We start from the raw sequence: 450,620 nt of genomic DNA, 5'->3' as shown, positions 1-450,620 counted from the left end.
CGCGTATGCCGGCCGCCTCGACGAAGCCGCGACCGACGCCCTGACCGAACTGGTCGCGAACATCGCCGCAGCGAACAGGAGGAGCGCATGAAGACCGCAACGGAGGTCTGGGGCCTGTGGGACTGCGAGGAGCTCCTCAGCGTCCACCTCACCCGCGACGACGCCCTCGACGCCAGGGACGAGCACCTCGAACGCTGCCGCTGCTTCGCCGACGACCAGGACGCCATCAGCATCGCCGTCCAGCTTCGCGTCATCCGGCTCTCGGCAGATCCGATGCCTGTGGAGAACCCGGACCAGGGCACCGGAGCGGACCACCATGAGCAGACGACGATCGGCCCGAAAAGAGCGCAGCCGAGACACCAGCGGAGAGGAGGGCGACATGCCGACCGATGACAACCCCGACAGCTCTGCCGAGCCTCGGACGACACAGCCCCTCTTCGTCGTTCCGCAGCCCGACGGCACCAGCGTCACCCTCGACTTCACCACACCCGGCCCGTTCGGCGACTTCGCGTTCACCACCCGCATCCCCGAACCCGGCGGCACCGTACGCGAACGCGTCTACGGCGCCTACCACACCGAGGAGGCGGCGATCTTCGTCGAGATCCTCCAGCACTGGTCCCGCGTGGGCGAACCAGACGACATCCTCGCCGGCCTCGAGCGAGCCGACGCCGTCCTCCGCTTCCTCGCCGACGACCTCGCACCGACCACCCGGTCCGAGAACGACTTCTGCGGCCTCCTGCGCCGCGGCGTCGAATCACTAGCAGCCATGAACTTCCTGCCGGCCGACCACGAGCACAGCGACGAGCGAGGAGACAGCATCGTCCTCTCGCCGCGCCGGACCGATCTGGTGTGGAAAAGTCAGCGTGACCCTGGCACCGCGTTCAGCGTTCCGCCCAGCCATCTCTGGGTCTTCGTGACTGGGATGATGTGGCGCACCTACGACCACGCCGGACTCCCGCTCTCGCGGCTCAACACCACCGCCTACGAGACCGCCATCGCCACCTTCCGCCGCGTGATCCACCGTAGAAGTGAGGCGCAGCTCGAGGCATCGGCGACAGCTGCCTGTGAGAGCCCGGACGAGGACGTCATGGCGACTCCCGAGCTGGTCGCGGAGCTGTGCGACCTCCTCGGCGCCAGGCTGGTCGCATATCTGAGCTCCGCGCCAGACACGCAAACCGTGCGCGCTTGGGCCGACCCGACCGACCCCCGCTCGCCGCTGGAGGACGTCCTCGACCGGCTGCGCCTTGCCCATCAGGCGGCGTCACTGCTCGGCCAGAAGGACTCCGCCACCGTCATCCAGGCATGGTTCCAAGGCCGCAACCCGTACCTCGACGACGCCGCGCCAGCGCGCTTGCTTCGCGAGAGCGGCACGACCATCGCCAGCACGAGTGTGCTCGCGGCCGCTCGCGCGTTCGCCGCGTGCCCCGAGAGCACACGGCCGGACGAGGAGCGACGTGGCTGACAAGCTAGGCGAGCCGTTTCCCTGACCGCCAGCGTTGACGGCGGCGGCACCGGCCGGTGGCAGATCATCATCGAGACTGGCAGCACATACGTCGTCGACCTCGCCGAGAGCGTCATCACTCGCGTACCCGAGCTATGCGCTCTGGCCACGCTCGCCCCCGATCGGCGGGTGGCCTTGTGAGCTCGTGTTCCGGCCGAACTGTCGGACCCACCGGCTAACTTCGGCAAGCGCCGCCCGCCGCACAGCAGCAGGTCAGCCGCAGATCATCCATGGCACCAGACCAGTCACCTAGCTAGGAGCACACCCATGGCAGACAAGAAGACCCTTTTCGTTGCGTTCGCGATCGAGGATCAGCGGCAGCGGGACCTTCTCAAGGGACAGACCCTCCACCCGCGCGCTCCGTACGAGTTCATCGACATGTCGGTGAAGGAGCCCTACGACAAGGAGTGGAAGGATCGCGTCCGCACGCGGATCAAGCGCTCTCACGGCGTGATCGTGCTGGTCAGCAAGAACTCGTTGACCTCCAGCGGACAGAAGTGGGAGATCCAGTGCGCCAAGGAGGAGAAGAAGCCGATCCGAGGAATCTGGGCCTACTCCAACGACCGGACCGCGATCGCTGGCGTCACGACCGTGACCTGGACCGACGCCAACATCGCCGGCTTCATCGACTCCCTCTGACACGCTCTAGCCTGGAACTCCGGTGACCACCATGCGTAAGGCCCTCATCGTCGGGATTGACCACTACGAGCACATCCACGGACTCAACGGCTGCGTCAACGATGCCTTCTCGGTCAAGACGGCGCTCGAGCGTCACTCCGACGGCACCTTGAACTTCACGACACCGAACCTCATGGTGGCGACCGGCCCGGGTAAGACGATCTCCAAGAAGGACCTCAAGGACGCTGTTCGGGAGGTGTTCGCAGACGATGCTGAGATTGCGCTGTTCTACTTCTCCGGTCACGGCCACATCGAGGACACCGGCGGCTTCCTTTGCACCAGCGACTCCGAGGACGGTGATGATGGGCTCTCCCTCAATGAGGTGATGACCATGGCCAACAACTCACCTGCGCGGAACAAGATCATCATCCTCGACAGCTGCCACAGCGGGGCCGCCGGCAACAACGCCATCGCTCAAAACCTGGCCGAGATCTCCGACGGGCTGACGATTCTGACTGCATCAACGGCCAACCAGTACGCCATGGAGAGCAATGGCAGCGGCGTCTTCACCGGGCTCTTCGTCGACGCGCTCAACGGGGCGGCGGCCAACCTGGTCGGAGACATCACGCCCGGAAGCGTCTATGCCCACATCGATCAGTCCCTCGGCCCTTGGGCACAACGCCCGGTATTCAAGACCAACGTCAAGACGTTCGTCTCCCTGCGGCGAGCAGAACCCCCGATTGCCCTTGCTGACCTGCAGGCCCTGACGACCCACTTCCCTACGTCGGACTACGAGTTCGCCCTTGACCCGTCCTACGAGCCCGAGCGATCTGCTGAGCAGCTCGCCGATCCCGCCATGCCGGATCCCGACCCTGTCCGAACCGCGGTCTTCCGCACTCTCCAGAACTACGTGAGGGTCAACCTCGTACGACCCGTCGACGCACCTCACATGTGGCACGCAGCGATGGAGAGCAAGTCCTGTGAGCTCACCGTCCTGGGCCAGCACTACTGGAACCTCGTCGCTGGCGACCTGATCTGATGTGACCATGGAGGAGACCAACGAACCGGTACAGCGGCTACGAGATCCCGAACTCCTCGAGAAGCTCGCGGCGGCCGAGCACGAGCGGTGGGCCCACTGGCAGCGCTACCTGCACCAGCAGTGCACTCCAGGCCCCGATGGCTCGCTGACCATCCCCGCCGATCTGGTCCGCCAATGGACCGTACAGATCGACACCCCCTACGCCGACCTCACTCAGGCGGAGAAGGACAGCGACCGCGATCAGGTCGAGCGATACCTACCCCTCATCGAACAAGCACTCACCAACAAACTGCAGTAGGCCGGTCAATCACGACTGGTGCCGGCGTCGAGGGGTGCTCGGCGCCTGCCCCCGTGTCCAGACTTTGACGGATCGGCCCGCTTTTCGTTGTCTGGTCAAAGTTACACGCATGTAGTTCGTCGAACATCGCTGCAAATCGACACCTTTTGTCGAGATGCAGCGAACTTTGACAAGTCGCTGTCAATGTCAAGATCTACCTAAGGGGTAGACATTGGGGTTCGTCCGAGCGGCACGCTTGTCACCTGTGGCGCCACGTCACAGAAGCGAGCCCTCCCAGAAGGGATCCCGTTAGCGTTCGTCTTGTGCTCATACGCGAGAAGACGGTGGAGGACACGTCGTCCTGCCTCGAGTTGTTGATGCAGGTCCATGAGCTCGACGGCTACCCGCCATACCTCCCAAAGAACGTCCCTAGGTTCATCACGCCGGACTACGAGGTCGCGGCATGGGTAGCGGGGCGTGACGGCCGCATCATTGGCCACGTCGCGAGTCGAGGTCGGCGACATCACCCGGTTCCCCAACCGCGACCACTTCGCGTCCTGGAACGGCACTGCACCGATCGACGCCTCGTCCGGTGACAACGTGCGGCACCGGCTGTCACGAGCCGGGAACCGGCAGATCAACCGGACCTTGCACATCATGGCCACCGTCCAGCTGCGAAACGACACCGAAGGCCGTCGCTACTACGACCGTCGCAGAGCCGACGGGAAGACCTCGATGGAAGCCATGCGCGCACTCAAACGACGACTGTCGAACATCGTCTACCGCGCCATGCTCGACGACGCGATCAGAGCAGAGGCGACGGGCCCGGGAGGGCAACGAGGTAGCGACTCTGACTCCAGCGCGACCGGCTCACAACCCCAACACCGGCTCTTCGGACAAGCCACTCCGGGGCCCGTCAACACCCAGCCTAGAACCCCCCTGCCAGCCGTGTCTTGACACAGAGGGGAGCCAGATGTGCGCGCGCTGCCGCGCACGCTAGGCGGCAGATCCGGACGTCCGACGGCGGCGACCTGCCGACTACGCAGCGACTTATGATCCTGTTCGCAACGACCCGGACAAGGCGTCGTCGACGATGAGCGCCGAGGGCGCGAGTTTCGTTGCCCCGTCCTCGATGTCCCAGAGGGCATTTTGCAGCAGTCGAGCTGAGGTCCAGGTGCGCGCACGGAAACGGTCGAGGTCCAAGGCCTCGGCCAGGAGGTTGAACCGGCGCCGCACGAGCGAGACCGGATCTTGGCTCGACGGCAGCGTCTCCAAGCCGTCATCCAGTACGGGCCACAGGTCGAAAGCCGGGTCGCCGACGAGCGGAACCGGGTCGATGCCGAGCCACGGCTCGCGGTCGGCCGCGAGAACGTTGTCGTAGTGGAGGTCCCAGTGGAGCAGGCAACGCCCGGAGTCGGGCGCAATCTCGGCGAGGGTCGCTGCCCACCGCCGCATGCGCATCCGCTCCTCCTCGCGCTCGAGCTTGGACTCGGCTTCGGGTGCGGCAATCACCATGTCGGCTGCGACGTCGCGCAGCTCAGGGAGCCCGGGCGGCGGCAGAGCCAAGTGAAGTCGGCGAAGCAGGCCCGCCACGATGGTCGCGGCGTCGTCGTCGTTGGTCAGCGACTTCAAGGTGCGGGTCGGGTCGAGGCGTTCGAGCAGCATCGCGCCAGATGATTCGTCGTGGTCAGCGAGGCGGACCATGCCGTCACCGTTCCAGCTGCGCAGGCCGAGGACTGCGACCGAGGTTTCGTCGGAAGGTGCTTGCAGGCGTAGAACCGCTGGTGATCCCTGTTGGTCCCGAACGGGCAGTACGACCGCCGCCATGCCTGTGCGCGCTTCCCCCTCTGCCTGGAGGCCCCACTTCGCGAGAAGCGTGCCGATGAGGCCAGGAAGTCTCTCAATCCACGAGTCGTCAGCGTGGGACCGGGCTTCGAGGAGAGAGGTAGGCAGCGGCAAGTCCTTGATGCTCCACGGTTCCACAAGTCCGAGTATGGGTCATCTGCCGAGGAAGGAAGCTTCATGGTTCTGGCTGTCGGGTGCCCCTCGGGCAGGAGCTGAATTGACGCAACCTTCTGACCTTCCGGATCTCGGCATGTCAGTGAGCTCGCTGCCCAGATTGAACGCCCGGGGTGGGGGTGTCAGATGGTCTGTGTAAGCGGTCGGTCCTGAAGGAGGACCAAGATGACCGCTGTGACCACTGAGAACGATGAGGCTGACGTGACGACGACAGGCACCGGTGAGCGGCCGAGCCGTGCTGCTGCTCGTCGCGTCGCGCGGGCTGAGATGCCGGGCTACAAGGCCGCTGCTGAGCTGGCCGAGTCCGGTGCCTTGGACGGGCTGTTCGCCCAGATCGACGCCGGCGAGATCGACCTGACCGGCGACGGCGGGTTCATCCCCGCGCTGATCAAGCACGCCCTCGAACGCGGCCTGGGGGCTGAGCTCACCGAGCACCTGGGGTACGAGAAGGGCGCCCCGAACGCGGCGGCGTTCGCGAACTCCCGCAACGGCACCACCCCGAAGACGGTCGCGACCCAGGTCGGGGACGTGAACCTCGCGGTGCCGCGGGACCGGGCCGGGACGTTCACCCCGCGGCTGGTCCCGAAGGGGCAGCGGCGACTCGGCGGGCTGGACGAGATGATCGTCAGCCTCTATGCCGGCGGGATGACGGTGCGCGACATCGAGCACCACCTCGCGACCACGCTGGGCACCGAGCTGTCTCACGAGACGATCAGCAACATCACCGACGAGGTCCTCGAGGCGGTCGCGGAGTGGCAGGCCCGCCCGCTCGAAGCGCTCTACCCGGTGATCTACCTCGACGCGATCGTGGTCAAGGTCCGCGACGGCGCGCATGTGATCAACAAGGCCGCCCACATCGCTGTGGGCGTCGACATCGACGGCATCAAGCACGTGCTGGGTATCTGGGTGCAGACCCACGAAGGCGCGAAGTTCTGGGCCGGGGTCTGCGCCGACCTGGCCAACCGCGGCATCCGCGACGTGCTCATCGTGTGCTGCGACGGCCTCACCGGGCTGCCCGAGGCAATCGAGGCGACCTGGCCGAACGCGACGGTCCAGACGTGCGTGGTGCACCTGATCCGCGCTGCCATGCGGTTCGTGGGCTACGGCGACCGCAAGGCCGTCGCCGCGGCGTTGAAGCCGGTCTACACCGCGGCGAACGCTGAGGCCGCCCGCCGCGAGCTGGACGCGTTCGCCGACTCCAACTGGGGCAAGAAGTACCCCCATGCCGTGGCGACCTGGGAGGTGGCCTGGGAGCGGTTCACGCCGTTCCTGGCGTTCCCGCCCCAACTACGCCGCGTCATCTACACCACCAACTCCATCGAGTCGCTGAACTACCAGCTGCGGAAGGTCACCAAAAACCGCGGACACTTCCCCAACGACGACGCCGTGGTGAAACTGCTGTGGCTGGCCATCTGCAACATCGAGGACAAACGCGCCCGCGACCGGGAACGGGATCGGGGCAAGAAGGGCAGCGAGCGCAAGGCCCAGGGACGCCTCGTCGAGGGCCAGGTCGTCACGAACTGGAAGCAAGCCCTGGCCCAGCTCGCGATCGCCTACCCCGACCGCATCAACCCCCACCTGTAGAACCCACCCGAGAAAGTAAAGAGATCGACTGCCTTACACAGAATTCTGGCTCTTCTGACTGATCCGTGGGTCATCGGCCGGGCAGCAGCGGTCGGTGTCCGCCTAGGTTGAGCATCGCGAGGCCGATGAGGGCGTCGGGTGAGCGGAATCCGAAGGCCACCCTGGTGATGAGCCGGATCTTGGTGTTGACCGATTCGATGAGGCCGTTGGATAGGCCGTGGTCGATGGCGGCGAGGATCTCGGCGCGGTGCTTGGTGATGCGCTGCTGGAGCTTGACGAACGATGCGATCCGGCAGCGCCGTGCCCACGCGACCCATCGGTCCAGCGCCTCGGCGGCCTCGTCTGCTGGGAGCTTGAAGACGGTACGCAGGCCTTCTTTGAGCAGATAGGCGCGGTAGAGCCGAGGATCAGTCTTGGCGATCCACGCAAGCTTCGTCTGCTGCTTGTCGGTGAGGTTCTCGGGGTTCTTCCACAGTGCGTAGCGGGCGTGCTTGAGAGCGCGAGCGTGTCCGGTTGCGACCGTAACCGCCCGGCCGTTCTGCCAACCGGCGGGGCGGGTGTGGCCCGCGCGTCTGGCCTGGTTCCAGGCGTCTCGTCGCACGGCGTCGAGGGCATCGGTGGCCCAGCCGACGACGTGGAAGGGGTCGGCGCACCGGACCGCGGCTGGGCAGCGTCGCCGCACAACGTCCGCGATCCAGTCCGCGCCGTCGGCTGTGACATGGGTGATCTGGGCGCACCTGCCTTCGCCGGAGGCTTCCAGTGCGTCGAAGAACTCCTCGAGGGTGGCGCGGTCGCGTCCGGCCTTGGCCCACACCAGCCGGCCGGTGTCGTGGTCGACCACGACGGTCAGGTACTTGTGGTTGCGTTTGTAGGAGATCTCATCGATGCCGATGCGGCGCAGTCCGGCGAAGGCGTCGATCCCTTCGGCGGTGTCGGCCCAGACCCGGGCGATGATCGATCCCACGGTCCGCCACGCGATCCGCATCAACTGGGTGATCGCGGACTTCGAGCACTGGGTGGCCAGCCAGGCGACCTGCTGGTCAAAGCTGAACGTGTGACCGGCCGCGTGACGCGCCCAGGGCACATGCCGCACCGTCGGCCCGTGGACCGGGCAGTTGACCCTTGGCGCGTCGGCCTCGAGGAAGACCTCGACTGTTCCGAGATCCAGGCTTCGCCACCGTCGGCGTCCTTCTCCGTGGTCGTACCAGGCGGCTCTGGTGCCGCATCGTCCGCAGCGGCCCCGAGCAGCTCGCCGTGGTCGCACGTGCGCGATCACGATGTCCTCGACCTCGCTGAACTCGATTGCCTCGATGACGGTGTTCTCGACGCCCAAGAGGGCGCGCCATAGGCTGGCGTTTCGCACGCCGTTCTCCGTTCCGTGGTTCCTGACTCTCGACAAGCCAGAAACCTAGAGCGGGAACGGCGTGCGGCCATTCAGACGCGATCAACCACCCACGGAAGCATCAGATGAGCCAGAATTCTTGACACGCTCCCCGGGGTAGCTCTGCCCGAATGAACTGTCATGCCGATTAGCGGTCAGTCGACGATGTTGTCGACGTTGACGTAGTAGACGCGGGTCAGGTCATGAGCCATCTCTTCGTCCGAGGAGTAGTACCGAGCGTCAGTCAGCAGACCTGCGGCCTCGTCAACGCTCACGTAGCGCGGCTCTGGGTCATCCCAGTGACCGGTCAGGATCCTCACTTTGTCTTCTGTTGCGAGTTCCAGGAGCAGCGCAGCGAGCGTTTCGACTCCGTCCCGTCCACGCGGAAGGAGGCCCGCCGCCTCGCAGTCGCTCGCGACCTCCCATAGGGGAATGTGATCCTCCAGGCCGAGGTCCAGGACCGCTTGGCGAAGTGCGTCGCTCACGTCCCGACCTTGGCACATTCAAGCCCGCTTCTGCCGCCTAGCGTGCGCGGACGGGTGAGTGATGTTGCGGAGCTGGCCGGATGGTGGCGCATTCGAGTCATGGACACCTACGAAGCCACGACTCTGCCCATCGCGCCTGACGACACCCTCTTACGACTCGCCACAGCCGCCCACCTCGCTCGCTACAAAGGCCGTTCTCGCGAGCACGTCCTCTCCGACCTGCGCGCCTACTTCGGCTGGTGCAAGGAGCGCGGACAACAACCACTCGGCATGACGCGAGCCCAGGTCGAGCTGTACGTGCGCTGGATGCAAGAGGTGCAGCACTACGCGCCCTCAACGGTCTCGCGACGACTCTCAGTCCTCGTCGTCTTCTACCGAACCTGCGTCATCGACGGCATCCTCCAGCACTCACCAGCCGACTATGTCCGCCGCCCGCCCGTTCCTGCAGAGTCACCGACCTTGGGACTCGGACACCTCCAGTTCGAAGCGATGCTCACCCGCGCACGCGACTCCGACAACCCCAACGACTTCGCACTCGTCGCCATGCTCGGCCTCCTCGGTCTGCGAATCTTCGAAGCCTGCGGCGCCAACGTCGAGAACCTCGCCGAGAGTCACGGACACCGAGTCCTGCGAGTCCACGGCAAAGGCGACAAGGTCGCCCTCACACCGCTACCCCCAGCCGTGGGCCGAGCCATCGACCGAGCGATCGACAACCGAGAGACCGGACCCATCCTGCTCAGCCGCGCCGGAACACGGATGGATCGTCACGCTGCCACCCGACGTCTACGACGCCTCGCAGAACAAGCCGGCGTACAGCTCCCACGCATGCACCCACACATGCTGCGCCACACCTACGTCACCACCATGCTCGACGCCGGCGTACCGCTACGCGACGCCCAGATCGCAGCTCGCCACGCAGACCCCCGTACGACCATGCGCTACGACAGAGCCCGCAAGAACCTCGACCGCCACCCCAACTACATCCTGGCCGCCTTCATGGCCTCCGGCACATAACCGCTGCGCGGCAGATGTGCGCGCGCTGATTGATGTTCAGGGCGCTGCGAGGGTCAAGTCGACGGCTTTCAACCTGCCCATACCGTCGGCTGCGAGCACCAGGGCGAAGTCAGTGGCACACGTGCGCCGTTCCTGAGTTGGTCGGAGGATGACGAGTCGTCCGGCGGGCAGTGGGCCTGTTCTGTTCGGTGCGCAGGTCACGCTCCCGAAGGTGCTCGTGACGACGATGGGCGTCTTGTTGACAAGGGCCTCGGCCATGGGCGCGAGAAGGTTGACTGGGCAATCGGAGGCGCCGTAGAAGTCCCAGTCAGCCGGACATACCTCCCAGATATTGCGGTTAGGCAGCGTCGCAGCGATGTCGTCGACGACGACCGCGGCTTGTCCGCCGAGGGACATGGTGACGGAGTTGGCGTAGGGAAAGTCGTCGGCCTGCTCAACTGCGTAGTCGACAAACTGCCTGACCAAACGTTCAAGGTCCCGGGCCACCGGCTCCCCGTCGTCAGTCAACAGCACTCGGCCCGAGGCGATCGGCTCAGAAGGCTCCGAGGACGCAGATGTGGTCGATGTCGTCCGATTGCTTGTGGAGGGTCCCGCCAACGGCTGCGAACCCGTGTCCACCTCGGTGCAAGCAACAGTCGATGAGGTCAAGAGAAATAACGCGACGCCAGCCAAGAGGCGCGAACCGAGAGTCGTCATGCCGCTGAGACGCACAGTCACAGAGGAAAGTTGTCGAAGCCCCGGCCTATTTTGCAAGGACTAGTTGCGACGGCAGAAGCAGGGCACAGGCCATCCGCCATCGAACCGAGCGGGGGTCGCGGCGGAAGAAGTTGCGGGGTGGACCGCGCCCGCTTCACGAAGTAGTACGTCGCAGCCAGCATCAGCGCGACGAGCAGCACGACAAAGACAGCGCCCATGACTGCGGCGACTCCGGCCATCCAACTCGGCGGACTGTTCAACTCTTCGTTTGCCATGAACATCGTTGGACCTCCCGAGGTGAGGGCGCTCGCTGCGCCCGTGGGCAGAAGCATCACACGAGCGGGGGCGGGGCGGGCGGGGCAGACAGTGCTAAGTCGGGCCGCGTGCAGCATCCGCTTATCGGCGCGAGCATGAGCCTCGACCCTGTGTACGGGCTAGATTGCTGGTCTCGGACCTGTGGCACGCCCACCGCGCCACAAACGGCCACCAGACGTTGTAGGGGGCAGGCTTCCCGGCGGCCACGGTGTTCGTGTCAATCTGGCAGTACGAACGCTGTGTCTGAACGGCCCCACCGCCCGCCACAGCGAAGCCCCGTGACGACGTGTAGGCCAGGCCGCTACCCCGCCGAAGAGAAGCCGTGAATGGGCCAGGCGCCATCTCGCCACGGCCTACTCACCTCGTGCGATGAGCGGCGCCGCCAGGCGCGCCGACTCCGCGTCCACGACACTTTCGACCCGCAGAACTTCCTCTGCGCGGACGTCGACAGCGAAGCCCTGATCGAACAGTTGCCTGATCGCGCCAGTCGGGAACTGCGCAGCCCCCAAGAGGGCCACGGGTGACCCGATCACTGTCAGTTCGTACGGCGACGTCAGTGAACGGGAGTCGATAAGCAAGCCCGTGTCGCTTGCTTCCACGAACGAGTTGCCGACTACTCGGACTCCGTTGAGATCCATCGCCTCCGCTCCGGCCACGCGCAGTTCGTTCAGCAAACTGAGCAGGAGGTCTCGTCCAACGGAGCCACTCGGCACAGCACCGATGGTGACGCGCACACCGGGTCCTTGGACTGGAACTTCACCAGCAAGAACGGCTAGCGAGTCGGCCTGCTGATGTTCTTGTCGCCGCAACTCGTTCAACGCTTGGGCTTGTGCCGCCGCGGATCGCGCGCGTGCCTCCAAACGATCAACCTCAATGCGAGCGCGTTGCGCCGCGGACCCGTACCCGTCATACAGCCGAGTGAGGTCCTCGACTGTCGCGTTAGATAATGGGTCCTCTTCGTGGCTAAGCACCTGCGTGGTAGCCGCGAAGCCGGTTGCAGCCAAGAAGACCGAGAGAATGATCTGTGTTCGATAACGGCGCTCGACACTGCTGTTCGAACGTCGCCCCAACCAGAGTCCCGAGACCACGCTCCCAGATTACGGCCTCGCAGTTGAGCGTGCCCGGCGACTCGTCGCGCACATCGAGCGGCCCAAGAGCCAGGGCTGCGTAGCACGCTAGACGGCAGCGGATGCGTCGATCAAGAACCCTGGATGATGCTCCTGGGCCTTAACCGATCCGTCTAGGCAGAAGAGGGGGCGCCGACTCTCGCTCAAGGCGCTGCAAGTTCCTCGGGAGAGATCAGTCTCAAGGCCGAAGTCGACCGGACTGACGCCTCCGACCCCACTAGACGAGTTGAAGGACCCTGAGGTCAAACGGTCACGACCTACCCGTGAGAGTTGGGCGCACCAGAAAGGTCCGTCTGAGGCATCCGCTCATCGGCATTACAGGCTCTTCGTACTTCAGGTGGGGATGAGGGTGTCGAGTCCTCCGCCGATGAGCAGCATGCGTAGCCGGTAGTTGTCGTAGTTGCGGAAGCCGCGGGCGACGCGGCGGTGGAGTTCGATGAGTCCGTTGATGGCTTCGGTGCCGCCGTTGTTGGAGCGGTCGGTGTCGAAGTAGGCCAAGAAGGCCTGGGACCACCGCTTCAGGGTGCGGCCGAGTCGGGCGATCTCGGGGACGGGGCAGGTCGGGAACGAGGTCAGGATCTTCTCGGCGATCTTGCGGCCGGCGGCGGGGTCGTGGTGGCGGTAGGCGGCTCGGAGCTGCTGGGCGCACGACCAGGCGATCCAGACCTGCAGGTGTTCCTCGGGTCGCGCGGCGATGGCCTTCTCCAGTCGGGTCCACTGCTTGTCGGTGAGCTTCTCAGCCCCTGCCCGTAGCAGCTTCTGGATGCCGTAGAGCGGGTCGCTCTTGCGGCCGCGGTGACCGGTGGTCTCTTGCTGGACTCGGCGTCGGCACTCATCGACCGCAGCAGTGCCGAGCTTGACGACGTGGAAGGCATCGAGGACCGCGACGGCGTCCTCGAGCTGGTCGGCGATCGCGGTCTTGTAGCCGTGGAAGGGGTCCAGGGCGGCGACCTTGATGCCACCTCGGAACTCCTCGCCGCGGGCGGTGAGCCAGTCGGCGTAGGCCTTGCCGGACCGGCCCGGGACGAGGTCGAGGAGCCGGGCGCGGACGCGTCCGTGCTGGTCACGGGTCAGGTCGACCATCCCGGTCAGCTCCTTGGGTCCGCGGCCGCCCTGGTCGTCGGGCTTGGTGGAGACGTGGTGCCAGATGTGCTCATCGACTCCAAGGGAGGTGACGTCGGTGAAGCGGTCCTCGTCGGCGGCCATCGCTTCCAGCAGCGGCTGGAGCGAGCGCCACACCGTGCGCCACGTCGTGCCGAGCTGACGGGCCAGCCCAGCGATCGAGGCGTGCTCGCCGCGCAGTTGGCCGATGGCCCACCAGCACGCACGCACGGTGAGCAGCGCCCTGGGTCCGGCCAGGTCGGGATGCTGCTCGGTGAACGACTTCGTCGAGCACTTCTCCTCGCCGCATCGCCAGGTCCGCTTGCGCCAGATCAGCGTGACCGGGCGCCCGAAGCAGGGCACGTCGACCAGCCGGACCTCGCGGCGGCCGTGGCTGTGGGCGATCACTCCGCACGCGCGGCAGCCGGTCTGCTGGGCGGGTGTCTCGACAACGACGCGGACAGTGCCGGCGTCTTGGCTGACGGCGATGACGTGGAACCCCTCGAGGCCGACCAACAGGTCGCAGCGATCGCAGTAGCAGGGGCGTTCAGGGCGTGGGCGTGCACGCTCGCACGCCGTATGCTCGAGCATCGTCGAGGCCTTCCGGTTGGTTGCTTGGTCGCACCAAACTTTGGAAGGCCTCGACCCCGTTCCGGGTCAGGCGCTCAGGTCGTGTCGCTCACCTACCCCCACCGCAGGTATGAAGAGCCGGATAGGGCTCTGTTGCAAAAATCGTGAAGCTTGAGCATGCTTGGCGGAGATTGGACGGACGGAACGATGACGGATTTCAAGTGGCGCCATTTCCAGGGTGATGTGATCCTGTGGGCGGTGCGCTGGTATTGTCGCTATCCGATCAGCTATCGCGACCTTGAGGAAATGCTGGCGGAACGCGGCATTTCGGTCGACCATACGACGATCTATCGCTGGGTCCAGTGCTACGCCCCGGAGATGGAGAAGCGGCTGCGCTGGTTCTGGCGGCGTGGCTTTGATCCGAGCTGGCGCCTGGATGAAACCTACGTCAAGGTGCGGGGCAAGTGGACCTACCTGTACCGGGCAGTCGACAAGCGGGGCGACACGATCGATTTCTACCTGTCGCCGACCCGCAGCGCCAAGGCAGCGAAGCGGTTCCTGGGCAAGGCCCTGCGAGGCCTGAAGCACTGGGAAAAGCCTGCCACGCTCAATACCGACAAAGCGCCGAGCTATGGTGCAGCGATCACCGAATTGAAGCGCGAAGGAAAGCTGGACCGGGAGACGGCCCACCGGCAGGTGAAGTATCTCAATAACGTGATCGAGGCCGATCACGGAAAGCTCAAGATACTGATCAAGCCGGTGCGCGGTTTCAAATCGATCCCCACGGCCTATGCCACGATCAAGGGATTCGAAGTCATGCGAGCCCTGCGCAAAGGACAGGCTCGCCCCTGGTGCCTGCAGCCCGGCATCAGGGGCGAGGTGCGCCTTGTGGAGAGAGCTTTTGGCATTGGGCCCTCGGCGCTGACGGAGGCCATGGGCATGCTCAACCACCATTTCGCAGCAGCCGCCTGATCGGCGCAGAGCGACAGCCTACCTCTGACTGCCGCCAATCTTTGCAACAGAGCCCACTAAGGTGCCAGCGCTGCGCGACTGGCGAATCTAAGTGGAGCACCACTAGGGAGCGTAGCGTAAATGGCCGTTCGCCTGGGCCCGCCGAGTCAGCTCGGTGAAACTTCCACGTGGAAGTCGCCAATGTGCCACGGCGTCATTGCTGCCTTTTTGCTCGCCCGATCCCCATCGTGGAAGTCGCTGCGGAGGCCGACGCCATGGTGACGGTGTTCGGCATTCTGAATCTCACCGAGGACTCCTTCTTCGATGAGAGCCGGCGGCTAGACCCCGCCGGCGCTGTCACCGCGGCGATCGAAATGCTGCGAGTCGGATCAGACGTCGTGGATGTCGGACCGGCCGCCAGCCATCCGGACGCGAGGCCTGTATCGCCGGCCGATGAGATCAGACGTATTGCGCCGCTCTTAGACGCCCTGTCCGATCAGATGCACCGTGTTTCAATCGACAGCTTCCGACCGGAAACCCAGCGCTATGCGCTCAAGCGCGGCGTGGGCTACCTGAACGATATCCAAGGATTTCCTGACCCTGCGCTCTATCCCGATATTGCTGAGGCGGACTGCAGGCTGGTGGTTATGCACTCAGCGCAGCGGGATGGCATCGCCACCCGCACCGGTCACCTTCGACCCGAAGACGCGCTCGACGAGATTGTGCGGTTCTTCGAGGCGCGGGTTTCCGCCTTGCGACGGAGCGGGGTCGCTGCCGACCGGCTCATCCTCGATCCGGGGATGGGATTTTTCTTGAGCCCCGCACCGGAAACATCGCTGCACGTGCTGTCGAACCTTCAAAAGCTGAAGTCGGCGTTGGGGCTTCCGCTATTGGTCTCGGTGTCGCGGAAATCCTTCTTGGGCGCCACCGTTGGCCTTCCTGTAAAGGATCTGGGTCCAGCGAGCCTTGCGGCGGAACTTCACGCGATCGGCAATGGCGCTGACTACGTCCGCACCCACGCGCCTGGAGATCTGCGAAGCGCAATCACCTTCTCGGAAACCCTCGCGAAATTTCGCAGTCGCGACGCCAGAGACCGAGGGTTAGATCATGCCTAGCATTCACCTTCCGGCCGCCCGCTAGCGGACCTGGTCAGGTTCCGCGAAGGTGGGCGCAGACATGCTGGGCTCGTCAGGATCAAACTGCACTATGAGGCGGCGGTTCATACCGCGCCAGGGGAGCGAATGGACAGCGAGGAGCCTCCGAACGTTCGGGTCGCCTGCTCGGGTGATATCGACGAGGTTGTGCGGCTGATGCACGACGCTGCGGCGTGGATGTCCGCCAAGGGAACGCCCGCCTGGGACGTCGCGCGGATCGACCGGACATTCGCGGAGACCTTCGTCCTGAGATCCGAGCTCCTAGTCGCGAGTTGCAGCGACGGCATCGTCGGCTGTTGCACCTTGTCGGCCGAGGATCCCGAGTTTTGGCCCGACGCCCTCAAGGGGGAGGCCGCATATCTGCACAAGCTCGCGGTGCGACGGACACATGCGGGCCGGGGTGTCAGCTCCGCGCTGATCGAGGCTTGCCGCCATGCCGCGCGAACGCAGGGGTGCGCCAAGCTGCGGCTCGACTGCCACCCGAACCTGCGTGGCCTATACGAGCGGCTCGGATTCACCCACGTCGACACTTTCAATCCCGGCTGGGATCCAACCTTCATCGCAGAACGCCTAGAACTCGAAATCTAACGTCCGTTCGGGCATCGAGGTCCATGTCGGGGTGGGACGGGCCCGTGGCTTCAAGATCACTTGCAGTCCGACCGCGATGTCTTGGTTGCGCGAGAGGTTGTCGATATCCTCCACTTCCATCATCAACCCTGGATAATGCCGCCGCCGTCATCGCCGCCGACGCCCGTGCCGGGCTTTTCGGGCCTGTCAGGCTTGCTCGGCCTTCGGCCTGCCTGGGCGAGATCTCCGGCGGACGGATTAACGGCGGAGCTTCGCCGCCTTTCGTGCGTGTGAAGGCCGAAGATAGTTCTCTCAAAAACATCCGTTTATGAGAGATGCAAAAGACAGCAGTCTGCTGAAGATCTAAGATCTCTCAAAACTGTCCCTCGCTTCCCGTCTCTCACCGATCTATGTTTCTAAGTGTTTTGAGAGGGGAACGGCATGTTGGTGGGGTACGCCAGGGTCTCGACACGTGATCAGACCCACGCGCTGCAACTCGATGCGCTGAGCAAGGCAGGATGTGAGCGGGCTCTGTTGCAAAAATCGTGAAGCTTGAGCATGCTTGGCGGAGATTGGACGGACGGAACGATGACGGATTTCAAGTGGCGCCATTTCCAGGGTGATGTGATCCTGTGGGCGGTGCGCTGGTATTGTCGCTATCCGATCAGCTATCGCGACCTTGAGGAAATGCTGGCGGAACGCGGCATTTCGGTCGACCATACGACGATCTATCGCTGGGTCCAGTGCTACGCCCCGGAGATGGAGAAGCGGCTGCGCTGGTTCTGGCGGCGTGGCTTTGATCCGAGCTGGCGCCTGGATGAAACCTACGTCAAGGTGCGGGGCAAGTGGACCTACCTGTACCGGGCAGTCGACAAGCGGGGCGACACGATCGATTTCTACCTGTCGCCGACCCGCAGCGCCAAGGCAGCGAAGCGGTTCCTGGGCAAGGCCCTGCGAGGCCTGAAGCACTGGGAAAAGCCTGCCACGCTCAATACCGACAAAGCGCCGAGCTATGGTGCAGCGATCACCGAATTGAAGCGCGAAGGAAAGCTGGACCGGGAGACGGCCCACCGGCAGGTGAAGTATCTCAATAACGTGATCGAGGCCGATCACGGAAAGCTCAAGATACTGATCAAGCCGGTGCGCGGTTTCAAATCGATCCCCACGGCCTATGCCACGATCAAGGGATTCGAAGTCATGCGAGCCCTGCGCAAAGGACAGGCTCGCCCCTGGTGCCTGCAGCCCGGCATCAGGGGCGAGGTGCGCCTTGTGGAGAGAGCTTTTGGCATTGGGCCCTCGGCGCTGACGGAGGCCATGGGCATGCTCAACCACCATTTCGCAGCAGCCGCCTGATCGGCGCAGAGCGACAGCCTACCTCTGACTGCCGCCAATCTTTGCAACAGAGCCCCGGATAGACCTGACTGAGGCGAGTGACCCTAAGTGCGGCCTCGGTCCGCTGTCTCATCTCATCTGTTTCCGGACGACGCAAGTCGTTGCTCCCTGTCGAGATGCAGCGAACATCGACAACTCGCTGTCAAGGTCACGATCTACTGGCCAGTGGAGATTCGGTGGCGCCGGCCGAGGGTGAGCGCCGAGGATCACCGATCGCGCAGGACTTCGTGGATCGTCACGCTCCACACGCTCCACCCCTCGACAGATGAGCGCGTGCCTCACGTGCCGTCGCGGATCAGGGCGGCCAGGCCGTCCAGCGTGCGGGCAAGCCCGAACCGCCAGGCCCGGTCGGCGTTCCACGCGCTGCCTTGCGCCTCGCCGGCAGCCGCACCGATGCGCACGGCGCGCGGGTAGGCGCCGGGGTCGAGGACGCGGGCCAGAATGGGCTGGTTGGTGGCCCACCACTCCGCATCGCTCATCGCCGTGTCGGTGGTGACCACCATGGCCGAGCCGATCTCAGCGCACCGAACCCTGCCCGCCTCACCGCAGGCGATCTTCGACGTCCTTGCCGACCCCGACGGCCACGTCGCCATCGACTCCAGCGGCATGCTGCAAGGAGCGTCCGGCGCCCCCGTAGCACGAGTGGGTGACGCGTTCGTCGTCCACATGGACCGCGAGGCCCTCGGCGACGTGCCGCTGGGCACCTACGACGTCCGCGTGGTCATCACCCGCATCCGGTCGCCCGAGCACATCGAGTGGACGATCGAGGGAACCGTCAAACCCCCGATCGGGCATGTGTACGGCTACGAGCTGGCTCCCCATCCCGACGGCACCACCGTCACCTCCTACTGCGACTGGTCCGGCGCGGCCGAGGAGTGGAAGCCCATCTTCCCGGTGATCGACGAGAAGGCGCTGCGAGCATCCTTGGGACTCCTCGAGCGGGCCGTCCGGCGTGGCTACCCCACGCCGGCGGCCCGCTCTCTCCGCGCCAACAGCGACGGCCGCGGGGACCAGGAGTAGGGGACTCGAGCCCGCGCGCCGGCTTCGCCCATCACGTCGATGAGCTCCAGATCAGACGTCCCGGTGTCCGCGATCCGTTCCCGCCGTACCTTGACGAGCGACCGCCGGGCGGCCGACTTCGTCAACGTGGCCCGCGGGAGGTTCGTCAATCTTCGCTGCATCTCGACAACTGTCGAGATGCAGCCAATCTTGAGCAAACGAGAGGTCGCTCAAGATCTACTGGCCCGGTCGACTTATCGGAGCGAGCCGTCACGACGAGGGAAGGGGATGCCGTCCTCATGAGCCTGCTGATGTTCCTCCATCAGGACGATGGCGCGGTGATCCTGACGGACACGCTCGCCACCGACACCTTGGGGAAGCCGCTCGACTTCGTCGACAAGTGCGTCGCCGTGCCGTCGATGAACCTCGCCATTGCGACGACCGGCTACCAGCAACTGATGCTCCGCTGGGTGGAACGGCTGCGCGAGAACGTCCGCGCACGCGACACCTCCATGCTCGATTTGCACACCCCCGGCTCGCTCAGAGAGATCTGGGCTGACATCCAGCGCGAGCATGGACCCCTGGAGGAGTCGGCGACGATCGACCACTTCGGCTTCGACGAGCACACCGGCCGGTGTCGTCGCTTCGCGTACCGCTCGGCCAACGACTTCGAGTCTGAGGAAGGCGAGGCGCCCGCGTTCGGGGTCAAGCCGGATCCGCTCGGCGATACCCAGCCGGACGAGCTCTCCGATGCAGGGCTGATCGACTTCGCGAAGCGGATCCGCGTTGAGCAGGATGAGCGGACGGCTGACCGCATCTACATCGGGGGCGACCTGGTGTTGACCGAGGTACGGAAGAACGCCGTCTCCTCGCAGCGCATCTATCGCTGGGAAGACCAGCACGACCAGTGGCAGGCGATCTGCGACGCACCACCGCTGGGCGCGGTCGCTCGGCTGCCGTGATGCGATCGCTACTGCCGCGCGTTGCCGAGCGCTGACGGATACGCGCTCAGGAGCCAGCGAAGGCGGGCGACCTGCGCGTCGATCTCTCGGGTCCGACGGTAGGTCAGGTCGTTGGCGGCGCCTTCGCGTTCGAGTCCCTTGATCATCATTCGCAGGCGATCGGCGGCGTAGCGCGTCCTCTTGCGACAGTTCGGGCTGCAGAAAGTCTGCGGGCGGCCGGCTTGGTTCGACCACTCCACGCGGTTGTTGCAGTCGGGGTTGTCGCAGGCGCGGGATACGCCCTCGTCTGGCGCGTGCACATTTTCTGTCCGAGTCATCGCCCCGCCGCCTCCTTCGTGGCCTTGTCGCGCGGCCCTCCGTGCCAGCGTGGCGACGGTCAAGCCGTAGTGTCTGTCGTCCTTTATTGTGCATATCTGGTGCACATTTGAAAGCGTTCTCTTACGCGTGACTTTGAACTGCGCATACCGTCGGTCATGACGGACCTTAAGAGCCCGTCATCTAGGTTGGCGCCGAACGAGTTGGATGTCGTCGGAATTGTGCACGAACGCCTTGCCGAGGTCGAAGGGTCGGCTCTACCCTCGACGGAAGTTGGTCAGGAGGCACGCGCCGACCTCGAACGAGTCGAGGCGCCCCCGTTGCACCGGGGACGCCTCTTGGTCGACACCCGATGGACGCTAGAAAGCGAGGGGACGACCCGTGCCCAAGTCCAGGGGCGAAGCCTGTCCAGAGCAGGCTCCAGAACCGGCCAGCGTCGCGTGGAGCTTCCGCCTCAACGGGCGTCGTACCGACTGGGACTGGAGCTCCGGGCCGCCGGACTTCAAAGATCTCGAGCCGTACCGACGACCCGCCTCAGGTGCGGCGTCGAGGCACAGCCCCGTCCGCGCCTTCAGCTACACCGTTGGTGGCTACATCGAATTGGAGTCGGGATTGGAACACGACCTGCTCCGAGTGTTGGATCGCGATCCTTCGGTGACGTGGCTCGTCCCGCAGCCAATGAGACTCAGCTGGAGCGATGCGGGACGGCGCAAGCCGTGTCGGCACACGCCCGATCTCCTGTCGATCGACGTCGACGGCGGCGTCACCATGTGGGACGTCAAGAACCCCGAGGCCGCCTCCTCTTCCAGCTTCACCGATGTCCGGGATGTCACCCAGTTCGCCTGCCGAATCCATGGCTGGAGTTATGAGGTGTTCACCGGCCTCGAGTCGACTCATCGTCACAATCTGCAGTGGCTCCACGCCTACCGACGACGCCCGTCGTGGACCCCTGAGTACGAGGACGACGTCCTGTCCGCCTGCACGGGTGGGCTTCCCCTGGGCGAGCTGGTCACCAGCCAGCCTGCCAGTGAGCGCCTCGCTGTCGTGTGGCATCTGATGTGGACAGGGCAGCTGGTCGTCGACATCAACCAGAACCTCACCCCCACGACGGAGGTCAGAGCGTGACTGCCGCCAACGTGCCGCTCGAAGCCGGTGCAAGGCTCCTTGGCGAGGACGGCTACCTGCTCGTGGCTGAGATCGGACGCCACTCCGTCACGGTCGAGTCCAGTACCGGGGATCGGCGAGACGTGCCATACGGGGAGATCAACGGCGTTCGAATCACGAATGGGCAGGCTCCAGCCACCACGACCGCGCTCGAACCATGGTGGTCCGGTCTGTCGGAGCAGATCCGACGCGACGCACTCGACAAGCTCGAGGTCGTCCATGAAGTCCTCACCGGATACCGATGGGGTCACCCGCGCCTTGCGCAACCTGGAGAACCGTTCCTGCCGGTGAGCGATCCCGGCCTAAGCGAGACCCAGCGCTGTCGGGCCATGGCGCGCCAGCTCTCCTATGAACAGCGGGCCGATCGACAGATCCTGAGGCGCATTCAGGACGGCGAGCTCCGGTCGGCGACCGTCAGTGAGAACACAGTCCAGAAGTGGATCCGCGATTGGCGGGACGATGGGCTCCGCGGCCTGGTCGACAAACGCTCGACCAAAGGGAGGCAAGGTTTCGAAGCGCTCGACGAGCGACTCCGTCGGATCGCGGATGACGTGTTCGCTCGGTTCAACGGCGACGACTCCAAGGTCAACATCAAGACGGTCGAGGCCGAGATCCGGCTCCAGATGAAAAGCGAGGGCCTGAAGGACGTCCGACTGCCGCAGCGCCTGTTCCAGGAGTACCTGTCGGCACGCCACCAGGCCCTCGGGCGTACGACGCGAGCCCACCGTTCTCGCTATCTGCGCCATGCGGCGTCGTCCCACACGAGCTTCCCTGCGATGCACCCGGCCCACCTTGCGCTCGACGCCACCCGCGCTGACGTACTCGTGTGGGACGAGGTCCACGAGTGTCCCCGCAGCGTCGAGGTACTGACGGTCATCAGTGTCGCGACGCGCGTGGTCGTCGCGCTCCGAGTCACGCCCCGATCCGGCAACGCGGTCGAGGCCGGGCTGGTGCTGTACGACGCCATGCGACCGATGTCGATGCTGGTTGACGGAACCAAGGTCGACGATTGGCGATGGTGTCCAGTTCGTCAGGCAGGATTCGCTGATACCGAAGTCGGCAGCGATCTGCTTGAGGTGGACGCCCGGCTCACGATTTCTGGCAACCCGAACGACGTCCTCGCGGAACTCCTTGGGATACGGCTTCGGCACGGTGCACATCCTTCCAGCGGCACCTCTCGGCACCACAGATCAGATGTCACCTACTCGTGCAGCAGCCCCTGGTTTGCGGGGCAGCAGTCCCGAATCAGTCACAACCATCTGACACTTCGAACAACGCCCGGGGGCGCCAGGAACGAAGGGCTGCTCCCAGTATTTGAACCAGCTCGTTGATATCTGCCCACAGGCCGTGAGGAGCGTCCCCATCTCCTTCGCGTGTACAAGCTGACTCGGTGATGCCGGCTTGTCGGGGGGCGTTACGTACTCGAACTGAGTCGTCAGAAACCACCGGATGGGCCTCGTCATATCGGACGACTTGCCACGCGGGAGCAGTAGTGAGCCATCGCAATCCACCGGACGTGCTCGGTCTCGTCGGGAGAATGAGCGAACTCGCATACTCCAAAGAGCGACCGCCCTGCCGGAGGACACGAAGATGCCTCACAGCTGTCAACGACGGTCGAAAACTGACCCCTTTCCGACGGTTGAAAATTGACCCCCTCAGTTTCTAGTTCTCTTCGTTGACGGCCGCGGGGACGCGGCCGAGCTCTCGGTTCTTCAGCCGGTAGGAGTCGCCCTTCAAGGCGATGACCTCGGCGTGGTGGACGAGCCGGTCGATCATCGCGGCGGCGACGGTGTCGTCGCCGAAGACCTCGCCCCAGCGGGCGAAGTTCTTGTTGGACGTGACGATGAGGCTGGCGCGTTCGTAGCGCGATGAGACGAGCTGGAAGAACAGGTTGGCGGCCTCGGGTTCGAACGGGATGTAGCCGACCTCGTCGATGACCAGCACCGGGTAGCGGACCAGCCGGCGGAGCTCGTCTTGCAGCCGGCCCGCGTGGTGGGCTTCGGCGAGCCGATCGACCCACTGGCTGGCGGTGGCGAACTGGACGCGGTGCCCTGCCTGGCAGGCCCGGATCGCCAGCCCGGTGGCCAAGTGGGTCTTCCCGGTGCCGGGCGGGCCGAGGAGCACGACGTTCTCCTTGCCAGCAACGAAGTCCAAGGTGCCCAGGTGCGCGATCGTCTCCCGCTTCAGGCCACGGGCGTGGTCGTAGTCGAAGTCTTCCAGACTCTTGCGGGCCGGGAACCGGGCTGCGCGGATCCGTCCCTCCCCACCATGGGACTCCCGCGCTGACACCTCGCGTTGCAGGCACGCGGCCAGGAACTCCTCATGGGTCCAGGACTCCTCGCGCGCCCGCTCGGCCAGCCGGGCGACCGATTCGCGCAGCGTGGGTGCCTTCAACGCCCGCGTCAGGAACTCCAGCTCGCTCGTGACATCGCGGCCGGTCCTCGGTGCCGACTTCGTCCGGGTGGCCATTACGACACCTCCTCGTCGACCAGCTCATCGACGAGGCCGAGTGCTAGGTCGTAGCACCCGAGTGAGCGGATCTCGACCTCCTCGCCGGTCGCAGCGTCGGCGACTGGCCGCAGGAGGTCGGCTCGGCCGTGGCGCAGGTGTTTGGCGGCGACGGTGTGCTCGAACTCGGTGATGGTCTGGTGCCGTGCCCACACCCGGGCGTGGTCGGCCACGACCGCGCCCTCGCAGGTCACCCACACCCGGTCCAGGTCGGCGTGGACCTCGATCCGGCGCCCGACCACGGCGGGGTGGACGGAGTAGTCGTTCGAGTCGACGCGGACGTAGTGGTCACGCGGAAGCCGCAGCGTCTTGCGCCAGCCGACCTCGGGCGGGACCGGTGGCAGGGGCAACATCGCGGCCCGGTCGGCTTCGACCCGGTCACCGGGCGTGCAGCCCAGGACCCGCATCCGACGGGCGTTGGCCTTGGCGAAGAACCCGGCCAGCTGGACGTTGAAGTCCGCTGGCGACGCGAAACGCCGTCCGGGCAGGAAGGACCTCTCGAGGTAGTCATGCAGCCGCTCGAGCATCCCCTTGGCTTCAGGGTCGGCGGGCTTGCAGATGTACACACTCGCCCCCAGGACACCGCGGAAACCCTGGCAGTGACCGGTCAGCTCGGGTCGTCGTGCGCGCCACCGGCCGACGGCTCCTTCGCCGTCCCACACCAGCGTCTTCGGGACACCCTGCAGCTGGGTCGACAGCAGGTGCCACCAGCCCGCGTACAGATCCTCGGCTTCGCGCGAGGGGATCAAGATGCCACCGGACCAGCGCGAGTAACCGGTCACGCACGTCATCACCGGCAGCCGCTTCGCGGTCCGGGTCTGCCCGTAGCCGACCGGGAGCTCGATGTCGGGAAACCAGAAGTCGAACTGCGCCAGCTCACCGGCCTCATAGGTGGTCCGCGACGCAGGATCGGGCGGCAGATAGGCCGGACGCAGCTCGGCCACCCGCTGCTTGAACACCGTCATCCCACGGTCCCAGCCGACCCGCTCCGCGATCACCGTGGCCGGCATCGTCGGCACCGCCTGAAGCTGCTCACGGATCCGCGGCTCGAACACATCGACCGCGGACCCCACTGGCTTCCGCACGTACCTCGGTGGCCCGTCAACCGCCAGCGCCGCACGGACCGTGTTGCGCGAGACGCCCAACGTCCTGGCGATCATCTTGATCGGCAACCCCTCGGCCCGGTGCAACCTGCGGATCTCTGCCCAGTCCTCCACTGACAACACTCCCGTCCTCCTGCCTCACCGCTGGTGAGGTCAGGGTCTCGGAGGGGGGTCAGTTTTCGACCGGCGATAGGGGGTCAGTTTTCAGGCGTCGCCGACAACAGCCTGCCACTTGCAACCTCATGCGATCCACCTGACTGATGCGCGTCGTCGAAGTGCGCTATCTCGGCACATCAACCGTAACTCCCGCACAGCGACGTGAGCGACGTCCAAAAGGGAACGGAGCGACATGTGACCTCACCTATTTCCGGTACTCAAGATCCATCTGGGCACGGCCGACGCCTGAGAGAGTCGCAAATCCCTTGCCGGCCGGGCCGCCAACAACGAAGTCCTGGTGGTGGGACGATTCCATTGGTACTTCACAACCCAGGTCGTTGACCGTGACGAGGGCTGTGCGCCCTCGAAGCCGCTCCGAGGCTGACCTCGGGAGGGATTTGGCACCGTCAGTCCGGAGCGCTGTAGAGCGGCAAAGGTTCGACTGGTCACCTCGGTAGGCGGACCCGCACCAAAGACTTCGGTGAGAAGGCCACTGCGAGAGTAGTTCAAGAGCAATGGCTCGGTCTCCTCCGCGTAGACGTCAAGACGGCGACGGATCACTCTCTCGTTGTCGTCCGTGCGTCCCTCGGTGGCACCCCGCCGCAGCAGCCTCTCGACGATTTCGTCACCATCAACGATCAACAAGATGACCGCGTCCAGAGCAATTCCTCTTGCGGTCATCAGAACGTCGAGTTCCTCAACCTGTGCCAATGTGCGCGGATAGCCATCGAGTAGGAATCCGCCGCGAGCGTCACCCTCGTCAAGCCGATCTCGAACCATCGCGTTGGTGACGGAGTCAGGGACGTACTCGCCGAGGCTCATGAAACGCTCCGCCTCGATGCCGAGGGGTGTCTGCTTCGCCACATGGGCTCGGAAGAGATCCCCGGTGGAAATGGCGGGGATTCCCAGTTCGGCGGCGATGACCCTCGCCTGCGTCCCCTTGCCCGCTCCTGGGGGGCCCATCAAGATCAATCTCATTGCGGCGGGCTGCTCCTTCTTGGTCCGGCCAGAGTTCATCCGTCGTCCTTGGGACTGCCGGACGTGAGCTTGTCGGTGATCAGCGTCATGACAGTGGAGTCGGCGAGCGTGGTCACGTCGCCGACCTCACGGTGCTCGGCGACGTCCTTGAGCAGGCGGCGCATGATCTTGCCCGAGCGGGTCTTCGGCAGCTCGGGCACGACCATGATCTGGCGCGGCTTCGCGATCGCGCCGATCTCCTTGGCGACGTGCTTGCGCAGCTCCTCGACGATGTCCGCCCCCCCGTCGCCGGCCGTGTCGCGCAGGATCACGAAGGCGGCCACGGCCTGGCCAGTCATGTCGTCGGCTGCCCCGACCACGGCCGCCTCGGCGACCTTGGGGTGCGAGACCAGCGCCGACTCGATCTCGGTCGTGGAGAGCCGGTGGCCCGACACGTTCATGACGTCGTCGACGCGGCCCAGCAGCCAGATGTCGCCGTCGTCGTCGAGCTTGGCGCCGTCGCCGGCGAAGTAGAGGCCCTCCCAGCGCGACCAGTAGGTGTCCTTGAACCGCTGGTCGTCGCCCCACAGAGTGCGCAGCATCGCCGGCCAGGGCTCGCGGATCACGAGGTAGCCGCCGTTGCCGTTGCCGACCGACTGGGCCTCGTCGTTGACCACGTCGATCGAGATGCCGGGCAGCGCCTTCATCGCCGAGCCGGGCTTGCCGGCGGTCACGCCGGGCAGCGGGCTGATCATCATCTGGCCGGTCTCGGTCTGCCACCAGGTGTCGACGATCGGCGCCTGAACGGCACCGATGTGCTTGCGGTACCAGATGTAGGCCTCGGGGTTGATCGACTCACCCACCGAGCCGAGCAGGCGGATCGAGGACAGGTCGTGCTCGGCGGGGATGTCGTCGCCCCACTTCATGAACGTCCGGATCGCGGTCGGCGCGGTGTAGAAGATCGTGACGCCGTACTTCGCGATGATCTCCCACCAGCGGCCCTTGTGCGGGGCGTCGGGGGTGCCTTCGTACATCACCTGCGTCGCGCCGTTGGCGAGCGGGCCGTAGACCATGTAGCTGTGCCCGGTCACCCAGCCGACGTCGGCGGTGCACCAGTAGACGTCGTCGTCCTTGAGGTCGAAGACCGCCCAGTGTGTGTAGGACGTGCCGGTGAGGTAGCCGCCGGTCGTGTGCAGGATGCCCTTCGGTGTGCCGGTGGTGCCGGAGGTGTACATGACGTAGAGCGGGTGCTCGGAGTCGTGCATCTCCGCGTCGTGCTCGGGCGAGGCGGCGTCGACGACGTCGTGCCACCAGACGTCGCGCGAGTCGTCCCACTCGACGTCTTGGCCGGTGCGGCGTACGACGACGACGTGCTCGACGAGGCTCTCCCCGCCCTTGGCGGCGACCTTGGCCACGGCCTCGTCGACCGCGGGCTTCAGGGCACTGGGCGCACCGCGGCGGTAGCCACCGTCGGCGGTGAGGATCACCTTCGCCCCGCAGTCGGTGACGCGCGAGGCGAGGGCGTCGGCGGAGAAGCCGCCGAAGACCACGGTGTGCGGGGCGCCGAGGCGCGCACACGCCAGCATCGCGACGACGACCTCGGGGATCATCGGCATGTAGATCGCGACCCGGTCGCCCTTCTGCACGCCGAGGTCGGTCAGCGCGTTGGCCGCGCGCGAGACCTGGTCGAGGAGATCGGCGTAGGTGATGTCGCGGGTGTCGTCCTCGGGCTCGCCGACCCAGTGGATCGCGACCTTGTCGCCGTTGCCGGCATCGACGTGCCGGTCGACGCAGTTGACGGCGGCGTTGATGGTGCCGCCGACGAACCACTTCGCGAACGGCGGGTTGGACCAGTCGAGGACATGGTCCCAGCGCTGGCCCCAGTCGAGGCGCTCGGCGGCCTCGGCCCAGAACGCCTCACGGTCGGAATCGGCGCGGGCGTAGGCCTCCTCCTTGACGTTGGCGTTGGCTGCGAGGTCGGCGGGCGGCTCGAAGCGACGCTCCTCACGGGACGGATTCGACAGAAGTCTTGAACGAGTTGGGTCGGGCTTCCCTGGGCAATTCATATCGTCTCCTTATCGGGTAGTTGAAAGTGGAGTGCAAGTTCAGCGCTAGTCGGGCCGCGTTGACGCCCGCCGGCAAGCAGCCGTGTCTTGAGTGGCGAAATTGCCTCTCTACTAGGTGCATCACCGCGCTCCCGCCATGACGATCGCGGGGTTGTCGTCCAACTTGCTGGCAGCAGCGCGTGCCGGCGTGGCCTACATGTCAGCCGTTGACCGTGGCGGACTCCTCGTCCGTAAATAGACGTGATCGGATCAGGAACCGCACGCCCTCGGGTGCCTCGAGGGAGAAGCCGGCGCCGCGGCCCTTGACGACATCGATGGTGAGGTGGGTGTGCTGCCAGTACTCGAACTGGGTCTTCGACATCCAGACGGGCACGTCGCGGTCGAGCCCGACAGCAAGTTCGCCGAGCAGGATGTCGGAGTCGCCGGTGCGGAACTCGCCGTCGGGGTAGCACATCGGCGACGACCCGTCGCAGCAGCCGCCGGACTGGTGGAACATCACCGGGCCGTGCGCCTCGGTGAGGCGGCGGATCATCTCCGCCGCCTCACCTGTCACCGCTACTCGTTCGAGCATTTAGAAGAAGCCCAGCTTGTCGGGGCTGTAGGAGACCAGGAGGTTCTTGGTCTGCTGGTAGTGATCGAGCATCATCTTGTGGTTCTCGCGGCCGATGCCGGACTGCTTGTAGCCGCCGAACGCCGCGTGCGCGGGGTAGGCGTGGTAGCAGTTGGTCCAGACCCGGCCGGCCTGGATCGCCTTGCCGGCGCGGAAGGCACGGGAGCCGTCGCGGGTCCACAGACCGGCACCGAGGCCGAACATTGTGTCGTTGGCGATCTTGAGGGCGTCGGCCTCGTCGTCGAAGCTGGTGAGCGAGACGACCGGACCGAAGATCTCCTCCTGGAAGATCCGCATCGAGTTGTCGCCCTCGAAGACGGTGGGCTGCACGTAGTAGCCCTCGGCGAGGTCGCCCTCGAGGACGTTGCGCTCACCACCGGTGAGCACCTTGGCGCCCTCCTGCTTGCCGATGTCGAGGTAGGACAGGATCTTCTCGAGCTGGTCGTTGGAGGCCTGCGCGCCCATCATCGTGGTGACGTCGAGCGGGTTGCCCTGGGTGATGGCCTCGACCCGGGCGATCGCGTCGGGCACGAAGTCGGAGTACATCGACCGCTGAACGAGCGCGCGCGACGGACACGTGCAGACCTCGCCCTGGTTGAGCGCGAACATCGTGAAGCCCTCGAGCGCCTTGTCGTAGAAGGCGTCCTTCTCGGCCGCGACGTCGTCGAAGAAGATGTTCGGGCTCTTGCCGCCGAGCTCGAGCGTGACCGGGATGATGTTCTCCGAGGCGTACTGCATGATCAGCCGCCCGGTCGTGGTCTCGCCGGTGAACGCGATCTTGCGGATGCGACTGCTGCTCGCCAGCGGCTTGCCGGCCTCGACACCGAAGCCGTTGACGACATTGAGCACGCCAGCCGGCAGCAGGTCGCCGATCAGCTCCATCAGCTTGAGGATCGACCACGGCGTCTGCTCAGCCGGCTTGAGCACGACCGCGTTGCCGGCCGCGAGGGCGGGCGCGAGCTTCCAGACCGCCATCAGGATCGGGAAGTTCCACGGAATGATCTGGCCGACGACGCCCAGAGGCTCGTGGAAGTGATAGGCGATCGTGTTCTCGTCGATCTCGGAGATGCCGCCCTCCTGGGCGCGCAGGGCGCCGGCGAAGTAGCGGAAGTGGTCGATGGCCAGCGGCATGTCCGCGTTGATGGTCTCGCGCACCGCCTTGCCGTTGTCCCACGTCTCGATGACGGCGAGGGACTCGAGGTTCGCCTCCATCCGGTCGGCGATCTTGAGCAGGACGTTGGAACGCTCGGTGGTCGATGAACGTCCCCAGCCGTCGGCGGCGTTCCAGGCAGCGTCGATGGCGGCCTCGATGTCCTCGGCGGTCCCGCGCGCCACCTCGGTGAAGGGCTTGCCGTTGACCGGGGAGATGTTCTCGAAGTAGCCGCCCTTGATCGGGTCGACCCACTCGCCGCCGATGTAGTGGCCGTAGCGGCTCTTGACCTCGATGTCCGAACCGTCGGTTCCGGGCTGGGCGTAGACAGTCATGTGATGCTCCAAAGAGTGAGGGAGTGTGTGACGACCGTCACGCTAGGAGCGGGCACGTTGCATGAACGTTGCGAACCCCCGGGCCGGCCCTCAGGCCAGGTCGCGGTCGAGGCGCGCGAGCTGCCCGTCGACCAGCGAACGCATCGGCGACACCGCGCCGAGGGCATCGCGCTGCGCCACCCACATGTCGTAGTCGTCCGCGCCCCACCGAGAGCGCGTCCACGTCGACATCAGGTCGGGTTCCTTGCTCGCCAGCACCGTGGCACGCAGCGAGTGGTGCAGCTGGTCGCGAAGCCGGACCACGCCGGGCGCGGTCGACCGGGGAAGGATCGGGCCGCGATAGTCGCGCAGCGCTCGGCGTACGTCGCCCGCCGCCAGCTGCGCCTCGAGCGCCAGCCAGTCGCCGGCGACCCGGGCCCCGAGACGGTAGGGGCGGGAGGCGAGGAGGTCGTCGCCGAGGAGGTTGCGCAACCGGTTGAGCTCGGCGCGCAGGGTGGAGGACGCGCCGTCGTCCTCGTAGACCAGGACCGCGAGCTCGTCGCCGGAGAGCCCGTGCGGGGCCGAGGCGAGGAGGAGCAGGATCTCGCTATGGCGCGGGGAGAGCCGCAGCGAGTGGCGCGCGTCGATCGTGAGCAGCGCCTCGTGGCGTCCGAGCAGCTCGACCACGACCTGCGGACCGGCCTTGGACTCGACCGGCTGCGCGGCGCGCGTGAGCAGTTCACGCGCGAGCTCGGCCTCGGCCATCCGGGCCGCCGCCCGCACCATCGCCATCGTCTGCGGCACCGCGATGTCGTCGTTGCCGGTGATGTCGAGGACCCCGAGCAGGGTGCTGGACGTCGGATCGTGGATCGGCGATGCCGCACAGCTCCACTGCTGGACCGAGTGCCGGAAGTGCTCCGACCGCCGCACCTGGACAGGCTGGCCGAGGCGCAGGGCGAGACCCGGAGCGTTGGTGCCGGCCAGGCGCTCGTCCCAGTTCGAGCCCTCGACGAAGCCGATCTTCTCGGCCTGCCGCAGCGTCGACGGAGAGCCGCACACCCACAGGAGCTGGCCGGCCGCGTCGCTGACCGCCATGACCGCACCGCAGTCCCGCGCGGCCTGGCCGAGCACGTCGTCGAGCAGCGGGAAGACCTGGGCGAGCGGATGAGCCGCCCGGTGGTCACGCAGGTCGGACTCGGCCAGCGTGATCGGCGCCTCGACGCTCTCCACGTCCACGCCCGCCGCCGCCGACAGGTGCCAGGAATCTGCCACCTCTGCGCGCATGCCGTCGCGACCCATGGGTTCATTATTCACGCTCACCCCTCCGGAGCCCGCCCGGTTCCCCACCATCGCGCGCCGGAGGTTCGACGAGGTTGCACCGTGATTCATCGGCGACGAGAGAGGCGTACGTCGGGGCGCAACGCGTCGAAGGAACGCGCCCGGGCGGCGCCGAGCCAGACGCCGCTCCCGTAGGCCAGGTCGTCGAGCCGTCGCGCCAGCACGTAGCGGACGGGATCCAGGTCGGCCCCGACCCGTCGCCGGTCGACCAGTCCGTCGACCACCGCGGCCACGGCCAGTGCGCGCCGGGCGCGGCGTGACTGGGTGGCGGCCAGGGCCGCGAGCGGCCAGTAGTGGCGGGTCAACGCGGCGCCCGTCTGCCACAGCACGGTGACGCTGCCCTCCAGCGTCAGGATCGCCGCCGCGCGAACGGGACGCTCACTGCGGCCCAGCTGACGGGAGGTGCCGGCCGTCGCGACGGCAGCCGAGGCTAGCGCGACCGGGACGGACCAGCGGCGCTGGGCGAGGAGGGCGGCCGCGAACACGGCCGACCAGGGCGAGATGACGAGGGGCGCGACCGCCGAGCCGTGGCGCTGCGCCAGCGGTGCCGCCGACGTGCCGTAGAAGGCCTTGCGTCCGAGCCACTCCCCCAGCCGGGCGCGGTGCCGATGGCGGACGGTGGCCGCCGGCTCGTAGCGCACACCCGCGCCTGCGGCGAGCAGCCGCCAGACCAGGTCGACGTCCTCACCGCAGCGCAGCGCCTCGTCGAAGGGGCCGGACCCGAGCCGGGCGAGTACGGCGACGCGCGCGATCAGGCAGGCGCTCGGGAGGTAGGCAACGACGCCCTGCTGACGCACCGCTGCCGGCTCGGGGCCGAGGTCGAGGGAGGACCGCGCCTGTTCGTAGCGCTCCACCCAGCTGTCACCGGGGCGACGCTCGGGACCCAGCACCCGCGGCGCGACCATCGCCAGCGCTGGGTCGTCGAGATGCCGACGCAGCGTCGCCAGCCAGCCGGGGTCGGGGACGATGTCGGAGTCGCAGAAGGCGACGAAGGGCGTGGTCACGTGTCGCAGGCCGGAGTTGCGGGCGGCCGCCGGGCCGCGATTGACGTCGTGGACGACCAGCAAGGCGCCGTACGCACGAGCGACACGGGCGACGAGATCGGGATCGCGCGATCCGTCGTCGACCACCACGACCGGCACCGATGAGGGCAGCGCCTCGAGCAACGAGGTCAGGTCCGGCGCCCGGTCGCGCACCGGCACCACGACGGTCACGTCGAGGACGTCGCTGTCGGGCCCGGCCGGGTCCGGCCACCACGGCTCCGCGAAACCCCTGTCGAGGAGCGACCTGGCCAGCGTGGCGGCGTCGCTGGTGTGCGCACGCAGGACCGGGCCGCCGTCGAGCAGCTCGGCGGCGACGTCGCTGAGATAGAGCACCGAGCCGCGGCTGCCGCCCACCAGTGACCGGCCACCGTCACAGACCTTGGTCCGGGACGACAGACGGACCCCGAAGCCGTCCGGCAGGGTCACGATCTGACGCTGCTGCGCTCGGGACGCCGGAGTCGGCCGTCGTTGCCGACGTCCAGAACGGTCAGCTCACGATGCAGCCGGTTCACCAGCACGTCGAAGAGTCGCCGGCCCTCGTCCGGGGAGCTGCCGGTCGGGTCACCGAGGACGCCGTTGGGCGACACGGTGCGGACGCCGACGCTGCGCAGCCGCGGCATCAACTGGTCGATGGGCTCGGTGGCCCCGGCCTCGGCGAGGTCCATGCGCACGGTCCACGGCGCCAGGTTGCGCAGCATTGAGGTCTCCGTGCGGCCGGCGTGCGCGTCGCCGCCCAGCACCCCGAACCCTGTCCAGGCGGCGGGGCGGCCCTCGTCGCGCAGGGTGGTCACGGCGCTCACCACCGTGGGCACATTGCCGCCGTGACCGTTGACGAACACCAACCCCTTGGCCCACCGGCAGGCCGATCGGCCGAGCTCGACCAGCAGCAGATGGAGCGCCTCGTGGCCGATCGAGATGGTCCCCGGGAAGTCCTCGTGCTCGCCGCTGGCGCCATACGCAAGAGCGGGCGCCACCAGCACGCGCACACCAGCAGCATCCAGTCGTACGGCGACCTCCCGGGTCGCTGCACACGCCAGCATCGAGTCCGTCGCCAGCGGGAGGTGCGGGCCGTGCTGCTCGAGCGATCCGATGGGTACGAGCACCAGGGGCGGGTCGCCCTCGATCGTTGGCCAGCGCGCCCCGCCGAGGCCGAGGCGTCGACTGGGCTCGCCGGCCGAGCTCGCACCCATCTCAGACCATCCCTGCGACCGGACTCTCGTCGCACGCGCTCGTCGGTCGCGTCCGGGTCGCCCCGAGCGTGAGTCCGACGGGTGCGTTGCGCACCGTGCCTGTGTGGGAGTGGTCCTGACTGGAGCCCGGGAGCGCGCCGCGGTCCAGGCTCGCCAACGCCTCCTCGGCGTTGCCCTTGACGCACTCCGGGTCCGGACCGTCCAACGGCAGCCCGGTGAAGAACTTGGCCGCCATGCAGCCACCGCGGCAGTTGTCGTAGGCCGAGCACTTCGCGCAGGCACCGCCGGTCTGCGGGCTGCGCAGCTCCTCGAACAACGGCGCGTGCTTCCAGACGTGGTCGAAGCCGAGGCCACGGATGTTGCCGGCCTTGAACCTGTCGTGGATCGCGAACGGGCACGCATAGACGTCCCCGACCGGGTCCACCAGGCAGACCACGCGGCCGGCGCCACACAGGTTGAGGCCGGGCAACGGATCGCCGTACGCCGCAAGGTGGAAGAACGAGTCACCGGTGAGCACCTTCTCGCCGTTGGCGACGAGCCAGTCGTAGAGCTGGCGCTGCTGGTGCGGCAGCGGGTGCAGCTCGTCCCACACGTCGGCACCGCGACCCGACGGTCGCAGCCGCGTCAGCCGCAGTTGGGCGCCGAAGCTGTCCGCGATCGCCTTGAACTCGTCGAGCTGGTCGATGTTGTGACGCGTGCACACCACCGAGATCTTGAAGTCCTGCATGCCGGCTGCCTGGAGATTGGCGAGCGCCTTCATGGCGGCGTCGTAGGTGCCCTGGCCGCGGACCGCGTCATTGACCTCGGCGGTCGCGCCGTCGAGCGAGATCTGTACGTCGATGTAGTCCGTGGCCGCGAGCTTCTCGGCCCGCTCCTTGGTGATCCGGAAGCCGTTGGTCGAGAATTTCACCCCGACGTGGTGCTCGACCGCGTAGTCGAGGAGCTCCCAGAAGTCGGGACGCACCGTGGGCTCTCCGCCGCCGATGTTGACGTAGAAGATCTGCATCCGCTCGAACTCGCGGATGAGGGCCTTGGCCTCCTCCGTGTCCAGCTCGTCGGGGTCGCGGCGACCCGAGGACGACAGGCAGTGCAGGCACGCAAGGTTGCAGGCGTAGGTGAGCTCCCAGGTGAGGCAGATCGGGGCGTCGAGGCCGAGCTCGAACTGGTCGATGAGGCGACCGACGGCGGGCGGCGGGGTCTCGGTCAATGTCGCGGTCATGGTGCGCTCCTGATCAGTACGCCGTTGGCGGCGAGCCCGTCGAGGGCCTTGAGGTAGCCGGCGCGCTCCCCCTCGCCCACTCCCGCAGACTCCAGCGCGTGACCGACGTCTGTCGTCCCGTCGAGGCGGCGGACGACGTCGAGCAGGCGCAGGGTCTTGAGGAAGCTGAGGCGTCGGGTCGAGAAGTCGTAGACCAACGCCCCGAAGGGCTCCGGTCGCAACTCCACCGACGGACTCAGCTGCCAGGCTTCGCCGTCGATCATCAGTAGACGCCGCACATGCCGTCGATGGAGACCTCCTCGACCAGCTCGTCCTCGGCGAGGGCGGCGGTCTTGGTCTCGGGAGTGGGGTCCTGGTTCGGGTCGGTCATGGCGATACCTCCGGGTCGAGATGGCTGGTGGGTCGCTTTCCACGCTAGGAAGCACGCCGTGGCGGCGCACCCCTCACTCAGCGGGCCGGACCTGCCCTGATGGTCAGGTCGACTCCTGACCCACCGACCCGTATGCGGATCCTCGTCTGGCCGCGGCCCCGTGGCGGACCTAGCGTCCGGAGCAGTCAGATATCCGTCTCCAGGAGGTCATCCGTGCAGGTCGACGAACTGCTCAAACCGTTCCCCATCAAGGAGTTCCACCCGTTCCCTCGGGCCCTGATGGGACCCGGCGCGCACGAGATGATCGGGCCGGAGGCACTCAAGCTCGGCTTCCGCAAGACGCTCGTCATGACGTCGGGCCTGCGCGGCACCGACATCGTGCACAAGATCGTGGAGTCGATGAAGTACCACGGCCTGGAGGTCGTGGTCTACGACAAGGTCGAGTCCAACCCGAAAGACTACAACGTCATGGACTCCGTGGCGATGTATCAGGAGAACGAGTGCGACTCGTTCGTCTCCATCGGCGGCGGCTCCTCGCACGATGCCTGCAAGGGCGCTCGTGTCTCGGTGGCCCATGACGGTCGCAACGTCAACGAGTTCGAGGGCTTCAACATGTCCGAGAACCCGAAGAACCCGCCGCACATCGCGGTCTCCACCACGGCCGGCACCGGCTCGGAGACCTCGTGGGCCTACGTCATCACCGACACCACGACCGACCCGGACAACCCGCACAAGTACGTCGCCTTCGACGACGCGTCAGTCACCTCCCTGGCGATCGACGACCCGGTGCTCTACTTCGACTGCCCGGTCGACTACACCGCCCAGTGCGGCTTCGACGTGCTCGCGCACGCCAGCGAGCCGTACGTCTCCCGCATCAACTTCCAGCCGTCGCTCGGCAACGCACTGCACGCCATCAAACTGACGTCGGAGCACCTCCGGGCAGCGGTGTGGAACGGCCAGGACCTCGCCGGACGCGAGGGCATGATGTACGCGCAGTACATCGCCGCCCAGGCGTTCAACTCCGGTGGTCTCGGCATCATCCACTCGACGTCGCACGCGATCAGCGCGTTCTACGACACGCACCACGGCCTGAACAACGCCATCGCGCTGCCGCGTGTGTGGGCGTTCAACATGTCGGCGGCGTACGGCCGCTTCGCCGACATCGCCGAGGCGATGGGCGTCGACACCCGCGGCATGACCAAGCCGCAGGCAGCCGATGCGGCGCTCGCCGCCTCGATCCGGCTGCTGCGCGACGTGGGCATCCCGGAGAAGTTCACCGACATCACCGCCGACAGCTACTCGAAGAACCGGCTGGGCCAGGGCCCGACGAAGTTCTACGAGAACGCCAAGGTGATCACCGGTGACAAGGAGGACGTGGACCGCATCACCAACCACGTCCTCGGCGACGCCTGCACCCCGGGCAACGCCAAGGAGTGCACCTTCGAGACGGTTCGCCCCGTCATCGAGCACTGCATGAACGGTGACCTGGACGACCTCCTTTCCTGAGGCCGGGTTCGCCCCTGTACGCCGGACCGGGCAGCGATCGCCGTGCTGCCCGGTCCGGACCCCATCCCCACCACGTTCGAGGGAGCGCCAAGTGAACACGGATCCGCGCAATGCTGCCGGCGAAGGCGAGTTCGACGACGTCGCCCATGCCCTCGAGCGCTTCCGCGAAGCCGGCTACCTCGCCGACGACCGTCTCGCCACGACGGTGTTCCTCCAGACCCGCCTGGGCAAGCCGGTCCTCCTCGAGGGCCCGGCCGGCGTGGGCAAGACCCAGTTCGCGACCAGCCTCGCCGCCGTCACCGGCCGGCGGCTGATCCGGCTGCAGTGCTACGAGGGCCAGGACGAGACCAAGGCCCTCTACGAGTGGGACTACGGCAAGCAGATGCTCTACACCCAGATCCTGCGCGAGAAGATCGGCCAGGTCGTCGAGGACGCCGCCGACCTCAACGAGGCGGTCGAGCGGATCGCCAAGCAGGACAGCGTCTTCTTCTCGGAGCGCTTCCTCGCTCCCCGACCGTTGCTGGAAGCGATCGACTCCGACGAACCCGTCGTGCTGCTGATCGACGAGGTCGACCGCGCCGACGAGGCCCTCGAGGCCGTGCTGCTCGAACTGTTGTCGGAGTTCCAGATCTCTATCCCCGAGGTCGGCACGGTGAAGGCCGAGCAACTGCCGTACGTCGTGCTCACCTCCAACAACACCCGCGACCTGTCCGCCGCACTCAAGCGCCGCTGCCTCCACCTCTTCCTCGACTACCCCGAGGCGCAGCGCGAGCTGGAGATCATCAACTCCAAGGACACCGGGCTCAGTGAGGCGCTGGCCGTCCGCCTCATCGAGATCGTCCGAGGTCTGCGCGCGCTCGAGCTCCGCAAGGCACCGAGCATCTCCGAGACCATCGACTGGGCCCGCACGCTGGCCGTGCTCGGGGTCAGCGAGCTGAGTGCCGACGTGCTGTCACAGACCCTCAACGTGGTGGTGAAGTACGAACGTGACCTGAAGAAGGCGCTGGCCGCGATCCCCACCTTGGTCGACCCGAATGCGAAGGTGCCGTCCAAGAACGACCACGGACACGGACACGACCACGGACACGGACACGGCCACGGACACGGACACGGCGCGGACGGCGACCACAGTCACGACGACGGTGACGCCGAGGTGGACGGCAAGGAGGTCCGCGCCGCCAAGGACAGGCCCGGACGCCACGGTGACAACTACGGCGGTCCCGGGAAGTCCGACGAGGCACCCGCGGTCAAGACGGTCACGGCCAGCCAGGGCGAGCGCTCGTTCGCTGCGCGCTCTGCCCGCAAGCGTCCGGTCTGATCCGATGGAGGGGGCAGTCCATCGCTTCATCAGGTTCCTCCGCCTCAACGGGGTGCGGGTGAGCACGGCGGAGGCGATCGACGCGATGCACGCCGTCGCTCAGGCCGGCGTGCTCGGTGAGCGCGAGGTGCTTCGATCGGCGCTCATGGTCAGTCTGATCAAGGACCGTCGCGACCTGGACACCTTCGATCGCGTCTTCGACCTGTTCTTCGGGCTGCGAGCGGTCTTCGAGGACGAGGTCGGCCACGGCCACAGCCACGACGACCTGACCGATGACGGCGAGCTCGAGCAGTTCACGCTCTCCGACGAGCCCGGCGACATCCCCGAGGACGGTCACTCGCACGGCAAGCCGGACGACATCAAGGAGTTCTTCAAGCCGGAGGACATGGCGCAGCAGTACAACCTCCACCAGGAGGCGAACAAGATCGACATCGCTGCCCTAACCGACGAGATCGTGCTCTCCAACGACACCGAGGGCAGTGCCGGCGAGGCCGCGCGCGTGCAGATCTCCACGCACCGGATGCACAACCCGGGCTCCCCCGGCGACCTCATCCGCAGCCCTGGCATGGAGCTCGACGTCGAGCTCACCGTGGCCCAGGAGATGGCACTGCTCAGCTGGCTCGAGGACGCCCTGCCCGATGTCGACGAGGATCGCGGTGCGACGCTCGAAGCCCTGCGCGCGGCACTCGCACCCTTCCTCGCCGGGTTGCCCGAGCGCTTGAAGCAGCACCTCGAGAAGCTGATGGCGGTCGAGCACGAGATCGAGAAGCGCGAGATCCGGGCAGCCCAGACCGAGCGGATCCACGAGCACGAGCGGGCCGAGCTGGAAGAGGCCCTGCGCCGCTTGCTGAGGTCGCTGCGTGGCGCGCCGCGTCCGCGTCGCAAGGCCGCCGCGCGTGGCGTCGTCGACGGCGCCCGCACCATGCGCGCCAACATGAAGTACGACGGCGTCCCGTTCCGACCGGTCACCGTCAGCAAGGTCGAGGACCGGCCCAAGCTGCTGGTGCTCTGCGACGTCTCGCTCTCGGTGCGCTCGGCGGCGCGCTTCACCCTGCAGCTCGTGCACAGCCTGCAGTCGCTGGCCTCGTCGGTGCGCACCTTCGCGTTCGTCAAGGACCTCGTGGAGATCACCGACCTGTTCGCCGAGCACCACCCCGAGGAGGCGCTCTCGCTCGTGATGTCCGGACTGCCGGCCGGTGGTGTGCTCGACGTCGATGCCGACTCCGACTACGGATCCGCGTTCGAGGACTTCCTGGAGCAGTTCGGCTCCGCCGTCACCCGCCGTACGACCGTGATCGTCCTCGGCGACGGCCGGGGCAACGGCAACGACCCGCGACTGTCGGTCTTCGAGGAGATCACGCGGCGGGCCCGCGAGACCGTCTGGCTCACCCCGGAACCGCGCTATTCGTGGGGACTGGGTCGCTGCGATCTCCCCGCCTATGCGGAGTACTGCAGCCGCGTCCAGGTGGTGCGCAACCTGACCGGTCTCGACCGGGTCACCATGTCGATGTCCGAGGTCGGCTGATGACCGAGGCCGCGACCTCGGCCCCCATCGACCCGCTCCAGGCCTGCCTCGACGGGGCCTATGTCGACGAGGTCGTGGAGGTGCGTGCGCAGGGTCCGGTGCCGCCACGACGCGCGCTGCACACGATCCGCACCGAGCACTTCGACGTGCACAACGACCGAGACCTGCTCCACGTCGGCCACCGGGTGCCGCCCGAGCTGGTCGACGACGACCTCGCCGGGCTGCTCGCCGATGAGCTCTTCGGTCCGGGCTGGCTGCGTGGGCCCGAGGTCTTCGAGCGGATCTTCACCGGCATCGTGCGCACGTCGCGGTCCGGGGCACTGGACAGCTGGGAGCTCTTCTACCGCAACTCGATGGCGCGCATCGAGCAGCGCATCGACGACCACACCGGGGTGGCGCAGGGCTCAGATCGGCACGGCACCATCGCCAACTACGCACCCGTCTACGCCCGGGCGGAGCAGCTGCTCGCTCCCGGCAGCGTGCTCGAGCTGGGCTGCTGCTTCGGCTTTCTCTCGCTCCGCATCGCGGCCAGCGGTCGGCGCACGACAGCCAGCGACCTCTCCCCCGGCACCAGCCGGCTGCTCGCCGGGGTGGCGCCGCGCCTCGGCATCTCCTTGACCACGGTCGCGGCCGATGCCGGGCACTTCCCCGGTCCTGACGCGAGTGCCGACACGGTGCTGGCCATCCACCTCCTCGAGCACCTCGACGCCGGGCACGGCGACCGAGTGGTCGCCGAGGCGGTGCGCCTGGCGGCGCGGCGGGTCGTCATCGCCGTACCCCTCGAGGACGAGGCGGACGAGACGTGGGGCCACGTCCGCACGATCAGCCTCGACGACCTGACAGCGTGGGGCCGCGCGACCGGGCTACCGTTCGAGGTGAACGAGCATCACGGCGGCTGGCTGGTGATCGACAAGCGTTAGATCAGGCCGAGCTTGGTCGCTTCGTAGACGGCCTCGGCGCGCCGGGAGACGCCCAGCTTGCGCAGGATGTTGCCGACGTGGAACTTCGCGGTCGTCTCGGAGATGTACAGCTTGACGCCGATGTCGCGGTTGGAGAGCCCGCGCGCCAGCAGCCGCAGCACCTCGCGCTCGCGGGCGGTGAGCTGCTGGGACTCCTCGGGGTCCGGGGTGTTGAGCCCGCGCACCATCGCGGCCGCCGACCGCGCGTCGAAGGCACTCTCACCACGGCTGATGTCGCGGATCGCCCGGACCAGCCCGGAGGTGTCGACGTCCTTGAGGACGTAGCCGCGCGCGCCAGCGCGGATGGCCTTGAGCACCAGCTGCTCGTCGAGGAAGGTGGTCAGCACCAGCACCCCGATGTCGGGGTGGCGGCTCGTGAGCTCGGCGCACAGCTCGAGCCCCTCGGTGTCGGACGCGGTCGACAACTTGAGGTCGAGCAGCACGATGTGCGGCGCGGAGCGGCCGATCACGGTGAGCGCCTCGTCGGGGGTGGATGCCTCGGCGACCACGATCAGGTCGCGCTCCCGCTCGAGGATCGAGCGCAGGCCCTGGCGAACGATGGCGTGGTCGTCGACGAGCATGATCCGCACCGTTTCCACGTCATGGCCGTGCTGGGGTGGTGTCAGCGTCGTCACGAGCTGTCCTTTGTTCGGTGGGCCTTCAGTGCGGCGGGTTGCCGCTTCCCGGTCGCGACCAGCTGGTCGATGATGCCCGGCCGGTCGGGCGGTGTGAGCGGGAGCGGGATGCGCATCTCGACGCGGACTCCGCCGATGCGAGCACGACGGAAGGCGACGCTGCCGCCCAGCTCGACCAGCCGGCTCTCGATGTTGGCGAGGCCGCGGTGCGACCCGTCGCCGGAGCGACCGCGCTCCAGGCGCAGCAGCCGGCTCAGCTCCTTGGGGTCGCCCTGCCCGTCGTCCGCGACCGACACCAGCACCTGGTCTGGCCGGTAGCGCAGCCGCACCACGGCCCGCTCCGCCTTCGCGTGTACGGCGACGTTGAACATCGCCTCGCCGACAGCCCTGGCCACCTCGTGCCCGGCCTCGGCCGGCAGCAGCACGGCCTCGCCCTCGACCCGGACCTGGACCACGAGCTGGGGCCGGTGGTGGGCGGCCACCTCGCGCAGCAGCTCGGGCAGCTCGACCACGGTGTCGCTCGGGGTGCGGTGCAGGGCATAGATCGCACGCCGCAGCTGGTCGACCGCCTGCTGGGAGAGTTCCTTGGCCGTCCCGAGTCGATGGGAGATGCCGGCCCCGGGTTCACCCAGGGACTCCGCCTCGCCGCGCGCCACTTCGACGGCCATACCGGCCGAGAGGACGTACTGCGCCACGGAGTCGTGCAGCTCACGAGCGATCCGGTGCCGCTCCGTGTCGATGAGCTCGCGCTGGTGCGCCAGCACCAGTCGGTCCTCAGCGAGCCGGAGCTCGGAGGTACGCACCTCGAGGTCGCGCTCGTGTGCGCGAGCCTCGTCGTGCAGGAGCTGCGCTCGACGGTGCAGGGCCATGCTGGCCTGGTACTGCTCCGAGGTGTGCAGCGAGACCGCCGCCTGGTTGGCGAGGATGCGAAGCACCGACAGGTCGCCGGGTTCGGGGTCGACGGCCAGCTGGTGGAGGCCCACGAGACAGCCGATCGGCCGACCCTCGAGCGTCATCGGCACGCGCACCCATCGGCCGTCGTCGTTGCTGCGCACCGCGTGCCCGGCCCGGATGGCACCCAGCTCACGCTGCACCATCGGCGGCAGGCCGGAGTCGTCGGCGGTCGGCTGCCCGTGGGGACCGTCGGCCGGACCCAGGACCAGGAACCGGGGCCGGGCGCCCCTGAGGTGCCCGTCGGACAGCGCCAACAGGGTCCACTCGGCCTGCAGGTGCTCGGCTGCCGCCCGCACCACTTCCTCGAGCAGCCCGCGAGGCCCCTCGTGGGTGCGCACCAGCGCCCGCGAGATCGAGTCCATCGCGCGTACGGCGCGCTGCATCCGCTCGTCGGAGTTGACGTAGGCGCGGTAGTAGGAGCCCTTGCCGGACCTGACCCCCGTGAGGGTGGCCAGGTCCGGTGGAGGCTGCTGTGGCCGCGTCGTCACGATGCGCCCCTCATCACAGGGCGTCCCTGAACAGCTGCTGGATCTCGGCCTCGGACGCCGTGCGCGGGTTGGTGGTCAGGCACGCGTCGTCGAGCGTGGTGTGCGCCATCGTGTCGATGTCGGTGTCGGACACCCCGAGCTCGCGCAGCCCGCGCGGAACGCCCACGTCGTCGGCGAGCCGCCGGACGTGCTGGGCGAGGAGCTCGGCGGCCTCCTCGCCGGGCATGCCGTCGGCGGCGATGCCGGCCGACCGGGCCAGGTCGACGAAGCGGTCAGGACTGGCACGGGCGTTGTAGCGGATCACGTGGGGCAGCAGGACACCGTTGACCACGCCGTGCGGCGCGTCCAGCAGCCCGCCGACCTGGTGGCTCATGGCGTGCGTGGCGCCGAGGATCGCATTGGTGAAGGCGAGGCCCGCTTGCAGGCTGGCCTGCGCCATCTTCGCCCGCGCCGTCATCTCGGCCGGCTCGGTGATCGTCGTGCGCAGGTTGCGGCAGACGAGGCCCACCGCGTTCAGCGCATGGGTGTCGGCGAGCGGGTTGTGCGCCAGCGACACGAAAGCCTCGATGCCGTGGGTGAGTGCATCGAGGCCCGTGGCGGCGTTGAGGTCCTCGGGCATGGTCGTGAGCAACCGCGGGTCCGTGATCGACACATCGGGTACCAGGGCTCGGCCCATGATGGTCAGCTTCACGTGCCTGTCGGTGTCGGTGACGATGCAGAACTGCGACACGTCGGCGCCAGTGCCGGAGGTCGTGGGGATCATCAGCAGCGGCGGGATGGGTCGCGTCACCTGGTCGACGCCGGCGTAGTCGCGGATGTCGCCGCCGTTGCCGGAGAGGATCGCGACGCCCTTGGCCGCATCGATGACCGAGCCGCCGCCGAGGGCGATGATGACGTCGCACTCGCTTTCGGCATACAACTCGTAGGCCCGGCGCACCTCGTGGTCCTTGGGGTTGGGCGTGACGTCGGTCCACAGCACCGGCGTGAGCCCCTCGGCCTTGAGCAGGGTGAGCAGCGTCGCCAGCCAGCCCGCCTCCACGATGCCGGGGTCCGTGACCAGGAACGGTCGACGTGCCCCCAGCCGGATGGCCGCGAACCCTGCCTCACCCAGTGAGTCGGCACCGAACACCACCTCCGGCGCGTGGAACTTCGCCAGGGCTGGAGGGGCCGGGGGGCGCGAAGGGGTCAGGGCAGACACCACAGGACCTCCTCACCCGGTTCGTTTCCACGGTAGCCCAGGGAAGCGAGCCGGGAACCCACTGGTGGGACGCCCTCACCCTAGGTGCCGGCCGGGCGACTTCCGCCCGTCACTGTGCGGGGGCCGCCCTGCCCGATCGGACAGGTACAACCAGATGCAAGCTCAGCCTCCCAGGTCGATGACCGAGCCGTTGAGCAGTCCGCCCGCCACGGAGCAGCAGTGCACGATCGTCGCGGCCACCTCCGCCGGCTCGTGCAGGCGTCGGGTGAGCTGGTCGCCGGCCAGGTCGGCCGGGTCCTCGAGCCCGTAGAGCCGGGCCGTCGCGTCGAGCATCGCGGTGCGAGTGGCTCCGGGTGAGACGGTCACCGCCGTGACGCCGGTCCCGACCAGGTCTGCCGCCAGGCCGCGCACCAGTCCGATCACTGCGTGCTTGGTCGCGGTGTAGCCGGCCAGGTGGAACAGCCCCCGGCTGCCCGCGGCGGAGGCGATCGCGACGAACCGGCAGCTCGCCGGGTCCGGGCCGGCCAGCATGTGGGGTACGGCGACGACGGCGGTGTTCCACACGCCGACCAGGTCGACCGCCCAGAGCGACTCGAGCTCGGCGGCCGTCGTCTCCCACGCGGGCCGACCGCCGGCCATCACGGCGGCGCTGGCCACGGCCACGTCCAGCCTTCCCCAGCGCTCCAGTGCGAGGTCGGCCGCCGCACCGAGTCCGTCGGGGTCCCGGACGTCGGCGACGTGCGTGATGATCGCGTCGCCGTACGACCCGAGCAGGTCGAGGTCGTCGCGCGTCGCCAACGGGTAGTCGACACCGGGCAATCCATGGTCCTCGCCGAGGCACGCATCGACCGCGACCACGCGGCAGCCGTCGTCGACGAGGGCGCGGACCGTGGCCGCGCCGATCCCCCGAGCAGCACCGGTGACGAGGGCGACGCGGGTCACGACCGCGGGACGCCCAAGGTGCGGGTGAAGCCGTCGGGGACGATCACGTCGTCGGGCGTGAGGTCGTGGATGGAGGAGTGGCCGAGCCCCAGCAGCGTGGAGTCGATGCCACCGCGCAGGATGTCGAGGACGTTCTCGACGCCCGGCTGGCCGCCGGCGGCGAGCCCCCAGAGGTAGGCGCGGCCGATCATCACGGCCTTGGCACCGAGGGCGACCGCCTTCACGACGTCGCTGCCCCGCCTGATCCCGGAGTCGAGCAGCACGTCGAGGTCGTCACCGACGGCGGCCGCGATCGACGGGAGCACCCGGATCGGGGCCGGGGTGCCGTCCAGGTTGTTGCCGCCGTGGTTGGAGACGGAGATGGCGGTGACCCCCGCGTCGCGGGCGCGAAGCGCGTCGTCGACGCGGCAGATCCCCTTGAGCATAAACGGCCCACCCCACTCCTCACGCAGCCAGGCCACGTCCTCCCAGGACGGCGGCGGGGTGGTCATCCATTCGCCGTACGCCCCGAAGAACGTCGGCGCCTCGCCACCGGGCTCGGCCAGGTTGGGCGCGCTCAGGTCGGGCAGGGCACCGGAGCGCAGGAAGTCGGCGAGCCACCGCGGGCGGCGCAGCACCTCGGGCGCGAACTTCGCCATCGCCTTGAGGTCGAGCTTCTCCGGGATCTGCGGGCTGCCCCAGTCGCGGCCGTGCGAGAAGGACCAGTCCAGCGTGGCGATCAGCCCGACCGCTCCCGCGTCGCGGGCCCGATTCATCCGACGGACCATCGCGTCGCGGTCGCCCATCCAATAGGTCTGGAAGAACGTCTGCGAGTTCGCCGCGATCACCTCGGTGAGCGGCTTGCTGGCGAATGAGCTCAGGCCCATCGCCGTACCCCGCGCCGCAGAGGCGCGCGCCACGGCAACCTCACCGTCGGGGTGCACGGCCTGCACCCCTGTCGGCGAGATGATCACCGGCATCGAGATGTCCTGGCCCATCACCCGGGTGGCGAGGTCACGCTTGGCCGAGAGTCCGGCCATGTGCGGCGCCAGGCCCAGCTCGCCGAACGCCCGCGTGTTGTCGTCGTAGGAGATTCCCCGCTCCGACCCGGCGAGCAGGGCGGAGTAGACCGACGACGGCAGCCTCTTCTTCGCCCGTCGTTGCGCCTCGTTCACTGTCTCGAACCACTGACCCATCGGATCCTCCTCGTGTCGTCGGTTCGACGCTAGGCGGCGTACACGGTGCTGATAACTGCCCGTCCGGAGGGGACGTGACCACCACACCGGCAGGCCGTTACAGCCCCGGACGCACGCGAGATCACACCGCGTGCGGACACCCAACTGCCATTCGTTGCCGTTAGGCGTGGCCACAAGGAGACCCATTGGCCTGCCGGGCGCCGCACACAACGACATCGAAGAGGTCGAGCGGCTCGCCCGGGTCAAGCTCAGTTGCGGCATCGAATTCGCCAACCCGCGATGAACGACAGGGGCTGCTGCACGATCAGGTGACAGGTTGGGTCACGCAGCCTGAGTGGCTGACGCGGTCATGATGGTCTCGAACTCGATGGGGGTCAATCGGCCGAGGGCGGCCTGTCGACGGCGGCGGTGGTAGGTCCTCTCGATCCAGGTCACGACCTCAATCCGGAGCTCCTCGCGAGTGGCCCAGGAGCGACGGTCGAGGACATTCCTCTGGAGCAAGCTGAAGAAGCTCTCCATGGCGGCGTTGTCGCCCGCGGCACCGACGCGACCCATCGATCCGACCATGCCGTGACGGTTGAGCGCGTGGACGAATTTGCGGCTGCGGAACTGACCAGGTTCAACCAGTCGATGCAACACCGGCTTGTTGGAGCAACAGTAGATGCTCGTTGAACGCCTCGGCGGGTGTCTTCCATCCGAGGGTCTTGCGGGGCCGGGTATTCAGGGCGTGAGCGACGGCTTCGATCTCCTCGGCCGACCAGCACGACAGGTCGGTGCCTTTGGGGAAATACTGGCGGAGCAGGCCGTTGGTGTTCTCGTTCGTCCCGCGCTGCCAAGGCGATTGCGGGTCAGCGAAGAACACCGGGATCCCAGTCTCGATACTGAACTTGGCGTGCGCGGACATCTCCTTGCCGCGGTCCCAGGTCAGCGACCTCGCCAGTTCGGTCGGCAGTGTCGACATAGTGCTCGCCAGCGCGTCCTTCATCGTGAGCGCGCCGTAGCCGGCCAATGCGGGGCCGTTCCTCGGCGTCTCCTTATGCCTGTAGCCCTCCTCACGCGGAAGGTGGACCAGCATCGTGAACTTGGTCGTGCGGTCGACGACGGTGCCGATCGCCGAGCGTTCCAGCCCGATCAGCAGGTCGCCTTCCCAGTGGCCGGGAACGGCACGGTCCTCGGCTTCAGCGGGGCGTTCGCTGATCAGCGTCTCGGGCGTGACGTGTGCCCAGGTCTTGCGCCGTGATCGCTCCCGCGGCGCCCGCAACGCGCGGCCAGTGCGCAGGCACCAGACCAGCTCGCGCTTCAACGCGCCGCGGCCCTCGATGTAGAGCGACTGGTAGATCGCCTCGTGGCTGATGCGCATGGATTCATCATCGGGGAAGTCGACCCTGAGCCGGTTACTGATCTGTTCCGGGCTCCACGCCGACGACCACCCGCGATGCTTGCGGTGGGGCTTGTTGATGCCGGTGAACCGTGGTGGCTCCGGACCGCGGACGACCTTGCCGTCCGGCGTCTTGATCTGTCCCGACAGCCGCTCGTGAACATAGGCATGCAGGCGAGGGTTGGCGACGAGTTTTGCGGGCTTGGGGCGCTTGGCCGCCATGTCGGCCTTCCACTGCGCGACCGACGCCCGATAGCCGGTACTTCCCGCGCGGGTGGCGGCGTTGCGGCGTAGCTCGCGTGACACCGTTGCGGGGTCGCGGCCGATGGCTCGGGCGATCTCGCGCACGCCCTTGTTCTGGGCCTTGAGCAGCGCGATCTCCTCACGCTCAGCGAACGACAGGTACCGGCCTGTGGCCTTGAACGTCAGATCGAACGGCGCCATGCCGCCAGCGTGGCGGAACCACCGCTGACCGACCGCTTGCGCCACGCCGACCGTCGCGGCGGCCTCGATGGGCAGAAAGCCATTGGCGATCTCGGCCCAGAACGCGGCCTCGACATGACGCTGGAACTTCGGGTGCCCCGGCGACCGAAGCTTCGGCCGGATCGCTCGATCTGCTGCTTGCTGACGACGTACCACTCAACACCTCCATGACGGGGTGTTGCGACGACCGATTGATTCCGCCCTGGGATCCTCTGTCGGTGTGAACTATGCAGCTGGCCACGTCACCACGTCGGGCCACCGCGTTGTTGAGTGCAGCGACGGCCAGCCGGGACTTCATCCTCGAGTCGATCGAGTAGCCCACGATCCGGTTGGAGTAGACGTCCTTGATCGCGCAGACGTAGAGCTTGCCCTCACCGGTCCAGTGCTCGGTGATGTCGCTGAGCCACAGCTGGTTCGGAACGTCAGCGGCGAAGACATGGCGGATCACGCCGTGCCTGTCGGTCACGGCACACAGGTCGTCGTGGACGGGAGGGCCGGGCTTGTTGGCCTTGCCGCGCTTGGGCTTGCCGAACGCCGACCACCAGCCCTGCTGTGAGCAGATTCGCCACGCGGTCCGCTCGGCCATTGGTTCGCCCGCTTCACGGGCCTCGTCGACGAGGAATCGGTAGCCGAACTCCGGGTCGTCGCGGTGGGCGTCGAACAGAGCATTGGCGCGGTATGCCTGCTCGAGCTCGGCATCAGTGACCGGGGCAGCCAGCCAGCGGTAGTAGGGCTGGCGAGCGATCTTGAGCACCCGGCACGTCACCGTGACGGGGATCCCGTCGCCGGCCAGCTCGCGGACGAGCGGGTACATCATTTTCCCGGCAGGTTGGCCTGCGACAGATAGGCAGCCGCCCGGCGCAGGACCTCGTTCTCCTGCTCCAGGAGCCGGATCCGCTTCTTCAACTCGCGGTTCTCGGCGTTCTCAGCCGATGTCGTCCCCGGCTTGATGCCGTCCTCGACGTCGGCGGTCTTCATCCAGTTCGTCAGGCAGGATTCGCTGATACCGAAGTCGGCAGCGATCTGCTTGAGGTGGACGCCCGGCTCACGATTTCTGGCAACCCGAACGACGTCCTCGCGGAACTCCTTGGGATACGGCTTCGGCACGGTGCACATCCTTCCAGCGGCACCTCTCGGCACCACAGATCAGATGTCACCTACTCGTGCAGCAGCCCCCCTCGCCGTCATCGACTTTCGAGACCTGCGTCTGAACGCTGACGCTCCTACGTCAGGGTTCGTGACCGGGCCCTGAACTGCCTTCTACTGCCGCGTTGCGACGAGGTCACATTGGGGCGCGGGGGGACAGGCCACGCACGCTCAGCTCAGACGAAGAAGCCCCGCCGCGGTTGGTCGAAACCCGCAAGCATCGCGGTAGAACGCCTCCAGATGCGACTCGTAGTCCACATGCAGCCACTCGCAGCCGGCCGATCGGGCTCGCCGCACCGCCGCTGCGACGACGGCTCGCCCCAAACCCTGTCGCTGGTGGGATGGATGCACGACCGTGTCGAGGAGGAAACCATGTACGCCGCCGTCCCAAACGACGTGGACGAACGCCACTAGCTCGTCACCGGCAAATGCGCCGGCCCACGTGAGGCTGTGGTGGCGAAGCCGCTTTCCCCACGGGGCGACGGTGAATGTCGTTGAACCGAACGCGAGAGCATGGAGCCGCGAGAGAGCAACATCGTCGGGCTCGAAGTCTGACCGGACCCGGGGAGCCTCGCCCATGACATGGAACGTACTCACATGTCGCGATCCGCGCACCTTGACGAGCGCTTTCGCCAGGACGGGTTTCGTCAAAGTATCCAGCGTGGAGCTCGTCGATCCTCGCTGCATCTCGACAACACGTCCCGTCCCAGCGTCGGTCCCGCTGGCGGGCCGCTGGGGAACGAGGTGCAGGCCGATCGGGGAGATCTGCCTGCATCTGGTTCCCCAAACGTCGTCGAGCTGTCGAATCAGTCCTCGTTGCTGGGGGGAGGCACGGGGATGCCGCGCTCGACCAGCAGCTCCTCGCAGCGCTCGAGGGCCGCAGCGGGTAGACCCGTTGCGTGATGAGTTCGCCGGCCACTCACCGTCACACAGGTGACAGGACACCGAGACGGACGAGAGGTTGGACGATGACGATCGACATGCGCATCGAGGAGGACGGCGTGAGCAGCCTGGCGGAGATGGACGAGGCGGCGTTCGCCGAGCTGGCTGAGCGCCACCGGCGAGAGCTGCACGTCCACTGCTACCGGATGCTCGGGTCGTTCCAGGACGCCGAGGACGCGGTGCAGGAGACGTTCCTCAAGGCTTGGCGCGCCCGGGCGACGTACGAGGGGCGAGCGACGGTCCGGGCCTGGCTCTACCGCATCGCGACCAACACCTCCCTCGACCTGCTCGCCCGGCGTCGGCCGGAGGCGGCGACCGGGGGCGAGGTGCGGTGGCTGCAGCCCTACCCCGACAGCCTCCTCGACGAGCTCCCCGCCGACGTCGCCGACGAGCCGGAGAGCCGGGCGCTCGCGCGGGAGACGATCGAGCTGGCGTACGTCGTCGCGGTGCAGCACCTCGCCCCGCGACCGCGCGCCGCGCTGATCCTGCGCGACGTGATGGGCTGGCCGGCCAAGGACGTCGCCGACCTGCTCGGCGACTCGGTCAACTCGGTCAACAGCGCGCTGCAGCGGGCCCGGGCCGGGATGCGCGAGCACCTGCCCGGAGAGAGGCAGGAGTGGACCGGTGACGAGGGCGACAGCGAGAACCGCGAGCTCGTACGCCGCTTCACCGACGCGAGCGTGGCCGCCGACATCGACACGATCGCTGCGATGATGCGCGACGACGTCCGCTACTCGATGCCGCCGTGGGAGGGCCTCGTCGTCGGTCGCGACGCGGTCGTCGCGGACTGGACGGCCAACGGCTACCCCGAGATGACCGGCCTGCGCAGTGTCCCCACGGCGGTCAACCGCCAGCCCGCGATCGCCTACTACTTGTGGAACGACGAGGCGGGTGCCCACCTCCCGCTCACGATCGACGTGCTCCGCGTCTCCGGCGACCAGGTCAGCGAGGTCACCATCTTCGACGCCGAGCGGTTCGGCTCGCTGGGCCTGCCCGAGCGGCTCCCCGCCGACGGCGGCGACCGGTGAGCGGGACTCGGGGGATCGCCGCGGTCGGGCTGGGTGCGGCGGTCGCGGCCGCTGCCCTGAACGCCGTGGTCGCCACCCTCGCCCGGGCCGCCGGGGTCGACCTCGAGGTCACCGACGGGGAGGTGATCCCGGTGTCGGGCATCGCCTTCGTCACGGTCGTCCTCAGCGTCGTCGGGCTGCTCATCGCGGCGGCCCTCGCGCGGTGGAGCAGCCGCCCGGTCCACTGGTGGTGGCGCACGACCGTGGCGCTGACCGCGGTGTCGCTGGTGCCGCCGTTCCTGGCCGCCTCCGACGCCGCCACGGCGGTGACCCTCGTCGTGCTGCACCTGCTCGCCGCGGCGGTGGTGGTCCCGACCGTCGCCCGGACCCTCCGCGCCCCGGCCTGAGCAGCGACAGCGGTCCCCGCGGGGCGCACGCACCGACCCTTGGGGGTGAGCCGACCACCCTCCCCGGATGCCTAGGGTCGGACCGACCATGCGCAGCGACGACCCGAGTGACGACCCGCGGATCCTCACGCTGACCTACACGAGCTCGGTCACCGACCTGATGTCGGTCATCGAGCTCGTCGAGCTGATCGAGCAGATCCGCCCCAAGAACGAGCGCCTCGGCGTCACCGGCCTCCTGCTCTACAGCGGTGGCAACGTCATCCAGACGCTCGAGGGGACGTCGTCGGCCGTCTACGAGGTGTTCGACGCGATCCGCGTCGACGACCGCCACGGCGCCGTACGCATCGTCGACCGTCGCTACGTGGGTGGCAGGTCGTTCGGTTCCTGGTCGATGGGCTTCCGCAACGTCTCGCAGCGTGAGGTCGTCGAGCTGCAGGACTTCAACGAGTTCGCACGGCAGTCGGTGGGCCACGACCTCGTCGACCACGCCGCCTCGGCCTTCGAGCTCCTCGAGAGCTTCCGGGTCAACACCGCCTGAGGGTGGGCGGGATCACGCGCGCCCGATGAGGTCGCACCGCGCAGTCCCGCCTAGGCTGGCCGGCGAAAGGGAGTAGTCCCCAACAGGCGTGTCGACACACTGACCTCTCCGGTCCGGCGCGCAGGGCCACCTCACGGTGGCGGACGAGACTTTCGACCAGATTCACACGACCCCACCCGGACGTGCCTGGTCGAAGGCGCGTCCCGGCTCCCGGGGTCACCTCCGGCCGGGCCGGAGAGGAGCTCCCATGGACGCGCTGCTCATCAGCACCGCCGTCATCTTCGTCGCCGAGCTCGGCGACAAGTCGCAGCTCATGGCGATGACGTTCGCCACGCGCTACCGCGCCCGCGACGTCATCATCGGCATCACGGTCGCCACGGCCATCGTGCACCTCGCCTCCGTCGGCATCGGCGCCGCGATCGGCGAGGCCTTCGGCGACTACCAGCCATCGATCAACATCGCCGCCGGGCTCGCGTTCCTGTTCTTCGCGGCCTGGACGCTGCGCGGCGACGAGCTCACCGACGACGAGGCCGACAAGGCCCGCACCAGCCAGGGCGCGGCCGTCCTCGCCGTCGGCATCGCCTTCTTCCTCGCCGAGCTCGGCGACAAGACCATGCTCGCCACCATCACCCTCGCCACCCACGAGGGCTGGTTCGGCACCTGGATCGGGTCGACCGTCGGGATGGTGGCCGCCGACGCGCTCGCCATCGCTGCCGGTGCCCTCCTCGGCCGCAACCTGCCGGAGAAGGCGATCAGGATCGGCGCCACGGCGGCGTTCGTCATGTTCGGCCTGCTGCTGGTGGTCCAGGGCGTCCGGGGCCTCTGAGGCGTCCCACCCTCAGGTGGGGGCGGGCTTCGGACCCGGTCGTAGGGTCGAGGACATGCAGACGCGCACTCTCGGCAACCAGCAGGTCGGCGCCATCGGGCTCGGCCTGATGACCTTCGACCAGACCGGCACCCAGCCCCGCCAGCAGCTCCTCGACACCGTCTCCGCCGCCCTCGACGCGGGCGTCACGCTCCTCGACACCGCCGACGCCTACGGCCCCGGCGACGAGAAGGGCGCCGGTGCGCAGGGCGAGAACGAGCGGCTGATCGCCTCGATCCTCGACGAGCTCGGTGTCCGCGACCGGGTCCTGCTGGCCACCAAGGGCGGCCACGTCCGCACCGAGGGCGGCGGCTGGGACACCGACAGCTCCGCCGCCCACCTCCGCGAGGCCGTCGACGCGAGCCTGCAGCGCCTGGGCGTGGAGCAGATCGCGCTCTGGCAGCACCACCGCCCGGACCCGAAGGTCCCCTACGACGAGGTGATCGGCAGCCTCAAGGAGATTGCCGACAGCGGCAAGGTCGCCCGCGTCGGGCTCTCCAACGCCGACCCCCAGCAGATCCGCGACGCCCACGCCGTCCTCGGTGACGCGCTGGTCAGCGTGCAGAACCAGTTCAGCCCGAAGTTCCGGTCGAGCAGGCCCGAGATCGACGTCTGCGAGGAGCTCGGCCTGGCCTTCCTGCCGTGGAGCCCGCTCGGCGGCCTGTCCGACGCCAAGGAGCTCGCCGACAAGCACCCCGCCTTCGCCGAGATCGCGCAGGAGCGCGGGGTGAGCGCCCAGCAGGTCGCCCTGGCGTGGGAGCTCGCCCAGTCGCCGGTCGTGATCCCGATCCCGGGCGCCAAGCGGCCCTCGTCGATCACCGACTCGGCCGCCGCGGCGGACATCGAGCTCACCGCCGACGAGATCTCGCGCCTCGACGCGAGCTGACCCCGGAGGACGCCATGGCCCGCCCCGCCCTCACCCGCGCGGTCGACACGGTCCTCGACCGCTCGGTCGTCCTCGGCTACACGACGGTCGGCCTGGCGGTGCGGCGGGCGCTGCCCGGCTGGCCCGCCGACCCGCTGCCGCGGTCGCTCGAGGGCCGGCACGTGCTGGTCACCGGCGCGAGCTCCGGCCTCGGGGCCGCGACCGTCGACGGGCTGGCCGGCCTCGGCGCGGTGGTGCACATGCTGGTGCGCGACGAGGCCAAGGGGGCCGGGGTCGCCGACCGGATCCGGGCCGCGCACCCCGGCGTCGAGCTGCAGTTGTGGCGGTGCGACGTCGCCGACCTCGACGACGTACGACGCTTCGCGACCGGCTTCGCCGCCGAGGTGCCGGACCTCCACGCGGTGGTGCACAACGCGGGCGTGATGCCACCCGAGCGCACCGAGTCGCCCCAGGGCCTCGAGCTCAGCATGGCGGTCCACCTCGTCGGGCCCGTGGTGATGACCGAGGCGCTGCGCGGACCGCTCGCGGCCGGCGCCACCGGTGGGCGGGTCGTGCTGGTCAGCAGCGGCGGGATGTACGGCCAGCCGCTGCGGGCCGATGACCCCGGCTACGCCACCGGCGACTACTCACCGACGACGTCGTACGCCCGGTCCAAGCGCTGGCAGGTCGAGATGGCGCCGCTGCTCGCCGACCGCTGGTCCGCCGACCGGATCACCGTCGCGACGATGCACCCGGGCTGGGCCGACACCCCCGGCGTACGCGAGTCGCTGCCGACGTTCCGCCGGATCACCCGCCCGGTGCTGCGTGACGACGCGCAGGGCGCCGACACCAGCGTCTGGCTCACGGCCGTCGAGCCCGCCCCGCCGACCGGTCGCTTCTGGCACGACCGGGTCGAGCGTCCCACCAACCTCCTGCCGACGACCCGGGCCAGCGACGCAGACCGGGCTCGCGCCTGGGCGTGGCTGCAGGACGCGGCCGGGCTGGACGGACCCGCGGCCACCTAGGGTGTCGCGGGTGCTGAGCCTGCAGATCGACGACGCCCGCCTGACCGACCTCGAGCCCTGGCACGCCGAGCAGCTGGCCGGGCTGTTCCGCGCGCACGGCGACGACTTCTATGACTGGCTGCCGTGGGAGGGCTTCGAGGACGTCGACGGGGCCCGCGGCTTCATCGAGTCCTTCGCCAAGGCGCGCGGCGAGGGCACCCGCCGGCTCTACGGCATCTGGGTCGAAGGGGAGCTCGTCGGCGGCACGCTCTTCCCGAGCATCAACGCCCGCTCCCGGACCGCGGAGGCGGGTGTCTTCCTCGCCGCGTCCGCCCGTGGCCGCGGGATCGTCACCCGCGCCGTCGCCGCCATGCTCGACTGGGCGTTCGTCGAGCGCGGCCTGCACCGCGTCGAGTGGCGCTGCGCGCCGGGCAACCACGCCAGCCGCCGCGTCGCCGAGCGCCTCGGCTTCACCCACGAGGGCACCCTGCGCGAGGTGTTCCCCGTGCGTGAGGAGCGCCAGGACCTGGAGGTCTGGGCGCTCCTCGCGCGCGAGTGGTCCGGCCTGCCGCCCCGCGTCGGGTAGTCCAGTGGGTTGTGGCTGCTGGCGGGGGTAGTCCAGTGGGTTCTGGTCGTTGCCGGGCCCTTGAGTTCAAGGGGCTAACGCAACACCTCTCATGAGGAGGTTGTGATGGCTTACTTGATGGCGGCACGTCGAGGGTTGTGGGAGTGCATCGCGGCGGGCTGCTCGGTGGAGGAGGCTGCCTCGCGTGTCGGTGTGCCGGTCACGACGGCACGGCGGTGGTTTCGTGAGGCTGGCGGTGTGAAGCAGTTACCCAGCCGCAGGGCGGCCACGTACCGACGCTTGTCGATGCTCGAGCGTGAGTGGATCCATGCCGCGATGGAGCGTGAGGAGTCGATCCGCGAGATCGCGCGAGCCTTGAGCAGGTCGCCCTCGACGATCAGCCGCGAGATCGCGAGGAACCTGTGCAACCAGAACTACGGCCGCCCGGCCCGCGATGGCAGACGACGCTCCATGCCGTGGAACTACTCCCCGCACCTGGCACAGGTCGGTGCGGAGCGTCGGGCTCGCGGCAAGGGCCGCCCGGCGAAGCTGACGCTCAACGAGCGACTGCGTCGGGAGGTGCAGTCCAGACTGGCCCGCAAGCACAGTCCGGAGCAGATCGCCCGGCGGCTGCGTAAGAAGTTCCCCGACCAGCCGGAGATGTGGGTGTCACACGAGACGATCTACCAGTCGATCTACGTCCAGGGCCGCGGCGCTCTCAAGCGTGAGTTGGCGGTGTGTCTACGCACCGGGCGCGCCATCCGCAGACCCCGCCGCAGTGGCGAGGCACGCCGCGGCCGGATCAAGGACATGGTCAACATCAGCGAGCGTCCCGCCGAGGTCGAGGACCGGGCCGTGCCCGGACACTGGGAGGGCGACCTGATCACCGGCAAGGAGAACAAGTCCGCGATCGGCACCCTGGTCGAGCGGACCACGGGCTTCGTGATGCTGTTGCACCTGCCCGAACGCCACGGTGCAATCGAGGTCCAAGAAGCGATGATCCAGACCCTCGCCCAGCTCCCCGATCGGCTGCGGGGCAGCGTCACCTGGGACCAGGGCATCGAGATGGCCAACCACGCCCAGATCACCTTGGCCACCGACGTGAAGATCTACTTCTGCGACCCCGCTTCACCTTGGCAGCGCGGCCTGAACGAGAACACCAACGGGCTCCTGCGCCAGTACTTCCCCAAGGGCACCGATCTGTCCGGATACCACCCCGACTACTTGGCCTACGTCGCGAACGAGCTCAACGACCGACCACGCAAACGTCTGGACTGGGACACCCCCACCGAAGCCCTCACCGCCCTACTGTCGAAACCAACAGATCCAGACGGTGTTGCGCTAGCAGGTTGATTTCGCCGCCGGTTTCCCAGCCACTTTCCACGGGACTACCCACCGGCGGCCGAGGGGCAGCCACTTCCCACTGGACTACCCCGCCCGGCCGCACCGCGTCAGACCTTGGTCTCCGGCCGCGACCGCGGGCGATCGTCGCGGATCGGTCCGGGGGTGCTGCCGTTGACGCGGGCGACCTCGCCGGCGACCTCGGCAGCGAGCAGCCGGCGTTCGGCGCGCTCCATCAGCCAGTTCTCGTGGAGGAGGGCCTTGCCGGTCGCCACCATCATCCCGATCATCACGAGGCTGAACGGGAGCGCCAGCAGGATCGCCATGGTCTGGAGGGCGCTGAGCCCGTCGCCCCCGGTCACCGCGCCGGCGATCAGGAGGGTCGCGGCGACCACTCCTTCCATGACCGCCCAGAAGATGCGGCTCCACACCGGCGGCTCGGGGTCGCCGCCGCTGGCCAGCATGTCGACCACGAACGACCCGGAGTCCGAGCTGGTCACGAAGAACACGATGACCAGGATCATCGCCACGACGCTCAGCAGGCCGGAGGCCGGCAGGCCCCCGAGGAACTGGAAGAGCGCTGCGTCGGTGGACACCGCGCCGTCCTCGCCGATCAGGCCACCCTCGCCGAACATCTCGCGGTAGATGGCGGACCCGCCCAGCACCGAGAACCACAGGAAGGTGACGAGGGTGGGCACCAGCAGCACGCCGGTGACGAACTCACGCACGGTGCGGCCGCGGGAGATGCGGGCGATGAACACGCCGACGAACGGCGCCCAGCTCATCCACCAGCCCCAGTAGAAGGTGGTCCAGCCGGACAGCCAGCTGCGTCCCTCCTCGCCCTGGAAGCTCATCGTGCGGAAGGAGAGCTCGAAGAAGTTGCGGAGGTAGGAGCCGATCTGCTGGACGAAGTCGCCCAGGATGAAGACGGTCGGGCCGAGGATGGCCACGACGACCAGCAGCGCGGCCGCCATGCCCATGTTGATGTTGGACAGCCACTTGATGCCCTTGTCGACGCCGGTGGCGACGGAGACGATCGCGATGGCGCTGATGCCGACGATGAGCAGCACCTTGAGGGTGGTCGAGGACTCGTCGACCACGCCGAGGTAGGCGAGGCCCGCGCCGACCTGGCTGACGCCGAAGCCGAGCGAGGTCGCGACGCCGAAGAGCGTGCCGACGATGGCGATCACGTCGATGACGTCACCGAGGGTGCCCTTGACCCGGTCGCCGAAGATCGGCTCGAGCGCCCAGCGGATCGACACCGGGCGGCCCTTGCGGTGCACGGCGTAGGCGATCGAGAGACCCACGACGACGTAGATGCCCCAGGCGTGCAGACCCCAGTGCAGGAAGGTGCTGTCCATCGCGGCGCGGGCGGCCGCGGCCTCGCCGTCGGCCGTGCCGGGCGGAGGGGACGCGAAGTGGTTGAGCGGCTCGGCGACGCCCCAGAAGACCAGGCCGATGCCCATGCCGGCCGCGAAGAGCATCGCGAACCAGGACTTGAGGCCGAACTCGGGCTCCTCGTCGTCCTTGCCCAGCACCACCCGGCCCAGGGGTGAGTAGGCCACCCACAGGGAGAAGGCGATGAACGCGCTGACCAGGAGGACGTAGAACCACCCGAGGTCGCCGATGACCGTGTCGTTGAGCGTGGTGAGGGTGTCGCCGAGGCGCTCGGGGAGGGCCACGGCGAGCACGACGAACACCGAGATGATGGCAGCGGCAGGCCAGAACACCCGGGGCGCGGTGATGGCGGAGTCGGGTCGGAGGCCTGCCTGCACGGGCACCTCGGCCTCGCGCGGTGTCGCCGGTGGACTGTCTGGGGAGCTGGACACGTGTCTTCCTCACTGGTGGATCGGTCGGTCTGGGTCCGAGAGCCCGGTGACCATTCCACAGATCAACGTCCTGAAACCCGGGTGACGTCCCTCCCCGGGGAAGTGGTCAAAACTGTCACAAAGAAACTTGACTGGTTCAAGAAAGGGGGGCAGGGTGGGCGGAGATGGACGACAGCGAGTTCGAGCACCTGCTTCGCGGGGCTGACCTGAGGGTCACCCGTCCGCGTCTCGCCGTGCTCCGCGCCGTGCGCCGTCAGCCGCACGCCGACACCGGCAGCGTCCTCGCCGCGGTGCGCACCGAGGAGCCGACCGTCTCCCACCAGGCGGTGTACGACGTCCTCGGCGCGCTCACCGACTCGGGGCTGGTCCGCCGGATCCAGCCCGCCGGCTCCGTGGCCCGCTACGAGCTGCGCGTCGGCGACAACCACCACCACGTGGTCTGCCGCTCGTGCGGCGTCGTCGCCGACGTCGACTGCGCGGTCGGCGTACGTCCTTGTCTCGACGCCTCCGACACCCACGGCTTCGTCATCGACGAGGCCGAGGTCACCTACTGGGGCCTGTGCCCCGCCTGCACCGTTCCCGCCCCACCGACGAAAGGTTCGCCATGACCGACAGCCAGGACACCACCCCCGAGAGCCCCCAGGGGGTCGACCGGAAGGCCGAGGCCGGCTGCCCGGTCATGCACGACTCCGCGACCGCGCAGGGCAGCGAGAGCGAGAACCCGGTCATCGACTCGCCGGACCCGAAGGGTCACCGCCCGCGCACCAACCAGGACTGGTGGCCCAACCAGCTCGACCTGTCGGTGCTCCACGCCCACTCGCCGAAGGGCAACCCGCTGGGTGCCGACTTCAGCTATCGCGACGAGTTCGCCAAGCTCGACGTCGAGGCGCTCAAGTCCGACATCGCCCAGACCCTGCGCACCTCGCAGGACTGGTGGCCCGCCGACTTCGGCCACTACGGCGGCCTGATGATCCGGATGAGCTGGCACTCGGCCGGCACCTACCGCGTGCACGACGGCCGCGGTGGCGCGGGCGACGGCGGCCAGCGCTTCGCCCCCCTCAACTCCTGGCCCGACAACGCCAACCTGGACAAGGCGCGCCGCCTGCTGTGGCCGGTGAAGCAAAAGTACGGCCAGAAGATCTCGTGGGCCGACCTGCTGGTGCTCGCGGGCAACGTGGCCCTCGAGGACATGGGCTTCGAGACCTTCGGCTTCGCCTTCGGTCGTGAGGACGTGTGGGAGCCCGAGGAGATCTTCTGGGGTCCCGAGGACACCTGGCTCGGCGACGAGCGCTACTCCGGCGAGCGCGAGCTCGGCGACGGCCTCGGCGCCGTCCAGATGGGCCTGATCTACGTCAACCCCGAGGGCCCCAACGGCAACCCGGACCCGGTCGCCTCGGCCCGCGACATCCGCGAGACCTTCGCCCGGATGGCGATGAACGACGAGGAGACCGTCGCCCTCATCGCCGGCGGCCACACCTTCGGCAAGACCCACGGCAACGGCGACGCCGACCTCATCGGCCCCGAGCCCGAGGGCGCGCCGCTGGAGAACCAGGGCCTCGGCTGGATCAGCTCGTACGGCTCGGGCAAGGCCGGTGACACGATCACCTCCGGCCTCGAGGTGACCTGGACCGACAAGCCGACGCAGTGGAGCAACCGCTACTTCGAGATCCTGTTCGGCTACGAGTGGGAGCTCACCGAGAGCCCGGCCGGCGCCAAGCAGTGGGTCGCCAAGACCGACGACGCGATCATCCCCGACGCGCACGACCCGTCGAAGAAGCACCGCCCGACGATGCTGACGTCCGACCTCGCGCTGCGCGAGGACCCGGCGTACGAGAAGATCTCGCGTCGCTTCCTGGAGAACCCGGACGAGTTCGCGAAGGCGTTCGCCAAGGCCTGGTACAAGCTGCTGCACCGTGACATGGGCCCGGTCGGCCCGCACCTGCTCGGTCCCTGGGTCCCCGAGGCCCAGCTCTGGCAGGACCCGGTCCCGCCCGTCGAGGGCGAGCTGATCGGCGACGCCGACGTCGCGTCCCTCAAGGGCAAGCTGCTCGACTCCGGCCTGTCGGTGTCGCAGCTGGTCGGGCTCGCGTGGGCCTCCGCCGCGACCTACCGCCACACCGACCGCCGCGGCGGCGCCAACGGCGCACGCATCCGCCTCGAGCCGCAGCGCAGCTGGGCGGCCCACGCCGACCTTGACCTCGACACGTCCCTCGCGGCGATCGAGCGCGTGCAGCAGGAGTTCAACGCAGCCGGCGGTGCGCAGGTCTCGCTGGCCGACCTCATCGTCCTCGGTGGCGCCGCGGCGATCGAGAAGGCGGCCGAGGACGCCGGTCACGACGTGACGGTTCCCTTCACCCCGGGTCGTACGGACGCCTCGCAGGAGGAGACCGACGTCGACTCCTTCCGCTGGCTCGAGCCCCGCGCCGACGGCTTCCGCAACTGGCTGCGCCAGGGCGAGAAGCTGCAGCCCGAGAAGCTGCTCGTCGAGAAGGCCTACATGCTCGGCCTCTCGGCACCGCAGATGACGGTCCTGCTCGGCGGTCTCCGCGCCCTCGGCGCCAACGCCGGCGGCACCGCCCACGGCGTGCTCACCGACCGGCCCGGCGCGCTGACCAACGACTTCTTCGCCAACCTGCTGTCCCCGGGCACGCAGTGGAAGGCGTCGCAGTCCGACGAGGGCGCCTACGAGATCCGCGACCTCGCCTCGGGTGACGTGAGGTGGACGGCCACCGCGGTCGACCTCGTGCTGGGCTCCAACTCCCAGCTGCGGGCGCTCGCCGAGGTCTACGCCAGCGAGGACGCGGGCGACAAGTTCGTCAGCGACTTCGTCGCCGCGTGGGCCCAGGTCATGGACAACGACCGTTTCGACCTGCGCTGACCCCTGCTCGACCAGCGGCCCGGACTCCCTCGCGGGGTCCGGGCCGCTGCGCGTGTCAGCCCGGGTCCGGGACCGCCGCCTCGTCGCCGACCCGGATCGTGCCCGACGACAGCAGCCGGAAGACGGTCCCGCCGCGGGGTGAGCGGAGTGCCTGCATCGCACCGTCGCCGAGCCAGTCGTCGAGGAGCCGGCACGGGGCGGCGATGCGCACCACCTCGAGCTCGACGCCGGCGATGCTGATCCGCTCGCCCGGTCGCGTCGGGATCGGCCCGTGGTCCAAGGTGATGTTGCGCCGGGTGAGCCCGGGGTCGACGGGGCGGCCGAGCACCTCGGCCGCGGCCTCCAGGTCGTCGAGCGCCTGCACGGTCACGTGCCGGTGCCGGGCGCCGTGGTAGCGATCACCCACCAGGCCGACGCCCGCCTCGGCCTCCACCGACCCGACCCGCCTGGTCGGGATCTTCCGACCGGGGGCGACGTGGATGGCGTGCACGCGAGAGCTCACGGGTGCGACCGTACGTCGCCTCCGCAATGCGGGTCGCGCCCGTCCGGCTCCAGCGGCATGATCGTCGGATGGCCGACCTGAGCGATCCGAAGGACGCACTCCTGCACTACCTCCAGCGCACGCGCGAGGCGCTGCTGTGGAAGCTCGACGGGCTCGGCGAGCGCGACCTGCGGCTGCCGCGCACCCCGACTGGCACCAACCTGCTGGGCATCGTCCGGCACGTCGCCAACGTCGAGATCGGCTACTTCGGGCCGACGTTCGGGCGCGAGTGGCCCGACCCCGACCACCCGCTCGTGGTGTCCGACCAGGACTACGACGCCGACCCCCAGGCGGACTGGTGGGTGCCGGCCTCCGTGTCGGCGGAGCACGTCGCCGACTTCTACCGATCCGTGTGGACGTTCAGCGACGTGACCGTCGCCGGCCTCCCGTTCGACGCCTCAGGCGCCGTCGCCTGGTGGCCGCCGAAGAGGCGGGAGGTGACCCTGCACCGGATCCTCGTGCACGTCCTGGCCGACACCACCCGCCATGCCGGCCACGCCGACGTCCTGCGCGAGGGCATCGACGGCGCCGCCGGGCTCCGGTCGGAGGTCACCAACCTGCCCGACGTCGACTGGCCGGCGTACGTCACCCGGCTGACGCGCGTCGCCGAGGAGTTCCCGGCCTGACGCCAGGACTGCCACGGAACTGTCACACCTCTGTCGTTGAGGTCGACCGGGGCCGCTGGTTGCATCCTGGGGATGAACCCGGATGCGACGGTCCTGGCCACGCAGTGGGAGTGGATCTCCACTGTCGAGAGTGCGATCAACTCGGCCTTCGACCCGATCGCCGAGGCGGTGGCCTCGGTGATCTTCTACGCGCCGACGATCGCGGGGGTCACCTTCCCCCTGATCGTGCTGTGGCTCGTGGTGGCCGCGATCGTCTTCACGATCTACTTCAGGGGTATCCAGTTCACGTCCTGGCGCACCAGCCTCGACCTGGTGCGCGGGAAGTTCTCGCGGGCGAGCGACCCCGGCGAGGTGACCCACTTCCAGGCGCTGTCCTCGGCGGTGTCGGGCACGGTCGGGCTGGGCAACATCGCCGGTGTCGGCGCGGCGGTCACGATCGGTGGTCCGGGCGCGACGTTCTGGATGATCATCGCCGGCCTCTTCGGCATGTGCACGAAGTTCGTCGAGTGCACGCTCGGCGTGAAGTACCGCGAGGTGCACGAGGACGGCACCGTCACCGGGGGCCCGTTCCGCTACCTCCCGATCGCGTTCGAGCGGTTCGGCAGCGGCGCCTCCCGCACCCTCACCGTCATCTTCGCCGTCGCGCTGTTCCTCTTCGGAGCCGTCGGCGGCAACATGTTCCAGGCCAACCAGACCTTCGCGCAGGCGCAGGAGGTCACCGGCGGTGAGGACGGCTTCCTCGGCTCCTCGGGTTCCGCGCTGATCTTCGGCCTCGTGCTGGCGTTCCTCGTCGGCGCCGTGATCATCGGCGGCATCACCTCCATCGCCCAGGTGACCTCCCGACTCGTCCCCGCGATGGCGCTGCTCTACCTCGGCACCTGCCTGCTCGTCATCCTCGGCAACCTCGTCAACGTCCCCGCCGCCATCGCCGAGATCATCTCCGGCGCCTTCAACCCCGAGGGCGTCGCCGGCGGCGCCATCGGCGTCCTCATCATCGGCTTCCAGCGGGCAGCCTTCTCCAACGAGGCCGGGGTCGGCTCCGCACCCATCGCCCACTCGGCGGTGAAGACCAAGCACCCGGTCAGCGAGGGCTTCGTGGCGATGCTCGAGCCGTTCATCGACACCGTCGTCATCTGCACCATGACCGCCCTGACGATCGTCATCGCCGACTCGGCCTACTACGACGAGCAGCGCGAGGTCGTCGCCGGCGGCGGTCCCACGCCGGATGGCGTCGTGGTCACCTCACGCGCCTTCGAGACCTTCCTGCCGCAGTTCCCGGTGATCCTGGCCATCGCGGTGGCGCTCTTCGCGTTCTCCACCCTGATCACCTGGTCCTACTACACGATGAAGGCCTGGACCGAGCTCTTCGGACGGTCCCGGCGCAGCGAGGCGATCTTCAAGGTCGTCTTCTGCACCTTCACCGTCATCGGCAGCGTCATCACCTTCACCTCGGTCATCACCTTCGCCGACTCGATGCTCTTCGTCTGCGCGATCGTCAACCTGCTGGGCTGCTACCTGCTCCTGCCCAAGGTGCGCGAGGAGCTGCGGTCCTTCCGGGAGGGTCGTCGTACGGGCGAGATCACGGAGGTCCCGGTCGAGGAGCGCGCCACGACCTGAGGGGCGGCCCGTCCTCGCCCACGCCCAGGGGCGCGGACAGCTGGGCGTACGTCGTGACGGCGAGGGCGGTGACGAGGGCGATGCCGGCCAGGACGACCCCGGCGTCGAGGAAGCCCGACCAGCCCCCGCCGGGGCGTACGCCGACCGCGAGGAGGCCGGCGGCGGCGAGCACGACGCCGGTGGTCGCGAAGATGCGGTGCGGGCGGCTGGGATCGACGCCCGTCATGCCGCCTCGCAGCACGCTCCACACGACCAGGACCGCGGTGCCCCACGCCAGGCACACGAGCACGGCGCCCACGATGTCCGCGGGCCGGTGCCAGCTGGCGACGAGCATCGCGGTGGCCGTGACGGTGATCGCGGCCGAGCCCACGAGGGACACCGTGGTGCGCGCCTGACCCGGTACGACGAGCAGGGCCGCGAGCACCAGCGACACGACCACCGTCGCGTGGCCGCTCGGGTAGCTCGCGACGGTGAGGTTGCCGAAGTCGGGCCGCTCGGACCAGGCCTTCAGCGCCTGGGTGGTCAGGTTGGCGCCGACGACGAGCGTGGCCGCCGCTGCGGCAGCGGCATAGCGCCGGCGCAGCAGGGCCGTGGCCATCAGCAGGACGACGGCGAGCGCGACGGAGCCCAGCGAGACGTTGCCGAGCACGGCGACCAGCTGGCGGGTGGCGGCCCGGTCCCCGACGACGGCGTCCATGCCCACCTGGTCGAGGGCCTGGCCCAGACGGGTCTGCTGGCTGCGGTCGCCCAGCCACAGCAGGGCCACCCAGCTCAGCAGGCAGACGCCGAGACAGGCCGCGGTGCTGCGCCAGCGTTGCCACTGCTCCTGGGCGGGGCGCACCACCGCGGCGATGCGCTCCGTCGTCATGCCGTCATCGTGGCACGCCGACGAAGGGGCCTCAGGCGGGCATCCGGGCGTCGAGGAAGCGGACCGTGCGGTCCATCGCGGCGATGAACGCCGGGCCGAACGCGTGCCCGTCGTCGTACCACTCCAGGGTGGCGTCGACCCCGGCCTGCGTCATCGCGCGCTGGGTGGCACGCGCCCACGGGGGCGGGCAGGTGTCGTCGAAGCGGCCGTGCACCATCAGCACCGGCTCGGTGATCTCGCCGAAGAGCGGCCGGGGCGAGACGCCGCGCCAGAACTCCGGGTCGTCGGCCGGCAGCCCGTGCCGTCCGCGGAACTCGGCCTCCAGCTCGGCCAGTGGGGCGTCCGGGCGCTGGAACTGGGCGAAGTTCTCCGCCTCCAGGCTGGAGACCGAGGCCCACCCGACGCCGGCGGCGAAGAGACCGGGCTCGGCGGCGAGCGCCTTCATCATCACGCCGCCGCCCATCGACCGCCCGAAGAGCGCGATGCGTTCGGGGTCGACCCGTACGTCGCGCGAGTCCCGCAGGGCGTGGAGCGCGGCGATCGTGTCGGCTGCGTAGCCGAGCCGGACGGCCTGCTCGATGCGCGGGTCGTCGGTCGACTCGGCGTGGTTGCGGTAGTCGACGTGCAGCGCGACGTAGCCGCGCTGGGCCAGGAAGCCGCGCTCGCGCGTCATGCCCTGGCCGCGGACGTAGTAGGCCGGGTCGATGTAGCCGTGCGCCAGCACCACCGCCGGCCATCCCTGACCACTCCGGGGCCCGCGCCCGGTCGGCACGTTGAGCACGCCGCTGATCCGCAGCGGCTCGGTGCCGCGCCCCATGGTGGTCGAGGCGAAGGTGACGTCGTACGACGTGTAGGCGGACGTGCGCTCGCGCACCGCGCCCAGCCGCAGGCCGCCGCCGGTCAGGTCGGCCTGCGCCAGGGCGGCCATCGACACCGGGTGCGCCGGCTCGGGCTCCGCGGTCTGCTGCTCCGTGGGCTCCTCGGTCGGCTCGTCCGGCTCGGCCGTGGCGGTGCTGGTCGGGCTGCTCGGGCTGCTCGGGTCTGCTGATGAGCCGGGCAGGTCGGCCTCACCCGCGTCGCTCGAGCAGCCAGCGAGCAGCACGAGGACCGCGGCGACGGTCGCGACCGGACCGGCGGGTCGGGGCCGGAGGGCGGTCATGCGCTCCAGTGTGCGTCACCGGTCCCAGCGGCTCCGGTCACATCCGCGGCCGCTGGTGCGTCGACTGGTCGAGACGACCTGCACGCGGAAGGGTGGGACCCATGGACCGGACCGAGGCCTTCGAGGCCGAACGTCCCCGGCTGCTCGGCATCGCGACGCGCGTGCTGGGAGACCATGCCGAGGCGGAGGACGTGGCGCAGCAGGCGTGGCTGCGGCTCGACCGGGCCGTCACCCGCGACGGCACCGAGATCGACAACCTGGCGGCCTGGCTGACCACCGTCACCACGCGCCTCTGCCTCGACCGGCTCCGTTCCCGGACGCCCGTCCCGGTCGAGGACCCGCACCTCGAGGACGCCGCCCTCGACCCGTCGTCCGAGCCGGTGGCCGACCCCGCGGACGACGTCGCGCTGGCCGACACGGTCGGCATCGCGCTGCAGGCGGTCATCGACCGGCTGTCACCGCGTGAGCGCGTCGCCTTCGTGCTGCACGACAGCTTCGGCTTCGACTTCGCCACCATCGGCGCGGTCCTCGACACCTCACCCGTCGCGGCTCGCAAGCTCGCCTCGCGTGCCCGGGCCAAGGTCGCCCAGCCGGCGCCCGAGGACGCGCTGGCCGACTGGGAGGTCGTCGACGCCTTCATGGCCGCGGCCCGGGGCGGCGACCTCGAACGGCTCCTGCAGCTGCTCGCACCCGACGCGGTCGTCGGTGCCGACGAGGCTGCGGTGCTCGCCGGGACCCCCGCCTCCATCGAGGGGCGCGACGAGGTCGCGGCGTTCTTCAACGGCAGTGCGCAGGCGGCGATGGCCGTCTTCGTGGGCGACCGTCCGGCGTCGGCCTGGTTCCACCGGGGCGCGGCCGCCGTCGTCTTCGACTTCGAGGTCGTCGACGGGCGGGTCCGGGCGATCACCTTCCGCGCCGAGCCGTCCGTGCTGGCCAGGGTCGTCCGCCGCGACGGGCCCTCGGTCCGGTGACGCGTCGTGCGGTCACACCCGCGCGACGGCGTACGTCAGTGAAGTGAAGCCACACCAGGAGGAGAGACCGACATGAAGACCATGACCTGCCGCCAGCTCGGCGGCCCCTGCGACGTCGCCCACCGCGGCGAGACCCATGACGACGTGATCAACGCGCAGGACCAGCATCTCAAGCAGGCCGAGAAGGAGGGCGACGCCGCCCACCAGCCCGCGCGCGACGAGATGAAGGCCCGCTGGCGGCACCCGAAGAAGTCGCTCGGGTGGTACCGCGACATGAAGGCCGCCTTCGCCGCCCTTCCCGAGGGCTGAGGCAGGAGAGAAGGCGCGCGGTCAGCGGGAGCGGCGGTCGGACAGGACCCACGCGGCGCCGGACGCAGCCGCGGTCACGCCGAGGACGGACGGCCAGGTGCCGACCTTCTTCGCCAGCGGGTGGGACACGCCCATCGCGGTCCAGTAGGCCGCCGTGAGGCCGGCGACCAGCGGCGCCCCGCCGACGGCGTACCACTGCCGCGCCGCGACGAGGTTCGCGCCGAGCATCGCGGCCCCGCCGAGGGGACGGACGCCGGTCCGCTGGGCGAGGGCGAACCCGCCGACGAGGCCGCCGGCGAGCAGGGGGGCGGTGGGGACGCGGGAGAGGTCGGGCACGCGACGAGCCTAGCGAGGGGTCGTACGACGACCGTCCGACCGCAGGGCGCAGGTCTGGGACAGCCCCATCGCCCAGCACCCCGGGCACCCGCGCAGCAGCACCACGGCCGGCACGGCGAGGAGGAGCGCGAGCGGCCCCCACCAGGCCACCAGGACGAAGGCGGCCACCAGCAACGGCAGGCCGACCGCCCCGCGGACGAGGTGCTCGGGGACGCTGCGGCTGGCGAACAGGAGGTCGAGGTCACGCACGGGGGTGTTCGGCGCCGGGTGCCCGGTCGGATGGCCCGCACGCTCAGCCGCGTTCCGGCACCTGTTCGTCCGGAACCCGGCCTAGCGTGACGCCATGAGCACTGACGAGACGTCCGGCCCTTGGGTCCCGCCGCCGTGGGAGCCCCCGATCGACGGCACCGAGGCCGAGCACCTGACCGGGGCGCTGGGCCGCATGCGCGCCACGCTGCGGTGGAAGGCCGACGGCCTCGACGAGGCGGGCCTGCGCCACCGGCTCCCGTCGTCGGCGCTCTCGCTGGGTGGGCTGCTCCTCCACCTCGCGATGGCGGAGGACTACTACCTGACGACGAAGCTGCGCGGCGAGGAGCTCGTCGAGCCGTGGCGCTCGCTCGGCCACGACGGCACCGACGAGTGGGAGTTCACCACCGAGCAGCTCGGCGCCGCCGAGACGTACGCCGTCTTCGACGAGGCGATCGTGCGCAACACCGCCAGGATCGAGGTGGCCCTGGCCGAGGGCGGCCTCGACCTCCTCGCCCACGTCGACGACGGCAACGGCAACCACCCGCGCCTGCGCCGCCTGCTGGTCGACCTGCTCGAGGAGTACAGCCGGCACACCGGCCACGCCGACCTGCTCCGCGAGGCCGTCGACGGCCGGGTGGGCGAGGACCCGCCGGAGGACTGGCGACCGGCCTGGCTCTGACGGGTCGGGCCGGACCAGGGGGCTACTCGCTGGGCTCCGGGGTGTCGACGTTGATGTCGGAGCAGTCGACCTTCGGGTTGAGGCCGGTGTAGTTGAGCGGCCCGGCGACGATGTTGAGCGCGATGTCACCGGCCTCGGAGCAGTTGGACGGGGTGTCCTCGAAGTAGCCGCGCTGGAACGCGGCGAACGCGCCGATGGCGAGCCAGATGACGAGCAGGATGCCGATCAGTCGTCCCATGGGACCTCCCTCGATCTCACGGCCGGGTGGCCGGGTCGAGGCGAGTCTGCGCCGCCGGCCGACGGAGTGCCACCCTCCCAGGGGTAGGCGGGCCTAGGGTGCGCGCATGACGTTCTTCACGGTGGGCTTCTCGCTGCTGGCTGCGCTCCTCCACGTCTACATCTGGGTGCTCGAGTCGTTCCGCTGGACCCACCCGGCCACGCGTCGGACCTTCGGCACGTCGGAGTCCGAGGCCGAGATCACCCGACCGATGGCCTACAACCAGGGCTTCTACAACCTCTTCCTGGCGATCATCACTCTCGTCGGCCTGGCGCTGCTGAAGACGGAGCACTGGGTCGGTTCGGCTCTCGCGCTGGCGGGCACCGGTTCGATGCTCGCCGCGGCGGTCGTGCTCGTCACCCACGACCGGAGGATGCTGCGTCCGGCGCTCATCCAGGGCACCCTGCCGGCCCTCGCCGTGCTCTTCCTGCTGCTCGAGCTGTAGGGGACCGCCCGCCTACTGGCCGAGCCAGGTGTGCACCGAGGACACCACCGACGCGCCCTCGCCCGTCGCCGAGGCGACCCGCTTCATCGACCCGGCGCGGATGTCGCCGCCGGCGAAGATCCCCGGCACCGTCGTGGCCAGGTCCTCCGGCGGCACGCCGTCGACCCAGCGTTCGGTCGGGACGTCACGCCCGGTGAGGACGAACCCGCGCTCGTCGCGCAGCACCGCGTCGGGCAGCCAGCCGCACTCGGGAGCGGCGCCCAGGAGCAGGAACAGCCCGCGCGCCTCGACGCGCTCGCGCGCGCCGGTGTCGACGTCCTCCATGTCGAGCCAGCCGAGCTGCCCGACGTCGTCCGGGCCGCCGTCGACCACGCGGGTGCAGGGCCGCACGGTGATGCGGGGGTTCCACTCGATCTCGTCGATGAGGTACGACGACATGGTGGCGGTGAGGTCGGGCCGGCGCACCACGACGGTGACCGAGGAGGCGAAGCGGGCGGCGTGGATCGCGGCCTGGCCGGCGGAGTTGCCGCCCCCGACCACCACGACGTGGTCGCCGGCGAGCTCACGTGCGGCCGCCATCGCGGCGCCGTAGTAGACCCCGCGCCCGACCAGCTCCTCGAGCGACTCCACCCCGAGCCGGCGGTAGTCGACGCCGGTGGAGACGAGCACCGACCGCGCGTGGACGTCGCCGCCGTCGGTGTGCACGACGTGGTGGTCGCCGTGCTCGCACTGCGAGATGCCGGTGGCCGGCCAGCCGGTGAAGAAGCGGGTGCCGAAGCGCAGCGCCTGTCCGCGGGCGCGCTGGGCCAGCCGCATGCCGGAGATGCCGCGCGGGAAGCCGAGGTAGTTGCGGATCATCGAGCTGGTGCCGGCCTGCCCGCCGATCGCCTCGGCCTCGAGGCAGACGGTGGTCAGCCCCTCGCTCGAGGCGTACACGCTGGCCGCGAGACCGGCCGGCCCCGCGCCGACCACGACGAGGTCGACCACCTCGTCGAGGTCGATGTCGTCGGGGCGGCCGTAGAGCTGGTTGGCCAGCGAACGTACGTCGGGGCAGTGGCCGCACCAGCCGGCCAGCGAGGACACGACCGGCCAGCGGCCCTCGTCCTCCGGGCAGCTCGCCATCACCTCGCGCCCGACCTCGCTGTCGGGGTGGTGCACGCCGGCGGGCATGCCCACCCGGGCGAGGTAGTCGAGCAGGTCGCGGGCGAGCGCGTCCTTCTCGGGCGTGATGATGCGGACGTTCTCGACCACCGGCGCTGCGACCGTGGCGTTCCACTCGTTGAGCAGCTCGCCGACGGCCAGGTGGAACTCCTCGTCGCGCGGTCCCTGCGGCATCAGCAGCAGCGCGTCGACCTTGCCGGCGGCGACCGCGTGGCGGAAGGTCTGGTTGTCCTCGCGGAAGCGGCTGACGTGGGTGACGATCAGCCGGCGGGCGGTCGGCACGGCCTGCCGGGTGCCGTTGATCAGCTGGTAGAGCTTCTCCTGGTCGTGGTCGCTGTCGACGACGAAGAGCGCCACCGGGTGCCCGGTCGTGAGCAGCTCCTTGGCGCAGGCCTTGGCGGTGGCCTCGTCGGTGGCCATGCGGACGTCGTACTCGCGCTCGTAGCGGGCGAACGCCTCGCCCAGCTCGGCCGCGTGGTGGGTGGAGGCGATGACGATCGCAGGCGCTCCCATTCCTCCAGCGTAGTGGCCGATATCTGAGGACGCCGCGGTCGGAAATGGGCCCGTCCGACGTCCACGCCGTCCTCAGATATCGGGGTCAGCCGGTGAGGTTGTGCACGTAGCACCAGCGCCACGACTCGTCCGGCTCGGCGGACTCGACGACGGGGTGCAGGCTGTCGTGGAAGTGGGCGGTCGCGTGCCGGCCCACGGAGGAGTCGCAGCACGCGACGTTGCCGCAGGTGAGGCACTGGCGCAGCGAGACCCAGCGGGTGCCGTCGGCCAGGCACCTGGCGCAGGCGGGATGAGGAGGTGTGTCCACGGCGGGGTGGGTGTCGAGGTCGTCGCAGGTGCGTCCGCCGGCGAAGGCCAGGGTCCCGGTGCGTACGCCGGCGCGCGCCGCCGAGCCGGCGTCGAGCATCGACTCCTCGATGTCGAGCATGCCGAGGACCTGGCTCACCACCTCCGACGGCACGTGGCCCCGGCTGCGCACCTTGAGCACCTTGTCGCGCTCCGCGTCGATCATCTCGCCGCGGATCCGCGCGTAGAGCTCCGACGGTGTCTCGGCGTCGGCCGCGGTGGCGAGCTGCTCCCAGGCGGCGAACGTGCGCTGGTCGACGCGGGCCCGCACCTGGTCGACCACCCCGTGGTGGTCGTCGTACTCCAGCTCCTCGAGCCGGGCGAAGCCGGCGTCCGCCGCCTGCTGGAGCAGCCCGGCGCGGGCGAGGGCGTCCTCGGCGGGGTCGGGGGAGGGTACGCCGAGGAGGCGGGTCATCAGCGGCAGCGTGAGCCCCTGCACGAGCAGCGTGCCCGCCACCACGGTGAAGGCGACGAGCAGCAGCACCTCGCGGTGCGGCGCGTCCTCGGGGATGACGAACGCTGCGGCGAGGGTGACCACGCCGCGCATGCCGGCCCAGCCGATGAGGAAGCTCCACGACGCCGGGATCGGGTCGCGCCGGCGCAGGAAGCCGGTGGCCTGCATGTAGACCAGGCGGACCACGACGACCGTCACCAGGGTCGCGAGGCAGACCAGGACGATGCGGCTGGTGGGGAGGGTGGAGGCCTGGACGTCCTCGAGGATCCAGTCGAGCTGGAGGCCGATGAGGAGGAAGACGGTGTTCTCCAGCACGAAGGCGACCGTGCGCCAGGTGATCCGCTCGGTGATGCGCGACTGCGCGGTCTGGATGATCGGCGCCTTGTGGCCGAGCAGGAGGCCGGCCACGACGACCGAGATGACGCCGGAGGCGTGGATCTCCTCCGCCGCCACGAACGCCGCGAACGGCGTGAGGAACGAGATCGCGGTGTCCATCAGCGGGTCGGTGACGTGCTTGCGCAGCCGGGCGACGAGGAGGAAGAAGAGGACGCCGATCGCCACGCCACCACCGGCGGCGAGGACGAAGTCGCCGCCCACGGCGGCCAGGGTGACGCCACCCGAGAGCGCGGCGATCGCCGTACGGAGGGTGACGAGGGCGGTGGCGTCGTTGAGCAGCGACTCGCCCTCGAGGATCGTCACCACCCGCCTCGGCAGCCCGATGCGCCGGGCCACCGCGGTGGCCGCGACGGCGTCCGGCGGTGCGACGACCGCCCCGATCGCGATCGCCGCCGCCCACCCCAGGCTCGGCACGAGCCAGTGGGCGACGACGGCCACCGCCAGGGCCGTGACGACGACGAGCAGCACCGAGAGCCGGAGGATGGCGCCCCGGTTGGCGTTGAAGTCGACCAGCGAGGTCTGGATCGCCGCCGCGTAGAGCAGCGGTGGCAGCAGCCCCAGCAGGACGACCTCGGACTCGAGGTGGATCGTCGGCACCCCCGGGACGTACGCCGCTGCGGCGCCGACGACGACCAGCAGGAGCGGCGCCGGGACGTGCAGGCGTTCGCTGACGGCGGTGGCGGCCAGGACGACGGCTGCCATCGAGACGAGCAGCAGGGCGAGTTCCACCGGGTGAGTCTCCCACCGCCAGCGGTTGTCCTAGCGCACGACGTCGTAACGCTGGAGCGTGATGCCGTTGCTGTACGCCGCGTGCTCGACGAGCCGGAGCCCGGTCTTGTCGCCCTCGGCGAAGAGGCGCTTGCCGCTGCCGAGGAGGACCGGGAAGACCAGCAGGTGGTAGCGGTCGACGAGCCCGGCGCGGGCGAGGCCCTGGGCGAGGCGGGCGCTGCCGTGGACGTGGATCTCCCCGCCGTCGGTCTCCTTCAGTGCTGCGACGTCGTCGAGGGACCGCAGCACCTCGACGGTGCCCTCGCCCCAGGGTGCGGTGTCGCCGGCCAGGGTCGTCGAGACGACGTACTTGGGCATCGCGTTGTAGGTCGCGAACTCCTCCATCGACGGCCAGACCGGGGCGAACTCGTCGTAGGACTGGCGGCCGAGCAGCAGCGCGGTGGCGTCGGCCATCTCGCGGCCCTTGATGTCGTAGGCCTCCTCGACGAAGTCGACGTCGCGGAACGTCCAGCCGGCGTGGGGGTGGTCGCCGCCGCCGGGGGAGTCGACGATGCCGTCGGCGGTGATGAACTCGGTGACGACGAGGGGTCGCATCTCTGGTCTCTCTTCCGTGTGGGGGCGGCTCGTCAGGCGGCGAGCAGGTCGTCGATCTGGTTGATGGCCAGGCTGGAGCCCTCGACGACGCCCATGTCGAGCACCTTCTGCAGGTCCTCGGCACTGGCGTAGGTGCCCACGAAGGTGGCGCGGGTGCCTGCGGTGGTCCGCTCAAAGCGGTAGGTGTTGGCGGACTCGGGCATGTCGGTGTTGGGGGCGAAGGTGTCGTCGAGGGCGAAGCCGTCCTTGAAGTCGAAGCGGCTCGGCTCGTGGACCTCAGTGACCTCCCAGTAGGCGTAGTACTTCTCGCCCTCGGGGCTGGTCATGTAGTAGGTCATCCGTCCGCCGGGGACGAGGGCGTGGTCGACGAAGGTGGCGGGGTAGCCGGGAGGTCCCCACACCCGCTCGAGCTGGCGCGGGTCGGCGTACACCTCCCACACGCGCTCGACGGGTGCGGCGAAGTCGGCGGTGATGGTCAGGGTGAGGGCGTGGAGGTCGTGCTGAACGTCGGTGACAGGCATGGGTTCGGTCCGTTCTGTGCGTGGGTCAGGGGCGGTCGTGCCGGGTCGGGTGCTGGTCCTGCTGCTGGCGGGTCTGCTCGGCGAAGAGCTCGTCCATCCGGGAGATGCGGCCGCGCCAGAGGGCCTCGAGGTCGGTGAGCATCGCGCCCACCGACCGCACGGCCTCGACGTCGCCGCTCGCCAGGGCCTCGCGACCCTGACGACGCTTGGTCAGCAGGCCCGCGCGCTCGAGCACGGCGACGTGCTTCTGGACGGCGGCGAAGCTCATGTCATAGCTGCGCGCCAGGGCCGACACGGAGTGCTCGCCGGCCAGCACGCGCCGCAGGATGTCGCGCCGCGTGCGGTCGGAGAGTGCGTGGAACCAGGCGTCCGCCCGGTCCTCGTCGTCGGTCATGCGACCAACGTACAACTAAATGGTTGTACGTTGTCAATGGTTCCACCCTCGTGGGTGGGCGCCGGGTCGGAAAAGGCAGGAATGGACGTAAGTCGGAGTACCGTCGGTTTCTGGTGCGCCGTCGCGCGCCTGATTCGAGAGAAGTGGGGCACGCCCGGTGCACAGGCTCGTGGAAGGACTCCGTCTCGGGGACCGCTACGTCCTGCAGGAGCGCATCGCCTCCGGCGGCATGGCGGACGTGTGGCGCGGCCTGGACGACGTGCTCAAGCGCGACGTCGCGGTCAAGGTCATGCGCGCCGACCCCGACAACGAGGAGATCTTCGCCGAGCGCTTCCGCGACGAGGCCCTCCACTCGGCGAGCCTCCTGCACCCCAACATCACGACCGTCTTCGACTACGGCGAGGACGACCACCGCACCTACCTCGTGATGGAGCTCGTCCAGGGCCTGCCCCTGTCGGCGATCATCCGCGAGCAGGGCGCGATGCAGGCCGAGGCCGTGCGGTCCATCCTCGGCCAGGCCGCGCTCGCCCTCGGCACCGCCCACGACGCCGGTGTCGTCCACCGCGACGTCAAGCCGGCCAACATCCTGCTGCGCGAGGACGGGCTGGTGAAGCTCACCGACTTCGGCATCGCCCGCGCCATGGACGCGATCGGCCACACCCGCGTCGGCGAGATGCTCGGCACGCCCAACTACATCAGCCCCGAGCAGGCGATCGGTCAGCAGGCCACCGGCGCCAGTGACCTCTATGCCCTCGGCGTGGTCGCCCACGAGATGCTCACCGGCAAGCGCCCGTTCGACCGCGGCACCCCGATCGCGACCGCGTTGTGCCACGTCAACGAGCCGCCCCCGCCGCTCGGCGAGGACGTCCCCGAGGACCTGCGCGACGTGGTGGCCTCGCTGCTCCAGAAGGACCCCGTGGACCGGCCCGACAACGCGCTGGCCGTCGCCGTGTCGCTGGGCGTGGCCCCGGCCGAGCTCGCCGACGTCGAGGTGGACCTCGGCTCCGGCGTGTCGGGCGGGTACGTCGTCCTGCCGGTCACGCCGCTGACGCCGTCCACGCCGCTCGAGGCGGTCTCGGTCACCGACGAGCCGGTCGACCAGCCCGCCGACCTGCCCGCCGACGCGGCCGACAAGCCGGCCGACAGGCCCGTCGACCGTGCACCCGCCGACCTGCCGACGATGGCGGCCGGCCCCGAAGAGCTCCTGGACTGAGGTCCCCGGGCGCGGCCCCTGCCCGTGTCAGCGCTTCGTCGCCTCGTCGATCAGGGCGGCCAGCGCCGCCGGCTGGGTGAACATCGGCCAGTGCCCGGAGTCGATGTCGACGAGCTCCAGCGCCGTGGCGTCGGACAGCTCGGGCACGTCGCCGGTGTCGATCCATTCCTGGGCCTGGGCGGGGCTGAACTCCGCGCACACCAGCGTCAACGGCACCCCGTGGCGGCGCTCGTCGGTCCAGCGGACCGTCCCCTTCGTGACGCCCACCGGCACCGGGTGTGCGGCCGCCGCCACCGTGGCCTTGAGCTCGGGCGACATGTCGTCGGAGTCCGGTCCGGCGAAGGGCTCCCAGCCGGGGAACGGCACCGCGTCGCCGTCGGTGTCGAAGAAGTCGGCGTAGGCGTTGCCGTCGGTCGTCGGGAAGCCGGCGATGAGGACCACGCCGCTCACGGCGTCGGGGCGCCGGTCGGCCGCCACCCACGCCAGCGTGCACGCGGCGGAGTGCCCGACCACGAGCGGCGACCCCTCGGCCGCGTCGACCGCGGCGAGGACCGCGCCAGCCTGGTCGTCGTACGACGCCGAGGTGGCGCCGTCACCCTGCCCGGGCAGCGTCACCGGGATGCCGCGGTGGCCGAGCCGCTCCAGCTCGGGCAGCACGTCGTCCCAGGCCGAGCCGTCGAGCCAGAGTCCGGCGATGAGCACGATGTCCATGAATCTCTCCTTGTTCGGTGTCGTCGACCCTCGCTGCTCACGCTAGGGACCATTCCGGACGCTCCACGACCGGAACCGGTGGCAGGATCCAGACATGAGCGAGATCAGCCCGACCGCGCGGGCGCTGCGGGCGCTGGACCTCCTGCAGGCCCGGCCGGGGGTCACCGCCGCCGAGCTGGCCGAGCGGCTCGGGGTCACCGAGCGCGCGGCCCGCCGCTACGTCGCGATCCTGCGCGAGGCCGACATCCCGGTCGAGTCCACGCGCGGCCCCTACGGCGGATACACCCTCGGGCGCGGGCTGCGGCTGCCGCCACTGGTGTTCTCCGCGACGGAGGCGCTCGGGCTGGTGATGGCCGCCCTCGACTCCCACCACGCGGTCGCCGACCCCGACGACCCGGTGGGCTCCGCACTCGGCAAGATCCTCCGGGTGCTGCCGACCAACGTCGCGCGGCAGGCGGCCGCGGTGCGCGAGACCGCGCGTACGGTCCCGCAGCGCTCGTCGGTGCGACCCGACCCGGAGGTCGCGAGCGGGCTCGTCGCGGCGGTGGCGGCCCAGCAGCAGGTGCGCATCGACTACCGCACCGCGGCCGGCAACGCCCGCACCTTCGAGGTCGACCCGTGGTCGGTGGTGGTGCGCTACGGCCGGTGGTACCTCCTCTGCCACTCCCACCACGCCGACGCCCTGCGGACCTTCCGGATCGACCGGATCGCCGGCGTCGAGCGGCTCGAGGGCACCTTCGACGTCCCCGCCGACCTCGATCCCGCCGCCGAGCTCGAGGCCAACCTCGGCAAGGGCTGGGAGCACGAGACCCACGTCGTCTTCGACGTCCCGGTCGGCGAGCTGCGGCCGTGGATCCGTCCCACGCTCGGTGACCTGCGCGAGCTCCCCGACGGCCGGTGCGAGCTGGTGGGCAGCACCAGCAACCCCGAGGCGTACGCCGGTGAGTGGCTCGCGAACGTCCCGTTCCCGTTCACGGTGGTGGGCGGCCCCGAGCTCCGCGCCGCGGTCCGGGTGGTGGCCGAGCGGCTGGCGGCGTCCGTCGAGTGAGTCGAGTGCGCGGCCCGCGGCGACTGCTACCGCGGGCGCACTCGACCTGCTCAGCGGCTGACCGCGACCTCCGTGCCGAGGGTCCAGCCGTCGGAGATCGGCAGGTAGTCGCCGCTCCAGAACTTGCCCGGGTCGTACCAGGTCGCGCGGCGGTCGTCGCGCAGGATGCCCATCTCGATGTAGCAGGTGGCCACGATCTCGGCGCAGAACGCCGCCTCGGGGGTGGCGCGCTGCCCGCGCTTGCGACGCGGGACGTACGCGTCGCGGCCGCGCAGCCAGCGCGCGCCGAGCCGGGTCAGGCTGGGGAAGGAGACGCCGTCGAGCCGCGCGATCGCGCGCAGCATGCCGTCCTCCTCGTCGCGGCCGATCTCGGGCTGGAGCTGCCGGACCCAAGCGTCCTGGTCGTACTCGGTCTGCCAGCGACCCACGGCGTCGCGCAGGTCGTGCAGCTGGACGCCGCGGTGGTGGGCCCCCGTCCACACGTCGAGCTGCTTCCTGCCGAGCTCGGCGTGGAAGATCAGCGGCGGCAGGTCGTCGACGACGACCGCCATCCCGACGTGGTTGACCGGCGAGTTGGTGACCGCGCGGATGGCCCGGTCCGGCGCCCGGCGCCCGCGGAACAGCCAGATGTCGCCGCTCCGGGTGAGGTCCACCGCCTGGTCGAGGGTCAGGGTCATGCGCGCAGTCTGCACCAGCGCGCACGCCCCGACGACTAGGCTCCCGCCATGCGCGCATGGAAGCTCCTCGGCCTGGCCGGCATCGTCGCCGGGGTCGCCACCGGTGCCGCCGTCGCCCGTGACGAGCGCGTACGCCGCCACTACGAGCCGTCCGAGGTCCGCGACCGGCTCCACGCCCGCCACGACGAGGCCGTCGCCCGCGAGGCCGCCGACGCCACCCGGGCTCCCCAGGACTCCTGACGCCGAACCGCGGACGGGCGCGCGGGTTCACGCCGCGGCCCGCACCCGCCGGCGTACTCCTGAGGCGACTTGTGGGGGAAGTCCGACACATGGAGGGGGTTGTACGCCCCACAAAGTGGCGGACTCCCCGCATGAGCGGGGACTCTGCGAGAGGCAGGCGGTGCGGCCCCCGGCGGGCGGCAGGAGGGCGTACGACGATCAGGCGCCGAGGGCGAGCCGGAGGGCGATCGCCAGCATCACCAGGCCGACGAGCACGTCGAGCACCTGCCACGCGCGGGGGCTGGCCAGGCGCGGGGCGGCCAGCCGGGCGCCGTACCCGAGACCGGCGAACCACCCGATGCTCGCCACGCACGCGCCGAGCGCGAACCACCAGCGACCCGGGGTGCCGTGGGTGCCGGCGATCGACCCGAGCAGGAGGACGGTGTCGAGGTAGACGTGCGGGTTGAGCCAGGTCAGCGCGACCGCCCGCGCGACCACGCCGCGGCGCGCCTCGACGACTCCGTCCCCCGCGTCGAGCGCCTGCGGCCGACGGGCCCGCAGCAGCGACAGGACGCCGTACACCGTCAGGAACGCGACGCCGAGCCACCGCACCACCTCGACCGCCCACGGGGCGCGGTCGACGAGGACGCCGATGCCGGCGACCCCCGCGAGGATGAGCACGACGTCGGACAGCGCGCAGATCGCGACCACCAGGCCGACGTGGCTGCGGCGCAGGCCCTGCCGGAGCACGAACGCGTTCTGGGCGCCGATCGCCACGATCAGGGACAGCCCGGTCAGCAGCCCCGCGACGACGTCTCCCACGCGGGACAACCTAGGGCCACTGGTCCAGACCCCTGCCGGACCCTGACAGATGTCAGGGTCGGTTGCGGGTGTTATCCCATGGCCGTCCGTCGGAGGCCCCTGCCAGACTCCTACCCATGACTGAGCAGCCCACGGGAGGGGCGCCGCAGAGCGTCGCGGCAAGCGCACATGACCTGGTGAAGATCTACGGCTCGGAGGAGGCCCAGGTCCGGGCCCTCGACGGGGTGACCGTGGACCTGATGAAGGGGGAGCTCACCGCCATCATGGGGCCCTCGGGGTCCGGCAAGTCCACGCTGATGCACTGCCTGGCGGCGCTGGACACGCCCACGTCCGGGGAGGCCGTCGTGGACGGCACCTCGCTGGGCAAGCTCAAGGACAAGGCGCTGACCAACCTGCGCCGCGACCGGATCGGCTTCGTCTTCCAGGCGTTCAACCTGGTGCCGACCCTGACGGCGAAGGAGAACATCCTGCTGCCGCTCGACCTGGCCGGGAAGAAGGCCGACCAGGGCTGGTTCGACCAGGTCGTCGACGCCGTCGGCCTGCGCCCCCGGCTGAGCCACCGCCCCAGCGAGATGTCGGGCGGCCAGCAGCAGCGCGTGGCCTGCGCCCGCGCGCTGGTGAGCCGGCCCTCGATCGTCTTCGCCGACGAGCCCACGGGCAACCTCGACTCCACCAGCTCGGCCGAGGTGCTCGGCTTCCTGCGCCGCAGCGTCGACGAGTTCGGCCAGACGGTCGTCATGGTCACGCACGACCCCGTCGCGGCGTCGTACAGCGACCGGGTCCTCTTCCTCGCCGACGGCAAGGTCGTCGACGAGCTGCGCGACCCCGACCGCGACGCGATCCTCGAGCGGATGGGCGCCCTGTCCGACGCCGCCCGCGCGCCCCGCTCCGACGAGAAGGCGGGCTGAGCGGTGTTCCGACTCACCTGGCGCAACCTGGTGGCCCGCAAGGTCCGCCTGGTCATGAGCACGCTGGCGATCGTGCTGGGCATCGGCTTCCTCGCCGGTGTCCTCACCTTCAGCCACGGGCTCGGCTCGACCTTCGACAACATCATCGAGGGCTCCACCTCCGACGCGATCGTCCGCACCGAGGGCGAGGTGTCGTTCCAGGCCTCGGGGGCCGGTACGACCAAGCTCGTCGAGCCGCAGGTCGTCGACCGGCTGGCCGACCTGCCCGAGGTCGCCGCGGCCGACGGGTCCGTCGACGGGGTCGGCGCCTACCTCCTCGGCGAGGACGGCAAGCTCGTCGGCGGCACCGGCGCCCCCACGCTGGTCTTCAACTACTACGACAGCGTCAACGTCGCCGGCGACCCGATCCTGATCCTCGAGTCGGGCGAGTGGCCCGACCAGCCCGGCCAGATCAACCTCGACGCCTCGTCCGCCGAGCGCGGCGGCTACGAGCTCGGCGACGACGTGACGCTGCTGATGCCGACCGGAGAGCTGCGTACGTCGTTCGAGCTCGTCGGCACCTCCAACTTCAACGGTGGCGGCACCGCCGGTGCCACGCTGGCGCTGCTCGAGACGAGCCAGGCGCAGGAGGTCTTCCTCGACGGCGAGGACGCCTTCACCACCGTGAGCCTCACGGCCGCCGAGGGGGTCAGCCAGACCGAGCTCGCCGACGCCGCCAAGACGGTGCTCCCCGACGGCTTCACCGCCGTCACCGGGCAGGAGGTGATCGACGAGTCGGACGAGCAGATCGGGCAGTTCCTCGACGTCATCGGCTACTTCCTGATCGCCTTCGCGGTGATCGCGATCGTGGTCGGCGCCTTCATCATCTTCAACACCTTCTCCATCCTCGTCTCGCAGCGCGTCCGCGAGTCGGCGCTGCTCCGGGCCCTCGGCGCGAGCCGCCGCCAGGTGACGCGGTCGGTGCTGATCGAGGCGTTCCTCATGGCACTGCTCGGCTCGACGCTCGGCCTCCTGCTCGGGCTCGGCCTCGCGCGCGGGCTGGCCGCGGTGTTCCGCTCGCAGGGCCTCGACATCGCCGGCGAGGTGCTGGTGCTGACCCCGATGACGGTCATCGCCGCCTACGTCGTCGGCATCAGCGTGACGATGGTCGCCGCCTTCGTGCCGGCGCGGCGCGCGGCGAAGGTGCCGCCGGTCGCCGCCCTGCGTGACGACCTGACGGTGCAGGAGAAGGCGCTCGGCCGCCGCCGGATCGTCCTCGGCACCCTCGCCCTGCTCGTCGGCGCTGCCCTGATGGCCGCCGGCCTGGTCGGCGCGCCCGGGGCCGACGCGGCGTGGATCGGTGCGGGCTCGGTGATCTGGGTGATCACCGTCGCCGTCATGGCGCCGGTGCTCGGCCGTCCGGTGCTGATCGCCTGCCGGGCGGTCTTCGGCAAGCTCTTCGGCACCGCCGGCAAGCTCGCCGGGGAGAACGCGCTGCGCAACCCGCGGCGTACGGGCGCCACCGCCTCGGCCCTGATGATCGGCCTGGCCGTGGTGTCGGCGGTCGGCGTGCTGGCCTCCTCGCTCAGCGCGACCAACGACGAGCTCGTCGACCAGGAGTTCCGCAGCGACTTCCTCGTCCAGTCCCCGAGCTTCCAGGGCTTTCCGACCGAGGTCGGCGACCAGATGGAGGACGTCGACGGGGTCGGCACGATCTCGCGGATGCAGGGCTCGGTGGCGCTCGTCGAGCAGGACCAGTCCTTCGTCGCGGGGATCGACGAGTCGTTCGGGGAGATCTACGAGCTCGACATGGTGCGCGGCACCCAGGAGATGAACGGCGACCAGACGATCCTCAGCCGTTCCACCGCCGGCGAGCTCGACGCCGACGTCGGCACCACCCTGCCGGTGGCGTTCCCGGGCGGAGAGAGCGTGGACCTCGAGGTGGTCGGTGTCTTCGAGGACACCCCGATCCTCCAGGGCGTGACCCTGCCGATCAGCGTGCTCGAGGACGCCGGCCTCCGGCGCAACGACAGCATGCTCAGCATCAACGTCGCCGAGGGCGCCGACGTCGAGGAGGTGCACGACGCGCTCGACGCGGTCGTCGAGGACCTGCCGATCGTGACGGTGCAGGACAAGGAGGGCTTCGCCGACCTGATCAAGCAGCAGGTCAACCAGCTGCTGTTCATGATCTACGGCCTGCTCGCCCTGGCGGTGATCATCGCGGTCATCGGCATCGTCAACACCCTCGGCCTCAGCGTCATCGAGCGCACCCGCGAGGTGGGGCTGCTCCGGGCGGTCGGCCTGTCGCGGCGGCGCCTGCGGCGGATGATCACCCTGGAGTCGATCGCCATCGCGGTGCTCGGCGCGGTCCTCGGCCTGGCGGTCGGGCTGCTCATCGGGGTGGCGCTGCGCCAGTCGCTGTCGGAGGACCTCACCGTGCTGTCCCTGCCCCTCGGCTCGCTCGTGGTGTTCCTGGTGATCGCCGTCGTGTTCGGTGTCCTCGCCGCGATCGTCCCGGCGATCCGCGCGTCGCGGATGAAGGTGCTCGACGCCATCGCGACGGAGTAGCCACCAGGCGTGATCCGGCTCACGCCACCGGGCCCCGGGTGCCGACGAACCCGGGGCCCGGTGGCACCGTGACCCGGTGAGCGATCTCCACCAGAGCACGCCCGAAACCCGCCGGGACAGCAGGTCCGACAGCCGCTTCTTCGGCCAGCCCGGCGTGCTGGCCAACCTGTTCGGCGTCGAGCTGTGGGAGCGGTTCAGCTTCTACGGCATGCAGGGCATCCTGCTGATCTACCTGTACTACTCGGCTGCCGACGGCGGCCTCGGCATCGACGAGGGCGTCGCCACGGGCATCGTCGGCGCCTACGGCGGTGCGGTCTACCTCTCGACGATCCTGGGCGCCTGGCTCGCCGACCGGTTGATCGGCCCCGAGCGGACGCTGTTCTACTCCGCGGTCTGCGTGATGGCCGGTCACGTCGCCCTCGCCCTGGTGCCCGGGCTCGGCGGCGTGGGAATCGGGCTGGTGCTGATCGCCCTCGGCTCCGGCGGCGTGAAGGCCAACGCCACCTCCCTGGTCGGCTCGCTCTACGACGAGCACGACACCCGCCGGGACGCGGGCTTCTCGCTCTTCTACATGGGCATCAACATCGGTGCCCTCCTCGGCCCGCTGCTGACCGGCCTGCTGCAGAAGGAGGCCGGCTTCCACTGGGGCTTCGGCGCCGCGGCGGTCGGCATGGCGCTCGGCCTGGTGCAGTACGCCCTCTCCCGCAAGAACCTGCCGGAGGAGACGCACCACGTCGCCAACCCGCTGCCGGTGGACAAGCGCGTGGCGTACGTCCTGTTGGGCCTCGCCGCGCTGTTCCTGGTCGGCGTGCTCGCCTGGGTGGGGGTGATCACCCTCGATCGGCTGGCCAACATCGTCATCGGCATCAGCCTGCTTGCCGCGATCGGCTACTTCGCGCTGATCCTCTCCGACAAGGACGTGCAGGGCGCCGAGCGCAGCCGCATCTTCGCCTTCATGCCGCTGTTCGTCTGCAACGTGGTGTTCTGGTCGCTCTACCAGCAGCAGTTCACCGTCGTCACCCTTTACGCCGACAAGCGGCTCGACCGCGACCTGTTCGGCTGGGAGATGCCGGTGTCGTGGGTCAACAGCATCAACCCCGTCTTCATCATCGTGCTGGCCGGTGTCTTCGCCGCCGTGTGGACCAAGCTCGGTGACCGCCAGCCGGCGACCCCGTTGAAGTTCGGCGCGGGCACGGCCCTGATGGGCGTGGCGTTCTTCTGCTTCCTGCCGATGCCGAGCGGTGAGAACAGCGCGCCGCTGCTCGGACTGGTCGGCATCCTCCTGGTCTTCACCCTGGTCGAGCTGCTCATCTCGCCGGTGGGCCTGAGCGCCACGACCAAGCTGGCCCCGAAGAAGTACACGACACAGATGGTCGCGCTCTACTTCCTCTCCATCGCCCTCGGCACGGCGCTCGCGGGCACGCTCGCCGGCTACTACGACGAGGCCGCGGAGACGCCGTTCTTCCTCTGGGTCGGTCTTGCCTCGGTCGTCACCGGTGTCGTGGTGATGCTCGCGTCGAAGCCGATCCACAAGCTCATGGCGGGCGTCGACTGAGCGCTGGCATGCTGCTCGGGTGATCGAGGCGCTCGGATGGGGAGCCCTGGCCGCCAGCTCGCTGGTGGTCGGCGCCGTCCTCGCGCTCGTACGCACGTGGTCACCGCTCGTCGTCGGGCTGGTGCTGGGCTTCGGTGCCGGCGCCCTGATCGCCAGCGTCTCGTTCGAGCTGGCCGAGGAGGGCCTGCGGATCGGCAGCGGGTACGCCGTCGCCGGCGGCCTGGCGCTCGGAGGGCTGACGTACTTCACCGCCGACCGGCTGGTCGAGTGGTGGGGCGGGCGCTCGGGCGGCTCGTCGGCCGGCGCTCCGCTGGCGGTGGGGGCGTTCCTCGACGGCATCCCGGAGCAGGCGGTGCTGGGCATCGGGATCGCGTCGGGTGGGAGCGTGAGCGCCGCGCTGGTGGTAGCGATCTTCGCCTCCAACCTGCCCGAGGCGATCGGCTCGGCCGCCGACATGCGGTCGGCCGGTCGCTCGCGACGCTCGGTGCTCGGCCTGTGGTCGGTGGTCGCGGCGTGCTGCGCTCTGGCGACGGTCGCCGGCACGGCCGTCGCCGACGCGGTGTCCAGCGACGCGCAGGCGTTCGTCGACGGCTTCGCCGCCGGGGCGCTGCTCACGATGTTGATCGACTCGATGGTGCCCGAGGCCAAGGACAAGGCGAGGGACTGGGCGGGCCTGGCCACCGTCGCCGGCTTCGCGCTCGCCGCGGGCCTGTCGCTGCTGACCTGAGGTCCGCCCGCCGACAGTGGAGCCAGCGGCCGGACCTAGCGGCCGCGCGCTCCACTGTCCGGCTCAATAACCGCCGTCGGGCGGGACCATCTCGCCGCGCACCCCGAGCAGCCGGACCGGGCGGTCGTCGCCGAGGGCGAGGTAGAGCTCGAAGGCGGTCTGCGCGATCACGTCGACGTCGTACGTCGCCTCGGCGAGCTTGCGGACCTTCGTGAAGGTGAAGAACGGCGCGAACCGGATCTTGAGGTGCACCCGCTGCACCGCCCGCGCCTCCTTGCGTACGTCGTCGACGACCCGCGCGGCGAGCTCGCGCAGCGCGGCGCGTACGTCGTCGGGCGTGGTGAGGTCGGCCTGGTAGGTCGTCTCGCGGCCGTGGGCACGCGCCACCCACGGGGTGTCGTCGGGGCGGGAGCGGCCACCGCCGCGACCGAGACGCCCGAGGTGGGGACCGTTGGTCGGTCCGAACGCGGCGACGAGCGCCTCCTCCTCGGCGCCGGCGAGGTCGGCGACGGTGCGGATGCCGATCGCCTCCAGACGTGCGCCGATCTTCGTCCCGACGCCCCACAGCGCCGTCGTCGGACGGTGGCCCATGACCTCCATCCAGTTGTCCCGCGTCAGCTCGAAGACGCCCTGGGGCTTGCCGAAGTCGGTGGCGATCTTGGCCCGGACCAGCGTGTCGCCGATGCCGACCGAGCAGTGCAGCGCGGTCGCCTCGAGCACCGCCGCCTGCACCTGCCGGGCGGCGGCGACCGGGTCGTCGGTCTCGACGCCGACGAACGCCTCGTCCCAGCCCAGCACCTCGACCACGGCGCCCGGCGTCGCCCGCAGCGTCTCCATCACCCGCGCCGACGCCTCCTCGTAGACCGGGAAGTCGACCGGCAGGAACACCGCGTCCGGGGAGCGCCGCTTGGCGAGCTTCAGCGCCAGCCCGCTGCGTACGCCGTGCGCGCGGGCCTCGTAGGACGCCGTCGACACCACCGCCCGCTCGGTCGGGTCGCCCCGGCCGCCCACCACGACCGGCAGCCCGACCAGCTCAGGCCGGCGCAGCAGCTCGACCGCGACCAGGAACTGGTCCATGTCGACGTGGAGCACCCAGTGCTGCGGCATCCGCCCATTCTGGCCCGGGGTTCCGACAGCCGACGGCCTTGCGCGGGCGAGATCGCGCGGAAGACCCTGACAACTTCAGCGATCCCCGGCCAGCCGGCGGTTCCTGAACATGCTGCCCCGGGCACGGCCTGACAACTTCGGGAATCCCCGGCCAGCAGGCTGTTCCGGGCCGGGGGTGTGGCGGCGGAGCGGCGATCTGCCGCCACCCCTGGGGAGGATCGCGCGGGTACGCCGTCGGCGTACGGTCGCAACCATGACGAGCGACAACCCCACCGGGCCCGACCCCTACGCCGAGCACCCGGAGGAGTCCGCGTTCCCCGGCGCGGGGGAGCGGGTCAGCGACGCCGACCGGCAGCGGGCGCTCGACGCCGAGCCCGCGGGCAACGCCTCCGTCGGCGACACGGTCGACACCGACCAGCTCGACTCGAGCGCCCACGAGGAGGGCGCCGGTTCGGAGGAGGTCGCCGAGCAGGTCGACGACGGCCAGCTGGCGGACTGACGCTAGAGCGCCTCGGCCAGCCCCTCAAGCAGCCGGTCCACGTCGGAGTCGTCGTTGTAGGCGGCCAGCCCGATCCGGAGCCCTGAGTCCACCGAGAGGCCGAGGGCGCGGAAGGTCTCGTGGGCGTAGAACGTGCCGGCCGGCACGAGCACGTCACGTTTGGCGAGGTGCTCGAACACGTCGAGCGGCGAGCGGTCACGCAGCGTCAGGAAGAGCGTCGAGGTCCGGTCCGCGGCGCGTGAGTGCAGGGTGAGGGCGTCGCCGATGGACGCGAGCCCCGCCTCGATCCGCTCCCGCAGCCGCAGCTCGTGGGCGGCGATCGAGGAAGCGGCCGACACCAGCCGAGACCGCCGGGTGTCGCCCGACCCGAGCGAGGCGATCAGGTCGACGGCCGCGGTGACGCCGGCGAGCAGCTCGTACGGCAGCGTGCCGAGCTCGAAGCGCTCGGGCACCACGTCGGTCGACGGCAGCAGCTTGTCCGGGCGCAGGGTCTCGAGCAGCGCGGGGTCCGCGACCAGCGAGCCGCAGTGCGGCCCGAAGAACTTGTAGGCCGAGCACACCAGGAAGTCCGCGCCCATCGCGGTGATGTCGGGCGCCGCGTGCGCGGTGTGGTGCACCGCGTCGACGTGGACGAGCGCGCCGACCTCGTGCGCCCGCGCCGCGACGGTGACGACCGGGGGCCGGGTACCGAGCAGGTTCGAGGCAGCCGTCAGCGCCACCAGGCGTGTCCGCGAGGTGATCTCGTCGAGCGAGGAGAGGTCGAGCTCGCCGGTCGCCGGATCGAGGCGCAGCCACCGCACCGTCACGCCGGCCCGCTCGGCGGCCTGGATCCACGGCCGCACGTTGGAGTCGTGGTCGAGCTCGCAGAGGACGATCTCGTCGCCGGGCGACCACGTGCGCGCCAGCGTGCGGGAGACGTCGTACGTCAACGCGGTGGCGCTGCGGCCGTGGACCACCCCGCCGGGGTCGCCGCCGACCAGGTCCGCGACGGCGGAACGGAAGCCGGCGACCGCGTCGTTGGCGTTGCGCTGGCTGACCAGTGCCGAGCCGCGCTGCGACAGCGGACCGGTGAGGGTGCGTGCGATCGCGTCACCGACCACCTGTGGCGTCTGGGTGCCGCCGGGGTTGTCGAAGTGGGCGATCCCGGAGGCGAGCGAGGGGAAGCCGGCGCGGAAGGCCGCCACATCAAAGGCATGAGCGTCGAACGACATGCCTCGCACGCTAGACGGTATGAGTGACCCGTTCGCGGTGAAGGGGTTGCGGGCCGGGGCCTCACTCACAAATGGTCGTGGGTTACCGAGTAGGGCTGGCCTGCTCGGCCTATCCAACAGTTGTGGGAGGCCCCGGTGTTCTACGAGCGTTGGGCTCGACGTGCACGCACGATCTGTCGCGGCAGCGGCGATCGATGGCGTCACGGGCGAGCTGGTCCAGACGAAGCTGACCCCGTCGTATGAGCACGTCCGGTCGTGGATCGAAGGCCTGCCGGGTCCGGTCGCGGTGACCTATGAGGCCGGGCCGACCGGGTTCGGGCTGCATCGTCACCTGGCTGCTGCGGGGGTCCGGTGTGTGGTCGCGGCACCGTCGAAGTTGCAGAAGCCCTTCGGGGGATCGGGTGAAGACCGACGCCAAGGACGCGGTTCACCTGGCCCGGCTGCTGCGACTCGACGAGGTCACCGCGGTCGCGATCCCTTCAGCGGACCAGGAGGCCGCCCGTGACCTGGTCCGCGCGCGGGAGGACTGCCGAGGCGATCTGATGCGGGCTCGGCACCGGTTGTCGAAGCTGCTGCTGCGCCACGGGATCGTCTACTACGACGGTGACGCGTGGACCGGGAAGCACGATGCGTGGCTGCGCCACGAGGCGCTGCCGCAGCTGAGCGGTCGGCCGACCCGGTTGGCGTTCGACTCCGACTACGACACGGTGCTGGTCACCAAAGCGCGTCGCGACCGGCTCGATGACGCGATCGGTGAGATGGCCGCCAGCTCCGAGTTCACGCCACTGGTGCGGCGGCTGGGGTGCCTGCGCGGGGTGAGCACCCTGACCGGGTTCGCCCTGGCGGTCGAGATCGGCGACTGGCACCGGTTCACCGGCAACACCATCGGCTCCTTCGTGGGCCTGGTGCCCAGCGAGCACTCCTCCGGCACCTCGCGGGTGCAGGGGTCGATCACCAAGACCGGCAACACCCATGTGCGGCGGCTCCTGGTCGAGGCCGCGTGGCACCACCGCTCCCGTTACCGGGTCGGGAAGACCATGCGCGATCGGTGGGACCTGGCCCCTGCCGCCGCGCGGGCCCGTGGTGACGAGGGCAACCGCCGACTGCACCAGCGGTGGGTGAGGTTCATCGAGCGCAGCAAGAAGCCCACCATCGCCAACGTCGCGATCGCCCGTGAGCTGGCCGGCTGGTGCTGGTCCCTGGCAGTTCTCGAGGAGTAGCCGACCACGATCTGCTCCGTCGTCCACCGGGCTGGTGGCAGCGCGTGGAGCGACCCGCGAAACAACTATGAGCAACGGACATCTCGTCCGTGACGCTCGCTGCTAGACACGCGGTCCCGCTCCTGCCGAAAGCACCGTCCTGCGGTACCCAACCCGCGCATATCAGTCTGACCGCGCGTCGCCAACGACACGCTCGCCAGCACCCACGACGACGAAGCACGAGGCGCCCGCCCCGAACACCGGGACGGGCGCCTCACCCTGCCTCTTGACAGGAGGTCACTCCATATCAGTTGGCGATGTGCACGACCGCGTCACCGGAGTTCACGAGGGGCGCCTCGGTGCGCCCGATCACGATGCCGTCGCGGTTGGAGTAGACCGCGCGGAGGGTCTTGCCGAAGGAGTCGAAGAGGGTGCCGAGGCGTTCGCCGTCGCTGACCTTCTGCCCGAGGTGCGCGTCCAGGTGCAGGATGCCGGTGCGGCGGGCGCGCACCCAGCCGCTCGAGCGGCATTCCAGGCTCGGCTCGACGGGCGGCTCGACGATCGCCTCGGTCATGCCGAGCGCGGCCAGCACGCGGCGTACGCCGATCACGCCGGCCTCGACGGCGTAGTCGTCGAAGCGGAGGTTCTCGCCGGCCTCGTAGAGCAGCACCTTGGCCCCGTGCTCGCCGGCGGCGTGGCGCAGCGAGCCGTCGCGGATGCGGGCGTGCAGCATCACCGGCGCGCCGAACGCGGCGGCCAGCTCGGCCGTACGCGGGTCGTCGAGGTCGGCGCGCACCTGCGGGAGGTTGCTGCGACGGTCGGACCCGGTGTGCAGGTCGATGCCGACCTCGCAGCCGGCCACGATCTCGCGCATGAAGAGGTGGGCGATGCGGCCGGCGAGCGAGCCGCGCGCAGAGCCTGGGAACGACCGGTTGAGGTCGCGGCGGTCGGGCAGGTAGCGGTCGCCGGTCATGAAGCCGAGCACGTTGACGATCGGCACTGCGACGAGCGTGCCGCGGAACGTCTTGGGGTCGAGGCCGGCCATCACCTGGCGGACCACCTCGACGCCGGCCACCTCGTCGCCGTGGATCGCGGCGTCGATCCAGACGCGCGGGCCGTCCTCGCGGCCGTGGACCACCCGCACGGGCAGCGTGACGTCGGCGCCGGTGACGAGCCGGGTGATCGGCAGCTCGAGCGCGCGCACCGTCCCGGCGCGGATCCGCACGCCGCCGATGGCGAAGGACTCGCGCGCCACTAGGCAGCTCTCCGGTCGGCAGCGATCACGACGTCAGGGTAGTGCGCGCACAGGCCCGTCCCGACCACCTCCCGGGGGGAACGGAGGGGCCGGGGCGGGCGGATCGCGGGGTCAGCTGTTCTGCGTCGCCGAGTCCGTGGCGGACCCCGAGTCGTCGGAGTCCAGGTCGCTGTCGGGTACGCCGTCGCCGTCGAAGTCGGGCGACTGGCCGGTCGTGCCGCCCGGGGCCTGGCCCAGGTCGCCGGGCGGGGCGCCCATGTCACCGGAGCCGCCCGGACCGCCGGGACCACCGGGGTAGCCGCGCTGACCCCAGTCGTCGGTCGTCTGCGTGGTCGTCGTGTCCGCCGCGCCGTCGTCGCCGACGGCGTACCCGGCCCCGAACCCGACGCCGCCGATCGCGAGTCCGGCCGCGACGGCGCCCGCGGCCACGGCCTTCCGGCCGGAGGGGAGGCGGTCGCGCCAGGTGCGGCGGGCGGGGGCGGGGGGCGGTGCGGGCGCGTCGCCGGCGGGAGGCGGGGTGGGGAGGGAGTGCTCGGTCATGTCGGTTCCTTCGTGGGGAGCAGGAGGTGGGAGTGGTGCGGTCGGGGGGTGTCAGCCCATCGGGCCGCCGTGGCCGCCGGCGGGCGCTTCGCCGGCGGCCACGGACGTGGAGGTGCCGTCGACGGTGACGGTGTAGGTCGCGCCCTGCTCGACGTCGGCGGACGAGAAGACGACGGAGGCGGCGTCCTTCGCGAGGGTGTACGTCGCCACCTCGGCGCCGTCGGCGTCGCTGATCACGACCTCCGCACCGGACGCGGCCGTCGTGCCGAGCGCGGTGGCGATCCAGCCCTGGGCCGAGTCGGTGGACGGGGCGACCATCATTCCGGCGCTGCCGGTGGCCAGCAGCGTGCCGCCGCTGATGTCGAACGTGCCGTTGACGTCGAGGGCGCCGTTGCCGTCCGTGGTCGGGCCGTGGACGGCGATGTCGCCGCCGGTGATGACGGCGTCACCGTTGGAGTCGAGGCCGTCACCGCTGGCCCACACCTCGAGGGTGCCGCCGTTGACGACGAGGTGGACCGAGTCGTCGGCCGCCACCGCGCCGCCGGGCTGCCCGTCGGTGGCCGTGCTGTCGTCGGACGACGCGGCGTTGACCCCGTCGTCGGCCGAGTGCAGCTCGAGGTCGCCGCCGTCGATCACGATGAGCGAACCCTCGAGCGCCTCGGTGGACCCGGCGACGTCGACGGTGCCGCCGCTGACGAGCACCTGCACGCCCTTGATGCCGTCGTCCTGCGAGGTGACGGTGAGCTTGCCGCCCTCGATCAGCACGAAGCCGGCGCCGGCGTCCTCGGTGTTGACGGACTTGAACGCGTCGCCGACGGCGTCGACGGTGACCGTCCCGTCGGAGAGGACGAGGTAGTCCTTGCCGAGGATGCCGTCGTCGACGGACGTCACGTCGATCGTGCCGCCGGTGATGACCAGGCCGTCCTTGCCGACGATGCCGTTGTTGCTGTTGCCGGTCACCGTCAGCGACCCGGTGCCGCCGATGGTCAGGTCGGCCGTGGAGTAGAGCGTGCCGGTCGGCGCGTCCTCCGACGTGTCGGCGTACGTCGCAGCGTCGGCGAGCGCGTTGCTGCTGCCGTCGGCGAGCACGACGACGACCGACTCCGCGTCCACGACGTCGATCGCCGCGGTCGTCTCGGAGGTGATCGTCGCGTCGTCAAGGACGAGGCGTACGACGCCGTCACCGGGGCTGTCGACGACGACCTGGCCGGTGAGGTCGCCGGAGAGGACGTACGTCCCGGCAGCGGAGATGGTGACCGTGCCGTCCGCGACCGTGACCGCATCGTCGTCGGACTCGGCACCCGAGCCGGACAGCGTGATCGTGGTGGCGTCGGCCTCGTCGTACGCGGTGTCACCGGTCTCCACCTCGACGTCGTCGTCGAGCACGTCCTCCACGCTGGTGTCCGCGGTGACGGTGGCGGCGGAGCTCGTCGTGGTGCTCGGCGAGGTGGAGGCGGTGCCGTCGGTGCCGGCCACGGACGCGCCGCACCCCGCGAGGAGGACGGCGGCCAGGGTCCCGGCCACGGCCTGGCGGAGGGGGAGGAGTCGCATGGAGTGCGGCCTTTCGTGGAGGTCGGATGCCCCGATGGTGTGCGCCGCACCTGTCCGCGCCGTGGGCTGACCTTGTGCGTCCCCTGTGAGCCGCAACGTCGGTCGAGGAAGGCGCCCTGGCGCCTGTCACGAGACCCGGTCACCCCACGGAGCAACTTCTCGGGGTGTGCCTGCGTCTACCGTCTGACCGCCCCGACCGAAGGAACCGCATGCGCCCCCTCCTGCCCGCCGGACTCGCCACCGGAGTCCTTGCCGCCACGCTGCTCACCGCGCCGACCGCGCAGGCAGCCGGTGAGACCTGCCACGGGCAGCCGGCGACGATCGTCGGCTCCTACCTGCAGCGAGACCTGGTCGGAACCCCCGGAGCAGACGTGGTGGTGACCAACGGCGCCACCCAGATCGACACCCGCGGCGGCGACGACCTGGTGTGCGTGACCGAGTCCGCGGGTCGCTTCCCAGAGCTCGACCTCGTGACCGGTGCAGGTGACGACGTGGTGGACGCCTCGGCCTCGCGAGGACCGATGGCGGCCACGCTCGGCGCGGGCAGCGACACCTACACCGGCTCCGCCCGGGGCGGTGACTGGGTCGTCGCGGGCGACGCAGGAGTCGACACGGAGCCGGACACGATCCGCACGGGCGCCGGCGAGCTCGTCGACTCCGTCGTGTCCGGATCCCCGGGGGTGCCCAACGGCGACGTGGTCGTGGTCGAGGCGGGTGGCACCGTCTACTGGTCCGGTCCGATGACCGAGGGTGCCCGCCTCGACGCGACCGCGGCGCCCGGCAGCACGCTGGTCCCCGACCTGGGCACGGGGCACGCGGTGGTCGACGCCACCGCCGGCACGCTGACGACGGACGGCTTCGTCACGCTGCGGTGGACGGGCTTCGACAACTTCAGCTTCGCCGGCACCGAGGCGCCGCGCGCGTTCCGGTTCGACGGCAGCGACCGCGCCGAGTCGATCTACACGTCCTTCTCGGATCCCGGTCGGCAGCGCTTCTTCCTCGGCGGTGGCGACGACACCCTGCTCTCCCCGGACGGTGCGGGCGGGTCGAAGAGCTGGTACGTCGGCGGGGACGGCAACGACCACGTCGACCTGTGGGCCGGCCCTCGGCTCTCCCTCGACATGGCCTCCGGGAAGATGCGGATGCGGCAGGGCGGGAAGACCGTGAAGGGCCGGTTCGTCGAGTTCGAGACGTCCCGCCTGGGCGCGAAGAAGCTGCAGCTGCGTGGCACGAAGAAGGCCGACGAGATCCGTTTCTACGCCTGCCAGGCGACCGTGCGGGGCCGCGCCGGCAAGGACGACATCGCCTCGGCGCGTACCGGTGAGGACGGCTACCTGCTCGACTGCGACTCCCGGAAGTCGCAGATCAAGGTCTACGGCGACGGCGGCCGGGACACCATCCGCGGCAGCCGTGGCAGGGACCTGCTGGTCGGCGGCCCGGGCCGCGACACGATCAACGGCAACGCCAACCGCGACCGGTGCAGCGGTGAGAAGCTGAAGAGCTGCGAGATCAAGCTCCGCTGAGCAGGGGCCCCGGCGCCGCACGTGCGGCGGGTCTGGCCCCTGGATCACCGTTTCGAGGGCCACGACCGCCGCACGTGCGCACAGATGTCCGCAATGTCGCCCTCGATCCGCGCCGCCGAGGGCAACTCCTCGGACACGTGTGGATGCGCGGGCTACTTGCCCCAGTTCTTCCGCCGGACGGCCCGCCGCGGTCGCCCGCCGGCGTACGACACCGAGGAGTCGACGAGGAACCCGCGCTCGAGCGCCTCGCGGCCGATGAGCATCCGGAAGCCCATCTCGTCGCGGTTGCTCAGCGTCATCACCGTCGTGATGGTGCGACCGGCGAGTGTCACGTCGAGCGCGACGGCGTACCTCTTCTCGACCTGGCCGTTGCTCGAGCGCACCTCGCGCATGTCGAGCACCGGCAGGCTGAGCTCGACGTGGTCCTCGTCGGAGCGTTGCCACGGGTGGATCGAGAAGCGCACCCACTCCTGGCCGTCCTGCTGGTGGGCCTCGAGGTCGAAGGCGTGGATCGAGGACGACTTCGCGCCGGTGTCGATCTTGGCCTTCACCCACGCCACGTCGGCCTGCGGCAGCGCCACCCACTCGCGCCAGCCGACGACGACCTTGGCGTCGTCGACCTCGCCCGGGCCGGGCGACAGGGGGGCGGAGTCCACCGGGCCATCTTGGCAGGTGGGGCCTCTGGGGCAGGTGGTTGGATGACTGACCATGAAGCTCGCCATCCTGTCCCGGGCCCCGCGGTCCTACAGCACGCAGCGGCTCCGCACCGCCGCCGTGGACCGCGGTCACGACGTCAAGGTGCTCAACACGCTGCGCTTCGGCATCGACCTCTCGGGAGAGGAACCCGACCTGCTGTTCCGCGGCAAGCAGCTGTCGTCGTACGACGCCGTGCTGCCGCGCATCGGCAACTCGATCACCTACTTCGGCACCGCCGTCGTGCGGCAGTTCGAGCAGATGGACGTCTACACGCCCAACACGAGCTATGGCATCGCCAACAGCCGCGACAAGCTGCGCGCGACGCAGATCCTGTCGCGCCACAAGATCCCGATGCCGGCCACGACGTTCGTGCGCGACCGCGCCGACGTGATCCCGGCGATCGAGCGGGTCGGCGGCGCGCCGGTCGTGATCAAGCTGCTCGAGGGCACCCAGGGCATCGGCGTCATCCTCGCTCCGACCATCAAGGTCGCCGAGGCCATCATCGAGACGCTGCAGAGCACCCGGCAGAACGTGCTGATCCAGAGCTTCGTCAAGGAGAGCAAGGGCCGCGACATCCGGGCCCTCGTCGTCGGCGACCGCGTGGTCGCGGCGATGCGGCGCGTCGCGCAGGGCGACGAGTTCCGGTCCAACGTGCACCGCGGCGGCAGCGTCGAGCCGGTCGAGCTCGACGAGGAGTTCGAGCGCGTGGCCGTGCGGTCCGCGCAGATCATGGGCCTGCGCGTCGCCGGCGTCGACATGCTCGAGGGCCGCAAGGGCCCGCAGGTGATGGAGGTGAACTCCTCACCCGGCCTCGAGGGCATCGAGACCGCGACCAAGCTCGACGTGGCCGGCGCGATCGTCGACTACATGGCCAACCAGGTCGCCTTCCCCGACATCGACGTACGCCAGCGGCTGACTGTCTCGACCGGCTACGGCGTCGCCGAGATCGTCGTCCACGCCGGCTCCGACATGGTCGGCAAGAAGCTCGGCGACTCCGGCCTCGACGACCGCGACATCACGGTCCTCACCCTCCACCGCGGACCCCACGTCATCCCCAACCCGCGCAACAAGACCGTGCTCGAGGGCGAGGACCGCCTCCTCTGCTTCGGCAAGCTCGAGGAGATGCGCTCGATGATCCCTGACCGCAAGCAGAAGCGGGTCCGGCGGTTGATGAAGAAGCACCTGCCGCCGGAGAGCAACTGACCCAAACGTTGCGTCCAGCAGGTTCCGCTGTGATCTGCGCGCGCTGCTGCAATGCACCCAGAATGACCCTCGATGGGTGAGCTGCAGGCTGATGCACTGATTGTGCCGGGCCATCTGAGTGGCGACAGTTGCGTCTGGCTGATGCCGGAGCCTTTGAGCGAGGGCCCTTTCCCGGGGACTCCAACTGAAGTTACGCTCCCCCCGCGCGCACCGTACCGAGCTGTCGCGGCAAGCGACCCGTCGAAAGAAGGTAAGCATTGGACTACAACTCGGTCCTTGCCGATGCATTGTCGCGCGTTCGAGCGAACCAGTCCCCCGCGCTGATTGTCCCCGAGATTCCGTTTCGAAGCAAACCAACGAGTGACGTTCAGATCAGACGATTTCCAGTTGAGATCTGCGAATTCACGTGGCTCAAGGAACTGTCCCTGCCGGGTCAGGCAATTGACGAGTTGCCTCCGGAGATCGGACAACTCAAGAATCTCGATGCCCTGTATCTTCAGGGCAACAGGATCGAGCGTCTACCGGACTCATTCAGTGACCTAACCGGCCTGCGCTTCGCCAACCTGACATCGAATCAACTTCGGAGCCTGCCCGACGGTCTGGGCGCCCTCTCAAACCTCAACACACTTGCTGTCGCGGGAAATAGGATAACGAGCCTTCCGCCAGATATAGACGAACGCGTCTTCAGATGCCTCTCTGGACTCGATAAGAACCCCCTCGAGGACTCTCTTCGTCCTATCCTCGAAAGCGGCTCGGGCGCGGTGGTCGCCTACTTGCGGAGCCTTTCTGCAGGAACTGCTCAGTATGAGGCAAAGTTGGTGATCGTCGGTGAGGGCGATGTCGGCAAGTCGTCTCTCTTGGGCGCTCTGCAGGGGGTTCCCTTCGTTGAGAATCGACCAACAACGCATGGCATCGAGATCCAGGCTCTTCGGCTGCAACATCCAGCGGTCGAAGACAGAGTGATTACACTCAACTGCTGGGATTTTGGCGGGCAGGAAGTGTATCGCATCTCCCATCAATTCTTCTTTAGCAAACGATCTCTTTACGTGGTCGTGTGGAACACTCGTCAGGGCCATGAGGCGAATGGGGTAGAGGGTTGGCTGACGCGTCTGCGACTCCGGATCGGGGATGACGCACGGATCTTGGTGGTCGCCACCCACGCCGATCTGCGGCGAGCAGAAATCGACTTTCCGTCACTGCAGCGCTCTTTCGGCGACGTGCTCGTCGGTCACATGGAGGTCGATAGTCGAAGCGGACGCGGGTTGGCGGAACTGAAGGTCTGTTTGGCCGAGGAGGCGGCGCAGCTTCCGCAGATGGGCTCCTTGCTCTCTACGCACTGGATTAACGTCCGTGAACATCTCTCACGTCTTGAAGAGTCCTTCATTTCCTACGAGCGATATGAAGAGATCTGCGCGGACAACGACTTGGATGGCGCGGAAGCGTCTGCACTTTCGGCGTTGCTGCATGACCTGGGCGCGATCATTCACTACGCAGAGGACGACGGACTCCGTGACTTCGTCGTCCTGCAGCCTGAGTGGCTTACGAAAGCGATCGGGTTCGTGTTGGAAGATGAGCAGACGCGCGAGAATGGTGGGGTACTCGAGCACCGCTGGCTCGCTGAGATTTGGGGGTCTCGGAATGATCTGAACTATCCCAAAGTGCTGTATCCATACTTCCTCCGGCTGATGGAAAAATTCGATGTCTCCTATCGCCTTATCGATGAGGAGTCGAGTCTCGTCGCCCAGTTGGTGCCACATGAGAGACCAGCCCTCTCTGCGGTTACTGGGAGCACTACTTCCGCAACCGGGGCCCCCCTGCGCCAGCTAGCGCTGCAGTGCAAGATGGATGAGGAAGCGCCCGGACTTGTATCGTGGCTGACCGTGCGAAACCATCGGTTTTCGATCGGTCGACATTGGCGTCGAGGTGTGGAACTTGAGTACCGACAGTACGAGTCGCGCGCCATACTGGAGCTTTCTGATTCGCGCACACTCAAACTTACTGTGACTGCGCCCTCTCCTGATTTCTTCTTCGCAATTCTGCGCGATGGCATCGAAGACCTGCTGCGAAGGAGATGGCCGGGTCTTGAGTTCGACTTCTTCATTCCTTGTTCATCAACCAAGGATTGTGCGGGCTTCTTTGCACTTCAGCTTGTCCAGAGGTACCGCGAGAAGGGTCGAACGTCGATTGACTGTCCAGAGTGTCTTGAGTCTCAAGACGTGGGTCAGTTGCTGACCGCATTCAGTCCAGCTCGCGAGGACGAACTAGTTCTGCTCCAGGCGATACGTGCTGGCCAAGAGAACATGAGGGATCAACTCTCACAGATTGAGTCTTATGCGGCGCGGGCGGCCAATCAGACTCGGGCACTGCTCCGGGCGGCATCCGTCGAGGTAACCGACTGTCCGCGGCTCTTCACTGTGGAGTATGCGGACGGCCGGCTTGGTTGGGCGAAGAAGAGCATTGCGCTGCACCTGTGGTGTGAGGCGACGGGAGAGGAGCACTCGCTCGCGACGGGTCCGTACCGGATTGACGACTGGCAGGAATGGGTGCGGAAGGCCGCTCGGTATACTGTGCTAGTCGGTCGAGTTCTATCGCTGTTTGTGCCCGTTGCTACGACGGGCATTGCCGACCTCGTATCAAGCGAGGACGCTGAGTTGATAAATCGCCACCTGGATCTTGCCAAGGACATCGGTGGCGGCACTTCAGAACTGGCCAAACTAGTTGCGGGTGACGATCCGAGAGTCGATCAAGGACTGCAGCTCGCTGATGCAGTCGCCCTCCGCGGCTTCCGAGAGTTGCTGTTCTCGGTAGATCCGCAGCGACAGTTCGGCGGGCTCCGCCGTGTAACTACGCCCGACGGTCACTTGCTTTGGCTGTGTAGCGAGCACGCGTGGACCTATGACCCTGGGTTGCCGTCCGTTTGAGTCGACATCAGGGGCGGTTCTCTTGACGAGACCGAACAGGCTGGTCGACGGGTACAGTCTCTTAGGAGATCGCCGTGGTTCGCTGGGATCGCATGCAGGCTGGGTACCTTGATTCGGAGCCTCCATTCGCGAGCCCTGCCGCCGACACCTGCGTGCTGTCGCCGCTTGGGCCCCGACGCTTTCACGCCGTCAACGGGCGCTGCGGTTTCCACGCCGAGAGTTGGCTCGAGTTGTAGGCCGAACTACGTCGGACCGCAACGGGCTCAGGTCTACCGATCGCACCGCCATCCCGCACTGCGGGCCTTTCAAGACTGATCGCGACACTATGAATCGAGGGGCGGATCGACCACCAGGGCCGATCCGATCGAGCCGCGGGCTTGAGCCGTACGGGCCTCAGTTCCAGCCTTCACGATGGTGCCATCGTGCGTGTCGATGAGGATGTAGCTGATCGCGGACTCTGCCAGGCTCGAGACCTTGTCCTTGAACCACAAGGCACGATCACTCGTGGTCTGCTGTACCTGCCCACCTTCGGACTTCACCAGCAGTGCGTGGGTGAAGCCACGAGGATCCGCCGCCGGGCTTGCGTGGAGTTGCTCGTACAACGAGGCAGCGGCGACGAGGGATCGCTTTGCGCCTGCCGGTACGGAGCGGAGGCTGGCGCTCAACGTGTCGATCGCGGAGATCGCGGCGTCGATGATGGTGGCCCTCGTCGCAACGTTCTGCGCCAGCAGATCAGCTTTCCCAGCCGCCACCTTGAGGGCACTGAGCTCGGCAAGTAGCTCCTCGGTCTGTTGCTCGCGAGGGAGCTTGTCGTACTTCTCCTGCTTCAACCCCAGGGCTGTCTTCTGGTCCAGTGCAGCCTTGTCGGCGGCCGTCTTCGCGATCCCGATCTCGGCCTTGCGGTCGGCGAGCTGAAGCCGCTTCGCCGCCAAGTCTGAGATCCAGGCGAACGCCTGCCCGTCGGGAGACACTCGGAAGTCGTCGTGGACGAACTTCGGCCCTGGGGCATCTTTCGCGAGCTTCATCGCGCTGCCGACGACAGCCGCCGCGGCCGCGAGGTCGTTCTTCTCGGTCGGGACGACGGACATGCTCCGGTGGGCGCTCAGCAGCGAGAGAACGCCGGGGATCGCGCTGGCAACGGCTGCGCCCGCCGCGGCCGCCGCGCTCGCGACCTCCAGGTGTGCGGATTCGTCTGGCGCATCTACGGCTCCGAGGGCCAGCACGCTTCCTGCGTGGTGAAGAGTCGCATCGACTGCAGACTTCAGTTCACGGTAGGTCGCACTGTGGGTCGCGAGGTCCGGATCGCTGGTGACAAGGACGCAGGCGTCCGGTGGCAGTGGCGTGAGGTTCTTGGCCACCGCGGCTGCGGCCGAGTGCATGGCGGTGTACGCAAGGATCGTGGCGACGAGCACCTTGTCGTCGGGCGTCTTCAGCTCACCCCGATCAACCGACGAGAGATCTGGGATCAAGCCTTTCCACTGCGCCTGCCGGGCCTCGGCTGCGCTCGTCGCGATCTCGGCTTCCTTGGCAGACGCTTCAGCCGCCGCCTTGCGTGCAAGTGCCTCCTGCTCCTCCACCTTCGCTGTGTCCAGGCGGAGTTGCAGAGCCTCGTCGAGCACGTGCTCTGGTTGGTTCGATGACATCAGTCCCATCCCCCGTAGCCGTGAGAGCGAATGCCGGTAGTTTTCGACGGGGCCAATGCGCGGAAACGAAATGCAATGAAAAATCACCGCAAATCGGGTAAAGCCTTGAGGTCGCCGCCGCTGGGTCCACGCCTCCCGGGTAGGGCGGGACTGCAGCCCCGCTCCCCTTGTCGCCTGCGGGGCGGGATCGGCCGGTGTCAGCGGACGTCGGCGTACCAGGTGTCCTGGATGCTCTGGCGCATGAGGGCCCGCTGCATGGCCTGGATGGCGATGCCGCCGAGGGCGAGCACCAGGAAGAGCAGGGACCAGCCGAAGCTGTCCGAGACGCGGTCGACGAAGTCGCCCCTGCTGAAGTCGGCGGAGTTCAGTGAGCCCACCAGCAGCATCAGGCCGCCCGTCACGCCGACAGCGCCGGCGATGGAACCGATGATGACCAGCACCATCATCGGCACGTTCGTGAAGACCGCCAGCAGGCCGAGGACGAGGCCGACGGCCGTGCCCATCAGGACGGCCACCCAGTTCCAGGAGATCCCGAGGGCGACGATCAGGCCCGAGCCGATCGCGAAGCCGGCCGCGCCCATCGCAAGGACGACGGCGACGTAGTAGTAGAGGTAGGCCAGGATCGCGAAGACCAGTGCGAGCACGAGGCCGAGCACCCAGCCGAGCACGGTGCCGAGGAAGCGCTCGTCGGCGAAGCTGGCCACGAGGCCGGCGCCGGCGGCGAAGCCGGCGAAGAAGCCCCAGATGGGGATCATGAGTCGCAGCACGGCCTGGCCGGCGACGAGCATGGCGCCCCCGGCGAGGATCGCGAGGACGCCCAGGATGATGTCCGCCATTCCCGCAATGTAGGGCTCGGGGAGCGTGCCAGCAATGGATGGCTAGAGCAGTCTGTCCCGGGGGTCGCCGGATGCCACGTTCGCGCGCGACACTGGGGAGATCGCGGTCCGGGGACGGAGGGTCGATGGCATCGAGCTCGCCAGCATCAGACGAAGCTCTCCTCGAGGAGCTCCGGCGACACCGCGCGGAGCTGCGCGAGTCGATGAGCGCTCTGGAGGGTGCGCTGGCCGCGCCGGCCGTCAGCGACCTGGAACGTTGGGTCCAACGTGTCCACGTCGCCGCGGTGGAGCTCGCCGGCGACTTCCGTGAGCACGTGGACATCACCGAGGCTCCCGACGGTCTCCATCGCGAAGTCCTCGAGGCCTCACCACGGTTGTCCGGAGCGGTCGCCACCCTCACCAGCGAGCACGCGCTGATCCGAGGTCAGGTCGACAGCCTCCTGTCCCGCGTCACGCTCTCGGGCGGCTTCGGCGACGTCGACCGGGTCCGCGACCTGGGTACGGCGCTGCTGGGCAGGCTCGTCCGGCACCGCCAGCGAGGGTCCGACCTCGTCTTCGAGGCGTACGAGTTCGACATCGGCGGCGAGACCTGACCGGGCCCGTCATCGGGTGTCGGCGAGATCCGCGAGCCAGGACCGGATGACCGACTCGAGTCGGTCATCGGCCGGCGGCCACTCGCTGAACACCTGGCGCCCCAGGTTGCCGATCGTCGTGGCTGGCACCTGCTCCCACGCTCCTGCCCTCAGCATCGGCTGGTTCTGGTGGAGGAACTGCGGGTGCGGGTCGGTCGCCACCTCCCACGTCGCGTCCGGGGCGGCGCTCGTGACGATGTCGATCACGTAGGAGATCAGGCCGTCGAGGAGCCGGAGGGAACCCTCGTCCAGTCGCTCGTGCTCCCCGAGCCCCAGCCTCGACCAGGACGGCTGCTGTCCGGACGGCCCGAGCCGGAGCCGCTCCTTCATCCAGACCCACAACGGTCCGAGGCTCTCGACCGATCGGTCCAGCTCCACAGCATCGCCCACGGCGAGCTCGAGATGCCGCAAGGCGGCGGGCCGCTCCTCGAGGAACTCCTCGAGGGCGGCGGCCGCCTGCTGCTCGGTCAGGTGTGCGTACGGGGTCATGGGAGGCGAACAACGTACGAGATCCCGTTCTCGTCGAGGTCCGGAATCACAGGGTCGGCACCCATCGGCCCTGAGTCCATCACCGAAGCCGGCGCCAGGTGGCTCGCCCGCACTGCCCTAACGTGGCGGCATGAAGGCTTTGGTCCTGGAAAACATCCACCCGACGGCCGTGGACGTCCTGCGGTCCCGTGGCTACGAGGTCGAGCTGCGCTCGGGCGCGCTGCGTGAGGACGAGCTGCTCGCGTCGCTCGACGGCGTACAGCTGCTGGGGATCCGGTCCAACACGACGGTGACCGAGCGGGTCCTGGACGCGGCTCCCGACCTGGAGGCGATCGGCTGCTTCTGCATCGGCACCAACCAGGTCGACCTCGGCGCGGCTGCGGAGCGGGGCATCGGTGTGTTCAACGCGCCGTACTCCAACACCCGGAGCGTGGTCGAGCTGGTGATCGGCGAGATCATCGCGCTGGCCCGGCGGCTGCCGGAGAAGACCCAGCGGATGCACGACGGCGTGTGGGACAAGTCGGCGCGGGGCAGCCACGAGGTGCGCGGCCGGACGATCGGGATCGTGGGCTACGGCAACATCGGCACCCAGCTGTCCAACGTCGCCGAGGCGCTCGGGATGCGGGTGGTCTTCTACGACAAGGCGGACCGTCCGGCCCACGGCAACGCGCGCCGGATGGCGTCGCTCGCCGAGCTGCTCGAGACCGCCGACGTGGTCAGCCTCCACGTCGACGGCCGGCCCGGCAATGCGGGCCTCTTCGGACCGGAGGAGTTCGCCGCGATGAAGCCGCGAGCCCTCTTCATCAACGCCTCGCGCGGCATGGTGGTCGACTACGACTCGCTGCGCAGCCACGTCCTGTCCGGGCACATCGCGGGCGCGGCGGTCGACGTCTTCCCCGTCGAGCCGAAGGCCCAGGGTGACGAGTTCGTGTCCGTGCTGCGTGGCCTCGACAACGTCATCCTGACGCCCCACGTCGGCGGCTCGACCCAGGAGGCGCAGGAGGAGATCGGGCGGTTCGTGGCGGAGAAGCTCGCCGGGTTCGCCCAGCAGGGGAGCACCGCGCTGTCGGTCAACCTCCCGCAGGTCCTCACGCCCGCGCTGACCGGTGAGCACCGGCTGGGCCTCCTCCACCACAACGTCCCCGGCGTGCTCGCCCGGCTCAACGCCGTCTTCGCCGAGGCCGGTGACAACGTGATCGGTCAGCACCTGGCGACCAGGGACCACCTCGGGTACGTCGTCACGGATGCGTCGGAGCCCCTCTCCGCCGAGACCATCGAGGAGCTGCGGCGCTCCGAGCACTGCGTGTGGGTGCGCACCTGGTGATGCCCGGCTGCACCGTCATCGCTCGCCGTTCCTGACCGCACCTCTCGGGTCACGACTCCAGGAGGACGAGGCTGATCGCGGCTGCGGCGAAGACCGAGGTCGTCACGATGACCAGCCACTCGATCCCCTCCAGCCACGTTCCGCGCAACGGCTCGACCAGCGGCTGCACCGCCATGATCGCGAGGCCGGCGCACACGAGGGTGATGGCGGCGAGGACGACGACGAACGTCCCCGCTCCTGTCTCGTCTGCGGCCAGCGACACGAGGGCGAGGAGCTCCGCGACGACCACGAAGCAGACCGCGACGATCGCCGCGCCGACGCCCCACGCCGGCATGCGGCGTTGCTCTCCTCCCGAGCGCCGGGACTCGGGACCGAAGCCGGAGGTCGCGAGGGCAGCAGCGACGACGAGGGTCGGGATCACGACCACGGCCGCCTGGTAGAACCGGATGTCGATCACGGCTGCTCCTGGGACGAGGGCTTCCACCCATGATGGCAGGCCCCGGGTCGGCGACGACTTCGTCGAGTGACCGTCCACGCCGGAGGACCAACGGCCCTAGGGGCCCGGCTCGCGCGGGTGCTAGACCCGGAGGTGGGGAGCGAGGAGGGCCGCCATGACATCCGCTCGTACGTCCCGTCGGGGCAGGGCGACGCTGCCGCCGCGCTGGTTCGTCGTCGCGTTCTGGCACGCCCACCGCGCGCTCGTACGCACCACCCGGGGCCGGGTCGGGCTGTGGCGCCCGAAGCCGAACGGCTGGGGAGCACTCTGGCTCACCACCACGGGCAGACGCTCCGGCCAACCGCGGCAGGTCCTGGTCGGCTACCTCGAGGACGGCGACAACCTCGTCACGATGGCGATGAACGGCTGGGGCCCGCCCGAGCCCGCCTGGTGGCTCAACCTGCAGGCCCGTCCCGACGCCACCGTCCAGACCAGGGACGGCACCCGAGCCGTGCGTGCCCGCCCAGCGCACGGACCCGAGCGCGAACGGCTGTGGGCGCGCTGGTCGGAGATCGACAAGGACCTCGACGCGTACGCCGCCCGCCGTCCGACCGAGACCGCGGTGGTCGTGCTCGAGCCCCGGGATCCGGTGATCCCGGCCGCTTGACCTCCTCAGAGTGGTAGGAACGCCTGGTGGCGGCGGATCGGTACGACGAGCTCATGGCACGGCATGCCGCTCTGACGCGCGAGATCCAGGAGCGAATGCGACGGCACCACGAGGAGATGCTGCCGCTCCTCAGCAGCGCCTCCCAAGGGTTCGGGACCCACACCGACGGCATCCGACTGGCAGGGGACGGCTCGCTGGACGCGACCCTGGAGCTCCACGACGTCCACGGCCGTACCTCGACCGTGGTGCTGCGGGCGGACCCCCTGGGCGAGGTCGCGGAGCACGGAGCCGGAGCGAGGGCCGAGAACAAGGTGAGCCGTGAGCCGGGGACTCGCGACGAGACCACTGAGCGGCTCGGCATCATCACGGCGCTGGCGAACGAGCACCTGCCGGTCGCCGCCGCGCAGGACTTCCTCGCACTGGTGCGGCCGGCGCTCCGCCTCGAGCACGCGGGCGACGGGGACCCGGTGGTCGCCCAGCTCGGCGGCCTGCCGAGCCTGCCGATCAACTCATGGCCGGTGTGGGACGGTCACGGCCCGCTGAGTCACGTCCTCACCTTCGAGTGCGAGCCCGTCACGACGATGCTGCCGGAGCTCGGTCTCCCCACCACCGGCCGCCTCGCGTTCTTCTACTTCGACGGCGCCTTCGACGACTTCGCCAGTCCGGTCGGCACCTGGGACCCGACGACGCGCCCCGGGTTCCGGGTGATGCACGTCCACCCCGAACGAGCTGCAGCGCACGACCGCATGCATCTGGCAACGCCGGCCCCGCCCGGCCTCACGCCCTTCCCCGCTGTCGCGATGACAACGGTAAGGACCATGTCCTGGCCGGGGAGCGAGTCGCCGGCCGCCGAGTCGATCTGGGCCAAGGCCGGGCTCGTGGGGCCCCGGCCAGGCGTTGCTGCCCCGTCCGTGGTGGCGCTCTACGACGCTCTCCACGAGCTTCCCCACGGTGGCTATGACACCCACCAGATCGGGGGGCACGCCTGCCCGCAGCAGAATGCGGTGGAGATGGAGGTCGAGCAGCTGCGCCGCGGACTCACCGGTGAGCCCTTCGAGTGGAGCGACCCTGCTGTGCAGGCCGTGGCCAGCGGCTGGCAGCTCGTGGTGCAGGTGGCCTCCGACGACGCCGCCGACATGATGTGGGGCGACGTCGGCCAGCTCTACTTCCTTGCCCGCAGCCCGGGTGAGCCGGAGGACGCACTGCTCACCATGCAGTGCGGATAGGCGGCACCGGGAGTCGCTGGGTCAGGCCTTGCAGGGCGCCGCTGCACGCCGCAGGGGGTGCCCGGCTGAGGGGTGACGTTGTCCTCTGGAGGAGGCGCGCGGGCGCAGGCACCCTGCTCGTGTGAGCCCCCGGCACCCTCTCCCCGCGCCAGGCATCGAGCGGGCCAGCACCGCGGACCGTGCCTTCCTCGCCATGGAGGGCGGCGGCCGCGCCGAGCAGATCGGGGTGGCGCTGGTGCTCGAGCCGGGCCCGGACGGCCCGGACGTCGCGTCGCTGACCCGCCTGGTCGGGGAGCGGCTGACGGCGGTCCCGCGGCTGCGGCAGCGCCTGGTGCCCCACGCCCTGGGGCTGCGGCGGACCGATCTGGGTCGACGACGCGCACTTCGACGTACGCCGACACGTGCGCCACGTGGCGTGCCCGCCGGCGGGGGACGAGCAGGCCTTCCTCGACACCGTCGTGTCCGTGGTCGCCGAGCCCGTGCCGGCGCAGGCGCCGCTGTGGTCGGCCGCAGTCGTCACGGGCCGCGCGGACGGTGCGACGAGTCTGGTCGTGGTGCTCCACCACGTCCTCGCCGACGGGGTCGGGGGCCTGGCCGTGCTCGCCGCCCTCGTCGATCCCGGCGCGCCCGCTCCAGCGCAGCCGTTCCCGCGCGAGCGCCCGACGGCCCGCGAGCCTCGCCCTCGACGCCTGGCGCACGCACGTGCGGTCGCTGGGCCGCGGGCGGTGGTGGCTGCGGCAGGTACGCCGTTCCTTCGCCGCCGCCGGCGGTCTCGCACCGCCGCGCGCGGCGGCGCCGTGCTCGCTGCTGCAGCCGACCGGCGCCCGGCGCGCGATCGGGGTGGTGGCCGTCGACGGCCGAGCCCTGCGGGACGCCGCCCACCGCTTCGGCGCCACCGGCAACGACGCCGTGCTGGCCGCCGTCGCCGGTGCCCTGCAGCGTGTGCTGCGGGGGCGGGGCGAGGCCGTCGACGCGGTGGTGATCGCGGTCCCGGTCTCCGGGCGCCGCAGCGACGACGACAGCTCCCTCGGCAACATGGTCAGCCCGATGCTCGTCACCGTCCCGACCACCGGCGACGCCAGCAGCCGCCTGCTCGCCGTCGCCGGCCAGGTGCGGCGGCACCGCTCCGACGCGAGCGGACCGCCCCCGATCGCCCTGCTCGGTGGGCTGTTCCGGCCGCTGGCCGCCCTGGGTGGCTTCCGCTGGTACATGCGACACCAGCAGCGGCTGCACACCCTGGTCAGCCACGTGCGCGGCCCCGAGGAGTCCGTCCACGTCGCCGGACGCCGGGTGCGGGCCGCCGTCCCGGTCGCCCTGTCGGAGAGCGGCAACATCACGGCGTACTTCGAGGTGCTCTCCTACGCCGGCACGGTCACCGTCACCGCCATCGTCGACCCCGACCACGTGCCCGACCTCGACGAGCTCCTGGCCGGGCTGCGCGACGAGCTGGACGTGCTCGTCGCCCTCGAGCCGTAGCGGCTCCTACACTCGACCGATGGCGGATCTCGACGCGGTCGAAGCCCGGATCTGGGCGCTCCTCGAGCCCTACCGGGACGAGCTCGAGGACGCGACCATCTATGGCATGCCGTCGCTGCGGTGGCCCGGCTCCGGCGCCCACGACTACTTCGCGGCCGTCAAGCGCAGCGCCCAGAAGGTGTCGCTCTACGCGATCGCCGTGGACACGTGGCCGGAGGCGCTCGAGGGCTCCTCCGAGGCGTTCACGAAGCGCCGGACCGGCAAGGCGACCTTCTCGTTCCCGTCCCTGGACGACGACCTCGCCGTCGAGCTCGAGTCGTTCCTGCGGCGGCTCTACCAGCCCTACCGCGAGCACCACGCGGGTCGCTCGACCACCTAGGACCCGGCAGGTCAGTCCCGCGCCCGCGTGTGCCAGAGCCAGGCGATGCCGACGAACGGCAGCACGAGCGGCAGCCAGCCGTACCCCGCGCCGTAGTCGGACCAGACGGTCGCGTCAGGGAAGAGGTCCGGGTCGAGGACCGTCAGGGTGCCGACGGTGAGCACGCCGACGAGCTCGAAGCCGACCGCCGCCCACGCCAGCCGGCGGGGGTTCGGCCCGACCTCCGCGAGGCCGAGGGTCGCGGCGACGTACACGAGCGCGGCGACGGCAGACAGGACGTACGCCAGCGGTGCCTCGCCGGCCTTGGTGGCCAGCTGCACGAGGGAGCGCGCGGTCGCGGCGAGCGCGAAGACGCCGTACACCGCGACGAGGGCGCGGCCGAGGTCCGAGGAGGTGGAGGTGGCGGCGCGGGTCACGACTGCCACACCTGGAGGGCGCGTACGACGACGAAGGCCTGCGTCAGCCCCGCGACCATCAGCACGGCCGTGGCGCCGCGGCTGCGCTCGGCCAGCGACCAGACGAAGCCGAGCGGCAGCAGCACGAGTCCGGCGGCCAGGTAGCCGAACAGCGTGATCGCCGACGGGCCGGAGAGGTCGGCGTCGCCGACCTGCACCGCCGCGATCACGAGCAGCACCAGCGTCGCGGCCTCGATGACCGCGGCGAAGCCGAGCAGTCCCCAGTCCGGCGTGCGGTCGAGCACGACGTAGACCAGCACCACCACTGCGAAGAGCAGCGAGGCGACGAGCAGCGCGAGGGGCAGGGGTCCGTCCACGAGGGTCGATTGTCGCAGGGCCGTCCTCACAGATCCGCCACAGGATCGCGGCAGCCGGCGGACAGGTGGGCCGGACAACCTCGGGGCACCGACCCGCCCACGAAGGAACCCGATGAACCCCACCTACCTGCTCGCCGCCGTCGACCTCGTCGCCGTGCTGGTCCTCGCCCTGGCCGTCTACTACCCGCGCCACCGCCGCGCCGACCTCGTCACCGCCTTCGTCGCGGTCAACGTCGGCGTGCTCGCCGTGACCATCGTGCTGGCGAGCAGCGCCGCGACGGTCGGGCTCGGCCTCGGGCTCTTCGGCGTCCTGTCGATCATCCGGCTCCGCTCCGACGAGCTCGGCCAGCACGAGATCGCCTACTACTTCGCGGCCCTCGCGATCGGCCTGCTCGGCGGCCTCGGCACCGGTGACGTGGGCCTCTCCATCGCGCTGATGGTCGGCCTCGTCGTCGTGCTCGCCCTCGCCGACAGCCGCCTGCTGCACGCCACCGGCCTGCGCCAGGTCGTCGTGCTCGACCGGGCCGTCACCGACGAGCGCGAGCTGGTGACCCGCCTCGAGCTGCTCCTCGACGCCAGGGTCACCCGGGTCACGCCGGTCCGCGTCGACCTGGTCAACGACACCACCACGGTCGAGGTCCACTACGCCGCCGCGCCGCGCCCCGCCATGCCGCGCGCCGAGCGCCACGACGTACCGGCCGTCACCCGATGAAGGCCTTGGACCACCTCCCCGCGGTCACGCTCGCCGAGCTCAACGACCGAGCGGAGCTGCTGACCAGGACCGACCGGAAGTACGTGATCGCCGCCGACGACCTCGACGCCGTCGTCACAGGCGTCCCGGGGCTGCGGGTGCTCGAGATCGACGGGCGGCGCAGCTCGCGCTACGAGTCGACCTACCTCGACACCGTCGGGCTCGACAGCTGGAGCGCCGCCGCCCACCCCCGGCGCCGCCGCTGGAAGGTCCGCACCCGGGTGTACGCCGACACCGGCGAGCGCTGGCTCGAGGTCAAGACGCGCGGCCTGCGGGGCACCACCGTCAAGGAGCGGCTGCCCCACGACGCGCACGACGTGTCCGGACCCGCGGCCGCCTGGGTGCGTGACCGGCTCGGCGCCGCGCACGTCCACGACGTCGACACCGCCGGCCTCGTCGCGACGCTGCACACCAGCTACCGGCGTACGACGCTGCTCCTCCCCGGTGACGCCGGCCGGGCCACCGTCGACCGCGACCTGCGCTGGGTCTCCGGCCACGGGACCGCCGAGGTCGGCGACGTGCTGGTCGTCGAGACCAAGTCGGGCACCCCCGGCCCCGGCCCGCTCGACCGCCGCCTGTGGGAGCTCGGCCACCGGCCCGTCCGGATCTCCAAGTACGGCACCGGGCTGGCGCTGCTGACCCCCGACCTCGCGCGCAACCGCTGGCACCGGGTCACCTCGCGCCACCTCGCCGACCACCTCACCCTCCGCGAAGGAGCCCTCGCATGAGCCACCGGCGTGACGACCTGCCCTGGCTGGTCCGGCTCGACAAGTTGATTGACGGCAGTTCAATCTCGGGATGGAGCGAGTTCATCGTCCGCTCCGACAGCTCGGAGACCGCGCTCAAGGAGGCCGTCGCGCTCGAGCTGCTCGCGGAGGCCGAAGGGATCAGACGACGGGCAGCTCCTTGATCGCGTGGTCGGCGATCTTCTTCATCATGAAGCCGTCGATCCCGCCGCCGACGAACCCGCCGGCGAACGGGACGCCGCGGCCGAGGCCGGCGAGCGTCTTCTCGCTGACCCCGCGCATGAGCCGGAAGCCGACGGCCTTGTTGATCATCATCAGCGCCGCGGGCGGCAGGCCACCGAGGGCGAACGACGTCGCCCGGCTGCCGGCGGTCGACATGCCGGCCCGCTTGAGCACCTCGTCGGAGTCCGCGCCGACGAGCGTCAGCAGGATCGCGCTGCGCACGCGCGGGCTGTCGATGTCGTGGCCGCGCAGCACCGCGATCGCGCCGACCATCCGCACCGCCTGGAGGTAGAACTCCGCGACGTTGACCGGCAGCGCGACCGGCATCGTGACGAAGCCGCCGATGCCGGTGATGAAGCCGCCGGCCGCGCCGCCGATCGTGCTGCGCCGGGCCAGCGCGGCGATCGCCTTGTCGCGGTCGCCACCGGCCTTGCGCAGCGCCTCGTCGGCGACCTCGCGGACCGGGTCGAGCGGGCCGCGGCCGTCGAGGCCGACGTCGAGGAGCATGGTGACCAGCCGGTCGATGGTCCCGGGGTCGTGCCGCGGGTCGTCGGCGGCCTCGAGCGCGGCGGCCTCGAGCGCCGACGACGTCGTACGTGCCTCGGCGCGGCCGGGGATGCGGAGGTCCTTGAGTCCCATGCGGCAAACACTACGAACACAACGGTCAGACGGGCGCCACACCATCCTGGCGTCGGGGACCGGGCGGTGGGTGACGCACGTTCTGGGGCCTCAGAAGTTGCGCTGCTCACCGCTCCTGGGGACGGCCGGCGTACGGCGGTGGGTGAGGCAGGTTCCGCAGCCGGAAAACCTGCGCCACTCACCGCTCATGCCCGTGGAGCGGTGGTGGAGCGACATTCCTGGCCGCTCGAGTGTGGGTGGGCCACCGCCCGCGGGCGTGTCGGCGTACGACGCGCGGGTGGCGGTGGTGGACCCACGTTCTGCGCCACGCGAGTGTGGGTGGACCACCGCCCCGGCGGCGGCAGCCCGGGGAGGGCCGCAGTCAGGAGATGGACGAGCGGAAGCTGCGCAGCCGGAGCGAGTTGGTGACCACGAAGACGCTGGAGAACGCCATCGCGGCGCCGGCGAGCATGGGGTTGAGGAGGCCGGCGGCGGCGAGGGGGAGGGCGGCGACGTTGTAGGCGAACGCCCAGAACAGGTTGCCCTTGATCGTGCCGAGGGTGCGGCGCGAGAGCCGGATCGCGTCGACGGCGACGAGCAGGTCGCCGCGTACGAGGGTCAGGTCGCCGGCCTCGATCGCCACGTCGGTGCCGGTGCCCATCGAGAGTCCGAGGTCGGCCTGGGCGAGGGCTGCCGCGTCGTTGACGCCGTCGCCCACCATCGCCACGACCTTGCCGGCGGCCTGGAGCCGTTGCACCTCGGCCACCTTGTCGGCAGGGAGTACGTCGGCCACGACCGTCTCGATGCCGACCTGGGCCGCGACGTGGCGGGCCGCGGCCTCGTTGTCGCCGGTGAGCAGGACCGGGGTGAGGCCGAGGTCGCGCAGCGCGGCGACCGCCTGGGCGGAGGTGGGCTTCACCGTGTCGCCAACGACGATGACGCCGCGCGCCCGGCCGTCCCAGCCGACGGCGACAGCGGTGCGGCCCTCGCCCTGCGCCCGCTCGACGGCGGCGACGAGCGACGGCGGCAGGTGCTGCGCCCAGTCGGCGAGCAGGCTGGGCCGGCCGACCACGACCGCGTGGCCCTCGACGACGCCCTGCACCCCCAGCCCCTCGCGGCTGGTGAACTCCTCGACGGCGGGCAGCGGAGCCTCGACGGCGGCGATCGCCCGGCCGATCGGGTGCTCGGAGGCCGACTCGAGGGCGGCGGCGAGGCGTCGTACGTCGTCGACGGACTCGCCCTCGGCGGCCACCACCTCGTGGACGGTCATCTCGCCGGTGGTCACGGTGCCGGTCTTGTCGAGCACGATCGTGTCCACGCGCCGGGTCGACTCGAGGACCTCGGGGCCCTTGATCAGGATGCCGAGCTGGGCGCCGCGGCCGGTGCCGACCATCAGGGCGGTCGGCGTGGCCAGGCCGAGGGCGCACGGGCAGGCGATGATCAGCACCGCGACGGCGGCGGTGAAGGCGGCCGTGGCGCCCGCGCCGGCGCCGAGCCAGAAGCCCAGCGTCGCGACGGACAAGCCGATGACGATCGGCACGAAGACCCCGGAGACGCGGTCGGCGAGGCGTTGCACCTCGGCCTTGCCGTTCTGCGCGTCCTCGACCAGTCGAGCCATCTGGGCGAGCTGGGTGTCGGCGCCGACGCGGGTGGCGCGTACGACGAGCCGCCCGCCGGCGTTGACGGTGGCGCCGACGACCGCGTCGCCCGGGCCGACCTCCACCGGCACCGACTCGCCGGTCAGCATCGACGCGTCGACCGCGCTCGTCCCGGTCACCACGGTCCCGTCGGTCGCGACCTTCTCGCCGGGGCGTACGACGAACTCGTCCCCCACGGCCAGCTGGTCGACGGGGATCCGGACCTCGCTGCGCCCACCAGAAGCGTCGTCACGGAGCACGCCCACGTCGCGGGCGCCGAGCTCGAGGAGCGCCCGGAGCGCTGCGCCCGCGCGCCGCTTGGAGCGGTGCTCGAGCCAACGCCCGGCGAGCAGGAACGTCGTCACGCCCGCGGCGGCCTCGAGGTAGATGTTGGCCGCGCCGTCGGTCCGGTCGATCGAGATCCGGAACGGGTGGGTCATCCCGGGCTCGCCGGCGGTGCCGAGGAAGAGCGCCCACAGCGACCAGCCGAATGCCGCGAGCACGCCGACCGACACGAGGGTGTCCATGGTCGTCGCGCCGTGGCGCAGGTTGGTCCACGCCGCCCGGTGGAAGGGCAGGGCGCCCCACACGACCACGGGGGCGGCCAGCGCGAGCGAGGCCCACTGCCAGTAGGTGAACTGCCAGGCCGGGACCATCGCCATCGCGATGACCGGCACGGAGAGGACGGCGCTGATCACCAGTCGTTGCAGCAGCGGGTCGCGCTCGACGGGCTCGCCCGCGGCGTCGTCGTCGGCGGGCGGTGTCGGCAGCGCGGCGGCGTAGCCCGCGGCCTCGACCGTGCGCAGCAGGTCGTCGGTCGAGACCGTGCCGGGGTAGGAGACCTTCGCCTTCTCGGTGGCGTAGTTGACCGTCGCGGTGACGCCGTCGAGCTTGTTGAGCTTGCGCTCGATGCGGTTGGCGCACGAGGCGCAGGTCATGCCGGTGATGGCGAGCTCGACGTCGCTCGTCGGCTCGTGGAGGGACTGGACCTCAGTGGCCATGGTCGTCCTCCTCTCCCTGGTCGGTGTCGTGGTCGGTGTCGCCGCCGCCGGACGGCGCCCCGTCGGACTCGACGGTGAACGCAGCCGTGTGGACGGCGCCGCGGTGCTGGAAGTCCAGGAAGAGGCGGTACGTCGCCGGCTCGGGGAAGGCGGTCGCGAAGTCGATGCCCGGGCCGGCCGGGCCCTCCTCCGGGTGGACGTGGAGGTAGCCCAGGTCGCCCGCGCGCAGGGCGACGAGGTGGCCGTAGGCGCCGAGGTAGGGCTCGAGGTCGGTGACCGGCTCGCCGTCGAGCTCGACGCGCGTGGTGAGCACGGTCGAGGCGCCCGGAGCCGTGTCACCCGCCAGGGTCACCGTGTAGGTGCCGGCGGAGGTCTCGACCCGCGCGGTGCGGTCGTCGGACGGGAGCGCTGCGGGAGTGAAGTCGCCCGCCACGGACACGTCGTCGGCCAGCGTGATGCCGTCCCAGCCCTCGGGGGTGAAGTCCGCGATGACGCGCCACACGCCCGGGGTCAGGCGTACGTCGACCGACCAGGTGCCGGTGCGCCGGTCGAGCCGCGGGTGCACGTGCTGGAAGCCGGTCAGGTCGCGGCGTACGACGATGAGGTGGAGGTCCTTCTCGTGCTCGCGCGTGTAGTCGAGCAGGGGGCGTCCGCTGGACGTGAGGACCTGGAAGTCGAGCCGCGTACGGCCGGCGGCCGGCGTGCGGTCCGCGAGCGCCAGCGTGAAGCCGTCGGCACGCGCGGTCAGCCCGGTCGCCTCGGCGACGGCCGAGCCGTGGGCGTCGGACCCGTCGGCCGAAGTGGAGTCCTCCCCGCCGTGGGCTGCTGCGTCGTCGTGGGCGGCGACGGGCTCGGTGTCGACCGGTCCGACGAGCCGGCCCCCGCCCCACGCCAACGCGAAGGCGGTGGCGAGGGCGGCGACGAACGCGACGACGCGCAGCGGCGTACTCATGGCGGGGTTCCTTCGGGCTGGACTTCGGACAACTCGACTCGGTGACCTGTCGGCTCGCTGACGCTCGCTGACGAGGTCACCGCTCTCAGGTCACGCCATCGCGTAGCCGGCCTCCTCGACGGCGGCGCGCACGGCCGACTCGTCGAGCGGGGTGGCGCTGGTGACGGTGACGGCTCCGGTCTCGACGACGACGTCGACGCCTTCGACGCCCGCGATCTCGGAGATCTCCTCGGTGACCGACGCGGCGCAGTGGCCGCAGGTCATCCCGGTGACGGTGTAGGTGGTGGTCTCGCTCATGTGGGCTCCTCCTAGGACTTCACGAGCCGGGCGATCGCCTCGGACGCTTCCTTGAGCTTCAGCTCCTGCTCCTCGCCGCCCTTGCGGGCGGCGTCGACGAGGCAGTGGGCCATGTGGTCGTCGAGCAGCGAGAGGGCGAGTGCCTGCAGCGCCTTGGTGGCCGCGGACACCTGGGTGAGGACGTCGATGCAGTACTTCTCCTCCTCGACCATCCGCTGGATGCCGCGGACCTGCCCCTCGATCCGGCGCAGGCGCTTGAGGTGGGCCTGGACCGCGGCGTCGTTGCCCTCGAGGTGACCGTGCTGCTCGCTCATGACATGGGACCATACCCCTAGGGGGTATCAAGATCAAGGCGAGGCCCACCCGTGGGGGTGAAAAGGGTGGTGTGGGCACCCTCGATGCGAATGGACGGCACCGGCCGGGGTTACTGTCCCCGATGACGGTCGGGGGGTCGTCGAGGGGTGGACACGCTCGTCCACCGCTCCCGGACGACCCCTGAGGACGACCCATGGACATCCGTGTCGCGCTGCTCGGCGGCGACGAGCTCGTGAGGCGAGGCCTCGACAGCATGCTCAAGACCCTCGGCGGCTTCGAGCTCGGGACGATCAAGGATCGCTCCCGCCTGCCCATCGACATCGCGCTGGTCGAGACCTTCGGCACCGCGCGCACCGACACCACCCTGCAGCGCGCGGTGGGCGACCCCTACATCCGCCGGGTCGCGGTCTACACCTGGAACCACCAGCCGGGCCTCGCCCACGAGCCCCTGGGCGACGGGGTCACCGGCTACCTCGCCAAGAGCCTCAACGCCCAGCAGCTCGGTCGCGCCCTGCGCTCCATCCACCTCGGCGAGACCGTCGTCGCGCCGCTGCTGCCGGTGCTCCCGACCAAGGACCTGCGCTCCTCGACCCAGGTGGACTTCCTGACCGCCCGCGAGCGGGAGACCCTGGCCCACATCGCGACCGGCAAGAGCAACGACGACATCGCGCGCCAGATGCAGATCTCGCTCAACTCGGTGAAGTCCTACATCCGCAGCGCCTACCGCAAGACCGGCGTGCAGAGCCGCAGCCAGGCGGTCCTCTGGGCCGTCTCGCACGGCCTCGCCGCGGAGGCCCTCGAGCGCGTCTGACGCCGCGTGCCCGCTAGCCCGCGCTCGCGGGTGCCGCGGGCGGGACGGCGGGACGTACGCCAGCGGGGCGCGCCCACTGCCCCCGGCTGATCAGCACCTCGCGCAGCACGTCGGGCCGGTCGGTGATGATCCCGTCGACGCCCATGTCGAGCAGCGCGCGCATCGTGGCGGGGTCGTCGACGGTCCACACGACGACGCGGATCCCCAGCTCGTGGGCGCGCCGGATGACCCGCTCGGAGTGCACGGGCAGGCGACCGAGCCGGATCGGCACGTGCGCGAACCCGCCGCGCGCGACGACGTCGCCCCGCATGCCGGGAGGGCGTACGCCGCCGCGCGAGCACGCGATGAGCGTGGTCAGCGAACGCCAGCCGAGCGCCGTCGACACCCCCGGCGCCTCGGCGCGCATCCGGTCCAACCAGCGCGACCACGCCCCCGCCACCAGGACCCGCTCCGACCAGCCGGGGTGGGCCCGCAGCAGCCGCGCCATCGCACCGATCGCGGCCTCGTCCTTGAGGTCGATCGCGAACTTCGCGTCGGGGAACGACGCCATCGCCTCGACCAGCGTCGGCACCTGGTCGGTGCCCCCGACGCGCAGCCGGCGCAGGTCCGCGAGGTCGAGGTCGGCGACCCGGCCGGGATGGCCGGTGACGCGGCGCAGCGTCGGGTCGTGGAAGCACACGACGTGCCCGTCGCGGGTGGTGCGGACGTCGGTCTCGAGGTGGGTGAGGCCCAGGGAGGTGGCGCGCCCGAAGGCCGCGAGGGTGTTCTCGGGCGCCAGTGCCATGCCGCCGCGGTGCGCGATGGCCAGGGGTCCGGGGTGGTCGCCGTAGCTGCTCACGCGACCAGCATGTGACCGTCCGGGCGCCCCTGTCGCGCCGGACGGGGGCGTCCGGGCGAGTGTTCACCGAGGCTTCGTGCGCGCGCCCGGAGGAGGTCGTACGACGTCCCCCGGGCGCAGGCGCCGGCAACCCGGCCGCCGCAGTCAGCTGCGGTAGCCGCCGAGGAGCTCGGCGAGCCGCAGGTGCGGCTGGGCCTCGTCCTTGCGCCCCTTGCGCTGCAGGGCGCGGCCGAGCAGCAGGTGGGCGTAGGGCTCGTTGGGGTCGTGCTCGAGCAGCTCGGTCGCGACCCGGATCGTGCCCTCGAGCTGGGCCGAGTGGAAGAGCGAGCGGGCCAGGAGCAGCCGTACGTCGGTCAGCTCGTGGCCGACGTCGCCCGGGTCGTCGAGCAGGTCGGTGAGCATGACCGCCGCCTCGCGGTAGGAGCGCATCTCGAACAGCGCCTGGGCGCGGAGCCAGCGGTCGTGGGTGCTGTCCTGCAGCAGGCCCGCGTGTCCGCGCAGCAGGTCCTCGAAGGGGGTGAAGTCGGTCATCGTCGCTCCTCTCGCAGAGCTGTTCCTCCGGGTGTCCGGTGGACAGGTCGCCGGAGGGGTTGGTCCGAGCGTGCGCCCGGATGGTGGTCCAACGCGGCAGGTGCCCCGGCGATTCCACGCCCGGTCGCACGGAATACTCGGGGAGGAACGCCGGTTGGAGATGGTACAAACTTCAACCACCGTGGTTGACCAATCGCAGGAGGACCTCATGCAGTTCGGCATCTTCAGCGTCGGTGACGTCACGACGGACCCGACCACCGGACGCGCCCCGTCCGAGGCCGAGCGCATCTCGGCGATGACGCAGTACGCCCTCAAGGCCGAGGAGGTCGGCCTCGACGTGTTCGCCACCGGCGAGCACCACAACCCGCCCTTCGTCGTGTCGTCCCCGACGACCCACCTCGGCTTCATCGCCGCGCAGACCGAGAAGCTGCTGCTGTCGACGAGCACCACGCTGATCACCACCAACGACCCGGTGAAGATCGCCGAGGACTACGCCTTCCTGCAGCACCTCTCCGGTGGCCGCGTCGACCTGATGATGGGCCGCGGCAACACCGGGCCGGTCTACCCGTGGTTCGGCAAGGACATCCGCGACGGCATCAAGCTCGCGGTCGAGAACTACCACCTGCTGCGCAAGCTCTGGCGCGAGCCGGTCGTCAACTGGCAGGGCCAGTTCCGCACCCCGCTGCAGGGCTACACCTCGACGCCCGCGCCGCTCGACGGCACGCCGCCGTTCGTCTGGCACGGCTCGATCCGCAGCACCGAGATCGCCGAGCAGGCGGCGTACTACGGTGACGGCTTCTTCCACAACCACATCTTCTGGAACAAGGAGCACACCGAGCAGATGGTGCAGCTCTACCGCCGCCGCTTCGAGCACTACGGCCACGGCGCCGCCGACCAGGCCTACGTCGGTCTCGGCGGCCAGGCCTTCATGGCCTCGACGGAGGCGGAGGCCAAGCGCGTCTTCCGGCCCTACTTCGACAACGCCCCGGTCTACGGGCACGGCCCGTCGCTGGAGGACTTCTCCGAGATGACGCCGCTGACCGTCGGCACGCCCGAGCAGGTCATCGAGCGCACCCTCGGCTTCGCCGACTACGTCGGTGACTACCAGCGCCAGCTGTTCCTCATGGACCACGCCGGCCTGCCGACGTCGCTGGCGCTCGAGCAGATCGAGATGCTCGGCACCGAGGTCGTGCCCGTCCTGCGCACGGAGTTCGAGCGCCGTCGCCCCGCCCACGTGCCCAGCGACCCGCCCACCCACGCCTCCCTCGTGGCGGCCGGTCCCGACGCCCCGCACCACCTCGTCGAGCCCGCCCGGGCGCGGGTCGAGGAGCTCCAGGCCCAGCAGGCCCAGCAGGCAGAGAAGGCCGCGCAGGTGACTGCATGAGTCGTCGTATCGTCGTGGTGACGGCGGGACTGACCGTCCCGTCGTCCACCCGGCTGCTGGCCGACCAGCTCGCCGAGGCGACCACCGCCCAGGTCACCGCCCGCGGCGAGGCCGTGGACCTCGAGTTCATCGAGCTGCGCGAGGCCGCCGGCGAGCTGGCCACCTTCATGGTCACCGGCGGCATCCCGACTCCGCGGCTGACCGAGCTGCGCGAGCAGGTCGCCGCGGCCGACGGGCTGATCGTGGTGACGCCGGTCTTCAACGGCAGCTACAGCGGGCTGTTCAAGATGTTCTTCGACGCCCTCGACAAGGACGCCCTGGCCGGTACGCCGGTGCTGATCGCCGCGGCCGCCGGCAGCGCCCGGCACTCGCTGGTGCTCGACCACGCGATGCGGCCGATGTTCGCCTACCTCCGCGCGGTCGTCGTACCCACGGGCATCTTCGCCGCGACCGAGGACTTCGGCAGCCACGGGCTCTCGGACCGGATCACCCGGGCCGCGGCCGAGCTGGCGGCGCTGGTGCTGAGCCAGGGCGGCTACGGCGTCGGCGGGTTCAGCCCCGACCTGGCCGCGCGCCCGCGGCGTACGTCCGGCACGCAGGTCGAGGCCGACGTGACGCCCTTCGGCGACCTGCTCCGCGGGCACAGCGGAACCGACTAGGGCCGACTGGGGGGACCACCCGTCCGGGCGCGGACGGAGGTCGGGGGTCCCACGGGGTGAGCCGATCGGCGGCGCGTCGCGCCTAGCGTCGAGGGGATCGCAACGACCCTCGGAAGGACAGGCCATGGCGCGCAGGACGACCAGCTCGAAGGACACCACCGGCGAGGGCGGCGAGCTCCACCAGGCGCCGGCCAAGGGCCAGGTGATGACCACCGCCCAGGGCGTGCCCATGAGCGACGACCAAAACTCGCTGCGAGCCGGTGAGCGGGGCCCGACCCTGCTCGAGGACTTCGCGATGCGGGAGAAGATCTTCCACTTCGACCACGAGCGGATCCCCGAGCGCGTCGTGCACGCGCGGGGCTACGGCGCCCACGGCTACCTCGAGTGCGTCGACCCGGTCACCGACCTCACCCGGGCGGCGCCGTTCGCGCGCAAGGGCAAGCGCACCGAGGCCTTCGTCCGCTTCTCGACCGTCGCCGGCAACCTGGGGTCCTTCGACCTCGCGCGCGACGTGCGCGGCTTCGCGGTGAAGCTCTACACCGAGGAGGGCAACTGGGACCTCGTTGGCAACAACATCCCGGTCTTCTTCATCCAGGACGCGATGAAGTTCCCCGACCTCGTCCACGCGGTCAAGGAGGAGCAGGACCGCGGCTGGCCGCAGGCGCAGAGCGCGCACGACACCTTCTGGGACTTCATCTCCCTGATGCCCGAGTCGACCCACATGACCCTGTGGCAGATGTCGGACCGGGCGATCCCGCGGTCCTTCCGCTTCATGGAGGGCTTCGGCGTCCACACCTTCCGCTTCGTCAACGCCGACGGCGAGTCGACCTTCGTGAAGTTCCACTGGAAGCCGCGCCAGGGCATGCAGTCGGTCGTGTGGAACGAGGCGGTCAAGATCAACGGCGCCGACCCCGACTTCCACCGCCGCGACCTCTACGCCGCCATCGAGGCCGGCGACTTCCCGCAGTGGGACCTCGGCGTGCAGGTCTTCGACGAGGCGTTCGCCGAGGAGTTCGAGTTCGACGTCCTCGACGCGACCAAGCTCATCCCCGAGGAGCAGGTGCCGGTGCGCGTGATCGCGCGCCTCACCCTCGACCGGGTCGTGAGCAACGTCTTCGCCGAGACCGAGCAGGTCGCCTTCTGCACGCAGAACGTCGTGCCCGGCATCGACTTCAGCGACGACCCGCTGCTGCAGGGGCGCAACTTCTCCTACCTCGACACCCAGCTCAAGCGGCTCGGCAGCACCAACTTCACCCAGATCCCGGTCAACGCGCCGCGCTGCCCGGTCGCGCACTTCCAGCGCGACGGCCACATGCAGATGTCGCGGCAGGAGGGTCGGGCCAACTACGAGCCCAACTCGCTCGGCGGCACCGACCGCGGGCCGCGCGCCGACGTCGACCACGGCTACACGAGCGTGCCGCGCGAGGTGGGCGGTGAGGTGCGCCGGGTCCGCTCGGAGACCTTCGCCGACCACTACAGCCAGGCGCGCCAGTTCTGGATCAGCCAGACCGACGTCGAGCAGCAGCACATCGTCGCGGCGTACGGCTTCGAGCTCGGCAAGTGCGAGGAGCCGGCCATCCGCAGCCGGATGCTCGGCAACCTCCGCAACGTCCACGAGGACCTCGCGCAGGGGGTCGCCGACGAGCTCGGCATGCCGCTGCCCGAGGCCAGCGAGGCGGCGCTGCCCACGCGCACCGACCTGCCGACGTCCGACGCGCTCAGCATCCTGCGCAACGGACCGGACTCCTTCGCCGGGCGCAAGCTCGGCGTGCTGGTGACCGCCGGGTCCGACGGCGCGCTGGTCAAGGCGATCGAGGACGCCTTCACCGGGGCCGGCGCCCTCGTGGAGTACGTCGCCCCTGCCGCCGGGCCGATCAAGCTCAAGGGCGGGCGCAAGCTGGTCCCCGACCACGCGGTCGTGGGTGCCCCATCGGTGCTCTTCGACGCGGTGGCCGTCGTGCCGTCCGCGGACGGTGCGGAGGACCTCGCGGCGCGCAAGACGGCCCGCGACTTCGTCGACGACGCGTTCGCCCACCAGAAGTTCATCGGCTGGTCCGCCGACGCCCAGGCGCTGCTCGACGCGGCCGGGGTGACCCCGGACGACGGGTGCCCCGAGCACACGGCGGCGTCGGTGGCCGGCTTCCTCGAGCAGTGCGCGGCGCTGCGCCACTGGGAGCGGCCGGTGCAGGACTGACGGACGCGGCCGGCGTACCAACCACCAACCCCTTGGGAGGAACCATGAGTGACACCGTGTGGAGCTACCGCGACACCACGTGGAGCCAGGACAAGGATCTCGTCGGCTACGACGTCGAGGCGACCGACGGGTCCATCGGCAAGATCGACGAGGCCAGCACCGAGGCCACCGGCCAGTGGCTCGTCGTCGACACCGGCTTCTGGATCTTCGGCAAGAAGCGTCTCATCCCGGCCGGTGCCGTCAGCGGCGTCGACCACGACGGGAAGACCGTGATCGTCAACCTGAGCAAGGACGAGATCAAGTCCGCGCCCGACTACGACAAGGACGACTGGGGCGACGACTCCCGCAGCCGTCACACGGACTACTACACGCCGTACTCCAGCCACTGACGCTGAACCCCGCGCTGACGCCCCGGACGACACGCTCGTCCGGGGCGTCGTGCGTCCCGCCCCGTCCCCGGGGCCTTTCCCGTGCTGCGCCGCGTCACTAGGTTGGGGACCACGTGGATGCCCGCCGGGAGGAGACCAGCGATGCCCGTCATGCTCAACCCCTACCTCAACTTCGCCGACGGCCAGGCCCGCGAGGCGCTGCAGTTCTACGCCTCGGTGCTCGGGGGCGAGCCGACCTTCATGACCTTCGGCGACATGGGCACCGAGGGACCCCTCGCCGAGCAGGTGATGCACGGCCAGCTGGAGACGCCCGACGGGCTGGTCCTGATGGGCGCCGACGCGCCGCCCGAGCTCGTCCAGGTCACCTACGGCGACAACGTCTCGGTCAGCATCGCCGGCGACGACGCCGAGAAGATGCGGCGCTGGTTCGACGCCCTCAGCGAGGACGCCCAGGCCGTCACGACGCCGCTCGACCGGCAGCCGTGGGGCGACGTCTTCGGGTCCTTCAAGGACCGCTACGGCATCAGCTGGCTGGTCAACATCGCCGGCGACGCCGCGTCCTGACGCGTGACCGACCTCGTCCCGTGGCGGGCCGACCCCTCACCCGTCCGCGTGCACGCCGGCACGGTGCGTGCCGACCGGCTCCGGGTCCGGGCCGACTACCCGGTCACGGGCGTCGCGCTCGTCCTGCTGGTCCTGCAGGCGGTCTTCCTCCTCCCGGTCTTCTGGCAGCTCGACGTGACGGCGCTCGCCGTGCCGGTGCTGCTCGCGGTCGACGCCCTCGGCTTCGCCGGGCTCTGGGTGCTCCGGGAACGAGCCCGCCGGGACGTCGGCCGGCTCGAGGCGTCGTACGGCTCCGGGGATCGTGACGGAGCCACCCGCGACCCCTCCCTCACGGGCCTGCTCGCCGTCTCCCGCGAACGGCACGAGGCGATCCGCGAGGAGTGGACCCGCGCCGTGACCGACCCGCTCGCCCCGCTCACCTCGGCCGGCTCCACCGACGTCTCCGACCCGGACACCGCAGCCTTCCTCGAGGCGTACGCCGCCCTGGAGGACTTCCTCGCCGCGCACCCCGCCGGCCTGCCACCTTCGCTGGTCGCGGTCTACGGCCAGGACGTCCGTGACTGCCGCCGGCTCTGGGATGCGGCTCGGGCGACGGCCTGAACCGCTGCCGCCCTGCCGCACGTGCAGCGGGTTGTGGGTCGGGTGCTCAGGCCTCCCAGGCCGGACCCTGGCCACCGCAGCGCTCGAGGAGCCGGCGCCCGACGTGGCCGGCGTTGGCGAGGCGTACGTCCTCGGGGACCGGCGGAAGGTTCTCCTCCCAGTCGAGCAGGCAGGAGCCGCGCAGCTGTCCCATGCGGGCCGGCCGGCCGAAGAAGAACGGGTGGGCGTGGGCTCCGCCGTCGCCGTAGCGCCCGATGTGGCAGCGACCGACGCTCGGCAGCTCCTCGACCGCGGCCGTGACCCGCACCATCAGCACGCCCATCTCGGCAGCCATGTCGTCCGGCAGGTCGGCGATGTCGAAGTGCTCGACCGGCCGCAGGATCAGCGAGACCGGCAGCTTCATGTCGAGCGCGACGAGCAGCCAGCGCTCGTTGCGCCACGCGACCCGGGCAGCGCGCTCGGGCGGCATCGGCTCCTGGCAGAAGCAGTCGGCGGGGTCCTCGCCCTCCCGGGGCGGCTCGGCGTCCTGAAGGGGCTCCAGCGGCTTGATCCGCAGACCGTCGAGCTCGAACGGGAAGATGTCCCACCCGGGCATCTCCTCGATCGCCACCGGCAACCGGCCCTCGGCGTCGGTCGCCGCGGCGACGCGGGCGTGGAACTCTTCGGCGGTCTCCAGGCTCATGACCCCGAGTCAATCAGGCCGGCGCCGCAGTCGCGCGGGCCGGCGGGGGCACCGGGCGGGCCTCACCAGGGGGAGGGCTGGTAGTCCTTCACGAAGCAGCCGAAGAGGTCGGTGCCGGCCTCGCCGAGCACGATCGGGTCGTAGACGCGGGCAGCTCCGTCGACGAGGTCGAGCGGGGCGTGCCAGCCCTCGGCCGCGATCCGGAGCTTCTCGTGGTGGGGGCGCTCGTCGGTGATCCAGCCGGTGTCGACGGCGGTCATCAGGATGCTGTCGGTCTCGAACATCTCACCCGACGACGTACGCGTCATCATGTTGAGCGCCGCCTTGGCCATGTTGGTGTGCGGGTGGCCGGGACCCTTGTAGCGCCGCGAGAACTGGCCCTCCATCGCCGACACGTTGACGACGTACGCCCGCCCCGAGGTCGCGGCCGACGCGGCGGCCGCGAGGGCCGGGCGCAGCCGCGAGACCAGCAGGAACGGCGCGATCGAGTTGCACAGCTGCACCTCGAGCAGCTCCAGCGGGTCGACCTCGCCGACGGTCTGGGTCCACGAGTTGGTCAGCTGGACGTCGGGCAGCAGGCCGCCGGCGTCGACGGCGGTGCCGGCGAGGTGCGCGTCGAGCGAGGCGTGCCCGGCCTTGAGGGCGAGCGCGGTCAGCGTCGCCGCGTTGTGCACCGCCGCCGCGTGCTCGGTCGACTCCCCCTCGTGGTGGGCGACGGGCGTCGGGGCCAGGGCGCCGGCGATGGCGGCCGGGTGGGCCTCGGAGACGTGGTCGAAGGTCACCAGCTCCGGCACCGAGTCGGTCGGGAGGGGCAACGACTCGGCCTCGACGAGCGGGGCGTAGGCGCCCGGCGTGCGGCGTACGGTCTGGCACGCGTTGTTGATGAGGATGTCGAGCGGGCCCGCGGCCGCGACGTCGTCGGCGAGCGAGATCACCTGCGTGGGGTCGCGCAGGTCGATGCCGACGACCTTGAGCCGGTGGATCCACTTGTCGCTGTCGGGCAGCGCGCTGAAGCGACGCACCGCGTCCTTGGGGAAGCGGGTCGTGATCGTGGTGTGGGCGCCGTCGCGGAGCAGGCGCAGCGCGATGTACATCCCGATCTTCGCGCGCCCACCGGTGAGCAGCGCGCGCTTGCCCGTGAGGTCGGTGCGCTGGTCGCGCTTGGCGTGGCTCATCGCCGCGCAGGAGGGGCAGAGCCAGTGGTAGAACGCGTCGACGAGGGTGAAGTCCTGCTTGCAGATGTAGCACCCGCGCGCCGTCATCAGCTCGCCGGCGAACGCACCCGTCGCCGTGGAGACCAGCGGGATGCCGGCGGTCTCGTCGTCGATGCGCATCGGCGAGCCGGTCGCGGTCCGCTCGATGATCTCGCGGTCGTGCGCCAGCTCGGCGGCGCGCTTGGCGAGCTTGCGCTCGGCCTTGATCGACTTGTACATGTGCGACGCGGCCCGCTTGACCGTCACGTGGTCGGGGTGGTCCCCGGGCAGGTGGTGGAGCGAGGCGAGCACCCGGAGCGTCGTCGCGAGGTCGTCGGGGTCGATGCCCTCGGGCGTCGGCTGGTGCTGCTGGTCCACCGGAGGAGGGTACGGCGACCGACGCGGGTCGGTGGAAACGCGGACGGGCCGGTGCCCGGCTCAGGCCTCGCGGGCCGGGGAGCCGTTGATGCGCACCCGGTCGGCGCGCATGCCGTGCTCGACGCCCCACAGCACGGCCCGCGAGCGCGAGTCGACGTCGATCTTGCGGTAGGCCGAGCGGATGTAGGACTTGATCGAGTTGAGCGACAGCAGCGTGCGCTCGGCGATCTCCTGGTTGCTCAGGCCCATCGTGATCAGCGAAAGCACCTCGGCCTCGCGCGCGGTGAGGCCCTCCTCGCGGCCGGGCCAGTCGCCGCCGACGAGCGGCGAGCGGCCTCGCGAGGGCGAGACGACGAGCTGCCCCGACGAGATCGCCGTGACGGCGTCCACGAGGCGGGCGGCCGGGAGGCTCTTGGACAGGTAGCCGCGGACGCCCTGGCTGAGCGTGTCGCGGGTCAGCCACGGCTGGAAGTTCCACGTGTAGACCGCGACGGAGCGCACCTGCGGGCTCTCGACGAGGTGGCGTACGGCGGGACCGTTGCCCTGACCCATCCCGAAGGTGTCGTAGAGGGCGACGTCGACCGGCTGGGCGACGGGCTTGCCCGCCACCAGCTCGACCACCTCGACGCGGTGGCCGTAGCTGCGCATCATCGCGTCGAGGCCGCGGACGACGACCTCGTCGTCGTTGACCAGCGCGACTCGAATGACCATGGGGTCAAGGTACTGCTGTTTGCGCCTCGTGGACCCGTCGTTCCACCGACTTGAGAGGATCCTGATGTCTCGCCGGCGGCGAGCCCACCCCTGCGGCGGGTGCGTCCGGAGGCCGGCCCTCGGCCCGGGTCAGGGGCAGCAGGGGTCGAAGCGGAAGCCGACGCCCCGGATGGTGCGGATCCACTGGTTGCTCCCGGCCGCGCTGCGGAGCTTGCGGCGCAGGTTGGCCAGGTGGACGTCGACGACGTGGGTGCTGTCGGGGACGAAGTCGCTCGCCCACACCGCGCGCATCAGCTCCTCGCGGGGCACCACGACGCCGGGGTGGCCGACGAGGTGGGCGAGCAGGTCGAACTCGGTGCGGGTGAGGTCGACCTCGCGCCCCGACACCAGCACCTCGCGCGAACCGCGGTTGAGGGTCAGGTCGCTGCAGCCGTCCATGCTCGTCGGGTCGGCGTCGGGCACCGGGTCCGCCACGGGCGGGGCTGCCGTCACGGCTGTGGCGGGGCCGGGCTCGCTGCTGCGCGGACGCCGGAAGAGCGCGGCCACCCGGGCCTGCAGCTCGCGCATCGAGAACGGCTTGACCAGGTAGTCGTCGGCGCCGACCTCGAGCCCGATGAGGCGGTCCACCTCGGCGGTGCGGCCGCTGACGACGATGACGTAGCAGTCGCTCACGGTGCGGATCTGCCGGCAGACCTCCACCCCGTCGATGTCGGGCAGGGTGAGGTCGAGCGTGACCAGGTCGGGACGCGCCTCACCGATGACGGTCAGCGCCTCCCCGCCCGTACGCGCGACGGTGACGTCGAAGCCGGCCTGGTCGAGCAGCTGGGAGATGGCGTCGCCGACATCGTGGTCGTCCTCGACGACCACGGCTGTCCGTGCGTTCATCATCCGTCAGCTCCCCAGTGGTTGACCGTTCACCTACCCTGCCGCACGCAGGTTCAAACAGTGCGGGCACGGTCGCGCTCCCCACCTGCAGCCGATCGTAGGCGGCGGCAGGTGGGAAGCGTGGTCGAACGGGGTGCAGCACCCCCCTACGAGGGGGTCACGCGTCCCGCTGGAGCCGCGTCAGAAGTCCAGGCCCCGGGCCCAGTCCTCCGAGTCGATCCGGGCGACGAGGTAGGGACCCCCGCCGGCGCGACGGTCCTGCTGGTCCTCGCCCTCACGGTCCATCCGGTAGCCGATGCCGCGGATCGTGTGGATCCAGGTGGCGTCGGAGTGACGGCGCAGCTTGCCGCGCAGGTTGGCCACGTGCACGTCCACGAGGTGGTGGTCGTGGGTGAGCGCGCTGCTCCAGATCGCGAGCACCATCTCCTCACGGGTGCACACCCGCGAGAGGTGCGTCGCGAGGTACTCCAGGACGTCGTACTCGATGCGGGTCAGGTCCACGATCGTGCCGTCGACCTGCACCTCGCGGCGGGCGGAGTTGATGACCAGCCCCGCTCCCGCGGAGATCGTGGTCGGGTCGTCCACCGGCCGGGACGGGCTCGGGACCTGCGGCCCGCGGCCGTTGACCGGCTCCTCGACCGCCGTCGCCGTGCGCGGCCGGCGGAACAGCGCCGCCACGCGTGCGCGCAGCTCGCGTGGCGAGAACGGCTTGAGGACGAAGTCGTCCGCCCCGACCTCGAGGCCGATGAGCTTGTCGACCTCGTCGGACCGCGCCGACACGATGACGATGTAGCAGTCGCTGGTCTCGCGGATGCGCCGGCACACCTCGATGCCGTCCATGTGCGGCAGCGTCAGGTCGAGCGTGACCAGGTCGGGCGGGTCGGCTGCTGCGGCGCTCACCGCCTGGCGTCCGTCCGGCGCCGAGGTGACGCGGAAACCCGCCCCCTCGAGGGTCTCCACCAACGCCGACGAGATGTCCGGATCGTCCTCGACGACCAATGCATGTAGCTCTTGCACGTCAAACCCCCACAATTTGCGAAAGGCAAGGGCCCCACGCCCTCGCCGAGACACCGCCCGAACGGTGTCGCTCGATGTTAATCCCATCAACGGCACAGAACTAGGACAGGTCTGAGGGACGAACAGCCTGTCTAGACCGGGCTGATCTGACGGAATCCGAGGCGGGACGACACGCCGAGATGCGGTTTCCTCGACTCAGCCGAGGTCCATCGCGCGGTTGACCCAGACATGGTCGACGACCATCCCGACACGCTCGTACATCGGCAGCGCTCCCGTGCGCGAGTCGGTGCTGAGCTCGGAGGTGCGCGTGCCGTGCTCGCGGCCCCGGGCGAAGGAGTCGACGAGCAGCGCCTGGGCGATACCGCGGTTGCGCTGGTCGCGCCGGACGGCGAGCCGGTCGACGTACGCCGTCGCGCCGTCGTCGGAGACCAGGACCAGCGAGACGCCGACCACGGCCCCCTCGGGGTCGAGGGCCACGCGCAGGTTCCACGGCTCGAAGCCGGGCCGGCCGGAGGTCGCGGCGGCGAAGTCCTCGAACGGCTCCCGCTCGCGCACCGACCACTCCAGGAAGGCGTCCTCGAGGACGTCGTGGGCGGCCGGCAGCTCGTCCGGCTCGGCGGTGCGTACGACGTAGCCCTCCGGCAGCGCGCGCTCGGGGATGGTCGCGCCCTCGGGCAGCTTGAGCACCCAGCTCGTCCACCGCACGCGGAAGCCGAGCTGCTCGAGCAGCCGGTCGCCCGGCGAGCCCTGCGGCACGGGCATCCCGACGACGGGGGAGCCCAGGCTGCGGCCGAGGTCGACGAGCCAGTGGGCCAGCCAGGTGCCGATGCCGCGACCGCGGTGGGAGGGCAGCACGGAGGTGTCGGCGCGGTCGACGCCCATCAGCTCGGCGTACGCGACGAGGGTGTCGCCGTCGAGGACGCCGACCGAGCGGGCGGCCAGGTCGTGGCTGGGCTTGGCCCAGTCGCTGACGATGTCGGCCTCCTCGATGGCGACCTGCCCGATGTCCTCGAGCTCCTGCGCCGCCATCAGCACGAAGACGGCGTGGGCGTCGGACTTCTGCAACGGCCGCGTGGTGAGTCCCTCGGGCAGATCCGGCATCGCATCTCGCATGGGGGGAGTGTGCTTGCTCACGTGGGGGGTTGTCGCGCGGGTATCCGGGCTCGGGGAATGTCGCGTTCCCGCCTGAGGCCCTACCGTTGGAGGGTGAGTGATGAGCAGCCCGACGCACCCCAGCAGACCTTCTCCGACCTCGGCCTCGCGCCGGAGGTCCTCAAGGCGTTGTCGGACGTCGGCTACGAGACTCCCTCGCAGATCCAGGCCCTGACCATCCCGCCGCTCCTCGAGGGGCGCCACGTCGTCGGCCTCGCCCAGACCGGCACCGGCAAGACGGCCGCCTTCGCGCTGCCGATCCTGTCGCAGCTCGACTTCTCGCAGAAGACGCCGCAGGCCCTCGTCCTGGCCCCGACCCGTGAGCTCGCGCTGCAGGTGTCTGAAGCCTTCGAGAAGTACGCCGCCCACATGAAGGGCGTGCGCGTGCTGCCCATCTACGGCGGCCAGGGCTACGGCGTGCAGCTCTCCGCGCTGCGTCGCGGCGTGCACGTCGTCGTCGGCACGCCCGGCCGCATCATGGACCACCTCGAGAAGGGCACGCTCGACCTGAGCGAGCTGCGCTTCCTCGTCCTCGACGAGGCCGACGAGATGCTCAAGATGGGCTTTGCCGAGGACGTCGAGACGATCCTCGCCGACACGCCGGACGACAAGCACGTGGCTCTCTTCTCCGCGACGATGCCGGCGCAGATCCGCCGGATCTCGAAGAAGTACCTCGCGGACCCGGTCGAGATCACCGTCAAGAACAAGACGACCACGTCTTCCACGATCACCCAGCGCTACCTGATCGTGTCCTACCCGCAGAAGGTCGACGCGCTCACGCGCATCCTCGAGGTCGAGAACTTCGAGGGGATGATCGTCTTCGTCCGCACCAAGAACGAGACCGAGACGCTCGCCGAGAAGCTGCGGGCCCGCGGCTACTCCGCGATGGCGATCAACGGCGACGTCGCCCAGGTGCAGCGCGAGCGCACGGTCAACCAGCTCAAGGCCGGCAAGCTCGACATCCTCGTCGCCACCGACGTCGCGGCCCGCGGCCTCGACGTCGAGCGGATCAGCCACGTCGTCAACTACGACATCCCCACCGACACCGAGTCCTACGTCCACCGCATCGGCCGTACGGGTCGCGCGGGCCGCAGCGGCGACTCGATCGCCTTCGTCACGCCGCGCGAGCGCCACCTGCTCCGCGCGATCGAGAAGGCCACCCGCCAGCCGCTGACCCAGATGCAGCTGCCGACCGTCGACGACGTCAACGCCACCCGCCTGACCCGCTTCGACGACCAGATCACCCAGGCGCTCACCCAGCCCGAGCGCATCGACTTCTTCCGCGACGTCGTGTCCCACTACGTCAGCGAGCACGACGTGTCCGAGGTCGACGTGGCCGCTGCCCTCGCCGCGGTGATGCACGGCGAGCAGCCGCTTCTGCTCGACCCCGAGCCCGAGCCGCGCTCGCGCTCCTTCGAGGAGCGCTCGAGCCACGGCGGCAAGGCCGACCGGGCACCGCGCGAGTCGCGCAGCGGCGCGCCGATGGCGGCGTACCGCATCGAGGTCGGCAAGCGGCACAAGGTCGAGCCGCGCCAGATCGTCGGCGCCCTGGCCAACGAGGGCGGGCTGTCGCGCGGCGACTTCGGCTACATCTCGATCAAGCCGGACTTCTCCGTCGTCGAGCTCCCCGCCGAGCTGCCCCCCGGCACGCTCGACCGGCTGTCCGGCACCCGGATCTCCGGCAAGCTCATCGAGATCAAGCCCGACAAGGGCCCCTTCCGCGGCCGTCCCGGCGGCGGGCACGGCGGCCAGGGTGGGCGCAAGGGCAGCGGTTACCAGGGCAAGAACCCCCGCTGACCGGGCGGTTCCTGCCCGTTCCCAAGACGTGACAACGCCCCCTCCCTCGTACGAGGAAGGGGGCGCTGGCGCGTAAAACAGGCAGGAAGTGCCCGGTGGGCGTCCGTGACGGGCACGAAGTGCCCGGTGGATCAGGCGTTGCGGATCGCCGAGACGTCGAACTCGAGCTTGATCTTCTCGGAGACGAGGACGCCGCCGGTCTCGAGGGCGGCGTTCCAGGTGAGGCCCCAGTCCTTGCGGTTGATGGTGGTCTCGCCCTCGAAGCCGACGCGGAGGTTGCCGAAGGGGTCGCGGGCCGAGCCGGTCTGCTCGAACTCGATCGTGACGGGCTTGGTCACGTCCTTGATCGTCAGGTCGCCGGTGACGGCCCAGTCGGAGCCGTCGCGCTTCACGTCGGTGGAGGTGAAGGTCATCGTGGGGTAGGTCTCGACGTCGAAGAAGTCGCCGGACTTGAGGTGGCCGTCGCGGTCGGCGCTGCCGGTGTCGACCGACGCGACCTGGATGGTGAGGTCGACCTTGGACGCCGAGGGGTTCGCCTCGTCGATGCGGGCGGTGCCCTCGAAGGCGCCGAACTGGCCGCGGACCTTGGTGACCATGGCGTGGCGGGCCACGAAGCCGAGGCGGCTGTGGCTGGTGTCGATGGTGTAGTCGCCAGTGATGTCGTCGATGGCGGTGGTGGGGGCGTCGAAACCGGTGGTCATGGGATCTCCTAGGTGCTGGTGGGCTTTGGTAGAACTTTCAATCACCATAACGGACGCATGGCCGACTTCATTCCCCGTCGGCGCGTCGAGCCCCGAAATGCCGACGAGCCACGCCCCGGTGGGGCGTGGCTCGTGCTGGTGACCTGGGTCAGGCGGCTCGGGTGACGACCGTGGTGGCGGTCGTCCAGCGCGCCTCCATGCGGGTGCGACCCGACGCATCCGTGACGGCGACCCAGGTGCACACCGGCGCGCCGGTCATCGACTGCTTGCTCATGTGACACCTCCTGTTCACCTCGTGTTCACCTAGGCTAGCACGTCCCCACCTGCGCACCACCTTTTCGCTGAGAAGGCGCGCGTTTCCCCCACCGGGAGGGCGCCAAGGCGCCCGGAGTGCCGCCTGACGCCCCACTTGGGACGCGTGGGACGCGCCTGACCGAGCCAGACAGACTCGGGAATGGCGATCCTTGCCCGATTTCGGGCAGGAAGTTGCCGTTCGGCCGGTCGACCATCCATCATCCTGGGGTGCCGGACCCCGCTCTCGTCGCCCACGTCGTCGCCACCACGTCGTTGACGCCGGGCGAGGCCGCCCGGGTGGTCGAGGACGTGATCGCCTTCCACGCCCAGCCGGTGGAGGACTACGTCCGGGCCCGCCACGCGAGCCTCAAGACGTACGGCGCCAAGAACCCCGAGATCTTCGCGCGCATCGCCGAGGAGCTCGCCCAGCGTGTCGTGGCCGCCCCGGAGCTCTCCGAGCGCCAGCTGCGACGCATCGTCTACGGATAGATCTACGGACAGGAAACGACCAACATGTGTGGAATCGTCGGCTACATCGGCCGTCAGGAGGCGGCCCCGGTCGTCCTCGAGGGGCTGACCCGGCTCGAGCACCGCGGCTACGACTCCGCGGGCGTCGCCGTCCTCGGCAACCGCGGCATCCGGGTGGCCAAGCAGGCCGGTCGGGTGCGTGACCTCGGCGGCGCGCTGCCCAAGCGATTCGCCGGCGCCACGGGCATCGGCCACACCCGCTGGGCCACCCACGGGCCGGCCACCGACGCCAACGCGCACCCCCACACCGACGAGGCGGGCCGGGTCGCGGTCGTCCACAACGGGATCATCGACAACTCCGCCGCGCTGCGTGCCGAGCTGACCGACGCCGGCATCGAGCTGGCCAGCGACACCGACACCGAGGTGCTCGCCCACCTCGTCGCCCGCAGCGACGCCGACACGCTCGAGGGCAAGGTCCGCGACGCCCTCGGCGCGGTGGTCGGGACCTACGGGCTCGCCGTGCTCCACGCCGACTTCCCCGACCGCATCGTCGCCGCCCGCAACGGCAGCCCGCTGCTGGTGGGCGTCGGCGACAAGGAGATGTACGTCGCCTCCGACCTCGCCGCGATCGTGCGGCACACCACGACCGTGGCGGTCCTCGACGACGGCGAGCTGGCCACCGTGACCGCAGCCGGCTTCAGCACGATGCGCCACCGCGACCTCGTCGCGACCGGCAAGACCGCCGCGCAGCTCGACGTCGACGCGGCGTCGTACGAGGCGGGCGAGCACGAGTCGTTCATGCGCAAGGAGATCCTCGAGCAGCCCGCGACCGCCCAGGCCGTGCTGCGCGGCCGGCTCGACGAGCGCTTCGGCACCGCCCACCTCGGCGGTCTCGACATGGACGCCCGCGAGCTGCGGGCCGTGCGCCGCGTGAAGATCCTCGGCTGCGGTTCCGCCTACTACGTCGGCCAGATGGGGGCCGCGCTGATCGAGGAGCTGGCCCGCATCCCGGCCGACGCCGAGGCGGCGAGTGAGTTCCGCTACCGCGACCCGGTCATCGAGCCCGACACCCTCTACGTCGCCGTCAGCCAGTCCGGCGAGACCATCGACACCCTGCTGGCCGTGCAGGAGGTACGCCGCAAGGGCGGGCGCTGCGTCGGCCTGGTCAACGTCGTCGGGTCGGCGATCGCCCGCGAGTGCGACGGCGGGATCTACCTGCACGCCGGACCGGAGGTCGCCGTCGCCAGCACCAAGGCGCTCACCAACATGTTCCTCGCCTTCGCCCTGCTCGCGCTGCAGCTGGGCCGGGTGCGCGACCTGTCCATCGCCGACGGCAAGCGCCTGGTCGCCGGGCTGGAGAAGCTGCCCGGGCAGATCGAGGAGGTCCTCGCCGGCGAGCCCGACCTGGTCGAGGTGGCCAAGGGCCTCGCGGAGGCGCGCAGCCTCTTCTTCATCGGCCGGGTGCGCGGCTTCCCGGTGGCCCGTGAGGGCGCGCAGAAGTTCAAGGAGATCAGCTACCGCCACGCCGAGGCCTACCAGACCTCCGAGCTCAAGCACGGCCCGCTGGCGCTCATCGACCCCGAGGTGCCGACCGTCGCGATCGTGCCCCACGACGAGCTGGCCGAGCGCAACGTCGGCGCGCTCCACGAGATCGAGGCGCGCAAGGGGCCGCTCGTGGTCATCACCCACGAGGACGTCGACCTCGGGGAGGTCAGCGCCCGCCGGATCGTCGTACCCCGCAACGAGCCCGAGCTCGACCCGATCCTGCTCAACGTCCCGCTCCAGCTGCTGGCCTACCACGCGGCCCAGCACCTCGGTCACGACATCGACAAGCCGCGCAACCTGGCCAAGTCGGTCACCGTCGAGTGAGCCGGAAACCCGCTACCCAGGCCTGAAATGGACTGGGCGCCCCTTGCCGCATGGGGTCGGCAAGGGGCGCGCCGTGGAGAACCTTCCCACCCGCTCCACGACTTGTCCGTGGATCGATGGAAGTGCCGACGGATTTTGCTGTCGGCTGCGTCACGTGCCCTGATGAGCCTTCTCCAGGTGCTGCCCGGACGCCGGCCCAGGGTGGGTCGGGTGGTTCAGGGTGAGGTGAGGGTGAGGTCGAGGCTGCCGACTGCGCCGGGAGGAACGGCGAGGAGCGCCCAGGGCTGGGACGGGCCGGTCCAGTACGACGCCGGCACGACCCGGCTGAGGGTGGAGGGGGTCATCGTGACGCCGCTGGCGTCACAGGCCTTGTCCCACCCGCAGTCGTAGGCCCACGGGAGGTGTGGCACCGCGGTCATCTCCCACGACCCCAGCGTCGGCGTGGCGCCGGTGACCGCGAGGTTCGGGCGGGTCGGGAGCGCGCGACCGCTGCTGTCGTAGGTCGGAGTCCACTGGTAGCGGCCGATCACCCACTGTCCCGGTGAGGTAGCGGTGTAGGTCACGGGAGCTCCGTCGAGGGTCAGGTCGGGGGCCACCACGGCAGCCCGGATGCGGAGCGTCACCGGCTGCTCGGTCTCGGGATGGTCGGCGGAGACGGTCATCGTGTAGCGGCCGGTGCTCGGCAGCACCCAGGCGCCGCGCATCGTGCACCCCGAGTTGACGTTCATGGAGTTGCAGCCGGCGACCACGGCGTCGAGCAGCTCCTTGCCGTCCGGCTTCACGATGCGCACCTGTCGACTGGTGTCGTTCGCGAGGTTGCCTGCTGCGTCGAGGAGCTCGGCGTAGATCCACTGCCCGGCGTTGCCGTCGAACGCGACCTCGTGGGTCGTGCTGCCGGTGCCCGCCCTCGGCATGGCGATGGCGGCGCCGTCGACCTGGGCGGCGTGCTCAATGGCGAGGGTGGTGTCGACCCAGCCACCGGGCGGCAGCACGACCCAGTGGCGTCCGACCGCTCGCAGCTCGACACCGGCGGTGGTGACCGTCGAGGTACGGCGTTCGGGCCCGACCAGCGTGGCGGCCGCACCGGGCGTGACCCCGACGCGCTGACGGGGCGCGACCCGTACGGGCACGAGGTGGGTGACGCTCTTGCGAGAGCCGATGGTGCTGCGCACCCCGGGAACCGCCGCGTCGTGCTTGACGACGCGGCGGACCTGGAGCCGGACCCTGGCCTTCTCCTGGTTGCGGCACGGCTTGTTGATCGCGGCGTACGTCCCGGTGCGGGGCAGGCGCCAGTAGCCCTGGGTCCACGGCTTCACGACCTTGCCGCGGCTGCGCAGGACGCGGCCGCCGCACTGCTCGGTGGCGTCGACGCGGGCGAGGTTGACCAGTTGGCCCTTGCGGCCGGTGAAGGTCAGCCGCACCTTGCGCGTGGTCGTGGCGCGCACGGGCTTGTGGCCCAGCTTCACCTCCCGCGTCTTGGTGGTGGCGGCCGCGCGCTGGTCCGTAGCGGGCGCGGCCTGCGCGGTGACCGCCTGGGCAGGCAGGAGCAGGGCGAGCGCAACCGCGCAGCCCCCGAGACGACGAAGCAGGGGATCCCCCATCACTGCTGCTCGGCCGACCTGGTGACGCTCAGGTCGAGACTGCCGGTGGCGCCCGGAGGAACGGCGAGGATCGCGACGGACGCGTTCGCAAAGGCGTCCCACGGTGCCGGCGACGTGAGCGTCGTCGGGCTCATCGTGAAGGCGTTGGGCGGCTCGTGGATGCCGAAGCACCTGACCATGTCGACCGAGGGGTTGCACGGGCCGTAGCCGCTCACGGTCCTGGCCCGCCAGTCGCCGAGCGGGCCGGTGGCGTTGCTCAGGGTGACGGTGGCACCCGAGCCGCCCGATTCCTGGCGCGGCAGCTCGGGGAGCTCGCCGACGACCCACTGGCCGGGCGTGGGCACGGTGTAGGTCACCGCGGGGCCGTCGACGGTGGCGGGCAGGGCTCGCGCGGCGCTGCGAACTCGGACCGACACGTCGGTGGTGTCACCCGGGGTGATCGGCAGCGAGACGACGTAGCTGCCGGCGGCTGGGAGCTGGGTCACCAGGCAGCTGCCCGGAGATCCGGGGCATTCGACCGGCACGGCGGGGAGGAAGTACTCGGCGGGCCCGGACTGCCCGGCCGGCGCGACGTTGTACAGGCGGTGCTGATAGGCGGGCTGGCCGGTCGTCGCCGAGGTGATCTCCGCGTAGACCCACTGACCTGCAGTGCCGGTGAAGGACAGGCGCGCGTAGCGACCGGCGGGGACCACCGTCGCCGGGCCGTCGACGCCAACGGTGCGCACGGTCGTCGCGGCGAGCGACACCCGGGTCCCTGGCTCCACCTCGACGAAGTAGCGACCGCTGCGACTGGCCGCGTCGACCCCGGAGGCACCGGAGGCGTCCGGCACGGCGAACCCGGGCTCGCCGGGCGCCACGTCGCGCGTGGTCGACCGGTCGGGGCGGATGAGGGCCAGCCGGCCGCCACCGCCGAGCGAGACGCGCTCGTCGACACCGACGCGGAACGGCACCAGGTGGGTCACCCGCGTGCTGCGGCCCACGGCGACAGAGGCGCCGTCGAGCAGGCGGTCCTCGCGAACCACCTTGCGGACCTGGAGGCGGATCTTGGTCTTGTCCTGGTTGCGGCAGGGCTTGTTGATTGCGGTGTACGCGCCGGTGCGGGGCAGGCGCCAGTAGCCCTGCGCCCACGGCTTCACGACCTTCCCGCCGCGGCGCAGGACGCGGCCGCCGCACTGCTCGGTGGCGTCGACGCGGGCGAGGTTGAGCAGCTGGCCCTTGCGGCCCTTGAAGGTCAGCCGCACCTTGTGCGCGGTCGTGGCGCGCACAGGCTTGTGGCCCAGCTTCACCTGCCGCGTCTTGGTGGTGGCGGCCGCGCGCTGGTCCGCAGCGGGCGCGGCCTGCGCGGTGACCGCCTGGGCAGGCAGGAGCAGGGCGAGCGCAACCGCGCAGCCCCCGAGACGACGAAGCATGGGATCCCCCGATCAGGTCGGCGCACCGTTGCGCACGACAGGGAGACGCTACCCCTGCGCGGATGGTTGCGACGCGACCGCCAGCGCCCGCCGGGCCAGGGGTTCGGCAGCCGCACGGTCCTCGGCGATCAGCCCCACCCGCGTACGCCGGTCCAGCAGGTCGCCGACGTCGTGCGCGCCCTCGTGGGTGACGGCGAAGACCAGCTCGGCCAGCGTCACCAGGACGTCCTCGGACACCGGGGCGAGCAGCTCGTCGTCGCCCAGCCCCGTGGCCTCGCGGGCGGTGGCGAGCACGAGGTCGGCGTCGGTGCCGAAGCGTCGTACGAGCCGGGCGGGCGCGGTCGAGCGACGCAGCTCGTCCGGGGGTGCCGCGCCGAGCAGGGGGAGGGACGCGGTGCGGCAGGGGCCGGCGTGGGGGAGCCTGCCTGCCAGCGTGTCGAGGGTGTCCTGCGCCATCCGGCGGTAGGTGGTGAGCTTGCCGCCCACGACCGTCGTGACGCCCGTGGCCGAGGTGAGGATGGCGTGCCGGCGCGACAGGTCGGAGGTCGCGTCGGCGCCCGCGACCTCGAGCAGCGGCCGCAGGCCGGCGAAGGCGCCGACGACGTCAGCCCGCGTCGGCGGGGCGGTGAACGCGGAGGCCACCACGCCGAGCAGGAAGTCGATCTCGCCGTCGCTCGGCTGCGGCACGTCGGGCACGGGTCCGCTGACCGGCTCGTCGGTGAGGCCGACGTAGATCGTGCCGTCTGGCTGGGGCAGGACCATCGCGAAGCGCGCGCTCGTGCCGGGGATCGGCACCATCACCGCGACCCGGGTGTGCGGCAGCGCCGACCCGCGCAGGACGAGGTGGGTGCCGCGGCTCGGCCGCAGTCGCACCTGCGCGTCGAGGTCGCCGGCCCAGACGCCGGTCGCGTTGACGACCGCTCGCGCGCGGACGTCGTACGACGCCCCGGTGAGCTCGTCGCGCACCGTGACGGCGGTGCCGGTCGCGGCGGTCACGCGGGCCCGCGTGCGCACGTGGGCGCCGTACGACGCCGCGGTGCGCGCCACCGTGACGACGAGACGGGCGTCGTCCTCGAGCTGCCCGTCCCAGGCGAGCAGCCCGCCCCGGAGCGTGTCGGCGCGCAGCGCGGGCGCGAGGCCGAGCGCCTCGGTGGCGTTGAGCCGGCGGGGGCGGGGGAGCGTCCGCGTGGTGGTGTGCGCGCTGCGGCGGAGGACGTCGCCGGCCTGCAGCCCGCCCCAGGTGAAGGCGGTCCGGCTGCGGGGCATCGCGTCGTTGAGCGGGGTCAGCATGGGCAGGGGGTGGACGAGGTGCGGGGCCGTGGTGCCCATCAGGATGCCGCGCTCGACGGCGCTCTCGTGGGCGATGGCGAGCTGGCCCTGGGCGAGGTAGCGCAGGCCGCCGTGGACGAGCTTGGACGACCAGCGCGACGTGCCGAAGGCCAGGTCGCGGGCGTCGACGGCAAGCACCGTCAGGCCGCGGGTGGCGGCGTCGAGGGCGACCCCCGCGCCGGTGATGCCGAGGCCGACGACCACCACGTCGACCTCGGCGGGGACGCCCGCCAGGCCGGGGGTGATCCGGCGCTCCATCAGGGCTCCAGCGTCCGGGTGATCAGGCGGGCGTACTCCGCGTCGAGGTCGGCCAGCTCGACGTGCGCGTCGGTCATCGTGAGCGCCGAGAAGACGAAGCCGTGCCCGGCCAGCGTCAGCGACCGGGCGATGAGGACCGGGTCGCCGGGACGGATCGCGCCGGCGGCCTGGCCGGACTCGATCTCGGCGGCGAGGATCTCGACCAGCGCCTCCTGTGAACGGCCGCGGCGGTGGAGCAGGTAGGGCAGCATCAGGTCGGGGTCGAGCTCGACGATCCGGACGAAGAGCTCGTTGTCGCGCAGCGCCCGGACCGTCGACAGCGCGGCGGCGGCGATGCCGTCGGGGGTCGTCGTGTCGGCTGCGGCGACGCGGGTCGCGGCGGCGATGCCGACCCACTCGCGGGTCATCAGGTCGCCGAGCAGCGACCCCATGTCGGGCCACGCGCGGTAGATCGTCATCCGGGAGACGCCGGTCCGCTTCGCGACCTCGGTGAGCGTCGTACGCCGCCAGCCGACGTCGAGGATGCAGTCGCGGGCGGCGTCGAGGTAGCCGTCGAGTCGCGGGTCCCCGGCCGACCGGCCCTTCTGCTGCTGGGTGTGACGAAGTGACGACATCTGTCACACTGTAACGCATGCCTCCAGAGCCGACCGTCGAGATGCACCCGCAGCGCTGGGGCGACCCCGCGGCCGCCACCGTCCTGCCCGACTCCGCGCTCGGGCTCGTCGAGCTGGCCTTCGGGCTGCAGGACCGTCCGCCGGTCGAGGGCGCGACGCCGCCGGCATGTGCCCTGGACGACGCGCTTCTCGACGGCCTCCGGGCGGTCGTCGGCGCCGAGCACGTGCTCACCGACGACGCCACGCGGACCCTGCGCACGAGGGGCAAGTCCACCCCCGACCTGCTGCGCGCCCGCGCCGGCGACCTCGACGACGCACCCGACGCCGTCGTCCGGCCCGACGGGCACGGCGAGGTGGAGGCCGTCCTGGCCTGGGCGGTCGAGAACCGGGTGGCGGTCGTGCCGTTCGGCGGTGGCACCTGCGTGACCGGCGGGCTGGCCGCGCGCCGCGAGGGCTTCGTCGGCGTGGTCAGCCTCGACCTGGTGCGGATGAAGCGGCTGCTCGCCGTCGACGAGGTGTCGATGACCGCGACCCTCGAGCCGGGCCTGCGCGGCCCCGAGGCCGAGGCGCTGCTCGCCGAGCACGGCCTGACACTGGGGCACTACCCGCAGTCCTTCCGGCATGCCTCGATCGGCGGCTTCGCGGCCACCCGCTCGAGCGGGCAGTCGAGTGCGGGCTACGGCCGGTTCGACGCGATGGTCGTCGGTCTCACCGCGGCGACGCCGACCGGGTCACTGACCCTCGGGTCGTCGCCGGCCAACGCCGCCGGGCCCGACCTGCGTCAGCTGCTGCTGGGCTCGGAGGGCGCCTTCGGCGTCATCACCTCCGTCACGCTGCGCGTGCGACGCGCGCCCGCCGTGACGTCGTACGAGGGCTGGCGGTGGCCGTCATTCGACGCCGGCTCCGACGCGATGCGCACCCTCGCCCAGGCCGGGCTGCTGCCGACCGTGCTGCGGCTCTCGGACGAGTCCGAGACGGCGATCAACCTCGCCGACCCCTCCTCCATCGGCGGCGCCGAGGACCCCGGCTGCCTGATGGTCACCGGCTACGAGGGCACCGAGTCCTTCGTCGAGGCGCGCCGAGCGGCCGTCGCCGCGGTCCTCGCCGACCTCGGCGGCACCCCGCTCGGCACCGAGCCGGGGGAGAAGTGGGCGCACGGTCGCTTCGACGGGCCCTACCTCCGCGACGCGCTCCTCGACCACGGCGTGCTCGTCGAGACCCTCGAGACCGCGACCTTCTGGTCGAACCGCGAGCGGTTGCACGCCGACGTACGCGCTGCGCTCACCGCCGCACTCGGCGACGGGTCGCTGGTGCTGTGCCACGTATCGCACGTCTACGAGACCGGGTGCTCGCTCTACTTCACCGTCGCCGCCCGGGAGGCCGAGGACCCCCTCGCCCAGTGGCAGGCAGCGAAGGCTGCAGCCAGCGACGCCATCCTCGCCGCGGGCGCCACGATCACCCACCACCACGCCATCGGCACCGACCACAAGCCGTGGTTCGCCCAGGAGATCGGTGACGTCGGCGTGCGGGTGCTGCGCGCCGTCAAGGCCGAGCTCGACCCGGTGGGGGTCCTCAACCCGGGGGTCCTCATCCCCTGACCCGACTCGTCGGCTCCGCCATCGGGGTATCTAGGGACGATCCGGTAGGCCTGCGGGCCGATCGACCTACCGGTTCGTCCCTAGATACCGGGGCTGGGCGGGGGCGGGGCGGTCAGGCGGTCGCGATGGCCCTACCGATATCTGAGGACGTGGTGGTCGTCAGAGCTGGCGTTCACCGACCACGGTGTCCTCAGATATCGACGCAGGCGACGCGGACCGGGTCTGAAACGTTACATGCGCGAAATGAGGCCCGCCCTCGACGGACATGCGCGGCTCATAGGAATGCAGGGCGTTCACCCACCCTCGTTCGAAAGGCCCTCGATCCTCCATGCCCTCTGTCACCCCCGGGCGCCGCGCCGCCCGTCTGGTCGCCCTGCCGGCGGCCGCGTCGGTCGCCGTCGGCGCCCTCGCCGTCACACCCGCCACCCAGGCGCTGACCAGCGTCGCCACCGACAACGGCGCGACGATCAACATCAACGACGCCCGTCGGCCCGGCCTCGACACCGGCTCGATCCGCAACGTCAGCGGGTCCCGGCTGGAGGGCTTCGGCAACCTCTTCGTCCACGTCGACGCACCCGCCGGCGCGGAGCCGCGGATGAACGACCAGATGATGCGCGGTTTCGGGCTGACAGCGGTCAGCCCCGGCTCGTACGCCTCGACGAAGTCCGTCCGCCTCGGCGACGTGCTCATGACGCGCAAGGTCCAGGTGGCCAGCGCGAGCAGCACCACGAGCTTCTTCGACACCTTCACCAACGCCTCGACCGAGCCGGTGACCCTCGAGGTGTCCTTCGGCGGTTCGCTGGGTTCCGGCCTGACGGCGACGACGAGTCCCAACAAGGCCACGATCAGCGCCTCGGGAAGCGGCGACGCGGCCGTCGACCCGGCCGACACGTGGATCGCCGCGACCACCCCGGGCAACACCCGCCCGACCGGCGTCGTCGTCGGCACCGGGGTCGACTCGCTGGGCGACCAGCAGTCCAACCCGTTCGAGACCGCCTACGTGCCGACCGGCAGCCGCGCGAACGACCTGGGCTTCATCCGCACCCTCACCGTCGAGCCCGGCGCCACCGAGTCGCTGCTGCAGCACGTCGTCGTGGGAGCCCTCGGCGACACCTCCCAGATCGTGACGGACACCCAGGCGCTGGCGACGACGCCCGATCTCTCGGCGCTCACGATCGACGAGATCTGCACCCTGCAGAACGTCGACCTCTCGTCGTACGCCGCTGCCTGCACCGGCGCCGAGCCGCTGAAGCTGCCGGCCGCCGACGCCGAGGTCGAGCACACCACCGACGTCGCCTACGACGTCACGGGCAAGACCATCGCCGAGCTCCAGGCGGACATGGTCGCGGGCAAGGTCACCTCGATGCAGGTCACCAAGGCCTACCTGGACCGGATCGAGGCCTACGACGACGGTGCCCTCGGCTTCCACTCGTTCATCACCGTCGCGAAGGACGCCGTCGCCCAGGCGATGGCCGCCGACGAGGCCCGCAGGGCGGGTCGCACCGGAGACCTGCTGGGCATCCCGATCGCGCTCAAGGACATCTACGACACCCGGGACATGCCCACCTCCGGCGGCACGCTCGCACTGAAGGACTGGGAGCCGAAGAAGGACGCCTGGCAGGTCGCCAAGCTCCGCGAGGCCGGCGCGGTCATCATCGGCAAGACCGTGCTCTCGGAGTTCGCCAACTCCGGCTCCTTCAGCGAGAGCGGCTTCAAGCAGGTCTGGAACGCGCTCTACCCGTCCAAGACGTCGTTCGGCTCCAGCGGCGGCTCGGCCACCGCGGTCGCCGCGGACCTCGCGGCCGCGGCGATGGGCACGCAGACCGGCGTCTCGCTCTACGCCCCGTCGACCGGCGCCAGCCTGACGACCTTCCGCGGCACCGACGGCCTTGCCAGCACCAACGGCGTCATGCCGCTGACCTGGGCGACGGACTACGCCGGCCCGATGGCCAAGTCGGTCACCGACGTCGCGTCACTTCTGGACGCCACGTCGAGCCGCACGACCGGCAACAACCCCGACGACCTGCTCACCAGCCGCGTCGACAACAGCCTGCGCCCGGCGGAGTGGAAGTCGTCGCTCAAGGCCGACGCCCTCGAGGGCAGGGTCATCGGCTACGTGCCGACCGCCTTCGCCTCCAACGCGATCGTCGACGACAGCGCTGGTGCGGTCGCGCTGGCCGACGCCCGGGCAGCCATCGAGGCGGCGGGCGGCACGCTCGTCGCCCTGCCCGCGGGGGCCGCGATCGCGCCCACCAACCCGCCTGCCGCGAGCTTCCCGACCTCGGGCAGCGCCGGCTCGGAGGGCTGGGAGCGCTACATCGCGGAGGAGCGCCCGGCGACCTTCCCGATGACCGCCGAGCAGCTGCTGGAGAACCCCGCCAACCTGCCCTACAACGTCTCCGGCAACTACAACTACAACCCGATGGACGACGCGAGCGTCGCCAACCTGCTGGCCCGTCGGGACGCCTACAAGGTCAACGCCGCGTCCTGGATGGACACCGCGTTCGGTCCGTCGGTCGACGCGGTGATCTACCCCGGCTTCCTCACCAGCATCGGCAACAACGACGCGGCCTCGGCGATCATGAGCTCCGATCGCGCCTCGGGCGTCATCACCCAGGGCCCCGGCCTGCCGACAGCCATCCTGCCGATCGGTTCCAACGACGAGGGCCAGTCCAACAACGTGCAGATCGTCGGCCGGGCCTGGGACGACGCCGCGGTGCTGGGCTACGCCTTCGCCGTCGAGCAGCAGGCCAGGGCCGCTGTGCAGACCGAGTTCGCCCCCGCCCTGGCCTGGAGCGGGCCTGCCGCGTCGACGACCTCGGTGAGCCTCGGCGCCACCGCGACGACGTACGGCACCCCGACCACCGCGACCGTGACCGTCGCGGCGGACGCCGCGGTCGCCGGCACCGTCTCGGTGGAGGTCGCAGGGGCGAGCGTCTCCGGGGCTCTCGCGGGTGGCGTCGCCACCCTCACTCTCCCGGCCACCACGCCCGTCGGCACCCACCTGGTGACGGCGACCTACGGCGGCTCCCCGACGGTCGCCGCGAGCGTCGCCACCGCGACGGTCAAGGTGACGCGGGCCGCGCCGAGCGTCACCGCCAGGCTCGTCAAGGCGAAGGTCAAGGAGGGCGTTAAGGCCAGGGTCCGGGTCGCGATCGGCTCCACCGCCACCTCGACGGTCCTGGTGTACGACGGCCGCAAGGTGATCCGCACCCGCTCGGTGACCGGGAGGAAGACGCTCACGCTGCCGAAGCTCAAGGTCGGCAAGCACCGCATCCGGGTCCACGTTGTCGCGACTGAGGAGTACGCCGCAGCCAGCAGCCGGACCCTGAAGTTGAAAGTCGTCAGGAAGAAGGGCAAGAAGAAGCGGTAGCTCGCACAGCCGCTGGTTGAGCAGGGCGCCCGGAGCCCTGCTCAACCAGCGGTCAGGCGAAGGACCAGACGAGGAGCTCGGTCTGCTCGCTGGCGCGGACCGTGCGCCCCGGCTCGTCGGTGAGGCGCACGGCGTCGCCCGCGCGCAGGTCGAGCCCGTCGAGCGAGACGCCCCCGGTGGCCGCGAAGACGTGCTGGCGCGGGTCGTCGGGGAGCGTCACCGACTCACCGGGGGACAGCCGCGCGAGCAGCAGCCGAGCGCCGGTCGTCCCGATCGGCAGTCCGTCGCCGCCCGCCACCTCCACCAGTCCGGACGACGACGGCGGCGCCTCGCCCAGGGCGTACGACGGCACGGCCCCCGGCGCGGACGGGGTGAGCCAGGCCTGGACGAACCCGCAGCGCCCCGACTGCGCGTCGGCGACCTCGCTGTGGCGGACGCCGGTGCCGGCGGACAGGACCTGGGCGCGGCCGGCCTCCACGACGTGACGGCCGCCGGCGACGTCGGTGTGCACGAGCGCCCCCTCGAGGACCCAGGTGACGATCTCGAGCTCGGTGTGCGGGTGCTCGGGGTAGCCGGCGACGTCCGCGGCGGACGGATCGAGGCGGTCGTCGTTGTGGCAGACGAGCGGTCCGAAGCCCAGGTTCGCGGGGTCGTAGTGGGGCCCGAACGAGAAGGAGTGCCTGGTCAAGCGCCCCTTGACAGTGTCCGACGACCTGTCTGAACCGGCGTACAGGGCCATGCTCATGCCGATATCTTCGCGGATGTGCCACCCCCGCATGCAGACCCCCCGCAGGACTTCCCCCTGCTCCCTCCCGGCTTCCGCTTCGGCACCAGCACGGCGAGCTACCAGATCGAGGGTGCGGTCGCCGAGGACGGCCGAGGCCCGAGCATCTGGGACACCTTCACCGCGGAGCCGGGACGCGTCGCCGACGGCAGCAGCGGCGCGGTCGCGTGCGACCACTACCACCGCGTCGACGAGGACGTCGCGCTGATGAAGGAGCTCGGCACGGGCGGCTACCGCTTCTCGATCGCCTGGCCCCGGATCCAGCCGACGGGCCGCGGCCCGGCCAACGAGAAGGGTCTGGCGTTCTACGACCGGCTCATCGACACGCTGCTCGCCAACGGCCAGGAGCCGATGGTCACGCTCTACCACTGGGACCTCCCGCAGGCGCTCGAGGACGACGGCGGCTGGCTCAACCGCGACACCGTGGAGCGCTTCGCGGAGTACGCCGCCATCGTCGGCGAGCGGTTCGCCGACCGCGTGGCGCACTGGATCCCGGTCAACGAGCCCAACGTCGCCTCGATCCTGGGCTACGGCCTCGGCACCCACGCCCCCGGCAAGGCGATGCTGTTCGACTGCCTCCCGGCCGCCCACCACCTGCTCCTCGCCCATGGCCGCGCCGCCATCGAGCTGCGCCAGGCCGGGGCGACGTCGATCGGGTGCGCCAACAACCACGCCCCGATCTGGCCCGCCAGCGACGACGACGCCGACGTCGGGATGAGCAAGATCTTCGACGCCCTCTGGAACGGCACGTTCCTCGAGCCGATGCTCCTCGGGCGCTACCCCGTCGACCTGATGCCGCTCTTCGAGGGCGTGATGGCCGACGGCGACCTGGCCACGATCCGGCAGCCGCTCGACTTCTACGGCGTCAACTACTACAACCCGTTGAAGGTCGCGGCCGCCGACGAGGACTCCGAGATCCCCTTCGACCTGCGCGAGGTCGTCGGCTACCCGACCACCGACTTCGGCTGGCCGATCGTCCCCGACGCGCTGCGCGAGTGGCTGGTCATGTTCCGCGCCCGCTTCCGCGCCGCCCTGCCGCCGATCGTGATCACCGAGTCCGGCTGCAGCTACAACGTCGGCCCCGACGCGGACGGCGTCGTCGACGACCAGGCGCGCATCGACTACCTCCGCGCCCACGTCAACGCCGTCTCCGAGGCCATCCAGCGCGGCGTCGACGTCCGCGGCTACTACTGCTGGTCGCTCATGGACAACTTCGAGTGGGCCGAGGGCTACACCCAGCGCTTCGGCCTGGTGCACGTCGACTACGAGACGCAGCAGCGGACTCCCAAGAAGTCGTTCCACTGGTACGCCGACCTGATCAGGGCCCAGCCCCAGCACCTCTGAGGCAGATGTCTGAGGACGCCACGCACGTGGTGGAGGGCCCGACCCGTCCACGACGTCCTCAGATATCGGGTGGTTGACTTCCGCCATGGCCGACGAGCGTCCCGTCCCCGACCGCCCCGTGCCCGACCGTCCGGGGGCGCCCGGCGCGGAGGGCGGCTTCTCCGGGGGCCGGTCGAGCAACCACGGGATGACGTGGATCGCGCTGGTCCTGCTGCTGGTGATGCTCGTCGTGGTCGGGTGGCGGCTCTTCGACTTCTGGGACAGCCGGCAGCCGCCGTCGGGCGTCGAGACGCAGCAGGCGACGGTGGTCGGGTTCGAGGAGCTCGGCCCGAGCCGGGCCGGCCAGCAAGCGACGGAGTACTCCTCGGTCGTCTTCGAGCTGCCCGACGGCGAGCAGGCCTCCGCCCTCTACGAGCTGCGCCCCCTCGGCGACGTCGAGAAGGGCGACGAGATCACCGTCTACGAGCAGGGCGGCGAGTGGCGTACGACGGTCGAGCGGGCGTGGGGATCGACGCTCGCGTGGGCGGTCGGCTTCGTCGTGCTGCTCGCGATGGTCGTCGGCTGGTTCCGGGTCAGGTCGCGGGCGAAGAAGGCCGGATCGCCCGTCTGATCGCGCGTTCCGGGGTTTGACGGCGACCTCGTCGGGTAGGACTGGGGTCGACCACGACCGTCTCGACGAGATCGACGAAGGACCTGCCCCGTGAGCTTCCAGGTGGACCCCGACGCACTGACCGCGTCGTCGCGCCTCGCATCCCAGCAGCGTGACCACATCGGCGCGATCGACGACTACATCGGCGCCTCCTGCAGCAACTTCGGCGCGTTCTCCGGAGTGCTCAACCTCTTCCAGGGCAGCTACGAGTCGGCCGTCGCCACGGCCCACGACGGGCTGCGCGACTCCCGCGCCGTCGCCGACAAGGTGCGCGACGCCTTCATCGACTCGCGCGACGACTACCTCGACACCGACGAGGCGACGTACGACCGCTTCCGCGCGCTCGCCCCCGACCCGGCCGGCTTCCCGCCCTACGCGCCGGCCGGCAGCGGCAACGACACCCCGGGCGGGCCGCTGTCCAACGCCCCGCAGGACGGCAGCAGGATCCCCGACCTCGAGGACAAGCACCCCGGCATCTCCGACGGCGCCTCCGCGGTGGGCGACAAGGTCAGGCCCGGCAACGACGTCGACAAGCCGCCGCCGTGGATGGACCCGCAGAAGGCCGCCTCCGACGCGGTCACCGACGCCTTCGAGCGCCGAACGGACGAGTACCAGTACTACCGCTCGCTGGGCTACTCCGACGAGGAGGCGCTGCAGTTCGCCAAGACCGACGGCATCGACGGGCACGCCGACACGATCAACCACGACCGGATCAACCGCACCGCGGAGGACGCCTACAACAACGAGTACGACCGCGCGATCGCTGACGGCGCCAGCCCCGAGGACGCCCGCGAGCGCGCCAACGACGCCTACGCCGACTCGCGCTCGCGCGACTCCGCCGACCACGACCGGCGCCGCGACATCGGCAGCACGGCCAGCACCTACAACGACCTCTACAACGAGGGCAAGGAGACGGTCGAGCAGGTCAACGACCTGGTCGACAGCGTCACCGAGATCGGCGACAACGCCGAGGACCTCGACAGCTACGACGACTACCAGTCCCAGGACGAGGACGAGACCGCACAGGAGTGGGCCGGACGATGACCACCATCACCGAGCACGTCAACCCGCTGTCGGCGGTGGCCGGCGGCACCCCGCCGGGCACCCAGGGCCAGTACATCGAGGACAAGAAGGGCGAGTGCGGCCTGATCATCCCGGCCATCGACGGCATCGTCGACAAGATCACCGGCTGGAGCCTGCTCGAGGCGCTCTTCAAGCCGGTGGCCGGTGACTTCAACGCCGTGTCGTCCATGCAGCTCGCGTGGGGCAACGTCGGCAACGCCTGCGCCGGGGTCGGCCAGAACTACACCTCGCTGGGCCAGCAGCTCCCCTCCGTGTGGACCGGACCGGCCGGCAGCACCGCGGCGTCGCGGATGGCCGACATCGGTGAGATGCACGCCGACCAGCAGGAGGCCTCGGGCTACATCGCCGAGCAGCTCGGCCACGTCATCGAGGTCGGCAAGGCCACCCTCGACGTGCTGGTCATCGCCATCGACTTCATCGACGGCGTCATCCAGGAGCTGATCATCTCGGGTCTCGCGGGCCCGATCGGCTGGCTCAAGGCGGGCGTCTCCGCACCCGGCAAGGCCCGCCGCATCGTGGAGCTGATCCACGACGGCCTGCGGGCGATCGAGAAGCTCACCGAGGCGGCGCAGGCACTGCTCAAGGTCCTGCGCTACGTCAACGCCGGCCTCGGCGGCGCCAACGCCGTGCTGACCTCGATCAGCACCGCCCAGCACTCCTCGGCCGGCAACCGCACCGACGACTCCGCCCAGCAAGGATTCTGATGGCCCTCTCCGACGACCCCGGCCTGCAGGCCGCCCTCCAGGACTCGCGCCGCCAGGCCAACGAGGCCTCAGCGTCGCTGCGTCGCCTGGCCGCCCACCTCAGCGCCGAGCGCGACAAGTTCCGCGCCGAGTCGGCCCGCCGCATTGCCGACCTCCAGGCGCAGGCCCGCCGCGGCGAGCTCGGCCCCGACCAGGAGCGCCTCCAGCGCCGCGTCGACGCCGGGGAGACGTCGTGGCGCGACATCGCGTCCGGCGCGGACGACGACCCGACGGCGGAGGCCGCCCGCGCCCACCTCGGCTCGAGCCTGTCCGCCCTGCGCGAGGAGCTCGAGCAGGACGAGGCCTTCCTGGAGGCCGACGCCGCCGCGCGGGCCCAGCAGGAGCGGGCGACCCCCGAGCACTGAGCGGTGCCCGGCGCCCCCGATAGGCTCCGATCATGACCGAGCCCACCAGTCGCCGCGTCGTGTTCGTCGTCGGCTCGGGCCGCAGCGGCACGAGCACGATGGCCGGCACCCTGCGCACGCTCGGCCTGCACGTGCCCCAGCCCGAGGTGGTCGCCGACGCCACCAACCCCAAGGGGTTCGGCGAGCCGCGCTGGGTCGTCGACCTGCACACCGAGCTCCTCGCCCGGAGCAACGTCCAGGTCTCCGACGCCCGGCCCCGCGCGTGGCTCGACACCGGCACCACCAGCGGTGACCACGCCACCCGCGAGCGCGTCACCGCGTGGCTGGAGGGACAGTTCGACCTCGGCGACGAGCTGGTCGTCAAGGACCCCCGCGCGGCCTGGTTCCTCGGCCTGTGGCGGGCCGCGGCCGACCGCTGCGGCGCCACGTCGTCGTACGTCACCATGCTGCGCCCGGTCACCGAGGTGGTCGGCTCCAAGCAGGCCTACTACGGCAAGGTCGGCGCGGGCTCCGACCAGGGCGCGATCACCCGCACCGCCGCGTGGGTCAACATGATGCTCCACACCGAGCGCGCCACCCGCGGCCAGCAGCGCGCCTTCGTCCACTACGGCGACCTGCTCGACGACTGGACGCAGCCGGTCTTCGCCCTCGGCGAGGCCTTCGACCTGGCCGGTGTGAAGACCGCGATGGCCGTCGACATCGCCGAGGTGCACCGCTTCATCGACCCCTCGCTGCGCCGCGTCACGGCGACCTGGGACGACATCGGCGTGCCCGACCGGCTCCGCGAGCTCGCCGACGAGACGTGGCAGGCGCTCGATTCGATCGCCGCCGACGACTCCGCGAAGAACCAGGAGTGGTGCGACCAGCTGCGCACCGGCTACGCCGAGCAGTACGCCGAGGCGGAGGCGTTCGCCCACTCGACGGTCGTGGCCCAGCGGCGCGCCGCCGCCGCGGAGGCCCGGCGCGAGGCCGGACAGGCCGCCCGCAGCGGCGCCGACCGGGTGCCGCACGCAGTCCGCGCGATGGTGCCGCCCGCGGCCCGGCAGAAGCTGCGCCGGGTGATCGGCCGGGAGCGGCCCGCCTGATGCCCGACATCGCCTCCCTCGAGGGGGACCCGGCGTACGACGTCACGTGGCCCTGGACGTCCGGCGAGCCGCTGGTCCCCGGGCTGACGTGCGTCTTCCGGGTCCGCAACGAGGCGCGCAACCTGCCGTGGGTGCTGCCGCCGGTCTTCTCGGCGGTCGACCACGTGCTGGTCGTCGACAACGGCTCCGACGACGGCACCGCCGACGTCGCGCGCGCCGTCGCCGAGCAGTGCGGGGCCACCGACCGCCTCACCGTCCTGGACTACCCCCACCAGGTGGCGCGCGCCGGTGGCGAGCACCTCGCCACGCCGGCCACGAGCGTCCACTCGCTCACCCACTTCTACAACTGGTGCTTCTCCCACGTCCGCACGACCTACTCGATGAAGTGGGACGGCGACATGGTGCTCACGCCCGAGGGCGCCGGGATCCTGCGCGACCTGGCATGGCAGCTCCAGCCCACCCGCGCGATCGTCGCGATGCCGCGCCACCCGCTGACCGTGGTCGACGAGTCCACCGGCTGGCTCGACCTGTCGCTGCGCTTCCTGGAGCCGTGGGTCTACCCGATGGGCCCGGACACGACCTTCGTGAAGGCCTTCGACTGGGAGCTGCGCGAGCAGCCGCCCGGCATCGAGCGGATCGTGCTCCAGCAGGGGCTGGTCGTCGAGGTGAAGTGGCTCGACGCCGACGAGTACGCCCACTGGCGCCGCGACGGCGTCGACTTCACCAACACCCGGCTCTACCGCAAGCTGCGGGAGTTCGAGGTCGACGAGGCGATCCGCAACGGTGACCCCGAGGCACTCGGCGGGCTCGTGAAGGTGACCGCGCCGGCCGGCGTCCACATCATCGACCACGTCAGCCGCGACTGGCTCTGGCGCCAGCCCCGACCGCTCGTGCAGCACTCGCTGCCCGCCGCCCTGAGGCACCGAGGGCCGAAGGAGCACGTGTGACCGTGACCCACCCTCTCCACGACCTCCGCCTGCCCGGACCCACGCTGGTGCTGGTCGACGACTCCGACAGCCTCGCCCTCGACGCGCTGCACGGCATCGAGGACCTGCCCGGCCTCGAGCCGACCGTCGTCCCGCTGTCCACGCTCGACGGGCCGCGCAAGGGCTGGGGCTCGGTGCTCGTCGTGGCGGCCGACCGCGCGCGGCTGCGACGGATGGCCAGCGCCGTACCCCTCCTCGGGCAGTGCAAGGCCGTCGCCTGCTGGCTCACCGACTCGCCCGTGCCGTGGGTGCTCGTGCCGCGCCCGGAGTGGCCGCGGCTGGTGCACCTCGCCGCCCGCGAGGCCGGTGACCGCGGCGTCCTGACGGTCGCCCGCTTCGCCTCCGGCGCCCGCGCCCAGGCTCGTGGTGATGGAGATGGCCCGCCAGGCCGCCGGCCCCGGTGACACCACCCACGGCGGCCTCGTCGTGGCGTACGCCGGTCGCCCCGCCGCGCCGGGTCTCGACGCCCGGTCGGTGCTGCTGCGCGACGTCGCGGACGCCGGCGACGCCGAGCGCGACGTGCCGCCCGACGTGGTGGTCGCCCGCCGCGGAGCCACCTCGCAGCAGAGCGTCGCCGAGCACCACGTCATCGACCGCGCCCCGACCGTCGTCACCGACCCGGGTCCCGAGCCGGTCGACGAGCGGGTCTTCAACCCGATCGGCTTCCGCAAGGACTGGGACCACCCCGTCGTCGACCTCGCCCGGCTCGTCGACCGTGCCGGTCCGGGCCCGGTCACCGAGGGCGTCGTCGCCGCCGCGCGCGCCTTCCAGGGCGTGCGCCTCCCCGCCGACACCCCCACCGCCGACGTGCTGGCGCTGGCGATCTCCGGCGTGCCGGTCGTCACCGAGGGCGTGCTCGACGTGGCGCCGCCGCTCGCGGCCGCCCTCGACGCCGAGGTGGACCTCGACGACCCGCTCCGGCGCGAGGAGCACAGCCTGGCCGTGCGCCGCGCGGCCTTCGACCACCACTCGACCCTGGCGTGGAGGTCGGCGCTGGCCTCGCGCGCCGGTGTGCGCCACGTCGGGCTGCCGGCGGTCAGCGCGCTGCTGTCGACCAAGCGGCCCGAGATGCTCGACTTCGCCCTGCGGCAGGTCGCCCGGCAGCGGGGCGCGGAGGTCGAGCTGGTGCTCGCCGCGCACGGCTTCGAGCCCGACCGCGACGCCGTACGCCGGGCCCTCGGCGACCGGCCGCACCAGGTCCTGACCTTCGACGGGTCGGCCTTCTTCGGCGACGTCCTCACCGCCGCGGCGCGGGCCGCGTCGAGCGAGGTGCTGCTCAAGGTCGACGACGACGACTGGTACGCCCCCGACGCCGTCCACGACCTGCTGATGGCCCGCCGCTTTTCCGGCGCCGACGTGGTCGGGATGCCCTCGGAGTTCGTCTACCTGCACGCCAACGCGGACCGCGAGGCCCTCACCGTGCGGCGCCGCCACCCCTCGGAGCTCTTCGCCCGCTTCGTCGCCGGCGGCACCCTGCTGCTCGACCGCGGCACGCTGCACGCGCTCGGCGACTTCCGCCGGGTCCGCAGGTACGTCGACGCGCAGCTGCTCTCGGGCGTCGAGGCGGCGGGCGGCCGGATCTACCGCACCCACGGCCTCGGCTACGTCCTGCGCCGCACCGGCGCGGGACACACGTGGCAGCGCGACGACGAGGAGTTCCGCCGACCTGACATCGTTGCCTCGGAGTGGCCGGGCTTCCAGCCCAGCCTGGCGTTGGAGGTCGACCCGCTCGACCGGACTGGCCCGGACTCGACAGGGGGGAGCTAGGACATGGCGCGGCAGCCGGTGGTGCGGCACAACGACTGGGGGTCGCTGACCCCTGCGACGCTCGGCGACTGGGAGCCGACGCTGTCGGTCACCGTCGTCGTCCCGACGTTCAACTACCAGCACACGCTGCCCTATGTCCTCGCCGGGCTCGCCGCGCAGTCCTACCCCTCGCACCTGCTCGAAGTGCTCGTCGTCGACGACCAGAGCTCGCCGCCGCAGGAGCTGCCGGAGGTCCGCCCCGACCACACCCGGCTGATCCGGGTCGAGGAGGGCTGGGGCCGCGCCAACGCCTGCCACCTCGGCGCGCTCGCGGCCGACGGCGACGTCCTGCACTGGTACGACGCCGACATGCTGGCCTACCGCGAGGAGGTCGAGGCGCACGCCCGGTGGCACCACCTCGTCGACTACGCCGTCCCGGGCGGCGCCAAGCTCTTCGTCGACCCGACCACCCTGCTCGAGGTCGACCCGGCCGTCGTGCGCGACCGGGTGGCGGCCGGCGAGGCGGGCGACCTCTTCCCCGGCCAGGAGCACGAGCCGCACCAGTGGGTCGAGGACTACTGGGCCAAGACCGACGACCTCCGCACAGCCGGCCCGCGCGCCCAGCGCTACCACATCGGGATGACCGGCTCGGTGACGAAGGCGCTCTACCTCGACTCCGACGGCTTCGACCGCACCCTGCGCCTCGGGGAGGACATGCACCTCGGGCACTCGCTCGCCCAGGCCGGCGGCGTCTTCGTCGTCGACCGCGAGGCCCGCAGCTGGCACCTCGGGCGCTCGCAGGTGCTGCGCCGGGCCGAGCAGGTCAACCGGTTCAACGACCCCTACCTCGCCGACCTCGTGCCGACGATGCGCCCCAAGCGCAACCGCCGCGGCCGCACCTACCAGGTGCCCTACCTCGAGGTCGTCCTCCAGGCCGGGCCCGCCGACGAGACCATCCACGTCGTCGACTCGCTGCTCGACGGCGACGTGCCCGATCTCCGGGTCACCGTCGTCGGGCCGTGGGGATCCGTCCACGACGACCGCGTGCAGCCCGTCGAGGACCCGGTGCTGGAGACCCGCCTGGTGCACCGTTCGTTCGTCCACGAGCCGCGGGTGCGCCTCGTCGAGGAGGCGCCGAACGGCTCCGAGGCCGAGTTCGTGCTGACGCTGCCCGACGTGTCGCTCGCGCCGCTCCCGGCCGCGCTGGCTGCCCTCCTCGACGACCTCGAGCGCACCCACCACGGCGCCCGCGTGCTGTCGTACGACTCGGGCGCGGCCGCGCGGCTCGAACGGACGTCGGCGCTGGCCCGCGTCGGTCGCCTCGCCGCTCCCGGCGACGACCCGGAGGCGCTGCTCGAGGAGTCGTTCGGCGTGAAGACCTACCCCGCGACGTCGGTCGGCTGGGTGCCGGTCGCCGAGCGCGTCGTCGAGCGGTTCGTGCTCGGCGCCCGCCCGCCGATGGACCCCGACAAGTCCGAGCGTCGGCTGCGCAAGGCGCTCGCCCACGGGGCGGGTTCGCGCGAGCCCGCCGACGACCCGACGGCTCCCGTCAACGGGGACGGCGACCACCGGCGCGGGCTCTTCGGCCGCCGCCGCTGACGCCGACCGGGCGCTTCCTGCCGTTTGGCGGCACTGACCGGGCGCTTCCTGCCGTTTGGAGGCGCTGACCGGGTGCTTCCTGCCGCTTGGAAGGGGGGAGGTCGGTCAGTCGGCGCCGAAGAGGTCGCGCGTGTAGACCTTGTCCTGCACGTCGGCGAGCTCCTCGACCATCCGGTTGGCGACGATGACGTCGGCGCGCTCCTTGAAGGAGGCGAGGTCATCGGTGACCTCGGAGCCGAACCACTCCTCGACGTCGAGCTCGGGCTCGTAGACGACGACCTCGACGCCCTTGCCCTTGAGCCGCTTCATGATCCCCTGCACCGACGACTCGCGGAAGTTGTCGGAGCCTGCCTTCATGATCAGCCGGTGGATGCCCACGACCTGCGGCGCACGGTCGAGGATGTCGAAGGCGATGAAGTCCTTGCGGGTGGTGTTGGCCTCGACGATGGCGGAGATCAGCGTCTGCGGGACGTCGGAGTAGTTGGCCAGCAGCTGCTTGGTGTCCTTCGGCAGGCAGTAGCCGCCGTAGCCGAACGACGGGTTGTTGTAGTGCGTCCCGATGCGCGGGTCGAGGCCGACGCCGTCGATGATCTGCCGGCTGTCGAGGCCGCGGGACAGTGCGAAGGAGTCGAGCTCGTTGAAGTAGGCCACCCGCATCGCGAGGTAGGTGTTGGCGAAGAGCTTGATGGCCTCGGCCTCGGTGGGCTCGGTGAAGAGCACGGGCACGTCGTCGGCCTCGGCGCCCTTGACCAGCAGCTCGGCGAAGGCGCGGGCCCGCTCGGAGTCCTCGCCGACGACGATCCGCGCCGGGTACAGGTTGTCGTGCAGCGCCCGCCCCTCGCGCAGGAACTCGGGGGAGAAGATGACGCCCTCGATGCCCAGGCGCGCGCGGACGTCCTCGATGTAGCCCACCGGCACGGTGGACTTCACGACCATGGTCGCGCGGGGCTCGATGCGGTGGACGTCGCGCATGACGCCCTCGATCGAGCTGGTGTCGAAGTAGTTGGTGACGGGGTCGTAGTTGGTCGGCGTCGCGATGATGACGAAGTCGGCGCCGGTGTGCGCCTCCTCGGCGTCGGTCGTGAAGGTGACGTCGAGCTCCTCCTCGGCCAGGAAACGGGAGATGTCGTCGTCGTGGATCGGGCTCTCGCCGCGGCGCAGGGTGTCGATGCGCGGGGCGTCGAGGTCGAGGCCGACGACGGTGTTGTGCCGGGCCAGCAGCACGGCCATGGACAGGCCGACGTAGCCGAGGCCGGCGACGGAGATCTTCGTGGTCACGCGGTCAGTGTGCCGTACGTCCTGCCGGCAGGACCGCGAACCACGGCTCCGACCACCCCGAGATTCGGAGGGCGCCACGCTCGAAGGCGTCCCGCGTGATCGTCGCCGGTCGGCCCGTCGCCGGGTCGTACGCCGTCAGCCCGTCGTCGCCGCCGATGACCGGGCCGACGACCAGCACGACGTGGCGCGGCAGCGACCGGTTGCCGACGTAGAGCGGCACGGCGTGCCCGAGCGAGACGGCGTGCACCACGTCGTCGTACGCCTCCTCGCGGCGTCGCGGCGAGACCGACCGGACGCGGTGGCGGGTGCCCGGTGGGGACGTCCCGCCGGTGACGCTCAGCTCGTGCGCCAGGGCCCACGGAGCGGTGCCGAGGGCGCGCGGCCATGCGACCTGCAGCGCCCCGGAGGCGCAGTACCAGCGGTTGGTGCGCACGTGCGTGGCGAGGACCTCGTCGGCGAAGCGGCGGTCTCGCGGACGGGGGTCGCGTGGGCGCCCGGTGACCTCACCGGTCCCGAGCCACTGGGCGTAGTCGTCGTCGCCCAGCATCCGCGCGACGACGAGGCAGGCCGATCCGCAGGTGGTCCGATCGGGTTGTACGAGGCCGGCGCGCACCCCACGGAACGCGCCGGCCTGCGCACCGCGCAGCGGGTCGGGTGACAGCGGTTCCCGACCCGGCGCCGGCCGACCGGCGAGCGCGTCGCGCAGCCGGTCGACCAGGTGCTCGAGCAGGCGCATGGTCCATGTCTACCGCGCGGCCTGCCCGACGTGAGGGTCAGCCGCGGTCGGCCGGGGAGGGGGACGGACGGCGGAGAGAGGGGAGGCGCATCGGTCTGGGACCCTTCGTCGGCGTGCCCGCCCGGATGGCGGCTCCCCAGTGGTTCGGAGTGACCCGGGTCACGGATGGGTGGGGATCGCCTTGCCGCTTCTGGGTACGGTCCAGGCATGGGTATGGCAAAGAAGATGGCGGCCTTCGGCATCGCCAAGAAGGTCTACGACGAGGCGCGCAAGCCCCACAACCAGGCCAAGATCAAGCAGGCCGTGCAGAAGATGCAGGAGCGCCGCGGCGCCAAGCGCTACTGAGCGGTCCGGGTCGGGGTGCCACGCACCCCGACCGCCCAGGCGTACGCCGCCAGGGCGAGCAGCACGGGCCACAGCGCGGCCCGCTCGAGCGCACCCGCCGCACGGCCCTCGGCGGAGAGCACGAATCCCACCGCCGCCGCGGCGGTGAGGACGCCGGTGGCGAGCAGCGCTTTCGCCAGCCGCGGCCGGGTCCTCCGGACGCGGTGGCCGAGGAGCAGCAGCGCCAGCGGCTGGGCGACGAACAGCGGAGTCGCGGCGAGCGCGTGCAGCGTGGCGTCCTGGTCGAGCGGCGCGAGCCCCGTGGCGTACGAGCTGAGCCCCGAGACCACGAGCAGGCCGGTCGCCCACGGTCCGAGCGGCCTCGCCAGCAGCAGCGCCCCGCCGGCGAGCGCGACGCCGTAGACCATGAACGCGCCGTTCATCACCTCGTGGCGCGGTGAGCAGTACGCCGCCGTGCACCCGACCTCGCCGAGCCTGCTCACCGAGTCGGCGAGGAAGCTGTAGCCGCCGGTCGTCGCGGCGGCCGTGACCACCTCGGCGGCGACGTAGGTCGGGCGGAGCAGGAGGACGAGGGCGCCGAGCCGGACGGCACGGGTCGGGGTGTCGGGCACCCGGCCAACGTAGCCACGCCCCGGGAGACACTGAGCGCATGGACCTCGACCGTTTCGTCGCCGCGCAGGACGACCACGCCACCTACGACCGGGCGCTGTCGGAGCTGAGGGCCGGCCGGAAGACGAGCCACTGGATGTGGTTCGTGTTCCCGCAGGTGGCCGGCCTGGGCCAGAGCCCGACCGCGAAGCACTACGAGCTCGCCGGCCTCGAGGAGGCCCGGGCATACGTCGACCACGAGGTGCTCGGCCCGCGCCTGCTCGCGTGCTGCCGCGCCCTGCTCGAGCTGGACGACGGCTCGACCGCCGAGCGGGTGCTCGGGTCGGTCGACGCGATGAAGCTCCGCTCGTCGATGACGCTCTTCGCGCGCGCCGACCCCCACCAGCGGGTCTTCCCCGACGTCCTGGACCGCTTCTTCGACGGAGGGCCCGACGAGCGGACGATCGCCCTGCTCGGCTGAGGCCGCGCCCGTCCGTGTCGGTCCTGCGCCCCACCACTTCGGGTGGGGAGTCGTTGCGACGTCCGCCGGGCCGGCGTAGGACTTGCAGATGACCACCACACCAGTCGAGCCCGAGTCCGACCCCGACGTCGTCCCGTCCGGTGACCCCGGTGTCGCCCCGATCGACCCCGGCGAGGTACCTGACTCGCCGATCCCCGAGACCCAGCCCGCCGGCGAGAAGTAGCGCTGGCCGCCGATCTGCCTATGCTCGCGCCATGACGATCCAGCAGCCCACCGAGCTCACGCACGCCGCGATGCTGGGCCTCGGTGTCCATCGGCCCGAGCGGCTCGTGACCAACGACGAGATCTGCGAGGTGCTGGACTCCTCCGACGAGTGGATCCAGACCCGGTCGGGCATCCGCACGCGCCGCTTCGCGGGTGAGGACGAGACGCTCATCGGGATGTCGGTCTCGGCGGCCGAGAAGGCACTCGCGGCCGCGGGCGTCGGCCCCGAGCAGGTCGGCTGCGTCATCGTCGCGACCTCGACCCACCCCGAGCACACGCCCGCGTCGGCGCCGCAGGTCGCGACCGCGCTCGGGATCACCGCGGCCGCGTTCGACATCTCCGCTGGATGCGCAGGCTTCTGCCACGCCCTCAACCTGGCCGCGTCGATGGTGCGATCCGGCGCCGAGAGCCACGTGCTCGTGATCGGGGTCGAGCAGCTGAGCCGCTTCATGGACCCGACCGACCGGGGCACGGCGTTCATCTTCGCCGACGGCGCCGGCGCGGTCGTGGTGGGTCCGTCCGAGGTCCCCGGCATCGGTCCGACCGCGTGGGGCTCCGACGGCTCGCAGTCCCACGTCATCACGCAGACGCCGAGCTGCCTCGGCGGGCACTCCGAGGTCGACCACCCGGTGGTCCAGATGGAAGGCACGGCCGTCTTCCGCTGGGCGCCGTTCGCGATGGCGAAGGTGGCCCACGAGGCGCTCGACCTGGCCGGCGTCTCCGTCGACGAGCTCGACGCCTTCATCCCGCACCAGGCCAACCTGCGGATCACCCAGACCCTGGCCAAGAACATCCAGATCCCCGACTCCGTCGCCATCGCCACCGACGTCATCGACTCGGGCAACACCTCGGCCGCGTCCGTGCCGCTCGCGATGGAGGCGATGCTGCGCAAGGAGGAGGCGGAGGCCGGCCAGACCGCACTGCTCATCGCGTTCGGGGCCGGGCTGTCCTACGCCGGCCAGGTCGTCACCCTCCCGCCGCTGGGCTAGTCGCCGATGGACGGCGCGTGCGAGGTGGAGCTCCGCAGCGGCGACGTGGTCCGGGTCCGGCCGATCCACGACAGCGACGCCTTCGAGCTGCAGCGCGCGTTCGCGCTGATGAGCGAGCAGTCGCAGTACCGGCGGTTCCTGACGGGCACCCCACGGCTGACCGACAGCCAGGCGGCCTACTTCACCGCCGTCGACCACGTGGGCCACGAGGCGTACGTCGCCCACTCCCCGGACGACGAGACCTACATCATCGGCGTCGCACGCTTCATCCGCTACGCCTCCGCTCCCGACGACGCCGAGCTGGCGATCACGGTCGCGGACACGTGGCACGGCCGCGGGCTCGCCACCGCCCTGCTGCGCGTGCTCACCGCGCGGGCGGTCGAGGTGGGGGTGAAGCGGTTCCGGGCCGAGATGATGGCGGACAACGAGCCCATCCTGCGCCTCCTGCGCCGCGCCGGGATGACCGACGAGACCGTGCGCGGCGAGGTGGCGAGCGGCTCGATCGAGCTCGCTCCGCCCGGCTGAGTCAGGAGCGCGCCAGTCGGTCGGCCACGATGCGCCACACGTCGGGGTCGAACCCCATCCCGAGGTGCGTCGACGCCACCTCGACGTGCTCCGCCTGCGGCGTGGAGCGGTCGATGCACGCCTGCCACGAGACGACGCCGTCGCGCCGGGAGAACAGGACCGTGAGCGGCACGCGGATCGGCGAGGCGGCGTCCAGTCGGCGGGCGACGCGGTCGGCGTCGGCGTCCCCACCCGCGCTGGAGGCGCGGGCCACGCTGGTGTGGCGGGCACCGCCGGCCACGGGCGTGCCGTAGGTGATGACGCGACGTACGACGTCGGGGTGCCGTCGGGCGACCTCGCGGGCGATCACGCCGCCGAGGCTCCAGCCCACCAGCGAGGCGGGCCGGCCCGCCTCGTCGACCAGGTCGCGGACCCGCTCCGACAGCCGCTCGACGTCGCGGCGCGGGTCGCCGGTGTTGGTGCCGAAGCCCCAGCCGCGGGCGTCGTACCCGAGTCGGGAGAGGTAGGCGCGCAGCGGCGCACCGGTCAGCTCGGGCGCCTTCCACCCGGGGATGTCGACCACGAGGTGGCCGTCGCCGCGGGGAGCCCCGGCCAGCCGCGGGACGGCGCCGACCAGGCGGGCCGCGTCGAGGCCGGCCCCGAGCTCGCCGAGCATCGTCCGACCCGTCGGCGGACCGGCAGGACGGTCGAGGTCGTGCGGGTCGTCGTGGGGCCGGGCCCGGGTGCGGACGCCCGCGGTGGACAGGAGCTGCTGGCCGCGCAGCGGGAGACGTGGCATGCCGCGAGCGTACGTCGACGGCCCTGCTGGACGGCCCTGCTGGAGAGCTCTGCTCGCGGACTCGGGTCCAAGGTCCCGGCCACCTGCGGACCTTGTCCCGCTCACCGCGTCCCTCACCTCCGACGAGGGTGGAGCCATGACCCTCCCGGAAGCCGTGCTCGTGCCTGCCCTGCCCACCCACGAGCGTTGGTTCGTCGAGTCCCAGCAGGCCGGGGACTGGTCGTTCTTCTTCTCGCCGCTGCCGCTCGTGCTGACCGCTGCCGTCGTCGTCGTGGCCGTGGCGTGGCGTGCGATCGCCCTCCGGGTCGACCGCCCCGAGCTGCCGGTGCTCCGTCCGCTGGGCCGGCTGGTGCCGTGGGTGCCGCGCCTGCTCGGGATCCACCTCGGCGTCGCGCTGCTCGCGCTGGCCGCGACGGGTGCCTTCATCACGCCGTCCAACGACCACCTCTCCGGCCCGGGCGGCAACGCACTGCTGCTCGTCGAGGCTGCGCTCGGCATCTGGCTGGTCACCGGCTGGCAGCTGCGCACGGCCGCCGCGCTGGTCCTCGGCCTCGCCCCGGCGCTCGCCCTGGTGGCCGGCTTCACGGCGCTCGGCGAGTGCGCCAACCTCGCGGCTGTCGCGGCCTTCCTGGTCGTCGTACCGCCCGGTCCTGACGCCCACGGCGCTGCCCACCCGTCGCGCGCGCAGCTGCGCTGGGCGCTGCTGTGGCTGCGCCTCGGCGTCGGCGCCGCACTGATCGTGCTCGCCTTCTCCGAGAAGCTCACCAACCCGGCGATGGCCGTCGACACCCTCGAGCGCTACCCGGCGCTCGACGTCTTCGCGCTCGTCGGCGTCCACGTCTCGCCGGAGACCTTCGTCGCGATCGCCGGAGCCACGGAGCTGCTGTTCGGGCTGCTCGTCATCTCGGGCGCCTTCCCGCAGGTGGCCGTGCTCGTCGCGATGGTGCCCTTCAACGCGACGCTTCTCCTCTTCGGCCAGACCGAGATGGTCGGCCACCTGCCGGTGTACGGCGTCTTCCTCGCGCTGCTCGTCTACGGCTCGTCGGAGGAGACCTTCCGCGCGGTGCGCTGGCTGCCGCGGCGGTCGGCGCGGCAGGTGGCCGTGCCGGCGGCCGTGGCCTGAGCCCGCTGGTCACGCTCAGGCGAGGGCACGCACGTCCCCGCTGAGGTGCTCGTGCGCGACCGAGCGACCCGCGGCGGCGAGGAGGAGCCACCGGACCTCCCCCTCGACCCGGCGACCGGAGCCCCACTCCCACGCCACGTCGGTGGCGACCAGGTGGAAGCCGCGGAGCCGGGGCCCGAGCGGGAAGCGTCGCGACCACCAGATCGTCCGCTCCAGCGCCGCGACGGCCGCGTCCTGCGGCACCGGGTGGTCGAGGCCGAGTGGGACGCAGATGTCCTGGGTGTGGACCAGGAGGTCGAGCAAGGGCTCGAGGTCGGAGACGCCCGGGACCTTGCGCCGCGAGCCGACGAACCCACGCAGCGTGGCCACGACCTGCTCGTGCGTCAGCGGGCTGTCGATCGCGGTGTCGCGGATCGTCGCGTGGTAGCGCAGGCCCGACCGGAGCGCCGGTCCGAGCACGTCGCGGACGCGCGCCTGGGCGAAGCAGAGGTGCGCCGCCACGTCGCGCACGGTCCAGGCCTCGCACAGCGAGGGCACCCGCCACGCGTCGTCCGGCAGCGTTTCGAGGAGGTCGGCCAGCGCGGCCCGTTCGGTGTCGACGTGGCGCCAGATCGTGTCGGTGTCCATGACGCGCCTCCCACAATTGGTCAGACTGTCTGACTAATATGCACCTGTGGCCACGCACACGTCAACGCCCTCTCCAGACCCCAACGTGGGAGTGCTGATGTACGTCGCCTCCCGGTCGCTGGAGGCGCGGGCGTACGACGCCGCTGTCGCCGCCGGCGCCGACGACCTGACGCCGACGCAGGCGCGGCTGATGGCGCAGATCGATCCCGACGGGACCCGGGTGGTCACGCTCGCCGCCCGGGCGCGCACGACCAAGCAGTCCGCCACGTCCCTCGTCGACCAGCTCGAACGTGCCGGCTACGTCGAGCGCGTCCCCGATCCCGCCGACGGCCGCGCCAAGCTCGTCCGCCTCACCGACCGCGCCCGCACCGTCGGCGCCGAGGCGAACGCCGAGGTCGCCCGGGCGCTCGGGGAGTGGGAGGAGCACGTCGGCACCGCACGGATGAGGGAGCTCGAGGAGACGATGCGGATGCTGCGGGGGATCACCGACCCCTGGGCGTGAGCGGCGGCCAGCCGCGCCGGACGTGCGCGACACTGGGAGACATGGACCAGGACGACAGCGTGGAGGCCGAGGGGTCCGGCGACGGGCCGCCGCAGGACCACAAGAACCACCCGGGCATCGTGCACTCGGCGACGGACCGGTTCTTGAGCAGCACACGGATGCTGGTGGAGCAGATCGCCAAGGTGGGAGGGGCGGGTGCGCAGGCGGTCGTCCCCGGGTCGGTCCTCTCGACGGCCGACCACATGCTCACGTCCATGCGGGAGGTCGTCGAGTCGGCCCCGCAGGTCGGAGCCGAGCTCGAGATCGTCATGAGGGAGATCCGCGCCAAGCGGTTGACCATCCAGGCCATCGAGGCCGAGCTGTCCGTCCTGGACGACCAGCTCGAGGTCCTCGAGCGTTCGCTGGCGCCGCTCCAGGCCTGGAGCAACCAATGGAGCAAGCTGCAGCACACGCTGCTCCACTCCCTCGACCCGCCGTCGGAGGAGCAGGACTGACTCGACCCTGGGGCTCCGGCCGCCGTTCACGGGTGGTCCAGCTGGATGCGGTCTCGAGCCCCGCGGCTAGTCGCTGCCTCCGTCGGCCGCTTGCTCAGCGAACTCGCTGATCCGCGCCGCCACCTCCGAGTCGAGCCCCGCGCGGAGAGCGTCGAGGTCGTCGACCAAGAACGACTGAGCGCCACACCAGTCGGACTTCACGACGACACCGTCGATGCACCAGTGCGCGTTGGTGCGGTGTCCGGCCAGGACGAGCTGGATGCGCTCGGCGTCCACGCTGGAGCCGTCCAGCAGCTGCGTGGCCTCGATCCCGATCCTGTGCAGCTCCGCCGCCTGTGGGTCCTGGTCGGGCTCGCTCTCGTCGAACTGCAGGTAGGACACGGCGTCCGCATCGTCGCGAAGCATCTGCCTCAGGACCAGGTGCTCGCCATAGGCGCCGATCGTGTCGGTGAGCGACGGCGCCGGCGCGCCGTCCACGTGGACCGTGCCGTCGGCATCTCGTGTGCCGTAGTGCTGGCTCTCCGAGCTGGGCGAGGCGTACGCGAACCGTCGCCACCGTCGAGCGTCACCGTCGTGATCGACGACGTGGTCCACGAGGTAGAGGGGACCGTCCTCGCCCATCTTGAACACTGTGCGCGTCCGCAGGCTCCGCGGCTCGAGGTGGCGAAGGATGGCGCCGCATCGTCCGACATCTCCGTCGACGAAGGCGTGGTACTCGGTCTTCAGGGGGTCTCCTCGAAGGTGCCGACAGGCGAGGGATCGATCTACCACTGGACTGTTCCACAGGACCGGTCAGCGACCCGCCCTCAGTGTCGGTGCCCTCTGGAAGAGTGCGTGCATGACAGCGATCGCGCACTTCGACGACCACGACGTGGTGGCGTTCGCGCGGTGGCTGGAGGCCGACCTCGCGTCACTGTCCGAGCGGCCGCTGTGGTCGATGTCGACCCAGGACACGGAGGCGGCGCTGCTGTCGCTGACCCGGGTCCGGGGCCAGCTCGACGCGCTGCTGATGCGCGTCCTGCGGCAGGCGGAGGCGGTGGGTGCCGGGATGGGCACCGGGGCGACGTCGACGACCAACTGGTGGTCGCACGCGACCCGAACCACCCGTGCCGAGGCGCACCGGACGGCGCGGCTGGCGAAGGCACTGGAGGACCACGACGAGGTCGCCCACGGGCTGGCGACCGGCGACCTGCGCAGCGACCAGGCCCGCGTGATCGTCGACGCGGTGGACGACCTGCCCGACGCGGTGGAGGAGTGGGTGCCGGCCGCTGCGACCCGGTTCCTGCTCGACAAGGCGGCCGAGCACGACGCGAAGGACCTCCGCACGCTGGGGCGCCGGGTGCTCGAGGCGGTCGACCCCGCGGCCGCTGACGCGGAGGAGGCGCGCCGCCTCGAGGGCGAGGAGGCCGACGCCGTGGCTGCAGCCTCGTTCACCATGGTCGACGACGGGCACGGCACGTGCCACGGTCGCTTCACCATTCCGTCGCGCTACGGCGCGATGCTCATGAAGGACCTGAAGGCCCGCGTCGCACGCGAGTGCAGGAAGGGCGCGACCGGAGCTGTGACGGACGAGGAGCGGCCCGCGCCGCTGAGCCGGCACCGGGTGGGCCGGGCGTTCATGGACTACATCGAGACCCGATCGTCGGCGCCGGCGCCCAAGGCCGGCGGCGTGGCCGCAACGGTGGTCGTGACCATGGACCTCGAGACCCTGCTCGGCGGTATCAAGGCGGCCTCGCTCGACACCGGCGGACGCATCAGCGCCGGCGAGGCGCGACGGATCGCCTGCCGCGCGGGCATCATCCCCGTGGTGCTCGGCGGACCGAGCGTGCCGCTTGACGTGGGCCGCAAGCGGCGCTTCCACACCGAGGCCCAACGGATCGCGATGGGGGTCCGCGACGGCGGGTGCACCGCCGCCGGCTGCGACGCCCCACCTGCGATGACCGAGGCCCACCACGACGAGGTGTCCTGGGGTGAGGGCGGCGGGACGAGCGTCGAGAAGGGTCGGTTGCTCTGCCCGCCCCACCACCGACGCATCCACGACCCGACGTTCCAGCACTCCCTCGACAAGCACGGCAAGGTCCGCTTCACCAGGCGGACGTGAGGAGCACCTTGCCTGCAGCGGGAGAGTGGAGCCATGACCGAGCAGCAGCCCTACGAGGTCGTGCGCGAGCACCCCGGCTTCGAGCTGCGCCGCTACCCCGAGCACGTCGTCGCCGAGACGCGGGTGACTGCGACGTTCGAGGGTGCCGGGAACACCTCCTTCCGACGGCTCGTGGGCTACATCGGCGGGCGCAACACCCAGTCCCGCAAGGTCGCGATGACCGCGCCGGTCGTCCAGGAGGCTGAGGGCGAAACGGCCGGCCGCTTCGTGGTCGGCTTCGTCATGCCCGCCGACTTCGACCTCGCCGGCGCTCCCGACCCGACGGACCCCGACGTCCGCCTGCGGGCGGTCCCGGCACACACGGCCGCTGCGCTGAGGTTCTCCGGGCGCTGGACGCGTGACCGGTACGACGAGCACGCCCGCCGCCTCCTCGTCGCCCTCGACACGGCCGGCCTCGAGGTCGTCGGACGGCCGCGGTTCGCGCGCTTCGACCCGCCGTGGACGCCGTGGTTCCTGCGGCGCAACGAGGTCGTCGTACCGGTGGCGGATCCACATGATTGACGTCAGCTCAATGCGCGTGCGCGTCCGACGTGCCGCGGGCTAGCCTCGAGGCCTCGCCCCACCCCTGGGGCGACCGGGCTCCGCAGGCTCGACCTGCGCGGCGACCGGGATCCGTGAACAGTGGTCCGACCACATCGGCAGGGGTTGCCCGGCGGCCGGGTCTCCGACCCGGCCCGTCGGTGCCGGCCGCGCGCGGACGAACCCGGGTGCGCGCGGGCAACCCCGCGCGCAGCCCTCAGCCGCGCAGCCGCACGGACAGGCAGGTGACGCAGCCCTCGAGCTTCTCGTACTCCGTGACGTCGACCGTAACCACCCGCAGCCCGCGGTCCTCGTAGAGCGCCCGGGTGCGGGGTGCGGCCGCGGACATCAGCACGGTCCGCTTGTCGAGCAGCACGACGTGCGAGCCGGGCTCCTCGGGGACCGCGAGGAACGAGTCCCACGTGGACGGGTCGTCGACGACCTCCTCCCACCCGACGACGGTGCCGTCGGGGAGTGCGGTGACCGCGGACTTGAGGTGCAGCGCCCTCGTCAGCGGTACGGCGACCACGCGAGCGCCGAGCGGGCCGAGGTGCTCGGCGAGCTGGTCGATGCCGGCCTGGTTGGTGCGTCCGCCCAGCCCGACCCACACCGTGCCGTCGTGCTTGAGCACGTCGCCGCCGTCGAGGGTGCCGGGCGACTCGATGTGGGCGATCCGGTAGCCCAGGTCGCGCAGCGCCTGCTCCGTGCCGGCGACCTCGGCCTTGCGCTCGTCGGCTCCGGGGCGCGTGATGACCGCCAGGTCGTCGTACACCACCACGGTGTCCTCGACGAACACCGAGTCCGGGCAGTCGGGGGCCGCCGGGACCTCGATCGTCTCCCAGCCCTCGGCCTGCAGCGCGGCGACGTAGGCCTCCCACTGGCGCTGCGCGAGGTCGAGGTCGACCGGGACGCGGTCGATGTGGGTCAGCAGGCCTTCGGCGAGGCGGGGGCTGGGGCGGCGGACGAGGGCGCGACGGTTCACCCGTCGATCTTCGCAGTGCCTGGCCGTGGCCGGGCAGCAGGCCGTGTCGGGGGGCTGCAGCCCGTGTCGGTCCGCCTTGACATCCGATCCCTCCCATCGAAGGGTGACCCCCGACCCCGTGTCTCGAGGACGAGGAGAGATCGTCATGCCCAGGACCAGCGAGAAGGAACGATCTCCGGGACTGTCGGGGGTGATGCGGCCGATCAACTCGGTCGTCGAGCGCTTCATCCCCAGTGCTCTGGTCTTCGCCATCGTGCTCACCTTCGTCGTGGCGATCCTCGCGCTGCTGCTCACCGACGCCGGCCCGGCCGACGTCGTACGCGGCTGGGGTGACGGCCTGTCGGGGCTGCTGGCGTTCATGACCCAGATGGCGCTGATCCTGCTGCTGGGCCACACCCTGGCCAACACCGGCCCGGTACGTCGGCTCCTCGCCACCCTGGGTGGCCTGCCGAGGACGGCCCTGCAGGGCTACCTGTTCGTCTTCGGGGTCGCCGCAGTTGCCTCCCTCATCACCTGGGGCCTCGGCCTCGTCGTCGGAGTGCTGCTGGCCGTCGAGGTCGCCAGACAGGGGCGGGAGAAGGGCCTGGCCCTGCACTTCCCGCTGCTGGTGGCGGCGGGCTACTCCGGCTACGTGATCTGGCACATGGGCTACTCCGGCTCCGGCACCCTGACGGCGGCGACCGAGGGCTCGTTCATCGCCGAGCAGCTCGGGGAGACGATCCCGATCAGCGAGACCACCTTCGCCTGGTGGAACCTGCTCGCGATCGTCGTCACGATCGCCGCAGTGGGCATCGGCATCGCCCTCGTCGCGCCTCGCGCCGGCGACGACGTCGTGGAGATGAAGGCCGACGCCCGCTTCGACGACGAGATCGTGATCGACGACGAGGTCGTCACGCCGGCCGACCGCGTCGACGCGAGCCGCGTCCTCACGCTGATGGTGGGCCTTGCCCTCGTCGCGTACCTCGTCATCCACTACGCGGACGGCGGCACCGCGACCCTGGACATCGTCAACTGGACCTTCCTCGCGCTGATCTTCCTGCTCGTGCGCAGCCCGCTCGAGCTGATCGCGCTCGTCAAGAACGCCGCGTCCAACGTGGGCGAGATCCTGCTGCAGTTCCCCCTCTACGCCGGGATCATGGGGATCATGGCCACCTCGGGGCTGATCACCGTCTTCTCCGACTTCATCGTCGACACGGCCGGGCCGTCGACCTTCGGACTGCTGGCCTTCCTCTCGGCGGGGGTGGTGAACTTCTTCGTGCCCTCGGGCGGCGGGCAGTTCGCCGTGCAGGGACCGGTGATGCTCGACGCCGGGGCCCGCCTGGGTGTCGACCCGTCCGTGACGATCATGGCGATCGCCTACGGCGACCAGTGGACCAACATGATCCAGCCCTTCTGGGCCCTTCCGGTGCTGGCCATCTCTGGCCTCAAGCTCCGCGACATCCTCGGCTACACCCTGGTCACGATGATCGCCTCCGGCCTGGTCTTCGCGGGGACGATGCTCCTCGTCGGGGCGGGGTAGCCGGGCCGGGGCGGGGACCGTCGACCCCGGCCCCGTGGTCGCGGATCGTCCCGGCGATCTCCGGGCTCACCCAGTCCTCGTGCCTTCCCCGGCGTCGTACTCTTGAAGCACCCCCTTGGTTGGACGTGCGATGTGGTGGCTTGCCTGGCTGATTGCCGCAGTGCTCCTCGGCGTGGCGGAGTTCCTCACGCTGACGCTGGCGTTCGGCCTCCTTGCGGCTGCGTCTCTCGCAGCGGCCGTCGCTGCGGGCGTCGGCGCGTCCGTACCGGTGCAGCTGCTGGTCTTCGCGGTGACCGGCGGCATCGGGCTGATCGCCGTACGGCCCATCGCGAAGCGGCACCTCGCGCTGCCGCCCGTCTCGCGCGAGGGCACCGACGCGCTCGTGGGTCGGTCCGCCGTGGTGACGAGCGAGGTCAGCGCTGCCGGCGGCGTGGTGCACCTCTCCGGTGAGGACTGGTCGGCGCGGCCCTACGTCGAGGGGCTGGTGATCCCGGCCGGGGTGCAGGTCGACGTGTTCGAGATCGCGGGTGCGACCGCGCTGGTGCACCCCCGTGACGCCCTGCTCGAGCCCCTACCCAGAGAGACGTGAGTGCGATGGAACTGTTGTGGGTGCCCCTGGTCGTGCTGGCCGCCCTGGTCGCCTTCGTGGTGGCCTCGTCGATCCGGATCGTGCCGCAGGCGCGGCGCTACAACATCGAGAGGTTCGGTCGCTACCAGCGCACCCTCCAGCCGGGGCTGAACCTGATCATCCCGCTGGTGGACCGGGTCAACACCAAGCTCGACGTGCGCGAGCACGTCTACACCTCCGAGCCCAAGCCGGTGATCACCGAGGACAACCTGGTGGTCGCCATCGACACGGTGCTCTACTACCAGATCACCGACCCGCGGGCGGCGGCGTACGAGGTCACCGACTACCTCCGCGCGATCGACCAGCTGACGGTCACCACCCTGCGCAACCTCATCGGCTCGATGGACCTCGAGAGCACGCTCACCTCGCGCGAGACCATCAACGAGCGGTTGCGCGAGGTCCTCGACGAGGCGACGGGACGGTGGGGGATCCGGGTCAACCGGGTGGAGATCAAGGCGATCGACCCGCCGCGCAGCATCCAGGAGGCGATGGAGAAGCAGATGCGCGCCGAGCGCGACAAGCGCGCGGTGATCCTGCACGCCGAGGGTGAGCGGCAGTCGCTGATCCTCACTGCCGAGGGCCGTCAGCAGGCCAAGATCCTGGAGGCGGAGGGGGAGGCCCGGGCGCTGGAGCGGGTCTTCCAGGCCGTCCACGACAACGACGCCGACCCGCAGGTGCTCGCCTACAAGTACCTCGAGATGCTGCCGCGCCTCGCGGAGAACGGCAACGGCTACTTCGTGATCCCCGGCGAGCTCAGCGAGGCGATGCGGACCGTGACGTCGGCCTTCACGGCCGATCGCGGCGGGGATGCGGGGACACACCCCGCGACCGATGACCGGACCACGCCCGAGCAGCGACCTCCCCGCGCCCTACGAAGCCAGCGACCCTCCGAAGATCTGCCACGCGAGCGCTGACTTGGCGACCAGGCTGAGCACGAGGTAGGCCTTCTCGCCGAACGCATAGCTCCGCCAGGGCCCGAGGCCGCGGTACTGGAGCCACTGGTTGAGCGCGAAGCTGTTGAAGAAGACGAACAGCGACACGAAGATGCCGACGACGAACCCGGGCACCTCCTCGGCGGCGACGAGGTTGTAGCCGATGGCGATCCACGGCGTCGCTCCGGCGACGCAGCCGAACCAGAAGGGCTTCATCGTCCGGGTCGGGCTGCCGGGCGGGTTGGCCGACTCCTGGAGCCAGCCGAAGAGGATCATCGCCACGTTGGCGCCGATGATGCCGATGAGGGCCGCGATGTCGACGACGCCCGAGTAGAGGGCGATCAGCACGACCATGATCGTGGCGCTGAAGGAGTACTCGACCCAGCGGAACCGGTTGATCCCGCCCCGCAGGTCGCGTTCGTAGGTGCGCCGCGCGACGGTCGCCGTGAGCAGGTGGTCGAGGCTCGCCAGGAGGAGGAAGACCGCGATGGTGGCACCGATCGGGAGGTCGACGAGTGCCTCGGGCGAGGCCGGTGCCGAACCGGGAGGGCCCGTGGGCAGCGTCCGGGTGATCGTGATCGCGAAGTCCGTCGCCAGCGCGAGCACCGCGACCGCCTGCCCGAGGTGCAGCAGGGTGAGGGCGAGGTTCCAGCGCCGCAACGACCCCAGGGACGCTTGGTCGACACCGGTCGCGGTCACGTCGGACGTGGTCATGCCCCCATCATGAGGCCTCGCGGCTGGCGCCGGCGGGCGAGCGGCAGGTCAGTCGCGCGACGGTCGCAGCCGCTCGACCACCTCGCGGCGCAGGACCTTGCCCATCGGGTTGGTCGGCAGCTCGTCGACGAACACCACCCGCCGCGGCACCTTGTAGGGGGTGAGCCCCTGGCGGGAGTGCGCGCGCAGCTCGTCGGGCTCCACCGGCACACCCTCCACGAGCACGACGGCCGCGACGACCTCCTCGCCACCGTCGTCGTGCGGCAGGCCCACCACCGCCACGTCGACGACCCCGGCGTGGGTGCGCAGCACGGCCTCGACCTCGGAGGGATAGACGTTGAACCCGCCGGTGATGATGATCTCCTTGATCCGGTCCACGATCGTCAGGAAGCCGTCGGGCGACATGGTCACCACGTCCCCCGTGCGGAACCACCCGTCGTGGAAGGCGGCCGCCGTCTCCTCCGGGAGCCCGCGGTAGCCGGAGAAGACCTGCGGACCGCGCACCAGCAGCTCGCCGCGCTCGCCCTGCGGCACCTCGCGGTCGAGGTCCTCGGGGTCGGCGATGCGGATCTCCACGTCGGGGAAGGGCACGCCGATCGCGCCCGGGCGCCGCGCGCTGGTCATCGGGTTGCCGACGATCACCGGTGACGTCTCGGTCAGGCCGTAGCCCTCGACGAGCAGCCCGCCGGTGGCGGCCTCCCAGCGCTCGACGAGCCGGGCCGGGAGCGGCATCGCCCCGGACAGGGCGTAGCGGATGCCCCGGATCGAGACCCCGCGGCGCTCCGCCTCGTCGACGATGCGCTGGTAGAGCGGCGGCACCGCGGGCACGAAGCTCGGCACCTCGCGCCCGATGGCGTCCATGATCAGGCCGATCTCGGGCTTGGGCAGCAGCACCAGCTTGGCGGCCAGGGCCACTCCGAGCAGCACGCTCACCGTGACGCCGTACGCGTGGAACAGCGGCAGCGCGACCAGGAAGGACTCCTCGCCCTCCTCGAGCCCCGACACCCAGGCGCGGCCCTGGACGACGTTGGCGACGAGGTTGCGGTGCCGCAGCGGCACTCCCTTGGGCACGCCGGTCGTACCGGAGGTGTAGAGCAGGAGCGCGACGTCGTCCTTTCGGGGCCGCGGGTGTGAGTCGTCCAGCGGCACGCCGGAGGCCAGCTCGGACCACTGCATGACCTGCGGCGCCGGGGACGTCAGCTGGTCGCGGGCCGCACGCGCCTTCGGGACGGGCAGGCGCAGCGCGAGGCGCTTGGTCCACGGGAGCCGGGTGGTCAGGTCGACCGCGACGACGTGCTCGACGGCCGAGCCGTCGACGAGCTCCTCGACGACCGGCACCACCTTGTCCCAGACGATCGCGACCCGGGCGCCGTGGTCGACGAACGGGTGGCGCAGCTCTGACGCGGTGTAGAGCGGGTTGTGCTCGACGACGGTCGCCCCGAGGCGCAGCACCGCGAAGAAGGCGATGACGTTCTGCGGGCAGTTGGGCATCACCAGTGCGACGTTGTCGCCGGGACGTACGCCGATCGCGTGCAGGCCGCCCGCCACACGGCGTACCTCGTCGTCCACCTGGGCGTAGGTCGAGACCCGCCCCAGGAAGTCCAGCGCCGGCCGATCGGGGTGCCGCCGCACGGCGCCCTCCCACAGGTCGAGCACCGTGGTGTCGCCGTAGTCGAGGTGCAGGGGCACCCCGGGCGCGTAGGAGTCTGCCCACGGGGGCTGCTGAGCCGGCACGGTGCCAACGTATCGCCCCGGGAGCCGGGCCACAGGGGCAGTCGGTCCCACCCGCCGGGGACCAAGGCCCCTGACGCCGGCGCCCACCGCGGAGGAGGCTCGGGTCACCAGCAGACGCCGAGTGGAGGCCACCGTGATCACCAGCAGCAGACGCAGCATGCATCCCACCGACGTGGTCGCCCGGGTGATGGTGTGGCCGGTGGCGACCGTGCCCGGTGAGGCCTCCCTGCTCGAGGTCGCCGAGGCGCTGGCGGCCGACGGCATCGGCGCCCTCGGCGTCGTCGAGGGCGGGCACCTCGTCGGTGTCGTGTCGGAGCGCGACGTCGTGCAGCACCTGGCGCAGGGGGCGAACCCCGACCACGTGACGGCCGCGGACGTGATGGCCACCGACCTCGTCACCGTCAGCCCGGACGACCGGATCCTCGACACGGCGCGGCGGATGGTGGAGGCGCAGGTACGGCACCTCCCGGTGCTCCAGGGTGCCGAGATCGCCGGCTTCGTCTCGATGCGCGACCTGTTCGAGGTCCTCGTCGACGTCGCCGCCCACGAGGAGGACGTGGTCGTGGTCCCGAGCGGCACCCGGGTCGTGGTGCGCCAGGAGTGACGCCCGGGCGTCACAGCCCGGCGACGACCTCCGTGCCCTGCTTGATCGCGCGCTTGGCGTCGAGCTCGGCGGCCACATCGGCTCCGCCGATCAGGTGCACCGTGGCGCCGCCGATCAGGTGGGCGCCGGACCCGTCGAGGTCGTCGTACAGCTCCCGCACGGAGTCCTGGCCGGCGCAGACCACGATCGTGTCCGCCTCGATCACCCGCGGGACGCCGTCGACGGTGACGTGGAGGCCCGCGTCGTCGATGCGGTCGTAGGTCGCGCCGCTGACCTGGGTGACCTTGGACTGCTTGAGCACCGCGCGGTGCGCCCAGCCCGACGTCTTGCCCAGGCCGATGCCGATCGGTGTGGTCTTGCGCTGCACCAGCGTCACCTCGCGCGCGGGCGTGCGCGGCTTGGCCTCGACCAGGCCGCCCTCGTGCAGCGCGGGGTCGCCGACGCCCCAGTGGGCCATCCAGTCGTCGAGGTCCTCGTGCTCGTGGGTGAGGAACACGCTGACGTCGACACCGATGCCGCCCGCGCCGATCACGGCGACCCGCTCGCCCGGCACGACGGCGCCGCTCAGCACGTCGGCGTACGACGCCACGGACGGGTGGTCGATGCCGGGGATCTCCGGGATGCGGGGCTGCACGCCCGTCGCGACGACCACCTGGTCGAAGCCGGCGAGGTCGGCGGCGGTCGCCGCGGACGAGAGGCGTACGTCGACGCCGAGCACCTCGAGGCGACGGGTGAAGTAGCGCAGGGTGTCGGCGAAGTCCTCCTTGCCCGGGACTGCCATCGCGAGACGGAACTGGCCGCCGAGCTCGGGCGACTTCTCGAAGAGGGTCACCGCGAAGCCGCGCTCGGCCGCGCTCGTCGCGGCGGCGAGCCCGGCGGGGCCGGCGCCGACGACGGCGACGGTCTGCTTGCGGAGGGTGGGCATGAGCACGAGCTCGGTCTCGTGGCAGGCGCGCGGGTTGACCAGGCAGGAGGCCCGCTCGTTGCTGAAGACGTGGTCGAGACAGGCCTGGTTGCAGGCGATGCAGGTGTTGATCTCGTCGGCGCGCTCGTCCATCGCCTTGGCGACGAAGGCCGGGTCGGCCAGCAGCGGGCGCGCCATCGAGACCAGGTCGGCCTCCCCGGCCGCGAGGATGTCCTCGGCGAGCTCGGGGGTGTTGATCCGGTTGGAGGCGCAGACCGGGACGTCGACGACCTCCTTGAGGCGGGCGGTGTGCGAGCGCCAGGCGCCGCGGGGGACCTGCGTGATGATCGTCGGCACCCGCGCCTCGTGCCAGCCGATGCCGGTGTTGAAGACGGTGACGCCGGCGGCCTGCAGGTGCAGCGCGAGCTCGGCGACCTCCTCCCAGGTCTGCCCGCCCTCGACGAGGTCGAGCAGGGAGATCCGGTAGACGATCGGGAAGTCGGGGCCGACCAGCTCGCGCGAGCGGCGTACGACCTCGACGGCGAAGTGCATCCGACGCGCGGGCGAGCCGCCCCACTGGTCGTCGCGGTCGTTGGTGCGGGCGGCGAGGAACTGGTTGATGAGGTAGCCCTCGGAGCCCATGATCTCGACGGCGTCGTAGCCGGCCTTGCGGGCGAGCACGACGCTCTTGGCGAAGGCGGTCGCGGTGTGGTCGACCTCCTTGCTCGACATCGCGCTCGGCTTGAAGGGCGTGATCGGCGACTTCTTGTCCGACGCGCTCTGCGAGAACGGGTGGTAGCCGTAGCGCCCGGCGTGCAGCACCTGCAGCGCGATCGCGCCACCGGCCTCGTGCACCGCACCCGTGACCCGCTCGTGCCGCTTCGCGTGGAGGCGGTTGGTCATCTCGCTGGCGAACGGCTTGAGCCAGCCGCGCTTGGTCGGGGCGTAGCCGCCCGTGATGATCAGGCCGACGCCGCCGCGTGCCCGCTCCTCGAAGAACGCCGCGAGCTTGTCGATGTCCCACGGGTGGTCCTCGAGCCCGGTGTGCATCGAGCCCATGACGACCCGGTTGCGCAGCGTCAGCGCGTCGGGCCCGGCACCGAGGGTGATCGGCTCGAGGAGGTGGGGGTAGCGGGGGTGCGTCATGTCAGTCCTTCTTCGTGCCGTTTTCGGGGTCCCTGCCGTGGGCGTGCAGGTAGTCGGTGGTCCAGTCGATCCAGAAGCGTTCGAGGCGGATGCCGCCGCGCAGCACCAACCACTGGTCGAGCTCGGGCCCGGTGAGGTCGGTGGGGTCGGGGAACTGCTCGCGCTCGAGCTGCTCGTAGTGCGCGAGCCGGGTCGCGTGCTCGGCCCGCGCGGCGCGGAGGTTGTCCAGCAGCCTCGCGCGGTCGCCGTACGACGCCCCGCGCAGCTTGACCGCCAGCTCGCTCCGGAAGGTCTCCATCGCCATCGGTTCGGCCAGCCACTCCGCGAGCACGCGACGACCAGCCTCCGAGGGGGTGTGGACCTTCTTGTCGGGGCGCCCCTCCTGGGCGACGACCTCGACCCGCACCCACCCGTCGGCCTCCATCCGCGCGAGCACGCGGTAGATCTGCTGGTGGGTGGCGTGCCAGAAGAAGCCGAGCGACTTCTCGAACCGCCGGGTCAGCTCGAGCCCGCTCGCCGGGCGCTCGCTCAGCGCGACGAGGAGGGCGTGCTCGAGGGCCATGCGGGCCATGGTGCCCGACCTATGCAACGAGTTGCAACCCCGAGCGATCCCCGCTCGAGCGGGGAGTCCCCGGGGGGCGACCCCGACCCTCGCGACGGTGACAGCGCTGCTGTCATGATCAGCCGCATGACGTACGAGCTGGGGCAGGGGACCGGGCCGCTGCGAGGCGTGCGGGTGGTGGAGGTCGCCGGCATCGGGCCGGGGCCGCACGCGTGCATGCTGCTGGCCGACCTGGGTGCCGACGTGCTGCGGATCGACCGGCCGGGCGGCGGGATGTTCGGCATGGGGGAGAAGGACGTGCTCAATCGTGGCCGCCCGAGCGTCGCGCTCGACCTCAAGCGACCCGAGGCGGTCGAGGCGGTGCTCGAGCTCGTCGAACGCGCCGACGTGCTGGTCGAGGGGATGCGTCCCGGGGCGATGGAGCGGCTCGGGCTGGGCCCTGAGGACTGCCACGCCCGCAACGAGCGCCTGGTCATCGGCCGGATGACCGGCTGGGGCCAGGACGGGCCGTGGAGCCAGGCCGCGGGTCACGACATGAACTACATCGCGATCACCGGCGCCCTCCACGGCCTCGGGCAGGACCGCGACCGGCCGCACTTCCCGAGCAACCTGCTCGGGGACTTCGGCGGCGGCTCCACCTACCTCGTCATCGGCATCCTCGCCGCGCTCCTCGAGGCCCGCGCCAGTGGTCGCGGGCAGGTCGTCGACGCCGCGATCGTCGACGGCACGGCGCACCTCAACGCCATGGCCTCCACCTTCGCCGCGATGGGCCTCGACACCGGGCGACGTCGCGAGGGGCTGCTCGACGGCGGCACCCCCTGGTACGACGTCTACGAGACCGCCGACGGCGAGCACGTGAGCGTCGCCGCGCTCGAGCCGCAGTTCTGGGCCGCGCTGGTCGAGCGCATCGGCGTCGAGCTGCCCGACCGCGACGACCCGGCGAACCACGCCACCATCCGCGGTGCCCTGATCCGGCGCTTCAAGGAGCGCACGCAGGCCGAGTGGGCCGAGGTCTTCGACGGCACGGACGCCTGCGTCGCGCCCGTCGTACCCCTTGCCGAGGCGCCCGCGCACCCGCACCTCGCCGCGCGGGGCACCTTCGTCGAGCACGACGGCGTCACCCAGCCGGCCCCGGCGCCGCGCTTCTCGCGAACCGCCTCCACGATCCGCAGCGCGCCCGCCCTGCCGGGCGAGCACACCCGCGACGCGCTCATTGCCTGGGGCCTCGAGGACGTGGACGCGCTCATCGCCGGCGGGGCGGCGACGCAGGCGTGAAGCCGTTCCTCTTCCTCGGCACCCGCGCGGAGGACGACGTCGCCCAGCAGGAGTACGACGCCGTGCTCACCGGCTGCGGCCTGCGACCCGACGAGCTGGTGCGGGTGCGCCTCGAGGAGCGCCCCCTCGGAGACGTCGACCTCGACGACTGGTCCGGGATCATCCTGGGCGGTGGCCCCTTCAACAGGTCGGACCCCGACGACGCGAAGTCGCCGGTCCAGCGGCGAGTGGAGGCCGAGCTGCACGCCCTCGCCGTACGGGTGGTCGAGGCGGACGTCCCGTTCCTCGGCGCCTGCTACGGCATCGGCGTGCTCGGCACCTTGCGGGGAGGCGTGGTCGACCGGACCTTCGGCGAGCCGATCGGCGCGCTGCCGGTGCGGCTCACCGAGGAGGGCCGCGCCGACCCGCTCTTCGGCGCCCTGCCGGCGGAGTTCGCGGCCTACCTCGGCCACAAGGAGGCCGTGGCCCGGCTGCCCGACGGGGCGGTGCTGCTGGCCTCGACCGACACCTGCCCGGTCCACGCCTTCCGGATCGGCCGCAACGTCTACGCCACCCAGTTCCACCCCGAGCTCGACCCGGTCGCGATCTGCGACCGGATCGACGCCTACAGCGCCCACGGCTACTACGAGCCGCACGAGCAGGAGCAGCTCAAGGCCGCCGCCCGCGAGGCGCTGGTGACCGAGCCGGTGCGGCTGCTCGCCCGCTTCGTGGAGCTCCACGCGCGCTGACGGGGTAACTCGCAGTTACATTCCGCCCTCGACTGACCTAGGCTCGGGTCGTGACGAGTGCCGAGCACGTGGATGTGCTGATCATCGGGGCGGGCCTGTCGGGCATCGGAGCGGCGGCCCACCTCGCCAAGGACCTGCCGGGGACGTCGTACGCCGTCCTGGAGCGGCGCGAGGTCAGCGGCGGGACGTGGGACCTGTTCCGCTACCCGGGCGTGCGGTCCGACTCCGACATGCACACCCTGGGCTACCGGTTCCGGCCGTGGCGCGGCGACACCGCGCTGGCCGACGGCGCCTCGATCCTCGACTACCTGCGCGACACGGCCCGGGAGTACGGCGTCGACCGGCACGTCCGCCACGGCCACCGCGTCGTCTCGGCCGACTGGGACTCGACCACCGCGCGCTGGACGGTCGTCGCGGAGGTCGCCGGCGAGCAGCGCGCGATGACCGCCGACTTCCTGTGGGCGTGCAGCGGCTACTACGACTACGACGCCGGCCACACGCCGCACTTCGAGGGCCAGGAGCGCTTCCGCGGACAGGTCGTCCACCCCCAGCACTGGCCCGGCGACCTCGACCACACGGGCAAGCAGGTCGTCGTCATCGGCTCCGGCGCCACCGCCGTGACCCTCGTCCCCGCCCTCGCCAGCAGCGGCGCCGCGCACGTCACCATGCTGCAGCGCTCACCGACGTACGTCCTCTCCGTGCCGGCGAAGGACAAGGTGAAGGGCCGGCTGACCAGGCTCGTCGGGGAGGAGCGGTCCTACGTCGCGACGCGGTGGAAGAACATCGCGCTGCAGTCCGCGCTCTACCGCGCCAGCCGGCGCCGCCCCGACCTGGTGCGCGGCCTCGTCCGCAGGACCAACGTCGCCCAGCTCCCGCCCGGCTACGCCGTCGACACCCACTTCAGGCCGACCTACGACCCATGGGACCAGCGGATGTGCCTGGTGCCCGACGGCGACCTGTTCCGGGCCATCACGGACGGTCGCGCCGACGTCGTCACCGGCCGCATCGCCACCTTCACCGAGACCGGCCTGGAGCTGGAGTCGGGGGAGCGGGTCGAGGCCGACGTCGTCGTCACCGCGACCGGCCTCAACCTCCAGGTCTTCGGCGGCGCCGAGCTGAGCGTGGACGGCGAGCGGGTCGAGCCGAGCAGCACCATGGCCTACCGGGCGATGATGCTCTCGGGAGTCCCCAACTTCGCCTTCACCATCGGCTACACCAACGCCTCGTGGACGCTCAAGGCCGACCTCGTCGCGGAGTACGTCGTCCGGCTGCTGCAGCGGTTGCGGGCCACCGGCACCCGGTCGGTCGTGCCGGTGCGCGACCCCGACGTCGAGGAGGTCCCGCTGATGGACTTCGACGCCGGCTACGTCCAGCGCGTCGTCCACACGCTCCCGCGCCAGGGCACCCGCGCCCCCTGGACGCTCAAGCAGAGCTACCTCCACGACGCGCGGACCATCCGTCGCGCGCCGCTCGACGACGGCGTACTCCGCTGGTCCTGACGGGTGCCACGTGGCCGAACCGGCCCGGGACGTCATGGGAATCCGCGGTTCGAACGTCGCTTTCCCATGACGTCAGTCCACGTCTGCCAGTGGAAGCGCTCCCATATTTCGGGGACGATCCGCCCGCCGACCGTTGACAGGCTGATGTGACGGCGGTCATAGTGGCTGCCGGACGCAAGTGGAAGCGCTCTCACACCGCTGACGTCCACCTTCCGGCCGGCAACCAGCCCGGCGCCCCGCAGGACGGCAGGAGTGCAGTGGTGCAGACATCGAAGACCCGGCGATTCCGACTCGCCTCGAGCGCGATCTTGGCGCTCACCCTGGCAACGACCGCGGCCGCGTGCGGCGGCGGTGACGACGACGGCGCGACCGCGGACGGCAAGACCAAGCTCACCGTCGCGACCTTCAACGAGTTCGGCTACGAGGAGCTCATCGAGGAGTACAACGCGATGCAGGACGACGTCGTCGTCGAGCAGAAGAAGGCCGGCACGGCCAACGAGCACCAGGACAACCTCTACACCAAGCTCGCCGCCGGGTCGGGTCTCTCCGACATCGAGGCGATCGAGGTCGACTGGTGGTCCGCGCTCATGGAGCAGTCCGACGCCTTCACCGACCTCTCCGACCCCGAGGTCGAGGGTCGCTGGCTCGACTGGAAGACCGAGGCCGCGACGACGCCCGACGGGGCCCTGATCGGCTACGGCACCGACATCGGCCCGGAGGGCATCTGCTACCGGTCCGACCTGTTCGAGAAGGCCGGCATGCCCACCGACCGCGAGAAGGTCGCGCAGATGTTCGGCAGCTGGGACGACTACTTCGAGGCCGGTCGCCAGTTCGTCAATAAGGTCCCCGACGTCGCCTGGTACGACTCCTCCGGCGCGACCGCGCAGGCCATGATCAACCAGGTCGAGTACTCCTTCGAGGACGAGGACAACACCGTCATCGCCGCGGACAACCCGGAGGTCAAGGAGGTCTTCGACACCGTGACCTCGCTGTCCGAGGAGGGACTCTCCACCAACCTCGTGCAGTGGAGCGAGGACTGGACCGCCTCCTTCCAGAACGACGGCTTCGCCACCATGGCCTGCCCGGGCTGGATGCTCGGCGTCATCGAGGGCAACGCCGACGGCGTCGAGGGCTGGGACATCGCCAACGTCTTCCCCGGCGGCGGCGGCAACTGGGGCGGTTCCTACCTGACCGTCCCGGCGCAGGGTGACAACGTCGAGGAGGCCCAGGAGCTGGCCAAGTGGCTGACCGCTCCGGAGCAGCAGATCAAGGCGTTCGAGGCGAAGGGCACGTTCCCGAGCCAGGTCGACGCCCTGACCGACCCGGCGCTGACCGGGTCGACCAACGAGTTCTTCAACGGCGCCCCGACGGGCCAGATCCTGGCCGACCGCGCCGAGGCCGTGCCCTTCATCGCCCACAAGGGTCCGAAGTTCGCCGACATCAACACGGCGTTCCAGCAGGCCATCCAGCGCGTCGACGAGGGCAAGGAGTCGGCCGACGAGGCCTGGGACTCCTTCCTCGCCGACGTCGACCGGCTGGGCTGAGCCACGGCGATGGAGGCAGGTTCCACTGCCGTGAAGCCCGTCGGGGACACCGGTGCCTCGGTGTCCCCGACGGGGGACCGGCCACGACAGCCGCGGCGTGACGTCGTACGACGACCTGCCTGGCGGCAGCGGCTCACGATGCTCGACGCCAAGGTCTCGCCCTACCTCTTCGTCTCGCCGTTCTTCGTGCTGTTCCTCGTGGTCGGGATGTTCCCGCTCGGCTACACGGCATGGGTGTCGGTGCACCAGTGGGGCCTGCTGTCCGGGCAGGGCGACTTCACCGGCCTCGAGAACTACCGCCGGGTCCTGGAGGACCGCTACTTCTGGAACGCGCTGCGCAACACGATCAGCATCTTCCTGCTCTCCTCGATCCCGCAGGTGCTCATCGCTCTCGCGCTCGCCGGCCTGCTCGACACGCAGCTGCGGGCGCGGACGCTGTGGCGGATGAGCGTGCTGCTGCCGTTCGTGGTCGCGCCGGCGGCCGTGGCCCTGATCTTCGGCAACGTCTTCGGTGACCGCTACGGCCTGGCCAACGAGGTGATCACCTGGATCGGGCTCGAGCCGATCCGCTGGCACGTCGACACCCTCGCCAGCCACGTCGCGATCGCGTCGATGGTCAACTGGCGCTGGACCGGCTACAACGCGCTCATCCTGCTCGCCGCGATGCAGGCCGTGCCGCGCGACGTCTACGAGTCGGCCGCCCTCGACGGCGCCGGGCGGATCCGGCAGTTCACCTCCATCACCGTGCCGATGATCCGGCCGACCGTGATCTTCGTGATCATCACCTCCACCATCGGCGGGCTGCAGATCTTCGCCGAGCCGCGGCTCTTCGACACCCAGGGCCTCGGCGGCTCCGACCGGCAGTACCAGACGCTCACGATGTACCTCTGGGAGCTCGGCTGGCGGGTCCGCGACCTCGGCATGGCCTCGGCGGTGGCGTGGCTGCTGTTCCTCATCATCGTCGTCTTCGCGCTCGTCAACCTGCTCGTCAGCCGACGGGCCGGGACGTTGAAGGGGCACCACCGACGGTCCGCACCTCTGAAGGGAGCACGCCGGTGAACCGCCGACCAGGTTTCTTCGTCTACGGCCTGCTGACCGCGTTCGTGCTCGGCTCGTGCGCGCCGCTCTACTGGTCCTTCCTCGTCGGCTCCCACAGCCGCGAGGTGCTGACCAAGCGGGTGCCGCCGTTGCTTCCCGGCGGCCACTTCTGGGACAACGCCCAGCGCGCGTTCGACGCCGTACCCTTCTGGAAGGCGCTCGGCAACAGCCTGATCGTGTCCGGCACGGTCGCGACGTCGGTCGTCTTCTTCTCCACCCTCGCGGGGTTCGCGTTCGCCAAGCTCACCTTCCGCGGGCGCACGCCGATGCTCGTCTTCGTCGTGGCGACCCTGGCCGTCCCCACCCAGCTCGGCGTCATCCCGCTCTTCATCGTGATGGCCAAGCTCGGCTGGGTCGGCTCGCTGTGGGCGCTGATCGTGCCGAGCCTGGTGACCGCGTTCGGCGTCTTCTTCATGCGGCAGTACCTCCTCGACGCCCTTCCCGACGAGCTGATCGACGCGGCGCGGGTCGACGGGTGCTCGCTCTTCCGCACCTTCTGGACCGTCGCCCTGCCGGCGGCGCGTCCGGCCGCCGGGATCCTGTGGCTGTTCACCTTCATGGCCACGTGGACCGACTTCTTCTGGCCGCTGATCGTGCTGCCCGCCAGCAACCCGACCGTCCAGATCGCCCTCCAGCAGCTGCAGAGCGGCTACTACGTCGACTACAGCCTCGTCCTCGCCGGCGCCACGCTGTCGACGATCCCGCTGCTGGTCCTCTTCGTCCTCACCGGCCGCCAGATGGTCGCCGGCATCATGCAAGGAGCAGTCAAGGGATGAGCGTGCAGACCACGACCACGACCGGGACCAGCCCGGCCACCACCGTCCAGTTCCCGCCCGACTTCGTGTGGGGGATGGCGACCGCGTCCTACCAGATCGAGGGGGCCGTCGCCGAGGACGGACGTACGCCGTCGATCTGGGACACCTTCTCCCGCATCCCCGGTGCCGTGCTCGGCGGCGACACCGGCGACGTGGCCTGCGAGCACTACCACCGCATGCCCGCCGACGTGGCGCTGCTCGCCGACCTCGGCGCGACGTCGTACCGCTTCTCGGTGGCGTGGCCGCGCGTGCGCCCCGACGCCGGACCGGTGAACCCCGCCGGCCTCGCGTTCTACGACCGGCTCGTCGACGAGCTGCTCTCCCACGGGATCGCGCCGTGGCTGACGCTCTACCACTGGGACCTGCCGCAGGTCCTCGAGGACGCCGGCGGCTGGACCAACCGCGACACCGCGCACCGCTTCGTCGAGTACGCCGTCTCGGTGCACGAGGCGCTCGGCGACCGGGTGCCGACGTGGACCACGCTCAACGAGCCGTGGTGCTCGGCGTTCCTCGGCTACTCCGCGGGACACCACGCCCCGGGGCGGCAGGAGGGGGCGGCCGGCCTGGTCGCGGGCCACCACCTGCTGCTCGCCCACGGCCTCGCGACCCAGGAGCTGCGCAGCCGCGGCGCCGACCGGCTGGGGCTGAGCCTCAACCTCACGGTGCCCGACCCGAGCGACCCAGCCGATCCGGTCGACGTCGACGCCGCGCGGCGGATCGACGGCCTCCACAACCGGTTCTTCCTCGACCCGATCTTCCGGGGCGCCTACCCGGCCGACGTGCTCGAGGACACCGCCGGGCTCACCTGGCAGGACCGGCCCTGGCTCGACGCGGTGCGCGACGGCGACCTCGACGTCATCTCGGCCCCGATCGACGTGCTGGGCGTGAACTACTACCACGGCAACGAGGTCTCGGGTCACCCGCGCACGGACGTCGTCGGCATCGGTGCCGACCACCCCGCCCGGGTCGCGCTCTCGCCCTTCCCGGGCTCGGAGCACGTCACCTTCCCCAGCCGCGGGCTCCCGCTGACCGCCATGGGGTGGGAGATCCAGCCCGAGGGCCTCCACCGGCTGCTGCGCCGCCTCCACGACGACTACCCCCACCTCCCGATCCACCTCACCGAGACCGGCGCCGCCTTCGACGACCGGCTCGACGAGCAGGGGCGGGTGCACGACCCCGACCGGATCGCGTTCCTCGACTCCTACCTGCGCGCTGTGCACCGGGCGATCGAGGAGGGCGTCGACGTCCGCGGGTTCTACCAGTGGTCGTTCTGCGACAACTTCGAGTGGGCCTTCGGCTACGCCAAGCGCTTCGGCCTCGTCCACGTCGACTACGCCACCCAGCGTCGTACGCCCAAGTCGAGCGCCCACTGGTACGCCGAGCTGGCCCGCACCGGCGTCCTGCCAGCGCCGGACGACGCGGCCGACTAGCGTGTCGCGCGTGACCACTTCGCGCACCCCGGCCGGCGCGGGTCAGCCCACCCTCGACGAGGTGGCCCGGGTCGCCGGTGTCTCCCGGGCCACGGCCTCGCGCGCGATCAACGGCGGCCAGCGGGTGAGCGCGCGCGCCCAGTCGGCCGTCGACACGGCGGTGCGCACGCTCGGCTACGTCCCCAACCCGGCGGCCCGCAGCCTCGTCACACGGCGTACGGACTCGATCGCCGTGGTCGTGCCCGAGCCCGACGACCGGGTCTTCTCCGACCCGTTCTTCGCCGGCACCCTGCGCGGCGTCAACCGGGTCCTCGCCGAGCGTGACATCCAGCTGGTGCTCCTGCTCGCGAGACCGGGCGCGTCGACGGCACGGACCCTGCGCTACCTCACCAACCGGCACGTCGACGGTGCGTTGGTCACGTCCCACCACCGCGACGACCGGCTCGCCGAGCACCTCGCCGACATCGGCCTGCCCTGCGTCTTCGGCGGTCGTCCGTGGACCGGCGGCGACCGGGTGGCGTACGTCGACGTGGACAACGTGGCGGGGGAGCGCGAGGCGACCGAGGCGCTGCTCGCGCGCGGCTGCACCCGCATCGGCACCATCGCCGGACCCGCCGACATGACTGCTGCCGAGGACCGGCTCGCCGGGTGGCGACAGGCGGTGTCGGCCGCCGGCCTTCCCGCCGACGCGGTCGAGCACGGGGACTTCACCGAGGCCAGCGGCGAGGCCGCGGCGCGCGCCCTCATGGAGCGCCACCCCGACCTGGACGGCCTGGTCGTGGCCTCCGACCTGATGGCCGCCGGCGCCCTGCGGGTGCTCGCCGAGCTCGGTCGCCGGGTCCCCGACGACATCGCTGTCGTCGGCTTCGACGACCTCGGCGTCGCCGAGCGCACCTCTCCGGCCCTGACCACCGTCCGGCAGCCGGTCACCGAGATGGCCGAGCGCGCGACCCGGCTGCTGCTCGAGCGCGTCGACGACCCCGCCTCCAGCCGTCCGATGCGGGTGATCATCCCGCCGACGCTCGTGCGGCGCGGCAGCGCCTGAATCCCGGTCAGGCCGGGGACGAGATCCGCTGCTCGATCGTGGCGGCGGTGGCCCTCGCCGACGGTCCGACGCCCGCCAGGGTGGCGGACGCCGGGCCGGTCCAGTCGCCGTAGCCGACGAGGTGGAGCCGGGGCTCGTCGAGGGCGGCCGTCCCTGACGGGCCACCGACGCGCACGTGGCCGTCACGGGTGTGGAGCCGGAGCGGCTGCAGGTGGCGCAGGGCGGGTCGGAAGCCGGTGCACCAGATGACGGCGTCGCAGTCCTGGCGGGACCCGTCGGCCCACACGACGCCGTCGCGGTCGAGGCGGCTGAACGCGGGGCGGGCCCGCAGCACACCTCGGTCGCGCGCCTCCTTGACGCTCGCGACCATGACGATGTCCCCCAGGCCCGCGACCCCGGCGTGCTCGCGGCCCTGCTCCAGCGCGGCGATCCGCTCGCGCGCCGTCGCGAAGAGGACCCGGCCGTCCACGTCGTCGGGCAGGAACCGCGGCTCCCGCGCGGTGACCCACGTGGTCTGCGCGACGGTCGACACCTCGGCCAGCACCTGGGCGGCGGAGTTGCCGCCGCCCACGACCACGACCCGCTGGCCCGCGAAGTCGTCGGGGACCCGGTAGTCGGCGGCGTGCAGCTGCCGGCCGGCGTACGTCCGCATCCCGGGGTAGGTCGGCCAGAACGGCCGTTCCCAGGTGCCCGTCGCGGACACCACGGCCCGCGCGGCCCAGGAGCGGTCGCCGGCCGTGACGAGCAGCCGGCCGTCGGGGTCGTCGTCGGCCCGGGTCACCGCCTCGACCCGGCGCGGACGCAGCACGCGGAGGTCGTAGCGCTGCTCGTAGCGCGTCAGGTAGTCGACGACGTGGTCGCGGGGCGGGTAGCCGCGGGTCGCGTCGTCCCACGGCGGCATCATCCAGCCGGGGAGGGAGGAGTAGCCGGCCGGGGAGAAGAGGCGCAGCCCGTCCCAGGTGCGGGGCCACGCACCGCCCGGTCGGTCCGCCGCGTCGAGGACGACGAGGTCGCGCCCCGGCGCGAGCCCGGCCCGCCTGAGGTAGAAGCCGGTGGCCAGCCCGGCCTGTCCTCCACCGACGACGGCGACCTCGACATCGACGGGTTCAGGGGGCATGAGGGGCAAGGTACGCCCCGCGTGGGCCACGCAGTCCGGCGAGCAGCCCGGTCACCCGGGCGTCGATGTCGTCGCGGATCGCGCGGACCGCGTCGAGGTCCTGCCCCGCCGGGTCGGCGACACCCCAGTCGAGGTAGCGGCGCCCCGGCACGACCGGGCAGGAGTCCCCGCACCCCATGGTGACGACGACGTCGGCGCCTGCCACCACCTCGTCGGTGAGCGGCTTGGGGAAGAGGTCGGAGGCGTCGATGCCGATCTCTGCCAGTGCGGCCACGACCTCCGCCTGCACCGCGGGGCCGGGCGCGGTGCCGGCCGATGCCACCTCGACGAGGCCGGCGGAGCGGTGCACGACCAGGGCGGCAGCGAGCTGCGAGCGACCGGAGTTGGCGGTGCAGACGAACAGCACCATCGGCGCCCGCGCCACGCCGCCGTCGTACGCCGTCCTGCCGCGGGTCGCCGCGCGGAGGCGCTCGCGGGCGAACCGGTGGGCGAGCAGCGGGACGTGCGCGGTGATGCTCGCCGGGAGCAGCAGCGCGTAGGAGTCCGCCAGGCACGCGGCGACGGTCTCGGGTGCGAAGGTGCCGGCGAACTCCTCGAGGAGCGCTGTCCTCGCCGAGGCCATCGCGTCGCGGTGTCCACCTGAGACGGTCGGGTCCAGAGCCGGATCGGTCGGGGACGGGGGCATGGCGGACCTCCAGGAGCAATATCGACATCGGTCGATGTCGTGGGTCCCAAGGTGGCGCACCGCATCGACGTCTGTCAACATAGACACATGTCGAAGTCACCGGACCGTTGCGTCCCCTCCACCGCCGACGGGCTCGCGTGCTGCGTGCCCCTCGCCCGCGAGCCGATCACGGTCGAGCAGGCGGCCGGCGCGGCGTCGATGCTCAAGGCGGTCGCCGACCCCGCCCGACTGCGACTGCTGTCGCTGGTGCTGTCCCACGAGGGCGGCGAGGCGTGCGTGTGCGACCTGCTGCCCTACTTCGACCTCTCGCAGCCCACCATCAGCCACCACCTCAAGGTGCTGCACGACGCCGGTCTCCTCCACCGGGAGAAGCGCGGCACGTGGGTCTACTACATCGCCCGCCCCGAGGCGATGCACGCCCTCGGCAGCCTCTTCGCCGCGGCGCCGGCGCCGACCCTGGCCGGGGCGGGCGCATGAGTGACACCGTCGGCGAGACGGCACCCGCCGCTGCGACCGACCCCGTCCTCCAGCGGCTCTCGACCCTCGACCGGTTCCTGCCGGTGTGGATCGGCGTCGCGATGGCCGTCGGGCTCCTCCTCGGCAGGACGGTCGACGGGCTCGACGACGCGCTCGCCGCGGTCGAGGTCGGGTCGGTGTCGCTGCCGATCGCGATCGGCCTGCTGGTCATGATGTACCCGGTCCTGGCCAAGGTCCGCTACGACGAGCTGGGCCACGTCACCAGCGACCGGCGCATGCTCGGCGCCTCGATCCTCCTCAACTGGGTGGTCGGGCCCGCGCTGATGTTCGCCCTCGCCTGGCTCCTCCTGCCCGACCTGCCGGACTACCGCACCGGGCTCATCATCGTGGGGCTCGCCCGCTGCATCGCGATGGTGCTGATCTGGAACGACCTCGCCTGCGGTGACCGGGAGGCCGCCGCGATCCTCGTGGCCATCAACGCCGTCTTCCAGATCCTGGCGTTCGCCTTCCTCGGCTACTTCTACCTCCAGGTCCTGCCCGGCTGGCTCGGTCTCGAGCAGACGGCGCTCGACGTCTCGGTGTGGGGGATCGCGAAGTCCGTCCTCGTCTTCCTCGGCATCCCGTTGCTCGCCGGCTTCCTCACCCGCACGCTCGGGGAGCGGGCCAGGGGCCGGGAGTGGTACGAGTCGACGTTCCTGCCCCGGATCGGGCCCGCCGCCCTCTACGGCCTGCTGTTCACGATCGTCCTGCTGTTCGCGCTGCAGGGCGACACCATCACCAGCCAGCCGCTCGACGTGGCGCGCATCGCCGTCCCGCTCCTGGCCTACTTCGTCCTGATGTGGGGCGGCTCGATGCTGCTGACCCACCTCCTCGGGTTCGACTACCCACGCGCCACCGCGGTCTCGTTCACCGCCGCCGGCAACAACTTCGAGCTCGCCATCGCGGTGGCCATCGGTGTCTTCGGCGTGACCTCCGGCCAGGCCCTCGCCGGCGTGGTCGGTCCCCTGATCGAGGTCCCGGCACTGGTGGGCCTCGTCTACGTCAGCCTCTGGGCCCGGCGGTTCTTCCGCGACGCGCCGAGCCCCGAACCCACCGTCCCCGACCCAGGAGCCACGCGATGACCAGCACCAGCCCAGCCAGCGCCAGCCCAGCCGCCGACACCACGCCGCAGGTCGTCTTCGCGTGCGTCCGCAACGGCGGTCGCTCCGTGATCAGCCGGGTGCTCACCGAGCACTACGCGGGCGGTCGGGTCGTCGCCCACTCCGCCGGCACCCAGCCCGGCGACCACATCCACCCCGAGGTCGCCGCCGTGCTGGAGAAGCTCGGCCTCGACACCTCCCGCGAGCGGCCCACGCTCCTGACCCGGGAGACGGTCGCCGCCAGCACCATGGCCATCACCCTCGGCTGCGGCGAGGAGTGCCCCTACGTGCCCGGTGTGCGCTACGTCGACTGGCCGGTCGCCGACCCCGGCGGGCAGGACGAGGCCACCGTGCGCGCGATCATCGCCGACCTCGACGGCCGCGTCCGCGACCTGCTGGTCGAGCTGGTGCCCGACATCGAGCTGCCCCCGTCGGTGCTGACCGAGGCCTGAGCCGCGCTCAGGCGCGTGCCGCGCGCGGGGTGGCGTACGCCATCAGCACCGCGGCGACCGCGGCGAGGCCGGCGAGCACGAGGAAGGCATCGGCGTACGAGCCGAGCAGGTCCGCCAGCATCGCGCCCGCGAAGGGGGCTGCCGCTCCGGCGACCAACGCCGGCGCGGTCAGGATGCCGTTGAGGGCGCCGTACGACGCGGGTCCCCACCGGTCGGTGACCGCGGTGGCCTGCACGAGGGTGTAGACGCCCCGGGCCAGGCCGAGCGCCATCCCGATGCCGATCAGGACGCCGCTCGACGCGGGGGCGAGCGCCAGGGCCGCCGTGGTGAGGGCGACCCCGGCGAGCACGATCACCCCGCGGGACGTCACGGAGGTCGTCGCGGCGAACCGGGCGTAGCCGAGGCGGCCCAGGACCTGCCCGACGCCGCCGAGCCCGAGGGCCACCGCCGCGAGGTTCCGGCTCATGCCGGCCTCGACCAGCATGGGCACCAGGTTGATGACCACCGCGAAGACCGCCAGTGCGGTGAGGGCGTTCGCCGCGGTCAGGAGCACGAAGGGGGTGCTGCGGGAGACGGCGGCGACCGTGTCGGATCGCTCGACGTGATGGGCGGGGTGGTCGGCGGCGCGCCACGGATGGTCGAGCCCCCACCAGTGCAGCGGCACGGTGATGACCACCAGGCCGCCGAGGAGGACCAGGTAGGCCTGGCGCCAGCCGAGCGCGTCGTCGAGGACCGAGGCGAGCGGCGCGAAGACGGTGCTTGCCAGTCCGGCGACGAGGGTGAGGGTCGTGAGCGCGCGGACCCGACGGGCTCCGGCCCAGCGAGTCAGCGCGGCAAAGGCCGGCGGGTAGAGCGCGCCGGCCATCGCGACTCCGACCAGGACCCAGCCCAGGTAGAAGACGCCGAGGGTGGGTGCCAGCGCCACGGCGCCCACCCCGGGGACGGCCACGAGCGACGCCGCCGTCATCACCCGCCGCGGTCCGACGGCGTCGATGTGCCGGCCGACCCAGATGCCTGCGCCGCCCGCGACGAACTGGGACACCGAGAACGCACCCGTGACAGCCACGCCCGACCAGCCGGTGTCGGCGGTGATGGAGGATTGCAGGGCCGCGAAGGCGTAGTAGAGGACGCCCCACGAGACGATCTGGACCGTGCTGAGCACGGCGACGACCTGCCGCAGCCCGGTCGCGTCGAGGGCGCCGGGCTGCACGGCGTACGTCACCGGCCGGAGCGGCCCAGCGTGACGAGCTGCGGCTCGACGGCGGGCGCGCCGCAGCATCCGCCGCCGGCGTCGCTCACCGCGTCGGGGTCGTCGAAGGCACCGGCCCCGTTGCACACCCCGGTCTCGGGGAGGACCAGCTCGACCAGCCCGGCGGCCTCGAGGTCGCCGTCGAGCGCGGCCATGACGGAGCGGACCTGCTCGAAGCCGGTCATGGCCAGGAAGGACGGAGCCCGGCCGTAGGACTTCATCCCGACCAGGTAGAGGCCCTGCTCGGGCTGGGCGAGCTCGCGGTACCCGTGCGGTGCGACGTCGCCGCAGCTGTGGTGGTCGGGGTGGATCTGCTCCGCCAGCACGCGCGCCGCTCCCAGGGCGGGGTCGAGGTCGAGCCGGACCTCGGAGAGGAACCCGAGGTCAGGACGGAAGCCGGTGACGACGATGACCTCGTCCACGTCGGTGACCTGCTGGCCGTCGATCGAGGTGAGGGTGAGGCGACCGTCGGCCTGGCCCGTGACGGACTCGGTGCGGAACTGCGTCACGTGGGTCACCAGGCCACTGGTGGCCGCAGCCTTCGCGTCCTGGCCGAGCTTGCCGCGCTGCTCGAGCTGGTCGTTGTCACCGCCGCCGAACGCGTCACCCACGGAGGGTCGGCGCAGCAGCCATGAGACACGGGTGCCGGGGTGCGCCTCGGCGAGCCGGGCCAGCCCGACGAGGACGCCCTGCGCCGACGCCCCCTTGCCGGCGACGGCGACGTGCTTGCCGGCGTACGTCGCTGCGACAGCCGGGTCGTGGAGGTCGGGGATGCCGTAGGTCAGGCGGTCGGCGTGCGCGGTCTCGCCGAGTGCCGGGTAGCCGTCGGCGCCCAGCGGGTTGGGTCGGGTCCAGGTGCCCGAGGCGTCCACGACGGCGCTGCCGAGGATTCGCTCGGGACCCGAGGGGCCGTCGGTGTGCACGGCGAAGGGGTCCGCCTCCCGTCCGGAGTCGACCATCAGGTCGCGCCCGGAGCGGCCGACGCCCACCACGCGGCTGCGGTAGCGGACCTCGCCCCCGTGAACGGTCGCGAGCAGGTCGGCGAGCGGCTGCAGGTAGGCGGAGCGCCACTCGCCCCCCGTGGGATAGGCGGCGTCGTCGGGGGCGGTCCACGAGCCGGTCGCCTCCAGGAGGCGTCGGGCCGCGGGGTCGATGAGCTCCGCCCACGAGGAGAAGAGGCGGACGTGCGCCCACTCGCCGACGGTGGCGCCCGCGTCCGCGCCGGCCTCGAGGACGAGGAAGGGCATCCGCCGCTCGGCGGCGTGGGCGGCGGCGGCCAGACCGATCGGGCCGGCTCCGATGATGACGACGGGGTGCTGCATGGCGGTCTCCTGATCAGGTCACATATCGACGGACGTCGATGAAGTGACTGTATCGATCGATATCGATGAAGGCAAGGTATTCTCGTCGCATGACGGCGCAAGCGCTGACCCGGGACGACGCAGACCACTACGCGGAGTGGTTCTCCGTGCTGGCCGACCCCACGCGGGTGCGGCTGCTGCACACCCTGTCCACCTCGGGCGCGGGCACCATGAGGGTGGGCGACCTCGCGGCTGCCCTCGGGATCAGCCAGTCCACGTGCTCCCACCACGTCGAGCTGCTCAGGAAGGTGGGCTTCGTGGTCGTCGACAAGGTCGGCACCTCGAGCATGGTCTCGGTCGACGTCGCCTGCTGCACCGGTCTCCCGCACGCGGCCGACGTGGTCATGGGCACGCTGTCCTCGCTGCCGTGCTGCCCGGAGGACCTGCCGACCGACGTGACCACCCGCCCGACGGTCGATGCCGACCTTCCGGCGGTCCTCGACATCTACGCGGAGGGGCTCGCGACCCGCAACGCCACCTTCGAGACCCAGGTGCCCACCGCCGAGCAGATGCGCGCGCGCTGGCTGCCTGACCTGTCGTGGGTCGCCGAGCTCGACGGGCAGGTGGTCGGCTGGACGGCGATCACGTCGGTGTCGTCGCGGGAGTGCTACTCCGGTGTGGGCGAGAGCTCGGTGTACGTCGCCGAGGCGGCCCGCGGCCGGGGGGTCGGCAAGGCGCTGCTGTTCACGCAGGTGACGGAGGCCGACCGGGCGGGCCTCTGGACGCTCCAGACCTCGATCTTCCCGGAGAACCGCGCCAGCCTGGCCCTGCACCGCTCGGCCGGCTACCGCACCCTCGCCGTCCGCACGCGCATCGCCCAGCTCGACGGGGTGTGGCGTGACACCGTCCTGCTCGAGCGGCGGCGCGAGGGCGACTGAGACGCGCCCCACACGGCGAGGGATTCGCGCGAACACCACCAGTCCCACTAGCGTTGGGGTCACAGACGTCCGGCCGGTCTTGCCCCGGACGCAGGTCCCTCGGGATCTTCCCTCACTTCTGAGGCACGTACGCCGCTCATCGCCCCCGGGCCAGCGGCTCACGGTGGCGAGACGCCAACCGAAAGCAACTCACATGAACTTCGCCGAACTCGGCGTGCCCTCCTCGCTTGCGCAGATCCTGACGCAGCAGGGCATCACCACTCCCACTCCCATCCAGGCCGCGACGCTGCCCGACAGCCTCGCCGGGCGCGACGTGCTCGGCCGCGGCCGCACCGGCTCCGGCAAGACGTACGCCTTCCTGCTGCCGCTGGTCGCCCGCCTCGACGCGAGCAAGCTGCCCGCGATGCCGCGCAAGCCGCGCGCGCTGATCCTCGCCCCGACCCGCGAGCTCGTCGGCCAGATCCAGGCCTCGCTCCTCCCGCTGGCCAAGGCCGCCGGCCTGTCGACCGTCGTCGTCTACGGCGGCGTCGGCCAGAACCCGCAGGTGACCGCGCTCAAGAAGGGCGTCGACATCGTCATCGCCTGCCCCGGTCGCCTCGAGGACCTGATGGGCCAGGGCTACGCCGACCTCTCCAACATCGAGGTCACCATCCTCGACGAGGCCGACCACATGGCCGACCTCGGCTTCCTGCCCGGCGTGCGCCGGATCATGGACAAGACGCCCCAGCAGGGCCAGCGGATGCTGTTCTCCGCGACCCTCGACAAGGCGATCGACGTCCTGGTCAAGCGCTACCTCAGCCAGCCCAAGACGCACGAGGCCGACTCGGCGCAGTCCCCGGTCGCGAGCATGCAGCACCACGTCCTCCACCTCAGCCGCGAGCAGCGGGTGCCGGTCCTGGTGGACCTCGCCAGCGCGCCCGGCCGCACGGTGGTCTTCACCCGCACCAAGCACGGAGCCAAGGCGCTCGCCCGCCAGCTCAACAAGAGCGGCGTGCCGTCGGTCGACCTGCACGGCAACCTCAGCCAGAACGCGCGCACCCGCAACATGGAGATGTTCCACTCCGGCAAGGCCACGACCCTGGTCGCGACCGACATCGCCGCCCGCGGGATCCACGTCGACGACGTCGCGCTCGTGATCCACGCCGACCCGCCGACCGAGCACAAGGCCTACCTGCACCGCTCGGGCCGTACGGCTCGCGCCGGCAACGAGGGCACCGTGATCACCCTGATGACCGACGAGCAGCAGCGCGACGTGCGGGACCTGACCCGTCAGGCCGGCATCAAGGCGACCACGACCAAGGTCAACGGCCCCGGCCACGCGATGCTCGAGCAGCTCGCTCCCGGTGTGCGCAGCCTCCCCGGCGGTCTCGTCGTCGAGGCGCCCGCCTCGACCGGTGGTGGCGGCGGCGGTCGTCGCTCCACCGGCGCGAACGCCCAGCGCAAGCGCGCCCGCAGCCAGGGCCAGACCAACGGCCAGTCGCGTCGCGGCAACCCGACCAGCTACACCAGCGAGACCCCCAGCGGGTCCTCCACCGGTGGCGGCCAGCGGCGTCGCTCCGGAGGCGGCGGCCAGGGCGGCGGCCAGGGTGGCGGTCAGGGCGGCGGGCGTCGTCGCAGCGGCGGCGGCCAGTCCGCCGGGCAGTCCACGGGCGGCCGCGCGCACAGCGCGTCGTCGTTCAGCCGCGGTCGCTGACCGCCGTTCTCACCTGATCCTCACCACCGCTGGTCGAGGAAGGCGCCCTGGCGCCTGTCACGAGACCCGGTCTCGTGACGGTCGCTGCGCGACCTCCTCGACCAGCGGTGTGGCGCGTCGAAGGCGTGGAATGCCGGGCCCACCGGGATGGTTCACCCTTCAACCAACCTGGAGGACTGGAACCGATGGCTGACTTCGACTTCTCCGTGCTCGGCACCCGCGAGCACCCCACGCTCGGGCTCGACACGTTCGGCGACGCTCCGCTCGACGGCGCTCCCGGCAACCACCCGCAGACCCTCCGCGAGGTCGTCGCGGAGGCTGTGCTCGCGGACCGGGTGGGCGTCGACTACCTCGGCCTGGGCGAGCACCACCGCCCCGACTACGCCATCTCCGCGCCGGACGTCGTCCTGGCCGCCATCGCAGGCCGGACCGAGCGGATCCGCCTCGGCACCGGCGTGACGGTGCTGTCCTCCGACGACCCGATCCGGGTCTACCAGCGCTTCGCCACCCTCGACGCGGTCAGCGACGGTCGCGCCGAGGTGCAGCTCGGCCGCGGCTCGTTCGTCGAGTCGTTCGGCCTCTTCGGGCTCGAGCTGTCCGACTACGACCGGCTCTTCGCCGAGAAGCTCGACCTCTTCGCCGCGCTCCAGGCCGAGGGCCCCGTGTCGTGGGAGGGCAGCGTCCGTCCCCCGCTGGCCGGCCAGCGGGTCTACCCGACCACCGCCGCCGGCCGCCTGCCCGCCTGGATCGGCGTCGGCGGCACCCCGCAGTCGGTGGTGCGTGCGGCGCAGTACGGGATGCCGCTGATGCTGGCGGTCATCGGCGGGTCGCCGGCGGGCTTCGTCCAGTTCGCCGACCTCTACCGCGAGGCGCTCGGCCGGATGGAGCTCCCCGAGCTGCCGATCGGCATGCACTCCCCGGGGCACGTCGCGGCCACCGACGACGAGGCTCGCGAGCAGCTCTACCCGCACCAGGCCGAGGTCTTCACCCGCATCGGCCGCGAGCGCGGCTGGCCGCCGTACTCCCGCATCCAGTTCGAGCAGGCCGCCTCCGCGCAGGGCGCGCTCTTCGTCGGCTCGCCCGAGACCGTGGCCCAGAAGATCGCCTGGGCGGTCCGGACGCTGGGCCTCTCCCGCTTCCAGCTCAAGTACTCCGTCGGCTCGCTCCCGCACGAGCAGCGACTGGAGTCGGTGCGCCTCTACGGCGAGGAAGTGATCCCGCGGGTCCGCGCGCTGTTGGCGGGCTCCTAGGCTGGCGCACATGCGCACCTTCATCCGGCGATCGCTGTGGGACGTGGTGCCGCGCGACCAGCGCGACACCGCCGCCGCGTTCCGCCGCCGCCAGGTCGTCGCGGCGATCGTCGTGCTGGTCGGGGCGGCAGTCCTCGGCTGGTCGCTGCGCCTCGAGCCCGGCAGCAACGTCTTCTACGTCGCGGCGGTCGTGCTGGCCGGCGTGTGGGCGGCCGGTGCTTTCCTGTCCGGGCGGCTGCACCTGGGCCGCATCGCGCACGGGGAGGGCCTGATCCGGCCCGTCGTGGCTCCGATCCTGCTGGGACTGCTGCTCGTCGGGGTGTTCGTCCTCGGATCGCTCGTGGTGCGCGAGATCGAGCCGCTCGCCGACTACGTGAGCTCCGTCCTGGCCTACGCCGACGAGGGCTCGCTGGCCGTGCTCGCGGTCATCACCTTCTTCAACGGCATCGCGGAGGAGCTGTTCTTCCGCGGCGCGATGTACGCCGCCATCCCACGGCACCCGGTGCTGTGGACGACGCTGGCCTACGTCGTGGCCACCCTCGCCACCGGCAACATCATGCTCGGCTTCGCCGCCATCGTCCTCGGTGCTGTGTGCGGCCTCGAGCGGCGGGCCAGCGGCGGCGTGCTGGCGCCGATCCTGACCCACATCACGTGGTCGCTGTCGATGCTGTTCGTGCTCCCGCTGCTGTTCTGAGGTCAGGCCCCCGAGGCGGCCCGCTCGGCCAGCGCGCGTCGTACGGACTCGCGGTAGGACAGCGGCTCCCCGGGCACGACGTCGCGGATCGAGGTGTCCTTGACGACGACCTCGTGCGACATCGAGTCGATCAGGTTGCGCCCGGTCGTGGCGTCGACGTCGGTCACGAGCGCGAGCCAGCGCGAGGACAGCCGCGGGGTCAGCACCGGGACCGTGACGATCGGGATCGAGCGGCCGTTGATGAGCTCGCCCGCGACGCGCATCATCTCGAGGTAGGTCAGCTGCTCGGTGCCGCCGATCTCGAAGACCCGGCCGAGGGCCTGCTCGTTGTCGACGACGCCGGCGAGGTAGCGGATCACGTCGTCGAGCGCGATCGGCTGGGTGCGCGTGTTGACCCACTTGGGCACGACCATCGCCGGGAGGTTCTTCACCAGCTGGCGGGTGATCTCCCACGAGATCCCGCCGTGGCCCACGACGATCGCCGCGCGCAGCACCGTGACGGGTACGCCGTCCTCGCCGAGCAGCCGCTCGACCTCGCGACGCGAGCGGAGGTGGGCGGACAGGTCGTCCCCGTCGTCGCCCAGGCCGCCCATGTAGACGATCTGCCTCACGCCGGCGGCGGCCGCGGCGGCGCTGAAGTTGCGGGCCGCCTGCGCGTCCTTGCGCTCGAAGTCGGGGTCGTCGAGGGAGTGGACGAGGTAGATCGCGACGTCCACGCCGCGCAGTGCGTCGTCGAGCGAGGCGCGGTCGGACACGTCGGCGCCGACCGGCTCACCCGGGCCGTCGTACGACTCCGGGTGCCGCGTCATGGCCCGGACGTCGTGGCCGTCCTCGATGAGGGCGGGGACCAGGCGGCGGCCGATGAAACCGGTGGCACCGGTGACGAGAACTGTGCTCATGCGGGGTCCCCGCGACGTTGGTCGGGGGAGCGCAGCGGAGGAGAGGAACGTCGTGGGGTGCTCAACATGCACCCACTCTGTCAGCCCGCACCGCACGTCCGCCTCACCCAGTCGTGGAGGCGGCCCTCCTGCGGGCGTCGAGGCGCGCCATCGCCGGCGTCGCGGTGACGCCGTGGAGGATCACCGAGACGATGATCGTGAAGGCGACGGTGGACCAGAGCCACGGTTCGTCGGGCACGTGCTCGTGGGTCACGGCGTAGCCCAGGTAGAACAGCGAGCCGACGCCGCGCACCCCGAAGAAGGCCACCGCGGCCATCTCCCCGCGGTCCAGGCCGCCGTCCTCGCGCTCGTCGCGCGAGAGCACCGCGAGGGCCACCCAGCCCGCCAGCGGGCGTACGACCAGCACGAGCGCCAGCGCGACGGCGACGCCGCGCCAGTCCAGGTGGTCGAGCAGCCCGCGGGTCATCGCCATCCCGAGGACGAGCAGGATCAGCAGGGTCATGAGTCGTTCGAGGCGCTCCACGACGCCGTGCATCGCACGGTGGTAGGAGTTGCCCCGGTCGGAGGCGCGCAACCGGACCGCGCACACGAAGACGGCCAGGAAGCCGTAGCCGCCGACGAGCTCCGCTGCGCCGTAGGACGCCAGCAGCGCGGCGACCGCGAGCAGGGGCTCGCCCGCGTCGGCCAGCCGCAGCTCCTCCTTGCGGGCGTGGAAGGCCTGTCGGCCCAGGAGCCATCCGGCGCCGAGCCCCACGGCGACCCCGATCGCGATCTTGCCGACGACGTACCACCCGAGCCATGCTCCGGCGTCGGTGAGCCCGAAGCCGCCGGCCAGGAGCAGCAGGGCCAGGTGCACGAAGGGGAAGGCGAGCCCGTCGTTGAGGCCCGCCTCGGCGGTGAGCGAGAACCGGATGTCGTCGTCCTCCTCCACCCCGTCCTCGGCCTCGGCCTCGGCGACGTCATCGGTGAGCGGCTCGCCCACCTGCACGTCGGAGGCGAGCACCGGGTCGGTGGGAGCGAGCACCGCGCCCAGCAGCAGGGCGACCGCGGGTGCCAGCCCGGCGACCCACCAGCCGAGGAGCATGGTGCCCAGGATGGTCAGCGGCATGGCGACCAGGAGCATCCGCCACACCGGCGACCAGGTCCGCCAGGAGCGCCACGACCGCAGCTGGAGGATCCGGTCGATCGCCAGCCCGACGCCCATGAGGGACACCAGCACGGTGAACTCGGTGACGTGGGTGATCAGCTCGCGGTTGTCCTCCGGCTGCAGGCTCACGTCGTCGGAGAGGGGCAGCAGGCCGATGGCGAGGCCGACCCCGACGAGGACCATGGGCGGTGACAGCGCCACCCGGCGGGTGAGGTGTGGCAGGAGCGTCGCCAGGAGCAGCGACAGCCCGAGGATGAGGTAGACCGCACCCCCGGTCATCGGGGCCGCTTGGCGTCGTACGAGGCCTGGCTGTCGTCGATCGCCTGCTCGTAGGCGGTGACCAGGCCGGCGATGGTGAGCGGCTTGAGGCGGTGGATGAACTCGCGCAGCTGCTCGGCGGTGTAGCCGGCCTCGCGGAACTGCGGCCACACCTTGGTGCGCACGATCTCGGAGAGCTCCTCGGCGACCTGGCGGCCGTGCTCGGCGTACACCTCGGCGACGGCCTCGGCAGCGTCGGGGGAGATGCCCATGCCGGACAGGCCGCCCGGCACGTCGACGTCCCGGTCCCCGGTGACCGGGGCGAGGAGCGAGAGGTGGCGGGCGATGTCGGACGGCGTGGCGGTCGCGGGGATCTGCTCGACGTACTTCTCGATCGCCGACAGCGTGAACCCGTGCCCTTGCAGCTCGCGCACGAGCTCGAGGCGGGCGACGTGGTCGGGACCGTAGTAGCCCGAGCGGCCGCGGCGTACGGGAGGCGGGACGAGGCCGCGCGAGGCGTAGAACCGCACGTTGCGCGCGCTCACGCCCGTGCGCGCGGTCAGCTCGTCCAGCGTCAGCAGCTCGACGTCCGTCCCGGTCTCGCGGTCGGCCTGCAGCTCGGTCTCCACCGGACCATCCTCTCGTCTGCGCACCGTCCGCCGAAGACCCCGCCGGGTGGGCGGACCGCGGCCGGCAGGTGACGCGCGCCACACCTGTTGGACTGTGACAGTAATGGTGTCACAATCGCCCACATGGCAGAAGCATTCGTCTACGACCACATCCGCACACCTCGCGGCCGCGGCAAGGCCGTCGGCTCGCTGCACGAGGTGAAGCCGGTGGACCTGGTCGTCGGACTCCTCGACGAGCTCAAGACCCGCAACCCCACGCTCGACCCGGCCCGCGTCGACGACGTCGTGCTCGGAGTCGTGACCCCCATCGGCGACCAGGGCGGCGACATCGCCAAGACCGCCGCCCTCAAGGCCGGCTACCCCGAGACCGTCGCGGGCGTGCAGCTCAACCGCTTCTGCGCCTCGGGCCTCGAGGCCGTCAACCAGGCCGCGCAGCGCGTGCGCTCCGGCTTCGAGGACCTCGTGATCGCGGGCGGCGTCGAGTCGATGAGTCGCGTGCCGATGGGCAGCGACGGCGGCGCCTGGGCGATGGACCCCGCCACCGCGCTGGAGACCGGCTTCGTGCCGCAGGGCATCGGCGCCGACCTGATCGCCACGATCGGGGGCTGGAACCGCCAGGACGTCGACGCGTACGCCGCCGAGTCGCACCACCGCGCCGCGAAGGCGTGGGCCAACGGCTACTTCGACGACGCGGTCGTCCCGGTGAAGGACCCCAACGGGATCACCGTGCTCGACCGCGACGAGACGGTCCGCCCGGACACGTCGGTCGAGGGGCTCGCCGGCCTGAAGCCGTCGTTCGCCCAGATCGGCCGGGACGCCGGGTTCGACGACGTCGCGCTCGAGAAGTACCACTGGGTCCCCGCGATCGACCACGTCCACCACGCCGGCAACTCCTCGGGCATCGTCGACGGCGCGGCCGTGATGGCGATCGGCACCGAGGAGGTCGGTACGTCGCTGGGCCTGACGCCGCGCGCCCGGATCATCTCCACCGCCGTCTCGGGCGCCGACCCGACGATCATGCTCACCGGTCCGGCCCCCGCCGCGCGCAAGGCGTTGGCGCGTGCCGGCCTCGAGGTCGATGACATCGACCTGTGGGAGATCAACGAGGCCTTCGCCGCCGTCGCGATGCGCTTCATGCGCGACATGGGCATCAGCCACGACGTCACCAACGTCAACGGCGGCGCCATCGCCATGGGCCACCCGCTCGGCGCCACCGGCGCGATGATCCTCGGCACCCTCGTCGACGAGCTCGCCCGTCGCGACCAGAAGCGCGGCCTCGCCACGCTCTGCGTCGGCGGTGGCATGGGCATCGCCACCATCGTCGAGCTCGTCTGAGCCCCGTCCCCGCCCGCTTTTTCGCCTTCGAGGTAGTCCAGTGGGAACTGGCTGCTTCGAGGGTCGACGGGCGACCACTTCCCACTGGACTACCTCGCCAGACAGGACCTCTGCATGAGCACCGACACCGACACCCCCCGCGCCGACGAGCACAGCGCCGTCCGCTACGACCGCGACGCCGACGGCATCGTGACGCTGACCCTGGACGACCCGACGGCCAGCGCGAACACGATGAACGAGCTCTACCAGTCGTCGATGGAGGCCGCCGTGCAGCGCCTGCACGACGAGGTCGACGACGTGACCGGCGTCGTCGTGACGAGCGCGAAGAAGACCTTCTTCGCCGGCGGCAACCTCAAGAACATGATGAAGGCGACGCCCGACGACGCGGAGGAGATCTTCGCGATGGGCGAGGCCGTCAAGGCCAGCCTCCGCAGGCTCGAGACCTACCCGCGCCCCGTCGTCGCTGCCATCAACGGCGCCGCCCTCGGCGGTGGCCTCGAGATCGCGCTCGCGACCAACCACCGGATCGCCGTCGACGACCGCTCGGTCAAGATCGGGCTGCCCGAGGCGACGCTCGGCCTGCTGCCCGGCGGCGGCGGGGTCACCCGCGTCGTACGCATGCTGGGCCTGCAGTCCGCGCTGATGGACGTGCTCATGCCCGGCACCCAGTTCGACCCGCAGGGTGCGCTGGCCAAGGGGCTCGTCGACGAGCTCGTGCCGACCCGCGAGGAGCTCGTGCCCGCTGCGAAGGCGTGGATCCTCGAGCACCAGGACGAGGACTCGGCGAAGAACCCGTGGGACCGCGCCGGCTACAAGATGCCGGGCGGGACGCCGAAGACGCCCGCACTCGCGCAGTTCCTGCCGGCCTTCCCGGCGTTGCTGCGCAAGCAGACCAAGGGTGCGGTCTACCCGGCGCCCCGCGCGATCATGAGCGCCGCCGTCGAGGGTGCGCAGGTCGACTTCGACACCGCCTCGCGCATCGAGAGCCGCTACTTCACCAACCTGGTCGTCAACCAGCAGGCCAAGAACATGATCCAGGCCTTCTTCTTCGACCTCCAGGCGATCAACTCCGGTTCGCTGCGCCCCCAGGGCATCGAGCGCTGGCAGGCCACCAAGGTGGCCGTCCTCGGCGCCGGGATGATGGGCGCCGGCATCGCCTACTCGTGCGCCCGCGCCGGCATGCAGGTCGTGCTCAAGGACGTCTCGCTCGAGGCCGCGGAGAAGGGCAAGGCGTACACCGCCAAGCTCAACGCCAAGGGCGTCGAGCGCGGCAAGATCACGCAAGACAAGGCCGACGAGCTGCTCGGTCGCATCACGCCGACCGCCGACGCCGCCGACCTCGCCGGCTGCGACCTCGTCATCGAGGCCGTCTTCGAGGACCCGTCGCTCAAGGCCAAGGTGTTCGCCGAGGTGGCGCCGTACGTCGACGCGGACGCGCTGCTGTGCTCCAACACCTCGACCCTGCCGATCACCGAGCTGGCGACCGGTGTCGACCGCCCCGCGGACTTCATCGGGCTGCACTTCTTCAGCCCTGTCGACAAGATGCCGCTGGTGGAGATCATCCGCGGAGCGGAGACCTCGGACGCCGCGCTCGCCAAGGCGTACGACGTCGTGCAGCAGATCCGCAAGACGCCGATCGTCGTCAACGACTCGCGCGGCTTCTACACCTCGCGCGTCATCGGCACCCAGATCAACGAGGGCCTCGCCATGCTCGCCGAGGGCGTGCACCCGGTCTCGCTGGAGCGGGCCGCGACCTCGGCCGGCTTCCCGGTCGGGCCGCTGCAGATCAGCGACGAGCTCAACATGGAACTGATGGCCAAGATCCGCAAGGCCACCGAGGACGCCGCCGAGCGCGAGGGCATCGATCTGGGCGACTACCCGGCAGGTGCGGTGATCGAGACGATGATCGGCCTCGGCCGGCCCTCGCGGCTCAAGGGTGCGGGCTTCTACGACTACGACGACAACGGACGGCGTACGACGCTGTGGCCCGGGCTCGCCGAGCACTTCCCCGTCGCTGAGCAGCAGGTCCCGATCCGCGACGTGCGCGACCGGATGCTCTTCATCGAGGCCCTCGAGACCGCGAAGTGCTTCGAGGAGGGCGTGATCACCTCGGCCGCGGCGGCCAACATCGGCTCGATCATGGGCATCGGCTTCCCCGCCCTGACCGGAGGTGCGGCGCAGTTCATGACCGGCTGGCAGGCGCTCGACGAGACCGGCCACGGCGTCGGCCCGGTCGGCCTCGACGCCTTCCTCGCCCGCGCCGACGAGCTGGCCGACGCCTACGGCGAGCGCTTCCGCCCGACGGCGTACCTCCGCGACCTCGCGGCGAAGGGCGAGTCCTTCCCCGCCTGACCACACGTGACCGGGCGCTTCCTGCCCGTCAGCCTCACCGACCGGGCACTTCCTGCCGCAACACGGGCAGGAAGTGCCCGGTCGGCGTCTGGGACGGGCAGGAAGCGCCCGGTCGGCGTCCGGGACGGGCAGGAAGCGCCCGGTCGATTCGCCTGTGGAGATGCGCCGACTCGGCGAGAATCGTGCGGTGAGCCAGACCCCCGCCGTCGTCGTCCGCGACCTGCATGTCCGCTTCGGCGACATCGAGGCCGTCGCGGGTGTCGACCTGACCGCCGACAGCGGGCGCGCGACGGCCCTGCTCGGACGCAACGGCGCCGGCAAGTCGACGACGATGAAGGTCCTCGCCGGGGTCGTGCCGCCCACCTCCGGCGCGGTGACCGTCGCCGGTCACGACGCCGCCACCGACGCCCTCGGCGTGAAGCGCGCCGTCGGCTACTGCCCCGACGTCGGTGGCCTGGTCCCGCGCGCGACGCCGTGGGAGCACCTCCAGCTCAGCGCACGCCTGCGCCGGATGGACGACTGGGAGGAGCGCGCCCGCGACCTGCTCGAGCGCTTCGAGCTCGGCGACGTCGCCCACCGCGTGGTCGGCGGCTTCAGCCACGGCATGAGCCGCCGCCTCAGCGTCGTCCTCGCCGCGCTCCACGAGCCGGCCGTGCTGCTGCTCGACGAGCCGTTCGACGGCGTCGACCCGCTCGGCGTCGAGGCGACCCTCGAGGTCGTCGCCGACGCGCGCGCCCGCGGCGCCTGCGTCCTGCTCTCCACCCACCTGCGCGACCTCGCGCTCGAGGCCTGCGGCGAGGCGGTCGTGCTGCGGGGCGGCAACCGCGTCGCCGCGATGCAGGCCGGCGACCTCACCGGCGAGGCCTACCGTGCCCTCCTCGACTGACACCTTCTCCAGCGCCTGGCTCGAGGCGGCCCGCGACACCCGCCACCTGATGAGGTTCCGCGCGCGGACCGTACGCCGTCGTGGCGCGGCTCTCCTCGGCCTCGCCGTCGTGGTCGTGCTGACCGCGGTCTTCGCCGTCGCGCCGTCGCGGGTCGACCTGCACGCCGTGGAGTCGGCGCCGCTCGAGCGCGCGCTCGCCGCCCTCGAGAGCAACCTCGGCGCCGCCTTCGCCGGCTTCCTGCTGCTGGCGATCGGCGCCGCGATGGGCAGCGGCGGCGGCCGCGAGCTGCTGTCGCGCAGCGAGGCGTCCGTCCACCCGATCAGTCCCGTCACCGAGCACCTCGGCGCCCTGGTCCTCGCCCCGGTCAACCTCGCCTGGCTGGTCCAGTCCTGGGGGCTCCTGGCGATCACCGCGCTGGTCGCGCCGCCCGAGCGCCTCCTCGGCGCCCAGCTCGTCGTCCTGGCGTGGGTGCTCGCCGCGACCGCCCTCGGGCAGGCCGCCGGCTGGGCCGTCGAGGGCGTACGCCGCACCGCGCGCGGCGTGCTCGTCGTACGTCTCGTCGCCGGTGTGGTCGTCGTCCTCCTCGCCGGGCTGCACCTCGCGGGAGCGCTCGCACCCCTGGTCCGCGCCCTCCCGACCACCTGGGTCGCGGACACCGCGCAGACCGGTCGCTGGCTGCTGGCAGCCGGGGCGCTGCTGCTGCTCGCGGTGGCGGCCGTCGTGGTCGGCGCCCGACCGGCCGGCTGGGCGCTCGGGTTGCCGCCGCGCGAGGAGCTGCGCGTGCAGTCCGGCGTGCACGAGGCGCGGCCCGTGCCCGAGCCCCGCTGGGGATCCGCCGACCGCGCCCTGCTGCGCCGGCTGGACCGCGGGTCGGTGTGGCGCTCGGTCGGCATGCGCCGCGGCCTGATGGTCCTCGGGATCGGCCCCGGGCTGGTCGCGCTCGTCGCCGGCCTCGAGTGGGGCACGGTGCTGCTGCTGCCCGGCCTGACCGCGAGCGGCGCGGCGCTGCTCTTCGGCGTCAACGCCTGGTGCCTCGACGGCAAGGGGATGGTCTGGCGCGAGACGCTGCCGGTGTCGGCAGCCGACGTGTTCGACGTACGCGCCCTGGTGGTCGCGGAGTGCATGGCCGTCGTGTCGGGCGTGACCGTCGTGCTGGCGCTGCTGCGCAACGGCCTGCCGCCGCTCGCGGTGGGCGTGGCGGTGGCGTCGTGCTGGCTGGTCGTGGTCGTGCAGGTGCTGGCGATCGTGATGACCTGGTCGATCCGGTCGCCCTACTCGGTCGACCTCTCCTCGCCGCGGGCCACGCCTGCCCCGCACGCCGCGATGGCCGGGTACGCCGGGCGGCTCTCGCTGGTCACCACGCTGACCGCGATGCTCTTCACCGGCCTCGCCGCGCTCCCGTGGGCCTGGGTCCCGGCCGTGGTGGCGCTCCCCTTCCTCGCCTGGTCCACGGCCCGCCTGCTCCGCGCCCGCCGCCGGTGGTCGACCGGCGACGAGCGCGTGCGGGTGGTGCTGACGGTCGCCGCCGTCTGACTCCGGGCGAATTCCGGCAGGCCCTCGCCCGCAGAGTCCCCGCTCGAGCGGGGAGTCCGTCACCTGGAGGGGCAGACAACCCCCTCGAGGTGTCGGACTTCCCCTCCAAGTCGCGAGCGAGCGACCTCAGGACTGCGGGAGGCGGCGGTTGATGTCCTCGCTCATCCGCGTGATGGCGACGTAGAACTCGCACATCATCCGGAAGAAGCACAGGTAGAGCAGCCCGACCAGCGGGCTGACGATGAGCGTGACGATCCCGAGCCCGGGGCTGTCGCCGAGGAAGCCGCTGACGGCGAAGAAGAGCGTGCCGAGGCCGATCGCGATCAGCCCGATGATGTAGACCACCTTGATGATCATGGGCGTCACGAACGTCGAGAAGCTCATGTCGAACAGTGCGCCGAAGAACCCCTTGCCGCTCGGCTGCCCGGCGAGCGGCCCGCCGCCGTAGCCGCCTCCGCCGCCGTAGCCACCGCCGTAGTCACCGCCGCCGTAGGACCCGCCGCCGGGGTAGGAGCCCCCGCCGTAGGACCCGCTGCCCGGCGGGGGCGAGGAGGGGGTCTGGCCGTAGGGGGCGGTGGGCTGGTCGCCGTAGGGGTCCTGCGCGGGCGTGCCGTCGGGCTGGGACATGGGTCCTCCTGTGGTGGGTGGGTGCGCCCACCTCCTGCCCCGGAGGGCCGGCGCCAAACCGCGGAGACGCGCGCAACCCCGTGCATACGTGGTATACATACCCGGTATCCATCGACCGTCGGGGGGCGGTGGACGGATGACACGGAGGCGCGGATGTCGATCCGGCAGGCGATGCTGGCGATCCTGGAGCAGGGGCCGATGTACGGCTACCAGCTCCGGGCGGAGTTCGAGCAGCGGACGGGGGAGACCTGGCCGCTCAACATCGGGCAGGTCTACACGACTCTGACCCGGCTCGAGCGGGACGGACTGGTCGAGGTCGTCGGACACGGGGGTGCCGACGAGACCGACGAGGACGCCCACCAGGCCGGCAGCGACCGGCAGCACGTCAGCTACCGCGCCACCGACGCGGGCCGGGGCGAGGTGTCGGAGTGGTTCGCCACCCCGGTGCCTCGCACCCAGCCCGCGCGCGACGAGCTCGCGATCAAGCTCGCGATCGCCGTCACCCTGCCCGGCGTCGACGTCGGCACGATCATCCAGCGCCAGCGCAGCGCCACCATGGCCTCGCTCCAGGACTACACCCGGCTCAAGCGCACCGGCCGCGCGGCCAGGCCCGCGGAGCCGGCCGACCTCGCCTGGAGCCTGGTCCTCGACTCGCTCGTCTTCGACGCCGAGGCCGAGGTCCGCTGGCTCGACCACTGCGAGGCCAGGTTGCGGCGCGCGGCGCTCGAGCGCGAGGTCGTACGCCGCGACGCCCCGGCCGCGACGAGCAACGAGGGGGCGACCCGATGAACGCCGTCCTCCACCTCGCCGCCGTCACCCGCGTCCACGGGGAGGGGGCCACCGAGGTCCACGCCCTGCGCGGCGTCACCTTCCGCGCCCGCCCGGGCGAGCTCGTCGCCGTCATGGGCCCCTCCGGCTCGGGCAAGTCGACTCTGCTCACGCTCGCCGGCGGCCTCGACCAGCCGACCGGCGGCTCGGTGTGGATCGAGGGCACCGATCTCGCCTCGCTCGACCAGGCCGGCCGCGCCCGGATCCGGCGTACGTCGGTGGGCTACGTCTTCCAGGACTTCAACCTGATCCCCGCGCTCACCGCCGCCGAGAACGTCGCCCTCCCGCGCGAGCTCGACGGCGAGAAGGGCAAGGTCGCCCGCCGCCTGGCGCTGGCCGCGCTGGAGGAGGTCGGCATCGTCGACCTCGCCGACCGCTTCCCCGACGAGATGTCCGGGGGCCAGCAGCAGCGCGTCGCGATCGCCCGCGCGATCGTCGGCGACCGGAGGCTGATCCTGGCCGACGAGCCCACCGGCGCCCTCGACACCGACACCGGCGAGGAGATCCTGCGGCTGCTCCGTGCCCGGTGCGACGCCGGCGCCGCGGGCGTCATGGTCACCCACGAGGCCCGGCACGCCGCGTGGGCGGACCGCGTGGTCTTCCTCCGCGACGGTGTCGTGGTGGACGAGACCGGTGCCGACGAGCCGGAGATGCTGCTCGTCGACGAGTCCGCGCGGTGAGGGGCTGGCGGACCGCGCTCCGGATCGCCCGGCGCGACGCGCTGCGGCACCGGGGGCGCAGCATCCTGGTGCTCGTCATGGTCGCGCTGCCCGTGCTGGCCGTCAGCGCCGCGGCGGTCGTGATCAAGACGTCCCAGCTCAGCGGCGCCGAGGGCGTCGACCGTCGGATGGGTGCGGCCGCGGCCCGCGTGTGGACCGAGGGCACCGGACCGGTCCTCCAGGCACCCGACCCCCAGCAGGGCTACACGGCCGACGGCGCGGAGGAGCAGGCAGAGCCGCTCGACGCGGCGGTCGTCACCGGTGTCCTCGGACCGGACACCCGGCTGCTCCCCATCCGCCAGGGGTGGGGCGGCGTACGGATCGGCGAGCGCGTCGTCGACCTCGACGTCACCGAGGTCGACCTGGACGACCCGATGGCGGACGGGCTCTTCGAGCTGACCTCCGGCCGGCTCCCGCGCACCGCCGACGAGGTCGTCGCCAACCAGGCACTGCTCGACAAGGGCGTGGCCCTCGGCGACGAGCTCGACCTCGGCGCGCGCACGGCCACCGTGGTCGGTGTCGGCCGGCACGCCCAGAACCGCACCGTGCCCAGCGTCGTCGGGCCGATCGGCTCGGCGCTCGGCGAGGACCAGGGGCCGCGCGCCGAGTGGCTGGTCGGGCCCGACCCGGTCACCTGGTCCGACGTCCGCGCCCTCAACGCCGTCGGCGGCATCGTGGCCTCGCGTGCCGTCCTCTCCGACCCGCCCGACGTCGGTGACGTGGCCGAGCAGATGGGCTACGACACCGGGCAGGACGAGATGTACGCCGTCGCCGCGCTCATCGTGGTGATGGCGCTGCTCGAGGTCGTCCTCCTCGCCGGGCCGGCCTTCGCGGTCGGCGCGCGCCGGCACGCCCGGTCGCTCGCGCTGATGGCTGCCTCCGGCGGCACCCCCGCCCAGTCGCGCCGCGTGATCCTGGCCAGCGGGATCGTCCTCGGCGCCGTCGCGTCCGGGGTCGGGCTGGTGCTCGGCGTCGTGACCGGGTGGGCGCTGCTGCCGCTGGTGCAGCGCTTCGACGGCTCGTGGTTCGGCCCGTTCGAGGTGCCGCTGGGCTGGCTGGCCGCGATCACGCTCTTCGGCCTGGTCTCGGCCCTCCTCGCCTCGGTCGTGCCGGCGTGGCTGGCGAGCCGCCAGGACGTCGTCGCCGTCCTCGCCGGCCGGCGCGGCGACCGCGCGCCGCGCGCCGCCACCCCCGTCCTGGGCCTGGTGCTGCTCGGCGCGGGCATCGCCGGGTCGTCCTACGGCGCGGTCACCTCCGACAGCGGCAACGGTGCCATCTGGATGGCCGCCTCGGCCGTGGTGTCGGTGCTCGGGATGATCCTGGTGGTCCCCGTCGTCGTGGCGCTCGTGGGCGGCTGGCCGGGCGCCTGCCGCTGCCCGTGCGCTACGCCGCCCGCGACGCCGCGCGCCACCGCACCCGGACGGTGCCGGCCGTGGCGGCGGTCGCCGCCACCGTGGCCGGCGTCGTCGCGCTCGGCATCGCCAACGCCAGCGACGAGCTCGAGAACCAGCGCACCTACACCCCCGAGCTCGCGATGGGCGAGGGCCGCGTCAGCGTCGGCTCCGGCACCATCCTGCTCGGCGAGGACGTGCCGGACCCGGGGCCGCTCTACGACCGGGTGGAGCAGGTCGTCCACGACACCGCGCCCGACGTCGCGACCCGCCGCGTCCTCAGCGTCGAGGAGCCCTACGCCGTCGACGGATTCACCTCGGTCAGCGTCGTGACGGACGAGGCCTCGTGGGACGACCAGGACAGCTCCCTCGCCTACGCCGGCCCCCAGCTGCTGGTGGCCGACACCGCGGCCGAGGCGGGCATCACCGGTTCGGAGGCGGAGACCGTCGACGAGGCGCTCGCGGCCGGCAGCCTGGTGGTGCTCACCGGCGCCGACGACGTCGACGCGACGACCGCCGAGGTGCGCGAGGAGCGCTGGGAGAGCGGCTACGCCGAGCAGCCCGACGACGTCAGCACGCACCGGTTGCCGGCGGCCTACGTGACGTGGGAGCAACCGGTCGCTCCCGCCGTCGCGATCGCCCCCACCAGCGTGGTGGAGGAGCTCGACCTCCCGGTCGTGCCCTACGAGCTGCGCCTCACCGGTGACATCGACGAGCCCACCCAGACCCGCATCGAGGAGGCCGTGGCCGCGGTGGCGCCGGAGAGCTGGGTGTACGTCGAGCGCGGCTACCAGCGCCCCGTCGAGGCGACGATCATCCTGCTCGTCCTCGGCGTGCTGGGCGGCGTGCTGATGCTCAGCGGCACCCTCACCGCCACCTTCCTCGCCCTGTCCGACGCCCGACCCGACCTGGCCACCCTGTCGGCCGTGGGCGCGGCTCCGCGGACCAGGCGCGGTGTCGCAGCGGCGTACGCCCTGGTCGTGGGGTCCGTCGGCGCCCTGCTCGGGGCGGCGGTGGGCTTCATTCCGGGCGTCGCCATCTCGCGGCCGCTCACGTCGGCGAACTGGGGCACGGGCGAGCACGGCCCCTTCCTCGCCATCCCGTGGCTGCTGATCGTCGCCGTCGTGGTCGCGCTGCCGCTCTTCACCGCGGCCGTCGTCGGGCTGACCGCCCGCTCGCGCCTGCCGCTGGTGGCCCGCCTCGACTGATCAGCGGGTGACGGCGACCCGGGCGGAACGGGTGCGGCCGCCGAGGGCGCGTACGACGACCCGGCGCAGCTCGCCGAGCGACCGGGCCGCGGCCCGCTCCGCGCGTCGTGGCGCGACCGGGGTCGCCGCGACGGCCCGGAGCGCGGCTGCCTCCGCCCCGACCCAGGCCATGATCTCGGCGAGGACCGGGTCGGGCAGGCGCCCGACCGCATCGACCTGCACGACGACCTGGAAGGCCGCGGTCGCCGTGACGCAGGTGGCGCACGACCCGCCGACCGCCAGTGCCCGGTTGGTCGGCCGCGCGCGGGTGCCCGGTCCGATGACCACCACCTGCACGGCCAGGGCGGTCGCGCTGCAGTCCCAGCAGTCCTGGGTCCAGGCCGAGGCGACGTTGTCGAAGCGTGCCGACGAGGGCCCCGGCACGTAGAGCACCTGCAGCACCGTGCTGTCCCCGCGGCACCCGTGACAGGCGGTCACGGTGGTCGCGACGGCGTCCGCCTTCACCGAGTCCTCGCGGACCATCACCTCGCCGACGACCCGGTCGCTGTCCTCGCGCCGCTGGTCGCTCGGCTGCGCGCTGGCCACGAGGTCCAGGTCGCGCCGCTCGTCGGCCGCCCCTCGCGAGGTCGCGCCGGAGGTCGCCTGAGCGGCGCCGGCCAGCAGCAGGGTCGCCACGAGCGCGTGCGCGACCACGCCGCGCGCGGTCATGACTCGTCCCCGACGACGAAGTTGTCGGCCACCGCCGCCGCGATGTCGACGAGCGCGTCCCGGGTACGCCGGTGCAGCGCGGACATGTCGGTCAGCGCACCCGGCTCGAGCGCGTCGTCCCACGGGACCGTCACGACGCGCGCGCACCTCTTCTCGAAGTGCCGTCGCATCGGCTCCGGTGGCTCGCTGCCGCGTCGCTCCGCGTTGACCACCACCACCGTCCGTGCGACGAGGTCGTCGAACCCGTGCTGGTCCATCCAGTCCAGCGTCAGCGCCCCGGCCCGGCCGCCGTCGAGACCGGCCCGCACCACCAGCACGACCTGGTCGGCCTCGGTGAGCAGGCCCTGGTTGGCGCTGTCGAGGATGCCGGTGCCGGTGTCGAGCAGGATCAGGTTGTAGAAGCGGTCGAGCAGGCCGATCAGCCGGTGGTAGTCGTCGCGCGCCAGGGCCATGCCGATGCGGGGGTCGTCGTCGGAGGCGAGCACCTCGAGCCGCGACTCGATGCCCTGCGAGGTGTAGCGGCGCAGGGCGGCGTACGTCGTGATCTGGTCCAGGTCGCGCAGCACGTCGGTCACGGTGCGGTCGTGCGGCGGCGCGACCCGGTGGGCGAGGTTGCCGGCGTCGGGGTTGGCGTCCACCGCGATCACCCGGTCACCGCGCAGCAGCGCGAAGGTGCTGCCCAGCGCCAGCGTGATCGTCGTCTTGCCGACGCCGCCCTTGCGGCTCATCACCACCACGCGTCGCGAGCCCTCGATCGGCGTGCGCAGCCGGCGCTCGAGCTCGCGCCGACGCTGCTCGGGCAGGCTCGGTCCGGGGTTGAGCAGGTGGCCGCTGCCGCGGTAGACCGTGCCGCGCCAGCCCTGCGTCGGGACCGGCGCCGGGGCGGCGTACATCACCTCGTCGGTGAAGTCGGCCGCCGAGACGACCCGCGGCGGGTCGGGGAGCGGGACCGGCTCGTACGACGCCGCGTCGCCCGCCGCGAGCTTGTTCCGGGCGAGCAGGACCAGCGTGGCGCCCACCCGCCACAGCGCCAGCAGCGCGCCCAGGATCGGCAGCAGCAGCAGGGCGATCGAGACCACCGCGAGGGCCATGGCCGGCCAGTCGCGTCGCTCCCAGGCCAGGTCGAAGACCAGCTGCTGAAGCTCGAGGCCCTGGCGCCCCCGCTCGAGGAACTCCGGGAGGTACCAGACCGCCCAGCCCAGCGCCGCGACGAGCAGGGGCACCACGACCACGACCCAGCCGGTGACGAACCGCCGCGAGCGTGGCCGGAGCTCGCTCACGCGCGGGTCGACGGGGTGGCCGGGGCGCAGGCTCCTCAGCACCGGGCCGACCCGGGCGAACAGGTCGGGCACGCCGGCCAGGTCGGAGAGGACGTAGTAGCCGTCGAAGCGCACCACCGGGATGAGCTGCTGAAGCATCTGGAACTGCAGGACGAACGCGGTCAGCAGCAGGACGCCGTTGCCGGTCGCCAGGTAGCCGGCTGCGAGGACCAGCACGGTGAGGGCATTGAAGTGCAGCCCGCCGAGGTCGGTGCGCACCCGCCCGGTCCGGCCGAGCCGGTAGGAGTCGGTCACGTCGGTGTAGAACGCGGGGAAGACGAGGTAGAGCCCGAAGCCGATCTCACCCGGACGCGCGCCGCCGTAGCGGCAGGCGGCCGCGTGCCCGAGCTCGTGGACGAGCGCGGCCACCGTGAGCATCGCGTAGATCAGCAGGGCGATCGTGGGGGTGGCGAAGAGCTCGCCGACCGCCGCCCACAGGTCGCCCTGCGTCACCAGCGCCACGTCCGCGGCGACCAGCGCTGCGAGTGCCAGGACGACCAGCGGCGGCCAGAAGAGCGGCACCAGCGCGCGGGCCAGCCGGTTCACCACTCGGGCCGGCACCAGCGTGCCCTTCGCGGTCAGCGCCAGCAGCGGGCGCGCCCGCACCGCCCGCGTCGGGTCCGGCGACTCGTCCGGGACCACCAGCCCCAGGGGCTCGAGGCGGGTGGTCACCAGGTGGGCCAGGCCGTCGACGCTCAGGGTCCGCCCGTACGCCGCGCTCACGTCGTCGGCGACCTGCTCGGCTGGCCGGGGCGGCTCGACCGCACGCACCACCAGGTGGAGCAGCTCGGAGAGCTGCACCACCTGGTCGTCGACGCGGCGCACCAGGAAGGCCGGGTCCTTCAGGCCCGATCCCTGGACCGGGCCCAGGAACTCCAGCCCGCGCGCCTGCCGCCACCGTTGCCGGGTGGCCGGCGCGCTCGACGGGTCGGGCGCGGTCGTCATGTGGTCTGCGGTCGTCAGGTCCATCGCTCTGGGTGCTCTGTCTGCTCCGGTGGTTGGATCGGTGACGGCGGCGGGCGCGCCAGAGCAAACGCGCCCGCCGCCGGGTCTCACGGCATGTGCATCTGCACCGAGGCGAGGTACTGCAGCGCCAGTGCATTGGCCTGGGAGCCGATCGTGGCCGCGTTGACGGCGAGGGCGAGGTTGACGCCCACGACGTTGGTGACGTTGACGCATGCGAACTGGCAGCTCAACGTCTCCCGACGAGGCAGCGGCGTAGCCGTCTCGGCGTCGAGGTCGGCCATGGCGATCTCGGGTCGGACCATGCCGGTTCACCTCCTTCAGTTCTGGCCCGCTTCGGGCCGGTCGGGGCGAAGGACGGCGACCTGCGTGGCCTCCCCCTCCGCAGGGAGGCCACGCGAGGTCATCAGCCCTGCGTGACGGTGATCGCCTGCCACGCCTCGCTGTGCGCGAGGGATCCGAGAGCAGCGGCGTTGAGGGCCATGGACGAGTTGTTCGCCACGATGTTGGCCCAGTTGTAGTTGCCGAAGGTCAGCGTCTCCCGGGTGGGGAGAAGCTCGGTGCGCTCGGTGTCGAGCTCGGTGAAGGACAGTTCCCGCATGATGTTCACCTCCCCCCTCTGTGCGGTCTTCTCTGACTGGCACATCGGACCCGGGCCAGCGTGACTCCTGCGTGACCGGTCGGAGGCGACGCGCGACCTAGTCAGGACTGGTCTGGACGTCGACCCCAATCCTGGGGAGATCCGTGCGGGGGCCTACTCCCCAGGGGTGGGATTCGGGCACCGTGGTGGCTCGGGGAAGCCCGCGACTCGCCGTGCGAGCCGCGGCACGGGAGAGGGAAGTCTCGGTGACCGACCATGCCGCAGACCGAGTCGGCCACTAGTCGTGGCCTGAGCCTCCTCGGCGGGTGGCAGCTCGTCGTGGACGGCGACGTCGTCGCGCTCGGCGGCCGCGAGCAGCGCCTGTGCGCCCTGCTCGCCCTCACCGGCACGCGTGCCCGCGCGCAGGTCGCCGGCATGCTGTGGCCCGAGAGCACCGACGCCCGTGCCCTCGCCAGCCTCCGGCGCGCCGTGTCCCAGACCCACCAGCGGTGCCCCGGCCTGCTCGCCGCCGACCGGACGAGCGTCGCGCTCGCGGCGGACGTCGTGGTCGACGTCGACGTCCTGCGGGCGGCCGTGTCGGCGGCCGCCGGCCCCGACGCGGTGGCGGACCCGTCGCTGCTGGTCACGCTGGCGGGGGAGCAGCTGCTCCCCGGCTGGTACGACGAGTGGGTCGAGGCGCACCGCGACGAGCTGGAGCACCAGCGGGTCGGCGCCCTCGAGCGGCTGGCCCGGGCGGCCCTCGAGCGGGGCGACACCACGCTCGCCGAGGAGGCCGCGCGCGCGGTGGCGCGCGTCGAGCCCCTGCGGGAGTCGGCCAGCGCGCTGCTGATCCGCGCCCTCCTCGGCCGGGGGGACCGGGCCGGCGCCGTGCGGGAGCTCGAGCGCTACCGCGACGTCGTACGAACCGAGCTCGGGGTCGTGCCCTCGCCCGGTCTCGGGGCCCTCGTGGAGGCCTCCGCGCCCCCCGTCGCCCCCGTCGTCGTCCCCGCCCAGCGTCGGGCGCCGGTCACGGAGAGGGCCGCGTCGGTCCTGCGGCAGGTCGCCCCGCCCGGACCGCCCCCCGCGGGACCGCCGCCCCCACCGGACCCCCTGTCCCCCACAGGGCCGGCCGGCCTGTCCCGGCGGGCGACCGCTGCGCGGCTGGCGGTGGGGGCGGCCCTCGTCCTGGCAGTCTCGGTGTCGGTCGCCAACCTCGGCCCCGACCGCGCGCGGCCCACCGACCCGGTGTCCTCCGGCGACCGCCTCCCGGACGCGCCGACCGCCCGGCCGGGTCCTGGCGCCGCCAGCGGTCCGGCGTACGCCCGCGAGGTGCTGGTGCGTCCCGTCGGCTCGACCGACGGAGCCGCGGTCTTCGTCGTCCGCGCCACCCAGCGACCGGCCCGGGTCCGGCTCGAGGTCGCGGGGCCGTCCGGCAGGAGCCTCGTGCGCAGCGTCGTGGTCCGCAGCCGCGACGGGCAGCGGCTGGTGCTGAGCGGGCTCGACGGCGGCACCTACGAGTGGTCGGCGACGTCCCCGACCGCCGCGCCCGTCGTCGGCGAGGTCCGCGTCCAGGAGGCCGAGGCTCCCGCGCTCGCCGCGGCGGCCGCACCGCAGCGGGACCCATCCCCGCCACCCACGCCGAGCCCCGCGCCGAGCCCCGCGCCGACGTCCACCACCTCCTCCCCGACTGCCACCCCCACCCCGACCCCGACCCCGACCCCCACCCTCACCCCGACCCCCACGCCGAGCACGACCCCGGTCCAGCAGACCCAGCAGCCCGGCCCGTCCCCGTCCCCGTCCCCGAGCCCGACCCCCCAGCCCAGCCCGACGCGGCACCCGAGCCCGCCCGGCGAACCCACCGACCCCGGCACCCAGGACCCAGGCCCCGTGGGGTGAGGAGCAGCGCCATGCCGACCACCACGACCAGTTCCGAGCACACCCCCGCCACCGCGCCGGTCACGACCGCACGCCGGGCCCGCGCGCGCCCGCTCGCCTCGGTGCTCGCCACCCTCCTCGCCGCGGTCCTCGCCACCGCGCTCGCCCTGACGACCCTGGTGGCGATGCCGGCGCCGCTGGCCGCCGGCTCCGACGACCGGGCCGAGCGTTGGGCCGGCTTCCGCATCCCCCCGACCGGCCGCGCCGACGGCGGCTGGATCGGTGGCTACCGGCTCAACGGCACACCCGTCTTCGTGTTCACGCCCGGGCGTCGGCCCAACCGGGCCGGCTTCCGGGCCGTCGACGCCACCTCCGACCTCCGGGGGGCCAAGGGTCCGTCCGGTGCCGCGACCGAGCGGGCCGCCTGGATCCTGTCCAAGTACGGCGGCCACAAGGACGCCGTCCAGGCCGCGGCGGTCGACGCAGCGGTGCTCCACCTCCTCGCCGGCCGGGCCTGGCAGCTCGGCGCCCGCCGCGGCGCCGCCCGGGTCCGGGCCTCCGGCGACCCGGCCACGGTCCGCCGCTACGCCCGCCTCATGCTGCGCGGTTCCCGCGCGAGCGCCGGTCCCCACCAGGTCGCCGTCGAGCCCACCACCGCCGACGTCGGCGGGGTGACGGCCGTGACCGTGCGCGTGACCGACGGTCACGGAGGACCGGTCGCCGGCCTGCCGGTGAGCGTGACCTCGCCCGACGGCGGGGTGTCCCAGCCGGCCGCCGGACCGATCGACACGGTGACCGGTGACGACGGGCGGGCGCTGGTGCGACTGGCCGCGCCCGTCGCCGGCTGGCGCACGGTCGTCGCGGAGGTCGGCCAGGTGCCCCTGCACTGGCTGCGGGTCCGCGGTGCCGACCGTGAGCGGCAGGCCTCGGCTGCGGAGGGCGGCGTACGTCGCACCCTCGTGGCCAGCGCCCGGGTCGCGGTCCGCGGCCCGCAGTCGCTGTCCCTCACGGCGGACCCGACCGTGCTCGTGGCGGGCTCCCCGGCGAGGGTGGTGGCGACGATCGACGGCGACGGTGCCAGCCGCACGGCCACGGCGTCGCTGCACGGACCGTTCGCCTCGGCGGCGGCCGCGCACTGCGGCGGTCCGGCAGCGGGGACGGTCTCCCTGCCGGTCGGCGCCGACGGCGCCTACGCCTCACCCGCGATCGCGCCGTCCGCCGGTGGCTACCACGTCTGGCAGGTCACGGTCGACGGGACCGACGCCAGCGTGCCCGTGACCTCGTGCGGCGCGCCGGTGCGGGTGCGCTCGCGGGCGTCGGTGACGCTCTCGGCCCCGGCCACCGCGGCGCCGTACGACGTCCTCGCGGCCCAGGTCACCGTCGCGGGGCTGCCCTTCGGAGGACCGATCGACGTCACGACCTCGCTCTACGGCCCCTACCTGACGGCGTCCGAGGCCTGCACGGGCAACCATCGCGACGTCGTGCAGCGCCGACCCGGCAACGGCACGTTCCCGTCCCTCAGCTTCCAGTTGGAGCAGCAGGGCTGGTACGCGTGGCGGGCCTCGATCCCCGAGGGCGACCTGTGGCTCGGGTCGACCTCGCCCTGCGGCGCGGTGGGGACGCTGACCCAGGTGCCATAAAAAGTCAGGCTTGACTGTTTGTTTGTACGACGGCAGGCTGGGCGTCGTGACCTCCCCCCTGCCGGCAGCCGCGCCTCGCGTGCCGCAGGCCGACCGGACCCGGGCGATGCGGGCGCGCCTCCTGGAGGCGACGGTCGAGCTCCTGGTGGAGCGCGGCTTCGCGGGGACCTCGACGACCCTCGTCTCCGAGCGCGCGGGCGTCAGCCGCGGCGCGCAGCTGCACCACTTCCCGACCAAGAACGACCTCGTCGTGGCTGCCGTCGAGCACCTCACCGAACGGCGCGGGGCCGAGCTCTCGGCCGCCTTCGCCGCGTTGAGTGCTGAGCCGGTCGCCTCCGCCGCGGGGCGGCGCACTCGACTTCGCACGGTGGTCGAGATGCTCGGCGACCACTTCGCCTCGCCGGTCTTCGCCGCTGCGCTGGAGCTGTGGGTGGCCGCCCGCACCGACGAGGCCCTCCTCGCGGCGGTCGGTCCGCTGGAGCAGCGGGTCGGTCGCGAGGCGCACCGGCTGACCGTGACCGCGCTCGGCGTCGACGAGTCGCGGCCGGGCGTGCGCGAGCTGGTGCAGGCCACCCTCGACCTCGTGCGCGGCCTGGGCCTGGCCTCCACGTTCACCGACGACTCGGCGCGCCGTCGCCGGATCCTGCGGGAGTGGGCCGACGTGCTGGACCGGGAGCTGGACCGACAGGAGCAGGGGACGACATGACCGACGTGCTGACGCAGGTGCTCGCCGATCTCGAGGCGGAGGGCGACCGGCTCGAGCAGCTGGTGGCCGGGCTCGACGAGGACGGCTGGCACGCGGCGACCCCCGCCCCCGGCTGGGACGTCGCGACCCAGGTCGCCCACCTCGCGTGGACCGACGAGGTCGCGGTCAAGGCGGCGACCGACAAGGAGGCCTGGGGCGCGGTCGTCCTCGGGGCCATCGCCGACCCGGACGGCTACGTCGACGCGCAGGCGCAGGCCATCGCCAAGGAGCCGGACCTCCTCGGGCGCTGGCGCCGGGCCCGGGCCGACCTGCGAGCGACGCTGGTCGCGATGCCGCAGGGGGAGAAGATGCCGTGGTTCGGCCCGCCGATGTCGGCCACGTCGATGGCGACCGCTCGGCTCATGGAGACCTGGGCGCACGGCCTCGACGTCCACGAGGGCCTCGGCGCCCCGGTGGAGGACACCGACCGGATCCGCCACGTCGCCCACCTCGGCGTACGCACCCGCAACTTCGCTCATCACCTGCACGGCCTCGACGCACCGGCCGAGGAGTTCCGCATCGATCTCGTCGCGCCGTCGGGTGACGTGTGGTCGTGGGGGCCGGACGACGCGGCGCAGACGCTCACCGGCAGCGCCGGCCACTTCTGCCGGCTGGTCACCCAGCGGGTCCACCGCGCCGACACCGACCTCGTCGCGACCGGCGCCGACGTCGACCGGTGGCTCGACATCGCCCAGGCCTTCGCCGGCCAGCCGGGCGAGGGGCGGGCTGCGAGATGAGCGGCGTGGTGCGGATCGGCAACTGCTCGGGCTTCTACGGCGACCGGCTCAGCGCCATGCGCGAGATGCTGGAGGGAGGCGAGCTCGACGTCCTCACCGGCGACTACCTCGCCGAGCTGACCATGCTCATCCTCGGCAGGGACCAGCTCAAGGAACCCTCGCTGGGCTATGCGCGGACGTTCGTCCGGCAGCTCGAGGACTGCCTCGGCCTGGCCCTCGAGCGCGGCGTGAGGATCGTCGCCAACGCCGGTGGGCTCAACCCGGCGGGACTGGCCGACAAGGTCCGCGAGGTCGCTCGAGGACTGGGTCTCGACCCGCAGGTCGCGCACGTGGAGGGCGACGACGTGCGCGCGCTCGGCTTCTCTGGCGCCCTCACCGCCAACGCCTACCTCGGCGGGTTCGGCATCGCGGCCGCCCTCACCGCGGGCGCCGACGTGGTCGTCACCGGCCGGGTCACCGACGCCTCCCTCGTCGTCGGGCCCGCAGTCGCGCACCACGGCTGGAGCACGACGTCGTACGACGAGCTGGCGGGCGCGGTCGTCGCGGGCCACGTCGTCGAGTGCGGCACCCAGGCGACGGGCGGCAACTTCAGCGGCTTCCTCGACCTGCCCCACCGTGACCGGCCGCTGGGCTTCCCGGTCGCCGAGGTCGCCGCCGACGGGTCGAGCGTCATCACCAAGCACGCCGGCACCGGCGGCGCGGTCACCGTCGACACCGTCACCGCCCAGCTCGTCTACGAGATCCAGTCCACCCGATACCTCGGGCCCGACGTCACCGTCCACCTCGACTCGGTGCGCCTCGAGCAGGAGGGCGACGACCGGGTCGCGATCCGCGGCGTCGTCGGCGAGGCGCCGCCCGAGCGGCTCAAGGTCTGCGTCAACGAGCTCGGCGGCTGGCGCAACCAGGTCGAGCTCGTCCTGACCGGCCTGGACGTCGAGGCCAAGGCGGGCTGGGTGCGCGAGCAGCTCTCGGCGCGCCTGACGGCGGCCGAGGTCACCTGGTCGGCCGTCGACCTGCCGACCCCCGACGCGGACTCCGAGGAGGCCGCGTCCACCCTGCTGCGCTGCACCGTCAAGGACCCTTCGCCCGACCCGGTCGGCCGCGCCTTCACCGCCGCCGCCGTGGAGCTCGCGCTGGGGTCCTACCCCGGCTTCACGATGACGTCGGCGCCCGCGCCGGCCACGCCGTTCGGTGTCTACCGCGCGGAGTACGTCGACCGCGCCGACGTCGTGCACACCGTCGTCCACGCCGACGGCCGCCGGGAGGTCGTCGCCGACCCGACGACGTACACCCCCGCGACCGAGGCCCCCGGCCGCCGCCCGTCGCCGTACCCGGCCGAGCACGACACGCTGACGCGCCGGATTCCGCTGGGCACGTTCGTCCACGCGCGCTCGGGTGACAAGGGCGGCGACGCCAACATCGGCCTCTGGGTCGCGCACGACGGCGTCGACCCGGCGACGTACGACGCCCGCGTGCAGTGGCTGTTCAAGCTGATGTCGCCGCGCGGCATCCCCACCCTCCTGCCGGAGGCGGCCGACCTCGACGTCGACGTCTGGCTGCTGCCGAACCTCGGCGCCGTCAACCTCGTCGTGCACGGCCTCCTCGGCCAGGGAGTGGCCGCGTCCACCCGGTTCGACCCGCAGGCGAAGGCGCTCGGTGAGTGGATGCGCTCGCGGCTGGTCTCGATCGAGGAGAGCCTGACATGACCGCCGAGCACGACGCGCTGCGCGCCACCGGTGCCGAGTTCGTGCGCCGCGAGGTGGTGCCGCACCTGCAGGAGTGGGAGGACGCCGGTGAGATCCCACGCGCGCTCCACCGGACCGCCGGCGGGCTGGGCCTGATCGGTGTCTCCTTCCCCGAGGAGGTCGGCGGCGGTGGCGGCGACCTGGTCGACACCGTCGTGCTGCAGGAGGCGATGTTCGAGGCGGGCGCGTCGAGCGGGCTGATGGCCGGCCTGTTCACCGCCGGCATCGCGCTGCCCCACATCTCGGCGAGCCGTGATCCCGACCTCGTCGACCGGTTCGTCCGGCCCACGCTGGCCGGCGAGACCATCGGCTCGCTCGCGATCACCGAGCCCGGCGGCGGGTCCGACGTCGCGCGGATCACCACCCGCGCCGAGCGCGACGGCGACCACTACGTCGTCAACGGGTCGAAGACCTTCATCACCTCCGGGGTCCGCGCGGACTTCGTCACCACGGCCGTCCGCACCGGCGGGCCGGGCCACGGCGGCATCTCGTTGCTGGTCATCGAGAAGGGCACGCCCGGCTTCACCGTCAGCCGGTCGCTCCAGAAGATGGGCTGGCACTGCTCCGACACCGCCGCGCTGTCGTTCGTCGACTGCCGCGTGCCGGCGCGCAACCTCGTCGGCGAGGAGGGTTCGGGCTTCGGTCAGATCGCCGAGCAGTTCGTCGTCGAGCGGATCGCGCTCGCCGTCCACGGCTACGGCATCGCGGCCCGCTCGCTCGACCTCGCGGCGGCCCATGCCCGCGAGCGCCAGACCTTCGGCCGACCGCTGATCGACAACCAGTCGGTCCAGCACACGCTCGTCGAGATGCGCCGTCAGGTCGAGGTCGCGCGCACCTACACGCGGTCGGTCGCCGCCCGGCACGTCGCGGGCGAGTTCGTCGTCGCCGAGGCCTGCCTGGCCAAGCAGACCGCTGTCGACTGCGCGGCGTACGTCTGCGACCGGGCCGTGCAGCTCTTCGGCGGCACCGGCTACATGCACGGGACCGAGGTGGAGCGGCACTACCGCGACGCCCGGCTCCTGCCGATCGGGGGCGGCGCCGACGAGGTGCTGCGTGACCTGACGGCGAAGCTCATGGGTTACGCCTCGTGACCACGACAGAGAAGGAATCTCGATGATCAAGCTGCCGTCCCTGGGGGACGAGGTCTCGGTCTGGATGGACGCCCCGCCGGCCGAGGTCTGGGACCTCGTCAGCGACGTCACCCGGATCGGGGAGTTCAGCCCCGAGACGTTCGAGGCGAAGTGGACCCGCGGCTCGACCGGGCCCGAGGTGGGCGCCTACTTCGCCGGCCACGTGAAGCGCAACGGCGTCGGACCGACGTACTGGTCACCATGCCGGGTCACTGCCTGCGAGCCGGAGCAGGTCTTCGAGTTCTCCGTCGGCACCGACGCGATCACGGTCAACAACTGGGGCTACCGGCTCGAGCCGCAGGACGGCGGGACGCTCGTGACGGAGTACTTCCGCATGGACCCCAACCTGCCGACCCGCCTCTACTGGCTGGTGCTCGGCCCGCTCCGGAGGCGCACCAACCGTCGCGGGATGCGTACGACTCTCGAGCGGATGAAGGCGGTCGTGGAGTCATGAGCAACAGGACCGCGATGCTCGAGAAGCTCGCCGACCTCGACGCACAGCACGCGGTCGCGGTGGCCGGCGGCGGCGAGAAGTACGTCGACCGCCACCACGCCCGCGGCAAGCTGACCGCGCGCGAGCGGATCGAGCTGCTCCTCGACCCGGGGTCGGCCTTCCTCGAGCTGTCGCCACTGGCGGGCTGGGGCTCGGACTTCACGGTCGGCGCGTCCGTCGTCACCGGCATCGGCGTCGTCGAGGGGGTGGAGTGCCTGATCAGCGCCAACGACCCGACCGTCAAGGGCGGCGCCTCCAACCCCTGGACGGTGAAGAAGATCTTCCGCGCCTCGCAGGTCGCCGAGGAGAACAACCTGCCGACGATCTCGCTCGTCGAGTCGGGTGGCGCGGACCTGCCGACGCAGAAGGAGATCTTCATCCCCGGCGGCAAGCTCTTCCGCGACCTGACGCGGGCGTCCGCACGACGCCAGCCCACCATCGCTCTGGTCTTCGGCAACTCGACCGCCGGCGGGGCGTACGTCCCGGGCATGAGTGACTACACCGTCTTCGTCCGCGGCGGCGCGAAGGTCTTCCTCGGCGGTCCGCCGCTGGTGAAGATGGCGACCGGCGAGGAGTCCGACGACGAGTCGCTCGGCGGCGCCGAGATGCACGCCCGCGTCTCCGGCCTCGCCGACTACCTCGCCGAGGACGAGCACGACGCGATCCGGATCGGGCGTCGGATCGTGGCCCGGCTGAACCGGCACAAGCCCGAGCCCGCCCGCAGACTCCCCGCTCGTGCGGGGACTCCGCCACTTCGAGGGGGTTGCAACGGCCTCCAAGTGTCGGACTTCCCCACCAGGTCCGCCTTCGCCGAGCCCGACGCCGATCCCGACGGCCTGCTCGACCTGGTCCCCACCGACCTGAAGGAGCCGTTCGACCCGCGCGACGTGATCGTCCGGATCGTCGACGGGACCAGCGAGCACAACGGCCGGCCGTTCGACGAGTTCAAGCCGCTCTACGGCACGTCGCTGGTCACCGGCTGGGCGCAGCTGCACGGACGCCCGATCGGCATCCTCGCCAACGCCCAGGGCGTGCTGTTCTCCGAGGAGGCGCAGAAGGCGACCCAGTTCATCCAGCTCGCCAACCAGGCCGACACCCCGCTGCTCTTCCTGCACAACACCACCGGCTACATGGTCGGCAAGGACTACGAGCAGGGCGGCATCATCAAGCACGGCGCGATGATGATCAACGCGGTCTCCAACAGCACCGTCCCGCACCTCAGCGTGATCATGGGCGCGTCCTACGGGGCCGGCAACTACGGCATGAACGGCCGCGCCTTCGACCCGCGCTTCCTCTTCACCTGGCCGAGCGCGAAGTCCGCGGTGATGGGCCCGGCCCAGCTCGCCGGCGTGCTCTCGATCGTCGCCCGCGCGGCCGCCGAGGCCAAGGGACAGGCGTACGACGACGAGGGCGACGCCGGCATGCGCGCGATGGTCGAGCAGATGGTCGAGGAGCAGTCGCTGCCCTACGCGCTGTCCGGGATGCTCTACGACGACGGCGTCATCGACCCGCGCGACACCCGCACCGTGCTCGCCATCTGCCTCAGCGTCATCGAGAACGCACCGTTCAAGGGTGCCGAGGGATTCGGGGTGTTCAGGCCATGATCAAGCGAGCAGCGGCGTGCGAGGAACGAGCCCGTCGCGTCGGCGAGACGAGGTTGAGCAAGTCCCGCGACCGAGGCACGAGGTCGCGACGGACGCGTCGAAACCCGGGAGGCCAGCAATGATCCGAAGGTTGTTGGTCGCCAACCGCGGCGAGATCGCCCGCCGCGTCTTCGCCACCTGCCGCCGGCTCGGCATCGAGACCGTGGCGGTCCACTCCGACGCCGACGCGGGCCTGCCGTTCGTCGCCGAGGCCGACCGCGCCATCCGCCTCCCCGGCAACGCGCCGTCGGAGACCTACCTCCGCATCGACCTCGTCGTCGAGGCGGCGCTGCGGTCCGGTGCCGACGCGATCCATCCCGGCTACGGCTTCCTCTCCGAGAACGCCGCCTTCGCCCGCGCCGTCACCGACGCCGGCCTCACGTGGGTCGGACCCCCGCCCGAGGCCATCGAGGCGATGGGCGACAAGGTCCGCGCCAAGGAGATCGCCGCCGCGGCCGGCGTACCGGTCCTGTCTGCCCCGGACGCCCCGACCGAGGCCGACCTCCCGCTGCTGGTGAAGGCCTCGGCCGGTGGCGGCGGGCGCGGCATGCGCGTCGTACGCACCCTCGACCGGCTCGACGCCGAGATCGAGGCCGCACGGGCGGAGGCGGAGTCGGCGTTCGGCGACGGCACGGTCTTCGTCGAGCCCTACGTCGAGGCCGGGCGCCACGTCGAGGTGCAGGTCCTGGCGGACGCCTCGGGCGCCCGGGCGCTCGGCACCCGCGACTGCTCGGTGCAGCGTCGTCACCAGAAGGTCGTCGAGGAGGCACCGGCCCCCGGCCTGCCCGCCGCGACGGAGCAGGCCATGTGTGCGGCCGCGGAGAGCCTGGCCGAGGGCATCGGGTACCGCGGCGCGGGCACGGTCGAGTTCCTCCACGACCCCGCCACCGACCGCTTCTTCTTCCTCGAGATGAACACCCGGCTCCAGGTGGAGCACCCGGTCACCGAGCTGGTGACCGGCACCGACCTCGTCGCGGCGCAGATCGCGGTGGCCGAAGACCGGGGGCTCGGATCGGGGTATCTAGGGACGAATTGGACGGCAGACGGCGCCGATGCCCACCAGAACGTCCCTAGATATGCGGGGGAGGGTGGGCACGCGATCGAGGTCCGGCTCTACGCCGAGGACGCGACGTACGTCCCCCAGAGCGGGCGGCTGGTCACCTTCGACCTGCCCGCCGACGGTGCCTTCGACCTGCTCGCGTCCTCGGGCATCCGCGTGGACAGCGGCTTCGGGTCGGGAGACGAGGTGTCGACGTTCTACGACGCGATGCTGGCCAAGGTGATGGCGTGGGCGCCCACCCGCGAGCAGGCGATCCGGATGCTCGTCGCGGCCCTGCGACGGGCGCGGATCCACGGCGTGACGACCAACCGCGACCAGCTCGTCGGCATCCTCACCGACCCGGTCTTCGCGGCCGGCGAGATGACCACGACGTGGCTGGAGTCGCGTCCGATTCCCGCTGAGTCTCCCAGCGACTCAACGTCCAGTGACCGCCCGGCGCTCGTGGCCGGTGCGCTGATGCTGGCCGCCGACGACGCCGCCCGGCGTACGGTCCAGCATGGCGTCCCGGCCGCCTGGCGCAACGTCGTCAGCCAGCCCCAGCGGACCACGTTCGAGGGGCACGAACCGGTCGAGTGGTGGGGCACGCGCGACGGCTTCGTCGTCGACGGCGTCACTGTGCTGGAGGTGTCCCCGACGTACGCCCGGCTGGAGGTCGACGGCGTCACCGGGCGGTGGGACGGACTCATCGTCGCGGATCGCCGGACCGGCATGCGTGAGGTCCACGTGGACGGCAGCGTTCGGTCCGTACGACTGCGCGAGGTGCCGCGCTTCACCGACCCCGCCCACGCGGTGGCGAGCGGCTCCCTGCTCGCGCCGATGCCCGGCACGGTCGTGGCGGTCAAGGTCGAGACCGGCGCCGAGGTGGCCGCGGGGGACGTCGTCCTCGTGCTCGAGGCCATGAAGATGCAGCACACCGTGACGGCGCCGCACGACGGCACCGTCACCGAGATCAACGTCGAGCCCGGGTCGCAGGTCGCGTCCGGGGAGGTCCTGGCCGTCGTCGCCGGAGCAACCGAGGAGAGCGCATGAGCAACTTCACCGAGTCCGAGGAGCGGATCGAGCTCCGCCGCCAGGTGGCCAAGCTGGCGAGTGGATACGGCCGTGACTGGTTCGTCGAGCGCGCGCGCTCCGGCGAGAAGACCACCGAGCTCTGGCTCGAGATCGCCAAGGCGGGCTACCTCGGCATCAACATCCCCGAGGAGTACGGCGGCGGGGGCGGCGGCATCGGCGACGTGGCTGCCGTCTGCGAGGAGCTCGCCGCGCAGGGGTGTCCGCTGCTGATGATGGTCGTCAGCCCGGCGATCTGCGGGACCGTCATCGCGCGTTACGGGACCGAGGAGCAGAAGCAGCAGTGGCTGCCCGGCATCTGCGACGGCACCGCGACGATGGCCTTCGCGATCACCGAGCCCGACGCCGGCACCAACTCGCACAACATCACCACCACCGCCCGCCGCGACGGGGACGAGTGGGTGCTCAAGGGCCAGAAGGTCTACATCTCGGGCGTCGACGAGGCTGCGAACGTGCTCGTGGTGGCGCGGGCGGAGGATGCTGAGACCGGCAAGCTCAAGCCCTGCCTCTTCGTCGTACCGACCGACGCGGCCGGCTTCGAGTTCACCGCGATCCCGATGGAGATCGTCAGCCCGGAGAAGCAGTTCCAGGTCTTCATCGACGACGTCCGACTGCCGCGCGAGGCGCTGGTCGGCGACGAGGACGGCGGCCTGGTGCAGCTGTTCGCGGGCCTCAACCCCGAGCGGATCATGGCGGCCTCCTTCTCGACCGGCCTCGCCCGCCACGCCCTCGCCAGGGCGTCGGCGTACGCGAAGGAGCGGACGGTGTTCAAGGCGCCGATCGGCTCCCACCAGGCCATCGCCCACCCGCTCGCGACGGCCCACATCGAGAACGAGCTCGCCCGGCTGATGACGCAGAAGGCGTCCGCGCTGGTCGACGCCGGCGACGACATGGCGGCCGGCGAGGCGGCCAACATGGCCAAGTACGCCGCCGCCGAGGCCGCCGTCCACGCCGTCGACGCCGCCGTGCAGACCCACGGCGGCAACGGCATCACGCAGGAGTACGGCATGGCCGGGCTGCTCGTCGCCGCGCGCGCCGGCCGGATCGCGCCGGTCAGCCGGGAGATGATCCTCAACTTCGTCGCGATGCACAGCCTGGGGCTGCCGAAGTCCTACTGACGGGATATCTGAGGACGTGGTGGACGTCTTGGACCCCCGATTCCGTTCATCACGTCCTCAGATATGGGCTGCGGGCGCCGTCAGGCGAGCGGCGGGATGTTGGCGTTGCCGCGGAACACGTTGTCCGGGTCCCACGCGGTCTTGAGCGTCCGCAGCCGCTCCCACTGGACGGGGCTGTAGGCCTCCTGCACGCGGGTCTGGGCGTCGTCACTGGTGAAGTTCACGTAGACGCCGCGGCTGTGCGGGGCGAGCGCGTCGAAGAAGCCGCGGACCCAGGCACGGTGCCGGTCGGCGTCGCCGGCCTGCTCGGGCAGCCAGGACGCCACGATGTTGATGTCGTGGCTGGCGTCGCGGTGCGGGAAGGCGGTGACGTCCTCGGGCACCCGGCTCATCGCGCCACCGAAGCTGAAGATGGGCACCGTCGACAGCGGGCTGCTGATGGTCGCCAGGTGCTCGCAGATCGTGTCGATGACCTCCCCGGTCAGCGGCCCGAGACGGTGCGACTTCCAGTAGTAGTGCCGCCCGTGCGGCACCGCCGGGTCGAGGAACTTCTGGTGCGCGACGTACGGCTTGGGTGCGACGGTGTCGAGCACCGGGTGGCCGAGCGCCCGGACCGGCGCCAGCACCCGCTCGCCCTCCTCGACCGGACCGGCGTACGTCGCCACCAGGCCGATGATCGGCTTGCCGTGCAGGCTCTCGGGGAACAGCGGCAGCGCCGGCGCGAGGCGGAGGTTCGCCATCAGGCCCACCTCGTCAGGGGCGTCGGCCATGAAGTCGCGCAGGAAGGCGAGCACCGTCGGCGCCTCGTCCGCCGGCCACGCGGCCAGGCCCGCGAGGACGGTCGGGCCCAACGGCTGGAGCTCGAACGTGAAGTCGGTGACGACCCCGAAGTTGCCGCCCCCGCCGCGCAGGCCCCAGAACAGGTCGGGGTTCTCGGCCTCGGAGGCGCGCACGATGGAGCCGTCGGCGGTGACCACCTGGCAGGACCGGAGCGCGTCGATCGCCAGCCCCGTCTTGCGCATCAGGTGGCCGATCCCGCCGCCCAGCGTCAGCCCGGCGATGCCGGTGTGGCTGATGTAGCCGCTGGTCATCGCGAGCCCGAAGGCCTGGCTCTCCCGGTCGACGTGGGCGTTGAGCGCCCCGCCCTGTGCCGAGACGGTGCGGGTCGTCGGGTCGACCACGGTGCCGCGCATCCCCGACAGGTCGAGCACGACGCCGTCGTCGACGAGCGAGTGCCCGGCGATGCCGTGGCCGCCGCCGCGCACCGAGACCGGGAGGCCGTGGTCGCGGGCCCAGCGGAGTGCCGCGGCCACGTCGCTGGCGCCCTGGCACCGGGCGAGGAGGGCCGGGCGGCGGTCGATCTCCCCGTTCCAGATGCGGCGCTGGTCGTCGTACGCCGGGTGGGCCGGGGTGATCAGGTCGCCGGCGAAGTCGCCGGCGAGGGCCTCGGTGGTGGGCATGTCGAGCACGGTCATGGTTGGGCTCCCTCGTCGGTGGTGGTACCTGTCCACAGTGCGACCGCCGGCGCCCGGCCGGCGAGTATCGATCCTGTACTGGTACAGAACCCATAGCGGTCCTACCGTGGAGGATGGCTTCCACCTACGGTCAGTTCTGCCCCGTCGCGATGGCCTCGGAGGTGCTCACCGAGAGGTGGACGCCGTTGGTGGTGCGCGAGCTGCTGTGCGGCAGCACCCGCTTCAACGACCTTCGCCGCGGGGTGCCGCTCATGTCGCCCGCGCTGCTGTCCAAGCGCCTCAAGACGCTCGAGCGCGTCGGCGTCGTCGATCACGTCGGCGGGGAGTACCACCTGACCGCGGCCGGCAAGGAGCTGTGGCCGGTGATCGAGTCGATGGGCGTCTGGGGGCAGCGCTGGGCGCGGGGCGACGTGATCGCCAAGCACTACGACGCCTCGCTGCTCATGTGGGACATCCACCGCAACGTCGACCTCTCGGCGCTGCCCGAGCAACGGGTGGTCGTGCACTTCCACCTGCAGGGGTCGAGCGACCGCAAGAGCCACTTCTGGCTGGTGCTGGAGTCGCCGACGGTGGACCTCTGCCTGACCGACCCGGGGCACGACGTCGACGTGCAGGTGGCCGGCCACGTCGAGACGATGATCGACTACTGGATGGGACGACGCGACCTGATGGGCGCGGTGAAGGCGGGCGACCTCGCCGTCGCCGGCCCGCGTCCCCTGGTGCGCGCGTTGCCGACGTGGTTCACCCGCAGCCCCTTCGCCCCGGTGCCGCTGCCCGAGGACGCGGCTGCCCCGGCGTCCTGACGCCGGGTTCGCTGAGCACCCTGCAGGCAGTTCGTTCCGCCGGTTGCTGCGCTGAGCGTGCGCGGCGACCGAACCCGAACTGCCTTCATGGTGTCGGTGCGCAGTGGCAGGATCCCGAGCGTGGCCCTCGCCGACCGTCCCCTCGTGCCCGAGGAGTGGGTGCTGCGCATCGACGCGGTGCTCGGCGCGCTCCCGCGGTGCCGGCAGGAGCCGGCCTGGACCGGCACCAGGTGGCGCGTGGGCAGCGCGACCGTGGCTCACGTCTTCGGCGGGGAGGACCAGCTCTTCCGGATCACCTTCCGCGGCGAGCCCGACGAGGTTGCGGCCTTCGAGCACATGGGCGCCCCCTACTTCCGTTCCGGGTGGGGCCGGCAACGCCATCGGCATGATCCTCGACGACGACGCCATCGACTGGGACGAGCTGGCCGAGCTGCTCACCGACTCCTACTGCATCCAGGCCCCCGCGCACCTGGCCGAGCAGGTGGCCCGCCCGGGCACCTGACCAGGTCATCGGTCGGCCTCGTCGTCGGGTCCGGCCCGGCAGGATGGGGCCATGACCGGGACGTCGCGCGGCCGCCTCATCGGGCTGGACGTCGCCCGGTGCCTCGCCCTGCTCGGCATGCTCGCCACCCACGTGCTCGACGAGCGCACGGCCGGCGGCGACCTCACCACCGCCCAGTGGCTGGCCGGCGGGCGGGCGTCGGCGCTCTTCGCAGTCCTGGCCGGCGTGAGCCTCGCGCTGATGACGCGGGAGCCGTTGCGCGGTCGGCCCCTCGCGGCCCGCACCGCCGGCATCGCCGCCCGCGCGCTGCTCATCGGGCTGCTGGGTCTGCTGCTCGGCGGCCTGGACACCGGCATCGCGGTCATCCTCACCTACTACGCCGTCCTGTTCGTGCTGGGCCTGCCGTTCACGTTCCTGGGGGTCCGGGTCCTCCTCCCGCTCACGGTCGCCTGGGTCGCCCTGGCGCCGGTCGTGTCCCACCTGGTCCGGCCGCACCTGCCCCCGCGCGGCTTCGACAGCCCGGCCTTCGCGCAGCTGGCCGACCCGGGGCAGCTGATGAGCGAGCTGCTGCTCACCGGCTACTACCCGATCGTCCCGTGGCTGGCCTACCTGCTCGCCGGCCTCGTGCTCGGTCGCCTCGACCTGCGCGACCCGGCGCTGCTCGGTGGCCTGGCGCTCGGCGGGCTCTCGGTGGCGCTGCTGGCCACCCAGGTGTCGCGCACCTTCGCGGACCCGGCGGTGGCGGCGGAGAACGCGACCGGGATGTACGGCGTGACGCCCCCCGACGGTGACTGGAGCTGGCTGCTGCTCGTCGCGCCGCACTCCGCGACGCCGTTCGACCTCGCCCAGACCATCGGCAGCGCCGTCCTCGTCATCGCGCTCTGCCTGCTCGCCGAGCGGCTGCTGCCCCGTCCGGCGAACGCCGTCCTCGCCGTCCTGTTCGGGGCCGGCGCCGCGACGCTCACGCTCTACTCCCTCCACGTCGTGATGCGCACCGATGCGGTCTGGCCGCCGGAGGAGCCGTCGACGTACGTCCTCCATGTCATCGTGCTCCTGGCTCTCGGCGCGACGCTCCGGCTGCTGCGGCGCCGCGGTCCGCTCGAGACGGTGGCGGGCCTCCCGGTCCGGCTCGCCCGCCGGTCCGTCACGCCTGCCGGGGAGCCTCAGCGCAGCGGCACGAACCGGTAGTGCCCGTGCTCGGTGACGACCGCGCCGGGGTTGCCCACCCGCAGCATGGTCCCGTCCACCGGCACCACCAGGACACCGTCGTCCCCGAGCTGGTCGACCAGCGCCTGCGGCAGCGAGTCGGCCATCGCGGAGACCAGGATCCGGTCGTACGGCGCCCCGGCGGGGTCGCCGAGCACGCCCGGGGAGGCCTGTCGGATCGTCGCCCACGGGCGAGCGGTGCGCGCGAGGTTGGCGGAACCGAACGCCACCAGCTCCGGCTCGAGCTCGACGCCGAGTACCGTGCCGGCGGGGCCGACCAGGTGTGCCAGCAGCGCGGTCGTCCAGCCGGATCCCGACCCGACGTCGAGCACCCGCTGGCCGGGGTGGACGTCGAGCAGCCGCAGCATGTCGTCGACGGTGCGTGGCTGGGAGTTGGTCTGGCCCGCCGCGATCCCCAGCGGGCCGTCGTACGACGCTCGCCGCCGGACCGCGCGCGGGAGGAAGTCTCGGCGTGGGGTGGCGTCGAACGCGGCGCTGACCGGGTCCATGCAGGCCTCCTCAGACCCAGGTGTTGTCGTGCTCGCGCATGAAGCGGTCGTAGGCGTCGCCGTCGAGCCGGCCCATGCCCGCGGCGAGCCCCTCGAAGTAGGCCTCGCGCGGCGCGCCCGGCGCGAAGTGGAGCAGCATCTTGGCCGGGCCGTCGGAGTTGCGGAAGCCGTGGATGCCGCCCGCGGGGACGTGGGCGAAGTCGCCGGCGTGGCACGGCACCCAGTCGGTGCCGTCGTAGATCGTGACCGTGCCCTCGAGGACGTAGAACGACTCGGTGATGGTGCGGTGGAAATGGGCGCCGGGTCCGCTCTCGGGACCCGCGAACTCCCACCGGTAGAGGCCGAACGTGCCCTGGGTGGCGGCGCCCTGCGCGAGGTAGAAGACCTTGTTGCCGTTGGGGTAGACCACGGCCGGCTCGAGGTCGGCCGGCACGACGTGTGCCGACACCTCGCCGGACTCCCCGTGGTAGATCGGTGGTGGATAGCTCATCGGTGACCCTCCCTGCTGAGGAACCTAGCCCCTGCCGGCGACAGCGCAGGTCCGGCGAGGGGTGGGCGAGGGCCGGCCGGGACGCGACAACGGCATGGTCCCGGGGGAGGGCCATGCCGTTGTCTGTGCGTTGGTAGGACGTGGATCTCGCGCTTCTGGGGGGATCCCGTACGTCGGCGGGAGGTCGACGTACGGGGTGCGAGGTCCGGTCCTGCGGAACGCGGCCGCCGCCCGGTCACCCGGGTGTCTGGTGTCCGCCTCCCTTGCCGGGATGTTCCGAGGTCCCGGGGTCGGCGGTGCTGGTGGGAGTGGGTGGGCCGGGGGGAACGGCCGGGCTCGGCGGGTTCGTGCCGTTGCCCTGGTTCGAGCCGTTGCCGTGGTTCGAGCTGTTGCCCGGGTTGCCGTTTCCGGAGCCGTTCTGGTTGCCCTGGTTGCCCTGGTTGCCCTGGTTGCCCTGGTTGCCGTTCGAGGGCTGGTCGGTGGGCCTGCCCGGCGAGGGGGTCGGCTGGTCGGTGGGCTTGCCCGGCGAGGGGGTCGGCTTGTCGGTGGACCTGCCGGTGTCCTTCGGCGGGCCGACGAGGTCCACGCAGTAGGTCGCGACCCGGTCGGCGCCGCCGGCCTCCGCCGCGAGCGCGAGGAAGGCAGCGCTGCCGAGGGAGCTGCCGGCGTCGGAGCGGTCGGTGGCCTGGAACGCCCGGCAGAGGCCCTCGAGGTCGGGGCGTGTCGTCTGGGTCTGGGTGGGGGTCCCGGCAGGGGTGTCGGAGGACGAGGGCGTGACGGACGGGCTGGTCGGGCTGGTCGAGCCGGACGGGCTGGTCGAGCCGGAGGGATCGGACGAACCGGTGCCGGCGGCGGACCCCGACGGCCCGCCAGTGGTCGCGTCGCCGCCCGAGGTGGCCGATCCGGCAGCGCCCCGCGGTGCCTCGGCGACGGACTCGGTCGCCCGGTCGGCCGCCTGGCCGGGGAGGGTGGGCAGGTCCGGCAGACCGGGGATGCCGGGCAGGCCGGTGGAGCTCGCGAGCGCGAAGCCGCCTGACGTCAGCGCGACGACCGCACCGGTCGCGATGACGGCCCGGGTGGCCGCCCGGCCGCCGAGTCGCGCAGGCGAGACGTAGCCGGTGCGGGAGGACGGGGGCGGTGAGAGGCGTGAGGCCTGGAAGGCGGCGACCGCCGCGTCCTCCCCGCGGAGCTCCTCGGGGCGTGCCGGTGCGCTGGCGGCGGTGAGGGCCCAGCCGAGGACGTCGTCGTGCTCCGCCGGAGCGTCGAGCAGGCGCTCGGCATCGCGGCGGGAGAAGCGGGGGTCCGGGGTGCTCATCTCACTCCCTTCAGCGTCACGGCATCCACAGGTGTTACGGCTCCTCGGAGATTCGCTTGGCCAGCTGCTTGAGGCCGCGGTGGGCCGCGGCCCGCACGGCGCCCGGGCGCTTGCCGAGGATGCGGGCGGCGGTCGGGGCGTCGAAGCCGAGCACCGTGCGCAGCATGATGGCCTCGGCCTGGTCGCGGGGCAGGGAGCCGATCAGCCGGACGATCGCCTCGGAGTTGATCCGACCGATGGCGTCGGCCTCGAGGTCGATGTCGTCGGGGAGGTCCACGAGCTGGTCGACCGGCTCCTCGGCGACCGGACGGCGCCGGGCGTGGCGGATGTGGTCGAGGGCCCGGTTGCGGCCGATGGTGGTGATCCAGCCGCGGAAGCCGTCAGCGTCGCCGCTGAACCGGTCGAGGTCGCGGAATGCCTGCGCCCACGCCTCGCTGGCGACGTCCTCGGCCTCGGCGGGACCGACGAGGACGGTGAGGTAGCGCAGGAGGGGTGGCTGGACGTGGCGGTAGACGACGCGGAACGCCGCCTCGTCTCCCGCCTGCATCGCCTCGACGGCGCAGTCGAGCCCCTCCTGCTCACCCACAGGGCGCATTGTCACCCGAGGGCGCCCGGCGGACGTGCAGAACCCCCCAGCCGGGTGCTCCGGGATCGTGCCGGCGCCGTCAGCCGCGAGGCGGACGCGGGACGAACAGCGGCACGCGGGCGGCGTACGCGTCCCATCCCTCGCGCTGCGACATCGTCCGCTCGAGGAGCTTGGCCCCGGTGACGTTGCGCACGAAGTAGGTCATCGCGGCGGGTGCCCACACGGTGAGGAGACCCGGCAGCCAGCCCAGGGCCAGCGCCCCGGCGATCCAGAGGCCCCACCACACGCAGGCGTCGCCGAAGTAGTTCGGGTGCCGGGTCCAGCCCCACAGGCCGGTGTCGAGGATCTTCGGCCGCGACTCCCGCGGCTTCGCCTTGTAGGCCTCGAGCTGGGCGTCGCCGACGACCTCGAAGAACACGCCCACCGCCCAGACCACGACGCCGACCCACACGAGGGGCCACCAGCGGACGTCGTACGCCGCCGCGACCTGGAGCGGGGCGGAGATGAGGAACGCGACGACGGCCTGGGTCAGGAACACCTTCGTGAGCACACGACCCGCGCCTGCGGACCAGCCGGGGCCACCGAGCATCTTCTCGTAGCGGGGGTCCTCGCCGTGGCCACGCGAGCGGCGACCGATGTGCCACGCCAGGCGGCCGCCCCACCCGACGACCAGCGCGGCGAGGAGCCACGAGTGGGCGTCGGGCCACAGCACGGCCAGGGCCAGGGCGATCGCGACGAAGGCCAGTCCCCACGCCACGTCGACCACCGCGACCCGGTCGACCCGGCGGCTCACCGCCGCCGTCGCCCCCATGACGACGGCGGCGGCGAGCAGCGCGACCAGCGCGGCACTCACCACGTACGCACCGCCGGCAGGGTGTGGGCCGCACCGGGACGGACGGACAGGATCTGGTCGACGCCCATCCGCCCGTCGCGGAAGGCGAGCGCGCCGCCGACGAGGTAGAGCCGCCAGACGCGGACGACCTCCTCGCCCACGAGCTCGGTCAGCCGCGGCAGGTTGGCCTCGAAGTTGTCGATCCAGCCGTTGACCGTGTGGACGTAGTGCTCGCGCATCGCGTGCACGTCACGCACCTCGAGCCCGCCGGACTCGATGAGGTCGACGGTCTCGCCGACCGGCCGCATCGTCATGTCGGGCGCGATGAACGACTCGATGAAGGGCCCACCCCCGGGGTGCTTGCCACCGCCGGCGCCCTGGCGCGACATCTGCTGGACCAGCACCCGCCCGCCCGGCTTCACCGCGCGGCGCAGCACCTCGACGTAGGTCGGGTAGTTGGTCGCGCCGACGTGCTCGCCCATCTCGAGCGAGCCGACGGCGTCGAAGTGGTCGCGCTCGGCCCAGTCGTCGGTGATCAGGTCGCGGTAGTCCTGGAGCCGGATCTCGACACGGTCGCCCAGCCCGCGCTCGGCGATCCGGGCGTCGATGAACTTCTTCTGCTCGGCCGCGATCGTCACGCCGGTGACCTGCGCTCCGAAGTGCTCGGCGGCGTGCAGCGACAGCGACCCCCACCCGCACCCGACGTCGAGCATCCGCATGCCTCGTTCCAGCCCGAGCTTGGTGCAGACCAGGTCGAGCTTGGCGCGCTGCGCCTCCTCGAGCGGGGTGTCGGGCGTCGCGTGGTAGCCGCAGCTGTAGGCCATCTGCGGCTCGAGGATCAACGAGTAGAACTCGTTGGAGAGGTCGTAGTGGTGGCTGATCGACGACCGGTCCCGGGCCAGGCTGTGGAGGCGACCCCTGATCCGGGCCTGCGACGCGGGCGCGGCCGGGGGCCTGCCGAGTGCGCCGAGGCCGGCGGCGGTGCGGACCGCGTCGACCATGGCGCGCGGGGAGAGGCGTACGCCGGACAGCCCGCGTTCGGCGCCCACCGCGAAGGCGTGGGTGAGGGCGGAGCCGAGGTCCCAGCCGTCCTGCTCGGGCACGTCGAGCTCACCGGTGACGTAGGCCTGGGCGGCTCCGAGCTCGCCCGGGTGCCACAGCAGTCGCCGCAGCGCGTCGGGGGAGCGGAGCACCACCAGGGGTGCGCCGGCGGGGCCGGCGACGGAGCCGTCCCACGCCTGCAGGCGCACCGGCAGGTCGCCGCCGATGAAGGGCCGTACGGCTGCGGCGAGGCGGTCGGCGACCCCGGCGGAGGTGAGCGTGGCGTCGGCGGGCGGCGCGGTCTGGGTCACGGAGTCGTCACCGGTCCTCTCGGGTGAAGGTGAGCTGCGAGACGTCGAGGTAGCCACTGGCGAAACCGGCCTGCGAGTAGGCGAGGTAGAAGTGCCACACCCGCATGAACATGTCGTCGAAGCCGAGCGACAGCACGGCCGCACGCTGACCGAGGAACCGACGGTCCCAGCGGCGGAGCGTCTCGGCGTAGTGGCTGCCCATCGCGAGCTGGCCGGTCAGGCGGAGCGAGGTCTCGGAGCGGGTGACCTGGTCGATGACCTCCACGCTGGGCAGGAAGCCGCCGGGGAAGATGTACTTGTTGATCCAGGTGTGACCGTCGCGCGTGGCGAGCATCCGGTCGTGCGGCATGGTGATCGCCTGGATGGCGACCCGGCCGCCGGGCGCGAGCACGCGGTCGATGGTGCTGAAGTAGGTGCCCCAGAACTCGTGGCCGACGGCCTCGATCATCTCCACCGACACCACGGCGTCGTACGTCGCCCCGGTGGCGGCGAGCGCGCGGTAGTCCATCAGCTCGACGTGGACGCGGTCGGTGCAGCCGGCGGCGGCGATGCGCTTCTCGGCGAGCTCGAGCTGCTCCACCGACAGCGTGATCGAGTGGACGCTCGCCCCGCGGCGGGCGGCACGGATGGCGAGCTCGCCCCAGCCGGTGCCGATCTCGAGCACCCGGGTGCCCGCACCCACGCCGGCCTCGTCGAGCAGGCGCTCGATCTTGCGGCCCTGGGCGTCGGCGAGGTCGGGATGGTGCTGCGTCGGGTCGGCGGTGTCGGTGGGTTCTGGTGGAGTGGCGACCAGGTGGTCACCGACGGATCCGGGGCCCTTCCCGGCGGGGACGAAGGAGGTGTCGAAGAGCGCGGACGAATAGCTCAGCGTCTCGTCGAGGAAGAGCGCGAAGAGGTCGTTGGACAGGTCGTAGTGGTGCGAGATGTTGGCCTGGCTGTTGGCCTCGGTGCTGCGCTGGTGGTGGGGCAGCCGGGGCATGACGAGGGCGCGGAGCCGCTGCAGCGGCTCCGGGACCAGCGTGGCCATCCGGGCCGCCGGCACCGTGAGGAAGCCGGCCAGGTCGTCGGCGTCCCACGCTCCGGTGAGGTAGGCCTCGCCGAAGCCGATGAGGCCGTCGCGGCCCACGCGGGCGTAGAACTCCTCGGGCCGGTGCAGGCGCATGACGGGCCCGCCCTGCCCGTAGGTGCGTCCGGTCGGCTCCTCCACCACCGTCACGTCGAGACGGGCGACGGCGGCGCGGAAGAGGCGGCGCGCGACGGCGGCCGAGACGGCGGTGCGGGGTCCGGACGGGAGCTGCTCGAGGGCAGGCATGCCCTGGGTGCGGGTGTCGTCGGGACGGTTCTTCTCGAGGGTCACTGGACGCCCTCCTGTCGGTGGGTCGGTCGGGGACGGATCGGCAGCCGGCGGGTCCACAGCCAGATGCCGTGCGCACGGATCAGTGCGCTGCCCCGCAGCGTGGCGCCGAGGGTCCGGCGCAGGGGCACGTCGCTGCGGGTGCCGGTGAGACCGGCGCTGAACGACGCCGCGCCGCCGTCGTGGCCGCGCAGCGTGACCGCGATGTCGAGGCGGTCGGTCGGGATCGGGACGGCGACGTCGTACCAGCCGTCGACGCCGTGGAAGGGCGAGACGTACATCGCCTTGTCGGTGCGGGCTCGCCCCTGCTCGTCGGGCTGGACGAGGTAGGCGTGGCGGTCGCCGTAGGTGTTGTGCACCTCGACGACGACGCCCGCCTGGCGCCCCTGGTCGTCGAAGCACCAGAAGACGCTGATCGGGTTGAAGCAGTGACCGAGCGAGCGCGGGTGCGCGGCCATCAGGATCGTGCCGGGATGCGCGCCCTCGCCCAGCGAGACGCCGTTGTCGGCGAGGAAGGACTCGACGTTGTGCCGCAGGCTGCGCTCGGGCGAGCCGAGGTGGTCACGCGCCTCGAACCGCGCCAGCACGCCGCGGTCGGGCAGGTCGTCGAGGTCGACCAGCCAGAAGGTCGAGCGGTGCTCGAAGCTGCGCCGCCACGGGGTACGCCGGGTGTGGCGGATGGTGGTCTCGAAGCGGCCCGGCCGGGGCAGCGCACGCGCGGGCCGGACCCAGGGGAGGCCGAGGTGCGTCGCCGCGGCGAGGCCGGAGCGTGCGCCGTCCTCGTGGAACCCCCAGCCGTGGTAGGCCCCGGCGAAGGCGATCCGCGCGGTGTCGATCTCGGGCAGCCGGCGCGAGGCCGCGACGGACTCGGGCGTGTAGAGCGGGTGCTCGTACTCCATCCGGTCGATCACGCTCGCCGGGTCGACGAGGTCCTCGCCGCCCAGGGTGACCAGATAGTGGGTGTCGGTGGGCAGGCGCTGGAGCCGGGTGAGGTCGTAGGTGACCGTGACCCCGCCGGCCCCGCCTGCCGGGCGGTGGAAGTTCCAGCTGGCGCGAGCTCCCGGTGCGTCGGGGAGGAGCGAGGTGTCGGTGTGGAGGAGCGCGGTGTTGCTGCTGTAGGCCAGGGCTGACAGGACCTCCCGCTGGAGGTCGGTCGGCGACTCGAGCATGTCGAGGGCGTGGGACGGGTGGGTGGCGACGACGACCGCGTCGAAGCGGGTGGTCGCGCCGCTGCCGTCGGTGACCTCGACGCCGTCGGCGAGCTCGCGCACCGACGTCACCTTGGTCTCCAGGCGCACCTCCTGCAGGCCGGCGGCGACCGCAGCGACGTACGTCGCCGAGCCGCCCGTGACGGTGCGCCACTCCGGCGAGCCGAACACGCCGAGCATCCCGTGGTGCTCGAGGAAGGTGAAGAGGTAGCGGGCGGGGTAGTCGAGCGAGGTCGCCGGGTCGCACGACCAGACGGCAGCGACCAGCGGCTCCATGAAGTGCCGGACGAAGCCGGGGGAGAAGCCGCCCTCGCGCAGGAAGTCGCGCAGCGTCTGGTCGTCCCCTGCGTCATACGAAGCCGCACCAGTGGGTGCCGATCGGGATGACGCAGCGCCGTCGGCGAGGAGGGCCTTCGCGCGGCGGTGGAAGCGCGGGATCTCCAGCAGCATCCGCCAGTGCTCGCGCGAGCGGAGGGACGACCGCTGGGCGAAGAGGCCGCGCGGCCCGAGCGCGCCGGCGTACTCCACGCCGGTGCCGGCGTCGCTGACCGACAGCGACATCTCCGACGGCTGGGTCGCCACGCCGAGCTCCGCGAAGAGGCGCAGCAGCGTGGGGTAGGTCCGACGGTTGTGCACGATGAAGCCGGTGTCGATGGCGAGGTCCCCGTCGGGGGTCCTCACCCGGTGGGTGTCGGCGTGGCCGCCGAGCCGGTCGTCGGCCTCGTAGAGGGTCACGTGCGCGGTGCGCGACGCGATCCAGGCAGCGGTGAGCCCCGCCACGCCGGAGCCGACGACGGCGATCCGGCGTGGCACGTCAGGGGTCACGTCGACTCGGTCAGGTCGAAGACGGCGATCGGGTCGCTCGTGGGCTGCTCGGAGCCACCGTCGGGCTCGACGGTGATGCCGACGGCCGCAGCCGCTGCGGCGGACCCGTCGAGGACGACCGTCTGGTCGGGCTCGTCCGGCATCAGCCCCGCGGAGACGAACTCGTCACCCTCGATGAACCACAGCTCGTAGTCCTTGCCTGACGGCGCAGAGACCATGTCCTCGGTGGTGATGACCGCACGGTCCTGGGCCTTCGATCGGACGACGGTCGCGCGTCCGGACTCGCCGAGGTCGACGAACACCTCCTCGGCGTCAGGAGCCTGCAGGACCTGCTCGGCCGCAGTCAGGCGCTTGGCGTCGTCGGACGGGGCCCACGGCTGCGTCACCAGGGCGCCGACGCCGACGATGAGCGCGAGCGCCGCCGCGACCAGAAAGGGCACCCAACCCCGCCCCCGAGCTGCCGGGCGAGCGGCGTGCGTGGGGGAGGCGGGCACCTCCGGAGCGAGCGGACGGACCTGGGAGATGCCGGCGAGGACCGAGTCGCGCAGCGACGCCGGAGGCGTGACGGCCGTGGTCTCGGCGAGCAGGGCCGCGGTCTCGCGCAGCTCTGCGACCTCGGCGCGGCAGTCCTCGCACTGGGCGAGGTGCTGCTCGAACCGGGCGCGCTCGAGCTCGTCGAGCGCGTCCATCGCATAGGCGCCTGTGAGCTTGTGGACATCCATCTCGCTCATGAGGCAACTCCCATCAGGTCTCGCAGGCGGATCAGTCCGTCGCGTATTCGGGTCTTGGCCGTCCCCAGTGGGACGTCCAGCAAGGTGGCGACCTCGGTGTGCGTGTAGCCGCCGAAGTAGGTGAGCTCGACGGCCTGGCGCTGCACGTCGGTCAGTGTGGCGACCGCGCCGCGCACCCGAGCGGCGTCGAGCGAGGCGTGGACGGCCTCCGCGGTCTGGTCGTGGTCGGTCGGTGCTGCCTCCCGGTTCCACGTCTCGTCGCGAGCCGTGGCGGCCTCGACCGAGCGGACCCGGTCGACGGCCTTGCGGTGCACGATCGTCATCAGCCAACCGGCGGCGCTGCCGCGCGCGGCGTCGTACCTCGTGCTGGAGCGCCAGGCGTCGAGGTAGGCCTCCTGGGTGACCTCCTCGGCGTGCGCGGGGTTGCGGACCACGCGGAGGGCCAGGCCGTACGCCCGGGCCGACGTCGCGTCGTAGAACGCAGCGAAGGCGGCCTCGTCGCCCAGTGCCGCCTGCCGGAGCAGGTCGGCGAGGCGGGCTGCATCGCTTCTCTTCTCGTTGCCCCCGGACGGGGCGCCCTGGGGCGCCCCGTCCGGTACGGGCCTCACGTGGTCCACGTCGTCATCCTTGCCTAGTGATCGTCAGGAGACGCTCACATCTCCGGCATCAGGACCTGGTCGACGACGTACACGGTGGCGTTCGCGGTCTGCACGTTGCCGCAGACGACGCTGGCGTCGCCGATGGTGAAGTCCTCACCCTCGCCCTCGACGGTGAGCATGTCACCGGCCAGGGTCTCGTGCTCGCCCGCGACGTCCTCCGGGCTGAGGCGCTCGCCGACCACGTGGTGCGTGAGCACGGTGGTCAGCATCTCCTTGTCGGCGAGGAGGGCGTTGAGGTCCTTCTTCGGGATCGCGGCGAACGCGTCGTCGGTCGGCGCGAACACGGTGAGGTTCTCGGCCGAGTTGAGCGTGTCGACGAGGTCGGCCTCGGTGACCGCGGTGACCAGCGTCTTGAGGAGCGGGTTGTTCGAGGCGGCGGTGGCGACCGGGTCGTCGGCCATGCCCTCGACGGAACCCTCACCGGAGGTGGGGACGCCGGCGCAGCCGGGGCCGAACGGAGCGTCGGCGGCCATCGGCTCCTCGGACTCCATGGGCTCCTCGGACTCCGAGGTCTCGGACTCCATGGGGGCCTCGGACGTGGTGGACTCGGCGGCGTTCTCGGTGTCGCTCTCGTTGCCACAGGCGGCCAGGCCCATCGACGCGGTCAGGGCGAGGGCGGCGAGGCCCATGGAGCGGGTGCGGAGCTTGGTGTTCATGGCACTGCCTTTCGGTTGGAGCCAATCGGTGGGCCCGTGGGCCCGCTGTCGGGAGGTGTTCGGGGCCGCGTCCGGGGCGGATGGGTGATTCTTCGAAAAACTTTGGACAATCCTTGGACACGTCGTCACGTACGAGCGCCGGCGGTGAGTGACGCAGGTTCCGGAGGCGCGGAACCTGCGTCACTCACCGCCCGGCGATCGGGGCGAGGGTGCCGAGGTGGCGGAGCCTGGCGGGCGCTCAGGAGATGAGGACCGAGATCTCCTGCAGCCCGCTGGAGCCCTCGGGGAAGGGCCGCATCCGGACGTCGGTCTGCACGTCGCCGTCCTTGTTGGTGGCGCGACAGGCGATCAGGTGCCGGCCGGGCTCGGCGTCCCACTCGAAGTACCACTGGCGCCAGTAGTCGTCGGTGACCTGCGGGCCGAGCTCGGCGGGCTGCCAAGCGCCACCGTCGACGCGTACGTCGACCTTCTCGATGCCCACACCCTGGGCCCAGGCGATGCCGCCGATGACGACCTTCCCCGCGTCGGTCTCCGACAGCGGCTTGGGGTGTCGATGCGGCTCGAGAGCTGATGGGGGCGTCGACCGCCCAGTCGCGCTCGGTCCAGTACGCCTGCTCGGCGTCGTACGTCGTCAGGGTCATCCGGGTGATCCACTTGCACGCGCTGACGAAGCCGTAGAGCCCGGGCACGACCATGCGGGCCGGGAAGCCGTTGGCACGCGGCAGCGGTCCGCCGTTCATCCCGATCGCGATCATCGCGTCGCGACCGTCGAGCGCCACGTCGAGGGGCGTCGAGATCGTCATCCCGTCGACGTCCGTGGACAGGATCTGGTCGGCCTTCGTGGCGTCGATGCCGGCGCGCTCGAGCACCGCGGCGAGGGGTACGCCGAGCCAGCGGGCGCCGCCGACGTAGGGACCGCCGACCTCGTTGGAGACGCACGTGAGCGTGATGTCGCGCTCCACGGTGTCCATCGCGGCGAGGTCGTCGAAGGTCAGCGTGACCTCCTTCTCGACGTCGCCGTCGATGGTCAGGGTCCACGAGTCCACGTCGACCGTCGGGAGCGTCAGGCGGGTGTCGACGCGGTAGAAGTCCGCGGTCGGCGTCCGCAGCGGCGTGATGCCGTCGTACTTCGTCTCCAGGCCGGTGGGGAAGGACGACGCGGGGTCGGTGGCGACCGGCAGGGCCACGTCGGTCCCGCCGAGGCGGTAGGACGTCACCCAGCGACCGAGGCCCCCATGGCCACTGCAGCCGCAGCGAGTGCGCCGGAGGCCAGCACGACCCGCGTCGTGACGGACCGTCGACCCCCGGCGACGGATCCGCAGTGCCCTGGCCGTCGATGCGGTGCAGCCACCACAGCGCGGTGGCACCGACAGCGGCGGCGACCAGGGCAGGAAGGAGGTCCAGCGGCCCGGAGCCCGGGCGCAGGACGGCGAGCACGCCGGCGACGCCGGCGAGGCCCACGATGATGAGCAGTCCCGGCGTCTCGTGGCGCGCGGTGACCACGCCGGCGACCGCGGCCAGCAGCAGCACGACGACGGTCACCGAACCGACGAGGATGAGCCTTGTCGGCGCTGCCGAACTCGCGGATCGCCCACTCCTTGAGCGGGGTCGGCGTCAGGTCGATGACGGTCGAGCCGACGGCGAGCACGGGTGAGGCCGCCGGGACGGTCAGCGCCGCGACGAGGTGGGCCGCTGCGAGACCGACGACGGTGGCGAGCACGCCGTACGCCGCGTGGCGCAGGGCGCGCGGCCGGGACCGCTGGTCGAGGGAGTGCATGGGCAGTGTTCGGAGCGACCGGGCAGGCGGATGGCTCTACCCGGGCGTGGGCCATCAGATCCCACTGGACTACCCCAGGCCGGCGCGCGGGGGTGCGGCAGGATGCACGCCATGACCGCCCCGACCGACCACGCCCCCGCAGGCCTGGTGCACTACGCCGTGGCCGACTCCGTGGCCACGATCACCCTCGACAGCCCGGCCAACCGCAACGCCCTGAGCCGACAGCCGGTGACCGAGCGTACGCCCACCTCGAGCGGGCCGGCGCCGACCCCGACGTGCGGGTGGTGCTGGTCGAGAGCCTCCGGCAAGGTCTTCTGCTCCGGCGCCGACCTCACGGAGGCGTCGACCGAGGGCATGACGGCCGGCACCCGCCGCATCGTCGAGCGCAGCGGCTCATCGCCACCCTCGACAAGCCCGTCGTCACCAAGAACCTCGGCGCGGTCCGGGCCGGCGGCATCGGCATCGTCGCGGCGGCCGACATCGCCGTCAGCGCCGACGACGCCACCTTCGCGCTCACCGAGGTCGCTCGGGCTGGCTGCGGCGATCATCAGCCTCACCGTCCACCACCGGATGAACCCGCGGGCCGCGGCCCTCACCACGCTCGGCGGTGAGGTGTTCACCGGCGCCGAGGCAGCGGCGTACGGCCTGGTGACCAAGGCGGTCCCCGCCGACGACCTCGACACCGAGGTCGCCGCGCTGTGCGCCAGCCTCGCGACGGGGGCGGCCCAGGGGCTCCGTGAGTCCAAGCGCATCCTCAACCGCGACCTGGTGGCGCGGATCGACGCGCTCGGCGAGGAGATGGCCGAGACCAGCACCCGGTTGTTCGCCTCCGACGAGGCGCGCGAGGCGATGACCGCCTTCCTCTCCCGCAAGAAGTAGCGCGCGACTGCATCCGACGGGGGCCCCGGAACGGAGAAGTGGGGAAGGAACCACCTCCCAAGGAGCCGCCGTGGACCAGCGAGACACCCGGGACATCGCCGGCGCGCGGATCGCCGTTGTCGGTGCCACCGGCGCGCTCGGGTCCCTGCTGAGCGCGGGCTCGCCTCGCGGGGCGCGAGGGTGCTGGCGGTCGGACGGGACCCCGACCGACTCGGCGCTCTCGAGGTGGAGGCCCGGGCCGCGGCCGACGTGGGCGACGCAACGGCCGGTGACGTCGTCGCGACCGCCGCGCGCGAGCACCTCGGCGGCCTCGACGGACTGGTCAACGCCGCCGGCGTCGTGGCCTTCGGTCCCCTCGTCGACACCCCGGACGAGGTCGTCGAGGAGCTGTTCCTCACCAACGTGGTGGGCCCGCTGTTCATGCTCCGCCGGGTGCTGCCGCTGCTGGAGGAGTCGCAGGGCTTCGTGGTCCAGGCCAGCGCGGTCGTGGCCGAACAGCCGCTGCCGCGCATGGCGGCGTACTCAGCCAGCAAGGCGGCCCTCAGCGCCGCGGCGACCGCCCTGCGCACGGAGCCGCGTCGCAGCCGCGTCCAGGTGTACGACGTCCGCCCGCCGCACACCGAGACCGGCCTGGCCTCACGGCCGCTGGCCGGCGAGGCGCCCCGGTTGCCGGCCGGCAAGGATCCCGCCGCCGTCGCCCGGCGGGTCGTCGACGCGATCGAGGCGGGCCAGCACGACCTCGGCCCCGAGGCGTTCGGGTGAGCCCCGCCGCGCCCGCCACCTGGCTGCTGCTCGTCGCGGCCGCGCACCTCGGCTTCCAGGCCTGACCGTCGCTGCCGTGGTCTACCCCGCCCTCCGCGAGGTCGGGGACGACGCGTGGGCCGGGGCGCACGAGCGGCACTCGCGACGCATCGCGCCGCTGGTGGGTGCGCTCTACGTGCCCCTGGTCGTCGCGCTGGCCTGGGCGGCCACGAGCGAGCCGGACGCGGGAGGCACGTGGCTCGCGCTGGCGGGCGGGGCGCTGTCGGTGGTCACGACCGCCGTGCTCGCCGCTCCCATGCACGGCCGGCTGGCGACCGTGGCGGCGGCGGAGCGCCCCGAGCCTGCTCGGCGCCCTCGGGCGCGTGGACCTGATCCGCACGGTCGGCGCGGTGGTGTGCCTGCTGGGCGCCGTGCTGCTGCTGGCGTGAGGTGCTGGCGTGACGGTCCCTCGGTCCATGATCCGCGAGAAGTCGGTGGTCGTCGGTGCTCGCCGGTACGCTTGTCCGTCTGTCCGGGACCGTTGGACAGTGGTCATCGGGGGATGAGGAGCAAGAGTTGAGCGAGGAGCTCGAGGCGCGGGAGATCGCGGCGGAGCAGCAGTACGTCGACGAGGTCTACGTGCGCTCGAGGCGTCCATGGTGAACGCACGGGCGCTGGCGACCGAGGGCGCAACCGCGGCAGGCCTGGAGCACGAGGGCGGCCTCGTCGAGCGCGACGCGATGGTCTTCCAGGCCGCCAAGCGCATCGCCCAGCTCGACGCCGCCCACGAGGGGCTGGTGTTCGGCCGGCTCGACCTCGATCCGGCGATCGACGCCCAGCCGCGCTACATCGGGCGCATCGGCGTGCGCAACGCCGACCGTGACGTGCTGCTCATCGACTGGCGCGCCCCGGCGGCCGGGGTGTTCTACCAGGCCACGGCCGCCACCCCGTCCGGTGTCGTACGACGTCGCGTGCTGCGCTCGCTGCACCGCACGGTGATCGGCGTGGAGGACGAGCCTGCTCGACCAGGAGGCCGAGACCGACCTCCCGATCGTCGGCGAGGGCGCCCTGATGGCGCGCTTCCCGTGCCCGCGACCGCTCGATGCACTCGATCGTGGCCACGATCCAGGCCGAGCAGGACCAGGCGATCCGCGCACCCGGCAAGGGCGTCGTGTCGATCTCCGGCGGCCCCGGCACGGGCAAGACGGTCGTCGCGCTGCACCGCGCGGCCTTCCTCCTCTACTCCGACCGCCGCCGCTACGAGGGCGGCGGCGTGCTCGTCGTCGGCCCCAGCGGCGTGTTCATGCGCTACATCGAGCGGGTCCTGCCGAGCCTCGGCGAGACCGCTGTCGCGCTGCGCTCCCTCGGCGAGGTCGTCGGCGGCATCCGCGCCACCCGTCACGACGAGCCGGCCGTCGCCGACGTCAAGGGCGCTACCCGGATGGCCGAGCCGCTGCGCCGCACCGCGCGCCAGCACGCGCCCGGTGCGCCGACCAGCCTCCGCATCTACTGGCGCGACGAGACCATCGTGCTCGACCCCGGCCTGCTCGGCGGCTGCGCCGCCACCATGTCGCAGGGCCGCCGCAACCGCCGCTGCCGCGGGTGGCCAAGACGCTGCTCGACGCCATGTGGCGCCAGGTGGCCGGCGAGCGGGGCAAGGAGCGTGGGCGCGAAGCCTTCGACGACGACATGCTCGGCCACGCCGGCTTCGTGGAGTTCGCCTCTGCCTGGTGGCCGCCGCTCGACGCGCAGACCGTCTTCAGGTGGCTGCGGGACCCCGACTTCCTCGCCCGCGTCGGCGAGGGCGTGATCACCCGTGAGGAGCAGCGTGCTGCTCGCGAAGTCGTGGGCGGCCGACGACCTGTCCATCGAGGACGTGCCGCTCGTCGACGAGCTGCGCTACGCCATCGGCGACGTGCCGCAGCGCAGCGACGACGAGCGCGACCTCGACGAGACGGGCCTGCTCGAGGGCGGTGTCGACCTGCAGGAGCCTGACCACGATCTCCGAGCGGGAGTACGCCCCCGGCGGCCTGGCCTGGTCGGCGCCCACGCACCGCATCGAGGACGACGGCTACGCCCACGTCCTCATCGACGAGGCGCAGGACCTCACCCCGATGCAGTGGCGGATGGTCGGTCGCCGCGGTCGCACCGCGAGCCTGGACGATCGTCGGCGATCCCGCCCAGTCGTCCTGGCCCGACGCCCCCGAGGCCGCCGCCGCGCGCGCCGAGGCGCTGGAGGGCAGGAGCCCACGAGTTCCACCTCTCCACCAACTACCGCAACTCCGCCGAGATCTACGCGTTCGCCGCCGACTACGCCCGCCGGGTGGGGCTCGACGCCGACCTGCCCGACGCCGTACGCCGCACCGGCGAGGAGCCGCAGGTCGTCGGACCCGTCGACGACCTCGAGGCCGCTGTGCGGCAGGCGGTGACGACCGTCGCCGACCGCGTCGAGGGCACCGTGGGCATCGTCGTGCCGGTCGCCAGGCGCTCGGAGGTCAACGCCTGGCTGGCGTCGTGGCCCGAGCTGGCCGACGCCGCGCCCAACGCCCGCGCGGCCGTGGACTCGCGCGTCACGCCGAGCGGCGAGGACCGGGTCGTCGTACTGACCGGCCTCGACACCAAGGGCCTGGAGTTCGACGGGATCGTGGTCGTCTCGCCGCAGGAGATCGAGGACGAGTCGGCCACCGGCCGGGCCACGCTCTACGTCGTGCTCACCCGCGCGACCCAGCTGCTGACGACCGTCGGCTGAGCCAGGAAGGTCCCGTGGTCGGTGGCGGCACGTAGCCTCTACGCTCAGGTCCGGTCCCGCCACTCACACGTCCAGGAGGGTGATGTCCTGCTCGCGCGCGCGCTCACCACACTCGTGACGGCGCTGCTCCTGATCGTCGTCGCAGACGCGCCCGCCGGATTCGGCGGGGGATGGGCGCCATCACCGCCGTGGACCCGACGCCGGGGCCCGCCCCCACCCCGACGCCCACCCCTGAGCCCACGCCAGAGCCCACGCCGGTCTCGGGGTGGGAGACCGTCTTCCACGACGGCTTCGACGGCCCGGCAGGGGTGTGGCCGGAGCAGTGGCACAACATGCTGTGGACCAATGGCGCCGCCCAGAACGGGCTGGGCCGCTCGAGGTCGGCCACCTCTCCCAGATCCGCACCAACCAGGGTGGACCCTCCCGCTCGGCACCCGGGTACGGGTCACCGCGAGCCTGCTCATGCCCGACACCGGCAGCAACTACGCGGCCCTGTGGGTGCAGCACCCCAACGGCGTCGACCCGCGCGAGATCGACGTGATCGAGAGCCTACGGCCCGCTCAAGCCCGCGGGAGCCCAGTTCGCCTCGCACATCTGCTACGACGACACCCCGAGACGGCCGTCAACGCCTGTGCCGCGACCGGCAGGGCGCCCGTCACGACCCCGGTGACGCAGACCTTCCCCGTCGGGGCAGAGCCGTGGAGCAGGTTCTGGAGCCTACTCCGCCGAGTTCACCGTCGGCGGCGAGACCGTCCTGTTCTCCGCCAGCGACCCCGCCGGCAACCGCCCCTACGAGATCACCTCCGCGCCGGACGCCCGGCGCGTGCCCGGCAACGCCGCGCCCATCCAGGTCCGCCTGTCCAACAAGGACGTCGCGCCCGAGCACGTCGTCCCCGGCGGCACCCGGCAGAGCATGCTCGTCGACTGGGTCACGGTCGAGGTCGACTACCCGTAGCCCGCGCCGAAACTCGACCGAACTGGCCGGTCAGGGCGTCGTAACGCCCCTCGCCTCAAGATCGGTCGGCGAGACCCTCTCGCCCTCGAGGACGTCGACACCGGGCAACGGACGCCGCACGACGCGCTGGCGCGAGAGGGCAGTGACGAGCAGGAGAGACCACCACCCGAGGGGAACGGTGAGCATGGGCTCGGTGATTCCGGACACCAGGAGCGCCACGAGCACCAGAAGGGTCAGTCGTCCAGCCCCGGGATCGGCCCGACCGTCGTGCAGTCCGCTCCGGACGATCTCGCGCACTGCGTAAGCGACCATGAGAACAGCAACCGCCACTCCGAGGAGCCCAAGCCTCCGGGAGCACGTCGACGAAGAAGTTGTGACCGTGCGAGAGCGGGTATCCGGCCCGGTCGTAGATGTCCTGCACGACCTCGTTAAGCGGCACCATGCTCCAGGGATGGGTCCACACAGGCCCCCATCCCGAGCCCACCAGGGCGAGGTGTCCATGGTCGTACCCCACGCGGCCTGCCAGAACGGCGCGCGGCCCGAGAAGGCGGCGAGGCTCCTTGCCCAAGACGTTGACGATCAGCAGCATCGCGCCTGCGAGGGCTGCTGTCAGGACGGCCGCGCCAGTGAGGAGATGGCGGCGAGGCCGGGCCCGCAGAACAGGCCAGGCCTGAACGAGCCCGAGGGCGAGCAGCACGGTCAGCACGGTCAGGAATCCGGTGCCCGACTGGGCAAGGTAGATGCCATACCCGTTGACGACCACCACGACCGACCAGATGAGAGCGAACACGGGGCGACGAGGAGGACCTGCCGCGAGGATCGCGGCAATGGAGATGCTGAGGGTGTAGGCGAGAATGTTCTCGTTGGTCCCGACCCCGCGAATTCCGCACCGCCGATCAAGGCTTGCGACGCCCCCACATCTTTTCTTCGTAGGCGTGGATCGAGAGTGCGACGACGACCACGCCGCCCAGGCCCAACCCCCAGCACACCACGGCCGGACTGCAGTTGGCGGCGATCACCAGGGCCACCAACGTCACCTTGAGGTAGAGCAGCGCCGTGTAGTCAGTGAGGAGGGGGTCGATCGTCCACGCCAGCGAGAGGTAGGTCAGGGCATGGAACACCACCCATGGCCACGGGACCCTCGGCAGGCGCGCCCAAGGAAGCGTGATCACGAGCGCGATCCCAGTCCAGAGGATTGACTTCTCCAGCGACAGGTGGAAACCCGGCACGTACACGAGCGGGTTGGACATCCAGAAGAAGACAGCGCTGATCACCAGCACCCACAGCCAGCCGCGCATGGAATCCAACGCGGCCCTCGGGCGCGCGTCATGCCACGCGATGACGGTCGCGACAGCCGTCCTGAGCCGGGGCGTCGCAACATCCGTGCGTGCGTGCTGGGCCATGGATGTTGCTCCGGAGTTCTGGTGAGGGCGAGAGGTCCCGAGTGACCGGCGCACAGCCTACTGCCGCATACGGCGTGCTAAGGGGCCGCGGCTGACCGTCAACCCGGGTGGCGACGTCGCTTGACCCGTGCCAGACGGTCCTCGAGTTGGGCGATCCGGTCGCGAAGGACGACGACCGCCTCGTTGACCGTCCGAAGGTCTGCTGCTGCCTGCTCGTTGAGGCCCGCGAAGCGGAACTTCTCCGCCCGCTCCTCCAGCAACGCTCGGTGCAGGGCCCGCACCTCTTGCACCGCGCCGGGCGGCAGGACGAGAGGGACCTCGTCCAGTCGAGCGACCACGTGTCGGTGCGCCGCGTCCCAGGCCGTGGCGTCGTGCACCTCGCGGGAGCCCTCTGCCCGAGTCCAGGTGCGATAGACCGAGGTCAGATGTGAGGAGCCTGGTCACGCCCACGAGGGTGGCGGCACGGAGGAGGACGTCCCAGTCCTCGGTGGCTTCCAAGGACTCGTCGAAACGGAGGCCGAGATCGGAGAAGACACCGCGTGAGAAGGCGAGGGACATGAAAGGGGTGGCGTTGTCCCACAGGTGGTCGACGAGGCTGAACTGCCGTGGCCACCCAGGGCGGGCCGGCTCGACCTCCAGCGGCACCGCGTCGCCACCGGCGGGGCCCGGGAGCGGCTCCACGTCCTGTCTGAGTGCAGAGGCCCGGAGGACCCTGCCTTCGTGCCCGACCTCGAGCCCGGCAAACGTGCCCACCCAGTCGGCGGTGACCGTGTCGTCGTCGTCGAGAACAGACACGTAGCGGCCACGAGCCACGGCCAGCGCGTCGTTCAACGGAGCCGCCCGACCAGGCCGGTCTGTGTCGATGACCCGGATCCGCTCCTGCAGCCACTCCGGCAGGTCGTTGACGAGACCCAGGACGGCCTGACGCGCGCGCGGCTCCGCTCGGTGGCACATCAGAAGGACCTCGAAGTCGCGTGAGGTCTGCGCTGCGAGGCACGTCAGGGCCTCCTCGAGCATCAATAGTCGGGTGCCCTGGGTCCTGGTGACCACCGAGAGGAACGGACCGTCCGCAGGGCCGGTCGTGGCGTCCGGAAGCGCCAGACCCGCACGCACCACGAGTTGGTGCAAGGCGGTCGAGGGCAGCGCGGCGGGATGGCCACGAGGAACATCTGCGCTGCGCTGGGCGGGTGCGGTGCTGGGCGGGGAACTCGGCCAAGAGCGTGTGAAGACGGCCGCCGTGTCGAGAAGCCGCACGTCGACCCCGGCTCCGGTCAGCGCCGTGACCGCCTCGTCAGCCGTGGTGGCCGATGTCACGGTGTCGATTGCTGCTCGAGGCACGACGACGCAGTTCGTCGGCGGTCGGGTGACAGGGCCGTCGTCGCTCGACCGGACAGCGCCACACGGGAGCACCCTCGCTCGGTGGGCAACCCCGCTACGGAGCGTCGCCTCCACCAGCCGCCGGAGAGCCCCGGGGGTCGGGAGGTCGTCGGCGCTCGCGATGACGAGCACGTCGGGCTCCGAGGGTTTACCTCGCGGGGACAGCAGGGTGACCCCGGAGCGCTCGCACCAGGCCTCGGCCTCGACCGGCAGCTCGCCCGGCCCTGGGTACAGCGCCGAGATGCCGCTCGAGATGCGGCCCAGGCTTTGGATCCAGGGCTCCAGTGAGGTCTCGGGGCCCGAGCCCGAAAGCCGAAGGACGACGGCATCCTCGGACACGCACACCCTCCTTCTGGGACTCTCGGACGACCTCTAGGCGGTGGGCGACGGGAGTCCGTCCGCCGTCGAACATACCCGCTGAAACGAACCGATCACGCTCCCGGGGAGGTCTCGCGTTAGCATCTTGTGATTCTTTTTGCTTTCTGGTTGACGGGGTATTCGATGGTGTCCAACGTGGTCGTGAGGCGAGGCGCGCTCGCGACGTGGGACATCTTCTGCTGGACCCTCGGGGCCGCCTTCGTCATTGGACTTCGCTACTCGTTCCGGATTTCTGACGTGCAGTGGGAGGCGGTCCTCCGTTACCTCGTCCTGTCGTGGGCGCTGATCCTGCTGATCGGGGTCGCGACGAAGTTCTACAGGGGCCGGTTCCTCGTCGGTTCCTTCGATGAGGCGCTCGGGCTTGCGCTCCATTTCCTGGCGGTGGCGGCGGTCACGGTGGTCACCGCCCCGCTGCTCAATCCGACCCTGCCGCGAAGTCTCCCCGTGCTGGCGCCCCCGATCGCCCTGGTAGCCGCCGCTGCCGGCCGGTGGTTCTACCGCGCGCTTCGGGATCGCGGCAACGAGGCTCGGCTCCGCTCTGGCCGTCCCGTGCTCATCTACGGCGCGGGCGACGCCGGGCGCCAGGTGCTGCGCCTGACGCGGTCCGACCGCAGCCTCGGGCTGCGGGTCGTCGGCTTTCTCGACGACAACCCCGGCAAGCGGCATCTACGCATTCACGGCGTGCCCGTCGTCGGTTCGGGCGCCTTCTACGTGAGGTCGTCGACGCCCTGGACGTTGCCGCTGTCGTCCTTGCAGTGCCGAACGCTTCTGGGAAGCCTGATCGACCGTCTGCAACGACAGGCCGCTGACTCGGGCCTCGAGGTCTACGTGCTGCCAAGGCTCGGCGACCTGACGGGCGGTCGCGTCAAGCCGGTCGACATCCGCCGTGTCGAGATCGGTGACGTCCTGGGTCGGCGGCAGATCCAGACCGACCTGTCTTCGATCGCGGGGTACCTGAACGGCAAACGGGTGCTCATCACCGGCGCCGGCGGATCGATCGGCGCCGAGCTGGCGCGACAGGTTCATCGTTTCGGCCCGGCCAGTCTGACGCTCCTCGACCGTGACGAATCTGCCCTGCACGCCGTCCAGGCGGCAATCTACGGCCACGGCCTCCTCGACTCCCCGGAGACCGCGCTCGCCGACATCCGTGACAAGGAGAGCCTGCGCGCGATCTTCAAGGAGGCGCGGCCGGAGATCGTGTTCCATGCTGCGGCGCTCAAGCACCTCCCGATGCTCGAGAGGTTTCCCGCCGAGGGGTGGAAGACCAACGTGCTCGGCACGCTGAACCTGTTGCAGGCTCTCGGCCGAGCTCGAGTGGAGCGGTTCGTCAACATCTCCACCGACAAGGCTGCCGACGCCACAAGCGTCCTCGGCTCGACCAAACGCCTGGCGGAGCAGCCACGGCATGGCAGGCGCAGGTCACCGGGCTGCCCTACATGTCAGTCCGTTTCGGCAATGTCCTGGGCTCGCGGGGTCGATGCTGCACACCTTCAACGCCCAGATCGCCGCGGGCGGACCCTTGACGGTCACCCACCCGGATGTCACGCGTTACTTCATGACCATTCCCGAAGCGTGCGAGTGGTCGTGCAGGCCGGTGCGATGGGCGATGGCGGCGTCGTCATGGTGCTGGAGATGGGCGAACCCGTGCGCATCCTCGACGTCGCCGAGCGAATGATCTCGCTCTCGGGTGCCGAGGGCATCCAGATCGTCTTCAGTGGGCTGCGCACGGGGAGAAGCCGCACGAGGTCCTCTTCTCGGAGGAGGAGCGCGCCGTATCAACAGAGCACCCCATGATCCGCGCCGTCTCGGTACCGCCCATCGACCCGACTGAGGCTGAGCGACCTCAGCACCGCAGCAGGAGACCAGTGAGCCGCGCACCTACCTGTCCTCTCCCGACGTGACGCAGGCCGAGGAGGACGCACTGGTCCGTGCCCTGCGCTCGGGATGGGTGGCTCCCCTCGGTCCCGAGGTGGACGCCTTCGAGGCCGAGCTCGCCGAGGCGACCGGCCGGACGATGGCGGTCGCCCTCGCCTCGGCACCGCCGCCCTCCACCTGGGGCTGCTGCACCTCGGCGCGCGTCCCGGTGACGTCGTCATCACCTCGTCGATGACCTTCGCGGCGACCGCCAACGCCATCACCTACACCGGTGCGACGCCTGTCTTCGTCGACTCCGACGAGACCGGCAACCTCGACCCCGAGTTGGTCGAGGAGGCGATCGAGGACCAGCGCCGGTCCGGTGCCCGCGTCGCTGCCGTCGTTCCGGTCGACCTCCTCGGCAAGGTGGCCGACCACGACCGCGTCGGAGCCGTGGCCGTGCGCCATGACGTGCCGGTGCTGGTCGATGCCGCCGAGTCGCTCGGCGCCCGTCGGGGCGGTCGTCCCGCCGGCGCCGACGGCGTGGCGGCCGTTGTCTCGTTCAACGGCAACAAGATCATCACCACCTCCGGTGGCGGGGCGCTGCTGTGCGACGACCCCGACATGGCCGAGCGGACCCGCTACCTCGCCACCCAGGCGCGCCAGCCCGTCGTGCACTACGAGCACGTCGACGTCGGCTACAACTACCGCCTGTCCAACCTCCTTGCTGCCGTAGGCCGAGCCCAGCTCGCCCGCCTCCCCGAGATGCTCGAACGGCGCCGCGGCTGGCGCCGGCGCTACCGCGAGCTCGTCGCACCGGTCGACGGCCTCTCCGTGTTCGGCGGCCCCGACGGTGTCGACTCCGCAGCAGGCGAGGACCACGACAACTTCTGGCTCACCTCGGTGCTCGTCGACGAGGCCGTCACCGGGTGGAGCGCCGACGACCTCCGACTCCACCTCGCCGAGGCGGACATCGAGGCGCGCCCTCTGTGGAAGCCGATGCACCTCCAACCGGTCTTCTCCGACCGCCCCGCCTACACCAACGGCACGTCCGAGCGGCTCTTCCGCACGGGGCTCTCCCTGCCCAGCGGCTCAGCCCTCACCGACGACCAGTTCGAGCGGGTCGTCGCACACGTCCACACGTTCCTCGAAAGGAAGTCCCTGTGACCGCCTCCGCGAGCCCGACGGCCGAGACTGACACCTCGGTCGCCGGCCGGACCATCACGATCACCGGCGGGACCGGATCCTTCGGATCCGTCATGGCCCGGCACCTGCTGGCCGACGGCGCTGCGAGGATCAACGTCTTCAGCCGCGACGAGGCCAAGCAGGACCTCATGAGGCGCGCATTCAACGACGAGCGGGTGCGCTTCTTCCTCGGCGACGTCCGCGACGTGGACAGCGTCCGCACCGCGGTGCTCGACGCCGACTTCGTGTTCCACGCCGCGGCGCTCAAGCAGGTGCCCTCGTGCGAGTTCTTCCCGCAGCAGGCGGTCAAGACCAACGTGGTCGGCAGCCACAACGTCATCGAGGCCGGCCTCCGCAGCGGGCGTGCGGTCGGTCGTCCTACTGAGCACCGACAAGGCCGTCTACCCGGTCAACGCGATGGGCATGTCCAAGGCGCTGATGGAGAAGACCGCCCAGGCATTCGCGCGCAACCACCCCGACTCCGACATGACGGTGTCCGTGACGCGCTACGGCAACGTGATGTACTCCCGCGGCTCCGTGATCCCGGCCTTCGTCTCGCTGCTGAAGGAGGGCCGGCCGCTCACCATCACCGACCCGCGGATGACCCGCTTCCTCATGTCGCTGGCCGACTCCGTCGACCTCGTCAAGCACGCGTTCGTGCACGCGGAGCCGGGTGACCTGTTCGTCCGCAAGGCGGCGTCGACGACCGTCGCCACGCTCGCCACCGCCGTCGGCCGGCTCTTCGGTCAGGACGAGCCGGAGATCCACCGCATCGGCACCCGCCACGGCGAGAAGCCGCACGAGACGCTCCTGACCCGCGAGGAGATCGCGAAGGCGGCCGACCAGGGCGACTACTTCCGCGTGCCGCTTGACGACCGTGGCCTGCAGTACGAGAAGTACTTCAGTGAGGGCGAAGAGGAGGTCGACACCACCGTCGACTACTCCTCCGACTCGGTGTCGCTACTCGACGTCGAGCAGACGGTCGCGCTGCTGCGCACCATCCCCGAGGTCGCCGCCGACCCGGAGCCTGCGCGCGTGAAGCCTGCTGCTGACCGGTGCGGAGGGCTTCCTCGGCTGGCACCTGCGTTGCCGGATCCACGCGACCACCGACCACGAGGTCGTGCCGGTGGGCCGCTCGGACTGGCACCGCCTCCCCGACCTCGTCGGCGACGTCGACGCGGTCATCCACGTCGCGGGGGTAAACCGTGCTCCGGACGACGAGCCTGGTCGACGGCAACGTCTCCCTGGCACAGGGCGTGGCGGACGCGCTGTCCGGCACGAGCGGTGTGGTCGTCGTCTTCGCCAACTCGATCCAGGTCGGCAACGGGTCGGCCTACGCCGCGGGCAAGGAGCAGGCCGCGGGCGTGCTCCGGACTGCGGCACAGCGGTCGGGCGGTCGCCTCGTCGACGTCCACCTGCCCAACCTGTTCGGCGAGCACGGCCGGCCCGGCTACAACTCCTTCGTCGCCACCTTCGTCGACCGTGTCATCTCCGGCGACCGCCCCGAGATCGCCGACCGGCCCATCGAGTGTTGCACGCGCAAGGTGCGGCGCAGGCCCTGCTCGATGCCCTGGACCCCGATTCGCCCAACACCGTGCGGCCGGCGGCCCACCCGACCTCCGTGCAGGCGGTCTGGGACGCGCTCGAGCGGTTCCACGCGACGTACGTCCCGATTGCCGACGTCCCGGCGATGGCGGACGACTTCGAGCGCGACCTCTTCAACACCTATCGGGCCGCCCTCTTCCCGTCGCACTACCCGCTGGCGCTCACCCCGCGCAGCGACCAGCGTGGCCGGCTCGTGGAGACGGTGCGCACCCACGGCAGTGGTGGGCAGACCTTCGTGTCGACGACCGTCCCGGGGTCACCCGGGGCATCCACTACCACCTCCACAAGATCGAGCGCTTCGTCGTCCTCGACGGCGAGGCGGTGATCCGGCTGCGGCGGATGTTCCACGACGACGTCGTCGAGCCTCCCGTCTCCGGGGTGGAGCCCGTCGTCGTGGACATGCCCACCATGTGGTCGCACGACATCACCAACGTCGGCGACAGCGTGCTCACCACGCTGTTCTGGACCGACTCGCTCTTCGACCCCGAGGCGCCCGACACCATCCACGAGCCCGTGGTCCGCCCGGCCGCGCAGGAGACCCCATGACCAAGGTGATGACCGTCGTCGGCACCCGTCCGGAGATCATCCGGTTGTCCGAGACGATCAGCTCGCTCGACCGCACCGTCGACCACGTGCTGGTCCACACGGGGCAGAACTACGACCACAACCTCAACGAGATCTTCTTCTCCGAGCCTCGGCCTCCGGGCACCGAAGCACTACCTCGACGTCGACACCAGCAGCCTCGGCCGGGTGCTGGGCGAGGTGCTGATCAAGACCGAGGAGGTGTTGCTCGCGGAGCGCCCGGACGCCGTCCTGGTCCTCGGTGACACCAACAGCCTGTCTGGCGGCCGTGATGGCCAAGCGGATGCGTATCCCCGTCTACCACATGGAGGCCGGCAACCGCTGCTTCGACGAGAACGTTCCCGAGGAGACCAACCGGCGCCTGGTCGACCACGTGGCCGACTTCAACCTCGTCTACACCGAGCACGCCCGTCGGAACCTGCTGGCCGAGGGTCTTCACCCGCGCCGGATCCTCAAGACGGGGTCACCGATGAAGGAGGTGCTCACGGCCCACGCCGAGGAGATCGATGCCTCCGACGCCGTCGAGCGGCTCGGCCTCGCACCGCAGGGCTACCTGCTGGTGAGCGCCCATCGTGAGGAGAACGTCGACAACCCCGACCGCCTCAACCTGCTGCTCGACTGCCTCGAGGGCGTGGTCGCCGACACCGGGATGCCCGTGGTCGTGTCGACCCATCCCCGCACCCGCAAGCGGCTCGACGCGCTGGGCCGCTCGACGGAGGGATCACCTTCCACGACCCGCTGGGCTTCTTGGACTACAACAAGGCGCAGAAGCAGTCCTACTGCGTCCTGTCGGACTCCGGCACCATCTCGGAGGAGTCGTCGCTGCTCGACTTCCCCGCGGTGACGCTCCGTGACTCCATCGAGCGCCCCGAGGCACTCGACTCCGCCTCGATCCTGATGACCGGCCTCGACGTGGCCAACGTCGTCGAGGCCGTGCGGTTCGCCGTCTCCGACACCGACCGAGCCTCGCGGGTTCCTGAGGACTACCGCATCGGCGGCTGCTCGCGTCGCGCGGTGGGTTTCATCCTCTCGACCCACGCGCGCTACGAGAGCCTGGCTGGGGATCCGTGCAGGCGTGGACGACCGGTGATGGGGACGGACCGCGACCTGCGCCGGGGCGCTGCCACCCCGATGGTGGACAGCGACGAGGCCGTGCAGCATGGACGGTGGGCGCTCTATTGGTTCGCCGTTGCGGTCGTGTGCGTCCTCGGCCCCTACATCGTCAGCGGCCTGCGCACCGAACAGCTCGCGATCTACGGGTCGGCCGCCGTAGCCGCTCTGCTGCACCTACGACACCTCGGTGCGTTGCGTCCCGGCTGGGCCGTGCTCGGCCTGTGGGCGGCTTATGCCTTCGTCGCAGGCGTCGGGGGCTTCTTGATCGAAAGCCGTCTGGAGTGGGGATCGGGCTCCCTGGTTGCGGGCCTGGACAATGCACTTCTCCCGCTGGCCACGATGACCGCGGTGGCGTTGTGGATGCGGCTGGTTGCTCCTGCGGTGCTGCTGCGCACGGCTTCGTGGCTGGTCGCGGTCGGCATGGCGCTCAACGGGGCCATTGCTCTGCTCACCGCGATCGTCGGAGTCGACCACCTGCCGCTGCTCCGCGGCTTCTGGGCGGCCCGCGGCGGGGGCGTCACGGTGGCCGAGCCGGCGCCGGGTCGGGCCGCTTCTCCGGCGTCTTCAACCAGCCGGCCGAGGCAGGCGTGGCCTACAGCCTCGCTGCGTTCTGCCTGGTCTATCTCGTGCGTTCCTCGCCCGAGCTCTCTCGCAAGGTCTGGCTGCCCCTCTGGGTGCTGATCATCGTCGGCGGCGTGATGACGCTGTCGAAGGTGTTCATCGTCGGCGGCGTTCTGATCACGCTCGGGCTGATCCTCACCAATCGGCGCCACCGGTGGCTGCTGACGGCGAGTGCCGCGGCGACCGTGGTGAGCTCGTTCGTCCTCGGTGCGCTGGGCTGGCTCGGCACGTGGGGCGCCGCGGGGATGTTGGTGGTACGTCTGGAGTGTCCAGGAGGGCAACTCCTGGCTCTACACGCTGAGTGCCGGACGTTTCGGTTCCAGCTCGGGTGACTCGATGCCGGGGTCCGACGCGTCCGGGGACATGGGGGTGCCGGATGAGTTCGAGCAGCCCGGCGGGCTCGTCGCGCTGGCCCGCGAGGTGCTCGGCGAGCACCCGTTCTTCGGCGTCGGCGCCAAGGGTCTTCCCGTGTCCTACGACTCGACCTGGATCGAGGCGATCATCGTGGCTGGAGTCGTTGGTGCGCTGCTCCTGTTGGTCGTCCACGTCATCCTGGCGGTGCGTTGGTACCGACTTCGTCGGGTGCTGCCGCACGAGGAGTGGCGGCTGGCAGGTGCAGTCGTCCTGCTCGTGTGGGGTTCGTCCTTCGGCATGCCATCGCTCACCGGCAACCGGGAGAGCACGCTGCTCTGGATCTTCCTGTCAATCCTGGTGGTGTTCCGGCGACCCGAGCCGAGCACGGACCGGACACTAGACTCCGCGGCATGACCGGCTACGACCCGATCAAGCGCGCCCTCGACGTCGTCGTCGCGGGAGTCGTGTTGGCAGGCTCCATGCCGGTTCAACTGGTCATCGCTGCCCTCGTCCGGGTCGCCGGGGCGGGGCGTGCTGTTCCGCCAAGCGCGACCGGGCAAGGACGAGCGCGTGTTCGAGCCTGATCAAGTTCCGCACGATGCTGGAGCCCGACGTCGACCGCGGGCTCGTCACCGACGCCGAACGGCTCACCCCTTTCGGTGCGTTTCTTCGCTCGACGAGTCTCGACGAGCTACCGACACTGTGGAACGTCGTGCGCGGAGACATGAGCCTGGTGGGACCGCGCCCCCTGTTGGTCCGCTACCTCGACCGCTACTCGCCCGAGCAGCGCCGGCGTCACGAGGTTCGACCGGGCATCACGGGCCTCGCCCAGGTGAGCGGCCGCAACGCCATCAGTTGGGACGCGAAGTTTGCTAAGGACGTCGACTACGTCGACCGGCGCAGTCTCTGGCTCGACCTGCAGATCATCCGTGCGACCGTTGCACAGGTCGTGCGGCGGCGCGACATCAACGCTGAAGGAGAGGCCACCATGTCGGAGTTCCTCGGATCCTCGGAGCCGAGCCGTGGCTGACAGGCTGGTCATCGTGGGCGCCGGCGGATTCGGCCGTGAGGTCCTGGACGTCGTCGATGCGGTGAATTCCTCTGCCGCCACGCCGGTCTGGGCCGTTGCGGGTGTCGTCGATGATCGGCCCACCGAGGACAACCTGAGCCATCTGCGCAGGCGCGGGTGGCTTACCTCGGCACTACGGCCGACCTGACCGACCGCGCGGATCGTCCCACTCACTATGTCGTCGGCATCGGAAACCCGACGGTACGACGCGCGATCGCCGAGCGGCTCGACGCTGCCGGCCTGTCGCCTGCGACCGTTGTCCATCCCTCCGTGACGCACGGCTTCGACGTCGAGGTAGGACCGGGCTCGATCCTGTGCGCCGGCGTGCGCCTCACGACCCACATCCGAATTGGTCGGCACGTGCACCTCAACCTCAACGCGACCGTGGGCCACGACACGACTATCGGCGACTACGTGAGTGCCAACCCGCTCGCCTCGATATCTGGAGACTGCGTCATCGAGGACGAGGTCCTGATCGGTGTGGCGGGCGTCGTGCTCAACGGTCTCCGCATCGGCCGGGCGAGCGTGGTCGGCGGGTCGGCGTGCGTGGTCAAGGACGTGCCGCCCGGCGTCGTGGTCAAAGGTATTCCCGCCAAATGAGTGCCTCGGCCTCGGGTCGGGGCAGTGTGGCGTTCGTCTGCCAGTGGTATCCACCGGAGCCCGCGGAGGTGCCGCGTGGGATTGCGATGGCTCTTGCCGACAGTGGCCTCGATGTCACCGTGCTGACCGGTATCCCCAACTACCCCACCGGGGTTGTTGCGCCGGGCTACTCCGCCGGACGAGGTAAGCGGGAGATCCGCGACGGACTGGCAGTGCGGCGTACGCCCCTCTATCCGAGCCACGACGCATCCGCGCTGCGCCGGCTTGCCAACTACGCCTCATGGGCGCTGTCCGCCACGGCTCTCGGCCAGGGCGTGCTGCGTTCGTCGACGGTGTCTCTCGTCTATTCCTCCCCAGCGACAGCCGCCCTCCCGGCCATGGTCGCTCGGGCGCTGTGGGGTACTCCTACGTATTGCTCGTCCAGGACGTGTGGCCCGACTCGGTGTTCGACTCCGGCTACCTTCAGGGACCGGTCGGCCGCCTGACCCGACGTGTGCTCGACGTGCTGGTCGGTGCGACCTACCGCTCGGCCCACCACGTGGCCGTCACGTCGCCCGGCATGGTCGACCTCCTGGTGGCGCGGGGGTGCCGCGCGACAAGCTCACCGTCGTCCACAACTGGGTGTCTGAGGAACCGGCTCCTGACGCCGCGACGGTGGACGTCCAGGAACTGCGTGCGACGTGGGATGCCGACCCCGACGACTTCGTGTTGATGTACGCCGGCAACCACGGCCAGGCGCAGCACCTCGAGCCCGTCGTTGAGACCTTCGCCGGGCTTCCTGACGATGCAGTGTCCCACTTGGTCCTCGTAGGGGACGGGTGACGAAGTCCCGGCTCGTCGAGCCTCGCCGGCGGACACGCGCGCATCCACTTCCTCGATCCGGTGCCGTCCTCCGAGATGGCGCGCTTGATGCACGCGTCTGACGCCCAGCTCGTGTCGCTCGCCGACCGGCCCCTCTTCGCGGTGACGATGCCGAGCAAGGTGCAGTCGATCCTCGCGGCGGCGTTGCCAGTGGTTGTCGTGGCTCGTGGGGATGCCGCCGACGTGGTCACTGGGGCCGGGGCCGGCGTCGCCGTGGCTCCCGGTGACCGTCAGGGACTGCGCGACGCGGTGCAACAGGCTCGCGGAGACCGACCGCAACGAGCGACGTGAAATGGGCCGCCGCGGCCGGGCCTGGTACGACGCCCACTCCTCCCGTCAGGTCGGGTCCGGCGTCCTGCGACGCCTTCTCGAGGACGCGGCTCGGGGAGCGCGCCGATGAGCGCCTCGGTGCTGCTCGACATGTCCAACCTCGTCGTGGGCGGCGGTGTTCAGGTCGGGGCGTCCTTCCTCGACGAGGTCGCGACCCTCGCTGCGGACCCCGAGGCGCTCCGCCGGTGGCCATGGCTCGCCGACGTGGTGATCGAGGCCTCGGACGTGGTCATCGCCAATGCGACGGGCTCGTGGCCGGACCTCGACGTTCGGGTCGTCGACGGTCGCCCCGCGGCACGGCTGCGCCGCCGCCGGGACGGACATCGTTTCGACGTCTCGTTCACGGTGTTCGGGCCGGACTACGGACCTCGGCGTGCCCGCACGCGGATCGTCGGCTTCGCCGACGTCACCAGCCTGTTCCCGGAGTACGCCGGGGTGTCCGGTCGGCGCGATCGGGCGCGTCACGCGCTGCGGTCTCGCGTCTCGCGCAGGCTCCTTCCGAAGGGCTGACCTGATCGTGGCCGAGTCGGCGTACGTGACGGACGCACTCGAAGAGCGTTGGGGCATTCCGCGGCACGCCATGCGAGTCGTCCCCAACGTGCTCAACCGCGTCTTCGAGGACCCGTCCTTGCGCCGACCCGTGCAGGTCGATGGTGCACTGCTTCCCGCGTTCGCCTTTCCGACCCGGGCCTACCCGCACAAGAACCTCGCCGTCCTGGGCCCTGCAGCGCGCATCCTGCGAGAGGAGCACGCTCGTGAGGTGCAGTACGTCCTCACCCTCACCGATGAGGAGTGGCTCGGGCTGGACGCCGAGACCCGCTCGGTCAGCCGTAATCTCGGACCTTGCGTGTCTCCCAGGTTCCTGCGCTGTACGAGGCCTGCGACGGCGTCGTCTTCCCAGTCTTAACGAGTGCTTCTCCGTCACTCCTCGAGGCGATGCGAGCGAGTCGGCCACTCGTGGCTTCCGACCGGCCCTTCGTGCGCGAAGTTGCGGGAGATGCGGCGTGGTACTTCGAGCCGACCGACCCGGCCTCCTGGCTCAGGCACTGCTCGACGTGACGACCGACGAGGCCCTCCGCACACGACGCGTCGCCCAGGGCGCCAGGGTTGCAGGCAGTTGGCCGACGAGCGCGGATCGCGCTGCGGCGTACCTCGCGCTCGTCGACGAGGCGGCGGCTTCCGCCGCGGGGCGGGTTGGATGACGACGCGGTTCCGCCGCCTTGGCCTGGGCGTTGTCGACCAAGGTCTCTCAAGCCTCTCCAATGTCTTCTTCCTCGTCGCCGCTGCTCGCACCTCCACAGTGGAGGAGTTCGGCGCTGTTTCGTTCGCCTACGCCCTCTTCGCCTTCGGGATGGCCGTGCAGCGTTCATCGCTGGGGCTGCTCGTCTCCTCTCGTCGGGGACGCGCCAGCCTCCGCCTCTCGCACTCAGCGTGCTCTGGGCGATGCTCGTCGCGAGTCTTGGCGTGGCGCTCGGCCGGACCATCGGAGACGGCGGGACAGCGGCGTACTACGTGCTTGTCGGGGCGTGTCTGCTGGTCTACCCGCAGGACCTGCTCCGGTACGGAGCGATAGCAGAACGTCGCGCCGATCGGGCCGCGGTGAGCGACGGCGCCTGGTTCGTGGTCACGCTCGCGCTTCTCCTCTCGACCCTCGCCGGCCTCGACGTGGACGTCACCTGGATGTCTCTGACCTGGGTCCTGGCTGGTGGGGGCATCGCCTTGGTGGTGATGCTCGTCCCTCAGCGTGGGGACGTTCGCTCGGACAGCCGGGGCTGGTTCCATCAGCACGCAGGCGAGCCTGCGGGTATTGGGGCCAGACGCACTGCTCGCCAGCCTTGCCCCACTTGTGCTCGCCGCAGTCATGACCACCTACATGACGTTCGGCGACGTGGCAGCGGTCCGGGGGCAGGCACGTTGTTGGGTCCCGCGGCGGTTCTCTTGCGGCGCTGCCGGCCGTGATGGTGCCTGAGCTCGTCCGCGTCCTCGGCCCGGACAGGTCACGCCTCGCCGCCGCTCAGGCCGTGGTGATGAGCGTGCTGGTGCTGGCGTGGGCGGGCTGCCTGATCCTGGTTCCGGCGTCGATCGGCGAACAGATTCTGGGTGAGACGTGGACTGTGAGCCGCTCGATCCTGCCGTGGGTCGTGACGGAGCAGGTGGTCTGGGCGTTGGCGACGGGACCGATCTCACTGCTCAGCGCCTACAGGCGGTGGCGCATGCTTCTCACGGTCCGGGTCGTCTACCTGGGAGCCGTCGCGTGCGCGCTGGCTCTCACGGTCCCCACCGGGGAGATCGAGTGGGTGATGTCCGGCATGGTGGCCGCTGCCGTGACGAACTGCGTGATCCTGTGGCTCGCCTCCCGCCGCCTCCATCGCGAACTCCCCGCTTCCGAGCCAGTGTCGGGACAGCCCTCGGAGCGAACGGACTGAGAGTCGAGCCTGCGTCACGCCAGCTGGCCAGCCACGCGAGATACGGCTCGCGCAGCGCCTCGGGGACACCTCGGTCCGCATGTAGGTGGCGGCCCGCTCTCCGAGCCCCGCGTCGGACGCGAGCGAGGGGACGAGGTGGCGAAATTCCGCGACGTCGGTGAAGGTGAGCGCAGCGCCTGCCTTCTCGTAGGTGGCGGCGGCGTGCACTGTCGAGTTGATCAGACACGGCGTGCCGCGCGCCATGAACTCGAGGAGCACCATGCTGCACGCGTCCCAGCGGCTGCTGTGCACGTAGCCGCGTGCGTGCACCATGGCTGGTCCTTCTCCGCCCCGGCGACCGACCCGCGGATCGTCACGCAGTCAGTCAGGTCGAGCTCGCGCACGAGCTCGGCCACCTCGGCCTTGCCGCCCAGGTAGTCCGGCCCCGCCAGGACGAGTCGAGGCCTTGGTGCGGGCGGACCGGCCCAACCACGCAGCATCAGGTCCAGTCCTTGTGGCCGACCACGAAGCGACCGATCCACACGAAGTAGTCCTCGTCCCCGGCCCAGCGGCCCGAGTCGGTGATGCGGGGAGCCGGATTGGAGAAGACCCTGCCGGCACCTCTGCTTCGGCGATTGCGGCGACCTCGGCGGCCTCGGAGGGAAGAAGAGATGCACGGCGTCGATGCGGCGCAATGCGCTCCGTTCGAGGCGTCGTCGTATCCCCAGGATGTCTCGACCCGCCTCGACGACCTGAGGTGCGTAGACCCCGTGCGGCATGCCAACCACGGTCGCGCCGGCGCGCCGGGCCCATCGGACGGCGAGGACGTTTGCGGGCACCCATCCCTCGTGCACGTAGACCACGTCGCCAGGCCCGAGCTCGCACGCCACCACTGTGGTAGGTACGAGCGGCTGCTCCGACCCACGTGAGGGACGTGTCGCAGCGGGATCCCGGCTCGCTGAGCCGTTCAGCGTCACGGTGGCTCCGGCCGTCTGCCGCCGTCGCGACCCACACCTCGGTCGGCACTTCGCTGGCCGTGATCTCCGCCCACGCGGCGATACTCTCCGTGACTCCGGAGCGATGTTCCAGGAAGCGCGGGTAGTAGTGCACGACGCGGCGCAGTGAAGTCACCGGCTCATCGTAGGTCGTACGGATGTCGGCCCCCGATCCGGTTCTTGGCCGGGAAGGCCGGGCGTGAGCCGAGTTCAGGGTCGGCGGATCACGACCCGGCTCGTTGCGCCACGACGGCGTACGCGGACGTCCGTCGGAAAGCCCAGGTCGCCGTGACCTTCCACTCCTTGTAACGGATGAACGGCGTCAGCAAGCGTGCCACCAGGCGGATTCGACCTCGCGGGCGGAAGGAGTAGAAGCGTGCCCCACGCTCGCACAGGATGTCCTCGGACTTGACCACGGTGAACGCCGGGCCGATCTCTTCGGCCATCTCGGATGCGGTCGGTCGATACATGGTGTCGATCGGGTCGGCGTGGTAGGGAAAACGAAGTGGTCCGGTCACCACCAGGTAGCCACCGACCGGCACCATGGCGGCAAGGTGATCAAGAACGGCCGAGGGATCCGGCACGTGCTCCAGGAGGTTGGTGCACAACACGGATCTGGCTCCCGTGGCCCGGATCGCGGCCTGCCCTTCCGTGCTCGTTGCATCCGCAACGAGGTCCACGCCCACGTCCGGGCGGATGTCGACGTGGATGACCTCACGGCCCGAGGCAGCCAGCGGTCCAAAGATGTGCTCTGTCATCCATGGTTGCGTGGTCTCCCGAAACTCCTTCGTCTGACAGCCCACGTTCACCAGCGGGAACGCATCGTCGGGCAGGGACTGCAGCGCCCTGCCAACCCATTCCGATTCACGGATCAGCACGGCGAACCAGCCCTTGTCAGGTCGCGAGCGGCAGCCGCGGCGCTTGGTGGCGAGAAATCTGGCTCATCTGATGCTTCCGTGGGTGGTTGATCGCGTCTGAATGGCCGCACGCCGTTCCCGCTCTAGGTTTCTGGCTTGTCGAGAGTCAGGAACCACGGAACGGAGAACGGCGTGCGAAACGCCAGCCTATGGCGCGCCCTCTTGGGCGTCGAGAACACCGTCATCGAGGCAATCGAGTTCAGCGAGGTCGAGGACATCGTGATCGCGCACGTGCGACCACGGCGAGCTGCTCGGGGCCGCTGCGGACGATGCGGCACCAGAGCCGCCTGGTACGACCACGGAGAAGGACGCCGACGGTGGCGAAGCCTGGATCTCGGAACAGTCGAGGTCTTCCTCGAGGCCGACGCGCCAAGGGTCAACTGCCCGGTCCACGGGCCGACGGTGCGGCATGTGCCCTGGGCGCGTCACGCGGCCGGTCACACGTTCGGCCTTGACCAGCAGGTCGCCTGGCTGGCCACCCAGTGCTCGAAGTCCGCGATCACCCAGTTGATGCGGATCGCGTGGCGGACCGTGGGATCGATCATCGCCCGGGTCTGGGCCGACACCGCCGAAGGGATCGACGCCTTCGCCGGACTGCGCCGCATCGGCATCGATGAGATCTCCTACAAACGCAACCACAAGTACCTGACCGTCGTGGTCGACCACGACACCGGCCGGCTGGTGTGGGCCAAGGCCGGACGCGACCGCGCCACCCTCGAGGAGTTCTTCGACGCACTGGAAGCCTCCGGCGAAGGCAGGTGCGCCCAGATCACCCATGTCACAGCCGACGGCGCGGACTGGATCGCGGACGTTGTGCGGCGACGCTGCCCAGCCGCGGTCCGGTGCGCCGACCCTTCCACGTCGTCGGCTGGGCCACCGATGCCCTCGACGCCGTGCGACGAACGCCTGGAACCAGGCCAGACGCGCGGGCCACACCCGCCCCGCCGGTTGGCAGAACGGCCGGGCGGTTACGGTCGCAACCGGACACGCTCGCGCTCTCAAGCACGCCCGCTACGCACTGTGGAAGAACCCCGAGAACCTCACCGACAAGCAGCAGACGAAGCCTGCGTGGATCGCCAAGACTGATCCTCGGCTCTACCGCGCCTATCTGCTCAAAGAAGGCCTGCGTACCGTCTTCAGCTCCCAGCAGACGAGGCCGCCGAGGCGCTGGACCGATGGGTCGCGTGGCACGGCGCTGCCGGATCGCATCGTTCGTCGCCTCCAGCAGCGCATCACCAAGCACCGCGCCGAGATCCTCGCCGCCATCGACCACGGCCTATCCAACGGCCTCATCGAATCGGTCAACACCAAGATCCGGCTCATCACCAGGGTGGCCTTCGGATTCCGCTCACCCGACGCCCTCATCGGCCTCGCGATGCTCAACCTAGGCGGACACCGACCGCTGCTGCCCGGCCGATGACCCACGGATCAGTCAGAAGAGCCAGAAATCTCGGATCAGGACCATGGTGAGGGTGTGCTCTCCATCGCATTTTCGAGACCCTATCGTTGGGTCGCGCTCACCGCGGCACGGCGTTCGCGCCCCGGTGTAGTTGGCGGGGCCACCGCGAAGACCTTCGACGGTCACGGCTCGGTCCACGGCTGGGACGGCCCGGTCCGACGCCGGCGCCCAGCCGTAGGGTTTCGACCATGAACCAGCCCCCCGCCGTCCGCGACCTCCTGGAGCAGGTCCAGGGGTACGGGGCATGGGCGGTCATCCGGCGCAAGGCGTCACCGACGGCGGGGTTGATCGGCGGCACGCCGCACGAGGTGGCGAGCCTGCTCGACATCCCGCTCGAGACGGGCGCCCCGGAGCCGGGCCGGAGCGCTGACCGCCTGGTCGCGGTGCCGTTCCGGCAGGTGCGCGAGCGTGGCTTCGCCGCCATCGACGACGGCACGCCGCTGACGGTGGTCGACATCGAGGCCGAGCACGAGGTGTCGGTCGACGACCTGCTCGCGGCGCTGCCCGACGTACCGGTCGAGTTCGCCGACCGGGGCGGCTTCGCGACCAGCGACGAGGACTACGGCGAGGTCGTCGAGGCGATCATCCGCGACGAGATCGGGCAGGGCGAGGGCGCGAACCTCGTCATCGGCCGCCACTACCGCGCCGTCGTCGCCGACTGGGACGCCTCACGCGCGCTGACGGTGCTGCGGCGGCTGATGGAGCGCGAGCGCGGGGCGTACTGGACCTTCTGCTTCTTCACCGGCGAGCGGTTCCTCATCGGTGCCAGCCCCGAGCGGCACGTCTCGGTGCGTCAGGGCGACGTACGGATGAACCCGATCTCGGGGACCTTCCGGGTCGCGGGTCACGGCGACGCGCTCAAGGAGCGGCTGCTCGACTTCCTCGCCGACGAGAAGGAGGTCTTCGAGCTCTTCATGGTGGTCGACGAGGAGCTCAAGATGATGTGCGACATCTGCCACGAGGGCGGCCAGGTGCTCGGGCCGTTCCTCAAGCCGATGACGCACCTGATCCACACCGAGTACCTCCTCGCCGGCCGCTCCGACCGCGACCACCGCGAGATCCTGCGCGACACGATGTACGCCGCGACGGTGACGGGCGCGCCGGTCGAGAACGCCTGCCGGCTGATCGCCGACTACGAGCCCGAGGGCCGCGGCTACTACGGCGCCGCGCTCGCCCTCTTCGGCCGCTCGCCCGACGGCACGCCGACGATGGACAGCCCGATCCTCATCCGCACCGCCGACGTCTCGCCGGCCGGCGAGCTCAAGGTCACCGCGGGGGCGACGCTGGTGCGCGACTCCGACGCGGCGTACGAGGTGGCCGAGACCCGTGCCAAGGCCGGCGGCATCCTCAGCGCCTTCGGGCTGGCGCCGCGGGCGACGTCCGACGGCACTGACATCGCCGAGCTCGCCCGCGACGAGGACGTCGTGCTCGCGTTGGGCACGCGCAACCAGCGGCTCTCGCGCTTCTGGCTGACCGACCAGGCCGGCGAGCCGGCCGATCCGGGGCTGGCCGGGAAGTCGGTGGTCATCCTCCACGGCGAGGACGACTTCGTGAACATGCTCGTCCACGTGCTCGGCGTCTTCGGGATGACCTCGCGCGTGGTGCGGCACGAGGACTACGCGACCGGCGACTTCGACGGCGCCGACCTGGTCATCGTCGGGCCCGGCCCCGGCGACCCGCGCGAGGGTGACCACCCCAAGATCGCGTCGTTCCGTCGCGCCGTCGACGACCTGCTCGCCTCGGGTCAGCCGTTCCTCGCGGTGTGCCTGGGCCACCAGACGCTCTGCCAGCGGCTCGGCCTCGACCTCGGCTACAAGGACGTCGTCTTCCAGGGCACCCAGTCGCCGGTGCGGCTCGACGGTCGCACCGAGCGGGTGGGCTTCTACAACACCTTCGTCGGCCGGGTCCCTGACGGCGCGCAGCTGCCGGACGGCGTACGCATCGAGGCCGACGAGGCCACCGGCGACATCCACGCGGTCGTCGGGCCGCACTACCGCGGCATCCAGTTCCACGCCGAGTCGATCCTCACCGAGAACGGCTACGACCTGCTGCACACGGCGGTGCGCGACCTCCTCGCCCCCGCGACCGACTGAGGTCGAGCCGACGTGTAGGTATCAGTTCGGCGTGGGAGGCAACGAATCGGTCGCTCAGGACGTCACCCTTGGTGACCAGCTGGGGACACGACGGGGGAGCAGTGAAGTACTTCAAGGGGACGTGGGCAGGCGTGTGCCTGTTCGCACTGATGGCGTGCGGGGCGACGGGCGGGTCGAGCGACGGCCTGCCCCGCGCCGACGACGTACCGCGTGAGGCGACGAGCGACCGTTCCGCGGTCGCGGACCTCCAGCCTGCCGCGGCCCGCGACGAACGGCCCAACATCGTCGTGGTGATGCTCGACGACTTCTCGATGGACCTGGTCCAGACGATGCGGTCGGTGCAGCGGATGCGCAAGGCGGGTGCGAGCTACCCGCACTCGTTCGTCACCGACTCGCTCTGCTGCGTGTCGCGGTCGAGCTTCTTCACCGGGCAGTACCCGCACCAGACGGGCGTGCACACCAACACGTCCAACAAGGGCACGTCGAAGCTCGGCGGCTGGCCCGCCTACGACACCAACGGCAACCCCGAGCGCGCGTTCAACGTGCGGCTGCAGGAGGCCGGCTACCAGACGGGTTTCGTCGGCAAGTTCCTCAACGAGTACGAGTGGTCGCCGGGCCGGGCGCTGCCGCCGGTCGTGCCGGGCTGGTCGACCTTCAACACCGCCTTCGGATCCGCCTACGACGGCTGGGACTTCGCGAGCACGTCGATCGTCGACCAGCGCCTGAGCCTCGTGCAGCACCCGGCACCGCCGGCGAGCGCGAGCAACGCGGCCAAGGACAAGGCGTACGCCGGTGCGGTGATCGGCGACCTGGCGATGGACTTCCTCGCCACCAACGAGGCGTCCGGCGCGCCGTACTTCCTCGAGGTGGCGCTCTACGCGCCACACAACCGCGTCAACCCCGAGGGCCACTACGCCGACGACCCGCTCTTCCCGCCGATGTTCCGCGACCGGACGGGCAAGCGCAGCTGCGGCCGCGTCGCCTGCGGCAAGCTGACGGTCGACGACCTCCCCGGCTTCGGTGACCTCCGCAACGACAACCGGCCGCGCCGGGCCAACGGCAAGCGGGCCCGCGCGTGGAACACCACCCGCACCCTGCCCGCCGCGGCCGCCGTCCGCGACCTCCGCGACCGCGCCCGGATGGCGCAGTCGGCGGACCGGCTCGTGAAGCGGATCCTCCGGTCGGTGGGTCCGAACACCTACGTCGTGCTCACCTCCGACAACGGCTTCCACCTCGGCCAGAACGGCATGGGCCGCGGCAAGGGGACGCCGTACGACACCGACGTCCGCGTGCCGCTGCTGGTCACCGGGCCCGGGGTGGTGCCGGGCAAGCGGCGGGAGGTCACCAGCAACATCGACCTCGCGCCGACCTTCGAGGAGCTCGCCGGGCTCGTGCCCGCGCCCTACCGCAGCGGGCTGTCGCTCGTGCCCACCCTGTCCGACCCCGCGCTGGTGCGGCAGTCCCACGCCTTCCTCGAGCACACCCAGCAGTCGCTCACCGGCAACGACCCGGACGCGGCGTTCAGCGGTACGGAGCTCGACCGCATCCCGTCCTTCACCGCGGTGCGGAGCCGGACGGCGCTGCTCGCGCGGTTCGACCTCGACCCGCGGCCCGGCAAGGTCACCTGGGGCTACGAGTACTACTCCTACAAGCGTGACCGGTTCGAGCGGCGCAACACCTTCGCCAGCAAGAAGCGGGCTCCGGAGGTGGCGGCCCTGATGGCGAGGCTCGAGGCGTTCGACGGCTGCCGGGAGGCCGGCGACCAGCCGGTGTCGGCGGCCTGCCGCGTGGTGCGCCAGTAGCCCGGGGAACCACTACTGTCGCTGCGTGCACCCGGACGTGATCGTGGTCGACCACCACGACTCCTACACGTGGAACCTGGTGCACCTGTTGGCCCGGGTGACCGGCGTCCTGCCGCGCGTGGTGCAGCACGACGAGGTCGAGCCCGACGACGTGCTGCGGCACTCGCACGTCGTCCTGTCGCCCGGTCCCGGCCACCCCGCGTCGCCGACGGACTTCGCGGTGGGCCCGGAGGTCCTGCGGGCCGGCACCCGCCCCGTGCTCGGCGTCTGCCTGGGCATGCAGGGACTGGTGACGGCGTACGGCGGCACGGTGCGGCGCCTGCCACCGGTGCACGGCGAGGTCGCGGCGGTCCGGCACGACGGTGAGGGCGTCTTCGCAGGGCTGCCGCAGGGGTTCGCCGCGGTGCGCTACCACTCGCTCGGGGCGGTCTCGCTGTCCGACGACGTCGTCGCGACCGCGTGGAGCGAGGACGGGGTCGTGATGGGCGTGCGCCACGCCTCGCTGCCGCTCGAGGGCGTGCAGTTCCACCCCGAGTCGATCCTGTCCGAGCACGGCGAGGACCTGGTGAGGAACTTCCTCTCGTGAGCGAGCCGCCGAGCGACCCCGTCGAGTTCTTCCGGTCCGTCGCGGCGCAGCACCACCGGTGCTTCTGGCTCGACGGCGGGGGCGCGCGCGAGTGGTCGGGCCGCCGCTCGATCATCGGCTGGCTCGACGAGGACGACGTGTCCCTGTCGTGGTCGGCCGCGCGCCGCGAGGTCACCCTGCACGCGGCCGGCGTCTCCACCGTCGTCGGCGACGACGTCTTCGCCGTCCTCGAGGACCGGGTCGCGGCGGGGGAGCAGTGGTTCGGCTACCTCGGCTACGCCGCGCGCACCGACCTGCCCGCGGCCCCCGACCCGACCCTCCCCGACGCCGTCTGGATGCGTCCGCGGGAGGTGCGGGTCTTCGAGCACGAGGTCGGGCGTTCCGGGGAGTCCCCGGTGGGGCCCTCCGGGGACTCCCCGCTCGAGCGGGGAGTCCGTCACCTGGAGGGGGTTGCAACGGCCTCGAAGCGTCAGACTTCCCCACCAAGCTCGTACGCCGACGCGTTCGCGACCGTCCAGGAGCACCTGCACGCCGGCAACTCCTACGAGGTCAACCTCACCCACCGCCTCACCCGCCCCTCCGACCTCGACCCGGTCACGGCCTACCTCCGGCTGCGCGACCTCAACCCCGCGCCGTACAGCGGCTTCCTCCAGCACGACGTCGAGGGCGCCCGCGCGTGGCTGCTGTCGAGCTCGCCGGAGCGGTACGCCGTCGTCACCGCCGACCGCCACCTCGAGACCAAGCCGATCAAGGGCACCACCCCGCGCGGGGCGAGCGCGGAGGAGGACGAGCACCACCGCGAGCGGCTCGCGCGCGACCCCAAGACCCGCGCGGAGAACCTGATGATCGTCGACCTGCTCCGCAACGACCTGTCGCTGGTGTGCGAGGTCGGGTCGGTCGAGGTGCCGGCGCTGATGCAGGTCGAGACCTACGAGTCGGTGCACCAGCTGGTGTCCACCGTGCGCGGGCGGCTGCGCGACGACGTCTCCACGGTCGCCGCGCTGCGCGCCCTCTTCCCGGCCGGCTCGATGACCGGGGCGCCCAAGCTGCGCACCATGGAGGTGATCGAGGAGGTCGAGCTGACCCCGCGCGGGGCGTACGCCGGCGCGTTCGGGTGGATCAGCGGCGACGGGCCCGCCGACCTCGGCGTCGTCATCCGCTCCCTGACGACCGACGGCACTGGCACCTGGACCCTCGGCACGGGCGGCGGCATCACCGTGAAGTCCGACGTCGCCGAGGAGTGGGCGGAGTCGGAGTGGAAGGCCGAGCGCCTGCTCCGCGTCTTCGACCAGCTCCTGTAACGCCGGGTTACTGGTTGTACCGACCCTGATGCATCTGGGTGGGTGGTTGCACTAACCCGGCGTTACAGCGCTCGCGACGCCCGGCAGCCAGAGCGCGAACCGGGCCCCGCCGCCGGGGGCGTCGGTGACCTGGAGCTGGCCGCCGTGGCGGTCGATCACCTGGCGCACGATGGCCAGGCCGAGCCCGGAGCCGGGCATCGCGCGCGACTCCTCAGCCCGGTAGAAGCGCTCGAACACGTGCGGGCGGTCGGCCTCCGCGACGCCCTCGCCCTGGTCGTCGACGGTCAGCACGCCGTCGACGAGGCGCACGGTGACGGTGCCCTCGGGAGGGCTCCACTTGGCCGCGTTGTCGAGCAGGTTGGTGACGGCCCGCTCGAGGCCGTTGGCGTCGCCCACGACCGGCCACGGGTCCAGGTCGACGTCGAAGGACACGCCGTGCGCGCGGCGGCGTACGCGCGTCACCGCCCGCTCGACGACCTCGGCGAGGTCGACCTCGGCCACCACCCGGGTCGTCGGCTCGTCGCGCGCGAGCTCGACCAGGTCGCCGACGAGCGCGCTGAGCTCCTCGATCTGGCCGCGTACGTCGTCGAGCAGCTCGAGCCGGGCCTCAGCCGGCAGTGCCGTGTTGCCCTCCGCCTGGCGGAGCAGGTCGAGGTTGGTGCGCAGCGAGGTGAGCGGGGTGCGCAGCTCGTGGCTGGCGTCGGCGACCAGCCGCCGCTGCCGGTCGCGGGAGGCGCCGAGGGCGAGCAGCATCTGGTTGAAGGCGGTGGCGAGCCGGGCGACCTCGTCGTCACCCTCGACGCGCAGTGGTCGCAGGTCCTCGGTCATCGCGATCCGCTCGACCGAGGTGGTCAGCCGGCGCAGCGGTCGCAGGCCGTTGCGTGCCACCAACCAGCCGACGAGCAGCGCCGCCAGGACGCCGAGCGCGCCGAAGACGAACAGCACCCCGCCGAGCTTCTCGAGCGTCCGGTCGTTGGGGGCGAGCGGCTGGGCGAGGATCAGCGCCTCGCCGCTGCCGGCCTGCACGGTCGCGACGCGGAAGCGTTCGCCCTCCTTGGTCACCAGCGTGCGCACGGCCGACTCGCGCCGGCCGACGACGACGTCGTACTCCGGCTGCCCGAGGGTGAAGGCCGGGATGTCGGAGCCCGACATGCCGCGGCCGTCGGCGCTGATGAAGATGATCCGGACGTCGGCCGCGCCGAGCACCCACGGCGGGGCTCCACGGGCGGTGATCCGCGACAGCGTGGTGTCGGCGGTGGCCTTGTGCGCGCGGTTGAGCAGGGACTGGTCGAGCGAGCTCATCAGCTGCTGGCGCATCACCACGAAGGCGGTGAAAGCCATCACGGCGATCGAGAGCCCGAGCGCGATCGTGGTGAGCACCGCGACGCGCGACGCCAGGGACCGGCGGTAGTGCCAGCGCCCGTCGGGCCAGGCGGTGCTCATGATTCCTTCAGCACGTAGCCCACGCCGCGCACGGTCTGGATCAGCCGTGGCTCGCCCTCCGCCTCGGTCTTGCGGCGCAGGTAGCCGACGTAGACCTCGAGCGAGTTGGCGCTCGTCGGGAAGTCGTAGCCCCAGACCTCCTCGAGGATGAACGAGCGGTCGAGCACGCGGCGCGGCCGGCGCAGGAACATCTCGAGCAGGGTGAACTCGGTGCGGGTCAGCTCGATCGGCCGCCCACTGCGCGAGACGTCGCGGCTGGCGACGTCCATGGTGAGGTCGGAGAAGGTGAGCACCTCGCTCTCGCCGTCCCCGTCGGGCACGACGCGGCGCAGCAGCGCCCGCAGCCGGGCCAGCAGCTCCTCGAGCGCGAACGGCTTGGTGAGGTAGTCGTCGGCGCCGGCGTCGAGGCCCTCGACCCGGTCGCCGACCGCGTCGCGCGCGGTCAGCACCAGGATGGGTACGTCGTTGCCCGCCGCCCGGAGCGCACGCGTCGTCTCGATCCCGTCGAGCCGCGGCATCATCACGTCGACCACCACGACGTCGGGGTGCTGCGCCCCGACCGCGACCAGGCCCTCGGCGCCGTCGGCGGCCAGCACGACCTCGTAGCCGTTGAACTCCAGCGACCGACGCAGCGAGTCGCGCACGGCGCGGTCGTCGTCGACGACCAGCACGCGGGGCCGGGACTCAGTCACGGGCCAAGGATGCCACCGGCTCCTGAGGCGGTGCTGAGAAGTCGAGTGCGCGGCCCCGCAGCGACTGCTACCGCGAGCGCACTCGACCCGGGATCAGGCGTAGCGGGCCGCGACCGCCCCGGCGCGGGCGCCGTAGCCACCGCCGAACATGCACGCGTGCACGAGCAGCGGGAACAGCTGGTGGATGCCGAGCCTGTCCTCCCAGCCCTCGGCGAGCGGCTGCGCCTCGTCGTAGGCCGCCATCACCCGCGGCAGGTGCGTCAGCCCGAACAGGTGCAGCATCGCGAGGTCGAGCTCGCGGTGGCCGCCGTGGGCGGCCGGGTCGATGACGTGGATGGCGAGGTCCTGGCCCCAGAGGCAGTTGCCGTTCCACAGGTCGCCGTGGAGCCGGGCGGGCGCCTCGTCGGGCAGCAGGCTCGTGAACCGGCCGACGACGGCCTCGACGGAGGCGGCGTCGGTCCCGGAGATCGCCCCGCGGTCGCGGGCCAGCTTGAGGTAGGGCAGCACCCGGCGCACGGCGTAGAACTCCGGCCACGAGTCGGCCGTCTTGTTGGGCAGCGGCAGCCGTCCGATGAAGCCGTCGTGGTCGAGCCCCCAGCCGTCGGCGCCGGCGGCGTGCGTGGTGGCCAGCTGCTGGCCGAAGGACACGGCGGCCTCGACCGGCGTCTTGGCGCTCTGCTCGACCCAGGCCAGGACCACGCAGTCGCTGGCGGCGGCGAGCACCTCGGGCACGGGCACCCCGCCCTCGACCTCGGCGAGCCACCGCAGCCCTGCGGCCTCGGCCTCGAAGAAGCCGTCCGGCGCGTGGGGCAGCGTCTTCATCAGCGCGGTCTGCCCGCTGGACAGGCGCAGCCGCGTCGCCGTGGCGATGTCACCGCCCGCCACCGGGGAGGTCGCCACCACGGCCGTGCCGAGGAGCTCCTCGGCACGCCGGGCGATGAGGGGCTGGCGAGCCATCAGCCCGGCCTCTCGAGAGCGCTCGGCAGGGCCGCCACGATCGCATCGCTCGTGCGCTCGACCATCGCCAGCACCTCCTCGAACCCGTCGTCCCCACCGTAGTACGGGTCCGGGACGGCGCCACCCGGATCCACCGGATCGAGGTCGCGGAACATGCCCACGCGGTCCGTGCGCCCGCCCACGTCGGCGAGGTTGGCCTCGTCCATCACAAGCACGAGGTCGTACGCCTCGGGCCAGGTCGCGTCGTACTGCCGGGCGCGGTGCCGGCTCGGGTCGTAGCCCGCCGTGGTGAGGGTGGCCGCGGCGCGCGGGTCCATCGGGTTGCCGACGTGCCAGCCGCCCGTCCCGGACGAGGCCACCTCGACGCGGTCGGCGAGGCCGGCGTCGGCGAGCCGGCTCTCGAGGACGACGTGCGCCGTGGGGGAGCGGCAGATGTTGCCGAGGCACACGAGCGCGATCCGGTAGCGCCCGGGCTCGCGAGCGGGGGGAAGGGCGGGCACCCGCACCGGTCCCGCCGTCAGTCGCCCGGCAGGGCGACGCGGACGCCCCACCCGACGACGGTGATGATGATCGAGCCGACCAGCGCGCTCCAGAAGCCGTCGACGTGGAAGCCGAGGTCGAAGAGGTCGGCCAGCCAGGCGGTGAACAGCAGCATCCCGGCGTTGATCACCAGCAGCAGGAAGCCGAGCGTCAGGATGATGAACGGCAGCGAGATCAGCTTGACCACGGGTTCGATGAACGTCGACACCAGGCCGAGGATCAGTGCCACCACAAGCAGCGGCACGATCTTGTCCTGCAGCTCGGCCTGCCCGTTCTTGGCCCCCTCGAACCAGATGCCGTTCAGCAGCCAGGCCGCGACCGACAGGCCCGCGGCGTAGGTGAGCAGCCACATCAGGAAGCGCATACGACGACCCTAGCGACCACCACGTTGGTCGAGGAGGGCGCTCTGGCGCCCGTCACGAGACCCGGTCTCGGGCTGGGCGGTCTCGTGACGGGACTTCGTCCCTCCTCGACCAACGGAGTGCGGGGACGACGACTACCCTCCCCGGATGGTCACGATCGGAGGCACGGGCGTCATGGTGCTCGGCGCCCTCGCCGCCGGTGTCGTCGCCGCGCTCCTCGCGGTGGTCCTGCGTCGCTGGTGGGGCACCGCCTCGGCGGTCTCGGTGGCCGGCCTGCTGTGGTCGCTCGTCGCGATCGCGCTGGTGACCCTGGTGCCCACCCGGGCGGACGTCGGCGTGGTCCCGGCCGAGACCCGCAGCGAGGCCTGCTCGTGGGACTACGGCGGCCCGTCCGGGGCGGCGTTCGAGGTCCTCGGCCTCGACCAGCGCACCCTCAACGTGCTGCTCTTCGTGCCGGCCGGCGTGTTCCTCGTGCTGGCGGTCGGACGGTGGTGGGCGGGCCTGGTGCTCGCACCCGTCGGCCTCGCCGCGCTGGCGGCGTACAGCCTCGCCATCGAGCTCACGCAGCTCCAGCTCGCCCGCCTCGACCGGGCGTGCGACGTCACCGACCTGGTCGACAACGTCCTCGGCGCGGGCATCGGCTGCGCCATCGGGCTGGTGCTGCTCCCGGTGGTGAGGCCGTGGCGGGACCGGCGGCCGCCGCGCCCACCGGCGCAGGAGACGTCGCTCGCTCACTAGGGTGCGGACATGAGCTCTCCCCAGCCCCGGCCCAACGTGCTCGCCATCCCTGCGTACGTCGCCGGCAAGCCGCCCGTCGCCCGACCCGGGCTGACGTCCTACAAGCTCTCCTCCAACGAGAACCCCTACCCGCCGCTGCCGGGCGTGCTCGAGGCGGCCCGCGAGGCGGCGGCGGAGATGAACCGCTACCCCGACATGGGCAGCGCCGCCCTCTACTCCGCGCTCGCCGAGACGATGGGCGTGCCGGCCGAGGACCTCGCCGCGGCGACCGGGTCGGTCGCGCTGATCTACCAGCTCGTCAACGCCTTCTGCGACCCGGACGACGAGGTCGTCTACGCCTGGCGCTCCTTCGAGGCCTACCCCATCGCGGTCACCGCCGGCGGGGCGCGCAGCGTGCAGGTGCCGGTCACGGCCGACGGGCGCCACGACCTCGACGCGATGGCTGCGGCGGTCACCGACCGCACCAAGGTCGTCATCGTCTGCACGCCCAACAACCCGACCGGACCGGCCGTCACCCAGGCCGAGCTCGACGCCTTCCTCGCGAAGGTCCCCTCCCACGTGGTGGTCGTGGTGGACGAGGCCTACCTCGAGTTCGTGCGGATGGACGATGCCATCGACGGCATCGCCACCTACCGCAGCCACGACAACGTCGTGCTCACGCGCACCTTCTCCAAGGCCTACGGCCTCGCCGGCTTCCGGGTCGGGTACGCCGTCGCTCCCGCACCGATCGCGGCCGCCCTGCGCGCGGTGTCGCTGCCCTTCGGTGTCAGCCACGTCGCGCAGGCGGCGGCGATCGCCTCGCTCGAGGCGCAGGCCGAGCTCTTCGTGCGCGTCGAGGACCTCGTCGCCCGCCGCGCCGACCTGGTCGCCCGGCTGCGCGAGGTGGGCTGGGACCTCCCGGACGCACAGGGCAACTTCGTCTGGTTCCCGCTGGGCGAGCGCGCCCTCGACTTCGCCGCGGCCTGCGGTGAGGTGGGGATCTCGGTGCGCCCGTTCGCCGGCGACGGCGTACGCGTCAGCATCGGCGAGGCCGAGGCCTTCGACCGTGTCGTCGAGGTGGCCGCCCGCTTCGCTCCCTGAGGCTATGGTTGAAGAATGAACGACACCGCGACGTACACGAAGAAGGGCGAGCCCTTCGAGCGCGACATGTCCTACCTCCCCGACCGGGTGCTGGCAGGGGAGCGCTCCGCGGACCCGCTGGACGAGCAGTTCCCCAGCGGGTCGAAGGACAGCCCGCGCGAGGTGCCCGTCTGGCAGGTCGAGCCCGGCCGCTACCGGCTCGTCGCCGCGCGTGCGTGCCCGTGGGCGCACCGCTCGATCATCGTCCGCACGCTCCTCGGCCTCGAGGACGTCATCTCCTGGGGCGCCCCGGGCCCCACGCACGACGCCCGCAGCTGGACCTTCGACCTCGACGAGGGCGGCCGCGACCCGGTGCTCGGGATCGAGCGCCTGCAGGAGGCCTACTTCGCCCGCGAGCCCGACTACCCGCGCGGCATCACGGTGCCGGCGATCGTGGAGGTCGAGTCGGGCAAGGTCGTGACCAACGACTTCCCGCAGATCACCCACGACCTGTCGTTCGAGTGGCGCGAGCACCAGCGCCCCGACGCCCCCGACCTCTGGCCCGCGGACGTCCGCGAGGAGATGGAGTCGGTGATGAAGCGGGTCTTCACCGAGGTCAACAACGGCGTCTACCGCTGCGGCTTCGCCGGCTCGCAGGAAGCCTACGAGGACGCGTACGACCGCCTGTTCACCGCGCTCGACTGGCTCGAGGAGCGCCTGGCCGACCGTCGCTACCTGATGGGTGCGGCGATCACCGAGGCCGACGTACGGCTCTTCACCACGCTGGTCCGTTTCGACGCCGTCTACCACGGGCACTTCAAGTGCAACCGCAACAAGCTGACCGAGATGCCGAACCTCTGGGGCTACGCCCGCGACCTCTTCCAGACCCCCGGCTTCGCCGACGAGGTCGACTTCGAGCAGATCAAGCAGCACTACTACGTCGTCCACACCGACATCAACCCCACCCAGATCGTCCCGGCCGGCCCCGACGAGTCGGGCTGGCGCACCCCGCACGGGCGCGGCTGACCCCCCACCCCGTCGTAGGACCCTGACCTCTCCCAACCCGGGTACGTGGTCTGGTCCGCGCGGGCGCGACACCCGCCGTACCCGGGTGAATCGTCCGAGAGTTCGTCCAGACCTCCCGCAGGTTGACCGCTTCTTGCGTGCGCCCCTTCTGCCGTGCGGTAACGGCCGGAGATGGTGGTCGCCGGAGCGCCGTCCGGGGGGATCGGCGTCCGGCGTGCAGCGACCCGTCCGGGCCTGCCGCAGGGAGACACGGGGCAACTCGCAGGGGGCAGGAACATGCACACACGGACGACCGGGATCTCGCGCGCGCGGAGCAGGGGGTGGCGGGGCCTGACGGCCCTGCTCCTGCTGCTCCCCACCATCGCGGTGCTGGGGGCACAGGCCGCCACACCCGCTGCCGGAGCGGAGGTGTGCCCGGGGCAGCACATCGAACCACCCGACGACACCACGAAGACCGTCACCTACACCGCGCCCGACGGCTACCTGGTCAGCAGCTGGTGCGTGAAGGCCGGACCGACGATCGAGGTCCACGCCGTCGACCCTCCAGCCGGGACGATCACGATCACGCACACCTCCGGCAAGGACATCAGCCACTACTCGGTCGTCCTGGTCAAGGCGCCCGAGGAGAAACCGCTGGTCGCGAAGGTGAAGGCCGCCGGCACCAAGGCGAAGACCTACCCGTGGACGATCGAGAAGGACGTCGACGCGACCACGCGCACCGTCGACGCGAGCGGCAAGGCCACCTTCACCTACACGGTCACGGTCACGGGTGGCACGCCCACCGAGTCCGGCTGGGCCGCGTCCGGCACGGTCGCCGCGACGAACCCCAACACGTACGCCGTCACCGCGGACGTCGCGGTCGCGACGAACCTGGGCGGCGGGTCGTCCTGCGCGGTGACCGGTGGCGACGACGCCGTGGTCCCCGCAGGAGGTACGACGACGCTGGACTACGCGTGCTCCTTCTCGTCCGCGCCCACCGGCAGCGGAACCGTCACCGCGACCGTGACGTGGGACCCGGCGGGTCCGCCGACCACCGCCGCCGCGACCGCCACGGCGCCCCTGACGTTCGCGGTCGCCTCGGAGACGAACAAGACCGTCGCGGTCGTGGACGACAAGACCGTCCCGGGCCAGCGGATCGTCCTCGACCCGGCGCTCACCTGGACCGCGGGCCTCGTGAAGACCTACACCTACTCGCTGGCGGTTGCCGGCGGTGCGGCCGGTGCCTGTGCGACGCACACCAACACCGCGACCGTCGACCAGCCCGTCGGCACCGACCCGAGCGACACCGCGACGGTCACGGCGTGCACGCCGCCGGTGGTCCCGCCCGTGGTCCCGCCGGTGGTCCCGCCCGTGGTGACGCCGCCGCCCGTGGCGCCCCCCGTGGTGCCCCCCGTGGTGCCCTCGCCGGAGGTCCTGCCCGAGCAGGCGTTCGGCAAGGCCGTCGGCAAGGTCCGGGTCAGCTGCCAGGGCACCGTGCGTGCACGGCTCGCGAACCGCTCCGGTGATCGGGTCGTCTACACGCTCCGCGTCGGTACGAAGGTGCACCGCATCGCAGTGAAGGCCGAGGACAGGCGGAAGTTCGTCACCCGGGGCCCGGCGCGGGCGAAGGTGACGTTGAAGGTGGGCTCCACACGTCTCGACCAGGCCCGCATCCCGGGCCGGTGCGCGGCGCCGGAGGTCCTCCCGGACACGGGGGTGCGCGCCACGAGCAGCTGATCGACGTACGACGCCGAGCCGGCGTCGACGGGTCCCGCGGGTCTCGTCGGCGCCGGTTCGTCGTTCCCGGACTGTCGGCCCCTCTCCCAGGTTGGGTACGTGGTCTGGTCCGCTCGGGCGTTATCCGGGCCGATTCGCCAACATTCGGTCAAGCACCTCCGCAGGTAGTCCCCTGCCTCCTCGCGGTGGATTCCCGTCGCGCTGACCGCGGGCCAGTCTGCTGCTCGACACATGCGTGCCGTGCCACTCGGGGGCGTACGGCGACACGGTCGACAGCGCTGGGGGGCGTCGGTCACCGAAGGGTTCAGTGGGGACTACTCGCGCCAGGGGGCGGGCAATGCAACGCGTTCGAACGACGATCACGACAGCACGACGAGGACGGCGGGCCAGGGGGGCCCACGCCGCCGAACGACACCTCGGCCTCGGCCGACTGAGGAGGCTGCTCGCGCTCCTCCTGCTCGTCCCGACGGTCGCGGTGCAGGCCGCGACGACGACGTCCGCGGGGGCGGGCGTCACCGCCGGGTTCGAGATCGACGGCAACACCTCCGTCGAGGGCGGTGGGATCGACTGGACGAGCCCCGGGATCCCGGCGCCGACGCCCGACCCCGTCAAGACCGACGACGACAGCAACTTCACCGGTGGCTCGAAGGAGTTCCAGAACCCGAGCGACTGGAGTGAGGGCACCGGGACCAGCACCGACCAGGGCGACATCTCCGACGTCTACTCGCACTTCGTCACCGGGTCCTCGACCTGGGCGTTCCTCGGGTTCAGGCGCATCGCCCAGAGCGGGACGATGACCTTCATGGCCGAGCTCAACCAGAAGGCCAACCTCCCCCGGGAGGCCGGTGACTCCGTCCAGTTCCGGCCGGACCGCAGCGTCAACGACCTCCTGCTCCGCTTCGAGCAGGACGGGAACGGGAACTTCGCCCTCACCGCCGCCTACAAGTGGACCCAGTCCGCGAGCGGGACCTTCGCCTCGGGATGCTTCACGGTTCCCGGCTACGCGACCCCGTCCGCATGGTGCCCCACCTCGACCGCCGGCGCCGGCTTCGACGGCGCGACCGGTGAGGGCAAGCTCTTCGCCGAGGCTGCGGTCAACCTCAGCTCCTTCGACAAGATCGGCGACTGCCGCGGCGCCTACGGCGTGATGAACGTCCGCTCGTTCGCCGGCGACTCCGAGTCCTCGTCGCTGCTCGACTTCGTCGGCGGCATCGGCATCTCCGTGCCCCCGACCTGCGGCAAGCTGGTCATCGAGAAGCGCGACCAGTTCGACCGGCTCGTCCCCGGAGCGACCTTCGAGGTCACCAAGAACCCGATCCCGGGCGTCACGGGCACCGCGGCCGACACGCTCGTCGTCAAGGACGGTGCCGCCCCCGGCATCGACACCGTCGCCGACGGCACCGTGACCATCGACCCCGCCAAGCCGGGCACCTACACGGTCAAGGAGATCGCGACCCCCGCCGGCTACGCGCCTGACACCACCGTCCACACCGACGTCGTCGTCGGCAGCTCGGGCACGAGCGTGGCGAAGGTCGAGTTCACCAACAAGCTCCTCTTCGAGCCGCTCGCCGTGACCAACCAGGCCTCGGGGTCATACGGCCTCGAGTACGACTGGCGGGTGCACAAGACCGTCGTCGGTGCGACGTCGAAGACGGTCGACGAGGGCCAGACCGCCACGTTCGACTACGAGGTCGAGCTCGAGGCGCTGCCCCAGGGGGAGCCCACGGACAAGCAGGTGGCCGGCTCGGTCCAGGTGACCAACCCCAACCCGGCCGCCACGCACCCGACGATGCGGGCCACCATCAGCATCGACGGCGACCTGCCGTGCCGCTTCCTTCCGACCAACGATGACGTCGACGTCGACCCGGGCACCGCGGGGGTCCAGGTCGACGTCGGCGCCGGCGCCACGTCGTACGACTATGCGTGCGAGCCCGGTGCGGGCGCCCTCGTCGGCGGCGAGACGACCGCGACCGTCAGCTGGGACCAGGGAACCTATCCGCAGGCCGGCGCCCACCCGGGCTCCGCCAGCGCGACCGCGTCGTACGACATCACGGTGCAGCCGAAGATCGACGAGCGTGCCTCGGTGACCGATGCCTTCGACGGTGGCCCGGCGACACCGATCGGCGCCGCGAGCTATCTGTGGTCCGACGTGTGGAACGCCCCCGACCACCGGGTCGTCGTCGCCACCTACTCCAGCCCGGCCGTCGGCGGCCCCGCCGGGGCGTGCCGCGACTACGACAACCTGGCGCGGGTCGACGAGAGCGACACCGACGACTTCGACACCTCGGAGCAGACGGTCGAGGTGTGCGTGGAGCTTGACGACCTGGTCGTGACGAAGACCGCGAAGCCGCAGTTCGCCCGCGACTACGACTGGACGATCGAGAAGTCGGTGGACCAGAACTCGCAGACGGTCGAGGAGGGCGCGAAGGCGTCCTTCGAGTACGACGTGGTGGTGACGCCGTCGATCAGCCGTGACGGACAGTTCGTGGTGACCGGCAAGATCACGGTGACCAACCCGAACCAGAAGACGATCTCCGGGGTGCAGCTCACCGACTCGCTGCCCGGTGGCCAGTGCACGATCGACAAGCCTGCGGGCCCCCTGTCGATCGCGAACGGGACGTCGACCTACGACTACTCGTGCGTGCTACCGGACGCGATCGCCAGCACCACGGGCACCAACACCGCGACCGCGACGTGGGACAAGGCTGCTCACTACGGCACGAGCGGCACCGCATCGGGCCAGGCCGGGTTCGACTTCGCCGACGCGAAGCCGACGGTGACCGACGCGACCGCCACGGTGACCGACACCCAGGTCGACCTCGACGGCACGTCTCCCGACGGCGTCGTGGTGAAGGCCGCCGACGGGCCGCGGACCTTCACCTACACGAAGGCCTTCGACGGTGTGCCGGGTGCGTGCACGACGTACGACAACACCGCGAAGGTGCTGGCGACCGACTCGAAGGACACCGACTCCGACAGCGAGACCGTCGAGGTGTGCGTGGAGCTTGACGACCTGGTCGTGACGAAGACCGCGAAGCCGCAGTTCGCCCGCGATTACGACTGGACGGTCGAGAAGTCGGTGGACCAGGACTCGCAGACGGTCGAGGAGGGCGCGAAGGCGTTCTTCGAGTACGACGTGGTGGTGACGCCGTCGATCAGCGGTGACGGACAGTTCGTGGTGACCGGCAAGATCACGGTGACCAACCCGAACCAGAAGACGATCTCCGGGGTGCAGCTGGCCGACTCGCTGCCGGGCGGGCAGTGCACGATCGACAAGCCTGCGGGCCCCCTGTCGATCGCGAACGGGACGTCGACGTTCGACTACTCCTGCGCCCTGCCGGACGCGACCGCGGCCACGACGGGCACCAACACCGCGACCGCGACGTGGGACAAGTCGTCGTACGTCGGCACGAGCGGCACCGCGTCCGGCCAGGCCGGGTTCGACTTCGCCGACGCGAAGCCGACGGTGACCGACGCGACGGCGACCGTGACCGACACCCAGGTCCAGCTGGGCGAGGTGGCCGGCGGCGCGGTGGTCAGGGCGTCCGACGGCCCGAAGACCTTCACCTACACGAAGGACTTCGACGGCGTCCCCGGCGAGTGCACGGCGTACGACAACACCGCGACGGTGGTGGCGGCGGACTCGAAGGACGTCGACTCCGACGACGCGACGGTCGAGGTCTGCGTCGAGCGGCCGCTGCAGCTGGCGCCCACGGCCACGGCCGACCTGGCCCGCGACCACGCGTGGTCGATCGCCAAGGTCGCCGACGCGACCCAGCGCACGGCCGACGCCAGCGGCAACGCGACCTTCACCTACACGGTGACGGCGCGAGCCGGTGCGCGGACGGAGTCCGGCTGGCGGCTGCAGGGCGAGGTGACGGTCACCAACCCCAACCAGTACGCCGGCGGCGACGTCGTCGCGGACGTCACGGCAGCGACGGACCTCGGCGGGGGTGCGGTCTGCACCGTCACCGGTGGCGACGACGTCGTGGTCGCCGAGGACAGCTCGACGACGCTCCCGGTCTCCTGCACCTTCGCCTCGGCCCCGGCCGGGTCCGGGACGCTGAGCGTGACCGCGACGTGGGACCCGGCGGGTGAGGCGACCTCGGCGTCGGTCACCGCGGCCACGGAGCCGGTCACCTTCACGGTCCGCTCGGAGACCAACAAGACGGTGCAGGTGGTCGACGACAAGACCGTCGCCGGCCAGCGCGTCGTCCTCGACCCGGCGCTGACTTGGGAGGCCGGGCTGGTGCGCAGCTACAGCTACTCCCTGACCCTGGCCGGGGGCGCTCCCGGCGCCTGCCGCAGCTGGACCAACACGGCGACGGTCGACCAGCCGGTGGGCACCGACCCGACGGCGAGCGCCGCGGTGCTGGTCTGCACCCCGGTCGTCCCGCCGCCGGTCGTGCCGCCCGTGGTGCCGCCGGTCGTGCCGCCCGAGGTCCTGCCCGAGCAGGCCTTCGGCAAGGCCGTCGGGTCGGTACGGGCGACCTGCCAGGGGACCGTCCGCGCCAGGCTGGCCAACCGCTCCGGGGAGCGGGTGGTCTACACGCTGCGGGTCGGCAAGAAGGTCCACAAGATCGCGGTGAAGTCCCTCGCCAAGAAGAAGTTCGAGACGTTGGGCAAGCCGCGCGCGAAGGTCACGTTGAAGGTCGGCTCCACCCGTCTCGACAGGCTCCGCATCCCGGGGTTGTGCGCGGCCCCCGAGGTCCTGCCCGACACCGGCCTGCGTGCCACGAGCCGGTGAGGATCGCCTTCATCACCGGGTAGCGACAGCTGCCCCAGCCTCCAGCCCCCATGGAGGCGGGCCGGCGTCGACAGGTCCCCCACAGGCCTGCCGGCGCCGGCCCATCTGCGTCCTGCCCCGCGTGAGATTGGTGCTGGGTGGGTGCGGCCGATACGTTGACCCCATCCTGTGGTCGGGGTCACACACGCCGGCGACCACGCTTGCAAGCCGTCGGCGTCCGGCGATCCCGTGACTGCCGCTAGCTGTTGTTAGGAGAGTGCGTTGTCCGATCCTGTGAGTTTCGGCCCCGACCTTGCGGACGTCTTCGGACCGTCCCAGTCAGACGGTGGCCCCGACCTCGTCCAGCTGCTCACGCCCGAGGGTGAGCGCGTCCACCACCCCGAGTTCGACCACGACTTCTCGGCCGAGGAGCTGCGCGGCCTCTACCGCGACATGGTCCTCACCCGCCGCATCGACGTCGAGGCCACGGCGCTCCAGCGCCACGGCGAGCTCGGCATCTGGGCCCAGCTGCTCGGCCAGGAGGCCGCGCAGATCGGCGCCGGTCGCGCGCTGCGCCCCCAGGACTACGTCTTCCCGACCTACCGCGAGCACGGCGTCGCCTACTGCAAGGGCGTCGACCCGTTGCGGCTGCTCGGCCTGTTCCGCGGCGTCGACCAGGGCGGCTGGGACCCCAACGAGAACAACTTCGGGCTCTACACGATCGTCATCGGCGCGCAGACCCTCCACGCCACGGGCTACGCCATGGGCATGCAGCGCGACGGCGTCGTCGGCACCGGCGACCCCGAGCGCGACTCGGCCGTGATCGCCCACTTCGGCGACGGCGCGTCCTCGCAGGGCGACGTCAACGAGGCGTTCATCTTCGCCGCCTCCTACAACGCGCCCGTCGTGTTCTTCTGCCAGAACAACCAGTGGGCCATCTCCGAGCCGATCGAGCGCCAGACCCGCATCCCGCTCTACCAGCGCGCGCTGGGCTTCGGCTTCCCGGGCATCCGTGTCGACGGCAACGACGTGCTGGCGACGTACGCCGTCACCCAGGCCGCGCTGCAGCGGGCGCGCGAGGGCAACGGGCCGTCGTTCGTCGAGGCCTACACCTACCGGATGGGCGCGCACACCACGACCGACGACCCGACGCGCTACCGCCTCAACGACGAGCTCGAGCACTGGAAGCTGAAGGACCCGATCGAGCGGCTCAAGGTCTACCTGCGCCGCAACGGCCTGGTCGACCAGGAGTTCTTCGACGACCTCGACGCCGAGGCCAAGGAGATGGGCCACCACCTCCGCGAGGGCTGCAAGGCACTGCCCGACCCCAAGCCGCTCGACCAGTTCGGCTACGTCTTCAGCGAGATGACCGACGAGATCGCCGCCCAGCGCGACGAGTTCGCCGCCTACCTCGCGTCCTTCGAGGGGAGCCACTCGTGAGCACGACCCAGAAGATCACCCTCGCCAAGGGCCTCAACATGGGCCTGCGCAAGGCCATGGAGGACGACGACAAGGTCCTGCTCATGGGTGAGGACGTCGGCAAGCTCGGCGGCGTCTTCCGCATCACCGACGGCCTGCAGAAGGACTTCGGCGAGGACCGCGTCATCGACAGCCCGCTCGCGGAGTCCGGCATCGTCGGCACCGCGGTCGGCATGGCCCTGCGCGGCTACCGCCCCGTCGTCGAGATCCAGTTCGACGGCTTCGTCTACCCCGCCTACGACCAGATCGTGTGCCAGGTCGCGAAGTACACCTACCGCTCGCAGGGCAAGGTGAAGATGCCGATCGTCATCCGCATCCCCTTCGGCGGCGGCATCGGTGCGGTCGAGCACCACTCCGAGAGCCCGGAGGCGCAGTTCGCGCACACCCCCGGCCTCAAGGTCGTGGCCTGCTCGAACCCCGTGGACGGCTACTGGATGATCCAGCAGGCGATCGCCCACGACGACCCGGTCATCTTCCTCGAGCCCAAGCGGCAGTACCACGCCGACAAGGCCGAGCTCGACGACTCCGCGACGCCCGAGCCGCTGTTCACCTCGCGGGTCGTCCGTGCGGGCTCCGACGCGACGGTGCTGGCCTACGGCCCCACCGTGAAGACCGCGCTCAAGTGCGCCGAGGCCGCCGAGTCCGAGGGCCGCAGCCTCGAGGTCATCGACCTGCGCACGCTCTCGCCGCTCGACATGGCCCCGGTCTACGAGTCCGTACGCCGCACCGGCCGCTGCGTCGTCACCCACGAGGCGCACGTCAACCTCGGCATGGGTGCCGAGCTCGCGGCCCGGGTCACCGAGGAGTGCTTCTACTCCCTCGAGGCCCCGGTGCTCCGGGTGGGCGCGTTCGACACGCCCTACCCGCCGTCGCGGATCGAGGAGGAGTACCTCCCCGACCTCGACCGCGTGCTCGACGCCGTCGACCGCAGCTTCGCCTACTGAGAGGAACCGTCATGTCCGAATTCCTCCTCCCCGACGTCGGCGAGGGCCTCACCGAGGCCGAGATCGTGGCCTGGAAGGTCAAGGTCGGCGACACCATCGAGATCAACGACGTGGTCGTCGAGATCGAGACCGCCAAGTCGCTCGTCGAGCTGCCGTCGCCCTACGAGGGCACCGTCCTCGCCCTGCTCGTCCCCGAGGGCGAGACGGTGCCGGTCGGCACGCCGATCATCTCGATCGGCGCCGAGGGCGAGGCGCCCGCGCCGACCGCCCCCGCCACGCAGACCGAGTCCGACCCCTACCTCGGGATGGCGCAGAAGGCAGGTGCTGCCGAGCAGCAGGTCGACCCGGCCGACATCGACCTCTCCAACCCGGCCGCGTCCGGCTCGATGGAGGGCGCGTCCCTCGTCGGCCGGATCAAGGCAGACCGCGGTCCGATGCGTCGGGCCCGCCGCGGCTCGGCCTCGCCGAGCACCGAGGCCGGGGCGCAGACGCAGATGCAGCTCCAGGGCGCGTTCGCCCCTGGCGGCGCCCAGTCCGACGAGGTGATGCCGGCCGACGAGTCGCCGGTCCCGGCCACCGACCAGCGGGCCTCGCAGCCCGCCCCGGCCGAGGCGCTCGTCCCGGCGGCCGCGCAGGCCGAGCCCGGCGTCGTACGCGCCCTGGCGAAGCCGCCGGTGCGCAAGCTCGCCAAGGACCTCGGTGTCGACCTCACCGGCCTCACCGGCTCGGGCCCGTCGGGCTCGATCACCCGCGACGACGTGCAGGCCGCGGTGTCCGGGTCGGCGTCGGTTCGCGCAGCGTCATCCGCTCCCGCACCCACTGGCGCGCCTTCGTATGACGCACCGCGCGAGCGCGAGACCCGCGAGCCGATCAAGGGCGTGCGCAAGATGATGGCGACGGCGATGAGCCAGTCGGCCTTCACCAGCCCGCACGTCACCGAGTGGATCACCGTCGACGTGACCGCGACCATGCAGCTCGTCGAGCGCCTGAAGGCGCGACGCGAGCTCAAGGACGTACGCATCAGCCCGCTGCTCGTCCTCGCCCGCGCGGTCATCCTCGCGATGAAGCGCACCCCGGAGATCAACTCCTGGTGGGACGAGGCCGCGCAGGAGGTCGTCTACAAGCACTACGTCAACCTCGGCATCGCGGCTGCCACGCCGCGTGGCCTGGTCGTGCCCAACGTCAAGGACGCCGACAGCCTGTCGATGACCGAGCTGGCGGCGGCGCTCGGTGAGCTCACCGCCACCGCGCGCGACGGGAAGACGCAGCCGGCCGAGATGGCGGGCGGCACGTTCACGATCACCAACGTCGGCGTCTTCGGCGTCGACGCCGGCACCCCGATCATCAACCCGGGCGAGTCCGCGATCCTCTGCTTCGGTGCGATCAACAAGCGTCCGTGGGTCGACGAGGAGACCGGCGAGATCGTGGTCCGCGACGTCACCACGCTGGCGCTGTCGTTCGACCACCGCCACATCGACGGCGAGAAGGGCTCGCGCTTCCTCGCCGACGTCGCCGGGCTGCTCCAGGACCCGGGCACGGCGCTGCTCTTCTGAAATACCCGTGACCGGGCGTGCCAGGCCGCCAGCGCCTCGGCCTCCCGCTCGGGGGTGAGCGCGGTGACGGGGGAGTCGAGGCAGCCCGGGGCGGTCTCGGCCAGGGGGCGCAGCCGCAGCCCGGCGGCGACGGCCGGTCCGGGGTCGTGCGCGAGCATGCCGTCGTACGCCGGACGCGGCAGCCACAGCGGCAGTGAGTCCTCGCCGGCCCAGTGGGCCACGCCCTGCTCCTCGAGGAAGGCGCTGTCGACCCAGGTGAGACGGGGGTAGTCCGCCCCGACCCCGGCAGCGGTGTGGGCCAGCAGCTCGCCGAGCGGCACCCGAACCCCTACGGCGTCGTAGGTCCCGGTGGTGCGACGCTCAGCGAGGTCGAGCAACCAGGCGGCGAGGTCGCGTACGTCGATCACCTGCACCGCGTCGTCGGGCCGGCCCGGCGCGAGCACCTCCCCGCCGCGTGCCAGGCGCTGTGGCCAGTAGGCGAAGCGCCCCGTCGGGTCACCCGGACCGACGATCAGCCCGGGGCGTACGACGGCCGCGGACGTCGCGTGCTCCTGCACCAGCTGCTCGCACGCCACCTTCATCCCGCCGTAGGCCTCCGGGTCGACCGCCAGGTCGACGTCCTCGGTGATCGGCTCGAGCAGCGGCTCCGTCGCGGGGGACGAGTTGTCGGCGTACACGCTGATCGTGGAGACGAAGACCCAATGGGCGTACGACGTCGCGGTGACCGCGCTGCGCACCTGCGACGGCAGCCGCGCCACGTCGACCACGGCGTCCCACCCACCCTCGGCGACCGCGGCCGGCGGCGGGTCGGCGCGGTCCCAGGGCAGGTGCGTCGCGCCGTCGGGCACGGGCCCGGACGTGCCCCGACAGGCGCAGGTGACGTCCCACCCGCGGGCCACGGCCTGCACGGCCACCTCGCGCGAGAGGAACCGGGTGCCGCCGAGGACGAGGAGCTTCATGGGGCCACTCCACCGGCTGACCGGGACCGGCGGCAAGGGCGGTTCGCTGTGGGCGCAACCGGAGGCTCCTTTGTCACCGGCGGCGGTGGACTGCGACACTGGACCCTCCGTAGGGGTGAGAAGAGGAGTGCGGATGGCTCAGGACGCCGCCACGGCTGCCTCCAGCGAGCCTCCCACCACGGCGGCCCTCCTGGCGCGTGCGCAGCAGGTGGCCGACCAGCTGGTCCGGGAGGCGCGCGAGGAGGCCGAGCGCCTCACGGCCGACCTCGCCACGCTCCGTGAGCAGGCCCGCCTCCTCACGGTCGAGGCCGAGCGCGACCGCGCCGAGGCCGGCCGGGCCCGCAGGCAGGCCGAGGAGGTGCTCGCCGGCGCCTCCCAGGAGGCCGCCACGATCGTCGTCGACGCCAACGAGCAGGCGGCGCTCCTGATGAGGTCCGCGGAGGGTGCCCGCGACCAGCAGGTCGAGGCCGCCCGGACCGAGAGCGACAAGCTGCGCGCCCAGGCGCGGGACGAGGCGGCCGCGCTGCGCGCCGAGGCGCAGGAGCTGCGCGACACCGCGGCCGGCGAGAAGGCCGAGCTGGTCGAGGGCGCGCGCGCCGAGGCGGCGACCGCGATCGCCGGCGCGCAGGAGACCGCCGCACGTCTCGTCGAGGAGGCCCGCACCACCGGCCAGCAGCACCTCGACTCAGCGACCGCCGAGGCCGAGTCGTTGCGGGCCACCGCGTCCACCGAGTCCGCCCGGATGCGCGACGAGGCGACCCTCCACGTCGAGGACCTGCGCCGTACGACCGGCGCGGAGGTCGACCGGATGCGCCGGGCCGCCGAGGAGACGCTGGCGGCCGCGCGCGCCGAGAGCGAGGAGAAGCTGCGCCACGCGGCGGAGCAGACGGCGTGGGCCACGCAGACCGTGGAGTCGGTGCTCGCGGGAGCAGCCACCGAGGCCGAGGCGATCCGCAAGGCCGCCCACGCCGACGCCGGGGACCACGCGCGGCTCGCCCGCCAGCGCGCCCACGGCATCATCGCGGCGGTCAACGGCCGGATGGCGCTCGAGCTGGCCGAGGCCGAGCAGCGGGCCGAGGAGATCACCCAGGCCGCCTCCCACGCGGCTGCCGAGCGGCGGGCCGAGGCCAGGATCGCCCTCGAGCAGGCCGAGGCCGAGGCGGCCCGGATCATCGCCGACGCCACCGACGAGTCCGAGCGGGCCGTCGAGCGGCTCGAACGTCGCCGGGCCGAGGCCGAGAGCGGTGCCGCCAGCCTGCGCGCGCTCGTCGCGGAGGAGGTCACCCGCAGCCGGGCGGACGCGGCCGAGGACCGGCGTCGCGCTCGCGAGGAGTCCGTCGCACTCGTCGCCGAGGGTCGTGCCGAGGCCGACCAGCTCCGCGACAGCGCCCGCCGGGCCCTCGAGCGCGCCCGGGCCGAGGTCGCGCAGCTCAAGGAGCAGCGCGACACCATCACGACCGAGCTCGGCCAGCTCTCCGGCGTCATCGCGGCCCTCTCCGTGCCCGACCGCGAGCAGGCCGGTGCCGACCCCGTCAGCACCAGCGACCCGACCCCCAGCGACCCGCCGGCCCCGCCACCCCCACCCCCGTCGAGCCAGGAGGCCCCCGATGCCTGAAGAGATGTTCACGACCGTGCGCCGCGGCTACGACCCGGCCGAGGTGGAGCGCGCCGTCGGCCAGGCGCAGGCGGAGGCAGACGACCTGCGCCGCCGGCTCGAGGCGGCCGAGGCGGCTGCCGAGGCGGCGAGGAGCGAGGCTGCGGCGTCCCGGGAGGCGCTCGTCGCGCGGGAGTCGCAGCAGCCCGAGGCGCCGACGTACGCCCACCTCGGCGAGCGGGTCGGGCAGATCCTGTCGCTGGCGGAGACCGAGGCCGCCGAGATCAGGGACCGGGTGGTCGGCGAGGTCGAGACGCTGCGCAAGGAGGCCGAGCAGGAGGTGGGCGCCCTGCGCGCCGACGCCGAGCGCTACGCCGAGGAGACCCGCCGTGACGCCGACGCGGACGGCGCCAGGATCCTCGCGGACGCCCGGAAGGCGGCCGACGGTGAGCGCGACGCCGCCGAGCGGGACGCCTCCGCGCGCCGGGCCGAGGCCGAGGCCCTCCACGAGGACCAGCGCGCCAGGGCCGCCCAGGCGGCCGCGGACTTCGAGACCACGCTCGCCGAGCGGCGCCAGAAGGCCACCGCGGAGTTCCAGGCCCAGCAGGCGGCCATCCAGGCCGAGCTCGACGCGATGGCCGCGCGCAACAAGGACACCGAGGCCACCCTCGAGCGCAACCGCCGCGAGGCCGAGGAGCGGATCGCCCGGATGCTCGCCGACGCCGAGGAGCGCTCGACCACGATGGTGGCCGAGGCGCGCGCCTCCGCCGACCGCGTACGCGCCGAGTCCGAGCGTGAGCTGGCTGCCGCGGGCCAGCGCCGCGACAGCATCAACGCCCAGCTCTCCAACGTGCGCCAGATGCTCGCCACCCTCAGCGGCACCGTGCCCGGCGTCGTCGGCCTGTCCGAGGAGTCCGCCCCGGTCGCCGGCGCGCCCCAGGGCGACCCGCTCGCCGACGCCGCCCGCGGCGTCGCGCACGAAGGCGCTGAGACGACGGGGGACGACACGGGGGACGACACGGGGGACGACACGGCTGCCGGCGATGCGTCTGAGGGCCCCGCCGAGCGGTGAGCAGGACACGTTCCTGACGCCCGAAACGTGCGTCACTCACCGCCCGGCGACCCGGCGGTGCGTGAGACACGTTCCGGGCTCGCAGAACCTGCGTCACGCACCGCTCGGGCCGGGTGTCAGAGGTAGCGGCGCGCCCGGTCCGCCGCCGACCCCGGCCCGGAGGCGAGCAGCGTGCTGAGCTCGTGCTCGAGCACGGCGCCCACCCGGCGGCAGAAGTCCTCGGGCTCGTCGGCGGCGTCGGGCTTCTCCGCCACGATCCGGTCGACGACGCCCTGGCGGTGCAGGTCGATGGCACGCACCTGCTGGGCCCGCGCCATCTCGGCGGCGTGGTCGAGGTCGCGGTGGACGATCGCGGACGCGCCCTCGGGCGGCAGCGGCGAGAGCCACGCGTGCTGCGCGGCGACGACGCGGTCGGCGGGCAGCAGGGCGAGCGCACCGCCGCCGTTGCCCTCGCCCAGCATCAGGCAGAGCGTCGGCGCGTCGAGCGTGACCAGGTCGGCCAGCGACCGGGCGATCTCGCCGGCGAGCCCGCCGTTCTCCGCGTCGGCCGACAGCGCGGCCCCCTGGGTGTCGATGACCGTCACCAGCGGCAGGCCGAGCTCGGACGCCAGCCGCATCCCGCGCCGGGCCTCGCGCAGCGCCTCGGGCCCCATCGGGTGGTCGGTGGTCTGGCCGCGACGGTCCTGGCCGAGGAAGACGCACGGCGCCTCGCCGAAGCGCGCCAGCGCGATCAGCAGCCCCGGGTCGCGCTCGCCCTGCCCCGTCCCGTTGAGGGGTACGACGTCCCTGGCGGCGTAGCGCAGCAGCCGACGCACGCCCGGCCGGTCGGGACGCCGCGAACGCGTCACGCAGTCCCACGTGTCGACGTCCGGTACGTCGTCCTGGCCGGGGTCGGCGACCGGGGTGACGCCCTCGCGCGCGGCCATCAGGATGGTGAGCGCGCGGTCGAGGATCTCGGCGATCTCCTCGGGCGGCAGGACGGCGTCGATGATGCCGTGGGCGTAGAGGTTCTCCGAGGTCTGCACGCCCTCGGGGAAGGGCTTGTCGTAGAGCGCCTCGTAGACCCGCGGTCCGAGGAAGCCGACCAGCGCGCCGGGCTCGGCGACGGTGACGTGCCCGAGCGAGCCCCACGACGCCATCACGCCTCCGGTGGTGGGGTGGCGGAGGTAGACGAGGTAGGGCAGGCCCGCGGTGCGGTGGGCCGCGACGGCGGCGGAGATCCGCACCATCTGGACGAAGGCCGGCGTGCCCTCCTGCATCCGGGTGCCGCCGCTCACGGGAGCGGCGACCAGTGGGAGGCCCTCCCGGGTCGCGCGCTCGATGCCGGCGACGATCCGGTCGGCAGCGGCCCGGCCGATCGACCCGGCCAGGAAGCCGAACTCGCCCACCAGCACCGCGATGCGCCGTCCGTGCATCCGTGCCTCACCGGTCAGCACGGACTCGTCGACGCCGGACTTCTCGGCCGCGGCGGCCAGCTCGGCGGCGTACTCCTCGCTGATGCCGTCACGCACCGGCGGGGTGTCCCACGAGGACCACGAGCCGTCGTCGAGGACCAGGTCGATGAGGTCGTGCGCGGAGAGGCGGGTCATGCGGGGAGGGTAGTCGCCTCAGCCCTGCGGGACCCCGGGCTCCGGCGTCCGCTCGCCCATGATCCAGGCGTCGAAGAAGGCCGACAGCTCGCGACCCGTCTCGGCCTCCCAGTGGTCGTAGACCTGCTCGCGGGTGGCCGAGGTGTTGTCGTGGTCGGCCAGCCAGGAACGGGCCACGGCGTAGAACTCGTCGTCGCCGAGGTCCTCGCGCAGCTCGTTCCACATCAGCGCGGGCGGGTAGTAGATGTTCGAGCCGCCGAACTGGCGCCGGTCGTAGGCGCCGGGCGGACCGTACTGGTCGCGCAGCTGCTGGTCCGTGGAGCGTGCACTGCGCAGGCTCTGGCGCAGCGGGCGGATGCCGTGCTCGTCCTCGTAGACCCACTGCAGCAGCATCGTCGTGCCCTCGTTGAGCCAGACGTCGCGCCAGTCCGACGGCGAGACCTGGTCGCCGTACCACTGGTGGACGATCTCGTGCGCGACGACCTGCGGCGACAGGACGTAGTCGTTGGTGCCGAGGGTGATCATCGTCTGGGTCTCCATCGCGCTCTGCGAGTCGGTGACGACGAGGCCGAGGGAGTCGAAGGGGTAGTCGCCGAGCCGGTCCTCGACCCAGTCCACGGTCGCCGCGGCGGTCCGGATCGAGTCGAGCGGACGGCCCAGGTCGCGCGGGGTCCAGTAGTCCACCCGCAGGCCGCTGTCGGAGGTGTTGCTGCTGTGCTCGTAGTCGCCGATCGCGAGGGTGACGAGGTACGACGACGCGGGCTCGGCGAGCTGCCACGACGTGGTCGTGCCGTCGGCGTCCGACTCCAGCACGGTCAGCTCGCCGTTGGCGATGCCGGTCCACCCCGGCGGGGCGTGGACGGTGACGTCGTAGAGCGCCTTGTCGGACGGCTGGTCGTTGACCGGGTACCAGGTGTACGCGCCGTACGGCTCCTGCATCGTCCACACCTCGCCGGAGCGGGTGACGGTGAAGCCCGTCTCGGAGAAGTCGCCGCGGGTGGTCGGTGCGGGGGCGGGCTCGGGCGTGCCGACGTAGTCGAGGGCCAGCTCGTGGCGCTCGTCCGCCTCGATCGGCGCCCTCAGCACGAGGTCCTTCCCGCGCCGGGCGAAGCGGACCGGTTCGCCGTCGAGGGTGACCTCACCGACGGTGAGGGGAGCCCCGAGGTCGAGCTGGAAGCGCGGTGCGTCGCGCGTCGCGCGGAACGTGATCACCGCCCGGCCGGTGAGTCGCTCGGCACGGGGCTGCCAGGTCAGGTCGAGGTCGTAGTGGAGTGCGTCCACGCGGGGGTCGCCCACCCCGGGGTAGACGCTGTCCTCGCGCGGGGTCGACTCGGCGAGGTCGAGGTCCGGCTCCACCGGGTCGCTCACCACGGGTGCCGACGCCGAGGCGGACGGCGACTCGCCTGCCGATGGTGCTGCCGACGGGCTCGCCGACGGCGCGTCCTGCGGCGCGTCGGACGGGGTGGACCCCGAGCCACCGGAGCAGCCGGCCAGGACGGCGAGGGACAGGCCCGCCGCCAGCACCGCGCGCACGCGGTGTGGTGTCAACGATCGCCCCGCAGCAGCGGCCGGGCGAGCTTGCGTCCGTGGTGGATCTGCGCCTTGACGGTGCCGAGAGGGGCGTCGACCAGCGCCGCGATCTCGTCGTAGGGCAGGCCGTAGACGTCGCGCAGCAGCAGCGGCTCGACGTACTGCGGGTGGTCCTTCTCGATCGTGTCCATCGCCTCGAGGAGGTCGAGCCGGGTGCCGGCGATGACGCTGGTGGTGCGCGGGTCGGGACGGTCGTGGGCGCCGTCCTCGAAGTCGGTCGGCGTGGCGAGGTTCTTCAGCCGGCGGTACGTCGTGCGCGCGCTGTTGACCGACACGATGTGCAGCCACGTGGTGAACCGGCCGCGGCCGCCCCACGAGCCGATCTTGGTGGCCGCGTTGAGCATCGCCTCCTGGCACGCGTCCTCCGCGTCGCCGGAGTAGGGCAGCACTCCTCGACAGATGTTGAGCACGCGCGGACGCACCGCGGCGAGCAGCAGCTCGAGCGCGTCACGGTCCCCGTCACGTGCTCGTCGCGCCAGGTCGTCGATGTCGTCCGGCGCCAACGCGTCGCCCGGGTCCCCCGAATAGCTCACCCCTGCACGATAATGCCCGGGTGTCCGCTCCCACTCGTCTCGGTCGTTACCCGGTGCGCCGCCGCATCGGTTCGGGAGCCTTCGCGACCGTCTGGCTCGCCTACGACGAGCACCTCGACAGCGCCGTGGCCATCAAGGTCCTCGCGGACAACTGGACCGACGACCACCACATCCGCCAGCGCTTCCTCGAGGAGGGCCGGTTCCTCCGCAAGGTCGAGTCGCCCCACGTCGTCTCGGTCTACGACGCCGGCGAGCTGGAGGACGGCCGCCCCTACCTGGTGATGGCGTACGCCGACCAGGGCACGCTGGCCGACCTGGTCGAGCTCTCGCCGATCCCGAGGTCGCAGGCGATGGCGGTCATCACGCAGGTCGGACGCGGGCTCAGCGCCCTGCACGACCGCGGCGTGCTGCACCGCGACGTGAAGCCCGCCAACGTCCTGTTCCGGACCGTGGAGAACGGCCGCGGACCGCACGTGGTGGCCATGCTCGGCGACCTGGGCCTCGGCAAGGCGATGGACATGTCCTCCCGCCTCACCATGGCCGGCGGCACCCCCTCCTACGTCGCCCCGGAGCAGGCCCTCGGCGAGGGGCTGGACGCGCGGGCCGACCAGTTCTCGCTCGCGGCCCTGAGCTACTTCCTGCTGACCGGGCGCCAGCCCTACTCCCACGCGAGCCTCGCCGCCGCCGAGAACCCCTCACCGCCTGCGCCGATGGACCTCGACGACCCGGCCGCCGAGGCCGTGGTCCTGCGCGGCCTGGCCCGGGACCGCGAGGACCGTTTCCCCGACGTCGAGTCCTTCACCTCCGCGCTGGTCGAGGCGCTCGGCGAGCCCGCCGACGAGACGCCCGCGGCCTGGGTGCCGATCGACCCCGCGCTGACGCGTACGGCGTCCCGGCCGGACGGCACCGGGGTGGCGAGCGACCAGCCGGCGCCGCGGCGACGCCACCGACGCTGGCCGTGGGTCGCGGCCGCCGTCCTCGCCCTGGTCGCCGGCACCGGCGCGGGCTGGGCGCTGGAGCGCACCGCCGCCTCCGAGCGCACGGTCGAGGACTCGACCGGCACGCTTTTCGTCACCGTCCCCGAGGCGTGGACAGGCCAGGTGGATCCCGAGCAGTGGGTGCCGTTCGACGGGCGCTCCGAGCAGCCGGCGGTCGCGGCCGGCACGGGGTCGGGCTGGAACTCCGACGACGACCCGGGCGAGGGTGTCTTCGTCGGCATCCTGCCCGGTGAGGAGCTGCCCTCGCGCGTGCCGGGCCACGCCGCCTGCCCGGTCCAGCGCGGTCCCTACTTCGACGAGAAGGACGGCGACGACATCATGACCGTCTTCTTCAGCGGGTGCCCGGGCGTGGACCTCACGGTCGAGCGTGTCGTCCAGGTCAACCAGAACCAGCTGATGTGGATCCAGATCCGCACCGACGACCGCGGGGTCGCGAACAGTGTGCTTGACTCCGTGGTGGCGAAGGGGGTCTGAACCGCTCCCGCGGTCAGCCGAGTCGTACGCCGGACCCGACGCGCGCGATGAGCTCGGCCATGCCCTGGTCGTCCACCTCGCGCCCGGTCACGGCGATCTCCACCTGGGCGTTGTCGGACCCGGTGAGGTCGAGCCAGCGCAGGTGGCCGTACCGGAGGTGGTTGGCGGTGACGAAGGAGAAGTGCAGGCTGTCCCTCGTCTCCTCGAGCACCTCGACGTTGCTCTCGTCCTCGCGCAGCTCGCCGATGCGCCGGTCGAGGGTCCACTCGATCGAGCGGCGGTTGCTCAGCACCTGCTCCACGCGCAGGACGTAGCCGAAGTCGGGCTGGTCCGGTGGTCGCCACTGCCACTCGTTGAGCGAGTTCTCGGAGAAGGTCCACCCCTTCGGCACCGGCAGGGTCATCCGGAAGTCGCCCGCGCCGACCGTCTGGCGCACGAGCGGGAGCCCGGTGGCGAGCGGCGGGGTGTCCGGGTCGGGGAGCAGCTCGGGGACCGGGTCGACCGGGAGGCTCGGGGACGCCGGCACGGGCGAGGCCCGGAGGCCGCCCGACGGGTTCTCGCCCAGGGCCAGGGACGCGCCGAACCCCGCCGCGACTCCGATGGCGAGCAGCAGCGCGAGCACTGCCGTCCCCCGCCAGTTCACGGGCGCAATCTAGCGCGTGGGGGTGGGCTCAGCCGACAGGCCCGCCGCCCGCCCCCTGCATGCCGTCGCCCACCCGGCGGATGAGGTCCTGCGTGCCGGCCACGTCGCGCTCGCGGCCGTGGACGACGATCTCGACGTCGGCCTGGCCGCTGGCGTCGAGGTCGAGCCAGCGCATGAAGCTGTGCCGGGCGTTGCCCTCGTTGCTGCGGTAGGTGTACTCGAGCGTCTCGGCGCCGCGGTCGACGATGAAGACGTCGTCCTGCTCCTCGCGGAGGCGCTCGATCCGGATGTTGATGGCGTCCTCGATCGTGATGTCCTGGCTGTTGATCTGCTCGATCCGCATCACGTACGTGTTGTTGGACGTGCCCGGCTTCTTCCACTTCCACTCGTTGCTGGCGCTGGCGTTGGTCGTCCAGCCGACGGGGGCGGGGAAGGTGATCTCGAACTTGCCGGTGCCGAGCGTGGCCGGCTTCATCGCGATGTCGGGCTCGAGGGCCGGGTCGTCCGGGTCGGGGGTCGGGGGCTTCGGGGCCTCGACCGGCATCTCCGGTGCCTGCGCGGGCACCGGGGACGGGACGCCGGCGCCGATCGAGCCGCCCCGGGTCTGTGCGGACGCGGCGAAACCGCCCCCGACGCCGATCGCCAGGAGCGCGACCAGTGCTACAGGCCCCCGCCACTCCACGCTTCCATCATGTCAGTCGGCCGGGTGGTCTGGTCCACCAGCCGCGCGCGGTGCGCCGGCCGCCACCGGGGCGCACCATCGGGGGATGGTCACGCGGTGGGCCGTCCGGGCAGCACGGGCGTTCGACGGCGAGCGGTTCCTGCCGGGCGGTGCGACGGTGCTGGTCGAGGGCGACCGGGTCGTCGGTGTGGAGGCGGCCGCCTTCCGGCCAGCGGACGACGTACCCGTCACCGAGGTCCCCGGCACGCTGCTGCCGGGGCTGGTCGACTGCCACGTGCACCTCGTCTCCTCGGGCGCCTTCCCGGGTACGCCGGGGAGCCTCGAGTGGGCCGGCACGGCGGCCGCCGCCGCGGTGGACGAGGTGATCACCGGCAGCCTGCGGGCCCAGGTCGCGGCCGGCGTGACCAGCGTCCGCGACCTCGGCGACGTGGCCTACCGCGTGCTCGACCACCGCGGGCGGGAGGGCGAGGGGCTGCCCCGGGTGGTGGCCTCGGGGCCGCCGATCACGATCCCCCTGGGGCACTGCTGGTTCCTCGGCGGCGACGTGGATCCGGACGAGCCCGGCGCGCTGCACCGTGCGGTGGTCGAGCGAGCCGGGCGCGGCGTCGACCTGGTGAAGGTGATGGCGAGCGGCGGCTTCCTGACGCCCGGCAGCGACCAGCTCGGCGCCCAGTTCGACGTGGTCCCGCTGCGCCGCATGGTCGAGGCGGCCCACGCGGCCGGGCTGCGGGTCGTCGCCCACGCGCACTCCGTCATCGGCGCGGAGGTCGCCCTGGGCGCGGGGGTCGACGGGCTGGAGCACTTCACCTGCATGGCCGAGGGCGCGACGGACCCGCCCGTGGCCCTGCTCGACCGGGTCGCGGCCGCGGGGGCGACCGTGTGCCCCACGCTCGGCAACGACGCCTCGCGCTTCCCGCCCGTGTCGGCGATGCCACCGCACGTCCTCGAGATGCTCGAGCGCATCGGCATCACCGACCGCGACGAGCACCTCGCCCGCGCCGCGGCCAACTCCGTCAAGCTGCGCGACCACGGGATCCGGGTGGTGTCGGGGCTCGACGCCGGGGCGATGCCCGCCAAGCCGCACGGTCACCTGTGGCGCTCGATCGCCGAGCTGGTCCGCGGCGGCTGGCCGGTGGACGAGGCGCTCGCGACCGCCACCTCGGTGGCCGCCGAGGACTGCGGTGTCGACGCCGGGCGGCTCGCCGCCGGGCGCCTCGCCGACCTGCTGGTGGTCGACGGCGACGTGGCCGCAGACGTGACGGCGCTGGGGCGGCCCACCTCCGTCTGGGTGGGTGGCGTGGCGGTCGACCTGCCCCAGTCCTGACCGCGACCGCCGCCACGTCCTACCGTGACGCCATGCTGATCCGCAACGCCCGCCTCGTCGCGGTCACCGAGGCCGTCCCCGGTCCTGTCGACGTGCGCCTCGACGGCGCCCGCGTGGTCGAGGTCGGACCGACGTTGGCCGGCGGGGACGAGACGTCGTACGACGCCGGCGGCCGCTGGCTGATGCCGGGGCTGTGGGACCAGCACGTCCACCTGGGTCAGTGGACCCTGGCCTCCGCGCGCCTCGACCTCGGCGGGGCACGGTCGAGCGCGGAGGCGGTGGCTCTCGTCCGGGAGCGGCTCGAGGAGTGGCCCGACCTGCCCGTCATCGGCTGGGGGCACCGGCCGACCGCGTGGCCCGACATGCCGACCGTGTCGGACCTCGACGCCCTCGACACCGAGCAGCCGATCGTGCTGATCGCCGGCGACGGCCACCACGGCTGGCTCAACACGGTCGCGCTCTACGCCCTCGCCCTGCCGATCCGCGACAGCGTGGTCAGCGAGGCGGAGTGGTTCATGGCCTACGGCCGGCTGGCATCGGTGCTGGGTCAGGACGGCACCGGCCCCGACGCCTACCGCCGGTCGATGGAGGCTGCGGCCGCGCAGGGCGTGGTCGGGCTGGTCGACCTCGAGTTCAGCGGCGGGGTCGCGGACTGGGCGGCTCGTTGGGCGGGCGGCGCGGACCTCCTGCGGATCCGCCACGCCTGCTACGCCGACGGCCTCGACGACGTGCTCTCCCGCGGGCTGCGCTCGGGTGACCCGCTGGCCGACGACCCGCGCCTGACGATGGGGCCGCTGAAGATCATCAGCGACGGGTCGCTCAACACCCGCACCGCCTGGTGCTGCGAGCCCTACGCGGACAAGGCCGTCCCCGGCTTCGAGGAGGGACAGCCCAACCAGGCCCCCGAGGAGCTGCGCGCCCTGCTGGCCCGGGCGGCGGCCGGTGGGCTCGACGTGGCGGTCCACGCCATCGGCGACCGCGCGGTCACCGAGGCCCTCGACGCCTTCGAGGAGACCGGCGCCCGCGGCGGCATCGAGCACGTTCAGCTGACCACCCGCGACGACGTACGCCGCATGGCGCGGCTCGGCGTGCGCGCCAGCGTCCAGCCCGCCCACCTCCTCGACGACCGCGACGTGACCGAGCGGCTCTGGCCCGGTCGCGCGGAGCGGTGCTTCCCGCTGCGGTGGATGCTCGACGACGGCGTCGACGTCGTGCTCGGCTCCGACGCCCCGGTGTCCCCGCTCGACCCGTGGCTGGCGGTCGCGTCGGCCGTGCACCGCTCCGGCGACGACCGCGAGCCCTGGCACCCCGAGCAGTCGATCACCGCCCGTGAGGCGCTCGCCGCGTCCACCGACGGCTGGGGCACGGTCGCCGCCGGTCATCCCGCCGACCTGGTCCTTCTCGACGCCGACCCCCTCGACGGCCCCTCGGAGCGCGAGCACGCCGCCCGCCTCCGGTCCTTCGCCGACCGCGTCGCGGTGACCTGGGTCGCCGGGGAGACGGCGTACGTCAGGGACTGAGGTCGGCGGTCAGACCGCGTCCGCCACACCGTGAGCGGTGCGTGAGACAGCTTCTGCACGGCCGGAACCTGCGCCACGCACCGCTCCTCGGCGGGCGGCGTACGAGCGGTGGGTGAGGCAGGTTCTCAGCGCTCAGAACCTGCGCCACGCACCGCTCGTCGTCGGCGGCGGTCAGGCGAGCGCGAGCGTGGCGTCGAGGACGAAGGCCGGGTCCTCGAGCCGGTCGCCGTAGATCTCCCGGAGCTGGCCCACGCGGTAGCGCACCGTCTGGGCGTGCACGAACAGCTCCTCGGCGACGGCGTCGCGGCGGCCGTGGTGGAGCAGCCAGCTGCGGAGCGTGTCGGTGAGCTTCTCGGCCGTCGAGGGGCGCAGGTCGGCGAGCGGGGCGAGCACCCGCGCGCGCAGGTCCTCCCGGGCGGAGGCGTCGGCGGCGAGCACCAGCGAGGCGAGGTGCTCGTCGGAGTCGACGAGCCCGTCTAGGTCGAGTGCGGCGCAGCGCAGGGCCCGGCGGTACGACGCCGCTGCCTCCAGCCAGGGCACGCCCGGGCCGACGACCGCGTCGGTGCCGCGCAGCGCGCGGAGCAACGTACGTCGCGCCGCGGCCGACCCGGTGCCGGGCACGAGCAGCGAGGCGTGGCCCTCCGGCAGCCCCGGGACGTCGTCGCTGGGCTGGAGGGTGCCCGGGTCGAGGGCGGTCAGGGCGTGGGAGACCTGCGACTCCGGGAGCACGAGAGCGGTCAGCGACCCGGGCGGCTCCCAGCCCGCGCGCTCGGCCGCAGCCGCGACGGCGTCGGCGGGTGCGTCGGTCAGCAGGGCCCTCGCGAGGCGTTCGAGGTTGCGCTGGCGCATGCGGCCGCTGCTCTCCAGCTCGTCGGTGTGCCCGGCGACCGAGGCCGCCGACAGCTCGTCGATGTAGGCGAAGACCAGCTCGGCGAACTTCGCGAGCTGTCCGGAGTCGACCCCCGCCTCCACGGCCACGCCCGACATGTCGCGCCACGAGGCGCGGGCGCCGATCCGGTACGCCGCGAGCAGCGCCTCGACCGTCCGGCCGCTGCGCGCCTCGCCGCGACCGAGCTGGTAGGCACCCTCGATGGCCGGCGCCTTGGGCGCGTCCGCGTCCTGGCGGGTGGCGAGGGTCAGGAAGCCGCCGAGCGCGAGCTGCACCGCGTTGCGGATCACCTCGCCCATCCGGCCGCTCCACGCGCCGGCATAGCTGGGCACCTCGTCGACGATCGTGAGCACGGCGCTGTCCGCGACCTCGGCGAGGTGCGACCGGAGCGCGGCCGCTACCTTCGGGTCGAGACCGACGATCGTCTGTATTTGTGTGGCGGGGCGCACAGGGCGAGTGACCATCGGGACTCCTGAGGTCGGTTTTGTTCGCTGCGAACAAGAGTCTAGCCCCGATTCACGTGCGGGGAGCAGGAAGATCTGCTGGCGATCAGCGAGATTTGGTGTCATGAGCACGACTCTCGAGCCGCCGGCACGCGGCGCCACGCGCACCAGGCGACTGGGCGACCAGCTCGTCCGGGTCGCCGAGGCCGCCACCACGCCCTACCTGCCGGCCGACTTCATGGACCTCTTCGCGCCCCTGCGCTCCGGCGCCGACCTCCGCGGACGCATCGAGTCGGTCCACCCGGAGACCGCGGACGCGGCCACCATCGTCATCCGTCCCGGTGCCGACTGGGCCGGCCACGTGCCCGGCCAGTACCTCCGCATCGGCATCGACGTCGACGGCGTACGCCAGTGGCGCGCCTACTCGCTCACCCACGGCCCGCGTCGCGACGGTCGCATCTCGATCACCGTCAAGGCCGTCCCCGACGGCCTGGTCAGCAACCACCTCGTCCACGAGGCGCGGCCCGGCACGCTGGTCCACCTCGAGCAGGCGGCCGGCGAGTTCGTGCTCCCGCCCGAGGGCGGCAAGTTCCTCATGGTCACCGCCGGCTCGGGCATCACGCCGGTCATCGGCATGCTCCGCAACCTCTTCCCGAGCACCGACGAGGGCGTCCTCCGGCTGCCCCGCAGCGAGGTGCACGACATCGTCGTCGTCCACGTCGCACCCAGCCACCCCCACTCGATCTTCATCCGCGACCTCGAGGCGCTCGACGCCGCCGGCGCCATCCGCCTCGTCGCGCGCTACGACGACGAGCACGGCGTGCTCGACGTCGCCGACCTGGCCGACCTGGTCCCCGACCTCGCCGAGCGGGCCACGCTCGCCTGCGGGCCGGCCGGCCTGCTCGACGCCCTCGCCGCCCACCACGACGAGGCCAGCCTGAGCCTGACGACCGAGCAGTTCCGCACCGCCCGCGTCGAGCCCGGCGACGGCGGCACCGTCACCTTCAGCTCGGGCACCACCCTCGAGCTCGACGGTGCGACGCCCATCCTCGACGCCGCCGAGGACGCCGGGATGCTGATGCCGAGCGGATGCCGGATGGGCATCTGCATGGGCTGCGTCATCCCCCTGCGCGAGGGCAGCGTGCGCGACCTCCGCAACGGCGCGATCACCACCGCCGTGCCCGGCGAGACCGGCGACCTCAAGGTGCAGACCTGCATCAACGCCGCCGCCGGCCCGTGCCACATCGACCACTGACACCCGACCTCCCCGACACCCCCAGGAGAGCGCCATGACCACCGTGCAGAAGAAGGCCGTGCTCGGCCAGACCAACCCGATCGCCCACCTCACCGAGGCCGACATCGAGCAGATCGGCATCGAGCTCGACGCCATCCGCCAGGACGTCATCGACAGCCGCGGCGCGAGCGACGCGGCGTACATCCGGCGTGTCATCGACACCCAGCGCAAGATCGAGCTCGGCTCGCGCGCCGTGCTGCTCTTCAGCGCGTTCCCCCCGGCGTGGGTGCTCGGCACCGCGGGCCTCAGCATCTCCAAGATCCTCGACAACATGGAGATCGGCCACAACATCCTCCACGGCCAGTGGGACTGGATGCGCGACCCCAAGATCCACTCCTCGACGTGGGAGTGGGACATGGCCTCGCCGGCCGAGCAGTGGAAGCACAGCCACAACGAGCTCCACCACACCTACACCAACGTCATCGGCAAGGACAACGACCTCGGCTACGGCATCATGCGCGTCGACGAGGACCAGACCTGGACCCCTGCCTCGCTCGCCCAGCCGGTCTTCTGCTTCATCAACGCCGTCTTCTTCGAGTACGGCATCGCCGCCTACGACCTCGAGCTCGGCGCGGTGATCAAGAAGAAGCAGACCAAGGACCCCGAGTTCCGCCGCCGCGTGAAGGCCGTCCTCGGCAAGATCCGCAAGCAGGCGACGAAGGACTACGTCGTCCACCCGGCGCTGTCGATCCCGACCGGTTCCTTCCTCCCGACCCTCGCGGCCAACTTCACCGCCAACGTCGTGCGCAACCTGTGGTCCAACTCCGTCATCCTCTGCGGCCACTTCCCCGAGGGCGTCGAGACCTTCGAGAAGCGCTCGATCGAGGGCGAGACCAAGGGCGAGTGGTACGTCCGCCAGATGCTCGGCAGCGCCAACATCTCCGGCTCGAAGTTCCTCCACCTGATGACCGGCAACCTGTCGCACCAGATCGAGCACCACCTCTTCCCGGACCTGCCGTCCAACCGCTACGCCGAGGTCGCGCCCAAGGTGCAGGCCCTCTTCGAGAAGTACGACCTGACCTACTGCGCGCGCCCGATGCCGCAGCAGGTCTACTCCGCCTGGCACAAGGTCGTCCGCCTCTCGCTGCCCAACGGCTGGCTCGCGACGACCAACAAGAAGAACGCGCCCCAGCAGCTGGCCATCCTCTACAAGATGGCCACCGGCGACCGCCGCACCCGCCGCCTGCTCGGCCGCAAGCTCGAGAGCGAGGCCCGGGCCGCCGCCTGAGGCTGGTGTGGCGCCGTGGCGCGGCCACCCTCGGCCGTGCCCGGCGACTGGTCTGGACCTCGGTAGAAACACGGATGTATCAGATCGGCGCCCAGAGCATCCTTCTTGTCGTGAGCACTCGACACGGGGAGGACGAGATGACCACGAGCACCACCATCAGGATGACCGGCGCATCGGGCGTGGCCCGATGATCCGCATCGGCTCCGTGGGAGAGCCCGGCAACGACGTCAGCGCTGAGGCGCGGCCGTCGGTGCCGCGGCCGCGCGGCGCCGTGGACGTGGGGTCCACGGTGCGCCAGCCGGTCTCCTGAGAACGCCAGACCGACAGCACAGGGGAGTGCCGGTCCGGGCCGGAGGTCGTACGACATGCGTCGCACGGCCTCCGGCTCTCGTGCGTCCGGGACCGGTGCGCTCGTTGGTCACCTCTGCATGAGCACCATGCAGGCAGTTCGTGGCTCGCCGCGCACGGCTGAGCGTGAGGCTCGGGCGCTGGCGCGCGAACTGCCTGCAGGGTGTCGGGCGGCGCCCTGACCGGAGCGCCGGTCAAGGATCCCGAGGACTCGACATGCCTGGTCTGGACCGTCTCCCGAAGGCTTCGCGCAGACTTCCATGAGTAAAGGAAGTGCGTCGGCGCCGCTCCTACTGTGCTTCTCAGGCGGCCCGTGGGGGGCCGTCAGGTGGAGACAGAAGGAGTCCGCCGATGAAGCACGACCGAGACACCCAGGGGATCGATCTCACCGGCCGCATCAAGTCGCTCGAGCAGTTCACCGGTTCGTTGGTCGCCCGGCCCGCGGCCGAGGCCGACGAGGGCCACGACGCCGACGTCATCCCGATCCACGAGGCTCCGCACGCCCGCCGGCGAGCACCCCGGCGCTCCCGGGTGTTCCTGCGCAGCGGTGGCGGCCAGGGCTTCTTCGCCGAGCTCACCGTGACCGCGCCCCTGCCCCGCCCTCCTGCTGACTGACGTGTGACGCACGCATCGGGGTGGTCCCCGATGCGCCTCCCGGTGGGACGCGTGTGACTCACCTACAGTCGCCCGGTGTTCTGGCTGGTCGGCGCGGTGCTGCTGCTGTGGCTCGCGCAGGGACCGGTCGTCCTGGTCCTCGCCGCGGCGCTCCTCGCCGTCCCCCGCATCCGTTGGTGGGTGCAGGACAACCTCCACGTCAGTCGCCGCGTGATGGCCTGGACGGCCGGTGTCGTCGCGGCCCTCGGCCTCGCGGCCGTGGTCGTCCCCGACGGATGGCTGCCGATCCCACCCGCCCCTGGAGCCTGGGCCGGTCCGTCGTACGTCGGCCGCCCGGCCTCGCCCCACCCGGTGGCGGCCGAGGAGGTCCCGGCCAACCCCCATCGCTCCGCGGGCGAGCCGGCGGACCGTCCGGGGCCGCTCGGCCTGCAGCCCGAGGTCGACACGGCGTGGTTCGGCCTCGAGCGGTGTGGCCGGCTCGAGCAGACCACGCCCGGGTTCCTCGTCGCGCTCTGCGCCGCCGGCGACAGCCGCACGCTGCGTGTCGTCGACCCCCAGACCCTGCGGCCGGTGGCGTCGCAGGACCTGCCCGACCTGCGCGAGGGCTCACCCTGCGACGGAGAGTCCCTCTACCTCGACGACGCCGAACGGGCCGTGGCCCCCACCGGTGACCGCGAGGTGCTGGCCGTGCGGACGTCCCGCGAGGGCGAGCCCGACCTCGGGATCGACGCCACGTGGGACCTCAAGCCCTACGTGCCCTACGGCGACTGCCTCGTCTCGGTCGCGCCCGACTTCTCCGGCCGCATCTGGTGGGCCTCCCACGCCGGGCTCGTCGGGACGATCGACCCCGCGACCGGCCAGGTCGGCGTCGTCGACCTGGGCGAGGAGGTCGGTCAGGAGGTCGCGGTCGACGCGGGGGCGGCGTACGTCGTCACCGACGAGGCCGTGCACCGCCTCGTGGTCGGCGGCGACGGCACGCCGCAGCCCACCTGGCGCAGTGAGTACGACGGGGTGAGCGGCTCGGCGCCGGTGCTGCTCGACCGCGGGACGGTCGCGATCACCGACGAGGTCGACGACCGGCTGGGGGTGCGGTTCCTCGCCCGCGACGACGGACGGACGGTGTGCCGCCAGTCCGTGTTCGAGAAGGGGGAGGGCGCCACCCGCAGCACGTTGGCCGACCTCGGCGCGGGGGTCGTGGTCGCCAACGACGCCGGCTACGCGTCATCGCGCCGCTCGGTGCTCGGCTTCACGGCGGGCGCGGGCGTCGCCCGGGTGGACCTCGTCGACGACGGGTGCGCGGTGACCTGGACCAGCGACGCGGTGTCCCCGTCGTCCGGTGCCGTGATCAGCCGGCCCAACGGGCTGATCTACGCCTGGGCCAAGCGGCCGTCGGTCACCGGCGTCAGCGCGTGGTACCTGACGGCGATCGACGCCGACTCCGGCCGCAGGCGCTGGGGCGTGCGCGCCGGCACCGGGCTGCTCGCCGGGAGCGGTCGCTCGTCCGTCGTGCTCGGCCGGGACGGCTCGGCCTACCTCGGCACGAGGGCCGGCCTGGTGCGGGTGCACGACCGCCGCTAGAGCCAGGCCAGCCCGACGGTCTCCTCGCTGGTCTCCCACAGCCGCCGCTGCGCCACCTCGTCGCGCGCCAGCCGTGCCGTGCCGACGACCTGGGGCGGGCCGGACGCCTCACCGGGACCGCTCGGCCCGACGTAGGTCGATCCCGGGAGGTCGGCCGTCGCGGCCATCAGCGTCGGCCGGGCGCCCGCCTCGGCGGATTGGGAGACCATCTTGACCGCGCCGTCCAGGATCGCCGCCCGACGCCCGCGGGTGGTGCCGAGCTGGCCGTTGACGGCGAGGTGGGTGCCGGCGAAGCCCGGGTGCGCGGCCAGCGCACGCACCGGTGTCCCGGCCTGCCGGAGCCGGCGGTCGAGCTCGAAGGTGAAGAGCAGGTTGGCGAGCTTGGTCTGGCCGTAGGTGTGCCACCTGCTGTGGCGGCGCGGCGTCCGCGGATCGCCGACCGGGGCGGACCGTGCGACGCGGTGCATCTGCGAGGACAGCGTCACGACGCGACCGTCGCCCGATGCGGCCAGCTGGTCGAGCAGCAGCCCGGTGAGGAGGAACGGCCCGAAGTGGTTGGTCGCCATCTGCGACTCCAACCCGTCGGTCGTGCGGCTCAGCGGCGGAGCCATGACACCGGCGTTGTTGACGAGCAGGTGGATCGGCCCGAAGCGCGTGGCCGCAGCGCCCGCCGCCCGTACGGACGAGAGGTCGGACAGGTCGACGACCAGTGCCTCCGTCGCCGCGCCGGGCACCTCGGCCGCGAGCGCCGAGGCCGCGGCCTCCAGCTTGTCCGGCGTACGACCGGCGAGCACCACGCGGGCGCCCTGACGGACGAGCTCGAGCGCGGTGTGGAAGCCGAGCCCGCCCAGCGTCGGCCCGGTGACGACGGCCGTGCGGCCGGTCAGGTCGCCGATGTCGGCAGGCGTCCAGGCGCCGCTCACGGCGTCACGCCGAGCGAGGCGACGACACGCTCGCCGAGCTCGGTGTCACCGGTGAGGCGTACGTCGTCCGCGGCGGCGGTGCGCCGCCCGCCGGCGAGCAGGACGAAGGTCTCGCGCTCCATGGAGAGGATGGTGGTCGGCTCGCCGTCCTCGGGCTCGGCGTGACGACCACGACCGTCCTCGCCGACGGCCACGGTCATCGGCGCGTGGTCGGCCACCTCGAGGCGTACGACGGACCCGACCGGCGCCTGCGCGCGCTTGGCGACGACGTAGGGCAGGCTCTCCATGAGGTAGTCGGCCGTGTGGATCGCCGCTGCCGAGTCGAGGTTGCCCGGCATCGCCAGCGCGCGGCGCACGTCCTGCTCGTGCATCCACACGTCGAGCGGGCGGTTGCGCAGCAGCAGGCCGGTCGTCCAGCCGATCGCGCCGAAGACGCCCGGTGCGGGCGCCGAGGCGTCGGTGGGCGGGTCGGCCAGGAGCTGGGTGTGGCGGGCGGTCGTCGACTCGCGGATCTCGGTGATGAGGTCGTCGGGGGTCTCGTCACGCCGGGCCAGCACGCCCTGCTCGGTGAAGCGGCCCATCATCCCGTGCGCGTGCGGCGCATCACCGATCTCCACCTCCTCGTGCGGTCGCCCGGCCAGCAGCGCCTCGAGGTGGGCGGTGTGGGCCGCGACGGCCCGGACGTCCCACCCGGGCAGGTCGGTCGGGGCGGACCACTGGTCGTCGGCGACGTGCTCCAGCACGCGGGTGAAGGAGTCGATCGCCCCCCACCAGATCGCGACGAGGGCGGCGAGCCTGTCCTGGTCGGTGGGGACGTCGCCGGGCTGTGTCATGGACAGGAGCGTAGGGGGAGGCGGGGACAGGTGCGTGCACGGTGCCTCACCTGAACGCATGCGTCGGACGGAGCACCCGGGACGTCGCCCGGGGCGCGGGGGTACCGGACTTCCGCGCCTCGCGCCCCTACGCTGGCGGGAGCGGCCGGACCCGGTGGCCGCGCCCGCACCGCCTCACGAAGGAGTCGTCATGGGAATGGGACTCGGCATCCTGCTGCTCGTCATCGGCCTGATCCTCCTCTTCGCGGTCAAGGAGTTCCCCGACTCCGTCCAGGAGGTCGTGGACCCGGCCACCGTCGGCTGGATCCTGGTGATCGCAGGCGTCCTCGCGCTCGTGCTCGGCCTGGTCATGAACAACCAGCGCTCGAAGACCACCCACGTCGAGGAGCGCCGGGACGTCTGAGGCGGCTCCGTCCGGGGAACCAACGGCACCTCGAACGCCCCGATTCGGGTGCGTCTGGTTCCCCACGGCGCACCGCAGCCGACCTACTCGTCGTCGACGCCGGTCAGACCTCGAAGCAGCTGGGCGGCCTCGCGCTCGCACCCCTGCCAGAAGGCGACGCTGAAGACGACCTCCTGCTCGTACGGCGTCACGCAGTCGATCTCCATGTTTCTGCAACCCGTCCGTCGGCCCGGCGTCCTCGAAGAGGAGACGTCGCCGCCCCCGATCCGTGACGCGGAACCTCCGACCGGATCCGGGGCCTACAGCCAGCCGCGCTCCTGCGCGATCCGCGCGGCCTCGCTGCGGGTGGTGGCCCCGGTCTTGCCGATCGCGGCCGAGAGGTGGTTGCGGACCGTGCCCTCCGAGAGGTGCACGCGTGCGGCGATCGCGGAGACCGGTGACCCGTCGAGGGCGTACGTCAGCAGCTCGCGCTCGCGGCCGGTGAGCGGGCTCGGCCCGTCGATCAGCGACTCGGCGGCGAGGTCGGGGTCGATCACCCGCAGGCCGGCGTGGACCCGTCGTACGGCGTCGGCGAGCTGCCGGGCCGGGGTGTCCTTGACGACGAAGCCCGAGGCGCCGGCCTCGATGGCCCGGCGGACGTAGCCGGGCCGGCCGAAGGTCGTCACGACCAGGGACCGTACGCCGGGCAGCTCACGTCGCAGGGCCGCGGCGGCGTCGATGCCGTTGAGGCCCGGCATCTCGATGTCGAGCAGGCAGACCTCGGCGCCCGAGGCGCGGGCGGCGTCGACGACCTCGTCGCCGCGGCCGACCTGCGCCACCACCTCGAGGTCGGACTCGAGGTCGAGCAGCGCGGCGAGGGCGCCGCGCACGAGGGCCTGGTCGTCGGCCAGCAGCAGCCTGATCACGGCAGGACCACCTCCACCCGCGTGCCGGGCGTGGCCGGTCCGACGTCGAGGGTGCCGCCCACCCCGGTGACGCGCTCGCGCATGCCGCGCAGGCCGTTTCCCTCAGCGCCGTCGCAGCCCCGGCCGTCGTCGACCACGACGATGCCGGCCGGGCCGAGCTCGATGCGCACCGAGCGCGCCCGCGAGTGGCGTACGACGTTGGTGACGGCCTCGCGCAGCACCCAGGCCAGCAGCGCCCGGTGACGCGGGTCGGTGTCGGCGACCGTGCCGTCGACGGTCGTGGTGATGCCGGCGTCCGCCAGCACGCGGGGCGCGGCAGCGAGCTCGGCCTCGAGGTTGCCGGCGCGCAGCCCGCCGACCGTCGCCCGTACCTCGGCCAGCGCCTGCCGCGCGGTGGCCTGGATGGACTCCAGCTCCTGCTTCGCGCGGGCCGGGTCGATGTCGATGAGCCGCGCGGCGAGCTCGGCCTTCACGGACAGGGCGGTCAACGAGTGGCCCAGCACGTCGTGCACGTCGCGGGCCACCCGCTCGCGCTCGACGACCACCACGTGCTCGCGGAGGGCGGCGTTCGCGAGGTACTCCCGCTCGCCGAAGAGCCGCAGCATGACGCCGCCGATCATGATCGGCCACAGCATGAGGAAGAAGAAGGTCGGGAAGCCGTCGATGTCGAGCAGCGACAGCACCGGGAAGGCTGCCCAGAGCCCCACGGCCCACTTCCAGGCCGGGCTCGGCAGCCGGAGCGCCGACAGGATCGCGAGGTAGGGCGTGAAGGAGATGACCCCGATCCCGATCACGGGTGCCGTCGCGAGTGCCAGCGCGACCATCAGGCCCAGGGCCCACCACGGCCTGAGCCGTGAGGAGTAGCCGAGCACGTTGGCCACCGCGAACCCGGCGATGCAGAGCATCGCGAAGACCTTCGCCGGCAGGCCCACCTCTGACTCGACGACCGCGATGATCGGGAAGGCGAGGAAGACCAGCCAGATGGCCGCGAAGGCCCACCCCCACTTCTCCCAGGGGTTGTCCGGCAGCGGCGTCGGGTCCGGCGTCGCTGTCACGTGCGCGCCCGGCTCCGGCGTACGCCCCACAGGGCCACCAGCCCGAAGATCACCGTCCACGCGAGCACGTTAGCGACCGGCAGCCACAGCGGGTCGCGGCCCGCCACCGGCAGCCACCCGTCGGTGAGCGGGAAGCGGGCCAGGGCGACGTACCCGTAGAGGGGCGTGAACCGGCCGAGGTCGAGCATGAAGCCGCTCATCGGCGTGAAGACGTTGCCCAGGAAGGCGAGCACCACGATCATCCCCGAGGCGATGCTGGCCGCGTTGCTGCCCCGGACGACCAGGCAGATCGCGAGCCCGTAGACCGCGAACATGGCGGACCCCAGCCACACCAGGGCGCCGGACAGCACCCAGTCCGACCAGTGCCCCCTCGCGCCGGTGGCGGCACCGATGGCGAAGATGGCGATCACCGGGACGGCGGCGACGGCCATGGCGACGGCCGCCTTGGCCGCCACGAACGCGACCGGCCGCATGGGCGTCAGGCCGAGCTGGCGGCCCCAACCCATCACCTGCTCGGTCGCGGCGCTCCCGGCGACGCTGGTGGTCGCGGTGACGGCGCCGTAGGCGGCCATCGAGATCATCACGTACATCGCGACATTGCCGCTGCCGACCGGGTCGTCGGAGCCGATGCCGAAGACGAGGAACATGAAGGTCGGCAGGCCCACGACGAAGAACATCCCGATGCGGTCGCGCAGCTGGCGGCGCAGGTCGAGGCGCGCATAGGTGATCATCTCCGGCCGGGGCGTGGCGCGTACGCCGTCCGAGGCACGCGGGTCGGTGAGGGTCGTGGTGATCATCTCGGTGCTCATCGGGTGGCTCCTTCGAGCTCGGGCTCGGCGGTCAGGGCGAGGAAGGCGGCCTCGAGGCTCGCGGCGGAGACGTCGAGGTCGGTGACGCCGAGGGGTTCGAGGGCGCGGCGCACCCGGTCCAGCCAGGCGGCGTCGATCCCGTCCGTGCCCACCACGTGGGCCGGCGGACGGAAGGTGAGGGTGCGCCCGCCGTACGCCGCCCGCACGTCGGTGGTCGGGGCGTCGTGGACGATCCGGCCGTGGTTCATCAGGACGGTGCGCTCGGCGAACTCGTCGGCCTCGGCGAGGTAGTGGGTGGCGAAGACGATGGTGCGGCCCAGGGCGGCGTCCTCGCGCATCGCCCGCCAGAACTCCTGCCGCGCCCCGACGTCCATGCCGGTCGTCGGCTCGTCGAGGACGACCAGGTCGGGGTCGGGCAGCAGGGCGAGCGCGAACTTCAGCCGCTGCTGCTCGCCGCCCGAGCACGCCTCGACGCGCCTGCCGGCGAGGTCGGTCAGGCGGGCGCGCTCGAGCACCACCTCGACCCGGTCCGAGCGGCCGTGCAGCGCGGCGATGGCGCGCACCGTCTCGCGGACGGTGAAGTCGTTGAGCAGGCCGCCGGTCTGCATGACCGCGGACACCCGCCCCTGCCGTACGGCGTCGGCCGGTGAGGTGCCGTAGACCTCGATCGTGCCGGCATCGGGCGCGGTGAGGCCGAGCAGCATGTCGACCGTCGTGGTCTTGCCGGCGCCGTTGGGGCCGAGGAACGCCACGATCTCGCCCGGCCGGACCGTCAGGTCGACGTCGTCGACCGCGACCACGGGGGTGCCGTCGGTCGAGCGGAAGGCCTTGCGAAGTCCGGTGGCATGGATGGCTGGGGTGATCATGCGTCCAGCGTGCCGTCGTACGGCCTCGCGTCCCTCGCCGAAGTGTCACGACCCTCCCGTGACACCTGTCATCGGCTGCTCGCCCGGTAACTGCCCGAAAGCAGCACTCCCGCCCCCATCAGTGGGGGCGGGAGTGACAGTTTCGACCAGTTACCGGGACCAACCCGGCGGGCGGGTCAGACGATCAGAAGGACGCCTCGTCGAGGTCCATCAGCTCGAGGGTGGTGGCCTCGGCGATGGCGCGCTCGGCGCTGATCTTCGGCAGGTTGGTCTGGGCGAAGAACTGGGCGGCGGCGACCTTGCCCTCGTAGAACGCCTTGTCCTTGTCCGAGACGTCGCCGGCCAGCTTCTCCAGCGCGACGTCGGCCTGCCGGAGCAGCAGCCAGGCGCACACGACGTCGCCGAGCACCATCAGCAGGCGGGAGGTGTTGAGGCCCACCTTGTAGATGTTGCGCAGCTCCTCGGCCGACGACATGAGGTCGTTGATCATGTGGCCGACGACGGCGTTGGCGTCCTCGAGGGCGGTGGCGAGCAGGGCGCGCTCGTTCTTGAGGCGACCGTTGCCGGCCTCGGAGGCGATGAAGCCCTCGATCTCCTTCGCGAGGTGACCCAGCGCGCGGCCCTGGTCCTTGACGATCTTGCGGAAGAAGAAGTCCTGGCCCTGGATCGCGGTGGTGCCCTCGTAGAGGGTGTCGATCTTGGCGTCGCGGACGTACTGCTCGATCGGGTACTCCTGCAGGAAGCCGGAGCCGCCGAAGGTCTGCAGCGACTCGGTGCCCAGCAGCACCCACGAGCGCTCGGAGCCGTAGCCCTTGACGATCGGGAGCAGCAGGTCGTTGACCGCGGCGGCGAGGCGGGCCTCGTCGGAGTCGGCGGTGCCCTCGTGCTCGGCGATCATCACCTGGTCCTGCCACGTGGCGGTGTAGAGCACCAGCGCGCGCATCGCCTCGGCGAACGACTTCTGCGTCATCAGCGAGCGGCGTACGTCGGGGTGGTGGGTGATCGTGACGCGCGGCGCGGTCTTGTCGGCGGCCTGGGTGAGGTCGGCGCCCTGGACGCGCTCCTTGGCGTAGTCGAGGGCGTTGAGGTAGCCGGCGGAGAGCGTGGCGATGGCCTTGGTGCCGACCATCATGCGGGCGTTCTCGATGACCTGGAACATCTGGGCGATGCCGTCGTGGACCTCGCCGAGCAGCCAGCCCTTGGCGGGCTCGCCGCCGCCGACCTGCGGGTCGCCGAAGGTGACCTCGCAGGTGTTGGACACCTTGATGCCCATCTTGTGCTCGACGTTGGTGACGTAGACGCCGTTGCGCTCACCGGTGAGCTCGCCGGTCTCGGGGTCGAAGTGGTGCTCGGGCATCCAGAAGAGCGAGAGGCCCTTCGTGCCCGGGCCGCCGACGCCCTCGACGCCCTCGGGGCGCGCGAGGACGAGGTGCATGATGTTCTCGCTCATGTCGTGGGTGGCGCTGGTGATGAAGCGCTTGACGCCCGTGATGTTCCACGAGCCGTCCTCGTTGGGGACGGCCTTCGCGCGGCCGGCGCCCACGTCGGAGCCGGCGTCGGGCTCGGTGAGCACCATGGTGCAGCCCCACTGGCGGTCGACCATGTGCTGGGCGACGGCCTTGTCGCGGTCGTTGCCGTTGCGGTGCACGACGTTGGCGAACGCCGGGCCGGCGGCGTACATCCACACCGGGGCGTTGGCGCCGAGCACCATCTCGCCGATCGCCCAGATGAGCGACGACGGGGCCGGGGTGCCGCCCATCTCCTCGAAGACCTGCAGGCGCCAGAACTCGGCATCCATCCAGGCCTGGTAGCTGGCCTTGAACGACTCCGGCACGGGAGCGGTGTGGGTGGCCGGGTCGAAGACGGGCGGGTTGCGGTCGCTGTCCTCGTAGGACGCGGCCAGGTCCTCGCGGGAGAGGCGCTCGACCTCGCGGAGGATCTCGCGCGCGCTCTCGCCGTCGACCTCGCCGAACGGTCCGGTGCCGAGCACGGCGTCCCGGCCGAGCACCTCGAAGAGGTTGAACTCGATGTCGCGGAGGTTGGTCTTGTAGTGGCTCACAGCTTCCACCTGTTCCTGTGCGGGTCTGCGGTCTCGGGGGCGAGCGCTACTGAGTAGTTCTACTCACCGGTAACTAAAGGATGCCTCGCGATCGGCCCCGACGCAACATGAACGCCGGAATCCCGGTCCGGGTGGGGGGATCGACACGCCGGCCAGATAGTCGGCTTTGTCTATCGCCTCATCTATGTCTACTCTTTCACCTGACTTACCCCAGTCGCACGACTATCGGCGTGGCGACCAGTCCCGGAAGGACCCCCGCAACATGCGCAAGCTCCTCGTTCTCGGTGTCGTGGGCCTCATCGCCCAGCTCATCGACGGTTCCCTGGGCATGGCCTATGGCGTGACCTCCTCGACCCTGCTGCTGGCAGCCGGTGTCGCGCCCGCCGCCGCGTCGGCCGCGGTCCACTTCTCCGAGCTCGGCACCTCGCTCGTGTCCGGCGCCTCGCACCACAAGTTCGGCAACGTCGACTGGCGCACCGTCTCGATCCTGGCGGTGCCGGGCTTCGTCGGAGCGTTCCTCGGCGCCACCCTGCTCTCGAACATGGACGCCGCGGTCGCCAAGCCGGTCGTGGCGATCATCCTGCTGAGCCTCGGCTTCTACGTCGTCTACCGCTTCCTGCGCCTCGGCGGTGCTCGCCCGACCTTCAAGGGGCGCCCGTCCGTGGCCTTCCTCGCACCGATGGGCCTCGTCGCCGGCACGCTCGACGCCGTCGGTGGCGGCGGCTGGGGCCCGGTCGGCACCACGTCGCTGCTCTCCAGCGGCCGGCTCGAGCCGCGCAAGGTCGTCGGCTCCATCGACACCTCGGAGTTCGTCGTGGCCGTCGGCGCCTCGCTCGGCTTCCTCGTCGGCCTCGGGTCTGCCGGGATCAACTGGGGCTACGCCGGCGCGCTGCTCGCCGGCGGCGTGATCGCGGCGCCGATCGCCGCCTGGCTGGTCAAGCACCTCGCCGCACGTGTGCTCGGCACCGCCGCCGGCGGCCTGATCATCCTGACCAACTCCAAGACGCTGCTCGAGGCGGTCGGCGTCCCCGGTGTCGGCGTCGCCGTCACCGCCGCGACCATCTTCGTGCTGTGGATCTCGGCCATCGTGTGGGCCGTCAAGCAGGAGCGCCTGTCCCGCGCCGCCCGGGTCGACGAGCCGGAGCTCGAGACCGCGACGGCCTGACGCACAGCTCGACGACGTACGCCGTTCCTGCCCCGCGGGAGCGGCGTACGCGCGTGCCGGTGGCCGGGGCGACCAAGAACAGTGTCTCGGCCGACATATCTGACAAACTGGCCATATGCGCGTCTCCGCCAAGGCCGACTACGCCCTCCGGGCCCTGATCGAGATCGCGGTGCGCGCTGACGGGACCGCGGTCAGCGCCGAGCAGCTCGGCAAGGCGCAGTCCATCCCGCACGGCTTCCTCCAGGCCATCCTGGCCGACCTGCGGCGCGCTGACATCGTGGTGTCGCAGCGCGGCCAGTCCGGTGGCTGGCGCTTCGCGCGCAAGCCCGAGTCGGTGACCGTCGCCGACGTGATCCGCGCCGTCGACGGCCCGCTCGTCTCGGTCTACGGCCTGCGTCCCGAGGCGGTCGAGTACGACGACAGCGCGCAGGTGCTGCAGCACGTGTGGATCGCAGCCCGGCACTCGCTGCGCAACGTCTTCGAGCAGGTCACCATCCAACAGCTCGCCGACGGCACGCTCCCGCCGGAGGTCGCAGCCCTCACCGAGGACGACGACGCCTGGCAGCCGCACTGACGGACTGCTTCAGGCGGCCGGCCTGCGGTCGAGCAGCCTGCGTCGTCGCGCCACCTTGGCGAGGCGGCGGTCGAGGCGGGCCTCCTCCTCCATGAGGGCGATCCGCGCCACCTGCGCGGCGAGCTGCTCATCGCTGAGGTGGGCGGGCAGGACGTGTGAGCGGTCCTCGTTCACCAGCGACATCCAGCTCCGCGGCGGCTCGCCGAAGCCGCTGGTCGCCACGAGCACGACCCGGAAGTCCGCGGCGAAGCCGTCGAGCGCCAGAGCTGCCTGCTCGGGCGTGGCCTCGAACCACCCCGGCACGCTCACGAAGCAGTCCGTCCCGGTCTTGCGGGCCCGCCGGCACACCCGTGCCCAGGAGCCCTCGACCTCCTTGCGTCGGAGGCCGGCCGCCTTGTGCGAGCGCAGGATCTCGACCTCGGCGTGCGCGAGTACGTCGGCGCCCGCGTCGGGGACCTGCACGCCGCCGACCGCCAGGGCCTCGGTCATCGAGCCCGTGTCCACCGGGAGGGGGCCGAGGTGCAGGATGAACAGTCTCTTCGCCATGGCGCGAGCCTCGTCCGCGCGGCCGAACGCCGCGTGAACACGGCGCCGCGCGAGGTCGAACTCCGCAGGTCGGGCGCCGGACGGGACGCGCAGGCAGCGCCGGGTCGGGAGGTGCTGCGCTCGGGACACGGAGTCCTGGAGGTCAGGCCACTGGCGCTCCCTGCTCAGGCGGTGGCGAGCATCCCCAGGCAGGCCACGGCTGCGGCACTCGCATCACCCCGGATGATCGCGTCGGAGAGCTCGTCGAGCGAGCGGCGGAGCGCGGGGGAGTCGGGCGGGGCGGGGGCCTTGTCGGCCAGGAGGTCGTCGAGGTCGACGAGCAGCGGCGAGTCGGCGAGGCGGCGTACGCACCGCCAGGTGTGCTCGAAGGTGCGCGGGCGGCCGTCGTCGGCGAGCATGGCGAGCCGGAGCGAGGCATTCGGGTGCACGGATGCGGCACGCGCGAGCCCGGCGAGCATCGACTCGCGAGCGCCGGCCACCTCGGCGAGGGGGCGGGTGTCGACCCGCGCCTGCAGGCGCGAGTCGACGCCGTGGTCGACATCGCGGACGAGGGCGCCGACGCCGTGGCGCACCTCGATGCGCCCGCGCGTCTCGAGCGAGGCGAGGGCCCGCGACAGGGTGGCGCGGCTGACCCCCAGCTCGGCGGCCAGCTGTCGCTCGGGCGGCAACCGGTCGCCTCCCACCAGGCCCTGGGCCTCGATGAAGTCGGAGATGTGCGCGGCCAGGCTCTCGTAGAGCCGCTCGCGGCGCAGCGGCGGCAGGTTCCTGCGGGGCGGCTCGGCCATGGGGCCACTCTACTGAGGAAGTGGTCTGGTTGTCAGGTGGCCTAGCCACTGGCATGATGCGCGTCACACCGGCCCCTCGGGCGCCTCGTCCCAACCCAGCAAGGTGGACCTCGTGTCACACGAACTGATCTCCCTGGCGGTCCTCGCGATCGTCTTCCTCGTCGCCACCGTGCGCGGCGTCAACATGGGCGCGCTCGCCCTGGTGGCGTCGTTCATCGTGGGCCTGGCGGTCTACGACGCCACCACCGACGACGTCCTCGCCGGCTTCCCGAGCGGGCTGTTCGTGATCCTCGTCGGGGTGACCTACCTGTTCGCCCTCGCCAAGAACAACGGCACCGTCGACTGGATCGTGCATGCGTCGGTGCGCGCCGTCGGCGGGCGCGTGGCCCTCGTGCCGTGGGCCATGTTCGTGGTCTGCGCGATCGTCACGGCGATCGGAGCCGTCAGCCCGGCGGCCGTCGCGATCGTCGCTCCGGTCGCGATGGGCTTCGCGGTCCGCTACCAGATCCACCCGGTGATGATGGGCATGATGGTCGTGCAGGGCGCGACCGCCGGGAGCTTCTCGCCGATCGGCATCTTCGGCTCGATCACCAACGGCGTCGTCGAGAGCAACGACCTGCCGGGGAGCCAGACCTTCCTGTTCTTCTCCACCTTCCTGGCCGCCACCGTGATCGCCGCCGTGACCTACCTGGCCTTCGGCGGCCGGGCGTTGATCGCCCGCGGTCGCGAGGACGTCTCCGTCGCCGCCATGGGGGCGGAGGCCGAGCACGCGTCCTACGCCGCCACCCGTGCCGGCGGCAGCACAGGCGCCCCGCACCCGGCCGTCGAGGCGAGGCGCTCGGCCGGCTCCGCAGGCGCGGCTGCCGACGACCCGAGCGTGCTCAACCTGCAGCGCGGCGTCACGCTGTTCGGCCTGGTCGCGCTGATGGTCGGGGCGCTCGGCTTCGACCTCGACGTCGGCTTTACCGCCCTGACCATCGCCGTCGCGCTCACCCTCGCGTTCCCTGCCTCCGCGAAGGGCGCGGTCGAGAAGATCAGCTGGGGCACCGTGCTCCTGATCGGCGGCATCGTCACCTACGTCACGCTGCTGCAGAACCAGGGCGTCGTCGACTGGCTGGGCGACGGGGTGGCCGGCGTCGGCGCGCCGCTCGTCGCGGCCGTGCTGATCTGCCTGATCGGCGCCGTGGTGTCCGCCTTCGCCTCGACCACCGGGATCATCGGCGCGCTCATCCCGCTCGCCGTGCCCTTCCTGCTCACCGACCAGGTCAGCGCGGTCGGTCTCATCGCCGCCCTCGCCATCTCCAGCTCGGTCGTCGACTGCAGCCCGTTCTCCACCAACGGCGCGCTCGTCGTGGCCAACGCCGAGCCCGACCAGCGCGAGCTGGTCTTCAAGCGCCTGATGCAGTGGGGGATGTCGATCGTGGTCATCGCACCGGTCGTGGCGTGGGCGGTCCTGGTCGTGCCGACCGTCTGAGCCCGACGCGACCGGCTCAGAGCCCGGCGACCACGGCAGCCAGCTCCGCGGCGTCCCGCACCTCGTGCGGGGGCCGCGGACCGGTCGGGTCGACGACGTGCCCGGGCCGCGCGAGCCGGACGGCGGTGATGCCGGCCTCGAGCGCACCTCGTACGTCCCTCGCCGAGGCGGCCACGTGGACCAGGCGCGCTGGCGCGACGGCGTCGACGGCTCGCGTGTAGATCTCCGCACTGGGCTTGAAGGCGCCGAGCCGCTGGGAGCTGAGCACGAGGTCGGGGTCGACCAGCGCGTGCGCGCGGGTCAGTCGGGCGAGGTCGTCGTCGACGTTGGAGAGCAGCCCGACCCCGGTGACCCGGTCCAGGCCGGCCACCGCGGCCACCCCGGCCGCGACGTCGGGCCACAGCGGCCAGTCGGGGATCGTCTCGTGCAGCCGGGCGAGGTCGCTCGGCGCGAGCGCGGCGTCGAGCCCCAGGTCGGCGTACGCCGCCTCGAGGGCCGTGCGCGAGACCTCGCGGAAGCTGGTCGGCGGGCGCGCTTCGCGCTGGAGCGCCTTGTTGTGGCCGTCCCAGGTGTCGTAGACCGTCTCGCCGGAGAGGTCCCAACCGCGCTCGGCCGCGATCGCGGCGAAGGTTCGCGAGGCGCCGGTGCGGGTGTCGGTCAGGGCGCTGAAGAGGTCGAAGGTGACGATCATGGGTGTCAGCCGACCGGGACCGCGCGCAGCCAGCTGACGAGCGGCCGCAGCGACCGCCAGTCCTCGCGCACCCGGTCGACCAGACCGGCGTCGATCGCGTCCGCATCGAAGCCGTAGGACCGGCCGACGAAGAGCTGCTTGCGCCGCAGCAGGTGGATGCGCGGGTGGTCGGCGTCGTAGCCGCGGGGTGAGGTCTTCAGCTGCTCGCCGCCGACCTCGAAGCCGTCCTTCTCCAGCTTCCGCAGGAGCCGGTCGAGCGCCTTGCCCGTCTTCTCGTCGGCCATCGCCTCGCGGATCGCCGCGAGGGTGGGGCCGTCGGCGTCGTAGAAGCCGGCGCCGACCCGGGTGCCGCGGGGCGAGATCTCGAAGTACCACCCCGTCCGCGGACCGGCCGCGACGAACGCGCCCTGATGCGTCTTGTAGGGCGTCTTGTCCTTCGCGAAGCGCACGTCGCGATAGGGCCGGAACACCTTGGCCGGTCCGAACTCCGGCTCCAGCGCCGCCATCAGCGCCTTCACCGGCGCCTCGACGGACTCCTTCCAGACGTGCTTGTGGGACTCCCAGAACGACTTGGTGTTGTCCATCTCCAGGTCGTCGTAGAAGTCGAGCGCGGCGACGGGGAATCCGGTGAAGCTCACGTCAGCCGACGTTAGCCCAGACGTGCTCGTCACCCTGCTCGCCGTACGACGTGACGGTGAGCACGCCGCCGCCGCAGACCGGCTCGCCGAGGAACGCGTTGCCCGTCGACGGCGACTCGTAGGCGACCTGCAGCGCGCGGTCCGGGGTCCAGCGCATCAACCGGGCCGGCTCCTCGGGGCCCTGCGGGTCGCTCGCGAAGAAGACCGAGTCGCCGCAGGGGACCGCGGTGCCGGTCGTGCCGGGGCCGAGGTCGAAGTAGCCGCCGTCGGCCGCCGCGTGGAAGCGGGCCTCCTCCTGGCGTCGTGGCTTCGGCACCTCGGACCACACGACCCCGTCCGCGGTCGCGGCGACGTCCCAGGCGGTGCAGTCCTCCGGTCCCTCGACGGGCTGGGGCACGCCGCCGCCGTCGAGGAGGTTGGCGGTGCGGCAGGCCACGGGGCGGGCGTCGTCGAAGGTCATGATCCCGATGCCGTGCTCGCTGGCGGTGAGGCCGGAGAAGCCGCTGCGCTCCGGGGCGCACCAGCCGTCCTCGCCGTTGCTGTCGGCCAGGGCGGCGGTGGCCAGGCAGTACGCCCCGCCGTCGCCGTACGTCGGGTAGTAGAGGTCGCCACCGGTGAGGGCCCAGGAGCCACCGCTCGCCGCCGGCGGCGTGGCGACCGTGCCGGTGTCGCCGGTCGCGAGGTCGACGACCGCGACCTCGCTCGGCGCGGTCTCCGCCTTGTCCTGCTTGACCACCACGGCCCAGTCCTCGCCCATCAGGACCTCGGAGACCGTCCGCCCGCGGCCCGCCGTGACCGTGACGGCGTCGCCGTCGCGCGCGAGCTCGACCCGCGTGTCGCCCGCGTCGCCGAGGGCCTCCCACTCCGGTCCCTTGACGTAGCGCGTGTCGGGCAGCACGCCGGTGTCCTGCCAGTCGAGCAGCGCGGTCTCCGGCTCCACGACGACCGGGTCGTCGACGGGGCCACCGGTCGGCGCGGCCGGATCCGCGGACTCGCTCGACGTCGGGGCGGGGCCGGGTGTGGGCTCGTCGGTCCCGCCGCAGCCGGTCAGCGCGACCAGCAGCGCCAGCGCGATCGTCGTACGTCCTCGCACGTCAGACCCCGACGTTGTGCTGGAAGTGGTCGAGGTTGGCGCGGAAGGACCGGTAGGCGTTGCGCCACTGCACGCGGCCGATCGCTGGCTCGCTGGGGTCGAACCTCGACTGGTCCCAGGGCTCGAACCAGCCGAGCTGCGGGTTGCCGCCGGGGTTCTGGTCGTAGCCGCGGCCGACCTGGAAGTGACCGCTCGCGTCGTCGTCGAGGTAGGGGTAGTACTGCTTGTGCAGGTTGGGGTGGAGCACGACGGGCGCCTGGTAGTCGTGCACGTGGCGCATCATCAGCCGGTACCACTGCTTGAAGGTGAAGTCGCTGATGTCGAGCACGACGTAGGGGCCGGCGTGGGTGTCCTCGTCGTAGTCGGTCTTGTTGTTCACCACGCGGACCATGTCGGTGATCGCGGTGCCGGCGCTGGTGGTGCCGAGCCGGCGGGCCCAGTAGGACTGGTTCTTCCGCTTGCCCTGCGAGCCCCAGCCGATGGCCTGCATCGTCGCCGGGCCGCACCAGTAGGTGGTGTTCTGGGCCTGGGCCACCTTGCTGCTGAGGATCTTGGACCGCTCCGGGTAGGACTCCCCGAAGCCGCCGCGCGCGTCGACGCCCGAGGTGACCTCGGGGTGGCGCTCGGCGAACCCGTCGGGCAGCGGCACGCCCTGGATCTCGTGGCGCAGCATCCAGACCTTGCCGACCGACCGGGCCGCCATGGTCAGCTCGGCGCGCTCGGCCTCGGTGCGGGCGGTCGACGTACGTCCCTGGGCGCGGGCCAGCAGCCCGTCGGCGTCCAGGTCGCCGGTGCGCTCGGTGCTGCGTGCCGTCGGCCGGGTCTCGAGCCGCGCGGCGAGCGCCTCCTCCGACTGGTTGGTCCAGCCGAAGCCGAGGCAGTAGCGCTGGCCCTCGAAGGTGGCGCAGCGCACCGACGCCCGCGCGAGCGCCGTACGCCCCTCGGCGCGGTCGAGGTCGGATCCCGCGGCGAGCACGCGGTCGATCTCGGCGCGCATCGCGGGCGTCAGCCCACCCCGGCCGGCGGAACGGGGCGCTCCGGTCGTCTCGGCGGACGGTGCGATCTCGCCGCGGTCGTCGTCGTGGCCGCCGTCCGGCAGCAGCGGGACGGCGCCCAGCGTGAGCGCGAGAGCTGCGGCGGCGATGGTCGCCGGGTGGCGCCAGAGCGGGCGCGAGGCGTCCTCGTCGGCGATGCGGTGGGCGACCCTGCGCAGGGTCGGGCGGGGAAGTGCAGGCATGGGGGAAGACCTTCGAACCGAGAAACGACGGACGCCTCACTGTCCTCTCTGGCCCCAGAAGTCGCAAGTCTCACTCCTGCCCCAATGAGGGGATGTGAGCGGTGTGTGATGCAGGTTTTCCGGGCGCCAGAACCTGCGTGGCTCACCGCTCGTACGACGACACGCCGAGGTCGCCTCGTCGGGCGGTGGTGGAGCGACATTCCGAGCGCCACGAACGTGGGTGGACCACCGCTCGGGCGGCCGCGGTGTCGGGCAGGGGGAAGAGTTGGAGCGGATGACGAGATTCGAACTCGCGACATCGACGGTGGGCAGAGCGTCGCGCTCGGCGCGCTGGGAAGAAAATGTGGAGCGGATGACGAGATTCGAACTCGCGACATCGACGGTGGGCAGAGCGTTGCGCTCGGCGCGCTGGGAAGAAATGTGGAGCGGATGACGAGATTCGAACTCGCGACATCGACGGTGGGCAGAGCGTTGCGCTCGGCGCGCTGGGAAGAAATGTGGAGCGGATGACGAGATTCGAACTCGCGACATCGACCTTGGGAAGGTCGCGCTCTACCAGCTGAGCTACATCCGCAGTGCCGACCGCAGACGGCGGGCCAGATGCTACCTGACCGTGGGCCGTACGTCGGACAGGGCGGGATGCTTCGGCGAGACGGTGTCGCCGGAGGAGCGCCCGGTGAGCCGACGGTGGACCCACGGCACGAGGAACTCGCGGGTCCACTGGGCGTTCGCGGCCCAGGTCTCGCGACGGCCGAGGACGGGGAGCGGGCCGACGGTCACGGGGTCCATGCCGTGCTCGACACCGATCGCCTCGAGGACGGCGTGGGCCATGTGGGTGTGGCCGGAGCTGTTGAGGTGCATCCGGTCGGTGTCCATGACGCCGGCGATCTCGATGTCGCGCATCCGCCACATGTCGACCACGGTGGCCCCGTGCCGGTCGGCGATCTCGCGGACCCACTCGTTGAAGATCGCCATCCGGCCGCGCATCGGCCCGTAGATGCCACCGGCGCCCGGGTCGAAGATGGTGAACATGACCACGTGGGCCCCGGTGGCCCGCAGGCGCGCGATCGCGTCGTCGTACGTGCGGGCGAGGGCGTCGATGTCGACGCGGGGGCGCAGGACGTCGTTGCCGCCGCCGTGGATGGTGACCAGGTCGGGCTCGAGCGCGACGGCGGCGTCGACCTGCTCGGCGACGATGGCGGCGAGCTTGCGGCCGCGGATGGCGAGGTTGGCGTAGCCGAAGTCGTCGGTCTGCTGGGCGAGCACCTCGGCGACGCGGTCGGCCCAGCCGCGCAGCCCGTTGGGGCGCGTGGGGTCGGGGTCGCCGACGCCCTCGGTGAAGGAGTCGCCCAGGGCGACGTAGCGGTGGAAGGTCACCGGATCATTGTCGCAAGTGGGTCTCGTGACGGGACTTCGTCCCTCCTCGACCAGCGGGCGCGAGCGCTAGGGTCGGCCGCGTGCTGCTCTCCGATCGCGACATCACCGCTGAGATCGACGCCGGCCGGATCGCGCTCGATCCGTGGGACCCGGCGATGATGCAGCCCTCCAGCGTGGACGTACGCCTCGACCGGTTCTTCCGCGTCTTCGAGAACCACCGCTACCCGCACATCGACCCGGCCGCAGACCAGTCCGAGCTCACCCGCGAGGTCGAGCCGGAGGGCGAGGAGCCGTTCATCCTGCACCCGGGTGAGTTCGTCCTCGGCTCGACGTACGAGGTCGTGTCCCTGCCCGACGACATCGCCGCACGGGTGGAGGGGAAGTCGTCGCTGGGCCGGCTCGGCCTGCTCACCCACGCGACGGCGGGCTTCGTCGACCCCGGCTTCTCCGGCCACGTCACGCTCGAGCTGGCCAACGTCGCGACGCTGCCGATCAAGCTCTACCCCGGGATGAAGATCGGCCAGTTCTGCTTCTTCCGGCTCTCCTCGCCGAGCGAGCACCCCTACGGCTCGGAGAAGTACGGCTCGCGCTACCAGGGCCAGCGCGGGCCCACCCCGAGCCGGTCGTTCCAGGGGTTCCACCGCACCCCCATCTGAGGCTCGCGCGGTCCACATCGCGGATTACGGCATACCCTCGTTGCGTTAATCGGGAGGGGTGTGGTTAGGCTCCCCTTAGTTAGTGTCGCCTTACCAAGCCACCCGGAGTCCTGATGAAGCGAAGCCTCGCCGTGCCCACCCCGATCAAGGTCGCCGCGGCCACCGTCCTGGTCGCCGCCCTCGCTGGCTGCAGCACCGGGTCCACCAGCGGGACCGAGGCCGCGGCGGAGCCGACCTCGACCACGTCCGTGGACCCCGACGCGTTCCCGGTCACCATCGAGCACGCGCTCGGCGAGACCACGATCGAGTCCGAGCCGACCCGGGTGGCGACCCTCGGCTGGACCGACCACGACCATGCGCTCGCGCTGGGCGTCGTCCCCGTCGGTGCCACCAAGATCACGTGGGGCGGCAACGAGGGCGGCTCGACCGACTGGTTCGACGCGGCCGTCGAGGAGGCCGGTGCCGAGGCGCCCGTCCGCTACGACGATGCCGACGGTGCGCCGATCGACGAGGTCGCCGAGCTCGCGCCCGACCTGATCCTGGCCACCAACTCCGGCATCACCGACGCGGAGTACGCCAAGCTCTCCAAGATCGCCCCGGTCGTCGCCTACCCCGAGGCGCCGTGGACCACCGACTGGCAGACCTCGCTCGAGATGGTCGGCCAGGCGCTGGGTCGTACGGCGCTCGCCGAGGAGGTCGCGGCCGACACCGAGGCCACCATCGCCGAGGCCGCCGAGGCCAACCCCGAGCTCGAGGGTGCCGAGCTGATCTACGGCTACCTCGCCGCCACCGACCTCTCCACCATCGGCATGTACGCCCCCGAGGACCCGCGCGTGGCGATCCTGCGCGACTTCGGCATGGTCGACGCGCCCGCCGTCGCCGAGGCGATCAAGCCGGGCGAGTTCTACGGCACGGTGTCGGCCGAGCAGGCGGCCGACCTCGACTCCGACGTCTTCGTCACCTGGGTCGACTCGCCCGACAACGTCGAGACCATCGAGGGCGACAAGCTGCTCGGCCAGATCCCCGCGATCGCCGACGGCCACTGGTACGCCGAGACCGACAAGCAGAACGCGATGGCGTCCACCAACCCCACGCCCCTCTCCATCCCGGTCATCGTGAGCGACTTCCTGCCTCACGTGGTCGAGGCGCTCGAGGGCTGATGACTGCCCTCGTCCCGACGCGGGACGACGTCTCCAGGGCTCCGGGGGGAGGCCAGAGGCGTCGTCCCGCCCTGCCGGTCAGCGTCGCGATCTCGGTCGTGGCGCTGGCCGGTGCCGGCGCCCTGTCGCTGCTGGTCGGGGCCCGCGCCCTGCCGCTCGAGGCGGTCTGGGACGCCGCCCACCCGCTGCACCCGGTGGTCGAGGCTCGACTGGACCGCACCGTCCTCGGCCTCGCCGTCGGTGCGGCCCTCGGGCTCGCCGGGGCGCTCATGCAGGGACTGACCCGCAACCCGCTGGCCGACCCCGGCATCCTCGGCGTCAACGCCGGAGCCACCTTCGCGATGGTCGTCGGCATGACGGCCTTCGGGCTGAGCGGGATGGGAGCCTTCCTGCCGCTCGCTTTCGTCGGCGCGGCCGTCGCCGCGGCGGCCGTCCACGGCATCGCGTCGCTGGGCCGCGACGGCGCGACGCCGATGAAGCTCGCCATCACCGGCGCGGCCCTCAGCGCCGGCCTCGCCAGCTGGACCACCGGCCTGCTCCTCGCCGACCGCAAGACGATGGAGAGCTTCCGCTTCTGGCAGGTCGGCACCGTCGCCGGGCGGGGCACCGACGTGCTCCTCGCCGGTCTGCCGTTCCTGGTCCTCGGCGCGCTGCTGGCCCTCGCCGGCGCACGCCTGCTCAACACCCTCGCCCTCGGCGACGACCTGGCCCGCGGGCTCGGTCGCCACACCACCCGCGACCGGCTGGTGATCGCTGTCGCGATCGTCCTGCTCGCCGGCACCGCGACCGCGCTGGCCGGGCCGATCGCCTTCGTCGGCCTCGTCGTGCCTCACGTCGTACGCGCCCTCGTCGGCCCCGACCACCGCCGCCTGCTGCCCTTCTCGATGCTCGGCGGCGCCGTGCTCGTCGTCGTCGCCGACACCGTCGGCCGCGTCGTGCTTCCGCCGTCGGAGGTGCAGGTCGGCATCATGGCCGCCGCCGTCGGCGTCCCCGTCTTCCTCGCCCTGATCCGCCGCACCGGGAGGGCGTTGTGACCGTGACCGTCGACCGCCCCGCCACCACGGAGCCCACCGCGCAGCACGCCCTCGACGTCGTACGACGTGCGCGCCGGGCGCCGCTGCGCCACCACCGACGCCTCCTCGCGGGACTCGTCCTCGCCCTGGTCGGTGCCTTCGCCGCACGCGTGCTGCTGGGCGACTTCACGGTCACCGTCCCCGACTTCGTGCGCATCCTGGGTGGCGAGCAGATCCCCGGTGCCACCTACATCGTGATGGAGTCCAAGCTCCCGCGTGCCGTCCTGGCCGTGCTCGTCGGCGTGGCCTTCGGCGTCGGCGGCGCCATCTTCCAGACCACGCTGCGCAACCCCCTCGCCAGCCCCGACATCGTCGGCGTCAGCCTCGGCGCGAGCGCCGCCGCCATCTCCGCCATCGCCCTGGCCGGCTGGACCGGCTGGCCGGTCTCCGCCGCCGCGATCCTGGGAGCCCTCGCCGTCGCCCTCACCGTGCGGGCCGTCGCCGGCGACCACGGCGGCTTCCGCCTCGTCCTGGCCGGCATCGGCCTCGCCGCCGCCATGCAGTCGGTCATCCAGTACGTCTTCACCCGCGTCGACGAGTACGACGTCCAGCTGGTGCTGCGCTGGCTGACCGGCAGCGTCAACGGGGTCGCGTGGCAGGCGATCGGGCTGCTGGCCCTCGCGCTGGCCGTGCTGCTGCCCGCGACGGCATGGGCCGCGCGCTCGCTGCGCGCGACCGAGCTCGGTGACGACGCCGCCGCCGGCCTCGGGGTCGGGCGCGGCCGCACCGACCTGCTCATGCTCCTCGGCGTCCTGCTGGTCGCCGTCGGCGTCGCCGCCGCCGGCCCCGTGGCGTTCGTGGCGTTCCTGTCGGGGCCGATCGCGCGGGCCCTCAACCGGGGTCGTACGACGCTCCCCGCCGCCGGCCTCGTCGGCGCGGTGATCGTGCTGGCGGGCGACTACGCCGGCGCCTACGCCTTCACCGACCTCAACCTGCCCGTCGGCGTCGTCACCGGTGCCTTCGGCGCACCGTTCCTGCTCTGGCTGCTCGCCCGCGGCCCCCTCACCGAACACCGTCGAAGGAGAGCGGCATGACCGCGCCCGCCACCACCCTCACCGCCGACACCCCCGCCCGGCTGGAGGCGAGCGACCTGACGCTCGGCTACACCGAAACGGCCGTCGTCCGCGACCTCGACCTGCAGGTCCCGCACGGGCGGATCACCGTCATCGTCGGCGCCAACGCGTGCGGCAAGTCGACCCTGCTGCGCGGCCTCGCCCGGCTGCTCCGGCCGCGGTCGGGCTCGGTGCTCCTCGACGGGGAGGCCATCCACCGGCTCCCCACCAAGCAGGTCGCCCGCACGCTCGGGCTGCTGCCGCAGAACCCCGTCGCTCCCGAGGGGGTGACCGTCGCGGACCTGGTCGGTCGCGGCCGCCACCCGCACCACGGCCCCTTCGGTCGCTGGACCCACGCCGACGACGAGGCGGTCGCCGAGGCGCTGACCCTCACCGACACCCTCGACCTCGCCGACCGGGTCGTCGACGAGCTCTCCGGCGGCCAGCGCCAGCGGGTGTGGATCGCGATGGCGCTCGCTCAGGGCACCGACCTGCTGCTGCTCGACGAGCCCACGACCTACCTCGACGTCGCCCACCAGGTCGAGATGCTCGACCTGCTCGCCGAGCTCAACGCCCGCCGCGGCACCACCATCGTGATGGTGCTCCACGACCTCAACCTGTCGGCCCGCTACGCCGACCACCTCGTCGCGCTGCACACCGGCCGAATCGTCGCGGAGGGCAGTCCCCGCGAGGTCGTCACCGAGGACGTCGTGCGCACCGTCTTCGGCCTCGACAACCGGGTGATCGACGACCCGGTCTCGCACACCCCGCTCGTCGTACCGGTCGGGCGCCACCAGCCCGGCCGCACCCGTCCGTCCGCCCCCTCCCACCAGGAGACCCGATGACCGTGACCGCCAGCTCGAACCAGGCCGTCCTGCCCATGCTCTTCACCGAGGTCGAGGTGGTCGCGGTCGAGCGGCTGTCGCCGACCTTCGTCCGGGTCGAGCTCGGCAGCCCCCACCTCGCCGACTTCGGCGTCGACGGCCCGCGCTGGGACCAGCGGATCAAGCTGATCCTCCCCGACCCCGAGACGGGCGGCATCACCTCCACCGAGGGCGCGGACGACACGTGGTTCGCGACGTGGCTGGAGCGTCCGGCGGCGGAGCGCGGCCACATGCGCACCTACACGATCCGCGACGTCCGAGGCGCCGGGGCCCAGACCACCCTGGTGGTCGACATGGTGCTCCACCTCGAGGGCGACCTGGTCGGCCCCGGCTCGCTCTGGGCCTCCCGCGCGAGGGTCGGTGACCGCATCGCGCTGCTCGCCCCGCGGCGCGGCTTCCCCTACGGCGGCATCGAGTTCACGCCCGGTCCGGGTGCGGAGCTGCTGCTCGTGGGCGACGAGACGGCCGTGCCGGCCGTGTGCACGGTGCTCGAGCAGCTGCCGCACGACACCACCGGGACGGCGTTCCTCGAGGTCCCGTTCGCTGCCGACGTCCAGGACGTACGCCGTCCGGCGGGCGTCCGGGTCGTCTGGCTGGCCCGCGAGGGTGCCGAGCTCGGCACGGGTCTGCACGACGCCGTGGTGGCCCACCTCGGCCTGCCAGGCGCCGAGGTCCAGGTGGCCCCCGACGAGGTGGACCCCGACCTGTGGGAGACGCCGTTCTACTCCTCCTCCGGCGAGGACGTCCCCGGCGACGTCACGGGCGTGGGCGGCACCTACGCCTGGATCGCCGGCGAGTCGAAGGTCGTCACCGGCCTGCGCCGCCACCTGGTCAAGGAGCTCGGCTTCGACCGCAGCCAGGTCGCCTTCATGGGCTACTGGCGTCGCGGCGTGGCGATGAAGTCCTGACCGGCTCGCGCCGGGGTCAGCGGCGCTTGGTGCGGGGTGCGCGCGGGGAGTAGCGCACGCGCTCGGCGATGCGGTGACGTGCGATCAGCTCGATGTCGGTGAACGAGTCGTGCATGGCGGTGCTCCTTCCTTCTCGTCGGTCGGTGCGGTCGGGTGTCAGCTGTGGTGGAGGGTGACGTCTCCGGACGCCGTGGTCGCGCGCACCTCGAGGTAGGGCTGGTCGGGTGCCGGCTCGCCCGTGCTCGGGAGCGTCGAGCTGAGCCGGCCGCTCACGGTGCGGACGTCGGTCCACACCGGCGTACCGGGCACCACCCCGATGCTCACATCGCCGCTGGCGGTCTTGGCCGTGACCCGGCCCGAGGCGACCTCGCCGATGACCAGGTCGCCCGAGCCGGTGTTGACCACGGCCTCGCCGCCCATCGACAGGACGTGCGTGTCGCCCGAGCCCGTCTTGACCGCGATCTCGGCGCGGGCCGACTCGACGCGGACGTCGCCGCTGCCCGTCGTGACGACCAGCGTCGACTCGGCTCGCCGGACGAGGACGTCGCCCGAGCCGGACTTGAGGCGCGTCTCGCCGAGGAGATAGTGGGCGACCAGGTCGCCGGAGCCGGTCTGGACGAGGCTGTCGCCCTCGACGACGTCGAGCGAGACGTCGCCCGAGCCGCTGTCGACCCGGACGTCGCCGAACCGGCCGTGGGTGCGGACGTCGCTGCTGCCGACCTTGGCCTGCAGCCCGCTGGCGACGGGGACCTCGACCACGATCTCCGCGTGCGGGTCCCTGCCGAGGAGGCCGCCTCCCCGCCGGGGGGCGATGATCGCGATCCGGTCGCCCAGGTCGCGCACGTCGAACTCCTCGGCGCGCTCGCCGGTGATGCGGATGGTGGTCTCGGTGGTGTCGGTGGCGGTGACGTCGACCCGACCGCGACCGTTCTCGACGTAGAGGTTGATCGGCTCGGGGGTGTCGAAGGTGAGGTCGAGCTGGTGGCTCATCGGGTCTCCTGAGGGTGTGCTCGTCCGACGGGCCGGCGGTGCCGGTCCGGAGGGCGATGAGGTGGCGGGGCTCGTGCCCCGGGATCAGGTGGTCAGGTGGTCAGGTGATCAGAGCCAGCCGGTCATCCGGCGGTTGCCCTGGCCCTGCTTGCGGTTGCCTGCGAACGGGTCGTAGCCCACGAAGGGGACGCTGCTGAGGTCGATGTCGACGTTGACGGCGTGCTCGCTGGTCGCGCTGCGCACGACGTTGACCATCCAGGTGTTGAGGCTCTGCCCGGCGGCGGCGGCCTTCTCCTCGGCCTTGGCCTTGACCGCCTCCGGGATCCGGAGCGTGATGCGGGCCAGGTCGCCGGCCTCGTCCTCCGGGGGCGCCGGGGGAGCGGGCGGCGGGGGAGGCGTGGGCAGGGCCGTCGGCGGGGCGACCTCGACGACGAAGTCGAGCTCGCGGCCCACGAGCCGCACGTCCACGCTGCCGTCGGGCAGCTCGGCGGTGATCTCGGCCGCGGCGTGGGAGATGGCCTCCATGAGTGCGAGCCGCGCGCTCGGGTCCAGGGCGTACGCCAGGCGCTCGGCGGCCTGCTTCAGCTCCTCGCCCCCCGCCTCGGACGCGGCGACCAGGTCGCGGCGCAGGCTGTCGACGTACGGGGTGATGTCCATGCGCACCACTCTGACATCATGGTGATGTCATGTCAATGCCTTGGTGATGTCATCTGACATCGTCGTGACGTCAGTCGTGACGGGCGAACGGCCCGGACGTCATACGAACCCGCACCGATGGGTGCGGGTTCGTATGACGCTGAGCCGGGTCAGAGGTCGAAGAGCGAGCCCGACCCGCTGATGTCGGCGTCCGTCCGCGGCGTGTGGGCCGGGCCGCTCGACGCGGGGGGCTTCGGCTCGTCGTCCGACGACGCGGGTACGTCGCCCGCGTCCGCCGGCACGTCGGCCACCGGCTCGCGGTCGGCGTCGTCCGCATCGAGCACGGTCTCCGGGTCCTCCGCGGGCTCGGGCTCGGCCGGCTCGGACGCGTCGTCGGCCTCGCGGAACAGGGCCGCCTGGCTCAGGTCCGACCCGCTCGGAGGTGCCGACGGGGACTCGACCTCCGGCTGGGCCTCCGGCTCGGGCTCCGGCTCGGGCGTCGTCTCCGGCGCAGCTGCCGCTCCGGGCTCGCCTGCCGTCGGCGCGGAGCCGGCTGCCGGCTGGGTCGAGGGCGCCTCGAGGTCGAACAGCGACCCCACGCTCGACAGGTCGACGTCCGTCGCCGGCGTCGACGTCGTACCGCTCGCGGGCGCCGACTCGGCAGCCGTCGGCGTCGCCTCGGGCGCCGGCGCAACGGCGGCCTCGGCGGCCGGCTCAGGAGCCGACTCAGCTGGCTCACTGGCCGCTGAGTTTCCAGGAGACTCACGGTCCACGGGGCGCTCGGTGGCGGGCTCCGGGGTTGCCGGCTCGGGCGCCGGGAGGTCGAAGAGCGACCCCAGGCCCGTGAGGTCGGCGTCGGTGGTGGGCGTGGACGCCGCACCGCCGGCGGACGGTGCGTCAGCGACCGGTTCGGGCGCGACCTCCGCCTTCGGCTCGGGGGCCGGCTCGGCGTCGGCCGCAGGCTGGTCGGCCACCGGCTCGGGGGCCGCGATGTCGAAGAGCGAGCCTCCGGTGCCCAGGTCGGCGTTCGGTGCGGGAGCAGGCTTCTCCTCGACGGCGGCGGGCTCGGCCGTGGCCGTCGGCGGGGCCTCGGCAGCTGCGGGCTCCGGCTCGGGAGTGCCGAGGTCGAAGAGCGAGCCACCGGAGCCGAGGTCCGTCGTCGGCTGGGCAGCGGGCTTCTCGTCGGCAGGCGCCTCGGCGGGGGGCACCGTGGGCGCCTCGTCCTTCGGCGCCTCCGGCTCCGGGGCCGGGGTGTCGAAGAGCGACCCCCCGGAGAACGCCTCGGCCGGCTTCTCCTGGGCCTTCGCGTCCGCCTTGGCCGCCGGCGCCTCCGCCGGCGCCGGGGTGTCGAACAGCGATCCGGAGGAGGCTGGCTCTGCGGCAGGAGCCGACTCCGCGGGGGCCGGGGTGTCGAAGAGCGACGAGCCGCCGGACGCCTTGGCGGCGGGACCGACATCGGCGGTCTCGGTCACGGTGTCCTCGGTGACGGTGACGTCACCCGCCTCCGGCTCGTCCTTGGTCGCGACGTCGGTGGCGGTCGTGGCAGAAGCAGCAGGAGCGGCGGACGCGGCAGCAGCAGCGGGTGCGGCGGCGGGCGCCGAGCCCGGGGCGGCCTTGGTCGCCTGCTCGCCCTTGACCGAGGCGAGCAGCATCTGCGCGACGTCGAGGACCTCGACCTCCTCGCGGGCCTCGCCGGACGCCTGCTGCGAGGTCAGCCCGTCGGAGAGCATCACGCGGCAGAAGGGGCAGCCCACGGCGATCTGGTCCGCGCCGGTGCCGACGGCCTCCCTGGTGCGGTTCATGTTGATCCGCTCGCCGAGGTTCTCCTCCATCCACATGCGCGCGCCACCGGCGCCGCAGCAGAAGGACCGCTCGGAGTTGCGCTCCATCTCGATGACCTCGGCGCCGGGCAGCACCTGGAGCAGCTCGCGCGGCGGCGAGTAGACCTCGTTGTGGCGACCGAGGTAGCACGGGTCGTGGTAGGTGATCGAGCGCTTCGCGGCGCCGGCGCCGTCCTTGACCGGCGTCAGCTTGCCCTCGCGCACGAGGCGGTTGAGCAGCTGCGTGTGGTGCACGACCTCGAGCTCGATGCCGAAGTCCTTGTACTCGTTCTTCAGCGTGTTGAAGCAGTGGGCGCAGGTCGAGACGACCTTCTTGACCTTGTACTCCTTGAAGGTCTCGACGTTCTGCTGCGCGAGGCCCTGGAAGACGAACTCGTTGCCGGCGCGCCGCGCCGGGTCGCCGGTGCAGGTCTCGCCGTTGCCGAGCACGCCGAAGGAGATGCCGGCCATGTCGAGCAGCTCGGCGACGGCCCGGGTGGTCTTCTTCGCGCGGTCCTCGTACGCCCCTGCGCACCCGACCCAGAACAGCCAGTCGACCGACTCGAGGGACTCCAGGTCCTCCCCGACGACCGGCACCTCGAAGTCGAGGCCCTTGGCCCAGTCCATGCGAGCGGTGCTCGACATGTTCCACGGGTTGCCCTTGTTCTCCAGGCCCTTGAACAGCTGGTTGAGCTCGGCCGGGAAGTTGGACTCCACCAGCAGCTGGTAGCGCCGCATGTCCATGATGTGGTCGACGTGCTCGATGTCGACCGGGCACTGCTGGACGCAGGCGCCGCACGAGGTGCAGCTCCACAGCACGTCCTCGTCGATGACGAAGGGCGCGTCCTCGGGGTTGTAGAAGTAGTCGAGGACGTCGGTGCCCGCGCCGGCCGTCTCGCCCTTGGAGCCCACCCCGACCAGCGCACGCTCGGCGTGTGCCTCCGCGCCGTCGTGCTTGGCGTACGCGTGGTCGCGCAGGCTGGTGATCAGGAGCTTGGGGGAGAGGGGCTTCTCGGTGTTCCACGCGGGGCACTGCGACTGGCAGCGGCCGCACTCGGTGCAGGTGGTGAAGTCGAGGATGCCCTTCCACGAGAAGTCCTCGACCTTGCCCACGCCGAGCACCGAGTCCTCGTCGAGGTCGTCGATGTCGTCGAGGGTGATCGCCTTGCCGTCCGAGGTCAGCGGCTTCATCGCGCCGAGGGCGGTGGTGCCGTCGGCCTCGCGCTTGAACCAGATGTTGAACCAGGCGGTGAAGCGGTGCCACGCGATGCCCATGGTGATGTTGCGGGCGATCACCATCAGCCAGACCATCGCGAGCGCGATCTTGAAGGTCGCGATCACGTAGATGAGGTTCTCGAGCGACGTGACGGAGCTCGGGTAGAGCAGGTCACCGAGCCACGACGAGAACGGGTAGTGGGCGCGGCCGGACTCCTCGTCGAGCCGCCACTCCGCAGCACGGACGAAGAGGATCGCCGATCCCTCGAGCAGCGCGAGGGCCTCGACGAAGTAGGCCTGCCAGAAGGTGGAGCCGAAGAAGCGGCTCCTGCGCCCCTCGCTGCGCGGGTGGTGCTTCTGCCGGTAGACGATCAGGAAGACGATGCCGATCGTGCTCAGTGCCCCGATGACCTCCATGAGCCACTCGAAGGGATACCAGTGGCCGATGATCGGGTACGCGAAGTCGGGCTTGAAGAGCTGGAAGTACGCGGCCAGCACGGCCGTGCTGAGGAGCAGGAACCCCATGTAGACGAACCAGTGCATGATGCCGACCCAGTGCCACTGCAGCATCCGGGTGTGGAGGAACGTCTCCCTGAGCATCGTCGCGGTGCGACCGGTCGGGTTGTCGTTGCGGCCCGGTGCCGGCTGGCCCGCGCGGATCACGCCCAGCATGCGCCGTACGGCCGGGACGAGCATGGCGACGGCGGCGACGGTCAGTGCGAACGAGACGACGATCGCGAACATCTGCATGAAGGGCTGCTCCTCGGTAGGGGCGTACAGAGCCGCAGCCTAGGTCCGCCGAACACGCCGACGGCAGGGCTCTGCGGCGTGAGATGGATCCTACCCGCAGGTAACTTGAAGCGCCGAGGTGCGGGCGATCGTGTGGCACTGAGCGTGGGCACGGACCAGAAGGTCGCGGCCCTCCTGTGCGCGCCTGACGGAGGCTCGGTGGTCGAGACACCCTCCCGGCGCGGGCAGCAGCGCTGACGACACGGCCCCTTCTCCTGGCTGCTCGTCGAAGGATCTCCCCACGTTGGTCGAAGATCGACACGAGCGCGCCCGCGCGGGCGTAGCCTCCGATCGCCGGACGAGGGGGTTCGTCCGGCGGGTCCGAGGAGGGTGTCGAGCGATGTGGGGCATGCGCAGGGTGCTGGTGGTCGCGCTGGTGGCGTCGGCTGTGCTCGCGGGCGCGCCCGCGCGTGCGTACCCGGTCGTGGCGTCACCCGACACGACCGCGCGGTCCGCGGCGACCGGCCGCCTGGCCGTCCCAGCGATCGGGGTGGACGCCGGGATCATCCCGGTGGGCGTCACCCGGGCCGGCCACCTCGCGATCGGGCGGAGCGTCCGCGACGTCTACCGCTGGCGCTCGGGCGTGCTGCCCGGGCAGCCGGGCAGTGCCGTCCTCGCCGGCCACACCTGGTCCAAGGGGCCCGGAGTCTTCGACGACCTCGGACGGCTGCGTCCCGGCAACGTCGTCGTGGTGGGTCGCCACCGCTTCGAGGTCACCCGGGTGCGCCGCGTCACCGGGATGACGCGGGCGGGGGTGGCCGCGCTGTTCAGCGACAGGGGCAAGCCGCGATTGGTCCTGATCACGTGTGGCGACCGCAACGACCTGACCGGCGTCTACCGCACCCGGATCATCGTCAACGCGCGGCTGCTGCCCGCCCGCTGACCCGCCGGGTCAGCCTGGCAGCGGTCTGCCTCACCGCCGCGGCGATCGCCTCGACGTCTGCCCCGGTGTCGCTGGGGAAGGTCACCGCCACGCCTGCCACCGGGTGGGCGTTGTGGTCGAGCACCGCGGCGGCCACGCTCTGCAGCCCCGGTGTCACCTCGCCGTCCTCGCTCGCGTGGCCGCGCTGCCGCGTCGTGGACAGCACCGTGCGGAGGGCGCTCAACGACGAGGGGCCCTCGCCGTGCCGGTCGACGAACGCGTCGCGGTCGGGGTAGAGCGCCCGGACCTGGCTGGCCGGCAGGGCGGCGAGGATCGCGCGGCCGGAGGCGGTCAGGTGGGCGGGCAGACGCACCCCGACGTCCGTGACGAGCGGCGGCCGCCCGGGGGCGCGCTCCTCGATGACGTAGAGGACGTCGCGACCGTGGAGCACGGCGAGGTGGGCGCCGTGGCCGGTCCGGTCGACCAGCTCGGCCAGCGGCCGACGGGCCAGGCGGGCCAACGGCTCCTGGCGCGTGAAGCCGCTGCCCACCTCGAACGCGGCGACCCCGAGGCCGTAGCGGTGCTCGTCGGACAGGTGGACGACGAAGCCCTCGTCGATCATCGTGTTGAGCAGGTGGTACGCCGTGCTGCGCGGCAGGTCGCACGCGCGCACGATGCGGTCCAGCGGCACCGGATCGGCCTGCGTGGCCAGGAAGCGCAGCACGCGCAGGGTGCGCGTCGCTGCGGGGACCTGGCTCACGGGGCCGATGGTGGCACGTCCCGCTCAGCTGCGGTCGGAGTCCTTGTCCGACTCCTTGGTGAACCACCCACCGCCGCCGTCGGTCTGCTCGATCGGCTTGCCGGGCATCTCGTTGGCGCCGGGGGTGCGGCGCGGCAGCAGCGGCGCCCGGCCGTCCTCGGTGCTGCCGGCGGCCGGCTGCTCAACAGGCTGGCTGGCGGTCGGCTCGGCGTCGACCTCCGACGGCGGGGTCGGGGTGTGGTCCGCGGTGCCCGGCACCTGCGGGGCGTAGTCGTCGGCCCGGTGGTCGACCCGCGGGTCGATCCGGTCGGCCGCGCGGACCTGGCCCTCGTGGGTCGCCTCGATCTGCTGGGCGGCCACGCGGGCCTCCTCGGCCTCCGCCTCGGCCTTGGCGGCTGCGGCGCGGGCCTGCTCGGCCTCGGCCTCGGCAGCCGCGGCGCGCTCCTGGGCCGGGGCGATCGTGGACTGGGCCTGGGTCGCGGTCTGGGCGCGGAGCTGCTCGGCCCGGGCGACGTTGGCCTCGCGGTTCTTCTTCCGGACGAGGAACGCCGCGACAGCGAGCACGACTGCGATGATGACGAGGACGATGATGAGCGTGGTCACGGGGCTTCCTCTTTCACGGGACAGGGACGGCCAGTCTTCCAGCACTGGCCGTCCCTGTCCTGCGTTGCGTCGTGAGGCGTGCCGGTCAGGCCCGGTGCGTGCCCTCGGTCCCGTCGCTGCGGCGCGGGTCGTCGGCGTCGAGCACGGTGTCGGGGTCGTGCGCCGACGTGCCCGGGGCGTAGCCGTCCGACGAGGTGTCGACGCGGGGGTCGACCTCGTCGGCCGTCCGCAACCGGTCCTCGTGCACCGCCTGCTGCTGGGTGGCGGCCACCTGCGCCTCGCGGGCCTTCGACTGGGCGCGCTCGGCCTCGAGCCGGGCGCGCTCGGCCTCGGCCTCGGCCTCCTTCGCCCGTACCTGGGTCTCCGGGATCTCGGTCGCGTGCTCGTGGGCCTCTGCCCGCAGGTGCTCGGCATGCTCCTGCTGCTTCTTCTTGCGCTGCTGGGTGACCAGCCAGGCGACGAGCGCCGCCACGACCAGCACCACCACCAGGACGATGATCCATGTCGTCGCGTCCATCGAGGGCCTCCTTGTTCCGGCTTGCTTCTGGGCTTGCCACGGGTGTGTCCCCGCCCCTCCACCGTGCCATGCGCCGGACGTGTCCGGTGTCCTCCGTACGGGTGAGTGGTCCGGTCTCGGATCTGAGACTGGACCTCGCTTCCGCCTCTGGCGACGACCTCGTCACGCGCGTTTGATGAAGGCATGCAGACCATCCACGTCGGGGTCGGCCCCGTCTCGTTCGACGACCTCGTCAGCGTCGCCCGCGAGGGCTCCCGCGTCACGCTCACCGACGACGCGCTGGCCGCGATCGACCACGCCCGGGGTGTGGTCGAGGCGCTCGCCGCCGCCGAGACGCCGGCCTACGGCGTCAGCACCGGTTTCGGCGCCCTCGCCACCCGGCACATCCCCACCGAGATGCGCGCCCAGCTGCAGCGCTCCCTCGTCCGCTCGCACGCCGCCGGCTCCGGTCCCGAGGTGGAGCGCGAGGTGGTGCGCGCGCTGATGCTGCTGCGGCTCTCGACGCTCGCGACGGGGCGCACCGGCGTACGTCGCGAGACCGCGCAGCTGATGGCCGACCTGCTGTCCCACGGCATCACGCCGGTGGTGCGGGAGTACGGCTCGCTCGGCTGCTCGGGCGACCTCGCCCCGCTGGCGCACTGCGCGCTGGCCCTGATGGGCGAGGGCGAGGTCCGCGACGCCGACGGCACGCTGGTGCCGGCGGCCGACGCCCTCGCCGCTGCCGGGCTCGAGCCGGTCGAGCTGGTCGCCAAGGAAGGGCTGGCGCTCATCAACGGCACCGACGGGATGCTGGGCATGCTCGTCATGGCCATCGCCGACCTGCGGATGCTGCTGCGCACCGCCGACGTCGCCGCGGCGATGAGCGTCGAGGCGCAGCTCGGCACCGACCGGGTCTTCGCGGCCGAGCTGCAGGACATCCGGCCCCACCCGGGCCAGGCCCTGTCGGCGGCCAACCTCACCGCGCTGATGGCCGACTCGGCGATCGTCGCCTCGCACCGGACCGGGCCGGAGAACACGGTGGAGTGCAACACGGTCCAGGACGCCTACTCGCTGCGGTGCTCGCCGCAGGTGCACGGTGCCGCCCGCGACACCGTCGAGCACGCCGCGACCGTGGCCGGCCGTGAGCTCGCCAGCGCGATCGACAACCCGGTCGTGGTGGGCGACCGCGTCGAGTCCAACGGCAACTTCCACGGCGCCCCGGTCGGCTACGTGCTCGACTTCCTCGCGATCGTCGCGGCCGACGTGGCCTCGATCAGCGAGCGACGTACGGACCGCTTCCTCGACCGGGCGCGCAGCCACGGGCTGCCGCCGTTCCTCGCCAGCGATCCCGGGGTCGACAGCGGCCACATGATCGCGCAGTACACGCAGGCCTCGATCGTGTCCGAGCTGAAGCGGCTCGCGGTGCCCGCGTCCGTCGACTCGATCCCGTCGAGCGCGATGCAGGAGGACCACGTCTCGATGGGCTGGAACGCCGCCCGCAAGCTGCGCCGGTCCGTCGACGGGTTGTCGCGGGTGGTCGCGGTCGAGGTGCTCACCGCGGCCCGCGCGCTCGACCTCCGAGCCCCCCTCACCCCCTCGCCCGCGACGGGAGCGGTCGTCGACCTGCTGCGTCGCAACGGCATCGAGGGCCCCGGCCCCGACCGCCATCTCTCGCCCGAGATCGAGGCCGCCGTCGGCCTCGTCCAGTCCGGCGCGGTCCTCGCCGCCGCCGAGTCCGTGATCGGAGAACTCCAGTGACCTCGTCCAACCCCCGCCTGCCCATCCACGCCGCGACCGGCACCGAGCTGACCGCGAAGTCGTGGCAGACCGAGGCACCGCTTCGGATGCTGATGAACAACCTCGACCCCGACAACGCCGAGCGCCCCGAGGACCTCGTCGTCTACGGCGGCACCGGCAAGGCGGCGCGCAGCTGGGAGGCGTACGACGCGATCGTGGCGTCCCTGCGCGACCTCGAGGACGACGAGACGCTGCTCGTGCAGTCGGGCAAGCCGGTCGGCATCATGCGGACCCACGCGTGGGCGCCGCGGGTGCTGATCGCCAACTCCAACCTCGTCGGCGACTGGGCCGACTGGGAGGAGTTCCGGCGCCTCGAGGACCTCGGGCTGACGATGTACGGCCAGATGACGGCCGGCTCGTGGATCTACATCGGCACCCAGGGCATCCTCCAGGGCACCTTCGAGACCTTCGCCGCGATCGCGGACAAGCGCTTCGATGGAACTCTCGCCGGCACCATCACCGTCACCGCCGGGCTGGGCGGCATGGGTGGCGCGCAGCCGCTCGCGGTCACCATGAACGACGGTGTCGCCATCTGCGTCGAGTGCGACCAGCACCGCATCGACCGGCGGCTCGAGACGCGCTACCTCGACGTCCAGGCCCGCGACCTCGACCACGCCATCGAGCTCGCGCTCGAGGCGCGCGACGAGCGGCGAGGGCTGTCGATCGGCCTGCTCGGCAACGCCGCGGTGGTGCTGCCCGAGATCCTCGAGCGCCACCTCGACCGGGCCGGGAAGGGGGAGGGACCGCTGGTCGACATCGTCACCGACCAGACCTCCGCCCACGACCCGCTCTACTACCTGCCGGCAGGGACGTCGTACGACGACTGGGAGCGCGAGCGCACCGAGGACCCCCGCGGTTTCACCAAGCGTGCGCAGGAGTCGATGGCGACCCACGTGCGCGCGATGGTCGAGCTGCAGGACGCCGGCGCCGAGGTCTTCGACTACGGCAACTCGATCCGCGACGAGGCCCGCAAGGGCGGCTACGACCGGGCGTTCGAGTTCCCCGGTTTCGTGCCGGCCTACATCCGTCCGCTCTTCTGCGAGGGCAAGGGCCCGTTCCGCTGGGCCGCGCTGTCGGGCGACCCCGCCGACATCGCCGCGACCGACCGGGCGATCAAGGAGCTGTTCCCGGCCGACGCGAAGCCGGAGTACGCCCGCCTCCACACGTGGCTCGACATGGCCGCCGAGCGCGTGCAGTTCCAGGGCCTGCCGGCGCGCATCTGCTGGCTGGGCTACGGCGACCGCGCGAAGGCCGGCGCGAAGTTCAACGAGATGGTCGCCAGCGGCGAGCTCAAGGCGCCGGTCGTCATCGGCCGTGACCACCTCGACTGCGGCTCCGTCGCCTCGCCCTACCGCGAGACCGAGGCGATGCTCGACGGCTCCGACGCGATCGCCGACTGGGCGATCCTCAACGCGCTCGTCAACACGGCCTCGGGTGCCACCTGGGTCTCCTTCCACCACGGCGGTGGCGTCGGCATCGGTCGGTCGCTGCACGCCGGCCAGGTGACCGTCGCCGACGGCACGGCCCTCGCAGCCGAGAAGATCCAGCGCGTGCTGACCAACGACCCCGGGATGGGCGTCATCCGCCACGTCGACGCGGGCTACGACCGTGCGATCGAGGTCGCCGAGGAGCGCGGCGTCCGGGTGCCGATGTCCGAGGTCTGAGCCCCGGCCTCCGCCCGTAGAGGGGTGACCGGCCGGTAGCCGTTGACACCCCTCGGTGCCGGTGGGTGGATGGACCGCGAGACCACCTATCGGGAGGACAGGCTCATGCACCCATCCATCACCAGGCGCACCCGGACGTGCGCCCTCGCCGCGGCAGCCGTCGCACTGGCGGCCGCGGGAACCATGGGACCGGCGGTCGCCGGCCCCGACACCACCCCGGGCGGCCCGTGGCCGCAGGGCGAGGAGAACACCAACGCCATCCGCAGCTACGAGCAGCTGTGGAGCACCCTCGAGTCGATCGAGGGCAGCGCGAAGGGGAGCTTCGACCTCAGCCCGGCACCCCTGCCGTCCAACACGGGCCGCGAGATCCCCGTCGTGACGATCGGCGACGGCGACACCGACATCATGTTCGTCGCCAACCAGCACGGCAACGAGTACATCGTCTCCAACGCGATGGTCAGCGTCGTCCGCGGACTGGCCGGCGGGTCGGCCGAGGCGAAGGCGATCAGGGACGCGCTCACCGTCACCATCGTGCCGCGCGTCAACGTCGACGGCTTCGACGCCGACGTGGTCGACCTGGCCGGCAACACCACGCCGTGGCGGCAGAACTTCGACACCTCCTGCCCGGCCTTCTGCGAGTTCTACCAGGCCGGTCGCGGCTACGACATCAACCGCTACCACTCCTACTCGGAGAGCGCGTACGACCACCCCTACCAGCCCGGTCCGGACACGAACAACCCCGTGCCCGAGGCCATCGCGATGCGGCTGCTGTGGGACGAGCGGCAGCCGCGGCTCGTCGTGGACTTCCACCACCAGGGGACCTACGTCGACGACGACGGCCGGATGATCACCGGCTCGGTGATGTGGCCCAACGCCGAGGCGGAGGCCGAGGCCCTGGGCATCAGCGAGGAGTTCGCAGGCGTCGTGACCGACTCCAAGCGGGTGGTCTCGGAGATGCTCGACGCGCTGGAGGGCAAGGGCTACGCCAACATCACGCGCTACCCGAGCACCCCGTTCCCGGGCATCGCCCGCAACGCCTACGGCCTGCTCGGCTCCGCCTCGGTGCTCTACGAGGCCCGCGGTGACATGGGCCAGGCCAGCAGCGGGATGATCGCGAAGCAGACCGAGGTCGCCGGCACGGCGATCCTCCGGGCTGCCGCGGACGGCTCGCTGTGGACCCGCGACACGGTGCCCGCCGACACGATCCGCGAGCGCGGGCCGTTCGTCCCCGACCCGCACGGATGACCGGTGGCCGACGCGGCGTCGGTGGCAGGGTGCCGCCCATGGACGCCGACGCCGCGAAGGCCAACCTCCACAGCTACCTGAAGCACGAGCGCCTGGCGGTGCTCGCCAAGCTCGACGGCCTCTCGGAGTACGACGTACGCCGCCCGCTGACCGTGACGGGGACCAACCTGCTGGGGCTGGTCAAGCACCTGGCGACGTGGGAGGCGCGCTACCTCGGCGAGGTCTTCGACCGCCCCTTCCCCGAGCCCCTGCCGCGGTGGGACGTCGAGGCCGACCGGCTGGCCGACATGTGGGCGAGCGCGGACGAGTCGCGCAGCGACGTCGTCGACCGCTACCGGCGGGTGTGGGCGCACAGCGACGCGACCATCGAGGCACTGACCCTCGACGACACCGGCCGGGTCGAGTGGTGGGGCGGCGCCGAGGTGCCGCTCTTCAACGTCCTCGTCCACCTGCTCGCCGAGACCAGCCGGCACGCCGGGCATGCCGACATCCTGCGCGAGGAGCTCGACGGCGCGGTCGGCACCGACGCCGAGGCCATGGCCGCGGACGGGCACGACGCGGCGTTCTGGGCCGGCCGGCGCGCGGAGATCGAGACCGCCGCACGTGCGGCGGACATGGCCCTCTGATCGGCGTTTCGAGGGCAACGACCGCCGCACGTGCGCGGCGGCGGTCGCCCGTCAGCGGACGAGGTCGAGCAGCGCGCTCGTGAGCCGGGCGACCGTGCCGGTGAAGTCGCCCGAGCCGTCCTCGGATGCGGTGGCGATGTGGGCGAAGGTGACGGTCTGGAAGACGAGGTCGGCCAGCGGCGCGAGCTCGAGCGCGCGGTCGACATCGGCCTCGGGGAAGGCATCGCGCCACGGCCGGGCGTGCGCCTGCATCACCCGCTCCGCCTCGCCATCACCGGTCCCGTACCAGTCGAGCACGCGCGCCAGGTGGCTGCCGTCGAGGAACGGGTGGGTCACGCAGCCGTCCGTCCAGTCGAAGATCCGCACCTCGCGCCCGTCGTAGGCGACGTTGCCCGGGTGCAGGTCGCCGTGCGAGAGGGTGTCGGGGATCCCGCACCCCCAGAACTCACGCACCAGCGCCTCGGCGCGCGGGGCCGCGGTCGCCAGCTCCTGCCGCTCGCCGTCGGTGAGCAGGGCCATCTCCGGGCTGGCGGCCAGCACGGCGTGCCATGCCTCGAGGGTGGCCTCCAGGCCGCGTTCGGGGCAGCCCGCCGCCCGCAGCTCGTCGAGCCAGTCGAGCGCCGCGATCTGGGCCTGCGCCCATGCGGGCGCCACCGCGTCCACCGCTCCCGGGGCACGGTCCCGGTCCGAGGCACCTCGCATCGGCTCCATGAGCAGCCAGCCGGCCTCGTCGTCCGCGCCCGCCAGCACCGGCACCAGGTGGCCGATCCGCCGGGCGAGGCGGTGCACGATCGCTGCCTCGGCGATGAAGTGGTCGCAGCACGCCTTGAACCACAGCGTGCCGCGGTCGGTCGGCACCTCGAAGACGGCAGAGATGCCCCAGACCCGGTGCGTCCGGAGCGGGCCGGTGCGGCGGCGGTCGGTCCCGGCAAGCTGCTGGTCGACCCACCCCTCGACGTGGTCGTGCCAGCCCGCCCGGAACCAGGCCGGTCGGCGCGGCGGGGCCTCGTCGTCGTACTGCTGCAGTGCTGTCCGGACGGGCGACCGCCACGGTTCGGCGAGGTCGTCGACCGCGCGCCACGTGACGCCCGCGGGAGCCGGGCCGCGCAGGGCGAGGACGTGCAACAACCCGGGCCGGACGTCGTCGTCCTCCGGGGTCAGCATCACGACCGGCGCCGCGTGCACCCCGTCGCCGACCAGCGTGGTGGCGTACGCCGTGGGCTCAGGCGCGTCGTCGTCCGCGCGGTCCTGCACGAAGCTCGGCAGCGACCCGTCGGGGCCGACCAGGACGGTGCCGTCGCGGACGAGGGCGACGTGGTGCGTGCGCTGCGAGCCGGCCATGCCCGGAATCATCGCCGTGCGGCTCGCTCGTCGTCACCCGATTTCGACGCGGTCCGGGCGAACCCGCGACACGACGCGGCCGCGTAGGTCAGGATCCCCCCATGGCATCGGGGGAGAAGAAGCCGGCGCGTGCGCGCGCCGTGCTCACGGACATCAGCTCGCGGGCGTGGGAGCACCCCGCCGACAAGGGCGCACTGGTCGCGCTGCGCAAGCTCAAGGGCTTCGACGTGCTGCTCAAGACCATGTCGGGGGTCTTCCGGGAGCGGGCCTGGCGGTTGACGCTGCTCGGCTCGGCCGTGCGCGTCGACGAGCGCCAGTTCGCGCGCCTGCACCGGCTGCTCGCGGAGGTCGGCCGCAGCCTCGACGTCAGCGACCTGCCGGAGCTCTACGTCCAGGCCGACCCCACGCTCGGTGCCGTCACGGTCGGCATGGACCGGCCGATCATCGTGCTGTCCTCGGGCCTGGTGCACCACCTCGACGACGACGAGCTGCGCTTCGTCATCGGTCACGAGCTCGGGCACGCCGTCAGCGGGCACGCCGTCTATCGCACGCTCCTGGTGCGGCTGCTGGGCCTCGGCGGCCTGCTCTACGCGATCCCCGGCGGCGCCATCGGCATCCGGATGATCACCGTCGGCCTGCTGGAGTGGTCGCGCAAGGCCGAGCTGTCGGCCGACCGCGCCGGCCTGCTGGCCAGCCAGGACCCCACCGCCGCGCTGCGCACCCACATGAAGCTCGCCAGCGGTGGCACCCTCGACGAGCTCGACGTCACGTCGTTCCTGTCGCAGGGTGCGGAGTACGACGAGGGTGGCGACGTCCGCGAGTCCCTCATCAAGCTCTCGCTGCTCCAGCAGCAGAGCCACCCGTTCGCGGTGGTCCGCGCGACCGAGCTGCGGCGCTGGATCGACTCGGGCGCCTACACGACGATCCTCGGGGGTGACTACCCGCGCCGCGCCGACGACGACACCGCCTCGGTCAGTGACGCCGCGCAGGAGGCGGCCGCCAGCTACACCGCTGCCTTCGAGCGGACCCAGGACACCCTCGGCCGGCTGGTCCACGACCTCGCCGGCTGGGTGGGCACGGCCAGCTCGTGGCTCAACGACCGCATCCGCCGGGCCAACGAGGGCGCCTGAGCCATCTCCGGATCCTGCCGGTCCGAAAGACAGCTCGGCCCCGGACACCAACGGTGTCCGGGGCCGGAAGCCAGTCAGGCGGTGAGTGTCACCAGACCCGTCGGCTGGAGCCGCCGATCGGCACGAAGTTGAGCACCAGGCCGACGACGATCAGGATGATGCCGATCGTGGTCAGGATGCTCTGCGGGAGCAGGAGTCCGAGGATGAGAAGGATCAGTCCGAGGACAATCATGGGTGTGCCTCCTAGGTGACGCGGGGTGATGCGGCCGGCCCACGGTGGGCGGGGCCGCATCACTCTGGCGGTACCTCCCGCGTTTGGCCAAGTCGGACCCATCCCTGTGGGTGAGGAAGTGTCCACGCTCTGTCCACCCCGTCGGGTGGGGTTCAGGCGGTGCCGAGGCCCCGGATCGCCTCGTCGATCGCCAGCGTGCGGCGGGCCGACTCGACGTGGAGGTTCTCCACCATCTTGCCGTTGTACGTCACGACGCCGGCGCCCTTCCCCTCCTCCCAGGCAGCGATCAGGCCGCGGGCGTCGTCGACCGCGGCCTCGCTGGGGGCGAAGGCCCGGTTGGCGCCCTCGACCTGGCCGGGGTGGATGAGGGTCTTGCCGTCGAAGCCCATCTGGCGCCCCTGCTCGCACTCGGCGAGGAAGCCCTCGGTGTCCTTGACGTCGTTGTAGACCCCGTCGACGACGGCGATGCCGGCGGCCCGACCGGCGAGCAGCGCGGTGTGGAGGCTGGGCAGGATCGGGGCACGACCGGGGACGTGCTCGGCGTACAGCTCCTTGACCAGGTCGTTGGTGCCGAGGACGAAGGCGCCGATCCGCTCGGACGCGCGCGCGATGGCGAGGGCGTCGAGGATCGCGACCGGGGTCTCGACCATCGCCCAGAGCCGGGTGTGGTCGGGCGCGCCGGCCTTCTCCATCGCCGCGACGAGCCGGGCGACGTCGTCGGCGCTGTCGACCTTGGGCACCACGATCGCGGCCGGTCCGGCCTGGCTGGCGGCGACGATGTCGTCGTCGTGCCACTCGGTGCCGAGGCCGTTGACGCGGATGGTGACCGTACGTCGGCCGTAGTCGCCGCTCGCAGCTGCGGCGGCCGCGGCCTCGCGGGCGGCCGGCTTGGCGTCGGGAGCCACGGCGTCCTCGAGGTCGAGGATCAGGCCGTCGCAGGCGATGGTCTTCGCCTTCTCCAGCGCGCGCTCGTTGGAGCTCGGCATGTAGAGGACGGAGCGGAGCGGGGTGAATGCCGTCTCTTGGTGGGTCATCTCAGGCCTCCGTCGCGCTCTGCTGGTCGGGGATGGCGTCGTACTGCTTCTTCAGCTCCGGGTCGATCGCGGCGAGCTCCTCGGCGAGCGCGACCATGACCTGGCACTGCTTGACGGACGCGTCGTCCTCCATCTTGCCGTCGATCATCACCGCGCCGGTGCCGTCGCCCATGGCCGCGATGACGCGGCGGGCGTGCGCGACGTCCTCGACGCTGGGGGAGAAGACCCGGTTGGCGATCGCGATCTGGACCGGGTGGAGCGACCAGGCGCCGACGCAGCCCAGCAGGAACGCGTTGCGGAACTGGTCCTCGCAGGCGACGGTGTCCTTGATGTCCCCGAACGGCCCGTAGTAGGGGTAGATCCCGTGCATCGCGCACGCGTCGACCATGCGCGCGATCGTGTAGTGCCACAGGTCCTGCTGGTACGACGTGCGCTGGGCGTCGTACTGCGGCACGCCGAGGTCGTCCCTCACCGGGTCCTGCCGCACGACGTAACCGGGGTGGCCGCCGCCCACGCGGGTGGTCTTCATCCGACGGTCCGCGGCGAGGTCGGCGGGGCCGAGCGACAGCCCCTGCATGCGCGGGCTGGCGGCGCAGATCTCCTCGATGTTGGCCACGCCGCGCGCCGTCTCGAGGATCGCGTGGACCAGGATCGGCCGGTCGAGGCCGGCCTTGGCCTCGAGCTGGGCGAGCAGCCGGTCGACGTAGTGGATGTCCTCGGCTCCCTGGACCTTCGGCACCATGATCACGTCGAGCTTGTGACCGATCTCGGGCACGAGCGTGGTCAGGTCGTCGAGCACCCACGGGCTGTCGAGCGAGTTGATGCGGGTCCAGAACTGGGTCGGCCCGAACTCCGTGGCCTTCCCGATGTCGACGAGGCCCTGCCGGGACTTCTCCTTGTTCTCCGCCTTGACCGCGTCCTCGAGGTTGCCGAGCAGCACGTCGACCGTGCCGACCATGTCGGGCACCTTCGCGGCCATCTTCTCGTTGCCGGGGTCGAAGAAGTGGATCGCACGGCTCGGCCGGGCAGGGATCTCGCGCGGCGGCGCGGGCGCACCGACGGCGAGCGGGGCGAAGAAGTCCTTGGCGGGGCGTGTCATGGGCGCAAACTACCGTCGTGCGCCGGGCGCCGGATATGACGCATGTCTCCTCCGTGTGAGGCCGGTCAACGCTCGCGCCAGGGTGACCACCACGACCGCTTGCGCGGTGCCGGCCGACTCGCTGCGACGGCTGCGCGCTGCGCCTCGACCCGGGCCGTACGTCGCTCGCGCCACGCGGTCACTTCGGCGTCGACGTCGCGCGGTGCGGTGATCACCGGGGGTCCGCCCTGCAGCTGCCGGCGCGTCTCGACCACCCGCTTGTTGAAGTCGGCGAGCTCGCGCCGTACCTCGCTCTCGGCCGTGATCTCGTCGAGCCGGTCGTCGAGCTCGGCGTCCTCCTTGCGCAGCGCGATGGCCGGGGGGAGCAGCGCGATGTTCTCCCGCTCGACGAGCTTCTTGACCCACCAGTCCGGGTCGTGCTCGACGCCGAGGTCCTCGATCGGCTTGCCCTGCCCGGGCAGGTCGTCGAACTCTCCGCGCTCCATCGCCTGGCGCACCTGCAGGTCCACCCAGGTGGCCTGCTGCGCGATGCGGGCGGCTGCGGCGGAGCGGCCGGTGCGGTCGTCGCGCTCCCGCTCCTTGCGGACAGGCTCGACGCCGGACTCCTCGGGGGACGGCTCGAGGTCGGACATCACGATCACCTCCGTCCGGCCAGCCTAGGCGCCCCTGGCGAGCGGACCCCGGCTCTGCGCACCGACCCCCGCGCTGAACTTCCACGCGCTCGGGTGGAAGTCCATCGCGTGTTGCGCGTGCGGTGCTGCTGAAGGAGCTGAACTTCCACGCGCTCGGGTGGAAATTCATCGGGAGGGCGGGTGGGCGCGGCGGTGTCGGGCGCCTGTGGATGACGTACGACGCCCGCGTCCCGTTCCGGGCACGCTGAGCCGATGCACCGCCGTCGCCCCTTCGACCCCCGTCAGCCGTTCCCGCGGTTCCGTGCGCTGCAGGCCGGCATCCCGCGCGCCACCGTCGACTCGGACGCCTTCAGGCGGCTGCTGCACGGGGTCATCGTGTCCGCCGACGTGCCCGACTCTGCGGTGCTCAGGGTGAAGGCCGCGCTCGCGTGCCACTTCGACAGTGCCTACGCGAGTCACGCCTCGGCGGCGAGGGTCTGGCGTGTCCCGGTGCAGACCCGTCCTGGTGAGCACGTCACCGTCGTCGACCAGGCCCACCGGCTGCGTCGCGCCGGCGTGACCACGTACCACCGGACCGGTGCGCCGGTCGCGATGAAAGAAGGTGTGCGGGTCTCCACGCTCGTCGACCTCTTCGTGGAGCTGGCCGAGGAGCTCTCGCTGGTGGAGCTGGTGGTCGCGGGGGACTGGATGGTGCGTCGCCACCGCGTCCGTCCGAAGGACCTCCGGCGCGCGGCCACGACGGCGACCGGACCACACGCCCGGTTGGCGCGCCGGGCGGCGCGCTACGTCCGCCCCCGGGTGGACTCCCCGATGGAGACCCGGCTGCGGATGCTGATCGTCCTGGCCGGCATGCCTGAGCCCGAGGTCAACGTCTCCGTACGCACGGTCGACGGCCAGGAGGTCCGCCGCTTCGACCTGTGCTGGCCCGAGGTCCGGGTGATCGTGGAGTACGACGGGCGGCACCACGTCGAACGCGTCGAGCAGTGGGAGTCCGACATCGACCGGCGCGAGGAGATCGACGACGAGGAGTGGCGGATCCTGGTGGTCGTCGCGTCCGGCATCTACGTCGATCCGGCACGCACGGTCCGCCGGATCTTCCGGCTGCTCGAGCGACGGGGACTCGAGGGCCTGCCCGCGCGCCCGAGCGAGGACTGGCGACCCCACTTCCCGGGACGGCTCGCCGCCTGAACTTCCACGCGGTCGGGTGGAAGTTCATCGGGGGCTGAGCGTGGAAGCGCGCGATGGGTGCTGAACTTCCACGCGCTCGGGTGGAAGTCCATCCGGGGGTCCCGTGTCAGGCTGGGTGCGTGGACACCTCAGGCATCCCCGACCGGGCCGCCGGCGTCCAGCTCCACGTCACGTCGCTCCCGGGGGGTCGGCTCGGCGAGCCGGCCCGCGACTTCGTCCGGTGGCTCGCGGCCGCCGGCCAGTCGGTGTGGCAGGTCCTGCCCCTCGCCGTCCCCGACCCGCACGGATCGCCGTACGCCTCCCCGTCGGCCTTCGCCGCCTGGCCGGGGCTGCTCGAGGATCCCGGCGCGCCCGTCGACGACGACCAGGTGGCGGAGTTCGCTACCGAGCACGCCTACTGGGCCGGGTCGTGGGCGGCGCACGGAGGGGTGCTCGCCGACCAGGTGCGCTTCGAGCGGGAGTGGTCCGCGCTGCGGTCCTTCGCCGCCGACCACGGCGTCCGGGTGATGGGCGACGTCCCGATCTACGTCGCCGCGGGCAGCGCGGACGTGGTGACCTGGCCGCAGCTCTTCCGCGACGACGCCGTCGCCGGCGTCCCGCCCGATGCCTTCAGCGACACCGGCCAGCTGTGGGGCAACCCGCTCTACGACTGGGACGCGATGACCGCCGACGGCTACCGGTGGTGGGTGGAGCGGCTGCGCCGCAGCCTCGCCCTCTACGACATGGTGCGCCTGGACCACTTCCGGGGCTTCGCGGCCTACTGGGCGGTCCCGGCCGACCACGCGACGGCCGAGCACGGCACCTGGGAGCCCGGGCCCGGGCGCGCGGTCTTCGACGCGGCGGCCGCCGAGCTGGGGCCGTTGCCGGCCGTCGCCGAGGACCTCGGCGTCATCGACGCCCCGGTCGAGGAGCTGCGCGACGCGCTGGGCTTCCCCGGCACGGCGGTGCTGCAGTTCGCCTTCGACCCCGACGGCGAGGACCGCTCCCACGAGCCGGACCACCTCCACCGCGACCAGGTCGTCTACACCGGCACCCACGACAACGACACCGTCGTCGGCTGGTGGGACACGCTGCCGCGGCGGCGGCGCAACGAGGCGCAGCGTGCCTGGCGTGCGGCCGGCACCACGGACCCCGACCCCGCGTGGGCGATGATCCGGCTCGCCCATGCAGCCCCCTGCCGGCTCGCCATGGTGCAGGCGCAGGACGTGCTCTCCCTCGGCTCCGAGGCGCGGATGAACACGCCCGGCACCGCGGCCACGTGGTCCTGGCAGCTCGAACCGGGGACGCTCACCGCAGACCTCGCGGCCCGGTTGCGCGACGTGAGCGAGGAGTCCGGACGCACGCGCGGGTGACTCGGGGTCGGTGGCTCGGGGTCGGGCAAGGGTCGATCCCGATGGCCTGACGCCCGGAACAGGCGCATGCTGGGGACATGGAGAAGATCCGTACGTCCCTCGCCCGGCAGGGCCTCGTCCGCTCGACCGACCGGGCGATCATCGCCGGTGTCTGCGCCGGCGTCGGCCGCCGCATCGGTCTCACGCCGTGGATCACCCGGCTGCTCTTCATCGTGTCGATGATCGCGCTCCCGGGAAGCCAGATCCTGATCTACCCGCTGCTGTGGTTCCTCATGCCGTCCGAGGACAGCATCGAGGCCGCCGCTGCCCGCGGGGAGTTCCCGACGCGCTGACCCAGGACACGCGCGGCGACCGGCTGTCCGTGCGTCCTGTCAGGGTGACCGCATGAGTGACGTGTGGGAGCTGGTGCACCGGGAGCGCGGGGCGCTCGTCGACGACCTGGAGGGGCTGACACCCGAGCAGTGGGAGGTGCCGTCGCTGTGTGGCGGCTGGACGGTGCACGACGTCGCCGCCCACCTCGTCGACAACGCGCGCACCACGAGGCTCGGCATCGTGGTCGCGATGGTGCGGGCGCGCTTCGACTTCGACCGGCAGAACGACACCGGCGTCGCGCGCGAGAAGGGGGCGACCCCGGCCGAGACGCTCGACCGGTTGCGGGCGGTGGCGGGGCGGCGTACGACCCCTCCCGCGCCGCTCGACAGCCGGCTCGTCGAGGAGGTCGTGCACGGGGAGGACGTACGACGCCCGCTCGGCGTGAGCCGCGACTACCCGACGGAGACCGTCGAGCGCGCCCTGGCCCACCAGCTCAGGACGCCGGTCGGGCTGGGCGGCGGCAAGCAACGCGCGGCCGGTCTCCGGCTCGTGGCGACCGACGCCGACTGGTCCCACGGGGAGGGAGCCGAGGTCAGCGGTCCGCTGGTGTCGCTGCTGATGGCCGTCTCGGGTCGGGGTGAGGCGCTCGACGACCTGACCGGACCCGGGCTGGACCGGCTCGAAGGGGCGCTCACGAGCTGACGCGCCGGGGGTCAGTGCGGAACGGTCTCGTTGCGTACGTCGCTGAAGGCGTGGGCCGGCGCGGCGAGCAGCGCGAGCGCTGCGAGGAAGGACGCGCCCGCGCAGACGGCCCAGACGGTGAGGTAGCCGCTGAACGGCGCGACCTGCTCCGACGTCGCGTCGAGCGAACCGGTCGCGGTCAGCGCGATCGCGAAGACGGCCGACGCGATCGCACCCCCGACGGTCTTGGTGCCGTTGGTCATGCCGGTCGCGATGCCGGTGCGCTCGGGCGGTGCCGCGGCCGCCGCGGCGGCGGGCAGCGCGGCGACGAGCGCACCCGACCCGAGCCCGGCTATGCCCATGTTGACCAGGGCGTGCCACGTCTCGGAGTTGAAGGGCAGCCACAGCAGGTAGCCCAGCCCGACGAGGCAGCACGCGACGACCAGCGCGCGTCGTACGCCGCCGAACAGCCGCGTCGTCAACGGCAGCGTGAACGCGCCGATCGCCAGCGTCACGACGTAGAGCCCGATCAGGGTGGAGATGAACGCCGGCTCGGCACCGAGCCCGTAGCCGCGCTCCGCAGGGTCGGCCTGGGCGTAGGTCGACAGCGGGATCTGTCCGCCCAGGACCGGGATGCCGAACAGGAAGGCGGTGACCTGGACCGGCCACTGCGCCGGGCTGGAGAGCAGGCGGACGTCGACGATGGGGTCGGGATGCTGCAGCTCGAAGCGCCAGAAGGCGGCGAACACCGCGACCGACAGCACGATCGTCGACCAGCCGAGCAGGGAGCCCGCGCCGTCGAGGCGCAGCCACACCAGACCGCCCATCAGCACGCCCAGCGCGACGGTGACCAGCGCCAGGCCGGTCCAGTCGATGCCACCGGTGGCGTCGCCGGGTGCCTGCTCGATGCCGAAGAGGATCACGAAGAAGACAGCCGTCACCACGACGGCGGGCAGCGCGAGCAGGAGGTTCATGTCGAGGGAGTCGACGAGCAGGCCGCTGCTGACCGCACCCACGATCACCGCCAGCTCGAGCGAGCCGACGAGGATCGCGGCGCCGCGCCGGGTGAGCAGCTCCTGGCGGCCCGAGCGGCGCGTCCGGCGGTGCACGATCGCGATCTCCAGCGGCAGCCACACGACGTACGCGCCCTGGATCGCCCAGCCGATCAGGAAGGTCGTGAAGGACGGCGCGAACGCCAGCCACCACGAGCCGAGCGCGGTCACGGCGGTCGAGACGAGCAGGACGCGCTTGTGCCCGGACAGGTCGCCGAGCCGCGCGAGGAGCGGGATGCAGAGGGCGCTCACGATCAGCTGCGCGGCCTCGAACCAGTTGATGTCGCCCTCGCTGATCGACAGGTGCTCGGCGATCTGCGGGTAGATCGGCGTGTAGTAGCCCTGCAGGATGCCGCTGGCGAACTCCACCAGCACCAGGAAGCCGACGATCGTGGCGAGGCCCTTGACGGCGGTGCCGGCCGACGAGGTCTGGGTGGTGCTCATCGCGGGAGCCTCTCGATCAGCAGCGTGTACCAGCGGGCGCCGTCGACGAGCGCGGCGACACCGATGTGCTCGTCGTAGGAGTGGATCGCCTCGCGCTGGGCCTTGGTCATCCGGAAGGGGGCGAAGCGGTACACGTGCTCGCTGATCGCGGTGAAGTGCCGCGAGTCGGTCGCAGCCATCATCACGTAGGGCGTCGCGACCGCGTCGGGGAAGACGTCGCCGATGCAGTCCTCGAGCAGCTCGAACGCGTCACCCATCGGCGAGACCGGCGACGGCTCGCCGGACTCGACCACGTCGATGCGGATCGAGTCGTCGTCGACCGCCTTCCTGATGTGCTCGACGACCCCGGCGACCGTGTCGCCGACCATCACCCGGATGTTGAGCCCGGCCTTCGCGGTCGACGCGATCACGTTGAGGGCCGGTGACCCGCTGAGGGTGGTGGCCGCGACCGTCGTACGCGTCATGGCCGCGGCCTCCGGGCCCGCGGCCAGCAGCGCCCGGGTGACCACCGGCGCCAGCCGGTCCGCACGACCGAGCAGGGGGCGCAGCGGCAGGGGCACGTGCGGCGCCAGGCGGCGCATCAGCTCCAGCGTCGATGCGGGCGCGGACGCGGGGAAGGGCGACTTCTCGACGCGCAGGATCGCCCGCGCGATGCGAGCGGTGGGGCCGTTGCGGGCGGGCGTCGAGGCGTGCCCGCCGCGCCCCTCGGCCACCAGCTCGAGCGAGGTGGTGCCCTTCTCGGTGACGCCGATGACGCCCAGCGGCGCCTTCACGCCGGGGAACGCGCCGGCCGCGATCGCGCCGCCCTCGTCGAGCACCAGCCACGGGGTGACGCCGCGTCCGCGCAGCACCTCCACGGCCTCGACCGCTGCGGTGCCGCTGACCTCCTCGTCGCAGCCGAAGGACAGCCAGACGTCCTGCGCGGGCACGTGCCCGGCCTCGAGCAGGCCCTCGACGGCCTCGCAGATCGCGGCGACGCAGCCCTTGTCGTCCAGGGTGCCACGGCCCCAGATCGCCGGCCCGGTGGGGGAGTCGTGGACCTCGCCGCCGAACGGGTCGTGGCGCCACGGCGCGTCGCCGTCGACGGGTACGACGTCGAGGTGGGCCATCAGCACGACCGGTCGCTCGGCGCTCGCGCCGGCCCAGTGGAGGAGCAGCCCGTGGCTGCCGACCCGCGTCAGGTCCAACCGCTCGTGGAGCAGGGGGAACTGCGTCGCGAGCTCGGCCAGCAGCCGGTCGAAGGCGTCGGTGTCGACCCGCGCCGGGTCGCGGTCGGAGACGGTCGGGATGCGGACGAGTGCCTGCAGGGCGGTGACCACACGGTCGGTCATGCGGTCGGTCATGCGCAGAACCTAGCGCCGCTCGGGCGCATGAGGGCGCTCTCACCGACAACTCATCGTCACGTCATGACGGACGACCAGAGTCCTTCTCGTCAGCCGGGGAAGACCCGGACACCGCAACCGAAGGAGGCCACCATGGCCCGCTCCGGAATCCTCACCGCCCTCACGCCGGCCGTCCAGGCCCGCCGCGCCGACTCCTCCAGCGACGACGGACGCCGTCGTCGTCGCCGTCGGCGCCGTCGCAACCGCAGCCGGTCGCGCTCGCGTTCGAGCTGAACGACCCCGCTGCCCCCACGACGGGTGGGTGGCCCCACCGCCGGGCCGCCCACCCGTCCCGCCGTCCCGTCCCCTCGCCCGAGTCGCAGGAGCTCCGATGTCCCTCCGCCGTGTCGCCGGCCTGTTGCGAGCCGCTCCCGAGCAGCAGGCCCTCGTCGACGTCGCCGCCGCGCTCCGTCCGGTCGACATCGCGCGCCGGTTCTGGCCGCGGCTGCGCCCCCTGCGCGGCTGGCTGCTGCTGGGGCTGGTCCTCCTCACGGTCGCGCCGGCGATCGCGGTCGCCGAGGCGTTCCTCTACCAGCGGCTCGTCGACGACGTGCTCGTGCCGGCCGCGTTCGAGCCGCTCCTGGTGCTCGCGCTGCTCTACATCGGCCTCAACCTCGCCAGCGGGATCGTCTCGGGAGCCGACGACTACCTGGCGACGTACGTCTCGCAGCGCTTCCTGGTCGACCTGCGCCGCGACGTGTTCGCCCACGTGCTGTCGCTGCCGGCCGCGACCCACGACCGCCGTCGGCTCGGCGACACCCTCACGCGGCTGACGTCCGACGTCGCCGCGGTCGAGCGGTTCATGGTGTCGCAGGTCAGCGACGGCGTCGGCGCCCTCGTGCGTCTCCTGGTGCTCGCGGTCGCGCTCGTGTGGATGGACTGGCAGCTCGCACTCGCCTCGCTCGTCGTGGTGCCCCTCTTCTGGTGGGTCTCCACCCGCTTCGCCCGGCTCACCCGCGACGTCTCGCGCGAGCGCCGTCGACGCGGAGGCTCGCTCGGCAGCGTCACGGAGGAGGCGCTGGGCAACGCTGCGCTCGTGCAGTCCTACGGCCGCGAGGACCGCGCCGTGGAGTCGTACGACGACCACAACCGCGCCATCGCGGGCGCCGAGCTGGCCGCCAGCCGCATCCGTGCCCTGTTCCTCCCGCTCGTCGACCTCGCCGAGCTGGTCGGCGTGCTGGTCGTCGTCGGGCTCGGCGTCTGGTCGCTGGCCGACGGGCGGCTCACGCTGGGCGGGCTGCTCGCGTTCCTCACCCTCCTCATGCAGTGCTTCGGTCCGGTGCGGACGCTGGCCGACCTCGTGCCTGCCCTCTACTCCGCCAGTGCGGGCGTCGAGCGGGTCGTGGAGCTGCTCGACGAGCCCGCCGGCGGGGACCGCGACGGTGCGACCTCGCTGCCTCCCGGGCCGGGGACGCTGTCGGTGCGCGACGTGTCGTACACCTACCCCGGTGCACCGCGCCCGGCGCTCGAGGCCGTCTCGCTCGACGTCGCTGCGGGCGAGGTGGTGGCGCTCGTCGGTCCCAGCGGCGCGGGCAAGTCCACCCTCGGCCGGCTGCTGGCGCGCCAGGCTCGTCGCCGACTCCGGCGTCGTGGCGATCGACGGGCACGACGTGGCCGCGCACACGGCGGCGTCGGTGCGCGAGGCCGTCACCGTGGTCCACCAGGAGCAGGCTCATGCTCGACGCGACGGTGCACGAGAACCTCGTGCTCGGCCGGCCCGACGCCACGCGCGCCGAGGTGCGCGCGGCGGCCCGCGACGCCGGCGCGCACGACTTCGTCGAGGCGCTGCCGCACGGCTACGGCACGCGCATCGGCCAGCGCGGTCGCACCCTGTCGGGCGGCCAGCGGCAGCGGCTCGCCGTCGCCCGCGCCCTGTTGCGGCCGGGCCGCGTGCTGGTGCTCGACGAGCCGACCACCGGGCTCGACGCCGAGGCCGCGCGGCGGCTGATGGTCGCGCTGACCACCGGCCCGCGCGAGCGGACGGTGGTCGTGCTCACCCACGACCCGGCCGTGCTCGAGCACGTCGATCGCGTGGTGCCGCTCGCCCCGTCCCTCGCGGAGGTGCTCGCATGACCCGGCGACGTACGCCGACGGGGGACCTGCCGGCCGGCTACCGCCCGCTCGCGCTGCTCGCCGACGGTCGCCGGCTCGAGACGTGGGACGCCTGGGACGAGGCGCGCGGCACGCGGTGCGTGGTCAAGCTGCTGCGGGCCGACCGCCGCGACGACCCGCGGGTGCGGCAGGCGGTGCTGCTCGAGGGCCACCTGGCCACGACGCTCGCCCACCCCCACCTCGTGCGCGGCTACGACGTCCTCGACGACCCGCCCACCGCCGTCCTCGAGACGCTGCGCGGCGCGACGCTGTCCGCGCTCATCGAGCACGAGCCGCTCGGCCTCGCGGACGCCGCCGAGCTGGGCTGCCAGCTCGCGTCGGTCCTCGGCTACCTCCACCGCCATGACTGGCTCCACCTCGACCTCAAGCCCGACAACGTGGTGGTCGACCATGGCAAGGCGGTGCTCATCGACCTCAGCCTCACCGGGCGACCCGGCGACGGCAGACCCGGTGCAGGCACGCGCGGCTGGCTCGCGCCCGAGCAGGCGATCGGTCGTGGACTGTCGCCCGCCACCGACGTGTGGGGGCTGGGGATGACGCTCGTCGACGCGCTCGCCCGCACCGCGCCGTACGGCGACGAGGCCACGTGGGAGAGCCGTCGCCGCTGGCCGCTGCTCCACCGCCGGATGCCGCTCGTGCCCCAGGGTCTCGACCTGCTGCCCGAAGAGGTGCGCGAGGTGCTGGGAGCGTGCCTCAGCCGCGACCCCGCCGCGCGCCCGCTGCTCGCACAGGTGCGGTCTGCCCTCGAGCCGCTCCGCTCACCAGCGCCCGCGGTGGACGACGTCCCCGCGCCGCTCGCGACGGGCCGGTGACCCCGCCGCACCGGCGTCGGTCTCGCGGTGGCCGACGGTGATCGCGCCGACCGGTGCGTGGTCCTCCGGGATGCCGAACGCCTCCCGGAAGGTCGGCAGGTGCTCCCCGGGGATGCCGAAGAAGCACGCACCGAGGCCCTCGTCGACCGCGGTCTGCAGGACGAGCAGGGCGGCCATGCCGGCGTCGACCCACCAGTAGGGCACCGGCCAGCGGTCCTCGCTGCGGTCGGTCCAGCCCTTGTCGGGCTGGGCGTAGCGGTCGAGGTAGGCGCTCTTGCTGGTCAGCGGGACGATCACGACCGGCGCGGTGCGCATGCCGTCGAGCCAGGCGTTGCTGGTGCCCGGCTCGGCGCCCGTCGCCTCCCAGAACAGCGCGACGTCCTCTTCGGTGTCGAGCACCAGGAACGCCCAGCCCTGCGTGAAACCTGCGTTGGGCGCGCGCTGGGCGTGCTCGAGCATCCGGTCGACGACGGCCGGGTCGACCGGGCGGTCGGCGTAGCGGCGCACCATCCGGCGACGGCGTACGACGTCGCGGAACTCCATGGGCCCCATCATGGTGGTCTCGGATCCGAGACGACTCGCCACGCGTGCTCGTTGACCCCGCCCGACGATCCCGGTGGACTGCTGGCATGGCCCCGACGAGCGACTTCGAGCAGATGTGGCGCGACCTCGCGCCGGTCGGGCGCTCGGCGTCCTCGGGCGGCTACTTCCGCCAGCCCTGGACCACCGCCGAGGCCGAGCTGCGGACGTGGTTCGCGGAGGAGTGCGCGGCGCGCGGGCTGGTCGTCGAGACCGACGGCGTCGGCAACCAGGTCGCCTGGTGGGAGCCCGCCGGCGCCACGGGCGAGCGGGGTGTCCTCACCGGCTCGCACCTCGACTCCGTCCTGGACGGCGGGGCGTACGACGGACCGCTGGGCGTGGCGTCCGCGCTCGCCGCCGTCGACACCCTGCGGGCCCGGGGCTTCGAGCCCGACCGTCCTCTGGGCATCGGCGTCTTCGTGGAGGAGGAGGGGTCGCGGTTCGGGCGCGCGTGCCTGGGGTCGCGGCTGGTCACCGGCGCCACGACGTGGGAGCAGGCGCGCGAGCTGCGCGACCGCGACGGGGTGTTCTTCGCCGACGCCGTCGCCGGGGCCGGTCTCGACCCGTCGGCGGGGCTGCTGTCGCTGGACCGGGTCGGCACCTTCGTCGAGCTGCACGTCGAGCAGGGGCGCGACCTCGTCGACCGCGACGTCGCCGTCGGCCTGGCCAGCGAGATCTGGCCGCACGGACGGTGGCGCTTCGACTTCGCCGGTGAGGCCAACCACGCCGGCTCGACGCGGATGGAGGACCGCCACGACCCGATGCTCACCTATGCGATGACGGCGCTGGCCGCCAACAAGCAGGCCCGCCTGGCCGGGCAGCGGGCCACCTTCGGCCGCATCGCCGTCGAGCCCAACGGCACCAACGCCGTGCCCTCGCTGGTCACCGCCTGGCTCGACGCGCGGGCCTCGTCCGGCGACGCTCTCGCCGCCCTCGTCGACGCGGTCGAGCGGCAGGCGCACGACCGTGCGGACCGCGACGGGACGTCGCTCGAGGTCACCGCGGAGTCGGTCTCCGGCTCGGTCGTCTTCGACCCCGCCCTGGCCGCGCGGCTCGCCGGTCTCGGCGACTGGCCGGTCATCCCGACCCAGGCGGGCCACGACGCCGGCATCCTGTCCGACGCCGGCATCCCCACGGCCATGGTCTTCGTCCGCAACCCCACCGGCGTCTCCCACTCGCCCGACGAGCATGCCGAGACCGCCGACTGCCTGGCCGGCGTCGACGCGCTCGCCGACGTGCTGGCCGAGCTGTCCGGAGCGCCCGCATGAGCACCCCACGGCGTTCTTGTCCCCCGCTTCGCTCCTCCCAACAACGCCGCAGGGACCCCGCGTGACGGCGTACCTCCTCGAGCACGCCTGGGTCGGGGACCGCTTTCTCGACGACGTGCTGGTCGAGGTCGAGGACGGCCGCTTCACCTCCGTGACGCCCGACTCCGACCCGCCGCGCGCCATCCCGGTCCGCGGCCTGGTCGTCCCCGGCCTCGCCAACACCCACAGCCACGCCTTCCACCGCGCGCTGCGCGGCCGCACCCAGCGCGAGCGCGGCACTTTCTGGACGTGGCGCGAGCAGATGTACGCCGTCGCCGCGCGGCTCGACCCGGACACCTACCTCGCCCTCGCCCGGGCGACCTACCGCGAGATGGCGGCGGCCGGGATCACGTGCGTCGGGGAGTTCCACTACCTCCACCACCGCCCCGACGGAACGCCCTACGCCGACCCCAACGAGATGGGCGAGGTGCTGGTCGAGGCGGCGCGTCAGGCCGGTATCCGGGTCACGCTGCTCGACACGGTCTACCTCTCCGCCGGCTTCGGGGTGCCACCCGAGGGTGCGCAGGTCCGCTACAGCGACGGCAGCGTCGAGGCATGGGCCGACCGCGTGGACGCGCTGGCGCCCGCGCCGCACGCCGTCACCGGGATGGCGGTCCACTCCGTGCGCGCCGTCCCTGCCGACGACCTGGCAGCCGTCGCCGACCGCCTCGCCGACCGCCCGTTCCACGTCCACCTCTCCGAGCAGGTCGCCGAGAACACCGCCTGCCTCGAGGCGTACGGCGTCACGCCGACGCGGCTGCTCGCCGACCACGGCCTCCTCGGGCCGAGGTCGTCGCTGGTGCACGCCACCCACCTGAGCGACGACGACATCGCGCTGGTCGGCGGGGCCCGCGCGCATGCGTCCTTCTGCCCGACCACCGAGCGCGACCTCGGCGACGGCATCGGGCCCAGCAGGCGGCTGCACGACGCCGGCGCCCGGCTCACCCTCGGGTCCGACAGCCACGCGGTGATCGACCTCTTCGAGGAGATGCGCGCCGTCGAGCTCGACGAGCGGCTGGCCACCCAGCAGCGCGGCCACTGGACCGCCGCCGAGCTCCTGACCGCCGCCACCACCGACGGGCACGCGTCGCTCGGCTGGGACGACGCGGGTGCCATCGCCGTCGGGCAGCGCGCCGACCTCGTGGTCGTCGACCCGGCCAGCCCCCGCACCGCCGGCGCCGGCCGTGACGAGGGCGCGGTCGTCTTCGCCGCGACCGCCGAGGACGTGCAGCGGGTGATGGTCGACGGCCACTGGGTCGTCGAGGAGGGCCAGCGCTACGACATCGGGCTCGAGCTGGAATCGGCGATCGGCCGCACCTGGGGGGAGGAACGCCGATGAGCAACCAGCTCTCGACCGTGATCACCGGCATCGGCGAGCTCGCCACCAACGACCCGGAGCGGGCCGAGCAGGGCGGCCTGCTCGGCCTCGTCCACGACGCCGCCGTCGTGGTCGAGGGGAGCCGCGTCGCCTGGGTCGGCCCGGCCGCGGAGGCGCCCGACGCCGACGTGCAGGTCGACGCCGGCGGGCGCGCGGTCGTCCCCGGTTTCGTCGACTCGCACAGCCACCTCGTCTTCGCGGGCGACCGATCCGCGGAGTTCGAGGCGCGGATGACCGGCCAGCCCTACACGGCCGGTGGCATCCGCACCACGGTCGCGAGGACCCGTGCCGCCACCGATGAGCAGCTCACGTCGCACGTCGCCCGGCTCGTCGCCGAGATGCGGGCCCAGGGCACCACCTCCATCGAGATCAAGAGCGGTTACGGACTGTCGGTCCACGACGAGGCCCGCAGCCTCGCGGTGGCCCGCCAGTTCACCGAGGACACCACCTTCCTCGGCGCCCACGTCGTCCCCGCGGAGACCACCCCCGAGGACTACGTCGACCTCGTCACCGGCCCCATGCTCGCGGCCGCGGCGCCGCACGCCCGGTGGATCGACGTGTTCTGCGAGGACGGCGCCTTCGACGTCGACCAGGCACGCACCATCCTGGCGGCGGGGTCCGACAGCGGCCTGCGCGGCCGCCTCCACGCCAACCAGCTGACGTACGGCGGGGGTGTGCAGCTGGCGTGCGAGCTCGGTCTCGTCGCCGTCGACCACTGCACCTACCTCTCCGACGCCGACGTGTCCGCGCTCGCGGCGAGCGGCACGATCGCCACGCTGCTGCCGGGGGTGGAGTTCTCCACCCGCCAGCCCTACCCCGACGCGCGCGGCCTGCTCGACGCCGGCGTACGGGTCGCGCTCGCCAGCGACTGCAACCCGGGCTCGTGCTTCACCTCCTCGATGGCGCTGTGCATCGCGCTGGCGGTCCGCGAGATGCGGATGAGTCCTACCGAGGCCCTGCACGCCGCGACCGCCATGGGCGCAGCCGCCCTCGAGCGGGACGACGTCGGCGTGATCGCCCCCGGCAAGGTGGCCGACCTCGTCCTGCTCGAGGCTCCCTCCTACGTCCACCTCGCCTACCGCCCGGGCGTCCCGCTCGTTGCCGGGGTCTGGCAGGCCGGCCGCCCCGTCGTCGGCCCCTGGGGGTAGTCCAGTGGACCCCGGCCGGCCCCGCTACCTCAGACCCCTGTCGTACGCCGTCGGGCACCGCGTCTGAGGTAGCCGGCCACCCGGGGATAGGGCACGCGCCCGATGTCGGGGCCTACCTCACGGTCGCACGCTCTTCCCATGGCCCGCACCGGGCCGAGGAGAAGAGGAGACCGACATGTACACCACCGACAGCTTCCTGGGCGCCGAGGTCAGCTACCGACAGGACAGGATCCGGAAGGACTACGGGCACCGCCGCTGGACCCGGGTCCGCACCGACGACACCCAGAAGTGACCCGTACCGCGATCGACCCGACAGTGTCGGACCGACAGGACACAATGTCGTCCGTGCCGGCCCTGCGGACCACCGATCTCATCGGACGCGATGCCGAGCTGGAGCACCTCACCGCCCAGCTCGGCATTCGCACGTCCGAGCCTGCTGCCGCCCGCGCGGTGCTGGTCGGCGGTGACGCGGGCGTGGGCAAGACCCGCCTGCTGATGGCCCTGTGCGACACCGCGCTGGAGGCCGACTGGCAGGTGGTCGCCGGCCACTGCCTCGACCTCGCCGACAGCTCGCTGCCCTACCTCCCCTTCTCCGAGATCCTCGGCCGCCTGATGGCCGACCACCCCGACGTCACGGGCCGCGTCCTCGAGGTGCACCCCACCCTCGCCCGTCTCCAGCCGGGCCGTCGGATCCGCAGCAGCGAGACCGCGTCCGGCGACCAGGCCCTCGACCGCGGCAACGTCTACGACGCGTTCGGCCACCTCCTCGCCGCCGTCGCCGAGCAGGCCCCGGTCCTCGTCGTGGTGGAGGACGCCCACTGGGCCGACGAGTCGACCCGCGACATGCTGAGCTTCCTCTTCTCCCGACCGGTCCCCGGCGTCGCGCTCGTGGTGTCCTACCGCTCCGACGACCTCCACCGCCGCCACCCGCTGCGCCGCCAGGTCGCGGAGTGGATGCGCCTGCGCGGGGTCGACCGGCTCCAGGTCGAGCCGCTCGCCGCCGACGACGTACGCCGCCTGGTCCGCGCGCTCCACCCCTCCACGCTGTCCGAGGCGGAGTACGTCTCCATCGTCGACCGCGCCGAGGGCAACCCGTTCTTCATCGAGGAGCTCGTCGGCGCCGCGTGGTCCGGCCAGGTCCCCGGCGAGCTCGCCGACGTGCTGCTCGTCCACCTCGACCGCCTCGACGAGACGACCCGCCGTGTCGTGCGGCTGGTCTCGGTCGCGGGCCGCCAGGTCGGCCACGGCCTGCTGGCCGCCGTGTCCGACCTCGGCTCCGCCGAGCTCGAGGGCGCGCTGCGCACGGCCGTCGACGCCCACGTCCTGGTCGCCTCGCGCGGTGGCACCTACGCCTTCCGCCACGCGCTGCTGGGCGAGGCGGTCTACGACGACCTGCTGCCAGGGGAGCGGATGCGGCTGCACGCCGCCTTCGTCGCCGCGCTGGGAGAGGGACGCGCCGTCGGTACGGCGGCCGAGCTCGCGCAGCACGCCCGACGGGCCGACGACCGCCCGGTCGCCGTCCGCGCGTCCATCGAGGCGGGCGAGGAGGCACTGGCCGTGGGTGGTCCAGCAGAGGCCGCCACCCACTTCCTCGACGCGCTCGAGCTGGTCGACACCACCCGCGAGCCGCTGCCCGACATCGACGCCTTCGCCCTGGCCCGTCGGTGCGCGGAGGCGCTGGTCGCCTCCGGTCGGGTGCCCAAGGCGGTCAAGGTGCTCCGGGCGCGCCTGGCCGCCCTGCCGGCCGAGGGTGCGGCCGTCGACCGCGGCCAGCTGCTCACGGCGCTCGCGTCCGCCCTCCTGCTCACCGACACCACCGACTCGCCGCGCGAGATCGCGGCGGAGGCCGTCGAGCTGCTCCGCGGCGGCCCGCCCAAGCTGCTGGCCCGGGCGCTGCTGGTGCACGCCCAGAGCCTGGGTGGGTGGCACGCCGACGAGGCACGGAGCGTGGCGCTCCAGGCGCTCGAGCTGGCCGAGCGCAACGACCTCACCAGCCTGGCCGTCGAGCCTGCACGCCACCGTCGCCGGGCTCGACCCGGCCGGCGGCGCGAGCCCGAGCGCCGGCTGGCGGGCTGCGGCTGAGCGGGCCCGCCGGGCCGGGCTCATCGAGCCCGAGCCTCCGCGCGCTCTACCTGCTCGGTCGGCACCACCACGACGAGGGCGACCTCGACACGGCCGTGGCGGTCTACCGCGAGGTGATCGCGCGCAGCGAGGTCGGCGGGCTGACCTGGTCGCCCTACCCCGCCGAGGCCCGGTTGCTGCTGGCGGTCGCGCTCACCCACCAGGGCCGGCTCGACGAGGCGTGGCACCTCCTCGACGTCAGCGGGCAGAACCCGCCCATGGTCTTCGAGTGGCTCTACTTCGCCCACCAGATGTTCATCACGATCGGCATCCGGGGCGAGCCCAAGCAGGCGGCCCTCGAGCGCCTCCGCGACTACTGGGGCACCGACGGCCTGACCGCCATCTCCTCCGGCGGCGCGGAGATCTTGCGCGCGGCCGCCGCCGGTGACGCGGCCCTGGCGCTGTCGGTCTACGACGACCTGGTCGCGGTGGTCGTGCCGCTGTGGCACGAGTGGTTCCAGGCGCGGCTGCGCCTCGCGACCCTCACGCTCGCCGCGTTCGCCGCAGCGGCTGCGCACCAGTCGGCCGACGAGCGCGGGTCGGCGGCCCGCGACGTCGAGCGGCTGGTCTCCGACGGCGGCCGGGTCATCGACTTCTACGCGCCCTACGACGGCAGCCACGGCCCCGAGTACCGCATGTGGGTGGCCCGTCGCACCGCCGAGCACCTCCGCTGGCGCTGGCTCGCGCAGGTCGACCCGCCCTCGGCCGAGGAGCTCGTCTCGGCCTGGCGCGCCGCCGAGGAGGCCGCCGTCGCCTACGCCAGCGTCCCGGAGGTCGCCCAGACCCGCGTCCGGCTCGCTGGCGTGCTGCGCGCGGTCGGCGACACAGCAGGCGCCAGGACCGTCGCCGACCAGGCGCGCGAGGCGGCGCGGGAGCTCGGTGCGCGGCCGATGCTCGACGAGCTCACCGCCCAGGGCTCCGCGCCCATGCCCGCCACCTCCGCCCACCCGGCGACGCTCACCCCACGCGAGGCGGAGATCCTCGCCCTGGTCGCGGAGGGCCGCTCCAACGGCGAGATCGGCAAGCAGCTCTTCATCAGCACCAAGACCGTGTCGGTCCACGTCTCCAACATCCTGGCCAAGCTGGAGGCCTCCTCACGCACCGAGGCGGCCGCGGTCGCGCGCCGGCGAGGACTGCTCTGACAGCGCCGGCACTCCTGCCGACCGTCGGGCTGTGACCCGTCGGCCACACTTCTCGCCATGCCTGACTTCCGGTGCTCCATCGCCAGCCTCGTCGACGACGAGCCGATGGGCGGCACGGCCCCGACCGATCCCGAGCTCCTGCTGGTGGAGAGCCCCGGACCGTGGGGACGTGACGCGATCAGCGACAACCGCCTGCCCGAGGCGGTCCGCGACCACCTCGGATCGATGAACCTGAAGGTCCTCCTGCTTCGCCGACCCGACGGCAGCGGCGGCCCCGGCACCCACGTGTTCCACGCCCGCGCCACCGCGACGGGCTACGACGTCCGCGCCACGGTGCTCGACCGACCCGAGGAGCTCCTCGACCTCGACCTCGCCGCCCTGCCGTCGTACGACGACCCGCTCTGGCTGGTGTGCACCAACGGCAAGCGCGACCGCTGCTGCGCCGAGATCGGCCGTCCGATCGCCGGGCGGCTCGCGCAGACGTGGCCTGACGGGACCTGGGAGACCACCCACCTCGGCGGGCACCGGTTCTCCGGCACCCTCCTGGCCCTGCCCACCGGGATCACCCTGGGCCGGCTCGACCCCGACACCGCCGTCGAGGCCTGCACGGCGCTCACGCGGGGGGAGGTCCCGGTGCCGTGGACCCGCGGCCGCGCGGGCCGGCCCGCGGAGCAGCAGGCCCACGAGCTGCACGTCCTGGCGGGCGGGGACCCCGCCGACGAGGTCGTCGCGGTCCCCGGCCCGGGACGGCGGCAGTCGTGCGGTGACGACAAGGTCAAGGGGACCACCCGTTTCGAGGTCCGCGCGACGCGACCCGTCGAGGGCTGACCCCGTCCCCAGGGGTGTGGGACGGTGGAGCTCGCGAGCACCAGACTCGACGCAGATCCGGGGCGGACCGTCCGTCGCGGCGCGAGTAGGAGGATCCATGACGACGACTCCTGACAACCCCCTCGGCGACGACGAGATGACCACCGAGGGCGTCGACCCGACCGGGGTCGCGGCCGGACCCACCACGGACGCCGACGGCACCGATGCCGACGCGACGGACGGCGACTCGACCGATGCGACCGATGGCGACTCCACCGACGCCGACGCCGACGGCACCGATGCCGACGCGACGGACGGCGACTCGACCGACGCGACCGACGGTGACTCCACCGACGCCGACGGCACCGACGGGTCTTCGCTCTGAGCGCTCTCGACCGCCTCACCGGTGACGCCCAGACCTTCCTCGACAAGGTCTGGGCGTCGTCGGTCCACGTCCACCGCACCGACCCGTCGTACGGCGCCGGGGTGCTGTCGCTGGCCGACGTCGACCACCTGCTCACCGAGACCGCGATCCGCGCCCCGGCGGTCCGCGTGGCCCGCAACGGCTCCGTGCTGCCCGAGTCCTCCTTCACCCGCGGCGGCAGCCTCGCCGGCAAGCCGCTCACCGGGCTGGTCGACCCGGTCCGGTTGATGCGCCTGCACGACGAGGGGGCCACGATCGTGCTGCAGGGGCTGCAGCGCTACTTCTCGCCCGTCGGTGACCTCGTCGCCGAGCTCGAGCTCGAGCTCGGTCACCCCTGCCAGGCCAACGCCTACCTCACGCCGCCGGGCGCCCAGGGGTTCGCGGTCCACTCCGACTCCCACGACGTGTTCGTGATGCAGACCCACGGCACGAAGATGTGGGAGGTGCACGGCGAGGGCGGTCCGGGCGACCTGCTGCTGGAGCCCGGCGTCGTGGCCTACCTGCCGACCGGCACTCCCCACGCCGCCCGCGCCCAGGAGTCGGTGTCGCTGCACCTCACCATCGGCATCAACCAGCTGACGTGGCGCAGCCTGGTCACGCGCGAGGTCGGCCGCCTGCTCGCCGACGTGCCCGACGATCACGTGCCCGCGGGCTACCTCGACGACCCGAGCCGGCTCACCGACGGCCTCGCCGACCACCTCGCCGCGGTCGCCGACGCCGTACGACGCCTCGACCCCGCCGCGCTCGCCGCGAGCCAGGCCGAGGGCTTCGTCAGCGGACGTCCGCCGCGGCTGGCGGGCACCCTCCTCGACCGCGACGCCCTGGCCGGCGGGCTCGACCCCCACACGCGACTGCGGCGCCGCCGCGGGCACCCGTGCGTGCTCGTCGACGACGGTGACGCAGTCCGGGTGATGGTCGGCGACCGCGTCCTGCGGGTGCCCGCGCGGGTCCGCCCGGCGCTGGAGCACGTCGCCGCGCACGCCGAGCTCGCGCCGGGCGACCTCCCGGTGGACGAGCAGAGCGCGCTGGTCCTGTGCCGACGGTTGGTGCGGGAGGGCCTGCTCGAGGTCGTCCGGTGACCGCCTTCCGCTGCGCGGCGGCCAGCCGGGCTCGTGGCGACGAGCTGGCCGGCACCGCCTCGACCGTGCGCAGCTTCCTGCTGCTGGAGCACCCCGGGCCGTGGGGGGTGGACGCGCTGCGCGACGCCCGGCTGCCCGACGGCCTCGGTGCCCACCTGCAGGAGCAGGCGCGCCGGCACCGGGTCCGGGTGCTGCTCGTCCGCAGCCCAGGCCGCCGCGCCGGCGCCGGGCCGACCCGCGTCGTCGCCGCCCGGGCGGCCGGGCCGGCCTCGTGGGCCGAGGGCGCCGACCTCGACCGGATCGAGGACGTGCGCGACGTCGACCTGGCGGCCCTCGGCGCAGGCCGGTCCGTCGGTCTCGAGCCGCAGGGTGACCCGGTCCTCGCCGTCTGCACCCACGGGCGTCACGACGCCTGCTGCGCCGAGCTCGGGCGTCCGGTCGCCCTCGCCCTGGCGGACGGGCCGCAGGCCGCCGCCGTGTGGGAGACCTCCCACGTCGGTGGCGACCGCTTCGCCGGCAACCTCCTGGTGCTGCCGCGCGGGCTCTACTACGGCGGGCTCGACCCGGACTCCGCCCACGAGGTCGCCGCCGCGACGGCCAGGGGTGAGGTGCTCCTCGACCACCTCCGTGGCCGCTCCGACCTGCCGATGCCGGCCCAGGCCGCGGACATCGACGTACGCCGTCGGACTGGCCTCACCGGGCTCGACGAGGTGCTGGTCGTGTCGTCACGCTCGGCCGGCGACGTCACCACCGTCACCCTCGAAGCGGCGGGCGAGCCACTGGAGGTACGGGTGCGGCGGGTGCTCGGCCCCGGGCAGGTCCTCACCTGTCGCGCCGGCCGGGAGAACCCGGTCACGAGCTACGAGGTCGAGCCGGTCACCTGAAGACTCACCGTCCGAGCGGTGCGTGACGCAGGTTTCGGGCGCCGGAAAGATGTCCAGCTCACCGCTGCCCGTGACCTACCCGTCCGAGCGGTGCGTGAGGCAGGTTTCGGGCGCCGGAAAGATGTCCAGCTCACCGCTGCCCGTGACCTACCCGTCCGAGCGGTGCGTGAGGCAGGTTTCGGGCGCCGGAAAGATGTCCAGCTCACCGCTGCCCGTGACCTATCCGTCCGAGCGGTGCGTGAGGCAGGTTTCGCGCGCCGGAAAGATGTCCAGCTCACCGCTGTCCGGCGCGCGCGTCGTCCGGCGCCGGGTCGAGGTGCGGACGGTCGGCTGAGCCGGACCCCGCCTCAGCCCAGGCGGTCGCAAAGGTCGGTCGGACGGTCGGGCTGCAGGTCGGCGCGCTCGACGACCAGTCGGGGGCGTCCCGCCTCGGCGTCCTGCAGGTCGCGGGCGGCGCGGTCGGCCTGCGCCTGCTCGCGCCCGGCGACGGCGTCGGCCTCGCGCAGGTCGAGCCTGGCGTCGGTGAGCTCGCGGTGCAGCGTCTGCACCTTGCCGGCCTGGGCCGCGATCTCCTCGGGCGGGGCCTCGGCGAGCACGAGCTCCTCGAGCCGGCCGAGCGCGGTCTGTTCGCGGCGCCTGAGCGCGTCGACGGTGCCGCGGGCTGACTCGGCGGCGTCACCTGCCTGCACGGCCTCGAGCGCCTCCTCGGCGGCCTCGCGCCTGAGCTCGCCGAAGCTCACCTGGTGGGCACGGGCCGGGACGAGCCCGGCGCGGTCCTGGTCGGGGTGGACGCCGGCGTGCTCGGCGAGCGCCTTGACGAGCTCGCGGGTCGCGGCCCGGCGGGCGTCACGCAGCTCGATCTTGGTCTCGAAGCACGCCTGGTAGGCCTTCCAGTCGGCCTCCCACGCGTCGGCCTGCTTCTCGGTGGCGTCACCGGGCAGCGTCTCGACGGGCGGCCAGATGCGGTTGTCGCGGACCTCGAGGCCCCGGCTCACGGCCAGGTCGCGCAGCTGCTCGAGGCCCTCGCGGTGACGTCGCAGGACCTCGGAGTAGGCGTTGATCGCCCGGCCGAGGCCGCGGAGACCGTCGCGGACGGTCGCCGACTCCACGTGGCGGCGGCCGGCCCGGTCGCGCAGCGTGTCGGCGGCCTCGCCGGCGAACACGTCCTCCGACAGCGTCGCGGTGCGCTCGAAGGCGTCGACGGCGAGCTCGACCTTGGCAGCGAGCCGCCGCACGGAGTCGCCGTAGGAGTCGACCTTGCCCGGCTCGAGCCAGTGGTAGTGGCAGCCGATCGGGTCGCCGAACCGGAGCCTGTCCTGCTGGGTCTCGATCCGGTCGACGGCGACCCGCGTCATGGCGCCACCCGGTCGAGCTGCGCGGCGACCGTCGCGGCCGCGCCGACCATGGAGTCGAGCTCCTCGAAGTCGATGATCGAGTCGTCGATGGCGCTGGCAAGGGTGCGGCACCTCTTCGCGACCTGCTCGGCGTCGTCCACCAGGCTGCGGACCCCCTCGACCAGCAGGTCGCGCCAGGGGAAGTCGTCGGCTGGGTGCTCGATGTCGCCGAGCGCGGACCGCAGGTCCTCGCGGGCGGAGTCGAGCTCCTCCTTGGCGCCCCGCAGCGCCCGCTGGTTGATCGCGATCGGCCTCATCCCGCTCTTCTGCCCCGATGGGCGGCGTCGAAACCAGAAGTCGTGGAACTGTGAACTACGCGGTCATCCGGTCTGGACCGGCACGCCCCGACGCACCGCCCCGACCCACCGCAGTCGGGCTCAGACGTGGCCGCTGAGCTGCGCCATCCGGAGCTCGAGCCGGCCGAGCAGGTCGTTGCACGCCTTCTCGGGCATCGGGGAGCGCTTGTCGCCACCGCGGGCGCACACGGGCAGCACGTCGATGGAGAGCTTGGCGCCACCGGCGAGCGCGCGCAGCTCGTCGAGCTTGTCGCCGAACGGCGTACCGCTGCCGGGGGAGTAGTAGTGCACCGCGGCGTCGACGTCGTCGGCGAAGAGGTCGGCCTTGGTGACCGCGACGACCAGCCACGTCGGCCGGTCGCGGCGTACCGCCATGCTCGCGATCCGGTGCGCCGTGATCGACCAGTCCTCGAGCTCGGCGGCCAGCTGCTCCTCGCGGGTGGCGAGCGCCGTCCCGGTGGTGCCGCCCGTGCGGCGGGGGGTGGCGTGGCCCCAGGCCACGACGTGCAGCACCCCGTCGACGGGCTCGTCGTGGAAGACCTCGTCGAGCGCGCCGAGCCGGGTGGCGGCGTTCTCGCCCGGGACGACGCGGAAGCGGTAGCCGCGCAGCCGTGCGTTGCGACGCGTACGGCGCTCCATGACCGCCGAGCCCACGTCGGGTCCGGCCGCCGACTCCGCGCTGGCCCGCTTCGAGAGCCGGTCGGCGAGGCGGGTCTTGCCGACGCCGGTCATGCCGGTGACGGCGACCGTCGGGTAGCGGTGCCGCAGCAGGCGGGAGGCGCGTTCGGGGGCCTGGGAGAGCGCGGCGAGCGCGCCGCCGGCGAGGGTCGTGCCGATGGCGGCCCTGCCGTGTCGCAACGGTGACTGCATGGCCCCTATCCTGTCCGACGAGGGGTGGCCGGCTCGCCGCCCGGGCGGGTCAGTTGGCCCGGCACCCGCTCGTCTTGGACAATGACGAGGTCACCGCATCCTCGCGAAAGGTCCCCCGACACCGACATGGACACCGAGAACCGCCCCGTCCTGACGGGGCTCGTCGCCCTGGTCGGCGTCGCCGTGGTCATCGGCCTGCTGGGCGGGCTGGCCGTCCTCGTCGGCGTCAAGGCCACCGGCATCGGCGAGAGCACGGGGGCCAGCGCGGACCCGAGCGCCTCTGCGACCTTCCGGCTGCCCAAGCCGAGCGAGACCAGCACCGAGACCACGCCCGAGGAGACGACGGAGCCGAGCGCGGGCGCCGAGCCCACCTCGGAGGCGCCGGCGACCGGCATCTCGCTGTCGGCCTCGCAGCAGTCGGTCAGCCCGATGCAGCAGATCGACCTGACCGGCACCTACCAGGCCGGAGAGGGCGCGATCCTGCAGGTGCAGCGGATGGAGAACGGCGCGTGGTCCGACTTCCCGGTGACCATGTCGGTCAGCGGCGGCACCTTCGCGACGTACGTCCAGACGAGCCGCACCGGCCCCAACGAGTTCCGGGTCGTGGACACCGACTCCGACGTCGTGTCCAACGAGGTGACGGTCACCGTCGGCTGAGCGCAGCCCGGTCCCGGTCCACCCGCCGGGTCCAGTAGCCCACCCAGCCGGCGCCGGCCAGGCCGAGCACGCCGACGGTCACGCACGCGACCGCCAGCGGGGCGACGGCGGCCACCGCGCTGACCAGGAGGGGTCCGCCGGTGTTGCCGATGTCGCCGCACAGCCGCCAGGCGCCGAGGAACTGCGACCTCCCCTCGACCGGTGCCGCATCCGCCCCGAGCGTCATCACGATGCCCGACCCGAGGCCGTTGCCGCACGCGATCAGCGCCATCACCAGGGCGACCGAGGCGGCGCTGGTGGCGAGCGGGAGGAGCAGGCAGGCCACCGCCATCGAGAGCACCACCGGCACGGCGACGACCATCCGGCCACGGGTGTCCATCAGCCAGCCACCGGGCCACATGAACGCCACGTCGATCGCCGCGGCGCCGGCGAAGATGAGCGACGTCGTCGACGCCGACAGCCCGACGTGGTCGGCCCACAGCGGCAGGAGGCTGAGCCGCAGCGAGCGGCTCGCCCCGAGGATGACCACGGCAGTGCCCAACGTGGCCAGCAGGCGGCGGTGGGCGGCGATCACCGTCCACACGCCCAGGTGCCCGCTGGCCCGTGCCGCCGCGCGCTTCTCCTCGCCCAGGTCGGGCATCGTGGCCGCGAGCAGGGAGGCGAGCACCGACATCGCCGCGCCCAGCCAGAAGACGCTCGTGAGGTCCGAGACCGCGATCAGCCCGGCCCCGATGAGCGGACCGACCAGCACCCCGACCCGGTAGGAGCCGCCCAGCAGCGACATCGCCCGCGCCCGGTGGGTCTCGGGGACCACGTCGATCATGAAGCCCTGCCGGGCGATGAGGAACAGCGTCCAGCACACCCCGCTGAGCAGCACCCCGGCCGCCAGTCCCAGGACCGAGTCGGTGAGCGCCGCGAACGCCATCGCGCACGCGTCCACCAGCCCAGCGCCGACGAGCGCGCGTCGCTCGCCGATCCGGGCGATGAGGGCACCGGACGGCAGGCTCGCGAGCAGCTGCCCGACGCCGAGCAGGGCGACGATCGCCGCGGCCACGCTGACGTCGGCGCCGAGGTCGCGGGCCCGCAGCGCCAGCACCGGCAGCATCGCGCCGTGGCCGATCGCGGAGACGATGGAGGGGCCGTACGCCACGAGCCAGATGTCGCGGAAGCGGAAGTCCGGCGTGGTCCCCGAGGTCACCGGCCCATCCTCGCAGCCGCGGTCCGGACCGGTGGAGCATGTCCCACCCCGCCCGTAGGCTCCACGACGTGGCTCCCGAACTCCGCACGACTGACGCCCGGCCCGCCCCCATCGACCTCCCCGGCGGCGGTGACTGGCTCGCCTGGGTGACGCAGCGTTGCCACGACCAGCTCGAGGAGGCGCAGCAGCAGGTCGGGCTGGTGAAGGCCGGTTCCTCCGACGCCCCCGTCGTCCTGGTCGCGTGGAACAAGGCCGAGACCGCCCTCGCCAACGCCGAGGCCGTCGCTCTGTGGGCCGAGGTGCACCCCGACGCCGCCGTGCGCGACCGTGCCGACGACCTCAGCCAGCAGGTCCAGAAGTACGTCACCGAGCTCGGCCTCGACCGCGACCTCTACGCCGTCCTCGACCGCTTGGCGACCTCCTCCGACCTCTCGGCCCTCGACGCCGACGGCCGCCGGGTCCTCGAGCACACGCTGCGCGACTTCCGCCGCGCCGGCGTCGACCGCGACGACGCCACCCGCGACCGCCTGCGCGAGCTCAGCGAGCAGGGCGTCAAGCTCTCCCAGGACTTCGGTCGCAACATCCGCGACGACGTGCGCTCGATCCGGGTCGCGCCCGAGCGGCTGGCCGGCCTCCCAGACGACTACCGCGACGCCCACGCGCCCGACGAGGACGGCCTCGTCACCATCACCACCGACTACCCCGACCTCGTCCCCTTCATCACCTTCGCCGTCGACGCCGAGGCCCGTCACGAGCTGGCGCTGGCACAGAACAACGTCGCGTGGCCCGCCAACGACCAGGTCCTCCAGGACCTCCTGGCGGTGCGCCGCGAGACCGCGTCGCTGCTCGGCCACGACTCCTGGCCCGACTACGACACCGAGGTCAAGATGATCGGCACCGGCCAGGCGGTCGCCGACTTCATCGACCGGGTGGGCGAGGCGGCCAAGGAGCGCGCCGCCGACGAGGTCGGCGTGCTCCTCGAGCGCAAGCGGGTCGACGACCCGACGGCCGACACCGTCGCCACCTACGACTCGCGCTACTACTCCGAGCTCGTCCGGCGCGAGCAGTACGACGTCGACGGACAGGTCGTGCGCACCTACTTCGGCTTCGAGCAGGTCCGCCAGGGCCTCCTCGACGTCACCGGCCGGCTCTTCGGGCTCGAGTGGACCCCCGTCCCGTACGACGACGCCGGCACCTGGCACCCCGAGGTCGCCAGCTACGACGTCGGCCTCGACGGCACCCGGATCGGGCGGATCCACCTCGACCTGCACCCGCGCGAGGGCAAGTTCAAGCACGCCGCCCAGTTCGACATGGTCAAGGGCATCGCCGGCGAGCAGCTCCCCGAGGGCGTCCTGGTGTGCAACTTCAACCGCGGCCTGATGGAGCACGACGAGGTCGTCACCCTCTTCCACGAGTTCGGCCACCTCATCCACCACGTCCTCGCCGGCCAGGGCCGGTGGGCCCGCTTCTCCGGCGTCGCCACCGAGTGGGACTTCGTCGAGGCGCCCAGCCAGATGCTCGAGGAGTGGGCGTGGGACGCCGACGTGCTGGCCACCTTCGCGCGCAACGAGGCCGGCGAGACCATCCCTGCCGACCTGGTCGCGGCGATGCGCCGGGCCGAGCAGTTCGGCAAGGGTCTCTACGCGGTGCAGCAGATGTCCTACGCCGCGCGGTCCTACTGGTTCCACGCCGGGGCGCACGACGACCTCACGTCCTACGGCGACGAGCTCCAGCGCCGCTACTCCGTCTTCCCGCCGCTCGAGGGCGCCCACATGCACTGCGCGTTCGGCCACCTCGACGGCTACTCGTCGGGCTACTACACCTACATGTGGTCGCTCGTCATCGCGAAGGACCTGTTCTCCGCGTTCGACCCCGACGACCTCTTCGCGGCCGACGTCGCGCTGGCCTATCGCGACAAGGTCCTCGCGATGGGCGGGCGCAAGGACGCCGCCGACCTGGTCGCCGACTTCCTGGGCCGGCCCTACTCCTTCGACAGCTGGGCTGCCTGGCTCGCCGAGTGAGTGAGGGCCGGTCCCTCGTGGTCGGCGCGCGCGGTCAGCGTCCCAGCAGGGCCGGTCGCGTCGGCGTCACGTCGGCGAGGCGCTCGGCCACGGCGTCACCGAACTCGCGGTGGCCGTCCTCGGTGAGGTGGAGGCGGTCGTCGAGGTAGTCGAGGTCGAGGTCGCTCGTGCGCACGTAGGGGACGCCGTAGCGGTTGGCGAGCACCGCGAGCCGGTCGTCGACGCGCGGCACCGCGCGGGCCCGGAGCGGCGCGCTCGCCGGCCCGACGATCACCACGTGCTGGCCGGCGAGGTCGGCCATCAGGTTGCGGAAGCCGCGGTCGATGGCCCGGACGGGCTGGTCGAAGTCGTTGAGCCCGCCCTCGACCACCACGAGCCGCGGGCTTACGCCGACCGCGGTCGGCGCGCGGTCGTGGAACGACACCCGGCCACAGCCGCTGGCGCCGGCGCTGAAGCCCGACCCGGAGAACCCGCGCACGTGCACCTCGCCGGGGAGCCGAGCGGCCCAGGAGCGGGACAGGTCGTCCTGGCCGAGCCCGACCGACCACGAGTCGCCGATCACCAGCACCCGCGGTCCCTCACCGGTCACGACCGCGGCGCGCTCGCGCGCGTCGAGGCGGTGCTGCTGGCAGCGGGTCGGGCCGGCGTCGGCGATGTCGGCGACGTAGAACGCCATCAGGGCAGCGATCAGCAGCGCGATGGTCGAGGCGCCGACGACCCGGCGCAGGTTCCCCCGATGGAGCACGTGGACAAGTGTGCGTCCTCCAGGCGGTTCCGCGCAGGCGAAAACCCCTGAGATTCCCCTGACTTCGGGACCTGGGTGTGTCTCTCGACTCTCGGCCGTCGCGAGCGTCGTCCTGCGGAGTGCGTCGCAAGGCGGAGGAGGGAGGCGATGCGCCAGCATCGACGACTGACGACAACGCAGCGAGGTGCCCGCAGGGCGGCGCGCAGCAGGCCATGGAGTCGAGAGACACACCCTAGGCTGCCGCCCATGACGACCGACGCCCTCCTGGCGGCCTACGACGAGCAGCTGCGCACCGACGCCGAGATGGCGCGGGCCCACGAGGTGGTGCGCGAGGGGCCGCTCCTGTGGGCGGTCTTCGACCACGGCGGGTTCGTCTCCTACCGCGACCTGGGCGGCGCCGAGGGCGAGGCGCTCGACGCGCTGGTCGAGCGGACCGTCGCGCACTTCCGCGACGACACGGACGTCGCGTCCTTCGAGTGGAAGTCGCGCGGGCACGACCTGCCCGCCGACCTCGGTGACCGGCTCGTCGCGCACGGGTTCGTCGCCGAGCCGCGCGAGACCGTGATGATCGGGGAGGCCTCCCGCCTCGCCGTCGACGTACCCCTCGCCGAGACGCCCGAGGGCCCGGTCGTCGTACGCCGTCTCGAGCCGGGTCCGACGGCCGTCGACGACCTCACGCGGATGCTCGACGCCCAGGAGTCGGTCTTCGGCACCGGGCGCGGACCCTCGGTGGCGTCCTCGTTGGCCGAGCTCGAGTCGGGCGGCTCGGAGTTCTGGGTCGCGGAGGTCGGGGACCGGGTGGTCTGCGGCGGTCGGCTCACCCCGGTCGAGGGCACGGAGTTCGCCGGGATCTGGGGCGGCTCCACGCTGCCGGACTACCGCGGCCGGGGCATCTACCGCGCGCTGGTCGCTGCCCGGGCCCGCTCCGCAGTGGCGCGCGGGATCCGGTTCATCCACTCCGACTGCACCGACATGTCCCGCCCGATCCTCGAGCGCTCCGGCCTGCAGGCCGTGACCACGACGACGCCGTACGTCTGGTCCCGCTGAGTCGCCGCCCGGTCTCGCAGAGTCCCCGCTCGAGCGGGGAGTCCGCCACTGGGAGGGGCGTACAACCCCCTCCAGGTGTCGGACTACCCCTCCAAGTCGCTCCCGGACGCCGGGCCGCCGGCCGGGATCAGAGCGGCGTGTAGTCGATCTCCAGGAAGTCGGCGACCTCCGGCACCCAGCGCTCGGCGACGAAGGCCGTGTGCACGGGGTGCTCGTTGTAGCCGTCGTACGCCGCCTGGTCGGCGAACTCCATCGAGAAGCCGAAGGCGAAGTCGTTCTTCGGGCTGGTCTGGCGCAGCTGCTCGTACGCCGTGACGCCGGGGATGTCGGCCAGCGCCCGGCCGGCGGCCAGGAAGTCGGCCTCCTCCGGGGAGCCAGGGGCGTGGTGGAGCCGGAACGCGACGGTGTGGCGGATCATGCGGCAAGGCTAGGCGGAGCCGGGTCACGGAAGATTTCTGTCCGGATCGGGAACACTGGCGGCGTACCTGCGTTGTAACCCATGAACAGACTTGAGCCGGATCGGCTCAACTGTTTTGCCTCCTCCGCCGAAGCGCGGCAGGATGGCAGCAGACTCACGTCATCCATACGCAGCAGATACGCAGCAGGAGGAACACACCATGGCTCGAGCGGTCGGCATCGACCTGGGCACGACGAACTCCGTCGTCGCCGTCCTTGAGGGTGGCGAGCCCACCGTCATCGCCAACGCCGAGGGCGCCCGGACCACCCCGTCCGTCGTCGCCTTCACCAAGTCCGGCGAGGTCCTCGTCGGCGAGGTCGCCAAGCGACAGGCGGTCACCAACGTCGACCGCACCATCCGGTCCGTCAAGCGCCACATGGGCGAGGACTGGAAGGTCGACATCGACGACAAGACCTTCACCCCCCAGCAGATCAGCGCCTTCGTGCTCCAGAAGCTCAAGCGCGACGCCGAGGCCTACCTCGGCGAGACGGTGACCGACGCGGTCATCACCGTCCCGGCCTACTTCTCCGACGCCCAGCGCCAGGCGACCAAGGAGGCCGGCGAGATCGCGGGCCTCAACGTCAGCCGCATCGTCAACGAGCCCACCGCGGCCGCGCTGGCGTACGGCCTCGACAAGGGCGAGGACCAGACGATCCTCGTCTTCGACCTCGGTGGCGGCACGTTCGACGTGTCCCTGCTCGAGATCGGCGAGGGCGTGGTCGAGGTCAAGGCGACCTCCGGTGACAACCACCTCGGTGGCGACGACTGGGACAACCGCGTCGTGGAGTGGATGGTCAAGAAGTTCAAGGACGCCAACGGCGTCGACCTGGCGGCCGACAAGATCGCCAAGCAGCGCCTGCAGGAGGCCGCGGAGAAGGCGAAGATCGAGCTCTCGTCCTCCAGTGAGACCACGGTCCACCTGCCCTACATCACCCACGGCGAGTCGGGCCCGCTGCACTTCGAGGAGAAGCTCACGCGCAGCGAGTTCCAGAAGCTCACCGCCGACCTGCTCGAGCGCACCAAGGCGCCGTTCCAGTCGGTGCTCAAGGACGGCGGCGTCGCCGTCGCCAACATCGACCACGTGGTCCTCGTCGGCGGCTCGACCCGCATGCCGGCCGTGACCGAGGTCGTGACCGAGCTCCTCGGCGGCAAGCAGCCCAACAAGGGCGTCAACCCCGACGAGGTCGTCGCCGTCGGCGCCGCGCTCCAGGCCGGTGTCCTCAAGGGCGAGGTCAAGGACGTGCTGCTCCTCGACGTCACCCCGCTCTCCCTCGGCATCGAGACCAAGGGCGGCGTGATGACCACGCTCATCGAGCGCAACACCACCATCCCCACCAAGCGGTCGGAGATCTTCACCACCGCCGACGACAACCAGCCGTCGGTGGAGATCAAGGTCGCCCAGGGTGAGCGCCAGATGTGGTCGCAGAACCAGCCGCTCGGCAACTTCGAGCTGACCGGCCTCCCGCCGGCCCCGCGCGGCGTGCCGAAGATCGAGGTCACCTTCGACATCGACGCCAACGGCATCGTGCACGTCTCGGCCAAGGACCAGGCGTCCGGGCGCGAGCAGTCGATGACCATCTCCGGTGGCTCGGCGCTCGGCAAGGACGAGATCGACCGCATGGTCAAGGAAGCCGAGCAGTACGCCGAGGAGGACGCCAAGCGTCGCGAGGCCGTCGAGGCCCGCAACCAGGGCGACCAGCTCGTCTACACGACCGAGAAGTTCCTCGCCGACAACGCCGACAAGCTCCCCGAGGACGTCAAGACCGAGGTCCAGGCCGACGTCGACGCGCTCAAGGAGACGCTGGCCAAGGAGGATGCGTCCCCCGAGGACATCACCGCCGGCATCACCAAGCTCGGCGAGTCCAGCCAGAAGATGGGTGCTGCGATGTACGCCGCCGCGGAGGCCGACCAGGCCGCTGCGGGCGGTGCCACCGGGGCGACCGGAGAGTCCGACGACGACGTCGTGGACGCCGAGATCGTCGACGAGCAGACCGACGGCTCGACCGACGGTGACGCGACCGCCGAGGGTGAGTCCAAGTGACCGATCGCCCCGTCGACCCCGCCGCGGGCGCCGAGGCGACCGACCTGCCGGAGGGGGAGCCCACCGTGGCTCCCCCTCCGGGGGGCTCCGGCTTCGGTGACGCCGCCGGCGAGATGGCCAACGAGACCGAGGTCGAGGAGCAGGTCGCCGGTGACGCCGTCGCCGGCGACGCGCCCGGCACCGCCGAGGAGCGCCCCGACCTGGGCTCCGGCGACACCGACGTCGACACCGAGGAGGACGAGCTCGCTGCCATGAAGGGTTCGCTGGCCGACCTGACCAACGACCTGCAGCGTCTCTCCGCCGAGTACGCCAACTACCGCAAGCGGGTCGACCGCGACCGGCAGCTGGTCGCGGAGACCGCGGCCTACAAGGCGCTCGCCCCGGTCGTCGAGGTGCTCGACACCATCGACCGGGCCAGGGAGCACGGCGAGCTCGACGGCGGCTTCAAGGCCGTCGCCGACCAGCTCGAGCGCGTGGTCGCGAGCGCCGGCCTGGTCCGCTTCGGCGAGCCGGGCGACGCGTTCGACCCGACGTTCCACGAGGCGCTGAGCCACCTCGGCACCGACCCCGAGGTCCAGGTGACGACGGTCAAGCACGTCGCCAAGGGCGGCTACCGCATGGGCGAGCGCGTCGTGCGCGCCGCCCAGGTGCTCGTGGTCGACCCGGCCGACGCCTGAGCACACCCGTTCGATGACCGAGCAGACGGAGAGGGGGTTCACCCATGGCTGAGACAGAAGGCTTCCGCAACGACTGGGCGACGAAGGACTTCTACCAGGTCCTCGGCGTCCAGAAGGACGCCAGCGCGGCCGACATCAAGAAGGCCTACCGCAAGCTGGCCCGGGCGAACCACCCCGACTCCAACCCCGGTGACGACGCCAAGCACGACAAGTTCAAGGCCGTCGCCGAGGCGTACGACGTCGTGGGCGACGAGGCGAAGCGCAAGAAGTACGACGAGTTCCGCTCGCTGCAGGCCCGGGGCGGCTTCGGCCCCGGGATGGGCGGCGGCGTCGGCGGTGCCGGCGGTGGCTTCGGCGGCGGGGGGTTCAACCTCGACGACCTGCTGCGCGACCGCGGCGCCGCCGGTGGCGGCCTCGGCGACATGTTCGGCGACCTGTTCGGCGGCGCCCCGCGAGGACGTACCCAGCAGCAGGCCCGACCGCGTCGCGGCGCCGACGTCGAGAGCACGGCGACCATCGGCTTCACCGACGCCCTCGACGGCGTGACGGTGTCGCTGCGGCTGACGTCCGACGCCGCGTGCCCGACCTGCCAGGGCACCGGCGGCAAGCCCGGCACCCGTCCGCACATCTGCCCCGAGTGCGAGGGCGCGGGCTTCATCGTGGCGGGCACCGGCGGAGCGTTCTCCATCAACGAGACGTGCCCGCGGTGTGGCGGTCGGCAGCTCGTGTACGACGAGGCCTGCCCGACCTGCCACGGCAGCGGCCGCGGCACCTCGGCGCGCACCATCCAGGCCCGGATCCCGGCCGGGGTGAAGGACGGCGCGAGGATCCGGCTGAAGGGCAAGGGCGCGCCCGGCGACAACGGCGGCCCGGCCGGCGACCTCTTCGTCAAGGTCAAGGTCACCCCGCACCGGGTGTTCGGTCGCAAGGACGACAACCTCACCATCGACGTGCCCGTCTCCTTCGACGAGGCGGCGCTCGGCGGCGAGGTGAAGATCCCGACGCTCGGCGGAGCGCCGGTGACCCTCAAGCTGCCGCCGGGCACCCCCAACGGCCGCACGTTCCGGGTGCGCGGCAAGGGCGCCACCAAGCGTGACGGCAGCAAGGGCGACCTGCTCGCCACGGTCGAGGTGCAGGTCCCGGCCCACCTCGACCCGACCGCCCGCGAGGCCCTGGAGGCCTACCGGGCGGCCACCGCCGGCAAGCCCCTCCGCGCAGGCCTCTTCGACGCATGAGCGGGATGTTCCGGCCACCGTCCCCGGACGCCGCGGTCTACGTCATCTCCGTCGCGGCGGAGCTGACCGGCCTGCACCCGCAGACGCTGCGTGCGTACGAGCGGATGGGGCTCATCCAGCCCGGCCGCACGGGCGGTGGTGGCCGTCGCTACTCCCACCGCGACATCGAGCGCCTGCGCGAGATCGCCGACCTCACCAGTGCCGGCATCGGCATCGAGGGGGTGCGGCGGATCATGGACCTCGAGCTGCAGGTCGACGCCCTTCGCGCCCGCAACGAGGAGCTGATGGCCGAGCTCGAGGCGCTGCGCGCCGGCCTGGCCGCCCGGGCCGCCGTCCAGCCGACCAACAAGCTGCCGGTGCTGCACCAGTCCGTCGGCCAGTCGCTCGTCGTCTGGCGCCGGAGGTCCTGACGTGCCGCGCATCGACCGCGCCGTCGCCGACGTCAGCGCGTCGCCGCAGGAGGTGTACGCCGCCTTCGTCGACGCCGACGCACTGGCCGCTTGGCTGCCTCCCTCCGGCATGACCGGCGAGCTCGCCGACGCCGACCTGCGCGTGGGCGGTGGGTTCACGATGACGCTGCGCTACGACGAGGTTCCCGACGGCGGCGGCAAGACCACCGAGCGCACCGACGTCTCCCGCGTCGCGATCGACGAGCTCGTCGAGCCCGAGCGCGTGGTGTGGGGCGTGGAGTTCGACTCCGACGACCCCGAGACGGCCGGTCGGATGACGATGACGTGGACCGTCACCGCCCGCGACGGTGGCACGCGGGTCGCCGTCGACGCGACCGACGTGCCGCCGGGGATCGACGCCGACGCGCACCAGCAGGGCCTCGACGCCTCGCTCGCCAACCTCGCGGCCTGGCTCGAGGAGTCGTAGGACCGGCGACTGTCCTGACGGGCGGCTACTGTGCCCGCGTGCGGCAGCGTGATCTCGAGACGACGGACCGGTGCGCGTCATCGGTCTGTCTCTCCGGGGCTACCCCGGGGACCACCGGTACGTCCGGGCACGGCACCGCGCGCGACTCGCTGCGCTCCGCTGCAGGTCATCGCGCGCACGACGGGACAGGTCGGGCCACGCTGCCGCACCCGACGCGCGGGGCCTAGTGCGCGACGACCTCGCGCGGGCGCTCGCGGCCGGCTTCCTCGGCGGCGACTGGAGCCGGCAGGGGCTCGTCGAGAGCGGTGCGGTCGTCCTGGGTCGCCGGCCTCCGTGGCTCTCGCCGCTCGCCCGGCAGGTGCTCGAGCTCTACCCGCGACCGCCGGCCGACCGGCCGCGGGAGCTCGCCACCAACCTGGCCTCCCGACCCGCCGCCGGGAAGGCTCGCGGCGCCCGACCCGTCGTCCGCCCCGTCGCCGAGACACGGATGGTCACCAACCGGTGGCGGCTCCCGGTGCTCGACGGTCTCGGCGACGTCGCCGACCTGCTGGGGGTCGGCCCCTCCGACCTCGACTGGTTCGCGGACCCGCGGCACCTGGCCCGCAGCGCCGCCGTCTCGGGTCTCCAGCACTACCGCGTCAGCCACCGCGTCGCCCCGAGCGGCGCGATCCGGGTCCTCGAGGCACCCAAGCCGCGGCTCAAGACCCTCCAGCGCCGCCTGCTGCGCGAGGTCACCGCGCTGGTCCCGCCGCACGATGCGGCCCGTGGCTTCCGGCCGGGCGGATCGGTCCGTTCCTACGCCGCACCGCACGCAGGCAGGCCCGTCGTGCTGCGCCTGGACCTCGAGGCGTTCTTCGCCAGCGTCACCGTGTCGCGGGTCCACGGCATCTGGCGCACCGCCGGCTACCCCGAACCCGTCGCGCACTGTCTCGCCGGGCTGGTCACGTGCGTGCTCCCGCTCGCACAGTGGCGCGCGGTCCCGGCCCCGGCCGACGACCGGCTCCTCGACGCCCACTGGCGGCTCGGTCGTCGGCTCGCCCGGCCGCACCTGCCGCAGGGCGCGCCGACGTCACCCGCGATGGCCAACCTCGCGGCACACGGTCTCGACGTCCGGCTCACCGCCCTGGCGCGGTCGTGGGGCGGGCGCTACACGAGGTACGCCGACGACCTGGCGTTCTCGGGCGACCGCGGCTGGGCCACCGGCACCTCCCGGCTGCTCGACACGGTCGAGGAGATCGTGCGCGACGAGGGTTTCCGGCTCAACCCGCGCAAGACCGGCGTGATGCCGCGCGCCGGCCGGCAGGTCCTCGGCGGACTCGTGGTGAACGAGCGCCCCAAGGTCGCGCGGCGCGAGGTCGACGTGCTCAAGGCGATCCTGCACAACTGCCACCGCTTCGGCCCGAGCACCCAGAACCGTGACGACGTGCCGGCGTTCGAGGATCACCTGCGCGGCCGGATCGCCTGGGTCGCGCAGCACGACCCGGTCCGCGGCGAGCGGCTGCAGGCCGTGCACGACGCGATCGACTGGAGCCGGTGACCGGCGCTGTCGGTGCGGGAGCGTAGGTTCGTCGCGTGAGTGAGCGATGAGCAAGATGGACAACCTGCGCGCGATGCGCGAGGCGAAGTACGCCGCGGCGCAGAAGCGCGGAGGCGGTGCTCCGGCCCGACCCCAGGCTCCGGTCGCCCCGCCGGTCGTGTCGAAGGGGGCGACGGCCAAGGAGGCGACGACGGAGGTCGAGGCCCCGGCAGCCGCTGAGGGTCTCTGCGGCCACCGCAACATGAGCGGGCGCACCTGCACCCGCGAGCAGGGCCACCCGCAGAAGAGCCACCGCTACTCCTGACCGTTCCTGCGGTGGTGCGGGCGCTCAGTCACCCGACGAGCTCAGGTGGACGAAGATTCCTGGAGCGGGCGGAAAGGCTGGGTCGAGGTTGAGCGCGACGTCCAAGGTCGCGTTTCGGCCGTCGAGCGGCCGTGCGGCACTGAAGCTGGTGCCGTTGGGCGCGACGAAGGTGATCTTCCATCCCACGTCCTCGGCCTCGCCCCGCAGTGCGCCCATGGCCCGCCGCGCGGCAGCTTCGGACTCGAAGGCGTAGGTCCTGAGCACCTTCACGGGGCTGGGCTTGCCGAGGAGGCCGCCGCCCCGGGCCTCTTCCTCGCGGCTCGTGACGAGCTCGCCACCCGGAGGGGTCGTCGAAGCGATCGGGTTGGCCTTGAGGTCGTCGACCCGGTCGTCGCTGCACCCGCCGAGGGCGAGCGTCGCGCAGAGCGCGACCCCGATCCCGAGGGTCCGGGCGGTCACGCGCTGAGCGCCTCCGCCGGTACGCCGGCCGGGTGCGGCGCCGTCTCCCCGCGCAGCTCGGCGACCTGCGACACCAGCACGGTCATCACCTCGTCGGCCACCCGGCGGACGGTCGCCTCGTCGACCGCGTGGTCGCCGGTGACGCCCGCCAGGCGGCGTACGTCGATGGGCTCGCCGACGGCGACGCGCACCCGCGGGCGCAGGACGGTGTTGCGCATCAGCCGGGCGAGGATGCCCGTCTTGCCGACCACCTGCTGGGCGCCGACCAGTGCCACCGGGACGACCGGCGCGCCCGTGCGGAGCGCGAGCCGGACAGCGCCGGTCTTCGAGCGCTCGGGCCAGTGCTGCGGGTGGCGGGTGATCCGGCCCTCGGGGAAGAGCCCGACCGCCTCACCGGCCGCGAGCGCGGTTGCCGCCGCGTCGAGCGAACCGGCGGCCGCGTCGGTGCCGCGGAGGACAGGGATGAACCCCAGGCGCCGGACGACCGGGCCCACGAGGCCCGAGCGGAAGACCCCGCCGGTCGCCATCAACCGGAGCGAGCGACCCAGGCGGCGGCCGACGAGGGCCAGCAGGATGCCGTCGGCGAAGCTGGTGTGGTTGGCGACCACGATGAGCGGCCCGTCAGGGAGCTCGGCGCTCGGAACCGAGCGGCGGGTGAGCTCGAGGCGGCTGACCACGGAGACGAGGCTGCCGAGGAGGCCGGCGGCGACGGCGTAGAGGAGGGCGGCGCGGAGGCCCGGGCGCTGCCAGGTGCTGGGATCCATGGGGTGAGTGTGGGTCGCCGAGGTCGTGCCGCGCCTGCGTATGAGCACTCAGGTCGGCGATCCGACGGCACCATGCAGGCAGTTCGCGAGCTGCGGGAGGGCCGCCACGCTCAGGGTCGAGACGAGCCGGGCGAACTGCCTGCACGGTGCTCGCCTGGACGCGACGAAGGCCCGACCCCGGGGCGGGGTCGGGCCTCCTCGCTGCAGAGGTGCGTGACGGTCAGTCGGGGATGTAGTCGAACGTGTCGGGGTTCGGGCCGGTGCGGCCGTCCTCGCCACGGTCGAGCCCGGAGATGCGCGCCACCTCGTCGTCGGTGAGCGAGAAGTCGAAGATCTCGAAGTTCTCCTTCATCCGGACGGGGTTCACCGACTTGGGGAAGACGATGTCGCCCCGCTCGACGTGCCAGCGCAGCGTGACCTGCGCGGTGGACCGGCCCTTGGCCTCGGCGATCTCGGTGAGCACCTGCTCGTCGAGCACCGTGCCCTTGGCGATCGGGGACCACGCCTCGGTGGCGACACCGTGCTCGGCGTTGGCCGCGCGCACCGCCTCGTTGGTGAAGTAGGGGTGCACCTCGACCTGGTTGATGACCGGCACGACGCCGGTCTCGTCGACGAGCCGCTGCAGGTGGGCGGGCTGGAAGTTGGAGACGCCCACCGATGCGGCGCGGCCGTCCTCGACGAAGGACGCCATCGTGCGCCAGGTCGAGACGAAGTCGCCGTCGTAGCGGGTCGGCAGCGGCCAGTGGATGAGGAACAGGTCGATGCGGTCGAGGCCGAGGTCGGTCAGGGTCCTCTCGAAGGCGCGCTCGGCCTCGGCCGGCTCGTGGAAGCCGTTGTTGAGCTTGGAGGTGACGTAGACGTCGTCGCGCGCGAGCCCGGAGGCCTTCAGTGCCTCACCGACCTCCTTCTCGTTGCCGTACATCTCGGCGGTGTCGATGTGGCGGTAGCCGACCTCGAGGGCCCGGGCCACCGCCTCCGCGGTGTCGGCGGGGTCGATCTGGAACACGCCGAAGCCGAGCTGCGGGATGGACGTGCCGTCGTGGAGCTGGATGCGGGGAACGGTCATGCCGGGCACAGCGGGACCGGCCCGGGAGGTATTCCGCCGGCTCAGGACTCCCAGCGTGCCGGGCGCGACAAACCGTCCGGAAGGGTGGTCGTCGCGTCGCCGATCGCCGCATTGATCTGGGGCTGGGTCAGGAAGAGCGCGGTCGACAGGTCGCAGCCGCGTAGGTCGGTGTCGCGCAGGTCGGCGCCGAGCAGGTCGGCCTCCCGCAGGTCTGCGCCCCGGAGGTTCGCGCGGATCAGCAGGGCGCCGCGGAAGGACCAGCCTGCGTGGTCGCCGGTGAGCCGTCGTCCGGCGAGGTCGGCGCGCGTCCGGTCGCGGGCCCGTGCCCACGGACGTCGTACGCGCGCGCTGGCCTCGGCGAGCAGCCCACCGACTTGCTCGTGCAGCGCGTCGACGTCGGCGCGCAGCAGCGTCTCGGGGTCGGCCGTGGTGAGGGCCTCGATCTCGGCGCGTACGACGTCGGCGGCGGGGTCGGGCGAGCGCCGGGCGACCTCGACGAGGTGGGCGAGCATCTCGTGGAGCTGGCGCATCACCGACAGCACCGCGGCCATCTCCGCGAGGTTGTCCTGCTCGCGCCAGGAGGTGCCGGCGTAGGTGACCTGGGAGACCTGCTGGCCGGCGCCGAAGCACTCGAAGACCGTGCACCCGGGCCAGCCGTCCTCCCGCAGGGTGGCGTGGATGCGGCAGCCGTCGTCGTCCAGGAGGTTGAGGCACGGACGCCCGCTGGGCTTGTCGACGCCGAAGCCGTCAGAGGCTGAGAAGGGGAGCAGCACGCAGCAGAGGCCGAAGCAGCGCGCGCAGTCAGAGCTCAACGCGGGTGTCGCCACCCGGGGATCGTTGCACGCCGGTGGTGAGGAGCCCGGTGGGTCCTCAGGCGTACCAGCCGTTGGTGATCGCGTACGCGTTGACGAACAGCAGCAACACGAAGGCGACCCCGACGAAGCGGTTGTCGAAGATCAGCTTGCCCATAGCACCCACTCTGCCCGCTTGTTCGCGGAATGAAACAGGTGGACGGTAAAGATTCATCCACCCTGGGTAGAGGCCGGTCGTATCGTGGCCGCATGTCGACCCCGGGCCTGACCCCCGCCTCCCCGCTCAAGCTCAAGTTCCCCCAGTCGCTGGCGGTGTACGACGACTACGCGCAGGCGCAGAAGAGCGTCGACTTCCTCGCTGACGCCGAGTTCCCCGTCGACCAGCTGATGATCGTCGGCACCGACCTCAAGCGCATCGAGCGCGTCACCGGCCGGCTCACCTGGTCGAAGGTCGCGGTCGGCGGCATCCTGTCCGGGCTGTGGCTGGGTGTCTTCGTCGGGCTGATCTTCGCGCTGTTCACCGAGGAGGACCTCTGGCAGGTGCTGCTCAGCACGGCGTTCATGGGAGCCACCTTCGGCCTGGTGTGGGCGCTGATCGGCTACGCGTTCACCCGCGGCGAGCGCGACTTCTCCTCGGTGACGCAGGTGGTGGCGACGAGGTACGAGGTGCTCGTCGAGCACACGCACGCCGCCCGGGCCCGCGAGCTGCTCGCGGGGCTGCCGGGCGCGCTGCCCGACCCGTTCGCCTGACAGGTCGCCCGGCCGCGAAAAAGACAAAGTTGAGGGGAATCGACTCAACTTCTGGCGCGTTGGAACGAGTGGGACCACAGTGGTCCCCACCACCACGCACACGGAGGAAGAGTTGAGCCAGTTCGGTGCCGAGAAGTTCACCACCCGCAGCCGCGAGGTCATCGAGGCTGCCCAGCTCGCCGCGACCACCGGCGGCAACACCACCACCGAGCCCATCCACCTGCTCGTCGCCCTGCTCAAGCAGGAGGACGGCGCGACCCGCAGCCTCGTGCAGAAGGCCGGCGTCGACCCCGCCACCCTGCTCGCGCAGGCCGAGGGCGCGCAGCAGCAGCTGCCCCGCGCCACCGGCTCGACCGTCCAGCAGCCGAGCGCGTCCGCCGCGCTGACCCGCGTCCTGGCGCAGGCGCTCGACCTCGCGGGGTCGATGAAGGACGACTACGTCGCCACCGACCACCTGCTCGTCGCCACCGCGACCGTCGAGTCGAGCGCGCAGAAGGTGCTGACCGACGCCGGACTCACCGCGGCCGGGCTGCGGGAGGCGATCACCGCCGTCCGCGGCAACCGCCGCGTGACCAGCGAGAGCGCCGAGGCGTCGTACGAGTCGCTGGAGAAGTACAGCGTCGACCTCACCCAGGCGGCCGAGGAAGGCCGGCTCGACCCGGTCATCGGCCGTGACGCCGAGATCCGCCGCGTCATCCAGGTGCTGTCGCGGCGCACCAAGAACAACCCCGTCCTGATCGGCGAGCCCGGTGTCGGCAAGACCGCCGTCGTCGAGGGCCTCGCCCAGCGCGTGGTCGCCGGCGACGTGCCCGACTCGCTCAAGGGCCGGCGCGTGCTGGCGCTCGACCTCGCCGCGATGGTGGCGGGCGCGAAGTACCGCGGCGAGTTCGAGGAGCGGCTCAAGGCCGTCCTCGAGGAGATCAAGGACGCCGGCGGGCAGGTCATCACCTTCATCGACGAGCTGCACACTGTGGTCGGCGCGGGCGCCGGCGGCGACTCCGCGATGGACGCCGGCAACATGCTCAAGCCGATGCTGGCGCGCGGCGAGCTGCACATGATCGGCGCGACCACCCTCGACGAGTACCGCGAGCGGATCGAGAAGGACCCGGCGCTCGAGCGCCGCTTCCAGCAGGTCTTCGTCGGCGAGCCCAGCGTCGAGGACACCATCCAGATCCTGCGTGGCATCCAGGAGAAGTACGAGGCCCACCACGGCGTCCGCATCACCGACGCCGCGCTCGTCGCGGCGGCCACGCTCTCCGACCGCTACATCACCGGCCGCCAGCTGCCCGACAAGGCCATCGACCTCATCGACGAGGCGTCGTCCCGACTGCGGATGGAGCACGAGTCCTCGCCCGAGGAGATCGACCAGCTCCGGCGCCAGGTCGAGCGGCTCAAGATGGAGGAGTTCGCGCTCGCCAAGGAGACCGACGCCGCGTCGGTCGACCGGCTCGAGACGCTGCGCAAGGACCTCGCCGACCGCGAGGAGGAGCTGCGCGGGCTCGAGACCCGCTGGGAGCGCGAGAAGGACCAGCTGCAGGGCGAGGGCGAGCTGCGCCGCCAGCTCGACCAGCTCAAGATCGAGGCCGAGAAGAGGCTGCGCGAGGGTGACCTCGCCGGCGCCTCGGAGATCCAGTACGGCCAGATCCCCGCGCTCGAGAAGCAGATCGCCGAGGTCGAGGAGGCCGAGCTCGCCGACATCGAGCCGCTCGTCGGCGAGGAGGTCGGTGCCGAGCAGATCGCCGACGTGGTCGAGGCCTGGACCGGCATCCCCACCGGCAAGATGCTCCAGGGCGAGACCGCCAAGCTGCTCGAGATGGAGTCCGTCATCGGCGAGCGCCTGATCGGGCAGCGCGAGGCCGTCACCGCGGTGAGCGACGCCGTACGCCGCTCGCGTGCCGGCATCGCCGACCCCCACCGGCCGACCGGGTCGTTCCTCTTCCTCGGTCCCACCGGCACGGGCAAGACCGAGCTCGCGAAGGCGCTGGCCGACTTCCTCTTCGACGACGAGCGCGCGATCGTGCGCATCGACATGAGCGAGTACAGCGAGAAGCACTCGGTCTCGCGACTCGTCGGTGCCCCTCCCGGCTACGTCGGCTACGACGAGGGTGGCCAGCTCACCGAGGCCGTGCGACGCCGCCCCTACAGCGTCGTGCTGCTCGACGAGGTCGAGAAGGCGCACCCGGAGGTCTTCGACATCCTGCTGCAGGTGCTCGACGACGGCCGGCTCACCGACGGGCAGGGCCGCACGGTCGACTTCCGCAACACGCTGCTGATCCTCACCTCGAACCTCGGGTCGAACTTCCTGGTCGACCCGCTGCTGGATCCCGAGGTGAAGAAGGAGTCGGTCATGGGCGTGGTGCGCTCGCACTTCAAGCCCGAGTTCCTCAACCGGCTCGACGAGGTCGTCATGTTCGACGCGCTGTCCAAGGACGACCTGGCGCACATCGTCGACCTGCAGCTCGCGCTGCTCGAGCAGCGGCTCGCGGTCCGGCGGATCACCATCTCGGTGACCGACGAGGCCCGCGCCTGGCTCGCCGAGACCGGCTACGACCCGGCGTACGGTGCGCGGCCCCTGCGCCGGCTCATCCAGTCGGCCATCGGTGACCCGCTCGCCCGGCTGCTGATCGCCGGCGAGGTCGCCGACGGCGGCGCCGTCACCGTCGACGTGGGTGAGGACGGGCTCGTGCTCGCCTGACGGGCTTCCCCTCCCAGTGGTGGAGTCCCGCTCGAGCGGGGACCCCACCACGTCGTGGCCTTCACAACCCCCTCGGAGTGTCAGAGTTCCCCACCCAGTACGCCGCCCAGGCTGGCTGCGGGATGCTGGGTCCCGTGACGACCGCAGCCGACGACGTACGCCCGTGGTGGCGCCTGCGGGACACGCCCGTCCCGGGAGGCGTGCCGGACCTGGCGCGCGCGCTGCTGTGGACCGAGCTGGCGATCGTGCTGCTGGTCTCGCTCGGCCGGAGCGCGGTCTACTCGGTCGTCAACATCGTCTCGGCGCTCACCGCGCCGGGGCCGCTGTCGGCGCAGGCGGCGAACCTCAACAACTCCCTCGCCCCGGACCGGCCGTGGCTCGACCTGACCTACCAGCTGTTGCGGATCGGCTTCGCGCTCGTGCCGGTCGCGCTGGCGGCGTACCTCCTGGTCCGCTCCGGCTCCGACCTCAAGCAGGTCTGGGCGCGCGACGGCGGCTGGAGCACGTGGCGCGACTGGGGCCGCGGCGCCTGGCTCGCCGCGGGCGTCGGCTCGGTCGGCGTGGTGTTCTACCTCGCCACCTTCGCGCTGGGCACCAACCTGACGGTCGTGGCCCAGTCCCTGCCGGGGGAGTGGTGGCGGGTGCCGGTGCTCGTGCTGGCGGCCGCGGAGAACGCGGTCCTCGAGGAGCTCGTCGTCCTCGGCTTCGTGCAGGTGCGGCTGCGCCAGCTCGGCTTCGGCGACACCGCAGCGATCGGGCTGTCAGCGCTCCTGCGCGGCAGCTACCACCTCTACCAGGGGCTCGGCGGGTTCGTCGGCAACCTCGCGATGGGGCTGCTCTTCGGCTGGCTGTTCCGCCGCTGGGGGCGGGTGATGCCGTTCGTCGTCGCGCACACGCTGCTCGACGTGGGCGCGTTCGTGGGCTACGCCCTGCTCGCCGGGCGGGTCGACTGGCTGCCGACCCTGTGACCCGCCCGGCGGCGGACGTCAGCGGCGGATCTTGACCTTCTTGGAGCTCCGCCGCGCCTTCTCGTAGCCCTTCTTCTTGGCCGTGACCCGGACCGAGATCTTCTTGCCGCGGTCCTTGGCGCGGACACGGTAGGTCGCCTTCTTGGCCCCCTTGATCTTCTTCCCGTTCTTCAGCCACTGGTAGCGGACCTTGACGCTCTTCTTGGCCGGCTTGGGCTTCCAGCCCTTCACCTTCACCGAGAGCACCCGCCCGGCACGGGGTACGCCGCGGAGCTTGGGCCGCTTGGTCCGGAAGAGCGCCTTGCCCACGACGACGGACGCGTCCGGGGCCGCGACGGTCGGGTAGAACGGCGCGGAGCCGAGCACCTGGAGCGTCAGGGTCTTGCCGATGTCACGCCGGGACAGCTTGAACGTGCTGGCGGTCGCGCCGGGGACCGGGACGCCGTCGAGCCACCACTGATAGCTCAGCGTGACGGCCGGCGACCACGGGGTGGACGCGGCCTCGGCCTTGCCCTTGAAGCGCGCGCGGCCGGCGATGCTCACCGACCCCGGGTAGATCTGCGACTGGCGGTAGCCCGCGACGGTCGCGATCTGCTCGTTGATCGCCACCGCGTTCTGGGTGGCGGGCGTGCCCTGGGCGCGGCCGTTGTAGGCCACGTTGGGGTTGGAGAAGTAGCCGATCCGGGTGCAGTTGACCTGCGCGCGGACGCACTGGTCGTAGTAGGCCATCACGGTGATGGTCCGGGCGGCCACGTCGACGTAGCCGCGGGCGTAGGGCTTGCCGTCGATCGGCGCCTGCGAGGCGCCCGCGTCGTGGTGGGCGCTCAGGTTGTGGCCGACCTCGTGGGCGAACGCCCGGAACTGCGTGGCGCAGGCCGCGGCGTAGACGACCGACCAGGCGGCGTACTCCGGGTCGTACTGCGGGTCCGTGCCACCGAGGTAGGCCATGCCGCACGACGCGCCGCCCGGCACGCTGCCGGCCAGCCACAGGCTCACCAGGTCGGCGTGGGTCTCCTCGCGCAGGCCCTGCGCCTCGTCGAAGATGCCGTCGCCCGGGGTGCCCAGCGCCTTGAGGTTGGTGGTCAGGTCGGCGGACTGCGTCGCGGCGACCTGCCGGATGCCCACGAGGCGCACCCGGGTGGCCACGCCGGAGCTGGCGAAGGCCTCGTTGGTCTGGGCGATGCCCAGCGCGAACTGGGCCTCCATCGGCGCCTGACCCATCTGGGCGACCAGCTGGGCGGGGTAGACGATGGCGATGTCGACCGTGTCGGGCGCGTCGGCGGCGGCGACAGGGGCGCGGTTGGTGCCCGCAGTGCCCGCGGTGTCGCGCTGGGTGCGCGGCTGGGTGCCGTGGTCGTGCGCCCCGGAGCCGTCGGAGCGGCCCGGGCGGCCGGGCATCACGACGTCGTCGCCGGCCGGCGGGTCGCCGGCCTCGTCGACGACGTAGTCGCCCTCGGGCGTGCTGTGCACCTCGTAGGTGCCGTGCTCGACGGAGGCGACGTTGATGTGGGTGACCCCACCGACCACGACGCCGGTGACGGTGCCCTTCTCGCCGATGATGCCGCCGGACCACGACGTGACCCCGGCGGCGTCGGTGCGCTGGTCCACGGCGGCGGTGACCGTCGTGTCGTCGAACAGCGCGAGGCTGATCCGGTCGCCGGTGCGTACGGCGTCGAGCGCGGCCGCGTCGACGTCGACGGCACGCGAGCGCTCGCTGTCGGCGCCCTCGGCGTCGGTGGCCGCCCGGCCGGCCGTGGCCGGGCTGAGCAGCTCGACGGGTCGGCGGTCGTCCTGCGACGCGGTGGCCGTGGTGACGGGCGCCGTGGTGGCGGCCAGTGCGAGGACGCACAGGCCGGCGACGCCGACGAGTGTCCTGCTGGTGCTCCTGGTGGGCACGGTGATGGACATGGAGTCCCCCTTCTCTCTGGGGACCCCTCTGCCCCGGGTGGCGCCGCCCAAACCCGGACGGGCCGGGCTACTCGCCCGTCTCGACCTCTTCGCGCTGCTGCTCCTCGGCGATCGCCGGACGGCGACGGGTCAGCAGGCCGCCCGCCCAGAGCGCCCACAGGACCAGCACCGGCTGGAAGAACAGCCGGACGAGCCGGGCACGGTCGGTGTCGAGCCCGAACGCGTCGGTGCCCTCGACGTACTGCGCGATGTTGCCGGGGAAGATCGCCACGAAGAACGCGGCCAGGAGCGCCCCGATGGTGCGCCGGTGACGCGGCAGCGCGACGAACGCCCCGCCGAGCGCCACCTCCACGACCCCGGAGCCGAGCACCGTGAGGTCCTCGTCGACCGGGAACCAGTCGGGCACCTGGGCGCGGAACTCCTCGCGCTGCGTGGTCAGGTGGAGCACGCCGGCGGTCACCATGAAGCCGCCGAGCACGACGCGGCCGAGGGTCTGTGCCTTCATGCCGTGCAGCCTAGGCCGAGGCCCCAGGGGCGGGCGGCACGAGGACGCCGGGGTTCATCAGGCCCGCCGGGTCGAGCGCCTGCTTGACCGCGCGCATCAGGTCGACCTCCACGTCGGACTTGTACGACGCCGCTGCCGCCGCCTTGGTGCGCCCGAGGCCGTGCTCCGCGCTGATCGACCCCGCCTCTCGGGCCACCGAGTCGTAGATGGCCGTGGTCAGGTCGGCGGCCGCGGCGCGCAGCGCGTCGTCGTCGCTGTGGCCGCCGTCGGTGAGCGGTGCGTTGAGGTTGTAGTGCAGGTTGCCGTCGCCGACGTGGCCGTAGGTCACCAGCCGCACGCCAGCGCAGACCTCCTGCAGCCGCGGTCCCATCGCGTCCGCCCACTCGGCGAGCCGGGCGATCGGGAGGGTGACGTCGTGCTTGAGCGTCGCGCCCTCGACCTTCTGCGCCTCGGAGATGCCCTCGCGCAGGGCCCACAGCGCCGACCGCTGGGAGGGGCTGCCGGCCAGGGCCGCGTCGGTGGCGCAGCCGGCCTCGACGGCCTCGCCGAGCAGCGACTCCAGGGTCTCGTCCAGCCCGTCGTCAGAGGCGGACCCGGCGAGCTCGACCAGGACGTACCAGTCGCTCGGCTCGCCCAGCGGGTCGCTGGCTCCGGGCAGGTGGGCGAGGACGAGGTCGATGGCCTGGCGGTTGGCGATCTCGAACGTCGACAGGTGCACGCCGGCGTGCTGCTGGGCCAGGCCGAGCAGGGAGACCGCGGCGTCGACGGACGACACGGCGACCCAGGCCGTGGCGTGCCGTGGCGTGGCCGGGAAGAGGCGCAGCACGGCGCCCGTGATGACGCCGAGGGTGCCCTCGGCGCCGACGAACAGCTGGGTGAGGTCGTAGCCGGTGTTGTCCTTGCGCAGTCCGCGCAGCCCGTCCCAGACCCGGCCGTCGGGCAGCACGACCTCGAGGCCGAGCACGAGCTCGCGCGTCATGCCGTAGCGCAGCACGGCGGTGCCGCCGGCGTTGGTGGAGAGGTTGCCGCCGATCGTGCAGCTGCCCTCGGAGCCCAGCGACATCGGGAAGAGGCGGTCGACCTTCTCGGCCGCGGCCTGCACGTCGGCGAGGACGACACCCGCGTCGACCGTGACCGTGCCGGCGACCGGGTCGACCTCGCGCACCCGGCGCATCCGGCCCAGCGAGAGCACGACCTGGTTGCCCGACGCGTCCGGCACCCCGCCGCCGACCAGCCCGGTGTTGCCGCCCTGGGGGACGACCGGCACGCCCGCCCCGGCGCAGGCCGCGACCACGGCCGCCACCTCCTCGGTCGAGCCGGGCCGCACCACCGCGAGGGCCCGGCCGGCACGCGTGCCGGTCCAGTCGACGACGTACGCCGCGACGTCGGCGTCCTCGGTCAGGACGTGGTCGGCGCCGATGCTCGTGCGCAGCCGGTCGAGCAGGTCGTCCATGGTTCTCCTCGGGGGTTTGGGGGTGTCGTCTGGGAGTCGGGCGTGGGTCAGCCCAGCAGCACCGCGACGATCAGCGCCGCTGGCAGCGAGGCGAGGGTGGTCACCAGGATGGTCTCCCGGGCCACATCCTCCCCCACGCGGTAGCGGGTGGCGTGCAGGAAGATGTTCTGCGCGGTCGGCAGGGCCGCGGTGATGACGACGCCGAGGAGGACGCGGTCGTCCAGGCCCAGGCCGACGCCCACCGCCCAGGCGACCACTGGCATGACGGTCATCTTGAGGACGGTCGCGACGACGACCTCCCCGTTGTGCCCGGCCCGGCCGATCGGCGGGCTCAACCTCAGCGCAGCGCCGTACGACATCAGCATCAGCGGGATCGCGGCGCCGGCCAGCATTTCCAGCGGCGACAGCAGCGGCGCCGGCAGCCGCCAACCGGTGGTGGCGAGCACGAGGCCGAGGAGGGCGGCGATCGTGAGGGGGTTGGTGACCAGCCGCCGGATGGCGGGCGCCACGCCCTCGCCGCGGCCGGTGATGCGGTCGAGCACGATGAGGGCCGCCGGCTGCACGAGCAGCATCTGCACGAGGAGCGTCGGCACGACGACGGTGATGTCCCCGACGACGTAGGCCGCGATGGCGATGCCGAGGTTGCCGGCGTTGACGTACGACGACGACAGCGCGCCGATCAGCAGGGCGCCGGTGTCGAGGCGCCAGCGCAGCCGCGCGATGACGACGTACGCGACGAAGCAGGCGGCGAGCGAGACGCTCGAGGCGACGAGGTTCGCGGCCGCGGCCTCGAGGTGCACCTGGCTGATGGTGACGACCATGAGGGCGGGGGAGGCCACGAAGAACGCGATCTCGCCGAGGGTGAGCTGGGAGCGGCGGTCGAGCACGCCCACGTGGGCGAGCGCGGCACCGGCGGCGATGACGACCAGGATCGTGGTGAAGCCGATCAGCAGCCCCATGGGTCCCCCTTCCCGTGCATCGTGCGATAGCGATGTCGTCTTGGACGTCGCGCCCGGGCCCCGGCAAGGATGGCGTGGTGACCACCGACACCCAGCACCCGGCCCGCGTCGTCCAGCTCGGAGGGCTGATGCCCTTCGTCCGCGAGTGGCTCACCGAGCGGTACGCCGCCCCGGAGCTCGCCGACGTCGAGGACCCGGCCGGTGTGGTGGTGGCGGTCGTCGGCGGTGGCGCGAAGGCCGGGGCGGCCGAGATGGACGCCCTTCCCGACCTGCGGGCGATCGTGAACTTCGGCGTCGGTTACGACAACGTCGACGTGGCCGAGGCGCGGGGTCGCGGCATCGTCGTCTCGAACACCCCCGACGTGCTGACGGACGCCGTGGCCGACCTGGCGGCGTTCCTGGTCGTCGACGTCCTGCGCGGCATCACCGCGGCCGACCGGTTCGTGCGCAGCGGTGCGTGGTCCCGGGGGGAGAAGATGCCGCTGACCCGCGACGTGCGGGGCGCGGTCGTCGGGGTGCTCGGGCTGGGGCGCATCGGGACCGCCGCGGCGCAGCGACTGGAGGCCTTCGGTGCCGAGGTGCACTACCACTCGCGCAGCCCCAAGGACGTCGCGTGGACTTACCACGACAGCCCGGTCGCGCTGGCCGGGGCGAGCGACGTGCTCGTGGTGCTCACCCCCGGCGGTGCAGGCACCGACGGCCTGGTGGACGCAGCCGTCCTCGACGCGCTGGGCCCCGACGGCTACCTCGTCAACGTCGCCCGCGGCTCGGTCGTGGACGAGGACGCGCTGGTCGCGGCGCTGGAGGCCGGCCGCATCGCCGGGGCCGGGCTGGACGTCTTCGCCGACGAGCCGCACGTGCCCGAGGCGCTGCTGCGGCGCGACGACGTGGTGCTGCTGCCGCACGTCGGCAGCGCGACCGTCGAGACGCGCGAGGCGATGGGCCGGCTCGTGCTCGACAACGTCGACGCCTTCCTCGAGCGCGGCGAGCTGGTGACCCCGGTCGGCTGACCCGACGTCGTGACCGCTGCCCCGGCTGATCACCAGCGTCAAGGAATCCCTGCGCCCGTCAGGCCCGGAGGCTTAGGGTCGGGGTGCCGCGGGGTGCCGCGGGGTGCCGCGGGGTGCGCCGCGACGAGGAGGTGTGATGCACGACGAGACGGACCGGGGGCGACGCCATGCCCAGTCCCCCTGGCTCGACGAGCAGACGCGCCAGCACCTCCAGGTCCTGGTCGAGGGCGTGGCCACCCTCGCCGGCTTCGCGCAGTCGTCGCTGACGCTGCGCCGCGACGGCCACTTCGAGGTCGTCGCCGCGGCCGGGGTCGAGGACGGCTTCGTCGGCACCCAGGTGCCGGCCGGGTCGATCGAGGACGAGCTCGCCGACGCCGACGAGTGGGGCGTGTGGCGCTTCGTCCCGCACGACCGCGCGAGCGAGGAGGCGCTTGCCTACAGCCACATCCCGGACGTGACGCCCCTCGAGGGGGAGGACGCGTGGCACCCGCTCGATCTCCTCGCCGCCCCCCTCCACGACGACCAGGGCCGGCTGCTCGGCCTGCTGTCGGTCGACATCCCCGACGACGGGCGCCTGCCGTCGCCGCAGAAGATGGAGGTGCTGACGCGTTACGCCGGTCTCGCGCGCACGCTCGTCCTCCTCGCCCTCGAGCGCGAGGAGCTGAGCGAGCAGGTGCGGATGGCCACCGAGGCGCGGGCGATCGTGCGCCAGGCCCTCGGCGAGCCGACGCTCGAGCTGGTGCTGGAGGCCTGCCGGTCCGCGGTCGTGTCGTGCTTCGACGCGGTGGGCATGTGGCTGACCGCCTTCAACCCCGACGGGGTCGGCTCCACCACGACGTCGTACGCCGTCGGCAACGCCTACGACGCGCCGCCGTTCGCCGAGATCGACGACGTGGTGGTGCGGCTGGCGCACCGCTACTGGGCCGACCAGTACGTCGCGCCGTTCTCCCGTGACAGCCTCGACCAGCCGGGCCTGGCCCGCGGCGACGCGGAGCGGCTGCTGGCCTTCCTCGAACGGATCGGTCTCGGCGCGGTGCTCTTCGTCCCGCTGGGGGTCGGCCCGGAGTGCGTGGGCTTCCTGGTCCTGACCCGCGTCTCCGACGCCCGCCGCTGGACCGACATCGAGATCGATGCGGCGCGCGACATCGGTCGCGACCTGGGCCTCGCCGTCGGCAAGGCGCGCCAGCTCGAGCTCGAGCGCGCCATCGCCGACCGGCTCCGCAAGCTCGACAGCTATCGCGTCGAGGTGGTCACCACGATGGGTCACGAGCTGCGCAACCCGCTCTTCTCGATGAGCGCCAACCTCGAGCTCCTCGACACCGGCGCCCTCGACGACGACGCCCGCAGCTCCGTCGCGGCCGCCGCCCGTGGGGCCGCCCGGATGCGCGCCGTCATCGACGACATGCTCACGATGGCGCAGGTCTCCGACCCGCACCGCGAGTTCGACCCGATCCCGGTCGACCTGCGCCGGGTGGTGCACGACGTGTGCGACGAGTGCAACGCCGCGGCGACGGCCGGCGACGTCACCTGCGAGGCCGAGCTGCCCGACGAGCCGGTGCTGGTGCCCGGCGAGCCCGAGGAGCTGCACCGCCTGCTCACCAACCTCACCTCCAACGCGATCAAGTACACCGACCCCGGCGGCCGGGTGACGGTCCGCGTCGGCACCGAGGGGGACAGCGTCGTCGCCACGGTGGCCGACACGGGCATCGGCATCTCCCCGGCCGACCAGGAGCAGCTCTTCCGCGAGTACTTCCGCTCCACCAACCCGGCTGCGCTGACCCGGCCCGGCACCGGCCTGGGCCTGGCCATCGTCGCCCGGATCGCCGCCCGCCACGGCGGCTCGGTCGACATCGCCTCCGAGCGCGGCCGCGGCACGACCGCGACCCTGACCCTGCCGGCGTACGACGACGAGGTCAGTGCGGAGCCGTCGACAGCGTCATGAAGGTGCTGTTCGGGTCCTCGGCGTAGGACCCGAACGGCGGGCACGGCACGAAGCCGGCCCGTGCGTAGAACCGCCGCGCGGGCTCGAAGAACTCCATGCTCCCCGTCTCCAGCGACACCCGAGCCACCCCGCGCGCCCGGGCGTCGTCGAGCGCGTGGGCCAGCAGCCGGGTCGCCACCCCCGTGCCGCGCAGGCGCGGCTCGGTCCGCATGCTCTTGAGCTCCTCGTGCCCGTCCGCCACCGCCGCCAGCGCGACCGTGCCGAGGATCGTGTCTGCGTCGACGCCCACCCAGAGTCGTACGCCGTCGGTCTGCAGCGCGGCCAGGTCGAGCGCGTGCCGGCTCTCTGGCGGCGCCGTCGGCTCCATGTCGTCGAGGTGGGCCTGCAGGAAGGCCTCCAGCCGCGGGTCGGCGAAGTCGGCGCGGGAGATCTGCACGGCGTCAGTCTGGCGCAGAGCGCGGTGGCTGTGGTCCATCCGGTGGACCACAGCCACCGCACTGTCCCGAGGATCCGCGATCCTGTCCGCTGAGGCGGGCGCGGACGCCCGGAGGTGTGCCAGCGTGTGTCCATGACTCGCACACTGGACGTCGACTACCTGGTGGTGGGTGCCGGCGCGATGGGCATGGGCTTCACCGACGCGCTGGTCGACCACTCCGACGCGCGCGTCGCGATCGTCGACCGCCGCCACGGGGCCGGCGGGCACTGGCTGGAGGACTACCCGTTCGTCCGGCTGCACCAGGCCTCGACGTTCTACGGCGTGGCCTCGACGGTCCTCGGCGGCCAGGTCCAGGAGCAGGGGCCCGAGGCAGGGCTGCACGTGCGCGCCTCCCAGCCCGAGATCGTCGACTACTACGCCCGCGCGCTCGAGCGGCTCCGCGCCACGGGTCGGGTCGAGGTGCGGACCGGGTGCGATGTCGTCGGGCGCACGGTCGTCTCGCGCATCTCGGGGCGGACCTGGGAGGTGCCGTCGTCGTGCCGCGTCGTCAACGCCCACTACCTCTCGCCCAGCATCCCCGCCGAGTCGTCGGCTCCCTTCTCGGTCGCCGACGATGCGCGCGTGGTGACGGTCAACGACGTGGTCCGGCTCGAGGAGGCGCCGAGCCAGTACGTCGTCGTCGGCTCGGGCAAGACGGCGACCGACGCCTGCGTGTGGCTCCTGGGGCAGGGTGTCGACCCCGACGCGATCTGCTGGGTGCGACCCCGCGAGCCATGGATGCTCGACCGCGCCCTCATCCAGCCAGACCCGGCGGTCTACCTCGGGGTGGCGGCGACCACGTTCGAGGAGGCCACGGCCTCGGCGTCCCTCGACGAGATGTTCCTGCGGCTCGAGGACGCCGGCGTGATGCTGCGCATCGACCGCTCGGTCACGCCCACCATGGCGAAGACCCCGACGCTCGGAGTGTGGGAGCTCGACCTGCTGCGCTCGATCGAGGACGTCGTACGCCACGGGCACCTGCGCCACGTCGAGCGCGGTCGCCTCGAGATGGCGGACGGCACGACCGTGCGGGTCGCGGGCGACGCGGTGGTCGTGCACTGCGCGGCCGAAGGACTCAAGAACCCGCCGCTCGTGCCGGCCTGGCGGGCCGAGGACATCACCATCCAGCCGGTCCGTGCGGGGTTCCCGTGCTTCGGAGCGGCGGTCACCGGCTACGTCGAGGCCACCCGGCACGACGACGCGGAGAAGAACCGGCTGTGCCCGCCCTCGCGCTTCGGCAACTCGCTCGTGCAGTGGGCCGACATGAACGTCCGCGGCGCCCGGGCCACCATGGTCCTCGCCGGCGAGCCCGACATCGCCGCCTGGGCGAACACCGTCGCGATCAATCCGGCGCGGGTCCCACCGGCGTACGCCGCCTCCGAGGAGCTAGGCCGCGTCCGGGAACGGCTGGCGGCGAGCACCGGCCCCGGCCTCGAGGCCCTGACCCGGCTGATGGCGACCGGCTGAGTCCCCGCTGGTCGAGGAGGTCGCCTTCCTCGACCAGCGGGGGCTGTCCCCGATCAGTCGGCGGGCAGGAAGACCCGCTGCGTGTCGCGGGGTCGCGGGCTGGTCCGCTTCGACGGCTTCCGGGCGACCACGGCGTCCTTCGGGGTCATGAGGATCGGTGCCCCGCATCGACCGTCGTGTGCCGGGTACCGCCGGGACGGACCATGCACCTGCGAGGAGGACGACGATGAGCAACGACGGACAGGCCGACCAGACCCGGCAGGACCCCACCGAGCTGCACGACCAGCCGGAGACCGAGGGGGAGCGGCTGCCGAAGCCCGGCGACGAGGACTCGGTCACCGGCGAGATGGGCGAGAAGCCCGACCATGGTGAAGAGACGTACGTCGGCCACGACCGGCTGCTCGACCAGGTGGCGGTGATCACCGGCGGCGACTCCGGCATCGGCCGCGCCGTCGCGCTCGCCTTCGCGCGCGAGGGCGCCGACGTGGTGATCGCCTTCCTCGAGGGCGAGCACGACGACGCGCGCGAGACCGCCCGCCTGGTCGAGGACGCCGGCCGCCGGGCCGTGCTGGTGCCGACCGACCTCGTCGAGGAGTCGGCATGTCAGGCCCTGGTCGACACGGCCGTCGACGAGCTCGGCCGCATCGACATCCTCGTCAACAACGCCGCCTACCAGATGGCCCAGCCCGGCGGGATCGCGGACATCACGACCGAGCAGCTCGACCGGGTGATGAGGACCAACGTCTACGCGATGTTCTGGCTGTGCAGGATGGCGCTGCCGCACATGAGGCGTGGCTCGACGATCATCAACACCTCTTCGATCCAGTCGTCGCAGCCCTCGCCGGCCCTCCTCGACTACGCCTCGACCAAGGCGGCGATCGTGAACTTCACCCGCGGGCTCGCCCGAGCGGTGGCGGAGCAGGGCATCCGGGTCAACTCCGTCGCACCCGGCCCGATCTGGACGCCGCTCATCCCCGCGACGATGCCCGACGACAAGGTCGCGTCGTTCGGTCAGGACACGCCGCTCGGGCGAGCCGGGCAGCCGGCCGAGGTGGCGACCGCCTTCGTCTTCCTCGCCTCGCCGGAGTCGAGCTACATCACCGGTGAGGTCATCGCCGTGACCGGGGGCAATCCGGTCACCATGTGAGTACTGGGCCCCGCCACTGGCTCCGGGTGGCCAGCGGGGCCCTGCCGGGGACTCCCCGCTCGAGCGGGGAGTCCGCCACTTCGAGGCCTGTGCAACCCCCGACAAGTGACGGACTTGCCCGCCAGGTACGCCGTCATGTCGTCCCGACGGCCGCGTAGCCCTCGCGGTAGGACGGGTACGTCGGCGCCCAGCCCGTCGCGCGCAACCGCGCGTTCGAGAGGCGCTTGCCGTGGCCCCGGGCCGGGTCGGCCTGCGGGGGAGCGGGGGCGCCGAGGCGGTCGGCGAGGAAGGCCGCGACGTCGCCGAGCTGCGCGGGCTCGTCGTCGGTGCCGAGGTAGAGCCGCTCGGGCTGGGCGGGCATCGTCAGCAGGTGCACGACGGCCTCGGCGGCGTCGGTGCGGTGGATCCGGTTGGTCCAGCGGTGGGGGTCGTCGATCCGGCCCTCGCGGACCTGGTCGAGCAGCCGCGTGCTGCTGCCGCCGTACAAGCCGGACAGCCGCAGGACCGAGCCGTGCGGGATGCGGTCGTGGAAGGCCTCCTCCGCGGCGACGAGCATCCGGACGGGACCGTCGGAAGGAGCCGGCGGCGCCGTCTCGTCCTCGAGGTCCGGCAGGTCGCGGCTGCCGTGCACCGCGGTCGACGAGACGAGCACCGCCCGCTCGGGCGGCTCGGCCAGCGCGTCGAGCGCCCGCGTCATCCCGTCGACGTACGTCGACCGGTAGGACTCCTCGGTCCGCGGCCGCGCGGTCAGCGCGACGACGAGCAGACGAGGGCGTACGTCGGACAGGTCGGGCGCCTCAGCCGTGAGGTCGACCGAGCGGCCGACCAGCGGCGTCGGCACCAGCGAGGCGTTGCGGCGCAGGGCCAGCACGCCGTGGTCGAGGTCGGCCAGGCGCAGGCCGACGGCGGCGCCGAGGTCGCCGGCACCGACGAGGAGCACGTCCGGGGTCATCCGGCCACCGTAGCGAGCGCAGTGCGCGCCGACGTGTCCTGACCGCTCGGGCCGTCGAAGTATGGGCCGGCCCGGTGCGGGCACTGGGTGGCATGAGCGACCGATCGACCACCACAGACAGCGAGTCCACGAGCAGCGAGCGGGAGCAGACCGCCCCCGCGCCCGACGCGTCCCGCAAGCCCGACTCGCCCGCCGACCTGGTGAGGCCCACCTGGGGCTACTCCCTGCGCAAGACCGTCCGCGAGTTCATGGACGACCAGTGCACCGACCTGGCCGCGGCGCTGACCTACTACGCCGTCCTGGCGTTGTTCCCCGCAGCGATCGCGCTCCTCTCGCTCGTGAGCCTCGTGGGCCAGCAGCAGCAGACGGTGGACACGCTCCTGCAGATCCTGCGCGACATCGGCGCCTCGTCGGCCGCCAGCACCCTCGAGGGCCCCCTGAACGACCTCGCCGGGAGCCAGGGCGGCGGCCTGGCGCTCGTCATCGGTCTTGCGACGGCCCTCTGGTCGGCCTCGGGCTACGTCAACGCCTTCAGTCGCGGCATGAACCGGATCTACGAGATCGACGAGGGGCGACCGATCTGGAAGCTCCGCCCGGTGATGTTGCTGATCACCCTCGTGACGGTGGTGCTCGTCGCCGTCGTCGCCGTCGGGCTCGTGCTGACCGGCCCCGCCGCCGAGGCGGTGGGCAGTGCGATCGGGCTGGAGTCGGCCGCCGTGACGGTGTGGAGCATCGCCAAGTGGCCCGTGCTGCTCGCGGTCGTCGTGCTCATCGTGGCGCTCCTCTACTACGCCACCCCCAACGTGAAGCAGCCGAAGTTCCGCTGGATCAGCGTCGGCGCGATCGTGGCCATCGTGGTGTGGGTCATCGCCTCGGCCGCGTTCGGCTTCTACGTCGCCAACTTCTCCAGCTACGACAAGACCTACGGCTCCCTCGCCGGCGTCATTGCGTTCCTGCTGTGGCTGTGGATCACCAACCTGGCCCTGCTCTTCGGCGCCGAGCTCGACGCCGAGCTCGAGCGTGGCCGCCAGCTCCAGGCCGGCATCGCCGCCGAGGAGGAGCTGCAGCTGCCTCCGCGCGACACCCGCAAGTCCGACAAGGCTGCCGCCAAGGAGCAGGAGGACATCGAGCGGGGCCGTCGGCTGCGCGAGTCGCAGGGGCGCGACTCCTCGTCCTGAGTCGTACGCCCCCCCGCCGCCCGCCTCCCGCCCCCGCGCAACCTGAACTTCCACGCGTACGGGTGGAAGTTCATCGGACAGCGAGCGTGAGGAAGGGGAAGAGAGCCTGAACTTCCGCGCGAACGGGTGGAAGTTCATCGGGCGGGGCCGAGCGCTGGCGTCCTAGGCTCAGCGGCCGGCCAGGAAGGCGTCGACCTCCGCCGCGGTCGGGGCGGACTCCGGCCCGCGGCGGGTGACCTTGATGGCGGCGGCCGCGTTGGCGCGTCGGCAGCCCTCGTCCCACGGCGTACCGGCGGCCACCTCCGCCAGCAGCGCGCCGGTGTGGGTGTCGCCGGCGCCGTTGGTGTCGACGGGCGTCTGCGGGAACCCCGGGACGTACGTCGTCTCCCCGGCGACGTGGACGGCGCAGCCCTCCGGCCCGTCGCGGACGATCGCGACCGCGTCGCCGCGCAGCAGGGGAGCGATCGCAGGGGTGAGGGCGGCGAGATCGCGGGGCGCGTCCTGCCCGACGACCCGCAGGAGGTCCTCGGCCTCCTCGGCGTTGCTCGACCAGACGTCGGTCACCTCGAGCATCGCGGCCCGCACGGCCTCGTCGAGGCCGGCGAACGCCGCCCCCGGGTCGAGCACCACGACCACGTCGGGGTGCAGCGTCGGCAGCCACGCGAGCAGCGGGTCGCGGGTGCTGTCGAGCGCGAGGGAGAAGCCGGTGACGCACACGAGGTCGCCCGGGCCGGGCGCGGAGGTGCCGAGCGACTCGACGCTGATCCGGCGCTCGGCTCCCAGCGTCGTGACGAACGTCCGTTCGGCGCTCGGCTCGACCATCACCACGCAGATGCCGGTGTCGAGGTCCTCGACAGGAGGGGCCGACACCCCGATCCCGGCGGCGCTGAGTGCTGCGCGGATCAGGTCGCCGTGGGGCCCGGTGCCGATGGCGCCGGCCTGCACGCACTCCGCGCCGAACCGGGCCGCTGCCAGCAGCACCGTGACCGTCCCGCCCGCGTAGTCGGTGGCGGAGGCGGCCATCACGTTCTGTCCGCGGTCCGGCAGGTCGGGGACCTCGACGACCACGTCCACGAGGGCCTGGCCGGTGTGGATCACCCGGCTCAACGGAGCACGTCTTCCGTCGTGGCCAGCGTGATCTGCGGCGGGTAGAGCGACATGACCTTCATCGCTGCCTCGTGGTTCTCGGGCGTCGAGCCGGCACACGCGTCGGTGACGACCGTGATGGTCGCTCCGGCGTCGGCGGCCGCCAGCGCCGTCGACACGACGCAGCAGTCGGTGCTCACCCCGGCGAGCACCAGGTGGGGGAGCGGCCCGGTGACCGCCGCCAGCTCGGGCCCCCACTTGCCGAAGGTCGGGAGCGAGACCACCGTGTCCGCCAGCCCCTGAGCCTCGGGCACGAGGTCGAGCAGCGGGTCGTCGTGGGGCACGTCGGCGAACGGCCAGGCGTCGAGGTAGGCCCGCCAGCTGCCCTGCGCGTCACGGTCGGGCACCCAGCGCGTGACCACGGTGCGCTGGCCCGCGGCGGACGCGAGGCGGCGTACGGGCTCCACGATGTCGGGGAACATGGGCGAGCCCCACGCGCTGTCCGGGGAGGCGAAGATCCGCTGCGGGTCGATCACGACCAGCCAGGCGTCGGGATGCATGCCGTCACCCTGTCAGAGAAACATCAGCGGCCGCCGGTCCCCCGACCGGCAGCCGCTGATGGGCACGAGGTGAGTAGAGGGGATCTACTTCACCTCGGCACGCAGGATCGCGCGCAGGCCGATGGCCAGCGGGATCCAGAGCCACACGAGGGTGGTGACGCCGAGCTGCTGCCAGTACTCGGTGGTCATCGACTGGTCGAAGAGCCGGGTGATGGCGAAGTTGACGTCGACCCACGGCTGCAGGTCGCGGAACCACTCCTGGAAGGCCGCCAGTGCTCCGAGAGCGGCGGGCAGGACGAGCGAGTAGACGAAGTAGCCCACGATCGCGGCGGCCGAGCTGCGCATCAGGACCCCGAGGGTGAAGCCGATGAGCATCCCGAGGACGTTGGCCAGCACGATCTGCCCGAACTCGGCGAGCGTGACGTTCCAGACCGGGTCGAGGCCGGTGATCGCCGAGCCGACGAGGTTGCCGACGGCGCCCACGGCCAGCGCGAGGAACATCGAGGCGACACCGATGGTGAGCGTGACGAGCATCTTGGCCGTGATCACCCGGCCCCGCCAGGGGACGAGCGTGTAGGTCGTGAGGCCGGTCCGCTGGCTGTACTCGCTGGTGACCGACAGCAGCCCGATGATGGGCAGGATCACCGACAGCGGGAAGCCGATGGCGCTGGAGAACGTCTCCTGGTCGATCGCGGAGTCCGGCGCCCAGATGATCACGGCGGCGGTGGCGAGCACCGAGACGATGCCGACGCTGGCCATCAGCCAGAAGCCCGCACGGGTGTCGAACATCTTGCGCAGCTCGACGCCCACCAGGCGCGTCATCGGGATGGGTCGTACGACGCGGCGCGCGGCGGGTGCCGCGGGCGTGGGCGGGGTGGCGACCGCGGGAGTGCGGGTCGCGGGCTGGATCTGGGTGGTCATGCTGCTGCTCCTTCGCGAGCGGTCTCGGCGGTGAGCTCGAGGAACATCTCCTCCAGGCCGGCGCCGTCGGCGGCGCGCAGCTCGCACAGGACGACGCCGGCACGGTGTGCCGCCGCTCCCACGAGCTCGGGATCGGCGTCGGCGCGCAGGCCACCGTCGATCGGGTTGGTGACGACCGACGCCTCGTGCAGGGCACGGGCGAGGTGGGCCTGCTGGGCGGGGTCGGCGGTGCGGACGAGGGTGCCGGCCGCGGCGAGCAGCTCGGCCTTGCTCCCCTGCGCCACGATGCGGCCCTGGCCGATGACGACGAGGTCGTCGGCGATGACCTCGATCTCGTGGAGCAGGTGCGAGGACAGCAGCACGGTGCCGCCCTGGTCGGCGAAGCCGCGGAGCAGGTCGCGCATCCAGCGGATGCCCGCCGGGTCGAGGCCGTTGGCGGGCTCGTCGAGGACCAGCACCTGCGGGTCGCCGATGAGGGCGGTCGCGATGCCGAGGCGCTGGCGCATGCCGAGGGAGTAGTTGCGGACGCGACGCTCGGCCTCGGACTCGGTGAGGCCGACGCGGGCCAGGGTCGCGGCGACGCTCGACCTCGGGAGGCCCATCGTCTGTGCGGCGATCGCGAGGATCTCGCGACCGGTCCGTCCGGCGTGCTGGGCGGAGGCGTCCAGCAGGACGCCGACCTCGAGGCCGGGGTTGACCAGCTCGTGGTAGTCGCGGCCGGCGATCGTGACCTGCCCGGCGCTGGGCCGGGTGAGCCCGACCATCATGCGCATGGTCGTGGACTTGCCGGCGCCGTTGGGACCGAGGAAGCCGGTCACGCGACCGGTCGCGGCCGTGAAGGAGACGCTGTCGACGGCCGTGAACGGGCCGTACTGCTTGGTGAGGTGCTCGACGCTGATCATGGGTCCAACCCTCGCCGCGCGGGGCCCCTCCGCGCATCGGGGACGGCACCCCTCCGGTCCCTGAGGACGACCCTGAGAAATCCCGCACGGAGGGCAAGGAGCACCGGGTCGGGCCGCGGATGGGGAGAGTTGGGCCGGACTTGGGACACTGGACGGGTGAGTCAGCCCACCAAGAACCGCCCGCCCCAGGTCAGCCTGGCCTCGGGCATCGTCATGTTCTCCTCGGTGGTGGTGCTCCTCACCGCGTGGGAGCGGGTCACCTCGCTCCGCTCGCTCGAGACGCAGGAGGCCATCCGCGACGTCCTCGCCGGCGCGCCGTTCTCCTCCCTCGGCCTGACCGTCTCGAGCACCACCGACCTCCTGCGAATCTCGTGCATGGTCGCGGCGGCCGCGGCCTGCGCCACCGCGATCCTCGGGTGGTACGTCCGCAAGCCCGACCGCTCCTCGCGCCTGGCCCTCACCCTGTTCGCGGTCGTCGTGTTCCTCACCGGCATCCCGGCCGGCGGGCTGGCGGGCTCGTTCGTGGCCGCAGGAGCGGCGATGCTGTGGATGCAGCCCGCGCGCGAGTGGTTCGCCACCGGCCGTTGGACGCCGCCCGACCCGGCACCCGCGAAGGACTCCGGGCGCGCCGACCGCGATGCGTCGGGTCGCACGCCGTGGGACGCCCCCGGTGCCTCCGGACCCGCCGACCCGTGGGCGCGTCCGCCCGCCGACGCCGGTGGGGCCGACACCCCGCCGCCGGCCAGCAGGCCCTTCGGCGAGCCCGGCCCGCACGCGCCGCACCCGGTCGACCGCCCCGCCGAGTCGCCGTACGGCCAGCCCCTCCAGCAGCCGCAGCCCCCGTCCCAGCAGCCGGCGTCGTACGCCCCTCCCGCGACGGACTGGCAGCGTCGCCAGCTCCTCAACGCACGGCCCGGCGCGATGGTGGCGGCGTTCGTCATCACCGTCGTCACGGCCGGAGGGCTCCTCACGCTGTCGCTCCTGTGGCTCGCGATCGCGGGCTTCTCGCCCGACTTCCTGCAGAGCGTCCTGGAGCAGCAGCAGCCGGAGATGCTCGACGACGGGCTGAGCCTGGAGCAGGTGCGCACGACCGTGTTCGCGCTCGCGGGGGCCTTCGTCGTCTGGTGCCTGGTCGCGCTGGTGCTCGCCGGCTTCGCGATGGCGCGTCGCGAGTGGGCGCGCCGCGGTCTGATGGTGAGCGCCGCCTTCAGTGCCGGCGCCTGCTTCGCCCTGGTCCTCAACACCCCGCTCGTCCTGATTCCGGCCGCGGCCGCCCTGGCGACCGTCGTCTGCCTGCGGCGCGGGGACGTACGCCGCTGGTTCCAGCTCGACCCGCGCTGACGCGCCGCCAACCGCCGACGTGGTGAGATAGACGCATGAGCGAGCGCAGCGAGCGAGTCATCCAGCACAGCGCGACACGTGCCTCGTGCGCGCACGGAGCGAAGCGAGTACGCGCATGAGCAACCCGGGACCGACGCACCAGCCCTACGGCCAGGACCCCTACGGCCAGCAGCCGGGTGGACAGCCCTACCCCTACGGCCAGCAGCCGTCCTACGGCCAGCAGCCGGCAGGCGACCGGCGCCCCGGCACGGTGACCGCGGCCGCCTGGATCACCATCGTCTTCTCCGCCCTCACCGCCGTGCTGTTCGGCCTCACCGGCCTCGCCCTGCTCGTCGCCCGCGACCAGGTGATCACCGAGATCGAGCGCGTCCCCGAGTTCCAGGACGCCAACATCGACGCCGACGCCGCCGTGGGGGTGATCCTCGCCGTCGTCCTCGGCCTCGTCGTGTGGGCGATCGTCGCGATCGTGCTCGCCGTCCTCGTGATGCGACGCTCCAACGTCTCCCGGATCCTGCTCGTCATCTCCAGCGCGGTCGTCGCGCTGTTCTCGCTGCTCGGCGTCACCAGCGGCGTCTCGGCCGTCACGCTGATCGCCGCGATCGCCGTCATCGTGCTGCTCTTCGTGGGTGGTGCGGGTGAGTGGTTCAAGGGCACCTCGGGCCACGACGGCCTGCCGGCCCAGTACGGCCAGCAGTACCCCAGCCCCGGCCAGTACGGCACGGGCTCGACGGCGCCCGACCCCTACGGCCAGCAGCCCGGTCAGCAGTCCTCGCCGCAGTACCCGCCGCCGCCGAGCAGCACGCCCTACGGCCAGGGTGACGCCTACGGCCCGGGGAGCCAGGACAACCCCTACGGCCAGCCGCGGCCCACCGGCGAGGAAAATGGCGCCGAGCACCCGCCGCGGGACTACCCCGGCCGCTGAGCCCCGCCCGGCGGTCGGTCAGCGCGAGAGGTCGGCGGCGGCGAGTCGTCGTACGCCCTCGCTGATCACGTCGGGCTCCTTGCAGAACGCCCACCGCACGAGCTGGCGGCCCGCCTCGCGGTCGTCGTAGAACCCCTGCGTGGGGATGGCGACCACGCCGGCCAGCTCGGGCAGCGCCAGGCAGAACGCGCGGCCGTCCGGCCAGCCGAGGTGGCTGACGTCGGTGGTGGCGAAGTAGGTGCCCTCCGGGACCCGCGGCACCAGGCCGGCGGCGGCGAGCCCGTCGCAGAGCAGGTCGCGACGTCCCTGCAGGTCGCGCGCGAGCGCGCGTGGCCAGTCGGGCTCGTGGTCGAGCGCGTGCGCGACCGCGGGCTGGAGCGGGGAGCCGGACGTGAAGGTGAGCCACTGCTTGGCGGCGAGGACGGCCTGCACGAGGGGCTCGGGCCCGGTGGCCCAGCCGACCTTCCAGCCGGTGAAGCTGTAGGACTTGCCGGCGCTCGAGAGCGTGAGCGTGCGCTCCCACATGCCCGGCAGGGTCGCGATCGGCACGTGTCCCTCGGCGGAGCGCGCGTCGTCGAAGACCAGGTGCTCGTAGACCTCGTCGGTCACCACGATCACGTCGTGCTCGATCGCGAGGTCGGCGACGACCTGCAGCTCCTCGCGCGTGAGCACGGTGCCGGTGGGGTTGTGCGGCGTGTTGAGCAGGATCAGCCGGGTGTCGCCGGTGACCGCGGCACGCAGCTCGTCGAGGTCGGGCCGTGGTGTTGTCCTCGAGCCGGCGGGCGCGCGCAGCGTCACCGGCCGCCGGCGGGCGCCGCACATGTCGAGCATCGCGACGTAGGAGTCGTAGTAGGGCTCGAGCACGACGACCTCGTCGCCCGGGTCGACGAGCGCGAGCAGCGCGGCGGCGATGGCCTCGGTGCACCCGGTCGTCACGACGACCTCGCGGTCCGGATCGGGCTCGAGGCCGTAGTGGCGCTGCTGGTGCCGCGAGATGGCGGCCCGGAGGGCGGGTACGCCGATGCCGGGGGCGTACTGGTTGGCACCGGACTCCAGCGCCGCCTCCGCCGCGGCGACCACCGAGGCCGGACCGTCGACGTCGGGGAACCCCTGGCCGAGGTTGAGGGCGCCGGTCCGGATCGCGAGCGCCGACATCTCGCTGAAGACGGTCGGCGGGATGTGGGCGAGCCGGGCGGCCAGGGAGAGATCGAGGGGCTTCGCGGTGGGCACCCGCCCACGCTACCCAGAGGGCCCGGCCGGCGGCGTCCCACTAGGGTCGGTGCCGTGACCACCGACGCGACCCTCGCCGCCGACATCGACGCGACCTGCCGCCTCACGGGGGAGTTCACCCTCCGCTCGGGGCAGGTGGCCGACACCTACTTCGACAAGTACCTCTTCGAGGCGCAGCCGGCCCTGCTCGACCGCGTGGCCGCGCAGATGGTCGACCTGCTCCCCGAGGGCACCGAGCTCCTCGGCGGGCTCGAGCTCGGCGGCATCCCGATCGCGACCATGGTGTCGGCGCGGACCGGTCTGCCGGCGCTCTTCGTGCGCAAGCAGGCCAAGGAGTACGGCACCGCCAAGCTCGCCGAGGGCCCCGACGTCGCCGGTCGCCGGGTCACGATCATCGAGGACGTCATCACCACGGGCGGCGCGGTCCGCGACGCGACCCGGGCCCTGCGCGAGCTCGGGGCCGTCGTGGAGGTCGTGGTGTGCGCGATCGACCGCTCGCCCGAGGGTGAGGACCCGCTGGCCGACGTCGGGCTCGAGGTCCGCTCCGTGCTGACCCGCGCCGAGCTGGACGCCGTACGCGGCTGACCCGTTGCGGAGGTCGTACGACGGGGGGTGAGCCACGCAGGTTCTGAGCCGCCGGAACCTGCCTCACGCACCGCCCCGGCGGGGGTCGTACGACGGGGGGTGAGCCACGCAGGTTCTGAGCCGCCGGAACCTGCCTCACGCACCGCCCCGGCGGCGTACGTCGCTCAGTCGAGGTCGCGGCCCGTGATGTCGCGGTCGGGCCCACCGTCCTGCGGGCCGACCTCGGCGCCGGGGGCGTTGGTGCGCTTGTGGCGCCACCACTCGACGACGATCGGGATCACCGAGAACGCCACGATCACGATGATCAGCTTGTCGATGCTCTCGCCGAGGGTGGGGAACGCGTCGCCGAGGAAGAAGCCGAGCAGGCAGATCGACATCACCCACAGCACGGCGCCGACCAGGCTCCACAGGAAGAACCGGTGCCGCTCCATCCGGGTCACGCCGGCCACGACGGTGATGTAGGTCCGCACGAACGGCACGAACCGGCCGATGACGAGCGCCTTGTTGCCGTGGCGGTCGAAGAAGGCGGTGGTCTGGTCGAAGTACTTGCGCTTGACGATGCGGCCGTCGCGCTCGTAGAGCGGCGGGCCGATCTTGCGCCCGATCTCGTAGCCGACCACGTTGCCGAGGAAGGCGGCGACCATCAGCGCGGCCATCGCGATCATCAGCTCGACGATGGGCGGGCCCGGGAACAGGTCGAGCTGGCCCGTGGCGATGAAGAGGCCCAGGGCGAACAGGAGCGTGTCGCCGGGGAGGATCGGGAAGAACAGCCCGCACTCGACGAAGACGATGACCATGCTGATCCAGAACAGCGCGGTGCCGAAGCGGTCGAGCAGCCAGTTGGGGTCCATCCACTCGATGCCGAGCAGCATCGGATCGAAGCCCGAGGCAGCGATGGTCTGCAGGTCCCACAAGGCGCTCACGCGCGCCACCCTAGAACGCGCACCTAGCATTCCCCGCATGCACGAGCAGCAGGAGCGGGCGCCCTACGACCCGATGCCGCACGGTCCGCCGGAGGTGGGCGTGGGCCCGTGGGAGGGTCCGTGGCCCGAGGGCGCGCAGTGGGATCCCGAGCTGCTCCGCGACGGTGATCGCCGCAACGTGGTGGACCGCTACCGCTACTGGACGATGGAGGCGATCGTCGCCGACCTCGACACCCGCCGGCACGGTTTCCACGTCGCCATCGAGAACTGGCAGCACGACTTCAACATCGGCACGATCGTGCGCACCGCCAACGCCTTCCTCGCCGCCGAGGTGCACATCGTCGGCAACCGGCGGTGGAACCGCCGCGGCGCGATGGTGACCGACCGCTACCAGCACGTCCGGCACCACCCGGACGCCGCCGCACTGGCGGCGTACCTCCACGCGATCCCCGCAGAGCGGGGCGGCCCGGTGCGGCTGCTGGGCATCGACAACCTGCCCGGCTCGCTCCACCTCGAGACGATGGAGCTGCCGCGGCGGGTGTGCTTCCTCTTCGGGCAAGAAGGGCCGGGGCTCTCGGAGTCGGCGCGCGAGGTGTGCGACGGCACCTTCTCCATCGCCCAGTTCGGCTCGACGCGCTCGATCAACGCCAGCTCGGCCGCGGCGATCGCGATGCACAGCTGGGTGCGGTCGTACGCCGACCTGGCCGGCGACGACGCCTGGCGCGGCTGAGGCTCCCCGGGTGCCCCGACCGAGCCCGGGATGTCCCCACGGCACCCCGGACCCGGCTCCTCCCCAGGTCTGGTCGAGATGTACGTCAACCTAGGCCTGACGAGGGGGGAACGCCAGCCCCGAGGGGGTGGAACCACCCGCCCCTGCGCCTGTCAGCGGTGGGGCGTGTCAGCGGTGCGGCGCGAGGACTGCCTCGAGCGCTGCGAGGCCGCGGCTGCTGTGGCTCTTGACGGTGCCCTCGTTGATGCCGAGCTCGCTCGCCGTCTCCCGCACCGAGAGCCCGAGCCAGTGACGCAGCACGACCACCTTGCGCTGCTGCTCGGGCAGGCCCTGCAGCGCGTCGAAGAGCGCCGAACGCTCCTCGACCGGCGTCGGCTCGGGGGCACCCCGGTCGGGCAGGTCGTCGGTCGGACGTTCGCGGCGCCACGGGCGGCGGGACTCGTCGATGTTGGCGCGGACCATGATCTGCCGGCAGTAGGCCACCTCGTTGCCCTGCTTCTGGATGCGCGGCCAGGCGACGTAGAGCTTGGTGAGCGCGGTCTGCAGCAGGTCGTCGGCCTGGTGCCAGTCGCCGCACAGCGCGTAGGCGATGCGCCGCAGGTGCGTCTGGCGGGCGGCGACGAACTCGCTGAACGCCGCGTCGCGGTCGGTGCCCCTCATCGCATGCCCTCGCCGGAGGCGTACTGCTGGCGGGCCCAGGTGAGGAAGGCGTCGAGGGAGTCGAAGGAGCCCGGTCCGGAGATCACGTCGAGGCGACCGTCCACGACCCGGTAGGCGACGTGCTCAGGTCGTCCGGCGACCAGCATCCGCGCCGCCCCGGTCCGGTCAGCGCCGAGGGCGAAGCTGTCGCCCAGGTCGACGTCCACCCGCACCTCCAGGAGCACGTTGCCCTCCGTGGCTGTCACCAGTCCGCGGTCGTCGAGCCGCAGCCACGTGCCGGGGTCGGTCGAGTCGGCGGAGGCTGGCGCCCCTGTCACACCGTTGGCCCGGTCCAGGCCCTGCTGGAGCTGCACCTTGGCGGCCAGCCATCCGGTGAAGTCACCCGAGGCACTGTTGGTGTGGGTCGACACGCTGCCGTCCGCGGTCGTGGCGATGAGCGAGTACTGCTCGACACCCTGGTAGACGACGCGCAGGCCGACGGACGCTCCCTGGACAGGCGTGTAGTCCATGGGGTTCGGCACCCGCTGGAGGATCCGGTCGGTGAGGGGCGAGATCTTCAGCGTCCCGTCGGGCTCGATGATCGCCGGGTTGCCGGTGAACTCCTCCTCGACGCTCATCGAGGGGACCGATCGCGGTCGGTCGCGGTCGCGGGTGCGGTCCTCCTTCGCGTCGGTCCTCTCGTCCTGCTGGGGTGCGGGGCCCGACGTGGCGATCGGAGCGTCACCGCGGACGGAGGGATCGGGTGCGACGGCCCACGCGGTGCCGCCGCCGATGACGACGGCGGCCGCGAGGACGACCGCGGTCGCGCGCCGGCGGCGTACGGCCGTGCGTCCTGCGGCGACGTAGTGCCCGGGTGGCAGGTCGTGCCCGGTGCCGAACGAGCTGTCGAGCTCGTGCTGCCAGTCGATGTCGGTGCTCATGCTGCGTTCCCCCTGCGGGTGAGTGTTCCACCCGTGGAGACGGAGGGGCCGCGGCGTCGGTTGTCACCCCTTGCTGGCACCCGATCGATCAGGTGATGAGACGACCGGTCGGCCCGGGTCGGACTCGCGGGTAGCCACTAGGGTGGGAGCGCCTGCCTGACCGCTTCAGAGGAGATCTCAGATGCCCATCGCCACGCCCGAGGTGTACGCCCAGATGCTGGACGCCGCGAAGGAGAAGTCCTTCGCCTACCCGGCCATCAACGTGTCGTCCTCCCAGACCCTCAACGCCGCGCTCAAGGGCTTCGCCGACGCCGGCTCCGACGGCATCATCCAGGTCTCGACCGGTGGCGCGGAGTACCTCTCCGGCCCGTCGGTGAAGGACATGGTGACCGGCTCCGTCGCGTTCGCCGCCTACGCCGCCGAGGTCGCGAAGAACTACCCGGTCAACATCGCGCTCCACACCGACCACTGCCCCAAGGACAAGCTCGACGGCTTCGTCCGCCCGCTGCTCGACATCTCCGCCGAGCGGGTCGCGCGCGGCGAGGCGCCGCTGTTCCAGTCGCACATGTGGGACGGCTCGGCCGTGCCGCTGGACGAGAACCTCCAGATCGCCGAGGAGCTGCTCGCCAAGTGCGCGGCGGCCAACATCATCCTCGAGATCGAGGTGGGCGTCGTCGGCGGCGAGGAGGACGGTGTCGCCAACGAGATCAACGACCAGCTCTACACGACGCCCGAGGACGCCATCGCCACCGTCAAGGCGCTCGGCGCCGGTGAGCGCGGCCGCTACATGACCGCCCTGACCTTCGGCAACGTGCACGGCGTCTACAAGCCCGGCAACGTCAAGCTGCGCCCGGAGATCCTGAAGTCCGCGCAGGAGGCGGCCGCCTCCGAGCTCGGCCTCGGCTCCGACGCCCGCCCCTTCGACCTCGTCTTCCACGGCGGTTCCGGCTCGACCGCGCAGGAGATCAGCGACGCCGTCGACTTCGGCGTGGTGAAGATGAACGTCGACACCGACACCCAGTACGCCTTCAGCCGCCCCGTCGCGGCCCACATGTTCGCCCACTACGACGGCGTGCTGAAGGTCGACGGCGAGGTCGGCAACAAGAAGCAGTACGACCCCCGCGCCTGGGGCAAGGCCGCCGAGGCCGGCATGGCCGCCCGCATCGTCGAGGCCTGCGAGAACCTCCGCTCCGCTGGGACCGCGCTCGGCCGCTGACCCTGCGGCGGTGGTCCGACGGCCCGGTCCGGATCCCCTGGTCCCGACTGCCACGCCCCGTCCTGGTCCCCCGGTAACGGGTTGAAAAGTGCACTCCCGCCCCCACCAGTGGGGGCGGGAGTGCTGCTTTCGACCCGTTACCTGTCTGGGCGCAGGGGCAGGTGCAGGGGCAGCGCGGGCGCAGGAGGCTCGGCGGACGCAGGTCGCCGTCAGGCGCCCGGGACCCGGGCTGACCGCGGCAGCAGGTAGGGCGCCAGGTCGTCGATCGAGGTCCCGAAGCGGCGGCACGTGTCGTCGTACTCCCGGCCCAACCGGCGCAGAGCGGCGCGGCGGCCGGCGAAGCAGTCGTGCACGGTGATGCGCGAGGCGCCGAGCTTGAAGCCAGAGAGGAAGTCCTGACGCTTCTTCTCCTCCAGCAGGGCGCGCTCCGGATCCTCGTCGTACTTCAGCAGGCCGTCCGCCTCGAAGAGGTGACGACCGACGCGGATGTCGCACCACGCCTCCCGGTTCCCGTCGGTGAGACCGAACTGGGTCTGCGGCGTCCCGATGCACATCTCGATCACCAGGCCGCGCGCCAGCGACTCCAGGTAGCTCTCGGCGCCGGGGTCGGCGAGGTGAATGGCGCGGTCGACGAGCCGCTTGTGGGGCCAGCCCTGCATCAGCTCGGCGGCCCGCTCGAGGTCGGCGCGTTGCACGCCGCGCCGCAGAGCGGCGTCGCATGCGGCCATCCCGGGCCACAGCCCGTGCAACCGAGCCATGTCGAGTGCCGTTCGAGCCGGTTCGGTGACGAGCAAGCCGTCGACCCGCACTACCTGGTCGCGACCGAGGGGCGCCCCGTGAAGGATGATCCCGCCGCTCGTCCGGGTCGCCCTGCGGTTGACCCTGGCGATGTGTGGCGGGCTCGTGCGCGCATCGGGCACGCCGAGGCGGTGGACGATGGCGGCCGAGTCGTGGGTGAAGACAGGCTCGGCGTCGACGGAGAGGACCACTGCCCTCAACCGCAGCAGCGGCGCTTCGCGGAAGGGCTCGGCCGCGGTGTACGCCTCGCCGTCGGCGTACACGCCCTTGCGCAGTCGTGCCCACTCGCCGCTAGCCACCAGGTGAGCCACGTCGCGTGCGTCGAGGCCGGCGGCCAGTGCCTGCTGATGGGTGATGAGCCCGTGCTGTGCGCGAGCCGGTCCATAGCCCTGGAGATCCATGGGGAGAGCCTCGGAGCTGCGGGAGCCGTGAGCGACTGCGTGGCGCCTCGCCTGTGGAGAAGGCCTCGGGGTGCCGGCCTGTGGACGTCTGCTGGCGCGCCCCGACGGCGGCCTGTCCCCGGGTAACTGCCCGATATGAGCACTCCCGCCCCCATCGGTGGGGGCGGGAGTGCTCTTTTCGACCAGTTACCGGGGCCGCGGGCGTGCTCGGCGTGCGGCGTTGCGGGCGTACGACGTCAGCGCGCCGGCGCGTTGCCCGGGATGTCGTCCGGGTCGCCGTAGGCGGACTCGTGCGAGCCGTGCTCGGCGAGGTCCTTCTGCACGCGCGGGTCGTCGGCGTCGGCGAAGTAGTCGAACGCGATGGTCTCGTCCGCGCCGTTGGACACCTTCATGGCGTTGAGGAGCGCGCTGATCGCGATGGCCAGCACCACGTTGATCGCGAACGCCGTCACCGCGATGTAGCCCATCCGCTCCATGCCCGGGATGAGGGCGAGCGAGCCACCGAAGTGCTTGCCGGTGACCGGGTTGACGACCTGGTAGGCCTCGATGGTGCCGTAGAGCATGCCGACCGCCCAGCCCACGAGCAGGCCGTAGCGGTGGAACCATCGGGTGAACAGGCTGAACACCACGGCGGGGAAGGTCTGGAGGATCCAGATGCCGCCGAGGAGCTGGAAGTTGATGGCGTTCTGCTTGTCGAGCGTGAGCACGAAGACCAGCGCGAACGCCTTCACCAGCAGCGACATCAGCTTGGAGACCTTCGCCTCCTGCGCCGGGGTGGCGTCCTTCTTGAGCCACTCCTTGTAGATGTTGCGGCTGAAGGTGTTCGCCGCCGCGATCGACATGATCGCCGCCGGCACCAGCGCACCGATCGCGATCGCGGCGAACGCGACACCGGCGAACCACGACGGGAACATGTCCTCGAACAGCTGGGGGATCACCAGCTGCGCGTTGGCCTCGCCGTCCAGGCCGATCGGCTGCGTGCCGGCGGCGATCGCGACCCAGCCGAGCAGGGCCAGCAGGCCCAGCACGAACGAGTACGCCGGCAGGATCGCGGCGTTGCGACGGACGGTGTTGCGTGCGTTCGACGACAGCGACGCGGTGACCGAGTGGGGATACATGAACAGCGCCATCGCCGAGCCGAGCGCGAGCGTGGCATAAGCCCAGAAGGCCCCGGAGCCGGGGACGAACGACGACGTCGGCGGGAGCCCGGCCTCGATCGCGGCTGCGTTGTTGGCGTCCATCTTGTCCTCGGCGGCGCCGAAGATCGCCTCCCAGCCGCCGACCTGGCCGGGCAGGTAGATGACCGCGACGATGATGACGAGGTAGATCAGGATGTCCTTCACGAACGCGATGACCGCGGGCGCCCGGAGGCCGCTGGAGTAGGTGTAGGCCGCGAGCAGCGCGAAGGCGATGAAGAGCGGCGCGTCCTTGGCGATGATGTTGTCGCCGCCGCCGAGCCCGGCGACCTCGAGCACCGCCTGGATGCCGACGAGCTGCAGCGCGATGTAGGGCATCGTCGCCACGAAGCCGGTGATCGCCACGGCGAGCGACAGTCCGCGGTCGTCGTACCTCCCGCGGACGAAGTCGGCGGTCGTGACGTAGCCGTGGCGGTGGCTGACCGACCACAGCCGCGCCATGAAGATGAAGATGATCGGGTAGAGGATGATCGTGTAGGGGACGGCGAAGAAGCCGGCCACGGCGCCGGTGGCGAACATCGCCGCCGGCACGGCCACGAAGGTGTACGCCGTGTAGAGGTCGCCGCCGAGCAGGAACCACGTGATCCACGTGCCGAACTTGCGACCGCCCAGGCCCCACTCGTCGAGCGACTCCATGGAGTCGGCGCGCATGAACCTGCTGGCCATGAAGCCGGCGATGGTGACCAGCCCGAAGAGGGCGATCAGGACGGCGAGGGCGACGCCGTTGATGCCGCCGGTGTCGGCGGCGGCTGAGACCTGGCTGACGGTGACGTGCGGCGTCATCGGTCCTCACCCACCTTGTGGGTGGTCAGGCCCCGCGCCGAGAGCGTGAGCTTGTAGGCCGCCCAGGTCAGCCCCGAGCAGAGGAAGACCCAGAGGAACTGGTACCAGAAGAAGAAGGGGAAGCCGAAGAGCCTCGGCTCGACCTTCGCGTAGTGCGGCACCCAGAGGAGCACGACGATCGGGATGGCGAGCAGGACGGCGGCCAGCGCCATCTTGCCCTTGTCGGTGGGGGGTACGCCCGGGTCGTCAGGGCGCGTCTGAGGAGGTGTGTTCCCGGAATTCACCCGCGCGACCTTACTCGCGCGGTGACGGTCGTCACCCCTCCGTCGGGGTGGCTCGACCAGCGGTCGGTCTGCCGCGACGAGCGGTCAGGGCGAGGCGCGCCGGTGACGGCGTACGTCGGCGGCCAGCGGCGCCGCGGCCGCGGCGAGCAGCACCAGGGCGAGCGGGACCAGGGCGCCGAAGCCGAGCTCCAGGTACCCGATCGCCCCGAGGGCCCCGCCGCCGAAGAACAGCCCCACCAGGAGAGCGAGGACGCCGAGCTTGCCCGGATCGGGCACCACCGGCGGCAGGCCGGGCGTGCGCGAGACGTAGGCCAGCTTGCCGAGCTCGATCCCGATGTCGGTGATCATTCCCGTGACGTGGGTGGTGCGGATCTGCGCACCCGAGATCTTGGTGATGATGGCGTTCTGCATGCCCATGGTGAAGCACAGCACGGCCACGAACACCAGGTCGCGGTGACGCCAGGAGAACCCCTCGGCCAGCAGGCCGAACAGCAGGACCAGGAGCGCTTCGAGGACGAGCACGTTGGCGTAGCGGCCTCGTAGCTCACGACGACGGCCCCAGTTGAACAGGATCGCGCACGCCGCGGCACCCGCCACGAACGTGGCGATGCCCAGGAGGCCGGTGAGGACGATCGCGCCGCCGCCGAGGACCAGGTGGTCCGCGACGGTGGCCGTCAGCCCGGTCATGTGCGAGGTGTAGACCGAGACCGCGACGAAGCCGACGGAGTTGAGCACACCTGCGTTGAGCGCCAGCAGTGCCGCGAGCTGCACGTTGTGGCGCGGGGACCGCACCGGGCCCGCAACGGTCAGGAGGTAGGCCCTCACTCGCCGCCGTGCCGTCACCGCGTCAGTCCCAGCCCTGCGAGGCAGGGTCAGGCCAGCAGCTCGTCGGCAGCGGCCGGGCTGGAGTCGCGCAGGAAGGTCGCGCAGCGCTCCCACTCGTCGGTCTCGCCGATCGCCCGGGCGGCGAGCGCGAGGAGGGCGAGCGAGCGCAGGAAGCCGCGGTTGGGCTCGTGCTCCCACGGCACGGGGCCGTGGCCCTTCCACCCGTTGCGGCGCAGCCGGTCGAGCGAGCGGTGGTAGCCGACGCGTGCGTAGGCGTAGACGGTCACGTCGTCGGCGCCCGCCTCCTGGGCCTGGCGCGCCATCGCTGCCCAGGCGGCCGGGGAGTCCGGGTGACGTCGTACGACGGCGGCGGGGGCGTCCCCGCCGGCGAGCTCGGTGTCGGCGGGGTCGGCGGGCAGGTGGGTGGGCGGGGGACCGGCCATCAGGTCGCCGCCGAAGGAACCGGAGGTCATGGACCAACCCTAGGTGGGCGTCCGACAGACTTCCCCCATGGGCCAGACGTTCACGACCGAGATCCAGGCGCGCTACCGCGACATCAACCTCGCCGGTCACGTGGACAACGTCGAGGCGGTCCGGGTGCTCGACGAGGCGCGCTACGAGTTCCTGCGGTTCGCACGCCTCCCGGGGCTCCCCGAGGGAGCGACCGGACTGCTCCACGGCACCGACGCAGGCGTGTCCGAGCTCGTCGCCTCGCAGACGATCGAGTACCACGCCGAGATGCGCTTCGTGCCCTACCAGCCCTTCCTCGCCTCGCTGTGGGTGTCGCGGGTCGGCCGCTCCTCCTTCACCGTCGCCGCCGAGCTGCGCGTCGAGATGGGCGGGGGACCGGCCGCGGTCTGGGAGTGCGTCAACGTGCTCTGGGACCACCACGCCCAGTCGGCGTGGACGATCAGCGACGCCGTCCGCGCCGACCTCGAGCACTACCTCGGCGAGCCCGTCGGCTTCCGCCGCTGACGACGACGTCGTACGCCGTCAACGCGTGCAGGCGCTGACGGCGCCGAGCGACGGCGTCAGCTGACGACGGCGCAGATCACGTCGATGCTCAAGGTGTCTGCTGCCGCCTCGTAGTTCCAGGCCTTGGCGATCGCCTTGGTCGTGCCGGCGTCGACGTCGACTGCGGTGCCGTCGAACGAGGCGGTCATGTGGGCCGCAGCGCTGAGCACCCTCTTGCCGGCTGGGCAGCTCGCCTCCACGGAAGCGCCTGCGCCGGCGGCGATGGGCACCGACGCGTTGACGAGCTGGTAGCCGGAGATCCCGGGGGTACCAGCCGGTCCGGTCGCGCCCTTCAGGTCGTCGACGGCCGAGTCGTCGAAGTCCTTGGTCTTGAGCGTTCCGTCCTTGATGTCCTTGGACTTCAGGTTGTCGTTCTTGATGTCCTTGGTGGTCACCGTGCCGTTCTTGATGTCGTTGCCGGTGATGACGAGGGCAGCGGTCGCTCCGCTGGTGGCCGAGATGGCGACCAGGACGCCGGCGATGGCGATGGTCGGGATGCTCCGACGGACGGAGCCGAGTGCGTTGGTGAACATGGTCTTCCTCCAGGGGGTCAGGGAGGTCTTCCATGCCACCACCGCCCGGGCCGGGCGGGAGAAAGGTAAAGAGATTTACCCGAATTTTCGGGTCGTCGTGCTCAGGCGCCGAGCAGCTGGCGCACCCTTGCGGGGCCGAGCGCCAGCACCAGCGTGGGCAGGCGCGGACCGCGGTCGGCGTCGACGAGGAGGTTGTAGAGCAGCCGGAAGAAGTCCTTCTGGTCGGCCTTGACCTCGTCGGTGGGGGCGTCGTCGAAGCCGAGGCCGCGGGCGACCTTGGGCGTCCCGTAGACCACGGCGGTGACCGACTCGAGGTCCGGCTCGGCCGGGAGCCGGTCCAGGAAGATCCGCAGCCACAGCTCCTCGTCCTCGCTGAGGGAGGCGAGCCGGTCGGTGTCCGGCGTCTCGCGGACGGTGGTGCGCTCGTCGGCGGGCACGTGCTCGACCGTCCACTGCATCGCCTTGGACAGTCGCGGCTCGAGGTCGGCGACCGAGTCGTGGGGGAAGCCCGAGGACTCGACGATGCGCGAGATGAGGTCGGCCGACCCGGCGGTCACGTCGGCGACCGACGACAGGGTGCGGAAGGGGACCGCCACGGCCGGCGTGGGCAGCCGTCCGGCGGCCGCCGTCTCGCTGGCGCGGTGCCAGGCCAGCGTCGCGACGTCGGCCTTGGCCGGGTCGGCGGCCTTGCGGCCGAGGGCGTCCCACTCGTCGTAGAGCCGCACGACGGACGCGCCGAAGTCGATGTCGAAGGCCTGGGTCGGTGCACGGCGGACGTAGAGCCAGCGCAGCATCGGGGACTCGAGGATGCGCAGTGCGTCGGCCGCGGTGGGGACGCCGCCGGCCGACGACGACATCTTCTGCACGCCGGCGAACCCGACGAAGGCGTAGATCACCCGGGCGGGCGCGCGCCAGTCGAAGATGGACGACACGATCTCGGTGCCGACGGTGTAGGACGAGCCGGGCGTCATGTGGTCGCGGCCGGCCGGCTCGAAGTTGACCTGCTCGTAGGCCCACCGCATCGGCCAGTCGACCTTCCACACGAGCTTGCCGTCGTTGTCGGTGGACAGGTCGGTCGTGCCCTCGTAGCCGCAGGAGGCGCAGGTGTAGGACAGCGTCGTGGTCGCGTCGTCGTACGCCGTCGTGGTGACGGTGTCGCGACCGCACTGGCGGCAGTAGGGGCGATAGGGGAAGCGGGCGACGGCGTCGGCGGACGACGCCGCGGCCGGGTCGCCCTCCTCGTCGTCCTCGTTGGCGACCGAGTCCGCGAGGTCGGCGGCCTCCTGCTCGGAGGCGTCGTCGGCGGGCGCGACCTTCTTGGTGCGGTGCTGCGCCAGCACCGCCTCGATCGCGTCGCGGCGGGAGACGGCCTCGAGGACCTGCTCCCGGTAGGCGCCGGAGGTGTACATCCGCGTCTGGGAGATCTCTTCCATCTCGACGCCGAGCTCGCGCAGCGACTCCTGGAGCGGTGCCTTGAAGTGCTCGGCCCAGCTGGCGTGGCACTCCCACGGGTCGGGCACGGCGCTCAGCGGGCGGCCGATGTGGTCGGCCCACTCGGCCGGGACGCCCGCCGGAACCTTGCGGAACCGGTCGAAGTCGTCCCACGAGTGGAGGTGGCGCACGGGCACGCCGCGGCGGCGCAGCTCCTCGGCGACGAAGTGGGGAGTGATGAACTCGCGCAGGTTTCCGAGGTGGATCGGTCCGCTGGGGGAGGCGCCCGACGCGACGGTCACGAGGTTGCCCTCGCCCGCGTGGCGTACGGCGTCGTCCGCCGCCCGCGTCACCCAGTCGACCGGATCGCCCTGGCGCTGTCGTCCACCTCGTGCCATGCGGGCAAGGCTATCGGGGGCCGGGACGGGTCCGACGACGGGCGCCGTGGGGCGCCGGAGCCGACCCCCGTGGCGGCTCCGACGCCTGCTCCGAAGAGCGGGACCAGCCGCACACCCCCGCGGCGACCGGCGACGACAGTATCGACTGGCCGCTCCCTGCCACAAGGATCCTGAGTGCCGGTGGCACTAAACTGCCAGCATGCCCGGCGACCCGTCCTCCGTCCTCGCAGCCCTGGGGCTCGACCGCCGGACCGAACAGCTCTACTTCCGGCTGGCCCCGGTCTCCGGCCACACGCTCGTGGGCGTGGCGCAGCTGGTCCAGGAGCGGCCCGACCAGCTGATGCGCGCGCTCGCCCCGCTCCTCGAGCGTGGGCTCGTCGTGCTCGCCGAGGACCGGATCGTCGTACCGTCGCTCGCCGAGGCCGTCTCGGACCTCGTGCTCCGGGAGGCACGCACCGCGGCCGCGTCGGCCACCAAGCTGGCCGAGCTCTCCAGCGCGGTGCCCCACCTGGTCGCCGCGGTGACCCGGCCCGACCCGGCCCACGTCACCGAGGTCCACCCGCTCGACGGCGAGCTGAGCTCCGGCGGCAACCCCCTGGAGCTCCTGCAGCTCATGATCCGCACCAGCCGCGGCGACATGCTCTGGCTGCGTCCCGACGCCTGGGCCATGCCGCGCGAGTCGAAGGTGAGCGAGGTGCTGGCCGAGGCGATGGCGACCGGTCGCCGCTCGCGTGCCATCTATCCCGCGCGGGCCTTGACCGAGGCCCCGGAGGCCCTGCGGGTGCGTGCCGGCCTCGGCGAGCAGGTACGGATCATCTCCGAGGTGCCCACCCGCATGTTCGTCCTCGGCGACTCCCACGCCGTGCTGCCGGAGCCGATCGGCTTCGCCGACGAGCCGAGGGTGCACGTTCGGCAGCGCTCGATCGTCGCGGCGCTCACGATGTGGTTCGAGTCGCTGTGGGACCGGGCCGCGCCCATGCCCGAGACCGAGGCCGGCCGGATGAGCCCCGACGGCCGGCAGTTCCTGCTGGAGCAGCTGATGGCCGGGGCCACCGACGAGGTCATCGCGCGCAAGCTGGGCATCGGCCTGCGCACCGTCCGGCGACGCGTCGCCGCGCTGATGACCGAGCTCGGCGTCGACACCCGCTTCCAGGCCGGCGTCGAGGCGGTCCGGCGCGGCTGGCTCTAGGCAGCGGCAGGATCAGCGCGGCAGGATCATCGAGTACGCCGCCCGCTCGAGGCGCCAGCTGCGGCTGCGCTCGGGGCCGGAGATCTCACCGTCGGCCGACAGCCAGAACTCGTCGCCGCTCACCTTGACCGACGTGCCGCGCAGGGAGACCACGTCGTCGCGCTGCTCGTGCTCGCCCTTGCGCAACCGCAGGACGTAGCCGAACTTGGCGCTCGGCTTCACCGCCCGGCTGATCATCACGTCGAGCAGCCCGTCCTCGGTGTCGGCGTCGGGGTTGAGCTCGGTGCCGCCGCCGACGTTGCCGCCGTTGCCGATGGCCACCATCAGCACCGGCCGGTCGACGTCGTTGACGACCCTGCCGTCGAGCTCGATGCGCAGGCGCCAGCTGGGCGGGTGGAAGGCCGACAGCACGGCGCCGATGGGGTAGCCGAGCTTGCCGAGGTTGACCTTGCCGACCCCGACGGACCCCAGCCGGGTCTTCCACTTCGCGCCCTTGCGGCTGGCCTGCGCGCCCACGCCGACGTGCACGTTGTTGACGACGACGTTGCCGGTCTCGTCGAGGATGAGGTCGACCTCACGGGGCTCGCCGGTCAGGACGAGCGCGGCCGCGTCGGCGATCTCGAGGGGGATGTCGTTGCCACGGGCGAAGTCGTTGCCGGTGCCCATCGGGAGCAGCGCGAGGGTCGTCTGGTCGAGCTCGCGGCGCTTGTGCAGCGCGGTCACGACGGCGTGCATGCTGCCGTCGCCGCCGGCCACCACGACCGTACGACCGCCGGCGCGGTGGAGGACACCGTCGAGCTCGCCGGGGTTGGACGTCTTGGCGACCTCCACCGATGCCTCCTCGCGGAGGACGGCGAGGGCCTCGGCGAGCCGCTCCTCGTCGGAGGTGCCGGCGTCGGCGTTGGTGATGACCAGCAGGGAGCGCACGTCCGGACCCTAGCCGACGGGTGTGCGGTAGCGTGGCGTCGCAAGAGCCCCGGCGCCTTGTGCCGGGGTTGTGTCGTTTCCACGTGCTCTGACCGCCGAATGACCAGAGGGAGGGCTGAGATGCCCGCGATCGTCGTGCTCGGTGCCCAGTGGGGTGACGAGGGCAAGGGCAAGGCCACCGACCTGCTGGCCACCACGGACCCGATCGACTTCGTGGTCCGCACCAGCGGGGGCCACAACGCCGGCCACACCATCGTGATCGACGGTGAGAAGTACGCCACCCACCTGCTGCCCAGCGGCATCCTCACGCCGGGGGCCACCTCGGTGATCGCCAACGGGGTGGTGGTCTCGCCCGAGGCGCTCTTCCGCGAGCTCGACGGGCTCCTCGCGCGCGGGGTGGAGGTCGCCGACCTCAAGGTCAGCGCCAACGCCCACGTGATCGCGAGCTACCACGCCACGATCGACAAGGTCACCGAGCGCTTCCTCGGCAAGAACCAGATCGGCACCACCGGTCGCGGCATCGGCCCGGCCTACGCCGACAAGATCAACCGTGTCGGCGTACGCATCGCCGACCTCTTCGACGAGAAGATCCTGCGCGAGAAGATCGACGCCGCGCTCGACGTGCGCAACCACCTGCTGACGAAGGTCTACAACCGGCGCGCCATCGAGGTCGACGCGGTCGTCGAGGAGCTGCTGTCCTACGCCGACCGGCTCCAGCCGATGGTGTGCGACACCTCGCTGCTGCTCAACCAGGCGCTCGACGCCGGTCAGACGGTCCTCTTCGAGGGCGCCCAGGCCACGATGCTCGACGTCGACCACGGCACGTACCCGTTCGTCACGTCCTCCAACCCCGTCGCCGGCGGGGTGTGCGTCGGCGCCGGCATCGGCCCCACCCGCATCGACCGGGTGATCGGCGTGATCAAGGCCTACACGACCCGCGTCGGCTCCGGCCCGTTCCCGACCGAGCTCTTCGACGAGGACGGCATCCAGCTGCAGACCCTCGGCGGCGAGATCGGCGTCTCCACCGGTCGCACGCGCCGCTGCGGCTGGTACGACGCCGTCGTGGCGCGCTACGCCAGTCGGGTCAACGGCCTCACGGAGTTCTTCCTCACCAAGCTCGACATCCTCGGCGCGTGGGAGCAGATCCCGGTCTGCGTGGCCTACGAGATCGACGGCAAGCGGGTCGAGGAGATGCCGATGACCCAGACGGAGTTCCACCACGCCAAGCCCGTCTACGAGTTCTTCGACGGCTGGAAGAGCGACATCTCCGGCTGCCGCTCCTTCGACGAGCTGCCGAAGAACGCGCAGGCCTACGTCCAGGCCCTCGAGGAGATGTCGGGCGCGAAGATATGGGGCGTCGGCGTCGGCCCCGGCCGCGAGCAGACCGTGGTCGTGCACGGGTGAGGACCCTCGTCGTCGGCACCGGCGGCCGCGAGCACGCCCTCGCCCTCTCCCTCGCCGCCGACCCGGCGGTGACCGAGGTGCACGCCGCCCCCGGCAACCCCGGCATCGGTGAAGTCGCCACCCTGCACCCCGTCGACCCGATGGACGGGTCGGCCGTCGCCGCCCTCGCGGTGTCGATCGGCGCCGAGCTGGTCGTCGTCGGCCCCGAGGCGCCGCTCGTCGCCGGTGTCGGCGACGCCGTGCGCGCCGCCGGGGTCGCGGTCTTCGGCCCGTCCCGCGACGCCGCGAGGCTCGAGGGGTCGAAGGCCTTCTCCAAGGAGGTCATGGCCGCCGCCGGCGTGCCGACCGCCGGTTCCCGCACCTGCACGACGCCCGACGAGGTCGCCGCGGCGCTCGACGCCTTCGGGGCGCCCTACGTCGTCAAGGACGACGCGCTCGCCGCGGGCAAGGGCGTCGTCGTCACCACCGACCGCGACGAGGCGCTCGCCCATGCCGCGGGGTGCGGCCGGGTCGTGGTCGAGGAGTTCCTCGACGGGCCGGAGTTCTCCCTCTTCGTCGTCTGCGACGGCACCGTCGGGCGACCCCTGCTGCCGGCCCAGGACTTCAAGCGCATCTTCGACGGCGGCCGCGGCCCCAACACCGGCGGCATGGGGTCCTACGCCCCGCTGACCTGGCTGCCCGACGGCATCGTCGACGCCGTGATGGCCGACGTCGTCGCACCGACGCTGGCCGAGATGCAGCAGCGCGGGGCGCCCTTCGTCGGGTGCCTCTACGTCGGGCTCGCGCTGACCGCGGCCGGTCCGAAGGTCATCGAGTTCAACTGCCGCTTCGGCGACCCCGACGTGCAGCCGGTGCTCGCACTCCTCACCTCCCCGCTCGGCATCCTTCTGCGCGCCGCCGCCGACGGCGACCTGGCGGCTGTGCCGGCGCCGACCTTCGCCGAGGGCGCCTCGGTCTCGGTGGTGATGGCCAGTGCGGGCTACCCCGAGGGCTCCAGCGCCGGCGACGTCATCGTCGGCACCGAGACGCTCGCCGTCGAGGACGACGTCGACGTCATCCACGCCGGCACCGCGCGGACCGACGCGGGACTGGTGACCGCGGGCGGTCGGGTGCTCGCGGTCCGGGCGACCGGGTCCGACGTCGCCGACGCCCGCGCCAAGGCGTACGAGGGCATCTCCTCCATCAGCTTCCCCGGCGCCCAGTGGCGTCGCGACATCGCCGCCGAGCCCCTCGGGGTCGTCGAGGGTGCCGCCTCCCGTGACTGAGCCGTTCGCAGTCGGCTCCGACGTCCGGGTCCGCGAGGTGCTGCACGGTGCCGAGTGGGCGTCGTGGGACGAGCGCGTGGTCGGTGACGACGGCGTGGTGCTCGCGACCGTCAAGGTCGACGGCATCCCGATGGCCTTCCCCGCCCACCCGGTGCCGCACCCGTGGGGCCACCTCGACGCCTGGACCGGCACGACCGTGCTCAAGCTGCGGCGGACCGACGACTGGTACTCGGTGTGGAAGTTCTTCGACCACACCGGCTTCGTGTCCTGGTACGTCAACTTCGAGACCCCGGTCGTGCGCACCGCCGATGGCGTCGACGTCAACGACCTCCAGCTCGACATCGTGATCGCGCCCGACGGCGACTGGCGGTGGAAGGACGTGGAGCACCTTGCGCCGAGCATGTCCGCCGCCCGGATCACCGCGGACGAGCTGCTCGCCACCCTCGACGCGGAGGCCGAGGTCGCGGACCTCCTCGAGCGCGACGACCGCTGGTGGTCCGTGTGGGACGGCTGGTCACCTGCGGTCGGCGCCGGATGGGAGGATGGGTGCCCGTGAGCGTCCCCAACGTCCTGGCCACCCGCTACGCCGGCGCCGATCTCGCCGAGATCTGGTCGCCCGAGCACAAGATCGTCCTCGAGCGGCAGCTCTGGATCGCCGTGCTCAAGGCCCAGCGCGACCTCGGCATCGACGTGCCCGACGGCGTCGTCGAGGCCTACGAGTCGGTCGTCGACAAGGTCGACCTCGCCTCCATCGCCGCCCGTGAGCGCGTCACCCGCCACGACGTGAAGGCCCGCATCGAGGAGTTCTCCGCCCTCGCCGGGCACGAGCACATCCACAAGGGCATGACGTCGCGCGACCTCACCGAGAACGTCGAGCAGCTGCAGGTACGCCGCTCGCTCGAGGTCGTGCGCGACCGCGCCGTCGCCGCGCTGGTGCGGCTCGGCCGGCTCGCTGCCGAGCACGAGGCCACCGTGATGGCGGGGCGTTCGCACAACGTCGCCGCCCAGGCCACCACCCTCGGCAAGCGCTTCGCGACGATCGCCGACGAGATGCTCATCGCCGTCCAGCGCATCGAGGAGCTGCTCGCCCGCTACCCGCTGCGCGGCATCAAGGGCCCGATGGGCACCTCCCAGGACATGCTCGACCTCCTCGACGGGGACGCCGACCGGCTGGAGCAGCTCGAGGAGCGGGTCGCCGCCCACCTCGGCTTCGAGCAGGTGCTGACCAGCGTCGGCCAGGTCTATCCGCGCTCCCTCGACTTCGACGTCGTCGCCGCCCTGGTGCAGCTGGTGAGCGGTCCCTCCAACCTCGCCACGACGGTGCGGCTGATGGCCGGCCACGAGCTGGTGACCGAGGGCTTCAAGGAGGGCCAGGTCGGCTCGTCCGCGATGCCCCACAAGATGAACACCCGCTCCTGCGAGCGCGTCAACGGCCTCGCCGTCATCCTCCGCGGCCACCTGTCGATGGTCAGCGAGCTCGCCGGTGACCAGTGGAACGAGGGCGACGTCTCCTGCTCGGTCGTGCGCCGGGTCGCGCTGCCGGACGCGTTCTTCGCCACCGACGGCCTCTTCCAGACCTTCCTCACCGTGCTCGACGAGTTCGGTGCCTTCCCGGCGGTCATCCAGCGCGAGCTCGACCGCTACCTGCCGTTCCTCACCACGACCAAGGTGCTGATGGCCGCCGTCCGCAACGGCGTCGGGCGCGAGGCGGCCCACGAGGCGATCAAGGAGGCCGCCGTCGGCACCGCCCTCGCGATGCGCGCCGGCCAGGCCGACAACGACGTCTTCGCCAAGCTCGCCGCCGACGAGCGGCTCGGCCTGACCCGCGAGCAGATCGACGCGCTCGTCGCCGACCCCATCGAGTTCACCGGCGCGGCCGTGGCCCAGACCCGCGCGGTCGTCGCCCGGGTCGAGGCGCTCGCGGCCGCCCACCCCGGCGCGGCGGCGTACTCGCCGGGCGCGATCCTCTGACACCACGCAGGCAGTTCGCGGTTCGTCCGCCACATTGCACGCTCAGCGCCGGTCTCGCAGGCCCGAACTGCCTGCATGGTGCTCGTCAGTCGCCGAGCCGCCAGGAGCGTACGGCGGCCGCGAGGGCGAGCGCGAGCACGGCGAGCGCCGCCAGCAGGGAGGCCCGGGCGGCGACCGGTGCGGAGGCGACGGCGTCGACCGCCAGGTAGACGGTCATCAGCAGTGCTGCACCGAGCGCGGAGCCGATCCGCTGGCCGGTCTGCAGCGCGCCCCCGGCCGCTCCGCCCATCTGCGGCGGGACCTCGGCGAGGGTGAGCGTGAAGTTGGGGGAGATGACGCCGCCGCCGCCCATCCCGGCGAGCAGCATCGCCGGCGCGAGCGTCCACCACAGCCGGTCGGTCGGCTGGGTCACCAGCACGGCGGCGAGCGCGGTGCCCGTCATCATCACGGCGAGCGCGACCAGCGTCACGCGGCGCCCGATGTGCCCGACCAGCCTGCCCGCCAACGGCGAGGTGGTGGCCGCGCCGACCGCGAAGGGCGTCATCAGCAGCGCCGCCCCGAGCGGTGAGAAGCCCTCGCCCTCCTGCAGGTGCACCGACAGGACCAGGAAGATCCCGGTGAACCCGGTGAAGTAGAGCGTGCCGACGAGCAGGCCGTTGGCGTATCCCGGCAGGCCGCGCAGCAGCGACAGGTCGAGCAGCGGCGGCCGGTCCAGCCGTACGGTCCGCGCCTCCCACCGCACGAACGCCCACGCCAGCGCGGGGAAGGCGAGCAGCCCCACCAGCGGCAGTCCGGCACCGCCCTCGAGGCTGATCAGGGGGTAGAGGACCGAGATCACCGCGAGCCCGAGCAGCAGTGCCCCGACCAGATCGACGCGCGGGTCCTTGTCGGCCTCGGCGCCCACGTCGTTGTCGGGCACCAGGCGGCGGATCAGCACGAGCGCGACAAGCCCGATGGGCACGTTGATGAGGAAGAGCGACCGCCAGCCGTTCTCCTCGCCGAGCAGCGCGATGAGGGCGCCGCCGATGAGCGGTCCCGCGGCGGAGGCGACCGCGACGGTGAAGCCGAACATCCCGAACGCCCGGCCTCGCTCGGGTCCTCGGAAGAGCTGCTGGATGAGGCCGGAGTTCTGTGGCGTCAGCAGGCCCGCGCTGGCGCCCTGCACCAGCCGGGCGACGACGATCGCGGCCGCGTTGGGCGCGAGCCCGACGGCGGCGCTGGAGACGATGAAGCCGACCAGCCCGATGGTCATCATCCGGCGCCGGCCGTGGGCGTCGCCGAGCCGGCCGCCGGCGACGAGGGTCATGCCGAACGCCAGCGCGTAGCCCGACACCACCCACTGGATCGTCGCGGCCGAGGTCTCGAGCCCGGCGCGGATGGACGGCACGGCGACGTTGACAATCGTGACGTCCAGCAGCGACATGAAGCCGACGACCAGCGAGACCGCGAGCACGCGCCAGCGTCGCGGGTCCGGCTCGTACGCCGCCTCGCCCGTCGTGTCCGGCGCCCGCTCGTCCTGGGCCTGCTCGTCCTGGGTCATCCGCGTCAGCCTCTCACCCGGCCCCAGCGGCGAGGACCGCCCGGCGGGAGGAGGCAGGATGGGTCCATGAAGGCGGTCCAGGCCCGGGTGACCGGGCAGGTGCAGGGCGTGGCGTTCCGGTGGCACACCCAGGAGCGGGCGCAGCAGCTCGGGGTCGTGGGCTGGGTGCGCAACGAGGTCGACGGCAGCGTGCTCGTCCACGCCGAGGGCGAGGACGCCGCGGTCGACGCGCTCGTGGAGTGGTGCCGGCACGGGCCGCCCTCGGCGCGGGTGCGCGACCTGGCCGTACGCGACGCCGCAGCCAGCGGTGCGTCCTCCTTCCAGGTCACCGGGTGAGCGTGAGGTCGTAGACGTCGAGGTCCCCGTGCCGGCCCCGCGCCAAGGTCCGACGTGGCCGGGATCTCGTCGGCGTCGGCTTCACCCCGGGGCCGCCTGCGCCCGAGACTGAAACCCATGAGCGCCCCCGTGACCGTGTCCGTCACCCGTCACGTCGACCCGTCGCACTCCACACAGATGCTGGCCTGGATGCAGGCGGGCACGTCGATGGCGGAGAAGTTCGACGGGTTCCTGGGGTCGGGCTGGGTGCGGCCGAGCGCCGACTCGACCGACTGGCACATGCTCTACCGCTTCTCCGACGCCGAGTCGCTCGCCGCCTGGGAGGCCTCCCCGCAGCGGGCCTGGTGGCTCGAGGCGGCCGCGGGTGACGTGGAGGAGTCGCGACGGGAGCGGCGTACGGGCATCGAGGGCTGGTTCGACGAGCCGGCCACGGTGGAGGCCCTGAGCGCGGCCCCGGTGCCGCCGCCGCGCTGGAAGCAGATGGTCGTGATCTTCATGGTCTTCCTCCCGCTCAGCCTGCTGGCCAACTTCGTGGCCTCTCGCACCATCGGCGGCTGGCCGCTCGTGCCCCGGGTGGTGCTGGTGACGTCGGTGATGACGCCGCTCATGACCTACGTCTTCCTGCCGTGGATGACGCGGCGGATGAGCTGGTGGCTGCACCGCTAGGGTCCCGCCATGGGGGACATGGCTGCTGAGCGTCGCGACCCGGGATGGCTCGGTCTCGGCTGGGTCGGCTCCGGCGTGGTCGGCGGTGCCGCCGCGGGGGTCGTGCTCGGCGTGGCGCTCGGCCAGTTGATGTCGTACGCGTCCGACCGGACGCCCGACCCCGAGGCGAGGCCGGAGATCGGTCCCGTGCTCGGCGCGGTCGTGGGTGCGTTCGCGACGCTGCCCGTCGGGGTGCTCCTCGGCCTCGCCGTGGGCCTCGCGCTGCGGGCGTTGGCCCGCACCGGTCGGGCGTCGGCGCCGCGTAGCGCCCTCGCCGGTCTCGGCATCGGCGTCGTCCTGGTGGTGGCGGTCGCCGTCGTCCTCGGCGTGGTCGTGGACCCGAGCGCCGCACCGGGCCCGCCCCCGCTGCCTGTCGTGGTGGTCCCGGCGGCCCTCGCGGGCGTCGCGGGTGCCGGACTCGCGCTGCTCATGCAGCGCTCGGCCACTAGGCTCGCCGCGTGACCGAGCTGAACATCCCCGCAGCACCTGTCATCGAGGGCACCACCCACCTCCACTCCGGCAAGGTCCGCGACCTCTACCGGATCGACTCCGGCGAGCACGAGGGCCGGTTGCTGATGGTCGCCAGCGACCGCATCTCCGCCTACGACTTCGTCCTCGACACGACGATCCCCGACAAGGGCGAGATCCTCACCCGGATGTCGCTGTGGTGGTTCGACCAGCTCGCCGGGCTCGTCGGCAACCACGTGGTCTCCACCGCCGTGCCCGCGTCCGTCGCCGGCCGTGCGGTCGTGTGCGAGCGCCTCGAGATGTTCCCGGTCGAGTGCGTGGCCCGCGGCTACCTCACCGGCTCCGGCCTCCTCGACTACCACCGCACGGGCGAGGTCTGCGGCATCGCGCTGCCCGCCGGGCTGCAGGACGGCAGCCGGCTGCCCGAGCCGATCTTCACGCCCGCCACCAAGGCCGACCTCGGCGACCACGACGAGAACGTCGACTACGAGGCGGTCGTCGAGGCCGTCGGCGACGACGCGGCCGCCGAGCTGCGGATGCTGACCATGGAGGTCTACGACAAGGCGCACGGGATCGCCCGCGAGCGCGGCATCATCCTGGCCGACACCAAGCTCGAGTTCGGCCGTCGCCCGGCGTCGGAGGGAGGCGCCACGATCCTCGCCGACGAGGTCCTCACCCCCGACAGCTCCCGCTTCTGGCCCGCCGCCGAGTGGCAGCCCGGCCGCGCGCAGGCGTCGTACGACAAGCAGATCGTGCGCGACTGGCTCACCGGGGAGTCCGGCTGGGACCGCACCTCCGGCGAGGCCCCGCCGCCGCTGCCCGACGCCGTCGTCGAGCGCACCCGGGCGCGCTACGTCGAGGCCTACGAGCTGCTGACCGGGGAGACGTTCTGACGACGCGGCGCTTCACCGCGACCGTCGAGCTGCCGCACTCGGCGGAGCAGGCGTTCGCCTACCTCGTCGACCCGCGTCGACGCCCGGAGTGGCAGTCGAGCCTGCTGTCGGTCGACGTGCCCGAGGACGAGGAGCCCCACCTCGGGCAGACCTGGACCGAGCTGACCGTGGTCGGCGTACGACCCAGCCTCGAGGTCGTCGAGTTCACGCCCTTCCGGGCATGGGCCGAGCGCGGCACCTGGCGCGGGGTCGAGGCGTCGCTGCGGCTCCGCTTCACCGGCACCCGCGACGGCTGTCGCGTGGTCGCCGAGGGCGAGGTGTCGGGCGCGGGGATGTACGCCGTCGCGGCGAGGAGCTCTGGGCTGCTGGCCGGCCGCGCGATCGCCGCGGACCTCAAGACCGCCGGCCACCGGATCGCGCAGCGCGCCGACGGGTGACGCCGGTCACGACCGGTGAGTAGGTTTGCGCCATGCCGAACCTCTCCTCGCTCCTCGAAGGCTCCGCCGAGGCCCACCCGGACCGCACGGCCGTCGTGCTCGGCGGCACCCGCCTGTCGTACGCCCAGGTGAACGCCGCGGCCAACCAGGTCGCCAACCTGCTGGTCTCGCGCGGCATCGAGCCGGGCGACAAGGTCGCGCTGAGCTGCCCGAACCTGCCCTACTTCCCGATCGTCTACTACGGCATCCTCAAGGCCGGGGCGACCGTCGTGCCGCTCAACGTGCTGCTCAAGGGACGCGAGGTGGCCTACCACCTCGACGACTCGGACGCGAAGGCGTACTTCTGCTTCCAGGGCACGCCCGAGCTGCCGATCGGTACCGAGGGCCACGCCGGTTTCGAGCAGACCGACGGGTGTGAGCACTTCTTCGTCATCACCGCCGACCCGGCGGCCGAGTCGCCGATCGCCGGCACCGAGACCCTGGGCCAGGCGCTCAAGGGCCAGTCGCCCGTCTTCGAGACGCGTGAGGTCGGCGCCGACGACACCGCCGTCATCCTCTACACCTCGGGCACCACCGGCCAGCCCAAGGGTGCCGAGCTGATGCACCGCAACATGATCAGCAACGCGCTGTCCAGCGACGCGCTCTTCGGTGCCGACTCCGACAACCCCGACACGTTGCTGTGCGTGCTGCCGCTCTTCCACTCGTTCGGCCAGACGGTGATCATGAACGCCGGCTTCGCCTTCGGCGGCACCGTCGTGATGCTGCCGCGCTTCGAGGCCGGCCCGGCGCTGACCCTGATGGAGCAGGAGGGCGTGACGTTCTTCGCCGGCGTCCCGACGATGTACTGGGGCCTGCTCGGCGCGCTCGACGACTCGGGCGTGGACGTGAAGAAGGTCGCCGACCACGTGCGGGTCGCGGTCGCGGGCGGCTCCGCGCTGCCGGTCGAGGTGCACAAGGAGTTCGAGCACCGGTTCGGCGTCACGATCCTCGAGGGCTACGGGCTCTCGGAGACCTCGCCCGTCGCGAGCTTCTCCGTGTGGGGCGAGCCCGTGCGCGTCGGCTCCATCGGGAAGCCGATCCCGGGCGTCGAGATGAAGCTGATCAACCCCGAGCCCGGGGTGCGCGAGGACGTCGAGGACGGCGAGGACGTCGTCGGCGAGATCGCCATCAAGGGCCCCAACATCATGAAGGGCTACTACGGCCGCCCCGACGCGACCGACGAGGCGATCGTGGACGGCTGGTTCCGCTCCGGCGACCTCGGACGCAAGGACGCCGACGGCTGGTACTACATCGTCGACCGGTCCAAGGACATGATCATCCGCGGCGGCTACAACGTGTACCCGCGCGAGATCGAGGAGGTCCTCCTCACCCACCCCGACGTCTCGCTCGCCGCCGTCATCGGCGTGCCCGACGAGAGCCACGGCGAGGAGGTCAAGGCGGTCGTCATCCGCAAGGACGGCGCCACGGTGACCGAGGACGAGCTCGTGGCCTGGGGCAAGGAGCAGATGGCGGCCTACAAGTACCCCCGCATCGTCCAGTTCGTCGACGCGTTGCCGATGACCGCGACCGGCAAGATCCTCAAGCGCGAGCTCGGCTGATGCGCCCGCTCGGGATCGTCCTCGGCGTGATCATGGTGCTCATGGGTGCCGTGTGGACCTTCCAGGGCCTCGGCTACCTCGAGGGCAGCCCGATGACCGACCAGAGCATCTGGGCCGTCATCGGCCCGATCCTCGCGGGCTTCGGGGTCGGTCTGGTCATCGTGTCGGCGCGCCGGCGGGCGTGACGTACGCCGTCCGGCTGGGGAACCGTCGGGTCCCCTGAAGGCCCGATCGGCAGCTCGACCGTTCCCCAAGCGACGTCGTCCACAGAGTCGCGCAGCAGCGTGTGGTGCCCGCACGGGCGGGCACACGTCAGCCATGGAGGAGAACTGGCACCCGCGGTGTCCGCCGCCGCCGCGACTCGTGATGCCCGTACGGCGTTCGGGCGCGGGGAGTGACGGACCGACGGCCGGCGTCCTGCGTGGCCCTGGCTGGCTGCAGGTCGGGCGGGGCTGGCACGTGCCCGCCGACACCCCACGCACACCTGAGCAGCGGGCGTACGAGGTGGGCGTGCGGCTGCGACCCGGAACCGCCCTGCTCACCGGGTGGGCGGCGTTGCGGCTGGCGGGGGCGAGCTACTTCGAAGGTCTGGACGACGACCGTCGGACACCGCTGCCGGTGCCGGTGCTGATGAAGCACGAGGCGCGAATCCGGAGCCCGGAGGTCATCGTCGAACGCACCCGCCTTCCCCTTCCGCGAGCAGCCCGGCTGGTCGGCGTCGCGTGTGTGCCCGGCGAGCTCGCACTCCTGCACGAGGTCCGTCGGGCGGTCAGTGCGCGCCGGGCGGGCGTGATGGTGGACATGGCGCTGGCGGCAGGCGTCGTCGACCTCGACCGGCTGCGGGAGGCGGCGCGCGCCCAGCAGCGGCTGCCAGCTGCGGCGTCGTACGCCCTCGCGCGGGCATGCGCAGAGTGCCGGTCGCCGCGCGAGTCCGACATGCTCCAGGTGTGGGAGTCGGTGGCGGGCTTCCCGCGCCCGCTCATGAATCGCGAGGTTCGTGACCTCTCCGGCCGGCTGCTCGCCGTCGTCGACCTGCTCGACGTGGAGGCAGGCGTCTGCGGTGAGTTCAACGGCGCTGCTCATCGCTCGGCAAGCCGTCAGTCCCGCGACGAGAAGCGGCACGCATCGCTTCGCGGGGTGGGGCTGGAGACCTTCGCGGTGGTGGGCAGTGACCCGGAGCGGGTGCAGGTCGAGCGGATGGCCGCCGCCCGGGACCGCGCGGCCTGGGCGCCGCCCGGCAAGCGTCGATGGCAGGTCGGTGCGTTCGTGCCGGCCCCGCCCCTCGTCGTACGAGACGCCCACGAGGCCGAGCGCGACGCCGTCATGCTCGAGCACTACGCCGCCCTTGACGCCCGACTTGCTGGGGAACCGTCGGGTCGCCCATGAGCCCGATCGACGACCCAACGGTTCCCCACGGCGGCTAGACGAGCGGGCTGATCCCCAGCCGCTCCTGGAGCGCGAGGGCGTCGAAGGGGGCGTGCACCTTGGCGTCGTTGTCGAAGTAGACGTACACGTCGAGGCCGTCGGCCTCCCAGGCCCGGACCTTGTCGGCCCAGTGGTCGAGGGTCGCGTCGGAGTAGCCGCTGGCGTAGAGCTCGGTGTCACCGTGCAGCCGGACGTAGGCGACACCGCTGGTCACCTCGTCGAACATCGGCCACGTGTCGGCCGAGTCGGCGACGACCATCCCGATGTCGTGGGCGCGCAGGAGCTCGCAGAACTCCGGCGTGCGGAAGGAGGGGTGCCGGACCTCGAGCACGTGGTGCAGCGGTCGGTCGACCGGCGTCGAGGTGTCGGCGGGCTCCTTGAGCTTGGCCGCGTCCTGGTGCTGGAGGGCGTACGACGACGCGGCCGAGGTGGTGCGCGGCAGCAGGTCGAAGAACGCGGCGAGGCGGTCGGGGTGGAACCCCAGGTTGGGCGGCAGCTGCCACAGCAGCGGGCCCAACCGATCGCCGAGCGACAGCACGCCGGAGGCGAGGAAGGTGCCGAGCGGCGCCTCGACGTCGTTGAGCTTCTTCATGTGCGTGACGAAGCGCGGCCCCTTGACGGCGAAGACGAAGTCGTCCGGGACCTGCTCGGCCCACGACCGCCAGCTCGACGGCCGCTGCAGGGAGTAGAAGGAGCCGTTGACCTCCACGGTGGTCAGGCGCTCGCCGACGTAGGCCAGCTCGAGGCGCTGCGGCAGCCCGGAGGGGTAGAAGTGGTTGCGCCAGCCGGCGTACCGCCAGCCGGAGATGCCGATCCGTGCCATCCGAGCTCCCGTCGCGCGTGTCGTCCCGCCACCCCTCGCGTACCCGCTCCGTCCACCGTCATGCCCGCCGGGCGCGCTCGTGCGGCGGCTCACTAGAATCGGGACTGCCCGCCCCACCCTGTCACCCAGGAGCATCCCCGTGGCCCGAGTCGTCGTCGACGTCATGCCCAAGCCCGAGATCCTCGACCCCCAGGGCAAGGCGGTGCTCGGTGCACTGCCCCGGCTCGGGTTCGACCTCGTCACCGATGTCCGCCAGGGCAAGCGGTTCGAGCTGCAGGTCGACGGCGAGATCACCGACGAGGTGCTGGCCGAGATCGAGAAGGTCGCCGAGACGCTGCTGTCCAACCCGGTGATCGAGGACTTCGAGGTCCACGTCGAGGAGCACTCGGTCGCCGAGGTCGCGCACGAGGCCGGCCGCGCATGAAGGTCGGGGTCGTCACCTTCCCCGGCTCGCTCGACGACGTCGACGCGCGCCGCGCCGTGACCATCGGTGGCAACGAGGCGGTCGCGCTCTGGCACGGTGACGACGACCTCAGGGGCGTCGACGCGGTCGTGCTGCCGGGCGGCTTCTCCTACGGCGACTACCTCCGCTGCGGCGCCATCTCGAGGTTCGCTCCGGTCATGACGTCGGTCGTCGACGCCGCCGGCAAGGGCCTGCCGGTGCTCGGCATCTGCAACGGCTTCCAGATCCTGTGCGAGTCCCACCTGCTGCCGGGCGCGCTGATCCGCAACGACCACCGCAAGTTCGTCTGCCGCGACCAGCGGCTGCGCATCGAGCGTGTCGACACCCCGTGGACCTCGGCCTACGCCGCGGGCGCGGAGGTCACGATCGTGCTCAAGAACGGCGAGGGCGGGTTCGTCGCCGACCAGCCCACCCTCGACCGGCTCGAGGGCGAGGGCCGCGTCGTCGCGCGCTACCTCGACCACAACCCCAACGGCTCGCTCCGCGACATCGCCGGCATCTCCAACGAGCGCGGCAACGTCGTCGGCCTGATGCCCCACCCCGAGCACGCGGTCGAGGACCTCACCGGCCCCGGCACCGACGGGCTCGGCTTCTTCACCTCGCTCGCCGAGAAGGCGTTCGCATGAGTCCGACCCGCCTCTATCGCCTGGTCGCCCGCGCGGAGGCCGTCACCTGGGCGCTGCTGCTGACCGGGATGTTCCTCAAGTACGTCACCGAGACCACCGAGCTCGGCGTGCAGGTCTTCGGCATGGTCCACGGCGTCGTCTTCATCGCCTACTGCCTGGTGACGGTGCTGCTCTTCGTCGACCAGAAGTGGTCGGTCAGCCGGCTGGCGCTGGGCCTGGGCGCGGCGGTGCCGCCGTTCGCGACCGTGCCCTTCGAGCGGTACGCCGAGCGCGCGGGGCTGCTGGCCGACGCCTGGCGCCTCCGCTCCGACGCGCCGCACGGCCTCCTCGAGAAGCTCACTGCATGGCTGGTCCGCCGTCCGGCCCAGGGCGCGCTCGTCGGCCTGGTCGCCGTCGCCGGCCTGACGGGCGTGGCGCTCGTCGTCGGCCCGCCCGCCTGATCGACCTCGAGCGTCAGCGACCCTGCTGCAGCTTGTTCCAGGTCTGCCGGGTGGCGACGCCGGAGACCCCGATCCGCAGCCGCTTCTGGTAGGTCCGCACGGCCGACTCCGTCTTGGCGTCGAACACGCCGGTCGCCCGGAAGCGGCCCGCGCCGGCCGCGTTGAGCGCCCGCTGCAGCCGGTGGACCGACTCGCCGACCGACCCGCGCTTGAGCGTCGTACGGGACCCGGCGGCGAGCAGCGCGGTCCAGTGCCGCTTGCTGAAGGTGTTGCTCGGGGTGAACCTGCGCGCGGACTGCCAGGCGCGCGCACCCGCGATGGTGGCGGCGTCGTAGGAGCCGTTGACCGGCCCGGAGTAGGTGCCCTGCTCGGTGAGCAGGCACTGCAGCACCTTGACCCGCGTCGCGCGGGCGGAGGCGGGGGAGAGCTTCGGGTACTTCCAGTAACCCAGCCGGGTGCCGGGGCACCGGCCCTCGGGCCGCGGCTGCGAGCCGGCGCCGAGGTCGATGAAGTTGCTGTCGATGTTGATCGTCACCCCGCCCCAGGTCTCGTTGTGGCCGCCGAGGTACTGCTTCATCCGGCCGCCCGGCCGCCAGCCGTCCTCGGGGATGTAGGTCGTGGACGTGTTGGCCGCGCCGTCCCAGCGGGCGATCCAGATGCGGTCCGGGAGGGCGAACTGGCCGGGCCGCAGCCGGCGCGCGTCGTCGAGCATCTTGATGCCCGAGCTGGCGCTGGAGTAGAAGCCGGCGGTGTAGCCGAGCGCCTTGATCCGGGTCACCCACGCCGACGTGAAGACCAGCGCGGACTCGCGGCAGTGGGTGTCCTGCAAGTTGAAGCCCTCGAGGTCGTACCAGATCGTGCTGCCCGCCCCGATGCCGTACGTCGTCGCGTCGGCGGCGTTCTTGTCGGCCTCCGCCGCGCCCTGGGCGGCCGCCGTGGCGTAGCCGCCGGCCGGGCTCGGGGAGATCTTGAAGTCGTCCTTGTAGCGCGGGAAGCGCGGCTGGCACGACGCCTGCGGACCGAGCGCGATGGGCAGTAGCCGCCAGCCGCGGGCGACCTGCGTCGCCACCCACGTGGGGCTGAGGTTCGGCTGCGTGCGGCAGGCGCGGGAGTCGCCGGAGATGTAGATGCCGACCGCCGTGAACGGCGACTTCTTCCACCAGGCGTCCATCGCCGACTGGGTCGGGGCGACGCACTGGTCGAAGCCGTAGCCGGTGAAGTCGCCCGGGGTCGCGAGGGCGATCTGGCGCTGCGAGGCGAGCTTGCGCGCCTGGGGCGCGGTCTCGTCCGCGGTCGCCGGAGAGGAGCCGGCGAGCACGGCAAGGACGAGCGCGAGGGCAGCGAGGACGAGGCGACGCATGGTGACTCCAGCGGGCGGGGAAGGCGTACGACGGCGGGCGAGCCCGACCAGAGAACCACATGAGTCACACGCGTAACAGACGTTCGAGCGAACTACACCGTCGTAGTTCGCCGCGGTCCGTGAGGTCAGTCGCGGGTGGGGACGTCGTCGAGGACGAAGTTGCCCTTCGCCTCTTCCTCCTCGAGGAGCTCCTCGAAGGCGAGCGCGATGTCGTCCTGGTGCTCGTCGACCATCCGCGCGAGGTGCCCCTGGAGCAGCGCACCGTGGGGCGACTGTCCCGAGAACACCTGTTCCCACGTGTCCTCGCCACCGCGGATCTTCTCCACGAGCGCCTGCATGTCCTCGCCGAGCTCGCCCGACTCGGCCTGCTCCTCGAGCGCCTGCCTCTCCTCGTCGGTGAGCAACGGCTTCTTCTCCAGCTCCTCGACGCTCGCCCGGAGGTCGGCCAGGCTCGAGGTCAGGTCCTCGCGTGCTGCGTTGATCGCCGCCAGGATCTCGGCCTGGCTGCGGTGGTCGCTCATGGCGGGAGGCTATGCCAGCGCAGGGGCGACCGGCGCGGGCCGCTGGCCGACCGTCGGGGTGGTGATCGTGCCGGGATCGCGCGTCACGCTGCTCGGCGTACCGGTCGAGACCGCGACGCCGAGCGTGGAGACCGGCGCCTTGTCGCCGTCGAAGAAGCCCTTCACCGTGGAGATGAGCGACTCGACCTGCTTGAGGATGTTGATGAGCTTCATCAGCGCCTGGTAGGCCTTCATCACCGCCTGGAAGGCCTGGAAGACGGCCTGCACGACGCGGGCCCAGCCGACACCGGGGATGCTCATGGTGGCGAGCGCGGCGGAGACGGTCTGCACCGCCGCCTTCACGCACTGCACCACCGCGAGCGCGGTCTGCCAGGCGTCGCGGCAGACCTGCACGACGGTCTGGCCCATCTGGACGAGCTGGCCGGCCTGCGCGTCGAGGGAGCCGACCCACGTGCCGATCTGCCTCACCGCGGCGTCGGACGCGCCGCCCTGCCAGGTGTGCGAGATGGTGCGGCTGCCGCTCTCGAGGTTGGCCGCGACACCGCGCATCGACTGGCCGAGCGCACCGAACGACGAGCCCTGGCTGGAGGCGCTCACCACGTCACCGCCGATCTTCTCGGCGAGCTCGGCGCGGATGTCGAAGCCGGTGAGCATGCGCACCAGGTCGCAGACCGTGTCGTAGGGGAAGCCGAAGCTGACCTGCGGGAGGCTGCTCTCGGTGGGGCCGGCCCGCCGGATGGTGGTGTCGGCGACGTCCCAGAAGCCGCTCGAGCCGTCGCGGCCGTCGACGCCGGCGGCCTGGTGACGACGTACGACGCCGTCCTCGGTCAGCGTGAAGTCGCGGGCCGTGGCCCGCAGCGCCTCCGCGTGGTCGCGCATCCCGGTGCCGTTGTCCTCGAGCGACCGGTGCACCGAGGGGAGGAGGGCGTGGTAGGCGCCCATCATCGTCTCGAGGATGGGGCCGAAGTCGGTCCGGACGAGCGCGTGGCCGCCGTTGCGTGCGATGCCGGACAGGTCGTCGCTCGCGCGCTGCACCTGTGCGGACCAGGCGTCGAGCTCGGAGAGGTCGACGGTCATGACGGCGTTCATCGCGGCTCCTGGGGCGGGCTCGGTGCAGGTCGTGTCGCTGACCTTCCCCGAACGCGCGGGCGCGAAACCGGCCGGGCCGACTTGTGTGCCCACAGGCCGGCGGGCCGCGTGTTTGGCTCGCGCCGGCGCGGGTATCCCGCTGAGGTGAGCGCAAGCGGCAAGCGATCCCTGATGCAGGTCGAGCCGGCCAGGCTGGTGGAGCTGGCGGGCTCCTCCGAGCGCATCCTCGACGCGATGCGGCACGACTGGGCCGACGCCCTCGGCGAGCTCGCCGGGGCGTGCGCGGCCCTCGGCGACGCGGCCGGGGCCGTCGACCTCGCGGCGTCGTACGCCGATGCGCTGGCCGACGCCGACGCGGTCCTCACCTCGCTCGCCGGCGCCCTCGAGCTCGGGGTCGAGGGACTGGTCGACGCCGCGCGCGATGCCCTGCGCGCCGACGACGTCGTCGCCGCCGAGCTCGACCGCGCCACGCACCTGCTGGGCCAAGGTCCCTTCGGGATCCTGCCGGGACCGGGAGGTCGGTGAGTCGTGCCGGCCAACCCGTGGGAGCTGCGTGCCGACGTCCGGCCGCTCGAGGCCGCCGCCCAGCGGTGGACCGAGGTCGGCGCCCAGGTCGCGCGTCGCGGCGACGAGCTCGTCGACGCCGCCCGGCGCGCCACCGAGGGCTGGGACGCGGCGTCCGCCGAGAGCTACGAGCAGCACCGCAAGCAGGTGCTCGCCCGCCTCGACCGCTTCACCACCCTCGCCGACCTGGTCGCCGACTGCCTGCGTGCCGCTGCCGGGGTGATGGCGTCGTCGCAGAAGGAGCTCGACCGCGCCTGGACCACCGTCGCGGCGGTGCCCCACGAGGTGGTCGGCGAGTCACGGCACCTGGTCTTCAAGCCGTCCGAGGACGACGAGCGCAGCAAGGTCACCCGCGGCCAGGCCGAGACCGACGACATCCGCCGCCGGCTGACCGTGGCGCTCGACCAGGAGAGCGCCCGGCTCCGGTCCGCCCGCGCCGAGATGGTGACGGTGCGCACCGAGCTGATGTCCCTCACCGGGGGCAGGTTCGCCGGGTTCCTCGGCGGCCCGGCCGGCGAGGAGTCGGGCGTCGGCATCGTCGCGCCGCCGTCCACCTCGGTGCCGGGCGCGGCCCAGGCCGGGGTCGGGGGCCAGGCTGGGTTGCCGCCGCTCGCCCCGGTCGCGGTCACCGTCCCCGACCTGACCGGCCTCTCCGCCGCCGGGCTGACGTCGTTGGCCGCGAGCGCGGCAGGCGGGCTCCTCGGCCGGCGCGGTCGCACCCGGCCCTCGGCCGCAGGCACGCCCCCGGTCGGGGGCCTGGGGGCCGGCGGCATGGCGGCGCGTGCGGGCACGATGTCGCGGGGCATGGCGAGCGGACGTGGCGGCCCGGCCCGGATGGCGACCCCACGGCTCGAGCGGACGGTCTCGGAGGAGGCCGCGGCGCGCGCCGCCCGGGAGAAGGAGGCGGTGCGCGAGGCCAAGCGCGCCGCGCTCGAGGAGAAGCGCGCCGAGCGGGCGGCCCGCAGGGCCGAGCGGGAGGCGGCCCGCGAGGGCCAGCGCCCGCGGGGCCCGGGCAAGGACTCGCGCCGCGACGACGAGCCCGCCGAGCACGACGAGGACCCGGTCGAGGAGGTCGACGAGGTCGCGACGGACACCGACGGCGACGAGCACCTCGGCAGCGGCGAGCGGCGCCAGTCCGTACGGGTGGTCCACGAGGCGACTCCCGGACGTCCGGTGGGGGAGCAGCGCCGGTAGATTGGCGCCGTGCCCGACACGAGCGCCGCCCCGCAGTCCCCCGCCCTCGCGAACGCCGGTCTGACGACCTCCGGCGCGACCGGCACCCTCGACACGGTGGCCCTGGCGGCCACCGACGCAGAGCGTGAGCAGCCGTGGGCCGACCTCGGCCTCAAGGCCGACGAGTACGCCCGGATCCGCGAGATCCTGGGCCGTCGCCCGACGAGCTCCGAGCTCGCGATGTACAGCGTGATGTGGAGCGAGCACTGCTCCTACAAGTCCACCAAGGTGCACCTCAAGCAGTTCGGCGATATCCCCCAGGAAACTCCCGTCGGCAAGATGCTCGCCGGCATCGGCGAGAACGCCGGCGTGCTCGACATCGGCCAGGGGTACGCCGTGACCTTCAAGGTCGAGAGCCACAACCACCCGTCGTTCGTCGAGCCCTACCAGGGCGCGGCCACCGGCGTCGGCGGCATCGTGCGCGACATCCTCGCGATGGGCGCCCGCCCGGTCGCCGTGATGGACCCGCTGCGCTTCGGCCCGCTCGACGCCCCCGACACCGCGCGCGTGCTGCCCGGGATCGTGGCCGGCGTCGGCGGCTACGGCAACTGCCTCGGCCTGCCCAACATCGGCGGCGAGGCCGTCTTCGACGAGACCTACGCCGGCAACCCGCTCGTCAACGCCCTCTGTGTCGGCGTGCTCCGCCACGAGGACCTCCACCTCGCGAACGCGACCGGCACCGGCAACCAGGTGGTGCTCTACGGCGCCCGCACCGGCGGCGACGGCATCGGTGGCGTCTCCGTGCTGGCGTCGGAGACGTTCGACGAGACGGGCCCGGCGAAGCGGCCGAGCGTCCAGGTCGGCGACCCCTTCATGGAGAAGCTGCTCATCGAGTGCACCCTCGAGCTCTTCGCCGCCGGCGTCATCGCCGGCATCCAGGACCTCGGCGGCGCCGGCCTGTCCTGCGCCACCTCCGAGCTGGCCTCCGCCGGCGACGGCGGCATGCACGTCGAGCTCGACCGCGTGCCCCTGCGCGACTCCACGCTCGCTCCCGAGGAGATCCTCATGAGCGAGTCGCAGGAGCGGATGATGGCCGTCGTCGAGCCCGGCGACGTCGACGCGTTCATGGCGATCTGCGAGAAGTGGGACGTCGAGGCCGTGGTCATCGGCGAGGTCACCGACTCAGGACGCCTCAAGATCGACTGGCACGGCGAGCGCGTCGTCGACGTACCCCCGCGGTCCGTGGCCCACGACGGCCCGACCTACCAGCGCCCGTTCGCCCGCCCAGACTGGCAGGACGCGCTCCAGGCCGACGGCGCCGAGGCGCTCCCGCGGCCGGCCTCCGGCGCGGCGCTGCGCGACACGGTGCTCCAGCTGGTCGCGTCGCCCAACCTGTGCGACAAGTCGTGGATCACCGACCAGTACGACCGCTACGTCCAGGGCAACACCGTGCTCGCGCAGCCGGCCGACTCGGGCATGGTGCGCGTGGACGCCGACACCAACCTCGGCGTCTCGGTGGCCACCGACTGCAACGGCCGCTTCGCCAAGCTCGACCCCTACACGGGCGCCCAGCTCGCGCTCGCCGAGTCCTACCGCAACGTCGCCACGGGCGGC

The 450,620-nt window shown here is 71.7% G+C and carries 439 protein-coding genes, 1 tRNA gene, 15 pseudogenes and 1 riboswitch (2 of these 456 cut by a window edge); of the genes and pseudogenes, 258 read left to right on the top strand and 197 right to left on the bottom strand.

Going from position 1 to position 450,620, the window contains the following annotated elements:
- The 7 genes from ACNKF0_RS22320 to ACNKF0_RS22290 all read left to right on the top strand — a co-directional run.
- Positions 1–91, top strand: partial view of a TniQ family protein gene (locus tag ACNKF0_RS22320; protein ID WP_416954914.1) — the end only. The gene continues 1,577 nt to the left of window position 1, outside the view; the window shows 91 of its 1,668 coding nt (coding positions 1,578–1,668); the start codon falls outside the window, past its left edge; it ends in the stop codon at positions 89–91.
- On the top strand, positions 88–393 hold the full coding sequence (locus ACNKF0_RS22315) for a hypothetical protein (protein WP_416954913.1): 306 nt from the start codon (positions 88–90) through the stop codon (positions 391–393). Before ACNKF0_RS22320 ends, ACNKF0_RS22315 begins: the two co-directional genes overlap by 4 nt.
- Positions 380–1,462 carry a hypothetical protein gene (locus ACNKF0_RS22310; RefSeq protein WP_416954912.1) on the top strand — a complete coding sequence of 361 codons (1,083 nt, stop codon included), beginning with the start codon at positions 380–382 and terminating at the stop codon, positions 1,460–1,462. The genes ACNKF0_RS22315 and ACNKF0_RS22310 overlap by 14 nt, the downstream gene beginning before the upstream one ends.
- Before the next feature lie 306 nt (positions 1,463–1,768).
- Positions 1,769–2,140, top strand: coding sequence for a TIR domain-containing protein (locus ACNKF0_RS22305; RefSeq protein ID WP_292606047.1), 372 nt, complete (start codon positions 1,769–1,771; stop codon positions 2,138–2,140).
- Positions 2,141–2,171: 31 nt separating this feature from the next.
- The gene (locus tag ACNKF0_RS22300) at positions 2,172–3,158 is read left to right on the top strand and encodes a caspase family protein (protein WP_416958613.1); all 987 of its coding nucleotides are present in this window, start codon (positions 2,172–2,174) and stop codon (positions 3,156–3,158) included.
- Positions 3,159–3,165: 7 nt separating this feature from the next.
- Positions 3,166–3,456 (top strand): hypothetical protein, encoded by a 291-nt coding sequence (locus ACNKF0_RS22295; RefSeq protein WP_416954911.1) that lies wholly within the window; start codon positions 3,166–3,168, stop codon positions 3,454–3,456.
- Between the two features lie 456 nt (positions 3,457–3,912).
- A complete protein-coding gene (locus tag ACNKF0_RS22290; RefSeq protein WP_416954910.1) occupies positions 3,913–4,392 on the top strand; it encodes a transposase in 480 nt (159 codons plus the stop codon).
- Positions 4,393–4,485: 93 nt separating this feature from the next.
- Here ACNKF0_RS22290 and ACNKF0_RS22285 read toward each other — a convergent pair whose 3' ends face one another.
- The gene (locus ACNKF0_RS22285) at positions 4,486–5,403 is read right to left on the bottom strand and encodes an aminoglycoside phosphotransferase family protein (protein ID WP_416958611.1); all 918 of its coding nucleotides are present in this window, start codon (positions 5,401–5,403) and stop codon (positions 4,486–4,488) included.
- 318 nt (positions 5,404–5,721) lie between these two features.
- Between ACNKF0_RS22285 and ACNKF0_RS22280 the strand changes: the two genes are divergently transcribed.
- Positions 5,722–7,038 (top strand): IS256 family transposase, encoded by a 1,317-nt coding sequence (locus ACNKF0_RS22280; protein ID WP_416958609.1) that lies wholly within the window; start codon positions 5,722–5,724, stop codon positions 7,036–7,038.
- Between the two features lie 70 nt (positions 7,039–7,108).
- On the opposite strand, the gene ACNKF0_RS22275 is transcribed toward ACNKF0_RS22280, so the two are convergent.
- Together ACNKF0_RS22275 and ACNKF0_RS22270 are read right to left on the bottom strand one after the other, a co-directional pair.
- Positions 7,109–8,401: an ISL3 family transposase gene (locus tag ACNKF0_RS22275; RefSeq protein WP_300639430.1), complete on the bottom strand. Its 1,293-nt coding sequence runs from the start codon at positions 8,399–8,401 to the stop codon at positions 7,109–7,111.
- Between the two features lie 173 nt (positions 8,402–8,574).
- Complete coding sequence (locus tag ACNKF0_RS22270; protein WP_416954909.1) at positions 8,575–8,904, bottom strand: hypothetical protein; 330 nt, start codon at positions 8,902–8,904, stop codon at positions 8,575–8,577.
- 42 nt (positions 8,905–8,946) lie between these two features.
- Here ACNKF0_RS22270 and ACNKF0_RS22265 point away from each other — a divergent pair, with 42 nt between their 5' ends.
- Positions 8,947–9,918 (top strand): tyrosine-type recombinase/integrase, encoded by a 972-nt coding sequence (locus tag ACNKF0_RS22265; protein ID WP_416954908.1) that lies wholly within the window; start codon positions 8,947–8,949, stop codon positions 9,916–9,918.
- A gap of 36 nt (positions 9,919–9,954) precedes the next feature.
- Here ACNKF0_RS22265 and ACNKF0_RS22260 read toward each other — a convergent pair whose 3' ends face one another.
- The 3 genes from ACNKF0_RS22260 to ACNKF0_RS22250 form a co-directional block, all read right to left on the bottom strand.
- The gene (locus tag ACNKF0_RS22260) at positions 9,955–10,431 is read right to left on the bottom strand and encodes a hypothetical protein (protein WP_416954907.1); all 477 of its coding nucleotides are present in this window, start codon (positions 10,429–10,431) and stop codon (positions 9,955–9,957) included.
- A gap of 851 nt (positions 10,432–11,282) precedes the next feature.
- Positions 11,283–12,017 carry a DUF881 domain-containing protein gene (locus ACNKF0_RS22255; RefSeq protein ID WP_416954906.1) on the bottom strand — a complete coding sequence of 245 codons (735 nt, stop codon included), beginning with the start codon at positions 12,015–12,017 and terminating at the stop codon, positions 11,283–11,285.
- Positions 12,018–12,389: 372 nt separating this feature from the next.
- The gene (locus ACNKF0_RS22250) at positions 12,390–13,673 is read right to left on the bottom strand and encodes an ISL3 family transposase (RefSeq protein ID WP_416954905.1); all 1,284 of its coding nucleotides are present in this window, start codon (positions 13,671–13,673) and stop codon (positions 12,390–12,392) included.
- Between the two features lie 261 nt (positions 13,674–13,934).
- Between ACNKF0_RS22250 and ACNKF0_RS22245 the strand changes: the two genes are divergently transcribed.
- The 6 genes and pseudogenes from ACNKF0_RS22245 to ACNKF0_RS22220 all read left to right on the top strand — a co-directional run bounded on the left by ACNKF0_RS22245 (position 13,935) and on the right by ACNKF0_RS22220 (position 17,752).
- Positions 13,935–14,699, top strand: coding sequence for an IS6-like element IS6100 family transposase (locus ACNKF0_RS22245; protein WP_001389365.1), 765 nt, complete (start codon positions 13,935–13,937; stop codon positions 14,697–14,699).
- Positions 14,700–14,763: 64 nt separating this feature from the next.
- Positions 14,764–14,844: riboswitch (ZMP/ZTP riboswitch) on the top strand.
- Between the two features lie 47 nt (positions 14,845–14,891).
- A pseudogene (locus ACNKF0_RS22240) lies at positions 14,892–14,960 on the top strand (QacE family quaternary ammonium compound efflux SMR transporter); the annotation flags it as partial.
- Positions 14,954–15,793, top strand: coding sequence for a sulfonamide-resistant dihydropteroate synthase Sul1 (sul1, locus tag ACNKF0_RS22235; RefSeq protein WP_076056711.1), 840 nt, complete (start codon positions 14,954–14,956; stop codon positions 15,791–15,793). The pseudogene ACNKF0_RS22240 and the gene sul1, both read left to right, overlap by 7 nt.
- Positions 15,794–15,919: 126 nt before the next feature.
- A complete protein-coding gene (locus ACNKF0_RS22230) occupies positions 15,920–16,420 on the top strand; it encodes a GNAT family N-acetyltransferase (protein WP_000376623.1) in 501 nt (166 codons plus the stop codon).
- A 420-nt stretch (positions 16,421–16,840) separates the two neighbouring features.
- A pseudogene (locus ACNKF0_RS22225) lies at positions 16,841–16,942 on the top strand (recombinase family protein); the annotation flags it as partial.
- Between the two features lie 45 nt (positions 16,943–16,987).
- The gene (locus tag ACNKF0_RS22220; RefSeq protein WP_001389365.1) at positions 16,988–17,752 is read left to right on the top strand and encodes an IS6-like element IS6100 family transposase; all 765 of its coding nucleotides are present in this window, start codon (positions 16,988–16,990) and stop codon (positions 17,750–17,752) included.
- 317 nt (positions 17,753–18,069) lie between these two features.
- Here the strand turns inward: ACNKF0_RS22220 and ACNKF0_RS22215 are convergent, their stop codons facing one another.
- Positions 18,070–18,294, bottom strand: coding sequence for a TetR/AcrR family transcriptional regulator C-terminal domain-containing protein (locus ACNKF0_RS22215; protein WP_416954904.1), 225 nt, complete (start codon positions 18,292–18,294; stop codon positions 18,070–18,072).
- Here ACNKF0_RS22215 and ACNKF0_RS22210 point away from each other — a divergent pair.
- Both ACNKF0_RS22210 and ACNKF0_RS22205 read left to right on the top strand, forming a co-directional pair.
- A complete protein-coding gene (locus ACNKF0_RS22210) occupies positions 18,293–18,811 on the top strand; it encodes an SRPBCC family protein (protein WP_416954903.1) in 519 nt (172 codons plus the stop codon). The genes ACNKF0_RS22215 and ACNKF0_RS22210 overlap by 2 nt on opposite strands.
- Before the next feature lie 278 nt (positions 18,812–19,089).
- Positions 19,090–19,752, top strand: a complete 663-nt coding sequence (locus tag ACNKF0_RS22205; RefSeq protein WP_416954902.1) for a hypothetical protein — start codon at positions 19,090–19,092, stop codon at positions 19,750–19,752.
- Positions 19,753–19,760: 8 nt separating this feature from the next.
- Here the strand turns inward: ACNKF0_RS22205 and ACNKF0_RS22200 are convergent, their stop codons facing one another.
- Positions 19,761–20,069, bottom strand: a complete 309-nt coding sequence (locus tag ACNKF0_RS22200) for a hypothetical protein (protein WP_416954901.1) — start codon at positions 20,067–20,069, stop codon at positions 19,761–19,763.
- A gap of 379 nt (positions 20,070–20,448) precedes the next feature.
- Between ACNKF0_RS22200 and ACNKF0_RS22195 the strand changes: the two genes are divergently transcribed.
- Positions 20,449–21,192, top strand: a complete 744-nt coding sequence (locus ACNKF0_RS22195) for a TnsA-like heteromeric transposase endonuclease subunit (RefSeq protein ID WP_416954900.1) — start codon at positions 20,449–20,451, stop codon at positions 21,190–21,192.
- Positions 21,189–22,562: a helix-turn-helix domain-containing protein gene (locus ACNKF0_RS22190; RefSeq protein WP_416954899.1), complete on the top strand. Its 1,374-nt coding sequence runs from the start codon at positions 21,189–21,191 to the stop codon at positions 22,560–22,562. The genes ACNKF0_RS22195 and ACNKF0_RS22190 overlap by 4 nt, the downstream gene beginning before the upstream one ends.
- A 331-nt stretch (positions 22,563–22,893) precedes the next feature.
- On the opposite strand, the gene istB is transcribed toward ACNKF0_RS22190, so the two are convergent.
- The 12 genes from istB to mftA all read right to left on the bottom strand — a co-directional run bounded on the left by istB (position 22,894) and on the right by mftA (position 35,255).
- Positions 22,894–23,700, bottom strand: coding sequence for an IS21-like element helper ATPase IstB (gene istB, locus ACNKF0_RS22185; protein ID WP_416954367.1), 807 nt, complete (start codon positions 23,698–23,700; stop codon positions 22,894–22,896).
- Positions 23,700–24,965, bottom strand: coding sequence for an IS21 family transposase (gene istA, locus ACNKF0_RS22180; protein WP_416954368.1), 1,266 nt, complete (start codon positions 24,963–24,965; stop codon positions 23,700–23,702). The genes istB and istA overlap by 1 nt, the downstream gene beginning before the upstream one ends.
- Before the next feature lie 234 nt (positions 24,966–25,199).
- Entirely contained in the window at positions 25,200–26,015 is an 816-nt protein-coding gene (locus ACNKF0_RS22175) for an adenylate kinase (RefSeq protein ID WP_416954898.1), read from the bottom strand.
- Positions 26,012–28,021, bottom strand: coding sequence for an acetate--CoA ligase (gene acs / locus ACNKF0_RS22170; RefSeq protein ID WP_299927141.1), 2,010 nt, complete (start codon positions 28,019–28,021; stop codon positions 26,012–26,014). Before acs ends, ACNKF0_RS22175 begins: the two co-directional genes overlap by 4 nt.
- Positions 28,022–28,220: 199 nt before the next feature.
- Positions 28,221–28,592 carry a DUF779 domain-containing protein gene (locus tag ACNKF0_RS22165; protein ID WP_207083544.1) on the bottom strand — a complete coding sequence of 124 codons (372 nt, stop codon included), beginning with the start codon at positions 28,590–28,592 and terminating at the stop codon, positions 28,221–28,223.
- Positions 28,593–30,116 (bottom strand): aldehyde dehydrogenase family protein, encoded by a 1,524-nt coding sequence (locus ACNKF0_RS22160; protein WP_207083545.1) that lies wholly within the window; start codon positions 30,114–30,116, stop codon positions 28,593–28,595.
- A gap of 90 nt (positions 30,117–30,206) precedes the next feature.
- Positions 30,207–31,394: a GAF domain-containing protein gene (locus tag ACNKF0_RS22155; protein ID WP_224279312.1), complete on the bottom strand. Its 1,188-nt coding sequence runs from the start codon at positions 31,392–31,394 to the stop codon at positions 30,207–30,209.
- An 86-nt stretch (positions 31,395–31,480) separates the two neighbouring features.
- Positions 31,481–32,902 (bottom strand): mycofactocin biosynthesis glycosyltransferase MftF, encoded by a 1,422-nt coding sequence (gene mftF / locus ACNKF0_RS22150; RefSeq protein ID WP_207083547.1) that lies wholly within the window; start codon positions 32,900–32,902, stop codon positions 31,481–31,483.
- Entirely contained in the window at positions 32,899–33,666 is a 768-nt protein-coding gene (gene mftE, locus ACNKF0_RS22145; RefSeq protein ID WP_207083548.1) for a mycofactocin biosynthesis peptidyl-dipeptidase MftE, read from the bottom strand. The genes mftF and mftE overlap by 4 nt, the downstream gene beginning before the upstream one ends.
- A gap of 1 nt (position 33,667) precedes the next feature.
- A complete protein-coding gene (gene mftC / locus ACNKF0_RS22140; protein ID WP_416954897.1) occupies positions 33,668–34,885 on the bottom strand; it encodes a mycofactocin radical SAM maturase in 1,218 nt (405 codons plus the stop codon).
- Entirely contained in the window at positions 34,882–35,112 is a 231-nt protein-coding gene (gene mftB / locus ACNKF0_RS22135; protein WP_416954896.1) for a mycofactocin biosynthesis chaperone MftB, read from the bottom strand. Before mftB ends, mftC begins: the two co-directional genes overlap by 4 nt.
- Positions 35,113–35,147: 35 nt before the next feature.
- A complete protein-coding gene (mftA, locus tag ACNKF0_RS22130) occupies positions 35,148–35,255 on the bottom strand; it encodes a mycofactocin precursor MftA (RefSeq protein WP_207083551.1) in 108 nt (35 codons plus the stop codon).
- Positions 35,256–35,468: 213 nt separating this feature from the next.
- Between mftA and mdo the strand changes: the two genes are divergently transcribed.
- The 4 genes from mdo (at position 35,469) to mftM (ending at position 40,524) form a co-directional block, all read left to right on the top strand.
- The gene (gene mdo, locus ACNKF0_RS22125; protein ID WP_207083552.1) at positions 35,469–36,761 is read left to right on the top strand and encodes an NDMA-dependent methanol dehydrogenase; all 1,293 of its coding nucleotides are present in this window, start codon (positions 35,469–35,471) and stop codon (positions 36,759–36,761) included.
- Between the two features lie 91 nt (positions 36,762–36,852).
- On the top strand, positions 36,853–38,079 hold the full coding sequence (locus ACNKF0_RS22120) for an AAA family ATPase (RefSeq protein WP_416954895.1): 1,227 nt from the start codon (positions 36,853–36,855) through the stop codon (positions 38,077–38,079).
- A gap of 58 nt (positions 38,080–38,137) precedes the next feature.
- On the top strand, positions 38,138–39,604 hold the full coding sequence (locus tag ACNKF0_RS22115; RefSeq protein WP_242532627.1) for a VWA domain-containing protein: 1,467 nt from the start codon (positions 38,138–38,140) through the stop codon (positions 39,602–39,604).
- A complete protein-coding gene (mftM, locus tag ACNKF0_RS22110; RefSeq protein ID WP_207083554.1) occupies positions 39,604–40,524 on the top strand; it encodes a mycofactocin oligosaccharide methyltransferase MftM in 921 nt (306 codons plus the stop codon). Before ACNKF0_RS22115 ends, mftM begins: the two co-directional genes overlap by 1 nt.
- Here the strand turns inward: mftM and ACNKF0_RS22105 are convergent.
- The 9 genes and pseudogenes from ACNKF0_RS22105 to ACNKF0_RS22065 all read right to left on the bottom strand — a co-directional run bounded on the left by ACNKF0_RS22105 (position 40,521) and on the right by ACNKF0_RS22065 (position 49,613).
- Entirely contained in the window at positions 40,521–41,144 is a 624-nt protein-coding gene (locus tag ACNKF0_RS22105) for a MadR family response regulator transcription factor (protein WP_207085326.1), read from the bottom strand. The genes mftM and ACNKF0_RS22105 overlap by 4 nt on opposite strands.
- A gap of 50 nt (positions 41,145–41,194) precedes the next feature.
- On the bottom strand, positions 41,195–42,640 hold the full coding sequence (locus ACNKF0_RS22100; protein WP_416954894.1) for a MadS family sensor histidine kinase: 1,446 nt from the start codon (positions 42,638–42,640) through the stop codon (positions 41,195–41,197).
- A gap of 13 nt (positions 42,641–42,653) precedes the next feature.
- Positions 42,654–43,838 carry an iron-containing alcohol dehydrogenase gene (locus ACNKF0_RS22095; protein ID WP_299927083.1) on the bottom strand — a complete coding sequence of 395 codons (1,185 nt, stop codon included), beginning with the start codon at positions 43,836–43,838 and terminating at the stop codon, positions 42,654–42,656.
- 162 nt (positions 43,839–44,000) lie between these two features.
- A complete protein-coding gene (locus tag ACNKF0_RS22090) occupies positions 44,001–44,780 on the bottom strand; it encodes a mycofactocin-coupled SDR family oxidoreductase (RefSeq protein ID WP_299927079.1) in 780 nt (259 codons plus the stop codon).
- On the bottom strand, positions 44,777–45,955 hold the full coding sequence (gene mftD, locus ACNKF0_RS22085) for a pre-mycofactocin synthase MftD (RefSeq protein WP_207083557.1): 1,179 nt from the start codon (positions 45,953–45,955) through the stop codon (positions 44,777–44,779). The genes ACNKF0_RS22090 and mftD overlap by 4 nt, the downstream gene beginning before the upstream one ends.
- Positions 45,956–46,276: 321 nt before the next feature.
- Positions 46,277–46,567, bottom strand: a pseudogene (locus tag ACNKF0_RS22080) (integrase core domain-containing protein); the annotation flags it as partial.
- A gap of 7 nt (positions 46,568–46,574) precedes the next feature.
- Positions 46,575–47,777, bottom strand: a complete 1,203-nt coding sequence (locus tag ACNKF0_RS22075; protein ID WP_232820091.1) for an IS30 family transposase — start codon at positions 47,775–47,777, stop codon at positions 46,575–46,577.
- A gap of 241 nt (positions 47,778–48,018) precedes the next feature.
- Positions 48,019–48,923: pseudogene (locus ACNKF0_RS22070) on the bottom strand (IS3 family transposase); the annotation flags it as partial.
- 210 nt (positions 48,924–49,133) lie between these two features.
- Positions 49,134–49,613 carry a GNAT family N-acetyltransferase gene (locus tag ACNKF0_RS22065; protein ID WP_299927062.1) on the bottom strand — a complete coding sequence of 160 codons (480 nt, stop codon included), beginning with the start codon at positions 49,611–49,613 and terminating at the stop codon, positions 49,134–49,136.
- Between the two features lie 317 nt (positions 49,614–49,930).
- On the opposite strand from ACNKF0_RS22065, the gene ACNKF0_RS22060 reads away from it, so the two are divergent.
- The 8 genes from ACNKF0_RS22060 to ACNKF0_RS22025 all read left to right on the top strand — a co-directional run bounded on the left by ACNKF0_RS22060 (position 49,931) and on the right by ACNKF0_RS22025 (position 56,508).
- Positions 49,931–50,932: an RNA polymerase subunit sigma-70 gene (locus ACNKF0_RS22060; protein WP_416954893.1), complete on the top strand. Its 1,002-nt coding sequence runs from the start codon at positions 49,931–49,933 to the stop codon at positions 50,930–50,932.
- The gene (locus ACNKF0_RS22055) at positions 50,929–51,318 is read left to right on the top strand and encodes a DUF6069 family protein (protein ID WP_416954892.1); all 390 of its coding nucleotides are present in this window, start codon (positions 50,929–50,931) and stop codon (positions 51,316–51,318) included. Before ACNKF0_RS22060 ends, ACNKF0_RS22055 begins: the two co-directional genes overlap by 4 nt.
- 67 nt (positions 51,319–51,385) lie before the next feature.
- Entirely contained in the window at positions 51,386–51,856 is a 471-nt protein-coding gene (locus tag ACNKF0_RS22050) for a BLUF domain-containing protein (protein WP_416954891.1), read from the top strand.
- A 247-nt stretch (positions 51,857–52,103) separates the two neighbouring features.
- Positions 52,104–52,682 carry a TMEM165/GDT1 family protein gene (locus tag ACNKF0_RS22045; RefSeq protein WP_416954890.1) on the top strand — a complete coding sequence of 193 codons (579 nt, stop codon included), beginning with the start codon at positions 52,104–52,106 and terminating at the stop codon, positions 52,680–52,682.
- A 55-nt stretch (positions 52,683–52,737) separates the two neighbouring features.
- Positions 52,738–53,607 (top strand): aldo/keto reductase, encoded by an 870-nt coding sequence (locus ACNKF0_RS22040; RefSeq protein ID WP_416954889.1) that lies wholly within the window; start codon positions 52,738–52,740, stop codon positions 53,605–53,607.
- A gap of 14 nt (positions 53,608–53,621) precedes the next feature.
- Positions 53,622–54,611: an SDR family NAD(P)-dependent oxidoreductase gene (locus ACNKF0_RS22035; RefSeq protein ID WP_416954888.1), complete on the top strand. Its 990-nt coding sequence runs from the start codon at positions 53,622–53,624 to the stop codon at positions 54,609–54,611.
- 10 nt (positions 54,612–54,621) lie between these two features.
- Complete coding sequence (locus ACNKF0_RS22030; protein WP_416954887.1) at positions 54,622–55,176, top strand: GNAT family N-acetyltransferase; 555 nt, start codon at positions 54,622–54,624, stop codon at positions 55,174–55,176.
- Positions 55,177–55,461: 285 nt separating this feature from the next.
- Positions 55,462–56,508 (top strand): IS30 family transposase, encoded by a 1,047-nt coding sequence (locus ACNKF0_RS22025; RefSeq protein ID WP_416958607.1) that lies wholly within the window; start codon positions 55,462–55,464, stop codon positions 56,506–56,508.
- A 98-nt stretch (positions 56,509–56,606) separates the two neighbouring features.
- Here ACNKF0_RS22025 and ACNKF0_RS22020 read toward each other — a convergent pair whose 3' ends face one another.
- The gene (locus ACNKF0_RS22020; RefSeq protein WP_299927026.1) at positions 56,607–58,325 is read right to left on the bottom strand and encodes a BCCT family transporter; all 1,719 of its coding nucleotides are present in this window, start codon (positions 58,323–58,325) and stop codon (positions 56,607–56,609) included.
- 164 nt (positions 58,326–58,489) lie between these two features.
- Here ACNKF0_RS22020 and ACNKF0_RS22015 point away from each other — a divergent pair, with 164 nt between their 5' ends.
- The gene (locus ACNKF0_RS22015) at positions 58,490–58,933 is read left to right on the top strand and encodes a Fur family transcriptional regulator (RefSeq protein WP_299927023.1); all 444 of its coding nucleotides are present in this window, start codon (positions 58,490–58,492) and stop codon (positions 58,931–58,933) included.
- On the top strand, positions 58,930–61,203 hold the full coding sequence (gene katG / locus ACNKF0_RS22010) for a catalase/peroxidase HPI (RefSeq protein WP_416954886.1): 2,274 nt from the start codon (positions 58,930–58,932) through the stop codon (positions 61,201–61,203). Before ACNKF0_RS22015 ends, katG begins: the two co-directional genes overlap by 4 nt.
- A 55-nt stretch (positions 61,204–61,258) precedes the next feature.
- Here katG and ACNKF0_RS22005 read toward each other — a convergent pair whose 3' ends face one another.
- Complete coding sequence (locus ACNKF0_RS22005) at positions 61,259–61,705, bottom strand: MOSC domain-containing protein (RefSeq protein ID WP_416954885.1); 447 nt, start codon at positions 61,703–61,705, stop codon at positions 61,259–61,261.
- A gap of 68 nt (positions 61,706–61,773) precedes the next feature.
- On the opposite strand from ACNKF0_RS22005, the gene ACNKF0_RS22000 reads away from it, so the two are divergent.
- Both ACNKF0_RS22000 and ACNKF0_RS21995 read left to right on the top strand, forming a co-directional pair.
- The gene (locus ACNKF0_RS22000; RefSeq protein WP_416954884.1) at positions 61,774–62,370 is read left to right on the top strand and encodes a DinB family protein; all 597 of its coding nucleotides are present in this window, start codon (positions 61,774–61,776) and stop codon (positions 62,368–62,370) included.
- Between the two features lie 72 nt (positions 62,371–62,442).
- The gene (locus tag ACNKF0_RS21995) at positions 62,443–63,987 is read left to right on the top strand and encodes an alanine/glycine:cation symporter family protein (RefSeq protein WP_416954883.1); all 1,545 of its coding nucleotides are present in this window, start codon (positions 62,443–62,445) and stop codon (positions 63,985–63,987) included.
- Here ACNKF0_RS21995 and ACNKF0_RS21990 read toward each other — a convergent pair.
- On the bottom strand, positions 63,950–64,855 hold the full coding sequence (locus ACNKF0_RS21990) for a phosphatase PAP2 family protein (RefSeq protein WP_416954882.1): 906 nt from the start codon (positions 64,853–64,855) through the stop codon (positions 63,950–63,952). The two genes, ACNKF0_RS21995 and ACNKF0_RS21990, sit on opposite strands and share 38 nt — an antisense overlap.
- 31 nt (positions 64,856–64,886) lie before the next feature.
- The gene (locus ACNKF0_RS21985) at positions 64,887–66,014 is read right to left on the bottom strand and encodes an alpha/beta hydrolase family protein (protein WP_416954881.1); all 1,128 of its coding nucleotides are present in this window, start codon (positions 66,012–66,014) and stop codon (positions 64,887–64,889) included.
- Between the two features lie 101 nt (positions 66,015–66,115).
- On the opposite strand from ACNKF0_RS21985, the gene ACNKF0_RS21980 reads away from it, so the two are divergent.
- Positions 66,116–66,985 (top strand): sigma-70 family RNA polymerase sigma factor, encoded by an 870-nt coding sequence (locus tag ACNKF0_RS21980; RefSeq protein ID WP_416954880.1) that lies wholly within the window; start codon positions 66,116–66,118, stop codon positions 66,983–66,985.
- A gap of 72 nt (positions 66,986–67,057) precedes the next feature.
- Positions 67,058–67,294, top strand: coding sequence for a DUF1059 domain-containing protein (locus tag ACNKF0_RS21975; protein WP_416954879.1), 237 nt, complete (start codon positions 67,058–67,060; stop codon positions 67,292–67,294).
- A 21-nt stretch (positions 67,295–67,315) separates the two neighbouring features.
- On the opposite strand, the gene ACNKF0_RS21970 is transcribed toward ACNKF0_RS21975, so the two are convergent.
- Positions 67,316–67,630 carry a hypothetical protein gene (locus tag ACNKF0_RS21970; RefSeq protein ID WP_416954878.1) on the bottom strand — a complete coding sequence of 105 codons (315 nt, stop codon included), beginning with the start codon at positions 67,628–67,630 and terminating at the stop codon, positions 67,316–67,318.
- Between the two features lie 9 nt (positions 67,631–67,639).
- The gene (locus ACNKF0_RS21965; RefSeq protein WP_299926995.1) at positions 67,640–67,879 is read right to left on the bottom strand and encodes a hypothetical protein; all 240 of its coding nucleotides are present in this window, start codon (positions 67,877–67,879) and stop codon (positions 67,640–67,642) included.
- A gap of 94 nt (positions 67,880–67,973) precedes the next feature.
- Here ACNKF0_RS21965 and ACNKF0_RS21960 point away from each other — a divergent pair, with 94 nt between their 5' ends.
- On the top strand, positions 67,974–68,558 hold the full coding sequence (locus tag ACNKF0_RS21960; protein WP_416954877.1) for a DUF664 domain-containing protein: 585 nt from the start codon (positions 67,974–67,976) through the stop codon (positions 68,556–68,558).
- Between the two features lie 22 nt (positions 68,559–68,580).
- Here the strand turns inward: ACNKF0_RS21960 and ACNKF0_RS21955 are convergent, their stop codons facing one another.
- On the bottom strand, positions 68,581–68,796 hold the full coding sequence (locus ACNKF0_RS21955) for a hypothetical protein (protein WP_416954876.1): 216 nt from the start codon (positions 68,794–68,796) through the stop codon (positions 68,581–68,583).
- 106 nt (positions 68,797–68,902) lie between these two features.
- Between ACNKF0_RS21955 and ACNKF0_RS21950 the strand changes: the two genes are divergently transcribed.
- Positions 68,903–69,280, top strand: a complete 378-nt coding sequence (locus ACNKF0_RS21950) for a DUF1304 domain-containing protein (RefSeq protein WP_416954875.1) — start codon at positions 68,903–68,905, stop codon at positions 69,278–69,280.
- A 12-nt stretch (positions 69,281–69,292) separates the two neighbouring features.
- Here ACNKF0_RS21950 and ACNKF0_RS21945 read toward each other — a convergent pair whose 3' ends face one another.
- The 5 genes from ACNKF0_RS21945 to ACNKF0_RS21925 all read right to left on the bottom strand — a co-directional run bounded on the left by ACNKF0_RS21945 (position 69,293) and on the right by ACNKF0_RS21925 (position 74,387).
- Positions 69,293–70,954 (bottom strand): FAD-dependent oxidoreductase, encoded by a 1,662-nt coding sequence (locus ACNKF0_RS21945; protein WP_416954874.1) that lies wholly within the window; start codon positions 70,952–70,954, stop codon positions 69,293–69,295.
- An 85-nt stretch (positions 70,955–71,039) separates the two neighbouring features.
- Positions 71,040–72,878 (bottom strand): Na+/H+ antiporter, encoded by a 1,839-nt coding sequence (locus tag ACNKF0_RS21940; RefSeq protein ID WP_416954873.1) that lies wholly within the window; start codon positions 72,876–72,878, stop codon positions 71,040–71,042.
- Between the two features lie 30 nt (positions 72,879–72,908).
- The gene (locus ACNKF0_RS21935) at positions 72,909–73,472 is read right to left on the bottom strand and encodes a dihydrofolate reductase family protein (RefSeq protein WP_299926977.1); all 564 of its coding nucleotides are present in this window, start codon (positions 73,470–73,472) and stop codon (positions 72,909–72,911) included.
- 32 nt (positions 73,473–73,504) lie between these two features.
- Positions 73,505–73,993 carry an SRPBCC family protein gene (locus tag ACNKF0_RS21930; RefSeq protein WP_416954872.1) on the bottom strand — a complete coding sequence of 163 codons (489 nt, stop codon included), beginning with the start codon at positions 73,991–73,993 and terminating at the stop codon, positions 73,505–73,507.
- 25 nt (positions 73,994–74,018) lie between these two features.
- The gene (locus ACNKF0_RS21925; RefSeq protein WP_299926971.1) at positions 74,019–74,387 is read right to left on the bottom strand and encodes an ArsR/SmtB family transcription factor; all 369 of its coding nucleotides are present in this window, start codon (positions 74,385–74,387) and stop codon (positions 74,019–74,021) included.
- Positions 74,388–74,556: 169 nt separating this feature from the next.
- Between ACNKF0_RS21925 and ACNKF0_RS21920 the strand changes: the two genes are divergently transcribed.
- The gene (locus ACNKF0_RS21920) at positions 74,557–75,600 is read left to right on the top strand and encodes a serine/threonine-protein kinase (RefSeq protein WP_299926968.1); all 1,044 of its coding nucleotides are present in this window, start codon (positions 74,557–74,559) and stop codon (positions 75,598–75,600) included.
- Between the two features lie 27 nt (positions 75,601–75,627).
- On the opposite strand, the gene ACNKF0_RS21915 is transcribed toward ACNKF0_RS21920, so the two are convergent.
- On the bottom strand, positions 75,628–76,311 hold the full coding sequence (locus ACNKF0_RS21915) for an alpha/beta fold hydrolase (protein ID WP_416954871.1): 684 nt from the start codon (positions 76,309–76,311) through the stop codon (positions 75,628–75,630).
- Between the two features lie 94 nt (positions 76,312–76,405).
- Here ACNKF0_RS21915 and ACNKF0_RS21910 point away from each other — a divergent pair, with 94 nt between their 5' ends.
- Entirely contained in the window at positions 76,406–77,359 is a 954-nt protein-coding gene (locus ACNKF0_RS21910) for a helix-turn-helix transcriptional regulator (protein WP_416954870.1), read from the top strand.
- A 50-nt stretch (positions 77,360–77,409) separates the two neighbouring features.
- Here the strand turns inward: ACNKF0_RS21910 and ACNKF0_RS21905 are convergent, their stop codons facing one another.
- Positions 77,410–78,036 (bottom strand): hypothetical protein, encoded by a 627-nt coding sequence (locus tag ACNKF0_RS21905; protein ID WP_299926957.1) that lies wholly within the window; start codon positions 78,034–78,036, stop codon positions 77,410–77,412.
- 48 nt (positions 78,037–78,084) lie between these two features.
- On the opposite strand from ACNKF0_RS21905, the gene ACNKF0_RS21900 reads away from it, so the two are divergent.
- The gene (locus ACNKF0_RS21900) at positions 78,085–78,276 is read left to right on the top strand and encodes a hypothetical protein (protein WP_416954869.1); all 192 of its coding nucleotides are present in this window, start codon (positions 78,085–78,087) and stop codon (positions 78,274–78,276) included.
- Positions 78,277–78,474: 198 nt separating this feature from the next.
- Here ACNKF0_RS21900 and ACNKF0_RS21895 read toward each other — a convergent pair whose 3' ends face one another.
- Entirely contained in the window at positions 78,475–79,077 is a 603-nt protein-coding gene (locus tag ACNKF0_RS21895; protein ID WP_416954868.1) for a LysE/ArgO family amino acid transporter, read from the bottom strand.
- Between the two features lie 116 nt (positions 79,078–79,193).
- Between ACNKF0_RS21895 and ACNKF0_RS21890 the strand changes: the two genes are divergently transcribed.
- The 4 genes from ACNKF0_RS21890 (at position 79,194) to ACNKF0_RS21875 (ending at position 84,814) form a co-directional block, all read left to right on the top strand.
- Positions 79,194–79,985: an ABC transporter ATP-binding protein gene (locus ACNKF0_RS21890; RefSeq protein ID WP_416954867.1), complete on the top strand. Its 792-nt coding sequence runs from the start codon at positions 79,194–79,196 to the stop codon at positions 79,983–79,985.
- A 3-nt stretch (positions 79,986–79,988) separates the two neighbouring features.
- On the top strand, positions 79,989–82,532 hold the full coding sequence (locus ACNKF0_RS21885) for an ABC transporter permease (RefSeq protein WP_416954866.1): 2,544 nt from the start codon (positions 79,989–79,991) through the stop codon (positions 82,530–82,532).
- Between the two features lie 76 nt (positions 82,533–82,608).
- A complete protein-coding gene (locus tag ACNKF0_RS21880) occupies positions 82,609–84,087 on the top strand; it encodes a peptide MFS transporter (RefSeq protein ID WP_416954865.1) in 1,479 nt (492 codons plus the stop codon).
- A 19-nt stretch (positions 84,088–84,106) separates the two neighbouring features.
- Positions 84,107–84,814, top strand: coding sequence for a ZIP family metal transporter (locus ACNKF0_RS21875; protein ID WP_416954864.1), 708 nt, complete (start codon positions 84,107–84,109; stop codon positions 84,812–84,814).
- A 63-nt stretch (positions 84,815–84,877) separates the two neighbouring features.
- Here the strand turns inward: ACNKF0_RS21875 and ACNKF0_RS21870 are convergent, their stop codons facing one another.
- Complete coding sequence (locus ACNKF0_RS21870) at positions 84,878–85,921, bottom strand: DNA polymerase IV (RefSeq protein WP_416954863.1); 1,044 nt, start codon at positions 85,919–85,921, stop codon at positions 84,878–84,880.
- 253 nt (positions 85,922–86,174) lie between these two features.
- On the opposite strand from ACNKF0_RS21870, the gene ACNKF0_RS21865 reads away from it, so the two are divergent.
- Positions 86,175–86,420, top strand: coding sequence for a hypothetical protein (locus tag ACNKF0_RS21865; RefSeq protein WP_416954862.1), 246 nt, complete (start codon positions 86,175–86,177; stop codon positions 86,418–86,420).
- A 2-nt stretch (positions 86,421–86,422) separates the two neighbouring features.
- Here the strand turns inward: ACNKF0_RS21865 and ACNKF0_RS21860 are convergent, their stop codons facing one another.
- A complete protein-coding gene (locus ACNKF0_RS21860; protein ID WP_416954861.1) occupies positions 86,423–87,631 on the bottom strand; it encodes a cysteine desulfurase-like protein in 1,209 nt (402 codons plus the stop codon).
- Between the two features lie 401 nt (positions 87,632–88,032).
- Between ACNKF0_RS21860 and ACNKF0_RS21855 the strand changes: the two genes are divergently transcribed.
- On the top strand, positions 88,033–88,851 hold the full coding sequence (locus ACNKF0_RS21855) for an IS110 family transposase (RefSeq protein ID WP_416954860.1): 819 nt from the start codon (positions 88,033–88,035) through the stop codon (positions 88,849–88,851).
- Between the two features lie 286 nt (positions 88,852–89,137).
- On the opposite strand, the gene ACNKF0_RS21850 is transcribed toward ACNKF0_RS21855, so the two are convergent.
- The 3 genes from ACNKF0_RS21850 to ACNKF0_RS21840 form a co-directional block, all read right to left on the bottom strand.
- Positions 89,138–90,085: a succinylglutamate desuccinylase/aspartoacylase family protein gene (locus tag ACNKF0_RS21850; protein WP_416954859.1), complete on the bottom strand. Its 948-nt coding sequence runs from the start codon at positions 90,083–90,085 to the stop codon at positions 89,138–89,140.
- Positions 90,086–90,196: 111 nt separating this feature from the next.
- The gene (locus tag ACNKF0_RS21845; protein ID WP_416954858.1) at positions 90,197–90,625 is read right to left on the bottom strand and encodes a hypothetical protein; all 429 of its coding nucleotides are present in this window, start codon (positions 90,623–90,625) and stop codon (positions 90,197–90,199) included.
- A 51-nt stretch (positions 90,626–90,676) separates the two neighbouring features.
- On the bottom strand, positions 90,677–92,176 hold the full coding sequence (locus ACNKF0_RS21840; protein WP_416954857.1) for a carbohydrate-binding domain-containing protein: 1,500 nt from the start codon (positions 92,174–92,176) through the stop codon (positions 90,677–90,679).
- Positions 92,177–92,385: 209 nt separating this feature from the next.
- Here ACNKF0_RS21840 and ACNKF0_RS21835 point away from each other — a divergent pair, with 209 nt between their 5' ends.
- Complete coding sequence (locus tag ACNKF0_RS21835) at positions 92,386–93,699, top strand: hypothetical protein (RefSeq protein WP_416954856.1); 1,314 nt, start codon at positions 92,386–92,388, stop codon at positions 93,697–93,699.
- 152 nt (positions 93,700–93,851) lie between these two features.
- Here ACNKF0_RS21835 and ACNKF0_RS21830 read toward each other — a convergent pair whose 3' ends face one another.
- A complete protein-coding gene (locus tag ACNKF0_RS21830) occupies positions 93,852–94,355 on the bottom strand; it encodes an ATP-dependent zinc protease (RefSeq protein ID WP_416954854.1) in 504 nt (167 codons plus the stop codon).
- A gap of 52 nt (positions 94,356–94,407) precedes the next feature.
- Here ACNKF0_RS21830 and ACNKF0_RS21825 point away from each other — a divergent pair.
- The 3 genes and pseudogenes from ACNKF0_RS21825 to ACNKF0_RS21815 form a co-directional block, all read left to right on the top strand.
- A pseudogene (locus tag ACNKF0_RS21825) lies at positions 94,408–95,265 on the top strand (ATP-grasp domain-containing protein); the annotation flags it as partial.
- Positions 95,263–95,598: a cation:proton antiporter regulatory subunit gene (locus tag ACNKF0_RS21820; protein WP_366916463.1), complete on the top strand. Its 336-nt coding sequence runs from the start codon at positions 95,263–95,265 to the stop codon at positions 95,596–95,598. The pseudogene ACNKF0_RS21825 and the gene ACNKF0_RS21820, both read left to right, overlap by 3 nt.
- Positions 95,599–95,855: 257 nt before the next feature.
- Entirely contained in the window at positions 95,856–98,519 is a 2,664-nt protein-coding gene (locus ACNKF0_RS21815) for a COR domain-containing protein (RefSeq protein WP_416954853.1), read from the top strand.
- 323 nt (positions 98,520–98,842) lie between these two features.
- Here the strand turns inward: ACNKF0_RS21815 and ACNKF0_RS21810 are convergent, their stop codons facing one another.
- Positions 98,843–100,162, bottom strand: a complete 1,320-nt coding sequence (locus tag ACNKF0_RS21810) for a hypothetical protein (protein WP_416954852.1) — start codon at positions 100,160–100,162, stop codon at positions 98,843–98,845.
- A gap of 197 nt (positions 100,163–100,359) precedes the next feature.
- Positions 100,360–100,998 (bottom strand): hypothetical protein, encoded by a 639-nt coding sequence (locus ACNKF0_RS21805; RefSeq protein WP_416954851.1) that lies wholly within the window; start codon positions 100,996–100,998, stop codon positions 100,360–100,362.
- Between the two features lie 203 nt (positions 100,999–101,201).
- Between ACNKF0_RS21805 and ACNKF0_RS21800 the strand changes: the two genes are divergently transcribed.
- Positions 101,202–101,591, top strand: coding sequence for a hypothetical protein (locus tag ACNKF0_RS21800; RefSeq protein ID WP_416954849.1), 390 nt, complete (start codon positions 101,202–101,204; stop codon positions 101,589–101,591).
- 9 nt (positions 101,592–101,600) lie between these two features.
- On the opposite strand, the gene ACNKF0_RS21795 is transcribed toward ACNKF0_RS21800, so the two are convergent.
- A complete protein-coding gene (locus tag ACNKF0_RS21795; protein ID WP_416954848.1) occupies positions 101,601–102,119 on the bottom strand; it encodes a hypothetical protein in 519 nt (172 codons plus the stop codon).
- Positions 102,120–102,249: 130 nt separating this feature from the next.
- On the opposite strand from ACNKF0_RS21795, the gene serA reads away from it, so the two are divergent.
- Positions 102,250–103,443 carry a phosphoglycerate dehydrogenase gene (gene serA / locus ACNKF0_RS21790; protein WP_416954847.1) on the top strand — a complete coding sequence of 398 codons (1,194 nt, stop codon included), beginning with the start codon at positions 102,250–102,252 and terminating at the stop codon, positions 103,441–103,443.
- 49 nt (positions 103,444–103,492) lie between these two features.
- Here serA and ACNKF0_RS21785 read toward each other — a convergent pair whose 3' ends face one another.
- Complete coding sequence (locus tag ACNKF0_RS21785) at positions 103,493–103,900, bottom strand: hypothetical protein (RefSeq protein ID WP_416954846.1); 408 nt, start codon at positions 103,898–103,900, stop codon at positions 103,493–103,495.
- A gap of 154 nt (positions 103,901–104,054) precedes the next feature.
- Between ACNKF0_RS21785 and ACNKF0_RS21780 the strand changes: the two genes are divergently transcribed.
- The 5 genes and pseudogenes from ACNKF0_RS21780 (at position 104,055) to ACNKF0_RS21760 (ending at position 107,627) form a co-directional block, all read left to right on the top strand.
- A complete protein-coding gene (locus ACNKF0_RS21780; protein WP_416954845.1) occupies positions 104,055–104,546 on the top strand; it encodes a nitroreductase/quinone reductase family protein in 492 nt (163 codons plus the stop codon).
- Positions 104,547–104,572: 26 nt separating this feature from the next.
- Entirely contained in the window at positions 104,573–105,772 is a 1,200-nt protein-coding gene (locus tag ACNKF0_RS21775; RefSeq protein WP_416954843.1) for a YwqG family protein, read from the top strand.
- A gap of 362 nt (positions 105,773–106,134) precedes the next feature.
- A pseudogene (locus ACNKF0_RS21770) lies at positions 106,135–106,611 on the top strand (wax ester/triacylglycerol synthase domain-containing protein); the annotation flags it as partial.
- A 196-nt stretch (positions 106,612–106,807) separates the two neighbouring features.
- A complete protein-coding gene (locus ACNKF0_RS21765; RefSeq protein ID WP_416958604.1) occupies positions 106,808–107,248 on the top strand; it encodes a WS/DGAT domain-containing protein in 441 nt (146 codons plus the stop codon).
- Positions 107,249–107,267: 19 nt separating this feature from the next.
- On the top strand, positions 107,268–107,627 hold the full coding sequence (locus tag ACNKF0_RS21760; RefSeq protein ID WP_416954842.1) for a hypothetical protein: 360 nt from the start codon (positions 107,268–107,270) through the stop codon (positions 107,625–107,627).
- A gap of 11 nt (positions 107,628–107,638) precedes the next feature.
- Here ACNKF0_RS21760 and ACNKF0_RS21755 read toward each other — a convergent pair whose 3' ends face one another.
- Together ACNKF0_RS21755 and ACNKF0_RS21750 are read right to left on the bottom strand one after the other, a co-directional pair.
- Complete coding sequence (locus ACNKF0_RS21755) at positions 107,639–108,043, bottom strand: hypothetical protein (RefSeq protein ID WP_416954841.1); 405 nt, start codon at positions 108,041–108,043, stop codon at positions 107,639–107,641.
- Positions 108,040–108,399, bottom strand: coding sequence for a hypothetical protein (locus ACNKF0_RS21750; RefSeq protein WP_299926845.1), 360 nt, complete (start codon positions 108,397–108,399; stop codon positions 108,040–108,042). Before ACNKF0_RS21750 ends, ACNKF0_RS21755 begins: the two co-directional genes overlap by 4 nt.
- A 112-nt stretch (positions 108,400–108,511) precedes the next feature.
- On the opposite strand from ACNKF0_RS21750, the gene ACNKF0_RS21745 reads away from it, so the two are divergent.
- From ACNKF0_RS21745 to ACNKF0_RS21735, 3 genes are read left to right on the top strand one after another with little or no spacing between them, the layout of a single operon-like run.
- A complete protein-coding gene (locus tag ACNKF0_RS21745; protein WP_416954840.1) occupies positions 108,512–109,111 on the top strand; it encodes a DUF4956 domain-containing protein in 600 nt (199 codons plus the stop codon).
- Between the two features lie 5 nt (positions 109,112–109,116).
- On the top strand, positions 109,117–109,878 hold the full coding sequence (locus tag ACNKF0_RS21740) for a VTC domain-containing protein (RefSeq protein WP_416954839.1): 762 nt from the start codon (positions 109,117–109,119) through the stop codon (positions 109,876–109,878).
- Positions 109,875–110,060 (top strand): hypothetical protein, encoded by a 186-nt coding sequence (locus ACNKF0_RS21735; RefSeq protein WP_416954838.1) that lies wholly within the window; start codon positions 109,875–109,877, stop codon positions 110,058–110,060. Before ACNKF0_RS21740 ends, ACNKF0_RS21735 begins: the two co-directional genes overlap by 4 nt.
- On the opposite strand, the gene ACNKF0_RS21730 is transcribed toward ACNKF0_RS21735, so the two are convergent.
- The 5 genes from ACNKF0_RS21730 to ACNKF0_RS21710 all read right to left on the bottom strand — a co-directional run bounded on the left by ACNKF0_RS21730 (position 110,038) and on the right by ACNKF0_RS21710 (position 114,937).
- Positions 110,038–110,757, bottom strand: coding sequence for an EcsC family protein (locus ACNKF0_RS21730; protein WP_416954837.1), 720 nt, complete (start codon positions 110,755–110,757; stop codon positions 110,038–110,040). The genes ACNKF0_RS21735 and ACNKF0_RS21730 overlap by 23 nt on opposite strands.
- A gap of 361 nt (positions 110,758–111,118) precedes the next feature.
- Positions 111,119–113,374: a heavy metal translocating P-type ATPase gene (locus ACNKF0_RS21725; protein WP_416954836.1), complete on the bottom strand. Its 2,256-nt coding sequence runs from the start codon at positions 113,372–113,374 to the stop codon at positions 111,119–111,121.
- Complete coding sequence (locus ACNKF0_RS21720; protein ID WP_416954835.1) at positions 113,364–114,326, bottom strand: hypothetical protein; 963 nt, start codon at positions 114,324–114,326, stop codon at positions 113,364–113,366. The genes ACNKF0_RS21725 and ACNKF0_RS21720 overlap by 11 nt, the downstream gene beginning before the upstream one ends.
- 90 nt (positions 114,327–114,416) lie before the next feature.
- The gene (locus tag ACNKF0_RS21715) at positions 114,417–114,623 is read right to left on the bottom strand and encodes a cation transporter (protein ID WP_416954834.1); all 207 of its coding nucleotides are present in this window, start codon (positions 114,621–114,623) and stop codon (positions 114,417–114,419) included.
- A gap of 11 nt (positions 114,624–114,634) precedes the next feature.
- Positions 114,635–114,937: a metal-sensitive transcriptional regulator gene (locus tag ACNKF0_RS21710; protein ID WP_299926825.1), complete on the bottom strand. Its 303-nt coding sequence runs from the start codon at positions 114,935–114,937 to the stop codon at positions 114,635–114,637.
- Between the two features lie 194 nt (positions 114,938–115,131).
- Here ACNKF0_RS21710 and ACNKF0_RS21705 point away from each other — a divergent pair, with 194 nt between their 5' ends.
- Positions 115,132–115,749 (top strand): LuxR C-terminal-related transcriptional regulator, encoded by a 618-nt coding sequence (locus ACNKF0_RS21705; protein WP_416954833.1) that lies wholly within the window; start codon positions 115,132–115,134, stop codon positions 115,747–115,749.
- A gap of 13 nt (positions 115,750–115,762) precedes the next feature.
- On the opposite strand, the gene ACNKF0_RS21700 is transcribed toward ACNKF0_RS21705, so the two are convergent.
- Both ACNKF0_RS21700 and ACNKF0_RS21695 read right to left on the bottom strand, forming a co-directional pair.
- The gene (locus ACNKF0_RS21700; RefSeq protein WP_416954832.1) at positions 115,763–116,587 is read right to left on the bottom strand and encodes a glycerophosphodiester phosphodiesterase family protein; all 825 of its coding nucleotides are present in this window, start codon (positions 116,585–116,587) and stop codon (positions 115,763–115,765) included.
- Between the two features lie 144 nt (positions 116,588–116,731).
- Positions 116,732–117,118: a tetratricopeptide repeat protein gene (locus ACNKF0_RS21695; RefSeq protein ID WP_416954831.1), complete on the bottom strand. Its 387-nt coding sequence runs from the start codon at positions 117,116–117,118 to the stop codon at positions 116,732–116,734.
- A gap of 208 nt (positions 117,119–117,326) precedes the next feature.
- On the opposite strand from ACNKF0_RS21695, the gene ACNKF0_RS21690 reads away from it, so the two are divergent.
- From ACNKF0_RS21690 to ACNKF0_RS21665, 6 genes are all read left to right on the top strand, one after another.
- Entirely contained in the window at positions 117,327–118,502 is a 1,176-nt protein-coding gene (locus ACNKF0_RS21690) for an LLM class flavin-dependent oxidoreductase (RefSeq protein ID WP_416954830.1), read from the top strand.
- The gene (locus ACNKF0_RS21685; RefSeq protein WP_416954829.1) at positions 118,499–119,161 is read left to right on the top strand and encodes an FMN reductase; all 663 of its coding nucleotides are present in this window, start codon (positions 118,499–118,501) and stop codon (positions 119,159–119,161) included. The genes ACNKF0_RS21690 and ACNKF0_RS21685 overlap by 4 nt, the downstream gene beginning before the upstream one ends.
- A 124-nt stretch (positions 119,162–119,285) precedes the next feature.
- Positions 119,286–121,355, top strand: a complete 2,070-nt coding sequence (locus ACNKF0_RS21680) for a catalase (RefSeq protein ID WP_416954828.1) — start codon at positions 119,286–119,288, stop codon at positions 121,353–121,355.
- Between the two features lie 44 nt (positions 121,356–121,399).
- On the top strand, positions 121,400–121,744 hold the full coding sequence (locus tag ACNKF0_RS21675; protein WP_299926801.1) for a PRC-barrel domain-containing protein: 345 nt from the start codon (positions 121,400–121,402) through the stop codon (positions 121,742–121,744).
- A gap of 141 nt (positions 121,745–121,885) precedes the next feature.
- Positions 121,886–122,308: a VOC family protein gene (locus ACNKF0_RS21670; RefSeq protein WP_416954827.1), complete on the top strand. Its 423-nt coding sequence runs from the start codon at positions 121,886–121,888 to the stop codon at positions 122,306–122,308.
- Positions 122,309–122,311: 3 nt separating this feature from the next.
- On the top strand, positions 122,312–122,908 hold the full coding sequence (locus tag ACNKF0_RS21665; protein ID WP_416954826.1) for a hypothetical protein: 597 nt from the start codon (positions 122,312–122,314) through the stop codon (positions 122,906–122,908).
- Between the two features lie 46 nt (positions 122,909–122,954).
- Here the strand turns inward: ACNKF0_RS21665 and ACNKF0_RS21660 are convergent, their stop codons facing one another.
- The 6 genes from ACNKF0_RS21660 to ACNKF0_RS21635 all read right to left on the bottom strand — a co-directional run bounded on the left by ACNKF0_RS21660 (position 122,955) and on the right by ACNKF0_RS21635 (position 128,887).
- Complete coding sequence (locus tag ACNKF0_RS21660) at positions 122,955–123,590, bottom strand: hypothetical protein (RefSeq protein WP_416954825.1); 636 nt, start codon at positions 123,588–123,590, stop codon at positions 122,955–122,957.
- Between the two features lie 62 nt (positions 123,591–123,652).
- Positions 123,653–125,161 (bottom strand): SDR family NAD(P)-dependent oxidoreductase, encoded by a 1,509-nt coding sequence (locus ACNKF0_RS21655; RefSeq protein ID WP_416954824.1) that lies wholly within the window; start codon positions 125,159–125,161, stop codon positions 123,653–123,655.
- Between the two features lie 60 nt (positions 125,162–125,221).
- A complete protein-coding gene (locus tag ACNKF0_RS21650; protein ID WP_172257108.1) occupies positions 125,222–125,872 on the bottom strand; it encodes a response regulator transcription factor in 651 nt (216 codons plus the stop codon).
- Positions 125,873–126,001: 129 nt separating this feature from the next.
- Positions 126,002–126,757 carry a response regulator transcription factor gene (locus tag ACNKF0_RS21645; protein ID WP_416954823.1) on the bottom strand — a complete coding sequence of 252 codons (756 nt, stop codon included), beginning with the start codon at positions 126,755–126,757 and terminating at the stop codon, positions 126,002–126,004.
- Positions 126,758–126,937: 180 nt separating this feature from the next.
- On the bottom strand, positions 126,938–127,774 hold the full coding sequence (locus tag ACNKF0_RS21640; protein WP_416954822.1) for a response regulator transcription factor: 837 nt from the start codon (positions 127,772–127,774) through the stop codon (positions 126,938–126,940).
- Between the two features lie 195 nt (positions 127,775–127,969).
- Complete coding sequence (locus ACNKF0_RS21635) at positions 127,970–128,887, bottom strand: GNAT family N-acetyltransferase (protein WP_416954821.1); 918 nt, start codon at positions 128,885–128,887, stop codon at positions 127,970–127,972.
- 93 nt (positions 128,888–128,980) lie between these two features.
- On the opposite strand from ACNKF0_RS21635, the gene ACNKF0_RS21630 reads away from it, so the two are divergent.
- Positions 128,981–130,723, top strand: a complete 1,743-nt coding sequence (locus ACNKF0_RS21630; RefSeq protein WP_416954820.1) for a DEAD/DEAH box helicase — start codon at positions 128,981–128,983, stop codon at positions 130,721–130,723.
- A 131-nt stretch (positions 130,724–130,854) separates the two neighbouring features.
- On the opposite strand, the gene ACNKF0_RS21625 is transcribed toward ACNKF0_RS21630, so the two are convergent.
- Positions 130,855–131,424: a YceI family protein gene (locus ACNKF0_RS21625; RefSeq protein WP_416954819.1), complete on the bottom strand. Its 570-nt coding sequence runs from the start codon at positions 131,422–131,424 to the stop codon at positions 130,855–130,857.
- A gap of 148 nt (positions 131,425–131,572) precedes the next feature.
- Positions 131,573–131,698: a hypothetical protein gene (locus ACNKF0_RS21620; RefSeq protein WP_299926766.1), complete on the bottom strand. Its 126-nt coding sequence runs from the start codon at positions 131,696–131,698 to the stop codon at positions 131,573–131,575.
- A gap of 248 nt (positions 131,699–131,946) precedes the next feature.
- Here ACNKF0_RS21620 and ACNKF0_RS21615 point away from each other — a divergent pair, with 248 nt between their 5' ends.
- Both ACNKF0_RS21615 and glmS read left to right on the top strand, forming a co-directional pair.
- Positions 131,947–132,207, top strand: coding sequence for a hypothetical protein (locus ACNKF0_RS21615; protein ID WP_299926764.1), 261 nt, complete (start codon positions 131,947–131,949; stop codon positions 132,205–132,207).
- A gap of 24 nt (positions 132,208–132,231) precedes the next feature.
- Positions 132,232–134,055, top strand: coding sequence for a glutamine--fructose-6-phosphate transaminase (isomerizing) (gene glmS, locus ACNKF0_RS21610; protein WP_416954817.1), 1,824 nt, complete (start codon positions 132,232–132,234; stop codon positions 134,053–134,055).
- Between the two features lie 215 nt (positions 134,056–134,270).
- Here glmS and ACNKF0_RS21605 read toward each other — a convergent pair whose 3' ends face one another.
- Genes ACNKF0_RS21605 through ACNKF0_RS21590 form a run of 4 tightly spaced genes read right to left on the bottom strand, consistent with a single transcriptional unit; the run spans position 134,271 to position 139,266 of the window.
- Positions 134,271–135,656: a hypothetical protein gene (locus ACNKF0_RS21605; protein ID WP_416954816.1), complete on the bottom strand. Its 1,386-nt coding sequence runs from the start codon at positions 135,654–135,656 to the stop codon at positions 134,271–134,273.
- Positions 135,656–137,065, bottom strand: coding sequence for a hypothetical protein (locus ACNKF0_RS21600; RefSeq protein ID WP_416954815.1), 1,410 nt, complete (start codon positions 137,063–137,065; stop codon positions 135,656–135,658). The genes ACNKF0_RS21605 and ACNKF0_RS21600 overlap by 1 nt, the downstream gene beginning before the upstream one ends.
- 48 nt (positions 137,066–137,113) lie before the next feature.
- On the bottom strand, positions 137,114–138,652 hold the full coding sequence (locus tag ACNKF0_RS21595) for a glycerol-3-phosphate dehydrogenase/oxidase (protein ID WP_416954814.1): 1,539 nt from the start codon (positions 138,650–138,652) through the stop codon (positions 137,114–137,116).
- Entirely contained in the window at positions 138,652–139,266 is a 615-nt protein-coding gene (locus ACNKF0_RS21590) for a TetR/AcrR family transcriptional regulator (RefSeq protein ID WP_416954813.1), read from the bottom strand. The genes ACNKF0_RS21595 and ACNKF0_RS21590 overlap by 1 nt, the downstream gene beginning before the upstream one ends.
- A 17-nt stretch (positions 139,267–139,283) precedes the next feature.
- Between ACNKF0_RS21590 and ACNKF0_RS21585 the strand changes: the two genes are divergently transcribed.
- Positions 139,284–140,864, top strand: coding sequence for an FAD-binding oxidoreductase (locus ACNKF0_RS21585; RefSeq protein WP_416954812.1), 1,581 nt, complete (start codon positions 139,284–139,286; stop codon positions 140,862–140,864).
- A gap of 328 nt (positions 140,865–141,192) precedes the next feature.
- The gene (locus tag ACNKF0_RS21580; protein ID WP_416954811.1) at positions 141,193–144,237 is read left to right on the top strand and encodes an amidase family protein; all 3,045 of its coding nucleotides are present in this window, start codon (positions 141,193–141,195) and stop codon (positions 144,235–144,237) included.
- 52 nt (positions 144,238–144,289) lie between these two features.
- Here ACNKF0_RS21580 and ACNKF0_RS21575 read toward each other — a convergent pair whose 3' ends face one another.
- Positions 144,290–144,925, bottom strand: coding sequence for a pirin family protein (locus tag ACNKF0_RS21575; RefSeq protein ID WP_416954810.1), 636 nt, complete (start codon positions 144,923–144,925; stop codon positions 144,290–144,292).
- Positions 144,926–145,000: 75 nt separating this feature from the next.
- Here ACNKF0_RS21575 and ACNKF0_RS21570 point away from each other — a divergent pair, with 75 nt between their 5' ends.
- The 10 genes from ACNKF0_RS21570 (at position 145,001) to ACNKF0_RS21525 (ending at position 154,621) form a co-directional block, all read left to right on the top strand.
- Entirely contained in the window at positions 145,001–146,365 is a 1,365-nt protein-coding gene (locus ACNKF0_RS21570; protein WP_416954808.1) for a GH1 family beta-glucosidase, read from the top strand.
- Positions 146,366–146,450: 85 nt separating this feature from the next.
- On the top strand, positions 146,451–146,975 hold the full coding sequence (locus ACNKF0_RS21565) for a hypothetical protein (RefSeq protein ID WP_416954806.1): 525 nt from the start codon (positions 146,451–146,453) through the stop codon (positions 146,973–146,975).
- A gap of 90 nt (positions 146,976–147,065) precedes the next feature.
- On the top strand, positions 147,066–148,058 hold the full coding sequence (locus ACNKF0_RS21560) for a hypothetical protein (protein ID WP_416954804.1): 993 nt from the start codon (positions 147,066–147,068) through the stop codon (positions 148,056–148,058).
- Complete coding sequence (locus ACNKF0_RS21555) at positions 148,055–148,801, top strand: hypothetical protein (protein WP_416954803.1); 747 nt, start codon at positions 148,055–148,057, stop codon at positions 148,799–148,801. The genes ACNKF0_RS21560 and ACNKF0_RS21555 overlap by 4 nt, the downstream gene beginning before the upstream one ends.
- Positions 148,801–149,205, top strand: coding sequence for a hypothetical protein (locus ACNKF0_RS21550; protein ID WP_299926741.1), 405 nt, complete (start codon positions 148,801–148,803; stop codon positions 149,203–149,205). Before ACNKF0_RS21555 ends, ACNKF0_RS21550 begins: the two co-directional genes overlap by 1 nt.
- A gap of 32 nt (positions 149,206–149,237) precedes the next feature.
- Positions 149,238–150,290 carry a sulfotransferase family protein gene (locus tag ACNKF0_RS21545; protein ID WP_416954802.1) on the top strand — a complete coding sequence of 351 codons (1,053 nt, stop codon included), beginning with the start codon at positions 149,238–149,240 and terminating at the stop codon, positions 150,288–150,290.
- Positions 150,290–151,237, top strand: a complete 948-nt coding sequence (locus ACNKF0_RS21540) for a glycosyltransferase family 2 protein (protein WP_299926737.1) — start codon at positions 150,290–150,292, stop codon at positions 151,235–151,237. The genes ACNKF0_RS21545 and ACNKF0_RS21540 overlap by 1 nt, the downstream gene beginning before the upstream one ends.
- 2 nt (positions 151,238–151,239) lie before the next feature.
- Positions 151,240–151,680 carry a hypothetical protein gene (locus ACNKF0_RS21535; RefSeq protein ID WP_416954801.1) on the top strand — a complete coding sequence of 147 codons (441 nt, stop codon included), beginning with the start codon at positions 151,240–151,242 and terminating at the stop codon, positions 151,678–151,680.
- On the top strand, positions 151,646–153,043 hold the full coding sequence (locus ACNKF0_RS21530; protein ID WP_416954800.1) for a hypothetical protein: 1,398 nt from the start codon (positions 151,646–151,648) through the stop codon (positions 153,041–153,043). Before ACNKF0_RS21535 ends, ACNKF0_RS21530 begins: the two co-directional genes overlap by 35 nt.
- A gap of 3 nt (positions 153,044–153,046) precedes the next feature.
- Positions 153,047–154,621, top strand: a complete 1,575-nt coding sequence (locus tag ACNKF0_RS21525) for a glycosyltransferase (RefSeq protein ID WP_416954799.1) — start codon at positions 153,047–153,049, stop codon at positions 154,619–154,621.
- A 105-nt stretch (positions 154,622–154,726) separates the two neighbouring features.
- Here ACNKF0_RS21525 and ACNKF0_RS21520 read toward each other — a convergent pair whose 3' ends face one another.
- Both ACNKF0_RS21520 and ACNKF0_RS21515 read right to left on the bottom strand, forming a co-directional pair.
- Positions 154,727–155,857 (bottom strand): nucleotide sugar dehydrogenase, encoded by a 1,131-nt coding sequence (locus ACNKF0_RS21520; protein WP_416958602.1) that lies wholly within the window; start codon positions 155,855–155,857, stop codon positions 154,727–154,729.
- A gap of 46 nt (positions 155,858–155,903) precedes the next feature.
- Positions 155,904–156,635, bottom strand: a complete 732-nt coding sequence (locus tag ACNKF0_RS21515) for a hypothetical protein (protein ID WP_416954798.1) — start codon at positions 156,633–156,635, stop codon at positions 155,904–155,906.
- A gap of 207 nt (positions 156,636–156,842) precedes the next feature.
- Between ACNKF0_RS21515 and ACNKF0_RS21510 the strand changes: the two genes are divergently transcribed.
- Complete coding sequence (locus tag ACNKF0_RS21510) at positions 156,843–156,980, top strand: hypothetical protein (RefSeq protein ID WP_299926724.1); 138 nt, start codon at positions 156,843–156,845, stop codon at positions 156,978–156,980.
- On the opposite strand, the gene ACNKF0_RS21505 is transcribed toward ACNKF0_RS21510, so the two are convergent.
- Positions 156,974–157,591 (bottom strand): DUF998 domain-containing protein, encoded by a 618-nt coding sequence (locus tag ACNKF0_RS21505; RefSeq protein WP_416954797.1) that lies wholly within the window; start codon positions 157,589–157,591, stop codon positions 156,974–156,976. The genes ACNKF0_RS21510 and ACNKF0_RS21505 overlap by 7 nt on opposite strands.
- 38 nt (positions 157,592–157,629) lie before the next feature.
- On the opposite strand from ACNKF0_RS21505, the gene ACNKF0_RS21500 reads away from it, so the two are divergent.
- From ACNKF0_RS21500 to ACNKF0_RS21485, 4 genes are all read left to right on the top strand, one after another.
- Positions 157,630–158,049 (top strand): DUF1810 domain-containing protein, encoded by a 420-nt coding sequence (locus ACNKF0_RS21500; protein ID WP_416954796.1) that lies wholly within the window; start codon positions 157,630–157,632, stop codon positions 158,047–158,049.
- An 88-nt stretch (positions 158,050–158,137) separates the two neighbouring features.
- On the top strand, positions 158,138–158,272 hold the full coding sequence (locus ACNKF0_RS21495; RefSeq protein ID WP_299926715.1) for a hypothetical protein: 135 nt from the start codon (positions 158,138–158,140) through the stop codon (positions 158,270–158,272).
- A 31-nt stretch (positions 158,273–158,303) separates the two neighbouring features.
- Complete coding sequence (locus ACNKF0_RS21490) at positions 158,304–159,302, top strand: beta-ketoacyl-ACP synthase III (protein ID WP_416954795.1); 999 nt, start codon at positions 158,304–158,306, stop codon at positions 159,300–159,302.
- Between the two features lie 6 nt (positions 159,303–159,308).
- A complete protein-coding gene (locus ACNKF0_RS21485) occupies positions 159,309–159,827 on the top strand; it encodes a GNAT family N-acetyltransferase (protein WP_416954794.1) in 519 nt (172 codons plus the stop codon).
- 1 nt (position 159,828) lies between these two features.
- On the opposite strand, the gene ACNKF0_RS21480 is transcribed toward ACNKF0_RS21485, so the two are convergent.
- Positions 159,829–160,605 (bottom strand): alpha/beta fold hydrolase, encoded by a 777-nt coding sequence (locus ACNKF0_RS21480; protein WP_416954793.1) that lies wholly within the window; start codon positions 160,603–160,605, stop codon positions 159,829–159,831.
- A 136-nt stretch (positions 160,606–160,741) separates the two neighbouring features.
- Here ACNKF0_RS21480 and ACNKF0_RS21475 point away from each other — a divergent pair, with 136 nt between their 5' ends.
- Positions 160,742–161,728, top strand: a complete 987-nt coding sequence (locus tag ACNKF0_RS21475) for a hypothetical protein (RefSeq protein WP_299926704.1) — start codon at positions 160,742–160,744, stop codon at positions 161,726–161,728.
- Between the two features lie 15 nt (positions 161,729–161,743).
- Here ACNKF0_RS21475 and ACNKF0_RS21470 read toward each other — a convergent pair whose 3' ends face one another.
- Positions 161,744–162,355, bottom strand: coding sequence for a maleylpyruvate isomerase family mycothiol-dependent enzyme (locus ACNKF0_RS21470; RefSeq protein WP_416954792.1), 612 nt, complete (start codon positions 162,353–162,355; stop codon positions 161,744–161,746).
- Between the two features lie 97 nt (positions 162,356–162,452).
- Here ACNKF0_RS21470 and ACNKF0_RS21465 point away from each other — a divergent pair, with 97 nt between their 5' ends.
- The gene (locus tag ACNKF0_RS21465) at positions 162,453–162,857 is read left to right on the top strand and encodes a MarR family winged helix-turn-helix transcriptional regulator (protein ID WP_299926698.1); all 405 of its coding nucleotides are present in this window, start codon (positions 162,453–162,455) and stop codon (positions 162,855–162,857) included.
- A 41-nt stretch (positions 162,858–162,898) separates the two neighbouring features.
- Complete coding sequence (locus ACNKF0_RS21460) at positions 162,899–163,351, top strand: hypothetical protein (RefSeq protein WP_299926695.1); 453 nt, start codon at positions 162,899–162,901, stop codon at positions 163,349–163,351.
- 66 nt (positions 163,352–163,417) lie between these two features.
- Here the strand turns inward: ACNKF0_RS21460 and ACNKF0_RS21455 are convergent, their stop codons facing one another.
- On the bottom strand, positions 163,418–163,972 hold the full coding sequence (locus ACNKF0_RS21455; protein WP_299926692.1) for a hypothetical protein: 555 nt from the start codon (positions 163,970–163,972) through the stop codon (positions 163,418–163,420).
- A gap of 217 nt (positions 163,973–164,189) precedes the next feature.
- Between ACNKF0_RS21455 and ACNKF0_RS21450 the strand changes: the two genes are divergently transcribed.
- Both ACNKF0_RS21450 and ACNKF0_RS21445 read left to right on the top strand, forming a co-directional pair.
- Positions 164,190–165,452, top strand: coding sequence for a DUF222 domain-containing protein (locus ACNKF0_RS21450; protein ID WP_416954791.1), 1,263 nt, complete (start codon positions 164,190–164,192; stop codon positions 165,450–165,452).
- Positions 165,453–165,485: 33 nt separating this feature from the next.
- A complete protein-coding gene (locus tag ACNKF0_RS21445) occupies positions 165,486–166,013 on the top strand; it encodes an SOUL family heme-binding protein (RefSeq protein ID WP_416954790.1) in 528 nt (175 codons plus the stop codon).
- A gap of 235 nt (positions 166,014–166,248) precedes the next feature.
- On the opposite strand, the gene ddaH is transcribed toward ACNKF0_RS21445, so the two are convergent.
- On the bottom strand, positions 166,249–167,013 hold the full coding sequence (gene ddaH / locus ACNKF0_RS21440; RefSeq protein ID WP_416954789.1) for a dimethylargininase: 765 nt from the start codon (positions 167,011–167,013) through the stop codon (positions 166,249–166,251).
- A gap of 145 nt (positions 167,014–167,158) precedes the next feature.
- On the opposite strand from ddaH, the gene ACNKF0_RS21435 reads away from it, so the two are divergent.
- From ACNKF0_RS21435 to ACNKF0_RS21425, 3 genes are all read left to right on the top strand, one after another.
- Entirely contained in the window at positions 167,159–168,532 is a 1,374-nt protein-coding gene (locus ACNKF0_RS21435) for a short-chain fatty acid transporter (protein WP_416954788.1), read from the top strand.
- 130 nt (positions 168,533–168,662) lie between these two features.
- Positions 168,663–169,121: an NfeD family protein gene (locus ACNKF0_RS21430; RefSeq protein WP_299926677.1), complete on the top strand. Its 459-nt coding sequence runs from the start codon at positions 168,663–168,665 to the stop codon at positions 169,119–169,121.
- 5 nt (positions 169,122–169,126) lie between these two features.
- Positions 169,127–170,074: an SPFH domain-containing protein gene (locus ACNKF0_RS21425; RefSeq protein ID WP_416958601.1), complete on the top strand. Its 948-nt coding sequence runs from the start codon at positions 169,127–169,129 to the stop codon at positions 170,072–170,074.
- Here the strand turns inward: ACNKF0_RS21425 and heR are convergent.
- Positions 170,030–170,806, bottom strand: a complete 777-nt coding sequence (heR, locus tag ACNKF0_RS21420) for a heliorhodopsin HeR (protein WP_299926674.1) — start codon at positions 170,804–170,806, stop codon at positions 170,030–170,032. The two genes, ACNKF0_RS21425 and heR, sit on opposite strands and share 45 nt — an antisense overlap.
- 48 nt (positions 170,807–170,854) lie before the next feature.
- Positions 170,855–172,540: a long-chain-fatty-acid--CoA ligase gene (locus tag ACNKF0_RS21415; protein ID WP_299926671.1), complete on the bottom strand. Its 1,686-nt coding sequence runs from the start codon at positions 172,538–172,540 to the stop codon at positions 170,855–170,857.
- A 157-nt stretch (positions 172,541–172,697) separates the two neighbouring features.
- On the opposite strand from ACNKF0_RS21415, the gene ACNKF0_RS21410 reads away from it, so the two are divergent.
- Positions 172,698–173,144, top strand: a complete 447-nt coding sequence (locus tag ACNKF0_RS21410) for a cyclic nucleotide-binding/CBS domain-containing protein (RefSeq protein WP_299926668.1) — start codon at positions 172,698–172,700, stop codon at positions 173,142–173,144.
- Between the two features lie 10 nt (positions 173,145–173,154).
- Here ACNKF0_RS21410 and ACNKF0_RS21405 read toward each other — a convergent pair whose 3' ends face one another.
- On the bottom strand, positions 173,155–175,194 hold the full coding sequence (locus ACNKF0_RS21405; RefSeq protein WP_416954787.1) for an NADPH-dependent 2,4-dienoyl-CoA reductase: 2,040 nt from the start codon (positions 175,192–175,194) through the stop codon (positions 173,155–173,157).
- A gap of 1 nt (position 175,195) precedes the next feature.
- Positions 175,196–175,756 (bottom strand): PadR family transcriptional regulator, encoded by a 561-nt coding sequence (locus ACNKF0_RS21400; RefSeq protein ID WP_416954786.1) that lies wholly within the window; start codon positions 175,754–175,756, stop codon positions 175,196–175,198.
- Positions 175,757–175,882: 126 nt separating this feature from the next.
- Between ACNKF0_RS21400 and ACNKF0_RS21395 the strand changes: the two genes are divergently transcribed.
- From ACNKF0_RS21395 to ACNKF0_RS21360, 8 genes are all read left to right on the top strand, one after another.
- Positions 175,883–177,031: a CaiB/BaiF CoA transferase family protein gene (locus ACNKF0_RS21395; protein ID WP_416954785.1), complete on the top strand. Its 1,149-nt coding sequence runs from the start codon at positions 175,883–175,885 to the stop codon at positions 177,029–177,031.
- Positions 177,028–177,759, top strand: coding sequence for a glutamine amidotransferase (locus ACNKF0_RS21390; protein ID WP_416954784.1), 732 nt, complete (start codon positions 177,028–177,030; stop codon positions 177,757–177,759). The genes ACNKF0_RS21395 and ACNKF0_RS21390 overlap by 4 nt, the downstream gene beginning before the upstream one ends.
- A 50-nt stretch (positions 177,760–177,809) precedes the next feature.
- On the top strand, positions 177,810–179,258 hold the full coding sequence (locus tag ACNKF0_RS21385; RefSeq protein WP_416954783.1) for a flavin-containing monooxygenase: 1,449 nt from the start codon (positions 177,810–177,812) through the stop codon (positions 179,256–179,258).
- Between the two features lie 260 nt (positions 179,259–179,518).
- Positions 179,519–180,802, top strand: a complete 1,284-nt coding sequence (locus ACNKF0_RS21380; RefSeq protein ID WP_416954782.1) for an extracellular solute-binding protein — start codon at positions 179,519–179,521, stop codon at positions 180,800–180,802.
- Between the two features lie 30 nt (positions 180,803–180,832).
- Positions 180,833–181,861: a carbohydrate ABC transporter permease gene (locus ACNKF0_RS21375; RefSeq protein WP_416954781.1), complete on the top strand. Its 1,029-nt coding sequence runs from the start codon at positions 180,833–180,835 to the stop codon at positions 181,859–181,861.
- Positions 181,858–182,676: a carbohydrate ABC transporter permease gene (locus ACNKF0_RS21370; protein WP_299926639.1), complete on the top strand. Its 819-nt coding sequence runs from the start codon at positions 181,858–181,860 to the stop codon at positions 182,674–182,676. Before ACNKF0_RS21375 ends, ACNKF0_RS21370 begins: the two co-directional genes overlap by 4 nt.
- Positions 182,673–184,145, top strand: coding sequence for a GH1 family beta-glucosidase (locus ACNKF0_RS21365; protein ID WP_416954780.1), 1,473 nt, complete (start codon positions 182,673–182,675; stop codon positions 184,143–184,145). The genes ACNKF0_RS21370 and ACNKF0_RS21365 overlap by 4 nt, the downstream gene beginning before the upstream one ends.
- Positions 184,146–184,155: 10 nt before the next feature.
- Complete coding sequence (locus tag ACNKF0_RS21360) at positions 184,156–185,190, top strand: LacI family DNA-binding transcriptional regulator (protein ID WP_299926633.1); 1,035 nt, start codon at positions 184,156–184,158, stop codon at positions 185,188–185,190.
- Positions 185,191–185,197: 7 nt separating this feature from the next.
- Here the strand turns inward: ACNKF0_RS21360 and ACNKF0_RS21355 are convergent, their stop codons facing one another.
- Positions 185,198–186,307, bottom strand: coding sequence for an ArsO family NAD(P)H-dependent flavin-containing monooxygenase (locus ACNKF0_RS21355; protein ID WP_299926630.1), 1,110 nt, complete (start codon positions 186,305–186,307; stop codon positions 185,198–185,200).
- Positions 186,297–186,992 (bottom strand): low molecular weight phosphatase family protein, encoded by a 696-nt coding sequence (locus tag ACNKF0_RS21350; RefSeq protein WP_416954779.1) that lies wholly within the window; start codon positions 186,990–186,992, stop codon positions 186,297–186,299. Before ACNKF0_RS21350 ends, ACNKF0_RS21355 begins: the two co-directional genes overlap by 11 nt.
- A gap of 87 nt (positions 186,993–187,079) precedes the next feature.
- On the opposite strand from ACNKF0_RS21350, the gene ACNKF0_RS21345 reads away from it, so the two are divergent.
- The 3 genes from ACNKF0_RS21345 to ACNKF0_RS21335 are packed head-to-tail and all read left to right on the top strand — an operon-like array spanning position 187,080 to position 189,060.
- Entirely contained in the window at positions 187,080–187,469 is a 390-nt protein-coding gene (locus ACNKF0_RS21345; protein WP_416954778.1) for a metalloregulator ArsR/SmtB family transcription factor, read from the top strand.
- The gene (arsB, locus tag ACNKF0_RS21340) at positions 187,466–188,590 is read left to right on the top strand and encodes an ACR3 family arsenite efflux transporter (RefSeq protein ID WP_416954777.1); all 1,125 of its coding nucleotides are present in this window, start codon (positions 187,466–187,468) and stop codon (positions 188,588–188,590) included. The genes ACNKF0_RS21345 and arsB overlap by 4 nt, the downstream gene beginning before the upstream one ends.
- A complete protein-coding gene (locus ACNKF0_RS21335) occupies positions 188,587–189,060 on the top strand; it encodes a low molecular weight phosphatase family protein (protein WP_416954776.1) in 474 nt (157 codons plus the stop codon). Before arsB ends, ACNKF0_RS21335 begins: the two co-directional genes overlap by 4 nt.
- A 7-nt stretch (positions 189,061–189,067) precedes the next feature.
- Here the strand turns inward: ACNKF0_RS21335 and ACNKF0_RS21330 are convergent, their stop codons facing one another.
- Together ACNKF0_RS21330 and ACNKF0_RS21325 are read right to left on the bottom strand one after the other, a co-directional pair.
- Positions 189,068–190,282, bottom strand: a complete 1,215-nt coding sequence (locus ACNKF0_RS21330; RefSeq protein ID WP_416954775.1) for an MFS transporter — start codon at positions 190,280–190,282, stop codon at positions 189,068–189,070.
- Positions 190,279–191,631 (bottom strand): NAD(P)-binding protein, encoded by a 1,353-nt coding sequence (locus ACNKF0_RS21325; RefSeq protein ID WP_416954774.1) that lies wholly within the window; start codon positions 191,629–191,631, stop codon positions 190,279–190,281. Before ACNKF0_RS21325 ends, ACNKF0_RS21330 begins: the two co-directional genes overlap by 4 nt.
- A gap of 89 nt (positions 191,632–191,720) precedes the next feature.
- Here ACNKF0_RS21325 and ACNKF0_RS21320 point away from each other — a divergent pair, with 89 nt between their 5' ends.
- From ACNKF0_RS21320 to ACNKF0_RS21305, 4 genes are all read left to right on the top strand, one after another.
- The gene (locus tag ACNKF0_RS21320) at positions 191,721–192,548 is read left to right on the top strand and encodes a helix-turn-helix domain-containing GNAT family N-acetyltransferase (RefSeq protein ID WP_299926607.1); all 828 of its coding nucleotides are present in this window, start codon (positions 191,721–191,723) and stop codon (positions 192,546–192,548) included.
- Positions 192,549–192,741: 193 nt separating this feature from the next.
- On the top strand, positions 192,742–194,241 hold the full coding sequence (locus tag ACNKF0_RS21315; protein ID WP_416954773.1) for a DEAD/DEAH box helicase: 1,500 nt from the start codon (positions 192,742–192,744) through the stop codon (positions 194,239–194,241).
- Positions 194,242–194,426: 185 nt separating this feature from the next.
- Positions 194,427–195,491: an LLM class flavin-dependent oxidoreductase gene (locus ACNKF0_RS21310; RefSeq protein WP_416954772.1), complete on the top strand. Its 1,065-nt coding sequence runs from the start codon at positions 194,427–194,429 to the stop codon at positions 195,489–195,491.
- A 10-nt stretch (positions 195,492–195,501) separates the two neighbouring features.
- Positions 195,502–196,185, top strand: a complete 684-nt coding sequence (locus tag ACNKF0_RS21305) for a CPBP family intramembrane glutamic endopeptidase (protein WP_416954771.1) — start codon at positions 195,502–195,504, stop codon at positions 196,183–196,185.
- Positions 196,186–196,187: 2 nt separating this feature from the next.
- Here ACNKF0_RS21305 and ACNKF0_RS21300 read toward each other — a convergent pair whose 3' ends face one another.
- The 3 genes from ACNKF0_RS21300 to ACNKF0_RS21290 all read right to left on the bottom strand — a co-directional run bounded on the left by ACNKF0_RS21300 (position 196,188) and on the right by ACNKF0_RS21290 (position 199,118).
- A complete protein-coding gene (locus tag ACNKF0_RS21300; RefSeq protein ID WP_416954770.1) occupies positions 196,188–197,084 on the bottom strand; it encodes an NAD(P)H-binding protein in 897 nt (298 codons plus the stop codon).
- A 103-nt stretch (positions 197,085–197,187) separates the two neighbouring features.
- Positions 197,188–198,510, bottom strand: a complete 1,323-nt coding sequence (locus tag ACNKF0_RS21295) for a cation:proton antiporter (RefSeq protein ID WP_416954769.1) — start codon at positions 198,508–198,510, stop codon at positions 197,188–197,190.
- Entirely contained in the window at positions 198,507–199,118 is a 612-nt protein-coding gene (locus ACNKF0_RS21290) for a helix-turn-helix domain-containing protein (protein ID WP_299926589.1), read from the bottom strand. The genes ACNKF0_RS21295 and ACNKF0_RS21290 overlap by 4 nt, the downstream gene beginning before the upstream one ends.
- A 123-nt stretch (positions 199,119–199,241) precedes the next feature.
- Between ACNKF0_RS21290 and ACNKF0_RS21285 the strand changes: the two genes are divergently transcribed.
- From ACNKF0_RS21285 to ACNKF0_RS21270, 4 genes are all read left to right on the top strand, one after another.
- On the top strand, positions 199,242–200,453 hold the full coding sequence (locus tag ACNKF0_RS21285; RefSeq protein WP_416954768.1) for an acetyl-CoA C-acetyltransferase: 1,212 nt from the start codon (positions 199,242–199,244) through the stop codon (positions 200,451–200,453).
- Between the two features lie 114 nt (positions 200,454–200,567).
- The gene (locus ACNKF0_RS21280; protein WP_416954767.1) at positions 200,568–202,805 is read left to right on the top strand and encodes a 3-hydroxyacyl-CoA dehydrogenase NAD-binding domain-containing protein; all 2,238 of its coding nucleotides are present in this window, start codon (positions 200,568–200,570) and stop codon (positions 202,803–202,805) included.
- 187 nt (positions 202,806–202,992) lie between these two features.
- A complete protein-coding gene (locus ACNKF0_RS21275; protein WP_416954766.1) occupies positions 202,993–203,691 on the top strand; it encodes an ABC transporter ATP-binding protein in 699 nt (232 codons plus the stop codon).
- Positions 203,675–205,225, top strand: a complete 1,551-nt coding sequence (locus ACNKF0_RS21270) for a hypothetical protein (protein ID WP_416954765.1) — start codon at positions 203,675–203,677, stop codon at positions 205,223–205,225. The genes ACNKF0_RS21275 and ACNKF0_RS21270 overlap by 17 nt, the downstream gene beginning before the upstream one ends.
- A 126-nt stretch (positions 205,226–205,351) precedes the next feature.
- Here ACNKF0_RS21270 and ACNKF0_RS21265 read toward each other — a convergent pair whose 3' ends face one another.
- Entirely contained in the window at positions 205,352–205,852 is a 501-nt protein-coding gene (locus ACNKF0_RS21265) for a DUF4282 domain-containing protein (protein ID WP_416954764.1), read from the bottom strand.
- 153 nt (positions 205,853–206,005) lie between these two features.
- Between ACNKF0_RS21265 and ACNKF0_RS21260 the strand changes: the two genes are divergently transcribed.
- Genes ACNKF0_RS21260 through ACNKF0_RS21250 form a run of 3 tightly spaced genes read left to right on the top strand, consistent with a single transcriptional unit; the run spans position 206,006 to position 209,123 of the window.
- Positions 206,006–206,641, top strand: a complete 636-nt coding sequence (locus ACNKF0_RS21260; protein WP_299926571.1) for a PadR family transcriptional regulator — start codon at positions 206,006–206,008, stop codon at positions 206,639–206,641.
- Complete coding sequence (locus tag ACNKF0_RS21255; RefSeq protein WP_416954763.1) at positions 206,638–207,360, top strand: ABC transporter ATP-binding protein; 723 nt, start codon at positions 206,638–206,640, stop codon at positions 207,358–207,360. Before ACNKF0_RS21260 ends, ACNKF0_RS21255 begins: the two co-directional genes overlap by 4 nt.
- Positions 207,357–209,123, top strand: coding sequence for an ABC transporter permease (locus ACNKF0_RS21250; protein ID WP_416954762.1), 1,767 nt, complete (start codon positions 207,357–207,359; stop codon positions 209,121–209,123). The genes ACNKF0_RS21255 and ACNKF0_RS21250 overlap by 4 nt, the downstream gene beginning before the upstream one ends.
- 875 nt (positions 209,124–209,998) lie before the next feature.
- Here the strand turns inward: ACNKF0_RS21250 and ACNKF0_RS21245 are convergent.
- From ACNKF0_RS21245 to ACNKF0_RS21230, 4 genes are all read right to left on the bottom strand, one after another.
- Entirely contained in the window at positions 209,999–210,706 is a 708-nt protein-coding gene (locus tag ACNKF0_RS21245; protein WP_416954761.1) for a hypothetical protein, read from the bottom strand.
- A complete protein-coding gene (locus ACNKF0_RS21240; RefSeq protein ID WP_416954760.1) occupies positions 210,703–212,994 on the bottom strand; it encodes an AAA family ATPase in 2,292 nt (763 codons plus the stop codon). The genes ACNKF0_RS21245 and ACNKF0_RS21240 overlap by 4 nt, the downstream gene beginning before the upstream one ends.
- A gap of 83 nt (positions 212,995–213,077) precedes the next feature.
- The gene (locus ACNKF0_RS21235) at positions 213,078–213,293 is read right to left on the bottom strand and encodes a hypothetical protein (RefSeq protein WP_191193618.1); all 216 of its coding nucleotides are present in this window, start codon (positions 213,291–213,293) and stop codon (positions 213,078–213,080) included.
- Between the two features lie 101 nt (positions 213,294–213,394).
- Positions 213,395–213,589 carry a hypothetical protein gene (locus tag ACNKF0_RS21230; protein ID WP_416954759.1) on the bottom strand — a complete coding sequence of 65 codons (195 nt, stop codon included), beginning with the start codon at positions 213,587–213,589 and terminating at the stop codon, positions 213,395–213,397.
- A gap of 255 nt (positions 213,590–213,844) precedes the next feature.
- Here ACNKF0_RS21230 and ACNKF0_RS21225 point away from each other — a divergent pair, with 255 nt between their 5' ends.
- The 10 genes from ACNKF0_RS21225 to ACNKF0_RS21180 all read left to right on the top strand — a co-directional run bounded on the left by ACNKF0_RS21225 (position 213,845) and on the right by ACNKF0_RS21180 (position 226,822).
- Entirely contained in the window at positions 213,845–215,464 is a 1,620-nt protein-coding gene (locus ACNKF0_RS21225; RefSeq protein ID WP_416954758.1) for an AfsR/SARP family transcriptional regulator, read from the top strand.
- 11 nt (positions 215,465–215,475) lie between these two features.
- Entirely contained in the window at positions 215,476–217,083 is a 1,608-nt protein-coding gene (locus ACNKF0_RS21220; RefSeq protein ID WP_416954757.1) for a hypothetical protein, read from the top strand.
- A 46-nt stretch (positions 217,084–217,129) separates the two neighbouring features.
- A complete protein-coding gene (locus ACNKF0_RS21215) occupies positions 217,130–217,789 on the top strand; it encodes a TetR/AcrR family transcriptional regulator (RefSeq protein WP_416954756.1) in 660 nt (219 codons plus the stop codon).
- Complete coding sequence (locus ACNKF0_RS21210) at positions 217,786–218,565, top strand: TIGR03084 family metal-binding protein (RefSeq protein ID WP_416954755.1); 780 nt, start codon at positions 217,786–217,788, stop codon at positions 218,563–218,565. Before ACNKF0_RS21215 ends, ACNKF0_RS21210 begins: the two co-directional genes overlap by 4 nt.
- Positions 218,562–220,271 carry an acyclic terpene utilization AtuA family protein gene (locus tag ACNKF0_RS21205; RefSeq protein WP_416954754.1) on the top strand — a complete coding sequence of 570 codons (1,710 nt, stop codon included), beginning with the start codon at positions 218,562–218,564 and terminating at the stop codon, positions 220,269–220,271. Before ACNKF0_RS21210 ends, ACNKF0_RS21205 begins: the two co-directional genes overlap by 4 nt.
- Positions 220,268–221,401 (top strand): acyl-CoA dehydrogenase family protein, encoded by a 1,134-nt coding sequence (locus tag ACNKF0_RS21200; protein ID WP_416954753.1) that lies wholly within the window; start codon positions 220,268–220,270, stop codon positions 221,399–221,401. Before ACNKF0_RS21205 ends, ACNKF0_RS21200 begins: the two co-directional genes overlap by 4 nt.
- A 22-nt stretch (positions 221,402–221,423) precedes the next feature.
- Positions 221,424–221,894, top strand: coding sequence for an SRPBCC family protein (locus ACNKF0_RS21195; RefSeq protein WP_416954752.1), 471 nt, complete (start codon positions 221,424–221,426; stop codon positions 221,892–221,894).
- Entirely contained in the window at positions 221,891–223,537 is a 1,647-nt protein-coding gene (locus ACNKF0_RS21190; protein WP_416954751.1) for an acyl-CoA carboxylase subunit beta, read from the top strand. Before ACNKF0_RS21195 ends, ACNKF0_RS21190 begins: the two co-directional genes overlap by 4 nt.
- 130 nt (positions 223,538–223,667) lie before the next feature.
- On the top strand, positions 223,668–225,665 hold the full coding sequence (locus tag ACNKF0_RS21185) for a biotin carboxylase N-terminal domain-containing protein (RefSeq protein ID WP_416954750.1): 1,998 nt from the start codon (positions 223,668–223,670) through the stop codon (positions 225,663–225,665).
- Positions 225,662–226,822, top strand: a complete 1,161-nt coding sequence (locus tag ACNKF0_RS21180) for an acyl-CoA dehydrogenase family protein (protein WP_416954749.1) — start codon at positions 225,662–225,664, stop codon at positions 226,820–226,822. Before ACNKF0_RS21185 ends, ACNKF0_RS21180 begins: the two co-directional genes overlap by 4 nt.
- Before the next feature lie 80 nt (positions 226,823–226,902).
- Here the strand turns inward: ACNKF0_RS21180 and ACNKF0_RS21175 are convergent, their stop codons facing one another.
- Complete coding sequence (locus tag ACNKF0_RS21175) at positions 226,903–228,297, bottom strand: FAD-binding oxidoreductase (RefSeq protein ID WP_416954748.1); 1,395 nt, start codon at positions 228,295–228,297, stop codon at positions 226,903–226,905.
- Positions 228,298–228,410: 113 nt separating this feature from the next.
- Between ACNKF0_RS21175 and ACNKF0_RS21170 the strand changes: the two genes are divergently transcribed.
- Positions 228,411–229,100: a winged helix-turn-helix transcriptional regulator gene (locus ACNKF0_RS21170; protein ID WP_416954747.1), complete on the top strand. Its 690-nt coding sequence runs from the start codon at positions 228,411–228,413 to the stop codon at positions 229,098–229,100.
- Between the two features lie 553 nt (positions 229,101–229,653).
- On the top strand, positions 229,654–230,790 hold the full coding sequence (locus tag ACNKF0_RS21165) for a heparan-alpha-glucosaminide N-acetyltransferase domain-containing protein (RefSeq protein ID WP_416954746.1): 1,137 nt from the start codon (positions 229,654–229,656) through the stop codon (positions 230,788–230,790).
- Here the strand turns inward: ACNKF0_RS21165 and ACNKF0_RS21160 are convergent.
- The 12 genes from ACNKF0_RS21160 to ACNKF0_RS21105 form a co-directional block, all read right to left on the bottom strand.
- Complete coding sequence (locus ACNKF0_RS21160; protein WP_416954745.1) at positions 230,766–231,317, bottom strand: protein-L-isoaspartate O-methyltransferase family protein; 552 nt, start codon at positions 231,315–231,317, stop codon at positions 230,766–230,768. The two genes, ACNKF0_RS21165 and ACNKF0_RS21160, sit on opposite strands and share 25 nt — an antisense overlap.
- Positions 231,318–231,327: 10 nt before the next feature.
- Positions 231,328–231,807, bottom strand: a complete 480-nt coding sequence (locus ACNKF0_RS21155; protein ID WP_416954744.1) for a cupin domain-containing protein — start codon at positions 231,805–231,807, stop codon at positions 231,328–231,330.
- A 235-nt stretch (positions 231,808–232,042) separates the two neighbouring features.
- Positions 232,043–233,122 carry a hypothetical protein gene (locus ACNKF0_RS21150; protein ID WP_416954743.1) on the bottom strand — a complete coding sequence of 360 codons (1,080 nt, stop codon included), beginning with the start codon at positions 233,120–233,122 and terminating at the stop codon, positions 232,043–232,045.
- 34 nt (positions 233,123–233,156) lie between these two features.
- On the bottom strand, positions 233,157–233,708 hold the full coding sequence (locus ACNKF0_RS21145; RefSeq protein ID WP_416954742.1) for an RNA polymerase sigma factor: 552 nt from the start codon (positions 233,706–233,708) through the stop codon (positions 233,157–233,159).
- Positions 233,709–233,787: 79 nt separating this feature from the next.
- Positions 233,788–234,561: a DUF1295 domain-containing protein gene (locus ACNKF0_RS21140; protein WP_416954741.1), complete on the bottom strand. Its 774-nt coding sequence runs from the start codon at positions 234,559–234,561 to the stop codon at positions 233,788–233,790.
- On the bottom strand, positions 234,558–235,892 hold the full coding sequence (locus tag ACNKF0_RS21135) for a class I SAM-dependent methyltransferase (protein ID WP_416954740.1): 1,335 nt from the start codon (positions 235,890–235,892) through the stop codon (positions 234,558–234,560). The genes ACNKF0_RS21140 and ACNKF0_RS21135 overlap by 4 nt, the downstream gene beginning before the upstream one ends.
- Before the next feature lie 7 nt (positions 235,893–235,899).
- On the bottom strand, positions 235,900–237,249 hold the full coding sequence (locus ACNKF0_RS21130; RefSeq protein WP_416954739.1) for a class I SAM-dependent methyltransferase: 1,350 nt from the start codon (positions 237,247–237,249) through the stop codon (positions 235,900–235,902).
- Positions 237,246–239,279, bottom strand: coding sequence for an FAD-dependent oxidoreductase (locus tag ACNKF0_RS21125; RefSeq protein WP_416954738.1), 2,034 nt, complete (start codon positions 239,277–239,279; stop codon positions 237,246–237,248). The genes ACNKF0_RS21130 and ACNKF0_RS21125 overlap by 4 nt, the downstream gene beginning before the upstream one ends.
- Positions 239,276–240,010 carry an anti-sigma factor domain-containing protein gene (locus ACNKF0_RS21120; RefSeq protein WP_416954737.1) on the bottom strand — a complete coding sequence of 245 codons (735 nt, stop codon included), beginning with the start codon at positions 240,008–240,010 and terminating at the stop codon, positions 239,276–239,278. Before ACNKF0_RS21120 ends, ACNKF0_RS21125 begins: the two co-directional genes overlap by 4 nt.
- A complete protein-coding gene (gene sigK / locus ACNKF0_RS21115; protein WP_416954736.1) occupies positions 240,007–240,627 on the bottom strand; it encodes an ECF RNA polymerase sigma factor SigK in 621 nt (206 codons plus the stop codon). The genes ACNKF0_RS21120 and sigK overlap by 4 nt, the downstream gene beginning before the upstream one ends.
- A 35-nt stretch (positions 240,628–240,662) precedes the next feature.
- Positions 240,663–241,325: a fasciclin domain-containing protein gene (locus ACNKF0_RS21110; RefSeq protein ID WP_416954735.1), complete on the bottom strand. Its 663-nt coding sequence runs from the start codon at positions 241,323–241,325 to the stop codon at positions 240,663–240,665.
- 125 nt (positions 241,326–241,450) lie between these two features.
- Positions 241,451–242,542, bottom strand: a complete 1,092-nt coding sequence (locus ACNKF0_RS21105; RefSeq protein WP_416954734.1) for a molybdopterin-dependent oxidoreductase — start codon at positions 242,540–242,542, stop codon at positions 241,451–241,453.
- Positions 242,543–242,975: 433 nt separating this feature from the next.
- Here ACNKF0_RS21105 and ACNKF0_RS21100 point away from each other — a divergent pair, with 433 nt between their 5' ends.
- From ACNKF0_RS21100 to ACNKF0_RS21090, 3 genes are all read left to right on the top strand, one after another.
- Positions 242,976–243,713 (top strand): enoyl-CoA hydratase-related protein, encoded by a 738-nt coding sequence (locus tag ACNKF0_RS21100; RefSeq protein WP_416954733.1) that lies wholly within the window; start codon positions 242,976–242,978, stop codon positions 243,711–243,713.
- Positions 243,673–243,981 carry an enoyl-CoA hydratase-related protein gene (locus ACNKF0_RS21095; protein WP_416954732.1) on the top strand — a complete coding sequence of 103 codons (309 nt, stop codon included), beginning with the start codon at positions 243,673–243,675 and terminating at the stop codon, positions 243,979–243,981. Before ACNKF0_RS21100 ends, ACNKF0_RS21095 begins: the two co-directional genes overlap by 41 nt.
- Before the next feature lie 180 nt (positions 243,982–244,161).
- Positions 244,162–244,743: an SDR family NAD(P)-dependent oxidoreductase gene (locus ACNKF0_RS21090; protein WP_416954731.1), complete on the top strand. Its 582-nt coding sequence runs from the start codon at positions 244,162–244,164 to the stop codon at positions 244,741–244,743.
- A gap of 614 nt (positions 244,744–245,357) precedes the next feature.
- Here the strand turns inward: ACNKF0_RS21090 and ACNKF0_RS21085 are convergent.
- Positions 245,358–245,711: a hypothetical protein gene (locus tag ACNKF0_RS21085; protein WP_416954730.1), complete on the bottom strand. Its 354-nt coding sequence runs from the start codon at positions 245,709–245,711 to the stop codon at positions 245,358–245,360.
- Between the two features lie 125 nt (positions 245,712–245,836).
- Between ACNKF0_RS21085 and ACNKF0_RS21080 the strand changes: the two genes are divergently transcribed.
- The 3 genes from ACNKF0_RS21080 (at position 245,837) to ACNKF0_RS21070 (ending at position 248,426) form a co-directional block, all read left to right on the top strand.
- Positions 245,837–246,532, top strand: coding sequence for a hypothetical protein (locus ACNKF0_RS21080; RefSeq protein ID WP_416954729.1), 696 nt, complete (start codon positions 245,837–245,839; stop codon positions 246,530–246,532).
- A gap of 18 nt (positions 246,533–246,550) precedes the next feature.
- Positions 246,551–247,471, top strand: a complete 921-nt coding sequence (locus ACNKF0_RS21075; RefSeq protein ID WP_416954728.1) for a hypothetical protein — start codon at positions 246,551–246,553, stop codon at positions 247,469–247,471.
- Positions 247,472–248,294: 823 nt separating this feature from the next.
- Complete coding sequence (locus tag ACNKF0_RS21070) at positions 248,295–248,426, top strand: hypothetical protein (protein ID WP_416954727.1); 132 nt, start codon at positions 248,295–248,297, stop codon at positions 248,424–248,426.
- Between the two features lie 30 nt (positions 248,427–248,456).
- Here ACNKF0_RS21070 and ACNKF0_RS21065 read toward each other — a convergent pair whose 3' ends face one another.
- The 4 genes and pseudogenes from ACNKF0_RS21065 to ACNKF0_RS21050 form a co-directional block, all read right to left on the bottom strand.
- Positions 248,457–248,723 carry a hypothetical protein gene (locus tag ACNKF0_RS21065; RefSeq protein ID WP_416954726.1) on the bottom strand — a complete coding sequence of 89 codons (267 nt, stop codon included), beginning with the start codon at positions 248,721–248,723 and terminating at the stop codon, positions 248,457–248,459.
- A gap of 599 nt (positions 248,724–249,322) precedes the next feature.
- Positions 249,323–249,829 (bottom strand): hypothetical protein, encoded by a 507-nt coding sequence (locus ACNKF0_RS21060; RefSeq protein ID WP_416954725.1) that lies wholly within the window; start codon positions 249,827–249,829, stop codon positions 249,323–249,325.
- A gap of 98 nt (positions 249,830–249,927) precedes the next feature.
- Entirely contained in the window at positions 249,928–250,206 is a 279-nt protein-coding gene (locus tag ACNKF0_RS21055) for a hypothetical protein (RefSeq protein WP_416958651.1), read from the bottom strand.
- Positions 250,207–250,633: 427 nt separating this feature from the next.
- Positions 250,634–250,846, bottom strand: a pseudogene (locus ACNKF0_RS21050) (glycosyltransferase family A protein); the annotation flags it as partial.
- Positions 250,847–251,707: 861 nt separating this feature from the next.
- On the opposite strand from ACNKF0_RS21050, the pseudogene ACNKF0_RS21045 reads away from it, so the two are divergent.
- From ACNKF0_RS21045 to ACNKF0_RS20945, 21 genes and pseudogenes are all read left to right on the top strand, one after another.
- Positions 251,708–252,922: pseudogene (locus tag ACNKF0_RS21045) on the top strand (polysaccharide biosynthesis protein); the annotation flags it as partial.
- A 67-nt stretch (positions 252,923–252,989) separates the two neighbouring features.
- Positions 252,990–253,378: pseudogene (locus ACNKF0_RS21040) on the top strand (polysaccharide biosynthesis protein).
- A 103-nt stretch (positions 253,379–253,481) separates the two neighbouring features.
- Positions 253,482–254,605, top strand: a pseudogene (locus ACNKF0_RS21035) (DegT/DnrJ/EryC1/StrS family aminotransferase).
- A 92-nt stretch (positions 254,606–254,697) separates the two neighbouring features.
- Positions 254,698–254,925: pseudogene (locus ACNKF0_RS21030) on the top strand (polysaccharide biosynthesis protein); the annotation flags it as partial.
- A 115-nt stretch (positions 254,926–255,040) separates the two neighbouring features.
- Positions 255,041–255,574, top strand: a pseudogene (locus ACNKF0_RS21025) (polysaccharide biosynthesis protein); the annotation flags it as partial.
- 580 nt (positions 255,575–256,154) lie between these two features.
- The gene (locus ACNKF0_RS21020) at positions 256,155–256,553 is read left to right on the top strand and encodes a hypothetical protein (RefSeq protein WP_416958649.1); all 399 of its coding nucleotides are present in this window, start codon (positions 256,155–256,157) and stop codon (positions 256,551–256,553) included.
- Positions 256,554–256,567: 14 nt separating this feature from the next.
- Positions 256,568–256,774: a hypothetical protein gene (locus ACNKF0_RS21015; RefSeq protein ID WP_416958647.1), complete on the top strand. Its 207-nt coding sequence runs from the start codon at positions 256,568–256,570 to the stop codon at positions 256,772–256,774.
- Complete coding sequence (locus tag ACNKF0_RS21010) at positions 256,771–257,055, top strand: hypothetical protein (RefSeq protein WP_416958645.1); 285 nt, start codon at positions 256,771–256,773, stop codon at positions 257,053–257,055. The genes ACNKF0_RS21015 and ACNKF0_RS21010 overlap by 4 nt, the downstream gene beginning before the upstream one ends.
- A pseudogene (locus ACNKF0_RS21005) lies at positions 256,979–257,654 on the top strand (UDP-N-acetyl glucosamine 2-epimerase). Before ACNKF0_RS21010 ends, ACNKF0_RS21005 begins: the two are co-directional and overlap by 77 nt.
- Complete coding sequence (locus ACNKF0_RS21000; RefSeq protein WP_416954724.1) at positions 257,558–258,604, top strand: UDP-N-acetylglucosamine 2-epimerase; 1,047 nt, start codon at positions 257,558–257,560, stop codon at positions 258,602–258,604. The pseudogene ACNKF0_RS21005 and the gene ACNKF0_RS21000 overlap by 97 nt, the downstream one beginning before the upstream one ends.
- Positions 258,598–258,876 carry a hypothetical protein gene (locus ACNKF0_RS20995; protein WP_416954723.1) on the top strand — a complete coding sequence of 93 codons (279 nt, stop codon included), beginning with the start codon at positions 258,598–258,600 and terminating at the stop codon, positions 258,874–258,876. Before ACNKF0_RS21000 ends, ACNKF0_RS20995 begins: the two co-directional genes overlap by 7 nt.
- 4 nt (positions 258,877–258,880) lie before the next feature.
- Positions 258,881–259,312 (top strand): hypothetical protein, encoded by a 432-nt coding sequence (locus ACNKF0_RS20990; RefSeq protein ID WP_416954722.1) that lies wholly within the window; start codon positions 258,881–258,883, stop codon positions 259,310–259,312.
- On the top strand, positions 259,309–259,482 hold the full coding sequence (locus ACNKF0_RS20985; protein ID WP_416954721.1) for a hypothetical protein: 174 nt from the start codon (positions 259,309–259,311) through the stop codon (positions 259,480–259,482). The genes ACNKF0_RS20990 and ACNKF0_RS20985 overlap by 4 nt, the downstream gene beginning before the upstream one ends.
- Before the next feature lie 14 nt (positions 259,483–259,496).
- Entirely contained in the window at positions 259,497–259,928 is a 432-nt protein-coding gene (locus ACNKF0_RS20980) for a sugar transferase (protein WP_416954720.1), read from the top strand.
- On the top strand, positions 259,921–260,115 hold the full coding sequence (locus ACNKF0_RS20975) for a hypothetical protein (protein ID WP_416954719.1): 195 nt from the start codon (positions 259,921–259,923) through the stop codon (positions 260,113–260,115). The genes ACNKF0_RS20980 and ACNKF0_RS20975 overlap by 8 nt, the downstream gene beginning before the upstream one ends.
- Before the next feature lie 122 nt (positions 260,116–260,237).
- Positions 260,238–260,567, top strand: coding sequence for a hypothetical protein (locus ACNKF0_RS20970; RefSeq protein ID WP_416954718.1), 330 nt, complete (start codon positions 260,238–260,240; stop codon positions 260,565–260,567).
- Between the two features lie 621 nt (positions 260,568–261,188).
- Complete coding sequence (locus ACNKF0_RS20965; protein ID WP_416954717.1) at positions 261,189–261,389, top strand: hypothetical protein; 201 nt, start codon at positions 261,189–261,191, stop codon at positions 261,387–261,389.
- Between the two features lie 60 nt (positions 261,390–261,449).
- Positions 261,450–261,719, top strand: coding sequence for a hypothetical protein (locus tag ACNKF0_RS20960; RefSeq protein ID WP_416954716.1), 270 nt, complete (start codon positions 261,450–261,452; stop codon positions 261,717–261,719).
- 105 nt (positions 261,720–261,824) lie between these two features.
- Positions 261,825–262,268 (top strand): hypothetical protein, encoded by a 444-nt coding sequence (locus tag ACNKF0_RS20955; protein ID WP_416954715.1) that lies wholly within the window; start codon positions 261,825–261,827, stop codon positions 262,266–262,268.
- Between the two features lie 333 nt (positions 262,269–262,601).
- Positions 262,602–262,817, top strand: a complete 216-nt coding sequence (locus ACNKF0_RS20950) for a glycosyltransferase (RefSeq protein ID WP_416954714.1) — start codon at positions 262,602–262,604, stop codon at positions 262,815–262,817.
- A 968-nt stretch (positions 262,818–263,785) separates the two neighbouring features.
- Complete coding sequence (locus ACNKF0_RS20945) at positions 263,786–264,184, top strand: hypothetical protein (RefSeq protein WP_416954713.1); 399 nt, start codon at positions 263,786–263,788, stop codon at positions 264,182–264,184.
- A 1,198-nt stretch (positions 264,185–265,382) separates the two neighbouring features.
- Here the strand turns inward: ACNKF0_RS20945 and ACNKF0_RS20940 are convergent.
- The gene (locus tag ACNKF0_RS20940; protein WP_416954712.1) at positions 265,383–266,036 is read right to left on the bottom strand and encodes a methyltransferase domain-containing protein; all 654 of its coding nucleotides are present in this window, start codon (positions 266,034–266,036) and stop codon (positions 265,383–265,385) included.
- Positions 266,037–266,237: 201 nt separating this feature from the next.
- Here ACNKF0_RS20940 and ACNKF0_RS20935 point away from each other — a divergent pair, with 201 nt between their 5' ends.
- From ACNKF0_RS20935 to ACNKF0_RS20910, 6 genes are all read left to right on the top strand, one after another.
- Positions 266,238–267,161: a transposase gene (locus ACNKF0_RS20935; protein WP_416958643.1), complete on the top strand. Its 924-nt coding sequence runs from the start codon at positions 266,238–266,240 to the stop codon at positions 267,159–267,161.
- On the top strand, positions 267,094–267,495 hold the full coding sequence (locus ACNKF0_RS20930; RefSeq protein ID WP_416958599.1) for an ISL3 family transposase: 402 nt from the start codon (positions 267,094–267,096) through the stop codon (positions 267,493–267,495). The genes ACNKF0_RS20935 and ACNKF0_RS20930 overlap by 68 nt, the downstream gene beginning before the upstream one ends.
- Before the next feature lie 227 nt (positions 267,496–267,722).
- On the top strand, positions 267,723–269,627 hold the full coding sequence (locus ACNKF0_RS20925) for an anthranilate synthase family protein (protein WP_416954711.1): 1,905 nt from the start codon (positions 267,723–267,725) through the stop codon (positions 269,625–269,627).
- Positions 269,628–269,698: 71 nt separating this feature from the next.
- Positions 269,699–271,429 (top strand): sulfatase-like hydrolase/transferase, encoded by a 1,731-nt coding sequence (locus tag ACNKF0_RS20920; protein ID WP_416954710.1) that lies wholly within the window; start codon positions 269,699–269,701, stop codon positions 271,427–271,429.
- Between the two features lie 25 nt (positions 271,430–271,454).
- Positions 271,455–272,015, top strand: coding sequence for an anthranilate synthase component II (locus ACNKF0_RS20915; protein ID WP_416954709.1), 561 nt, complete (start codon positions 271,455–271,457; stop codon positions 272,013–272,015).
- On the top strand, positions 272,012–273,316 hold the full coding sequence (locus ACNKF0_RS20910) for an anthranilate synthase component I family protein (protein ID WP_416954708.1): 1,305 nt from the start codon (positions 272,012–272,014) through the stop codon (positions 273,314–273,316). The genes ACNKF0_RS20915 and ACNKF0_RS20910 overlap by 4 nt, the downstream gene beginning before the upstream one ends.
- A 51-nt stretch (positions 273,317–273,367) precedes the next feature.
- On the opposite strand, the gene ACNKF0_RS20905 is transcribed toward ACNKF0_RS20910, so the two are convergent.
- The 5 genes from ACNKF0_RS20905 to ACNKF0_RS20885 form a co-directional block, all read right to left on the bottom strand.
- Entirely contained in the window at positions 273,368–274,759 is a 1,392-nt protein-coding gene (locus ACNKF0_RS20905; RefSeq protein WP_416954707.1) for a sensor histidine kinase, read from the bottom strand.
- The gene (locus ACNKF0_RS20900) at positions 274,756–275,451 is read right to left on the bottom strand and encodes a response regulator transcription factor (RefSeq protein WP_416954706.1); all 696 of its coding nucleotides are present in this window, start codon (positions 275,449–275,451) and stop codon (positions 274,756–274,758) included. Before ACNKF0_RS20900 ends, ACNKF0_RS20905 begins: the two co-directional genes overlap by 4 nt.
- A gap of 93 nt (positions 275,452–275,544) precedes the next feature.
- Complete coding sequence (locus ACNKF0_RS20895; RefSeq protein WP_416954705.1) at positions 275,545–276,408, bottom strand: fructosamine kinase family protein; 864 nt, start codon at positions 276,406–276,408, stop codon at positions 275,545–275,547.
- Positions 276,408–276,908: a low molecular weight protein-tyrosine-phosphatase gene (locus ACNKF0_RS20890; protein WP_416954704.1), complete on the bottom strand. Its 501-nt coding sequence runs from the start codon at positions 276,906–276,908 to the stop codon at positions 276,408–276,410. The genes ACNKF0_RS20895 and ACNKF0_RS20890 overlap by 1 nt, the downstream gene beginning before the upstream one ends.
- A 17-nt stretch (positions 276,909–276,925) precedes the next feature.
- Positions 276,926–277,312: a phage holin family protein gene (locus ACNKF0_RS20885; protein WP_416954703.1), complete on the bottom strand. Its 387-nt coding sequence runs from the start codon at positions 277,310–277,312 to the stop codon at positions 276,926–276,928.
- A gap of 145 nt (positions 277,313–277,457) precedes the next feature.
- On the opposite strand from ACNKF0_RS20885, the gene ACNKF0_RS20880 reads away from it, so the two are divergent.
- The 8 genes from ACNKF0_RS20880 (at position 277,458) to ACNKF0_RS20845 (ending at position 290,551) form a co-directional block, all read left to right on the top strand.
- Positions 277,458–278,048 carry a VanZ family protein gene (locus ACNKF0_RS20880; protein WP_416954702.1) on the top strand — a complete coding sequence of 197 codons (591 nt, stop codon included), beginning with the start codon at positions 277,458–277,460 and terminating at the stop codon, positions 278,046–278,048.
- Positions 278,049–278,057: 9 nt separating this feature from the next.
- The gene (hisC, locus tag ACNKF0_RS20875; RefSeq protein WP_416954701.1) at positions 278,058–279,128 is read left to right on the top strand and encodes a histidinol-phosphate transaminase; all 1,071 of its coding nucleotides are present in this window, start codon (positions 278,058–278,060) and stop codon (positions 279,126–279,128) included.
- A 15-nt stretch (positions 279,129–279,143) separates the two neighbouring features.
- The gene (locus ACNKF0_RS20870; RefSeq protein WP_416954700.1) at positions 279,144–280,133 is read left to right on the top strand and encodes a glutathione S-transferase family protein; all 990 of its coding nucleotides are present in this window, start codon (positions 279,144–279,146) and stop codon (positions 280,131–280,133) included.
- A gap of 276 nt (positions 280,134–280,409) precedes the next feature.
- Positions 280,410–281,849: a hypothetical protein gene (locus ACNKF0_RS20865; protein ID WP_416954699.1), complete on the top strand. Its 1,440-nt coding sequence runs from the start codon at positions 280,410–280,412 to the stop codon at positions 281,847–281,849.
- Positions 281,850–282,186: 337 nt separating this feature from the next.
- Entirely contained in the window at positions 282,187–286,596 is a 4,410-nt protein-coding gene (locus tag ACNKF0_RS20860; RefSeq protein WP_416954698.1) for a SpaA isopeptide-forming pilin-related protein, read from the top strand.
- 261 nt (positions 286,597–286,857) lie between these two features.
- Positions 286,858–288,015 carry a pyruvate dehydrogenase (acetyl-transferring) E1 component subunit alpha gene (pdhA, locus tag ACNKF0_RS20855; protein ID WP_416954697.1) on the top strand — a complete coding sequence of 386 codons (1,158 nt, stop codon included), beginning with the start codon at positions 286,858–286,860 and terminating at the stop codon, positions 288,013–288,015.
- 38 nt (positions 288,016–288,053) lie between these two features.
- The gene (locus tag ACNKF0_RS20850; RefSeq protein ID WP_416958597.1) at positions 288,054–288,998 is read left to right on the top strand and encodes an alpha-ketoacid dehydrogenase subunit beta; all 945 of its coding nucleotides are present in this window, start codon (positions 288,054–288,056) and stop codon (positions 288,996–288,998) included.
- Between the two features lie 11 nt (positions 288,999–289,009).
- The gene (locus ACNKF0_RS20845; RefSeq protein ID WP_416954696.1) at positions 289,010–290,551 is read left to right on the top strand and encodes a 2-oxo acid dehydrogenase subunit E2; all 1,542 of its coding nucleotides are present in this window, start codon (positions 289,010–289,012) and stop codon (positions 290,549–290,551) included.
- 416 nt (positions 290,552–290,967) lie between these two features.
- On the opposite strand, the pseudogene ACNKF0_RS20840 reads toward ACNKF0_RS20845, so the two are convergent.
- Positions 290,968–291,510, bottom strand: a pseudogene (locus ACNKF0_RS20840) (NAD-dependent epimerase/dehydratase family protein); the annotation flags it as partial.
- Positions 291,511–291,643: 133 nt separating this feature from the next.
- Between ACNKF0_RS20840 and ACNKF0_RS20835 the strand changes: the two are divergent.
- Both ACNKF0_RS20835 and ACNKF0_RS20830 read left to right on the top strand, forming a co-directional pair.
- On the top strand, positions 291,644–293,125 hold the full coding sequence (locus tag ACNKF0_RS20835) for a hypothetical protein (protein ID WP_416954695.1): 1,482 nt from the start codon (positions 291,644–291,646) through the stop codon (positions 293,123–293,125).
- Entirely contained in the window at positions 293,118–294,176 is a 1,059-nt protein-coding gene (locus tag ACNKF0_RS20830; RefSeq protein ID WP_416954694.1) for a hypothetical protein, read from the top strand. Before ACNKF0_RS20835 ends, ACNKF0_RS20830 begins: the two co-directional genes overlap by 8 nt.
- A gap of 116 nt (positions 294,177–294,292) precedes the next feature.
- Here the strand turns inward: ACNKF0_RS20830 and ACNKF0_RS20825 are convergent, their stop codons facing one another.
- Genes ACNKF0_RS20825 through ACNKF0_RS20815 form a run of 3 tightly spaced genes read right to left on the bottom strand, consistent with a single transcriptional unit; the run spans position 294,293 to position 297,888 of the window.
- Positions 294,293–295,765: a carboxyl transferase domain-containing protein gene (locus ACNKF0_RS20825; RefSeq protein WP_416954693.1), complete on the bottom strand. Its 1,473-nt coding sequence runs from the start codon at positions 295,763–295,765 to the stop codon at positions 294,293–294,295.
- A gap of 18 nt (positions 295,766–295,783) precedes the next feature.
- Positions 295,784–297,298: a M1 family metallopeptidase gene (locus ACNKF0_RS20820; RefSeq protein WP_416954692.1), complete on the bottom strand. Its 1,515-nt coding sequence runs from the start codon at positions 297,296–297,298 to the stop codon at positions 295,784–295,786.
- An 11-nt stretch (positions 297,299–297,309) separates the two neighbouring features.
- Positions 297,310–297,888 carry an RNA polymerase sigma factor gene (locus ACNKF0_RS20815; RefSeq protein ID WP_416954691.1) on the bottom strand — a complete coding sequence of 193 codons (579 nt, stop codon included), beginning with the start codon at positions 297,886–297,888 and terminating at the stop codon, positions 297,310–297,312.
- A gap of 20 nt (positions 297,889–297,908) precedes the next feature.
- Here ACNKF0_RS20815 and ACNKF0_RS20810 point away from each other — a divergent pair, with 20 nt between their 5' ends.
- On the top strand, positions 297,909–299,360 hold the full coding sequence (locus ACNKF0_RS20810) for a serine/threonine-protein kinase (RefSeq protein ID WP_416954690.1): 1,452 nt from the start codon (positions 297,909–297,911) through the stop codon (positions 299,358–299,360).
- A gap of 13 nt (positions 299,361–299,373) precedes the next feature.
- On the opposite strand, the gene ACNKF0_RS20805 is transcribed toward ACNKF0_RS20810, so the two are convergent.
- Both ACNKF0_RS20805 and ACNKF0_RS20800 read right to left on the bottom strand, forming a co-directional pair.
- On the bottom strand, positions 299,374–300,003 hold the full coding sequence (locus tag ACNKF0_RS20805; RefSeq protein WP_416954689.1) for a hypothetical protein: 630 nt from the start codon (positions 300,001–300,003) through the stop codon (positions 299,374–299,376).
- Positions 300,004–300,031: 28 nt separating this feature from the next.
- Positions 300,032–300,685 carry a hypothetical protein gene (locus tag ACNKF0_RS20800; RefSeq protein ID WP_299931405.1) on the bottom strand — a complete coding sequence of 218 codons (654 nt, stop codon included), beginning with the start codon at positions 300,683–300,685 and terminating at the stop codon, positions 300,032–300,034.
- A gap of 85 nt (positions 300,686–300,770) precedes the next feature.
- Here ACNKF0_RS20800 and ACNKF0_RS20795 point away from each other — a divergent pair, with 85 nt between their 5' ends.
- The gene (locus ACNKF0_RS20795; protein WP_416954688.1) at positions 300,771–302,009 is read left to right on the top strand and encodes an amidohydrolase family protein; all 1,239 of its coding nucleotides are present in this window, start codon (positions 300,771–300,773) and stop codon (positions 302,007–302,009) included.
- Positions 302,010–302,041: 32 nt separating this feature from the next.
- Positions 302,042–303,529: an amidohydrolase gene (locus tag ACNKF0_RS20790; RefSeq protein WP_416954687.1), complete on the top strand. Its 1,488-nt coding sequence runs from the start codon at positions 302,042–302,044 to the stop codon at positions 303,527–303,529.
- 171 nt (positions 303,530–303,700) lie between these two features.
- Here the strand turns inward: ACNKF0_RS20790 and ACNKF0_RS20785 are convergent, their stop codons facing one another.
- A complete protein-coding gene (locus tag ACNKF0_RS20785; protein ID WP_416954686.1) occupies positions 303,701–304,882 on the bottom strand; it encodes a helix-turn-helix domain-containing protein in 1,182 nt (393 codons plus the stop codon).
- Between the two features lie 103 nt (positions 304,883–304,985).
- On the opposite strand from ACNKF0_RS20785, the gene ACNKF0_RS20780 reads away from it, so the two are divergent.
- The 4 genes from ACNKF0_RS20780 to ACNKF0_RS20765 all read left to right on the top strand — a co-directional run bounded on the left by ACNKF0_RS20780 (position 304,986) and on the right by ACNKF0_RS20765 (position 309,924).
- Complete coding sequence (locus ACNKF0_RS20780; RefSeq protein WP_416954685.1) at positions 304,986–306,116, top strand: ferredoxin reductase; 1,131 nt, start codon at positions 304,986–304,988, stop codon at positions 306,114–306,116.
- 34 nt (positions 306,117–306,150) lie between these two features.
- Entirely contained in the window at positions 306,151–307,383 is a 1,233-nt protein-coding gene (locus tag ACNKF0_RS20775; RefSeq protein WP_299931400.1) for a fatty acid desaturase family protein, read from the top strand.
- A 699-nt stretch (positions 307,384–308,082) separates the two neighbouring features.
- The gene (locus tag ACNKF0_RS20770; RefSeq protein WP_416954684.1) at positions 308,083–308,346 is read left to right on the top strand and encodes a hypothetical protein; all 264 of its coding nucleotides are present in this window, start codon (positions 308,083–308,085) and stop codon (positions 308,344–308,346) included.
- Between the two features lie 75 nt (positions 308,347–308,421).
- Positions 308,422–309,924, top strand: coding sequence for a hypothetical protein (locus tag ACNKF0_RS20765; RefSeq protein ID WP_416954683.1), 1,503 nt, complete (start codon positions 308,422–308,424; stop codon positions 309,922–309,924).
- On the opposite strand, the gene ACNKF0_RS20760 is transcribed toward ACNKF0_RS20765, so the two are convergent.
- Complete coding sequence (locus ACNKF0_RS20760) at positions 309,921–310,847, bottom strand: oxidoreductase (RefSeq protein WP_416954682.1); 927 nt, start codon at positions 310,845–310,847, stop codon at positions 309,921–309,923. The two genes, ACNKF0_RS20765 and ACNKF0_RS20760, sit on opposite strands and share 4 nt — an antisense overlap.
- Positions 310,844–311,680, bottom strand: a complete 837-nt coding sequence (locus ACNKF0_RS20755) for a maleylpyruvate isomerase family mycothiol-dependent enzyme (protein ID WP_416954681.1) — start codon at positions 311,678–311,680, stop codon at positions 310,844–310,846. Before ACNKF0_RS20755 ends, ACNKF0_RS20760 begins: the two co-directional genes overlap by 4 nt.
- 190 nt (positions 311,681–311,870) lie before the next feature.
- Between ACNKF0_RS20755 and ACNKF0_RS20750 the strand changes: the two genes are divergently transcribed.
- Entirely contained in the window at positions 311,871–312,083 is a 213-nt protein-coding gene (locus ACNKF0_RS20750; RefSeq protein ID WP_299931395.1) for a DUF6458 family protein, read from the top strand.
- Between the two features lie 83 nt (positions 312,084–312,166).
- Here the strand turns inward: ACNKF0_RS20750 and ACNKF0_RS20745 are convergent, their stop codons facing one another.
- The 6 genes from ACNKF0_RS20745 to ACNKF0_RS20720 form a co-directional block, all read right to left on the bottom strand.
- Positions 312,167–312,289 carry a hypothetical protein gene (locus ACNKF0_RS20745; RefSeq protein WP_416954680.1) on the bottom strand — a complete coding sequence of 41 codons (123 nt, stop codon included), beginning with the start codon at positions 312,287–312,289 and terminating at the stop codon, positions 312,167–312,169.
- Between the two features lie 93 nt (positions 312,290–312,382).
- Entirely contained in the window at positions 312,383–312,988 is a 606-nt protein-coding gene (locus ACNKF0_RS20740; RefSeq protein ID WP_299931393.1) for a response regulator transcription factor, read from the bottom strand.
- Entirely contained in the window at positions 312,985–314,043 is a 1,059-nt protein-coding gene (locus tag ACNKF0_RS20735) for a sensor histidine kinase (protein WP_416954679.1), read from the bottom strand. Before ACNKF0_RS20735 ends, ACNKF0_RS20740 begins: the two co-directional genes overlap by 4 nt.
- Positions 314,040–314,852 carry an ABC transporter permease gene (locus ACNKF0_RS20730; RefSeq protein ID WP_416954678.1) on the bottom strand — a complete coding sequence of 271 codons (813 nt, stop codon included), beginning with the start codon at positions 314,850–314,852 and terminating at the stop codon, positions 314,040–314,042. The genes ACNKF0_RS20735 and ACNKF0_RS20730 overlap by 4 nt, the downstream gene beginning before the upstream one ends.
- Entirely contained in the window at positions 314,849–315,718 is an 870-nt protein-coding gene (locus ACNKF0_RS20725) for an ABC transporter ATP-binding protein (protein ID WP_416954677.1), read from the bottom strand. The genes ACNKF0_RS20730 and ACNKF0_RS20725 overlap by 4 nt, the downstream gene beginning before the upstream one ends.
- A 184-nt stretch (positions 315,719–315,902) precedes the next feature.
- Positions 315,903–317,777: an acyl-CoA dehydrogenase gene (locus ACNKF0_RS20720; protein ID WP_416954676.1), complete on the bottom strand. Its 1,875-nt coding sequence runs from the start codon at positions 317,775–317,777 to the stop codon at positions 315,903–315,905.
- 262 nt (positions 317,778–318,039) lie between these two features.
- Between ACNKF0_RS20720 and ACNKF0_RS20715 the strand changes: the two genes are divergently transcribed.
- Positions 318,040–318,942, top strand: a complete 903-nt coding sequence (locus ACNKF0_RS20715; protein WP_416954675.1) for a sulfite exporter TauE/SafE family protein — start codon at positions 318,040–318,042, stop codon at positions 318,940–318,942.
- Between the two features lie 115 nt (positions 318,943–319,057).
- On the top strand, positions 319,058–319,516 hold the full coding sequence (locus tag ACNKF0_RS20710) for an RrF2 family transcriptional regulator (RefSeq protein WP_416954674.1): 459 nt from the start codon (positions 319,058–319,060) through the stop codon (positions 319,514–319,516).
- 9 nt (positions 319,517–319,525) lie between these two features.
- Here ACNKF0_RS20710 and ACNKF0_RS20705 read toward each other — a convergent pair whose 3' ends face one another.
- Together ACNKF0_RS20705 and ACNKF0_RS20700 are read right to left on the bottom strand one after the other, a co-directional pair.
- Positions 319,526–320,062: a hypothetical protein gene (locus ACNKF0_RS20705; protein ID WP_416954673.1), complete on the bottom strand. Its 537-nt coding sequence runs from the start codon at positions 320,060–320,062 to the stop codon at positions 319,526–319,528.
- Positions 320,063–320,226: 164 nt separating this feature from the next.
- On the bottom strand, positions 320,227–320,847 hold the full coding sequence (locus tag ACNKF0_RS20700) for a FadR/GntR family transcriptional regulator (RefSeq protein WP_416954672.1): 621 nt from the start codon (positions 320,845–320,847) through the stop codon (positions 320,227–320,229).
- 112 nt (positions 320,848–320,959) lie between these two features.
- Between ACNKF0_RS20700 and ACNKF0_RS20695 the strand changes: the two genes are divergently transcribed.
- A complete protein-coding gene (locus ACNKF0_RS20695; protein WP_416954671.1) occupies positions 320,960–322,321 on the top strand; it encodes an SLC13 family permease in 1,362 nt (453 codons plus the stop codon).
- A gap of 16 nt (positions 322,322–322,337) precedes the next feature.
- Here the strand turns inward: ACNKF0_RS20695 and ACNKF0_RS20690 are convergent, their stop codons facing one another.
- The 6 genes from ACNKF0_RS20690 to ACNKF0_RS20665 form a co-directional block, all read right to left on the bottom strand.
- Complete coding sequence (locus ACNKF0_RS20690) at positions 322,338–323,012, bottom strand: HAD family hydrolase (protein WP_416954670.1); 675 nt, start codon at positions 323,010–323,012, stop codon at positions 322,338–322,340.
- 5 nt (positions 323,013–323,017) lie between these two features.
- Positions 323,018–323,650 (bottom strand): DUF2461 domain-containing protein, encoded by a 633-nt coding sequence (locus ACNKF0_RS20685; RefSeq protein ID WP_416954669.1) that lies wholly within the window; start codon positions 323,648–323,650, stop codon positions 323,018–323,020.
- Between the two features lies 1 nt (position 323,651).
- Complete coding sequence (locus ACNKF0_RS20680) at positions 323,652–324,743, bottom strand: hypothetical protein (protein ID WP_416954668.1); 1,092 nt, start codon at positions 324,741–324,743, stop codon at positions 323,652–323,654.
- Between the two features lies 1 nt (position 324,744).
- Positions 324,745–325,980: a C39 family peptidase gene (locus ACNKF0_RS20675; RefSeq protein ID WP_416954667.1), complete on the bottom strand. Its 1,236-nt coding sequence runs from the start codon at positions 325,978–325,980 to the stop codon at positions 324,745–324,747.
- A 498-nt stretch (positions 325,981–326,478) separates the two neighbouring features.
- Positions 326,479–326,554 (bottom strand) — tRNA-Gly (locus ACNKF0_RS20670).
- A gap of 29 nt (positions 326,555–326,583) precedes the next feature.
- Positions 326,584–327,357 carry an SGNH/GDSL hydrolase family protein gene (locus ACNKF0_RS20665; protein WP_416954666.1) on the bottom strand — a complete coding sequence of 258 codons (774 nt, stop codon included), beginning with the start codon at positions 327,355–327,357 and terminating at the stop codon, positions 326,584–326,586.
- An 80-nt stretch (positions 327,358–327,437) separates the two neighbouring features.
- Here ACNKF0_RS20665 and dcd point away from each other — a divergent pair, with 80 nt between their 5' ends.
- From dcd to ACNKF0_RS20635, 6 genes are all read left to right on the top strand, one after another.
- The gene (dcd, locus tag ACNKF0_RS20660) at positions 327,438–328,013 is read left to right on the top strand and encodes a dCTP deaminase (protein ID WP_299931380.1); all 576 of its coding nucleotides are present in this window, start codon (positions 327,438–327,440) and stop codon (positions 328,011–328,013) included.
- Between the two features lie 113 nt (positions 328,014–328,126).
- Positions 328,127–329,173: an ABC transporter substrate-binding protein gene (locus ACNKF0_RS20655; protein ID WP_416954665.1), complete on the top strand. Its 1,047-nt coding sequence runs from the start codon at positions 328,127–328,129 to the stop codon at positions 329,171–329,173.
- The gene (locus tag ACNKF0_RS20650) at positions 329,173–330,207 is read left to right on the top strand and encodes a FecCD family ABC transporter permease (protein WP_416954664.1); all 1,035 of its coding nucleotides are present in this window, start codon (positions 329,173–329,175) and stop codon (positions 330,205–330,207) included. Before ACNKF0_RS20655 ends, ACNKF0_RS20650 begins: the two co-directional genes overlap by 1 nt.
- 2 nt (positions 330,208–330,209) lie before the next feature.
- Complete coding sequence (locus ACNKF0_RS20645) at positions 330,210–331,280, top strand: FecCD family ABC transporter permease (RefSeq protein WP_416954663.1); 1,071 nt, start codon at positions 330,210–330,212, stop codon at positions 331,278–331,280.
- Positions 331,277–332,143, top strand: coding sequence for an ABC transporter ATP-binding protein (locus tag ACNKF0_RS20640; protein WP_416954662.1), 867 nt, complete (start codon positions 331,277–331,279; stop codon positions 332,141–332,143). The genes ACNKF0_RS20645 and ACNKF0_RS20640 overlap by 4 nt, the downstream gene beginning before the upstream one ends.
- Entirely contained in the window at positions 332,140–333,090 is a 951-nt protein-coding gene (locus ACNKF0_RS20635) for a siderophore-interacting protein (RefSeq protein WP_416954661.1), read from the top strand. The genes ACNKF0_RS20640 and ACNKF0_RS20635 overlap by 4 nt, the downstream gene beginning before the upstream one ends.
- Positions 333,091–333,246: 156 nt before the next feature.
- Here ACNKF0_RS20635 and ACNKF0_RS20630 read toward each other — a convergent pair whose 3' ends face one another.
- From ACNKF0_RS20630 to ACNKF0_RS20620, 3 genes are all read right to left on the bottom strand, one after another.
- Positions 333,247–334,080, bottom strand: a complete 834-nt coding sequence (locus ACNKF0_RS20630; RefSeq protein ID WP_416954660.1) for a DUF4097 family beta strand repeat-containing protein — start codon at positions 334,078–334,080, stop codon at positions 333,247–333,249.
- 108 nt (positions 334,081–334,188) lie between these two features.
- Positions 334,189–334,737, bottom strand: coding sequence for a toxin-antitoxin system HicB family antitoxin (locus tag ACNKF0_RS20625; protein ID WP_416954659.1), 549 nt, complete (start codon positions 334,735–334,737; stop codon positions 334,189–334,191).
- A 149-nt stretch (positions 334,738–334,886) separates the two neighbouring features.
- The gene (locus tag ACNKF0_RS20620) at positions 334,887–338,501 is read right to left on the bottom strand and encodes a heterodisulfide reductase-related iron-sulfur binding cluster (protein WP_416954658.1); all 3,615 of its coding nucleotides are present in this window, start codon (positions 338,499–338,501) and stop codon (positions 334,887–334,889) included.
- Positions 338,502–338,889: 388 nt separating this feature from the next.
- On the opposite strand from ACNKF0_RS20620, the gene ACNKF0_RS20615 reads away from it, so the two are divergent.
- A complete protein-coding gene (locus ACNKF0_RS20615) occupies positions 338,890–339,423 on the top strand; it encodes a class F sortase (protein WP_416954657.1) in 534 nt (177 codons plus the stop codon).
- On the opposite strand, the gene ACNKF0_RS20610 is transcribed toward ACNKF0_RS20615, so the two are convergent.
- The 3 genes from ACNKF0_RS20610 to ACNKF0_RS20600 all read right to left on the bottom strand — a co-directional run bounded on the left by ACNKF0_RS20610 (position 339,395) and on the right by ACNKF0_RS20600 (position 341,282).
- Positions 339,395–340,162, bottom strand: a complete 768-nt coding sequence (locus ACNKF0_RS20610) for an IclR family transcriptional regulator (RefSeq protein WP_416954656.1) — start codon at positions 340,160–340,162, stop codon at positions 339,395–339,397. The two genes, ACNKF0_RS20615 and ACNKF0_RS20610, sit on opposite strands and share 29 nt — an antisense overlap.
- Before the next feature lie 24 nt (positions 340,163–340,186).
- Entirely contained in the window at positions 340,187–340,765 is a 579-nt protein-coding gene (locus ACNKF0_RS20605; RefSeq protein ID WP_416954655.1) for a hypothetical protein, read from the bottom strand.
- A gap of 85 nt (positions 340,766–340,850) precedes the next feature.
- Positions 340,851–341,282, bottom strand: coding sequence for a hypothetical protein (locus tag ACNKF0_RS20600; protein WP_416954654.1), 432 nt, complete (start codon positions 341,280–341,282; stop codon positions 340,851–340,853).
- A 183-nt stretch (positions 341,283–341,465) separates the two neighbouring features.
- Between ACNKF0_RS20600 and hutH the strand changes: the two genes are divergently transcribed.
- From hutH to ACNKF0_RS20580, 4 genes are all read left to right on the top strand, one after another.
- Positions 341,466–343,019: a histidine ammonia-lyase gene (gene hutH / locus ACNKF0_RS20595; protein WP_416954653.1), complete on the top strand. Its 1,554-nt coding sequence runs from the start codon at positions 341,466–341,468 to the stop codon at positions 343,017–343,019.
- Positions 343,016–344,722 carry a urocanate hydratase gene (gene hutU / locus ACNKF0_RS20590; RefSeq protein ID WP_416954652.1) on the top strand — a complete coding sequence of 569 codons (1,707 nt, stop codon included), beginning with the start codon at positions 343,016–343,018 and terminating at the stop codon, positions 344,720–344,722. Before hutH ends, hutU begins: the two co-directional genes overlap by 4 nt.
- A gap of 105 nt (positions 344,723–344,827) precedes the next feature.
- On the top strand, positions 344,828–345,967 hold the full coding sequence (locus ACNKF0_RS20585; protein ID WP_416954651.1) for a M14 family zinc carboxypeptidase: 1,140 nt from the start codon (positions 344,828–344,830) through the stop codon (positions 345,965–345,967).
- 38 nt (positions 345,968–346,005) lie between these two features.
- Complete coding sequence (locus tag ACNKF0_RS20580) at positions 346,006–346,593, top strand: DinB family protein (protein ID WP_416954650.1); 588 nt, start codon at positions 346,006–346,008, stop codon at positions 346,591–346,593.
- Between the two features lie 51 nt (positions 346,594–346,644).
- On the opposite strand, the gene ACNKF0_RS20575 is transcribed toward ACNKF0_RS20580, so the two are convergent.
- Positions 346,645–347,934: an aminoglycoside phosphotransferase family protein gene (locus tag ACNKF0_RS20575; protein WP_416954649.1), complete on the bottom strand. Its 1,290-nt coding sequence runs from the start codon at positions 347,932–347,934 to the stop codon at positions 346,645–346,647.
- A 101-nt stretch (positions 347,935–348,035) separates the two neighbouring features.
- On the opposite strand from ACNKF0_RS20575, the gene ACNKF0_RS20570 reads away from it, so the two are divergent.
- Positions 348,036–349,064: a M48 family metallopeptidase gene (locus ACNKF0_RS20570; RefSeq protein ID WP_416954648.1), complete on the top strand. Its 1,029-nt coding sequence runs from the start codon at positions 348,036–348,038 to the stop codon at positions 349,062–349,064.
- Between the two features lie 88 nt (positions 349,065–349,152).
- Here the strand turns inward: ACNKF0_RS20570 and ACNKF0_RS20565 are convergent, their stop codons facing one another.
- From ACNKF0_RS20565 to ACNKF0_RS20550, 4 genes are all read right to left on the bottom strand, one after another.
- Positions 349,153–349,296, bottom strand: a complete 144-nt coding sequence (locus ACNKF0_RS20565) for a hypothetical protein (protein WP_165355940.1) — start codon at positions 349,294–349,296, stop codon at positions 349,153–349,155.
- A 152-nt stretch (positions 349,297–349,448) separates the two neighbouring features.
- Positions 349,449–350,330, bottom strand: a complete 882-nt coding sequence (locus ACNKF0_RS20560) for an HpcH/HpaI aldolase/citrate lyase family protein (protein WP_416954647.1) — start codon at positions 350,328–350,330, stop codon at positions 349,449–349,451.
- Position 350,331: 1 nt separating this feature from the next.
- Complete coding sequence (locus ACNKF0_RS20555) at positions 350,332–351,429, bottom strand: HpcH/HpaI aldolase/citrate lyase family protein (protein ID WP_416954646.1); 1,098 nt, start codon at positions 351,427–351,429, stop codon at positions 350,332–350,334.
- Between the two features lie 65 nt (positions 351,430–351,494).
- Positions 351,495–352,061: a DUF1992 domain-containing protein gene (locus tag ACNKF0_RS20550; RefSeq protein ID WP_416954645.1), complete on the bottom strand. Its 567-nt coding sequence runs from the start codon at positions 352,059–352,061 to the stop codon at positions 351,495–351,497.
- A 252-nt stretch (positions 352,062–352,313) separates the two neighbouring features.
- Here ACNKF0_RS20550 and ACNKF0_RS20545 point away from each other — a divergent pair, with 252 nt between their 5' ends.
- From ACNKF0_RS20545 to ACNKF0_RS20530, 4 genes are all read left to right on the top strand, one after another.
- Entirely contained in the window at positions 352,314–353,249 is a 936-nt protein-coding gene (locus ACNKF0_RS20545) for a hypothetical protein (RefSeq protein ID WP_416954644.1), read from the top strand.
- 119 nt (positions 353,250–353,368) lie between these two features.
- A complete protein-coding gene (locus ACNKF0_RS20540; RefSeq protein WP_416954643.1) occupies positions 353,369–354,601 on the top strand; it encodes a 4-alpha-glucanotransferase in 1,233 nt (410 codons plus the stop codon).
- A 77-nt stretch (positions 354,602–354,678) separates the two neighbouring features.
- Entirely contained in the window at positions 354,679–354,933 is a 255-nt protein-coding gene (locus tag ACNKF0_RS20535; protein ID WP_416954642.1) for a PspC domain-containing protein, read from the top strand.
- A gap of 52 nt (positions 354,934–354,985) precedes the next feature.
- The gene (locus ACNKF0_RS20530; RefSeq protein WP_416954641.1) at positions 354,986–355,615 is read left to right on the top strand and encodes a maleylpyruvate isomerase family mycothiol-dependent enzyme; all 630 of its coding nucleotides are present in this window, start codon (positions 354,986–354,988) and stop codon (positions 355,613–355,615) included.
- A gap of 11 nt (positions 355,616–355,626) precedes the next feature.
- Here ACNKF0_RS20530 and ACNKF0_RS20525 read toward each other — a convergent pair whose 3' ends face one another.
- Both ACNKF0_RS20525 and ACNKF0_RS20520 read right to left on the bottom strand, forming a co-directional pair.
- Positions 355,627–357,090, bottom strand: coding sequence for an MFS transporter (locus tag ACNKF0_RS20525; protein WP_416954640.1), 1,464 nt, complete (start codon positions 357,088–357,090; stop codon positions 355,627–355,629).
- A complete protein-coding gene (locus ACNKF0_RS20520) occupies positions 357,087–358,433 on the bottom strand; it encodes a M20/M25/M40 family metallo-hydrolase (RefSeq protein ID WP_416954639.1) in 1,347 nt (448 codons plus the stop codon). The genes ACNKF0_RS20525 and ACNKF0_RS20520 overlap by 4 nt, the downstream gene beginning before the upstream one ends.
- A 132-nt stretch (positions 358,434–358,565) precedes the next feature.
- On the opposite strand from ACNKF0_RS20520, the gene ACNKF0_RS20515 reads away from it, so the two are divergent.
- From ACNKF0_RS20515 to ACNKF0_RS20500, 4 genes and pseudogenes are all read left to right on the top strand, one after another.
- On the top strand, positions 358,566–358,706 hold the full coding sequence (locus ACNKF0_RS20515) for a hypothetical protein (RefSeq protein ID WP_299931351.1): 141 nt from the start codon (positions 358,566–358,568) through the stop codon (positions 358,704–358,706).
- A 97-nt stretch (positions 358,707–358,803) separates the two neighbouring features.
- Positions 358,804–359,994: pseudogene (locus ACNKF0_RS20510) on the top strand (ABC transporter transmembrane domain-containing protein); the annotation flags it as partial.
- 152 nt (positions 359,995–360,146) lie between these two features.
- Positions 360,147–360,545 carry an ATP-binding cassette domain-containing protein gene (locus tag ACNKF0_RS20505; protein WP_416954638.1) on the top strand — a complete coding sequence of 133 codons (399 nt, stop codon included), beginning with the start codon at positions 360,147–360,149 and terminating at the stop codon, positions 360,543–360,545.
- Positions 360,542–361,396 carry a serine/threonine-protein kinase gene (locus tag ACNKF0_RS20500; protein ID WP_416954637.1) on the top strand — a complete coding sequence of 285 codons (855 nt, stop codon included), beginning with the start codon at positions 360,542–360,544 and terminating at the stop codon, positions 361,394–361,396. The genes ACNKF0_RS20505 and ACNKF0_RS20500 overlap by 4 nt, the downstream gene beginning before the upstream one ends.
- Here the strand turns inward: ACNKF0_RS20500 and ACNKF0_RS20495 are convergent.
- Positions 361,343–361,939, bottom strand: coding sequence for a nitroreductase family protein (locus ACNKF0_RS20495; protein WP_416954636.1), 597 nt, complete (start codon positions 361,937–361,939; stop codon positions 361,343–361,345). The genes ACNKF0_RS20500 and ACNKF0_RS20495 overlap by 54 nt on opposite strands.
- An 86-nt stretch (positions 361,940–362,025) precedes the next feature.
- Between ACNKF0_RS20495 and ACNKF0_RS20490 the strand changes: the two genes are divergently transcribed.
- From ACNKF0_RS20490 to ACNKF0_RS20450, 9 genes are all read left to right on the top strand, one after another.
- A complete protein-coding gene (locus tag ACNKF0_RS20490) occupies positions 362,026–363,243 on the top strand; it encodes an allantoate amidohydrolase (protein WP_416954635.1) in 1,218 nt (405 codons plus the stop codon).
- A gap of 61 nt (positions 363,244–363,304) precedes the next feature.
- Positions 363,305–364,621 (top strand): formimidoylglutamate deiminase, encoded by a 1,317-nt coding sequence (locus ACNKF0_RS20485; RefSeq protein ID WP_416954634.1) that lies wholly within the window; start codon positions 363,305–363,307, stop codon positions 364,619–364,621.
- Entirely contained in the window at positions 364,618–365,808 is a 1,191-nt protein-coding gene (hutI, locus tag ACNKF0_RS20480) for an imidazolonepropionase (protein WP_416954633.1), read from the top strand. The genes ACNKF0_RS20485 and hutI overlap by 4 nt, the downstream gene beginning before the upstream one ends.
- Before the next feature lie 345 nt (positions 365,809–366,153).
- Positions 366,154–367,890 carry an ATP-binding protein gene (locus ACNKF0_RS20475; protein WP_416954632.1) on the top strand — a complete coding sequence of 579 codons (1,737 nt, stop codon included), beginning with the start codon at positions 366,154–366,156 and terminating at the stop codon, positions 367,888–367,890.
- A 95-nt stretch (positions 367,891–367,985) separates the two neighbouring features.
- The gene (locus tag ACNKF0_RS20470; protein WP_416954631.1) at positions 367,986–369,071 is read left to right on the top strand and encodes a helix-turn-helix domain-containing protein; all 1,086 of its coding nucleotides are present in this window, start codon (positions 367,986–367,988) and stop codon (positions 369,069–369,071) included.
- A gap of 57 nt (positions 369,072–369,128) precedes the next feature.
- The gene (locus ACNKF0_RS20465; RefSeq protein WP_416954630.1) at positions 369,129–369,899 is read left to right on the top strand and encodes a sucrase ferredoxin; all 771 of its coding nucleotides are present in this window, start codon (positions 369,129–369,131) and stop codon (positions 369,897–369,899) included.
- A 97-nt stretch (positions 369,900–369,996) separates the two neighbouring features.
- Positions 369,997–370,263 (top strand): hypothetical protein, encoded by a 267-nt coding sequence (locus ACNKF0_RS20460; protein ID WP_416954629.1) that lies wholly within the window; start codon positions 369,997–369,999, stop codon positions 370,261–370,263.
- Positions 370,264–370,364: 101 nt separating this feature from the next.
- The gene (locus tag ACNKF0_RS20455) at positions 370,365–371,381 is read left to right on the top strand and encodes a JmjC domain-containing protein (RefSeq protein ID WP_416954628.1); all 1,017 of its coding nucleotides are present in this window, start codon (positions 370,365–370,367) and stop codon (positions 371,379–371,381) included.
- Positions 371,378–372,265: a sucrase ferredoxin gene (locus ACNKF0_RS20450; protein WP_416954627.1), complete on the top strand. Its 888-nt coding sequence runs from the start codon at positions 371,378–371,380 to the stop codon at positions 372,263–372,265. Before ACNKF0_RS20455 ends, ACNKF0_RS20450 begins: the two co-directional genes overlap by 4 nt.
- Positions 372,266–372,612: 347 nt before the next feature.
- Here the strand turns inward: ACNKF0_RS20450 and ACNKF0_RS20445 are convergent, their stop codons facing one another.
- From ACNKF0_RS20445 to ACNKF0_RS20435, 3 genes are all read right to left on the bottom strand, one after another.
- Entirely contained in the window at positions 372,613–373,620 is a 1,008-nt protein-coding gene (locus ACNKF0_RS20445) for a hypothetical protein (protein WP_416954626.1), read from the bottom strand.
- On the bottom strand, positions 373,617–373,916 hold the full coding sequence (locus ACNKF0_RS20440; RefSeq protein WP_416954625.1) for a hypothetical protein: 300 nt from the start codon (positions 373,914–373,916) through the stop codon (positions 373,617–373,619). Before ACNKF0_RS20440 ends, ACNKF0_RS20445 begins: the two co-directional genes overlap by 4 nt.
- A 120-nt stretch (positions 373,917–374,036) precedes the next feature.
- On the bottom strand, positions 374,037–374,825 hold the full coding sequence (locus ACNKF0_RS20435) for a hypothetical protein (protein ID WP_416954624.1): 789 nt from the start codon (positions 374,823–374,825) through the stop codon (positions 374,037–374,039).
- 126 nt (positions 374,826–374,951) lie between these two features.
- On the opposite strand from ACNKF0_RS20435, the gene ACNKF0_RS20430 reads away from it, so the two are divergent.
- Positions 374,952–375,482: a hypothetical protein gene (locus ACNKF0_RS20430; RefSeq protein ID WP_416954623.1), complete on the top strand. Its 531-nt coding sequence runs from the start codon at positions 374,952–374,954 to the stop codon at positions 375,480–375,482.
- Here ACNKF0_RS20430 and ACNKF0_RS20425 read toward each other — a convergent pair.
- Complete coding sequence (locus ACNKF0_RS20425; RefSeq protein WP_416954622.1) at positions 375,469–376,680, bottom strand: MFS transporter; 1,212 nt, start codon at positions 376,678–376,680, stop codon at positions 375,469–375,471. The genes ACNKF0_RS20430 and ACNKF0_RS20425 overlap by 14 nt on opposite strands.
- A 68-nt stretch (positions 376,681–376,748) precedes the next feature.
- Between ACNKF0_RS20425 and ACNKF0_RS20420 the strand changes: the two genes are divergently transcribed.
- Positions 376,749–378,701, top strand: a complete 1,953-nt coding sequence (locus tag ACNKF0_RS20420; protein ID WP_416954621.1) for a M3 family metallopeptidase — start codon at positions 376,749–376,751, stop codon at positions 378,699–378,701.
- Between the two features lie 34 nt (positions 378,702–378,735).
- Here the strand turns inward: ACNKF0_RS20420 and ACNKF0_RS20415 are convergent, their stop codons facing one another.
- On the bottom strand, positions 378,736–379,446 hold the full coding sequence (locus ACNKF0_RS20415) for an SGNH/GDSL hydrolase family protein (protein WP_416954620.1): 711 nt from the start codon (positions 379,444–379,446) through the stop codon (positions 378,736–378,738).
- 246 nt (positions 379,447–379,692) lie between these two features.
- Here ACNKF0_RS20415 and ACNKF0_RS20410 point away from each other — a divergent pair, with 246 nt between their 5' ends.
- Positions 379,693–380,493: a GNAT family N-acetyltransferase gene (locus ACNKF0_RS20410; RefSeq protein ID WP_416954619.1), complete on the top strand. Its 801-nt coding sequence runs from the start codon at positions 379,693–379,695 to the stop codon at positions 380,491–380,493.
- A 127-nt stretch (positions 380,494–380,620) separates the two neighbouring features.
- Here ACNKF0_RS20410 and ACNKF0_RS20405 read toward each other — a convergent pair whose 3' ends face one another.
- A complete protein-coding gene (locus tag ACNKF0_RS20405; RefSeq protein WP_299931331.1) occupies positions 380,621–380,911 on the bottom strand; it encodes a Dabb family protein in 291 nt (96 codons plus the stop codon).
- A gap of 199 nt (positions 380,912–381,110) precedes the next feature.
- On the opposite strand from ACNKF0_RS20405, the gene dnaK reads away from it, so the two are divergent.
- The 7 genes from dnaK to ACNKF0_RS20370 all read left to right on the top strand — a co-directional run bounded on the left by dnaK (position 381,111) and on the right by ACNKF0_RS20370 (position 387,620).
- Positions 381,111–382,991, top strand: coding sequence for a molecular chaperone DnaK (dnaK, locus tag ACNKF0_RS20400; RefSeq protein ID WP_416954618.1), 1,881 nt, complete (start codon positions 381,111–381,113; stop codon positions 382,989–382,991).
- Positions 382,988–383,668 (top strand): nucleotide exchange factor GrpE, encoded by a 681-nt coding sequence (gene grpE, locus ACNKF0_RS20395; protein ID WP_416954617.1) that lies wholly within the window; start codon positions 382,988–382,990, stop codon positions 383,666–383,668. Before dnaK ends, grpE begins: the two co-directional genes overlap by 4 nt.
- A 44-nt stretch (positions 383,669–383,712) precedes the next feature.
- Positions 383,713–384,903, top strand: a complete 1,191-nt coding sequence (dnaJ, locus tag ACNKF0_RS20390; protein WP_416954616.1) for a molecular chaperone DnaJ — start codon at positions 383,713–383,715, stop codon at positions 384,901–384,903.
- Positions 384,900–385,313, top strand: a complete 414-nt coding sequence (locus ACNKF0_RS20385) for a heat shock protein transcriptional repressor HspR (protein WP_416954615.1) — start codon at positions 384,900–384,902, stop codon at positions 385,311–385,313. The genes dnaJ and ACNKF0_RS20385 overlap by 4 nt, the downstream gene beginning before the upstream one ends.
- Before the next feature lies 1 nt (position 385,314).
- Positions 385,315–385,779 (top strand): SRPBCC domain-containing protein, encoded by a 465-nt coding sequence (locus tag ACNKF0_RS20380; protein WP_416954614.1) that lies wholly within the window; start codon positions 385,315–385,317, stop codon positions 385,777–385,779.
- A gap of 226 nt (positions 385,780–386,005) precedes the next feature.
- Positions 386,006–387,316 (top strand): reverse transcriptase family protein, encoded by a 1,311-nt coding sequence (locus ACNKF0_RS20375; RefSeq protein ID WP_416954613.1) that lies wholly within the window; start codon positions 386,006–386,008, stop codon positions 387,314–387,316.
- A 46-nt stretch (positions 387,317–387,362) separates the two neighbouring features.
- Positions 387,363–387,620, top strand: a complete 258-nt coding sequence (locus ACNKF0_RS20370) for a hypothetical protein (protein ID WP_416954612.1) — start codon at positions 387,363–387,365, stop codon at positions 387,618–387,620.
- A 24-nt stretch (positions 387,621–387,644) separates the two neighbouring features.
- Here the strand turns inward: ACNKF0_RS20370 and ACNKF0_RS20365 are convergent, their stop codons facing one another.
- The 4 genes from ACNKF0_RS20365 to ACNKF0_RS20350 form a co-directional block, all read right to left on the bottom strand.
- Positions 387,645–388,079 (bottom strand): hypothetical protein, encoded by a 435-nt coding sequence (locus ACNKF0_RS20365; RefSeq protein WP_416954611.1) that lies wholly within the window; start codon positions 388,077–388,079, stop codon positions 387,645–387,647.
- Positions 388,076–388,843 (bottom strand): lysophospholipid acyltransferase family protein, encoded by a 768-nt coding sequence (locus tag ACNKF0_RS20360; RefSeq protein WP_416954610.1) that lies wholly within the window; start codon positions 388,841–388,843, stop codon positions 388,076–388,078. Before ACNKF0_RS20360 ends, ACNKF0_RS20365 begins: the two co-directional genes overlap by 4 nt.
- 220 nt (positions 388,844–389,063) lie before the next feature.
- A complete protein-coding gene (locus ACNKF0_RS20355) occupies positions 389,064–389,909 on the bottom strand; it encodes an aldo/keto reductase (RefSeq protein ID WP_416954609.1) in 846 nt (281 codons plus the stop codon).
- 41 nt (positions 389,910–389,950) lie between these two features.
- A complete protein-coding gene (locus ACNKF0_RS20350) occupies positions 389,951–390,736 on the bottom strand; it encodes a pentapeptide repeat-containing protein (RefSeq protein WP_416954608.1) in 786 nt (261 codons plus the stop codon).
- Between the two features lie 234 nt (positions 390,737–390,970).
- Between ACNKF0_RS20350 and ACNKF0_RS20345 the strand changes: the two genes are divergently transcribed.
- The 3 genes from ACNKF0_RS20345 (at position 390,971) to ACNKF0_RS20335 (ending at position 395,134) form a co-directional block, all read left to right on the top strand.
- Positions 390,971–391,471: a general stress protein gene (locus ACNKF0_RS20345; protein ID WP_416954607.1), complete on the top strand. Its 501-nt coding sequence runs from the start codon at positions 390,971–390,973 to the stop codon at positions 391,469–391,471.
- Between the two features lie 112 nt (positions 391,472–391,583).
- Positions 391,584–394,166 (top strand): ATP-dependent chaperone ClpB, encoded by a 2,583-nt coding sequence (gene clpB / locus ACNKF0_RS20340; RefSeq protein ID WP_416954606.1) that lies wholly within the window; start codon positions 391,584–391,586, stop codon positions 394,164–394,166.
- A 134-nt stretch (positions 394,167–394,300) separates the two neighbouring features.
- Positions 394,301–395,134, top strand: a complete 834-nt coding sequence (locus ACNKF0_RS20335; RefSeq protein WP_416954605.1) for a CPBP family intramembrane glutamic endopeptidase — start codon at positions 394,301–394,303, stop codon at positions 395,132–395,134.
- An 18-nt stretch (positions 395,135–395,152) separates the two neighbouring features.
- Here ACNKF0_RS20335 and ACNKF0_RS20330 read toward each other — a convergent pair whose 3' ends face one another.
- The 4 genes from ACNKF0_RS20330 to ACNKF0_RS20315 all read right to left on the bottom strand — a co-directional run bounded on the left by ACNKF0_RS20330 (position 395,153) and on the right by ACNKF0_RS20315 (position 399,959).
- Positions 395,153–397,042, bottom strand: coding sequence for a M12 family metallo-peptidase (locus tag ACNKF0_RS20330; protein WP_416954604.1), 1,890 nt, complete (start codon positions 397,040–397,042; stop codon positions 395,153–395,155).
- 67 nt (positions 397,043–397,109) lie between these two features.
- The gene (locus ACNKF0_RS20325; RefSeq protein WP_299931312.1) at positions 397,110–397,547 is read right to left on the bottom strand and encodes a hypothetical protein; all 438 of its coding nucleotides are present in this window, start codon (positions 397,545–397,547) and stop codon (positions 397,110–397,112) included.
- 10 nt (positions 397,548–397,557) lie between these two features.
- Entirely contained in the window at positions 397,558–399,000 is a 1,443-nt protein-coding gene (locus ACNKF0_RS20320) for an FAD-binding oxidoreductase (protein ID WP_416954603.1), read from the bottom strand.
- A gap of 47 nt (positions 399,001–399,047) precedes the next feature.
- A complete protein-coding gene (locus ACNKF0_RS20315) occupies positions 399,048–399,959 on the bottom strand; it encodes an AEC family transporter (RefSeq protein WP_416954602.1) in 912 nt (303 codons plus the stop codon).
- A 77-nt stretch (positions 399,960–400,036) separates the two neighbouring features.
- On the opposite strand from ACNKF0_RS20315, the gene ACNKF0_RS20310 reads away from it, so the two are divergent.
- Together ACNKF0_RS20310 and ACNKF0_RS20305 are read left to right on the top strand one after the other, a co-directional pair.
- Complete coding sequence (locus ACNKF0_RS20310) at positions 400,037–400,969, top strand: 2-hydroxyacid dehydrogenase (protein WP_416954601.1); 933 nt, start codon at positions 400,037–400,039, stop codon at positions 400,967–400,969.
- A 136-nt stretch (positions 400,970–401,105) separates the two neighbouring features.
- Positions 401,106–402,911, top strand: coding sequence for a sensor histidine kinase (locus tag ACNKF0_RS20305; RefSeq protein WP_416954600.1), 1,806 nt, complete (start codon positions 401,106–401,108; stop codon positions 402,909–402,911).
- On the opposite strand, the gene ACNKF0_RS20300 is transcribed toward ACNKF0_RS20305, so the two are convergent.
- The gene (locus ACNKF0_RS20300; protein ID WP_416954599.1) at positions 402,883–403,347 is read right to left on the bottom strand and encodes a GNAT family N-acetyltransferase; all 465 of its coding nucleotides are present in this window, start codon (positions 403,345–403,347) and stop codon (positions 402,883–402,885) included. The genes ACNKF0_RS20305 and ACNKF0_RS20300 overlap by 29 nt on opposite strands.
- A gap of 132 nt (positions 403,348–403,479) precedes the next feature.
- Between ACNKF0_RS20300 and ACNKF0_RS20295 the strand changes: the two genes are divergently transcribed.
- The gene (locus ACNKF0_RS20295) at positions 403,480–404,853 is read left to right on the top strand and encodes a pyridine nucleotide-disulfide oxidoreductase (RefSeq protein WP_416954598.1); all 1,374 of its coding nucleotides are present in this window, start codon (positions 403,480–403,482) and stop codon (positions 404,851–404,853) included.
- 226 nt (positions 404,854–405,079) lie between these two features.
- Positions 405,080–406,000, top strand: a complete 921-nt coding sequence (locus tag ACNKF0_RS20290; protein WP_299931305.1) for a glucose 1-dehydrogenase — start codon at positions 405,080–405,082, stop codon at positions 405,998–406,000.
- Between the two features lie 133 nt (positions 406,001–406,133).
- Here ACNKF0_RS20290 and ACNKF0_RS20285 read toward each other — a convergent pair whose 3' ends face one another.
- On the bottom strand, positions 406,134–406,952 hold the full coding sequence (locus tag ACNKF0_RS20285; protein ID WP_416954597.1) for a hypothetical protein: 819 nt from the start codon (positions 406,950–406,952) through the stop codon (positions 406,134–406,136).
- A 92-nt stretch (positions 406,953–407,044) separates the two neighbouring features.
- Between ACNKF0_RS20285 and ACNKF0_RS20280 the strand changes: the two genes are divergently transcribed.
- A complete protein-coding gene (locus tag ACNKF0_RS20280; protein ID WP_299931303.1) occupies positions 407,045–408,130 on the top strand; it encodes a YihY/virulence factor BrkB family protein in 1,086 nt (361 codons plus the stop codon).
- A gap of 168 nt (positions 408,131–408,298) precedes the next feature.
- Here ACNKF0_RS20280 and ACNKF0_RS20275 read toward each other — a convergent pair whose 3' ends face one another.
- The 4 genes from ACNKF0_RS20275 to ACNKF0_RS20260 all read right to left on the bottom strand — a co-directional run bounded on the left by ACNKF0_RS20275 (position 408,299) and on the right by ACNKF0_RS20260 (position 411,599).
- Positions 408,299–409,228: a PfkB family carbohydrate kinase gene (locus ACNKF0_RS20275; protein ID WP_416958595.1), complete on the bottom strand. Its 930-nt coding sequence runs from the start codon at positions 409,226–409,228 to the stop codon at positions 408,299–408,301.
- A 5-nt stretch (positions 409,229–409,233) separates the two neighbouring features.
- The gene (locus tag ACNKF0_RS20270) at positions 409,234–409,776 is read right to left on the bottom strand and encodes a cysteine hydrolase family protein (RefSeq protein WP_416954596.1); all 543 of its coding nucleotides are present in this window, start codon (positions 409,774–409,776) and stop codon (positions 409,234–409,236) included.
- Between the two features lie 84 nt (positions 409,777–409,860).
- Complete coding sequence (locus ACNKF0_RS20265; protein ID WP_299931301.1) at positions 409,861–410,697, bottom strand: ABC transporter permease subunit; 837 nt, start codon at positions 410,695–410,697, stop codon at positions 409,861–409,863.
- Complete coding sequence (locus ACNKF0_RS20260) at positions 410,694–411,599, bottom strand: ABC transporter ATP-binding protein (RefSeq protein ID WP_416954595.1); 906 nt, start codon at positions 411,597–411,599, stop codon at positions 410,694–410,696. Before ACNKF0_RS20260 ends, ACNKF0_RS20265 begins: the two co-directional genes overlap by 4 nt.
- A 156-nt stretch (positions 411,600–411,755) precedes the next feature.
- On the opposite strand from ACNKF0_RS20260, the gene ACNKF0_RS20255 reads away from it, so the two are divergent.
- Together ACNKF0_RS20255 and ACNKF0_RS20250 are read left to right on the top strand one after the other, a co-directional pair.
- Positions 411,756–412,940 carry a hypothetical protein gene (locus ACNKF0_RS20255; protein ID WP_299931299.1) on the top strand — a complete coding sequence of 395 codons (1,185 nt, stop codon included), beginning with the start codon at positions 411,756–411,758 and terminating at the stop codon, positions 412,938–412,940.
- A gap of 115 nt (positions 412,941–413,055) precedes the next feature.
- Positions 413,056–413,862, top strand: coding sequence for a hypothetical protein (locus tag ACNKF0_RS20250; protein ID WP_416954594.1), 807 nt, complete (start codon positions 413,056–413,058; stop codon positions 413,860–413,862).
- 18 nt (positions 413,863–413,880) lie between these two features.
- On the opposite strand, the gene ACNKF0_RS20245 is transcribed toward ACNKF0_RS20250, so the two are convergent.
- The gene (locus tag ACNKF0_RS20245) at positions 413,881–415,017 is read right to left on the bottom strand and encodes an aminotransferase class I/II-fold pyridoxal phosphate-dependent enzyme (RefSeq protein ID WP_416958593.1); all 1,137 of its coding nucleotides are present in this window, start codon (positions 415,015–415,017) and stop codon (positions 413,881–413,883) included.
- Positions 415,018–415,146: 129 nt separating this feature from the next.
- Here ACNKF0_RS20245 and pyrE point away from each other — a divergent pair, with 129 nt between their 5' ends.
- A complete protein-coding gene (pyrE, locus tag ACNKF0_RS20240; protein ID WP_299931296.1) occupies positions 415,147–415,677 on the top strand; it encodes an orotate phosphoribosyltransferase in 531 nt (176 codons plus the stop codon).
- Between the two features lie 164 nt (positions 415,678–415,841).
- Here the strand turns inward: pyrE and ACNKF0_RS20235 are convergent, their stop codons facing one another.
- Positions 415,842–416,600, bottom strand: coding sequence for a DedA family protein (locus ACNKF0_RS20235; protein ID WP_299931295.1), 759 nt, complete (start codon positions 416,598–416,600; stop codon positions 415,842–415,844).
- A 37-nt stretch (positions 416,601–416,637) separates the two neighbouring features.
- Here ACNKF0_RS20235 and ACNKF0_RS20230 point away from each other — a divergent pair, with 37 nt between their 5' ends.
- Positions 416,638–417,330, top strand: coding sequence for a TrmH family RNA methyltransferase (locus tag ACNKF0_RS20230; RefSeq protein ID WP_416954593.1), 693 nt, complete (start codon positions 416,638–416,640; stop codon positions 417,328–417,330).
- A 168-nt stretch (positions 417,331–417,498) separates the two neighbouring features.
- Here ACNKF0_RS20230 and ACNKF0_RS20225 read toward each other — a convergent pair whose 3' ends face one another.
- Both ACNKF0_RS20225 and ACNKF0_RS20220 read right to left on the bottom strand, forming a co-directional pair.
- Positions 417,499–417,990 (bottom strand): SigE family RNA polymerase sigma factor, encoded by a 492-nt coding sequence (locus tag ACNKF0_RS20225; RefSeq protein ID WP_416954592.1) that lies wholly within the window; start codon positions 417,988–417,990, stop codon positions 417,499–417,501.
- Positions 417,987–418,910 carry a hypothetical protein gene (locus ACNKF0_RS20220; protein ID WP_416954591.1) on the bottom strand — a complete coding sequence of 308 codons (924 nt, stop codon included), beginning with the start codon at positions 418,908–418,910 and terminating at the stop codon, positions 417,987–417,989. The genes ACNKF0_RS20225 and ACNKF0_RS20220 overlap by 4 nt, the downstream gene beginning before the upstream one ends.
- 181 nt (positions 418,911–419,091) lie before the next feature.
- On the opposite strand from ACNKF0_RS20220, the gene fbaA reads away from it, so the two are divergent.
- The gene (gene fbaA, locus ACNKF0_RS20215) at positions 419,092–420,126 is read left to right on the top strand and encodes a class II fructose-bisphosphate aldolase (RefSeq protein ID WP_416954590.1); all 1,035 of its coding nucleotides are present in this window, start codon (positions 419,092–419,094) and stop codon (positions 420,124–420,126) included.
- A gap of 209 nt (positions 420,127–420,335) precedes the next feature.
- Here fbaA and ACNKF0_RS20210 read toward each other — a convergent pair whose 3' ends face one another.
- The 5 genes from ACNKF0_RS20210 to ACNKF0_RS20190 all read right to left on the bottom strand — a co-directional run bounded on the left by ACNKF0_RS20210 (position 420,336) and on the right by ACNKF0_RS20190 (position 424,886).
- Positions 420,336–421,325 (bottom strand): type IV toxin-antitoxin system AbiEi family antitoxin domain-containing protein, encoded by a 990-nt coding sequence (locus ACNKF0_RS20210; protein WP_416954589.1) that lies wholly within the window; start codon positions 421,323–421,325, stop codon positions 420,336–420,338.
- A gap of 236 nt (positions 421,326–421,561) precedes the next feature.
- Positions 421,562–423,304 (bottom strand): monocarboxylate uptake permease MctP, encoded by a 1,743-nt coding sequence (gene mctP, locus ACNKF0_RS20205; RefSeq protein ID WP_416954588.1) that lies wholly within the window; start codon positions 423,302–423,304, stop codon positions 421,562–421,564.
- Positions 423,301–423,588, bottom strand: coding sequence for a DUF3311 domain-containing protein (locus tag ACNKF0_RS20200; protein WP_416954587.1), 288 nt, complete (start codon positions 423,586–423,588; stop codon positions 423,301–423,303). Before ACNKF0_RS20200 ends, mctP begins: the two co-directional genes overlap by 4 nt.
- A gap of 84 nt (positions 423,589–423,672) precedes the next feature.
- A complete protein-coding gene (locus tag ACNKF0_RS20195) occupies positions 423,673–424,413 on the bottom strand; it encodes a YoaK family protein (protein ID WP_416954586.1) in 741 nt (246 codons plus the stop codon).
- Between the two features lie 47 nt (positions 424,414–424,460).
- A complete protein-coding gene (locus ACNKF0_RS20190) occupies positions 424,461–424,886 on the bottom strand; it encodes a DUF3151 domain-containing protein (protein ID WP_416954585.1) in 426 nt (141 codons plus the stop codon).
- Positions 424,887–424,923: 37 nt separating this feature from the next.
- On the opposite strand from ACNKF0_RS20190, the gene ACNKF0_RS20185 reads away from it, so the two are divergent.
- Positions 424,924–425,388, top strand: a complete 465-nt coding sequence (locus tag ACNKF0_RS20185) for an acyl-CoA thioesterase (protein ID WP_416954584.1) — start codon at positions 424,924–424,926, stop codon at positions 425,386–425,388.
- Positions 425,389–425,444: 56 nt separating this feature from the next.
- Here the strand turns inward: ACNKF0_RS20185 and ACNKF0_RS20180 are convergent, their stop codons facing one another.
- Together ACNKF0_RS20180 and lysS are read right to left on the bottom strand one after the other, a co-directional pair.
- Positions 425,445–425,960 (bottom strand): hypothetical protein, encoded by a 516-nt coding sequence (locus tag ACNKF0_RS20180; protein ID WP_416954583.1) that lies wholly within the window; start codon positions 425,958–425,960, stop codon positions 425,445–425,447.
- A 101-nt stretch (positions 425,961–426,061) separates the two neighbouring features.
- Positions 426,062–427,789, bottom strand: coding sequence for a lysine--tRNA ligase (gene lysS / locus ACNKF0_RS20175; RefSeq protein WP_416954582.1), 1,728 nt, complete (start codon positions 427,787–427,789; stop codon positions 426,062–426,064).
- A gap of 199 nt (positions 427,790–427,988) precedes the next feature.
- On the opposite strand from lysS, the gene ACNKF0_RS20170 reads away from it, so the two are divergent.
- Entirely contained in the window at positions 427,989–428,978 is a 990-nt protein-coding gene (locus tag ACNKF0_RS20170) for a DNA-binding response regulator (RefSeq protein WP_416954581.1), read from the top strand.
- 12 nt (positions 428,979–428,990) lie between these two features.
- Here ACNKF0_RS20170 and ACNKF0_RS20165 read toward each other — a convergent pair whose 3' ends face one another.
- Positions 428,991–429,905 (bottom strand): diacylglycerol/lipid kinase family protein, encoded by a 915-nt coding sequence (locus tag ACNKF0_RS20165; RefSeq protein WP_299931134.1) that lies wholly within the window; start codon positions 429,903–429,905, stop codon positions 428,991–428,993.
- 120 nt (positions 429,906–430,025) lie between these two features.
- Here ACNKF0_RS20165 and ACNKF0_RS20160 point away from each other — a divergent pair, with 120 nt between their 5' ends.
- Genes ACNKF0_RS20160 through purB form a run of 4 tightly spaced genes read left to right on the top strand, consistent with a single transcriptional unit; the run spans position 430,026 to position 434,545 of the window.
- On the top strand, positions 430,026–431,309 hold the full coding sequence (locus ACNKF0_RS20160; RefSeq protein ID WP_299931133.1) for an adenylosuccinate synthase: 1,284 nt from the start codon (positions 430,026–430,028) through the stop codon (positions 431,307–431,309).
- Positions 431,306–432,574, top strand: coding sequence for a phosphoribosylamine--glycine ligase (gene purD, locus ACNKF0_RS20155; protein ID WP_416954580.1), 1,269 nt, complete (start codon positions 431,306–431,308; stop codon positions 432,572–432,574). Before ACNKF0_RS20160 ends, purD begins: the two co-directional genes overlap by 4 nt.
- Positions 432,567–433,130 carry a DUF402 domain-containing protein gene (locus ACNKF0_RS20150; protein WP_416954579.1) on the top strand — a complete coding sequence of 188 codons (564 nt, stop codon included), beginning with the start codon at positions 432,567–432,569 and terminating at the stop codon, positions 433,128–433,130. The genes purD and ACNKF0_RS20150 overlap by 8 nt, the downstream gene beginning before the upstream one ends.
- A complete protein-coding gene (purB, locus tag ACNKF0_RS20145) occupies positions 433,109–434,545 on the top strand; it encodes an adenylosuccinate lyase (RefSeq protein WP_416954578.1) in 1,437 nt (478 codons plus the stop codon). The genes ACNKF0_RS20150 and purB overlap by 22 nt, the downstream gene beginning before the upstream one ends.
- Before the next feature lie 85 nt (positions 434,546–434,630).
- On the opposite strand, the gene ACNKF0_RS20140 is transcribed toward purB, so the two are convergent.
- Positions 434,631–436,085, bottom strand: coding sequence for an MFS transporter (locus ACNKF0_RS20140; protein WP_416954577.1), 1,455 nt, complete (start codon positions 436,083–436,085; stop codon positions 434,631–434,633).
- A gap of 66 nt (positions 436,086–436,151) precedes the next feature.
- Between ACNKF0_RS20140 and ACNKF0_RS20135 the strand changes: the two genes are divergently transcribed.
- The 8 genes from ACNKF0_RS20135 to ACNKF0_RS20100 all read left to right on the top strand — a co-directional run bounded on the left by ACNKF0_RS20135 (position 436,152) and on the right by ACNKF0_RS20100 (position 441,908).
- On the top strand, positions 436,152–436,421 hold the full coding sequence (locus tag ACNKF0_RS20135; RefSeq protein ID WP_416954576.1) for an acylphosphatase: 270 nt from the start codon (positions 436,152–436,154) through the stop codon (positions 436,419–436,421).
- Between the two features lie 117 nt (positions 436,422–436,538).
- Positions 436,539–437,087 (top strand): antibiotic biosynthesis monooxygenase, encoded by a 549-nt coding sequence (locus tag ACNKF0_RS20130; RefSeq protein ID WP_416954575.1) that lies wholly within the window; start codon positions 436,539–436,541, stop codon positions 437,085–437,087.
- Between the two features lie 9 nt (positions 437,088–437,096).
- Positions 437,097–437,588 carry a hypothetical protein gene (locus tag ACNKF0_RS20125; protein WP_416954574.1) on the top strand — a complete coding sequence of 164 codons (492 nt, stop codon included), beginning with the start codon at positions 437,097–437,099 and terminating at the stop codon, positions 437,586–437,588.
- Positions 437,585–438,487, top strand: coding sequence for a phosphoribosylaminoimidazolesuccinocarboxamide synthase (locus ACNKF0_RS20120; protein ID WP_416954573.1), 903 nt, complete (start codon positions 437,585–437,587; stop codon positions 438,485–438,487). Before ACNKF0_RS20125 ends, ACNKF0_RS20120 begins: the two co-directional genes overlap by 4 nt.
- The gene (locus ACNKF0_RS20115) at positions 438,376–438,924 is read left to right on the top strand and encodes an SRPBCC family protein (RefSeq protein ID WP_416958592.1); all 549 of its coding nucleotides are present in this window, start codon (positions 438,376–438,378) and stop codon (positions 438,922–438,924) included. The genes ACNKF0_RS20120 and ACNKF0_RS20115 overlap by 112 nt, the downstream gene beginning before the upstream one ends.
- Positions 438,925–438,956: 32 nt before the next feature.
- Positions 438,957–440,522 carry a long-chain-fatty-acid--CoA ligase gene (locus ACNKF0_RS20110; RefSeq protein ID WP_416954572.1) on the top strand — a complete coding sequence of 522 codons (1,566 nt, stop codon included), beginning with the start codon at positions 438,957–438,959 and terminating at the stop codon, positions 440,520–440,522.
- Complete coding sequence (locus ACNKF0_RS20105; protein WP_416954571.1) at positions 440,522–440,707, top strand: hypothetical protein; 186 nt, start codon at positions 440,522–440,524, stop codon at positions 440,705–440,707. Before ACNKF0_RS20110 ends, ACNKF0_RS20105 begins: the two co-directional genes overlap by 1 nt.
- Positions 440,708–440,981: 274 nt before the next feature.
- Entirely contained in the window at positions 440,982–441,908 is a 927-nt protein-coding gene (locus ACNKF0_RS20100) for a hypothetical protein (protein ID WP_416954570.1), read from the top strand.
- Between the two features lie 34 nt (positions 441,909–441,942).
- Here ACNKF0_RS20100 and ACNKF0_RS20095 read toward each other — a convergent pair whose 3' ends face one another.
- Positions 441,943–442,770: a DUF72 domain-containing protein gene (locus tag ACNKF0_RS20095; protein WP_416954569.1), complete on the bottom strand. Its 828-nt coding sequence runs from the start codon at positions 442,768–442,770 to the stop codon at positions 441,943–441,945.
- Positions 442,771–442,909: 139 nt separating this feature from the next.
- On the opposite strand from ACNKF0_RS20095, the gene purS reads away from it, so the two are divergent.
- The 3 genes from purS to ACNKF0_RS20080 are packed head-to-tail and all read left to right on the top strand — an operon-like array spanning position 442,910 to position 444,299.
- Positions 442,910–443,194, top strand: a complete 285-nt coding sequence (purS, locus tag ACNKF0_RS20090) for a phosphoribosylformylglycinamidine synthase subunit PurS (protein WP_299931120.1) — start codon at positions 442,910–442,912, stop codon at positions 443,192–443,194.
- The gene (gene purQ / locus ACNKF0_RS20085; RefSeq protein ID WP_416954568.1) at positions 443,191–443,859 is read left to right on the top strand and encodes a phosphoribosylformylglycinamidine synthase subunit PurQ; all 669 of its coding nucleotides are present in this window, start codon (positions 443,191–443,193) and stop codon (positions 443,857–443,859) included. The genes purS and purQ overlap by 4 nt, the downstream gene beginning before the upstream one ends.
- Positions 443,856–444,299, top strand: a complete 444-nt coding sequence (locus ACNKF0_RS20080; protein ID WP_416954567.1) for a DUF3817 domain-containing protein — start codon at positions 443,856–443,858, stop codon at positions 444,297–444,299. The genes purQ and ACNKF0_RS20080 overlap by 4 nt, the downstream gene beginning before the upstream one ends.
- A 13-nt stretch (positions 444,300–444,312) precedes the next feature.
- On the opposite strand, the gene ACNKF0_RS20075 is transcribed toward ACNKF0_RS20080, so the two are convergent.
- The 3 genes from ACNKF0_RS20075 to ACNKF0_RS20065 form a co-directional block, all read right to left on the bottom strand.
- Positions 444,313–445,659 carry a glycoside hydrolase domain-containing protein gene (locus ACNKF0_RS20075; RefSeq protein ID WP_416954566.1) on the bottom strand — a complete coding sequence of 449 codons (1,347 nt, stop codon included), beginning with the start codon at positions 445,657–445,659 and terminating at the stop codon, positions 444,313–444,315.
- 125 nt (positions 445,660–445,784) lie between these two features.
- The gene (locus ACNKF0_RS20070) at positions 445,785–446,180 is read right to left on the bottom strand and encodes a hypothetical protein (RefSeq protein WP_416954565.1); all 396 of its coding nucleotides are present in this window, start codon (positions 446,178–446,180) and stop codon (positions 445,785–445,787) included.
- A gap of 9 nt (positions 446,181–446,189) precedes the next feature.
- Complete coding sequence (locus ACNKF0_RS20065) at positions 446,190–447,269, bottom strand: hypothetical protein (RefSeq protein ID WP_416954564.1); 1,080 nt, start codon at positions 447,267–447,269, stop codon at positions 446,190–446,192.
- Positions 447,270–447,413: 144 nt separating this feature from the next.
- Between ACNKF0_RS20065 and ACNKF0_RS20060 the strand changes: the two genes are divergently transcribed.
- The 3 genes in view from ACNKF0_RS20060 to purL are tightly spaced (at most 60 nt apart) and all read left to right on the top strand, a layout consistent with a single transcriptional unit that may run on beyond the window.
- A complete protein-coding gene (locus ACNKF0_RS20060; protein ID WP_416954563.1) occupies positions 447,414–447,794 on the top strand; it encodes a hypothetical protein in 381 nt (126 codons plus the stop codon).
- 3 nt (positions 447,795–447,797) lie between these two features.
- On the top strand, positions 447,798–449,027 hold the full coding sequence (locus tag ACNKF0_RS20055; protein WP_416954562.1) for a hypothetical protein: 1,230 nt from the start codon (positions 447,798–447,800) through the stop codon (positions 449,025–449,027).
- Between the two features lie 60 nt (positions 449,028–449,087).
- Positions 449,088–450,620, top strand: the 5' portion of a protein-coding gene (gene purL, locus ACNKF0_RS20050) for a phosphoribosylformylglycinamidine synthase subunit PurL (RefSeq protein WP_416958590.1). The gene runs 750 nt beyond the window's last position; only the first 1,533 of its 2,283 coding nucleotides appear in the window; its start codon is at positions 449,088–449,090; its stop codon lies beyond the right edge, outside the window.

The sequence above is a fragment of the Nocardioides sp. T5 genome (assembly GCF_048161455.1).
Lineage (GTDB): Bacteria > Actinomycetota > Actinomycetes > Propionibacteriales > Nocardioidaceae > Nocardioides.
This window is presented reverse-complemented; position numbering and strand designations above follow the sequence as displayed.

Coding starts and splice junctions, on each gene's coding strand:
- ACNKF0_RS22315 (WP_416954913.1), top strand. CDS start 88: ATGAAGACCGCAACGGAGGTCTGGGGCCTGTGGGACTGCGAGGAGCTC.
- ACNKF0_RS22310 (WP_416954912.1), top strand. CDS start 380: ATGCCGACCGATGACAACCCCGACAGCTCTGCCGAGCCTCGGACGACA.
- ACNKF0_RS22305 (WP_292606047.1), top strand. CDS start 1,769: ATGGCAGACAAGAAGACCCTTTTCGTTGCGTTCGCGATCGAGGATCAG.
- ACNKF0_RS22300 (WP_416958613.1), top strand. CDS start 2,172: ATGCGTAAGGCCCTCATCGTCGGGATTGACCACTACGAGCACATCCAC.
- ACNKF0_RS22295 (WP_416954911.1), top strand. CDS start 3,166: ATGGAGGAGACCAACGAACCGGTACAGCGGCTACGAGATCCCGAACTC.
- ACNKF0_RS22280 (WP_416958609.1), top strand. CDS start 5,722: ATGCCGGGCTACAAGGCCGCTGCTGAGCTGGCCGAGTCCGGTGCCTTG.
- ACNKF0_RS22245 (WP_001389365.1), top strand. CDS start 13,935: ATGACGGATTTCAAGTGGCGCCATTTCCAGGGTGATGTGATCCTGTGG.
- sul1 (WP_076056711.1), top strand. CDS start 14,954: ATGGTGACGGTGTTCGGCATTCTGAATCTCACCGAGGACTCCTTCTTC.
- ACNKF0_RS22230 (WP_000376623.1), top strand. CDS start 15,920: ATGGACAGCGAGGAGCCTCCGAACGTTCGGGTCGCCTGCTCGGGTGAT.
- ACNKF0_RS22220 (WP_001389365.1), top strand. CDS start 16,988: ATGACGGATTTCAAGTGGCGCCATTTCCAGGGTGATGTGATCCTGTGG.
- ACNKF0_RS22210 (WP_416954903.1), top strand. CDS start 18,293: ATGGCCGAGCCGATCTCAGCGCACCGAACCCTGCCCGCCTCACCGCAG.
- ACNKF0_RS22215 (WP_416954904.1), bottom strand. CDS start 18,294: ATGGTGGTCACCACCGACACGGCGATGAGCGATGCGGAGTGGTGGGCC.
- ACNKF0_RS22205 (WP_416954902.1), top strand. CDS start 19,090: ATGAGCCTGCTGATGTTCCTCCATCAGGACGATGGCGCGGTGATCCTG.
- ACNKF0_RS22200 (WP_416954901.1), bottom strand. CDS start 20,069: ATGACTCGGACAGAAAATGTGCACGCGCCAGACGAGGGCGTATCCCGC.
- istB (WP_416954367.1), bottom strand. CDS start 23,700: ATGGCCACCCGGACGAAGTCGGCACCGAGGACCGGCCGCGATGTCACG.
- ACNKF0_RS22175 (WP_416954898.1), bottom strand. CDS start 26,015: ATGAACTCTGGCCGGACCAAGAAGGAGCAGCCCGCCGCAATGAGATTG.
- acs (WP_299927141.1), bottom strand. CDS start 28,021: ATGAATTGCCCAGGGAAGCCCGACCCAACTCGTTCAAGACTTCTGTCG.
- ACNKF0_RS22165 (WP_207083544.1), bottom strand. CDS start 28,592: ATGCTCGAACGAGTAGCGGTGACAGGTGAGGCGGCGGAGATGATCCGC.
- ACNKF0_RS22160 (WP_207083545.1), bottom strand. CDS start 30,116: ATGACTGTCTACGCCCAGCCCGGAACCGACGGTTCGGACATCGAGGTC.
- ACNKF0_RS22155 (WP_224279312.1), bottom strand. CDS start 31,394: ATGGGTCGCGACGGCATGCGCGCAGAGGTGGCAGATTCCTGGCACCTG.
- mftE (WP_207083548.1), bottom strand. CDS start 33,666: ATGGGTGCGAGCTCGGCCGGCGAGCCCAGTCGACGCCTCGGCCTCGGC.
- mftC (WP_416954897.1), bottom strand. CDS start 34,885: ATGACCGCGACATTGACCGAGACCCCGCCGCCCGCCGTCGGTCGCCTC.
- mftA (WP_207083551.1), bottom strand. CDS start 35,255: ATGACCGACCCGAACCAGGACCCCACTCCCGAGACCAAGACCGCCGCC.
- mftM (WP_207083554.1), top strand. CDS start 39,604: ATGACCGAGGCCGCGACCTCGGCCCCCATCGACCCGCTCCAGGCCTGC.
- ACNKF0_RS22105 (WP_207085326.1), bottom strand. CDS start 41,144: ATGCTCGTCGACGACCACGCCATCGTTCGCCAGGGCCTGCGCTCGATC.
- mftD (WP_207083557.1), bottom strand. CDS start 45,955: ATGGGTCAGTGGTTCGAGACAGTGAACGAGGCGCAACGACGGGCGAAG.
- ACNKF0_RS22075 (WP_232820091.1), bottom strand. CDS start 47,777: ATGGCGCCGTTCGATCTGACGTTCAAGGCCACAGGCCGGTACCTGTCG.
- ACNKF0_RS22060 (WP_416954893.1), top strand. CDS start 49,931: ATGACGATCGACATGCGCATCGAGGAGGACGGCGTGAGCAGCCTGGCG.
- ACNKF0_RS22050 (WP_416954891.1), top strand. CDS start 51,386: ATGCCTAGGGTCGGACCGACCATGCGCAGCGACGACCCGAGTGACGAC.
- ACNKF0_RS22045 (WP_416954890.1), top strand. CDS start 52,104: ATGGACGCGCTGCTCATCAGCACCGCCGTCATCTTCGTCGCCGAGCTC.
- ACNKF0_RS22040 (WP_416954889.1), top strand. CDS start 52,738: ATGCAGACGCGCACTCTCGGCAACCAGCAGGTCGGCGCCATCGGGCTC.
- ACNKF0_RS22035 (WP_416954888.1), top strand. CDS start 53,622: ATGGCCCGCCCCGCCCTCACCCGCGCGGTCGACACGGTCCTCGACCGC.
- ACNKF0_RS22025 (WP_416958607.1), top strand. CDS start 55,462: ATGCTCGAGCGTGAGTGGATCCATGCCGCGATGGAGCGTGAGGAGTCG.
- ACNKF0_RS22015 (WP_299927023.1), top strand. CDS start 58,490: ATGGACGACAGCGAGTTCGAGCACCTGCTTCGCGGGGCTGACCTGAGG.
- katG (WP_416954886.1), top strand. CDS start 58,930: ATGACCGACAGCCAGGACACCACCCCCGAGAGCCCCCAGGGGGTCGAC.
- ACNKF0_RS22000 (WP_416954884.1), top strand. CDS start 61,774: ATGGCCGACCTGAGCGATCCGAAGGACGCACTCCTGCACTACCTCCAG.
- ACNKF0_RS21995 (WP_416954883.1), top strand. CDS start 62,443: ATGAACCCGGATGCGACGGTCCTGGCCACGCAGTGGGAGTGGATCTCC.
- ACNKF0_RS21990 (WP_416954882.1), bottom strand. CDS start 64,855: ATGACGACGGAGCGCATCGCCGCGGTGGTGCGCCCCGCCCAGGAGCAG.
- ACNKF0_RS21985 (WP_416954881.1), bottom strand. CDS start 66,014: ATGACCGCCCTCCGGCCCCGACCCGCCGGTCCGGTCGCGACCGTCGCC.
- ACNKF0_RS21980 (WP_416954880.1), top strand. CDS start 66,116: ATGGACCGGACCGAGGCCTTCGAGGCCGAACGTCCCCGGCTGCTCGGC.
- ACNKF0_RS21975 (WP_416954879.1), top strand. CDS start 67,058: ATGAAGACCATGACCTGCCGCCAGCTCGGCGGCCCCTGCGACGTCGCC.
- ACNKF0_RS21960 (WP_416954877.1), top strand. CDS start 67,974: ATGAGCACTGACGAGACGTCCGGCCCTTGGGTCCCGCCGCCGTGGGAG.
- ACNKF0_RS21955 (WP_416954876.1), bottom strand. CDS start 68,796: ATGGGACGACTGATCGGCATCCTGCTCGTCATCTGGCTCGCCATCGGC.
- ACNKF0_RS21950 (WP_416954875.1), top strand. CDS start 68,903: ATGACGTTCTTCACGGTGGGCTTCTCGCTGCTGGCTGCGCTCCTCCAC.
- ACNKF0_RS21945 (WP_416954874.1), bottom strand. CDS start 70,954: ATGGGAGCGCCTGCGATCGTCATCGCCTCCACCCACCACGCGGCCGAG.
- ACNKF0_RS21935 (WP_299926977.1), bottom strand. CDS start 73,472: ATGCGACCCCTCGTCGTCACCGAGTTCATCACCGCCGACGGCATCGTC.
- ACNKF0_RS21930 (WP_416954872.1), bottom strand. CDS start 73,993: ATGCCTGTCACCGACGTTCAGCACGACCTCCACGCCCTCACCCTGACC.
- ACNKF0_RS21925 (WP_299926971.1), bottom strand. CDS start 74,387: ATGACCGACGACGAGGACCGGGCGGACGCCTGGTTCCACGCACTCTCC.
- ACNKF0_RS21915 (WP_416954871.1), bottom strand. CDS start 76,311: ATGGACATCGTGCTCATCGCCGGACTCTGGCTCGACGGCTCGGCCTGG.
- ACNKF0_RS21910 (WP_416954870.1), top strand. CDS start 76,406: ATGAGCGAGATCAGCCCGACCGCGCGGGCGCTGCGGGCGCTGGACCTC.
- ACNKF0_RS21905 (WP_299926957.1), bottom strand. CDS start 78,036: ATGACCCTGACCCTCGACCAGGCGGTGGACCTCACCCGGAGCGGCGAC.
- ACNKF0_RS21900 (WP_416954869.1), top strand. CDS start 78,085: ATGCGCGCATGGAAGCTCCTCGGCCTGGCCGGCATCGTCGCCGGGGTC.
- ACNKF0_RS21890 (WP_416954867.1), top strand. CDS start 79,194: ATGACTGAGCAGCCCACGGGAGGGGCGCCGCAGAGCGTCGCGGCAAGC.
- ACNKF0_RS21870 (WP_416954863.1), bottom strand. CDS start 85,921: ATGCCGCAGCACTGGGTGCTCCACGTCGACATGGACCAGTTCCTGGTC.
- ACNKF0_RS21865 (WP_416954862.1), top strand. CDS start 86,175: ATGACGAGCGACAACCCCACCGGGCCCGACCCCTACGCCGAGCACCCG.
- ACNKF0_RS21860 (WP_416954861.1), bottom strand. CDS start 87,631: ATGTCGTTCGACGCTCATGCCTTTGATGTGGCGGCCTTCCGCGCCGGC.
- ACNKF0_RS21845 (WP_416954858.1), bottom strand. CDS start 90,625: ATGACCGAGCACTCCCTCCCCACCCCGCCTCCCGCCGGCGACGCGCCC.
- ACNKF0_RS21840 (WP_416954857.1), bottom strand. CDS start 92,176: ATGCGACTCCTCCCCCTCCGCCAGGCCGTGGCCGGGACCCTGGCCGCC.
- ACNKF0_RS21835 (WP_416954856.1), top strand. CDS start 92,386: ATGCGCCCCCTCCTGCCCGCCGGACTCGCCACCGGAGTCCTTGCCGCC.
- ACNKF0_RS21820 (WP_366916463.1), top strand. CDS start 95,263: ATGGCCAACCAGGTCGCCTTCCCCGACATCGACGTACGCCAGCGGCTG.
- ACNKF0_RS21810 (WP_416954852.1), bottom strand. CDS start 100,162: ATGTCATCGAACCAACCAGAGCACGTGCTCGACGAGGCTCTGCAACTC.
- ACNKF0_RS21805 (WP_416954851.1), bottom strand. CDS start 100,998: ATGGCGGACATCATCCTGGGCGTCCTCGCGATCCTCGCCGGGGGCGCC.
- ACNKF0_RS21800 (WP_416954849.1), top strand. CDS start 101,202: ATGAGCGCTCTGGAGGGTGCGCTGGCCGCGCCGGCCGTCAGCGACCTG.
- ACNKF0_RS21795 (WP_416954848.1), bottom strand. CDS start 102,119: ATGACCCCGTACGCACACCTGACCGAGCAGCAGGCGGCCGCCGCCCTC.
- serA (WP_416954847.1), top strand. CDS start 102,250: ATGAAGGCTTTGGTCCTGGAAAACATCCACCCGACGGCCGTGGACGTC.
- ACNKF0_RS21780 (WP_416954845.1), top strand. CDS start 104,055: ATGACATCCGCTCGTACGTCCCGTCGGGGCAGGGCGACGCTGCCGCCG.
- ACNKF0_RS21765 (WP_416958604.1), top strand. CDS start 106,808: ATGGTCAGCCCGATGCTCGTCACCGTCCCGACCACCGGCGACGCCAGC.
- ACNKF0_RS21760 (WP_416954842.1), top strand. CDS start 107,268: ATGGCGGATCTCGACGCGGTCGAAGCCCGGATCTGGGCGCTCCTCGAG.
- ACNKF0_RS21745 (WP_416954840.1), top strand. CDS start 108,512: ATGAACCCCACCTACCTGCTCGCCGCCGTCGACCTCGTCGCCGTGCTG.
- ACNKF0_RS21735 (WP_416954838.1), top strand. CDS start 109,875: ATGAGCCACCGGCGTGACGACCTGCCCTGGCTGGTCCGGCTCGACAAG.
- ACNKF0_RS21730 (WP_416954837.1), bottom strand. CDS start 110,757: ATGGGACTCAAGGACCTCCGCATCCCCGGCCGCGCCGAGGCACGTACG.
- ACNKF0_RS21725 (WP_416954836.1), bottom strand. CDS start 113,374: ATGGCCACTGAGGTCCAGTCCCTCCACGAGCCGACGAGCGACGTCGAG.
- ACNKF0_RS21720 (WP_416954835.1), bottom strand. CDS start 114,326: ATGAGTACGCCGCTGCGCGTCGTCGCGTTCGTCGCCGCCCTCGCCACC.
- ACNKF0_RS21715 (WP_416954834.1), bottom strand. CDS start 114,623: ATGAGCGAGACCACCACCTACACCGTCACCGGGATGACCTGCGGCCAC.
- ACNKF0_RS21710 (WP_299926825.1), bottom strand. CDS start 114,937: ATGAGCGAGCAGCACGGTCACCTCGAGGGCAACGACGCCGCGGTCCAG.
- ACNKF0_RS21705 (WP_416954833.1), top strand. CDS start 115,132: ATGGACATCCGTGTCGCGCTGCTCGGCGGCGACGAGCTCGTGAGGCGA.
- ACNKF0_RS21695 (WP_416954831.1), bottom strand. CDS start 117,118: ATGACCGACTTCACCCCCTTCGAGGACCTGCTGCGCGGACACGCGGGC.
- ACNKF0_RS21690 (WP_416954830.1), top strand. CDS start 117,327: ATGCAGTTCGGCATCTTCAGCGTCGGTGACGTCACGACGGACCCGACC.
- ACNKF0_RS21685 (WP_416954829.1), top strand. CDS start 118,499: ATGAGTCGTCGTATCGTCGTGGTGACGGCGGGACTGACCGTCCCGTCG.
- ACNKF0_RS21680 (WP_416954828.1), top strand. CDS start 119,286: ATGGCGCGCAGGACGACCAGCTCGAAGGACACCACCGGCGAGGGCGGC.
- ACNKF0_RS21675 (WP_299926801.1), top strand. CDS start 121,400: ATGAGTGACACCGTGTGGAGCTACCGCGACACCACGTGGAGCCAGGAC.
- ACNKF0_RS21670 (WP_416954827.1), top strand. CDS start 121,886: ATGCCCGTCATGCTCAACCCCTACCTCAACTTCGCCGACGGCCAGGCC.
- ACNKF0_RS21660 (WP_416954825.1), bottom strand. CDS start 123,590: ATGAGCCTGGAGACCGCCGAAGAGTTCCACGCCCGCGTCGCCGCGGCG.
- ACNKF0_RS21650 (WP_172257108.1), bottom strand. CDS start 125,872: ATGGTCATTCGAGTCGCGCTGGTCAACGACGACGAGGTCGTCGTCCGC.
- ACNKF0_RS21645 (WP_416954823.1), bottom strand. CDS start 126,757: ATGAACGCACGGACAGCCGTGGTCGTCGAGGACGACCACGATGTCGGC.
- ACNKF0_RS21635 (WP_416954821.1), bottom strand. CDS start 128,887: ATGCGAGATGCGATGCCGGATCTGCCCGAGGGACTCACCACGCGGCCG.
- ACNKF0_RS21625 (WP_416954819.1), bottom strand. CDS start 131,424: ATGACCACCGGTTTCGACGCCCCCACCACCGCCATCGACGACATCACT.
- ACNKF0_RS21620 (WP_299926766.1), bottom strand. CDS start 131,698: ATGAGCAAGCAGTCGATGACCGGCGCGCCGGTGTGCACCTGGGTCGCC.
- glmS (WP_416954817.1), top strand. CDS start 132,232: ATGTGTGGAATCGTCGGCTACATCGGCCGTCAGGAGGCGGCCCCGGTC.
- ACNKF0_RS21605 (WP_416954816.1), bottom strand. CDS start 135,656: ATGGGGGATCCCCTGCTTCGTCGTCTCGGGGGCTGCGCGGTTGCGCTC.
- ACNKF0_RS21600 (WP_416954815.1), bottom strand. CDS start 137,065: ATGCTTCGTCGTCTCGGGGGCTGCGCGGTTGCGCTCGCCCTGCTCCTG.
- ACNKF0_RS21595 (WP_416954814.1), bottom strand. CDS start 138,652: ATGGAGCGCCGGATCACCCCCGGCCTGGCGGGCGTCCCCGCCGAGGTC.
- ACNKF0_RS21590 (WP_416954813.1), bottom strand. CDS start 139,266: ATGTCGTCACTTCGTCACACCCAGCAGCAGAAGGGCCGGTCGGCCGGG.
- ACNKF0_RS21585 (WP_416954812.1), top strand. CDS start 139,284: ATGCCTCCAGAGCCGACCGTCGAGATGCACCCGCAGCGCTGGGGCGAC.
- ACNKF0_RS21580 (WP_416954811.1), top strand. CDS start 141,193: ATGCCCTCTGTCACCCCCGGGCGCCGCGCCGCCCGTCTGGTCGCCCTG.
- ACNKF0_RS21565 (WP_416954806.1), top strand. CDS start 146,451: ATGGCCGACGAGCGTCCCGTCCCCGACCGCCCCGTGCCCGACCGTCCG.
- ACNKF0_RS21555 (WP_416954803.1), top strand. CDS start 148,055: ATGACCACCATCACCGAGCACGTCAACCCGCTGTCGGCGGTGGCCGGC.
- ACNKF0_RS21550 (WP_299926741.1), top strand. CDS start 148,801: ATGGCCCTCTCCGACGACCCCGGCCTGCAGGCCGCCCTCCAGGACTCG.
- ACNKF0_RS21545 (WP_416954802.1), top strand. CDS start 149,238: ATGACCGAGCCCACCAGTCGCCGCGTCGTGTTCGTCGTCGGCTCGGGC.
- ACNKF0_RS21540 (WP_299926737.1), top strand. CDS start 150,290: ATGCCCGACATCGCCTCCCTCGAGGGGGACCCGGCGTACGACGTCACG.
- ACNKF0_RS21530 (WP_416954800.1), top strand. CDS start 151,646: ATGGAGATGGCCCGCCAGGCCGCCGGCCCCGGTGACACCACCCACGGC.
- ACNKF0_RS21525 (WP_416954799.1), top strand. CDS start 153,047: ATGGCGCGGCAGCCGGTGGTGCGGCACAACGACTGGGGGTCGCTGACC.
- ACNKF0_RS21515 (WP_416954798.1), bottom strand. CDS start 156,635: ATGCGCCTGCTCGAGCACCTGGTCGACCGGCTGCGCGACGCGCTCGCC.
- ACNKF0_RS21510 (WP_299926724.1), top strand. CDS start 156,843: ATGGGTATGGCAAAGAAGATGGCGGCCTTCGGCATCGCCAAGAAGGTC.
- ACNKF0_RS21500 (WP_416954796.1), top strand. CDS start 157,630: ATGGACCTCGACCGTTTCGTCGCCGCGCAGGACGACCACGCCACCTAC.
- ACNKF0_RS21495 (WP_299926715.1), top strand. CDS start 158,138: ATGACCACCACACCAGTCGAGCCCGAGTCCGACCCCGACGTCGTCCCG.
- ACNKF0_RS21490 (WP_416954795.1), top strand. CDS start 158,304: ATGACGATCCAGCAGCCCACCGAGCTCACGCACGCCGCGATGCTGGGC.
- ACNKF0_RS21485 (WP_416954794.1), top strand. CDS start 159,309: ATGGACGGCGCGTGCGAGGTGGAGCTCCGCAGCGGCGACGTGGTCCGG.
- ACNKF0_RS21480 (WP_416954793.1), bottom strand. CDS start 160,605: ATGCCACGTCTCCCGCTGCGCGGCCAGCAGCTCCTGTCCACCGCGGGC.
- ACNKF0_RS21475 (WP_299926704.1), top strand. CDS start 160,742: ATGACCCTCCCGGAAGCCGTGCTCGTGCCTGCCCTGCCCACCCACGAG.
- ACNKF0_RS21470 (WP_416954792.1), bottom strand. CDS start 162,355: ATGGACACCGACACGATCTGGCGCCACGTCGACACCGAACGGGCCGCG.
- ACNKF0_RS21465 (WP_299926698.1), top strand. CDS start 162,453: ATGTACGTCGCCTCCCGGTCGCTGGAGGCGCGGGCGTACGACGCCGCT.
- ACNKF0_RS21460 (WP_299926695.1), top strand. CDS start 162,899: ATGGACCAGGACGACAGCGTGGAGGCCGAGGGGTCCGGCGACGGGCCG.
- ACNKF0_RS21455 (WP_299926692.1), bottom strand. CDS start 163,972: ATGGGCGAGGACGGTCCCCTCTACCTCGTGGACCACGTCGTCGATCAC.
- ACNKF0_RS21450 (WP_416954791.1), top strand. CDS start 164,190: ATGACAGCGATCGCGCACTTCGACGACCACGACGTGGTGGCGTTCGCG.
- ACNKF0_RS21445 (WP_416954790.1), top strand. CDS start 165,486: ATGACCGAGCAGCAGCCCTACGAGGTCGTGCGCGAGCACCCCGGCTTC.
- ACNKF0_RS21435 (WP_416954788.1), top strand. CDS start 167,159: ATGCCCAGGACCAGCGAGAAGGAACGATCTCCGGGACTGTCGGGGGTG.
- ACNKF0_RS21430 (WP_299926677.1), top strand. CDS start 168,663: ATGTGGTGGCTTGCCTGGCTGATTGCCGCAGTGCTCCTCGGCGTGGCG.
- ACNKF0_RS21425 (WP_416958601.1), top strand. CDS start 169,127: ATGGAACTGTTGTGGGTGCCCCTGGTCGTGCTGGCCGCCCTGGTCGCC.
- heR (WP_299926674.1), bottom strand. CDS start 170,806: ATGACCACGTCCGACGTGACCGCGACCGGTGTCGACCAAGCGTCCCTG.
- ACNKF0_RS21410 (WP_299926668.1), top strand. CDS start 172,698: ATGCATCCCACCGACGTGGTCGCCCGGGTGATGGTGTGGCCGGTGGCG.
- ACNKF0_RS21405 (WP_416954787.1), bottom strand. CDS start 175,194: ATGACGCACCCCCGCTACCCCCACCTCCTCGAGCCGATCACCCTCGGT.
- ACNKF0_RS21400 (WP_416954786.1), bottom strand. CDS start 175,756: ATGGCCCTCGAGCACGCCCTCCTCGTCGCGCTGAGCGAGCGCCCGGCG.
- ACNKF0_RS21395 (WP_416954785.1), top strand. CDS start 175,883: ATGACGTACGAGCTGGGGCAGGGGACCGGGCCGCTGCGAGGCGTGCGG.
- ACNKF0_RS21365 (WP_416954780.1), top strand. CDS start 182,673: ATGAGCGTGCAGACCACGACCACGACCGGGACCAGCCCGGCCACCACC.
- ACNKF0_RS21355 (WP_299926630.1), bottom strand. CDS start 186,307: ATGCCCCCTGAACCCGTCGATGTCGAGGTCGCCGTCGTCGGTGGAGGA.
- ACNKF0_RS21350 (WP_416954779.1), bottom strand. CDS start 186,992: ATGCCCCCGTCCCCGACCGATCCGGCTCTGGACCCGACCGTCTCAGGT.
- ACNKF0_RS21345 (WP_416954778.1), top strand. CDS start 187,080: ATGTCGAAGTCACCGGACCGTTGCGTCCCCTCCACCGCCGACGGGCTC.
- arsB (WP_416954777.1), top strand. CDS start 187,466: ATGAGTGACACCGTCGGCGAGACGGCACCCGCCGCTGCGACCGACCCC.
- ACNKF0_RS21335 (WP_416954776.1), top strand. CDS start 188,587: ATGACCAGCACCAGCCCAGCCAGCGCCAGCCCAGCCGCCGACACCACG.
- ACNKF0_RS21325 (WP_416954774.1), bottom strand. CDS start 191,631: ATGCAGCACCCCGTCGTCATCATCGGAGCCGGCCCGATCGGTCTGGCC.
- ACNKF0_RS21320 (WP_299926607.1), top strand. CDS start 191,721: ATGACGGCGCAAGCGCTGACCCGGGACGACGCAGACCACTACGCGGAG.
- ACNKF0_RS21315 (WP_416954773.1), top strand. CDS start 192,742: ATGAACTTCGCCGAACTCGGCGTGCCCTCCTCGCTTGCGCAGATCCTG.
- ACNKF0_RS21310 (WP_416954772.1), top strand. CDS start 194,427: ATGGCTGACTTCGACTTCTCCGTGCTCGGCACCCGCGAGCACCCCACG.
- ACNKF0_RS21305 (WP_416954771.1), top strand. CDS start 195,502: ATGCGCACCTTCATCCGGCGATCGCTGTGGGACGTGGTGCCGCGCGAC.
- ACNKF0_RS21300 (WP_416954770.1), bottom strand. CDS start 197,084: ATGAGCACAGTTCTCGTCACCGGTGCCACCGGTTTCATCGGCCGCCGC.
- ACNKF0_RS21295 (WP_416954769.1), bottom strand. CDS start 198,510: ATGACCGGGGGTGCGGTCTACCTCATCCTCGGGCTGTCGCTGCTCCTG.
- ACNKF0_RS21285 (WP_416954768.1), top strand. CDS start 199,242: ATGGCAGAAGCATTCGTCTACGACCACATCCGCACACCTCGCGGCCGC.
- ACNKF0_RS21280 (WP_416954767.1), top strand. CDS start 200,568: ATGAGCACCGACACCGACACCCCCCGCGCCGACGAGCACAGCGCCGTC.
- ACNKF0_RS21265 (WP_416954764.1), bottom strand. CDS start 205,852: ATGTCCCAGCCCGACGGCACGCCCGCGCAGGACCCCTACGGCGACCAG.
- ACNKF0_RS21260 (WP_299926571.1), top strand. CDS start 206,006: ATGTCGATCCGGCAGGCGATGCTGGCGATCCTGGAGCAGGGGCCGATG.
- ACNKF0_RS21255 (WP_416954763.1), top strand. CDS start 206,638: ATGAACGCCGTCCTCCACCTCGCCGCCGTCACCCGCGTCCACGGGGAG.
- ACNKF0_RS21245 (WP_416954761.1), bottom strand. CDS start 210,706: ATGACCGCGCGCGGCGTGGTCGCGCACGCGCTCGTGGCGACCCTGCTG.
- ACNKF0_RS21240 (WP_416954760.1), bottom strand. CDS start 212,994: ATGGACCTGACGACCGCAGACCACATGACGACCGCGCCCGACCCGTCG.
- ACNKF0_RS21235 (WP_191193618.1), bottom strand. CDS start 213,293: ATGGTCCGACCCGAGATCGCCATGGCCGACCTCGACGCCGAGACGGCT.
- ACNKF0_RS21230 (WP_416954759.1), bottom strand. CDS start 213,589: ATGCGGGAACTGTCCTTCACCGAGCTCGACACCGAGCGCACCGAGCTT.
- ACNKF0_RS21225 (WP_416954758.1), top strand. CDS start 213,845: ATGCCGCAGACCGAGTCGGCCACTAGTCGTGGCCTGAGCCTCCTCGGC.
- ACNKF0_RS21220 (WP_416954757.1), top strand. CDS start 215,476: ATGCCGACCACCACGACCAGTTCCGAGCACACCCCCGCCACCGCGCCG.
- ACNKF0_RS21210 (WP_416954755.1), top strand. CDS start 217,786: ATGACCGACGTGCTGACGCAGGTGCTCGCCGATCTCGAGGCGGAGGGC.
- ACNKF0_RS21205 (WP_416954754.1), top strand. CDS start 218,562: ATGAGCGGCGTGGTGCGGATCGGCAACTGCTCGGGCTTCTACGGCGAC.
- ACNKF0_RS21200 (WP_416954753.1), top strand. CDS start 220,268: ATGACCGCCGAGCACGACGCGCTGCGCGCCACCGGTGCCGAGTTCGTG.
- ACNKF0_RS21195 (WP_416954752.1), top strand. CDS start 221,424: ATGATCAAGCTGCCGTCCCTGGGGGACGAGGTCTCGGTCTGGATGGAC.
- ACNKF0_RS21190 (WP_416954751.1), top strand. CDS start 221,891: ATGAGCAACAGGACCGCGATGCTCGAGAAGCTCGCCGACCTCGACGCA.
- ACNKF0_RS21180 (WP_416954749.1), top strand. CDS start 225,662: ATGAGCAACTTCACCGAGTCCGAGGAGCGGATCGAGCTCCGCCGCCAG.
- ACNKF0_RS21175 (WP_416954748.1), bottom strand. CDS start 228,297: ATGACCGTGCTCGACATGCCCACCACCGAGGCCCTCGCCGGCGACTTC.
- ACNKF0_RS21170 (WP_416954747.1), top strand. CDS start 228,411: ATGGCTTCCACCTACGGTCAGTTCTGCCCCGTCGCGATGGCCTCGGAG.
- ACNKF0_RS21165 (WP_416954746.1), top strand. CDS start 229,654: ATGACCGGGACGTCGCGCGGCCGCCTCATCGGGCTGGACGTCGCCCGG.
- ACNKF0_RS21160 (WP_416954745.1), bottom strand. CDS start 231,317: ATGGACCCGGTCAGCGCCGCGTTCGACGCCACCCCACGCCGAGACTTC.
- ACNKF0_RS21155 (WP_416954744.1), bottom strand. CDS start 231,807: ATGAGCTATCCACCACCGATCTACCACGGGGAGTCCGGCGAGGTGTCG.
- ACNKF0_RS21150 (WP_416954743.1), bottom strand. CDS start 233,122: ATGAGCACCCCGGACCCCCGCTTCTCCCGCCGCGATGCCGAGCGCCTG.
- ACNKF0_RS21120 (WP_416954737.1), bottom strand. CDS start 240,010: ATGAGCGAGATGGATGTCCACAAGCTCACAGGCGCCTATGCGATGGAC.
- ACNKF0_RS21110 (WP_416954735.1), bottom strand. CDS start 241,325: ATGAACACCAAGCTCCGCACCCGCTCCATGGGCCTCGCCGCCCTCGCC.
- ACNKF0_RS21095 (WP_416954732.1), top strand. CDS start 243,673: ATGAACCCGCGGGCCGCGGCCCTCACCACGCTCGGCGGTGAGGTGTTC.
- ACNKF0_RS21060 (WP_416954725.1), bottom strand. CDS start 249,829: ATGGCCCAGCACGCACGCACGGATGTTGCGACGCCCCGGCTCAGGACG.
- ACNKF0_RS21015 (WP_416958647.1), top strand. CDS start 256,568: ATGTTCCACGACGACGTCGTCGAGCCTCCCGTCTCCGGGGTGGAGCCC.
- ACNKF0_RS21010 (WP_416958645.1), top strand. CDS start 256,771: ATGACCAAGGTGATGACCGTCGTCGGCACCCGTCCGGAGATCATCCGG.
- ACNKF0_RS20990 (WP_416954722.1), top strand. CDS start 258,881: ATGCCGGGGTCCGACGCGTCCGGGGACATGGGGGTGCCGGATGAGTTC.
- ACNKF0_RS20985 (WP_416954721.1), top strand. CDS start 259,309: ATGACCGGCTACGACCCGATCAAGCGCGCCCTCGACGTCGTCGTCGCG.
- ACNKF0_RS20980 (WP_416954720.1), top strand. CDS start 259,497: ATGCTGGAGCCCGACGTCGACCGCGGGCTCGTCACCGACGCCGAACGG.
- ACNKF0_RS20955 (WP_416954715.1), top strand. CDS start 261,825: ATGAGCGCCTCGGTGCTGCTCGACATGTCCAACCTCGTCGTGGGCGGC.
- ACNKF0_RS20945 (WP_416954713.1), top strand. CDS start 263,786: ATGAGCGTGCTGGTGCTGGCGTGGGCGGGCTGCCTGATCCTGGTTCCG.
- ACNKF0_RS20925 (WP_416954711.1), top strand. CDS start 267,723: ATGAACCAGCCCCCCGCCGTCCGCGACCTCCTGGAGCAGGTCCAGGGG.
- ACNKF0_RS20905 (WP_416954707.1), bottom strand. CDS start 274,759: ATGAGCACCGCCTGGCCCGACGGGCGCTGGCACTACCGCCGGTCCCTG.
- ACNKF0_RS20895 (WP_416954705.1), bottom strand. CDS start 276,408: ATGGCTCGCCAGCCCCTCATCGCCCGGCGTGCCGAGGAGCTCCTCGGC.
- ACNKF0_RS20885 (WP_416954703.1), bottom strand. CDS start 277,312: ATGCGCTTCCTGATGTGGCTGCTCACCTACGCCGCGGGCCTGTCGGTC.
- ACNKF0_RS20880 (WP_416954702.1), top strand. CDS start 277,458: ATGGTCACGATCGGAGGCACGGGCGTCATGGTGCTCGGCGCCCTCGCC.
- hisC (WP_416954701.1), top strand. CDS start 278,058: ATGAGCTCTCCCCAGCCCCGGCCCAACGTGCTCGCCATCCCTGCGTAC.
- ACNKF0_RS20870 (WP_416954700.1), top strand. CDS start 279,144: ATGAACGACACCGCGACGTACACGAAGAAGGGCGAGCCCTTCGAGCGC.
- ACNKF0_RS20865 (WP_416954699.1), top strand. CDS start 280,410: ATGCACACACGGACGACCGGGATCTCGCGCGCGCGGAGCAGGGGGTGG.
- ACNKF0_RS20860 (WP_416954698.1), top strand. CDS start 282,187: ATGCAACGCGTTCGAACGACGATCACGACAGCACGACGAGGACGGCGG.
- ACNKF0_RS20850 (WP_416958597.1), top strand. CDS start 288,054: ATGGGCCTGCGCAAGGCCATGGAGGACGACGACAAGGTCCTGCTCATG.
- ACNKF0_RS20845 (WP_416954696.1), top strand. CDS start 289,010: ATGTCCGAATTCCTCCTCCCCGACGTCGGCGAGGGCCTCACCGAGGCC.
- ACNKF0_RS20835 (WP_416954695.1), top strand. CDS start 291,644: ATGGCTCAGGACGCCGCCACGGCTGCCTCCAGCGAGCCTCCCACCACG.
- ACNKF0_RS20830 (WP_416954694.1), top strand. CDS start 293,118: ATGCCTGAAGAGATGTTCACGACCGTGCGCCGCGGCTACGACCCGGCC.
- ACNKF0_RS20825 (WP_416954693.1), bottom strand. CDS start 295,765: ATGACCCGCCTCTCCGCGCACGACCTCATCGACCTGGTCCTCGACGAC.
- ACNKF0_RS20795 (WP_416954688.1), top strand. CDS start 300,771: ATGGTCACGCGGTGGGCCGTCCGGGCAGCACGGGCGTTCGACGGCGAG.
- ACNKF0_RS20790 (WP_416954687.1), top strand. CDS start 302,042: ATGCTGATCCGCAACGCCCGCCTCGTCGCGGTCACCGAGGCCGTCCCC.
- ACNKF0_RS20785 (WP_416954686.1), bottom strand. CDS start 304,882: ATGGTCACTCGCCCTGTGCGCCCCGCCACACAAATACAGACGATCGTC.
- ACNKF0_RS20780 (WP_416954685.1), top strand. CDS start 304,986: ATGAGCACGACTCTCGAGCCGCCGGCACGCGGCGCCACGCGCACCAGG.
- ACNKF0_RS20775 (WP_299931400.1), top strand. CDS start 306,151: ATGACCACCGTGCAGAAGAAGGCCGTGCTCGGCCAGACCAACCCGATC.
- ACNKF0_RS20770 (WP_416954684.1), top strand. CDS start 308,083: ATGAAGCACGACCGAGACACCCAGGGGATCGATCTCACCGGCCGCATC.
- ACNKF0_RS20755 (WP_416954681.1), bottom strand. CDS start 311,680: ATGACACAGCCCGGCGACGTCCCCACCGACCAGGACAGGCTCGCCGCC.
- ACNKF0_RS20750 (WP_299931395.1), top strand. CDS start 311,871: ATGGGAATGGGACTCGGCATCCTGCTGCTCGTCATCGGCCTGATCCTC.
- ACNKF0_RS20745 (WP_416954680.1), bottom strand. CDS start 312,289: ATGGAGATCGACTGCGTGACGCCGTACGAGCAGGAGGTCGTCTTCAGC.
- ACNKF0_RS20730 (WP_416954678.1), bottom strand. CDS start 314,852: ATGAGCACCGAGATGATCACCACGACCCTCACCGACCCGCGTGCCTCG.
- ACNKF0_RS20725 (WP_416954677.1), bottom strand. CDS start 315,718: ATGATCACCCCAGCCATCCATGCCACCGGACTTCGCAAGGCCTTCCGC.
- ACNKF0_RS20715 (WP_416954675.1), top strand. CDS start 318,040: ATGCGCAAGCTCCTCGTTCTCGGTGTCGTGGGCCTCATCGCCCAGCTC.
- ACNKF0_RS20710 (WP_416954674.1), top strand. CDS start 319,058: ATGCGCGTCTCCGCCAAGGCCGACTACGCCCTCCGGGCCCTGATCGAG.
- ACNKF0_RS20705 (WP_416954673.1), bottom strand. CDS start 320,062: ATGGCGAAGAGACTGTTCATCCTGCACCTCGGCCCCCTCCCGGTGGAC.
- ACNKF0_RS20700 (WP_416954672.1), bottom strand. CDS start 320,847: ATGGCCGAGCCGCCCCGCAGGAACCTGCCGCCGCTGCGCCGCGAGCGG.
- ACNKF0_RS20690 (WP_416954670.1), bottom strand. CDS start 323,012: ATGATCGTCACCTTCGACCTCTTCAGCGCCCTGACCGACACCCGCACC.
- ACNKF0_RS20675 (WP_416954667.1), bottom strand. CDS start 325,980: ATGCCTGCACTTCCCCGCCCGACCCTGCGCAGGGTCGCCCACCGCATC.
- ACNKF0_RS20655 (WP_416954665.1), top strand. CDS start 328,127: ATGAAGCGAAGCCTCGCCGTGCCCACCCCGATCAAGGTCGCCGCGGCC.
- ACNKF0_RS20650 (WP_416954664.1), top strand. CDS start 329,173: ATGACTGCCCTCGTCCCGACGCGGGACGACGTCTCCAGGGCTCCGGGG.
- ACNKF0_RS20640 (WP_416954662.1), top strand. CDS start 331,277: ATGACCGCGCCCGCCACCACCCTCACCGCCGACACCCCCGCCCGGCTG.
- ACNKF0_RS20635 (WP_416954661.1), top strand. CDS start 332,140: ATGACCGTGACCGCCAGCTCGAACCAGGCCGTCCTGCCCATGCTCTTC.
- ACNKF0_RS20630 (WP_416954660.1), bottom strand. CDS start 334,080: ATGAGCCACCAGCTCGACCTCACCTTCGACACCCCCGAGCCGATCAAC.
- ACNKF0_RS20625 (WP_416954659.1), bottom strand. CDS start 334,737: ATGGACATCACCCCGTACGTCGACAGCCTGCGCCGCGACCTGGTCGCC.
- ACNKF0_RS20620 (WP_416954658.1), bottom strand. CDS start 338,501: ATGCAGATGTTCGCGATCGTCGTCTCGTTCGCACTGACCGTCGCCGCC.
- ACNKF0_RS20615 (WP_416954657.1), top strand. CDS start 338,890: ATGCGCAGGGTGCTGGTGGTCGCGCTGGTGGCGTCGGCTGTGCTCGCG.
- ACNKF0_RS20600 (WP_416954654.1), bottom strand. CDS start 341,282: ATGGACGCGACGACATGGATCATCGTCCTGGTGGTGGTGCTGGTCGTG.
- hutH (WP_416954653.1), top strand. CDS start 341,466: ATGCAGACCATCCACGTCGGGGTCGGCCCCGTCTCGTTCGACGACCTC.
- ACNKF0_RS20585 (WP_416954651.1), top strand. CDS start 344,828: ATGCACCCATCCATCACCAGGCGCACCCGGACGTGCGCCCTCGCCGCG.
- ACNKF0_RS20580 (WP_416954650.1), top strand. CDS start 346,006: ATGGACGCCGACGCCGCGAAGGCCAACCTCCACAGCTACCTGAAGCAC.
- ACNKF0_RS20575 (WP_416954649.1), bottom strand. CDS start 347,934: ATGGCCGGCTCGCAGCGCACGCACCACGTCGCCCTCGTCCGCGACGGC.
- ACNKF0_RS20570 (WP_416954648.1), top strand. CDS start 348,036: ATGGCATCGGGGGAGAAGAAGCCGGCGCGTGCGCGCGCCGTGCTCACG.
- ACNKF0_RS20565 (WP_165355940.1), bottom strand. CDS start 349,296: ATGATTGTCCTCGGACTGATCCTTCTCATCCTCGGACTCCTGCTCCCG.
- ACNKF0_RS20560 (WP_416954647.1), bottom strand. CDS start 350,330: ATGACCCACCAAGAGACGGCATTCACCCCGCTCCGCTCCGTCCTCTAC.
- ACNKF0_RS20555 (WP_416954646.1), bottom strand. CDS start 351,429: ATGACACGCCCCGCCAAGGACTTCTTCGCCCCGCTCGCCGTCGGTGCG.
- ACNKF0_RS20550 (WP_416954645.1), bottom strand. CDS start 352,061: ATGTCCGACCTCGAGCCGTCCCCCGAGGAGTCCGGCGTCGAGCCTGTC.
- ACNKF0_RS20545 (WP_416954644.1), top strand. CDS start 352,314: ATGCACCGCCGTCGCCCCTTCGACCCCCGTCAGCCGTTCCCGCGGTTC.
- ACNKF0_RS20535 (WP_416954642.1), top strand. CDS start 354,679: ATGGAGAAGATCCGTACGTCCCTCGCCCGGCAGGGCCTCGTCCGCTCG.
- ACNKF0_RS20530 (WP_416954641.1), top strand. CDS start 354,986: ATGAGTGACGTGTGGGAGCTGGTGCACCGGGAGCGCGGGGCGCTCGTC.
- ACNKF0_RS20525 (WP_416954640.1), bottom strand. CDS start 357,090: ATGAGCACCACCCAGACCTCGTCGGCCGGCACCGCCGTCAAGGGCCTC.
- ACNKF0_RS20520 (WP_416954639.1), bottom strand. CDS start 358,433: ATGACCGACCGCATGACCGACCGTGTGGTCACCGCCCTGCAGGCACTC.
- ACNKF0_RS20515 (WP_299931351.1), top strand. CDS start 358,566: ATGGCCCGCTCCGGAATCCTCACCGCCCTCACGCCGGCCGTCCAGGCC.
- ACNKF0_RS20505 (WP_416954638.1), top strand. CDS start 360,147: ATGCTCGACGCGACGGTGCACGAGAACCTCGTGCTCGGCCGGCCCGAC.
- ACNKF0_RS20500 (WP_416954637.1), top strand. CDS start 360,542: ATGACCCGGCGACGTACGCCGACGGGGGACCTGCCGGCCGGCTACCGC.
- ACNKF0_RS20495 (WP_416954636.1), bottom strand. CDS start 361,939: ATGGAGTTCCGCGACGTCGTACGCCGTCGCCGGATGGTGCGCCGCTAC.
- ACNKF0_RS20490 (WP_416954635.1), top strand. CDS start 362,026: ATGGCCCCGACGAGCGACTTCGAGCAGATGTGGCGCGACCTCGCGCCG.
- hutI (WP_416954633.1), top strand. CDS start 364,618: ATGAGCAACCAGCTCTCGACCGTGATCACCGGCATCGGCGAGCTCGCC.
- ACNKF0_RS20465 (WP_416954630.1), top strand. CDS start 369,129: ATGCCTGACTTCCGGTGCTCCATCGCCAGCCTCGTCGACGACGAGCCG.
- ACNKF0_RS20460 (WP_416954629.1), top strand. CDS start 369,997: ATGACGACGACTCCTGACAACCCCCTCGGCGACGACGAGATGACCACC.
- ACNKF0_RS20445 (WP_416954626.1), bottom strand. CDS start 373,620: ATGACGCGGGTCGCCGTCGACCGGATCGAGACCCAGCAGGACAGGCTC.
- ACNKF0_RS20440 (WP_416954625.1), bottom strand. CDS start 373,916: ATGAGGCCGATCGCGATCAACCAGCGGGCGCTGCGGGGCGCCAAGGAG.
- ACNKF0_RS20435 (WP_416954624.1), bottom strand. CDS start 374,825: ATGCAGTCACCGTTGCGACACGGCAGGGCCGCCATCGGCACGACCCTC.
- ACNKF0_RS20430 (WP_416954623.1), top strand. CDS start 374,952: ATGGACACCGAGAACCGCCCCGTCCTGACGGGGCTCGTCGCCCTGGTC.
- ACNKF0_RS20410 (WP_416954619.1), top strand. CDS start 379,693: ATGACGACCGACGCCCTCCTGGCGGCCTACGACGAGCAGCTGCGCACC.
- ACNKF0_RS20405 (WP_299931331.1), bottom strand. CDS start 380,911: ATGATCCGCCACACCGTCGCGTTCCGGCTCCACCACGCCCCTGGCTCC.
- dnaK (WP_416954618.1), top strand. CDS start 381,111: ATGGCTCGAGCGGTCGGCATCGACCTGGGCACGACGAACTCCGTCGTC.
- dnaJ (WP_416954616.1), top strand. CDS start 383,713: ATGGCTGAGACAGAAGGCTTCCGCAACGACTGGGCGACGAAGGACTTC.
- ACNKF0_RS20385 (WP_416954615.1), top strand. CDS start 384,900: ATGAGCGGGATGTTCCGGCCACCGTCCCCGGACGCCGCGGTCTACGTC.
- ACNKF0_RS20370 (WP_416954612.1), top strand. CDS start 387,363: ATGAGCAAGATGGACAACCTGCGCGCGATGCGCGAGGCGAAGTACGCC.
- ACNKF0_RS20360 (WP_416954610.1), bottom strand. CDS start 388,843: ATGGATCCCAGCACCTGGCAGCGCCCGGGCCTCCGCGCCGCCCTCCTC.
- ACNKF0_RS20355 (WP_416954609.1), bottom strand. CDS start 389,909: ATGACCGTTCCCCGCATCCAGCTCCACGACGGCACGTCCATCCCGCAG.
- ACNKF0_RS20345 (WP_416954607.1), top strand. CDS start 390,971: ATGTCGACCCCGGGCCTGACCCCCGCCTCCCCGCTCAAGCTCAAGTTC.
- ACNKF0_RS20330 (WP_416954604.1), bottom strand. CDS start 397,042: ATGTCCATCACCGTGCCCACCAGGAGCACCAGCAGGACACTCGTCGGC.
- ACNKF0_RS20325 (WP_299931312.1), bottom strand. CDS start 397,547: ATGAAGGCACAGACCCTCGGCCGCGTCGTGCTCGGCGGCTTCATGGTG.
- ACNKF0_RS20320 (WP_416954603.1), bottom strand. CDS start 399,000: ATGGACGACCTGCTCGACCGGCTGCGCACGAGCATCGGCGCCGACCAC.
- ACNKF0_RS20315 (WP_416954602.1), bottom strand. CDS start 399,959: ATGGGGCTGCTGATCGGCTTCACCACGATCCTGGTCGTCATCGCCGCC.
- ACNKF0_RS20305 (WP_416954600.1), top strand. CDS start 401,106: ATGCACGACGAGACGGACCGGGGGCGACGCCATGCCCAGTCCCCCTGG.
- ACNKF0_RS20295 (WP_416954598.1), top strand. CDS start 403,480: ATGACTCGCACACTGGACGTCGACTACCTGGTGGTGGGTGCCGGCGCG.
- ACNKF0_RS20290 (WP_299931305.1), top strand. CDS start 405,080: ATGAGCAACGACGGACAGGCCGACCAGACCCGGCAGGACCCCACCGAG.
- ACNKF0_RS20285 (WP_416954597.1), bottom strand. CDS start 406,952: ATGACCCCGGACGTGCTCCTCGTCGGTGCCGGCGACCTCGGCGCCGCC.
- ACNKF0_RS20280 (WP_299931303.1), top strand. CDS start 407,045: ATGAGCGACCGATCGACCACCACAGACAGCGAGTCCACGAGCAGCGAG.
- ACNKF0_RS20270 (WP_416954596.1), bottom strand. CDS start 409,776: ATGCATCCCGACGCCTGGCTGGTCGTGATCGACCCGCAGCGGATCTTC.
- ACNKF0_RS20265 (WP_299931301.1), bottom strand. CDS start 410,697: ATGACCACCCAGATCCAGCCCGCGACCCGCACTCCCGCGGTCGCCACC.
- ACNKF0_RS20260 (WP_416954595.1), bottom strand. CDS start 411,599: ATGATCAGCGTCGAGCACCTCACCAAGCAGTACGGCCCGTTCACGGCC.
- ACNKF0_RS20250 (WP_416954594.1), top strand. CDS start 413,056: ATGAGCAACCCGGGACCGACGCACCAGCCCTACGGCCAGGACCCCTAC.
- ACNKF0_RS20245 (WP_416958593.1), bottom strand. CDS start 415,017: ATGTCGGCGCTCGCGATCCGGACCGGCGCCCTCAACCTCGGCCAGGGG.
- ACNKF0_RS20230 (WP_416954593.1), top strand. CDS start 416,638: ATGCACGAGCAGCAGGAGCGGGCGCCCTACGACCCGATGCCGCACGGT.
- ACNKF0_RS20225 (WP_416954592.1), bottom strand. CDS start 417,990: ATGAGGGGCACCGACCGCGACGCGGCGTTCAGCGAGTTCGTCGCCGCC.
- ACNKF0_RS20220 (WP_416954591.1), bottom strand. CDS start 418,910: ATGAGCACCGACATCGACTGGCAGCACGAGCTCGACAGCTCGTTCGGC.
- fbaA (WP_416954590.1), top strand. CDS start 419,092: ATGCCCATCGCCACGCCCGAGGTGTACGCCCAGATGCTGGACGCCGCG.
- ACNKF0_RS20210 (WP_416954589.1), bottom strand. CDS start 421,325: ATGGATCTCCAGGGCTATGGACCGGCTCGCGCACAGCACGGGCTCATC.
- mctP (WP_416954588.1), bottom strand. CDS start 423,304: ATGACGCCGCACGTCACCGTCAGCCAGGTCTCAGCCGCCGCCGACACC.
- ACNKF0_RS20190 (WP_416954585.1), bottom strand. CDS start 424,886: ATGACCTCCGGTTCCTTCGGCGGCGACCTGATGGCCGGTCCCCCGCCC.
- ACNKF0_RS20185 (WP_416954584.1), top strand. CDS start 424,924: ATGGGCCAGACGTTCACGACCGAGATCCAGGCGCGCTACCGCGACATC.
- ACNKF0_RS20180 (WP_416954583.1), bottom strand. CDS start 425,960: ATGTTCACCAACGCACTCGGCTCCGTCCGTCGGAGCATCCCGACCATC.
- lysS (WP_416954582.1), bottom strand. CDS start 427,789: ATGGCACGAGGTGGACGACAGCGCCAGGGCGATCCGGTCGACTGGGTG.
- ACNKF0_RS20170 (WP_416954581.1), top strand. CDS start 427,989: ATGCCCGGCGACCCGTCCTCCGTCCTCGCAGCCCTGGGGCTCGACCGC.
- ACNKF0_RS20160 (WP_299931133.1), top strand. CDS start 430,026: ATGCCCGCGATCGTCGTGCTCGGTGCCCAGTGGGGTGACGAGGGCAAG.
- purB (WP_416954578.1), top strand. CDS start 433,109: ATGGGAGGATGGGTGCCCGTGAGCGTCCCCAACGTCCTGGCCACCCGC.
- ACNKF0_RS20140 (WP_416954577.1), bottom strand. CDS start 436,085: ATGACCCAGGACGAGCAGGCCCAGGACGAGCGGGCGCCGGACACGACG.
- ACNKF0_RS20135 (WP_416954576.1), top strand. CDS start 436,152: ATGAAGGCGGTCCAGGCCCGGGTGACCGGGCAGGTGCAGGGCGTGGCG.
- ACNKF0_RS20130 (WP_416954575.1), top strand. CDS start 436,539: ATGAGCGCCCCCGTGACCGTGTCCGTCACCCGTCACGTCGACCCGTCG.
- ACNKF0_RS20125 (WP_416954574.1), top strand. CDS start 437,097: ATGGGGGACATGGCTGCTGAGCGTCGCGACCCGGGATGGCTCGGTCTC.
- ACNKF0_RS20110 (WP_416954572.1), top strand. CDS start 438,957: ATGCCGAACCTCTCCTCGCTCCTCGAAGGCTCCGCCGAGGCCCACCCG.
- ACNKF0_RS20105 (WP_416954571.1), top strand. CDS start 440,522: ATGCGCCCGCTCGGGATCGTCCTCGGCGTGATCATGGTGCTCATGGGT.
- ACNKF0_RS20095 (WP_416954569.1), bottom strand. CDS start 442,770: ATGGCACGGATCGGCATCTCCGGCTGGCGGTACGCCGGCTGGCGCAAC.
- purQ (WP_416954568.1), top strand. CDS start 443,191: ATGAAGGTCGGGGTCGTCACCTTCCCCGGCTCGCTCGACGACGTCGAC.
- ACNKF0_RS20080 (WP_416954567.1), top strand. CDS start 443,856: ATGAGTCCGACCCGCCTCTATCGCCTGGTCGCCCGCGCGGAGGCCGTC.
- ACNKF0_RS20075 (WP_416954566.1), bottom strand. CDS start 445,659: ATGCGTCGCCTCGTCCTCGCTGCCCTCGCGCTCGTCCTTGCCGTGCTC.
- ACNKF0_RS20070 (WP_416954565.1), bottom strand. CDS start 446,180: ATGAGCGACCACCGCAGCCAGGCCGAGATCCTGGCGGCGATCAACGCA.
- ACNKF0_RS20065 (WP_416954564.1), bottom strand. CDS start 447,269: ATGAACGCCGTCATGACCGTCGACCTCTCCGAGCTCGACGCCTGGTCC.